At 63.7% G+C, this 335688-nt stretch carries 298 protein-coding genes, 2 tRNA genes, 2 pseudogenes and 1 riboswitch; of the genes and pseudogenes, 130 read left to right on the forward strand and 172 right to left on the reverse strand.

All coding sequences use genetic code 11. The annotated features are described in order from the left end of the window. Together RSO41_RS03010 and RSO41_RS03015 are read left to right on the forward strand one after the other, a co-directional pair. Nucleotides 1-3330, forward strand: a 3330-nt coding sequence (locus tag RSO41_RS03010) for an Ig-like domain-containing protein (protein ID WP_315617597.1), incomplete at its 5' end; no start/stop codon positions are given. 64 nt (nucleotides 3331-3394) lie between these two features. Next, complete coding sequence (locus tag RSO41_RS03015; RefSeq protein WP_315617599.1) at nucleotides 3395-3739, forward strand: tryptophan synthase subunit beta like protein; 345 nt, start codon at nucleotides 3395-3397, stop codon at nucleotides 3737-3739. A gap of 88 nt (nucleotides 3740-3827) precedes the next feature. On the opposite strand, the gene RSO41_RS03020 is transcribed toward RSO41_RS03015, so the two are convergent. The 5 genes from RSO41_RS03020 to RSO41_RS03040 form a co-directional block, all read right to left on the reverse strand. Continuing rightward, the gene (locus tag RSO41_RS03020) at nucleotides 3828-5750 is read right to left on the reverse strand and encodes an EAL domain-containing protein (protein ID WP_315617600.1); all 1923 of its coding nucleotides are present in this window, start codon (nucleotides 5748-5750) and stop codon (nucleotides 3828-3830) included. 4 nt (nucleotides 5751-5754) lie between these two features. Next, nucleotides 5755-6474, reverse strand: a complete 720-nt coding sequence (locus tag RSO41_RS03025) for a transglutaminase-like cysteine peptidase (protein ID WP_315617601.1) — start codon at nucleotides 6472-6474, stop codon at nucleotides 5755-5757. Nucleotides 6475-6571: 97 nt separating this feature from the next. Continuing rightward, a complete protein-coding gene (locus tag RSO41_RS03030) occupies nucleotides 6572-7735 on the reverse strand; it encodes a cation diffusion facilitator family transporter (protein WP_315617602.1) in 1164 nt (387 codons plus the stop codon). Nucleotides 7736-7741: 6 nt separating this feature from the next. After that, entirely contained in the window at nucleotides 7742-8905 is a 1164-nt protein-coding gene (locus RSO41_RS03035) for a 1-acyl-sn-glycerol-3-phosphate acyltransferase (protein ID WP_315617603.1), read from the reverse strand. Between the two features lie 25 nt (nucleotides 8906-8930). Next, nucleotides 8931-9863 carry a recombination-associated protein RdgC gene (locus RSO41_RS03040; RefSeq protein ID WP_315617604.1) on the reverse strand — a complete coding sequence of 311 codons (933 nt, stop codon included), beginning with the start codon at nucleotides 9861-9863 and terminating at the stop codon, nucleotides 8931-8933. 184 nt (nucleotides 9864-10047) lie between these two features. Here RSO41_RS03040 and RSO41_RS03045 point away from each other — a divergent pair, with 184 nt between their 5' ends. The 8 genes from RSO41_RS03045 (at nucleotide 10048) to RSO41_RS03080 (ending at nucleotide 21373) form a co-directional block, all read left to right on the forward strand. Further along, the gene (locus RSO41_RS03045; protein WP_315617605.1) at nucleotides 10048-10470 is read left to right on the forward strand and encodes a thioesterase family protein; all 423 of its coding nucleotides are present in this window, start codon (nucleotides 10048-10050) and stop codon (nucleotides 10468-10470) included. A gap of 225 nt (nucleotides 10471-10695) precedes the next feature. After that, nucleotides 10696-13398, forward strand: a complete 2703-nt coding sequence (gene gyrA / locus RSO41_RS03050; protein ID WP_315617606.1) for a DNA gyrase subunit A — start codon at nucleotides 10696-10698, stop codon at nucleotides 13396-13398. 17 nt (nucleotides 13399-13415) lie between these two features. After that, nucleotides 13416-14534, forward strand: coding sequence for a 3-phosphoserine/phosphohydroxythreonine transaminase (serC, locus tag RSO41_RS03055; RefSeq protein WP_315617607.1), 1119 nt, complete (start codon nucleotides 13416-13418; stop codon nucleotides 14532-14534). A 196-nt stretch (nucleotides 14535-14730) separates the two neighbouring features. Beyond that, entirely contained in the window at nucleotides 14731-15822 is a 1092-nt protein-coding gene (gene pheA / locus RSO41_RS03060) for a prephenate dehydratase (RefSeq protein WP_315617608.1), read from the forward strand. Next, nucleotides 15823-18123, forward strand: coding sequence for a bifunctional prephenate dehydrogenase/3-phosphoshikimate 1-carboxyvinyltransferase (locus tag RSO41_RS03065; protein WP_315617609.1), 2301 nt, complete (start codon nucleotides 15823-15825; stop codon nucleotides 18121-18123). Next, nucleotides 18120-18809, forward strand: coding sequence for a (d)CMP kinase (cmk, locus tag RSO41_RS03070; RefSeq protein WP_315617610.1), 690 nt, complete (start codon nucleotides 18120-18122; stop codon nucleotides 18807-18809). The genes RSO41_RS03065 and cmk overlap by 4 nt, the downstream gene beginning before the upstream one ends. Before the next feature lie 180 nt (nucleotides 18810-18989). Continuing rightward, nucleotides 18990-20669, forward strand: coding sequence for a 30S ribosomal protein S1 (gene rpsA, locus RSO41_RS03075; protein WP_315617611.1), 1680 nt, complete (start codon nucleotides 18990-18992; stop codon nucleotides 20667-20669). Nucleotides 20670-20986: 317 nt separating this feature from the next. Then, entirely contained in the window at nucleotides 20987-21373 is a 387-nt protein-coding gene (locus RSO41_RS03080; protein WP_315617612.1) for a histone-like nucleoid-structuring protein, MvaT/MvaU family, read from the forward strand. A gap of 178 nt (nucleotides 21374-21551) precedes the next feature. On the opposite strand, the gene RSO41_RS03085 is transcribed toward RSO41_RS03080, so the two are convergent. Further along, nucleotides 21552-22349 (reverse strand): helix-turn-helix transcriptional regulator, encoded by a 798-nt coding sequence (locus RSO41_RS03085; RefSeq protein ID WP_315617613.1) that lies wholly within the window; start codon nucleotides 22347-22349, stop codon nucleotides 21552-21554. Between the two features lie 383 nt (nucleotides 22350-22732). Between RSO41_RS03085 and RSO41_RS03090 the strand changes: the two genes are divergently transcribed. Beyond that, nucleotides 22733-23005: a hypothetical protein gene (locus RSO41_RS03090; protein WP_315617614.1), complete on the forward strand. Its 273-nt coding sequence runs from the start codon at nucleotides 22733-22735 to the stop codon at nucleotides 23003-23005. 189 nt (nucleotides 23006-23194) lie between these two features. Here RSO41_RS03090 and RSO41_RS03095 read toward each other — a convergent pair whose 3' ends face one another. Genes RSO41_RS03095 through RSO41_RS03110 form a run of 4 tightly spaced genes read right to left on the reverse strand, consistent with a single transcriptional unit; the run spans nucleotide 23195 to nucleotide 25841 of the window. Further along, nucleotides 23195-24067: a DNA replication terminus site-binding protein gene (locus RSO41_RS03095; RefSeq protein ID WP_315617615.1), complete on the reverse strand. Its 873-nt coding sequence runs from the start codon at nucleotides 24065-24067 to the stop codon at nucleotides 23195-23197. A 5-nt stretch (nucleotides 24068-24072) separates the two neighbouring features. Then, the gene (yacG, locus tag RSO41_RS03100) at nucleotides 24073-24306 is read right to left on the reverse strand and encodes a DNA gyrase inhibitor YacG (RefSeq protein ID WP_315617616.1); all 234 of its coding nucleotides are present in this window, start codon (nucleotides 24304-24306) and stop codon (nucleotides 24073-24075) included. Nucleotides 24307-24358: 52 nt separating this feature from the next. Beyond that, nucleotides 24359-24988, reverse strand: coding sequence for a dephospho-CoA kinase (gene coaE / locus RSO41_RS03105; protein WP_315617617.1), 630 nt, complete (start codon nucleotides 24986-24988; stop codon nucleotides 24359-24361). A 1-nt stretch (nucleotide 24989) separates the two neighbouring features. Next, a complete protein-coding gene (locus RSO41_RS03110) occupies nucleotides 24990-25841 on the reverse strand; it encodes an A24 family peptidase (protein WP_315617618.1) in 852 nt (283 codons plus the stop codon). 144 nt (nucleotides 25842-25985) lie between these two features. Here RSO41_RS03110 and nagZ point away from each other — a divergent pair, with 144 nt between their 5' ends. Beyond that, nucleotides 25986-26999 (forward strand): beta-N-acetylhexosaminidase, encoded by a 1014-nt coding sequence (gene nagZ, locus RSO41_RS03115; protein WP_315617619.1) that lies wholly within the window; start codon nucleotides 25986-25988, stop codon nucleotides 26997-26999. A gap of 32 nt (nucleotides 27000-27031) precedes the next feature. After that, entirely contained in the window at nucleotides 27032-27610 is a 579-nt protein-coding gene (locus tag RSO41_RS03120; RefSeq protein WP_315617620.1) for a hypoxanthine-guanine phosphoribosyltransferase, read from the forward strand. Between the two features lie 65 nt (nucleotides 27611-27675). Here the strand turns inward: RSO41_RS03120 and RSO41_RS03125 are convergent, their stop codons facing one another. The 4 genes from RSO41_RS03125 to rarD all read right to left on the reverse strand — a co-directional run bounded on the left by RSO41_RS03125 (nucleotide 27676) and on the right by rarD (nucleotide 32609). Continuing rightward, nucleotides 27676-28215 (reverse strand): response regulator transcription factor, encoded by a 540-nt coding sequence (locus RSO41_RS03125; RefSeq protein WP_315617621.1) that lies wholly within the window; start codon nucleotides 28213-28215, stop codon nucleotides 27676-27678. 29 nt (nucleotides 28216-28244) lie between these two features. Then, complete coding sequence (locus RSO41_RS03130) at nucleotides 28245-29516, reverse strand: ATP-binding protein (protein ID WP_315617622.1); 1272 nt, start codon at nucleotides 29514-29516, stop codon at nucleotides 28245-28247. 246 nt (nucleotides 29517-29762) lie between these two features. Then, nucleotides 29763-31475 carry a sulfate permease gene (locus RSO41_RS03135; protein WP_315617623.1) on the reverse strand — a complete coding sequence of 571 codons (1713 nt, stop codon included), beginning with the start codon at nucleotides 31473-31475 and terminating at the stop codon, nucleotides 29763-29765. Between the two features lie 225 nt (nucleotides 31476-31700). Further along, nucleotides 31701-32609 carry an EamA family transporter RarD gene (gene rarD / locus RSO41_RS03140; protein WP_315617624.1) on the reverse strand — a complete coding sequence of 303 codons (909 nt, stop codon included), beginning with the start codon at nucleotides 32607-32609 and terminating at the stop codon, nucleotides 31701-31703. Nucleotides 32610-32733: 124 nt separating this feature from the next. Here rarD and RSO41_RS03145 point away from each other — a divergent pair, with 124 nt between their 5' ends. Both RSO41_RS03145 and RSO41_RS03150 read left to right on the forward strand, forming a co-directional pair. After that, a complete protein-coding gene (locus tag RSO41_RS03145) occupies nucleotides 32734-33549 on the forward strand; it encodes an amidohydrolase (protein WP_315617625.1) in 816 nt (271 codons plus the stop codon). Continuing rightward, nucleotides 33549-34250: a pseudouridine synthase gene (locus RSO41_RS03150; protein WP_315617626.1), complete on the forward strand. Its 702-nt coding sequence runs from the start codon at nucleotides 33549-33551 to the stop codon at nucleotides 34248-34250. The genes RSO41_RS03145 and RSO41_RS03150 overlap by 1 nt, the downstream gene beginning before the upstream one ends. Nucleotides 34251-34285: 35 nt before the next feature. Here the strand turns inward: RSO41_RS03150 and RSO41_RS03155 are convergent, their stop codons facing one another. The 7 genes from RSO41_RS03155 to gloB form a co-directional block, all read right to left on the reverse strand. Continuing rightward, the gene (locus RSO41_RS03155) at nucleotides 34286-36052 is read right to left on the reverse strand and encodes a GGDEF domain-containing protein (RefSeq protein WP_315617627.1); all 1767 of its coding nucleotides are present in this window, start codon (nucleotides 36050-36052) and stop codon (nucleotides 34286-34288) included. Nucleotides 36053-36226: 174 nt separating this feature from the next. Beyond that, complete coding sequence (locus RSO41_RS03160; RefSeq protein WP_315617628.1) at nucleotides 36227-37831, reverse strand: dipeptide ABC transporter ATP-binding protein; 1605 nt, start codon at nucleotides 37829-37831, stop codon at nucleotides 36227-36229. Next, nucleotides 37824-38909 (reverse strand): ABC transporter permease, encoded by a 1086-nt coding sequence (locus tag RSO41_RS03165; RefSeq protein ID WP_315618057.1) that lies wholly within the window; start codon nucleotides 38907-38909, stop codon nucleotides 37824-37826. The genes RSO41_RS03160 and RSO41_RS03165 overlap by 8 nt, the downstream gene beginning before the upstream one ends. A 5-nt stretch (nucleotides 38910-38914) precedes the next feature. After that, nucleotides 38915-39988, reverse strand: a complete 1074-nt coding sequence (locus RSO41_RS03170; RefSeq protein ID WP_315617629.1) for a microcin C ABC transporter permease YejB — start codon at nucleotides 39986-39988, stop codon at nucleotides 38915-38917. Nucleotides 39989-40098: 110 nt separating this feature from the next. Then, entirely contained in the window at nucleotides 40099-41919 is a 1821-nt protein-coding gene (locus RSO41_RS03175) for an extracellular solute-binding protein (RefSeq protein WP_315617630.1), read from the reverse strand. Nucleotides 41920-42207: 288 nt separating this feature from the next. Continuing rightward, nucleotides 42208-43413 carry a transglycosylase SLT domain-containing protein gene (locus RSO41_RS03180; protein ID WP_315617631.1) on the reverse strand — a complete coding sequence of 402 codons (1206 nt, stop codon included), beginning with the start codon at nucleotides 43411-43413 and terminating at the stop codon, nucleotides 42208-42210. A 91-nt stretch (nucleotides 43414-43504) separates the two neighbouring features. Further along, nucleotides 43505-44272, reverse strand: coding sequence for a hydroxyacylglutathione hydrolase (gloB, locus tag RSO41_RS03185; protein ID WP_315617632.1), 768 nt, complete (start codon nucleotides 44270-44272; stop codon nucleotides 43505-43507). A 101-nt stretch (nucleotides 44273-44373) separates the two neighbouring features. Here gloB and RSO41_RS03190 point away from each other — a divergent pair, with 101 nt between their 5' ends. Genes RSO41_RS03190 through nudC form a run of 4 tightly spaced genes read left to right on the forward strand, consistent with a single transcriptional unit; the run spans nucleotide 44374 to nucleotide 47199 of the window. Beyond that, complete coding sequence (locus RSO41_RS03190; RefSeq protein ID WP_315617633.1) at nucleotides 44374-45147, forward strand: methyltransferase domain-containing protein; 774 nt, start codon at nucleotides 44374-44376, stop codon at nucleotides 45145-45147. Beyond that, a complete protein-coding gene (gene rnhA, locus RSO41_RS03195; protein ID WP_315617634.1) occupies nucleotides 45140-45610 on the forward strand; it encodes a ribonuclease HI in 471 nt (156 codons plus the stop codon). The genes RSO41_RS03190 and rnhA overlap by 8 nt, the downstream gene beginning before the upstream one ends. A 45-nt stretch (nucleotides 45611-45655) precedes the next feature. Then, nucleotides 45656-46426, forward strand: a complete 771-nt coding sequence (gene dnaQ, locus RSO41_RS03200; RefSeq protein WP_315617635.1) for a DNA polymerase III subunit epsilon — start codon at nucleotides 45656-45658, stop codon at nucleotides 46424-46426. Further along, a complete protein-coding gene (gene nudC, locus RSO41_RS03205; RefSeq protein WP_315617636.1) occupies nucleotides 46426-47199 on the forward strand; it encodes an NAD(+) diphosphatase in 774 nt (257 codons plus the stop codon). The genes dnaQ and nudC overlap by 1 nt, the downstream gene beginning before the upstream one ends. A gap of 32 nt (nucleotides 47200-47231) precedes the next feature. On the opposite strand, the gene RSO41_RS03210 is transcribed toward nudC, so the two are convergent. Then, nucleotides 47232-47537, reverse strand: coding sequence for an SCP2 sterol-binding domain-containing protein (locus RSO41_RS03210; protein ID WP_315617637.1), 306 nt, complete (start codon nucleotides 47535-47537; stop codon nucleotides 47232-47234). A gap of 134 nt (nucleotides 47538-47671) precedes the next feature. Here RSO41_RS03210 and sohB point away from each other — a divergent pair, with 134 nt between their 5' ends. After that, a complete protein-coding gene (gene sohB / locus RSO41_RS03215; RefSeq protein WP_315617638.1) occupies nucleotides 47672-48712 on the forward strand; it encodes a protease SohB in 1041 nt (346 codons plus the stop codon). 21 nt (nucleotides 48713-48733) lie between these two features. Here the strand turns inward: sohB and RSO41_RS03220 are convergent, their stop codons facing one another. Beyond that, nucleotides 48734-49051 carry a metalloregulator ArsR/SmtB family transcription factor gene (locus RSO41_RS03220; protein WP_315617639.1) on the reverse strand — a complete coding sequence of 106 codons (318 nt, stop codon included), beginning with the start codon at nucleotides 49049-49051 and terminating at the stop codon, nucleotides 48734-48736. Between the two features lie 369 nt (nucleotides 49052-49420). Between RSO41_RS03220 and RSO41_RS03225 the strand changes: the two genes are divergently transcribed. The 3 genes from RSO41_RS03225 to RSO41_RS03235 all read left to right on the forward strand — a co-directional run bounded on the left by RSO41_RS03225 (nucleotide 49421) and on the right by RSO41_RS03235 (nucleotide 52954). Beyond that, nucleotides 49421-51331 carry a propionyl-CoA synthetase gene (locus RSO41_RS03225; RefSeq protein ID WP_315617640.1) on the forward strand — a complete coding sequence of 637 codons (1911 nt, stop codon included), beginning with the start codon at nucleotides 49421-49423 and terminating at the stop codon, nucleotides 51329-51331. A gap of 123 nt (nucleotides 51332-51454) precedes the next feature. Continuing rightward, complete coding sequence (locus RSO41_RS03230) at nucleotides 51455-52138, forward strand: 7-cyano-7-deazaguanine/7-aminomethyl-7-deazaguanine transporter (protein WP_315617641.1); 684 nt, start codon at nucleotides 51455-51457, stop codon at nucleotides 52136-52138. 39 nt (nucleotides 52139-52177) lie between these two features. Continuing rightward, nucleotides 52178-52954: an alpha/beta fold hydrolase gene (locus tag RSO41_RS03235; RefSeq protein ID WP_315617642.1), complete on the forward strand. Its 777-nt coding sequence runs from the start codon at nucleotides 52178-52180 to the stop codon at nucleotides 52952-52954. Nucleotide 52955: 1 nt separating this feature from the next. Here RSO41_RS03235 and RSO41_RS03240 read toward each other — a convergent pair whose 3' ends face one another. Beyond that, on the reverse strand, nucleotides 52956-54128 hold the full coding sequence (locus tag RSO41_RS03240) for an ABC transporter substrate-binding protein (protein ID WP_315617643.1): 1173 nt from the start codon (nucleotides 54126-54128) through the stop codon (nucleotides 52956-52958). Nucleotides 54129-54391: 263 nt separating this feature from the next. Here RSO41_RS03240 and RSO41_RS03245 point away from each other — a divergent pair, with 263 nt between their 5' ends. Next, complete coding sequence (locus RSO41_RS03245; RefSeq protein WP_315617644.1) at nucleotides 54392-56098, forward strand: potassium/proton antiporter; 1707 nt, start codon at nucleotides 54392-54394, stop codon at nucleotides 56096-56098. Nucleotides 56099-56138: 40 nt separating this feature from the next. On the opposite strand, the gene RSO41_RS03250 is transcribed toward RSO41_RS03245, so the two are convergent. After that, nucleotides 56139-56387 (reverse strand): GlsB/YeaQ/YmgE family stress response membrane protein, encoded by a 249-nt coding sequence (locus RSO41_RS03250; RefSeq protein WP_315617645.1) that lies wholly within the window; start codon nucleotides 56385-56387, stop codon nucleotides 56139-56141. Between the two features lie 220 nt (nucleotides 56388-56607). Here RSO41_RS03250 and RSO41_RS03255 point away from each other — a divergent pair, with 220 nt between their 5' ends. Continuing rightward, nucleotides 56608-57654 carry a CNNM domain-containing protein gene (locus RSO41_RS03255; protein ID WP_315617646.1) on the forward strand — a complete coding sequence of 349 codons (1047 nt, stop codon included), beginning with the start codon at nucleotides 56608-56610 and terminating at the stop codon, nucleotides 57652-57654. Nucleotides 57655-57666: 12 nt separating this feature from the next. Further along, nucleotides 57667-58395 carry a hypothetical protein gene (locus RSO41_RS03260; protein ID WP_315617647.1) on the forward strand — a complete coding sequence of 243 codons (729 nt, stop codon included), beginning with the start codon at nucleotides 57667-57669 and terminating at the stop codon, nucleotides 58393-58395. A 236-nt stretch (nucleotides 58396-58631) separates the two neighbouring features. Here the strand turns inward: RSO41_RS03260 and RSO41_RS03265 are convergent, their stop codons facing one another. The 3 genes from RSO41_RS03265 to RSO41_RS03275 form a co-directional block, all read right to left on the reverse strand. Beyond that, nucleotides 58632-58790, reverse strand: coding sequence for a YqaE/Pmp3 family membrane protein (locus tag RSO41_RS03265; RefSeq protein WP_315617648.1), 159 nt, complete (start codon nucleotides 58788-58790; stop codon nucleotides 58632-58634). A gap of 488 nt (nucleotides 58791-59278) precedes the next feature. Next, entirely contained in the window at nucleotides 59279-59725 is a 447-nt protein-coding gene (locus tag RSO41_RS03270) for a universal stress protein (RefSeq protein WP_315617649.1), read from the reverse strand. Between the two features lie 307 nt (nucleotides 59726-60032). Next, a tRNA-Ser gene (locus tag RSO41_RS03275) sits at nucleotides 60033-60122 on the reverse strand. Between the two features lie 252 nt (nucleotides 60123-60374). Here RSO41_RS03275 and RSO41_RS03280 point away from each other — a divergent pair. From RSO41_RS03280 to RSO41_RS03305, 6 genes are all read left to right on the forward strand, one after another. After that, a complete protein-coding gene (locus RSO41_RS03280; protein WP_275287679.1) occupies nucleotides 60375-61043 on the forward strand; it encodes a Bax inhibitor-1/YccA family protein in 669 nt (222 codons plus the stop codon). A gap of 67 nt (nucleotides 61044-61110) precedes the next feature. Continuing rightward, entirely contained in the window at nucleotides 61111-61503 is a 393-nt protein-coding gene (gene tusD, locus RSO41_RS03285; RefSeq protein WP_315617650.1) for a sulfurtransferase complex subunit TusD, read from the forward strand. Nucleotides 61504-61671: 168 nt separating this feature from the next. Beyond that, the gene (tusC, locus tag RSO41_RS03290; RefSeq protein WP_315617651.1) at nucleotides 61672-62049 is read left to right on the forward strand and encodes a sulfurtransferase complex subunit TusC; all 378 of its coding nucleotides are present in this window, start codon (nucleotides 61672-61674) and stop codon (nucleotides 62047-62049) included. Nucleotides 62050-62076: 27 nt separating this feature from the next. Then, nucleotides 62077-62367 carry a sulfurtransferase complex subunit TusB gene (gene tusB / locus RSO41_RS03295; RefSeq protein ID WP_315617652.1) on the forward strand — a complete coding sequence of 97 codons (291 nt, stop codon included), beginning with the start codon at nucleotides 62077-62079 and terminating at the stop codon, nucleotides 62365-62367. Then, nucleotides 62367-62723, forward strand: a complete 357-nt coding sequence (locus RSO41_RS03300) for a TusE/DsrC/DsvC family sulfur relay protein (RefSeq protein WP_315617653.1) — start codon at nucleotides 62367-62369, stop codon at nucleotides 62721-62723. The genes tusB and RSO41_RS03300 overlap by 1 nt, the downstream gene beginning before the upstream one ends. A gap of 1 nt (nucleotide 62724) precedes the next feature. Further along, nucleotides 62725-63288, forward strand: coding sequence for an ACP phosphodiesterase (locus RSO41_RS03305; RefSeq protein WP_315617654.1), 564 nt, complete (start codon nucleotides 62725-62727; stop codon nucleotides 63286-63288). A 4-nt stretch (nucleotides 63289-63292) separates the two neighbouring features. Here the strand turns inward: RSO41_RS03305 and glp are convergent, their stop codons facing one another. The 5 genes from glp to RSO41_RS03330 all read right to left on the reverse strand — a co-directional run bounded on the left by glp (nucleotide 63293) and on the right by RSO41_RS03330 (nucleotide 67160). Then, nucleotides 63293-64510: a gephyrin-like molybdotransferase Glp gene (gene glp / locus RSO41_RS03310; protein WP_315617655.1), complete on the reverse strand. Its 1218-nt coding sequence runs from the start codon at nucleotides 64508-64510 to the stop codon at nucleotides 63293-63295. Further along, entirely contained in the window at nucleotides 64503-65024 is a 522-nt protein-coding gene (gene moaB / locus RSO41_RS03315; protein ID WP_315617656.1) for a molybdenum cofactor biosynthesis protein B, read from the reverse strand. The genes glp and moaB overlap by 8 nt, the downstream gene beginning before the upstream one ends. Next, a complete protein-coding gene (locus RSO41_RS03320) occupies nucleotides 65021-65347 on the reverse strand; it encodes a DUF1244 domain-containing protein (RefSeq protein ID WP_315617657.1) in 327 nt (108 codons plus the stop codon). The genes moaB and RSO41_RS03320 overlap by 4 nt, the downstream gene beginning before the upstream one ends. A gap of 57 nt (nucleotides 65348-65404) precedes the next feature. Then, a complete protein-coding gene (locus RSO41_RS03325; RefSeq protein WP_315617658.1) occupies nucleotides 65405-66037 on the reverse strand; it encodes an XRE family transcriptional regulator in 633 nt (210 codons plus the stop codon). A 190-nt stretch (nucleotides 66038-66227) separates the two neighbouring features. After that, nucleotides 66228-67160, reverse strand: a complete 933-nt coding sequence (locus tag RSO41_RS03330; RefSeq protein ID WP_315617659.1) for a histone deacetylase family protein — start codon at nucleotides 67158-67160, stop codon at nucleotides 66228-66230. A gap of 139 nt (nucleotides 67161-67299) precedes the next feature. Between RSO41_RS03330 and RSO41_RS03335 the strand changes: the two genes are divergently transcribed. Continuing rightward, nucleotides 67300-70047, forward strand: coding sequence for a bifunctional acetate--CoA ligase family protein/GNAT family N-acetyltransferase (locus RSO41_RS03335; RefSeq protein WP_315617660.1), 2748 nt, complete (start codon nucleotides 67300-67302; stop codon nucleotides 70045-70047). A 14-nt stretch (nucleotides 70048-70061) separates the two neighbouring features. Here RSO41_RS03335 and pdxH read toward each other — a convergent pair whose 3' ends face one another. The 6 genes from pdxH to RSO41_RS03365 all read right to left on the reverse strand — a co-directional run bounded on the left by pdxH (nucleotide 70062) and on the right by RSO41_RS03365 (nucleotide 73325). Then, complete coding sequence (gene pdxH, locus RSO41_RS03340) at nucleotides 70062-70703, reverse strand: pyridoxamine 5'-phosphate oxidase (RefSeq protein WP_315617661.1); 642 nt, start codon at nucleotides 70701-70703, stop codon at nucleotides 70062-70064. 105 nt (nucleotides 70704-70808) lie between these two features. Further along, complete coding sequence (locus RSO41_RS03345; RefSeq protein ID WP_315617662.1) at nucleotides 70809-71204, reverse strand: DUF2069 domain-containing protein; 396 nt, start codon at nucleotides 71202-71204, stop codon at nucleotides 70809-70811. Next, the gene (wrbA, locus tag RSO41_RS03350; RefSeq protein ID WP_315617663.1) at nucleotides 71201-71821 is read right to left on the reverse strand and encodes an NAD(P)H:quinone oxidoreductase; all 621 of its coding nucleotides are present in this window, start codon (nucleotides 71819-71821) and stop codon (nucleotides 71201-71203) included. Before wrbA ends, RSO41_RS03345 begins: the two co-directional genes overlap by 4 nt. A 34-nt stretch (nucleotides 71822-71855) precedes the next feature. Beyond that, nucleotides 71856-72197 carry an ArsC/Spx/MgsR family protein gene (locus RSO41_RS03355; protein WP_315617664.1) on the reverse strand — a complete coding sequence of 114 codons (342 nt, stop codon included), beginning with the start codon at nucleotides 72195-72197 and terminating at the stop codon, nucleotides 71856-71858. Between the two features lie 101 nt (nucleotides 72198-72298). Then, nucleotides 72299-72760, reverse strand: a complete 462-nt coding sequence (locus RSO41_RS03360) for an MgtC/SapB family protein (RefSeq protein ID WP_315617665.1) — start codon at nucleotides 72758-72760, stop codon at nucleotides 72299-72301. A 139-nt stretch (nucleotides 72761-72899) separates the two neighbouring features. Further along, nucleotides 72900-73325, reverse strand: coding sequence for a gamma-glutamylcyclotransferase family protein (locus RSO41_RS03365; protein ID WP_315617666.1), 426 nt, complete (start codon nucleotides 73323-73325; stop codon nucleotides 72900-72902). A gap of 134 nt (nucleotides 73326-73459) precedes the next feature. On the opposite strand from RSO41_RS03365, the gene smrA reads away from it, so the two are divergent. Next, nucleotides 73460-74053, forward strand: a complete 594-nt coding sequence (gene smrA / locus RSO41_RS03370; protein ID WP_315617667.1) for a DNA endonuclease SmrA — start codon at nucleotides 73460-73462, stop codon at nucleotides 74051-74053. Nucleotides 74054-74160: 107 nt separating this feature from the next. On the opposite strand, the gene RSO41_RS03375 is transcribed toward smrA, so the two are convergent. The 4 genes from RSO41_RS03375 to metH form a co-directional block, all read right to left on the reverse strand. Further along, nucleotides 74161-74676 carry a DUF934 domain-containing protein gene (locus tag RSO41_RS03375; RefSeq protein WP_315617668.1) on the reverse strand — a complete coding sequence of 172 codons (516 nt, stop codon included), beginning with the start codon at nucleotides 74674-74676 and terminating at the stop codon, nucleotides 74161-74163. After that, the gene (locus tag RSO41_RS03380; protein WP_315617669.1) at nucleotides 74669-76321 is read right to left on the reverse strand and encodes a nitrite/sulfite reductase; all 1653 of its coding nucleotides are present in this window, start codon (nucleotides 76319-76321) and stop codon (nucleotides 74669-74671) included. The genes RSO41_RS03375 and RSO41_RS03380 overlap by 8 nt, the downstream gene beginning before the upstream one ends. Nucleotides 76322-76483: 162 nt before the next feature. Then, on the reverse strand, nucleotides 76484-77863 hold the full coding sequence (locus tag RSO41_RS03385) for an MATE family efflux transporter (RefSeq protein ID WP_410000312.1): 1380 nt from the start codon (nucleotides 77861-77863) through the stop codon (nucleotides 76484-76486). Between the two features lies 1 nt (nucleotide 77864). Continuing rightward, nucleotides 77865-81566 (reverse strand): methionine synthase, encoded by a 3702-nt coding sequence (gene metH, locus RSO41_RS03390; protein ID WP_315617670.1) that lies wholly within the window; start codon nucleotides 81564-81566, stop codon nucleotides 77865-77867. 300 nt (nucleotides 81567-81866) lie between these two features. Between metH and nfuA the strand changes: the two genes are divergently transcribed. Further along, complete coding sequence (nfuA, locus tag RSO41_RS03395; protein WP_064702293.1) at nucleotides 81867-82457, forward strand: Fe-S biogenesis protein NfuA; 591 nt, start codon at nucleotides 81867-81869, stop codon at nucleotides 82455-82457. 90 nt (nucleotides 82458-82547) lie between these two features. Here nfuA and RSO41_RS03400 read toward each other — a convergent pair whose 3' ends face one another. Next, nucleotides 82548-83591 (reverse strand): DNA-binding protein, encoded by a 1044-nt coding sequence (locus RSO41_RS03400; RefSeq protein ID WP_315617671.1) that lies wholly within the window; start codon nucleotides 83589-83591, stop codon nucleotides 82548-82550. A 281-nt stretch (nucleotides 83592-83872) separates the two neighbouring features. Between RSO41_RS03400 and RSO41_RS03405 the strand changes: the two genes are divergently transcribed. Both RSO41_RS03405 and RSO41_RS03410 read left to right on the forward strand, forming a co-directional pair. Continuing rightward, nucleotides 83873-85087 carry a site-specific integrase gene (locus tag RSO41_RS03405; RefSeq protein ID WP_315617672.1) on the forward strand — a complete coding sequence of 405 codons (1215 nt, stop codon included), beginning with the start codon at nucleotides 83873-83875 and terminating at the stop codon, nucleotides 85085-85087. Nucleotides 85088-85114: 27 nt separating this feature from the next. After that, the gene (locus RSO41_RS03410) at nucleotides 85115-85540 is read left to right on the forward strand and encodes a SufE family protein (RefSeq protein ID WP_315617673.1); all 426 of its coding nucleotides are present in this window, start codon (nucleotides 85115-85117) and stop codon (nucleotides 85538-85540) included. Between the two features lie 122 nt (nucleotides 85541-85662). Here the strand turns inward: RSO41_RS03410 and yidD are convergent, their stop codons facing one another. The 14 genes from yidD to gorA form a co-directional block, all read right to left on the reverse strand. Next, complete coding sequence (gene yidD, locus RSO41_RS03415; RefSeq protein WP_315617674.1) at nucleotides 85663-85968, reverse strand: membrane protein insertion efficiency factor YidD; 306 nt, start codon at nucleotides 85966-85968, stop codon at nucleotides 85663-85665. A gap of 4 nt (nucleotides 85969-85972) precedes the next feature. Beyond that, nucleotides 85973-86422: a phosphoribosyl-AMP cyclohydrolase gene (hisI, locus tag RSO41_RS03420; RefSeq protein ID WP_315617675.1), complete on the reverse strand. Its 450-nt coding sequence runs from the start codon at nucleotides 86420-86422 to the stop codon at nucleotides 85973-85975. A gap of 16 nt (nucleotides 86423-86438) precedes the next feature. Beyond that, on the reverse strand, nucleotides 86439-86891 hold the full coding sequence (locus RSO41_RS03425) for a transcriptional repressor (RefSeq protein ID WP_275287726.1): 453 nt from the start codon (nucleotides 86889-86891) through the stop codon (nucleotides 86439-86441). 82 nt (nucleotides 86892-86973) lie between these two features. Next, the gene (locus RSO41_RS03430; RefSeq protein ID WP_315617676.1) at nucleotides 86974-87948 is read right to left on the reverse strand and encodes an alpha-L-glutamate ligase-like protein; all 975 of its coding nucleotides are present in this window, start codon (nucleotides 87946-87948) and stop codon (nucleotides 86974-86976) included. Nucleotides 87949-87952: 4 nt separating this feature from the next. Beyond that, nucleotides 87953-89464 (reverse strand): inactive transglutaminase family protein, encoded by a 1512-nt coding sequence (locus RSO41_RS03435; RefSeq protein ID WP_315617677.1) that lies wholly within the window; start codon nucleotides 89462-89464, stop codon nucleotides 87953-87955. A 43-nt stretch (nucleotides 89465-89507) separates the two neighbouring features. Then, nucleotides 89508-90338 (reverse strand): ATP-dependent zinc protease, encoded by an 831-nt coding sequence (locus RSO41_RS03440; RefSeq protein ID WP_315617678.1) that lies wholly within the window; start codon nucleotides 90336-90338, stop codon nucleotides 89508-89510. A gap of 272 nt (nucleotides 90339-90610) precedes the next feature. Beyond that, nucleotides 90611-91789 carry an MFS transporter gene (locus tag RSO41_RS03445; protein WP_315617679.1) on the reverse strand — a complete coding sequence of 393 codons (1179 nt, stop codon included), beginning with the start codon at nucleotides 91787-91789 and terminating at the stop codon, nucleotides 90611-90613. Between the two features lie 221 nt (nucleotides 91790-92010). Then, nucleotides 92011-92412, reverse strand: a complete 402-nt coding sequence (locus tag RSO41_RS03450; protein ID WP_315617680.1) for a DUF1090 domain-containing protein — start codon at nucleotides 92410-92412, stop codon at nucleotides 92011-92013. A 54-nt stretch (nucleotides 92413-92466) separates the two neighbouring features. After that, nucleotides 92467-93678 carry a DNA glycosylase AlkZ-like family protein gene (locus tag RSO41_RS03455; protein ID WP_315617681.1) on the reverse strand — a complete coding sequence of 404 codons (1212 nt, stop codon included), beginning with the start codon at nucleotides 93676-93678 and terminating at the stop codon, nucleotides 92467-92469. Between the two features lie 8 nt (nucleotides 93679-93686). Next, nucleotides 93687-94691 (reverse strand): AraC family transcriptional regulator, encoded by a 1005-nt coding sequence (locus RSO41_RS03460; protein ID WP_315617682.1) that lies wholly within the window; start codon nucleotides 94689-94691, stop codon nucleotides 93687-93689. A gap of 125 nt (nucleotides 94692-94816) precedes the next feature. Further along, complete coding sequence (locus RSO41_RS03465) at nucleotides 94817-95230, reverse strand: ectoine synthase (RefSeq protein WP_275287642.1); 414 nt, start codon at nucleotides 95228-95230, stop codon at nucleotides 94817-94819. A gap of 94 nt (nucleotides 95231-95324) precedes the next feature. Beyond that, entirely contained in the window at nucleotides 95325-96590 is a 1266-nt protein-coding gene (gene ectB / locus RSO41_RS03470) for a diaminobutyrate--2-oxoglutarate transaminase (protein ID WP_315617683.1), read from the reverse strand. Between the two features lie 82 nt (nucleotides 96591-96672). After that, a complete protein-coding gene (gene ectA / locus RSO41_RS03475; protein WP_315617684.1) occupies nucleotides 96673-97251 on the reverse strand; it encodes a diaminobutyrate acetyltransferase in 579 nt (192 codons plus the stop codon). A 291-nt stretch (nucleotides 97252-97542) separates the two neighbouring features. Continuing rightward, complete coding sequence (gene gorA / locus RSO41_RS03480) at nucleotides 97543-98904, reverse strand: glutathione-disulfide reductase (protein WP_315617685.1); 1362 nt, start codon at nucleotides 98902-98904, stop codon at nucleotides 97543-97545. A gap of 159 nt (nucleotides 98905-99063) precedes the next feature. Between gorA and can the strand changes: the two genes are divergently transcribed. From can to RSO41_RS03520, 8 genes and pseudogenes are all read left to right on the forward strand, one after another. Next, nucleotides 99064-99717, forward strand: coding sequence for a carbonate dehydratase (gene can / locus RSO41_RS03485; protein WP_315617686.1), 654 nt, complete (start codon nucleotides 99064-99066; stop codon nucleotides 99715-99717). A gap of 167 nt (nucleotides 99718-99884) precedes the next feature. Then, nucleotides 99885-101462 carry an ABC transporter substrate-binding protein gene (locus RSO41_RS03490; protein WP_315617687.1) on the forward strand — a complete coding sequence of 526 codons (1578 nt, stop codon included), beginning with the start codon at nucleotides 99885-99887 and terminating at the stop codon, nucleotides 101460-101462. Nucleotides 101463-101592: 130 nt separating this feature from the next. Continuing rightward, a complete protein-coding gene (locus tag RSO41_RS03495) occupies nucleotides 101593-102639 on the forward strand; it encodes an ABC transporter permease (RefSeq protein ID WP_315617688.1) in 1047 nt (348 codons plus the stop codon). After that, a pseudogene (locus RSO41_RS03500) lies at nucleotides 102636-103567 on the forward strand (ABC transporter permease). Before RSO41_RS03495 ends, RSO41_RS03500 begins: the two are co-directional and overlap by 4 nt. A 5-nt stretch (nucleotides 103568-103572) precedes the next feature. Next, complete coding sequence (locus RSO41_RS03505; RefSeq protein ID WP_315617689.1) at nucleotides 103573-104592, forward strand: ABC transporter ATP-binding protein; 1020 nt, start codon at nucleotides 103573-103575, stop codon at nucleotides 104590-104592. After that, nucleotides 104592-105635, forward strand: coding sequence for an oligopeptide/dipeptide ABC transporter ATP-binding protein (locus tag RSO41_RS03510; protein WP_315617690.1), 1044 nt, complete (start codon nucleotides 104592-104594; stop codon nucleotides 105633-105635). The genes RSO41_RS03505 and RSO41_RS03510 overlap by 1 nt, the downstream gene beginning before the upstream one ends. Before the next feature lie 158 nt (nucleotides 105636-105793). Continuing rightward, on the forward strand, nucleotides 105794-106714 hold the full coding sequence (locus tag RSO41_RS03515; RefSeq protein WP_315617691.1) for a LysR family transcriptional regulator: 921 nt from the start codon (nucleotides 105794-105796) through the stop codon (nucleotides 106712-106714). Further along, a complete protein-coding gene (locus tag RSO41_RS03520) occupies nucleotides 106711-107736 on the forward strand; it encodes a hydrolase (RefSeq protein WP_315617692.1) in 1026 nt (341 codons plus the stop codon). Before RSO41_RS03515 ends, RSO41_RS03520 begins: the two co-directional genes overlap by 4 nt. Here RSO41_RS03520 and msrA read toward each other — a convergent pair. The 4 genes from msrA to RSO41_RS03540 are packed head-to-tail and all read right to left on the reverse strand — an operon-like array spanning nucleotide 107717 to nucleotide 115103. After that, nucleotides 107717-108331: a peptide-methionine (S)-S-oxide reductase MsrA gene (msrA, locus tag RSO41_RS03525; RefSeq protein WP_315617693.1), complete on the reverse strand. Its 615-nt coding sequence runs from the start codon at nucleotides 108329-108331 to the stop codon at nucleotides 107717-107719. The two genes, RSO41_RS03520 and msrA, sit on opposite strands and share 20 nt — an antisense overlap. Nucleotides 108332-108375: 44 nt before the next feature. After that, on the reverse strand, nucleotides 108376-112392 hold the full coding sequence (locus RSO41_RS03530; RefSeq protein ID WP_315617694.1) for a translocation/assembly module TamB domain-containing protein: 4017 nt from the start codon (nucleotides 112390-112392) through the stop codon (nucleotides 108376-108378). 11 nt (nucleotides 112393-112403) lie between these two features. Then, on the reverse strand, nucleotides 112404-114248 hold the full coding sequence (locus tag RSO41_RS03535) for an autotransporter assembly complex family protein (RefSeq protein ID WP_315617695.1): 1845 nt from the start codon (nucleotides 114246-114248) through the stop codon (nucleotides 112404-112406). 45 nt (nucleotides 114249-114293) lie between these two features. Continuing rightward, nucleotides 114294-115103, reverse strand: a complete 810-nt coding sequence (locus RSO41_RS03540) for a hypothetical protein (protein WP_315617696.1) — start codon at nucleotides 115101-115103, stop codon at nucleotides 114294-114296. Nucleotides 115104-115379: 276 nt separating this feature from the next. On the opposite strand from RSO41_RS03540, the gene RSO41_RS03545 reads away from it, so the two are divergent. Beyond that, nucleotides 115380-115958, forward strand: coding sequence for a Fe-Mn family superoxide dismutase (locus RSO41_RS03545; protein WP_315617697.1), 579 nt, complete (start codon nucleotides 115380-115382; stop codon nucleotides 115956-115958). 32 nt (nucleotides 115959-115990) lie between these two features. Here the strand turns inward: RSO41_RS03545 and RSO41_RS03550 are convergent, their stop codons facing one another. Both RSO41_RS03550 and galU read right to left on the reverse strand, forming a co-directional pair. After that, nucleotides 115991-117286, reverse strand: coding sequence for a UDP binding domain-containing protein (locus RSO41_RS03550; RefSeq protein WP_315617698.1), 1296 nt, complete (start codon nucleotides 117284-117286; stop codon nucleotides 115991-115993). A 3-nt stretch (nucleotides 117287-117289) separates the two neighbouring features. Continuing rightward, a complete protein-coding gene (galU, locus tag RSO41_RS03555) occupies nucleotides 117290-118183 on the reverse strand; it encodes a UTP--glucose-1-phosphate uridylyltransferase GalU (protein WP_315617699.1) in 894 nt (297 codons plus the stop codon). 146 nt (nucleotides 118184-118329) lie between these two features. On the opposite strand from galU, the gene ubiG reads away from it, so the two are divergent. Together ubiG and RSO41_RS03565 are read left to right on the forward strand one after the other, a co-directional pair. Continuing rightward, nucleotides 118330-119055: a bifunctional 2-polyprenyl-6-hydroxyphenol methylase/3-demethylubiquinol 3-O-methyltransferase UbiG gene (gene ubiG, locus RSO41_RS03560; RefSeq protein ID WP_315617700.1), complete on the forward strand. Its 726-nt coding sequence runs from the start codon at nucleotides 118330-118332 to the stop codon at nucleotides 119053-119055. Between the two features lie 14 nt (nucleotides 119056-119069). Further along, complete coding sequence (locus tag RSO41_RS03565; RefSeq protein ID WP_315618059.1) at nucleotides 119070-119738, forward strand: HAD-IA family hydrolase; 669 nt, start codon at nucleotides 119070-119072, stop codon at nucleotides 119736-119738. A 6-nt stretch (nucleotides 119739-119744) separates the two neighbouring features. Here RSO41_RS03565 and RSO41_RS03570 read toward each other — a convergent pair whose 3' ends face one another. From RSO41_RS03570 to RSO41_RS03630, 13 genes are all read right to left on the reverse strand, one after another. Next, a complete protein-coding gene (locus RSO41_RS03570; RefSeq protein ID WP_315617701.1) occupies nucleotides 119745-120509 on the reverse strand; it encodes a YciK family oxidoreductase in 765 nt (254 codons plus the stop codon). A gap of 19 nt (nucleotides 120510-120528) precedes the next feature. Further along, nucleotides 120529-121326 (reverse strand): tol-pal system protein YbgF, encoded by a 798-nt coding sequence (ybgF, locus tag RSO41_RS03575; RefSeq protein ID WP_315617702.1) that lies wholly within the window; start codon nucleotides 121324-121326, stop codon nucleotides 120529-120531. A gap of 80 nt (nucleotides 121327-121406) precedes the next feature. Further along, the gene (gene pal / locus RSO41_RS03580) at nucleotides 121407-121940 is read right to left on the reverse strand and encodes a peptidoglycan-associated lipoprotein Pal (protein WP_315617703.1); all 534 of its coding nucleotides are present in this window, start codon (nucleotides 121938-121940) and stop codon (nucleotides 121407-121409) included. Between the two features lie 28 nt (nucleotides 121941-121968). Further along, a complete protein-coding gene (gene tolB, locus RSO41_RS03585) occupies nucleotides 121969-123258 on the reverse strand; it encodes a Tol-Pal system beta propeller repeat protein TolB (RefSeq protein ID WP_315617704.1) in 1290 nt (429 codons plus the stop codon). Further along, nucleotides 123258-124313: a cell envelope integrity protein TolA gene (tolA, locus tag RSO41_RS03590; RefSeq protein ID WP_315617705.1), complete on the reverse strand. Its 1056-nt coding sequence runs from the start codon at nucleotides 124311-124313 to the stop codon at nucleotides 123258-123260. The genes tolB and tolA overlap by 1 nt, the downstream gene beginning before the upstream one ends. A gap of 9 nt (nucleotides 124314-124322) precedes the next feature. Further along, complete coding sequence (gene tolR, locus RSO41_RS03595) at nucleotides 124323-124763, reverse strand: protein TolR (protein ID WP_315617706.1); 441 nt, start codon at nucleotides 124761-124763, stop codon at nucleotides 124323-124325. A 12-nt stretch (nucleotides 124764-124775) separates the two neighbouring features. Continuing rightward, nucleotides 124776-125465 carry a protein TolQ gene (gene tolQ, locus RSO41_RS03600; protein ID WP_315617707.1) on the reverse strand — a complete coding sequence of 230 codons (690 nt, stop codon included), beginning with the start codon at nucleotides 125463-125465 and terminating at the stop codon, nucleotides 124776-124778. A gap of 25 nt (nucleotides 125466-125490) precedes the next feature. Next, on the reverse strand, nucleotides 125491-126513 hold the full coding sequence (gene ruvB / locus RSO41_RS03605) for a Holliday junction branch migration DNA helicase RuvB (protein ID WP_315617708.1): 1023 nt from the start codon (nucleotides 126511-126513) through the stop codon (nucleotides 125491-125493). Between the two features lie 128 nt (nucleotides 126514-126641). After that, nucleotides 126642-127253, reverse strand: coding sequence for a Holliday junction branch migration protein RuvA (ruvA, locus tag RSO41_RS03610; RefSeq protein ID WP_315617709.1), 612 nt, complete (start codon nucleotides 127251-127253; stop codon nucleotides 126642-126644). 134 nt (nucleotides 127254-127387) lie between these two features. Next, nucleotides 127388-127930: a crossover junction endodeoxyribonuclease RuvC gene (gene ruvC / locus RSO41_RS03615; RefSeq protein WP_315617710.1), complete on the reverse strand. Its 543-nt coding sequence runs from the start codon at nucleotides 127928-127930 to the stop codon at nucleotides 127388-127390. Between the two features lie 18 nt (nucleotides 127931-127948). Continuing rightward, nucleotides 127949-128707, reverse strand: a complete 759-nt coding sequence (locus RSO41_RS03620) for a YebC/PmpR family DNA-binding transcriptional regulator (RefSeq protein ID WP_315617711.1) — start codon at nucleotides 128705-128707, stop codon at nucleotides 127949-127951. A gap of 100 nt (nucleotides 128708-128807) precedes the next feature. After that, on the reverse strand, nucleotides 128808-130589 hold the full coding sequence (gene aspS / locus RSO41_RS03625) for an aspartate--tRNA ligase (protein ID WP_315617712.1): 1782 nt from the start codon (nucleotides 130587-130589) through the stop codon (nucleotides 128808-128810). Nucleotides 130590-130645: 56 nt separating this feature from the next. Next, on the reverse strand, nucleotides 130646-130906 hold the full coding sequence (locus RSO41_RS03630) for an FmdB family zinc ribbon protein (protein ID WP_041602489.1): 261 nt from the start codon (nucleotides 130904-130906) through the stop codon (nucleotides 130646-130648). Between the two features lie 273 nt (nucleotides 130907-131179). On the opposite strand from RSO41_RS03630, the gene RSO41_RS03635 reads away from it, so the two are divergent. From RSO41_RS03635 to RSO41_RS03645, 3 genes are all read left to right on the forward strand, one after another. After that, on the forward strand, nucleotides 131180-132106 hold the full coding sequence (locus RSO41_RS03635; RefSeq protein WP_315617713.1) for a D-2-hydroxyacid dehydrogenase: 927 nt from the start codon (nucleotides 131180-131182) through the stop codon (nucleotides 132104-132106). Nucleotides 132107-132328: 222 nt separating this feature from the next. Beyond that, entirely contained in the window at nucleotides 132329-133228 is a 900-nt protein-coding gene (locus RSO41_RS03640) for a ribokinase (RefSeq protein WP_315617714.1), read from the forward strand. A gap of 19 nt (nucleotides 133229-133247) precedes the next feature. Then, the gene (locus RSO41_RS03645) at nucleotides 133248-134189 is read left to right on the forward strand and encodes a nucleoside hydrolase (protein WP_315617715.1); all 942 of its coding nucleotides are present in this window, start codon (nucleotides 133248-133250) and stop codon (nucleotides 134187-134189) included. Nucleotides 134190-134195: 6 nt separating this feature from the next. Here RSO41_RS03645 and RSO41_RS03650 read toward each other — a convergent pair whose 3' ends face one another. Then, the gene (locus tag RSO41_RS03650) at nucleotides 134196-134468 is read right to left on the reverse strand and encodes an acylphosphatase (RefSeq protein WP_315617716.1); all 273 of its coding nucleotides are present in this window, start codon (nucleotides 134466-134468) and stop codon (nucleotides 134196-134198) included. Nucleotides 134469-134644: 176 nt separating this feature from the next. On the opposite strand from RSO41_RS03650, the gene RSO41_RS03655 reads away from it, so the two are divergent. Next, entirely contained in the window at nucleotides 134645-135682 is a 1038-nt protein-coding gene (locus RSO41_RS03655; protein ID WP_315617717.1) for a Glu/Leu/Phe/Val family dehydrogenase, read from the forward strand. A gap of 22 nt (nucleotides 135683-135704) precedes the next feature. On the opposite strand, the gene RSO41_RS03660 is transcribed toward RSO41_RS03655, so the two are convergent. Next, nucleotides 135705-136784 carry a YihY/virulence factor BrkB family protein gene (locus RSO41_RS03660; RefSeq protein ID WP_315617718.1) on the reverse strand — a complete coding sequence of 360 codons (1080 nt, stop codon included), beginning with the start codon at nucleotides 136782-136784 and terminating at the stop codon, nucleotides 135705-135707. Between the two features lie 181 nt (nucleotides 136785-136965). Here RSO41_RS03660 and RSO41_RS03665 point away from each other — a divergent pair, with 181 nt between their 5' ends. Further along, nucleotides 136966-138060: a bifunctional nicotinamide-nucleotide adenylyltransferase/Nudix hydroxylase gene (locus tag RSO41_RS03665; protein ID WP_315617719.1), complete on the forward strand. Its 1095-nt coding sequence runs from the start codon at nucleotides 136966-136968 to the stop codon at nucleotides 138058-138060. Between the two features lie 16 nt (nucleotides 138061-138076). On the opposite strand, the gene RSO41_RS03670 is transcribed toward RSO41_RS03665, so the two are convergent. From RSO41_RS03670 to RSO41_RS03700, 7 genes are all read right to left on the reverse strand, one after another. Next, entirely contained in the window at nucleotides 138077-138349 is a 273-nt protein-coding gene (locus tag RSO41_RS03670; protein ID WP_315617720.1) for an EexN family lipoprotein, read from the reverse strand. Nucleotides 138350-138437: 88 nt separating this feature from the next. Continuing rightward, nucleotides 138438-139355 (reverse strand): LysR substrate-binding domain-containing protein, encoded by a 918-nt coding sequence (locus RSO41_RS03675; protein WP_275287606.1) that lies wholly within the window; start codon nucleotides 139353-139355, stop codon nucleotides 138438-138440. A gap of 103 nt (nucleotides 139356-139458) precedes the next feature. Beyond that, nucleotides 139459-140877, reverse strand: a complete 1419-nt coding sequence (gene cls, locus RSO41_RS03680; protein WP_315617721.1) for a cardiolipin synthase — start codon at nucleotides 140875-140877, stop codon at nucleotides 139459-139461. 191 nt (nucleotides 140878-141068) lie between these two features. Further along, a complete protein-coding gene (locus RSO41_RS03685) occupies nucleotides 141069-142574 on the reverse strand; it encodes a fumarate hydratase (protein WP_315617722.1) in 1506 nt (501 codons plus the stop codon). A gap of 271 nt (nucleotides 142575-142845) precedes the next feature. Continuing rightward, a complete protein-coding gene (gene uvrB / locus RSO41_RS03690; RefSeq protein WP_315617723.1) occupies nucleotides 142846-144867 on the reverse strand; it encodes an excinuclease ABC subunit UvrB in 2022 nt (673 codons plus the stop codon). A gap of 87 nt (nucleotides 144868-144954) precedes the next feature. Next, nucleotides 144955-145359 carry an OsmC family protein gene (locus RSO41_RS03695; protein WP_315617724.1) on the reverse strand — a complete coding sequence of 135 codons (405 nt, stop codon included), beginning with the start codon at nucleotides 145357-145359 and terminating at the stop codon, nucleotides 144955-144957. Beyond that, nucleotides 145360-145557, reverse strand: a complete 198-nt coding sequence (locus RSO41_RS03700; protein ID WP_315617725.1) for a hypothetical protein — start codon at nucleotides 145555-145557, stop codon at nucleotides 145360-145362. It abuts the gene before it with no gap. A gap of 210 nt (nucleotides 145558-145767) precedes the next feature. On the opposite strand from RSO41_RS03700, the gene RSO41_RS03705 reads away from it, so the two are divergent. Then, nucleotides 145768-146805 carry a folate-binding protein gene (locus RSO41_RS03705; protein ID WP_315617726.1) on the forward strand — a complete coding sequence of 346 codons (1038 nt, stop codon included), beginning with the start codon at nucleotides 145768-145770 and terminating at the stop codon, nucleotides 146803-146805. Nucleotides 146806-146815: 10 nt separating this feature from the next. Here the strand turns inward: RSO41_RS03705 and RSO41_RS03710 are convergent, their stop codons facing one another. Next, nucleotides 146816-147577 carry a TatD family hydrolase gene (locus RSO41_RS03710; RefSeq protein WP_315617727.1) on the reverse strand — a complete coding sequence of 254 codons (762 nt, stop codon included), beginning with the start codon at nucleotides 147575-147577 and terminating at the stop codon, nucleotides 146816-146818. Nucleotides 147578-147760: 183 nt separating this feature from the next. Between RSO41_RS03710 and RSO41_RS03715 the strand changes: the two genes are divergently transcribed. Next, nucleotides 147761-149107 carry a type II toxin-antitoxin system HipA family toxin gene (locus RSO41_RS03715; RefSeq protein ID WP_315617728.1) on the forward strand — a complete coding sequence of 449 codons (1347 nt, stop codon included), beginning with the start codon at nucleotides 147761-147763 and terminating at the stop codon, nucleotides 149105-149107. Further along, a complete protein-coding gene (locus tag RSO41_RS03720) occupies nucleotides 149104-149418 on the forward strand; it encodes a helix-turn-helix transcriptional regulator (RefSeq protein WP_315617729.1) in 315 nt (104 codons plus the stop codon). The genes RSO41_RS03715 and RSO41_RS03720 overlap by 4 nt, the downstream gene beginning before the upstream one ends. A 46-nt stretch (nucleotides 149419-149464) precedes the next feature. Here RSO41_RS03720 and RSO41_RS03725 read toward each other — a convergent pair whose 3' ends face one another. Then, complete coding sequence (locus RSO41_RS03725) at nucleotides 149465-150235, reverse strand: 3-hydroxybutyrate dehydrogenase (RefSeq protein WP_315617730.1); 771 nt, start codon at nucleotides 150233-150235, stop codon at nucleotides 149465-149467. Nucleotides 150236-150452: 217 nt separating this feature from the next. Between RSO41_RS03725 and RSO41_RS03730 the strand changes: the two genes are divergently transcribed. The 3 genes from RSO41_RS03730 to RSO41_RS03740 all read left to right on the forward strand — a co-directional run bounded on the left by RSO41_RS03730 (nucleotide 150453) and on the right by RSO41_RS03740 (nucleotide 152737). After that, the gene (locus RSO41_RS03730) at nucleotides 150453-151274 is read left to right on the forward strand and encodes an inositol monophosphatase family protein (RefSeq protein WP_315617731.1); all 822 of its coding nucleotides are present in this window, start codon (nucleotides 150453-150455) and stop codon (nucleotides 151272-151274) included. Nucleotides 151275-151405: 131 nt separating this feature from the next. Next, entirely contained in the window at nucleotides 151406-151678 is a 273-nt protein-coding gene (locus tag RSO41_RS03735) for a GrxA family glutaredoxin (protein ID WP_315617732.1), read from the forward strand. Nucleotides 151679-151975: 297 nt separating this feature from the next. Next, entirely contained in the window at nucleotides 151976-152737 is a 762-nt protein-coding gene (locus tag RSO41_RS03740) for a DUF1338 domain-containing protein (RefSeq protein WP_315617733.1), read from the forward strand. A gap of 192 nt (nucleotides 152738-152929) precedes the next feature. Here the strand turns inward: RSO41_RS03740 and RSO41_RS03745 are convergent, their stop codons facing one another. Both RSO41_RS03745 and RSO41_RS03750 read right to left on the reverse strand, forming a co-directional pair. Continuing rightward, nucleotides 152930-153592, reverse strand: coding sequence for a CoA transferase subunit B (locus RSO41_RS03745; RefSeq protein ID WP_315617734.1), 663 nt, complete (start codon nucleotides 153590-153592; stop codon nucleotides 152930-152932). A gap of 190 nt (nucleotides 153593-153782) precedes the next feature. Next, entirely contained in the window at nucleotides 153783-154484 is a 702-nt protein-coding gene (locus RSO41_RS03750) for a CoA transferase subunit A (protein ID WP_315617735.1), read from the reverse strand. 176 nt (nucleotides 154485-154660) lie between these two features. Between RSO41_RS03750 and RSO41_RS03755 the strand changes: the two genes are divergently transcribed. The 7 genes from RSO41_RS03755 (at nucleotide 154661) to RSO41_RS03785 (ending at nucleotide 161988) form a co-directional block, all read left to right on the forward strand. Continuing rightward, entirely contained in the window at nucleotides 154661-155575 is a 915-nt protein-coding gene (locus RSO41_RS03755; protein WP_315617736.1) for a LysR family transcriptional regulator, read from the forward strand. Nucleotides 155576-155706: 131 nt separating this feature from the next. Beyond that, nucleotides 155707-157656 (forward strand): acetoacetate--CoA ligase, encoded by a 1950-nt coding sequence (locus RSO41_RS03760; protein ID WP_315617737.1) that lies wholly within the window; start codon nucleotides 155707-155709, stop codon nucleotides 157654-157656. Between the two features lie 153 nt (nucleotides 157657-157809). Beyond that, entirely contained in the window at nucleotides 157810-158679 is an 870-nt protein-coding gene (locus RSO41_RS03765) for an acetyltransferase (protein WP_315617738.1), read from the forward strand. Then, the gene (locus RSO41_RS03770) at nucleotides 158628-159551 is read left to right on the forward strand and encodes a murein hydrolase activator EnvC family protein (RefSeq protein WP_315617739.1); all 924 of its coding nucleotides are present in this window, start codon (nucleotides 158628-158630) and stop codon (nucleotides 159549-159551) included. The genes RSO41_RS03765 and RSO41_RS03770 overlap by 52 nt, the downstream gene beginning before the upstream one ends. Nucleotides 159552-159662: 111 nt before the next feature. Further along, the gene (locus RSO41_RS03775) at nucleotides 159663-160820 is read left to right on the forward strand and encodes a glycosyltransferase family 1 protein (protein ID WP_315617740.1); all 1158 of its coding nucleotides are present in this window, start codon (nucleotides 159663-159665) and stop codon (nucleotides 160818-160820) included. Continuing rightward, complete coding sequence (locus RSO41_RS03780) at nucleotides 160792-161334, forward strand: phosphatase PAP2 family protein (protein WP_315617741.1); 543 nt, start codon at nucleotides 160792-160794, stop codon at nucleotides 161332-161334. The genes RSO41_RS03775 and RSO41_RS03780 overlap by 29 nt, the downstream gene beginning before the upstream one ends. 24 nt (nucleotides 161335-161358) lie before the next feature. Further along, on the forward strand, nucleotides 161359-161988 hold the full coding sequence (locus RSO41_RS03785; protein ID WP_315617742.1) for an alpha-ketoglutarate-dependent dioxygenase AlkB family protein: 630 nt from the start codon (nucleotides 161359-161361) through the stop codon (nucleotides 161986-161988). Nucleotides 161989-162184: 196 nt separating this feature from the next. On the opposite strand, the gene gcvT is transcribed toward RSO41_RS03785, so the two are convergent. Together gcvT and RSO41_RS03795 are read right to left on the reverse strand one after the other, a co-directional pair. Next, nucleotides 162185-163294: a glycine cleavage system aminomethyltransferase GcvT gene (gcvT, locus tag RSO41_RS03790; protein ID WP_315617743.1), complete on the reverse strand. Its 1110-nt coding sequence runs from the start codon at nucleotides 163292-163294 to the stop codon at nucleotides 162185-162187. Nucleotides 163295-163359: 65 nt separating this feature from the next. Beyond that, entirely contained in the window at nucleotides 163360-164736 is a 1377-nt protein-coding gene (locus RSO41_RS03795) for an alanine/glycine:cation symporter family protein (RefSeq protein ID WP_315617744.1), read from the reverse strand. 599 nt (nucleotides 164737-165335) lie between these two features. On the opposite strand from RSO41_RS03795, the gene gcvH reads away from it, so the two are divergent. Next, nucleotides 165336-165728 (forward strand): glycine cleavage system protein GcvH, encoded by a 393-nt coding sequence (gene gcvH / locus RSO41_RS03800; protein ID WP_315617745.1) that lies wholly within the window; start codon nucleotides 165336-165338, stop codon nucleotides 165726-165728. Between the two features lie 89 nt (nucleotides 165729-165817). Then, nucleotides 165818-168712 (forward strand): aminomethyl-transferring glycine dehydrogenase, encoded by a 2895-nt coding sequence (gene gcvP, locus RSO41_RS03805; RefSeq protein WP_315617746.1) that lies wholly within the window; start codon nucleotides 165818-165820, stop codon nucleotides 168710-168712. Between the two features lie 80 nt (nucleotides 168713-168792). On the opposite strand, the gene RSO41_RS03810 is transcribed toward gcvP, so the two are convergent. Beyond that, complete coding sequence (locus RSO41_RS03810) at nucleotides 168793-169740, reverse strand: LysR family transcriptional regulator (protein ID WP_315617747.1); 948 nt, start codon at nucleotides 169738-169740, stop codon at nucleotides 168793-168795. 339 nt (nucleotides 169741-170079) lie between these two features. Here RSO41_RS03810 and ppnN point away from each other — a divergent pair, with 339 nt between their 5' ends. After that, a complete protein-coding gene (gene ppnN / locus RSO41_RS03815; protein WP_315617748.1) occupies nucleotides 170080-171441 on the forward strand; it encodes a nucleotide 5'-monophosphate nucleosidase PpnN in 1362 nt (453 codons plus the stop codon). 169 nt (nucleotides 171442-171610) lie between these two features. Here the strand turns inward: ppnN and RSO41_RS03820 are convergent, their stop codons facing one another. Beyond that, on the reverse strand, nucleotides 171611-171982 hold the full coding sequence (locus RSO41_RS03820; protein ID WP_315617749.1) for a hypothetical protein: 372 nt from the start codon (nucleotides 171980-171982) through the stop codon (nucleotides 171611-171613). A gap of 2 nt (nucleotides 171983-171984) precedes the next feature. Next, on the reverse strand, nucleotides 171985-172449 hold the full coding sequence (locus tag RSO41_RS03825; protein WP_315617750.1) for a flavodoxin domain-containing protein: 465 nt from the start codon (nucleotides 172447-172449) through the stop codon (nucleotides 171985-171987). A gap of 130 nt (nucleotides 172450-172579) precedes the next feature. Here RSO41_RS03825 and RSO41_RS03830 point away from each other — a divergent pair, with 130 nt between their 5' ends. After that, nucleotides 172580-172783: a DUF2788 domain-containing protein gene (locus RSO41_RS03830; RefSeq protein WP_315617751.1), complete on the forward strand. Its 204-nt coding sequence runs from the start codon at nucleotides 172580-172582 to the stop codon at nucleotides 172781-172783. 102 nt (nucleotides 172784-172885) lie between these two features. Here the strand turns inward: RSO41_RS03830 and ihfA are convergent, their stop codons facing one another. The 13 genes from ihfA to RSO41_RS03895 all read right to left on the reverse strand — a co-directional run bounded on the left by ihfA (nucleotide 172886) and on the right by RSO41_RS03895 (nucleotide 185470). Further along, a complete protein-coding gene (ihfA, locus tag RSO41_RS03835; RefSeq protein ID WP_315617752.1) occupies nucleotides 172886-173188 on the reverse strand; it encodes an integration host factor subunit alpha in 303 nt (100 codons plus the stop codon). Nucleotides 173189-173250: 62 nt separating this feature from the next. Continuing rightward, the gene (gene pheT, locus RSO41_RS03840) at nucleotides 173251-175644 is read right to left on the reverse strand and encodes a phenylalanine--tRNA ligase subunit beta (protein ID WP_315617753.1); all 2394 of its coding nucleotides are present in this window, start codon (nucleotides 175642-175644) and stop codon (nucleotides 173251-173253) included. Between the two features lie 271 nt (nucleotides 175645-175915). Beyond that, entirely contained in the window at nucleotides 175916-176935 is a 1020-nt protein-coding gene (pheS, locus tag RSO41_RS03845; protein ID WP_315617754.1) for a phenylalanine--tRNA ligase subunit alpha, read from the reverse strand. Nucleotides 176936-177115: 180 nt separating this feature from the next. Further along, nucleotides 177116-177469, reverse strand: coding sequence for a 50S ribosomal protein L20 (gene rplT, locus RSO41_RS03850; RefSeq protein ID WP_013332273.1), 354 nt, complete (start codon nucleotides 177467-177469; stop codon nucleotides 177116-177118). Between the two features lie 36 nt (nucleotides 177470-177505). Next, on the reverse strand, nucleotides 177506-177700 hold the full coding sequence (rpmI, locus tag RSO41_RS03855) for a 50S ribosomal protein L35 (protein ID WP_016854829.1): 195 nt from the start codon (nucleotides 177698-177700) through the stop codon (nucleotides 177506-177508). Nucleotides 177701-177800: 100 nt separating this feature from the next. Then, nucleotides 177801-178340 (reverse strand): translation initiation factor IF-3, encoded by a 540-nt coding sequence (gene infC / locus RSO41_RS03860; RefSeq protein WP_315618060.1) that lies wholly within the window; start codon nucleotides 178338-178340, stop codon nucleotides 177801-177803. Nucleotides 178341-178374: 34 nt separating this feature from the next. Beyond that, nucleotides 178375-180273, reverse strand: coding sequence for a threonine--tRNA ligase (gene thrS, locus RSO41_RS03865; RefSeq protein WP_315617755.1), 1899 nt, complete (start codon nucleotides 180271-180273; stop codon nucleotides 178375-178377). A 216-nt stretch (nucleotides 180274-180489) separates the two neighbouring features. Continuing rightward, entirely contained in the window at nucleotides 180490-181302 is an 813-nt protein-coding gene (locus tag RSO41_RS03870) for an OmpA family protein (protein ID WP_315617756.1), read from the reverse strand. A 279-nt stretch (nucleotides 181303-181581) separates the two neighbouring features. After that, the gene (locus RSO41_RS03875) at nucleotides 181582-182049 is read right to left on the reverse strand and encodes a DUF2489 domain-containing protein (protein ID WP_315617757.1); all 468 of its coding nucleotides are present in this window, start codon (nucleotides 182047-182049) and stop codon (nucleotides 181582-181584) included. A 178-nt stretch (nucleotides 182050-182227) separates the two neighbouring features. Continuing rightward, nucleotides 182228-183133, reverse strand: a complete 906-nt coding sequence (cyoE, locus tag RSO41_RS03880) for a heme o synthase (protein ID WP_315617758.1) — start codon at nucleotides 183131-183133, stop codon at nucleotides 182228-182230. Then, nucleotides 183126-184196 (reverse strand): COX15/CtaA family protein, encoded by a 1071-nt coding sequence (locus RSO41_RS03885; protein ID WP_315617759.1) that lies wholly within the window; start codon nucleotides 184194-184196, stop codon nucleotides 183126-183128. Before RSO41_RS03885 ends, cyoE begins: the two co-directional genes overlap by 8 nt. A gap of 15 nt (nucleotides 184197-184211) precedes the next feature. Then, nucleotides 184212-184748 carry a hypothetical protein gene (locus RSO41_RS03890; RefSeq protein WP_315617760.1) on the reverse strand — a complete coding sequence of 179 codons (537 nt, stop codon included), beginning with the start codon at nucleotides 184746-184748 and terminating at the stop codon, nucleotides 184212-184214. Next, nucleotides 184745-185470, reverse strand: a complete 726-nt coding sequence (locus RSO41_RS03895) for an SURF1 family protein (protein ID WP_315617761.1) — start codon at nucleotides 185468-185470, stop codon at nucleotides 184745-184747. The genes RSO41_RS03890 and RSO41_RS03895 overlap by 4 nt, the downstream gene beginning before the upstream one ends. Before the next feature lie 10 nt (nucleotides 185471-185480). Between RSO41_RS03895 and RSO41_RS03900 the strand changes: the two genes are divergently transcribed. Continuing rightward, nucleotides 185481-185675 carry a DUF2909 family protein gene (locus tag RSO41_RS03900; RefSeq protein ID WP_315617762.1) on the forward strand — a complete coding sequence of 65 codons (195 nt, stop codon included), beginning with the start codon at nucleotides 185481-185483 and terminating at the stop codon, nucleotides 185673-185675. Nucleotides 185676-185693: 18 nt separating this feature from the next. Here RSO41_RS03900 and RSO41_RS03905 read toward each other — a convergent pair whose 3' ends face one another. The 7 genes from RSO41_RS03905 to RSO41_RS03935 all read right to left on the reverse strand — a co-directional run bounded on the left by RSO41_RS03905 (nucleotide 185694) and on the right by RSO41_RS03935 (nucleotide 191551). Beyond that, on the reverse strand, nucleotides 185694-186557 hold the full coding sequence (locus RSO41_RS03905; protein WP_315617763.1) for a cytochrome c oxidase subunit 3: 864 nt from the start codon (nucleotides 186555-186557) through the stop codon (nucleotides 185694-185696). Continuing rightward, entirely contained in the window at nucleotides 186554-187141 is a 588-nt protein-coding gene (locus RSO41_RS03910) for a cytochrome c oxidase assembly protein (RefSeq protein ID WP_315617764.1), read from the reverse strand. The genes RSO41_RS03905 and RSO41_RS03910 overlap by 4 nt, the downstream gene beginning before the upstream one ends. Before the next feature lie 22 nt (nucleotides 187142-187163). Continuing rightward, nucleotides 187164-188798 (reverse strand): cytochrome c oxidase subunit I, encoded by a 1635-nt coding sequence (gene ctaD / locus RSO41_RS03915; RefSeq protein WP_315617765.1) that lies wholly within the window; start codon nucleotides 188796-188798, stop codon nucleotides 187164-187166. 39 nt (nucleotides 188799-188837) lie between these two features. After that, complete coding sequence (coxB, locus tag RSO41_RS03920; protein WP_315617766.1) at nucleotides 188838-189953, reverse strand: cytochrome c oxidase subunit II; 1116 nt, start codon at nucleotides 189951-189953, stop codon at nucleotides 188838-188840. A 139-nt stretch (nucleotides 189954-190092) separates the two neighbouring features. Next, on the reverse strand, nucleotides 190093-190266 hold the full coding sequence (locus RSO41_RS03925; protein ID WP_315617767.1) for a DUF2970 domain-containing protein: 174 nt from the start codon (nucleotides 190264-190266) through the stop codon (nucleotides 190093-190095). A gap of 182 nt (nucleotides 190267-190448) precedes the next feature. Beyond that, the gene (locus tag RSO41_RS03930; RefSeq protein WP_315617768.1) at nucleotides 190449-191180 is read right to left on the reverse strand and encodes an LrgB family protein; all 732 of its coding nucleotides are present in this window, start codon (nucleotides 191178-191180) and stop codon (nucleotides 190449-190451) included. Then, nucleotides 191177-191551 carry a CidA/LrgA family protein gene (locus RSO41_RS03935; protein WP_315617769.1) on the reverse strand — a complete coding sequence of 125 codons (375 nt, stop codon included), beginning with the start codon at nucleotides 191549-191551 and terminating at the stop codon, nucleotides 191177-191179. The genes RSO41_RS03930 and RSO41_RS03935 overlap by 4 nt, the downstream gene beginning before the upstream one ends. Nucleotides 191552-191753: 202 nt before the next feature. Between RSO41_RS03935 and RSO41_RS03940 the strand changes: the two genes are divergently transcribed. Further along, nucleotides 191754-191830 (forward strand) — tRNA-Pro (locus RSO41_RS03940). A 21-nt stretch (nucleotides 191831-191851) separates the two neighbouring features. On the opposite strand, the gene RSO41_RS03945 is transcribed toward RSO41_RS03940, so the two are convergent. Continuing rightward, nucleotides 191852-192196, reverse strand: a complete 345-nt coding sequence (locus tag RSO41_RS03945; RefSeq protein WP_315617770.1) for a hypothetical protein — start codon at nucleotides 192194-192196, stop codon at nucleotides 191852-191854. 196 nt (nucleotides 192197-192392) lie between these two features. On the opposite strand from RSO41_RS03945, the gene RSO41_RS03950 reads away from it, so the two are divergent. The 3 genes from RSO41_RS03950 to RSO41_RS03960 are packed head-to-tail and all read left to right on the forward strand — an operon-like array spanning nucleotide 192393 to nucleotide 195151. Then, nucleotides 192393-193391 carry a TRAP transporter substrate-binding protein gene (locus RSO41_RS03950; protein WP_315617771.1) on the forward strand — a complete coding sequence of 333 codons (999 nt, stop codon included), beginning with the start codon at nucleotides 192393-192395 and terminating at the stop codon, nucleotides 193389-193391. Next, nucleotides 193392-193895, forward strand: coding sequence for a TRAP transporter small permease (locus tag RSO41_RS03955; protein WP_315617772.1), 504 nt, complete (start codon nucleotides 193392-193394; stop codon nucleotides 193893-193895). Then, entirely contained in the window at nucleotides 193892-195151 is a 1260-nt protein-coding gene (locus RSO41_RS03960) for a TRAP transporter large permease (protein ID WP_315617773.1), read from the forward strand. Before RSO41_RS03955 ends, RSO41_RS03960 begins: the two co-directional genes overlap by 4 nt. A 9-nt stretch (nucleotides 195152-195160) precedes the next feature. On the opposite strand, the gene RSO41_RS03965 is transcribed toward RSO41_RS03960, so the two are convergent. Further along, nucleotides 195161-196306 (reverse strand): DUF2955 domain-containing protein, encoded by a 1146-nt coding sequence (locus tag RSO41_RS03965; RefSeq protein WP_315617774.1) that lies wholly within the window; start codon nucleotides 196304-196306, stop codon nucleotides 195161-195163. Continuing rightward, nucleotides 196296-197357 carry an HlyD family secretion protein gene (locus RSO41_RS03970; protein WP_315617775.1) on the reverse strand — a complete coding sequence of 354 codons (1062 nt, stop codon included), beginning with the start codon at nucleotides 197355-197357 and terminating at the stop codon, nucleotides 196296-196298. Before RSO41_RS03970 ends, RSO41_RS03965 begins: the two co-directional genes overlap by 11 nt. Before the next feature lie 207 nt (nucleotides 197358-197564). Between RSO41_RS03970 and RSO41_RS03975 the strand changes: the two genes are divergently transcribed. Next, nucleotides 197565-197768, forward strand: coding sequence for a hypothetical protein (locus RSO41_RS03975; protein WP_315617776.1), 204 nt, complete (start codon nucleotides 197565-197567; stop codon nucleotides 197766-197768). A 104-nt stretch (nucleotides 197769-197872) separates the two neighbouring features. On the opposite strand, the gene xylB is transcribed toward RSO41_RS03975, so the two are convergent. The 10 genes from xylB to RSO41_RS04025 form a co-directional block, all read right to left on the reverse strand. Beyond that, nucleotides 197873-199363 (reverse strand): xylulokinase, encoded by a 1491-nt coding sequence (xylB, locus tag RSO41_RS03980; RefSeq protein WP_315617777.1) that lies wholly within the window; start codon nucleotides 199361-199363, stop codon nucleotides 197873-197875. 11 nt (nucleotides 199364-199374) lie between these two features. Then, complete coding sequence (locus RSO41_RS03985) at nucleotides 199375-200850, reverse strand: mannitol dehydrogenase family protein (protein ID WP_315617778.1); 1476 nt, start codon at nucleotides 200848-200850, stop codon at nucleotides 199375-199377. A 50-nt stretch (nucleotides 200851-200900) separates the two neighbouring features. Beyond that, on the reverse strand, nucleotides 200901-201533 hold the full coding sequence (locus RSO41_RS03990; RefSeq protein ID WP_315617779.1) for a nucleoside triphosphate hydrolase: 633 nt from the start codon (nucleotides 201531-201533) through the stop codon (nucleotides 200901-200903). 12 nt (nucleotides 201534-201545) lie between these two features. Next, nucleotides 201546-202223 carry an HAD-IA family hydrolase gene (locus RSO41_RS03995; protein ID WP_315617780.1) on the reverse strand — a complete coding sequence of 226 codons (678 nt, stop codon included), beginning with the start codon at nucleotides 202221-202223 and terminating at the stop codon, nucleotides 201546-201548. A gap of 8 nt (nucleotides 202224-202231) precedes the next feature. Then, nucleotides 202232-203374, reverse strand: a complete 1143-nt coding sequence (locus RSO41_RS04000; protein ID WP_315617781.1) for a sn-glycerol-3-phosphate ABC transporter ATP-binding protein UgpC — start codon at nucleotides 203372-203374, stop codon at nucleotides 202232-202234. Nucleotides 203375-203386: 12 nt separating this feature from the next. Further along, on the reverse strand, nucleotides 203387-204265 hold the full coding sequence (locus RSO41_RS04005; protein WP_410000313.1) for a carbohydrate ABC transporter permease: 879 nt from the start codon (nucleotides 204263-204265) through the stop codon (nucleotides 203387-203389). A 27-nt stretch (nucleotides 204266-204292) separates the two neighbouring features. Then, the gene (locus RSO41_RS04010) at nucleotides 204293-205183 is read right to left on the reverse strand and encodes a carbohydrate ABC transporter permease (protein ID WP_013332240.1); all 891 of its coding nucleotides are present in this window, start codon (nucleotides 205181-205183) and stop codon (nucleotides 204293-204295) included. A gap of 83 nt (nucleotides 205184-205266) precedes the next feature. Further along, nucleotides 205267-206577 (reverse strand): sugar ABC transporter substrate-binding protein, encoded by a 1311-nt coding sequence (locus RSO41_RS04015; protein ID WP_315617782.1) that lies wholly within the window; start codon nucleotides 206575-206577, stop codon nucleotides 205267-205269. Between the two features lie 184 nt (nucleotides 206578-206761). After that, complete coding sequence (locus tag RSO41_RS04020) at nucleotides 206762-207712, reverse strand: sugar-binding transcriptional regulator (protein WP_315617783.1); 951 nt, start codon at nucleotides 207710-207712, stop codon at nucleotides 206762-206764. Between the two features lie 70 nt (nucleotides 207713-207782). Further along, nucleotides 207783-208406, reverse strand: a complete 624-nt coding sequence (locus tag RSO41_RS04025) for a DUF938 domain-containing protein (RefSeq protein WP_315617784.1) — start codon at nucleotides 208404-208406, stop codon at nucleotides 207783-207785. A gap of 106 nt (nucleotides 208407-208512) precedes the next feature. On the opposite strand from RSO41_RS04025, the gene hutC reads away from it, so the two are divergent. Next, entirely contained in the window at nucleotides 208513-209223 is a 711-nt protein-coding gene (hutC, locus tag RSO41_RS04030) for a histidine utilization repressor (protein ID WP_315617785.1), read from the forward strand. Between the two features lie 76 nt (nucleotides 209224-209299). Here the strand turns inward: hutC and RSO41_RS04035 are convergent, their stop codons facing one another. Beyond that, a complete protein-coding gene (locus RSO41_RS04035) occupies nucleotides 209300-210628 on the reverse strand; it encodes a YjiH family protein (protein WP_315617786.1) in 1329 nt (442 codons plus the stop codon). Nucleotides 210629-210936: 308 nt separating this feature from the next. Here RSO41_RS04035 and hutI point away from each other — a divergent pair, with 308 nt between their 5' ends. From hutI to RSO41_RS04060, 5 genes are all read left to right on the forward strand, one after another. After that, nucleotides 210937-212163: an imidazolonepropionase gene (hutI, locus tag RSO41_RS04040; protein WP_315617787.1), complete on the forward strand. Its 1227-nt coding sequence runs from the start codon at nucleotides 210937-210939 to the stop codon at nucleotides 212161-212163. Next, nucleotides 212153-213094: a formimidoylglutamase gene (gene hutG, locus RSO41_RS04045; RefSeq protein WP_315617788.1), complete on the forward strand. Its 942-nt coding sequence runs from the start codon at nucleotides 212153-212155 to the stop codon at nucleotides 213092-213094. The genes hutI and hutG overlap by 11 nt, the downstream gene beginning before the upstream one ends. 45 nt (nucleotides 213095-213139) lie before the next feature. Continuing rightward, entirely contained in the window at nucleotides 213140-214819 is a 1680-nt protein-coding gene (gene hutU / locus RSO41_RS04050) for a urocanate hydratase (protein WP_315617789.1), read from the forward strand. Nucleotides 214820-214993: 174 nt separating this feature from the next. After that, nucleotides 214994-216532: a histidine ammonia-lyase gene (gene hutH, locus RSO41_RS04055; RefSeq protein ID WP_315617790.1), complete on the forward strand. Its 1539-nt coding sequence runs from the start codon at nucleotides 214994-214996 to the stop codon at nucleotides 216530-216532. Nucleotides 216533-216631: 99 nt separating this feature from the next. Then, nucleotides 216632-217966, forward strand: coding sequence for a Na+/H+ antiporter family protein (locus RSO41_RS04060; protein ID WP_275287778.1), 1335 nt, complete (start codon nucleotides 216632-216634; stop codon nucleotides 217964-217966). 102 nt (nucleotides 217967-218068) lie between these two features. Here RSO41_RS04060 and RSO41_RS04065 read toward each other — a convergent pair whose 3' ends face one another. From RSO41_RS04065 to hrpB, 5 genes are all read right to left on the reverse strand, one after another. Next, nucleotides 218069-218647, reverse strand: a complete 579-nt coding sequence (locus tag RSO41_RS04065; protein ID WP_315617791.1) for an SCO family protein — start codon at nucleotides 218645-218647, stop codon at nucleotides 218069-218071. Between the two features lie 19 nt (nucleotides 218648-218666). Further along, nucleotides 218667-219134 carry a copper chaperone PCu(A)C gene (locus tag RSO41_RS04070; RefSeq protein ID WP_315617792.1) on the reverse strand — a complete coding sequence of 156 codons (468 nt, stop codon included), beginning with the start codon at nucleotides 219132-219134 and terminating at the stop codon, nucleotides 218667-218669. Between the two features lie 202 nt (nucleotides 219135-219336). Next, a complete protein-coding gene (locus tag RSO41_RS04075; RefSeq protein ID WP_315617793.1) occupies nucleotides 219337-219636 on the reverse strand; it encodes a hypothetical protein in 300 nt (99 codons plus the stop codon). A gap of 102 nt (nucleotides 219637-219738) precedes the next feature. Continuing rightward, nucleotides 219739-220191 (reverse strand): YchJ family protein, encoded by a 453-nt coding sequence (locus tag RSO41_RS04080; RefSeq protein ID WP_315617794.1) that lies wholly within the window; start codon nucleotides 220189-220191, stop codon nucleotides 219739-219741. Between the two features lie 66 nt (nucleotides 220192-220257). Then, the gene (hrpB, locus tag RSO41_RS04085; RefSeq protein WP_315617795.1) at nucleotides 220258-222717 is read right to left on the reverse strand and encodes an ATP-dependent helicase HrpB; all 2460 of its coding nucleotides are present in this window, start codon (nucleotides 222715-222717) and stop codon (nucleotides 220258-220260) included. Between the two features lie 169 nt (nucleotides 222718-222886). Here hrpB and RSO41_RS04090 point away from each other — a divergent pair, with 169 nt between their 5' ends. Beyond that, entirely contained in the window at nucleotides 222887-224260 is a 1374-nt protein-coding gene (locus RSO41_RS04090) for an NCS2 family permease (protein WP_315617796.1), read from the forward strand. A gap of 211 nt (nucleotides 224261-224471) precedes the next feature. Here RSO41_RS04090 and RSO41_RS04095 read toward each other — a convergent pair whose 3' ends face one another. Next, nucleotides 224472-225128, reverse strand: a complete 657-nt coding sequence (locus RSO41_RS04095; RefSeq protein ID WP_275287783.1) for a TetR/AcrR family transcriptional regulator — start codon at nucleotides 225126-225128, stop codon at nucleotides 224472-224474. Between the two features lie 479 nt (nucleotides 225129-225607). Here RSO41_RS04095 and xdhA point away from each other — a divergent pair, with 479 nt between their 5' ends. The 5 genes from xdhA (at nucleotide 225608) to RSO41_RS04120 (ending at nucleotide 232904) form a co-directional block, all read left to right on the forward strand. After that, nucleotides 225608-227113: a xanthine dehydrogenase small subunit gene (gene xdhA, locus RSO41_RS04100; RefSeq protein WP_315617797.1), complete on the forward strand. Its 1506-nt coding sequence runs from the start codon at nucleotides 225608-225610 to the stop codon at nucleotides 227111-227113. Next, nucleotides 227097-229526: a xanthine dehydrogenase molybdopterin binding subunit gene (gene xdhB / locus RSO41_RS04105; protein ID WP_315617798.1), complete on the forward strand. Its 2430-nt coding sequence runs from the start codon at nucleotides 227097-227099 to the stop codon at nucleotides 229524-229526. The genes xdhA and xdhB overlap by 17 nt, the downstream gene beginning before the upstream one ends. Then, nucleotides 229513-230394, forward strand: a complete 882-nt coding sequence (xdhC, locus tag RSO41_RS04110; protein ID WP_315617799.1) for a xanthine dehydrogenase accessory protein XdhC — start codon at nucleotides 229513-229515, stop codon at nucleotides 230392-230394. Before xdhB ends, xdhC begins: the two co-directional genes overlap by 14 nt. Nucleotides 230395-230580: 186 nt before the next feature. After that, nucleotides 230581-231933: a guanine deaminase gene (gene guaD, locus RSO41_RS04115; RefSeq protein ID WP_315617800.1), complete on the forward strand. Its 1353-nt coding sequence runs from the start codon at nucleotides 230581-230583 to the stop codon at nucleotides 231931-231933. Nucleotides 231934-232058: 125 nt separating this feature from the next. Further along, entirely contained in the window at nucleotides 232059-232904 is an 846-nt protein-coding gene (locus RSO41_RS04120) for an EamA family transporter (RefSeq protein WP_315617801.1), read from the forward strand. A 38-nt stretch (nucleotides 232905-232942) separates the two neighbouring features. Here the strand turns inward: RSO41_RS04120 and RSO41_RS04125 are convergent, their stop codons facing one another. The 7 genes from RSO41_RS04125 to RSO41_RS04155 all read right to left on the reverse strand — a co-directional run bounded on the left by RSO41_RS04125 (nucleotide 232943) and on the right by RSO41_RS04155 (nucleotide 243109). Then, nucleotides 232943-234700: a formate--tetrahydrofolate ligase gene (locus RSO41_RS04125; protein ID WP_315617802.1), complete on the reverse strand. Its 1758-nt coding sequence runs from the start codon at nucleotides 234698-234700 to the stop codon at nucleotides 232943-232945. A gap of 361 nt (nucleotides 234701-235061) precedes the next feature. Then, entirely contained in the window at nucleotides 235062-236057 is a 996-nt protein-coding gene (locus RSO41_RS04130) for an adenosine deaminase (RefSeq protein ID WP_315617803.1), read from the reverse strand. A 25-nt stretch (nucleotides 236058-236082) separates the two neighbouring features. Continuing rightward, complete coding sequence (gene cydC, locus RSO41_RS04135) at nucleotides 236083-237828, reverse strand: thiol reductant ABC exporter subunit CydC (protein ID WP_315617804.1); 1746 nt, start codon at nucleotides 237826-237828, stop codon at nucleotides 236083-236085. Beyond that, entirely contained in the window at nucleotides 237821-239500 is a 1680-nt protein-coding gene (gene cydD / locus RSO41_RS04140) for a thiol reductant ABC exporter subunit CydD (protein ID WP_315617805.1), read from the reverse strand. The genes cydC and cydD overlap by 8 nt, the downstream gene beginning before the upstream one ends. Nucleotides 239501-239513: 13 nt before the next feature. Next, a complete protein-coding gene (gene cydB, locus RSO41_RS04145; protein WP_315617806.1) occupies nucleotides 239514-240515 on the reverse strand; it encodes a cytochrome d ubiquinol oxidase subunit II in 1002 nt (333 codons plus the stop codon). A gap of 3 nt (nucleotides 240516-240518) precedes the next feature. After that, nucleotides 240519-241931, reverse strand: coding sequence for a cytochrome ubiquinol oxidase subunit I (locus RSO41_RS04150; RefSeq protein WP_315617807.1), 1413 nt, complete (start codon nucleotides 241929-241931; stop codon nucleotides 240519-240521). Between the two features lie 194 nt (nucleotides 241932-242125). Continuing rightward, nucleotides 242126-243109, reverse strand: coding sequence for a calcium/sodium antiporter (locus RSO41_RS04155; RefSeq protein WP_315617808.1), 984 nt, complete (start codon nucleotides 243107-243109; stop codon nucleotides 242126-242128). Between the two features lie 139 nt (nucleotides 243110-243248). Here RSO41_RS04155 and RSO41_RS04160 point away from each other — a divergent pair, with 139 nt between their 5' ends. The 8 genes from RSO41_RS04160 to RSO41_RS04195 all read left to right on the forward strand — a co-directional run bounded on the left by RSO41_RS04160 (nucleotide 243249) and on the right by RSO41_RS04195 (nucleotide 251544). Next, nucleotides 243249-244556: a paraquat-inducible protein A gene (locus RSO41_RS04160; protein ID WP_315617809.1), complete on the forward strand. Its 1308-nt coding sequence runs from the start codon at nucleotides 243249-243251 to the stop codon at nucleotides 244554-244556. 16 nt (nucleotides 244557-244572) lie between these two features. Next, entirely contained in the window at nucleotides 244573-246249 is a 1677-nt protein-coding gene (gene pqiB, locus RSO41_RS04165; protein WP_315617810.1) for an intermembrane transport protein PqiB, read from the forward strand. After that, on the forward strand, nucleotides 246246-246845 hold the full coding sequence (locus RSO41_RS04170) for a membrane integrity-associated transporter subunit PqiC (protein ID WP_315617811.1): 600 nt from the start codon (nucleotides 246246-246248) through the stop codon (nucleotides 246843-246845). The genes pqiB and RSO41_RS04170 overlap by 4 nt, the downstream gene beginning before the upstream one ends. Before the next feature lie 144 nt (nucleotides 246846-246989). Continuing rightward, nucleotides 246990-248282 (forward strand): DEAD/DEAH box helicase, encoded by a 1293-nt coding sequence (locus RSO41_RS04175; protein ID WP_315617812.1) that lies wholly within the window; start codon nucleotides 246990-246992, stop codon nucleotides 248280-248282. Between the two features lie 104 nt (nucleotides 248283-248386). Continuing rightward, the gene (locus RSO41_RS04180) at nucleotides 248387-248887 is read left to right on the forward strand and encodes a hypothetical protein (protein ID WP_315617813.1); all 501 of its coding nucleotides are present in this window, start codon (nucleotides 248387-248389) and stop codon (nucleotides 248885-248887) included. Nucleotides 248888-248960: 73 nt separating this feature from the next. After that, nucleotides 248961-250130: an MFS transporter gene (locus tag RSO41_RS04185; RefSeq protein ID WP_315618062.1), complete on the forward strand. Its 1170-nt coding sequence runs from the start codon at nucleotides 248961-248963 to the stop codon at nucleotides 250128-250130. Between the two features lie 44 nt (nucleotides 250131-250174). After that, entirely contained in the window at nucleotides 250175-251239 is a 1065-nt protein-coding gene (locus RSO41_RS04190; RefSeq protein ID WP_315617814.1) for an asparaginase, read from the forward strand. Between the two features lie 71 nt (nucleotides 251240-251310). Beyond that, nucleotides 251311-251544 (forward strand): DUF2789 domain-containing protein, encoded by a 234-nt coding sequence (locus tag RSO41_RS04195; RefSeq protein ID WP_275287802.1) that lies wholly within the window; start codon nucleotides 251311-251313, stop codon nucleotides 251542-251544. Between the two features lie 66 nt (nucleotides 251545-251610). On the opposite strand, the gene RSO41_RS04200 is transcribed toward RSO41_RS04195, so the two are convergent. Both RSO41_RS04200 and yegQ read right to left on the reverse strand, forming a co-directional pair. Beyond that, the gene (locus RSO41_RS04200) at nucleotides 251611-252033 is read right to left on the reverse strand and encodes an SRPBCC family protein (protein WP_315617815.1); all 423 of its coding nucleotides are present in this window, start codon (nucleotides 252031-252033) and stop codon (nucleotides 251611-251613) included. Nucleotides 252034-252418: 385 nt separating this feature from the next. Then, the gene (gene yegQ, locus RSO41_RS04205) at nucleotides 252419-253834 is read right to left on the reverse strand and encodes a tRNA 5-hydroxyuridine modification protein YegQ (protein WP_315617816.1); all 1416 of its coding nucleotides are present in this window, start codon (nucleotides 253832-253834) and stop codon (nucleotides 252419-252421) included. A gap of 424 nt (nucleotides 253835-254258) precedes the next feature. Here yegQ and queC point away from each other — a divergent pair. The 4 genes and pseudogenes from queC to RSO41_RS04225 all read left to right on the forward strand — a co-directional run. Next, nucleotides 254259-254927: pseudogene (gene queC / locus RSO41_RS04210) on the forward strand (7-cyano-7-deazaguanine synthase QueC); the annotation flags it as partial. Between the two features lie 169 nt (nucleotides 254928-255096). After that, entirely contained in the window at nucleotides 255097-255741 is a 645-nt protein-coding gene (gene queE / locus RSO41_RS04215; RefSeq protein ID WP_315617817.1) for a 7-carboxy-7-deazaguanine synthase, read from the forward strand. Beyond that, nucleotides 255741-256586, forward strand: a complete 846-nt coding sequence (locus RSO41_RS04220; RefSeq protein ID WP_315617818.1) for a 6-carboxytetrahydropterin synthase — start codon at nucleotides 255741-255743, stop codon at nucleotides 256584-256586. The genes queE and RSO41_RS04220 overlap by 1 nt, the downstream gene beginning before the upstream one ends. Further along, entirely contained in the window at nucleotides 256583-256852 is a 270-nt protein-coding gene (locus RSO41_RS04225; protein WP_315617819.1) for a YkgJ family cysteine cluster protein, read from the forward strand. The genes RSO41_RS04220 and RSO41_RS04225 overlap by 4 nt, the downstream gene beginning before the upstream one ends. Nucleotides 256853-257216: 364 nt before the next feature. Here the strand turns inward: RSO41_RS04225 and RSO41_RS04230 are convergent, their stop codons facing one another. From RSO41_RS04230 to RSO41_RS04240, 3 genes are all read right to left on the reverse strand, one after another. Further along, entirely contained in the window at nucleotides 257217-261122 is a 3906-nt protein-coding gene (locus RSO41_RS04230) for an AAA family ATPase (RefSeq protein WP_315617820.1), read from the reverse strand. A 34-nt stretch (nucleotides 261123-261156) separates the two neighbouring features. Further along, a complete protein-coding gene (locus tag RSO41_RS04235; RefSeq protein ID WP_315617821.1) occupies nucleotides 261157-261783 on the reverse strand; it encodes a tRNA-(ms[2]io[6]A)-hydroxylase in 627 nt (208 codons plus the stop codon). Between the two features lie 68 nt (nucleotides 261784-261851). Further along, complete coding sequence (locus RSO41_RS04240; RefSeq protein WP_315617822.1) at nucleotides 261852-262355, reverse strand: DUF1289 domain-containing protein; 504 nt, start codon at nucleotides 262353-262355, stop codon at nucleotides 261852-261854. 218 nt (nucleotides 262356-262573) lie between these two features. On the opposite strand from RSO41_RS04240, the gene acnB reads away from it, so the two are divergent. Beyond that, entirely contained in the window at nucleotides 262574-265177 is a 2604-nt protein-coding gene (gene acnB, locus RSO41_RS04245; RefSeq protein ID WP_315617823.1) for a bifunctional aconitate hydratase 2/2-methylisocitrate dehydratase, read from the forward strand. Nucleotides 265178-265429: 252 nt separating this feature from the next. Here the strand turns inward: acnB and RSO41_RS04250 are convergent, their stop codons facing one another. Continuing rightward, nucleotides 265430-265957 carry a YgjV family protein gene (locus RSO41_RS04250; RefSeq protein ID WP_315617824.1) on the reverse strand — a complete coding sequence of 176 codons (528 nt, stop codon included), beginning with the start codon at nucleotides 265955-265957 and terminating at the stop codon, nucleotides 265430-265432. A gap of 455 nt (nucleotides 265958-266412) precedes the next feature. Between RSO41_RS04250 and RSO41_RS04255 the strand changes: the two genes are divergently transcribed. Continuing rightward, entirely contained in the window at nucleotides 266413-267384 is a 972-nt protein-coding gene (locus RSO41_RS04255; RefSeq protein WP_315617825.1) for a LysR family transcriptional regulator, read from the forward strand. A gap of 19 nt (nucleotides 267385-267403) precedes the next feature. Here RSO41_RS04255 and RSO41_RS04260 read toward each other — a convergent pair whose 3' ends face one another. Beyond that, complete coding sequence (locus tag RSO41_RS04260) at nucleotides 267404-268186, reverse strand: Asp/Glu racemase (protein WP_315617826.1); 783 nt, start codon at nucleotides 268184-268186, stop codon at nucleotides 267404-267406. A gap of 295 nt (nucleotides 268187-268481) precedes the next feature. Then, complete coding sequence (locus RSO41_RS04265) at nucleotides 268482-269453, reverse strand: LysR family transcriptional regulator (RefSeq protein WP_315617827.1); 972 nt, start codon at nucleotides 269451-269453, stop codon at nucleotides 268482-268484. Between the two features lie 49 nt (nucleotides 269454-269502). On the opposite strand from RSO41_RS04265, the gene RSO41_RS04270 reads away from it, so the two are divergent. The 4 genes from RSO41_RS04270 (at nucleotide 269503) to RSO41_RS04285 (ending at nucleotide 273052) form a co-directional block, all read left to right on the forward strand. Beyond that, nucleotides 269503-269982 carry an N-acetyltransferase family protein gene (locus tag RSO41_RS04270; protein ID WP_410000314.1) on the forward strand — a complete coding sequence of 160 codons (480 nt, stop codon included), beginning with the start codon at nucleotides 269503-269505 and terminating at the stop codon, nucleotides 269980-269982. Between the two features lie 149 nt (nucleotides 269983-270131). Further along, on the forward strand, nucleotides 270132-270434 hold the full coding sequence (locus tag RSO41_RS04275; RefSeq protein ID WP_315617828.1) for a monooxygenase: 303 nt from the start codon (nucleotides 270132-270134) through the stop codon (nucleotides 270432-270434). Nucleotides 270435-270625: 191 nt separating this feature from the next. After that, nucleotides 270626-271111: a ribonuclease E activity regulator RraA gene (gene rraA / locus RSO41_RS04280; protein ID WP_315617829.1), complete on the forward strand. Its 486-nt coding sequence runs from the start codon at nucleotides 270626-270628 to the stop codon at nucleotides 271109-271111. Between the two features lie 69 nt (nucleotides 271112-271180). Then, nucleotides 271181-273052 (forward strand): glycerophosphodiester phosphodiesterase family protein, encoded by a 1872-nt coding sequence (locus tag RSO41_RS04285; protein ID WP_410000315.1) that lies wholly within the window; start codon nucleotides 271181-271183, stop codon nucleotides 273050-273052. 10 nt (nucleotides 273053-273062) lie between these two features. Here RSO41_RS04285 and RSO41_RS04290 read toward each other — a convergent pair whose 3' ends face one another. Both RSO41_RS04290 and ppsA read right to left on the reverse strand, forming a co-directional pair. After that, nucleotides 273063-273563 (reverse strand): hypothetical protein, encoded by a 501-nt coding sequence (locus tag RSO41_RS04290; RefSeq protein WP_315617831.1) that lies wholly within the window; start codon nucleotides 273561-273563, stop codon nucleotides 273063-273065. 300 nt (nucleotides 273564-273863) lie between these two features. Then, nucleotides 273864-276236 (reverse strand): phosphoenolpyruvate synthase, encoded by a 2373-nt coding sequence (gene ppsA / locus RSO41_RS04295; protein ID WP_315617832.1) that lies wholly within the window; start codon nucleotides 276234-276236, stop codon nucleotides 273864-273866. Between the two features lie 403 nt (nucleotides 276237-276639). Here ppsA and RSO41_RS04300 point away from each other — a divergent pair, with 403 nt between their 5' ends. The 5 genes from RSO41_RS04300 (at nucleotide 276640) to RSO41_RS04320 (ending at nucleotide 282617) form a co-directional block, all read left to right on the forward strand. Beyond that, nucleotides 276640-277473: a pyruvate, water dikinase regulatory protein gene (locus RSO41_RS04300; RefSeq protein WP_315617833.1), complete on the forward strand. Its 834-nt coding sequence runs from the start codon at nucleotides 276640-276642 to the stop codon at nucleotides 277471-277473. A gap of 211 nt (nucleotides 277474-277684) precedes the next feature. Beyond that, the gene (locus RSO41_RS04305) at nucleotides 277685-278968 is read left to right on the forward strand and encodes an imelysin family protein (protein ID WP_315617834.1); all 1284 of its coding nucleotides are present in this window, start codon (nucleotides 277685-277687) and stop codon (nucleotides 278966-278968) included. A gap of 109 nt (nucleotides 278969-279077) precedes the next feature. Further along, nucleotides 279078-280487 (forward strand): di-heme oxidoredictase family protein, encoded by a 1410-nt coding sequence (locus tag RSO41_RS04310; protein ID WP_315617835.1) that lies wholly within the window; start codon nucleotides 279078-279080, stop codon nucleotides 280485-280487. 9 nt (nucleotides 280488-280496) lie between these two features. Next, the gene (locus RSO41_RS04315; RefSeq protein ID WP_315617836.1) at nucleotides 280497-281522 is read left to right on the forward strand and encodes an imelysin family protein; all 1026 of its coding nucleotides are present in this window, start codon (nucleotides 280497-280499) and stop codon (nucleotides 281520-281522) included. A 3-nt stretch (nucleotides 281523-281525) separates the two neighbouring features. After that, nucleotides 281526-282617 carry a DUF1513 domain-containing protein gene (locus tag RSO41_RS04320; protein WP_315617837.1) on the forward strand — a complete coding sequence of 364 codons (1092 nt, stop codon included), beginning with the start codon at nucleotides 281526-281528 and terminating at the stop codon, nucleotides 282615-282617. A gap of 6 nt (nucleotides 282618-282623) precedes the next feature. On the opposite strand, the gene RSO41_RS04325 is transcribed toward RSO41_RS04320, so the two are convergent. The 5 genes from RSO41_RS04325 to RSO41_RS04345 all read right to left on the reverse strand — a co-directional run bounded on the left by RSO41_RS04325 (nucleotide 282624) and on the right by RSO41_RS04345 (nucleotide 288578). Further along, nucleotides 282624-283829, reverse strand: a complete 1206-nt coding sequence (locus tag RSO41_RS04325) for a CaiB/BaiF CoA-transferase family protein (protein WP_315617838.1) — start codon at nucleotides 283827-283829, stop codon at nucleotides 282624-282626. A 217-nt stretch (nucleotides 283830-284046) separates the two neighbouring features. Then, on the reverse strand, nucleotides 284047-285228 hold the full coding sequence (locus RSO41_RS04330) for an acyl-CoA dehydrogenase (RefSeq protein WP_315617839.1): 1182 nt from the start codon (nucleotides 285226-285228) through the stop codon (nucleotides 284047-284049). 95 nt (nucleotides 285229-285323) lie between these two features. Next, complete coding sequence (mmsB, locus tag RSO41_RS04335; RefSeq protein WP_315617840.1) at nucleotides 285324-286226, reverse strand: 3-hydroxyisobutyrate dehydrogenase; 903 nt, start codon at nucleotides 286224-286226, stop codon at nucleotides 285324-285326. A 15-nt stretch (nucleotides 286227-286241) separates the two neighbouring features. Continuing rightward, nucleotides 286242-287390 carry an enoyl-CoA hydratase/isomerase family protein gene (locus tag RSO41_RS04340; RefSeq protein WP_315617841.1) on the reverse strand — a complete coding sequence of 383 codons (1149 nt, stop codon included), beginning with the start codon at nucleotides 287388-287390 and terminating at the stop codon, nucleotides 286242-286244. A gap of 21 nt (nucleotides 287391-287411) precedes the next feature. After that, on the reverse strand, nucleotides 287412-288578 hold the full coding sequence (locus RSO41_RS04345; RefSeq protein WP_315617842.1) for an acyl-CoA dehydrogenase family protein: 1167 nt from the start codon (nucleotides 288576-288578) through the stop codon (nucleotides 287412-287414). Between the two features lie 209 nt (nucleotides 288579-288787). Here RSO41_RS04345 and RSO41_RS04350 point away from each other — a divergent pair, with 209 nt between their 5' ends. Both RSO41_RS04350 and RSO41_RS04355 read left to right on the forward strand, forming a co-directional pair. Next, the gene (locus RSO41_RS04350; protein WP_315617843.1) at nucleotides 288788-289246 is read left to right on the forward strand and encodes a MerR family DNA-binding transcriptional regulator; all 459 of its coding nucleotides are present in this window, start codon (nucleotides 288788-288790) and stop codon (nucleotides 289244-289246) included. A gap of 158 nt (nucleotides 289247-289404) precedes the next feature. Beyond that, nucleotides 289405-291087, forward strand: a complete 1683-nt coding sequence (locus RSO41_RS04355; RefSeq protein WP_315617844.1) for an AMP-binding protein — start codon at nucleotides 289405-289407, stop codon at nucleotides 291085-291087. A 223-nt stretch (nucleotides 291088-291310) separates the two neighbouring features. On the opposite strand, the gene RSO41_RS04360 is transcribed toward RSO41_RS04355, so the two are convergent. Then, the gene (locus RSO41_RS04360; protein ID WP_315617845.1) at nucleotides 291311-292900 is read right to left on the reverse strand and encodes a peptide chain release factor 3; all 1590 of its coding nucleotides are present in this window, start codon (nucleotides 292898-292900) and stop codon (nucleotides 291311-291313) included. A gap of 182 nt (nucleotides 292901-293082) precedes the next feature. Here RSO41_RS04360 and RSO41_RS04365 point away from each other — a divergent pair, with 182 nt between their 5' ends. Beyond that, on the forward strand, nucleotides 293083-293586 hold the full coding sequence (locus tag RSO41_RS04365) for a hypothetical protein (RefSeq protein ID WP_315617846.1): 504 nt from the start codon (nucleotides 293083-293085) through the stop codon (nucleotides 293584-293586). 368 nt (nucleotides 293587-293954) lie between these two features. Here RSO41_RS04365 and RSO41_RS04370 read toward each other — a convergent pair whose 3' ends face one another. The 6 genes from RSO41_RS04370 to hemP all read right to left on the reverse strand — a co-directional run bounded on the left by RSO41_RS04370 (nucleotide 293955) and on the right by hemP (nucleotide 300242). Beyond that, nucleotides 293955-294716: an ATP-binding cassette domain-containing protein gene (locus RSO41_RS04370; RefSeq protein ID WP_315617847.1), complete on the reverse strand. Its 762-nt coding sequence runs from the start codon at nucleotides 294714-294716 to the stop codon at nucleotides 293955-293957. After that, nucleotides 294710-295753 carry an iron ABC transporter permease gene (locus tag RSO41_RS04375; RefSeq protein ID WP_315617848.1) on the reverse strand — a complete coding sequence of 348 codons (1044 nt, stop codon included), beginning with the start codon at nucleotides 295751-295753 and terminating at the stop codon, nucleotides 294710-294712. Before RSO41_RS04375 ends, RSO41_RS04370 begins: the two co-directional genes overlap by 7 nt. Next, nucleotides 295744-296643 (reverse strand): hemin ABC transporter substrate-binding protein, encoded by a 900-nt coding sequence (locus RSO41_RS04380; RefSeq protein ID WP_315617849.1) that lies wholly within the window; start codon nucleotides 296641-296643, stop codon nucleotides 295744-295746. Before RSO41_RS04380 ends, RSO41_RS04375 begins: the two co-directional genes overlap by 10 nt. Next, on the reverse strand, nucleotides 296640-297698 hold the full coding sequence (locus RSO41_RS04385; protein ID WP_315617850.1) for a ChuX/HutX family heme-like substrate-binding protein: 1059 nt from the start codon (nucleotides 297696-297698) through the stop codon (nucleotides 296640-296642). The genes RSO41_RS04380 and RSO41_RS04385 overlap by 4 nt, the downstream gene beginning before the upstream one ends. Nucleotides 297699-297715: 17 nt before the next feature. After that, nucleotides 297716-299716 carry a TonB-dependent receptor domain-containing protein gene (locus RSO41_RS04390; RefSeq protein ID WP_315617851.1) on the reverse strand — a complete coding sequence of 667 codons (2001 nt, stop codon included), beginning with the start codon at nucleotides 299714-299716 and terminating at the stop codon, nucleotides 297716-297718. A 340-nt stretch (nucleotides 299717-300056) separates the two neighbouring features. Next, complete coding sequence (gene hemP / locus RSO41_RS04395) at nucleotides 300057-300242, reverse strand: hemin uptake protein HemP (RefSeq protein WP_315617852.1); 186 nt, start codon at nucleotides 300240-300242, stop codon at nucleotides 300057-300059. A gap of 299 nt (nucleotides 300243-300541) precedes the next feature. Here hemP and RSO41_RS04400 point away from each other — a divergent pair, with 299 nt between their 5' ends. The 12 genes from RSO41_RS04400 (at nucleotide 300542) to mntP (ending at nucleotide 321302) form a co-directional block, all read left to right on the forward strand. Beyond that, nucleotides 300542-302524: a capsular polysaccharide biosynthesis protein gene (locus RSO41_RS04400; RefSeq protein WP_410000316.1), complete on the forward strand. Its 1983-nt coding sequence runs from the start codon at nucleotides 300542-300544 to the stop codon at nucleotides 302522-302524. A gap of 1 nt (nucleotide 302525) precedes the next feature. Then, complete coding sequence (locus RSO41_RS04405; RefSeq protein WP_315617854.1) at nucleotides 302526-303764, forward strand: capsular biosynthesis protein; 1239 nt, start codon at nucleotides 302526-302528, stop codon at nucleotides 303762-303764. Beyond that, nucleotides 303761-304525 carry an SDR family NAD(P)-dependent oxidoreductase gene (locus RSO41_RS04410; RefSeq protein ID WP_315617855.1) on the forward strand — a complete coding sequence of 255 codons (765 nt, stop codon included), beginning with the start codon at nucleotides 303761-303763 and terminating at the stop codon, nucleotides 304523-304525. Before RSO41_RS04405 ends, RSO41_RS04410 begins: the two co-directional genes overlap by 4 nt. Continuing rightward, on the forward strand, nucleotides 304522-306096 hold the full coding sequence (locus RSO41_RS04415) for an LTA synthase family protein (protein ID WP_315617856.1): 1575 nt from the start codon (nucleotides 304522-304524) through the stop codon (nucleotides 306094-306096). The genes RSO41_RS04410 and RSO41_RS04415 overlap by 4 nt, the downstream gene beginning before the upstream one ends. Next, nucleotides 306093-313556: a type I polyketide synthase gene (locus tag RSO41_RS04420; RefSeq protein ID WP_315617857.1), complete on the forward strand. Its 7464-nt coding sequence runs from the start codon at nucleotides 306093-306095 to the stop codon at nucleotides 313554-313556. Before RSO41_RS04415 ends, RSO41_RS04420 begins: the two co-directional genes overlap by 4 nt. Next, entirely contained in the window at nucleotides 313553-314884 is a 1332-nt protein-coding gene (locus tag RSO41_RS04425) for an aminotransferase class I/II-fold pyridoxal phosphate-dependent enzyme (RefSeq protein ID WP_315617858.1), read from the forward strand. The genes RSO41_RS04420 and RSO41_RS04425 overlap by 4 nt, the downstream gene beginning before the upstream one ends. A 229-nt stretch (nucleotides 314885-315113) precedes the next feature. Then, nucleotides 315114-316679: a BCCT family transporter gene (locus tag RSO41_RS04430; protein ID WP_315617859.1), complete on the forward strand. Its 1566-nt coding sequence runs from the start codon at nucleotides 315114-315116 to the stop codon at nucleotides 316677-316679. Next, nucleotides 316676-318694: a CocE/NonD family hydrolase gene (locus RSO41_RS04435; protein WP_315617860.1), complete on the forward strand. Its 2019-nt coding sequence runs from the start codon at nucleotides 316676-316678 to the stop codon at nucleotides 318692-318694. The genes RSO41_RS04430 and RSO41_RS04435 overlap by 4 nt, the downstream gene beginning before the upstream one ends. A 65-nt stretch (nucleotides 318695-318759) precedes the next feature. Continuing rightward, on the forward strand, nucleotides 318760-319668 hold the full coding sequence (locus RSO41_RS04440; RefSeq protein WP_315617861.1) for a LysR substrate-binding domain-containing protein: 909 nt from the start codon (nucleotides 318760-318762) through the stop codon (nucleotides 319666-319668). A gap of 184 nt (nucleotides 319669-319852) precedes the next feature. Then, entirely contained in the window at nucleotides 319853-320101 is a 249-nt protein-coding gene (locus RSO41_RS04445) for a FitA-like ribbon-helix-helix domain-containing protein (protein WP_315617862.1), read from the forward strand. Continuing rightward, nucleotides 320098-320520, forward strand: coding sequence for a type II toxin-antitoxin system VapC family toxin (locus RSO41_RS04450; RefSeq protein ID WP_315617863.1), 423 nt, complete (start codon nucleotides 320098-320100; stop codon nucleotides 320518-320520). The genes RSO41_RS04445 and RSO41_RS04450 overlap by 4 nt, the downstream gene beginning before the upstream one ends. 26 nt (nucleotides 320521-320546) lie before the next feature. Continuing rightward, nucleotides 320547-320724, forward strand: a riboswitch (yybP-ykoY riboswitch). Nucleotides 320725-320726: 2 nt separating this feature from the next. Continuing rightward, nucleotides 320727-321302 carry a manganese efflux pump MntP gene (mntP, locus tag RSO41_RS04455; RefSeq protein ID WP_315617864.1) on the forward strand — a complete coding sequence of 192 codons (576 nt, stop codon included), beginning with the start codon at nucleotides 320727-320729 and terminating at the stop codon, nucleotides 321300-321302. Here the strand turns inward: mntP and RSO41_RS04460 are convergent. Beyond that, nucleotides 321299-321565 (reverse strand): hypothetical protein, encoded by a 267-nt coding sequence (locus RSO41_RS04460; RefSeq protein WP_315617866.1) that lies wholly within the window; start codon nucleotides 321563-321565, stop codon nucleotides 321299-321301. The two genes, mntP and RSO41_RS04460, sit on opposite strands and share 4 nt — an antisense overlap. Nucleotides 321566-321686: 121 nt before the next feature. Further along, nucleotides 321687-321866: a hypothetical protein gene (locus RSO41_RS04465; RefSeq protein ID WP_315617867.1), complete on the reverse strand. Its 180-nt coding sequence runs from the start codon at nucleotides 321864-321866 to the stop codon at nucleotides 321687-321689. Nucleotides 321867-322144: 278 nt separating this feature from the next. Between RSO41_RS04465 and RSO41_RS04470 the strand changes: the two genes are divergently transcribed. The 4 genes from RSO41_RS04470 to RSO41_RS04485 all read left to right on the forward strand — a co-directional run bounded on the left by RSO41_RS04470 (nucleotide 322145) and on the right by RSO41_RS04485 (nucleotide 329007). After that, nucleotides 322145-323866, forward strand: a complete 1722-nt coding sequence (locus RSO41_RS04470; RefSeq protein ID WP_315617868.1) for a thiamine pyrophosphate-dependent enzyme — start codon at nucleotides 322145-322147, stop codon at nucleotides 323864-323866. A gap of 16 nt (nucleotides 323867-323882) precedes the next feature. Continuing rightward, nucleotides 323883-324392 (forward strand): MEKHLA domain-containing protein, encoded by a 510-nt coding sequence (locus RSO41_RS04475; RefSeq protein WP_315617869.1) that lies wholly within the window; start codon nucleotides 323883-323885, stop codon nucleotides 324390-324392. 903 nt (nucleotides 324393-325295) lie between these two features. Further along, nucleotides 325296-326510 (forward strand): Hint domain-containing protein, encoded by a 1215-nt coding sequence (locus RSO41_RS04480; protein WP_315617870.1) that lies wholly within the window; start codon nucleotides 325296-325298, stop codon nucleotides 326508-326510. Nucleotides 326511-326628: 118 nt separating this feature from the next. Continuing rightward, nucleotides 326629-329007, forward strand: coding sequence for a tetratricopeptide repeat protein (locus tag RSO41_RS04485; RefSeq protein ID WP_315617871.1), 2379 nt, complete (start codon nucleotides 326629-326631; stop codon nucleotides 329005-329007). A gap of 100 nt (nucleotides 329008-329107) precedes the next feature. On the opposite strand, the gene RSO41_RS04490 is transcribed toward RSO41_RS04485, so the two are convergent. The 6 genes from RSO41_RS04490 to RSO41_RS04515 all read right to left on the reverse strand — a co-directional run. Further along, entirely contained in the window at nucleotides 329108-329737 is a 630-nt protein-coding gene (locus RSO41_RS04490; RefSeq protein ID WP_315617872.1) for a hypothetical protein, read from the reverse strand. A gap of 70 nt (nucleotides 329738-329807) precedes the next feature. Next, on the reverse strand, nucleotides 329808-330824 hold the full coding sequence (locus tag RSO41_RS04495; RefSeq protein WP_315617873.1) for a phytanoyl-CoA dioxygenase family protein: 1017 nt from the start codon (nucleotides 330822-330824) through the stop codon (nucleotides 329808-329810). Nucleotides 330825-330862: 38 nt separating this feature from the next. After that, a complete protein-coding gene (locus RSO41_RS04500) occupies nucleotides 330863-331888 on the reverse strand; it encodes a glycosyltransferase (protein ID WP_315617874.1) in 1026 nt (341 codons plus the stop codon). Nucleotides 331889-331960: 72 nt separating this feature from the next. Next, the gene (locus RSO41_RS04505) at nucleotides 331961-334267 is read right to left on the reverse strand and encodes a glycosyltransferase family 2 protein (RefSeq protein ID WP_315617875.1); all 2307 of its coding nucleotides are present in this window, start codon (nucleotides 334265-334267) and stop codon (nucleotides 331961-331963) included. Next, a complete protein-coding gene (locus tag RSO41_RS04510; protein ID WP_315617876.1) occupies nucleotides 334264-335232 on the reverse strand; it encodes a hypothetical protein in 969 nt (322 codons plus the stop codon). Before RSO41_RS04510 ends, RSO41_RS04505 begins: the two co-directional genes overlap by 4 nt. 53 nt (nucleotides 335233-335285) lie before the next feature. Further along, a partial coding sequence (locus tag RSO41_RS04515; RefSeq protein WP_315617877.1) for a hypothetical protein occupies nucleotides 335286-335688 on the reverse strand: 403 nt, incomplete at its 5' end.

The raw sequence follows: 335688 nt of genomic DNA on the forward strand, positions 1-335688 counted from the left end.
ACTATCGGGGAAGATGATACTTCGCCGGTGACCGGCAATGTGCTGGATAACGATACCGAGAGTGCCGATACCCCGAGCGAGGTGGTCTTTACCGACACCAGCGCGAGCTACGGCACCTTCGTCGATAACGGCGACGGCAACTGGACCTACCAGGTCGACACCACCAATGGCGCCGTCCAGGCGCTGGATGATGGTGAGTTCCTGACGGACACCTTCGAGTACACCCTGACCGATGCCGATGGCGATACCAGCACGGCGACACTGACGGTGACCATCAACGGCGCCACCGACGGCCCGCCGACGGTGGATATCGATGACAAGGCCCCGAATGCCGAGGGCGCCGATCACAGCGTGGTCGAGGCCACCGGCAACACCATCAGTGGCACGGCCACGGTGGGCGCCGAGGCGGGTATCGACAGCGTGACCGTCGAGGGTCAGGACATCACCGATGCCAGCAATAATCCGGTGACCCTGCAGGGTGACGAAGGCACCCTGACCATCACTGGCTATGATGCCGCCACGGGCGAGATCACCTACGACTACACCGAGGACGGCGATGCCGAGGATCATGGCAACGGCGAGATCCTGGATCAGTTCACGCTGGGCGTGACCGACCTGGCCGGCGAGTCGACCACGGATAGTCTGGATATCCGCATCGAGGACACCGAGCCCGCGGCCAGTGATGACAGCGCGGCCATCGGCGAGGATGACACGGACGCGGTGACCGGCAATGTGCTGGATAACGACACCGAGAGTGCCGATACCCCGAGTGCCATCAGCTTCGATGCCGATGATGTGGCCGCCGCCCAGTACGGCACCTTCGTCGATAACGGCGACGGCAACTGGACCTATCAGGTCGACACCACTAATGGCGCCGTTCAGGCGCTGGACGACGATGACACGCTCACCGAGACGTTCACCTATACGCTGACCGATGCCGATGGCGACACCAGCACGGCGACGCTGACGGTGACCATCAACGGGGCCACCGACGGGCCGCCGACGGTGGATATCGATGACAAGGCCCCGAACGCCGAGGGCGCCGATCACAGCGTGGTCGAGGCCACCGGCAACACTATCAGTGGCACGGCCACGGTGGGCGCCGAGGCGGGTATCGACAGCGTGACCGTCAACGACCAGGACATTACTGGCGCGACGTCCGCCAACCCGGTGACGATCCCGGGTGCCGAGGGCGAACTGCGTATCACCGGCTATAACGCCGCCACGGGCGAGATCACCTACGACTACACCGAGGATGGCGATGCCGAGGATCACAGCGACGGCGAAATCTTCGACCGCTTCGATCTCGAGGTCACCGACCTGGCCGGCGAGTCGACCACGGATAGTCTGGATATCCGTATCGAGGACACCGAGCCCGAGGCCAGTGACGACAGCACGACCACCGAGGAGGATACCTCGGTGACCTATAACGTCCTGGCCAACGATGATCAGGGTGCCGATGGCTCGACCGTGACCTCGGCCAGTCTGGCGACGGCGTCTGAAGGCACCGGGACAGTATCGTTCGACGAGAATACCGGTGAGGTGACCTTTACGCCTGCGTCCGGTTTCGAAGGTGATGTGGTCATCGACTACACCATCACCGATGCCGACGGTGATACCAGCAGCGCGCAGTTGCACGTGACGGTCAACGAGGACTCCAAGCCCGTACTGTCAGCGCTCGAGGGAAGCGATGGCGTGGTCGATGAGGCCGGCCTGCAGGATGGCAGTCGTCCAGGGGATGGCTCCAATGTCACCAGTGGCACCTTCGGTGCAACGGTCGGCAACGATTCGCCGGGCAACCTGACGATCGGAGGCGTGAACGCCAATGGCGGCGGGGTATTCCAGGGTGAATACGGCACCCTCGAAGTGACCGACAACGGCGACGGCGAATATGGCTGGACCTATACCCTGACCGACAATTCCACCGAGCATTTCAGCCAGGGTACCGGGATCGATGGCGTCCAGGATGTCTTCGATATCGAGCTCGCCGACAGCGAGGGTGACACCACCAGTGGCGCGCTGAACATCGATATCATCGACGATGTGCCGTCAGTGGGCACGCCGACCGGGCAGGTCTCGGTGGCCGTCAGCGAGCAGAGCATTGGCGACCTGGAGGCTCGTTGGGAAAATATGGATACCACCGGCGGCTGGTACAGCGTCGACCAGTACCAAGGCGATGATGGTGTGTATCTGCGCTGGGGGAGTTACGCTGAATCCCGTTCTGGGTATGACTTTGAGTATGCTGATGGCGTGACAAGTAATACTGGCGTGACAACCGACTCCCTTTTCTCCCTGGGAACGCTGACGCACAACAATTTCCCGATTTCTGGCAGCTCAGATATTCTGGAAACCATTGATATGGTGGTGGAGTTCACCGTAGAGATCGATGGTGTGTCGCAGATTGTCGAAACAACGGTCGGGCTGAAACACACGGAGACGGGGGCCGGGTATTATAACGGGGACTATTATTCTAATGCCCCGGACAAGATAGAGATCACCAACCCCGACCAGGAGCAGACGATCATCGTGGGTGACCGCGAGTTCGTGCTCAGTATCGAGGGTTTCCGCGACGACAACGGAAATCTGGTGGATACCGTCCGTACCGACGAGAATGGCTCCACGTCCTTCGATCTCTACGCCAAGGTCTCGTCCACCGATGATCTGCCGACGACATCCGGCACCATCGCCGACGATATTCATGGCTGGGGAGCCGATGAGCAGGAAGAGGGCGAAAGCCTGGTCTGGCAGGGCGGCATCGAGAATGGCGTCATTCAGGGCGAGTACGGTGAAATAACGGTTGCCGAAGACGGCAGCTATACCTATGAGCTCAGCCGGGACGTGCGTGATGGCATGGACGTGGGCGAGACCCTGACCGAGAGCTTCACCTATACCTTGACCGATGACGACGGGGATCAGGTTCAGGGTACGCTGGACCTGACGCTCAACGGTGAGGCGAACAACGTCCAGGTGAATGCCCAGGCAGCTTCGCCACGGAGCCTGAATATCCTGAACTTCGAGGAGTTCAGCCTGGCTCCGGAAGGCGAGGGCGCCGCGACCGACGTGGCCGCGTCCGAGGATGACAATCTCTCGGAGGAGCCGCAGAAGGAGAGCGTCGAGACAGCCTCCGATGAAGCGCCGGGCGAGGAGAACCTGGCGCTCCAGGCCGAAGACCTGTTGAGTGATGGCGATGAGGACCTTTTTGCCGACAGCGACCCGGTCGGGCCTCCTCGACATGCCGAGGAGGCGAGGCATCATGGCCAGGAAGGCAAGTCGGTGGGGCCGGGCCACGACGAGAAAGTGGTCGATATCCCGCACAACCCGATCGAGTGAGGCGGCTTGCCGCCTCCTCTGAGGGCTGGGATGATGGCCCAACGACAATCATCGGGACGATGCCATGTACGTCAAGCGTGACGAACGAGGACATATCCAGCAGGTCAGCCGGGAGCCGACGGCCGAGTGCGAGGAGTTTCTCGCCGCCGACTCCCGGGAGTTGCTGACCTTCATGATGGAAGGCGAGGGAAGCGAGGAAACGACTCACTTTCAGGCCTCCGACCTGGCCTTCGTGCGGGTGCTGGAAGACGTCATTCAACTGCTCATGGACAAGGGCGTGATCAGCTTCGTCGAGCTGCCCGAGGCGGCTCAGGAGAAGGTGCTGGAGCGCCAGAGGTTGCGTCGACGCCTCGTCGAAGGGCTCGACCTGGTGTCGTCGAGTGATGATGAGGATGATGAAATCATCTAGAGAAGCCGATTCATCGGTATGCTCTCAAGAAAGCCGCCGGTCCTCGGGCCGGCGGCTTTCTTGCGTGAGCGCTACACCACGATGGGGTTCATTGATCGGGGGCATCGCTCGGTGTGGCAGAGCGCACGCCGGGACCGGTGACGCCATCCAGGCCGAGCTCGAATAATGTCGGGACCTGTGCCGGGTCCATCACGCCCTCGGCGATCGCCAGCATGCCCACGGAGTGGCACAGCGTGGCCATGCCGCGCAGTATTCCGCGTCGCTCGTGACTGTTTTCGATGTCAGAGATCAGGCCTTCCTCGAATTTCAGGTAATCAAGCCCCAGGTCATGCAGGTCGGCAATTCGCGTGACATTGGCGCCGACATGCTCGAGACCGATACGACACCCCAGCGGCCGCAGCTCCCGGCAAAGGCTGCGCAGACCGGCCAATTCCCGGACGGCCAACGCTTCGGGGACTTCCAGCCAGAGTCCGGAAGCGGCCCCGGGGTGAGCCTGCAGTCGTTCCTGAAGGTCGAGCACGAATCGGGCATCGCGGATCGAGGCGGCGCTGAGGTTGATGCCCACGGGATCGCCGTGCTCGTCGATCTGCGCCAAGGCGGCCTCGACGACGCTGAGGTCCAGCTCGGTCTCGAGTCCCAGACGTGTGATCCAGGGCATGAAGATGCCGGCATTGCGCCATTGACCATCGAGATGCAGCCGGGATGGGCGCTCCATATGCAGTAACCGGCCTTGTTCATCCAGAACCGGGAAGCTTGCCAGCCGGACGCCTTCTCGCATGGCGACCTGCAGGGCATCGCGCCAGGCGGCATGGCCGGTGAAGAGTTGGCCGCGTGTTTCCGCCACGATGTTAAGGCGCTGCTGGCCCTGTGTCTCGGCGTCGGCGAGAGCGCCATCGAGAGCGGACAGCAGGCTCGATTGTCGATCCTCCGGACCATAGAGGGCGAGGGCGCCGGGCAAGCTCAGCGGCAGGGGCGCATCCTGTGTCCAGACGGCCAGATGACGATGAAGATCATGATGGATGTCGTCGATGTCGCCGACACCCGGTAGCAGCAGTGCGAAGTCGCTGCCATTGAGACGTCCGACCAGCCCATCGGGGTGGTCGTCGGCCAGTCGTTCGAGCGTTCGAACCAGACCGGCGAGACGCTGGTCGGTTTCGGGGTGTCCTAGCCGCTCGTTGAGTTCGGCGAGATGGGCCACGCGAACCATTGCCAGAATGCCGCCGGCACGGTAGTCCTGGCTCTGCAGGTGCGTCCCGAGGCGCTCGAGGAAGGTGGTGCGTTCGAGGGCACCGGTCACTGCGTCATGCTGAAGGCGTTGTCGCAGGGCATCGAGGCGTCGCCCTTCCTTGCCGAGCTGTTCGCCGACCACCGTGGATAGGCGGTTCATCGCCTGCACCACGTCGCGGAGTTCACGGGTGCGCGGTTCATCGGCGGTGGTAAATCGGCGTTGGCCGATATCCTGTGCCTGGTCAATGACTGCCTGCAGCGGGCGTCGTATACCGCGTACCAGCCACCAGGCCAGCGCCAGGCTGACGAGGCCCGCGAGCAGAAACCAGCCAGCGAGTGCCAGGGTGCCGCGCCAGAGCGAGCGATAGGCGAAGCCGTGCTGTCCTTCGAGTGTCAGGGTCGCGAACTGTTGCCAACCGTCCTGAATGCCTGCCTGGCCCGGGGGAACATCGAAGTCGATCATATTCACGAACCAGCCTGGTACGCCCTCGATGCCGTCTTCTGCCTGGCGGCGCTCGATGATCTCGCCGGAAGGGGCGCGCAGCTCGATGAGTCGGTAGTGTCCGGTATCGAACTGTGCCGAGACGAGCAGCTCCAGGGTCACGTCGTCCTTGGGCATCTGCGTCATGGTCAGCGCAAGGGCATTGGCATTGTCGGCGTTCTTGAGGCGGATTTCCCGTTCGATATAGTCGTGGCTCGAGGTCACGCTGATGAAGAGGCTGCCGCCGAAGGCCAGAACGAGTAGTCCCAGGATGATCAGCCATAGTTGTTTGACGAGTGACATCCGGTTATCTCCCCAGGGTGAATCCTTGTTGTCGCATGCGTTCGATGACGTTGCGCCAGCGCGAGAGGCGGTCGACAGGGTCGGCGCGTGATTGGCTGGAACCGCGGGCCCAGAGACCGCTGCCGTTGAAGCTGAACAAGGGGTCGAGGTCGGTGCGCTGACCGGCGGGCACGATACTCGGTTGCATGTTGTCCAGAATCAGTGGCTCGGCCCCCGGCGTCGCGTAGTAGCCCAATACCATGTGTGCCTGTGTCGTCTGGCCGCGTCCCAGGCGTGCGCGAACATAGATCAGACGCAGGCGCCGCTCGTCGACGCCGATCTGTCGCAGGGTCGCGTACTTGCCGATGGTGTAATCCTCACAGTCGCCTTCACCGCGGGCCAGGGTTTCGAGCGGGGTGGCCCAGTAATCCTTCTGGTCCCAGATATCGATGTCATCGAGCCAACGCACGCGACGATTGAAAAAGTCGTTGACGGCGCGGAGACGAGTATCGGTATCGCTGCCGTCGAGCCGGTCGAGCAGTGCCAGCCATTCCTCGAGGACCGCCAGGCCGCGCTCCCCATAGGTCTCACGCATGCTACGCCGCAGCTGGTCATGGTCGAGACCCGCCGAGAGACGTGTGAGGGGCCAGCCCAGCAGGACACCTCCGAGCAGCGACCCGCCGAGCGTTGTCAGGAGACGGCGACGCGTCAGCACAGGAGAGAAATGGCGTGGCGGGTCGGCCATGAGGTAAGCGTCGATCGATCAATGAATAAATGAGCGTTCGCTCAAGTTTAGGGATGGGAGCAGGGGAATGCGAGCACGAAGGGACCGTGGGCCGTTTTCAGCCCTTGCCCGGTCCCTGCCAGACTCTCAGTCGACCTACCCAGGTCAGCGAGTGCGAGGCGTCACGAAGGGCCTTGGCGGCGTCATCGAGGCGCTGGCCTTCGGGCAGGGCGTGTATGTAGATCGAGACATCGACGTGATCATCGATGTAGTGCAGGTCCAGCGCGACTCGGTCGCGCCAGACCGCGATTCCCTGCCAGGCCTCGTCCAGGATACCTTCGATATCGGCGCGCAGGGGTAGCCCGGGACGCAGGCTGTGCTCGGTTTCGCCGGCATCGTCCTGGGGGTCGATATGAAAGGTGACGTCGAACAGATTGGGAAAGACGTCACGCAGCCGTCGGCTGACCGCGTTGCCGATCTCGTGGGCCTCGGAGACCGTCACCCTGGGCGGTACCACGATATGCAGGTCGAGCAGCACCTCGCCGCCGATCCGCCGAGTGCGCAGGTCATGCACACCCTCGACGCCGGGGACCTGCATCGCGGCGTCGTGCAGGGTTCGCTGGTCGTCCTCGGGCAGGGCGGTATCGACCAGTTCCTGACCGGATTCCCACAGCAGGCGTCCTCCCACCTGGCCGACCATGACGCCGACCACGATGGCCGCAGCGGCATCCATCCAGCCGATGCCGACTTGTGCCGCCAGCAGGCCGATCAGCACGACGAGTGTCGAAAGGGCATCGGAACGGGAATGCCAGGCGTTGGCCTCCAGAAGCCGGGAGTCGACCCGCTGGGCGATGCGCAGGGTATAGCGGAAGATCCATTCCTTGGCCAGCAAGGCGACGACGGCGACACCGATAGCCCAGAGGCCGGGAGCCGTGGAGACGTCGCCGGCCAGCAGGCGGGTCAGGCTGGCCCAGGCGATACCGCCGGCGATGAAGATCAGCATGCCGCCCAGCCAAAGAGTGGCCAGGGTCTCGATGCGTCCGTGCCCATAGGGATGGTCGTCGTCAGGCGCCTGTCGGCCGAAGTGGGTGGCCGCGATCACGAACAGGTCGGTGACGATGTCGGAAAAGGAGTGAATGCCATCGGCGACCAAGGCGGCCGAGCCGACCAGCCAACCGGCGATCAGCTTGGCCAGCCCCACCACCAGGTCGATAGCGGCGCCGATCAGTGTGACCTTGTGGGCCTCACGTGCCTGTGCCGAACGAGTCTGGGTGGTGGTCATGGGTCGTCACTCCCTGGTGGCGCGATGGCGTACCGGATTGGCGTACTGGGTCAACCACCAATCGCGCAGCTCTGCGGGGACTTCGGCCAAGCGGGCCTGGAAACGGGCCCGGTCGGCATCGGTAACCTCACTCATGTCGAGCAGGTGAGGCGCGTCGCCCAGCGCCTCGAGCGCCAGATAGTGGCTGGGGAACAGATGGTAGCCCGCGAGCACCTGGCGGTCGATCTCCTCGGCGACGGCCTCGGGGCTGTCGAAATCAGCGTTCAGGGGCGTGCCGAAACGCAGATGAACACGGCCTTTCTGGCCGGTGATGCCGGCGACGATCGAGCGAATGTCCTCGAATTCGCTCTTCTCGTAATTGCCGCTGGCATTGACGGCATGCAGTTCACGTGCCTTCTGCACATCGCACGGGTCGTATTCGTAACTGATCGAGACCGGAACCAGGCGCAATTCGGCGATGGCATCGCCGGTGCCCGCCTGACGTTCGTTGCCTCGCCTTGCCATGGTCAGCATCTTGATGATCGCCGGATCGGTCTGGTCGATACCGTCCTTGGCACGGCCCTCGCGCTGGGCCATCCAGATCGAGTGGTTATCCTCGGTAATGGAATGACGAATATAGGCGGAAAGCTTCTGGTAGGCGGCCAGCATGGCGCGCTTTCCCCGGGCGCTGCGTGGCACGATGAAGCTCTTGTTGAGACGCATCAGGTCATTGACGTACGGCTTCTGGAGCAGGTTGTCGCCGATAGCGATGCGCACCGTGTCGCGTCCGGCCAGATAAAGAGCGTAATTGACGAAGGCCGGATCGAGCGAGATATCACGGTGGTTGCCGATGAAGAGGTAGGCGGTACCCGAATCCAGTTGCTCGAGGCCATCGGCTCGAAAGTCCGTGGTCGAGTTGCGGATCATGCGTTGCATGTAACTGGCGATGCGGTCCTGAAAGGTTCTGATGTCGCTGACGTCGCGCACTTCGCGGCGAATGGCGAAACTGGCGATAGTGCGAGACAGGCGCGGCATCAAGCGGGCCAGGCGCGGCAGCCGAAAGCGGGTGAGGGCGTCCAGCAGTTCCGGATCCCTGGCCAATCGCGTGAGAACATCGGCCACCTCCTCGTCCTGGTAGGGGCGGATCTCGGCCCAGGGATCATCGGAGAGCGTCGCTTGAGTGTTGTTCATTGGATGCGGCCGTGGTCGGTGTCGGTCATGCAGATGGGGCGTCGTCCGCCGGACTGGATTCTCCACCCAGCCAGGCGAGGAGTCGCTCGATGCTCTCGGCCAGTGCCTGAGTCATCAACAGGAAATCGGTCTCCAGGCGAACCAGGGCATCGTCGCCGTCGTCTGACTGGGCGGCTTCGTCGATCAGAGCGTCGTCGAAATTCAGGCTTTTCACGGCCAGGTCGTCGTGCAACACGAAGCTCAGTCGACCCTCGATGGCCAGTGCCAGTTTGCTGGCCTGCCGGCCACCCTCCAGCAGTTGCTGAATTTCGTCGCTGTCCAGGTCCACCTGGCGGGCCCGAAGCACGCCATCGTCGCCCTTGGCCTTGAGCTCCACTTGATCGCCGAGCTGGAGGTCGGTGGGGCGCGAGGCCGAGTCACCGAGCCAAGCCGTCATGGCGCGCATGGGCAGCGTCTGGCTTGCCAGCGGCGTGACACGCAGACTGCCCAGCGTTTCCCGCAGCAGGTCGAGCACTTCCTCGGCACGTTTGCGGCTGCTGGTATTGACGGCGATCAAGTTCTGCCGCGTGTCCCACCAGAGGTCGACTTTCTGGCTGCGCACGAAGGCTCGAGGCAGCAACTCCTCGTAGACTTGTTCCTTGAGCGTGAGCTTTTCCTGTCGGCGCAGCTTGCGACCTTCGCTGGTTTCGAGGGCATCGACGCGCTCCTCGAGCTCTTCGCGCACCACGGCGGCCGGCAGCAGGCGTTCCTGGCGCAGCGCCGTGAGTAGCCGCTGACCCTGAAGCTCATGGAGCCGTTGGGTGCCGGCTCGGCCGGCGGGGGCGCACCAGCCGAGACGACGTGCCTCGCTTCCTCCCAGCGGGCGGAAGGCCTGCGCTTCCAGAGCCGCTTCAAGATCGGTCGGGGCGAGCTCGGGGGCGCCGTGCAGGCGATAGAGATGCAAGTGCTTGAACCACATGGAGCCTTTCCTGCATGCAAAGGACGCACATTATGGCGAAAGGGAAGCGACGGTGCCAGCGGCGGTCGGCGGAATCCTGATTCAAACGGGAGTTTGAAAGCGTGTCCAGGACATGACTAGAATCGATAGCTTGCCGACGAAATGCTTTATCGACGAAATGTCTGTAACGAAAGAGGTGTCACGCATGGATTCCCGCTGCTCTGCCGTCCGCCTGCGCGTCCGAGGCTATCATCTGGATGGCTACGGTCACGTCAACAATGCCCGTTACCTGGAGTTTCTGGAAGAGGGCCGCTGGGCCTACTTCGACGAGCGCTCCGACCTGGCCAGTGTCATCACGCGTGGCGATGTGGCGTTCGTGGCCGTCAATCTGAACATCGACTATCGGCGTGCGGCCCTGGCCGGCGATGATCTGAAGGTGGTCACGGAACTCGCCGAACTCGGCACGCGCAGCGCGAAGATGCATCAGGAAGTGCGCCGCGATCGCGACGACAAGCTGGTGGCCAGCGCTGATCTGACCTTTGTGCTGCTCGATGTGAAGTGCAACAAGGCCGTCGCCATCGAGGGGGAATTGCGCGATGTCATGGCACCGCTGGTAATCGCGCAATAGCACGCTGCTTTGCCTCGCCCGGAATGGTATGATGTGGCGCTGATATGACGCGCCAGGGAGTCGCCGGAGACTTGACGGAAGGGTGAGGCGCATGGCCGTGCCGATAATTGGTGCGATGCCCGCGATACGTCCCGCCTTGTCCATGTCGTCGTTCGACGGTGGCGCTCCCTGTGTCACGGCCTCGTGACGCGCTTACCTGTCGCAGTGCAAAGGATTCGACGACCCATGGGTGACATCGCCAGAGAGATTCTGCCAGTCAACATCGAGGACGAGCTCAAGCAGTCGTACCTCGATTACGCGATGAGCGTGATCATCGGCCGTGCGCTGCCGGACGTGCGCGATGGCCTGAAGCCCGTGCACCGGCGCGTGCTTTATGCGATGCACGAACTCGGCAATGACTGGAACAAGGCCTACAAGAAGTCGGCGCGTGTCGTCGGTGATGTGATCGGTAAGTATCATCCCCACGGTGACAGCGCCGTCTACGATACCATCGTGCGCATGGCGCAGGACTTCTCGATGCGTCACGTGCTGGTCGACGGCCAGGGCAACTTCGGGTCCATCGATGGCGACAATGCGGCCGCCATGCGGTATACCGAGGTGCGCATGGCGCGCCTGGCCCACGAGCTGCTGGCGGACCTGGAGAAGGACACCGTCGACTGGGTCGACAACTATGACGGCACCGAACGTATCCCGGATGTGCTGCCGACCAAGCTTCCCAATCTGCTGGTCAATGGTTCTTCGGGCATCGCCGTGGGCATGGCGACCAATATCCCGCCTCACAACATGGTGGAGGTGATCGACGGCTGCCTGGCCTTGATCGACGACTATACCCTGTCAGTCGATGACCTCATGGAGTACATCCCCGGACCGGACTTCCCCACCGGGGGCATCATCAACGGTCGGGCCGGCATTCTCGAGGCCTATCGTACCGGCCGTGGCCGCATCTATGTGCGCGCTCGCCATACCATCGAGCACGACGAGAAGACCGGCCGTGACCACATCATCGTCACCGAGTTGCCGTATCAGGTGAACAAGGCGCGGCTGATCGAGAAGATCGCCGAGCTGGTCAAGGACAAGAAGATCGATGGCATCGCCGAGCTGCGCGACGAGTCCGACAAGGAAGGGCTCCGGGTCGTCATCGAGGTCAAGCGTGGCGAGTCCGGCGAGGTCGTGGTCAATAACCTCTTCGCCCAGACGCAACTGCAGAACGTCTTCGGCATCAACATGGTGGCCCTGGATGGCGGCGAGCCACGCACGCTCAATATCAAGGAAGTGCTCGAGGCCTTCATTCGCCACCGCCGCGAAGTGGTGACCCGCCGTACCCTGTTCGAGCTCAAGAAGGCCCGCGAGCGCGGCCATATCCTCGAGGGGCTGACGGTCGCGATCTCCAATATCGACGAGGTGATTGAACTGATCAAGGCCTCTCCCTCGGCCAACGAGGCCAGGGAGAAACTGCTCGCCAGGAACTGGGCACCCGGTCAGGTGACCGGGATGCTGGAGCGTGCTGGTGCCACTTCCTGCAAGCCCGAGGACCTCGAGGAGGGCTTCGGGCTGGATACGGCAGGCAAGGAATACCGCCTGTCGCCGGCCCAGGCCCAGGCCATCCTCGAACTTCGCCTGCATCGCCTGACCGGTCTGGAGACCGAGAAGCTGCTCGACGAGTACCTGGGCATCCTGGAGAAGATCGCCGAGCTGACCAGGATTCTGGCATCCGCCGATCGTCTGCTGGAGGTGATCCGCGAAGAACTGGTGGCCGTGCGCGACCAGTTCGGCGAGACGCGTCGCACCGAGATCCAGGCCAGCCACCTGGACCTTTCCATCGAAGACCTGATCGCCGAGGAAGACATGGTGGTCACGGTGTCCCGCTCGGGTTACGCCAAGACCCAGCCGCTTTCCGACTACCAGGCTCAGCGGCGCGGCGGTCGAGGAAAATCGGCGACATCCATGAAGGACGAAGACGTCATCGAGCACCTGCAGGTGGCCTCGACCCACGACACCGTGCTGCTGTTCTCGAACCGCGGCAAGGTCTACTGGCTGAAGGTCTACGAGATGCCGGCGGCGAGTCGCGGCTCCCGGGGCAAGCCCTTGGTCAACCTGCTGCCGCTGGAAGAGGATGAGTCGATCAATGCCATCCTGCCGGTGCACGATTATGATCCGGACTCCTATATCTTCTTCGCTACCGCCAAGGGCACGGTCAAGCGCACCAGCCTCGCGCAGTTCTCGCGTCCGCGCAGCGTGGGTCTGATTGCCATCGACCTGGAAGAGGGCGACCGCCTGGTGGGGGCGGCCATCACTGGCGGGTCGGATCATGCCATGCTGCTTTCCTCCAATGGCAAGGCGATCCGCTTCGATGAATCCGATGTGCGCGCCATGGGGCGGACCGCACGCGGCGTGCGTGGCATGCGCCTGCTCGATGGTGCCGAGGTGATCAGCCTGATCATCCCGCGCAGCCAGCGCATCGACGCCGAGGATCAGAGCAGTGAAGAATCGGAAAGCGTCGAGCCGCTCGATGATGGCCAGATCTATATCCTCACCGCGTCGGAGAATGGCTACGGCAAGCGAACCCGTCTCGAGGAGTTCCCGCTGCGCGGTCGCGGCGGCCAAGGGGTGATTGCCATGCAGACCAGCGAGCGCAATGGTTCGCTGGTCGCCGCCATGCAGGTCTATGCATCCGACGAGATGATGCTGATCACCGACAAGGGCACCCTGGTGCGCACACGGGTCGATGAAGTCTCCATTTCGTCGCGGAACACCCAGGGCGTGATGTTGATTCGTCTGGGCGAGAGTGAGTCGCTGGTCAAGACGGTGCGTATCGACGAGCCGGAGGCAGCCGACGTCGTGGAAGACGAGCCTGATGAAGAAGGCGTGACCGAGGCAGGGCCGACCACGGACGGCGAGAGCGGCACGACCCAACCCTCGGACGAGTGAGAGGACAGACAACGCTGATGACACGTCATTTCAATTTCTGCGCCGGGCCGGCGGCGTTGCCCGAAGCGGTCCTGGCGCGGGCCCGCGACGAACTGCTGGACTACCGAGGGCGCGGTCTCTCGGTCATGGAAATGAGCCACCGTTCCGGCGACTATGCGGCCATTGCCGAGCAGGCCGAGCGCGATCTGCGTGACCTGCTGGCGATCCCCGACAACTATCGAGTGCTGTTCACCCAGGGCGGAGCGACCCAGCAGTTCGCCGCCTTGCCCTATAACCTGCTGGGCAACGGCGGCACTGCCAATTTCGTGCAGACCGGCATCTGGGGCACGAAAGCCATCAAGGAGGCGCGTCACCTGTTCGGCAATGCGGTGGTGGCCGCTTCCAGCGAGCCCGAGGGCCACACGGCCGTGCCGCGACAGGACGCTATCCACCTGTCGTCGGATGCTGCCTACCTTCATTACACGGCGAACGAGACCATCGGTGGGCTCGAGTTCGACTATATCCCCGGCAGCGACACAGGCGGACTTCGTCGTGCCGATGGCCTCGAGGTACCCCTGGCCTGCGACATGTCGTCCAGTATCCTGTCCGGACCGCTCGACGTGTCGCGTTTCGGGGTCATCTATGCCGGTGCCCAGAAGAATATCGGACCCGCCGGCCTGGTGGTGGCCATCGTGCGCGATGACCTGCTCGACCGTGCGCGCGATGACATGCCCAGCCTTTTCAGCTATCGGGCCCTTGCCGAAGCGGGATCGATGATCAATACGCCGGCGACCTACAGCTGGTATTTGGCAGGGCTGGTGTTCCAGTGGTTGAAAGAGGATATCGGTGGTCTGACCGCCATGGGGGACATCAATGACCGCAAGGCGAACAAGCTCTACACGGCCATCGACGCCAGCGAGTTTTATTCGAATCCGATCCTGCCCCGCAACCGTTCGCGGATGAACGTCCCCTTCGTGCTGGCCGACTCGCGCCTGGACGATGCCTTCCTGGCCGAGAGCGAGGAAGCGGGACTGCTCAACCTCAAGGGCCATCGCAGCGTCGGCGGCATGCGGGCGAGCCTTTATAATGCGGTGCCGGAAGCGGCTGTGGATGCGCTCGTGGACTTCATGGCCGATTTCGAGCGGCGGAAGGGCTGAGCGGCCCGGCTTTGCCGGGAGCTGTAACCGGGCTTCGCCCGGCCCGGCTGCGCCGGGAGCTGTAAGCTATAAGCTTTAAGCTGTAAGAAAAAACAAAAAAACCTTGTTCCCGGAAGCTTCGGGGGTATTCTCTGGCCGGCTTACGGCTTACGGCTTACGGCTTACGGCTTGATAATTTGATAATCAGGGGAAAACGATGAGTGATACCCCCATCGATCTCGATTCGCTGCGCAGTCGAATCGACGAGCTGGACAGTGACATTCTGCGGCTGATCAGCGAGCGGGCCGAGTGTGCTCGCCGCGTGGCCGAGATCAAGACTCAGGACGACCCCGGGACGGTATTCTATCGTCCCGAGCGGGAAGCCCAGGTGCTTCGGCGTATCATGGAACTCAATGATGGCCCGCTGGACAGCGAAGAGATGGCGCGGTTGTTCCGCGAAATCATGTCCGCCTGTCTGGCACTGGAGCAGCCGATCAAGGTGGCGTACCTGGGACCGGAAGGCACCTTCACCCAGCAGGCTGCGCTCAAGCACTTCGGTGAAAGCGCCATCAGCCTGCCGATGGCGGCCATCGATGAAGTCTTCCGCGAGGTGGAGGCCGGCGCCGTCAATTATGGGGTGGTGCCGGTAGAAAACTCCACCGAGGGGGTGATCAACCACACCCTGGATTCCTTCATGGATTCGGGGATGCGAATCTGTGGCGAGGTCGTGCTGCGTATTCATCATCACCTGCTGGTGTCCGACAATACGCGGCGCGACAAGGTCTCGCGGATCTACTCCCACCCCCAGTCCTTTGCGCAATGTCGAAAGTGGCTGGATGCCCACTATCCGCAGGCAGAGCGTGTGCCGGTGTCGTCCAACGCCGAGGCGGCCCGACTGGTCAAGACCGAGTGGCACAGTGCCGCCATCGCCGGCGACATGGCGGCCAAGCTCTACGGGCTGACACGCATCGCCGAGAAGATCGAAGATCGCCCCGACAACTCCACACGCTTCCTGATCATCGGTAATCAGGATGTCCCGATGTCCGGCGAGGACAAGACCTCCATCGTGGTGGCCATGCGCAATCAGCCCGGGGCCCTGCATGACCTGCTGGAGCCCTTCCATCGCCATCAGATCGACCTGACCCGACTGGAGACCCGGCCGTCGCGCAGCGGCGTGTGGAACTACGTGTTCTTTATCGACTTCAAGGGTCACCACGCCGAGCCGCGGGTGTCGGCGGTGCTCGAGGAAGTGCGGCTGCGTGCCGCCGAGGTCAAGGTCCTGGGCTCCTTCCCCCAGGGCGTGCTCTAGATGGCACGGCAGGACCTGCCCTCCCGGGTACTGATCGTCGGCCTCGGTCTGATCGGCGGTTCCTTGGCAGCCGCGCTACGAGCCGCCGGTTTCGGGGCGGCAGAAAAAGGCGCCGCCGGGGCCGAAGGAGAGATTCTTGCCTGCGACCCGGATGCCGATGAAATCGCCAAAGGCATCGAGATGGGGCTGGTCGACCATGGCGACACCCGTCTTGCCCCGCTGCTCGACGGCGTCGATCTGGTCGTGCTGGCAGTGCCGGTGCTGGCCATGCGTGATGTGCTGGGAACGCTGGCGGATCAGGGGGTGGCCGGTGACCCCGCGGTGGTGATCACCGACGTGGGCAGCACCAAGGGCGCTATTCGTGAAGCGGCCGAGGCCGCCTTCGGTGACCTGCCGGGCAATTTCGTACTTGGCCACCCCATTGCCGGCTCCGAAAAGAGTGGGGTGGCGGCGGCCAACCCCGAACTCTATCTTGGCCATAAGGTCATCCTGACCCCGGAGCCGGTCACCGATCCCCGCGCCGTGGCCCGAGTACGTGCGCTATGGGAAGCCACCGGGGCCGAGGTGCTGGAAATGGACGTGGCACGCCATGACGCGGTGCTGGCTCGCACCAGCCATCTGCCACATCTGCTGGCCTTCTCGTTGGTGGATACCCTGGCGCGGCAGGACGAGCGCCTCGAGATCTTTCGCTACGCGGCTGGCGGCTTTCGCGACTTCACGCGCATCGCCGGCAGCGACCCGGTGATGTGGCGGGACATATTCGTCGCCAACCGCGACGCCGTGCTGCATGCCCTCGACGACTTCGAAGCCGGTGTGGCCAGGCTCCGGCAAGCGGTCGAGAGCGGTGACACCGATGCCCTGCTGTCGACCCTTGACCGCGCCAGTCATGCCCGGCGCTACTTCGATTCCTTACTGAACCAGAGCAGTTATCAGGCGGAGTATCAGATGCAAGAACAAGCGACGTTGCGCTACCGGGCCGGCCCCGGTGGTGAAGTGCGGGGGCGCATGCGCGTGCCCGGCGACAAGTCGGTCTCTCACCGTGCCATCATGCTCGGCGCCCTGGCGGAAGGGGTCACCGAGGTATCGGGTTTTCTCGAGGGCGAGGATAGCCTGGCGACCCTGCAGGCATTTCGTGAAATGGGGGTTGCCATCGAGGGGCCGCATCAGGGGCGGGTGACGATTCATGGAGTCGGCCTGCATGGCCTGAAGGCACCGTCGGGGCCTCTCTATGTCGGCAATGCTGGTACGGCCATGCGGCTTTTTGCGGGCCTTCTGGCTGGTCAGGCGTTCGATACCGAGCTGACCGGCGACGTTTCCTTGACCAAGCGGCCCATGGGGCGGGTTGCCGATCCATTGCGCGAGATGGGAGCGGTGATCGAGACGGCTGAAGGCGGACGTCCTCCCCTCGTGCTGCGTGGTGGACAAAGGCTCAAGGGCATCACCTATGACATGCCCATGGCCAGTGCCCAGGTAAAATCCTGCCTGCTGCTCGCCGGTCTGTATGCCGAGGGCGAGACGCGAGTACGCGAGCCGGCGCCGACGCGAGACCATACCGAGCGCATGCTGGGCGGTTTCGGTTATCGAGTGGATCGTGAGGGCGATACCTGCTGGCTCGAGGGGGGAGGGCAGCTATCCGCCTCGCCCATCGATGTGCCTTCCGATATCTCCTCGGCGACCTTTTTCCTGGTGGCGGCGGCCATCACCCCGGGCGCCGATCTGGTGCTGGAGCATGTCGGCGTCAACCCGACGCGCATCGGCGTGATCAATATCCTTCGTTTGATGGGCGCCGACCTGCGCCTTGAAAACGAGCGCGAGGTGGGCGGCGAGCCGGTGGCCGACCTGCACATCCGCTATGCGCCGCTCCACGGTATCGATATTCCCGTCGACCAGGTGCCGCTGGCCATCGACGAGTTCCCGGCACTGTTTGTCGCCGCCGCCAATGCCGAAGGCGTGACGCGTCTGCGCGATGCCGCCGAGCTGAGGGTCAAGGAATCCGATCGGCTCCAGGCGATGGCCGATGGCTTCTCGGTGCTGGGTATCGAGCATCGGCTGTATGATGACGGTATCGACATCGTCGGCCGCCCCGACGGGCAGGGCGGAGAAGGGCCCAGCTATGGCGGTGGCCGCGTCGACAGCCTGGGCGATCACCGTATTGCCATGGCCTTTGCGGTGGCGGCATTGCGAGCCAGCGAGTCGGTCACCATCGAGGATTGCGCCAATGTGGCGACCTCATTCCCCGGCTTCATCGATCTGGCACGGCGCGTAGGCCTGAGCATCGAGGTACAACAGGAGGATACATGACCGAACAGGCCGCGGTGCTTACCATCGATGGGCCGGGAGGCGCCGGCAAGGGCACGATCAGCCGGCTCGTCGCCGAGCGACTGGGGTGGCACCTGCTGGATAGCGGCGCGCTCTATCGTCTTACTGCCCTGGCGGCGCTTCGTCATGGGGTCGCGCTGGATGACGAGCCGGCCCTGGCTCGAATCGCCGCCGGACTCGATGTGGTCTTCCTTGCCGAGGGGGGAGAAGGTCGAGTGCTGCTGGAGGGACAGGAGGTTACCGGTGATATCCGCACCGAGCGGGTAGGCGATGCCGCCTCGCGGGTGGCCTCGCTTCCCGATATTCGCACAGCCCTGTTGCAACGCCAGCGGGATTTTCGTCAGTTCCCGGGGCTGGTAGCCGACGGTCGTGACATGGGCACGGTGGTCTTCCAGGATGCACCGCTCAAGATCTTTCTCACCGCCTCGGCTGAGGAGCGTGCCCGGCGGCGACACCTGCAGTTGCGAGAGGCTGGGGTGGATGCTAGTCTATCGAGTCTTCTAAAGGAGATTCAGGCACGCGATGCACGGGATATGCAGCGCAGCGTGGCGCCACTGGTGCCGGCCGATGATGCCGTCACACTGGATACCACGAGCCTGACGATACCGGAAGTGGTGGATCGGCTGACGGCATTGCTGGCCCGAGAAGGCCTGGCGCCGAATGCCTGAAACTCCCTTGCGGCGCCTTCGGCAAGATGTGATGACGTGGAGGGGCATTGTTTTCCGTGAGCCCGTCCAGGTCGAACCAGCGCCAACATCCCCGAAGGTAGTCTGAAATGGCCCGCACTCGCTGGTGGTGCGGAGGAAAGCGGCCTCTGGTCGCATTCACGTTGATCACGTAGGAACATCATGAGCGAAAGCTTTGCTGAACTGTTTGAACAGTCTCTCCAGGACATCAACATGGAGCCGGGCGCCATCGTCGCGGCTGCTGTCGTCGACATCGAAGGTGACTGGGTCACCGTCAATGCCGGCCTGAAGTCCGAAGGTCAGATCCCCGCGGCCCAGTTCCGCGATGAAAACGGCGAACTGACCATCGCCGTCGGCGACGAAGTGCACGTCGCTCTGGAAGCCGTTGAAGACGGTTTCGGTGAGACCCGTCTGTCTCGCGAGAAAGCCAAGCGCGCCGAGGCGTGGAAGGTTCTGGAAGCTGCCTTCGAGAAGGAAGAGATCGTCAAGGGCGTGATCAACGGCAAGGTCAAGGGCGGCTTCACCGTCGACGTGGATTCCATCCGCGCCTTCCTGCCGGGTTCCCTGGTCGATGTGCGTCCGGTGCGCGACACCACGCACCTCGAGAACAAGGAGCTTGACTTCAAGGTCATCAAGCTCGATCCGAAGCGCAACAACGTGGTGGTGTCTCGTCGCGCCGTGCTCGAGGCCGAGAACAGCGCCGAGCGCGAAGCACTGCTAGCCACCCTGCAGGAAGGCCAGCAGATCATCGGTATCGTCAAGAACCTCACCGACTACGGTGCCTTCGTCGACCTGGGCGGCGTCGATGGGTTGCTGCACATCACCGACATGGCCTGGAAGCGTATCAAGCATCCGAGCGAGATCGTGGCCGTCGGTGACGAGGTCAACGTCAAGGTGCTGAAGTTCGACCGCGAGCGCAATCGCGTTTCCCTGGGCCTGAAGCAGCTGGGCGAAGATCCGTGGGTCAACATCAAGGATCGCTACCCGGAAGGCACCAAGGTGCACGCCACGGTCACCAACCTCACCGACTACGGCTGCTTCGCCGAGCTGGAAGAAGGGGTCGAGGGCCTGGTCCACGTGTCCGAAATGGACTGGACCAACAAGAACATCCATCCGTCCAAGGTCGTGCAGGTCGGCGACGATGTGGACGTCATGGTACTGGATATCGACGAAGAGCGTCGTCGTATCTCACTGGGCATCAAGCAATGCACCGCGAATCCATGGGAAACCTTCAACGCCCAGTACAATAAGGGCGACCGTGTTTCCGGTACCATCAAGTCGATCACCGACTTCGGTATCTTCATCGGCCTGGAAGGCGGCATCGATGGCCTGGTTCACCTCTCCGACATTTCCTGGACCGAAGGTGGCGAGGAAGCCGTTCGCCAGTTCAAGAAGGGCGATGAGGCCGAGGCCGTCATCCTGTCCATCGATCCTGAGCGTGAGCGTATCTCGCTGGGTATCAAGCAGCTCGATACCGATCCGGTTGCCGAGTTCCTGGCCGTCAATGACAAAGGGTCCATCGTTACGGGCCGTGTCGTCGAAGTTGATGCCAAGGAAGCTCATGTCGAGCTTGCCACCGATGTCGTCGCCGTGCTGAAAGCTTCCGAGATCAGCGCTGATCGTGTCGAGGATGCTCGCAACGCACTGAACGAAGGCGACAGTGTCGAAGCGCGTATCGTCGGTGTGGACCGCAAGAACCGCCAGATCAACCTGTCCGTCAAGGCCAAGGATCAGGAAGATACGCGTCGCAACATGAGCAAGCTGCGCGAGCAGGATGCCGAGGGCGGAGATGCTCCGACCACCATCGGTGATCTGATCAAGCAGCAGATGGGGCAGGACTGATTCGTCGGCAATAGCCTTCGTTGACGAGTCCCATCTCGACACCGCTCCTCAGGGGGCGGTGTTTTTTTGTGTTATGCATATGAGAATGCTTTATATGCATGACAAGGGGGTTCAATAAAATTAGCGATGGTTACGGGCTATCGGGCGATTTATATTTTAACTGTCTCTTATATTATCGGGCCGGAACTCAGGGTATGTGCTAGTGTCTATTCGAGGGTTAAGAGAAACTCGAAAGCGAGAGTTGCTCATTGCGTGATTAAACGCGATAATAACAATTGTCCCGTAACGTCCCATCCCGTAACTCAAGGAATATTTAGATGTCCTCACTGCTCAGCAACTACATGCAGAAGGAAGAGCAGCTCAAGCAGCTGCAGGCCGAGCTGGAAAAGCTCGAAAATGACGAACGTCTCAAGGCCGAACTCGAGTTCAAGAACAAGCTGCAGGCGCTCATGGACGAGTTCGACAAGAGCGCTTCAGACGTGATCGAACTGCTCAACCCCAAGGCTGGTAGCGGAAGTGGCGCGGCCAAGAGCACTGCGGCCAGCAGTGGAGGCCGGCGCAAGCGTAAGCTGAAGATCTACAAGAATCCCAATACCGGCGAAGTCGTCGAGACGCGTGGTGGCAATCAGAAGACGCTCAAGAGCTGGAAGGACGAGTTCGGTGCCGATACCGTGGAGTCCTGGCTGGTTCGCGTAGAAGACTGATCATGCCTTGATGCCTTGCCTGGAGGCTGAAAAGCGCCAGGGAGGTGAAGGTAACGCTCGCCCATACGAAGAGCACTGCCCCTTGCATATATAGGGGCAGTGTTTTTTTCTTTTAAAGAGTTGGCAAGCCAGTCTTTCGCTCGAGGATGTCCATCAGGGAAGTGCAAGATGCTGGTGCTCAGCATAATGGTATGCGTAGCTCGAATCCTTCCGCTCGAGGGATGAGGTGGGGAGGCTCTCCGCTGAGGGCTTCACCTTCGCCCGAAAGACTACGGTAACTCATGAAGCGCATGGCTTCGCTGAGCTGGCCGGCGGTACTCAAGTGAAGGCGGGCGTGACGCTGTCGTGGCAGCTGCAGGAGTCGAAATGTCGGAGGGAGCGCCAGGTCCCGGGTGCTTTCGGGTTCCACCTGGACGCCGATATCGAAGCGTGGCAATTCATTACCCAGTGTCTCGTCCTGGAGGATGACAATGGGGACGGTCTCGTCCAGTGCCTGAATCTCCGAAGGAACGGACTGGAGGTATTGCTTCCACTCACTGGTGTTGTCCAGAGGCAGGGAAGTGTTGTAGAGGCGCGTCAGAACGGCATGATTCGAAGGTAGCTCATCGATCTGGTAAGCAAAACTGGCCTGGCCTTGCTGCTGAATGCAGAGGTCGAGTTGTCGTTGTTGCCGATAGCGTCGGGGGGACTTGCCGTGATATTTCTGAAAGGCTCGCGTGAAGGCCGAGTGGTTGCGATAACCGCAGGTGGCGGAGATGCTTTTTACGCTCAAGGGTGTCTGGACCAGTAGTCTGGCTGCCTTGGCAAGCCGGAGCTGGTCTCGATAGGCCCCCGGCGACAGGCCGAATACATCGCGAAAGCGACGACGGATCTGAGAAGGGGAGTAGCCCATCCGGTGAGCCAGCTCCTCGAGTCCCGACGCGGTACCCAGTGTATCCTGCAGCCAGATCTCGGCCCGTATCATCTCGTTTATCATGGTCTGGCCCTGGTAGGTCGTCCATCATCCGTGAACCCGACTCGCGATCATGCACACGCCTGTCCATGAGTCCTGTATACGACCCCTATGGGCACCCTGGTCAAGCGGTATGGCATGAAATCGTTGGGTTAGTGCCTGATAATAAACTCCTTTATGCCGTTAAAATACGGTTAAGGCAAGTTTCCTTAGGAGCGATGCGCGTTTCGGCATAGTAAGTGAGCCCACTCTTACGCTGGATGCCGGGTAACAACGGATGATAGTTGTTGTCCAAATGGGTATACTGACGGCCTGGCCTTGCCGGGCCATGGTCAACGCCATCTTCCTTTCGCGGTTTTACTGGAACCGATCGGTAGCGAATGAAATATCAGAATTCACGAAAACCCATGGATGAGCGTGAAAAATTGCGCAAGTTCCGTGAGCTTGATGACGCCTTTGCTCAGGCGCTGCGCGAGCTCGAGCAACCCGACAGTTCGCTGGAGATTCCCACCGGCCCACCGGTGCGCTCCCTTGCGGCCCTTGACGAGGAAGAGCGGCAACGCGAACGTGAAGCGACGTTCGAGCACAAGCTCAGGCTATTGATGCAGGACTACGCCCAGCCCGAGGAAAGTGTCAGCCACCTCCTGAAGACCTTGAAAGCCCTGGGCAAGATCGCCTGACCTGACTGCGCTTTGTTTTGCCTGGCAATGGTCTGCGTGTGCCCATCCCGCGTCAAGAATCGACTCAGAATACGCATTCACACCACGTGAACTCCGTTTCAAATCGCCAGTCCTGACGATTTGTCATCGTCGTGACATCTCATCGATGTGATTGAAGAGGCCATCGCCCGCTGCCTCTTCAGCCCGAGCTTAGTTGTCCCGGTAGCGATAGATGCGCAGGCTGGGCAGCAGTGGTGTGTCTTCGAGGCGTGCATCGCGGCGCTTTGCCCTGGTGCGTTGTTCGGGGGGCGTTGGCGATGGCTGATTGATATCCGGTAGCCGGCCGTTCGTCGACGGTACGAAGAGGGGGAGAGCGACGTTCATTGCCCGCCGGGCATGGCCGTCCTCGAGTGGTTCTCGAAAGAATAGATTGGCACGCATCAAGGGAGCCTGAGGTTGCACCTGGGCCAAGGGTTCACTGTCGGGCAGGCCGGCCAGGGTGCGTAACTGGATGCGGATGTGGGTTGCCTCGCTATCCAATGCCAGCAACATGCGCTCGGCATCCCGGACGCTCAGGCGCTTGATGGAGCGTCCACTGGTATACCAGGCCAACCGGATGCGAGACACCTCCGCCGGTGCCAGGGGGATGGCTCTCCAGCATTGCTTGAGGTGAAGTCGTGCCAGGCCTACGCCACGCAGGTGGTCATGCAGGGCCGGATGACGGAAGGGCAATACGGCCTTGATTTCGGGAATCAGGCTCGGTACGTCACGGCGTATTTCGGCAAGCTTTTCGGCGAGGGTGCGTTTGGCAGCATTGGTGGCCTCGAGTTGCTCGATGACGGCGCCATTCGCGGCGACCAGGCCAATATAGCTGCGAGTGCTGCGTCCGTCCTGTCCCTGCTGATACCAGAAATCGAGCAATGCACGGTGCAACCAGGCGGCATCTGCCCTGGGTGTATCGAAGGACCAGGCATCGGCGTTGGAACGGTGCCAGGTGGCTACCAGGGTCTCGGTGCGCTCGACCAGATCGTCGAATGCGGCTTCCAGTTCTGCCAGTAACCGGTATTCCGGAGCTTGTGCCATCGGTGTCACGTCATCGGGTCGTCACGGTCGGCGCGGGCCAGCATGGCGTCGATATCGGTCTCGTCCATGGATGGTTCGCCGGCGATGCGATGCGACTCGTCCGCCCAGGCGCCCAGATCCAGAAGTCGGCAACGCTTGCTGCAAAAGGGGCGGTAGGGGTTGTCCTCGGTCCAGAGGACTTTCTTGCGGCACTGGGGGCAGGCGATTTCCAGGGGGCGGTCTGTGCGAGGCTCTGACATGGGGCGTTCTCGTCGCGGGTTGCGGTGACGGATCAATGACAAGGATGACGAATCAGGGAGTCGGGGGCAATCCGGCGAGGGCTCGATATTGTCGATCGAGCTCGGCGACCCGGTCGGCCAGATGCCGCTCGTCGCCATCGTTGGCAAGGATATCATCGGCTCGGGCCAGGCGTTCGTCGCGAGGCATCTGGGCTGCCACGATGGCGCGTGCCTGGGTTTCGTCGACCCCGTCGCGGCGAGCGGTACGTTCGATCTGCAGGGGCTCGGGGACATCGATGACCAGGCAGCGGTCGACCAGCTCGCGCTGGCCGGATTCGAGCAGCAGCGGCGAGACCAGCAGGGCATAGGGGATGTCGCGTTGACGGAAGTTCTCCAGCCGTTCGCCGAGTCTTTCCCGGATGCGAGGGTGAGTGACCGATTCCAGCCAGCGGCGTTCGGCGTCGTCGGCGAAGACGATGTCACGCAGGGCTCGACGGTCGAGGCAGCCATCCTCGAGCAGGACCCGAGGGCCGTGGCGCTGGCGAATTTCGGCCAGTGCCGGCTCTCCCGGCGCCACGACCTCACGAGCGATGTCGTCGGCATCCACCCAGGGAATGCCGAGTCGGGCGAAAGCGTGTGCCACCGTGGATTTTCCCGAAGCGATGCCACCGGTGACACCGATGATAAGAGGTCTTGCGGTCATGTCATGAGATCCATTGCAGGTACAACGCCATCAACGGCTCGCCGGCCAGCAGCATTATCCAGCCGGCAAGGGCGAGCCAGGGGCCAAAAGGTATGGCCTGGTGACGTTTGCCGGGGTCCAGGGCCTGGGTTACCAGGCCGTACAGAGCGCCACCAGTCGCGGAAAGGATCAACAGCAGGGGCAGGTATGGCCAGCCGAGCCAGGCGCCCAGCGCTGCCATCAGCTTGAAGTCGCCATGGCCCATGCCACGCTTGCCTGTCACGCGCTGGAACAGTCCATGAAAGCCCCATAGTGCGACATAGCCGATCATGGCGCCGAGCACGGCATCCGACAAGCCGACAGGCTGGAAGAGCAGATGAAAGAGCAGGCCCGCCCAGAGCAGAGGCAGTGTCAGGATGTCCGGCAAGAATTGCAGGCGCAGGTCGATGACTGCCAGAACGAGCAGAGATAGACAGGCACCGAGGACGAAGGCCGCTTCCAGCGTTGGCCCCTCGAGCGCGAGGAGGGTCAGCGTGAACAGGCCTCCGGCGAGCTCCACCAATGGATACTGGAGACTGATCGGTCTTCGGCAATGGGCACAGCGACCGCGCAGCCCGAGCCAGCCGATCAGAGGGAGATTGTGTCGCCAGGCAATGGGCGCTTCGCAACGTGGGCACATCGAGGGTGGATCGAGAAGATCGAAGCGTGATGGCGACTCCGGTTCGAGCGACAGGGCGGCCCGTGCTTCGGCACGCCAGCCGCGCATCAGCATCACCGGCAGACGGGTGATGACCACGTTAAGGAAACTGCCGAGACTCAGACCGAGAAGAGCGGCGAGTGGCCAGAGCAGAAACGCTGGGAGGTGGCCGGGCATCAGGTTCTCCTTCCGTGGTATCCGGCCGTCATTGTACGGGTCATGTCGAGGGCTGTCCGCCTTGATCGGCGCGACACGCGACGGGCTGTCGCGTCGCGGCGGGATGGTCTAGAATCTGGCCCTCATCTCGTCAGGAACGCGACCATGACCCAGATGCTCGGACCGGTGATGCTGGACCTCGAAGGCCCCCGGCTGCGCCGCGAGGAACAGGAACTGCTCCGACACCCTTCGGTGGGAGGTATCATCCTGTTCGGCCGCAATGTCGAGGATGCCGCACAGGTGCGCGAATTATGCCGGTCGATACGACGCGTCCGCCCCGAGGTGCTGTTGGCTATCGATCAGGAGGGTGGCCGGGTGCAGCGCCTGCGCGAAGGCGTGACGCGGCTGCCGTCGATGGCGCGCCTGGGGCGTGAATACGAAGTGGCTCCCGAGGTCGCCCGACGCCTGTGCCAGGATGCCGGCTGGCTGCTCGGCATGGAAATGGCAAGCTGCGGCCTGGACTTGAGCTTTGCCCCGGTGCTCGATGTCGACAGCGGCGTTTCCTCGGTCATCGGCGATCGAAGTTTCGGCGGTTCGCCGGAAGCCGTAAGCGGGCTGGCCGGCGCCTTCACCGACGGGCTTCACGAAGCCGGGATGGCCGCCGTGGGCAAGCATTTCCCCGGTCATGGCGGTGTCGCCGCCGACTCTCATCATGAATTGCCCGTGGACGAGCGCTCCCTTGCGGCCCTGCGCGCCCGTGATCTGGTGCCCTTTCGCGCCCTGGCGTCACGCCTGGATGGTATGATGCCGGCGCATGTGGTCTATCCCGACTTCGACCATCGTCCGGCGGGCTTTTCTGCGGCCTGGCTCGGCATGCTGCGTGAAACGCTTGGTTTCAAGGGAACGATCTTTTCGGACGACCTGAGCATGGCGGGGGCAAGTACTGCCGGTAGCCCGGCCGAGCGAGCTCGCCTGGCTCTGGAGGCGGGGTGCGACACCCTGCTGGTCTGCAATGACCGGCCAGCCGCCCTTGAAGTACTGGAGGCCTGTCGCGGACGAGCCTCAAAGCGTGCCGCCAGATTGCGTTACGGCCGCGCCCGTCCCGATCTCGATGCCCTGAGTGCCCTGGCGCGCTGGCGCCGCGTGCATGCGCGTCTCGAAGCCATGGCCGCCGACTGACATCCTTTCGATACTGCTACGACGAGCCTTCGATGCCTAAACTCGATGCTGATGCCCTGCCGTCCCTGGCCGACATGCGTGCGGTCATGGATAGCGCCGATTGCCTGATTTCTCAACAGGAGATCGAGCGTGCCCTGGACCGCATGGCCGAAGAATTGACCCGAGACCTCGGTGACAGCCTGCCGGTCTTCTATTGCGTCATGAACGGGGGCTTGATCACCACTGGACACCTGCTGACTCGTCTCGGCTTTCCCCTTGAAGTCGACTATCTGCATGCCACCCGCTATCGCGGCGGTACTCGCGGTGGGGAGCTGTTCTGGCGCGTGTCGCCGGAGATTCCCATGGCGGGTCGGCATGTGGTGATCGTCGACGACATTCTCGATGAAGGGTCGACCCTGGCCGCCATACTCGACTACTGCCGGGAGGCCGGAGCGGCGAGCGTTGCCACGGCTGTGCTCGTGGACAAGCGACATGACCGCAAGGCGGCACCCGGACTCAAGGCCGACCACTGCGGCCTCGAGGTTGCCGATCGCTACGTGTTCGGCTATGGCATGGACTACAAGGGGTATTGGCGCAACGCACCGGGCATCTTTGCGCCGAAGGACATGTAACGCGAGGCCGACCGGCATCGTTGCCAGGTGTCGGTCAGCTCTTGAACAGCGGCATGATCATGGCGTCAGTGCCTGACCGGCCGCTTCTGCAGCTTGCGCTGCAGGGTACGGCGATGCATGCCGAGGGCCCGTGCGGTAGCGGAGATGTTGCCGTCGTGCTCCTGCAAGACTTTCTGGATGTGCTCCCAGGTCAAACGATTGATCGAGGGAGGGGCATCCGCCACTTCGGCCTCCGGGTCGCCTTCCTCCCGGGATAGCGCTGCCAGCACTTCGTCTGCATCGACCGGCTTGCATAGGTAGTTGACGGCACCGAGCTTGATGGCCTCGACGGCGGTGGCGATGCTCGAATACCCCGTCAGCACCACCACGCGGCAATCCGGTACCCGCTCCAGCAATGCCGGCAACAGCTTGAGCCCCGACTCGTTCGCCAGCTTGAGGTCCAGGGTTGCGAACGCCGGGCGGTAGCGCTGGGCCAGGTCCAGCGCTTCGCTGCCGTCGTGGGCCACCAGGACCTCGAAGTTGCGTCGCGTCATGGCACGATGCAATACATGGCGGAACATCTCATCGTCATCGACGACCAGCAGGCGTTGGGGTGTCTCTTGCATGATCCTCAGGTCCTCATTCGGGCACCGGCTCAGGCCGAGGTGTCGCTACGCGGCAGGCTGACCTCGGTCAGAGTGCCGCCTTGCGGATGATTGTACAGGCTCACGCCTCCACCGAAGCGATTGATGGTGGCGTGGGTCAGAAACAGGCCGATGCCGAGCCCCTTGCTCTTGGTGGAGACGAAGGTGTCGCCGAGTTGATCGGCAATCGACAGGGCGACACCAGGGCCATGGTCGCGAATGTCGATGACCACTTCCTCGATGTTCCAGTCCATGTGAATGGTGATGTCGTTGGGATTGGCGTCGGCGGCGTTGTTGAGCAGGTTGGTCAGTGCCTGATCCAGAGTGGCATCCACGGCCAGCCTGGGCTGCCCCCGTCGCTCGGCGACTTCCAGGCGATGGTCGACATCGGGTCGCAGCACCAACCAGCGCTGTACAACGCTGTTCAGCCACTCCCTGGCATCTCGTACCTCGGCGCTGGCCATGCGACGGCGGTCCGCATTGTCGACCAGGTGGCGCAGGCGCGTCTTGCAGGTGTCGACCTGTTCACGCAACAGGTCGATATCCTTTTCCAGTCGGGCATCGCCGGCGGCGTCTTCGCGCATTTCGCTCAGCAGGACCGCCATGGTGGAAAGTGGTGTACCCAGTTCGTGGGCGGTACCGGCGGCCTGAGTCGCCACGGCCAGGACCTGCTCATTGCGCAGTGCCGACTCGCGGGTTCGTGACAGCGACTGTTCACGGTTGCGCAGCGCGCGCGCCATCTTGTAGATGAAGAAGGTCACCAGCCCCGCCGAGAGGGCGAAATTGAGCCACATGCCCAGGGTGTGCAGGTTGATCCAGCTCCTGGCGTGGGGCATGCCGAGTTGCGGGACCGGGTGGTAGAAGAACATCAGGAAGCTGTAACCGGCCATGCCGGCGGCGGCGACCGCCCAGGCATGGCGCCAGGGCAGGGTGGCGGCGGCGATGGTGACCGGTACCAGGTAGTAGCCGATGAAGGGATTGGTGGAGCCGCCGATGAGGTAGAACAGCAGCGTCAGGCCGACGATATCGGCGAGCAGATGAGCCAGGTACTCACTGTGCGTCACGGCCCAGGGGCGGCCCAGGCGCCACCAGGTACCGATATTGATCAGGCTCATCACCGCCATCACCGCGATCACCGCAGGGATGTCCAGCGCGAACCCGAGTCCGGCGATGCCGATGACGACGCCGATCAGAAAGCCGGTCCAGGTGATCCCTCGAACGATGGTCAAGCGGACCAGGTTGCGATTCGGGGTGGATAACGGCAGTGGCAGAGGGGCTTGCATGGTCGCTCCGCGATCGAGACAGGTGTCGATGATAACCGATCCTGCCTTGTCGTGGCCCGGATGCCGGGCGCGACGCTCTGTCGCCCCCGTGCCGCGGTGGCAGTGCATGGCGTGAAACCGGCCGTTATCGGGCCACGGCCTGTGCGTCCTGGTAGTCTGGCACGACTGTCCCTGGCATGGATGAGTCGGCGACCCTTCAAGGGTCACGCGGGTACCGTCTTGCCTCGCCAATTGCCACTCTCGGCCTTACGCTTCCCGTCGCTTCAGTTCGCTCCAGGCGGCATAGGTGCTCAGGAAAACGCGACCGGACAAGTCGTCGAGGAAGTGGCTCTTCTTGAGGCGATCCATCACCGGTCCCTTGACCTCGGCCAGGTGCAGGGTGACCCGGGAGTCCTTGAGGCGGGCATTGATGGCGTCGAGACTCTCCAGCGCCGAGGCATCGATCAGGTTCACCGCCGAGCAGATCAGCACCACGTGCTCCAGCTCCGGACGGCTGGCCACCAGGGTATAGACGGTATCCTCCAGGTAGCGTGCATTGGCGAAGTAGAGGCTCTCGTCGACGCGCAGCAGTGCCAGGTGGCTCAGGGTCTCGGCGCTGTGGCGCGTCACGCTGCGAAAGTGTTCGGTACCGGGAATCCGGCCTACCAGGGCACTGTGGGGGCGGCTCGTGCGGTACAGGAAGAGGCCGATGGAGAGTGCTACGCCGCTGATGATGCCGGCCTCGACCCCCTCGATCAATGTCAACAGCATGGTCAGGGCCATGGCCGAGAAATCGCTGCGTGAATAGCGCCAGGTCTGCCGGATCAAGGGGATGTCGACCAGGGTCAGCACGGCCACGATGATGGTGGCGGCGAGCGTGGCGACGGGCAGGTGGCGGAGCAACGGGGTCAAGGCCAGGGTGACCAGGGCGATGCCAACGGCGGCGAAGGCACCGGCCATGGGGGTTCGGGCGCCGGATTCGAAGTTGATCACGGTGCGCGACAGACCGCCGGTGACCGGCATGCCGGCAGAGAGGGCGGCGGCGATATTGGCGCCACCCAGGCCAAGCAGTTCCTGGTTGGGCGATATGCGCTCGCGGCGCTTGGCAGCCAGCATCTGCGCCATGGAGATGGACTCCACGAAGCCGACCACACTGATCAGCAGCGCCGGCACCAGCAACTCACGCCACAGGGGGAGGTCGATCGCCGGGAAGGTCAGGGGAGGCAGGCCTCCCGGCACGTCGCCGACCACATCGACGCCGAGCTCCCCGAGATCCAGCCACCAGCTGAGCAGGGTCGTAATGATGACGGCGAACACTGGACCGGCCCTGGCGCAGAGGGCGGCCAGCCCCCTGGATATGCCGATGGCGGTCAAGGCGCCCTTGCCGTAACGCCGCATGACGATGAGAAATGCCAGACAGCCGATGCCCAGGGCGAGCGTCGGCCAGTGCAGCGCATCGAGATGCGAGACCAGTCCCGTCAGCAGTGAAAGCGCCGTATAGCCCGAGACCTCGATGCCGAACAAGTGGGTGAGCTGGCTGATAGCGATCAACAGACCCGAGGCGGAAAGGAAGCCTCCGATCACCGGGTGGCTGAGAAAGTTGGCGAAGAAACCGAGGCGTAGAATGCCCATCACCACCAGCATGGCCCCGGACAGCAGCGATAGGACGAGGGCCGCATCGAGGTAGGCCGCGGAGCCCGGCGGCGCCACGCCGGACAGGGCCGCACCGGTCATTAGGGCGATGATCGCCACCGGCCCGACGGCCAGGGTGCGACTGGTCCCCAGCAGCGTATAGGCCAGCAGTGGCAGGATGCTGGCATACAATCCGACGACCGCCGGGAGACCGGCGAGGATGGCGTAGGCCAGCGATTGGGGTATCACCATGACGGTGACGATCACGCCCGCCAGCAGGTCGGCACCGAACAGGCGGCGGGTGTAGTGAGGTAGCCAGGTCAGTATCGGGAGATATTTCTTGAGCATCCGGGCCAGTCGCAGGTGGGAGAATCGGTAACCAGAACGCCTGACAGACTAAACGATCCGTCGCTCAGGGTCAGCGTCAGCACGCCGGTGAAGCGTCCACGTCTCGAGTCCGGTCAGGGGCGAGACGGTATCGCGCTCGGCCGATGGAAGGAGCGACGAACCGGGTTGGTGGCGTTGTCGTCCCGTTGGGCCCATGAGGACCGGTGAGTGGGGCCATCAATGGCATCAGGTTTCATTTGCCTCCCTCGGACGGCCTTGCCAGGCGGTCCAGGAGTAGAGGGCCAGGCTGCACCAGATCAGGATGAAGGTCGCCAGCTGCGTCGGCGCCAGGGGTTCGTTGAATACCAGCAGGGCGATCAGGAACTGAATGCTCGGGTTGAGATACATCAGAAACCCCAGGGTGGCCAGGCGCAGGCGCCGTGCAGCGCCGGCGAAGGCCAGCAGGGGCAGGGCGGTGATCACGCCGCTGGTGATCAGCAGCAGTGTACTGCGATGGTCGGCCAGGAAGTGGGACAGCCCGGCTTCGCTGAGCCAGGCGAGTGCCAGCAGGCCGAGCGGCATCAGCAACAGGGTCTCGACGAACAGGCCGGAGAGGCCATCCAGCGGTACCTGTTTGCGCAGCAGTCCGTAAGTGCCGAAGGACAGTGCCAGCGCCAGGCTGATCCATGGCACCTCGCCGAGCATGACCAGCTGGATGATGATGGCGATGCCGGCCATGGCCACGGCGACGCCCTGGAGACGGTGCATGCGTTCGCGCAGTACCAGCAGGCCGAGTGTCACGTTGATCAGGGGGGTCAGGAAATAGCCGAGACTCGCCTGGAGCACCTGCCGGCTTTCCACGGCGTAAATGTAGAGGCCCCAGTTGAGCCCGATCAACACCGCGCAGGCCAGTACCCGACCAAGGCGGCGCGGGTGTCGCAGGGCCTCGGTGACCGGGGACCAGCGACGCAACAGGGTGACCAGTCCCACCAGGAAGACGCAGGACCAGAGGACGCGGTGGATGAGTACTTCATAGGCGGGGATGCCTTCGAACAAGGCGAAGAAGAGCGGAAAGCACCCCCACATCAGGTAAGCGGCGAGGCCGAAGCCGACCCCCTTGCCGGCGTCGGGGGAGACGCTTTGATTCCTTGGCATGTTAAGCTTCCTAAGAATGTCCGTCCTATCATAGGGCCGGTATCGCTTCGATGCCATGGCTGCGCGATGCCGGTGTCTCGGTTAGGCTGAATACCAACCCTGGTCCCGATGATGGAGTCCCTGTATGAGCGAGCTGCGAACGACCCTGGTGCAGTGTGATCTGCGCTGGGAGGACCCCGATGCCAACTGCCGGATGCTCGAGGAGACGCTGGGCGGCCTGGAGGGTGATCAGACCGACCTGATCGTGTTGCCGGAGATGTTCGCCACGGGGTTCACCATGAACTCCAGAGAAATGGCCGAACCCATGAGCGAGAGTGCGACCGTCGCCTGGCTGCGTGACCAGGCCGTGCAGCGTGGCTGCGTGGTCACCGGCAGCGTGGCGGTGGTCGAGGAAGGCGAATATTTCAATCGTCTGATCTGGGCGCGACCGGACGGCAGCCTGGTGAATTACGACAAGCGCCACCTGTTTCGCATGGCCGGTGAACACGAGCGTTACGCCATGGGCCATGAGCGGGTGATCGTCGAGCTCAAGGGGTTCCGGATTCTGCTCAGTGTCTGCTATGACCTGCGCTTTCCGGTCTGGCTTCGCCAGCAGCCGGCTCCCGGTGAACACTTCGAGTATGATGCCTTGCTGTGTGTCGCCAACTGGCCGGCGCCGCGCCGTCACCCCTGGCGTGTGCTGCTGCAGGCGCGTGCGGTGGAGAACCTGTGTCCGGTGGTCGGCGTCAATCGTGTCGGCGAGGACGCCAAGGGGCTCGGCTACGCCGGCGACTCCATGCTGGTCGATGCCAAGGGTGAAGCCCTGATCGATGAGCCCGAGGGCCTGCCTTTCGTGAAGACCGGGACCTTGTCGCTTGAAGATCTGCAGGCCTTTCGCGAGAAGTTTCCCGCCTGGCGGGATGCCGATCATTTTACCCTGTCGGACGGAGTCGGTGACTGATGCGACTTGATCGCTTCCTGGCGGAAAGTACCGACCTGACTCGCGGGCTGGCCAAGCGGGCCTTGATTCGCGGCGAGGTCACTGTCAATGGTGAGCTGGAGAAGAAGGCGGCTCGGCATGTGGCGGAAGCCGACCGGATCGTCTGGCTTGGCGAGCCCCTTTCTCTGGTCGGGACGCGCTATATCATGCTTCACAAGCCTGAAGGGGTGGAGTGCACGGCTCGACGGGGTCTCTATCCCCGCGTCGTGGATCTGCTCGATGTTCCCAAGCTCGAACGCCTGCAGCCTGTCGGGCGGCTCGATGTCGACACCACGGGACTCTTGCTGATCACCGATGACGGGCAGTGGTCGCACCGTATCACCTCACCACGCCGGCGCTGTCCCAAGACCTATCTAGCCCACCTGGCTCGGCCCCTCGAGGGTGACGCGGCCAAGCGTGCGGTGGACGCTTTCGCCGAAGGCGTCAAGCTCGACGGAGACGACACGCCGACTCGACCGGCCGAGCTGACCTGCCTGGATGATCACCGCGTCAGGCTGGTCATCGACGAGGGGCGCTACCATCAGGTCAGGCGCATGTTTGCCGCCATGGGTAACCATGTCGAGACCCTGCATCGCGAGTCGGTGGGCGAGCTGGTGCTCGATGACACCCTGGCACCGGGAGAGTGGCGAGAATTGAGCCCCGAAGAAGTCGCGCTTTTCTGAGGGGGCCGCCAGGTGTTGACGCTGGTCCCGAGCGTTCAGGCGTAGACGTGGGTTCGGGCCCTACCGGCATGCTTGGCGGTATAGAGTGCCTTGTCGGCGAGCCCCACGAGGGCCAGGGGGTCGTCGGCATGCAGGGGATAGGACGCGATGCCACAGGAAATGGTGACGGTGCCCACCGGCGTTTCCTGATGATGATGGACGGTACAGGCCAGTGCCTCGAGCAGGGTCTGGGTACGTTCCTGGACGTCACTGGCCTCGGTGTCATGCATGAGCACCGCGAACTCTTCACCACCCAGCCGGCATATCACGTCGGCCTCTCGAAAATGCTGTGTCAGGCGCTTGGCGATGGCCGCCAGGACGCTGTCACCTGCCTCATGTCCATACAGGTCGTTGATCCGCTTGAAATGATCGATATCGATCATTACCAGGGTCAATGGGTAGCCCTGCCGCCGTGCCTGGGCGGCGGACTGTTCCAGTAACTCGGTGAAGTAGCGGCGATTGTGCAGCCCGGTGAGAGGGTCCGTGTAGGAGAAGGTCTCGAGCCGCTTCACCAGGGTCTGCAATTCTCCGGTCCGTTGGGCCACTTCCTGCTCAAGGCGCAGGTTGAGGCGCTTGAGCTCCTTATGGGTACGGCTGTACTCGAACAGCGAGATGGCCACAATGGCCAGGACGAAGACCAGGGCGCCGGTGCTGACCGGGACCCGCCACCATGGCAGCAGGCCATGGGCTACCGCCATGTCTGCCACCAGCAGTAGACCGAAGAGTGCGTGGCTGGCCAGGATGGCTTTCTGTTCTGCATCGAGCTGGCGCAGCCGCGGTGCGATGATCATCGTCAGCAGGCCGAGGCTGGCGATCAAAAGAAGATCGAAGATCGGAAACGTGGTGGAGAGGTTGACCCACCCCGCCAGGGCCGCTCCCAATGCCACGACTAGGTAGAGCAAGTGGAATTGCCAGATGCGCCGGATCAGTCGCGTCCGCGTATCGGTATACCAGTGTTCCAGCAGCAGGCCAATGGCGATCGGCAGTGTGTAGTAACCGCCGGCGGCGAGATAGTCCCACAGCAAGGGACGCTCGATCAGCAGCTGGCTGGCCTGGGTGTCGGCCAGGATCATGATCCCCGAGGCGCATCCGAACAGGGCGACGGGAGCGAAGTTGTAGCGTGTGCCGGACTGGATCACGGTGAAGACGCCGGCCAGCAGGGCGAGCAGGAGGCAGGTGAGGCTGATGATCAGGTCGACGGCGGAGTGTCGCAGCAGGTAGCCGAGCAGGTCGGCGCGCTCCATGAGCTTTATTTCGCCCCACAGACCGATATCGGTGTAATTGGAGTAGATGCGAAAATAGAGTGGCTTGCCGGCGAAGTCGAGGGGCAGTTCGATCATATGCCATGGCCAGCCTGCGAAGCGGCCTTCGCCACGGTCATCGAAATTGAAATCGCCGTAGCGGTAGATTCGCTCTCCTTCCAGGTAGACCTCGGTGATCAGGTCGACACTGTAGATGTAAAGCACAGGATCTCGCCACTCGCCTTCCGCCGGCACTTCCGCCGGCAGCGTCGTGCGGAACCAGGCATGGTGGCGGCCGTTGCGGCCCGGCGGGTTGGAAGGGAAGCCGATAGCCTGCCAGGCGGTATCATCAAGAGTGTCGCTGGCCCAGGCGGGTGCTCCGTTCTCGTCGATGGGAGACTCCCCCCAGCGATATTCCCAATGGTCCGTCAACGAGATGATCGAGGCCTGGGCCGACGCCATCAGGCAGAGCAGGAACAGCGCTAGCATGGCCTGCCACGACAGACAGATGAATTGACGCATATGGCGTTCTTCGACCCTTGGCTCCCTTCGAGCCAGTATAGGTGGGACCATGAAAGGTCGAACTGTGCAGATTTAACGGTTAGGCCGAGTCCGAGCGAACGTTATTTATACCGTTATCTTTCTCCGTTGCAACAGTGAGGCCTTCGACGAAGAGAAAAATAGCGGCCGGGGCCGCTATTGCTGGAGATCAGGCAGCCGCTCTCGGAGGCCTGCGGCTTCCACCAGGGCCTTCGTGTAGTCCGTGGCGGGCCGTTCGAGCACATCGAGACAGTCGCCGCTCTCCACGACCTGGCCGTCCTTGAGTACCAGAATGCGATGCGCCATGGCGCGTACCACGGCCAGATCGTGGCTGATGAATAGATAGCTGATGCCGCGCCGGCGCTGCAGTTCACGCAGCAGACTGACGAGCTGTGCCTGAACGCTGCGATCCAGGGCCGAGGTCGGCTCGTCCAGCACCACCAGCTCGGGCGCCATGATGATGGCTCGAGCGACCGCGATACGCTGTCGCTGACCGCCGGAGAATTCGTGCGGATAGCGCGAGGCGCATCCTTCGGGCAGGCCGACTTCCTTCAAGGTATCGTTGACGCGTTGCTGCACTTCCTCGGCGTCCAGTTCGGGGTGGTGGAAGCGAAGCCCCTCGCTGATGATGTCCGATACCGGCATGCGTGGCGAGAGTGACCCGAAGGGGTCTTGAAAAACGACCTGAAAGCGCCGTCGTTGACGGCGCAGGTCGCCACCGGCCAATCGGTCCAGCCGGGTACCGTCGAAATCGAGGGAGCCGCGACACGGAACGAGACGCAGCAAGGCCTGAGCGAGTGTGCTCTTGCCGGATCCCGACTCGCCGACGATGCCCAGGGTTTCGCCGGGGGCGACATGCAAGTCCAGTGGCTTGACCGCTTCGAAAGGCGCAGGACGACGCTGGAAGAGTCGCTTTGGCCGCTGGAAGCTCACGCTGATACCGCGGGCATCGAGCAGAGGCGTCCGGGGAGCAACGGGGGTGGGGCGGCCGCTCGGTTCGGCATCCAGTAGTGCCCGGGTGAAGGGGCTTTTTGGCGAGACGAACACATCCTCGACGCGACCGCTTTCCTGAGCACGTCCCTGGTGCATGACACAGACGCGGTCGGCATGCCGGCGTACCAGGTTGAGATCGTGGGTGATGAACAGCATTCCCATGTCCTGTTCATCGCGCAGCTCGGCCAGCAAGGCGAGAATCTCGAGCTGCACTGTGACATCCAGTGCCGTGGTCGGTTCGTCGGCGATCAGCAGTCGCGGTCCATTGGCGATGGCCATGGCGATCATGACGCGCTGGCGCTGGCCCCCGGAGAGTTGGTGAGGCCAGGCATCGAGCAGTTCCGCTGCACGCGGCAGGCGCACGCGCTCGAGCAGCTCATGGCATCGCCGCCGCGCGGCCTGCCCCGTCAATCCCTGGTGTAGGCGAAGGACTTCACTGATCTGCTTGCCGACGTTATGCAGGGGATTGAGGGAGGTCATGGGTTCCTGGAAGACGAAGCCGACGCGTCCTCCCCTGACGCGTCGCCAGTCACGTTGTGACAGGCCGGTCAGATCGAGGCCGTCGAGCTGGCGCCTGCCGCTGAGCGACGCATTGGCAGGCAACAGGCCCAGGGCGCCCAGTGCCGAGATGGACTTGCCGGAGCCGGATTCACCGACCAGAGCCAGGGTCTCGCCGCGCCTTACCTCAAGGGACAACGATTCGACAACTGGAAGGCCATCGAAAGCGATGGTCAGCTCATCGAGCTGGAACAGGGGCTGGTCAGACATCGTGCGAAATCCTCGAGCCGGCAGGGCCGGCGCCGGCATGCTGGATATGACGGGGATCGAAGGCGTCTCGCAGGCCCTCGCCGATGAAGACCAGCAGCGAGAGCATGATCGAGAGAGTCATGAAGGCCGTGATGCCGAGCCAGGGAGCCTGGAGGTTGTTCTTGCCCTGGGCGACGAGCTCGCCCAACGAGGGGGACCCTGGCGGCAGGCCGAAGCCGAGGAAGTCCAGTGCCGTCAGCGTGGTGATGCCGCCGGTGAACAGGAAGGGGATGAAGGTCAGGGTGGCCACCATGGCATTGGGCAATACATGGCGCCACATGATCAGACGCGATGGCAGGCCCATGGCCCGGGCGGCACGAACATACTCGAGGTTGCGGGCTCGCAGGAACTCGGCACGTACCACGTCGACTAGCCCCAGCCAGGAAAACAACAGCATGATACCGAGCAGCCACCAGAGGTTGGGCTCGACCATGCTGGCCAGGATGATCAGAAGGAACAGCACGGGCAGGCCCGACCATATCTCGGTGAGGCGCTGTCCGACCAGGTCGATCTTGCCACCGAAATACCCCTGGACACCGCCGATCAGCACGCCAAGGGCGATGGAGCCGGCGGTAAGCACCAGGGCGAAGATCACCGATAGTCGGAAACCGTAGATCACCCGGGCCAGGACATCGCGTCCCTGATCGTCGGTACCCAGCCAGTGCTCCCCGTCCGGTGGTGATGGGGCAGGGTGCGTCAGCGTCATGTCCAGGGTGTCGTAGGAATAGGGGATGGGCGCCCAGAGCATCCAGCCGTCTTCCTCGATGGCTTTTCGGGTATAGGCGTCGCGATAGTCCGCCGGTGTGGGCAGAAATCCCCCGAACTCGGTATCGGGGTAATCGATGACCAGTGGGACATACCAGTCGCCCTGGTACTGCATCAGCAGTGGCTTGTCATTGGCGACCAGTTCGGCGCCCAGACTGATCACGAACAGCGCCAGGAACACCCATAGCGATACCATGGCGCGGCGATTCTGCCGGAAGACCTCTAGCCGGCGGCGCGTGATGGGAGACAGCCGGGAAGTGGAGGCATGCGTCATGGTCATCAGGACTCTCGCGTCTCGAAATCGATACGTGGATCGACCCATACATAGGTGAGATCCGATATCAGTTTCAGGATCAGGCCGATCAGGGTATAGAGATAGAGGGTGCCGAAGATCACCGGATAATCCCGTTGCATGACGGCCTCGAAACCGAGCAGGCCGAGGCCGTTGAGGGAGAAGATGACCTCGATCAGCAAGGCGCCGGTGAAGAAGATGCCGATCAGTGCCGATGGCAGTCCGGCGATAATGATCAGCATGGCATTGCGGAAGACATGCCCGTAGAGCACGCGTCGGTCACTGGCGCCCTTGGCGCGGGCGGTGAGCACATATTGCTTGTGAATCTCGTCGAGAAAGCTGTTCTTGGTCAGCATGGTAAGAGTGGCAAAGCTGCCGATGGCTGAGGCGGCGACCGGCAGGCTGATATGCCAGAAATAATCCTTGATCTTGCCCCAGGTCGAAAGGTCGGCGAAATCCGGTGACGTCAAGCCCCGTAGCGGAAAGACGTCCCAGTAGCTACCGCCGGCGAACAGCACGATCAGCAGGATGGCGAACAGAAAGCCGGGAATGGCGTAGCCGACAATGACCAGCCCCGAGGACCAGACGTCGAAGCGCGAGCCATGCATGAGTGCCTTGCGGATCCCCAATGGTATCGATATCAGGTAGACCAGCAAGGTCGTCCAGAGGCCCAGAGAGATCGAGACCGGGAGGCGCTCGAGAATCAGGGTCGTGACGGCCTTGCCGCGAAAGAAGCTTTCGCCGAGGTCGAAGGTGGCGTAGTCGACGATCATGTCGAGGAAGCGTTCCGGTGCCGGCTTGTCGAAACCGAACTGGGTTTCCAGGCGTTCGATAAGCTGTGGCGGTATGCCGCGGTTGCCACGGGAGTCACCGCTTTCGACCACCTCGCCTCCGCCACCCTCGAGTCGGGTGCTGGCTTGCGTGGACAGGCCCTCGAAACGCGCCAGCATCTGGTCGATGGGGCCGCCGGGGGCGGCCTGGACGATGATGAAGTTGAGCAGCAGGATCCCCAGTAGCGTGGGGATCATCAACAGCAGGCGGCGCAGGGTATAGGCAGCCACGGCATGTCCTTAGCGATGATGTCCGGATGTCGTACGACAAGGGTAGGGTGTAGAGGAGTGAGGCGTGAGGGGGAAACGCCCTGAACCTGACTCCTTACCCTCCTCACTCCTCACCGATTCTGCTGACGCGCCTCGACTTCGGCGGCACGTTGCGGGTCGACCCACCAGGCATCCAGGTCCAGGGTGTATTCCGGGAAGGGCTCTTTCCAGCCGAACTTGTCCCAGAAGGCCAGGCGGGTCACCGGCAGATGCCATTGGGGGATCACGTAGAAGCCCCAGCGCAGGACCCGGTCCAGCGCCCGGGCAGCGGTGTCAAGGTCGGCACGCGTGTCGGCGGCGATCAATCGGTCCACGAGCTCGTCGATGACCGGATTTTCCAGCCCGATGAGATTGCGACTCTGCGGAGCGTCGGCGTACTCGCTTCCCCAGAAGTCGCGCTGTTCGTTACCCGGGCTGGCCGATTGTGGAAAGCTGCCGACGACGATGTCGAAATCGAAATTACGCAGACGGTTGAGGTACTGGTTGACATCGACGACGCGTATCTTGCCCTGAATGCCGAGCCGTTTCAGGTTGCGCAGAAGCGGTTGTACGACGCGCTCGAAGCGGGTGTCGTGCAGGAGTACCTCGAGGCGAAGGGGATCGCCTTCGGGGGAGATCAGGGTGTCGTCGCGATAGGTATAGCCGGCTTCTGAAAGCAGCTCATGGGCGCGCCGCAGGCGGGCGCGCTGCTCCTCGGGCATGTCGATGGGCAAGGGAGCATCGAAGACACGCTCGGGCAGGGCATCACGATGGGGATCGAGCAGTGCCAGCTCGGCGTCGCTGGGCAGTCCTTCGGCGGCCATCTCGGAGTTGGCGAAGAAGCTGTGGGTACGCTGGTAGGCGCCATAGAAAAGGTTCTTGTTCAGCCAGTCGAAGTCAAAGGCAAGGTTCAGGGCCTCGCGAAGGCGGATATCCTGAAACTTGTCTCGCCTCAGGTTCATGACATAGGCCTGCATGCCGGCGGGTTGACCATCGGGGACTTCCAGGCGTTTGACGAAGCCGCCATTGGCGGCAGGGAAATCATAGCCTGTTGCCCAGTTGCGGGCCGAAGAGCCGATGCGCATGTCCAGGTTGCCGGCCTTGAAGGCTTCCATGGCCACCGAGGCGTCGCGGTAATAGTCGAAGACGAGCCGGCCGATATTGTGCCGTCCACGATTGACCGGAAGGTCCCGCCCCCAGTAGTCATCGACGCGTTCGTAGACGATGCGTTGGCCGGGGGAAACCTCGACGATTCGGTAGGGGCCCGAGCCGAGCAGGGCATCCTGGGTCGGTTGGGTAAAGTCACGACCCTGCCAGTAATGAGCGGGCAGTACCGGCATCTGCCCCAGGATCAGGGGCAGTTCGCGTGACTCGCTATCGGCCAGGTCGAAATGGACGGTATCTTCGTCCACGGCGTGAGCATCGGTCACGTCGGCATAGTAGGCCCCGTAGAATGGCTGGCCGTCTTCGGTGAGGGTCTCGAAACTGAATATCACGTCTTCGGCCGTGACCGGTGTGCCGTCGTGAAAGCGTGCTCGAGGGTTCAGGTCGAACTCTACCCAGTGCCTCTGTGGATCGAGGCGGATGCCGGAGGCCAGCAGGCCATACATGGTGAAGGGTTCGTCCGGGCTTTGGGTGAGCAGGGTATCGTAAGTTTGGCTGAGCCCGGCGGCCGGCGTGCCCTGGACGATGTACGGATTGGTCGAGTCGAAGCTGCTGCCGGTGGCGGCGCGGGTCAGGGTGCCGCCGACGGGGGCATTCGGATCGACATGAGGGAAGTGCGAGAAGTCTTCGCCCAGTGCCGGTTCGCCGTACAGGGCCAGGGCGTGTCGCGTCGGGACATCGGCGGGGTCATCGGCCATGACGGGCAGGCTGGCCATGACCACCAGCAGTGACAGGAGCAGTCGCATCATCAGAGAGGGTCCTTTCCCGGTATCGAGAAGGCGCGGAAGGGAAACGCTGCACAAAGGTCCATGCGGGCAAGTTGCTGGCTTGTCGCCAGCCGCTCTGGCGAAGCCCGTTCGGCCCGTCCAGAAGGCGGTTCAAGCTCGCTCCTGGCGAACCTGTTCGTGGTGCTGGTGCGCCAGCCCGGTCAGAATCCTCACCGGTACCGAACAGGCTCCGGTGCTTTCGCTCCGGGCGCCTTGTGCTTTGCTCCGCTCGCCGATTTGTCCAGCGTTTCCCGAGGTCGCGCCTTGTTCTTATCTACCGGAAAGTGTCAGTTGCTGCCCCGGTTGTAAAGCATCGGGTTGGTCGAGGCCGTTCCAGCGAGCGAGGTCGGCGGCCGCCAGGGCATGCTGGGAGGCGATGGACGACAGGGTGTCACCTCGCTGGACCACGTGGATGTCGGCGGAGTCGACTGTACCATCCATGGGAGATGTCCCGAGGCCGGCCACAAGGCGTTGGGCATGCCCCATCGGCACCAGGAGATCGCCCCCTCGGTCGGGGTGCGCGACATCGCCACGAAGGCCGGGGTTGAGCCTGGCCAGGCGTGGTCTGGAGACCCCGGCCAGGCGCGCCGCTTCGTCCAGGGTGACGCGACGGGTCACCGGCACTTGAGCGAAGGCCGGCCCTCCCTCGATATCGGGAAGCTCGACACCATAGCGCCGGGGCTCGGCGATGATCGCGGCGATGGCCAGCAGCTTGGGGACGTAATCCATGGTTTCCGCCGGCAGGTTCAAGTCCCAGTATTCGCCGGCATGGCCTTGAGACTGGGCGACCCGCCGGGCCTGGTTCACGGTGCCGGCGCCGGCATTATAGGCGGCCAGGGACAGCTCGATGTTGCCTTCGTACCATTGGTCGGCCTGCATCTCGATGTAGTCCAGCGCCGCTTCCGTTGAGCGTACGACGTCGAGTCGACCGTCCCAGGCATTATTGAGCCGGAGGCCGAGGGCCTCCCCGGTACGCGGCATGATCTGCCACAGGCCGGCGGCACCGAAGTGACTGCGGGCCTGCGGATCGAAGGAGCTCTCGACAAAAGGGACCAGGGCGATCTCGCCGGGAAGCCCTCGCGCTTCGACCTGCTGGATGATCCAGGTCAACCAGGGGCGGGCGCGCTCGGTGATTTCGGCGATATTGCCAGGACTCGAGCGGTATTCGTCGATCCAGTGCTGGACCCTGGCATGGCCGGCATCGGCGCGCCACTGGTCTCGCCACTCGAAACTGGCCCGCAGGCGCTTCCAGGCATCCCTGGGTTGAAGGTCGAGAGCGCCCCAGAAGGTCGCCAGCGACCGTGAACGCCCCTGGGTGGCGTCTTTCTCGGAGGTAGCGTCGAGAGTGGGGCGTTCGGCGGGCAGGGTCGCGGCTTGACTGTCCAGGCTATAGGGAATGGCCGCCAGCAGGGCGCCGACCAGACTCAGCGAGCTGGCGAATCCGAACAGGCGTCCGCGCAGGGTATGATAGGTCATGCAAGGGTCTCCGGGGCGCCGGGGCTCGGTACGTGCTGTGTCGAGCCGGTCGTCCAGCGGCCCTTTTCAAAGGGCGTTACCATGTGGCTTTTCAGAAGGAGTCCTTCCAGGCGCGCAGGGTCGTGAAGGTGGCCAGCCGAGTATCGGTGCTGCCGTGTTCGGTGGCGGCTTGTCGCACGCTTTCCTCGCCGCAGCGCAGGAAGGGGTTGATGCGGCGCTCCCGGCCCAGGGTACTGGGCAGCGTGGGACGCTCTAGCTCCCTGGCGCGCAGGCATTCGTTTTCGGCCTCGATCACGTCCCGGTTGTTCGGGTCGGCCGCCCTGGCGAAGCGCAGGTTGGCCAGGGTGTACTCATGGGCGGCGAATACCAGCGTTTCCTCGGGCAGATCATCGAGACGAGAAAGGGAGTGATGCATCTGTTCGGGAGAGCCCTCGAAAAGGCGACCGCAACCGGCGCTGAACAGTACATCGCCACTGAACAGCAGGGGTGGTATGCCGGCGGTGAAGAAGGCGATATGGTCGAGTGTGTGACCGGGCAGTTCCAATACCTCGAACAGGCGCCCCATTACCCGAATTTCGTCGCCATCGCCGACGCGCTCGTCGATCCCCTGAATTGAGGGGTTGTGAGGGCCGATGACACGAGGCGAGTAACGCTGGATCAATTCCGCAAGCCCGCCGGTATGGTCGGGGTGGTGATGAGTGATCAGGATCGTGCCGAGCGTCAGGCCTTCGCGCTCCAGCCATTCGATCACGGGGGCAGCATCACCGGGGTCGACCACGCAGACACTGTCGCTCGTATCCTGGCGAAGTAGCCATATATAGTTGTCGCTGAAGGCTGGAATGGGTGTCACGCTCAACATGGACTCGTTATCCTCGCGCCTTGACCGGGCTCGACGATGTCGAGGGTGCCGGACCCGGGGCAAATCGCAAAAAGTGTAAACTGTGGAGAGAAGAGCGGATCATGTCAAATTCGCGGGAGGCGGTAGCACTGGCGCGATTGGCCAGAGAAGGGCGCCGATACTGGGCCTGTGCGTCGGGGCAGGCGATCTGGCGTGCCGAGCGCGCCTGCATCGGGCCGCTGTGCGAGCGCTGGTTCGGCCCCCATGCCCTGGAGCTCGGCTTCGGGCCCGCGCTGACGGACATGTGTCCGGTGCATCACTCACTGCATTGGGCACCGACGGAGGCGCTCGCCGAAACCCCATCGACCCTTGTCTGTCCGCCCGATGCCCTGCCATTGCCCGATGGTTGCCTGAACCTGGTGGTCGTGCATCATCTGCTCGAGATACTGCCGAACCCTCATCATGTGTTGCAGGAGGCGGCGAGGGTCACTGCCGACGAGGGACACCTGGTGCTGTTCGGCTGGTTGCCGTTCGGTATCGCAGGGTGGTCCCGCGTCTGGCCCGAACGGCGGCGCCATCTCCCGGGGCGAGGACGCTGGCGCGGGCCGGCCCGGCTGCGTGACTGGCTGACGTTTGTCGACTTCGAGACGCACCGGGTAGACTACTGCGGCTTTCGTCTGCCCGGCGGCCTGGCGCGCAATGCCGTGCTGGAAACCGTTGGACGGCGGCATAACTTGCCGCTGAGCGACTGCTACATGATTCATGCCCGGCGCCGCTCCCAACTGGCCCAGCCCCGGCGCGGGCGGATGTCCTTTGCACCGTCGCTGCCCGGTTCCGCCCTGGGGGGCGCCACGCGGCTCGGGCCACAACCGGAAAGGGTGACAGAGGGTGAATGACGAACCGCCACAGGTGGCACTGAGCGATGTGACGATCTATACCGACGGGGCCTGTCGAGGCAATCCCGGACCGGGAGGCTGGGGAGCCCTGCTGCTCAGCGGTGATCACGAGAAGGCCCTCAAGGGCGCCGAAGCCAGGACCACCAACAATCGCATGGAGTTGATGGCGGCCATCATGGCGCTGAGCGCTCTCAAGCGTCCCTGTCGCGTCGCCCTGTGGACCGATTCCGAGTACCTGCGTCGGGGCATTACCGAGTGGATACATGGCTGGATCAAACGCGACTGGAAGACCGCCGCACGCAAACCCGTCAAGAATGCCGAGCTGTGGCGCGACCTGCACGAGCAGACCCGTCGGCATCATATCGAATGGCACTGGGTCAAGGGGCATAGTGGTCATCCCGGCAATGAGCGGGCCGATGCTTTGGCCAATGAGGCCATCGACGAGATGCAGGCCGACGGCTGACGCGCCGACTTTTCCCACTGCCGAGCAACGAGCACGAGACACGACATGCGCCAGATCATCCTGGATACCGAGACCACCGGCATTGATCCTCGCGATGGCCATCGCCTGATCGAGATCGGCGCGGTGGAGATGGTCAATCGACGATTGACCGGCAATACCTATCATCAGTACATCAACCCCGAGCGCGATATCGACGCCGAGGCCGTGGGGGTCCACGGTATCACCAACGAAAAGGTGGCCGACGAGCCGGTATTCGCCGAGGTGGCGGATGCTTTCTGGGCCTTCATCGAGGGTGCCGAGCTGGTCATTCACAATGCCCCTTTCGATGTCGGTTTCATCGATCACGAGCTCACCATGCTCAACAAGGCGCGGAGCGAGCCGTCGCTGGGTCCGGTGGCCGAGCATTGTCGTATCCTGGATACGTTGCAACTGGCTCGGGACAAGCATCCCGGGCAGCGCAACAATCTGGACGCACTCTGCAAGCGCTATGATGTCCAGAACGGACATCGAGTGTTGCACGGTGCCTTGCTGGATGCCGAGATCCTGGCCGATGTCTACCTGGCCATGACCGGGGGGCAGACCGCCTTGTCGCTGGACGCTTCAGCCGGCGATGACACCGGACAGGTCGACAACAGTGGTGGCTTGAAGATAAGGCGCCTGTCGCTGTCACCGGGGCAGCTCCGCGTTCGTCAGCCGGACGAGTCGGAGTGGCGGGCGCACCGTGACAAGCTGGCCGGTATCCGAGAGGCGTCGGGGCAGTGCCGATGGGACGGCCTTGAAGGATGGCCCGGGAAGCTCCCCGGGGGGGACGTCTGATGCTGAGGCGTGCGCTGCCTCATGGCGCCGAGTCCGGACGCCTGATCCGTCTCGCCGAGGGGCGCATCGCACCGGCCTCGGATGGTGGACCCCTGCAGTCGACGGCCTCTTGGCACGCAGACGTGCAGCCGCTTTGCTGGTGGTGGGGAGAGCCCGTGGGGCTGTCGCTTGAAGAGCGGGCGGGTGACGACTGGCTGGACGGTCGGGACTGGCTGGTACGGCTGCCGGGCGACTGGTTTCCGCTGGTTTCCACGGCCCTGCAGGTCGGAGCCTGGTTGCGCAATCACCGTTTCTGCGGCCGTTGCGGGGCGCCGTCATCGCGGCTCGACAGTGAGTTTGCCATGCAGTGCGCGCAATGTGGTCAGCGCAACTACCCCCGCATTTCGCCGTGCATCATCACCCTGGTGACGCATGGTGAGTCGATGCTGCTGGCGCGGAGTCCGCGCTTTCCCGCCGGCCGGTATTCGACCCTGGCGGGATTCATCGAGCCGGGGGAGTCCGCCGAGGAAGCCGTACGTCGCGAGGTCGAGGAAGAAGTGGGGGTGGCCCTGGGCAGGCTCCGCTACTTCCAGAGCCAGGCCTGGCCCTTCCCGCATTCCCTGATGCTTGGCTACTTTGCCGAGGCGGCCAGCCGGCGGATTCGTATCGATGGCGTGGAAATCAGTGATGCCGCCTGGTTCACGCCCAGGCAATTGCCCAGGCTGCCACCGTCGTACTCCATTTCCCGCGCCTTGATCGATACGCATCTCGCGGAGGTCGGCGCCAGGGCCTGAACAGGCCCGGCAAGACGCAGGAGTCGGCCCCCTCACTTGGCGGGAAACAGGCTGGTGAGCCTGGTGGCCAGCATGACATTGCCCGTGGCTTTCAGCTTGCCGGTCATGAAGGCCGTCATGCCGTTGATCTCTCCGGACATCACGCCTTTCAGTGTCTCGGTGCTCAGGCTAAGGCTGACCGAGGGGTCCTCGTGTTCACCGGTGCAGATCTCGAGCTCTCCGTCCACGACCTTGAGGTAGTGATCCTCGGCGTCGCTGAAATGAAACTGAAAGATGTCGTTCATGCCCCGGGCGGCCTGGGCATCGAAACGGTCATGAAGTTTGTCGAAGGTGGACATGGCGGGGTCCCTGTGGGTCATTGTGTCGAAAGATGATGCAAGCGTATTTAAAACGGTCGTTTTAATCAAGCCGACTTGTTCCACTGGCGCACTGGCGTCAGCATGTGAGTCGACTGGTCGAGAGGAGTCATATCGTGAATGAATGGTTGGGTGAGTTCGGCATGTTCCTGGCCCAGTGGCTGGTGGTGGTCGCTGTCGTCGCCCTGCTGCTGGTCATGGTGGCAAGGGCCCGCTCCGGGGGCGGCGAGGAACGCAGTCATATCAAGCTGGAGGAGCTCAACGTCCGGCGTCGCCGTCGTTCGCGGCGATTGCGCCTGGCGGCCAGCGAACCGAGTGCTCGAAAACGCTTGGCGAAGGCCTTTCGGCGGGACGACAAGGCGCGAGGCAAGCAAGGCGATGCCGACGGTTCGCCTGATTCGCGGGTCTGGGTGCTGGACTTCCATGGCGATCTCAAGGCCAGTGCCACCGGCAGGTTGTCGGAGGAAATATCGGCCGTACTGGATGCGGCGAGCGAGGGCGATGAAGTCGTTGTGAGGCTTGAATCGGCGGGTGGACTGGTTCATGCCTATGGTCATGCCGCCGCGGAGATGGATCGTTTGCGTCAGGCCGGGCTCTCCACCACGGTTTGCGTCGACAAGGTGGCGGCCAGTGGAGGTTACCTGATGGCGTGCTGTGCCGATCGGGTACGCGCGGCCCCCTTCGCCGTGCTGGGGTCAATCGGTGTGGTAGCGCAACTGCCGAATGTCCATCGCTTGCTCAAGCGCCATGATATCGATGTGGATGTCCTCACTGCCGGGCATTACAAGCGAACCTTGACGGTGTTCGGTGAAAATACCGAGGAGGGCCGGGAGAAGTTTCTGGCCGAGCTGGACACGGTGCATGCACTGTTCAAGCGCTATGTCGCTGAACGCCGACCATCCCTCGATATCGAGGCGGTGGCCACCGGTGAGGCCTGGCACGGTACGGAGGCGTTGCCCAGGGGATTGATCGATGAAATCGGTACCAGCGAAGCCTACCTCGCAGAACGCATGAACGATGCCAGGGTCATTGCCTTGAGCATCCAGCCTCGGCGCGGGCTTGCCGAGCGATTGGGCCTGTCGGTGTCGCGAGGCATCGAGAGAGGCGTCGAGCGTGGCATGGAAGCGCTCGATGCGAGCCTCTGGCAGAAGCGTTGAACCGAAGACCGGGCGTACCGGTCACGCGCCCAGCCTACCGAGTGCTTCGATGAGGGTGCCGGCTCGATCTCCATGCAGCGAATAGTAGATCGTCTGAGAGGCGCGCCGGGTAGTGACCAGTTCCTCCCGGCGCAGTATCGCGAGGTGTTGTGACAAGGCGGACTGGCTGAGGGCGAGTCGCTGGTTGAGCTCGGTCACGGAGAGTTCCGTGCCGGCCAGCAGGCAGAGGATTCGCAAGCGATTGTCGTTGGCCATCGCCTTGAGTAGAGCACTTGCCTGGTCGACTACCGCATCGCCCCCATCCAGCAGGCGCTTTGCCTGGCGCTGAGTGTTGGTCATGGTGTGTCCCCTCGAGCTAGCGAGCCCAATGCCGCAGTTTTCCCTCGCCGGCCACCGGGTCTTCATGGGTCGTTCTGCAGCCTTCCACAGGCTGCTTCCGCCATCTCAGTTCTCTGATTCAGGCATTACTCAACAATTTTGTTTTCACTATAGCCCACCCAGCTGATCACCTGCGATTCAACGCTGACTCAATGACTGAGGCGGCGCCTGAAAGTGCTCTTCACTACCTCTTTGTCGACAATTTTGTCGATGAGTTTCGTTCTTTTGTCGAACTCTAGCCATTGGTCTGAGATTCATCAGAAAAATGTTGGTCTAGGGTGTCAACAATCGAGCCGACAATCATGGTCGTGTATCTGGAGGTGGTGTCGCATGCCGCGTTATCGAGACGAATTCCGACGTTCCATCGAGTCCCCTGAAGCATTCTGGACCGAGCAGGCCGATCGTATTCCCTGGTTTACGCCCCCGCAGACGACGCTGCGGCATGATGACCAGGGCCACGCACGCTGGTACGAGGACGGTGAGCTCAACCTCTGCCATGCGGCGCTGGACCACCACGTCGAGCAGGGGCGGGGCGAACAGGCCGCCATTCACTGGGATTCACCTGTCACCGGCCAGCAATGGACCCTGAGCTATCGTCAACTGCGGGATCGAGTGGCGTACTTCGCCGGAGCGTTGCGTGGGCTGGGCGTATCGTATGGCGATCGAGTCGTGATCTACATGCCGATGGTTCCCGAGGCGCTGGTTGCCATGCTGGCCTGTGCCCGTCTCGGCGCCGTGCATTCCGTGGTGTTCGGCGGTTTTGCTCCCCACGAGCTGGCGGTTCGTATCGAGGATGCCGAGCCAAGGGTCGTCGTCACGGCCTCCTGCGGTGTCGAGCCCGACCGGGTCGTGCCCTACAAGCCTATCGTCGACGAGGCACTGGCTCGCAGTGCGCACAAGCCGGCCGCTTGCGTGCTGCTGCAGCGCGACACACATGCCGCCCGACTCGGTGAAGGGGATCACGACTGGGACGCTCTCGTGGCAGAGGCCGCGCCTGCGGCATGCGTGCCGGTCAAGGCCACCGATCCGCTCTATATCCTGTATACCTCGGGGACGACGGGCAGGCCCAAGGGCGTGGTGCGTGATACCGGGGGATACGGTGTGGCGTTGCACTACTCGATGGAAGCGGTCTACGACATGGCGCCCGGCGAGGTGTTCTTCTCGGCCTCGGATGTCGGCTGGGTGGTCGGCCACTCCTATATCGTCTATGCGCCATTGCTGCGGGGGTGCACCACCGTGGTGTATGAAGGTAAACCGGTACGCACGCCGGATGCGGGCGCCTTCTGGCGACTGATCGCCGAATACCGGGTGAAGAGCTTCTTTACCGCGCCGACCGCCTTTCGAGCGATCAAGAAGGAAGATCCCGAAGGGAAATGGCTTTCCCGATACGATCTGTCGTGTCTCGAGTCGTTGTTTCTGGCCGGGGAACGGCTGGATCCTCCGACCTTCCACTGGCTTCAGGATAGGCTCGATGTGCCGGTCATCGATCACTGGTGGCAGACCGAGACCGGGTGGCCGGTGGCGGCCAACTTGCAGGGGCTTGAGCCCATGCCGATCAAGGCCGGGTCGGCGACGGTTCCCGTGCCGGGCTTCGATGTCCGGGTGCTGGATCGCGAAGGGCGTCGCGCGATGGCACAGGAACAAGGTGCCGTGGTGATCAAGGAGCCCATGCCGCCTGGCTGTCTGAGCGGTATCTGGCGTGACCCGAGGCGCTTCCATTCCGCCTACATGGCGGCGTTTTCCGGTTACTATCTGACCGGGGACGGAGGCTATGTCGATGAGGATGGTTATCTGTTCATCATGGGGCGGACCGATGACGTGATCAATGTCGCGGGGCATCGCTTGTCCACCGGCGAGATGGAAGAGGTGGTCGGTGCCCATCCGGCGGTGGCCGAGTGTGCGGTGATCGGCATCCAGGATGCGCTCAAGGGGCAGGTGCCGTTAGGCCTGGTCATCCTCAAGGATGGGGTCACGGGCGATGAGGCGTCCCTGGAGGCCGAATTGATCGAGCGGGTGCGCGAGTGGATCGGGCCGGTCGCGTGTTTTCGGCAGGTACTGGTGGTCGACCGCTTGCCGAAGACGCGGTCTGGAAAGATCCTGCGCAAGTTGTTGCGCAATATCGCCGATGGTCAGGCCTATGGAATTCCGTCGACCATCGATGACCCGGCGAGCCTCGAGTCGGTTCAGTCTGCGATGCAAGCGCACCATGTCGGTGCATCGACGCAGGCTCGGCAGGAATGATGGGCGGGTAGGGGGTGGTCGGTATTTGGCCGGGCGCCGCCGGGTGCGTATAATGCCCGCGTTTGCGCCCGACCCACTCATCATGAGGGTTCCCTCACCCCTCCCGCCAAAAAGGCTGTCCCGATGTTCGTATTATCCGCCGCACAGACCCGTCGCTGCCTGGCGTTGCTGGTTGCCTTCCATATTCTGGTCATTGCTGCCAGCAACTACCTCGTTCAGTTGCCGTTCAGCCTGTTCGGCTTGCACACAACCTGGGGCGCCTTCAGCTTTCCCTTTATCTTCCTCGCTACCGACCTAACGGTACGGCTGTTCGGCAAGGAGCCGGCCCGGGCCATCATCTTCCGGGTGATGTTCCCGGCCCTGCTGGTGTCCTACGGGGTGTCGGTGGTATTTCCGCGAGGTGGCTTCGCCGGAGTCGAGGCGCTGGCACAATGGGATCTGTTCGTGGCGCGCATCGCGCTTGCCAGCTTCATGGCCTATGTCGTCGGGCAGTTGCTGGATGTCACGGTGTTCGATCGGCTGCGTCGCCTGAGAATCTGGTGGGTGGCGCCGGCGATGTCTACCCTGTTCGGCAATCTGGCCGATACCTTCGCTTTCTTCTCGATTGCCTTCCATCGCAGCCCGGACCCCTTCATGGCCGCCAACTGGCCCGAGATCGCCTGGGTGGACTATGCCATCAAGCTCGGTATCAGTCTGGCGCTCTTCCTGCCGCTGTACGGTATCCTGCTCGGCTGGTTGACACGCCGGCTGGTGACGCTTACCGGCGGCGAAGACATGACGCCCGAGCAGGCCCGGGCGCGTTCTTGAATTCCCTTCCTGACGTCAACCGCACAAGGAGAGACCACGATGCCCGTCGCGCTCAACCATATCGATACCGGTGGCGAAGGCGTGCCGCTGGTGGTGGTTCACGGTCTGCTGGGCAGTGCCGACAATTGGCGTTCGCACATCAAGAAGTGGCGTGAGTCGCGGCGGGTGATAGCCGTCGATCTACGCAACCATGGTCGCTCTCCTCATGCCGAGGGCATGAGCTACGAGGCGATGTCCCAGGATCTGATGGCGCTGCTGGACCGACTCGATGTGCAAGAGGCCCATCTGCTGGGGCACTCCATGGGCGGAAAGGTCGTGATCAGCGTGTCTCGGCTCGCGCCATCGAGGGTCGCTTCTTTGATCGTCGCCGATATTGCGCCGCAGGCCTATGGTCATGATCACGATACCATCTTTGCCGGACTGCGACGTCTCGAGAACGGGGCGCCGACCACTCGTGGCGAGGCTGATGCTCTGCTTGCCGAGCATGTCGATGAGCGGTCGACTCGGTTGTTCCTGGCCACCAACCTGGCACGTGGCGAACAAGGCGGGCTTCGCCTGCGGATCGGCCTCGACGAGATCGAGGGGGATTATGACGCCATCATGGCCGAGCCGGCTGGCGAGGGCGCCTTCGAAGGGCCGACGCTGGTCGTGCGTGGCTCACGCTCGCGATACGTCACCGATGAAATGCTGCCCGCCTTGCATCGTGTGTTGCCCGATGCCGAACTGGTGACGCTGGAGGCTGGGCATTGGCTGCATGCCGAACAACCCGAAGCGTTTCAGGAAGCGGTCAACCGCTTCCTGGATGGGGCAAGTTGATTCAAGGGCTGCCGATGTCCACGGCGAGTCGAGATACCGGGTGTTGCGCCTCGATCAGGCCGGCATCGAAAAGGAAGCGCTCCATGGCCTGATAGCGTTCCTGACTCAAGGCGGCAGGTGTCTGGGTCAGGCGTGCCCGTATTTCCGGCCAGGCATCACGGTTGACCGGGGTATCCAGGGTCGGTTCCGTGGCGGTGAGCAATGACCAGCTGTCGTCGGGATGTTCGAGAATCCATGCCGTAGCTTCCTCGAGTGCCGCCACGAAGCGCCGAATGGCCGAGCGCTGGCGCTTCAGGTCATTGCGATTGGCCACCAGGATCAGGCCATCGTGTCGTGGCATGCCGTGGGCTTCCACCGCGAAACTTCGTGTCGCCAGGCCGTCGTTGGCCAGGGCACGAGGGAGAAGGTGGCGCATGCCACCGATGACGGCATCGACCCGTCCCTCCTGCATGGCCTGTTCCAACCGGTAGTGAACATTCGGGGTATCGAGGCTGTCCATGGGAACGTCGTGGTCGGCAAGCATGGCTGGCAGCAGGATCTGCTCCGAGTCCTGGTCGGCGTGGCCGATACGGGCGCCCTTCAACTGGGCAGGGGACTCGATGCCCGTGTCGCGCCTGACGATCAGGGCGGTCAACGGGACACCGACCAGCGTGGCGACCCGCACCAGTGGCATACCGTGATCGACCTGCAGATGAAGCAGGGGCTGACGGGTCAGTGCCAGGTCGATTCGCGAATCGGACAGCAGCTTGGTCGGTACCTCCGGGTCGGCGGGAGTCGAGAGGCTGACGTCCAGCCCCCGGTGCGCGAACATGTCACGGGCCTTGGCCACATAGAGGGCGGCGTGCCGTGGGCTGGGATACCAGTCAAGCGATACGTCCAGGTGGTCGACCGGCGGCGGGGCGATCGGCTCTGCCGGCCCCATGGCGACAGCCGGGGCGATGGGGCGGGAGGGGGTGTCCACCGCCGGGCCGCTGGGCAGGCCTCGGTAACGCTCCATCGGTTCGGTCGATGCCATCGGCTGGAGGTCGGGCACCATGACGACCGTGTCCAGCGGTGGATAACGTTTCTCGGTGGTGCCGTCTTCCTCTGTTGCCGTGGCAAGTGAAGGAGCGCACAGGCAGCCGACAAGCAGCAGGGTACCCAGCGCCAGCAGCGACCGGCGAAGTGAGAACATGGCAGTGACTCCAGCGGTGACATCCAGCTCGGCTGTGCCGCGATGATCGGTTGAATCCGACGGGGACCGAGAATGCCTAGTCTATCGGCGCCGGTCGATACCTGGCCAGTATCGGCTGGTCGGGTATCAGAGGAAAGCCCGTGCATCTTCCGTGTCGTTGACCTGATGCCCTGCTTCCGACGCCACGGAGTCGCTCTGGATCCGGCATCGCGAGGCTTGCATGGTCATGAGATAATCCTCTTTCATCTGCCAGGATAGGGCGCATGGACTCGATCAATACCCTCTTTCTGCTCAGTGGCTTTCTCATTGCCTTGAGCATTCTCGCCAGCCGGTTGTCGACACTGGTGGGAGTGCCATTGCTGTTGATCTTCCTTGGCCTGGGCATGCTGGCCGGTGAAGAAGGCATACTTGGGATCCAGTTCGATGACTATGCACTCGCCTTTCTGATAGGCCATCTCGCCCTGGCGATGATTCTTCTCGACGGCGGCCTCCGGACTCGGCTTAAGACGTTCCGCGTCGGTTTCAGGCCGGCCTTGAGCCTGGCAACGCTCGGGGTCTTCCTGACCAGTGCTCTGGTAGGCGGCATTGCCATGCTGGTCTTCGATCTGACCCTGGTTCAGGGACTGCTGGTCGGGGCCATCGTCGGCTCTACCGATGCCGCGGCCGTGTTCTCGATGCTGGGCGGGCGTGGCATCAACCTCAACGAGCGGGTCGGTGCGACACTGGAGATCGAGTCTGGCACCAACGATCCGATGGCCATCTTCCTGACGTTGATGCTGGTGGAAGTGCTGGTCGGCGATATCGGTGGCGTTCTGGAAACCGGATTGTTCTTTCTCCAGCAGTTCGGCCTGGGGATCGTCATCGGTATCGGTGTCGGCTGGGTGAGCGGCCGACTGTTGAGCTGGCTGGATCTGGCGCCCGGTCTCTATTCATTGCTGGCGCTGGCGCTGGGCTTTTGTGTCTTTGGCCTTACCAGTGCCCTGGGGGGAAGCGGTTTCCTGGCGATTTATCTCACCGGCTTGATGATCGGCAATCGGCCAGGGCGCCATCTCAACTTCATTCTGCCGGTACACGATGGCCTGGCCTGGTTGAGCCAGATCGGTCTGTTCCTGGTGCTGGGCCTGCTGGTCACACCCAGCGAGATGCTCGAATATGCCTTGCCCGCTACCCTGGTGGCCCTGGCGCTGATCTTCGTGGCACGCCCCCTGGCCGTGCTGGTCGCCATCAAGCCCTTCTTTCGGTTCCGCTGGCGTGAGGTCATCTTCATCGCCTGGGTAGGGCTGCGAGGGGCAGTGCCCATCGTGCTGGCGATCTTTCCGGTAATCGGTGGCGTCGAGAATGCCTCCTTGTACTTCAATGTCGCGTTCGCGGTCGTGCTGCTGTCGCTGCTGATCCAGGGAGGGACCCTGCCGTGGATGGCGCGACGGATGCGGGTGCTGCTGCCGCCCATGATCACGCCAAATCGGCGTGGCCCGCTCGGTATCCAGGCCGTTAACGATTTCGAGATGTTCGTCTACGTGGTGGAGAACAGCGATCTCGAGGACGTGCCGATCCGATTGCTGCGTTTTCCCTCCGGTGCCTTGATCGCGTCATTGTTTCGCGATGGGGTGATGTTGCACCCCAAGGGGTCTACGCGATTGTGTCGCGGCGATGTGCTCTGCGTGATCGGGCGTACCGACGACTTGCCGGCACTCAACAAACTGTTCAATGGTGATGCCACGCTCAAGCGCGAGAAGGCTTTCTTCGGCACTTTCACCTTCTCCGGTGATGTGCGCATGGGGGATCTGGCCGAGGCCTACGGATTGACGTTGAGTCCCGGGGAGCAGGAAATGACACTGGAGGAGTTTCTGTCGCTGCGTGTGGGAGGGCACCCCGTGGTGGGCGACGATGTCGATTGGCACGGCATACACTGGGTCGTGAGCGAAATGGAAGGGAACCGGGTGACCCGCGTCGGGTTGAGGCTTTACTGAGGCTTTGTTGACGGGGCCGGGCATGGCCGGCCCCGTCTCCTTACTTCACGACCTTGTTATAGATGAAGAGTACGACCAGCGCACCGATGATGGCGATCGCGAAACTGCCGATATTGAAACCATCGACTTGCCCCATGCCGAGCAGGGTACTGATCCAGCCACCCACCACGGCGCCGACGATACCCAGGATGCAGGTCATGATGATGCCCCCGCCATCCTTGCCAGGCATGATGAACTTGGCGGCGATACCGGCGATAAGGCCGAAAATGATCCAAGCAATGATGCCCATGCGATCCTCCTGATCTGTTGACGTAGGCTTGCCATATCAGCGATAGGCGGAAACAGTCTGGCCGACCGTCGTGTGACTGTCCATGCCATCGAGCCGTGTCGGTCGTCAATGAAGGTTGCCGGGTCCCGTGCCAAGAGCGGTTGTCCGCTGACAAGGGATCGGCGATGATTGTCGGGCCGCCACATCCGTGGCGTTTCCAGGCTATTTCTCTCGAGGCTTCATGATACTGCTCGTTCTGTTTGCCGTTCTTGCCATCGGCATTTCCTTTCTCTGTTCGTTGCTCGAGGCAGCGCTGCTGTCCATGACACCGAGCTATGTTGCACAGCTTCAGGATTCCAGGCCTGCGCTGCATCGCCGGTTGGCAAAGTTGAAGCAGAACATCGATCAGCCGCTATCGGCCATCCTGACGCTCAATACCGTGGCGCACACCGTCGGCGCCACCGGTGTCGGCGCCCAGGTCACGGTGGTCTTCGGCGAGGCCTGGTTGGGGGTGGCGTCGGCGGTGATGACGCTGCTGATCCTGATCGCCTCCGAGATCATCCCCAAGACCATCGGGGCCACCTACTGGCGTCCACTCACGGGCTTCATCGCCCCGGTGCTGGAGGGAATGGTCTGGTTGCTCAAGCCCTTTGTCTGGCTCTCCGAGCGCATTACTCGTCGCATCGGCCGGGAAGGCGATGACACCGATATGCGGGGTGAAATCAAGGCGCTGGCACGGATCGGGCTGGAGGAAGACGCGCTGGACGCCGATGAGGCACGGGTCATCACCAATATCCTCAACCTCCACGAAATCGGTGTGCGCAGCGTGATGACCCCGCGTACCGTCTGCATGGCCGTCAAGCCACAAATGACCGTGGCCGAGTTCGACGAGACCCTGGGTGATGCTGCCTTCACGCGTTTTCCCGTGATGGATGGTGGCGAGCAGGCCATGGGATATGTACACAAGGCGGATACTTATCATGCAGACGCCGAGGCAACTCTCAAGTCGCTGATGCATCCGGTCAAGTCGGTGGCCGCCGAGGAAGATGTCGAGCGTGTGTTCACGATGATGGTGGCTGACAAACAGCACCTCTGCGTGGTCTATGATGACTTGGGGACCTGGCTGGGGCTGATCACCCTCGAGGACGTGATCGAGACGATCCTTGGGCAGGATATCGTCGACGAGACTGATAACGTGGCCAATCTGCGCAAGTATGCCAAACAACGCTGGACCAAGAACCTGCGTCGTCAACCGAATCGAGAGGCTCCGTCCGAAACACCGCGTTGACAGGAGGCGAAGATGTCGAAACCGTCCAGGCTGGGCATCCTGCTGCCTGACGATGGTCCCGAGGATTATGAGTGGTATGCGCCGGGTCGCCTCGAGGGAGGCAGCCGGCTACCGTGTATCGACGTGGGGGCGATTCCGAGCGATGGTCATCATGTTCCCGCCGCGCTGTTGGCGCTGGGCGCCACCGAGCGGCTCCTGCCGGTCGGTGAGGAACTGGTGCATCGGCGCGGGGTCGGGGCCCTGGTCTGGGCCTGCACCAGCGGCAGTTTCATCGGAGGGCTGTCGTGGGCGTGCCGTCAGGCTGAAGAGCTGGAAGCGGCGCTTGGTGTGCCGGTTACCAGTACCGCACTGGCATTCCGCGACGCCCTCGAAGCGCTGGATTGCCGGTCCCTGGATTTACTGAGTCCCTACCCCGACGAGGTCACCCTGCGACTGGTATCCTTCCTGCGTGAGTGCGGCGTCGAAGTCGTTCACAGTCGCGCCCTGGATTGCCCCTATGCCGCCGATTCCAATGCGGCGGATATCCTGGGCGAGGTGCGTCGTTTCGCAGCCGCCCATCCTACGACCCGACCCTTGATGGTGCCCGATACCGCGGTCAATAGCCTGGCGCTGCGGCCAGCATTGTGCCGGGAAGCGGGCCGAGACGTGCTCACCGCCAATCAGGTCACTCTGTGGGCCGGCCTTCGACGTCTGGGAGAGGCGCTGCCGAAGGCGTTGCTGGGGCCTCTGGCGGATTCTTGATTCTCGAAGGTCCGGATGCCAATGGACGACGGCCGAGGAAACGATGACGGCCCCTCTGCCGAGGGGCCGCGCGTCCTTCCGGGGTTCTACCTTCTAGGCACTATCTGAAAAGTCGGCGAGCGAAGGCTAGACAAGGCGAGAACCTGCGAAAACGCGGAGTTTACAAAGAGTAAATGAGCATTTTGAGCAGGTTTTCAACGTCGTATAGCCGAGCGCAGGCAGTTTTCAGACAATGTCTAGCGCCGAGCGATGATCCAGACGGCATGCACGATACCCGGAATATAGCCCAGTATCGTCAGCAGGATGTTCAGCCAGAAGTGCAGGCCGAAGCCGACCTGAAGAAAGACGCCCAGGGGCGGCAGCAGGATGGCGAGAATGATGCGGATGATGTCCATTTCTATCCCTCGGTGATGGAGTGGAGAATGTTCGTGAATCTGGCTCGGCACCTGGTGGGGTGCCCGTCGCTATCATGATGCCAGAACCTCATGCCGTAAAAGAGGCGATAAGTACATGAGGCGATTGGCAGGGGCTGTGACAGCGAAAGGGCATGATGCTATCCCGCCTGTCGGTTATCTGTCCTGATAGACACGATGGAGATGCGGTATGGGCTTTCGGTTCAGCCGGCCGCGAGCTGCCGTGTTTCCTGCTGGGCGAGGGTCGCCTGACATCATCATCGAGACGAACTATAGCCGGGGACGGTCATGTTCGAGTGTCTTGAGGGGCGAGTCGTCAACATGGCAATTGGCGAGAGCGATCAGCGTCCTCCCCGTAAGTCACGCTGCATAATGTGGAGGCCTGACCTGGAACGGCTCGTACACGGGTCCTATTCCCGGTGACGGGTTCCCAGGCCGGGCAATTCGATATGTCGGCCTTGTCGTCGCGTCTAGTGGGCGGTGATCACTCGGCAGTCTGCTGAATGGCTGACCTTATGTGTGATGCTGCCGATCATCAGGCCTTTGAGGTCGCTTAGACCTCGGCTACCCATGACGATGGCGTCAACGCCTTCGTCCTTGGCGGTGGTCAAGATGAGTTGTCGCGGGTCGCCATGAGACAGAAGGGTGGAGACAGCATTACTGTCCAAGCCTTGAGATTCAGCGTCTTCAGCGGCTTTGTCGAGAAGGGTGCGCCCGACCTTCTTGCGTTCTTCTAGTGTTGCGTCGAGGGGGACGACACCAACTCCCCAGACCAGAAGCGTTTCGTGCTCAAGTGGCTCGGGCACGTGCAGAAGTGTTAGGCGCCCACCAGATGGGTCGAGTAATTTGCACGCGACTCGGAGAGCTAGCTGTGAGTGCTCTGATCCATCCAGAGGAACGAGAATCGACTGAAACATGGCGAACTCCAGGTATTCGTTAGAAAGGTCATGCTCAGTTCACAGCTTAGTAGCAGAGCGTGTGTTGTGCGTGGGGCGCAATGTCACATGCCACTAACGGGAGCGAGTCGGCAGGGCGGCGCTTCGTCTCAGTAGACGCGAGGGCCGAGCAGTGGTGATGGCCCTTTTCGAAAACGTCCGCATATTCTTTGCCGGTCTGGGCGGGGTGGTGCAACGGGTAGCGTTGCACCGTTGCACTTTTGGGCAGTTTTTGACCACCGGAAATGAAAAAGGGAACCAGCCAAGTAGCTGATTCCCTTGAATAAGGTGGCGGAGGGACAGGGATTCGAACCCTGGGAAGGCTCGCACCTTCGCCGGTTTTCAAGACCGGTGCATTCAACCGCTCTGCCATCCCTCCGGCTTACGGCGATGTATCCTACCAAGATTTTCTGCTGAGTCAAGACCCTTGCCCGATCAAGGTGTTACCTGTGCAAGAAGGGCAGGTGGCGTATACTGGAGGGAGGACGTCTCTTGCAACCTTCGGCAAACGTCGAGACGTCGGCCCTGGAGAGTCGCGGCGGGCGGTTCGACGAGGCGCTTGCGTCGGGAACCTTCAGGGGGCATTCTGTGTCGATTGCCTGGATCATCATAAACAGGGAGCTCTGGATAAATGGCTTACCAAGACACTCACGTGACACATCAGCAGTCACGAGGCGTCAGCGCCAACAAGACGCTGCGCAACACCTATGGGCTGTTGTCGCTGACGCTGCTGTTCTCGGCTGTGACGGCGGGCGCTGCTGTGGCGCTGGGCGTCCAGCAGATGAACATTCTGGTGTTCTTCATCGGTGCCTATGGGCTGATGTTTCTGGTCCACAAGACGGCGAACTCGGCCTTCGGCCTGCTGGCTACCTTTGCCTTCACCGGCTTCATGGGCTTCACTCTCGGGCCGATCCTCAGTGCTTACCTGACTCTGCCCAATGGGGCCCAGCTGATCATGACCGCATTGGGCATGACCGGTCTTACCTTCCTCGGCCTTTCGGCTGTGGCGCTGGTCACCCGCAAGGACTTCAGTTTCCTCAGCAATTTCTTGCTCGCCGGTGCTATCGTGCTGGTGCTTGCCATGCTGGCAAGCTTCTTCCTGCAGATCCCCGGCCTGTCACTGATGGTGTCCGCCGGCTTCGTGCTCTTTTCCTCCGCGGCCATCCTCTACCAAACCAGCGAGATCGTGCACCGTGCCGGCGAGACCAACTACATTCTCGCTACCATTACCCTGTACGTCTCCATCTACAACCTGTTCATCAGCCTGCTTTCCATCCTGGGGATCATGAGCCAGGACTGATTCGGCCCGGACTCGCCTTCATGCTGGCCCCGCTACGGCGGGGCCAGTGCGTTCAGAGAGATGTAGCATGCGTTATGCGATCCTGTTGATGGGGGCTCCCTACAGCGATCAGGCCAGTCATTCGGCATTGCGCTTCGCCCGCGCCCTGATTGCACGAGGGCACTGCCTGGAAACCGTGTTCTTCTATCATGATGGTGTTTACAACGCCGCCCGGCTTGCCGCACCTCCTCAGGATGAACCCCACCTGGTGGATGGCTGGGTCGCGTTGAATGCCGAGCATGGCGTCACGCTGCAGGTCTGCATCGCGGCTGCCCTGCGGCGCGGGCTGATGGACGAGCGCGAAGCGAGTCGGCATGGCAAGTCGGGATACAGTGTGGAAGCTCCTTTCGAATTGACGGGACTCGGTCAGCTCATTGATCTCGGGCTGCACTGTGACCGCCTGGTGACCTTCGCCCACTAGGATCTGTACGAAAAGTGCCTGTACTCGCTGCGCTTTCTCGACCGATTTCGCCTTGTGACCCACACGGATGCGGGAAATGCGCGGGCCCGTCAGGAACGGGCCTAGCCCTTACCTTGCCTCGCCGACTTTTCGTACACGACCTAGAGGGTACCGTCCGGAGGAATGATGATGCGTGATGAAGACATGTCGGACGGCGACCTGCTGGTGATCCTGCGTCATGGCCCCCATGGTACGAGCTGGCTACGAGAAGGCTTGGATGCTGCCCTGGTGGGTGCTGCCTTTGGACGACAGGTCGCCTTGCTGTTCATGGGAGAAGGTGTTCTGGGCCTGCTTGAGGGGCAAGGGCAGGGCGCGCTTGGACAGAAGGGCACAGGGCCGACGCTCGAGATGCTCGAGATGTATGATATCGAGGCGCTGTATGTCGAGAGCCAGTCAATGGCGCGATATGGCCTCGATCAGGAGGATCTCATGCTGGCAGCGCGTCATCTGGACGGCACATCCATCGCCGAGCTGGTGGAGCGCCATGCCCTGGTGCTTGCCTTCTAGTGGGACTCGTGCCACAACGAGGAATCTATGAAACTGCATATCGTGAACCGTGCGCCTGGTGCCGGGCATGCGGTCGAGCAGGCACTTTCGGCCATGATGCCCGAAGATCGGTTGCTGCTCATCGAAGATGGGGTGCAGGGTGCATTGCCATCCCTGGTCGATGGATTTGCCGGGCTCGAAGGACGGCTCTATGCCTTGCGCGAGGATCTCGAGGCCCGGGGGCTCATGAGCCGTCGCGACGCGAGGGTGAAGGTGGTGGACACCGATGGCTTCGTGACCTTGACCGAACAGGCTGAACGAATCTTGAGTTGGTACTGATGGCAACGACGGAAATATACCGTTATCTATCTCTCGATAATAATATCGAGATAGCCCTGGACCCCGAAGGCTATCTTGTCGATCTGGGGCAGTGGACCCCCGATGTCGCCAGGGCGCTGGCCGATGAAGAGGGAATCGCACTGGACGAGGCGCATTGGGAGGTGATCGAGGTGCTGCGTGATTTCTATGAGCGCTACGAGATGGCGCCTGCCATGCGTCCGCTGGTCAAGGCCGTGGGACGTGCCCTGGGGCCCGACAAGGGACGCTCCATTCATTTGATGCGCCTGTTTCCCGGTAGCCCCGCCAAGGTAGCGGCCCGTCTGGCGGGATTGCCCAAGCCCAGCCATTGTCTGTGACATGAACTTTCTGGCGCATGGCTGGCTGGCGAGGGGCGGGACGGACGATTTCCTGTACGGCAATCTCATCGCGGATGGCGTCAAGGGCAGGGACCTCGATGCCTGGGCGGCGGACGTCGCCAGGGGGATCCGTCACCACCGTCGCGTGGATGCCTATGTCGATGCACACCCGGTGGTGCGTGGCGCCCGGGCAAGAGCGCCAACGCCCCAGCGTCGCTATGCCGGTATCGCCCTGGACCTGTTATGGGATCATTTCCTGGCCCGCCATCTGCTGGTTCCCGAACGTGATGCGCTGGTGATGCGTTGTTATCGGGTACTGGATGGCCGTGTTGCGCCACATCGCCTCGAGGCGATGATGCCAGCCCTGGTAAGCCAGGACTGGTTGAGAGGGTACGCCGACTTCGCCTTCACCTGTCGTGCGGTGGCGGGCGTGGGCCGTCGGATCGCCGGCCCCAATCATCTGGCTCGACTGGTGCCCTGGATGGAACGCGATTATGCCCTCTTGGCCCGGGATTTCGCGTCGCTCTGGGACGATCTCGAAGCGACACTGGACGTGGCGCCCTGAGGTTTCAATCGCCACGCAACCACAGGCAGTCGATGGTATCGCCGGCCGCTACGTGCGAGTCGGGCTCGATGACCGCCAGGGCATCGGCGCCGACACAGGACGACAGTACACCGGAGTTCTGGTCGGGGTAGGCTTGGGCGACGATTCCTTCCGCGGTAAACGATAAGGTGACGCGCATGTAGTGCCGACGAGGACCGGTACGGGCCGTGAAGTCGGCGCGGGCGGCGAGCTTGGGTAGTCGGGCCAGTTCGCGGCAGCCGAGCAGAGCGCCCATGAGGGGGCGCAGGAACAACCAGGCGCCGACGAAACAGGAGACCGGGTTGCCCGGTAGCCCGACGAAGCGGGTCTCGTCGCCGTCACCATCGGGGAGACGGCCCAGAGCCAGGGGCTTGCCCGGTCGCATGGCCAGCCGCCAGAGGTCGAGACGCCCCAGTGACGTCAGGGCCGCCTTGACGTGATCCTCCTCGCCGACACTCACACCACCGGTGGTGATGACCACGTCGGCATCCCGTGCTGCTGCATCCAGCAGGGCGCGCGTGCCCTCGGCATCGTCCGGCACCGTAGCCAAGCGCGTGATATCGGCGCCGAAGGTCTCGAGCAGCCGTGTCAGCATGGGACGGTTAGTATTGTAGATCTGGCCGGCACGCAGCGGCTGGCCGGGCTCGACGATCTCGTCACCGGTGGATAGCAGGGCGACACGCGGACGGCGGCGCACCTCGACCTCGGTGATGCCTTGTCCGGCGAGGTGGCCAAGGGCGGCGGCATCGAGACGCATGCCGGCAGCCAGCAGTGGTGCCCCCGCGCGCACGTCGCTGCCTCGAGGACGTATATTGTTGCGGACCGGGATGTCGTCGGGAAAACGGATACCATCGGCCGTGACCTCGACGCCTTCCTGCCTGACGACGCAATCGGCGCCCCGCGGGATCTCGCCTCCGGTGAAGATGCGGGCACAGCTGTCCGGCGCCAGTGGTTCGGCATTCGCGCCGGCAGCGACACGCTGGGAAATCGGCAGGGTCCGCCCGGCATCGGCATGGCGCAGGGCATAACCATCCATGGCGCTGTTGTCGAAAGGCGGCACGTCGAGACAGGCCGTGACATCGTTCGAGAGTACCCGCCGTGCTGCTTGATCACAGGCCAGGGTCTCCGTCGGCACGACCATGACGCCTTCGAGCAGGGTGTCGAGGGCTGCTTCCACCGGTTGAAGGGATGCAGTCTCAGGCATGCTGGCCTCGTTCGGGAATCACCAGATTGGCGAAGTTGCAGGGTTGATGGCGGCTATCGAGCTGCTCGGCGAGAATACCGTCCCAGGCAGTGCGACACGCACCGGTGGAGCCGGGCAGGCAGAAGACGACCGTGGCGTTGGCCAGTCCGCCGAGACAGCGACTCTGCACGGTGGAGCTACCGATCTCTTGCCAGGAAAGGTGGCGAAAGAGTTCGCCGAATCCCTCGATGCGCTTGTCGAGCAATACCGAGACAGCTTCGGGAGTGGAATCGCGCCCGGTGAAGCCGGTGCCACCGGTGGTCAGGATGACCTGTACCTCGGCGTCGGCGATCCAGGCCGCCACCTGGGCGCGAATGTGGTAGACGTCGTCGGCAATGATTCGCTTGTCATGCAGTTGGTGTCCGGCAGCCTCGAGGCGCTCTACCAGGGCCTGGCCGCTGCGGTCGGTCGCTTCGGTGCGGGTGTCGGAGACGGTAAGCACCGCCACGGAAAGGGGAATCATCGCCTCGCTCATTCGCCGTCGCTCCGCTCGCGTTTCGCGGCCTGGCGAGCTTCCAGTGCGGCCAGCTGTTCTGGTGTGGCGTCGGCCTGGTAGAGAGATTTCCACTCACGGTAGGGCATGCCGTAGACATATTCGCGCGCGGTTTCGTACTCCAGCGTTTTCCCGCGGGCTTCGGCTTCGGCCACCAGCCATTTGGACAGGCAGTTGCGGCAGAAGTCGGCGAGGATCATCAGGTCGATGTTCTGAACATCCTTGTTCTCGTCCAGATGGCGAAGCAACCGGCGAAAGGCGGCAGCCTCGAGTTCAGTACGGGTAGCGTCGTCGAAATCCTGCATGGTGTCGCTCCGGTTGGATAGAAGTTCGATATCGTGTCGGAGAGGGACGGTCCTCCGTCAATGTCCATCCCGCGGTGTGCACACCGACAGCACCACGGCATCCTCCTCGCTGACCGAGACCAGGGCATGGCCCATGTCGCTGTCGAAGTAGATGCTGTCGCCTCGGGTCAGGTGAAGCGGCTCATAGAACTCAGAAAACAGCTGGATCTCGCCTTCGAGGATCATCAGGAATTCCTCGCCATCGTGGCGGACCCATTCATTGAATTCCTCGAAGCGGCGAGCGCGCACGATGGTCTTGAAGGGAATCATGCGCTTCTGGGCCAATTCGCAGCTGAGCAGTTCGTGCTCGTAGGTCGGGGTAGGGTGCTGTTGTCCTTCGCCCCGACGTGTCAGGTCGCGGCGGCCCATGGTGCGTGTCTTGGTCCGGGGCTGTGTCAGCAGTTGCGGCAGGTCGATGTCGAGGCCGCTGATCAGTTTCTGCACCGCGGTGAACGTCGGCGAAATCTGGTCGTTCTCGATCTTGGAGAGGGTGGAGCGTGCCAGCCCCGTGCGTTGGCTGACGTCGCCCAGGGTCCATTGGTTGGCCAGGCGAATCTCCTTGAGCCGTTCACCGAGTCGCAGGGGCTCGACGAACGGCTTGCGCCCGGAAGCGATGCGCAGGGCGGCGTCCTGATCGTTGCTGGCGGTCATCGGAATTCACTATCGGAAACTGGGTTTCCCCTCAGATTACCACACCCGCCCGGGCTACCGGGTAGTCCGGGCGACCCGCACCTGGCCAGTGGCGACATGTCAGTCCGGCCAGCCATCGTCGATGATGTTTCTCGAGGCCAGGAAACCCTTTGTTCCACCAGAGTGGGCATCCATCGAAAGGGGCAGGGGGTCAGTTGAAGGGCAGGCCGAGCAGGGCCTTGAGATGAGCCTCGGTACTGCGCCCCAGAGCGTCGCCCGAGTAACCGCCCTCGAGCACCGAGACCAGACGACGCTGCGCATAACGTTCGGCGATGTCGACGGCGAGCTGGCTTACCCAATAGAAGTCTTCATCGCCCAGACAGAGTTCGGCCAGAGGATCTTCGCGATGGGCGTCGAAGCCCGCCGAGACCAGTACCAGGTCGGGCTGGAAGTCGTGCAGGGCCGGTAGCCAGCTCGCCTCGATGGCGCGCCGGAAGGCGGGGCCTTCGGTGCCGGCCGGTAATGGTACATTGACGATGTTGGGAGCACGGCAGTCGAGATATCGCCAGGGGTAGAAGGGATACTGGAAGCTGGTGCAGATCAGTACGCCGGGATCATTCCGGAGAATATCGATGGTACCGTTGCACTGGTGCACATCGAAGTCGAGAATCGCGACGCGGCGCGCACCATACTGGCTCCGGGCGTGGGCGGCGGCCACCGCGACATTATTGTAGAAGCAGAAGCCCATGGCGTCCGAGGCCTCGGCATGATGTCCCGGCGGACGCATGGCGCAGAAGACGTTGTCCGCCTGATGCCGGTAGACCCGATCGACACCCTTGATCGCCGCGCCGGCAGCCAGCCTGGCGATGCGCAGGCTGTCGGGCGTCATGAGGGTGTCGCCGTCGATGGGCACGATGCCGTTTTGCGGCGCACAGCGCTCGAGATAACGCAGGTGGCTTTCGGGGTGGACACGCAGCAGCTGTTCTTCGCTGGCCTCGACAGCCTCCGACTGCATGGTCTGCTGGAGGATGCCCGAGCGTTGCAAACGCGCACGGATGGCGTCCAGTCGCTGGGGCGACTCGGGATGCGCCGGGCCCATGTAGTGCCGGGAGTGATCGGGATGAGTGATGTAGGCCGTTATCATGCGTGCCCTCCGCTGGGTTGCGCCTACCATAGGGGTGGAGAGTCCTTGCATGACACTGGCAATAAGTCGTACACAAGGGAAGCTACGCGCCGATTTTTCGTACACCCTCTGATGTCCCGGTCAGTCGACGGAGCCTTCAATGAGCACTCGCTTTCTACCCCATTTCTTCGAGCCTCGCAGCATCGTGGTGGCCGGGGCATCCGAGAAGTCCCATTCCATGGGGGGACTGGTAATCCGCAATCTACGCGAGGGTGGGTTTTCCGGCGAGATCTGGGCACTCAACCCCAAGGGCTACGAGGCGGTGTTCGGCGAACCCTGCGTGAGCCGTGTCGCCCGCTTGCCTCAGGTGCCGGATCTGGCGGTGATCTGTTCACCGGTGGAGACGGCGCCGGAGTTGATTGACCGCCTGGGGCGTTTCGGGGTGAAGGCGGCGCTGGTGCTGTCGGGCGGCGTGCAGCTCGACGATGCGCGAGGCGAGAAAGGGTCGGTGCGCTCGCGCATGTTGAGTGCGGCTCGGGCGTCCGGCATTCGGGTGCTGGGCCCCGAGTGCATGGGGCTGATCGTTCCGGGCCGCAGGCTCAATGCCTCCTACGCCAGTCAACCGGTCAGGCGCGGGCGCGTGGCCTATCTGGGGCAGTCCGGCATGCTGGGCAACGCCATGATCGACTGGGCGGCGGGGCGCGGTATCGGCTTTTCGCATCTACTGACGCTGGGCGACAGCGTCGACGTGATGCTGCCCGACCTGATCGACTACATCAATCAGTACGCACCGACTCAAGCCATCCTGTTGCACCTGGAGCGCATTCTCGACGCTCAGCATTTCATGACCGCGCTGCGAGATGCCTCTCGTCACCGGTTGGTACTGGCCATCAAGAGCGGCCGTACCGCGGAGTCGGACATATCCAACCTGCCGGCGACACCGGGTATCGCCAATCGCGATCAGGTCTTCGATGCTGCCTTTGCCCGGGCCGGTGTGGTGAGAGTCGACGATTCCGATGAACTCTTCGATGCACTGGAAACCCTGTCACGCATGAAGCCTCTGCGTGGCGGTCGGCTGGCGGTGGTCTCCAACGGCCTGGGCCCGGCCATGCTGGCCATCGACAAGTTGATCAGCGCCGGCGGCCGCCTGGCGACCTTCGAGGCATCGACGCAGCGTCAGTTGCGACAGGAACAGCGAGATCGCAGCAAGCCGGGCGAGAATCCGGTCGACCTGGGAGGCCTGGCGACCCCCGCACATTTCGTTGAAGCATTGGAGCTGGTTGCAGCCGATCCGGGTGTCGATGCCGTACTGGTGGTGCATGCACCGACTCGCCTGGCCCCCTCGGTTGACACGTCGAAGGCCGTCATCGACGCTCGCAAGCGATTCAAGCGCAACCTCCTGACCAGCTGGATGGGACTGGAAGAGGCCCTGTCGGCCCGGCACGAATGCAACCAGGCGGGCATCCCCACTTACATCTCGCCGGAGAAAGCCATCAAGGCTTTCATGCACATGGTCGACTATCAACGGGTGCAGGCGCTGCTTCAAGAGACGCCGCCGAGCCTGCCGTTTGCCACGACCCCGGCGATCCGTGTCCGTTGCCGTGAATTGATCGACAGTGCCCGTAAAGAGGGGAGAGAGAGCCTCGATCACTCCGAGGTATCGCGGGTACTCGAGACCTACGGCATTCCCTCCGCCCCGAGCCGCTATCTGCGGACACCCGAGCAGGCCGGGGAGGCGGCAAGATTCTTCGATGGTCCCATGGCACTCAAGGTGGTTCACGATGGCAACTGTCACCCCTTTCGCTATCGCCGCCATCCGCACAAGCTTTCGGCGGGGTTGTTGCAGGATCTGGCCACGCCCGAGGAGGTGGTCGAAGGCGTCACCCGCCTTGGGGACAAGGTACGCGAGAAGTTTCCCGACCTGACCGTCCGTGAGTACTGTCTTCAGGCGATGCAGCGTGGCAAGCATTCCATGCAGTTGTGTGCGGGAATCACGCGGGACCCGGTATTCGGGCCGTTGATCGTGTTCGGCATCGGAGGCTACAAGGTCAATATCCTGGCCGATCGGCAGGTGGCCCTGCCGCCCTTGAACATGTCGCTGGCGGGCGATGTCGTCGGGCGTACTCATGCGGCCCGCCTGATTCGCGAGCACTCGAGCGACCCCGAGCGGGATATCGAACGGATAGGCGAGTTGCTGGTCAAGCTCTCTCAGATGGCCAGCGATCTACCGACGCTGAAGGGGCTTGAACTCAATCCGGTCCTGCTCAATCGTGACGGGGTGGTGGCCGTGGATTTCGCCATGGATCTCGGTGAGCCGGCGCGCTTCGCGATCATGCCGTATCCGGAGGAACTGCGTGAGTGGGTGACCCTGGGGAATGGCTGGGATGTCGAAGTGCGACCGATACGCGCCGAGGATGCCCCGCTGATCACGCGCTTTCACACCCAGCTCTCCGAGGAAAGCATCCGGTTCCGCTATTTTCACAACAAGGCCGATCTGTCACAGCGGGATCTGTCGATGCTGTCGCATATCAACTATGACCGCCAGATGGCCTTCATCGCCGAACATCCGCTCGAGGATGGCACCAAGGAAATGCTCGGCGTGGTGAGGGTCTGGAACGATCCCGACAACATTCGCACGGAGTTCTCGATCATCATCCGTGACGACCTGCAGGGGCTGGGTATCGGCAAGTTGCTGATGGAACGCATGATCCGTTACAGCAAGGGCGTCGGTACCCTGGAGATGGTCGGCCAGATCATGGCCGACAACCATCCCATGCGTGCGCTGATGAAGCAGCTCGGTTTTCGCCAGCGCTATAACATGGAGGAGCAGGTCGTGGATGCCGTACTGCGCCTCAACGAACCGCATAGCGAATGGCAGCGCCATCGTCTCGAAACGCTGCAGGATTGACGGGAAGGTCCCTCTCAAGGTGCCAGGCGGAAGTGGCTCCAGGTATCGGCACGGCGCTCGTAGCGGATGCGGTCATGCAAGCGACTGGGCTGACCCTGCCAGAATTCGATCATCTCCGGTACCACTCGATAGCCGCCCCAGTGGCCGGGTCGCTCGATCTCCTGGCCCTCGTAGGCTCGCTGGAAGCGCTGTTCCCGCTCTTCGAGCCAGTTTCGGCCGGGAATCACCACACTCTGGGTGGCCACCCAGGCACCCAACTGGCTGGCTCGGGGGCGACCGGCGAAGTAGGCATCGGACTCCTCGTCACTGACCTGTTCCACAGGACCTTCGACGCGCACCTGACGGCCCAGGGAAGGCCACCAGAAGACGAGGGCCGCGTGGGGGACATTGGCCAGCTCGCTGCCCTTGTGGCTCTGGTAGTTGGTGTAGAAGACCAGGCCTTGCTCGCTGACGTCCTTGAGCAGTACCACACGGGCATGAGGCATCCCCTGGCTGTCGACCGTGGCCAGCGTCATGACGTTGCCGTCGTCGCCTTCGGACTCCAGGGCCAGAGCCAGCCATTCGTCGAACAGGGGCATGGGCTGTTCCGGTACCTGGTCCTCTTCGAGCCGACCGCCTTCGTAGTCGCGCCGTATATCGGCAATATCTCGTGTCATGGCGTTCTCCTGAAATATTCGGTCATGGTCGCCCGCTCGGCGTGTCAAGCTCAAGGCATGATGGCTCGATGTCATGGAGCGGGGCATTCGAGCATTCGGTTCAACTCACGCTTCGGTCTTCAACTGGCGGCTGCGAAAGCGGGCATAGCCCGTGCAGCCGGCGAACAGTGCCAGCGAGACCAGCGCTTCCAGGCTGCCTCGCATCAACTGTCCGGGCAGGCCGGCGACCATCACCCCCTGAGCGAAGTAGAGCAGGCTGACGAAAGCGAGCCAGGCGTGCCCCCTCGCGCGCCTGGCCAGGATGGAGGGCAGGAAAAGTACCAGCGGCAGCACGAAGGCCACCATCGGGCCGATGCGGCTGGCTTCGCTTTCCACCGCCACGCCTCGATAGATCATCATCAGGATCAGTATCGCATAACTGCCGATCACCAGGCGGCGACAGCGCGTCACCAACGCCACCAACCCCGCGCGTGCTTCGAGATTGTCCAGCCAGCGCTTCATGCACCCTCCTCGCCGTGGCGGTCCAGGGCAAGCGCCAGTCGCGCCAGGCGCTTGCCCTGGGCGAAGGCCAAGCGTCGCTCATGGTCATCCAGGGGGCGGTCACTGCGCTTGCCGGCCAGATGGCTGGCACCATACGGCGTGCCGCCGGCCTGGGTCTCCATCAGCTCCACTTCGCTGTAGGGCAGTCCCGCATAGACCATGCCGTGGTGCAGCAGAGGGAGCAGCATGGAGATCAGCGTGGTCTCCTGGCCGCCATGCAGGCTGGAGGTGGAAGTGAATGCCGTGGCAGGGCGGTCGATCAAGGCACCTCCCAGCCAGAGTTCGCTGGTCGTGTCGATGAAGTGCTTCAAGGGCGCAGCCATGTTGCCGAAGCGAGTCGGACTGCCGAGTGCCAGGCCAGCGCAGTGGCGAAGGTCATCGAGGCTGGCGTAGATCGCCCCTTCGGCGGGGATGTCCGGATCCACCGCTTCGCAGGTAGGCGAAACCGGGGGGACGGTGCGCAGGCGCGCCTGGATGCCGCGCACCGACTCGACACCGGCCGCGAGGCGCTCGGCCATTGCCTGGGTAGCGCCCTGGCGTGAGTAATAAAGAATCAGGATATAGGGCTGAGGAGACATGCGGGTCCCTGGGGCTGGGAGATGGAGAACGGTGTCAGTCGAGCAGGCCGAGCACGTCCTCGGGAGGACGTCCGATCACGGCGCGCAGGCCATCGTCGGCGATCGGGCGTTGCAGGAGCTTCGGGTGCGCGCGAATGGCTTTCACGACCTGGTCAGGATCGTCGAGATCGGCGTCCAGATCTTTCCATTCGGCTTCATTGGTTCGCACCAGGGCCGTACCGTCGGCATCCAGTCGTGACATCAGGGCCCGGAGCTCCTTCTCGTCGAGCGGGTCGTCCAGGTAGCGGCGAACCCGAACGTCGGCACCGCGTTCTTCGAGGAGAGCCAGGGCCTGACGGGATTTCGAGCAGCGTGGATTGTGCAGCAGGGTCAGCATGCGAGGCCTCATGTCGGATCGAATCGCGTGGCGCCATTGTAGGCCGTGGCCGCTGAGCCCCACAACATCGGGTGACCGCAGGCATATAAGCAGTGTCATCCTCAGTCGTCGCGCTTGTGCCAGGGCAGGGCGCGTTCGATGGCGCCGAGCACTGTCATGATGATCAGCGCCAGTACCGTGACCATGGCGGCCAGGGCCAGGTCCCCGACACCGGCGGCAATACCGATGGCACCGGCCAGCCAGATGGAGGCGCCGGTGGTGATGCCCTGTACGCTGGTGCCACTGCGAATGATGCTGCCGGCGCCGAGGAAACCGATGCCTCCGATCACGCCTTCGACGATGCGGGTCGGGTCGATGCGTGCCGATGAGTCTCCGCCAGTCGTGGCGTGCAGGATTTCCAGCCCGACCAGCAGAAAGGCGGCGGCGCCCAGCGCGACCAGCATGTGAGAGCGGAGGCCCGCGGGCTTGCCTCGGAATTCGCGTTCGATGCCGAGCACCAATGCCAGCCCCGCGGCAGCCGACAGGCGGGTGAGCATCTCCAGCAGTGTCAGCTCAGCTTCCATGACATTCTCCTTGCTCGTCTGGGTCGTGTTCGCGTCATTGCTGACAGGATGTCCTGTCCTATAAAGGGTGGCGTATGGAGGCCGTCTTGAGAAAAAAACGTTAATTTATACCGTTATCTTTTTTAGTGAGACATCGCAATCACCTGGCCGAAGACAGACGTCGATACACCCAGGCCTGCTGGCCGCTGGAAAGCGTGACCTTCTGACGATAATACCGGATACCGAGCCGTTCATAGCGATCGAGCCGCTCGAGCTCTTCGGCATCCACCGTCAGCAGCAGTCCGGAAACGCTACTCCCCTCGGCGGGTTTCAGGTCGAGCCCCTCGCGCCGGTAACCGGGCAATGTCACCCTTTCCGGATCTCCAGCTCGACCGTAGACGAGCCAGCGGACCGGGGCATGGCGCAGGGTGCCGTAGACGAAAAGGTGGTGTTGCCCCTTTGCCACGTCAGGCAGCGCATCCGGGCGCTCATAGGTCCAGGGGCTGAGCCAGGTCAGCCAGAACCAGCCGGCAAGGACGAAAGGCGCGAGGCACAGACTCGACAGGGCAAGGCGGCGAAAGGGCATCAGGCGCGGTCTCATCGACGGAAAAGGCATATCCTGCCACAGGGTACGGTCTGCTAGAGACCCATCATGATGCTTTGCTGGCCTGACACGGGGCGCTAGGATGAGGGACTCACCATTCGAGACGGAGGTGCCCCATGACACAACGCCAGCATGACGAAATGGACTTTCGGGCACTGGTGGGCGAGGTGCAACCCTTGCGTGGTGGCAACGACCGTGCCGATCCCGGTCGACCTCGTCGCGACCCCAGCGACGCCCAACTGGCACGGCGTGAAAGCGCCGTCGCCGAGGGCGAGGGTCGCCTGGGGCTATCGGACGATTTCGTGGACCTTGTGCCTCCTTTCGACCCACTCGAGTTTCGCCGTGACGGCATTCAACGGGGCGTGATGGAGCGCTTGCGTCACGGCGGCTATCCCGCCCAGGCCAGCCTGCATCTATTGCGCCGGCCGCTGGAAGAATGTCGCCGGGCCTTGCCCGGCTTTCTTCGCGAGGCCCGTGAACACGACCTGCGCTCGGTGTTGATCGTGCATGGTCGCGGTCGTGAGATCGACAGCCCATCCAATGTGCTGCGTTCCTATCTTGCCAAGTGGCTCGCCGCCGTGGAGGACGTGCAGGCATTCGCCTCGGCGGGGCAGCGTGATGGGGGCATCGGCGCTACCTGGGTCATGCTGCGCAAGAGTGAGCGCGCCCGAGCCGATAATCGCGAACGGCAGCAGAAGCGGCGAGGTTGAGAGACCGTAGCCGATGACACAAGGAAGCCGGCCAGGGGCCGGCTTCCTGTCTTCGAGGGACTTGCCGTTTTGGCTCGGCCGCTTGCAGCGCTTCCGAACCGGTCGTTTCAGGCGACGGCTGGTTCGCGACGGGCTTCACGCATCCGACGCCGGAACAGCGGCTCGCCAGTGTCGGTCCCGGGCTGGTAGCTGCGGCTGAAGGTATCCAGGGCGTTCAGAGCGTCCTCGACGATCTGGTCCTCGCGCAGCAGGAACGCATCGAAACCGCAGCGCGACATGTAGAACAGCTGATCGATCAACACGTCTCCCACGGCACGAATCTGACCGCCGTACCCGTAACGCTCCCGCAGCAGCCGCGCGATGCTGTAGCCCCGACCATCGGTGAACTTGGGAAAGTCGATGGCGATCAATGGTGCGTCGAGCAATTGCCTGGCAAGCTCGGGAGTGAGTTCGGTATCACTGCTCAACAGCGGGGCGACGTTCTCGCTCGGGGCCTCCAGCCACTCCGTCACGGAAACGATGACGGAGGTGTTCGCGGGGCGCTCCGCGCCCTCTTCGAGGAGCACCCAGTCGTCATGCTGGACGCGGCGATCGGCGATCAGGGTTCGATGCTGTTCAGGCATAGACATGCTCCTTGAAGGGTTTCAGGCCGATGCGACGATAGGTGTCGAGGAAGGTCTCGTCGGGCGTACGCTCGCCGACATAGACTTTCAGCAGCTTGTCGATCACGTCCGTCACGTCCTCGCGGTAGAAGGACGGACCGAGGATCTTGCCCAGGGACGATTCGTTGCCCTGGCTGCCGCCGAGCGAGATCTGATAGTACTCCTCGCCTTTCTTGTCGACGCCGAGGATGCCGATATGGCCCACGTGATGATGGCCACAGGCATTCATGCAACCCGAAATGTTCAGCTCCAGGGGCCCCAGGTCATAGAGGAAGTCCAGATTTTCGAAGCGTTCCTGGATGGACTGGGCGACCGGAATCGACTTGGCGTTGGCCAGCGAGCAGTAATCGCCGCCGGGGCAGCAGATCAGGTCGGCCAGAGTGCCCACGGTCGGGTTGGCCATGCCGAGCTCATCGAGACGCTGCCAGAGCTCTTCCATGCGATCCACCGGCACATCGGTCAGCACCAGGTTCTGCTCGTGGGTGACGCGCAGCTCGCCGTAGCCGAACTCGTCGGCCAGATCAGCCACCGCCGCCATGTCCTCGGAGGTCACGTCGCCGGGCGAGTGATCGTGACGCTTCAGTGACAGGGTCACGGCCTTGTAGCCGGCGACCTTGTGATCGGTGACGTTGTTGGTCACGAAACGGGCGAAGGCGCGATTTTCCCCTCGCAGGCGTTCGTAGGCCTCGATAGCGTCCTCGGCGACCTCGCGGCGGGGTGGGTCGACGAAGTGCTCGGCCACGGCGGATACCGCCTCCTCGGTCAGGGTCTGGGCGCCGTCCTTGAGATGGGCCCATTCCTCTTCGACACGGCGTCTGAATTCATCGATGCCCAGTGCTTTGACCAGGATCTTGATGCGTGCCTTGAACTTGTTGTCGCGGCGACCGAACTGGTTATAGACCCGCACCAGGGCTTCCAGGTAGGTGAGCAGATGGCGCCACGGCAGGTCCTCGCACATCACGCCACCGATCATCGGTGTGCGACCCAGGCCGCCGCCTGCCAATACCTTGACGCGCACCTCGCCGGCGTCGTCGCGCCAGAAGCGCAGGCCCACGTCGTGAACCTGGATGGCCGCGCGATCCTCCTCGGCACCGGTCACGGCGATCTTGAACTTGCGCGGCAGGTAGGCGAATTCCGGGTGGAAGGTCGACCACTGCCGGATCAGTTCGCACCAGGGGCGCGGGTCGACGTCTTCATCGGCGGCGATGCCGGAGAACTGGTCGGTGGTCGTGTTGCGAATATCGTTGCCGCTGGTCTGGATGGCGTGCATCTGCACGCTGGCCAGATCGGCCAGGATATCCGGCACGTCCTCGAGCTTTGGCCAGTTCAGTTGCAGATTGGTGCGCGTGGTGAAGTGGCCATAGCCGCGATCGTAGCGCGCCGCGATCTCGCCGAGCTTGCGCAGCTGGTAGGAAGCCAGCATGCCGTAGGGGATGGCGATACGCAGCATGGGGGCGTAACGCTGGATATAGAGGCCGTTCTGCACACGCAGCGGCAGGAATTCCTCATCACTGATCTTGCCCTCAAGATAACGGCGCATCTGGTCACGAAACTGAGCGACGCGCTCGTCCACGAGGGTCTGGTCATGATTGTCGTAGCGATACATTCTACGCCTTCCTACGATAGGGAAGTGGCACGGTTGCGACTAGCTTACCGGGTGATCTTTATACGAGAAAAGAATAAATATGCATAGTTTATATTCGAAATGGAATGAGGCATGACGCCTTGCCCTGTGTCCGGCTTCATGCTGACCATCCCGCAGCGTTCATCATACGCGCAGTTCGGTCCATCGGCCGCGTTGCCAGATAGCCGCGAACCAGGCGGAGTTCAGGCATCGATAGCCGAGCTGCACCCACCAGATGCCGGCCAGGCCGGCGTCTTGATGGACGCCGACCCACCAGGCCAGGGGCAGGAAGACCAGCCACTGCAGGGTCAGGGTCGTGGTCATCACGGTGCGGTTGGCCCCGGCGCCGAGCAAGGCCTGGGCAAACACCAGGGCGGCAGCATCCAGCACGATCATCAACGCCGTGAGCTGCAAGGGGAGGCGCCCCAGGGCAATGAGGTCGGCATCGTGCAGGAAGAGGCTCAGCACCGCATCGGGGAAGGCCAGCATTGGCAATGCCAGCAGCAGCAGGCATGGCAGGGCGATGCACACCACGTCCCAGCCCCAGCGATGGGCATCGCGGTAGTCCTGGCGCCCCAGGGATTGCCCTACCAGGCTCATCGCTGCCATGCCCAGGCCGACACCGGGCAGTATCAGCAGCAACGAGAGGTTCACCAATACATGGCCTACCGCCACGCTGGCAGTATCGATATGGCCGAGAATCCAGAACAGCATGGCATAGCCGGCAGCGAACCAGACCTGCTGGAAAGAGTGAGGTATGGCCAGCCGCAGGGTCGTCAGCAAGGTATCGAGATGCGGACGCGCAGCAAGAAAGCCGCTGGTCATGGCGTGGCGCAAGCTGTAGAAGGCCCAGATCGCCAGCCCTACGTACAATGACAGTGTGGTGCCGGCACCGGCACCGGCGGCACCCATGGCGGGCAGCCCCGCCAGGCCGAAGATCAGGCCGGCACTGGCCAGGCCGTTGACCAGGTGCATCGCCAGCATGATGCGCAGGTAAAGCCCGGTGCGCTGAATGCCGTTCCAGTAACCGCGAAAACAGAAAATCATGGCCACCGGGATCAGCGATACCACGCGCCAGCGGAAGTAGGCCACTGCTTCGACATTGACCGCTGGGTCCTGGCTGATCCAGGCCATCAAGCGTGGCGCCTGCCATAGACACAGCAGTGTCAGGGGCAAGGCAACGAGCAGAGCGATGATCAGTCCTGCGTTCAAGGCCTGGGCGCGGCGACCCCATGCCTGTTCACCGTGGCGACGGGCGGCCTGAGCCTGTACACCGGACGACAGCCCGAATACCACGGCGGTGATCAGGAAAATGGCATAACCCCCGATCCCGACGCCGGCCAACGGAACCTCACCCAGAGCGCCGACCATGGCGGCATCGATCAGGTTCAGCAGACTCTGACCGAGCATGCCGCCGATGATCGGCAGGGCAAGGCGCAGGATGATGCGACGCCTGTTGCCGTCGGGCAGCAACGAGGCGATCGCGGTGGCCGAACGCACAGGCGTGGTGATGCGTTCGGACATGTCAGCTCGGGTCGTAGGAGAGTACCGGCATGAGCCAGCGTTCCAGCTCGGTCAGTGTCATCGCCTTGCGCTCGGCCAGCGTCTCGACCTGGTCGCGGGTAATCTTGCCGGTGGAGAAATACTTCGACTGGGGATGCGCGAAATACCAGCCGGCCACGGCGGCCGCGGGCCACATGGCAAAGCTTTCGGTCAAGGAGAGGCCGGAGTGGGTCTCGGCATCGAGCAGGCGGAACAGCGTTGCCTTTTCCGTATGATCGGGGCAGGCGGGATAGCCGGGAGCGGGACGGATGCCTTGGTATTCCTCGGCGATCAACGCTTCGTTGTCCAGTGTCTCGTCGGGTGCATACCCCCAGTACTGCTTGCGTACCCGCTCGTGCATGTATTCGGCAAAGGCCTCGGCGAGGCGGTCGGCCAGCGCCTGGACCATGATGGCGTTGTAGTCGTCGCCGGCGGCCTTGTAGCGATTGGCGAGCTCCTCGACACCATGGCCGGCGGTGACGGCGAAGCCGCCGATCCAGTCGGGCTTGCCGCTTTCCCTGGGGGCGACGAAATCGGCCAGGCTGTAACACACCCCCTCGCGGTTCTTGGTGGTCTGCTGGCGAATGTGGTGGAGTCGTTCTATCACCTCGGTGCGCGACTCATCGGCATAGACCTCGATGACGTCGTCGTCGACGGTGTTGGCCGGCCACATGCCGATCACGCCCCGGGCCTGGATCAGCCGCTCATCGATTAACCGCTCGAGCATGGCCTGGGCGTCATCGAACAGACTGCGCGCGGCTTCGCCGACTTTCTCGTCGTCGAGGATGCGCGGATACTTGCCGGCCAGCTGCCAACTCATGAAGAAGGGCGTCCAGTCGATGCGCTCGACCAGGGGCGCCAGGTCATGGTTCTCGAAGACCTCGAGGCCGGACAGTGCCGGACGCGGGGGGGTATAGTCCTGCCAGTCGATGGCCGGCTTGCGCTGACGAGCGGCGGTGTAGTCCAGGTCAGCCGCCTTGGGCCGGCGCTTGGCGTTGCGCTCGCGAACTTTCTCGTATTCCTCGCGGATCTCGCGGACATAGGCCTCCTTGAGGCCGGGCGAGAGCAGCTTGCCGGCCACGCCCACGGCGCGAGACGCGTCGGTGACATAGATCACCGGATGCTCGTAGCCAGGCTCGATCTTGACCGCCGTATGCGCCTTGGAAGTGGTGGCGCCACCGATCAGCAACGGCAGCTCGAAGTTCTGGCGCTGCATCTCCTTGGCGACATGGACCATCTCGTCCAGCGACGGGGTGATCAGTCCGGAGAGCCCGATGATGTCGGCCTTTTCCTCGCGGGCCGTCTGTAGAATCTTCTCTGCCGGCACCATCACGCCGAGATCGATGACCTCGTAGTTGTTGCACTGAAGAACCACGCCGACGATGTTCTTGCCGATATCGTGGACATCGCCCTTGACCGTGGCCATGACGATCTTGCCCTTGGCCTGGGTATCTTCGCCCTTTTCAGCCTCGATATAGGGGATCAGGTAGGCCACGGCCTGTTTCATCACGCGGGCCGACTTGACCACCTGGGGCAGGAACATCTTGCCGGCCCCGAACAGGTCGCCGACCACATTCATGCCATCCATCAAGGGCCCCTCGATCACCTCGATGGGCCGCTCGGCCCGTTGCCGGGCCAGCTCGGTGTCGTCCTCGATATAGGCGGTAATGCCCTTGACCAGGGCATGTTCGATGCGCTTTTCGACGTCCAGGTTCCGCCATTCCAGGTCCTCCTTCCGGGAGGCGCCGCTGCCGTCGTCCTTGTACTTGTCGGCCAGGTCGAGCAGGCGTTCGGTGGCATCGTCGCGGCGATTGAGCACCACGTCCTCGACCCCCACGCGAAGCTCCTCGGGCAGGTCATCATAGACCGCCAACTGGCCGGCATTGACGATCCCCATGGTCATGCCGGCGCGAATGGCGTGGTAGAGGAATACCGAGTGGATCGCCTCGCGCACGGCATTGTTGCCACGGAAGGAGAAGGAAACGTTGGAAACGCCACCGGACACCATGGCATGGGGCAGATGCTCGCGAATCCAGCGGGTTGCCTCGATGAAGTCCACGGCATAGTTGTTGTGTTCCTCGATGCCGGTGGCGATGGCAAAGATGTTCGGGTCGAAGATGATGTCTTCGGCCGGGAAATCGATCTCGTCGACCAGCAGGCGGTAGGCACGCTGGCAGATCTCGGCTTTGCGCGCGAAGGTATCGGCCTGGCCCTGTTCGTCGAAGGCCATGACCACGATCGAGGCACCGTAGCGGCGGCACTTGGTTGCCTGCTCGCGGAAGGCGTCTTCGCCTTCCTTCAAGGAGATGGAGTTGACCACCGCCTTGCCCTGGATGCACTTCAGGCCGGCTTCGATGATCTCCCACTTGGAGGAATCGACCATGATCGGCACCCGGGCGATATCCGGTTCGCCGGCGATCAGGTTGAGAAAGCGCACCATCGCATCCTCGGACTCCAGCATGCCTTCGTCCATGTTGATGTCGATGACCTGGGCGCCGTTCTCGACCTGCTCCAGGGCCACCTCCAGGGCAGTGGTGTAGTCCTCTTCCTTGATCAAGCGCTTGAAGCGTGCCGACCCGGTGACGTTGGTGCGCTCGCCGACGTTGACGAACAACGAGTCGTGCTCGATGTTGAACGGTTCCAGACCGGACAGCCGGCAGGCTAAAGCGCGTTCGGGGAGTCGGCGCGGTGTCGTGTCGCGAATCGCTCGGTGGATGGCGGCGATGTGTTCGGGCGTCGAGCCGCAGCAGCCACCGATGATGTTGACCAGGCCACTCTCGGCGAACTCGGCGACAATGGCCGCCATCTCCTCGGGTGTCTGGTCGTATTCACCGAACTCGTTGGGCAGGCCGGCATTGGGATGCGCAGAGACAAAGGTATCGGCCTTGTTGGACAGCTCCTCGACGTACGGGCGCAGCTCTTCGGCCCCCAGGGCGCAGTTGAGGCCCACTGACAGCGGCCGGGCGTGGCGTACCGAATTCCAGAACGCCTCGGTGGTCTGGCCCGAAAGGGTGCGGCCGGAGGCATCGGTAATGGTTCCGGAGATCATGACCGGCAGTCGCTCGCCTCGCGCCTCGAACAATTCCTCGAGGGCGTAGATCGCCGCCTTGGCGTTGAGGGTGTCGAAGATCGTCTCGATCAGGATCAGGTCGCTGCCGCCCTCCACCAGTGCCTCGGCGGCTTCGCGGTAGTTGTCGCGCAACGCGTCGAACGTCACGTTGCGCATCGCCGGATCGTTGACATCCGGGGACAATGAGGCAGTGCGCGAGGTGGGGCCCAGCACACCCGCCACAAAACGGGGTACGCCGGTTTCCCGGGCCACGGTATCGCAGATGGCGCGGGCCAGCCGCGCGGATTCGCGGTTCAGCTCCGGCACTAGGTCTTCCATGCCATAGTCGGACTGGGACAGCCGGGTACTGTTGAAGGTGTTGGTCTCGACGATGTCGGCACCGGCCTCGAGATAGTCGCGGTGGATGCGCGTCACCAGGTCGGGGCAGGTCAGTGCCAGGAGATCATTGTTGCCCTTGAGGTCCGTCGGCCAATCCACGAACCGCTCGCCGCGGAACTCCTCTTCGGAGAGGCCGGCGTTCTGCAGCATGGTGCCCATGCCGCCATCCAGCATCAGGATGCGTTCGGCGAGACTGTCGGTGAGCGTCGCGAGCGAGGATACGGGAACGTCGGCCATGGGTCGGGGTGATCTCCAGCGTGAAAGCATCGGTCTTGGAAAAGCGCTGAGCAGGGCGCCGTACAAAGCAGCGATATTGCATGCGCGATCAGTGCAGTATTTTTCCTTGTTCGGCGTGGTGCGCCGGATAGGCGCCCTATGGTAGCAAAAGGTGGGGCGCGGCGGCAGGGCATCAAAGACCTAGTGAATCACTCGGGATTGTCTCGGCGCCATCGCTCGCTTACCATGAGGGAAAACACCGATTCCCGGCCCGCGTCCGTTATCCTCATCCCCGGTCGGGGCCAGACCAGTGAGAGCATCATGAGCGACAGCATCCAGATCACCGATAGTGCCCAGGACTACCTCGCCGAACTGCTGGCCAAGCAGAACGTCGAGGGAATCGCCGTGCGTATCTTCATCACCCAGCCGGGGACGCCTTACGCCGAGACCTGCCTGGCCTACTGCCGGCCTGGCGAGGAAGAGCCCAGCGATGAGCGCCTCGAACTCGAGAAGATCGCCGTCTATCTGGACAAGAACAGCGTGCCTTTCCTCGAGGAAGCCGTGGTCGATTTCAATGCCGATCGCATGGGCGGGCAGCTCACCATCAAGGCGCCCAACGCCAAGATGCCCAAGGTCAACGCTGACAGCCCCATCGAAGACCAGGTCAACTATGTGCTGTACAGCGAGATCAACCCCGGCCTGGCGGCCCATGGTGGCGAGGTGCGCCTGGTTCAGTTGACCGAGGAGCAGGTTGCCGTCCTGTCATTCGGCGGCGGTTGCCAGGGCTGTGCGGCCGTTGATATCACCCTCAAGGATGGTGTCGAGAAGACGCTGATGGAGCGTATTCCGGAGCTTTCGGGCATTCGCGACGTGACCGATCATACGGATACCACCAACGCCTACTACCGCTGAGGGCGCCGTTTGATCGAGGCGGTGTCGACAACGCCGCCTGTCTAACCTGAATTCAAGCAACACTTCAAGCAACACGGCTTCGGGCCCCGCTCATGCGGGGCCTTTTTCGTCTGGCGCGTCGTCACCCTTCATCGGCGAAGCGGCCGTCTCGGTCCGCCACTCTTCACGCAATGCCTCGAGCGAGGCCCATAGCCGTTCCTCGAAATGGCGTTCGCGCTCGTGCCAATGCTGTGCCTGCTCCGACATCTGTCGTTCCAATGCCTCGAAGCGGGCACTGAGCTGTTCATGCTGGTCGCGCAGGGCGGCCTCGCGCTGCTCGGCACTGTCCCGGGCCTGCTCGGTCTCGTGCTGAGTCTGACGGGCAGCGGCAAGATCTCTCTGCAAGGCGCTCTGCTTTTCCTGGGTGGTTTCCAGACGGCGGGTCAGGCGCTGCTCGCGCTCGGCATGGGCCTTGTCGGCGGCCTGACGTTCCTGTCGTTCCTGGTCGAGCAACCCCATCAAGCGCGCTTCGGCGCTTTCGTTGCGCTCTTCCTCCTGAGCAAGGCGTTCGCGGTGCTTCTCTGACTGTTCCTCGAGTGCCTGCTTGTGCGCCTGTTCACGGCGCTTCATGTCCTCTGCCGACGCTTCCAGGCGGCGCGTCAGCTCATCGCTGCGCTCGCGCGATTGCCTTTCCCGATCCAGCAACGCCTCGTGCTCCGCGCGCAGCTTGGCCAGTTCTTCGGTGCGCTGCTCGAGGCGCTGGTCGACCTGGGTCAGGTGCGCCGAAAGGGCGGTCTCGCGTTGTTCGGCATCCTCGGCGCGGCGTTCGGCCTCGGTAGCCTGCTGTCGTGCCTCGTCGACACGGGCGTCCGATTCCTGGCGGTAATGGGCCAGCGCCTGGTTCGCTGCTTCCTGAGCCTGTGTCCAGAGTGTTTCGGCCAGTTCCTGCAGCTCGACGGGCATCCCCTGAGGAGGCGGGACGTCGCGATTCTCTTCGCGAAGGCGACGCCATTCGCGCAGGTGCTCGCTGATGGTGGTGAAACTGCCCGTGCCGAGCGTCTCGCGAATCTTGTGCACGCTGGGCGCTTCCCCTTTGGCCATCAGGGCATCGATAGCGCGCTGTACATCCTCGTATCGCACACCAGTGCGTGCCATGGCAGGTCTCCTTCTCGGGTGATCGGTGCGGCGGGCGAGAGAATGGCCGTATCAATACCGGCATGGAAAGCCACCACGCTGCGTACCGATGGATGGGCGCAGGATAGCGCTTTTGAGGCGGAAGATAAAGCTTATTACATACTACGTAAAACGTAATTTTATTTATCTATTTGGCATGATAATCAAGATTACGCGGCTTATCTTGATTAAAAAGGCTTACAGAGCGACACTGAGGCCAGTGGTGGAGCGATCCACCATGAGTGACACGAAGAGGAAGCTGGATGGAAGAAGAATTGCCGCAAGCGGCCTACCCGGTGGCCTCGGAGATCGGGACGGCACTTTACGAGTCGAGTGCCATGTCCTCGGCCGGCAGCCTGGCCAGTGGGGCAGGGCGTATTGCGGCCACCAGTGACGTCCAGGCGGTGGCGCTATGGCTGGAGGAGTATCGCGCCAGTCCGAATACTCGGAGAGCCTATCGGCGCGAGGCTGAACGCTTGTTGCTGTGGCTGGCCGAGCGGGGCATGTCGTTGGCTGAGTTGCGTCGCGATCATCTCGATGCCTTCGAGGCCTTTCTCGGCGACCCGATGCCGAGAGAGCGCTGGATCGGTCCGACTCGGCCCCGTCAGGACCCGCGTTGGCGGCCGTTCCGTGGCCCCTTGTCGCCGGCGAGCCGACGCCAGAGCCTGGTCATTCTGCAAGGCCTGTGCGCCTGGTTGGTCGAGGCGGGGTGGCTCGACCACAATCCGTTTCGACTGATGCGCGACAAGCGACGACGGCTGGACAATCGGCAAACCACGATCGAGCGCTATCTGGAGCGACCGCTGTGGGACTGGCTCTGGCAATGGCTGAATCGGCCACCGGCAGACCGGGCGTCCGAGCGTGAGCACTTCATCTGGGCGCGTCGGCGGCTGGTCTTTGGCTTCGCCTATCTGCTGGCACCACGAATCAGCGAGATGACCGCCGCTCGGATGGATGACTTCGAGCGACGCGAGGGCCGCTGGTGGTGGCGAGTGACAGGGAAGGGCGCCAAGACGGCGCGCATCCCCGTGCCGCCGGACATGATGCAATTGCTCGCCGATTGGCGAGTCACCCTGGGGCTCCCGCCGGAGCCGTCACTCGACGAGTCGACACCCTTGCTGCGGGGGCTCGATGGACGGCGCAGCGTGGGCGATAACCACCTGTACCGCTTGATTCGGGCCACCTTCGAGCAGGCCGCCAGCACCATGGAATGCCAGCTCGGTGCCGATGCAGGGCGCAGCGTGGCCCAGCTGCGACGTGCCACGCCGCACTGGCTGCGACACACGGCACTGACGCACCAGGCCCAGGCCGGTATCGAGCTGCGTTATCTCGCCGAAACAGCGCGCCACTCCCGGCTCGATACGACAGCTCGCTACCTGCATGCCGAGGCCGAGGAGTGGCATCGACAGCAGGCATGGCACGGTTTGACACTTCGAGAGGAAGAGGGGGCGGACGACGCAGGGAAGCAACCGGTATAATACGCCCAGAAGCTATCAGGAGCCCTCATGAGCACAGAGATCACCGCTGAACAGGCCCAGCAGGAACTGCTGGAAGAGTTCGAGATGTTCGACAACTGGATGGACCGCTACCAGTACATCATCGACATGGGCAAGCAGCTACCGACCTTCCCTGAGGAATGGAAGGTCGAGGAGCTCAAGATCCAGGGCTGCCAGTCCAATGTCTGGATGCATCACCGTCGCGACGGTGAGGCACTGCATTTCGATGCCGTGTCGGATGCCGCCATTGTCTCGGGGCTGATCGCGGTGCTGATGCGCATCTACAATGATCGTCATCCGGCGGACATCCAGGCCACCAGTCCGCATTTCCTCAAGGACCTCGGCCTCGACAAGCACTTGTCACCGACCCGCAGCAACGGCTTGAACGCCATGCTCGAGCGCATTTATCGCGTCGCCGAGCAGGAAGTCGCGTGACTCGGTAGCCCCCATTTGACACCCGGCTAAAATCGTTTTGGAGAAAAGTCTGCGCCTATCATCATTTTTTTGGCGAGATAATGATTTTGGCGGCTCAAGAGCAGGATGAAACCGGACTGCCTCTATCGACAATGAAAGTCGTCATCCAGCTCGGGGTCTTCCCGGCACAACCGTTCGCTGGGGCCGCCGGGTACCGGGTCGATGCCGCCTGAAGTGCCGGGATGGCAGCGCAGGATGCGCCGAACCGCCAGCCCGCCGCCTTTCAGCGGGCCGTGCACCTTCAGTGCTTCAGCCGTGTATTGAGAGCAACTGGGCCAGTAACGACAGCGCGGGCCGAGCAGGGGGCTGATCAGCCACTGATAGAGGCGCACCAGGCCGATCATGATGAAGGCCAGCCCGGTGCGCAGGCCTCGGACGAGGGCACGCATGACGTCAGTGGGGCGTCTTGTCGCCGTAGAGCGCTTGCGGGTCGATCATCGGCTCGCTGGCGACGCGGGCTTCCTCCGCATCGAGCGCCACGTAGAAGCAGCTTCGACGCCCGCTGTGGCAGGCCGGTCCTGTCTGATCGACCTGCAGCAGAAGGGTGTCGCCATCGCAGTCGAGACTGGCTGCTCGCAGGTGTTGCTGCTGTCCGGATGACTCTCCCTTGCGCCAGGGCTTCCCCCGGGAACGTGACCAGTAGCAGACACGCCCAGTCCGCAAGGTTTCCTCCAGGGTCTGGCGGTTCATCCAGGCCATCATCAGCACTTCGCCGGAGTCATGCTGTTGAGCGATGGCGGGCATCAGGCCATCGGCGTTGAAGCGGGCGGCGTCCAGAATAGCGCCGAGCGGGCGACGGCTGTCGAGAGGGGCGCCTTCCAGCGCCTTGAAGATATCGGACATTGGAGCTCCGGCTGACTCAGGATGTCTGAGGAACCGCATGGCAGGCATCGCAACGGCCGAGTAGCTCGATGGTCTGACGCTGCACCGTGAACCCCAGTTCGTGGGCGCGCTGTCCCAGTTGCTCGTTGATATCGTCGAGGTGCAACTCCTCGACCCGGCCGCAATCGCGGCAGATCAAGAGCTGGAAGCCATGGGCATGCTCGGGGCACGGGCAGGCCACATAGGCATTGAGCGACTCGATGCGATGCACCAGGCCCTGGTCGATGAGAAATTCCAGGGCGCGATACACCGTCGGCGGTCGGGCAGAGGCATGCTCGGTGGCAAGGCGATCGAGCAGGTCATAGGCCTTCAGTCCGCCACGCGTGTCGGCGATCATCTGCAGCACCCGCCGACGAATCGGCGTGAAGCGGACGCCACGATGACGACACTGTCGTTCGGCCTGGTCCATCAGGGCTCGGGAATCGGTCATGCTGGCCATGCGGTCTCGGGATTGACGACCCATTCTACGCGCCGCGCACCGCCATCGCCAGACATCGCGCTAGGGGGCTTCTTCATGCCGATGCGGCTTGCACGGTGTCCAGCTCGCTGCGCCGCGCGAAGTGCTGCCGGGCGAAGTCCACACGCTGTTCCACCTCGAGTCCTTTGGGCTGTTGCTCGATGAGGTCGAGACGGTTGCGAAGCCCCTCGCCATTGGCCATCTGGATGGCCAGCCCTGGGCGTGCATTGAGCTCCAGCAGCATGGGGCCATGGTCGCGGTCCAGTACCATATCGGTGCCGAGATAGCCCAGCGAGGTCATCTCGTAACAGCCTGCGGCCAGACGCAGCAGAGTGCGCCAGTTGGCGATCCGCAGGCTGGCCAGTTCATGGCCGGTATCCGGATGATCGTTGCGTGAACGGTCGAACTGCACGCCACGAATCGCCTGGCCGGAGGCAATATCGATGCCGACGCCCACCGCCCCCTGGTGCAGGTTGGCCTTGCCGTCCGAGGCAGCCGTGGAAAGCCGCATCATGGCCATCACGGGATAGCCCTTGAAGACAATGACGCGGATATCCGGTACGCCTTCATAGGTGTACTCGTTGAAGGTTTCGTCGAAGTTGATCAAGCCTTCGATGAGCGCTACATCCGGCGATCCCCCCAGGGAGTAGAGACCCGAGAGGATATTGGAGACATGGCGTTCCACGTCCTTGAGCGTCAGGTGGGCGCCACTGGGCTTGACGTAATGCTGCCCCTCGACACGTTCGATGACCAGAATGCCCTTGCCGCCACTGCCCTTGGCTGGCTTGATGACGAATCCTGTATGGCCATCGAGCATGTCGCGGATATGCTTGACGCCGAACTGGGTCGACACTGTGCCGATCAGGGCCGGTGTGGTGATGTCGTAGCGTTGGGCGAGCAGCTTGGTCTGGAGCTTGTCATCGACCAGCGGATAGAGCCGTCGGTCGTTGTAACGGCCGATATAGCGGATATTGCGCCGGTTCATGCCGATGATGCCCTTGGCGCGAAGCTTGCCGGGAGTCGTCCACATCGGCTCAGTCCTCCGTGACCGGCTTGAAGCGACGCAGTTCCAGCAGTCGGTAGCCGGTATAGTTGCCGAGCATCAGGATCAAGGCCATCAGGATCAGCTGCACACCGAGGAAGTTGAAGGTGATGTGGCGAATCCAGGGGTTGTTCATGGCCAGGTAGGCCAGTACGGCGGTCAACAGACTTCCGCCGCCCTGGATCAGGACTTCCTTGGGGCCTTCTTCTTCCCAGAGGATCGACATCCGCTCGATAGTCCAGGAGAGGATAATCATCGGGAAGAAGGTAATGGTCAGGCCGGCGTTGAGCCCGATGCGATAGGACAGCACCGAGAACAGCGAAATGATGGCGATCACCGTGATGATGACCGCCGTGACCCTCGCCACCAGTAATAGGTTGAGGTAGGAAAGATAGTTGCGGATCACCAGACCCACGGCCACTACCAGCAGGAAGCCGATCAGGCCGGTGGCCAGCGTGGTCTGGATGAAGGCCAGGGCGATCAGCACCGGCATGAAGGTGCCCGAGGTCTTGATGCCGACCAGCACACGGAGCAGGACCACGACCAGGGCGCCGATAGGGATCAACAGAATCGTCTGGAACAACGCCTGCTCTTCGAGAGGCAGGCTATGGATCGAGAAGTTGAGAATGGTGTCGGATGCCTCGGCCATGCGGCTGCGCACGGCAGCCCCGGCCGGCTGGTTGCGCGAGAGCATGGAGAAATAGACCTGGGAGTTGGTACCTCCCTGGACTTCGAGCACTGCCTTGCCGGCATTCTCCCAGAGGAGGAGATTGTCGGGGCGTCCCTGCTCGCCGGTGGCCGGATTGAAGAGCGCTTGCTGTTGCTCGTCGTAGACCTGGATCCAGGGCGTCAGGCTCTGCCGGCGCCGCCCATGTTCCAGCATCAGGCCGCTGACCCCGCGTGCTGAAATGCCCGCCTGGTTGAGCAGGCGGACCAGCAGGGGCACACGATCGAACTGCGTCAGCAGCAATCGGGCATTTTCACCCTGGCGCTCTTCGCTGAAGTCGCGAATCAGCTCTCGAGCGAAGGTGAAGGGGTCGGCGCTGCGTGCCCAGGCGCGGTCGATGACCTGGGAAGCTGCCGTATCATAAGGGCGCTCCCAGACGACATCCGGCCCCGGAGAGGGTGGTGGCACCTCGGGCGCTCGGGCCCGGGGGGCGACCTGGATGCGACTGCTGTAATAGAGTTGCTGATTGCCGGTGGCATCACGGGTCGACCACAATGCGCGGCGGCTGCCGCTCTCCTCGAGAAAGGAGAGACCGTATCCCGGTGAGGCCGTGTGCTCGGCCAGTACCCGAAACCCTTGCTGGGTGGAAGGAAGCGCCATCTCCACCTTGGCGGGGCCGCCATCGGCGAGGAAATTGACCTGTGCTTCGATTTCCCAGACCTGCCGCTGTTCGCCTGGCGTCCAGGGGACCTCGAACTGGACATGACGGTGAATGCTCAAGCCGATGCCGGCAACCAGCAACAAGGCAACGACCAGGTAGAAGGGCAGTCGGGACATCTCAACGTCCTTGGTGAATCAGGGAAAGAAATACATCCATGTATCAGGGCGTTTCGTCTTGCGATTCGGCATCGTCGGCCGCGTTCGTGAACTCGGGCCGCTCATGGAGAAAGTCCTCCGCGACATCGATGATCGCAATATCCATCAGGAAATGACGCCCGAGCAGGACCGGGTAGTCGAGATGGCGACGGTCGGTCAGCGTGAACTCCACCATCTCACGGATCGGTCCCAGGGTCATCAGCAGCTCGATGACCGGGCGGGATTCCTCGCCCGCGGCCTGGGTCACCCGTACGCGACGTTCCAGCGGCGCTTCCAGCCAGCTGTCCTTGACCGCTTCGACCGCGCTGTCGTCGTCATCGAGACCTAGCTTGAAGCGTACCCAGTCTTCGCCATCCCGCTCGAAACTGGTGATCTCTCTGGCACTCAGCGAGGACGTGTCCGCCCCGGAGTCCACACGAGCCTGCAGATAGGTACCGACATTCGGCAGGCCAATCCACTCGCTGCGGCCCAGGAGCTCCTTGTTGGCCAGCCGGTCATCGGTTGCCTGGCACTCGGTGACGACCCGGGTCGTCTCTTCGCCTTGACCATCATCCAGGGCGGCAATATCGCCTCGCAGGTTCCGCAAGAGGCTACCGACCTCGCGCACATCGGCCGTCAACGTCCGCTGTTCCAGCCTCTGCAACGACAGCAGGTGCGATTGGTTATCGCAACGAGCGGCGAGATTGCTCTCCAGTCGCTGAATGCCCGCCTCGAACTGTGCCGACGTCACCGGTGGAAGTGCCGGTTCGCGAGACTGGGGAGGTAACAGGGAACACCCCCCGAGTAACGTCATGGTGCCGAAGAGCGATAACATCAACGATGGGCGATTCGGCATATCGTGGGTGTCCTTTGCACTGACGTGAACGGGATGCATGAGTTGCAGGGATGATAAGGAGCCGGCCTGCCGGTGTCCACGATGGCAACCGGTGTGTTGTGGTGGAAAGGCTATCTTCCATTCTACTTAGCCTCGCGCACAGGCTTATCGTCGGCAAGGGATGGATATGGATTCTTGCCGAGCAATAGAAGGAGGGTGGCGTCGGCAAGGAAGGGAAGAGGGCGACCGGGTGACGGCGGGGAGGGCGCCATGATGGCGCCCTCGCGCATCGATCAGGACGTAATGGCGGCTGGTGCCTTGATACCGAACAGGATCAACAACGCCGCCAGCAGCAGAACGGAACCGCTCACCGCGAAGACACCGATGGCACCACCTGTATCGTAGATCAGTCCGCCGGTCGCCGCACCACTGGCAATCGCGAACTGGATCGCCGCGACCAGTAGGCCGCCTGCGCTTTCGGCTTCATCGGGTACCGTTCGGGTCAGCCAGGTAGACCAAGCGACGGGAACGGTGCCGAACGCCATGCCCCAGAGTGCGATCATCGTGGCATCGACCAGGGGGATGCCACCGACACCCGCCAGTCCCAGGCCAAGGAGCCCCATCATCGACGGCATGACGATCTGGGTGAAGCGCATATTGCGCTCCAGCATGATGCCGCCCAGGAAAGTTCCCAGGAAGTTGGCCAGGCCAAACGCCAGCAGGATGCTGGACATGCCGTTCACATCGACCCGCGTGACGGTCTCGAGGAAAGGTCGGATATACGTGAAGAAGGCGAAATGTCCAGCGAATACCATGGCGGCAGCCAGTATGCCGAGACCGACCACTGGTCGTTGCAGAACCTCGAACAGGGTTTTCAGGCGCGTGTGAGCGTTTGGCGCCATGTGTGGCAAGGTGACGAACTGAGCCACCAGGGCCAGTCCTCCGAGCACCGCGGCGATCAAGAAGACACTTCGCCAGCCGATGATCTCGCCGAAGAAGCTGCCCATGGGCGCCGCCACGATAGTGGCTACCGAGACGCCGCTGAAAATCATCGACAGTGCTCGCGGCACGCTGTCTTCAGGGACCAGGCGCATCACCGTGGCCGCCGACAGCGTCCAGAAACCGCCCAGCGCAATGCCGAGCAGCACACGGCCGAGCAGCAGCAGTGTCAGGTTCGGTGCCAGTGCCACCAGCAGATTCGAGAGGACCAACAGCACCGAAAATCCCTGAAGGACATGGCGTCGATCGATGTGTCGCGTCGCGGCCGTGATCAATAGGCTGGTCACCAGCGCGATGGCCGCCGTTGCCGTCACTGTCTGTCCGGCCATGCCTTCGGTAATACCGAGATCCGACGCCATGGGCGTCAGCAGGCTCACCGGGAGAAACTCCGCGGTAACCAGTCCGAAGACCCCAAGCGTCATCGAGAAGACCGCGCTCCATGCCGGCGCGGTCTGTTGTGACACATCGTTCATCAGTGGCTCCTGTCCTTGAACAAAATGGCATCGTGGGTCAGGCAGGATAGAGCGATGGATTCGGACGGTATATCCCATACCGTCTCGAATGTATGATCATTAGTCCGAATGATGGTCCGGAGAGCACGGAGATGAATGGGCTGGCATGGCCCAGCCTTCTATTTCGCAGAATGTATATTATGTTAAATAGTGTGTGGGTGTCCGGTTCGACGACTGCACTGCTACTGCTCGCCCTGGAGCGATTCCAGCTCGTCCTGGCGCTCTCGAAGCTCCGTGACGGCTTCTTCGAGTTTCTTGCTGAGCTTGCGAATATCGTCCGAGTCGCCTTCACTGCGAGCCTCGGACAATGCTTCCTGGCGCTCTTTAACCTCGGTCATGCTCTCGCTGACGTCTTCTTCAGCGTCTTTGATGACGCTGTCATTGGTGCAGTGGCGCTGCACATTTTCCAGTCCCTTCTTCAAGCCTCGCACACGGTGCTCATTGCCGTACTCCTCGGCGATACGAAGCTGCTTCTGGATGGCTTCCACCTTGTCCTGACAGAGTGAATCCACCTCGCCGGCAAGGCCCTGTTGTCCGAAGGCAAGCATCAATGCGGGAATGGCGCAGTAAAAGGTCCGTTTCATGGTCATGTATCCTGTCAGGTGATCGACGCAGGCATCTGCCTCGGGGACGGTATGCTATCCAGGCGCTGCTTGCCATGCACGCCGCGCTTCACGCCCCAGCCCCCTGGGCAGCACGACCCGCTCGGCGCCCAGATAATCCAGAAAATGTCGAGCGGCTTGCTGGAGTGCCTCGGGCATGCCGTCGGGAAGTCGGGACGGGACGATATCGCTTTCCCAGTGCCAGGCGTGAATGGTCAGGACACCCTCTCGGTACTGAGCGTCAAAACGGGCGACGAAACGTTCGCCCCATGCTACCGGTAGTACATAATAGCCCCAGCGCCGCTGTTCCCTCGGCTTGTAGACCTCCCACACATAATCGAAACCGAAGACGCGCGAGACCCCGCCTCGGTCCCACATCAGCGGATCCAGTGGCGCGAGAAACCGCATGTGGCGATCGCACGAGCCGCCTGGTGAGACGACGTCATCCAGAAGCGACATGGCGCCGGGCGTGGTCCAGTAGCGTTCGCCGTCCACGTCGACCTCGATCAGTTTTCCCCGCTTGATGGCTCGAGAGGCGATGCGGTCGCGCTCGGCGCGCCGACAAGGCAGAAACCAGACGGCGGCATCGGCCGTCGGACGCAGGAGGCCGACGGCCTGTACGCGACGCACGATCAAGTGCTCCAGCGCATCATCCTCGTCGACATTCGCGGTACATGCCCCATCCGGCAATACGCGTGCGGGCAGATCATAGGCATGCCGACCCTTCACGCGATGGTGCGTCATCAAACGCCCGGAATCCCATAGGGCCTTGAGCAGATGGCGTGAACGCTTGGGTCCGTACCAGCTGCCGCGCAGGGCCGGATCGGACCGCTGATCGCCCAGTTCGAGGCTGGTCGAGGGGCCCTGCTGTGCTACCTGATCCAGAATCTCTCGAGCTTCCGGAGAGTCGATATCGACGCCGCGATGTTTCCAGCGACGCGCGAACCAATGATGGAAAGGCGCCTGAGCCCACCACTGCTCGGGCGGTATCAGGCTGGCCTGCTTGTCCCACCCATCGACCAGCAGGCGACGACGATAGGCCGCCTCCTGCCAATCGCCCTGCCGATAACCCGGCACTCGCGATTGCAGCACCAGGTCGGGATTGGTGCCGAGCGGTGCCAGCGGATCGAACTGAATGGTACCCAGGTGCTGGATCACCGTCGCCAGCGGCGCCGGCCGAGCATGATGATGGACCAGCAGGCGCCGAGCATCGGCGAGGCTCAGGGTAAGGCGCTGTCGTTCGCTCATCGAAGGTCTCATGCCTGGAGCCTTTCGAGATTCGGTTCAGTGCGCAGCGCGCCGGGTGGATGACCAGTCACCCGCTTGAAGGCACGGCTGAAGGCGGCCTGGGAGCCATAGCCGAGGCGCTGGGCCACGACGTCGATAGGCAGCTTGTCGCGTCCAATCCACTGGGTGGCCAGGCGCATGCGCAACTCGGTCATGTAACGATGAGGGGTCAGCCCGGTGACGGTCAGGAAACGTTCGGCAAAGACCGAACGTGAGCTGTCCATCTGTTTCGCCATCTCGGCAACCGTCCAGTGGTGCCCGGGGTCGCGATGCAAGGCGGCAATGACGTGTCCCAATCGTGGGTCGCGCAAGGCCTCGACCCAGCCGGAGGCATCGCCGCATCCGCATTCGACCCAGCTGCGCACGATGCAGGCAGAGACGACATCGGCGAGACGCGACAGAATGCTGGCAAAGCCGGCTCGCTCGGCCTGAGCCTCGCGTTCCATGGCCTGGAGAATCGGCAGCATCTCGGGATGCTGGTCCTGAAGCGTATCGACGCGCATCACCTCGGGCATCAAACCGACGAGCGGATGCATGCCGCCTAGGTCGAACTCCATGCAGCCGCTGAACATGACCGCCCCACTCTCCTGGCACTCGCCGGGGGAAGCGTTGCGCACGGTACTGACGGCCTTGCAGAGCGTGGCGGCCTCGAAGGTGGCGATATCACGACTGGACTCGCTCGGTGACGACAGCAGCTCATGGGGGCCACCATGCGGCAGGAGCACCGCGTCGCCGGTCTCGAGTCGGTGAGCGACGTTATCGGGACTCCGCAGATGCACAGGCCCCCGGGCGATGAAATGGAATTGCGCCCCGCCTTCGATGTTGCCGAAGCCTATGCCGAAGGGAGGTGCCGCCTGAATGCGGCGGTACTGGATGCCGTTGAGACGCATGCCGAGGAGCAGCTCGCTGACCAGGTCGTTGGGCAGCGCCTTTGGCTCGGCGGGTCGCCGATGGATGGACGATGCATCAATCATGGCGCGATATTACGCATGAAGCGTCCGAAACGTCCAGTGCCTGTCGAGCGTCAGCACGGTGATAAGCAGCGAGCCCCCGGCCATGATGACCGAGGGCTCGCGTGCAGCGGTACCGAAGCGGCAGGTTACAGCGGCTTCTGGTCGTCGGCTTCATCGGCAGGTGCGTAGGAACCGTCTTCACGGTGCACTTCGTTGCCGGTCAGGCCAGGTGTGAACACACAGGCCAGATGCATGGTCTTGCTGGCACGCAGCAGGTGCTCGTCGTGCTGGTCAAGAATATAGATGTCACCCGGCTTGATGGGCCAGATCTTGCCGTCGGCCAGGGTTTCCACTTCGCCCTCGCCCTCGATGCAGTAGACCGCTTCGAAGTGGTGCTTATAGTGGATATGGGTCTCGGTACCCTCGAAGATGCGGGTAATATGGAAGGAGCAGTTACCGCCATCCTCGGCCAGCGACAGGCGAGTGCTGTCCCAGTTGCCGTTTTCGGCGGTGACCATGCGGTCGGTCTGGCGCGCTTCCTCGAGATTGCGAACGATCATGTCGATTCTCCGGTGAATCAATGACGGGCCGGCCACACATGGCCGGCCGATACAGTAATGCCATGGGGCTGACCCGATGGCGAACCTCAAGCGATCAGCTGAAGGCCTGCTTGGTGCTGGCTTCGAGAATGTCCAGTCCCTCGACCAGGTCTTCGTCGGGAATGGTCAGCGGGCACAGGCACTTGACCACTTCGCCATCCTGACCGCTGGTTTCGATGATCAGGCCGTTCTCGAACGCCTGGTGGGTGATCTTGTCGGCGATATCGCCGGAGCCCACGTCGATGCCGCGCATCAGGCCACGGCCACGCTCGGAGGCCTCGATGCCCTGCTCGTTCAACCAGGCGGCAATCTTGCCGAAGCGTTCCTCGACGACACGTGCCTTGCGCTGCACATCGCGTTCGAAGGTGTCGTCGCTCCAGTACTTGCGCATGGCGGCGGCGGCGGTGGCAAAGGCCAGGTTGAAGCCGCGGAAGGTACCGTTGTACTGACCGGGCTTCCACTTGTCGAGCTCGGGGCGCATCAGCACGTGAGCGAACGGCAGGCCGTAACCGGACAGCGACTTGGAGTTGGTCACGATGTCCGGTGTGATACCGGCATGTTCGAAGCTGAAGAACTTGCCGGTCCGGCCGCAGCCTGCCTGGATATCGTCGATGATCAGCAGGATGTCGTGGGCATGGCAGATGCTCTCGAGACGCTTGAGCCACTCCAGGCCGGCGACGTTGATGCCGCCCTCGCCCTGCACTGTCTCGACGATCACCGCCGCCGGCACATCCAGGCCACCGGACTTGTCGCCGAGCAGTTTCTCGAAATAGTCGAGGGTATCGGTACTGCTGCCAAGGTAACCGTCGAACGGCATGAAGGACGCCGCCTGGGTCGGCACGCCCCCTGTGGCCTCGCGAAACTTGCGGTTACCGGTGGTGGCCAGTGCGCCCATGGTGACGCCATGGAAGCCGTTGGTGAAGGAGACGATATTGTGGCGCCCCTTGGCGACCCTGGCCAGGCGGATGGCCGCTTCGACCGCATTGGTGCCCGTCGGACCGGGCAGGTGCACCTTGTACTCGAGCCCGCGCGGCTTGAGGATCACCTCTTCGAGGGTCTCCAGATAGTCGCGCTTGGCTGCTGTCCAGAAATCCAGGCCATGAACGATACCGTCGCTGTCGATGTAGTCGAGCAATGCCTGTTTGAGGTGCGGATTGTTGTGACCGTAGTTCAGAGTACCGGCACCGGCCAGGAAGTCGATGTACTCGCGCCCTTCTTCATCGGTCAGTCGGGCGTTGTGCGCCTTGGTGAAGACGACCGGGAAAGAGCGGGAGTAGGTCCGGACGTCGGACTCCATGCGTTCGAGGGTCTGGGTCTGCATTGCGACCTCCTGTGGGATGAAAGAGATAAAACGGGAAGACGGGCAACCGGCCCGTACCGGGCCGGCGAGGCGGCGTTCCGGCTCAGATCTGGTCGGTCTGGAACGGGCCGATGCGAACGAGGTTTTCCGGGTCATGCTCACCGCCGAGTTGATCGGTGGAGAAATACTCGCGACTGTTCAGCGGTGCCTGCCAGCGGTCGGCAAGACGCCGGAACAGGCCCCAGGAGGCCTGGTTGTCAGGGGTGATCGTGGTCTCGAGATGGTGCACCTCGGCCATTTCCGGACGCGTCATCACGGCTTCGACCAGGCGGCGAGCGAGGCCGGTACCCCGTGCCTTCTCACCCACGGCAACCTGCCAGAGGAAGTAGGTATCGGGCGCGTTGCTTTTCACGTAACCGGAGACGAAGCCGACGATTTCGCCCTCTTCGTTGGTCGCCACGGCACAGCTGTCGCGGAATTGCGTCGCCAGCAACAGGTAGGCGTAGGCGGAATTGACGTCGAGGGGCGGACAGGACTTGATCAGTTCGTAAATGCCCCAGCCATCATCGGGGCTGGGCTTGCGAATAAAGAGCGGCGAGGCCTCGTGGCCGACCACAGCATCGGCCACGCTGGGCTTGGCCAGGTCGGCGGAGGTCGTGAAAGGCTCTGTCGTTGCGTTCATTGTCATGGTTCGCTGTAGCGAATTTGCTCGGCATCATAACAGCCGCTTATGGTCATTTCAAAAAACAGGTTATCTTGCCTGCTCGAATCCATAACACAGGATTATGACCTGCTGCCGAATCCCCGTCTGCAGCGGCTTCAAGCCATTGAGACATCGCGCCTCAGTGTGTAGGTGTCTTGCCATGATTCTTTGCAGTTTAGCTCACTCCGGCCGGGACGGTACGCCATGACGCAACGGGCCACCCTGAGTGAGGGTGGCCCGCTCGAATGACGTTGTCGTGACAGTGGCGGTTCAACGACGTGTCGGAGTTCGCATGGTCACGAATTCCTCGGCGCCGGTGGGATGGATGCCCACCGTCTGGTCGAACTGCGCCTTGGTCAGCCCGGCGCGCACGGCGATGGCGATACCCTGGATGATCTCCCCGGCCTCCTCGCCCACCATGTGAGCGCCGACCACCACGTCGCTGGCGTCGTCGACGATCAGCTTCATCAGGCTGCGCTCGCTGCTGCCGGAGAGCGTATGCTTCATGGGGCGGAAATCGGCACTGTAGACGCGGACCGCCTCGAAGCGTTCGCGGGCCGCCTCTTCCGAGAGGCCGACGGTGCCGATGTTGGGATGACAGAACACAGCGGTGGCCACACGCTCGTAGTCCAGCGGCTCGGGCACGGTATCGCCGAAGTGGTGCTCGACCAGCTTCATGGCCTCTTCCAGCGCCACCGGCGTCAGCTCGGGGCCGCCCGTGACATCGCCGAGTGCCAGGATCGAGGGCATTGAGGTCTCGAAACGCTCGTTGACCTCGAGGGAACCATCGTCGTTGGTGGCGATATCGAGTCGGTCGAGGCCGAGCCCGGCCAGGTGCGGCCGACGCCCGGTGGCGGCGAGCACCGCGTCGACTTCTAGCGTGCGACCGTCGGTGAGCGTGACCTTGAGGCCGCCCGCCACCTTTTCGATGGCTTCGATGTTGGTGTTGAAGTGCAGGTTGACGCCCTTCTTGGCCATCTCGTCGCGGGTGAATTCGCGCACCTCGTTGTCGAACCCGCGGAGGAACTGCTCGCCGCGATAGACGAGATGGGACTCGCTGCCCAGGCCATTGAAGATGCTGGCGAACTCCACGGCGATGTAACCGCCGCCGAGCACCAGGAAGCGCTGCGGAAAGTCGTCGAGATCGAAGATCTGATTGGAGTTCAGAGTCAACTCGTTGCCCGGGAAATCCGGCACCCAGGGCCAACCGCCCACGGCCACCAGGATCTTCTCGGCGCTGATCGTGTCGCCGCCGACCTCGACATGGTGCGCGTCGACGACCACGGCACGGCCATTGATCAGACGCACGTCGGCGTTGTCCAGAAGGCGGCCGTAGATACCGTTGAGGCGCTTGATCTCGCCGATCTTGTTGTCACGCAGGGTCGCCCAGTCGAACGAGGGCTCGGTGCTCAATTGCCAGCCGAAGCCGCCGGAATCCTCGAAGGCCTCGTGAAAATGGGCCGCATAGGAATACAACTTCTTCGGCACGCAACCGACATTGACGCAGGTACCGCCGAGATAACGGTCCTCGGCCACGGCGACCCGAGCCCCAGTGGCGGCGGCGGTGCGAGCGGCCCGCACCCCGCCGGAGCCCGCCCCGATGACGAACAGGTCATAGTCGAAATCTGACACGCGATTCTCCTGTAGCGATCGGACCGCGTCGGGCCCGGTGAACAATGGCGCGATCATACCAGCCAAGGTGATGCCCCGGGAGAGCGGTTGACCCTCATTCCAGCGAGCGGTAAAAGAAGGCTCCCTTCACCTTTCGTTCCATCCTGCCGGAGCCCGACCATGAGCAACGACATCGACACCCTGCTGGAAAACAACCGCGCCTGGGCGGAGCAGATGTGTCGCGAGGATCCCGACTTCTTCGCCCGCCTGGCGCGTCAGCAGACGCCGGAATACCTGTGGATCGGCTGTTCCGACAGCCGTGTGCCGGCCAACCAGATCATCGACCTGCCGCCCGGAGAGGTGTTCGTTCACCGCAACGTCGCCAACCTGCTCCACCACAACGACATGAACGCCCTTTCGGTGGTGCAGTTCGCCGTGGATGTGCTCAAGGTCAAGCACATCATGATCGTCGGGCACTATGGTTGCGGCGGCATTCGTGCGGCGGTGACCGGTGGTGAGTGCGGTATCGTCGATTACTGGCTGCATTCGGTACGCGACCTCTACACCCAGCATCGTGCCTCGTTGTCCTCGCTATCACAGGACGAGCAGGTCGATCGCATGTGTGAACTCAATGTCGAAGCCCAGGTCAAGAATCTGTGCCGTACCAAGATCATTCAACGCGCCTGGCAGCGTGGCCAGGCGCTCTCCGTCCATGGTTGGGTCTATGGCCTGAGCGACGGGCGTGTTACTGACCTGGAATGCAGTGTTCACGGGCTTGATCAGGTCGCTCAGCTGTACCGCATCGACCGCGTCACACCCGCCGACGAGGACTGATATGTCTCCCCCGTGCCCGGCGTGCTGATTCGCCGGGCGCATGGGGCATGTCACAATTTCGATTGTGCGCTTACCGCAAACCTCTCTATGTTGGTGAATGGAGCATAATGGTCATCACGACCGCCGGTCGTGATACCGATAACAATCCATCCGGCATGGAACGACACATGACAATCAAGAAGACTCTGCTGGCTAGCGTCATCGGCGCCGCCATGACCTCCGCTGCCCTCGCCCCGGCCGCCCAGGCCGATACCACCCTGCGCATGGCCTACGATGCCGATCCGGTGTCTCTGGATATTCACGAGCAATTGTCCGGCGGCATCCTGCAACTGTCGCACATGTCCTTCGACCCGCTGGTGCGCTGGAGCAAGGATCTCGAGATCGAACCGCGCCTGGCGACCTCCTGGGAGCGGGTCGATGACACCACATTGCGCATGACGTTGCGTGAAGATGTCGAGTTCCACAGCGGCAATGCCTTTACCGCCGAGGACGTGGTCTGGACCATCGATCGACTCAAGCGCAGCCCGGACTTCAAGGCGATCTTCGCCCCCATCGCGAGTGCCACGGCGGTCGACGCGCATACCGTCGAAATCAAGACCGAGAAGCCCTATCCGTTGCTGCTCAACCTGGCGACCTATATCTTCCCCATGGATAGCCAGTTCTACTCCGGGGAAGACAGCGACGGCGATGCCAAGGACCAGATCGTCAAGAACGGCAACTCTTTCGCCTCGCGCAACATGTCCGGCACCGGCCCCTTCGAGGTCACCGAAAGGCAGCAAGGCGTACGCGTGGTCTTCGAGCGCAACGACGACTACTGGGACGAGCAGTCCCCGGGCAATGTCGACAAGATCGTGCTGAAGCCGATCGGCGAGAACGCCACCCGCGTGGCCGCCCTGCTCTCCGGCGATGTCGACTTCATCGCGCCGGTGCCGCCCAACGACCTGGAACGTGTTCGTGAAGATGACAACGCCCAACTGGTCACCATGTCTGGCACCCGGATCATTCTCTTCCACATGAATCAGGAGCGTGTCGAGGCCTTCCAGGATCCCCGCGTTCGCCAGGCCTTCGCCTATGCCATCAACCAGGAAGGCATCGCCGATCGGCTGATGAAGGGCTTTGCCACACCGGCCGCCCAACTCTCGCCCGAGGGCTATGCGGGCCACAATGAGGGTCTTGAGCCGCGCTACGACCTGGAGAAGGCCAAGCAGCTGATGGCCGAGGCCGGTTATGAAGACGGCTTCGAGATCAGCATGATGGCGCCCAACAACCGCTACGTGAACGATGCCAAGATCGCCCAGGCGGTCGCGGCCATGCTGGCGCGCATCAATGTGACGGTAGACCTCAAGACACTACCCAAGGCCCAGTATTGGGGCGAGTACGATGACCGGGTTGCCGACATGATGATGATCGGCTGGCATGCCGACACCGAGGACTCGGCCAACTTCCACGAGTATCTCACTGCCTGCCCGGATGCGGACACCGGGGCCGGTCAGTACAACGCCGGCAATTACTGCAATCCCGAGGTCGACAAGCTGGTCTCCGAGGCCAACCTAGAGCTCGACCAGGCGAAGCGTGCCGAAATGCTGCAGCAGATGGAGCAGACGCTGTACGACGAGGCCGCCTTCATCCCGCTGCATTGGCAGGATCTGGCCTGGGCCGGGGACACCAACGTCAACCTCGAGCCGATCGTCAACGTGATGAACTTCCCCTACCTCGGGGACCTCGTCGTCGAAGAAGAAGAGTAATACCTTCCCGCCGCCTTTCGTCTGACCGTGGGCGAGAGGACGGCGATTCGACATCCCGCTCCGTGACACGCTCCCTGGCGGGGGCGTGTCACCGCGTGCCCGGGCCTTTCTCGATAATGGAACGCCACTCATGATCGCTTTTCTGATCAAGCGCCTCTTTCATGCGCTGCTGGTGATGTTCGTCATCAGCGTGATCGCCTTCGCCATCCAGGACAACCTGGGTGACCCCATCCAACAGATGGTCGGCCAGTCGGTGCCGGAGAGCGAGCGCGAGGCCCTGCGTGAAGAGCTCGGCCTCAACGACCCCTTCGTGGTTCAGTATCTGCGTTTCGCCGCCAATGCCGCGCATTTCGACTTCGGCTACTCGTATATCTTCAACGAGCCGACCACCCAGGTGATCATGCGTCACCTGCCGGCGACCCTGGAGCTGGTTGCCGCGACCACCTTTCTGATCATCGCACTGTCGGTACCCATTGGCGTCTATAGCGCCATCAAGCCACGTGCCTGGTTGTCACGCTTCTTCATGGGCGCCTCGATCGTTGGCATTTCGATTCCGGTGTTTCTCACCGCCATCGTGCTGATCCAGCTGTTCGCCATCGGTGTCAGCTGGACGCCCTTCCCCACCGATGCCGGTTGGGGCGTCTGGCTCAACGACCTGATCAGTACCGAGGGGGGCATGCCGGCCTATGGGCGAGGAGACCCGGTTCCCGTCTTCGGCACCTGGGAAACCAACTTCGCTTCGCTCGAGGGGCTGACCTACCTGGTGCTGCCGGCCATTTCGCTGGCCTCGATCATGCTGCCGCTGTTCATCCGCCTGATCCGTGCCGAAATGCTCGAGGTGCTGCAGTCCGATTACGTGAAATTCGCCCGCGCCAAGGGCATTTCGCCGCGACGCATCTATTTCCTGCATGCGTTGAAGAACACCATGCTGCCGGTGATCACCGTGGGCGGCGTGCAGATCGGCACCCTGGTGGCCTACACCATTCTCACCGAGACGGTGTTCCAGTGGCCCGGCATGGGGCTGATGTTCCTCGATGCCATCGAGCGCTCCGACATACCGCTGATCGTCACCTATTTGATGATCGTGGGACTGATCTTCGTGATCACTAACACCCTGGTCGACCTCATCTATGGCCTGATCAACCCGACCGTCAAGCTGACAGGGAAACCCGCATGACCACGCTGACGACCCGACCCACGAGCCGCTGGGAACGCTTCCGCGATTCCTACCTGCTCTACAGTTTCAAGCGCGATCTGATCGCTCAGGTCAGCCTGCTGGTGTTTATCGTCCTGGTCGCCGCCGCCGTTCTGGCGCCCTGGCTGGCCCCTATGACCTGACCCAGATCGATATCCTCGCCTCGGAGCTGCCGCCCTTCTGGGTGGACGGCAGTGACCCGACCTACCTCATGGGGACCGATGCCCAGGGACGCGACCTGCTGTCGACCATTCTCTACGGCGCTCGTGTATCGTTGATCATCGGTTTCGGCGCCGTGGCCATGCAGGCGACCCTGGGGGTCTGCTTCGGCCTGCTGGCCGGCTACCTGGGCGGCCGTGTCGATGCCTTCCTGATGCGCCTGGCCGATATCCAGCTGTCCTTTTCCACCCTGATGGTGGCCATCGTCGTCGGCGCCCTGTTCAAGGCGATCTTCGGTGGCGGCACCTTCAGCGACTACGCCGTCCCCCTGCTGGTGTTGATCATTGGCCTGGCCGAATGGCCACAGTATGCGCGTACCGTGCGCGCCTCGGTACTCGCCGAGAAAGGCAAGGAGTACGTCGACGCCGCCCGTGTGATGGGCCTGCCCAGTCGGCGCATCATGTTCCGGCATATCCTGCCCAACACCCTGTCGCCGATCTTCGTCATCTCCACTGTGCAGGTGGCCAATGCGATCATCTCCGAGGCGGCCTTGTCCTTCCTCGGCCTCGGCATGCCCGAGACCCAGCCGTCGCTGGGCTCGCTGATCAAGTCCGGTTTCGACTACCTCCAGTCCGGCTCCTGGTGGATCACCCTGATTCCCGGCCTGGTGCTGGTAGTGCTGGTGCTGGTGATCAACCTGCTGGGTGACTGGCTGCGCGACGTGCTCAATCCGCGACTCTACAAGGGCTGAATCTCATGTCTCTACTCGACGTTAACCACCTCGACGTGCGCTTCGCGCTGCGTGGCGGCGATGTCCGGGCCCTGCGCGACGTCTGCTTCAGCCTGGATCGCGGCGAGCGGCTGGGCATCGTGGGCGAGTCCGGTGCCGGCAAGTCGGTAGCCGCCTTCAGCCTGCTCAACCTGATCGCCAAACCGGGCTATATCGCCGGCGGCAGTATTCGGTTCGACGACCAGGAGTTGATCGGTCTTAGCGATCGAAAGCTGCGCAAGGTGCGAGGTCATCGTATGTCGATGATCTTCCAGGACCCGATGATGACGCTCAACCCGGTGCTGACCATCGGTGAGCAGATGCTGGAGTGTCTCAAGGCGCACCGCCGCATCAGCTCGCGGGAAGCCCGCAGCATCTCGCTGAACAAGTTGCAGCAGGTCCAGATTCCCTCGCCCGAGGCGCGACTCGACCAGTACCCCCACGAACTCTCGGGTGGCATGCGGCAGCGTGTGATCATCGCCATCGCCCTGCTGCTGGACCCCGACATCATCATCGCCGACGAGCCCACCACGGCACTGGATGTGACCATCCAGGCGGAAATCATGGCACTGTTGCTGGAGCTGTGCGAGAAGCACAATGTCGGCCTGATCCTGATCACCCACGACCTCGGTGTGGTCAGCCAGGTCACTCAGCGCATGCTGGTCATGTATGCCGGTCGTGTCATCGAACAGGGGCCGACCCGCGAGATCATCAATGACCCTCAGCATCCCTACACCCAGGGCCTGATCAATGCCCTGCCGCAGATGGCCACGCCTGGCTCGCGGCTCAACCAGATCCCCGGCAGCATGCCATCGCTCTCCAACCTGCCGAGCGGCTGTGCCTTCCATCCGCGCTGTACCTTCGTCGAGCGCGCCGATGGCAGCCAGCGTCAGGCCTGCCATGATCAGGTGCCCGAGTTCGTGACCTCCGGCAACTGCCAGGCCGCTTGTCACATGGTCGCGGAGATGATCGAAAGCGAACGCATTCCGGCCGAGGAGCAAGACTGATGAATTCGACCGCCACACCCCCTGTGCCGGAAGACACGCAACCCCTGCTGGCGCTGCGTGGCCTGGAAAAGCGTTTCTCGCTCTCCGGCGATTTTCTCGAACAGCTTCAATTCAAGGGTGGCAAGCTGGTCCGCCACCAGGAACACGTGCACGCCATCAATGGCGTCGACCTGGACATCCAGCGCGGCGAAGCATTGTGCGTGGTAGGTGAGTCGGGCTGCGGCAAGTCCACCGTGGCGCGGACCGTGATGGGCCTGATCACGCCGTCCGCCGGCGAGGTCCACTACGCCGGCCAGCGTATCGACGACCTCTCCACGCGGGAGTTGCTGCCCTATCGACGACGCATGCAGATGATCTTCCAGAATCCGTATGCCTCGCTGAATCCGCGCATGACGATCCAGCAGACCCTGGAGGAGCCGATCCGGCTACATCACCCCGACTGGACGGCGCAACGCATCAAGGAGAAGGTCGGTGATGTCATGCAGTCGGTAGGCATTGATCCGGACTGGGGAGCGCGCTATGGCCACGAGTTTTCCGGCGGCCAACGCCAGCGCATCGCCATTGCCCGTGCGCTGGCGGTCGACCCCGAGTTCATCGTCGCCGACGAGCCGATCTCGGCGCTGGATGTGTCCATCCAGGCTCAGGTGCTCAACCTGCTGATGGAAGCCCAGCAACGCCACAACCTCACCTACCTGTTCATCACCCACGATCTTGCCGTGGTCGAGCACTTCGGCACCCGGGTGGCGGTGATGTATCTGGGGCGGGTCTGCGAGGTCGCGCCTACCGCTACGCTCTTTGCGACCCCTCGACACCCTTATACCCAGGCCCTTATGTCGGCGATTCCACGACTCGAGGATGACCGGCCGCAGCATATCCGCCTGGAGGGCGAGGTGCCGACGCCGGTGAACCTACCGTCGGGTTGCGTCTTCCATGGTCGTTGTCCGCACGCCGAGATTCGTTGTCGCGAGGAAGTGCCCGCGCTGATCGCTACCGATGATGGCGGCCAGGTCGCCTGCCATGCCGTGGAAGAGGGACGTATCTGATGCCTCGGGGCGTTTCTGGCATAATACGAGCGTTCTAATCCAGGCGAGAGCCCGCCGATCCGGGCCCTCGCCCGGCATTCAAGACGCTATCCGAAACGTCGTGACGCCGAGCCCGGTTGATGGCGATCCCGTCGACCGGTCTCGGCATGAGGGCTGACATGGAAATACGCTGGTTGGAAGATTTCATTGCCCTGGCACATACCCGGCATTTTTCCCGGGCGGCCGAGGAGCAGAATGTTACCCAGCCGACCTTTTCGCGGCGCATTAAACTTCTCGAAGAGGAAATGGGGGCGACCCTGGTCAACCGGCAGACACTGCCGCTGTCCTTGACGCCCGAGGGAGAGGAGTTCCTGACGTTGTGTCAGGATGTGACGCGTCGTGTGGCCAATACCCGGCAACGCCTGGGACATCTCGCCGAGAGTCAGGCCGGCAGGATTCGCCTGGCTGCCCCCCAGAGCCTGCTGGCCAACTTCCTGCCGGAATGGCTCGACAGTTGGATGACACCGCCACCGGTTCAGCCTTATCTGCGTGCAACCGCCTGGCTGGTGAACGACTATTTTCAGGCACTGGGACGCGATGAGTGTGATCTGGTGCTGTGCTACTGGCCCGTCGGCGACTGCCCGCTGGAACTCGAGACCGAGGCCTTCGAATACCGACGGCTCGGGGATGAGCGCCTGGTTCCCGTATCGTTGCCGGAGGCGGATGGGCGTCCTCGCTTCGGCCTGGAGGGAGGCGGTCGCCGCTCGCTCCCCCTGATTGCCTACCATCCTCGGGGCCTGATCGACACGGCCATTCGTTGCCATCTCGAGAGGCTATCCGATACGCCGACATTCAGCGTGCTCAACGAAAGCATCCAGAGCGGCAATATTCGCGAACTGGTCGGTCTAGGATACGGGCTCGGTTGGCTTCCAGGCCGCAGCGTTGCACCGGCACTGGCTGCCGGGCAGCTGGTGCCCGCGGGAAGCAAGCGTTGGGAAGTGCCATTGGAGATTCGCCTCTACCGGCGTCGTCATGTCGCACATGAGGCCGTGGAGTCGCTCTGGCAGGCCCTGGCGCATGGAGAGGGAAGCCACCCATGATCGCAGAACGGCAGCTTGCCGACTTTCGGCCAGCCCCGGGGTTTGCCAATCGTCATCTGCAGACCCTGTTGCCACGTGCCCTGCCCCGGCCGGCGCCGTCTCTCGTCGAAGAAATCTTCGAGCTGCCCGATGGCGATTTCGTCGAACTCGCCTGGGTCGAGGCACCAGCCCTGCCTGACGAGACGCCCCTGCTGGTCCTCTTCCATGGCCTGGAAGGCTCGGTAGATTCCCCCTATGCGCGCCATCTGTTGGGTGCTGCCCAGCGTCGTGGCTGGCGGGCGGTCCTGATGCACTTCCGCGGGTGCGGAACGCGGCCCAACCGATGCCCGCGAGCCTATCACAGTGGGGACACGGCCGATGCTCGCTGGCTGCTGGAGAACCTCGCCCGGCGGTATCCCGCAGCACCAAGGGTTGCACTGGGCGTTTCACTGGGCGCCAACATGCTGTTGAAGCTGGTGGCCGAGGATGCCGACAATGCGCTGGGATTATCCGGCGCCATCGCCGTGGCACCACCGGTGGACCTGTCGGCCTGTGCTGACACGCTGGAGCGTGGCGTCGCCCGGCTCTATCAGCGACATCTGCTCGAGGCGCTCAAGGCCAAGGTGGCACCCCGTCTGGCACGTCATGAACTCCCCCTGGCGTTGACCCAAAAAGACCTGGCGAACTGCACTACGCTGAGGGCCTATGACGACGTGATCACAGCCCCCCTGCACGGGTTCCAGAATGCAGCGGACTATTATCATCGCGCCTCGGCCGGCCCACTGCTCGCTGGTATCCAGTTGCCGACACTGATTCTGCATGCCGACGACGATCCCTTCATGCCGCCGGGGCTTTATGATGACATGTCACTCGGCGCCGGTATCCGCCTGGAAACGGCCCGCCATGGTGGCCATGTCGGCTATGTGGAATGGCGAGACGGTCGCCCCGCCAGCTGGCTCGCTCGTCGGGTCGAGCGACAGCTGGATGACTGGGCAGTGCCCGCTCCGGGCTCGTCACCTGTCGTCAGCTTATCGGACAGCTGACGCCGGTGCCCTTGAGGCCACAGTAGCCGCCCGGATTCTTGTCCAGGTACTGTTGATGGTATTCCTCGGCATAGTAGAACGCTTCGAGCGGCACGATCTCGGTGGTGATCGGTCCTCTGCCCTGTGACGCCAGTGCCTTGCCATAGGCGTCGCGGCTGTGTTCGGCCAACAGGCGCTGTTCATCATCGACGGTCAGGATGATCGAACGGTACTGAGGTCCGATATCGTTGCCCTGCCGGTTTCCCTGGGTCGGGTCGTGTGCTTCCCAGAAGTGGCGCAACAGGGTATCGAGATCGGTCTCGGCCGGGTCGAAGACCACCCTGACCACTTCGGCATGGCCAGTACGAGCGGTGCAGGTTTCCTGGTAGGTCGGGTTCGGTGTAACGCCACCGGCATAGCCCACGGCCGTGACATGTACCCCGGGCAATTGCCAGAAAAGGCGTTCGGCCCCCCAGAAACATCCCAGTCCCAGCACGATCTCCTGCATGCCGTCGGGCCAGGGGGGTGTCATGCGCCGTCCATTGACCCTGTGCAGGGCAGAAATCTCCATCGGTGTATCGCGCCCCACCGGGGCATCGGCCGCTTGTGCGCTCATCTTTCCTTTCCTCGTCTGTCACCTGTGGCTCACATGCCCGACCCTTACTCGAGGGACGGTGGATCGCCCGGCAGGCTGAAGGTGTAGATCAGATCCACCGCCTGGGAAGCACCGGAGACGGCTTCCACGTAGAGGTTGCGCCACAGCTTGTAGCGCAGGGTCAGCTCGGCGATGGGTGAGAAGACCCCCACACCATATCCGACACTCAAGCGGTCGGTCAGGTTGCCGGTGACCATCACCTGGCTGTCCTCACCGCTTCCCGCGGAGTCCAGGCGCAGGTCCTGGATGCCGAAGACCTCGCCCAGCGCCCCCACGGTACCACCGGCCTGCCCCAGGCTCAGGCCGATCAATGCCGAGGTCAGGGCACCATCGGCGCCGCCACTGGCATCCGGTGCGCGGCCACGCAGCACATAGGACAGTGCACGGGACTCGTCCATGGCCGGCTCGGAGAAGATCTCCAGACTCGGACTCGAAGCCGGTCCGGACACCTGGATGCCGGCAATGACATCGTCCTCGGTGCTGTCGGGGTTGCGAATAGCCTCGAAGTCCAGCAATGGCTCACCGGGTGGGCCGCTGAAGTAGAGGATGCCCTCGCGGATGACCAGGTCCTGGGCAAAGGCGCGGAAACGTCCGTCTTCGAGATTGACGTCGCCGAAGATCTGTACCGGCCCGCCTTCCTGGCGGACTTCCAGGTTGCCGGCCAGGCCCGTCTGCAGGCCATAGGCCGACAGGCGCATGTCGGGCCCGAGTGCCAGGGTGACACGCACGTCCATCGCCATGCCGGCCTCGGCCATGGCGTCGGCAGTGGACTCGCCCGTCGCCCGGGCGGCCGCTCGGGCTTCGGCTTCCTCTCGAGTGACGATCACCTCATCGGGACTCGCGGATACGGCCGAGGCCGGCACCTGCCCGACTTCCAGGCGCGCCCAGGGGATGCGGACCTCGCCACGTACCCGCAGGCGCTCGGGATTGGCCTGGATGCTCAGGTCCGGGGCGAGGCGTAAACGGCCGAAGCCCGACAGCGATGCCTGCAACGGCTCATCATTGCCTTCCAGGTTCAGGGCCACCTGCCAGGCATCCGCGGCGGGCCAGCTGGCATCGCCCTCGACCTGCAAGCGTCCTCGCTCGCTTGCCACAAAACCATCGAGATCGGCCCGGTCGCCATTCAGGTTTACCGTCAGGCGGCCGTCCGTCACCGACAGAGGCAGCCCCATTCCCACGGCCCGCAGGCCGGCGAGTTCGAGGCTGCCGTCCAGCCGAGGTTGGTCCCGGTCGCCGGTGATCCGGACATTGCCTCCAAGCCCGCCCTCCAGGGTCTTCACGTCGGTGACCAGAGGGCGATAGGGGCTCAGGCGCAGGTCATCGACGCTGAGTTCACCATCCAGATCTCCCGCCCCCATGGGGTCGTCGACGCCCAGGTCGAGGCGTACCGCCCCGCTGTCGCCCAGCGTCAGCGCCAGGTCGATATCGGCGCGGGACGGGTCGGCCTGCAGATCGATGCTGAGTCCCGTCCCGGGCACCGTCCAGGGGTTGCCGTAGGCGTCCTGACCGGCGATCTCGACCTCGCTGTCGAGGTCGGCCGCGGCCTGCCAGGCAGCTCCGCCGCGCGACCATTCGGCCGTCAAACCGCCCTCGGTGGTGCCGTCGATCCGCCACCCGGCCGGCATCGCATCGTTGATCATGTCCATGGGCAGCTCACGGATGGCGAGTACCGCCCGGCCGGCATCGGGCGATGCCGACAATGACTCCTCGAGACACAGGCCGCCCCCCTCGTCGCGCCGCAGGCAGAACGGCTGCACGTCGACTGCGCTCGAGGCAAGGTCGGCATCGAAGACCAGGGCGTCATCGAGAGCCAGACGACCGTAATCGGTCTCGGCCTCGAGCGGCGTCAAGCGGCCGCTGTAGTGCTGGCGCTCGCGGTCCATGGCGCCATTCAGGGCCAGATTCAACGACGACAGCAGGCCATCCGCCGGCCCGGCGATATCCAGCGTCAGACGATGCTCCGAGAGACGCCCGTCGAGGTTCAGGTCGATGTCATCGAAGGCCTGACCGCCAGCTTCGACGCCCTCGGCATTCAGCGTGAGGTCGAGGCTTGGATCCTCGAGGCCGGCGACTTCGCCCGCCAGGCTCAGGATGTCCACGCGGTTCTCGGCAAAGGCCAGCCCCTTGCCGCTCAGGTCCAGGTCCAGTTGAGGCGCTTCGAGACTGCCCGAGGCATCGATGCTCCCCGAAAGCGCCCCCGCCAGTGCCGGGTACAGGCTCTTCAGTGCCGGCATGTCCAGGTCGGCGTTCACTCCGAGCTGCTCGGGCGTTACCTGGCCGCTGGCGCTGAGGCGATTGTCGCCCTGGCGGAATTCGAGGGTCCGGATGTCCCAGTGCATCCGGCTATCACCGGCAAGCGCCGTGTCAAGGTTCAAGGGGTACTCGGCAAGGGTGCCATTGACGTTCAATGCGGGCACCTCGACCCGCCAACCGTCGGCATCCTGAGTGAAAGAAATCTCGGCATCGCCGTCAAGCCGGCCCGTGAGCCCTTCGACGAAGGGCTCGGGATCCACGTCCTGCAGGGCCAGGCTAGCCGCGACGGCCAGGCCGTCGGCCCAGTCGATCCGACCCTGGGTGGTCACGCGGGACTCGTCCATCTCGAGGGCCAAGGGTTCCCAGATGAAATGGGCCAGGTCTCCGCGCCCGCTGAGATCGAGCCGGGTGCGCGGTAGCTGCGGCCCCTGGGCGGCCAGGGAGAGTCGGGCACGATAGTCGGTCAGCTTGCCCTCGGCCTCGAGCGAGAGGTCCTCGGCTCGCCACGGGGCCGGTGGTGTGCCACCCGATTCGCTGTCCTCGCCATCGTCCGGTGTGGCCGCCTCGCTGACCTCGCCCTCGGCGCCGGGAAGCGGCCACTGTAGAGCGGGACTCTGAAAACTGGCGGTGAAAGGCAGAGTCGGGGCCAGGGTATCGAGATTGGCGGCAAGGCGTGTCTCGACAGGTCCGGTCGTGACCAGATTCACCTGCAGGTCGGCGAGATCACCACTCACCTCGAGCTCGATGCGCTCGCCTTCCAGCGCCGGCATACGCTCGGGCAGATAGAGATCGGCGTCCAACCGGGCGTCCAGAGGATAATCGCCACTCAGCGTCACTCGCGCCTGTAGCCTGGCATCGGCCTCCGGGCTGGCGACCGATAGCGGCGAGATGGCGATCTCCTGGTCACGTGCCGTGACACTCAGTGCCAGTTCTTCGAGCCGATAAGAGAAGGCGCCTTCCACGGCAGCATCCGTCACCCTCAGTTCGGGCACATCGATCGCCAGCGGAAGATGGATGTCCGGCAGTTCGATGCGCGATTTCTCGTCCAGCGGTTGACTGGCCATGCCGGCGGCTTCGGGGGCCGCGCCGGCGGGCAACGGCGAATGAGCAGAAATGGCGGCATCGATGGCCGCTGCCGTCAGGATCGGCCCTTCATGCTCGCTTTCGCTGAGCGCGATCTGATTGCCTGCCGACAGCGGCAGGGTCAGGCGTGTCCCTGCCAGGCGAGTCGGCAGCAGCCGTAACGTGCTCGCCTCGGCCACCGCGCCGGTGGTGAAATTCTCCCAGCGCAACCGGGTGCCGTCGGCGAGTCGGATGTCGACGTCGCTCAGGGCCACTTCGCGCAGTTCGATGGGAAACGGCAGTTCGATCGGGTCCGGCAGTCCCCCGCCTTCACCTGGCTCGCCTTCGGCCGGAGGCGGTGCATCGCTCGAGCCGAGCCGTACCCGGGTACCCTGCACATCGAGACGATCCAGACAAAGCCGGCCATCGAGCAGGCAATCGTCGGCCCAGGCCAGCTCCAGCCGCTGGATGGCCACACTGGCCGGACCGGCATCGAGACGAAAGTCCTCGATTATCAGGGTATCCAGCGGGGCACCTTCGGCACTGGAAAAGTCGTAGAACCCCATGCGTTTGCCCTGGTCGAGCAGCAACCCGGTCCCCCAGGGGGAAAGCGCGATGCCCAGTGCCAGCAGCAGCAGGCCGATGAGCCAGATCGGCAACAGGATCAGCAGACGGGCCAGGGCCCAGGTCAGGCGGCGAACTCTCACGTGGCGGCCTCTCAGAATTCCGGTCCGATGGAAAAGTGAATGCGGAAGGCATCCTCGTCATCGAAGGGGTGAGCAACGTCGAAGCGGATCGGTCCTACCGGCGAGATCCACCGAACGCCCAGGCCGGCACCGGTCTTCAGGTCTTCCGGCCACCAGTCGGTGAAGGCATCGCCGGTATCCACGAAGGTGGCAAGCCACCACTTGTCGGCCACTCGGCGCTGGGCTTCGATGCTGGCCACGACGCGTTGCTCGCCACCGATCAGCCGGCCTTCGTCGTCTTCCGGAGAGAGGCTCTCGTAGGCGTAGCCCCGCACACTATTGTCACCACCGGTGAAGAAGCGAAGCGAAGGGGGAATGCTATCGAAGTCACCGGTACTGATGCTGCCGATGCCGAGTCGACCGACGAACCGGTTGTCGTCACCGAGCATGCGAATCCACTGAGTATCACCGTTTACCCGCAAGAACTCGGCATCCGATCCCCAGGCCTGGTTGGCATACTGAACGGTGAGCTGCTGGCGATCCCCCCAGGTCGGGAACGTCGGGTTGCGAGTCCGGGTTCGTGACCAGCGTACCCCGGGATACAGCAGCAGTACCTGATTGGACTCCCCCGCCTGGGTAAAGTCTTCGTAGGTGCTGCGCAGATAGAGGTATTGCTCCCAGCCATTGTCGAACTTCCAGCGGCGGCCGAACTCGACACTGGCCTCCAGGGACTCGGTGTCATCGTTGTCCTTGTTGCGAATCCCGTATTGCAATTCATAGTTGTCGCGCAACGGGTCCTCGAGCGGCATGGTATAGGTGCCGCTGAATTTCTGTTCGGGACCGGAAATGTAGAGGTCGTGATCCCAACTGTGGCCATAACGATTGACCCAGGGCTGATTCCAGGTGAGCCGGGCGCGGGGGCCGACATCGGTGGCATAACCGATACCGGTCTCGAACTGGTGACGGTCGGCCGGCGTAACCAGGACATCGATGGGCACCCGGGGCGTATCGGGGGCCTGCAGTTCATCGGCCGCCTCGAGGGCCTGCACGTCGATGCGCGCCGGTGCCGGCGGCGCTTCGGGAATGCCCTCGGCATCAAGCGAGTACCACCAGCCCGCTTTCCGGGGCGGGAGTGCCAGACTCCGTGCCCCTTGGTCGAGTCGTGGGCGCACGCTGACCGAGCCAAACCACTCGGTCTGCCCGAGATTCTGATTGAAGCGGGCGACCTCCCCGGCGAGGTAAGGGGCTCCGGCCTCGAAGGGCACCAGGTTCTGGAGCCGTGCGGGCTCGATATGCTCCCCCTGGAAGTAAACGTTTCCAAAACGGTAGCGCTGACCGCTATCCAGCCCCAACGACAGGCGCGCACTGTGAGCCCAAGGGCGCACTTCCAGGCGACGCTGGGTGAAACGCCAATCGAAATAGCCGCGCTGCAGGGCCAGTCCGGAGAGCCGGCTGCGCAAGGCGTCGAAAGGCGCATGACGCAACACGTCTCCCTCCTTCTGAGGATAGGCCGCGATGGCCTCGGTGAAGGGAGCGTCTTCGGCGGCGGCGCCTTCCAGCGTGAAATTCAGGCGTTCGATGCGTACCGGCTCGCCCTTGTCGACGTCCAGCTCGACCCGGGATGGTGACGCGGGGTCATCGAAACGTACTGACAGGGTCGGGTCATAATAGCCGAAGGGACGCAACGCCTCGGACGCAAGGCGGCGTACCTCGTCCTCCAGGCGTTCGGCCTGGTACTGGGACGCATCAAGGCCATCGAGGTAGATCTCGATGTTACCGGCCAGCTTGTCTTCGACCCCCTCGATCGAAGCGTCGAGTGCCAGGGTCGGCGCCGCCACGCCAAAGCACAATGCGCCGGCCCCGAGGCGTGTGAACACGCGATTGTCCATAATATCGAAGGCTTCCTGGCTGACGTCTCGTGACTATCGCAGGGTTTCCAGCTGAGCACTCAACGCCAGTTGCGTCTGACGCAGATCACGCAGCTCCGTCTGCATTTCCTCCAGGCGTGACGACAGCGTTGCCACCTGGCTACGGTCATCTTCTCGCGAACCGGAGAGAGCTTCAATGTCGCCTTCCAGCCCCGCGACACGTTCATTCAATGTCTCCAGGTCGGCACTCAGGCTCGAGAGCCGCTCGTCGGTCTGCTCGGTCATCTCGACCAGACGAGACTCGTCCGCTTCCAGTCCAGCCTCCAGGGTCTCGAGCCGTTCGCGTAGCGCAGCGCGCCCGTCATCACCGGCACGCTCCAGGGCATCGAGGGAATTCCGCACTGCCGACAGCGTCTCGTCGCGTACCTCGGCATCTTCGGTCAGCGTGGTCAGGCGATTGGCAAGCTCGGCCAGGCGTTCCTGGGCGGGCGTCAGTGTTTCCTCTTCCCACCGTGTCAGCTGTTCTTCGATACGCGGGGCTATCCCTTCCTGACGGGCCTCGAGTGTTTTCAGACGCTCCTGAAGCGATGACAGTGCCTCGCCTCGCCCCGCTTCGGCATCGAAGCGTGCATGGACATTGGAAAGCTCACCATCGAGACGAGTCAGCTGCTGTTGGATGTCCTGATGATACCACCACCCGGCGGCCGCCAGACCGGCCAGCATGAGCAACAACAGCAGGATCAGGCACCATAGCGGCCACAGGCGAACCCTGGGAGCAGGGGGCGTACGATGGCCGGCCAGACTGGCATCCGGGTCCGGAACGATCGGTCGGTTCAACCGGCTATCTTCCGGGCGCTCTGCCATGACGATCTCCTTGAGCGATGAGACGGATGAGTGCGGCTGTGGCGGGTCGTCCCGAGGCGCCATATCCAGCCGCCGGCATTGGGCCCTCGAGGGGCGAGTGATATGATGCCGCCGACCGGACAGGCTCAGCACACTGAATAGTGTAAAGTTTTTTGTCGGCGGAGCGCACGGGGAAATATCAACGAGCGATGATATGCCACCTTCCCCACCCCGGAAGCCTCATCCTTCTCCCGAGACCTTGCCCCGACCACCGTGACGACGAGGAGACACCTGACCATGGCATTCGAATTGCCTGCACTGCCGTACGAGAAGAATGCACTGGAACCGTACCTCTCCGCCGAAGCCCTCGAATATCACTACAACAGGCATCATCAGGCCTGCATTACCCGGCTCAACCAACTGATCGAGGGAACAGCGGATGCCGACAAGTCGCTGGAAGCGATCATCACGTCAGCCTCCGGCTGCCTGTTCGAGCAGGCAGCCCGGGCCTGGAACCATACCTTCTTCTGGCATTGCCTGTCGCCCAAGGGCGGTGGCAAGCCGAAGGGGGCACTGGCCGAGGCCATCGATACCGAATATGGGGCCTTCGAGACATTCAAGCAGGCCTTCAATGACATGGCCATGGACGATGTCGGTGCCGGCTGGGCCTGGTTGATCAAGACCGGCGACGGCGGCCTGGCGATCACCAACAGCGACGATGCCGACTGCCCTGTCGCCCATGGCCGAACTCCACTGCTGACCGTCGATGTCCGGGAGCATGCCTACTATATCGATTACCGCGATGCACGCCGCAAGTACCTGGAAAACATCTGGAAGGTCATGAACTGGGAGTTTGTCGCCCAGAACTTCGCCTGAGACGGCCTGTCCGAAAGCGGCCCCTGTCGCCCTCAAGGATCAGCACGGCGGCCGATCCCCCGATAATAGAGTCCCATGGACGCCACATAGTCCGGATCGTAGATATTGCGACCATCCAGCACCAGGCGCCCAGCAAGCTGAGACGCCAGCCGCTGCCAGTCCGGGTTCCAGTAGGCCTTCCACTCGGTGACCAGCATCAAGGCATCCGCGCCGTCTGTCGCCTCGAAAGGGTCGCCGTCGAAGCAGGCCAACAACGGGTGCTCACCGAGCCCTTCGCGCAGCGCCATGATGGCTGCCGGGTCGTGCAGCCGCACATGCACGCCCTGCGCCCAGAGCGCACGCAACAGCGTCAACACGGGAGCGTGGTCGATACGTGCCGTACCCGGCTTGAAGGCCGCCCCCCATAGCGCCACTGTCCTGCCTTCGAGACGTCCGTGATAATGCGCCCACAACTTGCGGAACAGGGTCTCTTTCTTGTGCTCGTTGATATCGAGCACCTGATCGAGCAATGCTGAATGCCGACCGCTGGCCGATTGCACATCGGCCAGACGCATCAGGTCACGGGAAAAGCTGGGGCCGCCGAAGCCGCAGCCGGGATAAAGATACTCGTAGCCGATACGCGTATCGGCCCCCATGCCCTGGCGGACGTACTCCACATCGACACCCAGGGTATCGGACAGGCCGGCGATCTCGTTCATGTAGCTGATGCGTGTCGCCAACATCCCGTTGATGGCCAGCTTGCTCAACTCGGCGGCACGTCGCGGCATTCTCTGGAAGACGTCCCGCCGACGATTGAATGCGCGCAGTAGCTCGCGCACCTGATGCTCGGCACGATCATCGTCGCAACCGAACAGCCACCGCGAGGGGCGCGTGAACGCGTCCCAGGCGCGCCCTTCCTCGAGCAGGTCGGCCAGTGCCACGGCCGTACGTCGTGTGCCGCCGAGTCGTGCCTCGAGCGCTTCGGTCTCGCCTACCGGAAAGGTGGAGTTGTTGATCAGCACCGCCGATTCTGACAGGCAGGGCGCGATGGACGAGACCAGGTCTCCGGCATCACCGCGCTGCTCCGGTGAGAGGGCCAGCCACAGTACCTCATGAGGTCTTGTGTCCGGAATCGCTTCCTCGGGTTGCAGAATATGGAGCTTGGCGTGCCGGCGTCCCTCTCTCAGATGCATCGACAGGTGGGGCTCACTGGCCAGCCAGGCACTGTCGGCCAGCGTCTCCCAGTCCGAGGAGACATGAGGACGCCACATCACATCATGTCCTACCCAGGACAGGGCCGCCGCCGCCGTGGCGGCGGCCAATTCACTGCCGATGATGACGACACGCATCCCTTACTCCTCGCCAGTGTAACGAGCGAGCAGCGCACGGAAGCCCTCACCGTAACTCGGATGACGGCGTCCGTACGCCAGGATTGCTTCCAGGTAGCCGAGCTGGTGGCCGCAATCGTAAGTGTGCCCCCGCATCCGCCAGGCATCCACGCCTTCTTCTCGACGCAGGGTCTCGATGGCATCGGTGAGCTGGATTTCGTCACCGGCGCCGGGCGGTGTCTCGGCCAGCAGCGGGAAGATACGGCCCGGCAGGATATAGCGGCCGATCACGGCCAGATCGGACGGCGCGTCTTCCAATGACGGTTTCTCGACGACACCAGCCAGCGGGCAGGCCTCCCCGGCTGCCGGGGGGGCACCTTCGGGAGCCACGATGCCGTACTTGTGAACCATGTCATGAGGCACTTCCTCGACCATCAACTGGCTGCGGCCGCTGCGCTCGAAGGATGCCACCATGCCGGCCAGGTCGTTGACGCCGCTCAGTTCACTGTCATCGACCAGCACATCCGGCAGCAGAACGGCAAAGGGCTCATCATCCCCCACGACCGGACGGGCACAGAGCACCGCGTGGCCGAGCCCGAGGGGTTCGGACTGGCGTACGCTGATGATATTGACGTCGGAAGGCACGATGGCACGCAGCTCTTCCAGCAGCTCCCACTTTTCCTTGGCCTCGAGGCTTGCCTCGAGCTCGAAGTGCTTGTCGAAATGGTTCTCGATGGCGCCCTTGCTGCCGTGAGTGACCAGCACGATATCGCGAATGCCGGCATCTACCGCTTCCTGGACCACATACTGGATCACCGGACGATCGACGATGGTGATCATTTCCTTGGGAATCGCCTTGGAGGCGGGCAGGCAACGGGTGCCGAAACCGGCGACGGGCAGAACGGCCTTGCGGATCATGAAGCGGTCCCTGTCATGTCACTGACGAATGAAATCGAGGAGCGGCATGGGAATGGGCTCCCCGGAACGGGTATCATGCACCATGATACCGAACGAGCCCGAGTTCGCCACCAGGGCGAACCGGCCAATCCCCGATGGAGAGGACAATGACGGCAAGCCAGTCCCATACGGGCAACGTCGACGAGGCAGAGATCGCCAAGTTCGAGGCCCTGGCCGAGCGCTGGTGGGACCCCACCGGCGAATTCAAGCCGCTGCATGACATCAACCCGCTGCGCCTCGACTTCATCGATGCCCGAGCAGGGCTGGCCGAACGACGGGTGCTCGATGTGGGCTGTGGCGGTGGCATTCTGGCCGAAGCCATGGCCCATCGAGGCGCCAGGGTCACCGGCATCGACCTTGGCGAAGCACCACTCGCCGTGGCCAGGCGTCACGCCGAACAGTCAGGCGTCGATATCGAGTATCAGCGCATCAGCGTCGAGGAAATGGCCGAGCAGCACCCCGCAGCATTCGATGTCGTCACCTGCCTGGAAATGCTCGAGCACGTTCCCGACCCAGCCTCCGTCGTGCGGGCCTGCGCTCGATTGGCCAAGCCCGGCGGACAGCTCGTCTTCTCGACCATCAACCGTCACCCCAAGGCCTATGCCTTCGCGGTAATCGGCGCCGAATACGTGCTGCGCATGCTTCCCCGAGGGACCCACGACTATGCCAGGTTCATCCGGCCTTCGGAGCTGGCTGCCTGGTCCCGACACGCCGGTCTCGAGATCCGCGAACAGACGGGGCTTACCTACCACCCCTTGACGCGCCGGTACCGGCTCACGGCCAACGATGTCTCGGTCAACTATCTCATGCATTGCCGACGGGAGGCGTCGTGACCCCCTGCCTGTCGATGCCCGAGGCACTGCTCTTCGACCTGGACGGCACTCTTGTGGATACCGCGCCGGACCTCGCTCGTGCGACCAATGCCCTGCGAGCGCATCACGGCATGCCCGCCCTGCCCTATCCGACGATCCGTCGCCAGGTCTCCAATGGCGGCAGTGCCTTGGTGACGCTGGCGCTCGGCCTCGACAAGGGGCATCCGGACCATGAGGCAGCGCGGGATTTTCTATTGGCTCGTTATGGCGAGGCGGTGGCCACCGATAGTGTCGTCTTCCCGCCCCTGGACCGGCTGCTCGACGCCTGGATGGCGGCCGGGCGGCCCTGGGGCATCGTTACCAACAAGCCTCGGGCCTACGCCGCCCCCCTCGTGGAGGCCCTCGACCTGTTACCGGGCGTGTTGCTGTGCGCCGACGACTTGCCCGTAAAAAAGCCTGATCCAGCGCCATTGCACGAAGCGGCATGCCGCCTGGGCGTGGCATCCGCATGTTGCTGGTATGTCGGCGACCACCAACGTGACATGCAGGCAGCTCGAGCAGCCTGCATGCCGGCAGTGGCGGTGGGCTATGGCTATATCACCGAGGAAGACGACTACCGTCAGTGGCCGGCAGACTTGTGGTTCGACACCGCCGAGGCCCTCACCACTCGACTCGTCAGCGCGCTTCGCGCGCGTGACTGGTGAGTCACCTCACGCCCTGGGCGGCTGAGCGTCGAATTTCTCGCCGTTGTGGCCGTGGCTGTCCGGCCCCATCAGCCACAGGTAGCTGGGCATGATGTCATCGGGCGATCGCAGGGTCATGGGATCTTCACCCGGATAGGCCGACTTGCGCATGGCGGTACGCGTCGCACCGGGATTGAGGGTGTTGATACGCAGGTTGCCGAGATGCTCGACCTCCTCGGCCAGCACTTCCACGAAACCTTCGGTGGCGAACTTCGAGACCGAATAGGCCCCCCAGTAGGCACGTCCTCGACGCCCCACACTCGATGAGGTGAAGATCACCGAGGCATCCGGCGAGGCCGACAGCAAGGGCAGCAAGGCCTGTGTCATCCATATCGGGCCATTGATATTGACCTGCATGACCTGGTCCCAGAGAGCAGGGTCATACTGCTCGAAGGGGGTAATGCGCCCCAGCAGGCCGGCATTGTGAAGAATGCCATCCAGGCGACCGAACTCCCCGTCGAGCGTCTCTGCCATGTCATGGAAGTCCTTGAGCGTCGCCCCTTCGAAGTTGAGCGGAAAGATCGCCGGCTGGGGCCAACCTGCCGCCTCGATCTCGTCGTAGACCGCCTCCAGCTTGGCAATGGTGCGACCGAGCAGGATGACGGTAGCTCCGTGACGGGCATAGCTCAGGGCAGCGGCTCGCCCGATGCCGTCACCGGCGCCGGTCACCAGGATGATGCGGCCGGCAAGCAGGTCACCGGTGGGCTCATAATCGATCTTGCAGCGTGTCATGGCTCACCTCGCAAGGGCGTCAGTTGCCCGATTGCTTCAGAAAGTCTTCGGCGAGACGTGCGGCACTGCTGTCGGGATATGCTTCCTGAACCCGATCGAGCAGGGCTCGACTGGCCTCGGGATCGCCCTGACGTGCCTTGAGCAGCCCAAGCTTGTAGAGCGCATCCGGTACCTTGTTGCTGTCGGGAAATGCTTCGATGACACGATTGAAGGCGGCGGCCGCCGCGTCCAGCTCCGACTCCGCGGAGTGGAGCTCGCCAAGCCAGTAATGGGCATTGGCGGTCAGGCCACTCTGCGGGTAATCGTCGATGAAGGCTTCGAAGGCTTGCCTGGCGGCACCGAAGTCCCGCTCCTGCACCTTGGCGAAGGCAGCCTGATAGGCCTCGCGTCCGGCGGCGTCGGTCTCCGAGGCACCCGCTCCCGACGCCGTCGAGGCGGTTTCCACGTCCGTTTCGTCCGACGCGCTGGTCGACGGTCCATCCTCCGTGGAGGGTGAAGCGTTTTGCCCCGTGCTCGCCAGGCGGTCCTCGATATCCATGTACTGCTGGCGGGTCTGCCTGCGCAACTGCTCGAGCTGATAACGCAGTTCCTCGACCTGACCACGCAGGCGACGCAACTCTTCCTGATTGCGTTGCACCCTGTTGAACAGCACAAGGCTGCCACCCGCTTCCTCGCGAGTGGCGGTCTGGTCGTAGAAGGTGCTATTACCGGCGGACAGATCCCTGACCTCCGGCTGCTGGGCCATGGCCGGCCATGTCACGACCAACGGAAGTCCGAGAACTCCCAGGGTACACAGTCGCTTGAGGCTCTGTTTCATCGCGTATTTCCTCGTCGCCGAATCGGCGCTCGCACGGGGAAGCGCTTGCGCGCTTCACTCCGTGTCTGTCCGGTGTCGGTTCAGTAGGCGAAGACGACCCGACGGTTCTGGGCGTAGGCTTCCTCGTTGCTGCCGCGCGCGGCGGGACGCTCTTCACCGTAGCTCACGACATCCACCTGTGACGGGGACACACCCTGCACGCTCAAGAACTCTTCAACGGCCCCGGCACGACGCTCACCGAGGGCGAGGTTGTATTCGCGGGTTCCGCGCTCGTCGGTATGCCCCTGCAGCACCACGTTGGCACCGGGGTTGTTGCGCAGGAAGCTGGCATGCGCATTCAGTACCGACTGGAACTCGGGACGGATGGCATCGCTGTCGAAGGCGAAATAGATGGTGCGCACTTCGGGAATGCGGGAATCGGCCATCTGGCCGGAACCATCCCCCAGACCACTGCCGCTGACCTGGCCGGTCCCGGCGCCGCTGGTACCGGTTCCCGCGCCACTGCCGCTTCCGGACATGGAACCATCCTGGGTGCCACCGGTGCTGGAGCAGCCGGCCACGAAAGCCAGGGATAACGCGACGGCCAGGGACCGGGCATAGGGCTTGAGTTGCATCGTAGGACTCCTTGTGCTGCTGGATCGATCAGTTCAGAAACGGTGACCACGCCGGTTCGCGTACATCACCCCGGGCGGCGGGAAGACGGAAGGACGCCCGCCCGTCCGCGGATACGGCACCCAGCACACCGCGACTTCCCTGCTGGGTGGCGAAGATTACCATGGTGCCATTCGGCGCGACACTGGGCGATTCAGCCTGCCGAGCATCGCTGATTTCGACCAGCCGGTCGTTGTCCAGATCCTGGCGAGCCACCTGGTAGCCATTGTTGCCCTTGTGGATCAGGAAAATCGCTTCGCCGTCCGGCGAGAAGCGCGCCCGAGCATTGTAATTGCCGGTGTAGGTCAATCGCTCAGGCTCACCGCCGCCAATCGACTTGCGATAGATCTGCGGTCCGCCGCTGCGATCGGAGGTATAAATCAAGCTGCGGCCATCCGGCGACCAGGAAGGCTCGGTCTCGATACTCGGACTATGGGTGATCCGCTGCAGGTCGCGCGAGCCGATATCGATGGTATAGATTTCCGGCTGCCCGTCTCGCGAGAGTGCCATGGCCAGCTTGCGGCCATCCGGCGACCAGGCCGGCGCGCTGTTCAGTCCATCGAAGGACGTCAGCTTCACGCGGCGACCACTGCTGACTTCCTGCACGTAGATCGCCGGCCGCTCGCCTTCGAACGAGACATAAGCCAGCTTTTGGCCATCCGGTGACCAGGCCGGCGACATGATCGGCTCATCCGACGTCAGCGCCTGCTGGCTGTTGTGGCCATCGGCATCGGCGACGAACAGCTTGAACGACATGTCATCGCCGACACCTTCGGATGTGACATAGGCGATGCGCGTGGAAAAGGCGCCGCGAATATCGGTGATCGCCTCGAAGACCTGGTCGCTGATGCGATGTGCGGCGGCTCGAAGCTGATCGGGACTGGCCGTCACGGTCTCGCCCAGCATGCGAGATTCGCCGCTGACGTCCATCAACTCGTAGCGCACGCGTACGCCTTCGCCCTCTCGGGACACGCGACCCACCACCATGTAGCGCGTGTCCAGGGCCTGCCAGTCCCCGAAGCGAATCTCGTCACTGCTGGCGGGTTGTTCGAACATGGCGTCTCGCTCAAGCGGATCGAAATACCCGCTGCGCTTCAGGTCGTCGGCCACGACCTGGGCCAGGTCCACTGGCAAGCCCGCGTCTTCGCTGGCAAAGGGAACCACCGCAATGGGGGTGGCCTGCTCGTTACCTCGAGTGATATCGATGGTCAGTTCGGCCTGGGCGAGCGGCGTGCAGAACAGCAGCAATGCCGCCAGCCAGGTGGTCATCAAGGCTCTCATCAGCGAATGTCCCCCGGACGGAAGTTGAGGTTGAACTCACGATAGTCCCGCTGCACCGATGCGGGCAATTCGCGCAATTCGGAAAATGGTGCCGCCGATTCCACCGCCTGGATTGCCGCGCGATCGAAGGCACTGTTACCACTGCTGCGCGCAATGCTGGCCGAGAAGACTTCGCCGGAAGGCCCCAGCCGAATCGCGACCAGTGTATTCGCATTGTCACCCACGTTGGGCGGTATTACCCAGGCTTGTTCCACGGCCTGCCGGACGAGGTTGATGAAGCCATTGGCCGCTTCCTGGGCTTGCTCGGCGTTGGCCGCCGCTTCGGCCTCGCCGGCGATGGCGCGATCGAGACTGTTCTGGGCGGCTTCTGCTGCACGCTGTGCGGCTTGCTCGCGTTGACGCTGCGCTTCGGCTTCGCGCTGGCGACGGGCCTCTTCCTCGGCCTGGCGCTGGCGCTCGGCTTCTGCCTCGCGTTGGCGCTGTTCCTCGGCTTCGCGCTGGCGGCGGGCCTCTTCTTCCGCCTGACGCTGGCGTTCAGCTTCTGCCTCGCGTTGGCGTTGTTCCTCGGCTTCGCGCTGGCGACGGGCCTCTTCTTCCGCCTGACGCTGCCGTTCGGCTTCCTGCTGTTCGCGTCGCTCGGCTTGAGCCCTGGCCTCCTCTGCCCGTCGTTCGGCTTCTTCGGCGGCGGCTCTGGCCGCTTCCAGTGCCTCGGCGCGCTCCTGTTCGGCTTGACGGCGACGCTCGGCTTCCGCTTCGCGTTGACGTTGCTCCTCGGCCTCTTGCTGGCGACGCGCCTCCTCTTCCTCGGCCCGACGCCTCGCTTCGTCGTCCGACGACTCGTCCTCCTCCGCCGATGCCGGAGGTTCGGTAGCGCGCTGGGCCTGATCGGTGGCCGTCTCGGCACTGACCAGGGTGGCCTGAACGACGGACTGGCTCGGCGGCTCGGTGTCGGATGACGGGAAGCGAATCACGCTGACCACCAGGATACCCAGGTGCAGGGCAATGGCGAGCAGGGTCGGCAGGCCATAGCCCACGCGTCGATGCTGTCTGGCCATGATCGTTCCTCAGGACTTCCCGGGTGGTGGCTCGGAAATCAACCCGACATCGGTCACACCCGAGGTCTGCAGGGTGCTCATCAGCGTCACCACCTGCCCGTAGGACACATTGCGATCACCACGGACCAGCACCTGAGTCCCCGGGTTGCGCTCCAGCAGGATGACCACTCGCTGGCTGAGTTCGTCGAGGCTCACCTGGGTCTCGTCTCCCCCGAGGCTGACGAAATACTCTCCCTGACGGTCCACGGAGACGATGATCGGGTCACGATCCTCCGTGTCCTCGATCGGTTCCGAAGCGGTCTGGGGCAGCTCTACCTCGACGCCCTGGGTCAGCATCGGCGCGGTGATCATGAAAATCACCAGCAACACCAGCATGACGTCGATGAACGGCACCACATTGATCTCGTTCATCGGCTTGCGTCGACCCATGCGATTGAAGGGTCCGTGCATGACGCCTCTCCCTCAGCCTTCGGCGGTTTCGCCGCGACCCTGCAGGTTGCGGTGCAGAATGGAATGGAATTCCTCGGCGAAATCTTCGTACTTGCCCAGCAGGCGAGACGACTCGGCGGACAAGCGATTGTAGAAGATCACCGCCGGGATGGCCGCGAACAGCCCCATGGCCGTGGCGATCAGTGCCTCGGCGATCCAGGGCGCGACCGTGGCCAGCGTGGCCTGCTGAGCCATGGAGAGCGACTGGAAGGAGCCCATGATGCCCCAGACGGTACCGAACAGGCCGATGTAGGGACTGGAAGACGCCACGGTCGCCAGAAATACCAGATGCAGGTTGAGGCGATCCTCCTCCCGCGACCAGGCCACGCGCATGCTGCGCTGGACGCCATCGAGAATGGCCTGGGGGCTCCGGGCCTTCGGCAGCAGTCGGTTGAATTCGCGAAAGCCGGCCCGAAAGATATGCTCGGTGCCCAGGGTGTCCTGCTCTGCCGGTGTTTCCCGGTACAGTTCATTGAGATCGACCCCGGACCAGAAGCGGTCCTCGAACTCACGATGTGCCTTGCGCGCACGGCGCATCACGAAGGTGCGCTGAAAGATCACCACCCAGGACAACAGCGAGCCGATCAGCAGTAACAGCATCACGGCCTGGACCACGCCGCTGGCGTTCATGATCAGGTGGGGAATGGACATGGCGTCGTTCACGGGAATCCTCGTCGGTCTTGGCTGATCAGTCGTGGCGTGGTGCCTGGTCGTCCGGGGCCAGGCCGAAGTGCTGCCAGGCCTGCCGGGTCACCACACGTCCACGCGCGGTACGCATCATCAGTCCCTGTTGGATCAGGTAAGGTTCAATGACATCTTCGATGGTGTCGCGTTCCTCGCCGATGGCCGCAGCCAGCGAGTCGACACCCACCGGCCCGCCATCGAACTTCTCGATCATCGCCAGCAGCAGGCGACGGTCCATGTGGTCCAGGCCATGGTGGTCCACATGCAGCATGTTCAGTGCCTGATCGGCGGTCTCGGCATCGATATGGCCGCCGCCGCGTACCTCCGCAAAGTCGCGTACCCGCCGGAGCAGGCGATTGGCGATTCGCGGTGTACCCCGGGAGCGTCGTGCCACTTCGGTGGCACCATCGGCATCAGTGTCCACGCCCAGCAGGCCCGCCGAGCGAGAGACGATCTCGGTGAGTTCCTCGACGGAATAGAACTCCAGGCGCTGGACGATCCCGAAGCGATCACGCAGCGGTGACGTCAGAAGCCCCGCCCGGGTGGTAGCCCCGACGAGGGTAAAGGGCGGGAGGTCGAGCTTGATCGAACGAGCAGCCGGCCCTTCACCGATGACGATATCCAGCTGGAAGTCTTCCATGGCGGGATACAGGACCTCTTCCACCACCGCGGACAGCCGGTGGATTTCATCGATGAAGAGCACATCGCCCGGCTGAAGGTTGGTGAGCATGGCCGCCAGGTCACCAGCTTTCTCGAGGACCGGCCCCGACGTCGCCTTGAGGCCTACGTCCATCTCGGTGGCGATGATGTTGGCGAGCGTCGTCTTGCCCAGACCGGGAGGCCCGAACACCAGGGTGTGGTCCAGACTCTCGCCCCGCCCTCGTGCGGCGCTGATGAAAATATCGAGCTGCTCGCGCACCCGCGTCTGGCCGATATAGTCGCTCAGATGCCGAGGACGGATGGCGTGATCGAGTCGCCCTTCACCCTCCCGGGTCTCGGCGCCGATCAGTCGATCGGTTTCCAGCATGCGAATCCTCCCTTGGGAGAGCACGGCCCGAATGCCGCCGCGCTGCCACTGCGGCGATGCGCGTCGTTCGGCGAACGATGCCGTGCTTCCTTGGCGTCATGGTCCTGGCGAACGCGGAAGACCATGGGTCAGCCCGCCATGCGGCGCACGAGCGCCGCCTTGATCATGGCTTCCGTACTGCCCTCATCTTCGAGGCCGGACAGCATGCGCGTGGCTTCCGATGGCTTGTAGCCGAGGCTGACCAGCGCGGCCTCGGCATCGGCCAGCGGGTCCTTGGCGGCGGGTGCAGAAGCGCCTGTTCCGACATCGTCGGCGGAGACGTCGGTGCCGGCCTGCCAGTGCGGGAAGCGGTCCCGCATTTCGATGACCAGGCGTTCGGCAGTTTTCTTGCCGACGCCGGGCAAACGCGTCAGGGCCTTGATATCGTTATCCATCACGCAACGGATGAAGGCGTCTTCGTCCATGCCGGACAGTATTGCCAGAGCCAGTTTCGGGCCGATGCCGTTGACCTTGATCAAGGCGCGGAACAGCGAACGTTCCTGTTCCCGGGCAAAACCGTACAACAGGTGGGCATCGTCACGGATGCTGAGATGGGTATACAGCGATACCGCCTCCCCGTCGCCGGGCAGTGCCAGCAGAGTGGTCATCGAGGCTTCTAGCTCATAGCCGACCCCGGCCACGTCCACCACCAGCCAGGGGGGCTGTTTTTCCAGCAGGGTGCCTCGTAGGCGTCCGATCATGGCGTATTACAATCCTTGGTCAAGAATCCATCGCGGCGATGCGCGCCGCGACCACTATACTGGTCCCCCAGCCGGCTTGCCAGCCCGCCTGAACGGCGTTCGACAACCCTCCCAGGCGTCGCCGGAAAGCGACGTCAGGAAGGGCGAAAATCCCGCCAGGATGCCCCCTTTCCACGTTGACGACGGCCTCCATACCCGCCTCGATTGATCAACCCCGACCGTGCATGGGCATGGGTCAAGGCGATGGCCAGCGCATCCGCGGCATCGGCCTGGGGGGAACCGTCCAATCCCAGCACGGCGGTTACCATATGCTGCACCTGGTGCTTGTCCGCCCCGCCGCTGCCGGTTACCGCCTGCTTGATCTGACGCGGTCCGTATTCGCTGACCGGCAGGCCGTGGTTGGCGGCGCAGACGATAGCAGTCCCCCGGGCCTGGCCAAGCTTGAGGGCGGAATCGGCGTTCTTGGCCATGAACACCTGCTCGATGGCGAATTCACCGGGGCCATGCACACCGATCAACTCGCTGATCCCGGCGTAGACCTGTGCCAGACGCTGGGCCAGGTCCTCCCCCCGGGTCCGGATGCAGCCGCTGGCCACGTAACGTGGTGTCGGTGTGGCGACATCCAGCACGCCGTAACCGGTGATCCGCGATCCCGGATCGATTCCCAGGATCAGCATCGCTTATTTCTCCCGGTGTCAGGCATCGTCGTGCAACGACTCCATGATGTCATCGGCAAAATCCGCATTGGTGTAAACATTCTGCACATCATCCAGGTCCTCGAGTCGATCCACCAGCTTGATGATGCGACGTCCCAGCTCGACATCCTCGATTCTGGCGACGTTATCCGGATACAGGCCGACATCGCTGGCCGTCGGCTCGATACCCGCCTCGACCAGGGCATCCTTGACCGCGCCGAAGCTGTCGGGGGTGGTCACCACCTCCAGGCGACCGTCCTCGAGGGTCTCGATTTCCTCCGGCTCGGCCTCCAGCGTCGCCTCCATGGCGGCTTCTTCGGTAACGCCTTCCGGCAGTGTCAAGCGACCCTGTCGATGAAACATGAAGGCAACCGAACCGGAAGTGCCGAGATTGCCGCCCTGCTTGCCGAAGGCATGTCGCACCTCGGAGACGGTCCGATTACGGTTGTCGGTCATCGCCTCGACCATCATGGCGACACCTTCGGGACCATAGCCTTCGTAGACGACCTCTTCCATGTCGTCGCCATCGGTATTGCCGGCGCCCCGATCCACCGCCCGCTGAATGGTGTCCTTGGTCATGTTGTTGGCCAGGGCCTTGTCGATGGCGGCACGCAGTCGGGGATTGTCGGCCGGCTCGCCGCCGCCGTGACGCGCCGCCACGGTCAATTCACGAATCAGCTTGGTGAAAATCTTGCCCCGCTTGGCATCCTGTGCGGCCTTGCGATGCTTGATATTGGCCCATTTGCTGTGACCTGCCATGGAACTCCCTCATTCAAGATGGTGAATTCGTGCCGTTTGAAACGAGACCGGCGCCTCTGGGGCGCCGGTTCGCAGGATGACAGTGAAGGTCCGGGCGTCCTCAGTCGCCGGCGCCCTCTGTCTTCGCCTTCTGTCGCAGACGGATGTTCAATTCCTTGAGCTGCTGCCCGCTGACCTCGCCCGGCGCATCGGTCATCAGGCAAGCGGCGCTCTGGGTCTTCGGGAAAGCGATCACTTCACGGATGGTGCGAGCCCCGCCCATCAACATGACCAGGCGGTCGAGCCCGAAGGCCAGGCCACCATGGGGCGGCGCGCCGTACTGCAGAGCATCGAGAAGGAAGCCGAACTTCTCGCGGGCCTCTTCCTCGCCGATGCCCAGCAGCTCGAGCACGCTCTGCTGCATGGCCTGATCGTGGATACGAATCGAACCGCCACCGAGCTCGGTGCCGTTGAGCACCATGTCGTAGGCACGGGACAGTGCCTCGGCGGGCTGCTGCTTGAGGGTCTCGACATCGCAGGATGGCGCGGTGAACGGATGGTGCAGCGCCTGCAGGCGACCGTTGTCATCCTCTTCGAACATCGGGAAGTCGACCACCCAGAGCGGCGACCACTCGGCGGTATAGAGATCCAGGTCCTCGCCCAGGCGCACGCGCAGGGCACCCAGTGCCTCGTTGACGATGCGCGCCTTGTCGGCACCGAAGAAGATGATATCGCCGTCTTCGGCGCCGACACGGTCCAGCAGCGGTTCGACCACGCCATCCATGAACTTGACGATGGGCGACTGCAGCCCCTCGATGCCGCTGGCACGGTCGTTGACCTTGATCCAGGCCAGGCCGCGAGCGCCATAGATGCCGACGAAGTTGGTGTAGTCGTCGATTTCCTTGCGCGACAGCGAGGCACCGCCCTTGACCTTGAGCGCCGCGACACGGCCGTCATCGGCATTGGCCGGCCCGGAGAAGACCTTGAAGTCGACATCCTTCATCAGGTCATCGACATCGACGAGTTCCAGCGGAATGCGCAGGTCCGGCTTGTCGGAACCGAAGCGCTGCATGGCCTCGGCATAGGGCATGCGCGGAAACTCGGGCAACTCGACGTCCAGTACCTCATGGAACAGCTGGCGAATCATCCCCTCGGTGATGGCCATGATGTCGTCTTCCTCGACGAAGGAGGCCTCGATATCGATCTGGGTGAATTCCGGCTGACGATCAGCGCGCAGGTCCTCGTCCCGGAAGCACTTGGCGATCTGGTAGTAGCGATCGAAGCCGGACACCATCAGCAACTGTTTGAACAGCTGAGGTGACTGCGGCAATGCAAAGAAACTGCCCGCATGGGTACGGCTGGGCACCAGGTAATCTCGGGCACCTTCCGGCGTTGCTCGGGTCAGGATCGGCGTCTCGATATCCAGGAAGCCCTGGTTCTCGAGATAGGCCCGCACAGTGTGCGAGATCCGAGAACGCAGGCGCAGTTTGTCGATCATGTCCGGACGGCGCAGATCGATGTAGCGATGCTTGAGGCGGACTTCCTCGCCGACCTTGCCATGCTCGTCGAGCTGGAAGGGAGGCGTCGCCGCGGTATTGAGCACTTCGACGTCCTTGGCCAGCACCTCGATCATGCCCGTCGGCATGTTGGGGTTCTGAGTGCCCTCCGGACGCAGGCGGATACGGCCGGCAATGCGCAGCACATATTCATTGCGAGCACGGTCGGCGTTGGCGAAGGCCTCGGCGGTATCGGGATCGACCACGACCTGGGCGATGCCGTCGCGGTCGCGCATGTCGAGAAAGATTACCCCACCGTGGTCACGGCGGCGATGCACCCAACCGCACAGGGTGACCGTCTGGTCCACCATGGTCTCGTTCAACTGGCCGCAATAATGGCTGCGCATGTCGTATCCTGTTTTTCGTGTTCCGTGAAAGTGTGAAACGGCAAGGGCGGCACGGCTCAGGCCGCCGTGCCGTCCTTGCTCGATGTCTCGGCGGTCTTGCCGCTCTCGTTGCCACCGGCCAGGTTCTTCTTGCTGCCGGTCTTGAAATCGGTCTCGTACCAGCCTCCACCGGCCAGGCGAAACCCCGCGGCGGACACCAGACGCCCGAGTTCGGCACGCTCGCAGGCCGGGCAGTCGGTCAGCGGGGCGGCACTGAGCTTCTGCAGTTTTTCCAGGCGATGGCCGCAGGCCTTGCACTCATATTCGTAGATGGGCATGGTCGTGATTCTCCCGGTAACGATGTCCCATTGACGGCGCGACGGTACAACGCGGCGCGGTCGCGATGATCGTACAGCGATATAGGGTCGGCCTGCGGATAATCCAAGCCTGACACGAAGGCCGCATATTATAGCCCGTTGAAGGCCTCGAGGCCCAGCCCCGGGGATGTCCCTGATCACCCGCCTCGCGCGAGGTCCCAGGCACTTCGACGAGTGCCCCGGTCGCTGTCGCTCCGTCACTCACCCATTCACCCCAGACGCAAGGATTCCGCCATGCACGCCGTCATTCTCGATGCCGCCAGCCTCGGCCCGGATGTCGACCTTTCGCCGATCGAGAAACGGGTCACGCGACTCACGCGTCACGACTTCACAACCGCCGACGAGGCCGTCGACCGACTGGCCGAGGCCGATGTGGCCATCGTCAACAAAGTGAAGCTGAGCGCCGAGACCCTGGAAGCGTTGCCTCGATTGCGCCTGATCTGCGTACTGGCTACCGGCACCAACAACATCGACATGACGGCCGCCGAGCGCCTCGGCATTCCCGTACGCAACGTGACTGCCTACGGCACCGCCAGCGTGGCCCAGCACAGTCTGATGATGATCCTCGCCCTCGCCGCCCGGCTGCCGCGCTATCAGAATGATGTCGCCCAGGGGCACTGGAACACGAGCCCCTTCTTCTGCCTGCTGGAACACCGTACCCTCCAGCTCGAAGACAAGCACCTGGTCATCGTCGGCCAGGGAGAACTCGGCAATCGGGTGGGAAAACTGGCCGAGGCCATCGGCATGAGAGTGAGCTTCGCTGCCCGGCCGGGCAGCCGAGCGGATGACGACCACCGGCCGAGCCTCGACGAATTGGCCCCGATGGCCGATGTGGTCAGTCTCCACTGTCCATTGACAGAGGCCACTCGCCACCTGGTCGATGCCGCAATGCTCGCGCGGCTCAAGCCTGCCGCATTGCTGGTCAACTGTGCCCGAGGCGGCATCATCGATGAAGCGGCTGCGCTGGACTCACTGCGCGACAATCGCCTGGGCGGCCTGGGTGTCGATGTATTGCCCGAAGAGCCGCCGGTAAATGGTCACCTCTTGCTGGATGCCCTCGAGGAACCCCTGAACCTGATCGTGACACCGCACAACGCCTGGATCACTCCCGAGGCCCGCCAACGCATCGTCGAGCTGACGGCGAAAAATCTTGAATCTTGAACGTTGCCTCCAGGGCCTGTCTGGATTCATGGGACAGAAAACCAGGCCTGCCCTGTCCGACAGTTAGCGTGCATCGGAGTATCGATTTGAGGGCCGGAAAAGAGATAACGGTATAAAATCGATACGATCACCGTGTACAACTTGCGCGCCTTCTCTCGGGCTTGGATACTCATGTCCCATGAATGTCTTCCTCAACACCTGACAGGAAATCCGGACGTCGGCATGCTGCATAATTTCGGCTCGATCAACCTCGACCACTTCTATCGCGTTCCCCACCTGGTTCGCCCCGGGGAAACCCTCGCCGGCCATGACTATCGTGTCGGCCTGGGAGGCAAGGGAGCCAACCAGTCGTTGGCCATGGCCCGCGCAGGCGGCCGGGTGCAACACTGGGGGCGCCTCGGCCGGCATGACGCCTGGGCCAAGGAGCTGCTGGAGCAAGCAGGCGTCGACACCGATACCATCGCGCTGGTCGATGAACCCGGCGGCCATGCCATCATTCAGGTCGACGACCAGGGCGAGAATGCCATCCTCCTCTTTCCCGGTGCCAACCATGGTTTCGATGAAACGACGCTCGACGAACTGATCGAGGCCACCGATCCGGGAGACTGGCTACTCGCCCAGAATGAGTGCAACGCCCTGGCAATGGCTCTCGAGCGCGCCCATGCCAGGGGCCTGCATATCGCCTTCAACCCGGCACCGATGACCGAGGACGTGGCGGCCCTGCCCCTGGAGCTCTGTCAATTGTTGTTCGTCAACCGCGGCGAAGCCGAGGCACTGACGGGGCTTGCGGAAGGCACCGCGGCCGATGCATTGCTCGAGGCCCTTTCCGCCCGACTGCCCGCCACGGAAACGGTGTTGACCCTGGGTGGCGACGGCGCCTGGTATCAACATGGCGCGACGCGACTCTTCCAGCCGCCCCTGCCGGTCACCCCCCGCGACACCACGGCCGCGGGCGACACCTTCATCGGCTATTATCTCGCCGCCCGACAGGCCGGGATGCCGGCCGCAACCTGTCTCGAGCGCGCCGCCACCGCCGCCGCCATCGGCGTTCAGCGTCTCGGCGCCACCGAGAGCATCCCAGAGCTCGACGAGGTAGAAGCCAGGCTTGGCCAGGACACCTAACCCCAGACAAGGAGATTTCATGGCACACCCAATCATCTTCGATACCGATCCGGGCGTGGACGATGCCCAGGCGATCGCCATCGCCCTGGCGCACCCGGACATCGAGCTGCTGGGCATGACCACGACCTACGGCAATGTGGATGTCGCCACCGCGACCCACAATGCCCTGCTGCTGGCCGAACTGGCCGACCAGGTGATTCCCGTGGCTCAGGGAGCCGCCGCCCCGATGGTCAAGCCCCGTCACCCGGCTCCGGCCCACATCCATGGTGCCAATGGCCTGGGAGACATCGAGCTGCCGGACGTCCGAGGACAGGCCGAGCCGCGCAGCGCCGCGCAGTTCATCGTCGATACCGTCAACGCACGGCCCGGCGAGGTCTCGCTGGTCGCTGTCGGTCCGCTCGGCAACCTGGCCGCCGCTCTACAACTCGACCCCGCCCTGATCGATAAGGTGAAGCAGGTGGTGGTAATGGGCGGTTCGGTCCAGGAAGGCGGCAATGTCACGCCCGTGGCCGAGGCCAATATCTTCAACGATTCCCACGCCGCCGCCCGGGTACTGACCGCCGGCTGGCCACTGGTCATGGTAGGCCTCGATGTGACGCATCGTTGCGTTCTCACGCCGGCTCACATGGCCCGCATAGAAGCCGGCCAGGGCAGGCTCGGGAAAGTGCTGGCCGGCAGCTATGCCTTCTACCGCGACTTCTACCAGGAGATGCTCGGCATCGACGGCTGCTGCCCCCACGACAGCTGCGCCCTGGCCTGGCTGGTACGCCCCGACCTCTTCACCACACAACGCGGCCATCTCAATGTGGCCACCGAAGGTGACGCCGAGGGTCAGACGATCTTCGCGCCGGAAAACCGGGCCTTCATCGAACCACGCTGGTCACGGACGCCGTTGGCCGACGTCTGTCTCGGCGTCGATGGCGACGCCGTCGTGGAATGGATCACCGATACCCTCGCTTGAGGCCACTCAGCCGGTCGTGAAGGCATCCGGTTCATGCGCCTCCACGTCCTCCATCTCGACATGGGTCACCCGAGCATCGGGTGGCCCCGACCATAGCCACTCGCCGAGTTCCCGCACCGCCTCGACGCGCCCGCACATCAACACCTCGACGCGCCCGTCGGGCAGGTTGCGCGCATGACCGGTCACCCCGGCCTGCAATGCCTTTTCCTGGGTCGCGCGCCGATACCAGACGCCCTGGACCTTGCCGGTCACCAGGGCTCGCACGCAGCGTCTCTCCATGTCGGCCTCCTCCCGCATCGTCATCGTCGCCCATGGCGATGAACCGCTTCTTCCTCGAAAGACTACCCTTTAAGATGACACAAGGTGATCGCCCGGCCAAAAGCCATCGCGACACCAGGCCCGTCCTATCCGGACGGCACCCGTACAACAACCATCCTCACAAGGGAGTCTCCCTCATGTCGGTCTTCTCTCACCCCGAGTTCGACCATCACCAGCGCATCGTCTTCGGCAGCGATGCCGAGAGCGGCCTGAAGGCCATCATCGCCGTCCACGATACGCGACGCGGCCCTGCCCTGGGTGGCCTGCGCATTTTCCCCTACGCCAGTGACGAGGAGGCCTTGACCGATGTATTGCGCCTGTCGCGCGGCATGACCTACAAGTCGGCGCTGGCCGACCTGCCGCTGGGCGGCGGCAAGGCGGTGATCATCGCCGACCCCCGGCGTGACAAGACGCCGGCATTGCTGCGCGCCATGGGGCGTCTGGTCGATTCGATGAACGGCGACTACATCACCGCCGAGGACTCCGGCTCGAGCGAAGCTGACATGCGGATCATCGCGGACATCACAGAACACGTCGGTGGTCTCGGCCAGGATGGCGCCTCCGGCGACCCCTCGCCCTTCACCGCCAGAGGTGTCTTCTGCGCCATGCGCAGCGCCGTGCGTCATGGTCTGGGACGGGATGATATGGATGGCCTGCGTGTGGCTATCCAGGGGGTCGGCCATGTCGGCGCCCACTTGGCACGATTGCTTCACGAGGCCGGGGCTCGACTCGTCATGACCGATGTCGACCGTGACGCCCTGGAACGACTTGCCGAATCTCTGGGTGCGGAAACTACCACACCTGACGGCATCATCGATGCCGATGTCGACGTCTTTGCGCCCTGCGCCATGGGAGCGGCCCTGTCGACCTCAGTCGTCGAGCGCCTCAAGGCGCAAGTCATATGCGGCGCGGCCAATAACCAACTGGCCAGCCCGGAGATCGCCGGTCTGCTGAAGGCGCGCAATATCCTCTATACCCCGGATTACGTTGCCAATGCTGGTGGCGTTATCGAGATCGCCTGGCAACGACGCCGCGATTACCGACGGGAGGATGTCATGTCGCACATCGCCGGCATCGAGAGCACCCTGGACGAGATCTTCGACCGTGCCCGACGCGAACGGAACGATCCCGCCGGCGTCGCGGACGCTCTGGCCCGGGAGCGCTTCCGCGACTGAGGCAGGTCGACCCGCCCGGGCATCAGCCGGATTCTTCGGTCGTCGACTCGGGCGAGGTGTCGCCACGGGAGGCGTTGCCGTCGTCAGCGGCGTCAGGATTCGCCTCCTTCTTGCGGGCTCGCGGCCAGGCCGGCATCTTCAAACGCTTGCCTGACCGCTCGGGCTCCTCGTCGAGCAGCTCATGCCTGACCAGGACGGCACTGTTGCGTGGCACGACCTCGCGCCCTTTGGCCACCAGGTGACATTTAGTAAAAGCGGCACCAAACAGCAGGATCAAGGAGGAGTAATAGACCCACAGCAACACCACCACCACCGAGCCGGCCGCACCATACGCCGACGCCGTGGCCGTGTAGGCCAGATAGACGGCAATGGCCGTACGCCCGACGGCAAACAGCACGGCGGTGACGATCGCCCCCACCAGAACATCGCGCCAGCGCAGCACCACATCGGGCAGTACCTTGAAGATGGTCGCGAACAGCGCCGACACCAGGGCCAGCGACACCAGAAATTCCGCCCCATTGGTCAGAAAACCGACGAAGGGCAGCAATCCATCGGCCGCCTTCAGCATCGCCTTGACCAGCACGCCAAGGGCCAGCGATACCAGCAGGATGAAGCCGATCGACAACACCACGGTCAGCGACAGCATCCGATTCTTGATGAAGATCCACAGGCTGTTGGTACTGGGGCGCGCCGCAACCCCCCAGAGCGTATTCAGCGAGAACTGCATCTGGCCGAATACCGTGGTCGCCCCGACCACCAGGGCACCGACGCCGAGCAGCGTCGGCAGGATGCCGGACTCCTGGATGCGCGACTGTGAGACGGCATTCTGCACGAGCTCGGCGGCACTCGCTCCCATGGTGCCCTCGAGCTGGGCGACGATCTGCCCCTGAGCCGCCTCTTCTCCCAGCACCAGGCCGATCACGGTGACCGCGATGATGACCGTCGGCGCCAACGAGAAAAGCGTATAGAACGCCAGTGAACCGGCATAGCTGAAGGCATTGCGCTCCAGCCAGAGCTTCACCGCATTACGCACCACGGTCCACCAGAATCGCACGACATCACGGATCGGTGTCCAGACGGCCTTCAGGCTTTGCTTGATCACGGCAGTTCCTCACATTCCCTTGCTGAAGTGACAGCATACCGAAGCCTGTCAATGAGGTGCAGGGGCAAATCCAGCGGATCCGGCAGCAGAACCCTCTCGGAAACAGGGCTATCGGAAACGGAAAATTGCGTGCCCGAGAGGGGGCCACCATAATGGGGCTTTGCCCGCCCGGAGCGATGTCATGACCGCGCTGCCAGACGCCGAACACCCCAATCGCGATTTCGACTGTCTGGTCTTCATCGGCCGCTTTCAACCGACCCATCTCGGCCACCTGGCGGTCATCCATCAAGCCCTCAAGCGCGCCCGACAAGTCATCGTCCTGATCGGCTCCGCCTGGCAGGCCCGCTCGCTGCGCAACCCCTGGCGCTTCGACGAGCGTCGTCGCATGCTGCGCAGTGCCTTCGACGACGAAGACAACGAACGCCTCGAGATCGTGCCGTTGCTCGACGCCCTCTACAACAATGATGTCTGGGTACGCGACGTCCAGCGCAAGGTCCGCGACATCGCGTCGCCCCACCATGCCCGACTGCCCCGCATCGGCCTGATCGGTGCCAGCCGTGGCCAATCGAGCTACTATCTGTCGCTCTTCCCACAGTGGGAGTCGGTCAGCGTGCCCATGGTCGAAGGCATCTCGGCCAGCCAGATCCGTGAACGGCTGTTCCGCTCCCCCGTCGCCGCCGCCGACTATGCCAGTGCCGGCGCCTCCCACGACCTGCCACCCGGTGTAGTCGACGGCATCAAGCGCTTCCTCGAGACCGATGCCTATGAGCAACTGGTCGAAGAGCAGGGCCTGTTGGATCAATATCGACAAGCCTGGGCACAAGCGCCCTACCCGCCGATTTTCGTCACCGTCAATGCCGTGGTCGTACAATCCGGTCACATCCTGCTGGTCAAGCGTACCGCGGCCCCCGGCAAGGGGCTATACGCCCTGCCCGGCGGCTTCATCAACCCGCAGGAACGCCTGCTGGATGCCTGTCTGCGCGAACTCCGCGAACGGGTGCGACTCAAGGTACCGGAGCCTGTGCTGAAGGGCTCGCTACGCGGCCAGCGACTGTTCGACGAACCCCATCGAAGCTGGCGTGGCCGCACCCTGGCCGAGGCCTTCTACTTTGCCCTGCGCCCCGACCAGCAACTGCCTCGCCTGAAGCCGGTCAAGGGCGGCGACCATGCCCGCTGGGTCCCGCTCGCCGATCTCGAGCCGGATGGGCTCTTCGAGGATCACTTCTTTATCATCCAGAACTTTCTCGGCCTGCCCGCCGATTTCAGCAGCACCTGAAGCGTATTATAAGCTGTTATTCTTCCTTATCGGCGCCAAGGTTGGGAGCCCCCAGGTCACTTTCTAGCTCCCAAGCATCATCTCTTCGTTCTTCCGCGACCCTATTTGCTGCAGCATTGGCATTGATACAGTTGTCATCCTCCATTGCCTCGGCAATGTCCTTTTTACATTCTTCCAGAACGGATTCGCGCTCTTGCGGATTTTCCATATAAAAGTCGACATTCTTGGCTTCAGCCTCACAACCGGCCAGCGCTACGGCGCACAACACAATGCTGACTCGTTTAATCATCGTCTCGTCCTTGACAGTTGCAGTTTCCCTTTAAACCGAAATAAAGCTAATTGATTTACACAACCCTGTAAATGCGCATGAGACGGGCTTAGGCCTGGAGAAAGTCCCTCGGCAACTTCATCATCTGCCGCCAGAGCTTCTCCACCCCCGGCTTGTGCACCAGCGAGCAGCGATACAGGCGAATTTCCAGAGGCACGTCGTTCTTCTCGTCGCCCGCCCGTACCAGCCGCCCGTCATTGAGCTCCTGACGAATGCAGAAGTCCGGGATCCAGGCCATGCCGACTCCCTGCATGACCATCCCCTTGAGCCCTTCGGCCATGGCGGTCTCGTAGACGGTCCGCAGACGCATGCGCAAGGGATCGTTCTTCAACAGCATGCGCACGCTGCGCCCCAGGAAGGCGCCCTGCGTATAGGAGAGGTAGGGAATCGCCTCGCCGCTGTCCAGCGAGAAGCGAGGCCGACCGCGAGTATCCGGCAGGCAGACCGGCAGCATCTTGACCTGACCGATGGAAAAGGAAGGAAAGACCTCGGCATCCAGCTGCATGCTGGCATAGGGATCATAATACGCCAGCATCAGATCGCAGTTGCCTTCGCGAAGGACATGGATGGCATCGCCCACGTTCATGGCCACCAGCCGGGTCGGCAACTCGCCCACGCCCTTCTGCAACCGAGAGATCCATTGCGGATAGAAGCTCAGCGCCAGGGAGTGCGCGGCCACGATGTCCAGTGCCTCGTTGGCGATGGAAAGCCCCCGCAGATGCCCGAGACTCTCGCTGAGCTGCTCGACCATGTTGCGTGCCGTGACCAGAAACAGCTGCCCTTCCGGCGTGAGATCCACGGGCGTGGTGGACCGGTCGACCAGCGTGACCCCCACCGCCTGCTCCAGGGAACGAATCCGCCGACTGAAGGCCGGCTGAGTGACATGGCGCTGACGCGCCGAGGCGGAAAAGCTGCGGGTATTGGCCAGGGCAACGAAGTCTTCCAGCCACTTGGTCTCGAGGTTCACCACGACTCCCGGTCATAGATGCATGGACGACTCGCTCCCGGAGTCGATCGATACGCTCGGCGTGAGCGTAATTTACCGCAGCTAACCACTCATCCCAAGCGCATCACTGCACCGGAGAGAGAAGATAAGCGGCTCGAGACAGCAGCTTGCGCCATATCCCCCGAGACTCGATCTCCTCTAGCGTGACCTCCCGACAGACCGAGAAGTCACGTACCAGCATCTCGTGGACATCGGCGGCGAACTGCCGGTCCGGTACCACGGCGGTGATCTCGAAATTGAGCCTGAAGGAGCGGTTATCCAGATTCACGGTGCCGACGCTGGCCGCCACGTCATCGACCAGAATGACCTTCTGGTGCAGAAAACCCGGCTGGTAGCGATAGACTTTCACCCCGGCACGCAACATGTCCGGCAGGAAGGAGAACGCCGAAAGAAAGACCAAGAGATGATCCGGACGTTCCGGCATCATGATGCGAACATCCACCCCCCGCATGGCCGCCAATCGCAGGGCATCCTGGACACTGTGGTCCGGCACGAAATACGGACTGGTCACCCAGAGCCGCTCATGGGCACTATGAATGGCATGCTGTACCAGCAAGCTGGCCGTTTCCTGCGTGTCAGCGGGCCCGGAGGGAACGATGACCACGTTCTGACTCTCTTCACAGGTGACCTGCGGCGTCCAGGCCAGGCTGATCACTTCTCCCGTCGCCCAGTGCCAGTCTTCCCAGAAAGCCTCCTGAAGCCCCAGCACGCTAGGCCCCACCAGGCGCAGATGGGTATCCCGCCAATGCCCGTGCCTGGGGTTCTGCCCCAGATACTCGATACCGACATTGAAGCCGCCGACCCAGCCCTCGCGGCCGTCGACCACCAGGATCTTGCGGTGATTGCGGAAATTCAACTGGAACCGATGGCGCAGCCCCCGGGAGGAATGAAAAGCGCTGACCGCCACACCAGCCTCGTGAAGGTCACGCAAGTAACGTTCCGGCAGCTTGTGGCAGCCAATCTCATCGTAGAGAAAATAGACGCGCACGTCCCTTTCGGCGGCATCTTGCAGTCGCTGCTTGAGCTGGTGCCCCAATGCATCGTCGCGGACGATGAAGAACTGCACGAGGATATAGTGCTCGGCTCGTTCGATCCCCGCGAACAGGCTCTCGAAGGTCGCCTCGCCGTCCACCAGCAGCTCGGTGCGATTGCCGCTGGTCAGCGGCATCATCGCCAGCTTTTCCACGGCCAGGACGTCGGCTTCCCTGGCCCCGACCAGATAGGGCTCGACCAGATTGCGATAACGCGCCAGCACCCGGCGCAATACGGAGTCCCGCTCGCCGCGCGCCGATACGTAGCCATAGAACCGGGGCCTGCCGAACACCCAGTAGGCCGGCACCGCCAGGTAGGGGACGGTCACCAGCGAAATGATCCAGGCGATGGCGCCCTGGGAGGTGCGACTGGACATCAAGGCCTGCACCGCCGACAGGATGCCGAGCATATGGGTCGCCAGAATCAGCATGCCGAACAGCCAGGAAGCCATGGGGTCGCAGCCTTTTGGGTGGAGTAACGACGACAGTCAACGATCGACAACGAGCCATAGCATACGCGTCACGACGCCGGCCCCGCCAGCAGGCGGGGCCGGCGTGGCAAAAGCCCCCTCTTCGACCTGTCCCCGGCGCCCCTCATCATGCCCAACGGCGATTGCCCTGGCCGTCGTGGTGATCGCCGGGCTCAGGCGCGCTCGGCGATGATCTCCTTCCACTTCGCCGGGCCGGTCTGGTGGACCGAAGTGCCGGCACTGTCCACCGCCACGGTGACCGGCATGTCTTCGATCTCGAATTCATAGATCGCTTCCATGCCGAGATCCTCGAAGCCGACGATACGCGCCTGCTTGATCGCCTGGGCCACCAGGTAGGCAGACCCTCCGACCGCCATCAGATAGACGGCCTGGTTGTCGCGGATCGCCTCGATGGCCGCTTCGCCACGCTCGGCCTTGCCGACCATGCCCAGCAGGCCGGTCTGCTCCAGCATGGTCCGAGTGAACTTGTCCATGCGGGTCGCAGTGGTCGGCCCCGCCGGGCCGACCACCTCGTCGCCGACCGGGTCCACCGGGCCCACGTAGTAGATGAAGCGTCCCTTGAGGTCCACGGGCAAAGGCTCACCCTTGGCGATCATGTCGACCATTCGCTTGTGGGCGGCATCGCGACCGGTCAACAGTTTGCCGTTGAGCAACAGGGTATCGCCGGGCTGCCAGGTCCGGATTTCGTCGGCGGTGATAGTGTCGAGATCGACGCGCTTGACGTTGTCGCCGGCCTCGCGTGTGATCTCCGGCCAATCCTCCAGCCTGGGGGCCGGCAGCGCAGCCGCACCGGTGCCATCCAGCGTGAAGTGTGCATGGCGCGTCGCCGCGCAGTTGGGAATGATCGCTACCGGCTTGTTGGCGGCGTGGGTCGGGTAGTCCTTGACCTTGATGTCCAGCACCGTGGTCAGCCCCCCCAGCCCCTGAGCGCCGATGCCGGTCCGATTGACCTTGTCATAGAGCTCGAGACGCAGTTCCTCGGCACGGCTCGATGGGCCACGTGCCTGGAGATCCTGGATATCGATGGGATCCAGCAGCGACTCCTTGGCCAGCTCCATGGCCTTCTCGGCGGTACCGCCGATGCCGATGCCCAGCATCCCGGGCGGGCACCAGCCAGCGCCCATCTTCGGCAACTGCTCGAGCACCCAGTCGACCACATTGTCGGAGGGGTTGAGCATGGCGAACTTGGACTTGGCCTCGCTCCCGCCGCCCTTGGCCGCCACATGCACTTCCACCGTGTCACCGGGCACCAACTTGTGATGGATCACCGCCGGGGTATTGTCGCGGGTATTCTGGCGCTTGCCGTCCGGGTCGGCCAGCACCGAGGCGCGCAGGACATTGTCCGGCAGCAGATAGGCCCGGCGTACACCCTCGTTGATCATGTCGTCGAGGCTCATGTCCGTCTCGAAGCGTACGTTCATGCCGACATGGACGAAGACGGTCACGATGCCCGTGTCCTGACAGATCGGGCGATGCCCGGTGGCGCACATCCGGGAATTGATCAGGATCTGGGCGATGGCATCCCGGGCGGCGGGATTCTCTTCCCGCTCGTAGGCCTCCGCCATGGCGTCGATGAAATCCTTGGGGTGGTAATAGGAAATATACTGCAGGGCGTCGGCGACACTCTGAATGAGGTCGTCCTGGCGAATCACGGTCATGAGCAAGTCGCTCCTTTGTGGGTCGACGCGCCCGCTTCTTTACCGACCCGAAACGCCGGCGGCGGGCTTCAAGGAACGCCCATCATACCGCAACCGCTTCCTTTCTGGCAGCTTGACACTACGGGAATCATCGGCTCCAGCGGGGAGACCGGACGCTCCGCCCCGCTCGCGCCCGAGGCATGATGCTGAATGTGATCTCGAGGCTCAGGCATCCCCCTTGGCGTGTCGAAAGATAACGGTATAAATCATGAAGAACGCATCAGTCTCGGACTCAACCCACTGCCAGCTGGCGTTCCTTGAGTTCATGCAGCCGATCCCGCAGCCGTGCCGCCTCTTCGAACTCGAGGTTCTGCGCCGCCTCGACCATGGCATCCTCCAGGCGTGTCACCTCCTTCTGCAGTTCTGCCGGTGACAGTGAGTCCGGATCGTAGATCGCCGAGCCCTCGGCCACTTTGCGCTCGGTCTTGCGACCCTTGCCCTTTCGCCCCGGGGCCTCGGCCGACTCGAGGATATCCGCCACCGAACGGGATACCGTCTCGGGCGTGATGCCATGTTCCTCGTTGTGAGCGAGCTGCTTGGCACGTCGACGTTCGGTCTCGTCGATGGCACGACGCATGGAATCGGTGACCCGATCACCATAGAGCACTGCCTTGCCATGGGCATTGCGCGCCGCCCGACCGATGGTCTGTATCAACGAGCGCTCGTTGCGCAAGAAGCCTTCCTTGTCGGCATCGAGTATCGCCACCAGCGAGACCTCGGGGATGTCCAGGCCCTCGCGCAACAGGTTGATCCCCACCAACACATCGAACTTGCCGAGCCTGAGGTCGCGGATGATCTCCACGCGCTCGACGGTATCGATGTCGGAGTGCAGGTATCGAACCCTGACATCGTGCTCATCCAGGTACTCGGTAAGGTCCTCGGCCATACGCTTGGTCAGGGTGGTGACCAGGACACGTTCTTCCACCGCACTGCGCGCTCGCACCTCCGACAACAGGTCGTCGACCTGGGTCGAGGCCGGCCGCACCTCGATCTCGGGGTCGAGCAGCCCGGTGGGACGCACCACCTGCTCCACCACCTGCCCGGCATGCTCGGCCTCGTAGGGACCGGGCGTCGCCGAGACGAAGACCGCCTGGGGGCAGATACGCTCCCATTCCTGGAAGGTCATGGGCCGGTTGTCCAGCGCCGAAGGCAAGCGGAAGCCATATTCCACCAGCGTTTCCTTGCGCGAGCGGTCGCCCTTGTACATGCCCCCGACCTGAGGAACGCTGACGTGGGACTCATCGATGAACAGCAAGGCATCCGCCGGCAGGTAATCGAAGAAGGTGGGCGGCGGCTCGCCGGGTGCCCGCCCGGACAGATAGCGGGAGTAGTTCTCGATGCCATTGCAGTAACCGAGCTCCAGCATCATTTCGATGTCGTAGAGCGAACGCTGCTCGAGTCGCTGTGCTTCGACCAGCTTGTCGTGTTGCCGCATCCAGGCCAGGCGCTCGGCCAGCTCCTCCTTGATCGAATCGATGGCGCCCATGATGGTTTCCCGCGGCGTCACGTAGTGCGTCTTGGGATAAATGGTCATGCGCGGCACCTTGCCCCGCACCTCACCGGTCAACGGGTCGAACAGGCTGATCTGGTCGATCTCGTCGTCGAACAGTTCGACCCGCACCGCCTCGTCCTCGGCATCCGCCGGGAAGATATCGATGACATCGCCGCGTACCCGGTAGGTCCCTCGCTTGAAATCCATGTCATTGCGGGTGTACTGGAGTTCGGCCAGGCGCCGCAGGAAGGCACGCTGGTCGATCAGTTCGCCACGATTGAAGTGCAGGCGCATCTTCAAATAGAGGTCTGGATCACCGAGGCCATAGATCGCCGACACCGAGACCACGATCAACGCATCGCGACGTTCGAGCAACGCCTTGGTGGCGGACAATCGCATCTGCTCGATATGATCGTTGATCGAGGCATCCTTCTCGATGAAGGTGTCCGAGGACGGCACATAGGCCTCGGGCTGATAGTAGTCGTAATAGGAAACGAAATACTCGACGGCGTTTTCAGGGAAGAACGCCTTGAACTCGCCATACAACTGGGCAGCCAGGGTCTTGTTCGGCGCCATGACGATGGTCGGGCGCTGCAGGCGCTCGACGACATTGGCCATGGTGAAGGTCTTGCCCGACCCGGTCACGCCCAGCAGGGTCTGGTGAGCCAGGCCGGCCTCGAGGCCATTGACCAGGCCGTCGATGGCCGCGGGTTGGTCCCCGGCAGGCTTGAACTTCGATTCCAGACGAAACGACTTGCTCATCGGTGCTCCCTGCTATAACGAATCGCCCGAGTCGGGCGGGCGTTTATTCCCCTGGTGACCGGACCCCATGACGGTCGAGGCATCCCGTCATGACGTGCGGCGCGTCGTGATCTCGACCTCGGACGTCGTCATCAGACGATGTATCGGGCACTTGTCGCTGATTTCCTCGAGCCGCTCCCGCTGCGTCTCGTCCAGGTCACCATGGAAGCGCATGATGACCTCGAGGCGATAGACACCGCGGGCCTCATCGCGTTCATCGCGGTTGACCGTGACCTCGACGCTCTCCAGCGGCCAGCCCTTGCGTCGTGCATACATTCGGGCCGTGATGGCCTTGCAGGCCCCCAGGGAGAGGTCGAAATAATCATGAGGGTCCGGCGCCAGGCCATCGCCCCCGTATGCCTCGGGCACATCGACGAGCAGATCCTCGAAACTCTCGATGGTGGCCCGCTCGCGCAATTGGCCATCCCGCTCGCTGCGTAGTCGTATGCTCATTCAGGATACCTCGATGCCCAGACCAAGCGACTGGATCGCCTCGATCAGTGCCTGACGACGCACATTGCCATCCACATCGGCGCCATGGCGCCCCACCTCGACACTCTCGACCCCGTCCAGCATCATCAGGGCGGTGGTGATGCGATTGACCTGATCGGCGTTCTCGACGCCCTTGAACCCCAGGGACAGCTGCGCCATGTATCCGGCTCCATTGACCTTCGAACATTGGCCTTCGAGTCTAGCATGACGCCCGTACGACTGACCCGCGACACTTGCATTCCCGCCGCCTCGCCCGCATCTCTTTCATCCGTACCCCTTAGGAAATGCTGTATAAACAGCCGAGCATAGTGAAGCTTCAGTGTTTCCCTTATGAACGCCGCGCATGGCAGATGTGACAAGGATCCCGACATGAACGACTGGATCGCTCGAACAGGCGGTCGTCTCGAAGACGGCGCCAGTGTCGTCTTCGAGACCTCCGAGCCGGCTCGCCGGGCACTGGACGGCCCGGTGATGACCCCTCTCGTCCACCTCGGCATCCTCGATGTCGTGGGCGATGGTGCCGAACGCTTTCTCCAGGGGCAGACCAGCGCCCAGCTCTCGCTGGTCGACGGCGATTTCGCCCCACTGGGATGCTTCTGCACGCCCAAGGGTCGTGTCCTGGCCAACGTCCAGGTGTGGCGCGTGGCACCGGGCCACTATCGCCTGTTGACCCACCACGAGCTCGTCGCCTCGCTGACCGAACACCTCGCCAAGTTCGCCCCCTTCTATCAGGTTGAACTGACGCCTCGCGATGACCTCGCCCTGATCGGCCTGTTCGGCCATGAAGCGCCGGCCGTCGCCGAAGCCCTTCTGGATGTGGCACCGCCTGGTGCCTGGCGCCAGGTCGACCGGGATGGCTGCCAGGTGATCGGACACCCCGGCCCAGTCCCTCGATTGCTGGTCTGCCTGCCGGCATCGGACGCCGAAGCAACCTGGTCGCGACTGGCCGCCCAGGTCACGCCGATCGATAGCGCCACCTGGCGCCTGCACGACATTCAGGCCGGGCTGGTCTGGCTGGATGCCGGCCAGCGCGACAGCTACCTGCCGCAGATGATCAACTGGGAAGCCCTGGGCGGCATCAGCTTCAAGAAAGGCTGCTACACCGGCCAGGAAGTCGTCGCACGAGCGCACTTCCGCGGCCAGGTCAAGAAGCGCCTGATGCGTGCCCAGCTCGACGGAGACCTCCTCCCCGAATCGGGCAGCGCCATCACGGATGCCGCCGAGAAGCGCCTCGGCGAAGTGGTCAGCGCCGAACTGGATGCCTATGGCCAAGCCGAGATTCTGGCGGTGATGAGCACCCGGGAGCCCAACGAGCCCTTGAGGGTGGCCGGCCAGAAGTTAAAGCTGCTCAAGCTTCCCTACCCCCTTGAGCGTCTCGACCCGGAGCAACTGGCGGAGAAGCACTGAGCAGGCGGCCTCAACCCAGGCCGAACAGCCGATTCGCCGTCGCCGAGCTGTCCGCCGCCACCCGCTCGAAAGGCTGGCCTCGCAGCTCGGCCACGACCCGGCATACCTCGGCCACCCGAGCTGGCTCGTTGCGCTCGCCCCGATGGCCGGCAAGCGGCATGTCGGGGCTGTCGGTCTCCAGTACATAGCCACCATCAGGCAACGCGGCCACGGCACGATGCAGCCGCCTGGCACGGTCATGCGTCACGGCCCCGCCCAGCCCCACCACGAACCCCAGCCGGCAAAAGGCCATGGCCTGTTCGGGAGAACCGGCGAAGGCATGGATCAACCCGCCAGCCGGAGACGCGAGCTGGCGTAGACGCTTGGCGACCTGGTCGTTGGCGCGCACGCAGTGAATGACCAAGGGCAGGTGCCGCTGTCTCGCCAAGCGTATCTGGGCATCGAACAGGCGCCATTGCGCGTCGAGCCTATCGACAAAACGCGCATCGATGCCGCACTCGCCCAGCGCCACCGCCCCGGGATGCCGATCCAGCGCCGCCGCCAAGGCCTCGACGTCACCTTCCCGGTGCTCGTCCATGAAGTAGGGATGCAGCCCCAGGCAGACACTGAGCTCGTCCCGCTCGCCCAGCGCCAGCACCCTGTCCCAGTATCGACGCTGGGTGCCCGGCACCACGACATGCCCGACGCCCGACGCCCGCGCACGCGCCAGCACCGCCTCGCGATCAGCGTCAAAATCGGGGAAATCCAGATGGCAATGGGCGTCGATAAGCATAGGCTGGAAGCTAGCATGAATCCCGACAGCATGGGGTCAAGGTTTTTTCTTTTCGCTTTCAGCACTCCTGTTGCGCGATATGTTGCTCAAAAACCCCTCACCCTCAAAATATTGCGTCATATACTTCTCAAAACCCACCACTCTGTCTTATTCTGAGCACCATACTGCTCAAAGCTGACCCTTATGAAACTGACCATTCAGATCCACCACCAGGCCGACTGGCGGGATGCGGCCCTGCTGGAGATACCCAATCCCGCCCAAGGCACCCGGGGTCCCGTTCGGCTCGGCTACCTTCAGGACTACGCCCTGGACTGGATGTTTCACGACGACGAGCATGCCTGCAGCCTGTCCCTCCCCGTCGAACTGATGATGACCCATGATGGGAGTCGATGGTTTGGCTTCCTGGAAGACATCATGCCGGCCGGCGCCAGCCGCCGCTACTGGATCGACCACCTGGGTCTGCAGGACCTTCCCCCCGGCGAGCAGGACAGCGCACTGCTGCGGCGTGGCACCATCGCCCCGGTCGGTAACCTGCGCATCCGCGAGGCGGTCCCACCACGGCCAGCCGGCAACGCGCTCGAGGCGCTGCGCTTCCCGATCGCGGACGTACTGGAACGACACACCGACTTTCTAGAATATGCCCAGCAGATGGGGGCCGCCAGCGGCGGGGCCACCGGCGCTGGCGGCGAGGCCCCCAAGCTGCTGGTGCGGCGCGCGCCGGGCGACAAGGTCTGGATCGACACCTGGCAGGATGACGCGATCACGCCGGATGCCCACTACCTGGTCAAGTTTCCACGGGGACGGCGCAGCGATGACGACTGCGACATCCTGCGCGCCGAGTACTACTATTACCGTGAACTGCATGCCCTGGGCATCGACACCATCCCCGCCGACGGGCTGGAACTCCGCGAGGGAGACCGTTATCCGTCGCTGTGGCTACCCCGCTTCGACGTCGGGTGGCATCAGGGTCGTCTGCACCGCCATGGTCTGGAGTCGGTCTATGCGCTGCTCGGCGTCGCTCCCGGAACTCACCTTCGCCACCCGGCAGTCATCCGCCGCCTGGTAATGCTACTGGAGGGGCAACAACGGGTTCGCGGGGGTAGCGCCCACTTCGATACCGCCGGCTTCGTCAGCGAATGGGTCAAGCGCGACCTGCTCAACCTGGCCTTCGGCAACTCCGACAATCATGGCCGCAACGCCGCGCTACTCAAGCGTCCCGAGAGCATCTGGCATGCCCCGGTCTACGACTTCGCGCCCATGAAGGCCGACCCGGAGGGCATCACCCGCACCACCCAGTGGGGACCCGAGCTGGAACGAGGTGGCGACGTCGACTGGCCGGCAGTCGCCGACCACCTGAGCGACTTGGTGGCGCCGGATCGGTTGATGGTCGAGCTGTGCGAACTGGGCGGCCGCCTACGCGGGCTGCGCGAGCGTCTGGCGAAACGCGGCGTGCCGGAGAGGATTCTCGACATGCCGGCGGTAGGCCTGACCGGTCTCGACCGCCGACTGGCGCGCTGGGGGCTGACATGAAGCCTCGGCTGCGCTCTCCAGACGAACGCCAGGCGGCGCTGCTCGAGCAACTGCACCTGCTGATCCGTGGCGAGACGACCGAAGGCCGCGTGCTGCGCACCCTGCGCCGCGAGGTTCTGGGGCTGACCCAGAAGGCCTACGCCGAGCGGGTCGGGGTCAGTCGGCGCACCCTGTCGGACATCGAGCGCAACGCGGGCAATGCGTCGATGGCGAGCCTGGACCGGGTCTTCCGGCCGCTGGGGCTGAGGGTCGGGCTTCTGCCGCGGCAGCCCGAACTGCTGGCGGCGCTGCTCGAAGACGTCTCGTCCTGACCAGCGGATGGCCGGGGTCAGGGCGTTTCCGGCAGCGTGTCGTGCCCTACTGAGCCGTCCACCCCAGATCGATGTTCCAACTGGCCCCCGTGACGGCACCGGCGGCATCGGATGCCAGGTAACCGACCAGCGAAGCGACCTCACCGGGGTCGATCAATCGTTTCACGGCGGCATTCTTGAGCATGATCTGCTCGATGACCTCCTGCTCTTCCATACCGTGCATCCGCGCCTGATCGGCGATCTGGTTGTCGACCAGCGGTGTCTTGACGTAGGCCGGACAGAGAGCATTGGCGGTGATGCCCTGCTCGCCTCCTTCGAGTGCCGCCGTCCTGGTCAGGCCGATCATGCCATGCTTGGCGCTGACATAGGCCGCCTTGCCGGGCGATGCGACCTGGGCATGCACCGACGCAATGTTGATGATGCGCCCCCAGCCATTCTCTCGCATGGAAGGCCAGGCGGCCTGGGTCAGCAGGAAGGGCGCGGTCAGCATCAAGTCGATGATGTGCCGCCACTTGTCCTCGGGAAAGGTCTCGATGGGCGAGACATGCTGGATGCCGGCGTTATTGACCAGGATATCGAGATGACCGAAACGCTGTATCGCATCCTGCACCGCGGCGCGGCAGGCGTCTCCATCGGTGAGATCGGCCTGATGGAAGGCAGCACCGGCACGTTCGGCGACGTCTTCGCCGGCCGGATTGAAGTCCACGGCCAGTACCTGGATCCCCTGCTCGCAGAAGTGGCGGACCACCGCCTCACCGATACCACTGCTGGTGCCGGTGACCAGGGCGACGCGGGGTGTCGGGGCATTGCCATTCATGACGACTCCTCATTCATAACGACGGCTCGGAAGACTGTACAAGAGATGCTGATCAAGAAAACGCATGACGAACTGTCGTCACGCACACGGAAAACGACATCAGCATAGGGCAAAGCCCGTTGACCTGCCTATCATGCACGAGGATCGACATTCGACAGCCGGAACGTGATACAGGACACTGACGTAACGAGATACCGACGCCGAGGAGCCAGCGACCATGACCCCCGAGCAACGACTGGAAATCGCCGAGGACATTGCCCGGCAGGCCGGCCGCATGATCCGCGACGCACGCGCGGACCAGGATTTCGGCCAGCGCTACAAGGATGGGCAGGAGTTGGTGACCGACGCCGATGTCGAGGTGGATACCTATATCAGCGAACGACTCGCATCCGACTTTCCCGACGAGCAGCGCCTCAGCGAGGAACTGGCTCCGGACCGAGAGGCGCTGGAAGCCCCCCGGGCACTCTGGGTGGTGGACCCTATCGACGGCACCGTCAACTTCGCCCATGGGCTTCGCCATGTGGCTGTCTCCATCGGCTGGGCCAGCGGCGGACATCTGCGTCTCGGCGTGGTGCACGCTCCCTTCCTCGACGAGACCTACACGGCATTGGCCGGTCATGGCGCCTGGTGCAACGGCGAACCGATCCAGGCCAGCCGGTCACCGCAGCTCGAACGGGCTCTGGTGGGTACCGGCTTTCCATACCGACGTGACAGCCGTCCACCATTGATGCGCCGCCTGATGGCCGTGTTGACCCATTGCCAGGATGTGCGTCGCAATGGCTCGGCCGCCCTCGACCTATGCGATGTCGCCTGCGGCCGGCTGGATGCCTACTACGAAAGTGTCTCTCCCTGGGACTTCGCCGCCGGACTGCTGATCGCCCGGGAAGCCGGCGCCCGGACCGGCCACCTCTACCCTGGTCCGGGCGGCATCCCCGAGGATCTCTACGGCGAGAACCTGCTGGTCAGCAGCCCCGGACTGCACGACGAACTGGGCGATCTACTGCGCCGCGCCGATGCCAGTGAGCTTTCATCCTGGTGACGGCCGATAGCCTGGCACAATGATGACCTTTCGGCGGTGCTATTGGCCAAATGCCGACCGCTCGGTCACAATATCGACCGACTCCCTCGATCCATTTCATTCATGCATCCCGCGATGCAAGGAGACAGCTGATGTTCGTCGTCATCTTCGGCCGCCCCGCCTGCCCGTTCTGCGTCCGCGCCCAGGCACTCGCCGAAAAGCTGGAAAGCGCCGGCGCCATCGATGGCTTTCGCTACGTGGATATCCACGAGGAAGGCATCACCAAGGCCGACATGGAAAAGACCATCGGCAAGCCAGTGACGACGGTGCCCCAGATCTTTGCCGATCAGACGCACATCGGCGGTTTCACCGAGTTCGATCAGTACGTCACCGAACAGGGACTCTTGGCCACCACCACGCAATGAGCATGGCCATCTCGAGAAAGGCCGTCTGTACAGGCGGCCTTTTTTTGCCGGTGCCCTAGTCGAAACGCGTTGAAGCCGTCCCCATCCCCCTGCCCCCCTCGTTGAATCTCCCCACACCGAAGCCGTTTACAATCTTCATATTCGAGCACCGGGGAAAGCGCATCAGCGTTTCGCGGGCGTTTGGCAGCGGCCAGGAGAGCCTCTGATCATGCAGCCCGAAATGTGACCGTCACGGACGACGGCACAGAATCGCAGCGCTTTCGGAACCGCACAGGGCGTCGGCATTAAGGATCGAAGATGCAACGGGAAGCGCTTATCCAGCAATTGTGGCTGGATTATGTTCACCACCAGCCGGATATCGGCGGTCTGCGTCTCTGGCCGGTGACGGCGAGAGCAGAGTATCTGACCCTGCTCACGCTCAGTCACGGTCCCTGGGCCATGGAAGCGCTACTGCCGATCCTGGCGGAACACGGCTACCAACCCCGTCACCGCTATGCGATGGCCGACCGCGGCCTGCTGGTCACGCTGCTGGAGCCGACCGACCCGGTGGCCCCCTGGCTGGTACTTGCCGAACTGCAACTGGGTACTCTGTCTCGCCGTCCCAGGGAGCGCCTGCGTCGACTCGTCGACCGCGCCGATACCCCCCCCGAATCATTGTCCTGCGGAGGACGCCCATGGCCCATGCCGAGCTGGGATGACTATCGTGCTCTGGCGGACGCGCATCCACTGGCAGGCTGGCTCGCGGTAATGGGTACCCGTGTCCATCACACGGGATTCGACTGCCGTCATCTCGACCACGATATCGAACATCTCGACGAGCGGCTGCGTCAGACCGGTTTTTCCGGCGACGCCGACCGCCATCGCGGCATCTTTCCTGTCTCGCCGCTGCTCGATTACCGCTTTTACGCGACCCATTCGCAACGTCTGCCCTTCGCCGACGGCGACCTCCACCGTATCCCGCTGGGGGGACTGGCACTGGTACAGAAACGGGTCAATGCCAACCAGGAGCGCAGCGTCGAACTGCTCCTGCCACACCATACCCTCTGCGAACTGGATTGATGGTACCCCGCGCCTGATCCTCCCGGTGTCGATGCAGCGCATCACGTCCATCCACAGTTTCTGTGGATAACGCTGTGAATCGCCCTGGTAGAAACACTCATGGGGGGCTTGCCGGCGCCCCCTGACTCGAAATGGTCAGATTTTCGACAAGCAGATCGTCGGACGGCCCCGAAGGGCCGTCGTCGGCATGGCTCAGTCGACGAAGGTCATCTCAGGCACATGCTCGGGCACCACCAGCTGCCCGGCGGTCTTTTCCTGGATCTCTTCGACGCTGACCCCCGGGGCGCGTTCCTTGAGCACGAAGGCGCCACCCTCGATCTCCAGGTAGGCCAGATCGGTCAGCACGCGATTGATGCAGCCGGCGCCGGTCAGCGGCAGGGTGCACTGTTCGAGCAGCTTCGATTCACCGTGCTTGGAGGCATGGGTCATGGTGCAGATGATGTTCTCGGCCCCGGCCACCAGGTCCATGGCGCCGCCCATGCCCTTGATCAGCTTGCCGGGAATCATCCAGGAAGCGATGTTGCCGTGTTGATCGATCTCGAAGGCGCCGAGCACGGTGAGATCGACATGTCCGCCGCGGATCATCGCGAAGGATTCCGCCGAGGAGAAGATCGCCGCGCCGGGGCGCGCGGTGACGGTCTGCTTGCCGGCATTGATCATGTCCGGATCGAGTTCCTCCTCGGTGGGAAAGCGCCCCATGCCGAGCAGGCCGTTCTCGGATTGCAGCATGACGTCGATGTCGTCGGGGACGTAGTTGGCCACCAGGGTCGGGATACCGATGCCCAGGTTGACGTAGAAACCGTCCTCGAGTTCGCGCGCCACGCGCCTTGCCATCTGTTCGCGAGTCAGTGCCATCTTGATGCCTCTTGTATCTTGTAAGGGGTGAGGGAGTTCCCCGGCCTCGGGCTGGATGAGCGCCGGGGACAAGGCGGAGCGAGGGTCTTTTGCCATGGATGGCAAAAGTAGCGCCCAAGGATGGGTTTACAGCGCCCTCGCGAAGACTTGTCGCCGGAAAAGCTCATTTCTTGACGGGTCGAAAGAGCTCTCAGCCCTGGTGCACGGTGCGCTTCTCGATACGCTTCTCGAAGCTGCCCTGAATGATCCGGTCGACATAGATCCCCGGGGTATGGATCTGATCGGGCCGCAGCTCGCCGGGCTCGACGATCTCTTCCACCTCGACCACGGTGACACGGCCAGCGGTGGCAGCCAGCGGATTGAAGTTCTGAGCCGTGTCCCGGTAGACGACATTGCCGTAACGATCAGCTTTCCAGCCCTTGACGATGGCGAAGTCGCCGACCACCGACTCCTCGAGGATACAAGGGCGGCCATTGAACTCGCGGACTTCCTTGCCCTCGCCGATGGGCGTGCCATAACCGGTAGCGGTATAGAAGGCGGGAATGCCCGCGCCACCGGCCCGCATCTTTTCGGCCAGGGTCCCCTGGGGGGTGAGCACGACCTCGATCTCGCCTTCCAGCATCTGCTGTTCGAAGAGCGCGTTCTCGCCCACGTAGGACGCGTGGATAGCGCGGATCTGCCTGTCTTCGAGCAGAACCCCGAGGCCAAAGCCGTCGACACCGCAGTTGTTGGAGTAGACCGTCAGGTCCTTGGCGCCGCGTCGCTTGATCTCGTTGATCAGGTTCTCGGGGATGCCGCACAGCCCGAAGCCGCCGGCGATGAGGGTCATGCCACTCTCGAGGCCGGCCATCGCCGCCTCATAGGAATCTACACGCTTGTCGAATCCGGCCATATCGGTGCCTCGATGATTGCCAGGGAATGGTGGGAGCACTGCAACGTTGTCGGCGTTCCGTCCTCACGAAACCTTCGTCCTGCAGTGTCATGGGCAAGCCATCTATTTGTTAAGTTTGTTTTTCTTATCATTTATTTGTTAAAACAAATAAATCACATCGCCATGAGGCGCCCATCATGACCGTCAAGCAGCTCCGGGCCTTTCTCGCCGTGGCCCAGACCCTCAGCTTCACCCAGGCCTGTGAGCGGCTTCACCTCTCGCAACCGGCACTCAGCCTGACCATCAAGGGACTCGAGGACACGCTCGGCGGACGGCTGCTCAACCGCAGCACACGCAGCGTGCGCCTGACCCCGGAGGGCGAGACGCTGCTGCCGCTGGCCAAGCGCCTGCTGGCCGACTGGGACAACACCGAGGAAATGTTGCGCCAACGCTTCACATTGCGACTCGGCAGTGTGGCGGTAGCCGCCATGCCCTCCTTCGCCGGAAACCAGCTCCCTGCCTTGCTGGCCAGCTTTCGCCAGCGTCATCCCGGTATCAATGTCACCGTGCATGATGTGATCAACGAAGATGTCATCGACATGGTCCGCCAGGGACGCGTCGAACTGGGGATTGCCTTCGAGCCCGAAGCCAGCGAAACGCTATGGGTCGACCCTCTCTTCGTGGACCGCTTCGTCGCCGTCGTGCCCGCCGATTCCCCGCTCGCCGACCGCGATGACCTCGACTGGACCCAGCTGTTGACGCAGGATTTCATCACCTTGCAACGTCCCTCCATGGTGCGGCGGATGCTCGAACGTCGCCTCGCCGATGACGGCATTTCACTGGCAGTGGCCTTCGAGAGCCATCAGTTGACCACGGTGGGACGCATGGTGGCCGATGGCCTGGGGGTCAGCGCCGTACCATCGCTGTGTATCGATCAGATGCACGAGCTCGGTGCACGCTGCCTGCCACTGCATTCCCCAATCATCGAACGGCCGGTCGGCGTACTCTCGCCGAGAACCGGTGAGCTCTCGGTGGCCGCCCAGGCACTGCGCAACGTGCTTCGCGATGGCGTCACGCCGCCGACGCTGGCGACCCCGGGGACCCGGCGCTGAATGCCATCGCCTGTATCACCTCCCCATGACGCGATCGACACGCTCAGGCTGCTAAGCTTGGGAAACGCTGAATAAATCGCCGGCGCCCGCCGCCCGGCACACGTCGTCCGAGACCCGATGAGAGGAACGACATGAAGGCTCCACTCTGGCAACCCTCCTCCGAGTCCATCGCTGCCACGCACATGGCGGCCCTGATGCGCCGCATCGAGGCCGAACATGGCGCGCAGCTCCGTGATTACGCTGACCTCCATGCCTGGAGCGTCGAACACCCCGATGACTTCTGGTCTCTGCTCTGGGACAGTTTCGAGATCGTCGCCGAGCACCGCGGGGAGTCGGTGCTCGAGGCTGCCGATGCCATGCCGGGGGCACGCTGGTTTCCCGAGGCTCGCCTCAACTTCGCCGCCAACCTGCTGCGGCGCCGCGACAAGGCACCGGCCCTGATCGCCCACGATGAGCGTGGACGCCGTCGCGAGCTGAGCCATGCCGAACTCTATCGACGCGTCGCCCGACTCGCCCGGGCGCTGCGCGACGACGGCGTTGAGCCGGGCGATCGGGTCGCCGGTTTCGTCCCCAACAGCGAGCACGCCGTAATCGCCATGCTGGCGACAGCAAGCCTCGGCGCCGTCTGGTCGTCCTGCTCGCCGGACTTCGGCTTTCAGGGCGTTCTCGACCGCTTCGGCCAGATCACTCCCCGGGTATTGATCGCCGCCGATGGCTACACCTGGAACGGCAAGCCCATCGATACCCGCCCTCGACTGGGCGAGATCGCCCGCGCCCTCGATGGGCTCGACAGCCTGGTGGTGTTCCCCTTCCTCGAGGAAAGCCCGTCGCTGGACGACATTCCCGGCGCAGTGGCCTGGGATGACTACCTCGACAATGACGCCGAGGAAATCGACTTCCTCCCGCGGCCCTTCGACCACCCGCTCTACATTCTCTACTCATCGGGCACCACCGGCACACCCAAGTGCATCGTCCACAGTGCCGGCGGCACCCTGCTCCAGCATCTCAAGGAACACCGCCTGCATACCGACCTGTCGGCCTCGGATACCCTCTTCTACTACACCACCTGCGGCTGGATGATGTGGAACTGGCTAGTGTCCGGACTGGCCAGTGGTGCGACCCTGGTACTGTTCGATGGCGCCGCCTTCGCTCCCGACACCGAGGTCCTGTGGCGAATCGCCGCCCGCGAAGGCATCACGGTATTCGGGACCAGCGCCCGCTACCTGGCCGCCTGCGAGAAAGAAGGGCTCGCCCCCGGGCGAGATCACGACCTGACATCGCTGCGCGCCATCCTCTCCACGGGCTCGGCGCTGTCTCACGAGTCCTTCGACTATGTCTACCGCGACATCAAGCACGACCTCTTGCTGGCTTCGATATCCGGCGGCACCGATATCGTTTCCTGCTTTGCCCTGGGGTGCCCGATACGCCCGGTCCACCGGGGCCAACTGCAATGCCGAGGTCTGGGCATGGCCGTGGACGTCTTCGACGACGACGGGCGACCGCTGCGCGGCGAAAAGGGCGAGCTCGTCTGCACCCGTCCCTTCCCCGCGATGCCGATCGGATTCTGGAACGACCCGGATGGCGAACGCTATCACGACGCCTATTTCGCTACCTTTCCCGGTATCTGGGCTCACGGCGATTACGCCGAGATCACCCCGGAGGATGGTGTGATCATCCACGGCCGCTCCGATGCCGTGCTTAACCCCGGTGGAGTCAGAATCGGTACCGCCGAGATCTATCGTCAGGTCGAGAAGGTCGAGGAGGTACTGGAGTCACTGTGCATCGGCCAGGAATGGGGCGACGATATCCGCGTGGTGCTGTTCGTACGGTTACGAGACGACCTGACCCTCGATGACGCCCTGCGCGACGAGATCCGGACGACCATTCGCGCCAATACCACCCCTCGACATGTGCCGGCCCGCATCATCCAGGTCGACGACCTGCCGCGCACGCTCTCGGGAAAGCTCGTCGAACTGGCAGTCCGCAACGTGGTCCATGGCCGCCCGGTCAAGAACCGCGAGGCCCTGGCCAACCCCGAGGCGTTGTCGCTGTTCGAGTCGTTGCCCGAGTTGCGCGACTGATCCGCCGTACCCCGGGGCAGGGCTATCGTCGTCAAGCGTTGTCGCTCGGGCTGCCCCAACGGCGATCGCCCTACCTCTCGGGGATCTCGCCTGGCGACCAGGCACATTCTCCATTAGCATTGCGGGCTGATGACGCTCATGGAGGTAACCGGCATGTCGACCCTGAAAGGGATCGTCAGCCTGCTGCTGCTGACTCTCAACACCCTGTTCTGGGCGATGCCGCTGGTCGCGCTCACCCTGCTCAAGCTCGTCACCCCGGGGCGCCCCTTGCGAAGGCGGGTACTCGCGGGGCTCAATGCCGTCGCCCGCTGGTGGCTGGACGTCAACCTCTGGTGGATGCGCCGCTGGCTGTCACCCCGTCTGGATCTTGAGCTGCCCGACGGTCTGAGTCGCGACGACTGGTGGCTGGTGCTTTCCAACCATCGCAGCTGGACCGATATCTTCGTGTTGCTGATGGCCCTGCATCGGCGCATCCCCATGCCGCACTTCTTCGTCAAGCGCCAGTTGATCTGGATCCCCGTCGTCGGACTGGCCTTCTGGGCCCTGGAGTTTCCGATGCTCAGGCGCCTGACCCGGGAACAACGCGAACGTCACCCTCACCTGGCGCGCCGCGATCGCGAAGCCACCGAGCGCATGTGTCGCCATGCCCGAGAGCGCCCCATCGCCATCTACAACTTCGTCGAAGGCACCCGGTTCACGCCTGCCAAGCATGCCGCCCGTCATAGCCCTTACCGGCACCTGCTCCCGCCCAGGGCCGGCGGCATCGCCCAGGTCGTCGGCTTGCTCGGCAACCGGCTCGGCGGCATCCTCGATGTCACCTTGAGCTACGATACCCCCGACCCGCACTTCTGGCGATTCCTGTGCGGCCAGGAGGGGCTCATCCACCTCCGGGCACGCCATCTCTCGGTGCCCGACTGGATGCAGACCGGCGACTATCACCAAGACTCGAACTACAAGGAACGCTTCCACTCATGGCTCAACGCCCTGTGGCAGGCAAAGGACGCCGCCCTCGATTCGCGCTGATACTGCTGTTCACCCTGTTGGCCGGCTGCGCCGGCCAGCCTTCGACATCGAACGACGCCAGCGACGCGACCCGCGGCGCCCATGCCGGCATCGCCGGCGAGTGGGTCTCCATCCGCCGCGGCGACACCCTGGGCAGCATTGCCCAGCGTGCCGAGGTCCCGCTCGTCAGGCTGCAACGCTTCAATCCGGGTATCGACCCGCGGGGACTGGCTGTCGGTCAACGCGTCCTCGTGCCCGGCCAACGAGAACGCGCTCCCTCCGGGGGCCCCTATCGCTATCAGATACGTCCCGGCGATACCTTTACCTCGGTGGCACGTCGCTTCGGCGCCGTCCCGGAGCGCGTGGTCGCGGCAAATGCCGGCGTCACCCCCACCGACCTCAAGGTCGGCCAATTGATCCAGGTCCCCCTTGGTGACACCGCTTCCTCGAGCGGCAGCACGGCATCGAACCCGCCACCCACGACGCCGGCTCGCCTGCCCGACCCCGGCACCATGCCCGATGACGCCAAGGGGTGGCCCTGGCCACTCGACGACTATGACGTGACGCGGCGTTTCGGCAAGGATGCCCACGGGACCCTGCAACCCATGTTGCTGGCCACCGGCGAGTCGGCGCGCGCCAAGGCCGTGGCCGATGGGCAAGTGCGTTTCGCCGACAGCATGCGCCAGCTCGGCCAGGTCGTCATCGTCCATCACCCGGGCAACTTGCAGAGCGTGTATGCCCGATGCGATCGGCTGTTCGTCGACAGCGGTCAGGACGTCGACCGCGGTACCCCGCTATGCGTCGTCGCAAAGGCCGACAGCGGTCGCCACGAGCTGCTGTTCGACATGCGCCACGGTGGCAAGCCGATGGACCCCCTCGAAGTACTGCGCTGAAGGCGGCCGCGTCATCGGCTCTTCATCTTGCTGTCGCCCGGCTGTCATCGACACCGGGCATGGTCGGTGCCAAAGGACGCCATTCCGGCGCCGGACGGCACGAGGATCGACATGCGCATCTGCCTGGTCAGCGAAACCTGGTCACCGGATATCAACGGTGTCGCCCATACCCTGAACCAATTGAGCGCCGAGCTGCTGAGGCGCAACGCGACCCTGCAGCTGGTACGCCCCGCCCCCGCCGGGCCGAAGCACCCGGCCGACGGCATGAGTGCCGAACTTCAGGTCAGGGGATTCTCGATGCCGGGGTATCGCGAGGTGCGTCTCGGCTTGCCGGCGGGCCGGCGCCTGCAGCGCTTCTGGACGGAAACGCGCCCCGACGTCATCTATGTGGCCACCGAGGGACCTCTGGGCTGGTCAGCACTGCGCACGGCCGAACGGCTCGACATCCCCGTCGTCAGTGGCTGGCACACCAACTTCGATCACTACTGCCGCGACTACGGCATCGGCTGGCTTTCACCACTGGTCACACGACGCCTGCGCCATTTCCACAATCGCTGTGCCGGCACCCTGGTGCCGACGCACCGACAGGCCTCGGAGCTGACCTCGAAGGGGTTCGAGAATGTCCGCGTCATGGCGCGAGGCATCGACGGCGAGGCCTTTTCGCCGGCACATCGCAGCCCCGACCTTCGCGAAAGCTGGCGCAGCGACGAGCACCGACCGGTAGCCCTCTACGTCGGCCGGCTGGCGCCGGAGAAGAACCTCGACCTGCTGCGCGATACCTTCGCCGCCATGCTGGCGGCCCGGCCCGAAATGAGCATCGTGGTGGTCGGTGATGGCCCGGGCCGAAGCAGCATGGAAAAAGCCCTGCCCGATGTCCACTTCACCGGTTTCATCGACCCGCAGAGCCTGGCTCGGCACTATGCCAGCGCCGATCTCTTCATCTTCCCGTCGATCTCCGAGACATGGGGCAATGTGGTGCTCGAGGCCATGGCCAGCGGCCTGGCCGTCATCGCCTTTCGCCATGCCGCCGGGGCCGAACTCATCAACGACGACATCAACGGCGTCAGCCTGACCGTCGGCGACGATGACGGCTTCCGTGACGCCGCCGTTGCCCTCAGCCAGCAGCCGGCACGCTACGCTCGGCTGGGCCGGGCGGCCCGTGAACGGGCGCTGCAATACCGTTGGCCCGCCATCACCGACGACTTCCTCGCCGCACTGAACCTCGCCCGGGAGGTGTCCGATGAGACCACGCACCCCTGCCGTGTTTGAACGGCTCGACCTGCTGGAATGGCAACTCTGCCAATGGATGGCCGGTTTCAGCATCTATCGACGTTGGCTGGCGACCTTGAGGCTGGCCAGCCGGGCCGGAGACTGGTCGCTCTGGGTGGGACTGATACTGCTGCAGCCCCTGTTCCATGACGGGCCGGCAGGCTGGCGCCTGATGGCCCAGTACGTCATCACGGCTCTGGCCGCCATCGCCTTCTATCGACTGGTCAAGACCCGGCTGTGTCGCGAGCGCCCTTTCATCACCTTTCGCACCATTGCCTGCAATGAACCGGCCCGGGACCGCTACAGCTTTCCCAGCGGTCATACCATGCATGCGGTCATGTTTCTGGCACTGACCGCCATGCATACTCCCTGGCTCGCCCCCTGGCTGCTGCCGATCGTTTCCTTGATCGCCATTTCACGCGTCGGACTCGGCCTGCACTACATCAGCGATGTCCTCGCCGGTGCCGCCATCGGTTACGCCTTTGCGATGGGTAGCCTGCACCTGGCCGGCTGAGGCACGCCGTGGCATGCTGAGCGCATGTCACGCTTGCTCCATGAAAGTGGCGGCGAGATCCTGCTGGATTCGCCGCCGCTGATCCGTCATGCGGCGTTGCTGGACGATGCCGATGCCACGACGGCCCTGCATCGTCTCGACGCCGACCTCGACTGGCAGTGTCCGACCCTGCGGCTGTATGGGCGCGAACACCCGATTCCCCGTCGGCAGGTCTGGATGGGCGATGCCGGCTATCGCTACTCGGGCCGGCATTTCTCGCCGGCCCCCTGGCATCCCGACGTGCTCGGTATTCGTGATGCCGTCCGGCGGCGTCTGGCCATCGGTGGCGTCAAGGCGCGCTTCAACAGCGTGCTGCTCAACCGGTACGCCGATGGCCAGGACCGCATGGGCTGGCACAGCGACAATGAGCCTGAACTCGGCGAATCTCCCTTGATCGCTGCCGTGAGCCTGGGCGCCGATCGTCCCCTGCGATTTCGCTGGAAGGACCGACATGCCCCGGCCTTCAATGTCGATCAGCCCCACGGCAGCCTGTTGCTGATGGGAGCCGGCGTACAGTCGCGGCTCGAACACAGCCTGCCCACCCGACGACACCGGGGGCTACGGATCAGCCTGACGTTCCGCTGGATCGACCCACCGGCGACGACGCGTACTTAGCGTTTCCTTAGCCCCATGGCGAATGACCCTCGCTTCGTCTTATCCCCGGCGCTCATTAGCATTGAACGCTTGAGAATACGCTCTTGGGCGCCATATTCGATCAATCCCGGATAAAAAAACGGCCACCCTCGAGGGCAGCCGTTCTGTTCGTCACCATTTCAATGGTAGATAACGGTATAATTCGCAGCCGCGATCATCAACCGCGATAATAGCCCGGCTTCACGAAGGGCATTCTGGTCACCGTCATCGGCAAGCGCTTGCCACGCACCTCCGCGTAGACGACGGTATCGATGGTCGACTGTTCGATCGCCACGTAGCCCATGGCCACTGGACGCCCGATGCTCGGACCGAAGCCACCGGAACACACGACACCGATCGCGTTGCCGTCGCCATCATACAGCTCCACCCCTTCCCTGACCGGGGCACGGCCCTCACCCAGCAGACCCACCCGCTTGCGCTGGTGATCCTTTTCGGCCACCTGATGCAGGATGAGATCGGCTCCGGGAAAACCACCGGGGCGTTCGCCCTCTCGACGACGCGGCTTGCCGATGGCCCATATCAGGCCGCCTTCCACCGGGGTCGTCGTGGTATCGATATCGTGACCGTAGAGACACAACCCGGCCTCGAGACGCAGAGAGTCCCGCGCGCCCAGACCGATCGCCTCGACCTCTTCCTCGGCCAGCAGACGCCGGGCCAGTGCATCGGTCTGCTCGGCAGGCACGGAAATCTCGAAACCATCCTCGCCGGTATAACCGCTGCGGCTGATCCATACCTCGACCCCGTCGAGAGTGAAGCGACCATGCTGCATGAACACCATCTCGACGGCCTCGGGACACAGTCGCTGCATCACCGATGCGGCTTCGGGCCCCTGCAAGGCCAGCAGACCGCGATCCAGCACCTCGATGTCGTGATCGGGCAGGCCACGACGCAGGTGGGCGATATCCTGCTCCTTGCAGGCGGCATTCACCACCAGATAAAGATGCTCGCCGGCATTGACGATCATCAGATCGTCGAGAATGCCGCCATCCTCGGCGGTGAACAGACCGTAACGCTGCCGGCCATCGGGCAACCCGACCAGATCTGCCGGAACCAGTGCTTCCAGTGCCTCGGCCGGTCTCGGCCCCCGCAGCAACACCTGCCCCATGTGAGAGACGTCGAACAACCCGCAGGCTCGGCGGGTATGCTCGTGTTCCTTCTTGACGCCGAGTTCGTATTGCACGGGCATCGAATATCCCGCGAAGGGGACCATTCGTGCTCCGAGCTCCATATGCAGATCGAAGAGCGGCGTCTTGCGTTGTTCGTTCATCGGTTCGCTAACCTTTCCCATGAAATCGAATGAGCATGGCCGGCATCTGCCGGCCATGTCATCACTTACTTATCGAGGTCTTCGCCGGGCAGGACTTCCTTGCCATCGAAGTAGTCCTTCGTCAGCTTGAAGACCACCGGTGACAACAGTGCCAGGGCGATCAGGTTGGGGATCGCCATCATGGCATTGAAGACGCTGGCCAGCAGCCACACGAAGCCGAGCGGCAACACGGAACCCACGAAGATCGCCAGGATGTAGACCACCCGATAGATCTTGATCGCTCCCACGCCGAACAGGTACTCGAAGCACTTCTCGCCGTAGAACGCCCAGCCCAGGATGGTCGTGAAGGCAAACACTGCGAGAGCGAAAGACACCACGTACTGCCCGACACCCGGGAGGGCATCATTGAAGGACATGGCCGTCAGTGCGGCCCCGGTCTCGCCGGAGGTCCAGGTCGTGGTCAGGATCGCCAGGGCGGTGATGGAACACACCACGATGGTGTCGATGAAGGTCCCCAGCATGGCGATCAGGCCCTGGCGCACCGGATTCTTGGTCTGTGCCGCCGCATGGGCGATGGGCGCGCTGCCCAGCCCCGCCTCGTTGGAGAACACACCGCGCGCGACACCGAACTGAATGGCCTTGGCCACTGCCGCACCGGCGAAGCCGCCCGCCGCGGAGATCGGGGTGAAGGCGTGCCCGAAGATCATGCCCAACGCCGCACCGACCTGGTCGGCATTGATGATCAGCACCAGCAGGCCACAGACGATATAGGCCACGGCCATCACCGGTACCAGTTTGCCTGCCACCTTGGCGATCCGCTTGATGCCACCGAGGATGACCGCGCCGGCCAGTACCATGATCACCAGACCGGTGATCCAGTGAGGCAGGCCAATCGACTCGCCGAGACCATCGGCCACCGAGTTGGACTGCACGGTATTGCCGATACCGAAGGCCGCCACGGCACCGAACAGCGCAAAGGCGCCACCGAGCCAGCCCCACTTCTTGCCGAGGCCATTGCGGATATAGTACATGGGGCCACCGACGTGATCGCCGGCCGCATCCACCTGGCGATAACGCACCGCCAGCACCGCTTCGGCAAACTTGGTCGCCATGCCGACCAGGGCGGTGATCCACATCCAGAAGACCGCGCCAGGCCCCCCCAGGAAGATGGCAGTCGCCACCCCGGCAATATTGCCGGTCCCGATGGTCGCCGACAGCGAGGTCATCAACGCGTTGAAAGGTGATACCTCACCATCTTTCTCGTCACCTGCGGCCGTCTGGCGACCGCCCCACAGGAGTTTGAAGCCCATCCCCAGCTTGCGGATGGGCAACAGCTTGAGCCCCAGTTGCAGATAGAGGCCGACCCCCAGCAACAACACCAGCATCAAGGGGCCCCATACGACGCCTTCGATCGCCGTCAAGATATTGGTCAAGGTTTCCACGTTTCGTCTCCCTAAGATTCTTGTTATGCACCAACGTGCATGGCTTTCATGGGCAGCCTGGGCCGCGATGATACGAACAGGCGTACCATAGCGAATCCTTCCGTTGGCGCTCCAGTCTCCTATTGGAAAATCTCGGGATTTCTCCCCGACACAGAACAAAGTATAGTCATCGACCCGCCGGATCTCGCACCTCGGCCGTCTCGAAGCGTCTCTGCCCGAGCTCCCTCGAGCGCGGCTACCGGCCAGACAAAGAAACTATTTTCTTATAGGAAACATCGAGCACTGTAGCGACCGTTCCCGGGCCGGGCAAGTGCAGCATGCTCCGATACTATCCGGGACTACGGGTTCTTTCGGCCGCTCCCCCCGAGCCACCGAACGAGACACCGCCCCCTCGCGGCTAGCCTCTTTCACCGTAAGAAACGGCCGAGCAAGGCAAGCACGGGCCGACTTTCATGGGCATTTCCCCGGGGGTTTTCTAAGATGGGGATGGGCGTGTTCCACGCAGCACGGATATCGACGCCTTAGGGGCTCGCCAAATGGCTCCGATGGCGTTAGGATTTCACCCAACTCAGAAAATCTTTTTCGTATAGGAAAATATCATGAGCTCTATTCCCCCCAATCTGCGCTACGCCGAGAGCCACGAGTGGATTCAGGACAATGGCGACGGGACGGTGACCATCGGCATCACCGATCATGCCCAGCAGTCCCTGGGTGATGTGGTGTTCGTCGAATTGCCCGAAGTCGGCGCGTCGCTCGCCAAGGGCGACGAGTTCGGCGTGGTCGAATCTGTCAAGGCCGCTTCGGACCTGTACGCGCCGATATCCGGCGAAGTGATCGAGGTCAACGAAGCCCTCGAAGACGCTCCCGAGGCCATCAACGAATCGCCCTACGAAGACGCCTGGATCATGAAGGTGCGCCTCGAGGACGGCACCGACCTGGACGACCTCCTCGACGCCGAAGCCTATCAGGCCATCGCTGCCGCCGAAGAGTGATCCCGCTCGGCCCGGTCGAAACCGACCGGGCCCTGCCCTTTCCTTCCTGTCCGGCACTCGGGTGCCACCACGTCATCTATAGGTATGTCATGGCTTTCGACAATCGCCGCCTGGCCGATCTGGCCAACCACGATGCCTTCCTCCAGCGCCACAACGGCCCCGACGCCGACGATGTGGCCGCCATGCTGGAAACGCTGGATATCGACGGCATGGCCAGTCTCATCGATCGTACCGTTCCGGCAGGCATCCGCCTGGGACGCGAGCTGGACCTGGATCCGCCACGCAGCGAAGCCGAAGCCCTGGATTACCTCTACCGACTGGCACGCCAGAATCGAGTGGCCAAGAGCTATATCGGTCAGGGGTATTACGACACCCTGCTGCCGGCAGTGATTCAGCGCAACGTGCTCGAGAACCCTGGCTGGTACACTGCCTATACCCCCTATCAGCCGGAGATATCTCAAGGACGCCTGGAAGGCCTGTTGAACTTCCAGCAGATGGTCATGGACCTCACCGGCATGAGCCTGGCCAATGCCTCACTGCTCGACGAAGCGACCGCCGCTGCCGAGGCCATGGCACTCTGCCGGCGCGCCAACAAGAAGGCCAAGACCAATGCCTTCTTCGTCGCCGAGGATGTCTTCCCGCAGACCCTGGACGTGGTTCGCACCCGGGCTCACTACTTCGGCTTCGAGCTGATCGTTGCCCCCGCCGAGCAACTGGCCGAGCACGATGTCTTCGGCGCCCTGCTGCAGTATCCGGGTGACAGCGGGCGCATCCGCGATCTCGCGCCCCTGCTGGACGCCGCCGGAGAGAGGGGCATCATGACCTGCGTGGCGGCCGATATCATGTCGCTGGTGCTGCTCAAGGAGCCCGGAGCGCTGGGCGCCGACATGGTAGTCGGCTCGGCGCAACGCTTCGGGGTTCCCATGGGCTTCGGCGGTCCTCACGCCGCCTTCTTCGCCACTTCGGACAAGCTCAAGCGCTCGATCCCCGGCCGCATCATCGGCGTCTCCCGGGACGAACGCGGACAGACCGCGCTGCGCATGGCCATGCAGACGCGAGAGCAGCACATCCGCCGCGAGAAGGCCACATCCAACATCTGTACCGCCCAGGCACTGTTGGCCAACATCGCCGGCTTCTACGCCGTCTATCACGGCGCCGAGGGCCTGCGCACCATCGCCGGACGCATCCACCGGCTGACCACCATCCTGGCCGAAGGCTTGCAACGCGCCGGTATCAACCTGGCCAGCGACAGCTGGTTCGATACCCTGCGCCTGACCGGCGTGGACGCCGGCAAGATCCACGGGCGCGCCATGGCTCAAGACGTCAATCTGCGCTACTTCGAGAACGGCGACGTCGGCCTAAGCCTCGATCAGACCACCACCGCGCATGATGTGGCACGGCTCTTCGATGTACTGCTCGGTGAAGAGCATGGCCTTTCCGTGTCGGTCCTGGACGCCGAGATCGTCGCCGCGGGCACCAGTGGCATTCCCGAGGCTTGCCAGCGTGACTCCGATTTCCTCACGCATCCGACCTTCCAGCGCTATCACAGCGAAACCGAGATGCTGCGCTATCTCAAGCGCCTGGAAAACAAGGACCTTTCGCTGGCGCATGCCATGATCCCGTTGGGCTCGTGCACCATGAAGCTCAACGCCACCGCCGAGATGATGCCCATCACCTGGCCCGAACTGGCCCGTATTCACCCCTTCGCGCCCAAGGACCAGGTGGCCGGCTACAAGCAGATCATCGACGAGCTGGCTGCCTTCCTGGAGGAAATCACCGGTTACGATCATATCGCCATGCAGCCCAACTCAGGCGCCCAGGGCGAGTATGCCGGCCTGGTGGCCATCCGCCGCTATCAGTCGGCCCAAGGCGAGGGACACCGGGATGTCTGTCTGATTCCCAGTTCCGCCCACGGTACCAACCCGGCCTCGGCGGCCATGGTCCATATGAAGGTCGTGGTGGTCGAATGCGATGCAGACGGCAACATCGACCTGGCCGACCTGCGCGCCAAGGCCGAACAGCATCGCGATGCACTCTCGGCAATCATGCTTACCTACCCGTCCACTCATGGGGTCTTCGAAGAGGAGGTGCGCGAAGCCTGCGAGATCGTTCATGAGCATGGCGGTCAGGTCTACATCGACGGTGCCAACATGAACGCCCAGGTGGGCCTGGCACGCCCCGGCGACTTCGGCGGTGACGTGTCCCACCTCAACCTCCACAAGACCTTCTGCATTCCCCATGGTGGAGGCGGACCCGGCATGGGCCCCATCGGCGTCAAGGCACATCTGGCCCCCCATGTCCCCAACCACAGCGTGCGTGGCCTGGAAGGCGTCGACGCCGATGCCGGGGCAGTGGCAGCAGCCCCCTTCGGCAGTGCCTCGATCCTGCCGATCTCCTGGGCCTACATCAAGATGATGGGAGCTCGCGGGCTTCGCGAGGCGACCGAGCTGGCCATCCTCGGCGCCAACTACATTGCGCATCGACTGGGCGAGCATTATCCGGTTCTCTACAAGGGAGCCAACGGCACCGTGGCCCACGAGTGCATCATCGATATCCGTCCGCTCAAGGCCGCTTCCGACATCAGCGAGGAGGATATCGCCAAGCGACTGATGGACTACGGCTTCCATGCCCCGACCATGTCCTTCCCGGTGCCCGGCACCCTGATGATCGAACCTACCGAGTCGGAATCGCGTTATGAGCTGGACCGCTTCTGCGATGCCATGATCGGTATCCGCGAGGAGATCGCCCGGGTCGAGTCGGGCGAATGGCCGGCGGACAACAATCCTCTGGTCAGGGCGCCGCACACCATGGCCGACCTGATGGAAGATGCCTGGGAGCGCCCCTATTCCCGTGAAACCGGCGCCTTCCCCTCCGCGGCCGTCAAGGCGGCCAAATACTGGCCGGCGGTCAACCGTGTCGACAATGTCCAGGGCGACCGTCAATTGATCTGCTCCTGCCCGAGCATCGACGCTTACCGAGACTGACCCCTCGAACGCACGACGCCCCGCTCATCGATCATGGCGGGGCGTCGTCGTTGCGGTCAAGGTGGCGAAACGACGGCCGTTCAGGCCTCTCCACCATCATTCTCCATGGCGCCTGCACTCTCCATCGAAGGCTCGCCATGCCCATAGCGCTCATGGCGCCGATGCTCGCGGAAGGCATCCAACAGCCGGGCATAGCGTCGCGGCATGCGGCTGCCGCGCCGGGTCACCAGATGCAGCGTCTCATGCACCGGCTGCGGCAACGACAGTTCCTTGACCTGGCGTTGCCAGGGCGAGGTCTCGAGTACCAGCCGCGACACCACGGTAAACCCCAGGCCACGCGCCACGGCATCCAGCACCATGCTTACCTCGTTGGTGAAGCCCTGGCGTGGGAAGTGGCTCATGGATCGGAACTCTCCCGGGAAATTGCAGCGCAGCAGGGTATCGGCATGGTTGACTCCATCCGAATAGCTGATGAAGCCGATGCCCATCAGATCCGCCAGGCCGGTGCCGGCAAAGTCCGCCGGCACCACCAGGCACAAGGGTTCCTGATGCCAGACCTCGCAATCCACCTCGGGATGCCGCACCGCCTCGGTGACGATCCCCAGGTCATGGCGTCCGGCGAGCACGTCGCTGACGATCTCGTGGTTGAAGGCGAAGCTGTAGCTGACCGTCAAGCCGGTGTGCATCTGCTGCTGGCCGAGAATGAAGGGATAGAGCATCAGGCCGACGCTCCCGGGCGACGCCAATCGACATTCACCACTGTCGAGGCTTTCATCGTCCAGTGAGTGGCGGAATTGCTCGTGCTCGGCGAACAGCTTCAGGGCATAGTCATAGGCACGCCGCCCGGCTTCGGTGAGCGCGAAACGACGGCCCTGCCGCTCGATCAGGGAACGCCCGAGGTACTGCTCGAGCTTGCGCACATGCTGGCTGACGCCAGGCTGCGTCATTTCCAGGCGACGCGCCGTTCGCGTGAAACTGCCCGTTTCGACCAGAGTGATGAAGGTGCGGAAGTATTGGGCGTTGAACATGGCACATCACGTCGCTGTACGGAGAACCGGCGGAAACATTCTATCAGTTGGCGGATACGACCGCAGCGCCGCGCACCAGCACCGCGCACAAATTCGCCAGGAGTGAATTGGAACCACCTTTAGGCGGGCCCGCAGGGTAGCCCGCCAGGGATGGCGGCTATAGCGAAGCGATTTGCATGCACAGGCATTTAAGCAGTGTTTCCCCTGATTGCGATAGCCCTGCCCCACCGAGGCCGTGATAGCATCGATATCATGCAGACCGGCTTCGCCATGACCGGCAAAGCCAGAGAGCCGCCGATGGCGCGCTCCCTTTTCATCCTCGCGACACGGACGCCCCGAATGGCCGACACCATCTCCAGCACTATCTCGCCGGAAGGCAGCCTGGAAATTCTCTCTCAGCAAGAAGTCAACCGCCTGCACGACACGTCGCGCAGCGGCTTGCACGAACTCTTGCGCAGCTGCGCGCTGGCCGTTCTCAACTCCGGAAATCCCACCGACGACGGCCTGGCCTTGATGGAGACCTATCCGGACTTCGATATCGAAGTCATTCAACAGGATCGCGGCGTGCGCCTGAAGCTCAGCAATGCTCCCGCCGAAGCCTTTGTCGACGGTCGCATGATCCGGGGCATTCGAGAACACCTTTCCTCGGTGCTGCGCGATATCGTCTACGTCTACAACGAAATCCAGACACGCCAGCGTTTCGACCTGGGCAGTGCCGATGGCACCACCAATGCCGTCTTCCACATCCTGCGCAAAGCCGGCACCCTTAAGCCCAGTCGGGACCCGAGTCTGGTGGTCTGCTGGGGCGGCCACTCGATCTCTCGAGAAGAGTACGACTACACCAAGGACGTGGGCTACCATCTGGGGTTGCGGGAGCTCGACATATGCACCGGTTGCGGCCCCGGTGCCATGAAGGGCCCCATGAAGGGTGCCAACGTCGCTCATGCCAAGCAGCGTCGCAGCGAAGGCCGCTATCTCGGCGTCTCCGAGCCGGGCATCATCGCTGCCGAGGCACCCAACCCCATTGTCAACGAACTGGTGGTGATGCCCGACATCGAGAAGCGCCTCGAGGCCTTCGTCCGCCTGGGACACGGCATCATCATCTTCCCCGGCGGGGTCGGCACCGCCGAGGAAATTCTTTACCTCCTCGGCATCCTGCTGCACCCGGACAACGACGACATGGAGCTGCCGGTCATCCTCACCGGCCCCGCCAACGCCGCCGACTACTTCAAGCGCATCGACGAGTTTCTGGTCTATACCCTCGGCGAGTCGGTGCGGCGCTTGTATCGCATCATCATCGACGACCCGGTGGAAGTGGCCCGGGTCATGCGCAAGGGCGTCGACAACGTCGGTGAGTATCGTCGCGCACGACAGGATGCCTTCTACTTCAACTGGCGACTCACCGTGGCCCGGGATTTCCAGGAACCCTTCGAGCCGACCCACGACAGCATGGCCTCCCTGGCCCTGCACCGTCAGCAGCCGGTACACGAGCTGGCGGCCAACCTGCGGCGAGCCTTTTCCGGCATCGTCGCCGGCAACGTCAAGGAGCGCGGCATCCGTCTCATCGAAGCCGAGGGCCCCTTCCAGCTCAGCGCAGAGCCCCAGTTGATGGCCCGTCTGGACGACTTGTTGACATCCTTCGTCGCCCAGGGACGCATGAAACTCGCCGGTGAATACGTGCCCTGCTATACGCTCGGGTGAAGAGTGAAGAGTGAAGAGTGAAGAGTGAAGAGTGAAGAGTGAAGAGTGAAGAGTGAAGAGTGAAGAGTGAAGAACAGGCTAGCCCCAGCGCCTGGGACGTCAAGGGGTTTCTTCTCTCTTCAAGGCGCGAAGCGCCGTTCTTCGCTCTTCCAGCGGCGTCAGCCGCGTCTTACTCCTTCCCCTTCTGGGCTGGCTTCCACCACAACCCCAGAGCGTGCAGCAATAGCCCCATGGTGGCACCATGCGACACCAGCAGCGGCCAGCCGCTCCAGGCACCGAACAATGCATGCCAGATGCCCATGGCCAACAGGCCGACCACCAGGCAGGCCACGAGCCGCCGTATCAGGGCGGGCAATGCGGCACGCGACTCGGTGGGCAACAGCCACCACTGGAAAGCGGCGAGCGCCGCCACGGCGACCCCACCGATCAACATCAAGGTCAGATGGGTATCATGGCCACCGATGACGTAGCGCGGCATGCTGCCCCCCATCAGGATCAGCACCCCGATCAGCAGGCTGCAGCGCTCCGGTGAAGCCGTCATGCTCAGGCCACCTTGAGTTGCTGGGACTCGATCCACTCTTCGGCCCAGGGCAAGGCGGCATCATCGGCCATGAAGGTTTCCATCGCATCCACTTCGAGGCGCTCGCCGAGGCGCTCGGCTCCCTGCCCCTGCAATACCTCGTCGAGGCGGCGACCGGCACCACAGAAAGAGTCCACGTAAGAGCTGTCGCCCATGGCGATCAGACCGTAACGCAGGCCGACAAGCCCCGGGCTCTTCGCCTCCAGCTCGCGCACGAAGGCAACGAGGCTGCCTGGGTAGTCGCCACTGCCGGTCGTCGAGGTACAGAAAAGGGCCAGATCCGTCGGTGAGCCGACCAGATCATCCAGTGTCGGCTGGTCGAAGATCGACACGTCATAACCAGCCTGTTCGAACAGCGGGGCGACCTGTTCGGCCACATCCAGCGCACCGCCATATACGGTTCCTACGAAGATCTTGAGCTTGGGCATGTCGCGAAGCTTGCCTTGAAAATTCAGCCGGATAGTAACATGTGCACCCCGATGCCGCACGCCGTGGGGCATGCCCGCATGTCCGGGAATCGCGTATACTCGCCCGGGTTACCGACGTAGTGGAGGAGACATGCAGCACGCCTTCGATGCCTGGATCACGCCTGTCATGATCGGCGGCCTCATGTTGTTCATGGGGTTCATCATCTGGGACCTGGCCCGCAAGTCAGGAGCAGGCCGGTTCGGCACCATCATGCTGTTCGTGGTGCTCGGCGGCGGGATGCTGGCTTACCTGATCAAGGTGGTGATCACCTGGTCTCTGGAAAACACTGTATAAATGCCGGCGCGGACAAATCGCTTCGTTGCGAGATGAAAACGCCGTCATTTCACGGGAAATGACGGCGTTCGTTGCATGGTTCGATGTGATGTGACGACAGAGTCAGCTTTCGTCGCCAGCGTATTCCTCGACCTGAGACTTGAGTTTCTGACCGGGCCGGAAAGTCACGACGCGACGCGCGGAGATCGGAATTTCTTCCCCTGTCTTGGGGTTGCGCCCCGGCCGCTCACGCTTGTCGCGAAGATCGAAATTGCCGAAACCGGACAGTTTGACCTGTTCATTCTCGCGCAGACAGCCTCGGATCTCCTCGAAGAAGGACTCCACCATGGACTTGGCCTCACGCTTGGAGAGGCCAAGCTCGGCGTGCAGGTGTTCGGCCAGCTCGGCCTTTGTCAAGGCACCCATGTCGCTTTCCTCACGCTGTGGTGGCCGAGCCAGTTCCTGCTTCATGAGCCGCCTCGAGGCCTTCACGCGCGCAACTCGGCACCCAGGTGCAGACGCGACTCCTCGACGATGGCATCGACCAACTGGTTGATTTCATCGTCATTTAGCGTGCGCGAAGGATGCTGCCAGGTCAAGCCCAATGCCACGCTCTTTCGCCCCTCCGGCACCCCCTTGCCCTGATAGACATCGAACAGGTGCGCCTCGACCAGCCATTCGCCGGCCTGGGCGCGCAGCGTATCCAGCAAGGCCTGCACCGGCTGCTCCGCGTCGACCAGGAAGGCCAGATCGCGTCGCACCTCGGGGTAACGGGACAATGGCTGAAACGCCGGAACGCGGCCATGAGTCAGGGCATCCAGCCGTACCTCGAAGAGCAGAGCGTCGACCTTGAGACCGAGGCGGGCACGTACGGCCGGATGCAGCGTACCAATCCATCCGGCTTCCTGGCCACGGTACATCACGCGGGCACATTGACCGGGGTGCAAGGCAGGATGTTCACCGGGCTCGAAGCGCCAGGCTTCCATCTCTCCGCCCATCTCGATCAGGCTCTCCAGATCCCCCTTGAGATCGAAGAAGTCCACCTTCTGCTTGCCGCCGCTCCACCCTTCGGGTTCACGGCCGCCACAGACCAGCGCGCCGAGCATCGGTACCTGGTCGAGATCATCCAGCTCTCCCCGGAACACCAGGCCCGTCTCGAATAGCCGGACGCGATTCTGCTGACGGTTGAGGTTGTGCTCGAGCGCCCGTACCAGACCGGGAAAGAGGCTAGCCCTCATCACCGACAGATCGCTGGAGATCGGGTTGGCCAGCACCGGCGACACGGCCTGAGGCAGCAGCGTTTCCTGGAGCTCCGGCGACACGAAACTGTAGGTCACCGCCTCGAAGTAGCCGCGCGACACCATCCGATGACGCAGAGCCGAGAGCGGCGTGCGCGCCTCATGATCCGGGCGCGGCCCGAGATGTGCTCGCGGGTGACGCGCCGGCAGCTGGTTGTAGCCATGGATGCGCGCCACTTCCTCGATAAGATCTTCTTCGATGGCGATATCGAAACGCCAGCTAGGCACCCTGGCCCGCCAGCCCTCATCGATACCCTCGACGACCAGGCCCAGGCGCTCGAGAATCTCGCCGACCTCGTCGGCGGGCAGTACCTTGTCCAGGGCTTGATCGAGCCGCTCGCGACGCAGCACCACCTCGCGATCACCGGGGAGCCGGGATGCGTCGGCGACTTCGGTCAGCGGGCCGGCTTCACCGCCGGTGATTTCCAGCAACAGAACCGTGGCCCGTTCGGCGGCCTCCCGGGCAAGCGCGGGGTCGACACCGCGCTCGAAACGATGCGACGCATCGGTATGCAACCCGTAGGCGCGCGCCTGCCCGGCCACCGCCAGGGGCGAGAAGTGAGCCGCCTCGAGAAAGATATCACGCGTCTCGGTATTCACGCCCGAATGCTCCCCCCCCATGACGCCGGCAATGGCCAGGGGGCCTCGTTCATCGGCGATGATCAGGGTATCGCCGCTCAGCGTGATGGTCTGGCCATCGAGCAACGCCAGTTGTTCGCCCTGGCGAGCCCGACGCACCACTACGGCACCGTCGAGATTGGCCCGGTCGAAGGCGTGCAAGGGTTGACCGAGTTCGAGCATGACGTAATTGGTGACATCGACCACCGGGTCGATGGCGCGCACGCCGCCACGACGCAGACGTTCGACCATCCACAGCGGCGTCTCGGCCGTGACGTCGACGCCCTTGATCACCCGGCCAAGGTAGCGCGGGCACCCCTCGGCGTCCTCGACACGCACCGGGAAGGTTTCATCGTGAACGGGTGCCACCGGGTCGATATGCGGTCCCGAGACCGGCAAGCGATTGAGCACGCCGACCTCGCGGGCCATGCCCTTGACACTCAGACAGTCCCCCCGATTGGGCGTCAGGTCCACCTCGATGGTGCTGTCGTCGAGCGTCATGTAGGCGCGAAAGTCTTCACCGACCGGCGCCCCGGACGGCAGTTCAAGAATACCGTCGGAGGTGTCTTCCTCCAGCCCCAGTTCGGAGGCGGAGCAGATCATGCCGCGGGACTCGACGCCACGCAGCTTGGCCTTCTTGATCTTGAAACCCTCAGCCTTGGCGTCGCCGGGCAGCACGGCGCCTACCCGGGCGAACGCCACCTTTTGCCCCTCGGCGACATTGGGTGCACCGCAGACGACCTGCAGCCGCTCGATGCCATCATCCACCTGGCAGACATTGAGCTTGTCGGCATCGGGGTGCGGCGCCCGCTCGACCACCTCGGCCACCACCACGCCATCGAAGGCCGACGCCACGGGCTCTATCCCATCCACCTCGAGGCCGGCCATGGTGATCTGATCGGCCAGTGCCTGAGTCGACAACGCCGGAGAGACCCATTCACGCAGCCACTGTTCGGAAAATTTCATGACAAATCCTATCGCTGTGCTCTCTAGGAGTATCGCAGTCGGCAACACGGAGCTCGGGCCGTCGACAGGTCTACGGGAAAGCGCTGCCCGCTATCTGTGCTCTGCGGAGCTCTCGCGTTCCGCTCCGCTTGCAGGGCCGGTGCTGACCATCCAAGGCCAGCTCGTTCGGAGCCATCCTCCTCACCCCTGCGCAGGACCTTCTCGACGACCTGTCTCCGCCCCTACTCACCGGGCCTGACGACAATGCTCCCTGGCTGTGTACTGGTGACAATCAGGCAAACTGCTGCAAGAAGCGCAGATCGTTGTCGAAGAACAACCGCAGATCGTTGACGCCATAGCGCAGCATAGCCAGCCGCTCGGCCCCCATGCCGAAGGCAAAGCCCGTATAGCGCTCGCTGTCGATACCAGAGTGGCGGAACACTTCCGGGTGCACCATGCCGCAGCCCATGACTTCCAGCCAGCCGCTGTGGGAGCAGACTCGGCAGCCGCCTCCGTCACACATCACGCACTGGATATCGACCTCCGCCGAGGGCTCGGTGAAGGGGAAGTAGGACGGTCGAAAGCGCACGGCCAGGTCGTCACGCTCGAAGAAGGCATGCAGAAAGTCCTGGATGGTGCCTTTCAAGTCGGAAAACCGGACGTCCTCGTCGACCAGCAGGCCTTCCACCTGATGGAACATCGGCGTGTGTGTCAGATCGGAGTCGCTGCGGTATACCCGCCCCGGGCAGACGATGCGAATCGGCGGCTCGGTGCGTTTCATGGTGCGTACCTGTACCGGCGACGTATGCGTCCGCAGCAGTCGGGTGGCATCGAAATAAAAGGTATCGGCCATGCCCCGCGCCGGATGATGGGCAGGGATATTGAGGGCCTCGAAGTTGTGGTAGTCGTCTTCGATTTCCGGCCCGACCGCAACATCGAAACCGACATGGGTAAACAGCCCCTCGATGCGCTCCAGGGTCCGGGTCACCGGATGCAGACCGCCGCCGGGCTGGCCACGCCCCGGCAGTGTCACATCCAGTTTTTCGGCGGCCAGCCGCGCTTCGAGGGCGGCTTTCTCGAGCGTCTGCCTACGCTCATCGAGCTCGGTGGCCAACGCCTGCTTGGCCTGGTTGATACGCTCCCCCGCGGCCGGACGCTCTTCCGCCGGCAGCTGGCCCAGGCCCTTGAGCAGCGCGGTGATCTCGCCCTTCTTGCCGAGATAGCGTACACGCAGCTCATCCAGCACGGCCATGCTTTCGGCGGCCTGGATGGCGTCGCGGGCCTCGGCGACCAGTGTGGGAAGGTGGTCCATCCGTTGATGCTCCGAATTCTTGGCCCCGTCATCGCCGATCAGTGCCCTGCTGTACGGACAGCGTCGACGCGACCGGGTGTCGCATGCAAAAAAACAGGGGAAGAGCGGCTGCTCTTCCCCTGCGACGATCATCGGGGCGGCGCGTGGCGCTCGGCTGACACCGCACCCTCTCGACCCTCTTTACTGGGCAGCCTTGGCCTTCTCGACGATGGCGGCAAATGCTGCCTTCTCGTTCACGGCCAGATCGGCCAGCACCTTGCGATCGATCTCGATCCCGGCCTTCTTCAGACCGCCGACGAAACGGCTGTAGGACAGACCATGCTGACGGGCACCGGCGTTGATGCGCTGGATCCACAGGGCGCGGAACTGGCGCTTGCGCTGGCGACGGTCACGGTAGGCGTACTGACCGGCCTTGATGACGGCTTGCTTGGCCACGCGAAAGACGCGCGAACGGGCTCCGTAGTAGCCCTTGGCCTGCTTGAGAATTTTCTTGTGACGGCGGCGTGCGACGACACCACGTTTGACACGAGTCATGGCTTACTCCTGACGTTGAAGAATGGCAACCAAGGGTTACAGGTTCGGCAGCATGCGCTGCACGAGCTGCTTGTCGGCGTCGTGGATCTGCTTCATACCACGCAGCTGACGCTTACGCTTGGTGGACTTCTTGGTCAGGATGTGACTACGGAACGACTGCTTGTGCTTAAAGCCGTTGGCCGTCTTCTTGAAGCGCTTGGCAGCGCCGCTGTTGCTCTTGATCTTCGGCATGAGTTGAACTCCGCTCGAGGTTCTTGAGAAAACCCGGGGCCGATGGCAAGCACATTACCTGCCACCCGTTTGACTGGCCGCCGGATCACTTCTTCTTCACTTACTTCTTCTTGGGGGCAATGATCATGATCATCTGGCGTCCTTCCATCTTGGGGAAGGACTCGACGGTGCCGATCTCTTCGAGATCCGCGGCGATGCGCTCCATCAACTTACGGCCGATGTCCTGGTGGGCCATCTCGCGACCGCGGAAGCGCAACGTGACCTTGCCCTTGTCGCCACCTTCGAGGAATCGTGTCAGGTTCTTCATCTTGACCTGATAGTCACCCTCGTCGGTGCCAGGCCGGAATTTGACTTCCTTGACCTGGATCTGCTTCTGCTTCTTCTTCTGAGCCGCCTTCTGTTTCTTCTGCTCGAAGACGAACTTGCCGTAATCCATGATCTTGCAAACGATAGGATCGGCATTGGAAATCTGCACGAGATCCATACCAGCCGATTCGGCACGCTCCAGCGCATCGCGAGTGGGCATGATGCCCAGCTGCTCGCCATCGCTGTCGATCAGGCGTACCTGCTCATCGGTAATTCTCTCGTTCATCGGTGGACGCTTGTCCTGCGGGCGTCCTCTGGGGTTGCTTCTCTTGATGGTTCCGTCTCCACTTCAGTCTTGGAAGATGTCGCTAGCGCCGCTCGGCCTGAATCCGGTCGATGAAGGCATCCACCGTCATGGTGCCGAGATCCTCGCCACTGCGCGAGCGCACGGCCACCGAGTCGGCTTCGACTTCCTTATCTCCCACCACCAGGAGATAGGGGACCTTCTGCAACGTATGCTCGCGGATTTTAAAGCCGATCTTCTCATTCCTCAAGTCCGCCTTGACTCGCAAGCCTTTTTTCTGCAAGCGCTGCTCGAGTGAAATGGCATGGTCGCGCTGCGCATCGGTGATCGTCAACACTACAACCTGCTGGGGAGCCAGCCACAACGGCATGGCGCCGGCATAGTGCTCGATGAGGATGCCGATGAAGCGCTCCATCGAGCCGACGATGGCCCGGTGCAGCATCACCGGCGAGCGCCGATCTCCATCCTCGGTGACATACTGGGCCCCGAGGCGCACCGGCATCATGAAGTCGACCTGCATGGTACCGACCTGCCACTCGCGCCCCAGGCAATCCTTCATATGATACTCGATCTTGGGGCCATAGAAAGCACCCTCGCCCGGCAACTCCTCCCAATCGACATCACAGGTCCGAAGCGCGCCGCGCAACGCTTCCTCGGCACGATCCCAGACCGCATCATCGCCGAGCCGTTTTTCCGGGCGCAGGGCAATCTTGACGGCGATGTCCTCGAAGCCGAAGTCGCTGTAGACCTGAAGCGCCTGGCGATGAAAGCTGGTTACCTCGGACTCGATCTGCTCTTCGGTGCAGAAGACATGACCATCGTCCTGGGTAAAGGCCCGTACCCGCATGATGCCATGCAGGGCACCGGAGGGTTCATTGCGGTGACAACCGCCGAATTCGCCGTAACGTACCGGCAATTCACGGTAGCTGCGCAGGCCGGAATTGAAGACCTGCACATGCCCCGGGCAGTTCATCGGCTTGAGCGCGTATTCGCGCTTCTCCGATTCGGTGAAGAACATGCCATCGGCATAATTGTCCCAGTGGCCAGACTTCTTCCACAGCGACACATCCATCACCTGCGGGCAACGGATCTCTTGATAGCCGCCGTCCTTGTACACCTGGCGCATGTACTGCTCGACCACCTGCCAGAGTGTCCAACCGCGAGGGTGCCAGAACACCATGCCCGGCGCCTCCTCCTGCATGTGGAAGAGATCGAGCTTGCGCGCCAGCTTGCGGTGGTCACGCTTCTCGGCTTCCTCGAGGCGCTTGAGATAAGCCTTGAGCTGCTTCTTGTCCCCCCAGGCAGTGCCATAGATTCGCGTCAGCATGGGTCGCTCGGCGTCGCCACGCCAGTAGGCACCGGCCAGCTTGGTCAACGTGAAGGCCTTGAGGTGGCGCGTGTTGGGGACATGAGGCCCCCGGCACATGTCGATGTATTCCTGATGATGGTAGAGACGAATCGTCTCCCCGTCCGGGATCTCGCGCACGATCTCCTGCTTGTAGGGCTCGTCACGATGGAGGAAGGTCAGCATGGCGCGATCACGATCGACGTACTCGCGGACGACATCGTAACCGGTCTCGATCAGCGCCTTCATGCGCGCCTCGATGGCCTCGAGATCCTCGGGCGTCACCGAGCGGCCGAAGTCGATATCGTAATAGAACCCATCCTCGATCACCGGACCGATGGCCATCTTGGCATCCGGGTAGAGCTGCTTGACCGCATGGCCGATCAGGTGGGCACAGGAGTGGCGAATGATGTCCAACCCCTCGGGATCACGGGCGGTGATGATCGACACTTCGGCGTCATGGTCGATGACATCCGCCGCATCCACCAGCTCGCCATCGATGCGGCCGGCTACACAGGCCTTGGCCAGGCCGGTGCCGATGCTCTCGGCCAGTTGCATGATGGAAAGGGGCTCGTCGAAGGATCTCTGGCTGCCGTCCGGCAGGGTCACGATGGGCATGATGAAGCGATTCCTTGTGCACAGTGGTGATCCATACCAGGGATCACATGTCGCGAAAAGATGGGTTGCCTTGAGCGATGCTAGCCTACCAGACGCCCTGCCGGCGGCGCCATGGGTGAGCCGGATCGCCAATGAAAAAGGCGCCCGAAGGCGCCTTTCCGACGTTACCGCGCCCCGGCTCGCGGCCGAGGCGTCAGGGGTCGACTCAGGAGAGGATCACTCCCACTCGCCGAGCTCGACACGACGGTTCTCGGCACGGCCGGCCTTGGTGTCGTTGCTGGCGACCGGCTGCTCTTCGCCATAGCCGATGGTGGTCATGCGATTGGCGGCAATGCCCTGGCTGGCCAGGTAGCTCGCCACGGAATCGGCACGACGCTGGGACAGGTCCTTGTTGTAACCGGCCGGGCCGACGGAGTCGGTGTGGCCTTCGATACGAACACGAACGTTGTCATTGGCGCGCAGCTTGGAAGCCACGTCGCTCAGGACCGACTCGGCACCCATGGTCAGGCGAGCAGAGTCGAACTCGAAGTTGACGTCCTCCAGCACCAGGTCCTCGACGCAGCCCAGAGCGTTGACCTCGGCACCGGCCGGAGTACCCGGGCACTGGTCCTGATAGTCCGGGACGCCGTCACCATCGGAATCCAGCGGGCAGCCCACGGCGTCGACAGCGACACCGGCCGGGGTACCCGGACACTGATCCTGATCGTCCGGCACACCATCACCATCGCTGTCACCGACGGGAGCCGGGCCCTTGTTCGGCTCGGCACACAGCAGCGCAGCGGCCGTGGCACCGACAGTACCGCCGATGTAGGCACCGGTATCCTCATCGTCATCCTTGACGGCGCTGTAACCGATGCCAGCACCGATCAGGCCGCCTGCCACACTGCAGACAGCCGGATGTTTGTACCAGGCACGGTCGGACGCCGAGCTGTCGCCCATGCCGGAGGATTGAGACGCCGAACTGGCGCAGCCGGACAGACCGACCACCAGCGCGGAACCAAGCAACAAGCCAGTCGTTGATTTTTTCATGTAAGACTCCTTCTTGACACAAATCTAGCGGGGCCAGCATAGGGCTTAGCCATCCAGCGAGTCCGATGGTATGGCCAACCAGAGACGGATCTTGTCCGCCCACACCGACCAAGAAAGCACGAAATCGCGATCTCGGCCAATCAACGCGTGATGACTCGGAACTCTATCCTTTTATCAGCCATCTACGTTGCGATTAGCAGCTTGCCGGAGACTGAGTCCCCTTTCAATCGAAAAACGCACTGGAAAGTGTAATACATTGTTTTGTTTAGGTCATTCAAATCAATGCAAGGAACCCGGCCAGTCACGGCGAAACTGGAGCGCATTCGCGGCCGCTTCCATGACGGCATCACGCCACTCATCCTCCACTTCCAGGCGCTCCCGATCCTCGTGAAATCGCGCCCTGGGGCTCAAGGCCTGGCGCGCAGAATGGGTATGAAGATGACGGGTTCGCTCATGAACCTCGGCAAATGCCAGGAATTCCGGTCGCGACGCCAAAGACGGATCGAGAATATCCAGCAATGTCTTGCAGCGCCATGCACCCTCCGTGATATCGACCTGCCCTTGATGCAAAGCATTGGCAACCAGCTCGAGATTCTCCAGGCAGTTTTCATGGGCCCGACGCAGCTCTTCCTCGCGAAATGCCTCGCGACGACGGACCTCCCGCCATAGGGTCACGGCATAGGTTCCCAGGCCGGCGACGACGGCCAGGGCCAGCCCGAGCAGAATCACGGCGGTGGTATTGGTCATGAAAGGTTTCCCGTTACGTCTGGCATTCAAGCGGTAAAGCCGGTCATTCTAAACCGCACCACTCGGGGGACCAACCCATCTCGCCGGCACTCGGCATCTCTGGACATCAACAGCACAGCCTCGCTGTCATCTGCCCGGCATCTCCAGGCGCCTCCGAGATTCAAGGCTTTTACCCGCGTCAGGCCCACCATAATCCGGCATAGGCATCCACCAGCAGGACGACGAAGACCCCCAGAATATAGCGAATGGAAAACCAGAAAGCCGCGAGCGGCGCTTTCGGATCCCGCCCACGCCAGACACGGCCATTCCACCACATGAAGCGGGCGTTCAACACGGTGACGCCCACCAGGTAGATCCAGCCGCTCATGCCAATGACAAAAGGCAGCAATGTCACCGCGACCGTCAACCAGCCGTAGAGCCACACCTGCAAGCGAGTGAAAGCGTCGCCATGGGTCACCGGCAGCATGGGGACCCCGGCGCGCTCATACTCATCGCGCTTGTGGATGGCCAAGGCCCAGAAATGCGGCGGCGTCCAGGCAAAGATGATCAGCACCAGCAGCAACGGCTCGGGGCCAAGCTGGTTGCTCACCGACGTCCAGCCCAGCAGCGGGGGCGCCGCACCAGCTACGCCACCGATCACGATATTCTGCGGCGTGGCTCTTTTGAGGAAGGCCGTATAGATCAGGGCGTAGCCGATCAATGAGCCGAGAGTGAGCCATGCCGTCAAGGGGTTGACCCCGACATGCAGCAGCCCGACCCCTGTTACCGACAACAGGGTTGCCCACCCCAGGGCCAATGGCATCGACAGGCGCCGAGTGGCCAGAGGGCGCGAGGCCGTCCGCAGCATCAGCGCATCCAGACGGCGATCCACGACATGGTTGAAGGCCGCAGCGCCGCTGGCAGCAAGGCCGATACCGAGCAACCCCAGCAGCATTTTATCGAAGGGCGGCACCGGTCGGGCCAACAGCATCCCCACCAGACTGCAGACCAGCATCACCGACACCACTCGCGGCTTGCCGAGCGTCACGAGATCACGCCATATCGGCATGAGTGCTTCCCGAGTCACCGGTCGAGCGTCATGCATGCATCCACTCCCTCGTCGTCACCGATGGCAGCGAACGGTGCATGGAGTCACCCCATCGCCACTGCCAGACCGCCAGTAATGTCGCCACCACCAGCACGGCCGCCCCCGCCGTATGCAACAAGGCCAGCCACAGCGGCAGCCACAACAGCACATTGGCAATGCCCAGTGCCGCCTGCAGCAGGCAGGCGCCTCCCATCACCCCCAGCCAGGGGGACACCTCGCGATCACGACGATGTCGCAGGCCGAGCCCCAGAAGGCAGAGAAAGAGCGCTGCTCCCCCCAGGCGATGTCCGACCTGGATCGCGCTTCGCGCCTCAGCATGCAGCTGCCCGTGCAGATAGTTGGGTCCCACCGTCTGCGTCAGGTGAAACCCTTCCCCCCAATCAAGGTTCGGCCACCACTGGGCATTGCAAGTCGGGAATCCCTGGCAGGCGATACCGGCGTAGTTGCTCGACGTCCAGCCACCGAGAGCGAGCTGCAGAACCAGAAGGGCCAGCGCTACCCCCCACAAGGGGGTCAGTCGTCGCGGCTGCCGTCGCGACGTGCCTGGTGACAGCAGACGCCGAAACCGCAGGTGCAACCACAGGAAACCTCCCATGACGGCCATGCCCCCCAGCAGGTGCAACGTCACTACCTGAGGCCATAACTGAAGCGTCACGGTGAAGGCACCGAAGGCACCCTGCACCAGGATGAGTGTCAGCAATCCCAGCGAGAGCCGCCATGGAAAACCGGCGAGATGCCTAAGCCGCCTGCCCAGCAACACGACGGCAACGACCAGCAGCCCCAGCGACGAGGCCAGATAGCGATGCAGCATCTCCATCCACGCCTTGGACGTATCGAGAGGCACATCAGGAGAGTGCGCCAGGGCGCGGGTCTCGTCCGGCACCACCCACTGTCCGTAGCACCCTGGCCAGTCCGGACAGCCCAGGCCGGCATCCACCAATCGAGTCCAGGCACCGGCCAGCACGACCAGGGCAGAAAGCAGCATTCCCAGTAGACTCAGCCAGCGCAACTCATTCACTCTTGCCCGGTAGCGCTGATCTTTCAGGCATACATCGTGCATCCTCCGACCCTCCCGTCATTCATCGCGCCGACGTGCCAGAGGTGGCTCGGGGTTCAGCTCCAGCAGGCGCTCGATGTCCTCCAGTACATTCGACGCCTCTACGCCCTCCTCATAGCTCAGAACCGGCCGACCGTCCGGATCGAGAATCCAGAGACTCCCGGGAGCCCGCCAGGCCGGTATGTCGCGCCACGACACGATCGCTTCACCAGGCAGTGCTACCCCCTCCGCCCCACCGATGCGCAACCGGCTGACCCGATGAGCATCACGCCCCAGGGCACGATGGACACGCCACCAGCGGTCTGCCGATTCGGCACAACCGTTCACGCAATCGAAGGCCACCAGCCAATCGCCGTCCCCTTCCTTCTCCACCTCGTTCAAAGGCCACTCGGACAGTCGCGGAATATCAGGATGCAGCGTGCCGTGGGCCGTACGCTCATCGGGAATGCCCAGCCGCCACTCGACCATACCCCAGGCCATCGCCATGGGCAGGACAAACACGGCAAACAGCGCCAGCAGCTTGAATCGAGAACGAACGATACGGGCATCGGTCATCGGCGTGTCTCCTTGGTTTCAGGCGAGGGCTCGGGTCCATCACGGCGCCACCGGCGAGCGCCGACGACCATGACCACCAGTGCCGTTATCGCCAGCCCCCACCACTGGACGGCATAGCCGATATGGCGAGACGGCGGCAACACATTCGGACGCCACCAGGAGGTCAAGTGCCCCTTGCCAGTTTCAAGGTGCAACCAGCCATCATGGGCAAAGCCTCCCGGCATGTCCCAGGCCCCGAGGTCGATGCGCTGCAGTCGTTTGCCCTCTCGATTGGGTCCGAAGAGCGGTGCCGACTCTCCGGCCATCTGCCAGCGCCCTTGCAACGTCACCTGGCCAGTCGGCGTCGACACGCGCGGGGTTTCGCGGCTCGGCCCCATGGGCATGAACCCCCGCTCCACCAGCCACAGACGTCCATCTTCACCACGCAGAGGCGTCAGGGCCGCCACACCGAGTCGCTCCCCGTGAATGCGGTTGTCGAGAAACAGCGTCTCATCCTGCAGGTACTCTCCCGTCACGGTGATCCGAGCGCCACCGGGCGGTGCAGACTCGGGCGCCACCAGACGGGGGGCCGACTCGAAACGCGCCAGCAAGTCGCGCTTGTCGGCGGCACGCTCCCACTGCCATAGTCCGAGTCCGAGTCCGAGAATCACCAGACAGGCCCAGAACCCGAACCAGACCATCAGGCGACGGCTGGACCGAGCTCGTGTGGAAAACCTCGTCATGGAGTCCGACATGCTTCTCAAAGTCCTGATCGCCCTCGTCTTTCTTGCCATGGTCGCGAGTCTCGCCGCCGGTGCCGGTTTCCTGCTCAAGGATGGCGGTCGCTCGCGTCGCGTGCTCATTTCCCTCAAGTTGCGTGTCTGTCTGGCTGCCCTGCTTCTCGCATTACTCCTGTACGGTTTCTATGGAGGCGGCCTCGGCAGTTGATACCGCTCCCCCTGCGATTCAAAAGACGTAGACGAAGGTAAAGAGGCCGATCCAGACCACATCCACGAAGTGCCAGTACCAGGCCGCCGCCTCGAAACCGAAATGATGTTCCTCGGAAAAGTGCCCCCGCCATACTCTTGCCAGAATGGCAATCAGAATCAGGGTACCGACGATCACATGGGCACCATGGAACCCCGTCAGTAGAAAGAAGGTTGCCCCATAGATCCCTGCCTGCAGGGTGATGCCGTAATGGACATAGGCTTCCCGATACTCGATACCCTGAATCGCGATGAAGCACAGCCCTAGCAGCACGGTCAGCGTCAGCCAGTGGCGTGCCGTCTCGCGGCGACCTTCCTTGAGCCCCTCGTGCGCTACCGTCAAGGTGATGCTGGAGCCCACCAGGATCAGGGTATTGACCAACGGCAAGTGCCAGGGGCTGAAGGTCTGATGGGGCCCCTGAATGGCCGAATCCGGTGGTTCCAGCAATGGCCAGGAAGCTGTGAAATCGGGCCATAGCAGCGCGGCGACACCCTTGGCCCCTTCACCGTCGAGCCATGGCAACGCGAAGGTCCGGATGTAGAAGAGAGCACCGAAGAACGCGGCAAAGAACATGACTTCAGAGAAAATGAACCAGCCCATCCCCCAGCGAAAGGAGCGGTCCATCTGGGCATCGTAGAGCCCCTTGCGAGACTCGTGGACCACATCACGGAACCACAGCGTCATCACCACCAGGATCCCGACCAGGCCAATCGCCATGACCGGCATGCCCGAAGCGCCATGCACCAGCATCACACCAGTGCCGACCATCATGGCGCCCAGTGCGATAGACCCGAGTACCGGCCACTTGCTCGATGCCGGTACGTAATAGCTGCCACCGCTCATGCGTCACCTCCTCTCGCCTGAGTCCCGCTTTTCCGGGACGGTGCCGCGTCCTGCCGATAAAGGGTATAGACCAGCGTGACCGTCTTGATGTCGTCCGGCAGATCCCGCGTCAACTGGAAAACCAGGGGAGCCTCGAAACGCTCGCCCGACGCCAGGCGTTGATTCTGAAAACAGAAGCACGCCAGCTTGCGAAGGTGCAGAGACGCTTCCGAGGGCGACACACTGGGTACCGCTCGGGCCACACTGGCCTCGTCGCCCAGGTTCTCGAACGTGAAGTGGACCTCGGCACTCTGCCCCGGGTGTACCCGGATCTGTCGGGTGTGCGCCTCCAGGGACCACGGTAACCCGGGGCTCCCTCTCGTGATGATCTGCATGGTCACCACCCGGTCCTGGTCGGCACCCTCGTGAGCCAGCGCCTGAGCCTGGTTCGAGGTCTTGCCGTTGAGCCCGGTGACCTGGCAGAAGACGTCGTACAAGGGCACCAGAGCAAAGGCGAAGACGAACATCCCGGCCAGCGCCACCAGGGTCCTGGCCACGGTACGCCTGACGCCCTTGCGAGCATCCTGGATACCTTGTCGCGCCATGCATGCCTCCCGGCGTCAGCCATCAGTGTCGATGCGGCTCGAAGTGCGGCGGCGTTTCGAAGGTATGCAGCGGTGCCGGGCTCGGAATCGTCCACTCAAGGTCTTCGGCACCGTCCCAGGCCTTGGCCGGTGCTTTTTCGCCACCGCGCACGCAAAGCACCACCACCGCCACGAAGAGCAATTGCGAGATCCCGAACATGAAGGCCCCGATACTGGTGATCATGTTGAAATCGGCAAACTGCAGAGCGTAGTCCGGAATTCGCCTCGGCATGCCGGCGAGTCCAGCGAAATGCATGGGGAAAAAGGTCAGGTTCACCCCGATCACCGACAGCCAGAAGTGCCACTGCGACAGACGCGTATGGGGGTAATGACCAGTCCACTTGGGCAACCAGTAATAGACCCCCGCCATGATGGCGAACACGGCTCCTGGCACCAGCACGTAATGGAAGTGCGCGACCACGAAATAGGTATCGTGGTACTGGAAGTCCGCCGGCGAGATGGCCAGCATCAACCCCGAAAACCCACCGATGGTGAACAGCACCACGAATGCCAGGGCAAACAGCATCGGCGGCTCGAAGGTCAGCGACCCCCGGAACAGCGTGGTAATCCAGTTGAACACCTTCACCCCGGTGGGCACGGCGATCAGCATGGTGCTGTACATGAAGAACAGCTCCGCCACCAGAGGCAGGCCCACGACGAACATGTGATGCGCCCAGACCAGGAAAGAGAGAATCGCGATGGACGCCGTGGCATAGACCATGGAGGCATAGCCGAACAGGCGCTTGCGGGCGAAGGTCGGGATGATCACCGAGACAATGCCGAAGGCCGGCAGGATCATGATGTAGACCTCCGGATGCCCGAAGAACCAGAACAGATGCTGAAATAGCACGGGATCCCCACCACCGGCGGCATTGAAGAAACTGGTGCCGAAATTGATGTCCAGCAGCATCATGGTGATCACCCCGGCCAGTACGGGCATCACGGCGATCAGGAGGAAGGCGGTGATCAACCAGGTCCAGACGAACAGTGACATGTCCATCATCCGCATGCCCGGTGTCCGCAGGTTGAGAATGGTCGCGATGATATTGATCGCGCCGAGGATCGAGCTGATGCCCGCCAGGTGCAACGAGAAAATGAAGAAGGTCGTGGACGGCGGCGCATAGGTGGTCGAAAGCGGCGCGTAGAACGTCCAGCCGAAATTGGGCGCCCCACCCGGCATCACCAGGGTGGAAAGCAGCAGCGCGAAGGCCACCGGCAGCAGCCAGAAGCTGAAGTTATTGAGGCGTGGCAACGCCATGTCGGGGGCGCCGATCTGCAGCGGTACCATCCAGTTCGCCAACCCGACGAACGCCGGCATGACCGCACCGAACACCATGATCAGGCCATGCATGGTGGTCATCTGGTTGAAGAATTCCGGTTGCACCAGTTGCAGCCCGGGCTGAAACAGCTCCGCCCTGACCACCATGGCAAAGATGCCGCCGATGAAGAACATGCTCAGCGAGAAGATCAGATACAGGGTACCGATCTCCTTGTGGTTGGTGGTCAGCAACCAGCGCATCAGGCCTCGCGGCCCGTGGTGATGCTCATCCGACGCCATTCCGCCGGCCTCGGCCTGACTCTGCTGGGCGGTGGGTCTGGGAGGCAGGTGCGAAGCCATGGTCTATCCCCCTCGGTATCCGTCATCGAAAAGCGCGTGTTACTGCGCGTCGAGCAGCTCGGCAATATCCGCCGGCTGTATGGCCTCACCGGTTTCGTTGCCCCAGGCATTGCGCTCATAGGTAATCACCGCGGCCAGCTCCACCGCGTTCAGAGTGCTGCGGAAGGCCGGCATCGCCGAGCCGGACACGCCGTTGACCACGGTGTCGATGTGGTAGTCCGGATCTTCCAGTATCGCCTGGTTACCGGCCAGTGCCGGGAAGGCCGGCGGGCTGCCGGAGCCATCAGGCTGGTGACAGGAAGCGCAGATAGTGCCGTAGACCTGCTCACCACGCTCCATCAGTTCATCCAGCTCCCACTCGCGGTCCACACCCAGTGCTGCCTGAGAGGCAGTTTCCTTGCGTTCGGCCAGCCAGTCATCGAAGCGCTCGGGCTCCACTGCCTTGACGACCACCGGCATGAAGGCGTGATCACGACCGCACAATTCGGCGCACTGCCCCCGGTAGATTCCCGGCTCGTTGATACGCACCCAGTTTTCATTGACGAAGCCCGGCACGGCATCCTGCTTGACGGCCAGGTCTGGTACCCACCAGGAATGGATGACATCGTCCGACGTCATCAGCAGGCGCACCTTGCGATCCACCGGCAGCACGAGTGGCTCATCGACCTCGAGCAGATAGTTTTCATCCTTCGCACTCTCCCCGCTGACCTGGGAACGGGATGTCGCCAGATTGGAAGTAAAGGCGACGTCCTCGCCGAGATAGGAATACCGCCAGCGCCATTGCTGGCCGGTGACCATGACGTCCAGATCGGCCTCGGAGGCGTCATACATCGTCTTGAGCGTCGCGGTGGCCGGAATCGCCATGGCCACCAGAATCAGGATCGGAATCAGGGTCCAGATGACTTCCACGGTGGTATGTTCGTGAAAGTTGGCGGCCTTGGCGCCACGCGAGCGACGGTAGCGAAACAGCGAGTAGAACATCGCGCCGAAGACGACGACGCCGATGACCACGCAGATCCAGAAGATCGTCATATGCAGAGAATGAATCTCGCGACTGACGTCGGTCACGCCGACCGGCATGTTCCAGCCATTGGCCAGCACACTCTCCGACAGCCCCGAGCAGGCGACCAATCCCGCTGTCCATACGAGCCGCATGCGCACCGCCTCCTCCCGAACATTGTTGTTGTATTAGTCGCTACTTGATCGAGTATAGAAGAGCCTCGAGATTCGTCACGGATCGCTCTACTGTCGATTCATAAACGCGGCTCTCAACGCTCCGGAAATCTGCGGCGCCTCATCGGGCGGCTAACGATGCCACCAGGGCGATCAACAACACCAGTGCCAGCCCCATCACGATACCCGCGATAATGAAGTGCGAAGCCCGTCCTCGAGAGAAGTCCTCATGCCGGCGGCTCTCCTTCTGTACCCCGAAGAAAGCCGCCAGGACCGATTTGATCACTCGCCACATTGCCCACCTCCATCGACATGTCCCCTTTGCTGACTCTTGACCCTAGACCATCCGGGCATCGCTGTACCCGACGACGGCAAGCAAGCCCGCGCCACACCAGAAGATCCACGCCTCTGCGCCAGCGTGGTGCGGGCGACAATCAACTAGATCAGGACGATCTATTTGATTGCCCGGTCAATACGTCAGTTCAGGCCGAGGAGTCGCGTGATCAACGGCAGGAGAAAGGCCGTCAGCAGGCCGGTCAGCCCCATCGAAAGGCCAGAGAAAGCGCCCGCCACCGCCCCCAGGCGGGCGAAGGAGTGAGCCGTTCCGAAACCATGGGCCGACAGCCCCATGGTGAAGCCCTGTACCGCCGGGTCGGTAATCCTCAGGAGACGGAAGATACCCGGCCCAAGAGCACAGCCGATGGAGCCCGTCAGCAGCACCAGCCCCGCCGCCAACGAGGGTATGCCGCCGATCTGCTCGGCAATCCCCATGGCAATGGGAGACGTGACCGAACGCGGTGCCAGCGACAGCAAGGTTTCCGGGCGGACCCCGAACAACATCGCCAGGCCGATGGTACTGGCCACCGCCGTCACGATGCCCGCGATGCAGGCCAGCAATAGTGGCCCGAGCAAACGTCGGACGCGCTCACGGTGATCATAGAGCGGAATCGCCAGAGCCACCGTGGCCGGTCCCAGCAGGAAGTGAATGAACTGCGCTCCCTCGAAATAGGTGGCGTAATCCATGTCGACCAACAGGAGGAAGCCGATCAGAATGGCGATGGACAGGGTGACCGGATGCAACAGCGGCGTACCGCCGAGTGCCCGATTGATGCGTACCGCCACCATGAACGCCAGCAGTGTCGCCAATAACGACAGCAGCGGGTTGCCGGACAGATAGACCCACAGCTGGTCCAGGGCCGCCACACTCATGCGGCGCCCTCCCGACCTTTATCATGCCTTCTCCGGCGCTGCAGGCGCGACAGCACCCAGGCGGTCACGCCCAGGGTCAGGGCCGTGGACGCCACCAGCGTTACCGCGATAGGCAGCAGATCGGCCCCGATCAAGGCACCATGCACCATCAGACCGACCCCTGCCGGCACGAACAGCAGTGTCAGGTAACGCAGCAGGCCTTCACCGGTCACCCGGAGGCTCGACGGCACCTTGCCCCGCAGGATCAAGGCCACCAACAGAATCACCATGCCGAGCACTGGCCCCGGTACCGGCATCGACAACCCACGCGTCACCAGCTCGCCCAGCATCTGGCATGCCAGCAGCATGCTCATCCCCATGATCAGCGGCATATCCCCCTCCCGGCTCATCGCCTCGTTCCACAATGCCGTATTGTGGCAAAGCCATGCAGCCGGACACCATCCTGGTCTCCCTTGGCCAAGCAATTGAAACAAAAGCGCAAAAGGGGCTTTTCATTTGCTCATGAACGCGCTAGTATACGCCTCGTTCTCGGGGAGGCCTCAGGTAGCCATGAGCCAAGTCGAGAAACAGGATCGGAGCGTGGCGCAGCTTGGTAGCGCGTTGCAATGGGGTTGCAAAGGTCGCTGGTTCGAATCCAGTCGCTCCGACCACGAATACAGGAAAGCCGCCACTTACGGGTCATGCCGGGTGGCGGTTTTTCGTTGCATGGGGTGACGCCACCACCGCCATGCCCGCCACAGCAGTACTGTCAGGCAGCAGGCCAGCGCCGGGGCAGCAACATCCAGCACCGAGCCCAGCCCCCAGCCATGCCGCAGTCCCGCCCACCAGGGCAAGGTAGCCAGGCTCATGTCCGCGAATTCGGGAAGCCGCAACGCCTCGAATTCGTTCTGGGCGATTTCACGGCCGAGAAACACCATCACGGCCGCCACGCCAGCCCCTCTGAACCCCAGAAGTCCCGCCAGTCCCAACTGGATGGCAACCGCAATCCACATATGCTCGACGAGCGTCATATCCATCCTGCTACCCCTTCCGCCATCGCGCGACCATTCGACACCGGCCATCCACGAGCGCCATGGTGCATGATAAGCCTGCAATTGACCGCAGCCGTCTGACTCGGCATCCTCAGCAATCCGCCTCGATAATAGACACAACCCATAAGGAAGCGCTGAAACGCAATGCTTCCATGACACAGCGGACTTCAAGGACACACGAATGACGACCTTCCCCAAAGGCACGCTGCCACTCGGCCTCGCCGTCCTGCTGGGCGCCACTTCCGTGCAGGCCCAGGACAGCACCGACATCGAACCCGTCACCCTGCGCCTGGCCCATGTGGTCAACGAACAGGATGGCTTCCACATCGCCGCCGAAAAATTCAAGGAACTGGTCGACGAGCGCACCGACGGGGCAGTGACCATCGACCTCTATCCCAACGCGACCCTGGGCGACGAACGGACCCTGCTGGAAGGCATGCAGATCGGCACCGTCGACATGGGCGTAATCACCAATGGCCCGGTCGCCAACTTCGTCGATGAGATGGCGGTCTTCGAACTGCCCTTCCTCTTCTCCTCTCCCGAAGCGGCCTACGGAGTGCTCGATGGCCCCATCGGGCAGGAATTGCTCGACAAGCTGTCCGACGTCAATCTCAAGGGGCTGGCTTATGCCGAACGCGGCTTTCGCAACCTGACCAACAGCGCCCACCCGGTCACCTCACCCGCGGACCTGGACGGCCTGCGCATTCGCGTGATGGAAAACCCCGTCTACGTCGACACCTTCCGCGAACTGGGCGCCAACGCCGTCCCCATGGCCTGGACGGAGGCGCTGACCGCCATGCAACAAGGCACGATCGACGGTCAGGAAAACCCGGTCAATGTGATCCACTCGTTCAAGCTCAACGAGACCCAGGATTACATGACCCTGACACGACACACCTATGCACCGGCGATCTTCGTCATGGGCATGCCGGTCTGGCAGCAACTGCCCGAAGCCGCCCAGCAAGCGATCGAATCGTCCGCTCAGGACGCCGCCGAATACGAGCGCGAGCAAAACGCCGCCATGCGTACCGAACAACTGGCCGAGCTGCGCGACGCGGGCATGCAGATCGAATCCTCGCCAGACATCTCGGCCTTCCAGAACGCCGTGGCGCCTGTCTACGACAAGTACGCCGAGCAGTTCGGCGACTATCTGCCACGTATCCGGGAGGCGCTGGAATAAGTGCTGGCCCTGCTCGAACGACTTGAGCGGGGCATTGACGCCGTCACTCGCCCTGTCGTCTTCGTCGGCATGGCCGCGATGGTCGGCGTCATCACCCTGCAGATCGTCTCGCGTGTCTTCTTCACCTCTCTCGGCTGGACCGAGGAGGTCGCGCGTTTCCTGCTGGTGTGGATCACCTTCCTCGCCGCCACGCTCGCCTATCGTGGCGGGCGTCATATCGCCGTGGACTTCGTGGTCGAGGCACTCCCCGACCGCCCGCAACGCCTGATGCGGCTGCTCGCCGGCGCCACCGCCCTGGCCTTTCTCGTGGCCCTGATGCTCATCGGCTATCGCTACATGCATATGCAGAGCTTCCAGAAATCGGCCTCGTTACGCTTGTCGATGACGTGGATCTATGCCGTTATCCCGCTCAGTGCGGCATTGATGAGCTGGACCACCCTGCTGGATATCCTGTCGCTGCTGTTCCGGGGACAAGGTCGCGCTACCGGGGAGGCCCGCGAATGACGGTCCTGCTGCTGCTTTCCTTTTTGACACTCATGCTGCTGGGCGTGCCGATCGCCCTGGCCATCGGCACCGGTACCCTGCTGGCCCTGTGGCATGGAGGTACGCCGCTGCTGGTGCTCGCCCAGCAGATGTTCCAGGGCGTCAACGCTTTCGCGCTCGTCGCGGTACCCATGTTCATTCTCACCGGCGACTTGATGGCCCAGGGCAAGGTCAGCGAAAAGCTGGTCGACTTTGCCGACAGCCTGTTCGGGTTTCTCCGCGGCGGGCTGTCGATCGTCTCGGTCATGGCCGGCATGTTCTTTGCCGCCATCTCCGGCTCCGGTGCCGCCACAACCGCGGCGGTCGGCACGAGCCTGGTACCGGAACTCAAGCGCAAGGGCTACGACCCGGCTTCGGCGGCCAGCCTGATCGCCGCCAGCGGCACCATCGGCGTGGTCATTCCGCCTTCGGTGCCGATGATCATCTACGCGGTGATCGCCCAGCAGTCGGTCTCCAGCCTGTTTCTCGGCGGTTTCCTGCCGGGCCTGGCCATGGGCATCGGCCTGGCGTGCATCGCCGTCGTCCAGGCCCACCGCCGGACCTACCCGCGCGGCCAACCGCTCTCGGCGGCGGTCATTGGACGCACCTTCAAGGGGGCCTTCTGGGGGCTGATGACACCGGTCATCATTCTCGGTGGTATCTTTTCCGGCATCTTCACACCAAGCGAAGCCGCCGTGGTCGCGGTCAACTATGCCCTGCTGGTGTCACTGTTCGTGTATCGCGATCTGACCCTCAAGGACGTCTATCGGATTCTCATTCGCTCGGCCATCACCACCTCGGTGATCATGCTGGTCATCGCCACCTCGGCGGCCCTGAGCTGGACGCTCTCCAGCGCACAGGTCCCCACCGCCATCGCCCAGTCCGTCCTGTCCCTGTCGTCCAGCCCTTATGTGGTCATGTTGCTGGTCGTTGCGGTGATCCTGTTGACCGGCGTATTCATCGAAACCGCCAGCGCCCTGATCATCCTGACACCGGTACTGCTGCCGCTGACGACCCAACTGGGCATCGACCCGATCCACTTCGGACTGATCATCGTCGTCGGGCTGTCCATCGGCATGATCACTCCGCCGGTGGCCATCAACCTCTATGTGGCCTCCTCGGTCACCCAGCTACCGCTGGAACGTATCACCCAAGCGATTCTGCCCTACCTGTTCGGCCTGATCGCGGTACTGTTGCTGGTCGTCTATGTGCCGCTCTGGCTCGGCATGTCCGGCTGACACCCAAGCTCAGTCGGCATGCGCCCGGGTCAGCTCCGACGCATTCAACAGGCGATGCAGCACCGCCATCACCACCAGGGTGGCGACCAGCGCCACACACATCGAACTGAAGCGATACAGGGCATCATAGACGAAGTCCTGGTCGGGCCCGAGATATTGGCCATAGAGGATTCCCAATGTCGTCAGACCACCGAAGCCCACCCCGGAGCCGCCACCCTCGAGCAGGTGCACTCGAGCGAAGAGCATCAGGCCGACCCAGTAACTGACCAGCACCAGCAGCAGATGATCGCTCTGGGTGAACAGTACCAGTTGCAGGATGATGGCCATGTTGCAGCCCAGCAGGGTCCCCACGGCCCGCTTGACGGCGGAAACCCGTGCACCGTGATAACCCAGCGAGAACAGGATCAGGATGGTGGCCATCTGTGCCGACAACGAGTCCCGCAGATCCAGCGTCTGAAACACCACGAAGGACAGTGTCGCCGTGATGGCACCGATCAGCGTCTGATGACGTACCAGAGCTGCCGACTTTTCTTCTCCCGGCGGCCGCTGACGCGGCGCGACGTCGGGAAATACCCAGTGCATCACGGCGGCGATGGCCACAGCGAGCACGCTGGCCACCAGATTGCTGGCCAGCAGATCGGCGAGATCCAGGGTCGGATAACTGGCGAAATGCATCAACACGCTCAGAGTCAGGACCCCGTTGGCACCGAACACGAACAAGGGCCCCTTCGCCATCAACCGGAAGCGCGCATAGAACAGCAGAAACACGAGGCCGGTCATGGCCACGGGCATGTGCTGCGTCAACCCCACCACCAGACTCACTTCGAGCACGTTGAGGCAGGCATTGCCGAGGAACTGGCGCACCACATGGGTATTGAACACCGGGATCATGCCCAGCATGAACATCGGAAAGACAGTGAAGAAGACCCCGTAGTTCCAGCCCATCAGGTGGCTGATCAAGAAGCCGATGCACGCCCCACAGGCGACTCGCAGGCACTGGCGCAGGTCATTGGGAGAAAAGCGAGACTCCCCCGGTTCCATCCCGGGCCCATCGCCGCGATGCGGCATCACCAGTCCCAGCGAACGGGCCAGCAAACGCCGCACGCCATGGCCGAGCCCCGCAAGACTCGTGCGCGCACGCGGCTTAGTAGACATGATGCAACCAGGACATCAGATGAATCTGCAGTCCCCCGAACAGACTCGCCAGGGGGTTGGCCTCGGGCAATAGCTGCACCGTGGCCCGGGCACCGCTGACGGGCCGAGGCTGGGGAGGATCTTCCACCTTGAGATGCAGGCGCACTCGTTGCGCATCACGCACCCAGCGATCGGAGGTCGGAATATCCGCCAGACTGCCGTCGGCCGTTAGCTGGCCGGCCCTCACCCCCGCATCCCTGGAGACCACTCGCGCGGTAAAGACCTTGCCCGGCAAGGCATCGAACACCACCCGTGCCGGCTCGCCTTCCCGCACATGCCGCAGACTCTTCTCGCGAAGGTCGGCAACCAGGTCGAGTCGGTCCCCCACCAGCGCCAGCGCGGGCTGGCCCTGGGTCGCATAATCACCTTCCCGCAACTGGAGGTTGGATACCACGCCGGGGCGTTCAGCGCGCACCAGGGTATGCGACAGGTCGAGTTCGGCCTGTTCGATGGCGTTATCCGCCTGGCGCAGCTGCAGGTTGCCCTCGCCGCGCTTGCCGAGCTTGACGGTGAGGTGACGGATGCGGGCCCGTGCCGCCTCAACAGACGCCCGGGCTTCACGCTCGTCGGCGGCAATCTGGTCGAACCGCTGGCGTGAAATGCCCTGCCGATCGAGCAACGACTCGGCCCGACGACGTTCGGAGGTCAACTCCTCGGCAGTCACTCGGGCCGCTTCCAGATTGGCCCGGGCCTCGGCCAGGTCGGCCTCGATCAGCGCATTGTCCCGGCTCACCGCTTCCCGCGCCAGGCGCGCTTCATGCAGCGCCAGCTCATAGGGATCACGATCTATCCCGAACAGCACGTCACCCTGCTCGACACGCTGGTTGTTCGCCACAGCAACGGACTCGACGCGACCTCCCACCTCGGGAGCGACCTGAACCACCGGTCGCAATACCCGAGCTTCCGGTGTCATCGGCATATAGGTATCGGCGAGCACGAAATAGATAAACAGCACGCAAAAGGCCGCGAGCGCGACGCGGACCCAGCGCGCGAAACGCTGATCTGGGGACATCGATGGATTCCTGTGAACACGAGTTCCTTGGCCGACTGGCGCCGCCAGCGGCTCGAAGGCGCATAATGTTAGCAGGGTTATTAGCCTGCTAAAAACGGCGTCGTCACCACACCGTGCTCACGGAACGGTATTCGACAGGACCGGTGTCCATTATGATCGGCGAATCACGACTGTCTCGACTCGCCAGACCGTCTCCAGGAGTCCCCCATGAGATTCATGAACCGCCTCTTGTTCGCCTCGATCACGCTGACAGCCATGCTGTCGAGCGGCTGTACCACTTATTCATGGCCGGATGGCAGCCGCGAGACCGTCTGGGGCGTGCCCGCCGAGGATGAAACCAGTACCGAACAGGAACGTCAGCGACAAGGACCACGCTATCGCGTGCCCGGGGAGATCCCGGAAAGCCGCTGAAACATCAGGGGAACACTGCACAAAACTCTACGCAGGGGAAGTGCTGCGTTACGCTGTGCTCAGCCCCTTCATCTATACCGCTATCTGCCTCGGCCATGGCCCCTTCACCTTGGGGCGATGCCGTGATGCCGTTGCAGCGCCTCGCGGTAACGACCATATGCCTGGTGATAAGCCTCGACATTCGCGGGTCGCGGTTCGGCGGCGGCCGACGGATCCAGATGCACCAACCGCTCGCACAGGGCCGACAGGCTGACCGTCCGTCGTTGATCGCACCAGGCCGCCTGCAGGGCTGCTCCCAGTGCGGCGGCATCGGTGAGCTGGGGGCAGACCACCGGCGTACCCGTCACATCCGCGACGATCTGCCGCCATACCGGGCTCCGCGCGCCACCACCGATCAAGCGGATCTGGCTGGCCCCCGCGGCCAGCTTGCCGAGCCGCTCGAGACCATAGCGCATGCCGAAGGTCGCACTCTCGACCACCGAGCGGCAGAGATTGGCCGGCGTGGTGTTGACGCTGGTCATTCCCAGGAAGCTGGCCGACGCCTGTGGCAATGGCGGCACACGTTCGCCGTTGAAGAACGGCAGGGTCGTCACCCCTTCGGCACCGATCGGCGCCCGATCGAGCTGGTCGTTGAACCCCACCAGGTCGAGGCCGAAGAGTTCACGAACCCGGTTGGTCGCCGACGTCACGTTCATGGTGCAGATCAACGGTAGCCAACCGCCGCTGCTGGCACAGAAGTTGGCCACCATGGCGTCCTCGACAGGCACCGGCTCGTCCGAATAGGCGCATACCGTGCCGGACGTGCCCAGGCTCAGGGTCACCAGGCCCGGAGCGATATTGCCGGTGCCGATGGCGCCGAGCATGTTGTCGCCTCCACCGCTGGCTACCAGGACATTCTCGGCAAGCCCCAACTCACGCGCCAGCGCTGGTCGCACCACGCCTGCCGGCTCGTCGGACTCGATCAAGCGCGGCAGGACCCGCTCGGCATCGAGTTCCGGGGCGATCTCGGCGAAGACATCATGCCGCCAGCCACGGCGTTGGGTATCGAAATAGCCGGTGCCCGAGGCATCCCCCGCCTCGGCCACTCGTTCGCCGGTAAGCCAGAAGTTGAGATAGTCGTGAGGCAACAGCAGGGTGGCAATGCGTCGATAGATTGCCGGTCGGGTTTCGCGCAACCAGGCCACCTTCGAGGCGGTATAGCCGGTCTGCAGCACCAGGCCGAGCTTGTCCAGGCACCCTGACTCGCCACCGAGCCGCTCGATCAGGTCATCATTCTGGGCGGAGGTTTCGGTGTCGCACCATAGCTTGGCCGGGTACAGAGGATCACCCGCTTCATCCAATGCCACCATGCCGTGTTGCTGGCCGGAAACGCCGATGGCACGAACCTCGCGAGGATCGATACGCGCCTCGGCCACGGCCGCCTGAAAAGCGCCACGGAAGGCGACGACCCAATCCCCGGGGTGCTGCTCGCGACGCCCGTTTTCGCCCTCGTCGAGACGATGGGGGCGGCTCGCCTCGCCGAGCAGCCGCCCGGCCTCCACATCCACCACCACTACCTTGGTACTCTGGGTACCGCAATCCACACCGATGTACATCCCGTTCTCCCTCAAGCTCGAACCAGCGTCTCAAGAGTAACGCGTGCACCTCGTTCGTGCAGACTCTCGAGCGTTTCCCGATAGGCATCGCGGAAACGCGGTTGATCGGCGAGATCGCCAAACAGCTCGCGATTCTCGATGAAGGCCGTCGGGCGCTGGTGATTCTCTGCCGCCACCGCCATCACCTCGTCCTTGAGGCGATCGACCACCTCGATGGGCTCGCCGGCTTCGTCCATACCCTCGGCATAGCGTGCCCAACTGGCCACCACCGCCGCCGCTCGATACACGTCACCCCCATTGGCGAGCTGATCGCGAACGACCGGCAGCAGCCACTTGGGGATCCGATCGGAGCTCTCGGCGCACAGGCGTGCCAGGGTGTCCTTGATCTCCGGGTTGGCGAAACGCTCGATCAAGGTGTGACGGTACGCTTCCAGGTCAACGCCGGGCAACGGCGACAATGTCGGGGTCGCCTCGTTGACCATGTAATCCAGCAGGAAATCGACGAACAATGGGTCTCGACAGACCTCATGGGCATAACGGTACCCGGCCAGGTAGCCGAAATAACACAACGCCTGATGGCTGGCATTGAGCAGGCGAAGCTTCATCAGCTCATAGGGCTCGACATCCTCGACCAGTTGCACGCCGACCCGGTCGACGTTCGGGCGCCCCGAGACGAAGCAATCCTCCAGTACCCATTGGGTGAAAGGCTCGCAAACCACCGGCCAGGCGTCCTCGATGCCAAAACGGGTCTCCAGCTCTTCGATATCACCCGGCGTGGTCACCGGCGTGATGCGATCGACCATGGAGTTGGGGAACCGCACTTCAGCCTCGACCCAGGCGCCGAGCGACGGGTCGCGCGCCATGGCAAAAGCCCCGAACATGCGTCGAGCCACATCGCCATTGCCCTGGATATTGTCGCAGGACATCACCGTGAAAGGCGCCACGCCACGCTGCCGCCGACGAGCGAGAGCCTCGACCACCAGTCCGAACGAGGTCCGTGGTGCGCCCGGCTCGGCCAAGTCATGACGCACATCGGGATCATCGAGATCGAAGTCACCGCTTGCCGGATGGACGTTGTAGCCCCCCTCGGTCACCGTCAACGACACGATGCGAATGACCGGATCGGCCATGGCCTCGATCACCGCACCGGGGTCGTCCGGCGCGAACCGATAGTCGATCATCGATCCGATCACCCGGGGCTCGAGGCTGCCGTCGGGATGTTTCACCACCAGGGTATACAGGTGGTCCTGGGCAGCCAGGGCCTGCTGCATGTGCCGGTCGCCGGGCATCACGCCGATGCCGACGATTCCCCAGTCCAGTGCCTCGCCTTCCTGCATCAGTGCATCCAGATACATCGCCTGGTGGGCACGATGGAAGCCACCGACCCCGATGTGCATGATTCCGGGCGTAACGGCATCTCGATCATAGCCGGGAATGGCAACGTCAGAGGACAGTCGGTCGAGATTGGCGTTGTTGAGTCGGGTCATGAAGCGTCTCCTGCCGCTCGTGGCGATGGCATCGTGTGAGAATGTGGCGCTCAGTCACTCGCGACCCAGTGCAGGTCGGCAGCCACCGAGCGTGTATTGATCAAGCGGGCATTGAGCATGTCCTTGTGCCGGGTGCGCTCGATGGCACCGGCCTGGTCCTGCCCCATCTCCAGCCAGCGTTCGATCAGGCGTGCCTCGAGCACCTCATCGGGCACCTCGAGAAACAGGCTGAAATCGAAGGCATCACGCAATGCCGGCCAAGGACCTTCATCGAGCAGCAGGTAATTGCCCTCGACGATGACGATGCGGTGTTCGGTCGTGATCAGCCGTCCGCCGGCCCTGGCCAGATCCAGGGGCCGATCGAATACCGGCACGGCCACCTCACGGTCGGCACGTTTCAGCCGCTCCAGGTCGCACCGCAAGCCCTCCGCGTCGAAGGTTTCCGGCGCGCCCTTGATGGGCAGATGGCCACGCGGCTCAAGCACCGCGTTATCGAAGTGGTAACCATCCATGGGCACCACCGCCGCACACCCCGCCTGACGGGCATCGAGCTCCCGGCACAGCCAGCTCGACAGGAAAGACTTGCCGGCAGCGGGCGGCCCTGCCAGGGCCACGATGAAACGCCGGCGCTCTCCCGCCGCCTCGAGCAGTCGCGTCACGACGTCATGGATATGGGGTGTCATCTCTCGTCGCCTTCATCCGGCGAGCCGTTGCTTGCGCCAAGTCATCACCAGCACCGGCAACTCTTGCATATGCGTCATCACGCGCCAGGCCCCGGCATCGAGCAATCTGTCCGCCTGTCCGGGCGGCACATGGCTAGCCCCGATGAAGCCGATCACGGTCATGCCGGCCGCACGGGCAGCGGTGACGCCGGCCAGGCTATCTTCCACCACCAGACATTCCCTCGGCAGCGACGCCAAGGTCTCCGCGGCCAGTCGATAGACGCCCGGATCCGGCTTGGGATGTGCCACCTGCTCGGCACAGAAGATCGGCACCTCACCGAGCAGAGAATCCAGTCCGGTATGCGCCAGCGAGTTGCGCACGCGCCGACGATGGCTGTTGGACACTACCGCCATCGACATGCCCAGTCGCTCGATGGCCTCGGCAGCGCCTTCAATGGCGCATAGCTCCAGTGCCAGACGCCGCTCGATCTCGCGGTCGATCGCCCCCAGAGCGTCACCGGGCAGCGCATGACGGCTCAGCGACGCCAGGCGCTCGAGAATGGCACCGGTCGTCAAGCCGAGTGCTTCCCCCAGCCGAGCCTGAACGTCGACATCGGGCAGCCAGGTCGAAAGCCGCTCGACCAGGGTCGCTTCGGCGATCACCTCGCTGTCCACCAAGACGCCGTCACAATCGAAGATCAGCTTCTCCATATGCGTCCTCACGCCTCGGCATCACTGGCGGCACGATTATCCTGGCGCGTCAGAGAGGCCAGCGGATGGCGCTCGAGGCTGTCCAGGGCAAGATCATTGCTGTCGAAGAGGTGCCCGCGACGCGGCTCGAAGTTGAAGCAGACGTCCTCCCCCACACGATGGGTGACGTCACCATCCACCATCAGCGTCAAGAGGTCATCGTCCATATCCACGTAGAGCGAGGTCTGGCCGCCCAGGCGCTCGATGACCCTGATCCGACCTCGGAGCGGTCCTGTCTCATCCAGTGTCAGGTGCTCCGGCCGGACACCCAGCGTCAGCGCCTGGCCACTCTCGCAGGCACTGCCATCAACCGGCACCCGAGTGATGTCATCGCCGGGCAGTCGAACGTCGACACCCTCGCCACCGGCCGCTACCACGCTCACGGGCAGGAAGTTCATCTTCGGCGAGCCGATGAAACCAGCCACGAAACGATTGCGGGGATGGTGATACAGTTCCATGGGCGAACCGACCTGCTCCACGACGCCACCCTGAAGCACCACGATCTTGTCGGCCATGGTCATGGCTTCGATCTGATCGTGGGTCACGTAGATCATGGTCGCCTTGAGTTCTTCGTGCAGCCGCGCCAGCTCGATGCGCATCTGCACGCGCAAGGCCGCATCCAGGTTCGACAGCGGCTCGTCGAACAGGAAGATGCTGGGGTTGCGCACGATGGCGCGACCGATGGCCACCCGCTGGCGCTGCCCGCCGGACAAGGCCTTCGGCTTGCGGTCCAGCAACGGCTCCAGTTGCAGGATGCGGGCCGCCTCGAGCACCTTCTGGCGTCGCTGTTCCTTGGCCACGCCGGCCAGGCGCAGGCTGAAGCCCATGTTGTCCTCCACCGTCATGTGTGGGTAGAGGGCATAACTCTGGAACACCATGGCCAGGCCGCGCTCTGCCGGCCCCAGGTCGTTGACCCGCTGTCCTTCGATGACGATATCCCCGGACGTAGTGCTCTCGAGCCCGGCGATCATGCGCAGCAGGGTCGACTTGCCGCAGCCGGATGGGCCAACGAAGACCACGAATTCCTGATCCTTGACTTCAAGGTCGACCCCCTGGATGACCGAGGTATCGTCGAAGCGCTTGACGACGCTGTTGAGTTGCAGGGTTGCCATGTCATTGTCCTCTTATTTCACTGCGCCGAAGGTCAGGCCTCGGACCATTTGCTTCTGGGTGAGCCAACCGAACACCAGGATCGGCGCGATGGCCATGGTCGAGGCGGCGGACAGCTTGGCCCAGAACAGGCCCTCGGGACTCGAGAAGGAGGCGATATAGGCCGTCAGCGGTGCCGCCTGAGAGGTCGTCAGATTCAAGCTCCAGAAGGACTCGTTCCAGCTAAGGATCACCGACAGCAGGCCGGTCGACGCGATACCGGGCAATGTCAGAGGCAACAACAGGTAACCGATTTCCTGAAGCGTGCTCGCGCCATCCATGCGCCCCGCCTCGAGGATGTCCCGGGGCAGATCCTTGAAGAAGGTGTAGAGCATCCACACCACGATCGGCAGATTCATCAGCATGTAGACGATGGTCAGTCCGGTCAGGGTGTCCAGCAGCCCCAGGTCCCGGAACAGCAGGTAGATCGGTACCAGAACGCCGACCGGCGGCAACATCTTGGTCGACAGCATCCACAGCAAGGTGCCCTTGGTACGTCGGGTCGGCAGGAAAGCCATCGAATAGGCCGATGGAATCGCGATCAGCAGGGCCAGCAGGGTCGATCCGAAGGCCACGACCACGCTGTTCCAGGCAAACTTGAAGTAGTCGGCACGACCCTGCACTTCGACATAACTGTCCAGGGTCGGCGTAAAGACCAGGCTCGGTTCGGCGATGGCCTCGGCCTCGGTCTTGAAGCCGGTCAGTATCATCCAGAAGATCGGAAAGAAGATGATCAGGGCCACCGTCCAGCCGAGTACCGCGATGCCAAGGCCACGCAGCCTCCTGGCGCGGGCCGCGGCATCACCGCGGCTCGCTTCCATCGGCGCATCCTTGTTCGTCAGGGTCGTCGTCATGGGAATAACCTCCTCAGCGTGCCTGGCTCATTCTTCCAGGTTCTTGGCCACCATGCGGACCAGGAAGATGGCGACGATGTTGGCGAGAATGATGGCGATCACGCCACCGGCGGATGCCGTACCGACATCGAAGTCGAGCAAGGCGCGGATATAGATCAGATAGGCCAGGTTGGTAGTGGCCAGCCCCGGCCCGCCGGAGGTCGTGACGAATATCTCGGCGAAGACGGTCAGCAAGAAGATCATTTCGATCATGATCACCACGCTGATCGCCCGCTTGAGGTGGGGCAGCGTGATGAAGAAGAAGATCGCCACCGGGCCGGCACCATCCATGCGGGCAGCCTCGACCTGGTCGTCGTCCAGCGACTGCATGGCCGTCAACAGAATCAACAGCGCAAAGGGCAGCCACTGCCACGACACGATGATGATGATCGAGGTCAGGGGCAGGCTGGAGAACCAGTCCAGAGCCGGCAGGCCAAGTGACTCGGCGAGCCAGGCCAGCACCCCATTGGCCGGATGCATCATCATGTTCTTCCACACCAGGGCACTGACCGTGGGCATGACGAAGAAGGGGGAAATGGCCAGCACCCGGGCAATGCCGCGACCGAAGAAATCCTGCTGGAACAGCACCGCCAGCAGCGTCCCGCCCACCACGGTGATCGCCAGAACCCAGCCGACCAGCAGCAGGGTCGTGCCCATGGCCGACCACAGGGCAGGATCGGTCAGCAGGTATTGGTAATTCTCGAACCCGGCAAAACCTTTCATGCCGGGCATCAGCAAATTGTAGCGCTGGAAGGAGAACCACAGGGTCATGCCCAGTGGCACCAGCATCCAGAGTAGCAGCAAGGTTACCGCGGGGGCCTGCAGCGACAGGGTGCGCAGCCCCCCGACGGTACGGCCGGAGGCTCGAGTCTTGTTCATGGGTCGTCACTCGTCGGTTGGAACGCCGCAAGCGGTGCGAGGCAGGCGGCGCGCCAGGCGCCGCCATGGGTGACGTCAGTGCCTCAGTCGATGTAACCGGAGCGCTGCATGGTCCGTTCGGTGGCACGCTGTGCAGCCTGCAGCGCCTGCTCGACGCTGGTCTCACCGGTCAGGGCCGAAGCAATCATCTGCCCCACCTGGGTACCGATCGACTGGAACTCGGGAATGCCGGCGAACTGCACGCCCACATAAGGGTTGGGCTCGAGGGTAGCGTCCAGGGGGTCGGCATCACGAATGGCATCGACCACGAAGTCGGCGAAGGGCGCGGCCTGCTGATAGCGCTCGTCGGCGTAGGTCGACTCTCGGGTACCCGGCGGAACGCTGGTCCAGCCCTCCTGCTCGCCGACCCGTTCGACATACTCCTGCGACGTTGCCCAGGTGATGAACGTCTTGGCCGCCTCGGTGGATTCCGAGGAGCTGGGAATCGCCAGGGCCCAGGACCACAACCAGTGCGACCCCTTCGGCGTCTCGGCAACCGGCGCGGGCGCAAAACCTAGCTGATCGGCGACCTGTGACTCATCGGGGTTGAACAGCTTGCCGGCCGCCGAGGTGGCATCGACCCACATGGCGCAGTTGCCCCGCGAAAAGAGCGCGAGGTTCTCGTTGAAGCCGTTGGAACTCGCCCCTGCCGGCCCATAATCATTGAGCAGGTCGACATAGAAAGAGACCGCCTTCTGCCAGGCATCACTGTCGATCTCAGGGTTCCAGTCCATGTCGAACCAGCGCCCCCCATAGGTATTCACAAGGGTCGAGACGAAAGCCATGTTCTCGCCCCAGCCCGGCTTGCCGCGAAGACAGATGCCGGCCACCTCGTTGTCGGGGTCGTCGAGCTTGCCGGCCCACTCCCGCACCTCGTTCCAGGTCGGCTGCTCACTCATCTCGATGCCGGCCTGCTCGAACAGGTCCTTGCGGTAGTACATCATCGAGCTTTCGGCATAGAACGGCAGCGCATGCAGGGTGCCATCATGGCTGAGACCATCGCGGACCGGCTTGATCAGGTCGTCGACGTGGTAGGACTCGGGCAGGTCGTCGAGCGGTTCGAGCCAGCCGCGCTCGGCCCAGATCGGCGCTTCATAACTGCCGATGGTCATCACGTCGAACTGTCCGCCGTCGGTAGCGATATCGGTGGTCATGCGCTGGCGCAACACGTTCTCCTCGAGCACCACCCAATCCAGGGTGATATCGGGATGCGCCTTCTCGAAGGCCTCGGTGAGCCCCTGCATGATGACCATGTCGTTATTGTTGACGGTGGCCACCGTGATGGTCTCGGCCTGGGCCGCCGTGGCGCCCAGCGCCGCGACGGCAGCCAGGGGAAGTAGACGATGCCGCTGCATGGCGTGCTCCTGTTGCGTTGATGCCTCGAGGGAGGCGTTGTTGTTGTCTCCAGACGATGGGAACTCCCCACTGTCCTTTCGCTCATTTCCGATCAATGAAATCAACGACTGATCAAATGATCGGATAAGGACGCACAAAACGCAAAGCCGGAGTGCTTAGACTTTAGGCGTGAAGCTCGCCACTCTACAATTGATCGACGATATACCGCGCGGCCTGCTCGTCGGTCACCAGGCTCTTCAACCATCCCCCGCGCAGGGCCGCCAGAATCGCCGGTGCCTTGCTGCGTCCACCGGCCAGGGCCACCATTTCCTGATCGCGGAACATCGACAACGGCAGGCTGGTGACGCGCCGGCTGGTCGAGCAATCGATCAGTTCGCCCTCGGCATTCATGGGCCAGCCGAGCAGTTCGCCGACAGCCTCTCGGGACAACAGTTCGTCCAGCTCGGCCTCGCTGATGAAATGATCCTGGAACAGTGTTGCCTGGCGATCGATGCGCCCTACCCCAATGAAAGCCGACTGCGCTTGTCGCGCCACCTCGGCGATGGCCTGGAACAGGGGCTGCCCCTGCAGTGCCTCCTTCTCGGCCACCGAACCTGCCACCACCGGCGCAGGGAGCAGGAAACGCTCGCTGCCCGTCTTGTCGGCAAGCACCATGACGCCGTCATAGCGGTTGGCGGAACCATCACGGGCGATGTTGCCCACCAGCGACACGATACGATGCTGCGGGCGATCGAGACGGCGTAGCGCCTCCACCGTGGCGCGTACCGAGCGCCCCGTGCCCAACGACAGGGTCAGCGGCTCGGAACGCTCGAGCAGGCGCGCGAGACGCTCGGCGCCGGCCACCGCCAGATAATGGGCGCTATCCGCCCCCGCCTCGGCATCCGCCGGGACCACATCGCAGAATGCCAGGCCGAAGGCCTCGCGAATCGCCTGGGACAGCGCCGTGCACTGCGCGATCGGGTGATCGATATGGACCTTGACCAGGCCCTCCTGACGCGCCAGTGCGAGCAGACGTTGCACCCCGGGACGTGAGACCCCCAACTGGATGGCGATCTCGTCCTGAGTACAACCTCCCACATGGGAAAGCCAGGCCGCCCGCGCCGCCTGGTCCAGTTTCACCTCGAACTTGTCCACTCTCTCGACTCACTGACCGATCGACATGCCTGGCATCATCGCAAGGCTGCCGGGGTTGCACAATGTCCTCTCACCGGCGGCGCAGCACCACGCTGAGATTGTTGGCCGGCATCTCGACGACCGTCTCGAGCGACATCCCGTGAGGCCTGGCCGCTTCCACTACCGCCTCGAGATCACGTATGCCCCAGCGTGCATCGCGGCGCCTCAAGTCCTCGTCGAAGGCAGCGTTGCTTGGCGCGGTGTGTCGCCCGTCGCGCCGATAAGGCCCGTACAGATAGAGCGCTCCGCCGACCGACAGCCGCTCGCCGGCCCTGGCCACCAGCGCCTCGGTCACTTCCCAGGGCGAGATATGCACCAGGTTGATGGCCACGATGGCCTCGTAGGTTTCGTCGGGCCAGGCACCGGTGGCATCGAGACGAATCGGTGCCAGGAGATTGTCCGGCCCCGATGTCTCCCGCCATGCTTCGATAGAGGCCAGCGAGTGCGCGTCGACATCGCTTGGCTGCCACTGCCAACCCGGCATCGCCGAGGCGAAATGAAGCCCATGTTCCCCGCTGCCGCTGGCCAGCTCGAGCACCCGGGCCCGCATCGGCAATACTTCCTCGAGCACCGCAAGGATCGGCTCGCGATTACGCGCGGCGGCGGGACTCTTGAGGCGCGTCGGGGATGTGCCCCGATGATCGGTTCGTGACATCATGGACTCCTGGGCATTGTCCGAAAGTGCCTGGAACACGGGGCGGCGGGTGTCGCCGTTCCCCTGCTTTTCCCGTTTCCACCGGAATGGACGCACAGGATAACGCATGGCCGGCTCCCTGCCCCTCTACCTGAAGATACAACGCCACCTGCTGGAGAAGATTCATGGCGGCGACTGGGCCCCGCAGTACCGCATCCCCCCCGAGGAGCGACTGGCCGAAGAGTTCGGCGTCAGCCGCATGACCGCCAACAAGGCGATCCGCGACCTGGTCCAGAAGGGATATCTGACGCGTCAGCCAGGCGTCGGCACCTTCGTCACCGACCGCAAGGCCGAGTCCTCGCTGATCGAGGTGCACAACATCGCCGAGGAAGTCCGCAGCCGGGAGCACGTCTACACCAGCGAAGTCCTGCGTGCCGAGGCGCTGGACGCCGACGACGAGATCTCGGTGTACCTGGGTGTCCGCAACGGTGCCCGGGTCTTCCATACCCTGATCGTGCATCGCGAGAACGGCGTGCCCATCCAGCTCGAGGACCGCTACGTCAATCCCAGCCGGGTGCCCCACTACCTGGAAACGGATTTTACCCGGCACACCCCCAATGAGGTGCTGGTGGCGGCCTGCCCGATCAACGATGTGGAGCATGTGGTCGAGGCCGTGCTGGTCGACACCGACACCGCACATCGACTGGACATCGCCCCTCACGAACCCTGCCTGAGAATGATCCGGCGCACCTGGTCGGGGGACCACCTGATCAGCTACGCCCGCCTGATCCACCCCGGCGACCGCTACAAGCTGCGCTCCTCTCTGCATACCAACTGAACGGCGGCGACCGGCACTGACGCCACCCCGGTGCGCCCCGCCCACTTCCAGGGCCCCGAGACGAACGCCATTTTCCTCAAACGGCCAGTGCCTGCACCAGGTACCCCGCCGGCACCGCCAGCAGCAGGCTCAAGGCCACCCGCAGGAACCACACCACCACGATACGCCCTACCGACAACGGAATGCTGGTGGACAGGATGCAGGGAATCGAGGCCGAGAAGAACAATACCGAGGAGACCGACACGACGCCGGCGGCGAAACGTGCCACCAGACCGGCATCGCCCATCAGCAGGGCCGGCAGGAACATCTCGGCGAGCCCCGCTGCCGAAGCCTGGGCCAGGGCGGCGGCTTCGTCCAGCCCCCAGATCGCCACGAAGGGATAGAAGGCCCAGCCGAGCCACTCGAACAAGGGCGTGTACTTGGCCAGCAAGAGGCCGGCCAGCCCTACCGACATGATCGACGGCAGAATACTGATCGCCATCAACAGCCCCTCGCGGAAGTTCAACGCCACGCTGGACGGCAGGCTCGGCGCCCTCTCGGCCACCTCGAGCCCGGTACGCCAGGCGGTGGCGAGCCGACGCCCCGGCACGGCCTCCGGTTCACCGTCACGCTTGCTGTCGTCCATGCTCGACAGGGGCGGAATCCGTACCGTGATCGCGGTTACCGTGAACGTGATGGCCAGGGTCAACCAGAAGTAGAGATTCCAGATCTCCATCAGCCCCAACGTCTTGGCGACGATGATCATGAAGGTCGCCGATACCGTGGAGAAGCCGGTGGCGATGATCGCCGCCTCCCGAGCCGAATACTGTCCCGCCTGGTAGACCCGGTTGGTGATCAGCAAACCGATGGAATAGCTGCCGACGAAAGAGGCCACGGCATCGATCGCACTCCGCCCCGGCGTGCGCCATACCGGCCGCATGACCGGTTGAACCAGCACGCCGATAAGCTCGAGCAGGCCGAAACTGATCAGCAGCGCCAGGAAGATGGCCCCGATCGGCACGATCAACCCCACCGGAATCACCAGCTTGTCGAACAGGAAGGGCAGCATGTCGGGTTCATGCAGAAAGCCGGGGCCCCAGCCGGTCAAGGCCATCACCGCCGCCGCCACACCGGCCAGCTTGAGCACGGTGAAGACCCGCTCGGTCATGCTGCGCCGCCAGCTTCCCTTGACCAGGGGATAGAGCGCCCCGGCAATGATCAGCGCCAGAGCATAAAGGCCACTGCCCTCGCCCAGCAGGCTTCGCGCCCCCGTCACCATGTGGTCCAGCGGGATCGTCGTCTTGCCACCGAGCGTCATCGGCACGAAGAAGATCAGTACCCCGACGAGACTGGGCACGAACAGCTTGAACACGGTGGCCATCGAGGGTCCCCGATGTCGGGAAGCGTCGTATGGGGAATTCGCCATGGGTGGCTCCTGAATTGTCGTGGTAAGCAAGGTCGTCGTTGGCACTTTGTATATACATCATAGGGAATTCCTACGCCATGAACGCGTCCGTCCTACCCATGATACTTTGGTCAAATATATTCACTAAGGCTGATTAAAAAGCAACCTTACAAAATTAATAAACAATTGATTTTAAAAATTAATAATCATTTTTCCATGGGTAACCCGTCACGCATCATGGTCTTGGACAGACCCGACGCGACGGGGTGACGATGCACCAATAATGCGCTAGCCTATTTGTATATACAAAGATATCAGGAGGCGTCAGCATGACCCATCCCCGGACTCGCCGACTCTGGCAGGACGTCACCGTCTTCGACGGTCAGCAGACCCTGCCCGATGCCATGGCGGTGATCGTCGAAGACGACCGCATCCACTCCCTGATCCCGATGCGTGACCTCTCGGCCTCCCTCGCCGATACGTGCCTTCCGATGGGCAGCGGCGGCGTGATGACACCAGGCCTGATCGATTGCCACACCCACCTGGTGTTCGGAGGCGGTCGCGCCGACGAGTTCGAGTCGCGTCTGGAAGGCGTGAGCTACGAGGAAATCGCCCGACGCGGCGGCGGCATCATCAGCACCGTGCGCGACACGCGCGAAGCCAGCGAAGACGCGCTGTTCACCGCCGCCCTGCCACGCCTCGATGCCCTGCTCGCCGACGGCGTGACCACCGTGGAAATCAAGTCGGGCTACGGCCTCGACGTGGAGAACGAGCTCAAGATGCTGCGCGTTGCCCGCCGCCTCGGCGAGGCCCGGCCGGTGCGCGTCGTCACGACCCTGCTCGGCGCCCACGCCCTGCCGCCGGAATACGCAGGCGACAGTGACGGCTACATCGACCTGGTCTGCGACAAGATGATCCCGGCGGCCGCAGCCGAGGGGCTGGCCGACGCCGTCGACGTCTTCTGCGAGAAGATCGCCTTCTCGGTGGCCCAGTGCGAGCGCGTCTTCGAGGCGGCCCGGGCCCATGGCCTGCCGATCAAGGCCCATGCCGAACAGCTGTCCAATCTGGGCGGTTCTGCCATGGCCGCCCGTCACGGTGCCCTGTCCGCCGACCATATCGAATATCTCGACGATACCGGCATCGCCGCCATGCGCGATGCCGGGAGCGTGGCGGTGATCCTCCCAGGCGCCTTCCACACGCTGCGCGAGACGCAGCAACCGCCCATCGCCGGGCTACGCGAGGCCGGCGTGCCCATGGCCGTCGCCACCGATGCCAACCCCGGCAGCTCGCCGCTGTTCATGCCGACCCTGATGCTCAACCTGGCCTGCACCCTGTTCCGCCTCACCCCTCGCGAGGCACTGGCCGGCATGACCGCGCACGGCGCCCGGGCGCTGGGAATGCCCGAGCTCGGCAGGCTGAACGAAGGTGCACCCGCCGATCTCTGCCTCTGGAACATCGACACCCCGGCGGAACTCGCCTATGCCGTCCAGCCCGGCCGGCTACGCCAGCGCGTCGTTGCCGGCCAACCCGTGGAGGATCAGGCGCATGGCCACTGAGATCGACATGAGTTCCTGGCAGGGCCGCATTGACCCGGAACCCGACAGCGATCGCTGGCACCAGCGCATCGCGCCTCTTACCGAGGACGCGCCGAGCGGATGTGCCTTGCTCGGATTCGCCAGCGATGCCGGCGTGGCTCGCAACCAGGGCCGGGTCGGCGCCGCCGCCGGCCCCTCCGCGATCCGTCGTGCTCTCGCGCCACTGGCCTGGCATCGCCAGGGACCGGCCTTCGACGCCGGCGACGTGAGCTGCGACGGCGACGCCCTGGAAGCCGCCCAGGAGGCTCTGGCCGAGCGCCTGGCCCCGCTGCTCGACGCCGGCCACCTGCCCATCGTGCTCGGCGGTGGCCACGAAGTCGCCTATGCCAGCTGGCAAGGGCTCGCCCGGCACCTCGCGCCCCGCGAGACACGACCGCGTGTCGGCATCATCAACCTCGATGCCCACTTCGACCTGCGCGACCCGGCCCAGGTGCGCTCCTCCGGCACGCCCTTCGCCCAGATCGCCGAGCAGTGCCAGCAACGGGGCTGGCCCTTCCGCTACGCCTGCCTCGGCGTCAGCCGGGCCGCCAACACCCGGGCGTTATTCCGGCGCGCCGACGACCTGGGCGTGTTGATCCGTGAGGATCGCGATATCACGCCCACCGGAATCGATGCCATCCGGCGCGACCTGGAACGTTTCATCGCCCGTTGCGATCACGTCTATCTGACCATCGACCTGGACGTGCTGCCCGCCGCCGAGGCCCCCGGCGTCAGCGCCCCGGCGGCACGCGGCGTGCCCCTGGCGCTGCTCGAGCCCCTGGTCGAGACGGTACGCGACAGCGGCAAGCTACGCCTGGCCGACCTCGCCGAGCTTAACCCCGACCATGACATCGATGGCCGCACCGCCAGGGTGGCAGCGCGCCTCGTCCATCTACTGACCCTGAACGGCTGATCCGGCGCATCAGCCATCAGCCCCTTGACCATGAGGAAATCCCCCATGTCCCATACCGACAAGCGTCACGACCCCAGCCGCGAGATCGCCGCGCCTACCGGCAGTGAACTGTCCTGCAAGAGCTGGCTCACCGAAGCGCCGCTGCGCATGCTGATGAACAACCTGCACCCGGACGTCGCCGAGCGCCCCGAGGACCTGGTGGTCTACGGCGGCATCGGTCGCGCCGCCCGGGACTGGGAATGCTACGACAAGATCGTCGAGACCCTCCGGCGCCTGGAGGACACCCAGTCGCTGTTGATCCAGTCCGGCAAGCCGGTGGGCGTGTTCGAGACCCACAAGGACGCCCCGCGGGTGCTGATCGCCAACTCCAACCTGGTACCGGCCTGGGCTAACTGGGAGCACTTCAACGAGCTGGATAAAAAAGGCCTGATGATGTACGGCCAGATGACCGCCGGCTCCTGGATCTACATCGGCTCCCAGGGCATCGTCCAGGGCACCTACGAGACTTTCGTCGAGGCCGGCCGCCAGCACTACGACGGTAACCTCAAGGGCCGCTGGATCCTCACCGCCGGCCTCGGCGGCATGGGCGGCGCCCAGCCACTGGCCGCCACCCTGGCCGGCGCCTGCTCGCTCAACATCGAGTGCCAGCAATCGCGCCTCGACTTCCGTCTGCGCACCCGCTATCTCGACGAGCAGGCCGAGGATCTGGACGACGCCCTGGCGCGACTCGAGCGCTACACCGCCGAGGGAAAGGCGGTATCCATCGGCCTGTGTGCCAACGCCGCCGACGTGCTGCCGACCCTGGTCGAGCGCGGCGTGCGTCCCGACATGGTCACCGACCAGACCAGCGCCCACGACCCGCTGCACGGCTACCTGCCCGCCGGCTGGACCTGGGACGACTATGTAGAGCGCGGCAAGACCGAACCCGAAACGGTGGTCAAGGCCGCCAAGCGCTCCATGGCCGTGCACGTGCAAGCCATGCTCGACTTCCAGCAGCAAGGCATCCCGACCTTCGACTACGGCAACAACATTCGCCAGATGGCCCAGGAAGAGGGCATCGAAAACGCCTTCGACTTCCCCGGCTTCGTGCCGGCCTATATCCGCCCGCTGTTCTGCCAGGGCGTCGGCCCCTTCCGTTGGGCCGCGCTGTCCGGCGATCCCGAGGACATCTACAAGACCGACCAGAAGGTCAAGGAACTGATCCCCGACGACCCGCACCTGCACAACTGGCTGGATATGGCCCGGGAGAGAATTTCGTTCCAGGGACTCCCCGCCAGGATCTGCTGGGTCGGCCTCAAGGACCGCGCCCGTCTCGGCCAGGCCTTCAACGAGATGGTCAGAAACGGCGAGCTCAAGGCGCCGGTGGTCATCGGTCGCGATCACCTGGATTCCGGCTCGGTGGCCAGCCCCAACCGCGAGACCGAGTCGATGATGGATGGCTCCGACGCCGTCTCCGACTGGCCGCTGCTCAACGCCCTGCTCAACACTGCCGGCGGCGCCACCTGGGTCTCGCTGCACCACGGCGGCGGCGTGGGCATGGGCTACTCCCAGCATGCCGGCGTGGTGATCGTCTGCGACGGCAGCGATGATGCCCATGCCCGCCTCGGCCGGGTGCTCCGCAACGACCCGGGGACCGGCGTGATGCGCCACGCGGATGCCGGCTATGACATCGCCAAGGAGTGTGCGCGAGAGAACGGCCTCGACCTGCCGATGATCGATAAGTAAAACCTTCTACATCCACAGCCATGCTTCTCGCTGGTACAGGGAGCGCCGGTGGCAGGTCGAAGCGAAGGTCCGATGCCAAGGATGGCATCGGTAGCGCCCAGGGATGGGTTCACAGCGCCTTCGCGTAGTGCCTGCCACCGGCAAGCTCCGGCTCGGCGAGATGAGGAACTCCCTATGAACCATCTCGAGATACAACCCGGCAAGATGACCCTGGCCCAGGCACGCCGGGCCTTCGAAGCCCCTCTCCAGGTCACTCTGCCGACCAGCGCCGATGCCGATATTGCCGCCGGCGTCGACTGCGTCAATCGTGTGGTCGAGGAAGATCGCACCGTCTATGGCGTCAACACCGGCTTCGGCCTGCTGGCCCAGACCCGCATCGAAAAGAACCAGCTCGAAGACCTCCAGCGCTCCCTGGTGCTATCCCATGCCACCGGCGTCGGTGCCGCCATGGACGACGACCTGGTGCGACTGATCATGGTGCTCAAGGTCAACAGCCTGGCCCGCGGTTTCTCCGGCATTCGCCGTGAGGTCCTGGATGCCCTGGTGGCACTGATCAACGCCGAGATCTATCCGCACATCCCGCTCAAGGGCTCGGTAGGCGCCTCCGGCGATCTGGCCCCGCTGGCGCACATGAGCGTGGTGCTGCTCGGCGAGGGGCAGGCCCGTCATAACGGCGACTGGCTGCCGGCCCGGGAGGCCCTGGCCAAGGCCGGGCTCGAACCGTTGTCGCTGGCACCCAAGGAAGGTCTGGCCCTGCTCAATGGCACCCAGGTCTCCACCGCCTACGCGCTCAAGGGCCTGTTCGATGCCGAGGACCTGTTCGCCGCCGCCACGGTCTGCGGCTCGCTCACCGTGGAAGCGACCCTGAGTTCGCGCTCGCCCTTCGATGCCCGCATCCATGACGTGCGCGGCCAGCGTGGCCAGATCGATGCCGCCACCGCCTACCGGCAATTGCTCGGCGAGCGCAGCGAGATCAGCGACTCGCATGTCGATTGCGGCAAGGTCCAGGACCCCTACTCCCTGCGCTGCCAACCCCAGGTGATGGGCGCCGCCCTCACCCAGATCCGCCAGGTCGCCGAGGTTCTGGGCATCGAGATCAACGCCGTCTCGGACAACCCCCTGGTGTTCGCCGAACAGGGTGATATCATCTCCGGCGGCAATTTCCATGCCGAGCCGGTCGCCATGGCGGCCGACAACCTGGCGTTGGCCATCGCCGAGATCGGCTCGCTCACCGAGCGTCGCGTCTCCCTGATGATGGACAAGCACATGTCCCAGCTCCCGCCCTTCCTGGTGGAACACGGCGGCGTCAACTCGGGCTTCATGATCGCGCAGGTGACGGCGGCCGGGCTCGCCAGCGAGAACAAGGCACTCTCGCACCCTCACAGTGTCGACAGCCTGCCGACTTCGGCCAACCAGGAGGACCACGTCTCCATGGCGCCGGCCGCCGGCAAGCGACTGTGGGAAATGGCCGATAACGTGCGAGGCATCCTCGCCATCGAATGGCTGGCCGCCTGCCAGGGACTGGATTTCCGCGACGGCCTCAAAACCACCGACACCCTGGAAGAAGCTCGCCGGGTACTGCGCGAGCGTGTCGCCTACTACGACAAGGACCGTTTCTTCGCGCCGGATATCGACGCCGCCAGCGCCCTCCTCGCGAAACGCCACCTCAGTCGTCTGGCGCCCGCCGACCTGTTGCCCAGCCAGGTGAATTGACCAGCAACCATCGCTCCGTCGCGCCTTCCCGGGCTTGCCCCATCAACAACGGGAAGGCGCGACACCAACAACAATCGACTTTCTCAACAAGGACAAGACATGAACGCAGTAGTCCTGGCCATCCTGGTCATGGTCACCCTCAGCTTGATGCGAGTGTCCGTCGTGTTCGCGTTGATCGCCGCCGCCCTGGTCGGCGGTCTCTACGCGGGCATGCCGCTGGGCGAAATCCTTTCCGCCTTCAACGACGGCCTGGGTAACGGTGCCAAGGTGGCCATCTCCTACGCCGTGCTGGGTGCCTTCGCCGTGGCATTGTCACGCTCGGGCATCACCCAGTTGCTGTCCAACAAGGCCATCGCCAAGCTAGGGCTGGACGACGGGATTCCCAACCGTCAACTGATCGTCTTCACCCTGCTTGGCGTGCTGCTGGCCGCGGCAGTGAGCTCCCAGAACCTGATCCCGGTGCATATCGCCTTCATCCCGGTGCTGGTGCCACCGCTGCTCAAGCTCATGAATCACCTGCAGCTCGACCGCCGCGCCGTGGCCTGCGTGATCACCTTCGGCATCACCGCCCCCTACATGCTGTTGCCGGTGGGCTTCGGCTCGATCTTCCTCCACGATATCCTGCTGACCAACCTCAACGAGAATGGCCTGGACGTGACGGCGGGCATGGTGCCGATGGCCATGATCGTGCCCATCGGGGGCATGGCGCTGGGGCTCGTGGTGGCCCTGTTGTTCAGCTATCGCCGCAAGCGCGACTACCAGGACATCGATCTCGCCCACGGCGACGAGACGCCCAGCCAGGCCGCCCAGCACCTCAAGCCCTGGCAGATGCTGGTACTGGCGGCAGCCCTGGTGGGTACCGTCACGGTTCAGCTGTTCACCGGGTCGATGGTGATCGGCGGGCTCTTCGGCTTCGCTCTGCTCTCGGTGAGCGGTGTGTTTCGCTGGCACGAACAGGACGATATCTTCACCGAAGGCATGCGCATGATGGCGCTGGTCGGTTTCATCATGATCTCGGCGGCGGGCTTTGCCAGCGTGATGCAGGCCAGCGGCCAGGTCGAGGCACTGGTCACCAGCTCCACCGAGGTGATCGGCGACAACAAGGGACTGGCCGCCCTGATCATGCTGCTCGTCGGCCTGTTCATCACCATGGGGATCGGCTCGTCGTTCTCGACCATTCCAATCATCGCCTCACTCTACGTACCCATGGCACTGAACTTCGGTTTCTCGCCCATGGCGACCATCGCCCTGGTGGGCGCCGCCGCCGCCCTCGGCGACGCCGGCTCGCCGGCTTCCGACTCGACCCTCGGGCCGACCGCCGGCCTCAATGCCGACGGCCAGCACGACCACATCTGGGACAGCGTGGTGCCGACCTTCCTGCACTACAATATCCCGCTGGTCGCCTTCGGCTGGGTCGCCGCCATGACGCTCTGATCCGTCTGGTCGCCAAGCGAGCTCCGATCAACGCAATGACCCGCCGAAATCGGCGGGTCATTTTACGTCTGCGCTGTCACCATCGGTCATGGGGAAATCGACTCAGCCATTCTCCACGAGGTAAGACAGATCGCCCACGATGGCGTCCATGGAGTCGATGTCGCTGATCATGAAGCGCGCCTCGCCCTGGCTGTCGAATGCGAAGACGCTGCTCGAGTGCGAGACGTTGTAGTTGCCCCGCGCATCCTTCTCTCCGTACTCGTAGGTAACGCGGTAGCGGTTGGTCAAGGCATCGATCCTGGCACGCTCCCCGGTCAGGCCGATGAACTGCGGCCCGAAGGCCTCGGTATAGCGTTTCATGACATCCGGCGTATCCCGAGCGGGGTCCACCGAGACAAACAGTACCTGAACCTCGTCCCGCTGTGCCTCATCGAGCCGCTTGATCGCCGCCGACAATCGGGTCAGCGTCGTTGGACAGACATCCGGACAGTGCGTGAAACCGAAGAACAACAGGGTCGGCTTGCCACTGAATTCTCCGGCCCGCACGGCTTCGCCACTCTCGTCGACGAGACCGAACTCGAGAGCGGGCATGACATCAGCGATGTCGTTGGTCTGCCAGTTATGGTCGAAACACCCCGTCAGCATCAACGACAGGACCAGCGGGAACATCCATCGCAACATTCAATTCTCCTGGCATCACCTACATGGCAGTCGGCGGCACCGCCTCGAAATCCACGACCAACGGTTCACGCTGTTCGAACTCCAGGGTGATCCCGACCTCATCCCCCACGGACAGCGTCCCGACCGGCGCCATCAACATCAGATGATACCCCTGAGGAGCGAACGTCAGTTCCTCACCCGGCGCCACCTCGAGCCGCGACACCGGCGCCATGCTGGCCATCCCATCCTTGTTCATGCTGCGATGCAGCTCGACCCTACCGAAGGCGTCGCTCCTGGCGCCGACGAGCACCACGGTGTTGTCACTGGTATTGCCGAGGCGAAAATACCCCGCTGCCGGGGTATCTCCCGGCAGCACTCGCATCCGAGCATCCGTGACATCCAGTCCATCGGCGCTCGCGGCGAGAGGAAATGCCAACAGACAGGCTGCCAGTCCCCTCAGCGATACGGCCGAGATACAACGCTTGAGTTCCTGCTTTCTCTTCGACATAAGCCTCATGCTCCATTCCCGGTAAGCCAGGGCAGTTCAGGCATTTTCAGCATTTCAGACGGACGTGACCAGCCGCTGCGACAATGTGTCCACTCTCGCCTGCCCTGAACACGCCGGGTGCGACGGGAAAGCGGGATCGATCAGGGACGCAAGAGGTCGGACCGACGCATCGCGGTCGACCTGTCGGGAAGGCAGGCCGGAATCAACAGAAAGACGATAACCCGCAGTTCGACTCGTAGCGATCCGAGTTGATATCCACCGTCACGCGCCCATCGATCTTGTTGTAGAAGAACGAGGCGTAGCCATTCTCGGACGATGCGGTCTTGTACAGGCCACAATAGCCATAGCCGTTGTTGACCCGCTGCAGGTTCTTCAGGTCGATATCATCCGCGCTGTTCGGCGCGTTCACCAGCTTCGTCGCCAGCGCGCGCTGAATCTCGCCGTCGAGCTTGACGGCAGAGATGGCCTGTCCCCCGAAGATGAGCCCTCCGAGTAGCAGCATGAAGGCAAGGGGGATTCCGAGACAGATGAGCAAACCACGACGATAAGGCATACGCGAATGATAAGGCGCTCCAGGGCGCCGCTCAAACGCCATCCAGGCAGGTCACGCCCGGAGGCAGCACAGTTTGCCCTTGCGCCCGCTGCCGCAGGGGCAGGGATCGTTTCGGCCGGGCTTGAGTCGCATGACGCTCGGCTCGCCGTCCACGTACACCCAGCACCCCGCCTCGCGACGGAAGCGCGAGCGCTCCTCCAGCACGCCCCAGCGCCGCCCCTCGCGGAAGGTGGCTCGAAACTGCACCGTGCCCGTATCGCCCGCCTCGTCGTGATCGAGTATCTCCAGACGCACCCATTGGGTCGGGTCGTTCTCCGGCAGAGATGCCGGCCGGGTCTCGGGCGCCCAACTCACCAGCAGGTAGTCGGTCAGGCCCAGGGCGAAGGCGCTGAAACGCGAACGCATCAGGGCCTCCGGCGTCGGCGCCGGTGTGCCCGCATGGTAGCGGCCGCAGCATTCGGCGAGCGCACGGCCAGTGCCGCAGGGGCAGCGATCATCGTTCATCCTCGAGCCTCCGGGTTCGTATCGAGAGCGCTATCATACCCATCGCGCCCCGTTTTCTCAGCGCTCTCATCGACGACGACGCTTGGCAAGCGCCGTGGCAGGCGCCGCCAGCGGATCCTCCGGCCAGGGGTGCTTGGGGTAGCGGCCGCGCATTTCCTTGCGCACCTCGGGATAACCGTTGGCCCAGAAGCTGGCCAGATCCTCGGTCACCTGCAGGGGACGCCTCGCCGGCGACAGCAGGTGCAGACGCGGCGCGACCCGGCCGTCCACCAGTCGCGGAGCCCGTTGCCAGCCGAACACTTCCTGCAGTTTCACCGCCAGTACCGGCGTCTCGCCGCGATAATCCAGGCGAACCCGCGAGCCGCTGGGCACCTCGAGATGGCTGGGGGCCAACGCGTCCAGCCGGGAGCGCAGCGTCCAGTCGAGACGATCCAGTAGTATCCGTCTCAGGGGCAGGCGTTCCACCTCATCGAGCCGCTTGATGCCGTCCAGATAGGGCCCGAGCCAGGTGCCCAGCGTCGCCAGCAGGGCCTCGTCGGACCAGTCCGGCCAAGCCTCGCCGAGATGACGGCGCAATAGCGCCACCCGGCCGCGCAGTTGTTCCGTTTCGTCATCGAACGGCAGCTCGGCGCGACGGACCAGGGCCTCCAGCAAGGCGTGACGTACCGCCTCCGGCGACTTGTCATGCAGCGGACCGCGCTCGAGCACCACCGCCCCCAGGCCGCGCCGACGCTCGCCGACGAGTTCACCCCGTTGATCGGACCACTCCAGGTGGTCTTGCCATCGATTCGCCTCGGGATACAAGGCCTCGAGACCGGCCAGGGAGAGTTCGGCGGCACGGAAGATGCGACCACCGCCCCGCTCGCCGTCGAGCTCGGCCGCGACCAGCAGGTCGGCATGGGCCAGCGGATGGGATGCCGGCAAGTGCGCCCGCCCCCCTGATGCCAGCTGGAAACGTCCGACCTCGATACGCTGGGCGATCCGCTCCGGCCAAGCCAGGGCCAGGAGCTCACCGAGCGGCGCCATGTCCGGCATCGAGAGACGTACCCCGGCTATCGTGGCCAGCTGTTCGGCATCCCGTCGCCAGCGGCGATACTCGCCGGGAGAGGCGAAGCGACGCCGCAGAGCCTCGCCAAGATCTCGCTCGCCATCGGCATCGCCCCCCTCGAGCAGCGGCACCAGCCCGCACGCCAGGACACGCGCCTCGAGTCGCCCGGCCCTTTCCAGCATCACCGCCATTCGCGGATGTACCGGCCAGCGCGTGCAGTTGCTCCCGAAGCGGGTCAGGCGGTGTTCATCGTCCAGAACCCCGAGCCGCACCAGACCCTCGTGTCCTGCGGCCAGCGCAGCCGGTGCCGGTGGCGTCACCCAGGTCAGCGCCTCCGTTTCGGTGATGCCCCAGCGCGCCAGCTCGAAGGCCAGCGGCATCAGATCGCTCTGGCGAATCTCCGGCTCACGATCCGGTGGCAAGGGTTGCGCTTCCGACCACAGGCGATAACAGACACCCGGCGCCTGGCGACCGGCACGCCCCCGGCGCTGGTCGGCACTGGCACGATTGACCCGGCGCGTCTCGAGTCGCGTAAGGCCGGTACGCGCTTGATAGACCGGCAGCCGCTCGCGGCCGGCGTCGATGACCTGGCGCACGCCATCGACGGTCACACTGGATTCGGCGATCGCCGTGGCCAGCACCACCCGGCGGCGCCCCTCGGTATCCGGCACCAAAGCCTGACGCTGAGCCGCCAGCGGCATTCGGCCATGCAACTCATGGACGACGACCGCCGACGACAGTCGCTCGACGAGCCGTCGTCCCAATCGTCGAATCTCGGCGACCCCCGGCAGGATCACCAGGACATCACCGTCCTCGCTGGCCAATGCTTCCTCGACGACCATCGCCTGATGACGGTCCGCTTCGGCACGAGCGCCGGCGGGCCGATAGTGCGTCGTTACCGGGTACTGTCGCCCAGGACAGTCGATCAGCGGCGTCTCGGCACCCAGGGCCGCGGCAAGCGACTCGACATCGAGCGTCGCCGACATCACCAGCAGTCGCAGGTCATCGCGCACGGTCCGGGCATCCAGCGTCAGGGCTAACCCCAGGTCCGCATCGAGGCTTCGCTCGTGAAATTCGTCGAAGATAATGCCGGCTATGCCATCCAGAAGCGGATCTTCTTGCAACATGCGCGTCAGAACGCCCTGGGTGACCACCTCGAGCCGCGTCCGATCGCTCACCCGCGTCTCGCCGCGCATCCGTACACCGACCGTCTCCCCGACCGGCTCGGACAGCGTCTCGGCCAGGCGAGATGCCGCCAGGCGGGCGGCGACACGGCGTGGTTCGAGCAGCAATAAACGCTGGCCTCGACACCATTCGGCGTCGAGCAAGGCCAGCGGTACTCGCGTGGTCTTGCCGGCCCCCGGCTCGGCCACCAGCATGGCGCAGGCGTGCTCATTCAACGCCGCGAGAATCGCCTCGAGCCGCGCTTCGATGGGCAGTAAAGGCGTGTCGGCGCCATGATGCGTCGTTTTCGCCATCTTCGTATCCTCGGCCGCTCTCATCCGTACGTTCCTGTCTCCATCCCGCCCCCCTCCGACTTGCCAAGTCGCGCCAGCGGCTCTAGGCTTGCCCTTCGGCACCTTGACCAAAAGGTCAGGAAATGACAATTTGACATTCCGCCCACAACAACAAACAGGGTTCAATGGTATGCAACAGACCACCACCCGCCCCGTCGGGGGCTCGCGCTCGGCCGTATCCCAACAGGAGGACCTGCCTTCCCTCGATCGCTGGTTCGGCGTCAGCCGACGCGGCTCCAGCCTCAAGACTGAAATACTCGCCGGCATCGCCACTTTCCTGGCCGGCATGTACATCATCGTGGTCAATCCGGCGATCCTCTCCGATGCCGGTATCCCCTTCGCCTCCGCGCTTTCGGCGACGGTGCTGATCAGCTTCATGAGCAGCCTGGCCATGGGCCTCTATGCACGCAACCCGATCCTGGTGGCACCCGGCATGGGCATGAATGCGCTTTTCACCTATACGCTGGTGATGGGCGCCGGCCTGTCATGGGAAGTGGCACTGGGCTGCGTGTTCTGGTCCGGGGTGCTGTTCGCCACCCTCGCGCTGTTCAACGTCCGCCGAGCGGTCATCGAGGCCATCCCGCTGTCGCTGCGTTATGCCATCACCTGCGGCATCGGCCTGTTCATCACCTTCATCGGTCTCAAGAACGCCGGCTTCATCGTCGGCAGCGATGCCACCCTGGTATCGCTGGGCACCATCGATGCCAGCCTGGTCACCTTCTTTCTCGGCCTGGTGGCCACGGCAATCTTCGTGATCCTGCGCTTCAACGGCGCCTTGATCATGGGCATCGCCCTGACCACACTGCTGGCCGCGCCCATGGGCCGGGTCTGGGGCGAAGAGGTGATGGTGGCCTGGAACGGCCTGGCCGCCTGGCCCGATTTCGGCGCCGTCATGCAGGTCGATATCATCGGCGCGTTGAAGGTCGCCTACCTGCCCTTCATCTTCGTGATGCTGTTCACCAACTTCTTCGACGCCCTGTCCTGCTTCATGGCGCTCTCCGAGTCCGCCGACCTCAAGGATGAAGAAGGCAATCCGCGCAACCTCAAGCGCTCGATGACCGTGGATGCCTTCGCCTCGATGATCGCGGCACCGCTTGGCACCAGCGCCGCCCAGACCTTCATCGAATCCGGCGCCGGGGTCGCCCAGGGTGGACGCACCGGTCTGGTGGCGGTGGTCATCGCGATCCTCTTCCTGCCCTTCCTGTTCCTCTCGCCGTTGCTGTCGCTGGTACCCAGCATCGCCACCGCCCCGGCGCTGGTCCTGGTCGGGCTGTTCATGATGGCGCCGATCAGCAAGATCGACTGGAGCCATTTCGACCAGGCCTTCCCGGCCTTCCTGGCGATCATCCTGATGCCATTGACCTACTCGATCACCCTGGGCATCGCCTTCGGCTTCATGAGCTTCGTGCTGATCAAGGCACTGACCGGCAAGGTGCGGGAAATCAAGCCGGCCATGTGGGTCACGGCAGCCCTGGCCGTATTGATGCTGCTGACCACCCAGTAAACGAGGAAACCATCTGACGAAGAGGGGGTTTACAAAAGTCACGAGCGACGGCCAGGGCTAGGCCCGCTCCCGGCGGGCCAACGCATTTCCCACATCCATGTGGGTCACAAGGCGAAATTCGGCGAGAATGCGGAGTTTAGCTGCACTAAATGAGCACTTCGAGCCGGATTTCAACGCTGTATGGTCGAGCGCAGTAATTTGTAAACACCCTCTAAGTGACGGGCTCGGGGTGACGCACCCCACAGCCCTTCAGCACCACCCGGGTCAGAAAACGTGTGATGTCCTCGAGATCGTCGTCGCCCAGTGCCTCGCGACCGGTAATGCCCAGCACCTGGGCTTCGAAATCCGCATAGTGCTGGGTGGACGACCAGATCAAGAAGATCAGCCAGACCGGATCGACCGGGTCCATCAGGCCCCGGTCGGCCCACTCTCGAAACACCGCCGCACGACTCTGCACCCACTCGCGCAATTCGCCACGCAGGTACTCCTGCAGGAAGGGCGCACCGCCGAGAATTTCGCTGGCAAACAACCGCGAACCTTCCGGGTGACGCCGCGACATCTGCATCTTGGAGCGAATGAAGGCGGAGAGCACCTCGGCGGGATCGTCCTGGGCCGAGATGTCATCGAGCATCGCGTTCCAGCGCGCCATCATGCGTTCCAGCAGGCGCACGTAAAGCTTGCGCTTGCTACCCATGTAATAGAGGACATTGGACTTGGGCAGATCGGCCTGTTCGGCGATTTCCTGCAGGCTGGCACCGCGATAACCGTGCCGCGCGAAGACGCGCTCCGCCGCCGCCAGGATAGCCCTCTCGTTGCGCTGGCGGATCGCGCCGCCCTCTTGTTCGCTGTACTGCATTGCCTTGGCCATGGCCCCTCATCAGCTCGACGACAGGTTTAGGAAGCACGGCACAAATGCCTGTGCGGGAAAATCGCTACGTTACGCGGTGCTCAGAATCCTCACCTATACCGCATCGGCTCCGGTTCTTGCGCTCCGGGCGCCTTGCGTGACCCACACGGAAGTGGGAAATGCGATGGCCCGTCGGGAACGGGCCTAGCCTTTGCTCCGCTCGCCGATTCGTTCAGCGCTTCCTTGGGGCCATGAGCTTGCCTGACAGCCGCCGTACAGGCAATTCGCCCAGGGTGGAAAACAGCGCGGGCACTGCTGGCTCCGGCGAGAGACCTCGGCCACCAACGATCATCACAAAAAATCCCGGCAAAAACTTGCCAAAGCTGACCACATGGTCAAGAATTGAGGTATCATCTTTACACGGCCTGGGAAAGTCGTGCTTTCCCGATACGCTTTTCCACTACGCTTTTCCGAAACAACGACGACAAACGGAGCCGGCCATGATCGACTTCTACCTGAATGGCGAGCGACGTCGCTGCAGTGACGTACCCGCCGACACCAGCCTGCTCGAGCTGCTGCGCGTGCACCTCGGACGGACCGGGACCAAGGAAGGCTGTGCCTCCGGCGACTGCGGCGCCTGCACCGTGGCCATCGGCGAGCCGGACGCCCTGGGCGAGCTGGCCTATCGCAACGCCAATGCCTGCATCCTGCCCGCCCATCAGATCGATGGCTGTCACCTGGTCACTGTGGAAGGTCTGGCCCGAGGTGACGAGCTGCATCCGGCCCAGGCCGCCATGGTCGATCACCATGGCAGCCAGTGCGGATTCTGCACGCCAGGCATCGTGATGTCGCTGTTCACCCTTCATGAACAGCAACGCCGTACGCCCGCTCCTCTGACCCAGGAGCGTCTCGAGGCGGCACTGGGCGGCAATTTGTGTCGCTGCACCGGCTACCGCCCGATCCGCGATGCCGCGCTCAGCATGGGCGACTACCCGGATGTCCGCCCCGCCTGGGCCGATGAACCGCACCTGAGCAGCAATGTCGCCTGGCTGCGTCGCCCCGACGGCGGCGAGCCGGCCACCGCCGGACACTACGTCGCCCCCCAGGACATCACTGCCCTGCGCGACCTCAAGCGTCGACGCCCCAAGGCACGCCTGGTGGCCGGCGGCACCGACCTGTGGCTGGAAACCACACAACAGCTCAAGCCCTTTGACGACATCATCGATGTTCGCCAGGTGGCCGAGCTCACCAGCATCGACGAGACGCAGGACGGCTGGTGGATCGGCGCGGCGGTGACGCTTTCCGACATGACGCCGCTGCTCGCCGAGCACTATCCGGCCTTCGAGCACCTGATGCACCGTTTCGCCTCGTCGCAGATCCGCAACCGCGGCACCCTGGGCGGCAACATCGCCAACGCCTCGCCGATCGGCGACACCCCGCCGGTAATGCTGGCCCTGGATGCCCGGCTGCGCCTGGACGGCCCCGATGGCGCCCGCGAGCTGCCGCTGTCGGAGTTCTTCCTCGACTACCGCAAGACGGCCCTGGGCGAGAACGAGTTCATCGCCGCCATCTTCCTGCCTCGCCCGACACCGGCACAGCAACTCAAGGTGTGGAAGCTGTCCAAGCGTCGGGAGGACGATATCTCGGCGGTACTCGCCGCCTTCGCCTGGCGGCTGGAAGGTGGCGTGATGCGTGATGTCCGCCTGGGCTTCGGTGGCATGGCCGCCATCCCGAAGCGCGCTACCGAGACCGAGGCCGCCCTGGAAGGGTGCACGCCCGACCCCGCCGTCTTCGCCGCTGCCCGCGCGGTGCTGGGCGAGGAATTGACGCCGATGAGCGATGTGCGGGGTAGTGCCGAATACCGCCGTACCGCCGCCGGCAACATGCTCGAACGCCTGCGCCTGATGATCGAGGCCGACAGGCCCGCCGCCGAGGCGACGCCGAACCACGACATCGACAACAACGATTCTGCGACCAAGGTGACTCTCGATGCGTACGCTCACTAGGCTTTCCCCCTCCCCCGACACCACCGAGCGCCAGGGATCGGCCGGCGCGGCCCGCGCTCACGAGAGCGCCGTCAAGCACGTGACCGGGCGCGCCGCCTATATCGATGACCAACCGGCGCCGGCCGACACCCTGCATGTCGCGCTCGGACTCTCGCCGGTGGCCCATGGCTGGCTCAACCGTCTGGACCTGGAAAAGGTACGGTCTGCCCCCGGTGTGGTCGATGTCATCACCCTGGCGGACGTCCCCGGTCATACCGACATTGGTCCGGTATTTCCGGGCGACCCGATCTTCGCCGGCGACGAGATCAGTTATGTCGGCCAATGCCTGTTCGCGGTCGCCGCCGAAAGCCACAAGGCGGCGCGACTGGCCGTCAAGGAAGCCGTGGTCGAGATCGACGAACGCCCGGCCTGTCTCGATCCGGTGGCGGCCACCGAGCGCGAGGAATTCGTGCGGCCCACTCATGTCCAGGAACGCGGCGATTGGCAGAACGCCCTCGAGGAAGCCCCCCACCAACTCGAAGGCGAGCAGTTCGTCGGCGGCCAGGAGCACTTCTATCTCGAGGGGCAGGCCTGCCTGGTGGTGCCCAGCGAGGACGAAGGCGTGATGGTCTACACCTCCAACCAGCACCCCAGCGAGACGCAGAAGCTGGTTGCCGAGGTCCTCGATATCCCCTTCCATGCCGTCACCATGGAGATGCGCCGCATGGGCGGTGGTTTTGGCGGCAAGGAAACGCAGGCTTCGCCCTGGGCCTGCATCGCCGCCATCATCGCCCGACGCACCGGCCGGGCCGCCAAGCTGCGTCTGCCCCGCGCCGAGGACACCCGCGCCACCGGCAAGCGCCATCCCTTCAACAACCGCTATCGTCTCGGCTTCGACGACCGCGGTGTGCTGGCCGGCGGCGAGATCACCGTCATCGGCGACTGCGGCTATTCGCCGGACCTCTCCGACGCCGTGGTCGACCGCGCCATGTTCCATTCCGACAACGCCTACTCCCTGGGCAACGCTCGGGTCACGGGCCACCGGGCGCGGACCAACACCGCCTCGAACACCGCTTTCCGAGGCTTCGGCGGCCCTCAGGGCATGATGATCATCGAGCAGGCCATGGACGACATCGCCCGCCATCTCGGCGAGGACCCGCTGACCATCCGCAAGCGCAACCTCTATCGCGCCGAGGATGCGAACGGGACGCCCCGCGATACCACGCACTATGGGCAGCGGGTCGAGCAACTCAGCCTGCTGCACGACATCGTCGCCCAGCTCGAGACGAGCAGCGACTACTGGCAGCGACGCCGGGAAATCACCGCCTTCAACGCGGCCAGCCCGATCATCAAGAAGGGCCTGGCACTGACCCCGGTGAAATTCGGCATCTCCTTCACCGTGCAGCATCTCAACCAGGCCGGCGCTCTGCTGCTCGTCTACACCGACGGCAGTGTGATGATCAACCACGGCGGCACCGAGATGGGCCAGGGCCTGCACACCAAGGTCTGCCAGGTCGTGGCCCGGGAACTGGGGCTCGATCTGGAACGTGTGCGCATCAGCGCGACGCGTACCGACAAGGTGCCCAACACCTCGCCCACCGCCGCCTCCAGCGGCGCCGACCTCAATGGCCAGGCGGCCCGGGACGCGGCGAGCAAGCTGCGCGAGCGGTTGTTCGATTTCGCTGCCGAGCATTTCGACCAGGACAATGGCGGACTCGACCGGGAAGCCATGCGTCTGGAAGACGGCCATCTGGTGGCGGGCATCGGCGAGAGTGAACAGCGCATCCCCTGGGGCGAGCTGGTCCAGGCCGCCTACATGGGGCGCGTCTCGCTCTCCGAGAAGGGCTTCTACGCCACGCCGCTGATCCACTATGACCGTGCCAGCGGCCGCGGCCGCCCCTTCTACTACTTCGCCCATGGCGCCGCCGTGGCCGAAGTCGAGGTCGACACCCTGTCCGGCGAGTATCGACTGAGCCGCGCCGACATCCTGCACGACGTCGGTGACTCCCTGAATCCGGCCATCGATATTGGTCAGGTCGAGGGCGCCTTCATCCAGGGCATGGGCTGGTTGACCAGCGAGGAGCTCAAGTGGAACGACGCCGGACGACTGGTTTCCGACGGTCCCTCCACCTACAAGATCCCGGCCTTCGGCGACCTGCCGCCGACCTTCAACGTCGAGCTGCTGCAGGGACACCCCAACTCCCAGGCCAGCATCTATCGCTCCAAGGCAGTGGGCGAACCGCCCTTCATGCTCGGCATCTCGGTCTGGTCGGCGCTGCGCGACGCCCTGGCCAGCCTGGTCGACTATCGCGAGTGCCCGGCGCTGGACACCCCGGCCACGCCGGAGCGTGTGCTGATGGTCGCCGAAGCCCTGCGACGGCAGCGCGCCGAGGACGCCACCATGCCCAGGAGATCCGATCATGCCCCGGCATGACACCACGGCGGCGGGGGCCTGGCACGGGGCCCTCGATCGACTGCAGCGACAGGCACGGCCCCACGCCCTGGCCAGCGTGGTGGGCACGGCAGGGTCCACGCCCCGGGAGCCCGGCACCAAGATGGTGATCACCCCCGAAGCCGTCCACGACACCCTCGGCGGCGGCAGCTTCGAGTATCAGGTGATCGAGGTTGCCCGCGCCGCTCTCGCCGCCGGCGAGAGCGGCAGCCATCTCGAGGCGTTCCCGCTGGGCGGCCGCTCCGGTCAGTGCTGCGGCGGCTATGTCCATGTGCTGATCGAAGTCTTCACCGGCGCCGAGATGACGGTAGCGTTGTTCGGCGCCGGGCATGTGGGCCAGGCGCTGGTCGAGGTACTCGCCCCGCTACCCTGGCGTCTGCTGTGGTTCGACAGCCGAGACGAGGCCTTCCCGGCCGACGTCGAGTCACGGGAGCGCCTGAGTTGTCGGCGCATCACCGTCGGCGCCGAGGGCGTCGACGTTGCCGGCGCCGTGGACTCGCTGCCCGCGGGTTGCCATGCCCTGGTGATGACCCATGATCACGCCGAGGATCGCGCCCTGGTCGACGCCCTGTTGCGGCGCGGCGACTGCGCCTCGCTCGGTCTGATCGGCTCGGCCTCCAAGTGGGCGAGTTTTCGCCGACGACTCGGCGATGCCGGCCACGACGCCTCGGCCCTGGACACCGTGCGCTGCCCGATCGGCGTGCCCGGCGCCAAGGGCAAGCGGCCTTACGAGATCGCCCTGGCGACCGCCGCCGAATTGCTCACGCTCAAGCCGGACACCCAGCGACCGGACCGGCTCGGCGTGGCCCCCGAGACCCTGCGAGACGCTTTTACACCGTCACACGACTGAACCGCTTTCTCAGACAAGACACCGTAGATGAGCTTTCCCGGCGACAAGCCTTCGCGAGGGCGCTGTGAACCCTTCCCTGGGCGCTACATCCGCCATCCATGGCGGATGACCCTCGCTCCGCCTTATCCCCGGCGCTCATTTCGCTCGATGCATGACTCGGTACACCGACGCCGACTGGAGAGTTCTATGACCGCCCCCCGACCCGCCATGCGCGTCCTGCGCGGCCCCCTGCTGAGTTTCGACGCCGATCCCGGCGATGGCGACACCCCCGCCTCCGGCAGCGTGCGCTATCTCGAGGATGGCGCCCTCTGGCTGGAAGACGGCCGCATCCGGGCCGTCGCCGACTACACCGAGCTGGCCGACAATCTGCCTGCCGGCATCGAGGTCGTCGACTACCGCGGCAAGCTGATGATGCCAGGTTTCATCGACACTCATGTGCACTATGTCCAGCTCGACATCATGGCCTCCTACGGACGGCAGCTGCTCGACTGGCTCAACGAATACACCTTTCCGGAAGAATGCCGCTTCGCCGAACGCGCCCACGCCGAGACCGTCGCCGACGCCTTTCTCGATGAATCGCTGCGGGTCGGTACCACCACCGCCCAGGTGTTCTGCACCTCACACCCCGGCTCCGTCGATGCCTTTTTCCACGCCGCCCGTCGACGTGGCCTGCGCATGCTGGCCGGCAAGGTGCTCATGGACCGCCATGCCCCGGATGGCCTGCTCGACGACACCCTCGGCGGCCTCGCCGACAGCGAGCGCCTGATCGCCGACTGGCACGGCCGGGACCGGCTGGGGTATACCCTGACGCCGCGCTTCGCCCCGACCTCCACCCGCGAGCAGCTCGATGCCACCGGAGCGGTGTTGAGAAACGCCTCGGACCTCCATCTGCAGACTCACCTCTCGGAGAATCTCGGCGAGATCGATTGGGTCGCCGAGCTCTTCCCCGAATGCGAGGACTACCTGGGCGTCTACGAACGCTTCGGGCTGGTCGGGCCGCGCAGCACCTTCGCCCACGGCATCCATCTCACCCAACCGATGCGCCATCGGCTGGCCGATGCCGGGGCCAATATCGCCTTCTGCCCCACGTCCAACCTCTTTCTCGGCAGCGGACTTTTCGACCGTCAGGCCTGCCAGGAAGCCGGCCTGGCCACCAGCCTGGCCAGCGATGTGGGGGGCGGCACCGACCTCTCGGGACTCGGCACGCTCAAGGCCGCCTATCAGGTCGGCCAGTTGCTCGATCAGCCCCTGACCGCCTGGCAGGGCTTCTACCGATTGACCCTGGGCAACGCCCGCGCCCTGCACCTGGACGAGCACATCGGCCGGCTGCGCGAAGGAGGAGAAGCCGACATCGTGGTGCTCGACCCTGAAGCCACCCCGCTGCTCGCGAGGCGTACCGCTCGTTGCCGGACGCTCGCCGAGCGTCTCTTCGCCCTGATGATGCTGGGCGACGACCGCACCGTTCACGCCACCTGGGCCAACGGTGAATGCGTGCATCGTCGCGACATCGACCACCCGGCTGCCGCGGTAGCCAGCTGACCCGCCTCCAGGCCTGGCGCCACCCGGCATATCGGGTGGCGCCCCTGCAAGACGTGAGTCGCATCGACCCTTGTGTCATTTCTATGACATGGTAACCATTGCCATGTCGACGCAAGGGAACCGCATTGACCACCCCCGTCTTTCTCGCCGTTCTGGCCAGCGCATTGATGCATGCCAGCTGGAATGCACTCGTCAAGGTCGGTCTCGACCGCCTGCTGAGCATCTCGTTGATTCAGGTCGGTTGCGCCATCTTCGCCCTGGTGGGCGTGGCCTTCGTGCCGCTTCCCCACGCCGATGCCTGGCCCTGGCTTGCGGCCTCGGTGATCCTGCATATCGGCTACAACGTCTTCCTTGCCCGTGCCTATCGCGTCGGCGACCTGGGCCAGATATACCCCATCGCGCGAGGCTGTGCCCCGCTGCTGGTCACCCTGATCGGCATCGGTCTGCTCAGCGACCATCCGTCCTCGCTGGGCTATGCCGGCATCGGTTTGCTGGTGCTGGGTATTCTCTGCATGGCCTTCCCCGGCGGCGGGCAACGTCATCGACTCGAGCATGCGTCGCTGATCAATGCCCTGATGACATCAATGTTCATCGCCGGCTATACCCTGACCGACGGTAGCGGCGCACGGGCCAACGGCGATGCCCTCGGCTACGTCATCTGGCTGTTCCTGCTCAACGGTTTCGCCATGCTGCTGGTGCTGGTCGCCCTGAACGGCACCCGGGCGCTACCACAACTCGGACGCCACTGGCGGATCGGCCTGATGGGGGGCGCCCTCTCGCTGGGCGCCTATGGCGTCACCATCTGGGCCATGACCATGGCACCAATCGCCCTGGTGGCCGCGTTGCGCGAGACCAGCGTCCTGTTCGCCATCGCCATCGGCGTGATCTGGCTCAAGGAGCCATTGCGGCGGGAACGCCTGCTGGCCGGCGGACTGATCCTGGCCGGCGTGGCACTGACCCACTGGGGATGAAGGTGTCGGCGCGATGCGATGAAGGGTCAGGGCGCGCGTCAGGACAGCCCCTCGATCTCGCCGGCCTCGTCCAGCCGCATGTCGACACTGGCCGGACGCCGCGGCATGCCCGGCATGCGCATGATGCTCCCGCATACCACCACCACGAAACCGGCCCCGGCGGCCAGCTCGGCCTCGCGGATCGGCAGCACATGTCCCTGGACCAGACCACGTGATGCGGGATCGGCGTCGAAGCTGTACTGGGTCTTGGCAATGCACACCGGCAGGTGGCCATAGCCCAGCGTCTCGTATTCCTCGAGCTGGCGCTTTGCCCGCTCCTCGAGACGAATGTCCGCGGCACCGTAAAGCCGAGTGGCGATGGTCCGCACCTTGTCCACCAGGCTGGCGTCGTCGCCGTAGGTCAGCGTCGGTTCGGGCGTCGGCGCATCGAGCAAGGCCGCCACTCGCTCGGCCAGCACCTCGCTGCCGGCGGAGCCGTCCCGCCAGTGGCTGCTCAGCGTCACCTCCACGCCCATTGCGTCGCAGGCCTCGTGCAATGCGTCGTACTCTTCGGTCGCATCCTGGTCGAACTGGTTGACCGCCACCAGCAGCGGCACGCCGAAGCCACGCAGGTTCTCGACGTGACGAGCCAGATTGGCGGTGCCACGGCGCACCGCCTCCGGGTCGGGTCGACCCAGCGCTTCCTTGTCGACACCGCCGTGCATCTTGAGAGCCCGCAGGGTGGCCACCACCACCACGGCACTGGGTGCCAGGCCGGCCTGCCGACACTTGATGTTGAAGAACTTCTCGGCCCCCAGGTCGGCGCCGAAACCGGCCTCGGTCACCACCACGTCGGCCAGGGCCAGCGCCGACCGAGTGGCCATCACCGAGTTGCAGCCGTGGGCGATGTTGGCGAAAGGGCCCCCATGGACGAAGGCCGGGTTGTGTTCGAGGGTCTGGACCAGGTTGGGCGCCAGCGCCTGGCGAAGCAGCGCCGCCATGGCGCCGTCGGCCTTGAGATCGCGCGCCAGGACCGGCGCTCCGTCACGGGTCCGTGCCACCACGATCTCGCCGAGGCGCCGTTGCAGGTCATCGAGATCCCGAGCCAGACAGAGAATCGCCATGATCTCGGAGGCCGCGGTGATGTCGAAGCCGTCGCTGCGCGGAACCCCCTGCCCGCCCTGGCCGACGGTCAGATGGCGCAGCGCTCGATCGTTCATGTCCATCGCCCGCTTCCAGGTGATGCGCTCGGGGTCGAGGTTCAGTTCGTTGTCCCAGTGGAGATGGTTGTCGATCAAGGCGGCCAGCAGGTTGTGGGCACAGGTGATGGCGTGAAAATCGCCGGTGAAGTGCAGGTTGATGTCCTCCATGGGGATCACCTGGGACCGGCCGCCGCCGGCGGCACCGCCCTTCATCCCGAAGCAGGGACCCAGCGAGGGCTCGCGCAGGCAGATGGCAGCGCGATGACCGAGCCGGTTCAGGCCGTCACCGAGTCCGACGGTAGCGGTGGTCTTGCCTTCCCCGGCGGGCGTCGGGGTGATGGACGTGACCAGCACCAGCTTGCCCTGTGGGCGATCGGCCAGTGCGTCGGTGAAGGCATGGGGCAGCTTGGCCTTGGCGTGACCGTAGGGCAGCAGGTCCGAAGGCGAGATGCCGAGCCGCGCGGCCACTTCAGTGATGGGGCGTGGCGTCACCGCCCGGGCGATGACGCTGTCAGGCGAACCGGGAGGCGGCCAGTCGGGAGCGGGCGTCGCCTCCAGCGACAGCGACTCCTGCGCCAAGGGTTCGTCGTCGTGCCACGGCATGTAATCGGTCATCTCGCCCCCTTGCGAAGCGCCACCCGGTGACGTCATCGTCCTGAATCCGGATCTTCAGAGGCAGCGTGGAACGCTTCTGGCGAGAGGGGCATTCCCATTGCGACGCCGGCATAGCCGAAACAGACACAACACACCCTTGGCAAGGTCTCTGCCCTGGAGGGCAGGGCTATCGCAGCTGGATCCGGCGAGAGGCGCCGGGGACAGGCTGAAGAGGGGGTCCGATGCCATGGATGGCATCGGTAGCGCCCAGGGAAGGGTTCACAGCGCCCCCTCGTAAGCCTGTCGACGGATCAGCCCGAGCGACAAAGCTTAACTGTTAACTGCGATAGCCCTACCCTGGTCGGCCAGGTCCTTGCTTTCCTTATGTACAGGCTTCCAGGCGCCCGACCAACTCCCCACGTCGCGCGTCGCTCATGAAGGCCGCGTCGATGGCGTTGCGGGCCAGGTCGCGGAAGGTGTCGCGCGACCAGCCGAAGGCGCGATGGCAGGCCTCGAAGTTCTCCAGCATGCCGCCGCCGAAATAGGCCGGGTCATCGGAGTTCAGGGTCAGGGTCAATCCCGCCTCCAGCATCTGCGGCAAGGGGTGGTCGTCGAGCCGGTCGACGACCTTGAGACGCAGGTTGGAAAGCGGACAGACAGTCAGTACCGTGCCCTGCTCGCGAAGACGTTCGACCAGGGCAGGATCCTCGAGGCAACGCACGCCATGATCCACTCGGCAGACATCCAGCATATCCAGCGCTTCGCGGATGTACGCGGGAGGCCCCTCTTCGCCCGCATGGGCCACCCGCGACAGCCCGAGGTCCCGGGCACGCTGGAATACCTCGGCGAACCCGGAGGGCGGGTGACCGAGTTCCGCGCTGTCGAGACCCACGGCGTCCAGGGTCTCCCAGTAAGGCGCGGCACTTTCCAGCAACTGCATCGCCTCGTCGGCGGGCTTGTCACGCAGGAAGGCCATGATCATCGCCGAGGACATGTCGAGTTCGCGTTCGGCACGACGACGGGCCTGGCCAAGGCCCTCCATCACGGCCTGCAGGGATACCCCTCGCGCCAGATGGGCCTGAGGATCGACATGCATCTCGACATGTACCACCCCCTCGGCATGCGCACGCTGGAAGTAGTCCATGGCCAGGTCGTGAAAATCGCGCTCGGTACGTAGAACACTCATGCCCTGGAAGTACAGATCCAGAAAGGACTGCAGGTCCTCGAAATCATAGGCGGCACGCACCTCGTCTTCCGAGGCGTAGGGCAGGTTGACGCCATTGCGGTCGGCGAGCGCCATCATCAGTTCGGGTTCCAGGGTTCCCTCGATGTGCAGATGGAGTTCGGCCTTGGGCAGGCGCTTGAGAAAGTCCCGCATGAGTCACCTCGTTGTCGGCTTTGCCCTATCCTGAAAGATTCTGACCATCCGTGCAAAGTGGCGATCCGACGCGGGCCGTCAGGTCGAGCGTCCGCGTCACGCCGGGCAGGGGCATGGCCTGGTCATCGTGGCGATGCGAGAGGTAGATCACGGTTCTTCCCGTCAGCCAGGCATCGAGCCGTACGGCCATGCGTTGTGCGGTGTCCGCATCGAGGCCGGTGAAGGGCTCGTCGAGGATCACGACGCCCGGATCACGCAACAACAGCCGTGCCAGCGCCAGTCGCCTCGCCTGGCCACCGGACAGGCGCCGTCCCCCCTCGCCCACCCGGGTTGCCAGGCCTCGCGGCAGCTCTCGCGCCCATTCGCTCAGTTCGACCTCGGCGAGAAGATGCCACAGACGCGCATCGGAGGCGTCGGGATCCCCCAGGCGCAGGTTCGCCGCCAGGCTGTCATCGAACAGCTCGCTGCCCTGAGTCAGCATGGCCAGACGGCGACGCAGGGCCTGCTCCTCGAAGTGCTCGATATCGATACCCCCGAGGCGGACACGGCCGCTATTCGGGACAAGCTGGCCACTGACCAGAGCGGCCACACTGGATTTGCCGACACCGGAAGGTCCACACAGAGCGACCCGCTCTCCGGGATCGAGATGCAGCGAGAAATCGTCGAGAGTAGCGGTCAAGGCCCCGGGATAATGCAGGCCGACCCGGTCCAGGGTCACGGACAAGGGCCCGTCCGATGGCAAGGGGCCTTCCCGCGGCATGCGCGTCGGCCGCCGGGCGGCGTCCAGGGCATTGAGCCGCTCGGCAGCAGCCTGGGTGGCACCGAACTGGGTAAAGGCCATGGGCAGGGCCATCAGCGCCTCGCTCATCGCCAGCACGGCCAGCGGCATCATCACCATCAAGGGACCGGACAAGGCCTCGTCCACCCAGAGCCGCGCCCCCAGCCACAGAGCCGCCAACCAGGCCAGACCGACCGCCAGGCCGGCCAATGCCGATCCCAGGGCCGACAGCCGTCCCAGTCGACGCTGGTCATCACGCAAGCGTGCCTCGATGGCATCCAGGCGTCGCCGCTGTTCGGCCAGGGCGCCATGGGCCTCCAGCTCTGCCATCCCCGACAGATGTTCGATCACGCGACCCCGCAAGCGTTCCAGCTCCACCACGCGACGGCGACTGGCGGCCAGCCCCAGGCGGGCCTGGCCGATCGTCAGCCAGCACCAGGCGATTCCCAGGACCGCCCCCACCGCCAATCCCGCCGACGGCGCCCAGACGGCCAACAAGGCGCTCAGGCCAAGAATCGCCAGCAAGGCGACCAGAGCGGGCGCCATCAGGCGCAGGAAAAGGCTGTCCAGGGTGTCGATATCGGCGGTCAGCCGATTCAACCAGTCACTGGCACGACGACGGCTCAGGCTGGCGGCATCAAGATCGGCCAGCACCGCAAACATGTGGCCACGCAGGTCGGCCAACAGCCGCAGCACGGTGTCGTGGTTGTACAGCCGCTCGGCATAGCGTGCCAGGGTACGCGTCAAGGCGAAGGCACGAATGCCACCTCCGGGCACATAGACGTCCAGGGTCGCCGCGCCTCCCGCCGCCAGGACCAGGCCGGCCAGCGCGGTGGCGGTGATGAACCAGCCCGACAACGCCAGCAATCCCAGTGCCGCCACCAGGGCCAGCAGCATGAGAGCCGCTCCCGTCAGCAGGCGCCCATGACGTCGACCGAGCTGAATGAGCCAGGGTCGCAGCGTGGCAACGAGACCCGGTGTGCGCTCAGTCATTCGCCACCTCCTCGGCCTGTCGTCGCTCGCCTTCCCTGTCCGCCACCAGGGACAACCGACGCGTCGCCAAGGCCAGGGGCGCCGCCCGATGACTGGCGATCACCAGGGTCCGTCCCTGCTCGACCAGCCCCGAGAATGCTTCGAGTACCCGTGCCTCGCTGTCGTCGTCCAGGCTTGCCGTGGGCTCGTCCAGCAGTACCAGAGGCGCCGGGGACAAAAAGACTCGCGCCAGGGCCAGGCGATGGGCCTGACCGCCGGACAGTCCGACACCACCTTCTCCCAGCGGCGTGGCCAGCCCCTCGGGCAGGGTCGCGAGGAGCTCCCCCAGGCCCGCTCGCTGCAAAGCCTGACGCAACGCCGCCTCATCCGCCTCGGGGGCCGCAAGGCGCAGGTTGTCGGCCAGGCTGCCATGGATCAGCAAGGGGCGCTGGTCCATCCAGGCCACCTCCAGGTCGGCCGCCGTGCGGCACTCACCCGACGATGGCGCGACGAAACCGGCCAGCAACTGCAACAGGGTCGACTTGCCGACGCCGGACGGGCCGCTCACGCCGAGTATCTCGCCGGGCCGTATCGTCAGGTCCAGGGGACCGAGCACCCGGCCTCGCTCCGAATACGACACCGTCACGGCATCCAGCTCGAACAAGGCGTCGGTTCGGCATAGTGATGGCGCCTGCTCACCCCGTGGTGGGGGTACGTCGAGCAGCGTCACCATCCCCTCGGCGGCTCCCAGGGCAGCGGCACGGTCATGATAGTGCTGGGAAAGGGTACGTAACGGCTGGAAGAACTCCGGCGCCAGCAGCAACACCAGCAGGCCGCTGAACAGGGTCAGCTCTTCGGCCGGCCCGAAACGGATATAGCCGAGCAGCCCGAAGCCGACATAGATGGCCACCACGGCAATGGCCACCGCGGCGAAGAATTCCAGCACCGCCGAGGAAAGAAACGCCAGGCGCAGGGTCCGCATACTGCGCTTGCGGTAATCGTCAGCCGCGGCGTAGACATCCCGGGTGGCCCGAGCGCCGGCCCCGAAGAGCTGCAAGGTCGTGATACCCCGAACTCGATCGATGAAGTGCCGCGAAAGCCGCGATACGGTGTCGAACTGCTCGCGGTTGAGTTTCTCGGCCCCCATGCCTACCAGTGCCATGAACAGGGGGATCATCGGCGCGGCCAACAGCAGGAACAAGGCCGCCAGCCAGTCCAGCCAGGCCACGACGACCAGAATGACCAGAGGGATCACCACCGCCAGACACATCTGCGGGAGAAACCGCGCGACATGGCCATCCAGCGCCTCGACCTGATCGACCACGCGGTTGGCCAGGCTGGCAGTATGATGATCGGCCAGCCCGACCGGCCCCAGGCGTTCGAGATGATCGAGAAGCTCGCGGCGCGCCCTGGCACGCAGGCGCAGACTGGCCGTCAGCCCCGCACTCTCCTGCCCCCATTGGGCCAGGGCCCGCAGCACGATCATGACCACCAGGATCGCGAACCCTGCCACCAGGGACGACGGATCGTCCCCTTCGATCAGCATCGACGTCACCAACCAGGCCAGCGTCGCCATCTGGGCGATGGTCAGCAGTCCCACGGCAAGACCGGCGATCACCGCCAGTGCCAGATAATGACGCTCGGCCCGTGCCAGCCCGGCCAGCCAGGCGCGAGGCGTCCGTCTTGCGGCCATGTCTCGCCCGGGCTCAGTGATAGCCTTCGCCCTCCCGGACCTTGCCGCGAAATACCCAATAGGTCCAGGCGGTATACGCCAGCACGATGGGAATCACGAACAAGACGCCGATCAGCAGGAAGAGCTGCGACTCGGGCGCCGAGGCGGCATCCCAGATCGTGTAGTCCGGCGGCACGATCACCGGCCACTTGCTGACCACAAGGCCCAGGTAGGTAAAGACGAACACGCCGAGTGTCGCAATGAAGGGTTGTCCTTCCCGACGTTGGCGCACGGCACGCCAGACCAGCGCCGCGCAGGCCAGCGCCAGCACCGGGAAAACCCAGATCAGGTGCAGGTGGCCGAACCAGCGCTCGCGCACCGCCTCATCGACGAAGGGCGTCCAGAAGCTGATGATCGCGAAGACGACCAGCACCGCGACGAGCAGTTTCGGCGCCAGATCAAAGGCCCAGTCCTGAAGCCGTCCCTCCGTCTTCATGATCAGCCAGGTCGCGCCGAGCAACGCATAGCCCGCCATCAAGCCGAGACCGGTCAATACCGTGAAGGGCGTCAGCCAATCGAACGGGCCGCCCACATAGACGAAATCCTCGACGGCGAAGCCCTGGATATAAGCACCGACCACCACGCCCTGGGCGAAGGCCGCCAGCGCCGAGCCCCAGCTGAAGGCACGATTCCACCAGTGGCGATTGCGATGCGACTTGAAGCGAAATTCGAAGGCGATGCCCCGGAAGATCAGTCCGGCCAGCATCAGAAAGACGCCGAGGTACAGCGCCGGCAAGAAGACGGAATAGACCAGCGGGAAGGCAGCCAGCAGACCGGCTCCCCCCAATACCAGCCAGGTCTCGTTACCGTCCCAGATAGGCGCCACCGAGTTCATCATGACGTCACGCCCGGCATCGTCCGGCGCAAAGGGAAAGAGAATGCCCACGCCCAGATCGAAGCCATCCATGAGCACGTACATGATCACCCCGAAACCGATGATCAGGGCCCAGATCAGTGACAGATCGAACATTTGCATGGCTCAGCTCCTGCCCGGTTGATTGGCGGCGTCCTCGAAAGGCACATGGGCGGCGGACAACGGGCGCATGGGCCGCTCCACCTCGTCATCGTGCGGCTCGAGATCCGGCAGCATGCCCTGACGCACCACACGGGTGAGGTAATAGACACCGGCCCAGAACACCACGGCATAGACGGCGATGTAGCCCAGCAGGGTGGACAGCGCCATGCCGCCGCTCAGCGAAGGCGTGAGCGCCTCGGCCTGGTCCATCACCCCGTAGACCAGCCAGGGCGCGCGACCGATTTCCGTCACGAACCAGCCGGCCAGCACCGCCAGAAACGGCGACACGCTCATCAGTCGCATCAGTTGCAAGAAGCCGCGATGGTCATACAGCCGTCCCTTGGCGCGCAGCCAGAGCCCGGCCAGAGCCACGGCAATCATCGCCAGCCCCAGGCCGACCATGACACGAAAAGACCAGAAGACCAGCCAGACCGGCGGCTGCTCCGAGGGCGGGGCTTCGCTGATGCCCGGCACTTCCCCACCGACATGATGCGTCAGGATCAAGCTCGCCAGTCCCGGGATACCGAACTCGACGAGATTTTCCTGGGCGTCCTTGTCCGGCCAGGCGAACAGCAGCAGCGGCGTATTCGTCTGCGTCTCCCAGTTGCCTTCCATGGCCGCCACCTTGGTCGGCTGATGCTCCAGGGTATTGAGGCCATGGAAATCCCCTACCACCGCCTGGGTCGGCGCCAGCACCAGCAACAGCCACAGACACATCGAGAAGGCCTTGCGATTGGCCTCGACGTCACGCCCGATCAGCAAGTACCAGGCACTGACCCCGGCCACCACGAAGCCGCCGGTGAGAAAGGAGGCCAATACCATGTGCGTGAAGCGGTACGGGAAGGAAGGATTGAAGATTGCCTCCGACCAGGAGGTCACGTGGAAACGCCCATCGATCAGTTCCGTGCCCACCGGCGTCTGCATCCAGCTATTGGCCGCGAGGATCCAGAATGCCGAGATGAAGGTCCCCAGCGCCACCATGAGAGAGGCGAACAGATGAACGCCCTGAGGCACCTTGCCGCGGCCGAACAGCAGCACGCCGAGGAAAGCCGCCTCGAGGAAGAAGGCCGTGACCACTTCATAGCTGAGCATGGGCCCCAGGAAGTTAGAGGCGGCCAGGGAGAAGTTGCTCCAGTTGGTGCCGAACTGGAAGGACATGACGATGCCCGACACCACCCCCATCCCGAACACCACCGCGAAGACCTTGGCCCAGAACACGGCCAGGCGTTCCCAGGCCGGGTTGCCGGTGCGGTAGAAGAGCCCGTTGAGCACCGCAAGGTAAGACGCGAGCCCGATGGAAAAGACAGGGAAGATGGCGTGGAAAGACACCACGAAAGCGAATTGCAATCGCGACAACAACAGGGGATCGAGTTCCATGGCAGACTCCAGGTTCCTGCACTCGGGACGAGACGGGAGCGATTCGCCCCCCGCTCATACAACAGCCTAGACGATAGGCATGGCCACTGTATTGCACCGTGCCTCGAGCCCCGGCACCAAGGGACTCGGCTCATCATGGCGTCCATGCTACCCCGAAGGCGGGAGCGACCGGAGTGTCGCATTGTCGCAGGCGGTCAGGCGGACCCGCCCTGCACCACCAGGAGGACCATGAACCCGGTGTAGACCAGATACATGGCCAACAGCGCCCCGCCCTCGAGCCGATTGATTCGCCCCGCACGGCCTCGCCAGCCCAGGGCGAAGACCGTCATCAGGACCGTCATGGCGGTCATCAGCGTCCAGTCACGCAGCAGCACTTCGCTGGCCACCTCGATCGGCGTGATCAACGCGGCCAGGCCCACCACTCCCAGGGTGTTGAACAGGTTGGAGCCGACCACATTGCCCAGTACCAGATCATGCTCCCCACGACGCAGCGCGCTGATCGAGGAAGCCAGTTCGGGCAAGGACGTCCCCACGGCGACGACCGTCAACCCGATGATCAGGTCACTGACCCCGAAGCTCTGGGCAATGGCCACCGCCCCCCAGACCAGCAGGCGTGAACTGACCACCAGCAGCAGCAACCCGATGGCCGTCCAGATCAGCCCGGCACGCAACGACATTGGATGAGAGGCGATGTCCTGCTCGGTATCCGTGGATATCGGGTCGTCGGGCATCTTCATGCCGTGCCGGATGCTGACCCCCATGAAGACGGCAAGAATCAGCAACAACAAGCCGCCTTCGAGGCGTCCGAGCACTCCACCCAGCAACAACAATGCCGAGAGCAGGGTCACGGCCCCGAGCACCGGCAGTTCGCGGCGAACCATGCTCGAATGCACGGCCAGCGGCGAGATCAGCGCCACCAGGCCGAGAATCAGACCGATATTGACGATGTTGGAGCCGTAGGCATTGCCCAGCGCCAGCCCGGGGTTGTCCTGTGCCGCCGCAATGACCGAGACCACCAGTTCCGGCGCCGAGGTGCCGAAACCGATCACCAGCATCCCGATCAGCAGGGGGGACAACCCGAGATGCGACGAGGTCGATGCCGCACCATCGACGAAACGCTCGGCGCTCCACATCAGCAGGACAAGGCCCACCACCACCGCCAGAACGGGAAGCATCATGGTATCTCCATCGGAACATTCGGGCCTGCATGTTTGCCTATGGTCCCTCCGTCGTCAACGTGACACACTTGAAACTGGATTCAACCGGTGCCAGGAGGACGACCGCCTAGTGCCAAGGCCGGCCCCGAGACCCATCACCATGCCCAGGGGAGCCCCCCTCGTCGACCAGGCTCCGCCCGAGTCGCGCCACTCGCGGCGGCGCCTGCGCGCCTGTCACGAATGCGACTGGCTGATGGCCCTGCCTCCGCTGCGCTCCGGCGAACAGGCGACCTGCCCGCGCTGCGGCCATGCCGAGGTGCGTCGACACCGCTACCCCGCCCAACGCAGCATGGCGCTGGCGCTGGCCTCGCTGGTAACGCTTGCCCTCGCGGTCACCTACCCTTTTCTCGGCTTCAGTGTCAGGGGCGTGGGCAACCGTATCGAACTGACGCAATCGGCCACCCAATTGATCGGCTATCACGAGCCGATCGTGGCCATTGCCGTGCTGCTGACCATCCTGGTACTGCCGACTCTCTACCTGCTCGGTGTGGTCTGGTTGCAGACGGGCCTGCTACGCGGCACCCCTCTGCCGGCCAGCCGCGGTATCGCACGTTCCCTGGCGCACCTGCAGCCCTGGATGATGGCGGATGTTTTCCTCATCGGCACCCTGGTCAGCCTGATCAAGATTGCCGGACTCGCTCAGGTGGAGCTCGGCCCGGGGTTCTGGGCCTTCGGGGTCTTCGTGATCCTGCTGATCGCGACCACCCAGTCCGTGGACCGTGACTGGATGTGGTTCGCCCTGGCCGGCGAACCCGGCGCACCGGAGGGCAGCCGGACCGGAGAAACCGCCGCCACTCAGGGACTGACCGGCTGCGCCACCTGCGGGCTCGTCAACCGGCTGGACAATCGGGGCAAGGGCCGCTGCCGACGCTGCGGAGAACGACTGCATGCACGCCACCCCCATAGCCTGCAACGCACCTGGGCCCTGCTCGCCGCCGCCGCCGTGCTCTACATACCGGCCAATGTCTATCCGATCATGACCACCACCAGTCTCGGTCGATCCAATCCCTCCACCATCATCGGCGGCGTGGTCCAGCTACTGGAAATGGGGTCCTGGCCAGTGGCCCTGGTGATCCTGATCGCCAGCGTGATCGTGCCCCTGGGAAAATTGATCGCCCTCGCCTGGCTCTGCCTGGTCGCTCCCCGCGCCCACCGCATGAGGGCCCAGGCCCGCACCCGGCTGTATCGCCTCACCGAGTTCATCGGTCGCTGGTCGATGGTCGACATCTTCGTCGTGGCGATCCTGGTGGCCCTGATCCGTGCCGGCAACCTGATGTCGATCACGCCCGGCCCCGCTGCTCTGGCCTTCGGTGCCGTGGTGGTGATCACCATGCTGGCTGCCATGAGCTTCGACCCCCGGCTGATCTGGGATGACACGGTCGCACCTCACCGGAGACGCCAAGGATGAAACAAGGAAGCGCTTCATGAACGACACTCCCCGCGAGACCGAGCGGGACGACGAACATCGCGCCCGCGCCACGCGCCAGGCCCCGCTCTCTCCGATCTGGATCGTCCCCATCGTGGCGCTGCTGATCGGCGCCTGGCTGGTGTATGACAACTACGCCAGCCGGGGGCCATTGATCACCCTGACCATGGACAGCGCCGATGGCATCGAGGCCGGCAACACCCTGATCAAGACACGCAACGTCGAAGTCGGCCAGGTCGAGTCGGTATCCCTCTCGGAGGATCAATCGGAAGTCGTCATCAAGGCACGCATGAAGGCCCAGGCAGCATCCATGCTGGTCGAGGACAGCCGTTTCTGGGTGGTCAAGCCGCGCATCGGCCGCGAGGGCATCAGTGGTCTCAACACCGTGCTGTCCGGTGCCTATCTGCAACTCGAACCCGGCCAGGGCAACGAGGAGGCACGCACCTTCGAGGTCAGCGACCAGCCCCCGGTGGCGCCGCCCGGCGCGGAGGGCCTGCGCATCAACCTGGTCAGCCAGGTCGGCAACGCCCTCAGCGTGGGCGACCCCATCACCTTCCAGGGTTTCGCCGTGGGCCGCGTCGAGCAGGCCGACTTCGACGTCGACACCCGGCAGATGCATCATCGCATCTTCATCGAAAGCCCCTATCATCAGCTGATTACCCGCAATACTCGCTTCTGGAGCACCAGCGGCATCGACCTGCGTCTGGACTCCCAGGGCGTTCGCGTTCAGGTCGAATCCGTGGAAGCGCTGCTCGGCGGCGGCATCACCTTCGGAGTGCCGGAAGATCTTCCGCGCGGGGCGACCGTGGATCCCGACACCACCTTCACCCTCTACGCCAACGAGGAGGATGCCCGCCAGGGCACCTTCGACCGCTATCTCGAGTACGTGCTGCTGATCGAGAACACCGTGAGGGGACTCTCCAAGGGGGCTCCGGTAGAATTTCGCGGCGTGCGCATCGGCACGGTCGCCAGCGTGCCCTGGAATTTCACCGCACCGCAGCCCGACGGTCGCGACCGCCTGGCCATCCCGGTGCTGATCCGCATCGAGCCCCAACGCCTGGGTGTCGACGAGCTGGACCTCGACGCCTGGCGAGAGCGCTTCGACCGATTGTTCGTGCGAGGGCTTCGTGCCTCCTTGAAGAGCGGTAGCCTGCTCACGGGGGCCTTGTTCGTCGACCTGACCTTCGACGCTCAGCGCGACGACGAGTATGAGGCGGAAACGTTCGCCGGGCACAAGGTCTTCCCCACCACCTCGACCGGCCTGGCGCAGATCCAGTCTCAGGTCACGGCCCTGCTCGACAAGCTCAACGCCCTGGAAGTCGCGCCGATCCTCTCCGGACTCGACGACAACCTGGCGACATCAAAGGCCATGCTCGAGGAGGTCCGCAAGCTGACCGCCAGCATGCAGAGCCTGCTCGACGACCCCGGAACCCGAGAGCTGCCGGGCAACCTCAACGACACTCTGAAGACACTCCAGGGCACTCTCGAGGGGCTGTCCGCCGACTCGCCGGCCTACCGTGAGCTGACCGATACCCTGGATCAGGTCGAACGCCTGATGCGCGACCTGCAGCCGGCGGCCCGCAAGATCAGTGACGACCCCCGGGCCCTGCTGTTCGACAGCGTCGACACCGAGGACCCGACACCTCGTGCCCCCGACTCAAGGAGCCAGCCATGATGCCATCGAGAGGTCTTTCCAGCCTGTTTGCCGCCTCCCTGGCAGCCCTCTGGTTGAACGGTTGTGCCACCGGTGGCGCGCCGACGACTCACTACACCCTGCCCGATGCCCCCCTGCCGGCAGACGCCACCGATGCCTCCGCCGACCGATTGCTGGTCATACGCCCCATTCGGCTGGCGCGCTATCTGGACGTGGAAGGCATCGTCTTTCAGCTCGACGACATCACCGTCCGGCAGGCCAGGGAGCACCAGTGGGCCGAACCGCTGGGCCGCCAGCTCGAACGCGGGCTGCGCGATCGACTGGCCTCCCGCCTGTCCGATACCCGCATCATGCTCGATGACGATACCCAGCGGGGCGATGCCCCCTTGAGCCTGCGGCTCGAGGTCGACCGCTTCCAGGGCCGTCATGACGGCATGGCCGTGGCCGAGGGACGCTGGCAACTCCGCGATACCGATGGCAAGCTACTCGCCTTGACCCCCTTCAGCCTGACCACGCCGCTCGAGACCGATGGGTACCCTGCCCTGATCCAGGCCCTGGGACGAGACCTGGACCGCCTCGCCGACCAGCTGGCCCTGGAGATCGAACGGCTGCGCTGACCAAGCGGCTATGGCATACTAAGCGCCACTCGCGGCATCGCTAGTCCCTCCTGCCGCGTCTGCCCCTATTCCCACGCCCCGATCCGGGACTGGCCGGCCGCCAGAAGCGACCGGCACGGATCGAGACGTTGTTGCGGAGACTGCATGAGTTTTTCCGACCTTGGCCTGCGGGCCGAACTCCTGAGTGCCATCGAAGCTCAGGGCTACACCGAACCGACGCCGATCCAGCGTCAGGCCATTCCCGCCGTTCTCGAGGGCGGCGATCTACTGGCCAGCGCCCAGACCGGCACCGGCAAGACGGCCGGCTTCACCCTGCCGATGCTGCAACGCCTGGCCGGCGGCAAGCGCCCCGCCAAGCGCGGCGTCCGCGCCCTGGTGCTGACGCCCACGCGGGAGCTCGCCGCCCAGGTCGGTGAGAGCGTCCGTGACTACGGCCAGCACCTGTCCATGACATCGCACGTCATCTTCGGCGGTGTCGGCCAGCAGCCCCAGGTGGATGCCATCCGCCCCGGCCTGGACATCCTGGTGGCCACACCGGGCCGCCTGCTCGACCTGCAACAGCAGGGCCATGTCGACCTTTCCGGTGTCGAGACCCTGGTGCTGGACGAAGCCGACCGCATGCTCGACATGGGCTTCATCCACGATATCCGCAAGGTGCTGAAGCTGCTGCCCGCCAAGCGTCAGAACCTGCTGTTCTCGGCGACCTTCTCCAACGAGATCCAGGCCCTCGCCAACCAGCTGCTCGACCGACCGACCCTGATCGAAGTCGCAAGGCGCAACACGACCGCCGAGACCGTCGAGCAGGCCGTCTACCGGGTCGACCGCGAGAAGAAGCGCGACCTGCTGGCTCACCTGATCCAATCCCAACGCTGGTTCCAGGTACTGGTCTTCACCCGTACCAAGCACGGGGCCAACCGCCTGGCCGAGCACCTCGGCAAGCGCGACATCCCGGCCATGGCGATCCACGGCAACAAGAGCCAGTCGGCACGCACCAAGGCACTCTCGGCCTTCAAGTCCGGCGACCTGCAGGTCCTGGTGGCCACCGACATCGCCGCCCGCGGGCTCGACATCGACGAGCTGCCCCATGTGGTCAACTTCGAGCTGCCCAACGTCGCCGAGGACTATGTCCATCGCATCGGCCGCACCGGGCGGGCCGGCAACGAGGGTCAGGCCGTGTCACTGGTCTGCGTCGACGAGCATGGCCTGCTGAAGAACATCGAGCGGCTGATCAAGCGCGACCTGGTCAAGCATATCGAACCCGGCTTCGAACCGGACCCCAATGCCAAGCCGGAGCCGATCGAGAACGGTCGTGGCGGACGTGGGCGCGGTCGTAACGCACGCGGCGGCAAGCCCGGCGGCAACGACACCGCCAACCGTGACGCCCCCGCCGGGAGAAAGCGTCGGCGGCGCGGCGGGCAGAAGCGCGAACAGGCCTAGGCAGACCTGGGCAGGCCTGGCCCTCAGCCTGGCGGAGCACCTCGACTTATGCGACGGTGATCCGCCACAGCTCTCATTCCTATTCTGGATTTGCAAGGAACGCCATGGACACTCAACAGCTGATCCACGACTATCGCCGCTGGCTCACCTTTCAGCGTCAGGCACAGCTCGAGCGCGAGCACAACGCCGCCCTGCGGGAACTGGAAAAGGCCAGTGTCTCGGCAACGCGCATGACCGAAGCCTACCGCAGCATGGCCGAAAAGGCCGCCAGCGAGGGCGCGTGCTACCGCACCCTCTTCCTGCGCGAACGCGAGGAACAGGCCCTGACCTGCGAAGGCTGGCTATTCGTGCGTCGAGTGCTGGCCGAGGGAGGCACCACACGGATTCGGGCAACGCTGCTGCCGACCTTTACCCTGGAAGACGGGCCGTCAAACCCCGGTGACCTGCCCGCCGAGAAGCTGACCCTGGAAATCTTCGAACAATTGAAAATGGACAAGGGCATGGCCAGCATGGCCAGGGTCGACCGCGTCGACAGCACCGGCGATCTCCAGTTCATCACGCTCCTCGACAGCGCCCGGGGCGACCTGCGTCCACACCTCAAGTAAGCCTATGTCGAGCCCTCACGTCAGCACTACTGCACCCGAGAGGTCCCTGCATCCCGCGGCCTTTTTCTGTCTGATGATTCTGGTCGGTCTCAACCTGAGGCCGGCCCTCTCGTCATTGGCTCCCTTGCTGCCGCGTGTCGAGGACCAGACCGACCTGACCGTGGCCGGCATCGGCGCCCTGACCACCCTGCCCGTGCTCTGCCTCGGCCTGTTCGCGCCGCTTGCGCCCTGGCTGTCACGCCGCCTCGGCCCGGAACGCACCCTGTCACTGGCCTTGCTGGTCCTCGCCCTGGGGCTGGGACTGCGTGGCCTGGCCACCCCGGCCTGGTTGTTCGCCGGCACTCTGCTGGTCGGCGCGGGGATCGGCGTGGCCGGCAGCCTGCTGCCGGCCCTGGTCAAGCGTGAGCTGCCCAGGGGCGCCGACCTGATGACCGGCGTCTACACCATGGCATTATGTCTCGGCGGCGCCCTGGGGGCCGGCCTGAGCATTCCGATGGCCGATGCCTTCGGTGGCTGGCCGCTCGCCCTGGTAGCCTGGGCCGGCCTCGCCCTGGCGGCACTGGTCGCCTGGCTGGTGCTGATGCCGCAACCCGGAAGCCCGGCGGTGCGCCCGCCTCGAACGGGGAACACCCGGGACCTGCTGCGCCAGCCCCTGGCCTGGCAGGTCATGGCCCTGATGGGGTCGCAGTCCTCGCTGGCCTATATCGTCTTCGGCTGGTTGCCCACCCTGCTGATCGATCGGGGTTATGGCGAGGCCGAAGCCGGCTGGATGATGGCCGCCTCGGTGATGGTGCAACTGGTCTCGGCCCTGGCGGCTCCCTGGCTGGCGCGCCTGGGACGCGATCAACGACCGGCCCTGCTGTTCCTGCTGCTGCTGGTGGCTTCCGGCCTCACCCTGCTGCTGCTCGGCCCCGAACGCCTGCGCTGGGTCGGCGTCACCCTGCTGGGGCTCGGTCAGGGCGGCAGCTTCAGCCTGGCCCTGACGCTGATCGTATTGCGTACTGCGGACTCGCGTCTCGCCGGCAAGCTTTCAGGGCTCGCCCAGGGCGGCGGCTACACCCTGGCGGCGCTGGGCCCCCTGGCCGTAGGCATGATGCTGGAATTCGACCTCGGCCTGCTCACCGTCACCCTGGTGCTGCTGGGCATCGTCACGGTCGCCGCCGTCTTCGCCATGCTGGCCGGCCGCAACCGTCGCCTGGAAACCGATACCGAAGGCCGACTGCTGATTCGCGACTACCGCTGATCGCGGTGAATCGAGCGACCGGCATCAATCAGGAAGGAGCCCGCATGTCATCCTCTCGCGCTTCCCTGCTGGTGATCTATACCGGCGGCACACTGGGCATGGTGGACAGCCCTGACGGGCTGACTCCGGGTCACGATTTCGAGGCGCGGTTGCGCGACGCACTGAGCACCCTGCCTCCTGCGCGTCGCAGGGCGCTGCCGGATTTCCGGATGCTGGAAACCCCTCGTCCCATCGACTCGAGTGCCGCCACCCCCGACGACTGGCGCGACCTGGCCGAACTCGTCGCCGAGCATTACCTGGCCCACGACGGCGTAGTGATCCTCCACGGCACCGACACCCTCGCCTGGACCGCCTCGAGTCTCGCCTACCAGCTTCAGGGCATCGACCGTCCGGTGATCCTGACCGGCGCCATGGCGCCGCTCGAACGCAAGGGCAGCGATGCCCTGAACAACATCGAGGCGGCCATGCGCTTCGCCACCGACGCCCGCCTTCAGGAGGTCGCCCTGTGCTTCGCCGGCCGACTCCTGCGTGGCGCACGCAGTCGCAAGTGGCAAACCCGGCACGCCGACGCCTTCATCAGCCCCAACCATCCTCCGCTCGGCGAGTTTGTCGACGATGACGCTATCCTCTTCCCCGGTCGCGGCCTGGAGCGACACCAGCGCGGCGCACCGCGCTTTGAGTTGCCCGACGTCACCGGCCTGACCAAGGGCAGCGTGCCGCGCCTGGTCCTCTGGCCCGGCATCGCCGCCTGGCAGCTCGAAGCCTGGTTGCTCGATGATCGTGTCCGGGGCGCACTGCTGGAGGTGTGGGGTGGCGGCAACCTGCCGGAAGACCCGGCCATCCTGGGCGTCCTGGCGCGCGCCAGCGGAGAAGGCAAGTTGCTGGCCGCCATCAGCCAATGTCCCCATGGCGGCGTCAGCATCGGCGCCTACGCCGCCGGCCGGGGCCTGGTCGACGCCGGCGTCCTCTCGGGCGACGACATGACCCCGGAAGCCGCCGTCACCAAACTGGTCCACCTGCTGGCCCAACCGCTGGACGATGCCGAGCGCCGCCGACGCTTCCTCACCCCTCTGGTCGGCGAACGCACGGCGCCGCCCCTCGACGATTGAGCCGGGCGCACTCGCCCGACTACGTCTAGAGTGACATCAGAGTTGATCGTATCAGGACAGAGGAGCGCACCATGGAAGCCCCCGATCATCCCTTCACCGAGCTGTTCGAGCAGCTCGGCCTCGCCTCCGACCCGGCCTCCATCAAGCGTTTCATCGAGCGCAATGGGCCCTTGCCCGACGACATGGCCCTGCCCGATGCGCCCTGCTGGAACGAGGGGCAGGCCGAGCTGTTGCGAGAGGCGCTCGAGACGGACGCCGACTGGGCCGAGGTGGTGGATCATCTGGATGCATCGCTGCGCAAGTGAAACGCGGATGAAGGCCTGTGTCCGCCGCTTCGCTGGCGAGTGGCGTGGGGTCCGAGCTATCGCCCTTCAGGTGGAGGTGTGAAGGCGGGTGGCGACCCGATCGAGTATCTGCTGACTCACCCGGCTCACCAGCGGACTCGCCGCGCGGCGCACGGCCTTTTCGACCAGGCGATTCCTGATCTCGTATTCGAGGCTGAGCGAGACCTCGGTGCCCTCCGGCACGGGCGTCAAGTGGTAGCGACCGCGATTGCTCACACCATCCACCGATTCCCAGGCCAGCACTTCCGGGGCCACCGACTCGGTGATCACCACATCGAAGGTCCAGTCCATGCCCACCGCCTTGACGTGCCACCGATAGCGGTCATCTCCCAGCGGCTCGATGGCCTTGATCAGGTCGGAGTAGTCGACGAAGTCCTCGACCCGCTCGAGCAGGGCGAAGACCCGCTCGGGAGGCGCGTCGAGTATGGCACTGTGTTCGATGGTGGACATGGCATTTTCCCGTGTGCGAATGACGCAGGCGAGGCCTCGACGAAAGGCTCACCCCCGCCACAGCTTCCCCGACGTCCCCGGCCAGTGTCCAGCCCACCGAAAGCCGAGGAAGGGGTATCGTAGTTATTAACCTGGCAATCAAATAGATCGTCCTGATCTATCTGATTGTCGCCCGCACCACGCTGGCGAAGATGCGTGGATCTTCTGGTGTGGCGCGGGCTCGCGCCGGCCTGACGGCCGGCGGCGGCACGTCCCTGTGCCGCGATTAACCCGACATAAAAGCTTGCCGGGTTAATAACTTTGTCGCTCGGGCTGATCCGTCGACAGATCCAACTGCGATAGCCCTTATAAGCCAGGGTAAGGTCGCGCTAGCCTTGCTGCCGCTTCAGGAAGGCAGGTCCCGCATCAACAGCGCATAGGCGATGCGCTCTTCGGGAATCGCCTCGCCCGGTACCGGAATGCGCACCACATGACCCGACCCCGGCGCGGCACTCACCGACTCGCCCCGGCGGTTCTCGATGTGCTCCAGCGTAAAACGCCGGTTGCCGCCCGGCAGCATGAGTTCCACGCCATCACCGACCTCGAAGCGATTCTTGACGTCGATCTCCAGTACGCCCCGCGCGGGATCGTAATCCCGTATTTCGCCGACGAACTGCTGGTGGACACCGATCGAATGACCGCGCTCGTAGTTCTGGTACTCGTCGTGGACGTGGCGACGATAGAAGCCTTCCGTATAGCCACGGTTGGCCAGGTTATCGAGCTCGTCCATCAGACGCATGTCGAAGGGACGGCCGGCCACGGCATCATCGATGGCCCGGCGATAGACCTGAGCGGTACGCGCCACATAGTAGTGCGACTTGGTGCGCCCCTCGATCTTCAGCGAGGACACGCCCATCTCGGCGAGGCGCGGCACGTGCTGCACCGCTCGCAGGTCCTTGGAATTCATGATGTAGGTACCATGCTCGTCCTCGTGCACCGGCATCAGCTCGCCCGGGCGGCTGCGATCCTCGATCAGGGCCGACAGCTCGTCCTGCCCTTCCACGCCACCGGCGGTGGCGGTGCTCTCGGCGCTGCCACCGCCACTGGCGATCAGGCCGGCCCCCTGGTCCGGGGTCCAGATGCCGCTGGCATCGTGGGCCCGGGCCGAGTTGGCCGGCACCAGATCGCCGGTCTCATCCTCGGATGCCGCCACGGTGTTGTACTTCCAGCGGCAGGCATTGGTACAGGTGCCCTGGTTGGGGTCTCGGTGATTGAAATACCCCGACAGCAGGCAACGACCCGAATAGGCGATGCACAGGGCGCCATGCACGAAGGTCTCGATCTCGAGATCCGGGCATTCGGCACGAATCTCGGCGATTTCCTCCAGCGAAAGCTCACGGGACAGGATGATCCGGCTGATGCCCTGCCGGTGCCAGAACTTCGCCGCTGCGTGGTTGACCACGTTGGACTGCACCGAGAGATGGATCTCCTGCTCGGGCCAGCGCTCGCGGATCATCATGATCAGCCCGGGATCGGACATGATCAGGGCATCGGGACCCGCCTCAATCACCGGCTCCATGTCGCGCAGATAGGTCTTCAACTTGCTGTTGTGCGGCGCGATGTTCGAGGCCACATAGAACTGCTTGCCCCGCTCGTGGGCATAGGCGATGCCCTTGTGCAGGTTATCGATCTTGAAATCGTTGTTGCGCACGCGTAGCGAATAACGCGGTTGGCCAGCGTAGACCGCATCCGCCCCGTAGGCGAAAGCGTAGCGCATGTTCTTGAAGGTGCCGGCGGGCGACAGCAGTTCTGGGGCTTTCATGAAATCACCGTTGTCAGGACGATGGCGTGGGAAGCACTGATTTATTGCTGCGCTCGATATCCTGGCCGCCGGCGGTACTCGAAATCCTCATTTACCGACAAGTAAACTCCGGTGTTTGCGTTCCGGCGGCGGCCAGCCTCTCGTCGCTCGCTACATAAATCTGAGCTTCCCAGAGCACTACTATGTGGAGGGCGGGGATTATATCAGCCTCGACGGCATAGGCCGAACCGGGAGGGGGAAGAGGTAAGGGGTAAGGTCCGTAGCTCGTAGCTCGTAGCTCGTAGCTCGTGGCTCGTGGCTCGTGGCTCGTGGCTCGTGGCTCGTGGCTCGAGCGTTATTGCCGCCTATCTTGCCGGTCCAGTACACTGTGCGCCCCTGCCGGACCGGACCCCGGCCATCAAATTCTCCGACCCACAGGTAACGCATGTCCCGATCTTCCGCTTCTTCTGCCACCGTGGTGATCTACTCCGGCGGCATGGACTCCTTTACGGTACTGCACCGCGCCCTTCGCGAGGGACGTGATGTCCACGCCCTCTCCTTCGACTACGGCCAGCGTCATGCCCGCGAACTCGAGGTGGCCAGGCGTGTCTGCCGCGACCTGGCGATTCCCCACCAGGTGGTCGATATCCGTGCCATTCATGGCCTGATCGACAACTCGGCACTCACCGATGCCGACCGCGACATGCCCGATGCTGACTATGCCGCCGACAACCTCGCCGACACCGTGGTACCCAATCGCAACATGATGCTGCTGTCGATGGCCATCGCCAAGGCCGTGAACATCGGCGCCGGGCGTGTCGACTACGGCGCCCATGGCGGCGACCACGTACTCTACCCGGACTGCCGTCCCGAGTTCGTGGAAGCCATGAATGCCGTCGCCGGTATCGCCAATTTCGAACCGGTCGAGATCCATACCCCCTATCTGCACCACACCAAGGCCGACATCCTCGCCGACGGTCTCGCCATGGGCCTGGACTACACCGACACCTGGACCTGCTACCTGGGCGAGTCGCTGGCCTGCGGCCGCTGCGGCAGCTGCCGGGAGCGCCTGGCAGCCTTTGCCGCCAATGGCATCGACGACCCTCTCGGCTATTTACAGCGGCCCGATGCCGCCGCTAAACCATCACAGCGGCCCGATGCCGCCGCTAAACCATCACAGCGGCCCGATGCCGCCACTGAACCATCAGAGCAGCCCAGGGCCGCCGCTGAACCATCACAGCAGCCCAGGGCCGACGCTGAAGCATCATCCGGGGAGCCGAGCGATGTATAGCGTCAAGGAAGCCTTCTACTCACTGCAGGGCGAAGGCGGACAGGCCGGCCGCGCCAGCGTCTTCTGCCGCTTCGCCGGCTGCAACCTGTGGTCCGGTCGCGAGGCCGACCGCGCCGCGGCGGCCTGCCGTTTCTGCGACACCGACTTCCGAGGCACCGATGGCCAGAACGGCGGCCGCTTCGCCGACGCCGAGACGCTTGCCGGACACCTCGGTGACCTCTGGCAGGGCGCGTCGGACGGTTCACGCCCCCAGGTCATCTTCACCGGGGGCGAGCCCCTGCTCCAGCTCGACGACGCCCTGATCGCGGCAATGCACGAGCACGGCTTCGATGTTGCCGTGGAAACCAACGGCACCCTGGCAGCGCCGCCAGGCATCGACTGGCTGTGCGTCAGCCCCAAGGGCGATACACCGCTGATCCAGACCCATGGCGACGAACTCAAGCTGGTACATCCCCAGCCCGAGGCCCCGCCCGAGCGTTTCACCGACCTCGATTTCCGCCACTTCTTCCTGCAGCCAATGGACACCTCGCCGCTCGGCGAGACACGCGATACCATGGCCGCCGCCGTGGCCTACTGCCTGGCCAACCCACGCTGGCGTCTGTCGCTGCAAACCCACAAGATCGCGGGGATCGACTGATGACGCTCTTCGTCAACCGACTGACGCACCTGGATGCGTCGCTATGGTGCCCTGAACGCGGCCTGATCGGCGCGAGCTGGCGTGTCGATGCCGAACTCGACGGCGAACTCGGCGACGACGGCATGCTGTTCGACTTCGGCGAGGTCAAGCCCTGGATCAAGTCACGCCTCGACCGCGGCGTCGATCACACCCTGCTGGTGCCCACCGAGGCGCCAGGCGTCAGCGTCCACGAATGCTACGAGGGATTACGCATTCGCACCGAAACGCCCTATATCCTGGAGGTGCGCGGCCCACGTCAGGCGTTCAGCCTGCTGCCCTGGCCGTCGATCACCCCGCAGCGGCTGGCCGAGCATCTCGACCAGGGATTGATGCGCCAGCCGCCCGAACGGGTCGAGGCCATCCGTCTCACGCTCAGCGACGAACCCATCGACGGCGCCGGCTACCACTACAGCCACGGTCTGAAGCGGCATGACGGCAACTGCCAACGCATCGCCCACGGCCACCGCTCGCGCCTGCATGTCTGGCAGAATGGTCAGCGCTGTCCCGCACTGGAAGCCGACTGGGCATCGCGCCTCGATGATCGCTATCTGGTGGACGAAGCCGACGTCGACGAGGGACTGGAGGCGTCCTTCATGAGCCGTCTGGTCACCAGCTACCGGGCCGCTCAGGGGCTCTTCACGATGAGCCTGCCGCGCGAGCGCTGCGTGGTCATGCCCACCTCCACCACCGTGGAGCATATCGCCGCCTGGCTGGCCGGCGAGATCGCCCGGGAGACCGGCCGACCCACCCGTGTCCAGGCATTCGAGGGTATCGACAAGGGGGCCATCGCGGAGGCAAGGCCATGACGAACGAGGGTCAAGGATGTCGTCCGGGGTGCGGCGCCTGTTGCATCGCCCCCTCGATCAGCTCCCCCATCCCCGGCATGCCGGATGGCAAACCGGCGGGCGTGCGCTGCGCACAGCTCACCGAGGACAACCTCTGCCGACTGTTCGGCGACCCGAGACGTCCCGCCGTCTGCGAACGCTTCGACTATGACCACGATCTATGCGGCGATCACCGCGAACAGGCCCTGACCTTGATCGCCGCATTGGAGACCGCCAGCGGCACCTGAGACAACACCCTCTCGAGGAAGCGCTGCACAAATCGACGAGCGGAGCGAAGGCTAGGCCCGTTCCCGACGGGCCATCGCATTTCCCACATCCATGTGGGTCACACAAGGAGACGGAGCACAGCACCGAGCGGAGCGACAAACATCCGAAGGATGGCCCCGAAGGGGCAAGAAACCGGAGGTTTCGAGTCAACCGGAGCCTATGGGGTATAGGTGAGGATTCCGACCGGGCTGGCGCACCAGCACCGCGCACAAATTCGCCAGGAGCGAATTTGAACCGTCTTTAGACGGGCCCGCAGGGTAGCCGCCATGGATGGCGGCTATAGCGCAGTGATTTGCCCGCACAGGCATTTGTGCAGTGTTTCCCTCAGGCATCGACCGTATGCGCCAACCGCCTATCCAACAACGTCCGCCAGCGCACCAGCACCGGGGCATCGCTGTGACTGACCTCGCCGAGCAGCCGCCGGAAGGCCTCCCGCGCCTCGGTATCCTCCGGGTCGACCACCGTCAACCAGAGCTCGAGGGCACACAGTTCCTGGTGCAGGTTGCCATCGTCCCGGGACTGGGCCAGCGCCAATTCGGCCAGCGTTCGGACCTCCTCGGCAGAATGGCCGAGTCGCTGACGCACCCGTGCCAGCTGGACCGCCAGCTCCGGCACGAACAGGGTCGTGCGTTCCCGAGCAATCATCAGCGTCTGGTCGAGGTAATCCTCCGCCCGGGCCAGTTCGTTCATCGACACACAGGCATCCACGTACCATAGCGCGGGACGCTGATGAGGGTCTCGCCCGGTGACCTCGGCCAGTTCTTCCAGGGCACCTTCGATGATCGTCAACCCCTCGCGATCACCAGCCAGTGCGCGTTGCCATCCCAGCACGCTGCGCGAGGACACCTGCCAGAGATGCAGGTCCGATGAACCGGTGATCTCATAGGCACGCTCGGCACGACTGGTCGCCAGGTGCACATGACCGACCTGGCGATACAAGGCTGCCGCATACATCAGGGCCATGGCGAGACTGCCCGGATGATTGAACTGCTCGGCCAGTCGAATGGCCGATTCCACCTGCCGTTCGGCGCGTCGATAATCGCCCCGCAGGCACAGCGCCCAGCCCTGGAAACAGGCCGCGGCGACCTGGGGATGATCCGAGAACGGCAACCACTCGATCATCATGGGGGAGTTGAGGGGATCGATCTCCTCCAGATGCTCGTAAGCCTGCTGAATGCGCCCGGCCCAGTATTCACAGCTCGCCCGGGCGAAATCGGCCAGGCGACGATAGCGTGGATCCTCCAGGCGATCCGCCAGATCGGCCAGCCGCGAGGCCAGCATGAAGGCATCGGCATGGGCATTGCGCTGACTGCACCCCACCCAGAGCCCCCACTTGACCAGGAAAGCCTGCTCCAGATCCTCGATGTCCTCGGGCGGGTCGTCGGCACAGGTCAACAACTCCCGAGCACGCACGAAGCTGTCGTGGGCGGTGGGCGAGCCATGGCCCTCCAGGGCAAAGGCCGCCTGGCCGCGAACGGTATGCAGGCTGATTTCGCGCTCCACCTGCCCTTCCACGTGGCGCAGGCTGGCCAGGCCGAAATCGGCCATTTTCAGCGCCGTGCGGTTGGCACTGACCTTGAGCGCCTCCCGGGCCGCCAGCTCGAAGTAGCGAGCCCCGCGCGCATAGTGACCGCTGCGGCGCAGGTGCGTCGCGAAGTCCCCGGGGTGACGGCTGATCCAGACAGGGAAGTGTTCCTCGATCAGACTCACGACCTGGCGATGCAGGTCGACCCGGATGTCCCGCGGACACGACAGGTAGGCCGCTTCCTGCAACAACTGATGGGTGAACTGGTATTCACGCCCTTCGGTTTCTCCCTCGGCGGGCTCGATGATCTCCAGCCGGGTCATTTGCTCCAGCGCCGACATCAGTCGCGGCATTTCCCAGCCACTGCACTCGGCCAGGAAGTCGAGGCGGAAGCGTCGCCCCAGCACGGCCGCCACGTGCGCCACTTCCCGGTCGGTATCCAGTTGGTCGATACGACTGGCAAGCAGGCCAAGCAACCCTCGGGGCAATTCATCGAGCTGGATACTGCGCCCTTCGCGACGATCCATGTCGACCCGGCGACAGATCTCCTGAAGGTAGAGTGGAACACCGTCGCAGCGCTCGATGATCTGCCCCCGCAACCGGGGACTGAGATGCAGGCGATAGCGGCGCGCCAGCTGCGACAGCAGGCGCGAGGACTGCATCGCATCGAGACGCCCGAGGGTGATCTGCTGATCCCAGTCGAGTCGCGCCGGCAGCGCCTCGCGCCCATGATGGCTGGCCACCAACAGGAAGGGGCAATTGATCGGCAGGCGAGCCTGAAGCGCGGCCAGTACCTTGAAGGACGGCTCATCGAGCCACTGCAGATCGTCGATCATCAGGACCAGGGTACGCGACACGGTCATCTCGCCGATCAAGCGGTGCAGCAATGTCACCACCAGCTCCACGGCCTCGCCGCTCTGTGCCAGCGCCGCCAGTTCACGCGGCTCGCAGACCCCCAGCGCCTCCTTGAGAAGAAGCCGTTGATCGTCACCGAGTTCTTCGGCCATCAGGCCGCCGAGATGACCCTCGAATGCCTCGGCATCGATATCGCCATCCAGGTGCCAGCGCAGCAACTGGCGCGCCACCCCATAGGGCTCCTGCACCGACAGGCGCGTGGTGGGCTGCCAGCAGACCGCCGCTTCGCGACTCTGCTCGAGCTGGCGGAACCCGACCAGCAGCGCCGACTTGCCGAGCCCGGAAGGACCGCGCACCAGCACACTCTGGCGCAGCCCGATACCCGCCCTGGCCAGGGCATCGCGCAAGGTGCGAAGCGCCGCTTCCCGTCCAATCAGACTCGGCGGCAGGGCCTCGCGCCCCCCTTCGTTGGCCCCCAGCACGAGGGCTCGCAGTCGCACGCGGCCATCGCTGGCCACCAGACGCGACGACAATCGCGGCTGCAGATCGAGCGCCGGCGGCATGTGCTGGCTGGCCTCCTGGGAAATGACCAGCTCGCTGCCCTCGGCGGCATCCATCAAGGCCAGCGACCCCTGTGTGACCTGCCCCAGCGGGTCCACCAGGTGACGCTCCGGCAGGTAGACGACCCGCCCGCTGTTCAGCCCGGCGGCGAATTCGAACCTGGGGGGCTCGCCCTCGCCGTTCCAGTGGCGTCGGCACTCCTCGGGAAGCACACGGCGGCAGTGTTCATAGAGCGCTACCAGCTCGGCCAGTTGATGGGCCGGCCCATGGGTACCGAAACACGCCAGCCCCAACCCTCCGGTGGCACCGGGCAACCAGAACCCGCCGAGGTGGTGGCACTGCTGTTCGAGCCAGCGCATCAGTTCGATCTGCAATGCCAGGCAGGCGCGCGCCTCGGCCCGGGAGGACAACTCCACATCGAGCCGTAGCCGAATGGCCATCACCGACAGCTGACGCTGCTCGATCTCATCCTCGCGAAGCGGCAGGCTGTCCGCGGCCAGAGTCCGGGAAAAGGCGCCACTCGGCCCCCCGCTCGGATCCGGTGTCCCGTCGGACCAGTAGCGGGCCAGTTGCAGGAAGCCGGAGTCGGGCTGCTGACCGGTCAGGGCCAGCAACTGCAGATAGGCATTGTACTGCTCGTGGGCGGCGGCCAGCTGTCCATGCTCGGCCAGTTGACGCACAAGCCGCTCGTGAAAGGGGCCATAGCCGGAGAAGCGACTGACCAGAGACTGCAGCAGTTCATCGGGCAAGGGATCGTGCTGCTCCAGCACGGCCTCGGCGAAGCGAATCACCCGCTGCCGCCATTCGTTGCGGACCTGCACCAGCCACCGCTGGAATTCCGAGCAGTTGCCCAGCTGCAACTCCTCCACCAGGTCCCCCTGGTAGTATGCCAGCGCCTCTTCAAGTGTCTCGACGCTGGCTGGCCCATTGAGCAGCGCCTGCAGTTCGTGAAGATCGAAACACCAGCTGTCGGGCAGGCGAAAGGCAATAGTCTGGCGCGAGACGATCAGCACGCGCTCGGCGTCTTCCCCCAGCGACTGACGCAAGCAGTGCAAGGCGTGACGCAGGTTGGTACGTCCCGACGACAACCCCTGATCGGGCCAGAGCAGCTCAGCCAGGGTCGCCCGGTTCACGGGCTGATCGTGCAGCAACAGGTAAACCAGCAGCGCCTTGACCTTGTCATAGCTGAAGTGGGTCAAGGCATCATCGCCCAGGGTCAGCGAGAAATGACCGAAAAGGGCCAGGCGATCCTGCTCGTCATGAGTAACGACGTCGGAAACATCCCGCATGTTGGGTCTGTCCTGCTAGGCGGCGTTAACGGCTTCAGGCCGGCACACCGCTGTGAAAACGAAAAGCCGTATCCGGCATGGTGATCAGTTCAGCCTCGCGTTCGACGAAAAAGGCAATGCGTTCGTCGATCGACGCCGGGGCGAGCCGTCGTGCCAGCATCAGGTAATCCTCATAGTGCCGCCCTTCCGACTTAACCAGACCGCGATAGAACTTGGCAAGCTCCTCGTCCAGGAAAGGGATCAATCGGGCGAATCGCTCACAACTGCGTGCCTCGATGATGGCAGCCACGATCAGTACGTCGACCAGCCGATGCGGTTCGCCGCCACGCACGTGGCGACGCAGCCCCTCTGCATAGCGGGCCGCCCCGATGGGGCGATAGGCGATGCCGCGCCCCTCCATCAACTTGACCACCTGCTCGAAGTGCAGGAGTTCTTCCCGGGCCAGACGGGCCATCTTGGTCAGCAGCTCGGTATCATCGACATAGCGATACAACAGGCTCATCGCCGTGGAGGCGGCCTTCTTCTCGCACTGGGCATGATCGATGAGCAGCGTCTCGGGATTGTCCAGCGCCCAGTCGACCCAGCTGGCCGGCGTGGGGCAGGCAAGAAAGTCGAGGATGGCATCGGGCAGTCGGGGGTCGTGTGTGACGGTGGCAGACATGAGAATTCCGGTAGTGGCGATTGGCCGGTAATGGCGATGGGTCGGTGATGGCAATTGAAGGGCAGCAGTCAACGTAATGGCGACGAGAGAAGGCTGGCATCGACGGACAGCCGCCGCGCCTCGGCGGCTGTCATCAGTTCGTCGGCAATTCGCTCATGAAGGGCCATCGCATCGAGGGGTTCGCGAGGCTCGAGACCATAACGCGACAGGTCGCGGATTCGCCCGCGGCCGACCCTCAGCAGTTCCACGGCACGGGACAGCGCCGGCTGATCCTCGCGAAAGCGTATACGGTGGCGCTCCAGTTGTGCCTGCAACGCCTCGGCATCCACCACGGTCAGGTGACGATCGGCCACGCTTGCCCGCAACGCATCCAGCTCATCCATGCGACGCCGACGTTCATCGGCCTCGAAGCCGGGCCAATCGCGGATCTCATCGTCGATGCGCTGACAGCCTCGACAGACCCGGTCTCCCACTGTCGTCGAGCACAACCCCACACAGGGGGATACCACGCGTCCCGCCATCGAGCGCTCCCTCTCGGTCGATTCGGCGACATGGTAACGCGACACTGCCATCCTGACACCCCGGATGCGCGACGAACCGAGCCCTCCGAAAAGGAACCGGAGACCAAAGTTCAAGCCCCGTCATTACGGGGCTTCTTAACATTGTCGACAGTTTCTTTTAGAATTGCGCCACCGATGACAGCGTTGTTTCACGTGCCGACGTCCCCCTGTCCCTGCCATGTGCCGACTGGGTCGAGACCTCGGTCACCACAACCAATGAGGGCCACCACGTGCTTGAAGCCTATCGCCAACATGTCGAGGAGCGAGCCCAGGACGGCGTGCCGCCGAAGCCGCTGAACGCCGAGCAGACAGCTGCCCTGGTCGAATTGCTGAAGACACCGCCGGCCGGGGAAGAGGAATTCATCCTCGACCTGCTGACCAACCGCATTCCTCCCGGCGTCGACGAGGCCGCCTACGTCAAGGCCGCCTTCCTGACCGCCATCGCCAAGGGCGAGGCCGAATCACCGCTGGTCGACAAGACCCACGCCGTCAAGCTGCTGGGTACCATGCAAGGCGGCTACAACATCGTCTCGCTGGTCGAACTGCTCGATGACGAGACCCTCGCCGCCGAAGTCGGCGAGCAGCTCAAGCACACCCTGCTGATGTTCGACGCCTTCCATGACGTGGAGGAACGCGCCAAGGCTGGCAACGAGGTCGCCAAGGACATCATCCGCTCCTGGGCCGAGGCCGAATGGTTCCTCTCCAAGCCGGCCCTGGAAGACAAGATCACCCTGACCGTCTTCAAGGTGCCCGGCGAGACCAACACCGACGATCTTTCGCCGGCACCGGACGCCTGGTCACGCCCTGATATTCCGCTGCACGCCAATGCCATGCTCAAGAACGAGCGTGATGGCATCGAGCCGGTGGCACCCGGCACCACCGGGCCGCTCAAGCAGATCGAAGAGGTCCGCGCCAAGGGCCACCCGGTCGCCTATGTGGGCGATGTGGTCGGTACCGGCTCCTCGCGCAAGTCCGCCACCAACTCCGTGCTGTGGTTCTTCGGCGACGATATCCCCAATGTGCCGAACAAGCGCGCCGGCGGCTTCTGCTTCGGCGGCAAGATTGCCCCGATCTTCTTCAACACCATGGAAGACTCCGGTGCCCTGCCCGTCGAGATGGATGTCGAGAAGCTCGAGATGGGCGACGTCATCGACGTCTACCCCTATGAAGGCAAGGTCTGCCGCCACGGCACCGACGAGGTGCTGACCACCTTCGAGCTCAAGACCCAGCTGCTGCTCGACGAAGTCCGCGCCGGCGGCCGTATCCCGCTGATCATCGGCCGTGGCCTGACTGCCAAGGCCCGCGAGTCCCTCGGGCTCGAGCCTTCCGATGTCTTCCGCAAGCCGGAGCAGCCGGCCGCCAGCAACAGCGGCTACACCCTGGCCCAGAAGATGGTCGGCAAGGCCTGCGGCATGGAAGGCGTGCGGCCCGGCATGTACTGCGAGCCCAAGATGACCACCGTCGGCTCCCAGGATACCACTGGCCCGATGACCCGCGACGAGCTCAAGGACCTGGCCTGCTTGGGCTTCCAGGCCGACCTGGTGATGCAGTCCTTCTGCCACACCAGCGCCTATCCCAAGCCGGTCGACGTGGAGACTCACCACACCCTGCCCGACTTCATCATGAACCGTGGCGGCGTCTCGCTGCGCCCTGGTGACGGCATCATCCACTCCTGGCTGAACCGCATGCTGCTGCCCGACACCGTGGGCACCGGCGGCGATTCCCACACTCGCTTCCCGATGGGCATCTCCTTCCCGGCCGGCTCCGGTCTGGTGGCCTTCGCCGCCGCCACCGGCGTGATGCCGCTGGACATGCCGGAATCGGTCCTGGTGCGCTTCAAGGGCCAGCGCCAGCAAGGCGTCACCCTGCGCGACCTGGTCCACGCTATCCCCTACTACGCCATTCAGAAGGGGCTGCTGACCGTCGAGAAGTCCGGCAAGAAGAACGCCTTCTCCGGTCGTATCCTGGAGATCGAGGGCCTCGAGGACCTCACCGTCGAACAGGCCTTCGAGCTCTCCGACGCCTCCGCCGAGCGTAGCGCCGCCGGTTGCACCATCACGCTCTCCGAGGACAGCGTAAGCGAGTACCTGAAGTCCAACATCACCCTGCTCAAGTGGATGATCGCCAACGGCTACGGCGACAAGCGCACCATCGAGCGCCGCATCCTGTCCATGGAAGAGTGGCTGGAGAACCCGAGCCTGATGCGTGCCGACAAGGACGCCGAGTACGCCGAGATCATCGAGATCGATCTCGACGAGCTCGACCAGCCGGTGCTGTGCGCACCCAACGACCCGGACGACGCTCGCCTGCTCTCCGATGTCGCCGGCCAGTCCATCGACGAGGTCTTCATCGGCTCGTGCATGACCAACATCGGCCACTTCCGTGCCGCCGGCAAACTGCTCGAGAAGCAGCCCGCCGGCAGCCTGAAGACCAAGTTGTGGCTGGCACCGCCGACCAAGATGGACCAGCACCAGCTCACCGAGGAAGGCTACTACGGCATCTACGGTCGCGCCGGTGCGCGCATGGAAATGCCCGGCTGCTCGCTGTGCATGGGCAACCAGGCCCGCGTCGCCGCCAAGAGCACCGTGGTGTCCACCTCCACGCGTAACTTCCCCAACCGCCTGGGCGACGGCGCCGACGTCTTCCTGGCCTCTGCCGAGCTGGCAGCGGTATCGGCGGTGGAAGGCCGGCTGCCCAGCGTCGACGAGTACCGTCGCTACATGAGCGAGTTCGACGCCATGGCCGGCGAGATCTATCGTTACATGAACTTCCATGAGATCGAGGAGTTCCAGAACGCCGCCTCGAACGTGATCCCGGTGGCTCAAGAAGCTTAAGCCTGACCGGATCACCTCTTTCGACTCCGATGCTCGCAACATCGAAGGCCCGCCGCCACGGCGGCGCGGCCGGAGCCGATGACCGAAGCGCCCCACGGGGCGCTTTTTTTGCGTTGGGCATCCGAGTTAAGTGCCAGCTTGACGCCTCAAGCGCCTTGAAGGCCGATAGGCCAACAACCGACCTTCTTCGCGGGCTCGGGAATTCCTTTGGCCTGTGGTGCCTCCTTCTGATACATCGTATTCGGACAGGCTTTAATCGATGATTTCCGAATATCGCTGTTTCGTTCGGTAGAGGCGATAAATGGTAATTGCGTTGGTCAAGAGTACCATGGCTTCCGCCAATGTCCCTCCCACCGAGCCAACCAGAATATGGCTGAGCATCCATGCTAAAGCTGCCAGACCCAGGAAAACACGCATGGGAATCCCTCGGAGCAGAAACATGCTCACCGTACCCAGCACCATCGCTACGATGGCAGGCAAGTCCGCCCAATTCTGCCAGGTAAGTACAGATGCCACACCACTTAACGCCAATATTACTGCCATTACCGCTTTACTGTTTGGATAACGGCGTGCAAACGCAATACGAGCAATCACCAGCAATGATAACGCTGAGGCCGTCCAGCTCCCCAGAACCATGAACTGCAACGCAAAAGCCACATTAGCAGAGAGGAGCAGCATGAGTAGCCGATCATCCTGCTTGCTGGAAAAGGCCAGAACGCAGAGCACCAGCGACACGAGACCAAAAAACTGGCCGGCCACCAAGTTATAACCTTCATGCATAGAACTGCAGATTCCTTGTCAGGTCTTCGGTGACTCACTCAACCACCTGGCGAGCTTATACTGGCCTGTCCCCACGCGTTTCTTCTGAGGCAACGATAACGCCCCGCCCGGGTGGTGCTTTGGTTTCCCCCAACTGGAATCACCCTCCACGCCACAGCTGTTTCAGGCGTCGTACCATCGATTGAACCACCTGACGTCTTGCCTGCAACTGGTCCCTTTGCACCTGTTCAAGGTCAATGCCTCCCCGCGCATCCAGATAACGTGGCGGAATGGCATCATTCGAATCAATTGACCGGCTGTTGCCGTAACAATGAAACATACCCCCGGAGTTGAACATGCCTTAGACCTCCCTGGTTCCGCCTTCTGCCCCGTGACGTCGGGGTTATCTCGTCGGCTCAGGGATATGCTAATATTTTCAGTACTGCAAAAATATTCCATAAAGGTGCATACATACTTTGCAGAAACGAACAACCGACCCAACCTCCCAATCTCTCACCGGGACGGAGAACACACGCAGTCACCTCGCATGGAATGACTTTGAAGTCATCCTTGCCATTGCAACTGCCGGTTCGCTGTCTGGTGCGGCACGCTCACTGAGAGTCAGCCATGCCACGGTGTTTCGGCGACTTGGTGATATCGAGCGGCGCCTGGGCGTCATCCTGTTCGAAAGGAGCCGCACCGGCTACCGGCCGACCCTGGCAGGAGAGGAGCTCGCCGATACGGCCAGAATCATGGACGAGGCCGCCCTTGCCGCCGAGCGCAAAGTCGCCGGCCGCGACCTGGAGCCCAGCGGAGAAATCTGGGTCACGACAACAGACTCTCTACAGATGGGGCTACTGGCACCATTGTTCACGCAGTTCCGCCAGAAATATCCCGGTATCGTGCTGGACGTTGCCGTCGCCAATCAGATGCTCAACCTGACTCGCCGAGAGGCCGATGTCGCCATCCGCCCTTCAAATCGCCCACCAGAGAACCTCATCGGCCGACGGCTGGCCACCATTGGCCAGGCCGTTTATGGCCATCGTCGCCTTGGGCTGACCCCGAGTTCTTCCATTGAGGCTCTCGCCAGCCAGCCCTGGATTGGGGCAGGACCACGGCTACAGGATTCCGTCCTGGATCAATGGATGGGGCGCAACGAACTAAAAGCCGCAAGTGTCTACCGAGTCGACACCTTGGTCAGCATACTCAGCGCTATTCGTTCATGCATGGGAGTGGCCGCTCTACCCTGTTATCTGGCTGACGAAGATCCGGACATCATCCAGCTCACCGACCCCATTCCCGAACTGTGCTATGACCTGTGGCTACTGGTTCACCCGGATCTCCGGGGTGTGGTAAGGATTCATGCCCTGATGGATTTTCTGACAGAAGCCATCCGGGGACAGGGGCAGCGTCTGGCAGGGCGATCGTCAGGCCAACCTCATGGATAAACCGATAGCGTGGAACTCTCTACAACTCGACCACTTCCAAAGGAATCTCCACACCGAACTGCTTCAGCATGCGTCGAAGGGTTTCAACATCATGGGCCTCGCTTTCAGTGACCAGCCCCTGGATCCTGCCAGTCCCCCGAACCCCACTGCCCAGTCCCGCAATGACAGACTCGGCCGAGTCGAGGAAGCGGCATGAAGGACATGCCGCTTCAAAAAACGAACGCAGCCAGGGAAGGTGCGTACTCGAAAGTGTCAGGGTGTCGATATCAGGATATTGATGAAGGATATTGTCGATAAAGGCATGGACAGCCTCCTGCGTCTTCTCGACCTCGAATAGAAAGGTGCCATCTTCGACCAGTTCCACCATGGGCGAAGCATTGATCAGGGCGACGTCGTGCGGTCGGGACGCATGCTGGGTGACAAACCGTTGCAGAGGCGCGCTTTCGATGAGAGAGCGCACTCCCATGATGCCGACCTTTCCGCTTCGCGAGATAGTCAGTGCCTCGTTGACCGGCGGATATACGCCGAACAGCGGTGTAGCGCTGTATTTACGGATGCTATCGAGCACCATGATGGAAGGAGCATTGGAAGCCACTACTATGGCGGATGGCGCATAGCTCTCGAGAAAGCGTAGCGTTCTCTGCATGACCTCCAACAGCTCATCCTGCCCCTTGTTGCCGTAGGGAAAGCTGGCTCGATCAGCAAAGTACAGAATATCCTGATCGGGAAGTTGCTTGTGTATCTCGGCAACGATGGCGTAGCTGCCGATACCGGCATCAAAGACGGCAATGGGATGGTGCATGACAATGTCCCGAATCGAGTGAGTCGCTCGGCATCATCATGATGCCGGATCGGTCTTCAGCCGAGAGATGGCGATAACCGTGAGTCATGGCAACACTGTACCTAATGGGCCACAGTGCTGCACTTGGTCATTGAGACCGTCAACGTGGCAAGTGACCACGAGCGTCATCTCCTTGTGGCCATTCAGTATGTGCTGTCATTGTGCAATAGCGTTGAACCCAGCCTAGCCAGGCCAGGCCTGGCCTGGCCTGGCCTGGCCTGGCCAACCAGCAGTTATCCTTTTAATTTCTGGAATCTCAAGGGGTGAGCTGTACTCCGAAAAGCTTTCTCAACTGTTGAGACATCCAGACGTGCGCATCGCTGCGGGCATACTTTCTGTGGCTGTAGAGCTTGAGCGTGTAGGACGGAATCATGAACGGCGCTGGATATAGGGCAATAGGCGTCGCCTTGCGTAGCCTCTCAGCGGCACGTCGTGGAATCGTCATCAGCAACTCGCTCTCAGCAATGACAAAGGGGGCAGTCATCACAGTGGGAAGCTGTAAGGCAACATTTCGGTGCAGGCCCATACCACGTAACACCAGATCCACTACGCCGCTGGATTCTCCCCAGGGCGTAATGACCGCATGCCGTTCAGCCAGGTAACGGGGAAAGTCCAGGGTGTCTTTGATTCTTGGATGGCTCTTGCTGGCAATGACGATATAGTCATCTGTCAGCCAATCATCGCTATCGACACCAGCTGGGAGCGCATCCCGATCCTCACTGTAGCCCAAAGCAAAATCGATGCGACCTGAAGCGAGGTCCTGGATGGATACCTTGCGGTCGGAGGAAACTATCCGTAGACGCAGATTGGGAGCAACGCTCTGCAACTGGCCGATGAGCCCTGGCAGCAACTCGAAAGCCGTGTAATCAGTCGCCGCGAAAACAAAAGTCCGCTGACTGCTGGCTGGATCAAAGGGCTCCCATTGCCCCAACTGGTCAGACAGTATCTGCAAGCTTTCCGCTACTGCAGGCGCCAACAAGTCGGCTCGTTGGGTCGGGTGCATTCGGTTGCCCTGGTGGATGAACAGTTCATCGTTGAGCGCTGAACGCAGCCGCCCAAGGGCATGGCTAAAAGCAGACGAACTGATGGCAAGTTCGCTAGCCGCGCTAACCACTGTGCGATGTCGGTACAGGGCATCAAAGGTAAGCAACAGGTTGAGGTCGAGACGGCGCAGACTGGGATGCATGAAATTCACTTGTGAATGAGAAGAATGCACTACATTCAGCATATCCTTTCATTCAAGATAAATCATCATGTTTCGGAGAGAGAAGATTATCGTGAACCTGCAGATTCGCCCAGCCACCGTCGACGATGCGGAACAGATACTGGCATTCATCACGGAATTGGCCGATTACGAGCAGGCTCGCCAAGAAGTGACAGCTCGTCTCGAGGATATCGAGCATAGCCTCTTCGGGGAGCGGGCAACGGCTCATGCACTGATCTGCCTGTATAAAGGTCAGCCTATCGGTTTTGCGGTGTATTTCTTCAGCTATTCCACCTGGCTCGGGCTCAATGGCCTTTACCTGGAGGACCTCTATGTCAGTCCTGAGCATCGTGGCATCGGCGCGGGCAAATTACTGCTCAAGTACCTGGCCGGTGAGGCACATGCCAGAGGCTGCGGACGACTGGAGTGGAGTGTGCTTGACTGGAACAAACCCGCAATAGCGTTCTACCAGTCGATTGGGGCGCAACCTCAGAATGAATGGGTGCGCTACCGCATGGAAGGAGAAGCACTGAGGACGTTTGCTGAAGCATGATGTGTCCCGGCTGAAGCCTGTATAACCTGGTTTCGAGCTTGGCATTACAGTCGCAGCCTGGTTGGCCCCCCTATTCCGACAGAGCGCTGGCATCAACTCGGATGAAGTGGCCAGTCTATGGGTAACGGAGTGAACCGATGATTACTGTCATGACAACCTTCACCTTGCCAAGGGTGATAACGCTCGAGGAAGCGCGCAGCATCTTCCTGAGCACCGCTCCAGAGTATCTCAATGTGAAGGGATTGCTTCGCAAGACTTATGTGCTTGCCGAAGATGGAAGAACGGTCGGTGGTATCTACTTTTGGAATTCGAGGGAAGAGGCCGAAGCCATGTATACAGCGTCATGGCGCTCGTTCGTCCAAGAGAAATATGGCACTGAGCCAGAGGTTACCTATTTCGAAAGCCCGGTCGTGGTCGATAATCAGTCTCAGACCATTCTGGATGATGAATAGGAGCAGCTCACGCCTCAGCGTAGAAGCCCTTGCCTGCCAGTTCGACCATCGAGGCTCGACCTGGACAGAACGCCACCAAAGCATGGCCCGCGCACGCCAACAACGATGCATATACCCACCAAGGGGGCATTTTCCTTGTCACCGGCTGTGGCATCATCGGGGCTTCACTCATCATGAGGAGGCCGTCCACCATGACGACCATCGTCACTCCCGACATCTGCGACGACTACCCGGACGTCGAGGTCCTCGAACCGATGCTGGTCAACTTCGGGGGGCTCGAGGCCTTCCACGGACCGGTGCGCACCGTGAAATGCTTCGAGGACAATTCCCTGGTCAAGCAGGCCGTGGACGAGCCCGGTGACGGCGCCGTGCTGGTAGTCGACGCCGGCGGCTCGACGCGCTGCGCGATGCTCGGCGACATGCTGGCTGAGAAAGCAGCGGGCAACGGTTGGATCGGCGTGATCATGTACGGCTGCGTGCGTGACGTCGACGAACTGGCCGAGACCGAACTGGGCATCCAGGCCCTGGCCGCCCATCCACGCAAGAGCGAAAAGCGTGGCGAGGGGCAACGGGATATCCCGGTTACCTTCGGCGGCGTCACCATCTCGCCCGGCCAATGGCTCTACGCCGACAACAACGGCGTACTGATCGCCGAACGTCAACTGTCGATCGGCTGATCCGCTCGGGTTGCCAGTCCAGTGAGCCGAGTGTCAGGCTGAAGGCATGACGCTTCTCCAATGTACGCCATGCGATCCCTGATGCCGTTCAGCGGCGACGTGCTGCGCACGCTTCGCGATCACCTGCGCCCACTCATCGCCTACCACCTCTTCTTCACCCTGCTCGCTTCCAGCCTGCTGTTGCCGATAGCCGGCTGGACGCTTGCCTGGCTGCTCGGTCACCTCGGGCACCCCTTGATCTCCAACGCCGGCCTGCTGGCAGCGCTGCTCACGCCTGCAGGCCTCGGCTGGCTGCTGGCCGCGATCGGCCTGACCTTCCTGGTGCTCTACCTGCAGCAGGCCGGCATGACCCTGGTGGCGGTCCGCCCCCGGGACAATCACTACCGACTGGCTTTCGAGACGCTGGTGACCTGCATCCGCTGCCTGCCGGCCCTGGCCGGGCTCGTCGTACTGCAGGTCGGCACTCACCTGCTGCTCGCCTTGCCGGCCATCCTGGCACTGATGGGATTGCACGGGCACTTCCTGGGCGACCTGGATCCCTATTATGTGCAACAGGTCAGGCCACCCGCCCTGTGGTGGTTCCTGGCTTCCGCTCTACCCATCGTACTGATCTGGCTGATGATCGGTGCCAGCCTCTACGCCCGCTGGCACCTGGCGCTGCCGATCCTGGTACTCGAGCGGCTCGCCCCCCATCGCGCCCTGGGCCGCAGCGCCCGGCTGACCCATGGGCAGGGGCGACAGATCATCGGCGCCATCCTGCTGCTGTTGGCGATGATCCTGGTATCGCCCTTCGCCGCCACGGCCCTCTTCGATGCCCTCTTCACTCCATTGCTCGGCCAGCTTCCGGAGCGCCAGGCCATCCTGTTGCCTGCCATGCTCGGCTATGTCAGTGCCTATGTACTGATCACGCTGGCCATCACCTTTCTCGGCATCGCCCTGAACGCCCTGCTGGCCACCTGCCTCTATCTACGGCTGGCGCATAGTGAGCCACGCCCGGCACCTCGCCCCGTCACCAGCCACGCGGGGCGTCTGGCCTGGGCAGTCGAGATCGGCGTGGTGGTCTTCGCCCTCAGCCAGGCCTGGCTGATCCTGAATCGCTTCGAAATCCACGAGAATATCGAGATCATCGCCCACCGAGGCAGCTCGGCCCAGGCGCCGGAAAACACCATCGCGGCCATCGACCGGGCCCTGGCCGATGGCGCCGACGCGATCGAGGTCGATGCGCGGCTGACGAAGGATGGCAAAGTGGTGCTGCATCATGACGCCAGCCTGGCACGGCTGGCCGGCGACGCGCGCCGGATCGATGAGCTGGACAGCAGCGCGCTCGAGGCCGTCGACGTGGGCAGCTGGTTCGGCGACCCCTTCGTGGGCGCTCGCATTGCCGGACTCGACGAGGCCCTGAAGCGAGTCCGCGGGCGCGCTAACCTGATGATCGAGCTCAAGCCCTCTGCCGGCCGGGGGTCGGAACTGATAAATGCCGTGGAACGGGTCCTCGAGGATGAGCGCCAAGCGAGGTTGATGTGTCGCCGCCAGGCAGCCGCGGCACTCTGCGGCTCCGTCGATCCCTGGGCGTCGGTCACCATCGCCGCCCTGTCCTACTCCTTGCTGGACGACGTCGAGCGCCGACTGCCCGAGGCACGGACGACACTGCTGGCACAACTGGTGATGCGCGGCACCCTGCCCCGTCGTGGCTTCGACGTCCTGGCCCTGCGCCACAATCGTATTTCCCTGGAAGAGGTCCGGCGCGCACGCCACCATGGCTATCGACTGCTGGCCTGGACCGTCAACGATCCGGCCCGCATGTCGCGCCTGATCGATCTGGGGGTAGACGGCATCATCACCGACCGGCCGGATCGCCTGGCACGCCTGCTCGAGGAGCGTGAGGCGCTGAGCGACGGTGCCTTGATGCTGGTCAAGTTGCGCAACTGGCTGCGCGATTGACGATGGCAACCTATCCGTGACGGTGACGGCAACGCCAGCTCGCCACCAACCCCACGACCGCCACGCCGGTCAGCGCGATGGCGCCCCAGCCCAGGGCCTCGACGAGTCGATGATAGGCGGCAGGCGCCGTATGGGGACGCGCCACCATGCCATACTCCGCCAGTCGAGTACCGCCATAGAGCAGCCCCGCCACCAGCGCCAGCGGCCACGCCGAGGCGAACGGTGCCAGGGTCCGGGTCAGCCACCAGGGGCCGGTGTGCGGCGTTGCCTGACGGGATGTCGATTGGCGCGTCGTGGTCGACGGCTTCTCGTCTTTCTTCGCGGCCCGGGGCCGAGTATTGCTCTGGGTCTTGGTACGGGGCCTGGCAGAGCGCTTCGCGCGGGCGGCCTCTCGGCCGCGTCCCATTGCACCAAGGCGGCCGCCCAGCCAACGCAATACCCGCCACAAGGGCCAGCCGATCAACACACAGAGTGACAGGGCCAGTCCCCCCATCACCAGAAAATACGTCATCGGGCGGATCCTTCATTGCGATTGACGGGCAATGGTGCCAAAAAGCCGCGCCGATGTGGATATCGACATCATGGCCCCTAAATGCATGACACCCGGACCAGCCGGGTGTCATGAGAGGGTCTAGGAGCCTGTCGGACTTAACGCTGATCTGCTACGAAACCCGGGCTTTCGGCCAATTTCATTCGATCTGATTCGTTAAATAGCGGGCTATTCGCCTCATCAGATCGATAAACTTGTCTCGAAATCCGTGATTCTCGCGACGATCGGTCAAATCCGACAGGCTCCTAGGCGACATTCGGGTCAGCCCAGGGTCTCGCCCGCCAGCATGAACCAGGTCTCCAGCACCGCATCGGGGTTCAGTGACACGGAGTCGATACCCTGCTCCATCAACCACTTGGCAAGGTCCGGGTGATCCGATGGTCCCTGCCCGCAGATGCCCACATACTTGCCCTGGGCCTTGCAGGCCTGGATGGCCATGGCCAGCAGCTTCTTCACCGCCGGATTGCGCTCCTCGAAAAGGTGCGCCACGATCCCGGAATCCCGGTCGAGGCCCAGGGTCAGCTGAGTGAGGTCGTTGGAGCCGATGGAGAAGCCATCGAAGTACTCGAGAAACTCGTCAGCCAGCAGCGCATTGGCCGGCAGCTCGCACATCATGATGACCTTGAGACCATCCCGGCCACGCTCGAGGCCGTTGGCGGCCAGCAGGTCCACCACGCCGCGAGCTTCCTCGGTCGTCCGCACGAAGGGCACCATGATCTCGATGTTGTCGAGGCCCATCTCGTCGCGTACCCGCTTCAACGCCCGGCATTCCAGCTCGAAGCAGGACCGGAAGGCATCCGAGAGATAACGGGATGCCCCACGGAAACCGAGCATCGGGTTTTCCTCGCCGGGCTCGTAGAGCTTGCCGCCGATCAGGTTCTCGTACTCGTTGGACTTGAAGTCCGAGAGCCGCACGATGACCCGCTCGGGGTAGAAGGACGCCGCCAGGGTGGAAACCCCCTCGACGAGCTTGTCGACATAGAAGCTCACCGGATCATCGTAACCGGCGGTTCGCAGGTCGATGGTCTGCTGCAAGTCGGTGGGCAGAGTGTCGTATTCGAGCAGCGCCTTGGGGTGCACCCCGATCATGCGATTGATGATGAACTCCAGGCGTGCCAGGCCGACACCGGCATTGGGCAGGCCGGCGAAGCTGAAGGCACGATCGGGATTGCCCACGTTCATCATGATCTTGAACGGAATCTCGGGCATGGCGTCGACGCTGGTCACATTGCGATCGAACTCCAGCAGGCCGTCATAGACATGCCCGGTATCGCCCTCGGCGCAGGAGACGGTGACGTCACGTCCGTCGGCCAGCGCCTCGGTGGCATCACCGCAACCGACCACGGCAGGAATGCCCAGCTCACGGGCGATGATCGCCGCGTGGCAGGTCCGTCCCCCGCGATTGGTGACGATGGCCGAGGCCCGCTTCATGATCGGCTCCCAGTCGGGGTCGGTCATGTCGGTGACCAGAACGTCACCGGCGAGCACCTTGTCCATGTCGTCTGGCGTGGCGACGACCTTGACCGCGCCACGCCCGATACGCTGGCCGATGGCCCGCCCCGTCACCAGAGTGCGGCCCTTCTCCTTGAGCTGGAAGCGCTCGAGCTTGCCACCTTCCTGCTGCGACACCACGGTCTCCGGACGCGCCTGGACGATGTAGAGCGCCCCGTCGTCGCCGTCCAGCGCCCACTCGATGTCCATGGGTCGGCCATAGTGGCGCTCGATGATCACCGCCTGACGAGCCAGCGCCATGACCTCTTCGTCGCCGATGCAGAAACGCGCCCGGTCAGCCAACGGCACATCGACGGTCTCCACCGACTTGCCGGCACTGGCGTCACCGGTGTAGATCATCTTGATCAGCTTGGAACCGAGGGTCCGACGCAGCACGGCGGGCCGTCCGGCCGCCAGGGTCGGCTTGTGGACATAGAACTCGTCCGGATTGACGGCCCCCTGCACCACCGTCTCGCCGAGCCCCCAGGACGCCGTGACGAAGACCGCGTCGCGATAGCCGGATTCGGTGTCCAGGGTGAACATCACGCCGGAGGCGCCGGTTTCGGAGCGCACCATCTTCTGGATGCCGGCAGACAGCGCCACGTTCTCGTGGGGGTAGCCGCGATGCACGCGATAGGAGATGGCCCGGTCGTTGAACAGCGAGGCGAACACCTCGTGAACCGCCCGCTTGATATTGTCGAAACCTTCAATATTGAGGAAGGTTTCCTGCTGCCCGGCGAAGGAGGCATCCGGCAGGTCCTCGGCGGTCGCGGAACTCCGCACCGCCACCTTGAGGTTGGGATGCCGGGCCTGCAGCTGTTCGTAGCTGTCGCGCAGCGCCTGCTCGAAGGCCGGGGGAAGCGGTGTATCAATGACCCACTGGCGGATCTCCGCCCCGGCCTCGGCCAACGCCGCGACGTCATCGACATCCAGGGTGGCCAGACGCTGGTTGATGCGCTCATTGAGCCCTTCGTGGGAGAGGAATTCGCGGTAGGCGTGGGCCGTGGTAGCGAAGCCACCGGGCACGGTAACCCCGGCCCCGGCAAGATTGGAGATCATCTCGCCGAGCGAGGCGTTCTTGCCCCCCACCCGCTCGACATCGTCCATGCCCAACTGATCGAACCACAGAATGTAATCGTCCACGCAACCCCCTTGGATGTCGACGCCTGATAGCCCATGACACGCCGTCATGAATGGATGATCGCGACTCTACCAGCGGGTCGCCATATTCGCCATTGGTCTAACATCGAAGTCATTGGAGGTTTTTTACAACATTCGTCGAAATGGCCGGGATTATGTAGTGGCGGGCTGCGAGGTACGAGCTTCGAGCTTCGAGCTTCGAGCTGCGAGGTGCGAGGTGCGAGGTGCGAGGTGCGGGGTGCGGGGTGCGGGGTGCGAGGTGCGAGGTGCGAGGTGCGAGATGCGAGGTGTGGCAACATTCTGCTCGTTTCTCGCATCTCGTGGCTCGTTACCCGGAAGGACCGCTTGTGCAATCCCTCTCGGCAACTGAAAATGCCCACAACCCCCACCAGGCGTCGAGAGTTTCATGACACGCACTGCCTTCTTCATCTCCGATGGCACCGGCATCACCGCCGAGAGCCTCGGTCGCAGCCTGCTCGCGCAGTTCGAGAACGTCGAGATCCGCATGATCACCAAGCCTTACATCGACAGTGTCGAGAAGGCCCACCAGCTGGCCGCGATCATCGCGTCCACGGCGGTCAAGGACGGCGAACAACCGATCATCATCGACACCATCGTCGACAGCCAGATCCGCGACGTGATCCGCGACGCCCCCGGCTTCAAGGTCGACATCTTCTCCACCTTCCTGGAGCCACTGGAACAGGAGCTGGCGACCCACTCGTCCTACAGCGTGGGCCGCACCCACGCCATCGGCAGCGACGACATCTACATGGACCGCATCCATTCGGTTCACTTTGCCCTGGACAACGATGATGGCGCCCGCACCCACCAGTATGACCAGGCCGACATCATCCTGATCGGCGTCTCGCGCTGCGGCAAGACGCCCTCATCGCTCTACCTGGCCCTGCAGTTCGGCATTCGCGCCGCCAACTACCCGCTCACCGAAGACGACCTCGACGAGACCGGCAAGCTCAAGCTGCCCCGGGTACTCGAACCGCATCGTCACAAGCTGTTCGGCCTGACCATCGACCCGAGACGCCTGGCAGCGATCCGTCACGAACGCCGACCCAACAGTCGCTACAGCTCCATGGACCAGTGCGTGCAGGAAGTGACCCAGGCCGAAGCGCTCTACCGCCGCATGCATGTCCCCTTCATCGACGCCACACGTTTCTCGGTGGAGGAAATCTCGACCCGCATGATCGCCGAGACAGGGATCAACCGACGCTTCTCGCCGCGCTAGTCGCGAGCCGCGAGCCGCGAGCGGCGAGATACGAGCGGCTGGTAGCCGAATGGCGACTCGCATCTCGCAGCTCATATGAATAATAGAAAATCCCATTCGCATCCGCTGGCGAGATTGGTTATCGTTTCACTACATTGATGTGATGACACTTGCCTATCTCTCGCCACGAACCTCGTCACACATTCAGGCGAGCTCGAACAAGGATGCCGATATGCCGACCCTCTTCGCACCACGCCCGCTGCACCGCGCCATCGTCCTTTCCGCTCTCTTCCCGGTCACCGCCATGGCCGCCGAAGGCGATGCCACGGCCGAGAACGTCGTCGACCACTATGCCGATCTCGCCCACGTCAATTACCAGGATGCCCTGGGCGCCGCCCGCACCCTCGACGAACGCATCGACGCCCTGCTCGCCGAGCCGAATGCCGATACCCTGGCGGCGGCCCGCCAGGCCTGGCTCGAGGCACGCATTCCCTATCAGCAGAGCGAGGTCTTTCGCTTCGGCAACGCGGTGGTCGATGACTGGGAAGGCCAGCTCAACGCCTGGCCCCTGGACGAAGGCATGATCGACTACGTCGCCGACGACGGCTATCAGCACGAGCTCGGCAATGCCGGCGCCACCGCCAACATCATCGCCAACGAGCGCATTCAGGTCGGCGGCAAGACCGTCGACGTCAGCGAACTGACGCCAGAGCTGCTGGCCGACCTCAACGAGATCGGCGGCTCCGAGGCCAATGTCGCCACCGGCTATCACGCCATCGAGTTCCTGTTATGGGGGCAGGACCTTCACGGCTTCGAATCGGGCAACGGCGAACGCCCTGCCAGTGACTTCATGACCGGCGACGCCTGCACCCATGGCCACTGCGACCGCCGCGGCGCCTATCTCGATGCCGCTTCCGACCTGCTCATCGACGACCTCGAATGGATGGTGGCCCAATGGGCGCCCGGGCAGGACGACAACTATCGCCAGGCCCTGCTGGGCGAGTCCCCCGAGGAAGGACTGCGCCGCATGCTGTTCGGCATGGGATCGCTGTCGCTCGGCGAGCTGGCCGGCGAACGCATGAAGGTCGCCCTGGAAGCCAACTCCGTCGAAGACGAGCACGACTGCTTCAGCGACAACACCCACAACTCCCACTACTACAACGGCAAGGGCATTCAGAACGTCTATACCGGAACCTATCGGAGCCTGGACGGTTCGACGCTGGAAGGCCCCTCCCTTTCCGACCTGGTCGCCGCCGAGAACAGCAAGCTCGACGACATTCTGACGGAGCAGCTCGCCGGCAGCATGGCAGAGCTCGAGGCCCTCAAGCAGGCCGCCGAAGCCGATCAGGACCCGATGGCCTTCGACATGATGATCGCACCGGGGAACGAACGCGGATCGAAACTGGTCAACAACGCCATCCTGGCGCTGGTGACTCAGACCGGCTCCATCGAAAAGGCAGCAGGCGAGCTCGGTGTGGCCTCGCTGCAATCCGACGATGCCGGACACACCTTCTGACGCGCCTTCCGCGTGGAAACATGCCTGAAGATCACCAACCTCATGTGCCTCACCCGGTCGCCGCCAGTCCCGCTGGTGGCGACCCGTATCGTGACTGCAAGGCTCGAAGATGACGCTCCTGCCCTCTCCCGCGCGCACACTGCTCGCCTTCCTGGTCCTCTCCGGGCCCGGCCTGGCCAACGCCGCGCCGCCTCTCATTCAGGACACGCCCTTGAGCGGCGGTGACGGCACCGTGCAGCAGTTCGATCACAACGCCTATTCCCTGCCGCTCGGCAACATGCCCATGACCGATCGGCTCGACTTCAGTGTCGGCAACAGCTTCTTCCGCAACCCCTGGGTGGAAGCCCCGGCCAGCACCGAGGCACGCGATGGCCTGGGCCCCTTGCTCAACACCAATAGCTGTCAGGGGTGCCATATCAAGGATGGGCGCGGCCATCCACCGAGTGGCGACGAACGCGCCGTCTCCCTCTTCCTGCGCCTCTCGCTTCCCCCGGATGGTGCCGATGACGACACCCTGACCCGCCTGGGCGTGCACCCGGTACCCGGCTATGGCCGCCAGTTGCAGACCGCCGCCATCACCGGCGCCGAGCCCGAAGGCAAGATGCGCCTGCACTACACCGAACGGGATGTCCGCCTCGATGACGGCGAGATCGTCTCCCTGCGAGAACCGCATTACACCATCGACTCGCCCGCTTATGGGCCGCTGCCGGACGACCTTCAAGTCTCGCCTCGCGTGGCCCCGCCGATGATCGGCCTGGGGCTGCTCGAGGCACTGCCCGCCGACGTCATCGAGGCCGCCGCCGACCCCGACGATACCGATGGCGATGGTATCTCGGGTCGCGTCAACCGGGTCTGGGACGAACGTCGGGGCGACACCGTCCTCGGACGCTTCGGCTGGAAGGCCGGCGAACCGAGCATCGAGCAGCAGAGCCTGCATGCCTTCGCCGGCGACATGGGGCTGACCTCGAATCTGGTCCCCGGCACCGACTGCATGCCGAGCCAGGCGTGCGACCGCTTCCCCCACGGCGGCACGCCCGAGGTCAGCGACAAGATCGCACGTTTCGTGACCTTCTACGCCGGCAGCCTGGCCGTCCCGGCACGCCGCGACATGGACGATCCTGACGTACAGGCCGGCGCCGACGCCTTCAACGCGCTCGGCTGCGCCGCTTGCCACACGCCCCGCCACGAGACACCGCCGGACGCCTCGCGCGCCGCCCTGGCCGACCAGACGATCTGGCCCTACAGCGACCTCCTGCTGCACGACATGGGCGAGGCCCTGGCCGACGGACGCCCCGAGTTCGAGGCCAGCGGCCGAGAGTGGCGCACGCCCCCGCTGTGGGGAATCGGCCTGGCCCAGGCCGTGAACCCGCGTGCGGGCTTTCTTCACGACGGCCGCGCCCGCACCCTGGAAGAAGCCATCCTCTGGCATGGCGGCGAGGCCAGGGCCAGCGTCGACGCCTACCGTGCTCTACCGGCCCGACGCCGCACCGAACTGATCCGCTTTCTCGAATCGCTGTGAGGAAACACGATGCTGAAACGACTGGGCCGACTCGGCCTTGCCGCCCTCGCCCTGGCCACCACGCCCTTGCTGGCCGACGACGGCGCATCCCAGGCAAGAGAGCGCTGGCACCAGGCCATCGAACAACGCTACGGCGTCCTCGCCGATGCCAGCGAGCGACTGGAAGCCAGTGCCGCCCGTTTCTGCGAGCAACCGGATGCCACGCACCGCCAACGCCTGACCCGCAACTGGCTGGATGCCTACCAGGCGTGGCAAGCCGTACGCTTCGTCGACTTCGGGCCCATCGAACAACAGAGCCGCGCCTGGCAGTTCCAGTTCTGGCCCGACCGCAAGAATCTGGTCGGCCGCAAGATGCAGGCCTGGCTCGCGGCCGATCAACCGCCCTCTGCCGAGCAGATCGCCGGTGACAGCGTCGCCTCCCAGGGATTTCCGGCCCTCGAATACCTGCTCTTCGATGACAGCATGCAAGGCGCCGGGGCCCTGGCAAGTCCTGTTGCCTGTGGCCTGTTGCGGGCCATCACCACCCACCTGGCGGATGGCACCAACGCCCTGCAGCGCGATTGGCAACGTTTCGGCGGGCATTATCGGGACACCGCAAGCTATACCGCTTCCACGCTGCATGGCGCCTTGCTGGCCCTGGAAACCCTGGAGGACAAGCGCCTGGGCGCCCCCATGGGGCTGACCGGCGGTGCTGCCAACGGCTATCTGGCCGAGGCCTGGCGCAGCGGTCGATCGGTCCGGCTGATCGAGGGCACCCTGCATGGTCTGGAAGATACCTTCCTGCCGGGTTTGAAGACACTGCTCGCCCGACACGATGAAGCGGCCCTCGCCGACGCCTTCCGGGAGACGCTGGACCGCGCCCGGCGGCGTGCCGCCGGGATGTCGCCCGGCGTGGCGCCAGCCCTCGATGACGACACCCCCTTCGGCGAACTCCAGGGACTCCATGTCCAGATCGGCCAGTTGCGCTACCGGCTCGAGGAAATCGGCGGCGTCCTGGGTCTGGTGCGAGGCTTCAACGCCAGCGATGGAGACTGACGCATGCACAGGCGCGACGTTCTCAAGACAGGACTCGCCGGGCTCGGCGCCCTCGGCCTGCCCGGCCTGGCCTGGGGCCTTCCGGGCCGGAAGCAGGCCAACTGGTTATTCAGTGCCGTGGACGATGCCGACGGCCATCACTACATCCAGGCCATTTCGCCCGGGGAAGAACGCGCCTTTCGCATCCCGGTCTCGGAGCGCTGCCATGGCGGCTGCCTGCGTCCCGGGGGCCCCCAGGCAGTACTCTTCGCCCGGCGCCCAGGGCGTTCACTGCATGTCGTCGACGGCCAGGCCCGAGCCGAGACCGCCCGGATCGAGGCCGGCGCTGACCACCACTTCTACGGGCATGGCGTCTTCGACCCGAGCGGACGCTATCTCTACGTCACCGCCAACCGCATCGAGGACGCCGCCGGCCTGGTACGCGTCTACGACGCCGAGCAGGGCTATGCCCATCGACATGACCTGCCCCTGAACGGCATCGGCCCTCACGAGCTGCGTCTGATGCCGGATGGCCGAACCCTGGCCATCGGCCTCGGCGGCATCCGCACCCACCCCGATTACGGGCGCGCCAAGCTCAACCTCGACGACATGGCCCCGGCACTCGTGCTGATGGACCGCCAAAGCGGCGAGATTTCGGCCCGCCATACGCCCAGCCATCACCAGCTCAGTTGCCGGCATCTCGATGTGGGCGCCGATGGCACCGTGATCGCCGGTTATCAGTATCAGGGCCCCGAATGGGAACGGCGCCCCCTGATCGCCCGCCTGTCACCGCAAGGCGATTTTTCCGAGATATCCCTGCCCGGCCCGCTCACCGACGAATTGCGCCAATATACCGCCAGCATCGCCATCGGCCGGGACATGCCGCGCGCACTGATCACGGCGCCACGCGGCCACCGGGTCCTGCTGCTCGACAGTCGGGACGGCCGACTGCTGGCCAGCCACCATCTGCCCGATGCCGCCGGCGCCCGTTGCGACGGCCGAGGCGGTTTCCTGGTCTCCTCCGGCGGGGGCGGGCTCTACCGGGTGGGTGGCGACGGCAGCGCACCACAACGACTGGGGGCATGGGATGTTCGTTGGGATAACCACCTGACCTGAGCGGCATCACCGCACGATGTTTCGGCGCCTCAACTCGGCGATATCCTCGGTGGACAGGCCCATCTCGGCAAGCACGGCGTCGCTGTCCTGACCGAGCGCCGGTGGCGGCGTGTCGCTGGTGGCACTCTGGCCATCGAAGCGCAATGGATTGGCTACCTGGGGCAAGCGCTGCCCATGCCGGGAGAGTTCCCGGTACAGGCCACGATGGCGAACCTGGGGATCGTCGAAGGCCTCGGTCAGGGTATTGATCGGACCGGCAGGGATGCCCAGTGCCTCCAGCTCCGAAAGCCAGTCGTCTCGCCGCCGTGTCAGGAGGACCACGGCGATTTTCGGCACCAGCACATCGCGATGCGCCACCCGGGCGGCATTGGTGGCACAGGTTGGATCATCGGCCCACTCCGGATGGCCCAACAGGCTCGCCAGTCGGGCGAACTGGGCGTCGTTGCCCACCGTCAGGACTAGATAGCCATCGGCACAGGCAAAGGCCTGGTAAGGCACGATATTGGGATGGGCATTGCCGTGACGCTCGGGGTTCTCCCCCGTCACCAGGGCATTCAGGGCCTGATTGGCCAGGGTCGCCAGTTGGACGTCGAGCAGCGACACATCGATATGTCGCCCGACACCGGTCGAACGGCGCTCGTGAAGCGCCGCCAGCACGCCGATGGTAGCGTAGAGACCGGTCATCACATCGGTGATGGCCACCCCGGTCTTCATCGGCATGCCATCGGGCTCGCCGGTCAGGCTCATCAACCCGCCCATGGCCTGAATCATGAAGTCGTAGCCGGCTCGTCCGGCATAGGGGCCGTCCTGCCCGAACCCGGTGATCGAACAGGCGATCAGCCGTGGATTGCGCTCACGCAGGCTTGCCGGGTCCAGCCCGTACTTGGCGAGACCACCGACCTTGAAGTTCTCGAGCAACACGTCGGCGCCGGCGGCCAGTTCCCTGACCAGCGCCTGCCCGCCCTCGGTGGCGATATCCACGGCCAGCGAACGCTTGCCGCGATTGGCGCACAGGTAATAGGCGGCCAGCCGTTCGGCATCCGCCTCGCCTTCCCACCAGGGCGGGCCCCAGCCACGCGTATCGTCGCCGCGCTCGGGATGTTCGATCTTAATGACGCGGGCACCCAGATCCGCCAGCAACTGACCCGCCCAGGGACCGGCCAGCACCCGCGACATATCCAGCACCACGACGCCTTTCAGTGGTTTGCTCATGGGAGTCCTTGGAGAAAATTCATGCCAGCCTGCAGACTTGGCGATATCGATCGAGGCTGCTCTGGACTCTGGGCTATCGGCTATCGGCGACAAGCCATCGAGGAGGCGCTGTGAACCCTTCCCTGGGCGCTACATTTGCCATCCCTGGCAAATGACCTCCTCTCCGGCTTGCCGCCTGCGCCGCGTCAGGTGCTATGCCGTCAGCAAGCCGTACCCGTTAACCGGTGAAGGCCTGCAGGCCGGTCTGCGCCCTCCCCAGAATCAGCGCGTGGACGTCATGGGTGCCTTCGTAGGTGTTCACCGCCTCGAGGTTCATCACATGGCGAATCACATGGTATTCGTCACTGATGCCGTTACCGCCGTGCATGTCCCGGGCCTGGCGAGCGATGTCCAGTGCCTTGCCGCAATTGTTGCGCTTGATCAACGAGATGACCTCGGGCACGAGCTGGCCGTCATCGATCATGCGCCCCGCCCTCAGGGCGGCCTGAAGCCCCAGGGCGATCTCGGTCTGCATGTCGGCGAGTTTCTTCTGGATCAACTGATTGGCGGCCAGCGGGCGGCCGAACTGCTTGCGTTCCAGCGTATAGTCGCGCGCGGCATGCCAGCAGGCCTCGGCTGCCCCCATGCTGCCCCAGGCGATACCGTAGCGAGCACGATTGAGACAGGAGAACGGCCCCTTGAGGCCGGTCACCTCGGGCAGGCGCTGTTCGTCGTCGACCTCCACGTCCTGCATGGCGATCTGGCCGGTCACCGAGGCGCGCAGGCTGAACTTGCCCTCGATCTTCGGCGCCGACAGGCCGGCCATGCCCTTCTCCAGAATGAAGCCGCGCACCAGGCCCTCGTCGTCCCTGGCCCAGACCACGAAGACATCGGCGATGGGCGAGTTGGTAATCCAGGTCTTGGTGCCGTTGAGCCGCCAGCCGCTTTCGGTGCGCATGGCCCGCGTGGACATGCTGCCGGGGTCCGAGCCGTGATCCGGCTCGGTGAGGCCGAAGGCGCCCACCCATTCGCCGCTGGCCAGCCGAGGCAGGTACTTGTCCTTCTGGGCCTGGCTGCCGAAGGCATGGATGGGATACATCACCAGGCTGGACTGCACGCTCATGGCGCTTCGATAACCGGAGTCGACACGCTCCACTTCTCGGGCGATCAGGCCATAACTGACGTAATTCATGCCCGCGCAACCATACCCCTCGATGGTGGCGCCCAGAAGGCCGAGTTCCCCCATCTCGGTCATGATCTCGCGGTCGAAGCGCTCGTGCCGGTTGGCCTCCAGCACACGGGGCAGCAGCTTGTCCTGGCAGTAGTCACGGGCCGTCTGCTGGACGAGCCGCTCCTCCCCGTCTAGCTGATCGATCAGGCGAAAGGGATCGTCCCAGGTAACGGGGGTGATCTGACTCATGAGGCGCTCCAAAATATCTACATTTTAAAATAATGTAGATCAAAAAGATGCCGCTGCCAACCCCGCATCCGCCGGACGCCGCCATGACGAACCGCTCAGGCGTCGTCGTCGCCGGCCCGATAGAGTTTCTGGATGCTGGAGAAGTCCAGGCCACCGTTGCCCTGAGCGCTGTGCAGGGCAAAGAGGTTGCGCGCCTGGGACCCCATGGGCACACCGGCCCGCGTCTTGAGTGCCAGCTCCCAGGCCAGTCCCAGGTCCTTGGCCATCAGGTCGGTGAGAAAGCCCCCCTGGTAGTCTCGGGACGCAGCCGACCCTTCCATCACCCCCGGCCAGGGGTTGTAGACGTTGAGTGCCCAGTTGCCGCCACTGCTCTGCTTCATGATCTCGGAGAGCACCGACGGGTCCAGCCCATTCTTCACACCAAGCGACAGCGCCTCGGCGGTTCCGCTCATCAAGATGCCGAGCAGCATGTTGTTGCAGATCTTGGCCACCTGGCCATCACCGATCCGGCCGGCATGAAAGATGTTGCGCCCCATGCACTCGAGCACGGGCCTGGCCTGTTCGAAGCCTGCCTCGGCGCCGCCGACGATGAAGGTCAAGGTGCCGGCCCTGGCCCCGCCGATGCCACCGGATACCGGTGCATCCAGATAGGTCAGGCCACGCTCGGTGGCGGCCTCGCCCACCAGGCGAGCGTCGTCGGGCGAGATGGTCGAGGCATCGATGATCAACGGCTTGTGATCGAGGGCATCGAGCAGGCCCGCCCCCTCGGTGCCCAGGTAGAGCCCGCGGACATGCACGCCGGCAGGCAGCATGGAGATGACGACCTCGGCATCGGCGCACGCCGCCTCGGCACTCTCCGCGCGCCTCGCCCCTTCCTTCTCCAGCGCTGCCATGGCGCTCTCGACGAGATCATGAACCACGACATCATGGCCGGCCCCGACCAGGTTGGTGGCCATCGGCATGCCCATGTTGCCGAGTCCGATAAAGGCGATTTTCATGGCACTGCTCCTCGATCATTGGTGAGTCTTGTATTGGATTCTCTGCCCGACGCCTAGGTCCCTCAGCGGATGCTTCTCATCCTCCCAGGGTGACGTCATGAGCGCTCGCACCTCGGTCTCCGGCACGCTGGCCACATCACGATGGGACCAACGGGGTTGCTTGTCCTTGTCGATCAGCAGCGCCCTCACCCCCTCGGCGAGGTCGCCCCGATGGCAGCACTGCACCGACAGCGCCAGTTCGTCGCGGAAGGCATCGGCCAGGCTGCCGCGTCGATGGCGCTCCAGCATGCGCCACACCAGATGCGCGGTCATCGGGCACCCCGTTTCCAGCCTGGACCGATTGGCAGCCAGCCAGGGGTCGTCACTGTGATCGGCCAGCAGGCGAGACACCGCCTCGGTCACATCGCTTCGGTCGACCATGGCCTGGAGATGATCACGATGCCGCCACACCTGCCCGTCGGGAGCCTGCTGGCGTGCCTCGAACCGGTCGAGAGCGGCCATCGCCACGCGACGGCACGTCGACACATCACGTTCGCCGTAGTCGGCCTCGGCCAGGGCCCCGAGCAGGTCGTCACGGCGCTCGCGTGGCACAAAGCGGTCCGCCATCCCCAGGTCCAGCGCGTCGCGGGCATTGAGCTGGGCGCCCGTCAGGCCCAGGTAGGCCCCGATACCCTTCGGCATGCGACCGAGGAACCAGCTGGCCCCGATGTCGGGATACAGACCGATAGTGATTTCCGGCATGGCGATGAGGGTGGTCTCGGTCACCAGCCGCTGGAAACCACCGGCCATCAGGCCAAGACCGCCCCCCATGACGATGCCATCGCCCCAGACCAGCAAGGGCTTGGGATAGGTATGAATACGATGATCGAGACGATACTCGGCGGTGAAATAGGTTTCGGGGAAGTCCGATGAGCCGGCTTCCTGCAGCGAGCGATACAACGCCACCACATCGCCCCCGGCGCAGAAGGCCTTGTCGCCACTGCCTTCTAGCCAGACGGCCACCACTCTAGGGTCCACCGCCCAGGCATCGAGCTTGTCGGCCAACAGCTGGATCATTTCCAGCGACAAGGCATTCAGGGCCTTCGGCGCATTGAGCCTGGCCACGCCGATACGTCCGCCGCCACGCGTGGGCAGCTCGTCGAAGCAAACCGCGAGGTCCGACATCGCTGTTCTCCTGGTATCCGGTTATTGAAGCGTCTCGATGACGCCATCAGCCAGCAGCCGACGGGCGGCGATCAAGCGCATGATCTCGTTGGTTCCCTCGAGGATCTGGTGTACGCGAGTGTCGCGCACCAGGCGTTCCAGGGGATACTCCCGGATGTAACCATAGCCGCCGTGCAGTTGCAGGGCCTCGTTGCAGACATTGAAGCCGACATCGGTGGCGAAGCGCTTGGCCATGGCACAATGCGCCGTGGCCTCCGGGTCGTCCTGATCGAGGCGCCAGGCAGCGTGACGAACCATCAGCCGGGCCGCGGTAAGCTCACTGGCCATATCGGCGATCTTGAACTGCAGCGCCTGGAAGGAGGAAAGCTCTCGACCGAACTGCCTGCGCTCGGCCATATAGTCCCGCGAAAGCGTCAGGGCATGCTGGGCAGCACCAAGCGAGCAGCTGGCGATGTTGAGCCGGCCGCCATCCAGTCCCTTCATGGCGAACTTGAAGCCCTCTCCCTCGCTGCCCAGCCGATTGCCGACCGGCACGCGCACGTCATCGAAGCTGACCAATCGTGTGGGCTGACTCTTCCAGCCCATCTTTTCCTCGTTCTTGCCGTACTCGATGCCCTCGGCATCCGCCGGCACCAGCAGGGCCGAGACACCGCCCGCCCCGCTGTCCGGTTCACCGGTACGCGCCATCACGACCAGGACCTCGGTGGCACCGGCACCGGAAATGAACATCTTCGAGCCGTTGATGAGGTAGTCGTCCCCGTCCCTGACTGCCCGTGTCCGCAGGTTGGCCGCATCGGAGCCGGCGCCCGGCTCGGTCAAACAGTAGGAGCCCAGCGCCTCACCAGCTATCATGGCCGGGACATAGCGCGCCCGCAGGGCCTCGTCACCCCAGCTGGCGACCATCCAGGTCACCATGTTGTGAATGGTCAGATAGGCCGTGGTGGACACGCAGCCCTGGGCGAGCTGCTCGAAGATCAAGGAGGCCTCGAGCCGCGACAGGCCGAGCCCGCCGTGCTCCTCGGGGGTATAGATGCCGAGAAACCCGGCCTCGCCGGCCCGACGAATCACATCGACCGGAAAGTGCGAGTTCGCATCCCACTCCGCGGCATGCTCGGCCAGCTCGGCCCGGGCAAAATCGGCGGCGGCATCGGCCAACGCCTTCTGGTCTTCGGTCAGCGCAAAATCCATGGGGAACCTCTCATCGAACGGCAGTGTAATACCGGGTCGGTGATCAATGACCCGCCGGGGCTTCCGGCCTGGCGCGGCACCAACCTAGCACTTGCTAGGTTTATCCCATATCACCCCATGGTCGAACAAGCACTTTACGTTAACGTAAACCTCGTCTAGGGTTGCCAGACGAGGCGGGGAACCCGCCCGGCTACAGGAAACAACGTCATATGAGTCGATCGCCATCCCAGGAGCCCGATGAAAATGTCGACGCCCTGCCTCGGCAGCAGCGTACTTACAGCATCGGTGAATTGGCCAGAATGTTCGAGGTCACGCCTCGCACCATTCGCTTCTACGAGCAGGAAGGGCTGCTGGCCCCCTCTCGGCAAGGCCAGAAACGCATCTACCGCGAAAAGGACCGGGTCCGACTCAAGCTGACCCTGAGGGGCAAGCGCCTCGGCTTCTCGCTAGCCGAGATCCGGGAAGTGGTGATGATGTACGACGCCATGCCCGACGGTAACGCGCGCCAGCTCAAGCGGCTGATCGAGATACTCGAGGAAAAGCGCGCCAACCTCGAACGTCAGCAAGAGGACATTCGCCTGATGCGTATGGAGATCGACGACGTGGACCAGCGAGCCCGGGACGTCCTCCGCCAGTTGGGGCAGGAAGAAAAAAGCCGTAAGCCGTAAGCCGTAAGCCGTAAGCCGTAAGCCGTAAGCCGTAAGCCGTAAGCCGTAAGCCAGGATGTTGCCACCCAGCAGGCCAGTCGAAGGGTATTACTTAAAGCTTATAGCTTAAGGCTTACAGCTCCGGGCGCAGCCCGGGTGAACAACAAACGGGAGCCGCCATGCCAAGCCATATCAGTTACGTCAGCGGTATCAGCGACACGCCCTTGAAGGGACAGACCATCGGGGATTGCTTCGATGATACCGTGGCCCGTTTTCCCGAGCGGGATGCCTTGATCAGTCGTCACCAGGACCTGCGGTACCGCTGGCGGGATCTCCGCGATGCGGTGGACAGCGCCGCCCGCTCCCTGATGGCCCTGGGGGTCGAGAAAGGCGACAGGGTCGGCATCTGGTCGCCCAACTGCGCCGAATGGACCATCACTCAGTTCGCCACCGCCAAGCTCGGTGCCATCCTGGTCAACATCAATCCGAGCTATCGCACCCACGAGCTGGAGTATGCCCTTCGCCAATCCGGCACCTCCACCCTGGTCCTGCAGGGTGCCTTCAAGGGATCAGACTACGTCGCAACCCTGGCGGAACTGGTGCCGGAACTCCAGGACGCCGAGAGCGCCACATCGTTGCGCTCGGAGCGGCTCCCCGAGCTGAAACGCGTGATCTGCCTCGACGATACTCGTGCCCTGCCCGGCATGTGGAACTGGTCGGCCATGCTCGAGCATGCCGGAGACGTCTCCGCCGAACGCCTGGCCGAGCGCCAGGCCAGCCTGCAGTTCGACGAACCGATCAATATCCAGTACACCTCGGGCACCACCGGCGCGCCCAAGGGCGCCACCCTCTCCCACCACAACATCCTCAACAACGGGTTCTTCGTGGCGCGGACCATGAAGCTCGACGAGACCGACCGGATGGTGATCCCGGTTCCGCTATACCACTGTTTCGGCATGGTCATGGGCAACCTTGGCTGCGTGACCCATGGCGCCGCCATGATCTATCCCGGTGACGGTTTCGACCCCCTGGCCACTCTCGAAGCCGTCAGTGAGGAAAGCGCCACCACGCTCTACGGCGTACCGACCATGTTCATCGCCGAGCTGGAGCACCCCGACTTCGAGCGCTTCGACCTCTCGTCCCTGCGCACCGGCATCATGGCCGGCTCCATCTGCCCCATCGAGGTCATGCGCCGGGTCATCGAGCGGATGCACATGCAGGACGTCACCATCTGCTACGGCATGACCGAGACCAGCCCGGTAAGCTTCCAGACCCAGACCGACGCACCGCTCGACAAACGGGTGACCACGGTGGGCACCATTCACCCCCATCTCGAGGTAAAGCTGGTCAGCCCGGACAACGGCGCCGCGGTACCGCGAGGCGAGCCCGGCGAACTCTGTACCCGGGGTTACAGCGTGATGCTCGGCTACTGGAACAACGCCGAGGCCACCGCAGACGCCATCGACTCGGCCGGCTGGATGCACACCGGCGACCTCGCCACCATGGACGACGAAGGCTATGTGGCCATCGTGGGCCGCATCAAGGACATGATCATCCGTGGCGGCGAGAACATCTACCCCCGCGAAATCGAGGACTTCCTCTACACCCACCCCGCCATTTCCGACGTCCAGATCATCGGCGTACCCGATGAGAAGTACGGCGAGGCGATCATGGCCTGGGTCAAGCTCAGCGAAGGCGAAACCCTCGACGAAGAAGAACTCAAGGCCTTCTGCCAGGGGCGCATCGCCCACTTCAAGATCCCCCGCTACGTGAAATTCGTCGACGACTTCCCGATGACCGTCACCGGCAAGGTCCAGAAATTCAAGATGCGGGAAGAAGCCGTGCACGAGTTGGGGTTGTGAAGCCGTAAGCCGTAAGCCGTAAGCCGTAAGCCGTAAGCCGTAAGCCGTAAGCCGGCCAGAGAATACCCCCGAAGCTTCCGGGAACAAGGTTTTTTGTTTTTTCTTACAGCTTAAAGCTTATAGCTTACCGCTCCGGGCGAAGCCCGGTTGGTTTTTCTTATGGCTTACAGCTTAAAGCTTACAGCTCCAGGCCGTGCCCGGGCTCCGCCCGGGCACGGCCTGGTCAGTGCTCCCTCGTGTGATGAAACTGCACGTCCGGCCAGCGTTCCTGGGTCATCTGCAGGTTGACCCGGGTCGGGGCGATGTAAGTGAGGTGGCCGCCGCCGTCGATGGCCAGGTTGGCGCTGACCTTGCGCTTGAAGTCTTCCAGCATCTTCGGGTCGTCGCACTGGATCCAGCGCGCGGTCTGCACGTTGACGCCCTCGTAGATGCAGTCGACCTTGTACTCCTGCTTGAGACGATGGGCGACCACGTCGAACTGCAGCGTACCCACCGCGCCGAGGATCAAGTCGTTGTTGTCCAGCGGCATGAACACCTGGGTCGCCCCTTCTTCCGAGAGCTGCTGAAGCCCCTTCTGCAGGGCCTTCATGCGCAGGGGATCCGTCAGGCGTACACGCTTGAACAGCTCCGGGGCGAAGTGGGGAATGCCGGTGAAGCGCATGTTCTCGCCCTGGGTGAAGGTATCGCCGATCTGGATGGTGCCGTGGTTATGCAGGCCGATGATGTCGCCCGGCCAGGCCTCTTCCACATGGGCACGATCCGAGGCCATGAAGGTCAGGGCATCGGCGATCTTCACGTCCTTGCCGATACGGACGTGCCGCATCTTCATGTTCCTGTCGTACTTCCCGGAACAGACTCGCAGGAAGGCGACACGGTCACGATGATTGGGGTCCATGTTGGCCTGGATCTTGAAGACGAAACCGCTGAAGCTGCCATCTTCGGCCTCGACGGTCCGCAGGTCGGTCTCGCGGGGCTGCGGGGACGGCGCATACTCGACGAAGCCGTCCATCATTTCACGCACGCCGAAGTTGCCCATGGCGGTACCGAAATACACCGGTGTCAGCTCGCCGCGCAGGTAGGCAGCATGGTCGAAGGTATGAGAGGCACCACGCACCAGCTCGACCTCCATGCGCAGCTCCTCGGCGGCATCCTCGCCGAGTACCTCGTCGACCTCGGGATTGTCGAGCCCCTCGATCCGCTCGTCCTCGGGAATGCGGTTGCCCTGCCCCTGGGTATAGAGATGGATCACGTCATTGTAGAGGTGGTAGACGCCCTTGAAGTGACGCCCCATGCCGATCGGCCAAGTCATGGGCGCGCACTGGATCTTCAGCACATCCTCGACCTCGTCCATCACCTCGATGGGATCACGGATATCGCGGTCCATCTTGTTGATGAAGGTCAGGATCGGCGTGGTGCGCAACCGACACACCTCCATCAGCTTGATGGTGCGGTCCTCGACGCCCTTGGCGCCGTCGATCACCATCAGCGCCGAATCCACTGCCGTCAGGGTGCGGTAGGTGTCCTCGGAGAAATCCTCGTGCCCCGGCGTGTCGAGCAGGTTGACGATACGCCCGCCATAGGGGAACTGCATCACCGAGGTGGTCACGGAGATGCCGCGCTCCTGCTCCATCTTCATCCAGTCGGAGGTGGCGTGGCGATCGTCGCGCTTGCTCTTCACGGAGCCCGCCATCTGGATGGCGTTGCCGAACAGCAGCATCTTTTCCGTGATGGTGGTCTTGCCCGCGTCGGGGTGCGAAATGATGGCGAATGTCCTTCGAAGCCCGGTTTCCTGGGCCTGCTTGGCGTCTGTCATTACAACATGGCTCTGCGTTGTACTAGCCCCTGTACTCCAATCCGAAAGCAGCCAGGCGAGTATGGATGAGGAATGCGCCAATTGTACCGACAAGCCCGGAACGGTGCTACGCTGCACGATGGAAACGGAATTCAGGTGGCGACACATGGGCGTGTCCCATCCAAGAATAAGGAGACAAGACGATGGACCGCCGACCCATCTTCCTGAAAGGTGCGGCGCTGGCCGGCCTCATGATCATGCTGTCAGGCCTGACCGCCTGCGCTCCCGGGCCGACGACGCCGGAACGACAGGAAGCCGCCGCCACCGACGACAGGACCGCCAATGCGGCACGTGCCCCCGTCTCGACCAGCGAGCGTTACTTCCGCCACCTCGAGACGGGAGCCTTCGACCAGGCCTATGCCATGTGGGCACCGGACTCCCCGACCCACGAGGGCGGAAGCGAGCGCTTCGGGCAGTCCATGCTCGCCTATCAGTCATTCGACGGAGAGGCCACGGGAGCCGCCCGAACGGAAGGCGCGGCAGGCACCCTGTATGCCGAGGTCCCGATCCGAGTGTCGGGGACCCGCCGCGGCGAGCCCTTCTCGCACGAAGGGACCATGACCTTGAAGCGTTGCAATGATGTACCGGGCTGCAGCGCACAAGAACGGCAGTGGCAAATCGAGTCGATCATTCTCGAGCAACGGTGAGACACCGCCGGCGAATCGACTCGCCACTCACGTGGCAGCGTGTTCCGGCGACCGGGTTTACAGCCCCGGAATGCCGATCGGCCCCGGCATATCCGGGATGGGCGAGCAGCCGCTCAACGCCTGGGCCATCATGACAAAGGCCAACAGATACCACCAGGGGCGCGGTCTGGACATGACGATGATCTCCCTTGAACGATCATGCGCGAAGATGTCGGCTCGTCGCCACGAGCTCGTCGATGGCCAGGCAGTATGCCAGTTTCAGTAAGCCGGCAACATGATCGCCTCGGCATGCGCGCCTCGAACTCGGAGGGCCCGACGACGCTCATTGTCATGATGGCCGGCCCGCTCGCTACCTGGGCGACGCCCTCTCAGGGTTTCAGGGCCAGCCAGGGAGCCGCCCCGTCACGCTCCAGCGCCTGCAGCTCGGCACGGTAGGTCAGCGCCAGACGCTCGGTTTCGAGCACCTGGTCCGGTGTGCCATGGGCCACCCGCTTGCCGGCTGCCATCAACCAGACCCGGTCGGCATAGGTCGCGGCCAGGTTGAGGTCATGCAGCACACCGACCACCGCCATGTGTCGCTCCGCAGCCAACCGCCGCAACAGGCGCATCATGCGTTGCTGCTGACCGATGTCCAGGGCACTTGTCGGCTCATCCAGCAACAGCAGGCCGCCATCTCGCGCCTTGTCGTCGCGAGGGGCCGCCGCCAGCTGACACAGGGCACGGGCCACCATGACCCGCTGACGCTCGCCCCCCGAAAGACTCAGGACACCCCGCCCGGCAAGGCGGGAAAGCTCCAGTTGTCCCATGATCTCGGCGACCGCCGCGTCCCCCGGGTCACCGCTCAGCACCACAAGGTCACGCACCCGCCAGTCGAACCCCGTCGGCTCGAACTGGGCGACCAACGCTCGACGTCCCGCCAACGCCGCCGGTGTCCAGGCATCCAGAAACCAGCCATCCAGGGTCACCGGCCCGAGCTGCGAGTGGCGAAAGCCCGACAGCAGCGTCAACAGCGTCGTCTTGCCGGCCCCATTGGGCCCGACGATGGCCAGCAGCTCCCCCGCCCTCACCTCTCCATGCAACGGCGACAGGCTGGGCGTGTCGATCAGGCCGGCATGATGAAGGTTCAGCATCCATGCCTCCCGCGCAGCAGCAGGTACAGGAAGTAGGGGCCGCCCAGCAGGCTCGTCAGCAGCCCCACCGGCATTTCCGCGGGCATCGCCAGCACCCTGGCCAGGCCATCGGCCACCACCAGCAGCAAGGCACCGCCCAGCATGGAGGCCGGAAGCAGCAGGCGATGCCCCGGCCCCAGCCACAAGCGCAGGCAATGCGGCACCAGCAGGCCGAGAAAGCCGATGATCCCGCTCACGGCCACACAGACGCCGACGCCCAGGGAAGTCGCCGCCACCACGCGACGCGTCAGGCGCCGGCCATCCAGACCCGCGGCATGGGCCGTTGCCTCGCCGAGTTGCAGCAGGTCGAGATCCCGCGCCCGACGCAGCAGCGCGACCAGCGCCGGCGGCACCAGCACCAGCGCCACCAGGGTCGCGCCCCATAGTGAATGGGCCAGGCTGCCCATGCCCCACAGGCTGAGCTGCCGAAGCTGTTCATCGCTGGCCAGGAAGGCCAGCAGGCCGCCCCCGGCACCGGCCAGGGTATTGATCGCCAATCCCGCCAGCAGCAGGGTGAGCACGGCACCGCTACCCGCCCGACGTCGTGCCAGCCCGAAGACCAGCAGGCACACCCCGAGCGCCCCCAGAAAACCGGCCACGAACTGGCCATAGAGGCCAAAGGCGTCGCTGCCGGGAAACAGCACCACCCAGACCGCCACGCACAGCCCGGCGCCACTGGCCAGTCCCAGCAGGGTCGGATCGGCCAGCGGATTGCGAAACAGCCCCTGCATGGCCGCCCCACTGCCTGCCAGCATGGCGCCGACCAGCACTCCCAGCAGCAAGCGCGGCAGACGAAGCTGCCACCAGACCCGGCCATCCATTGCCGTCACCTCGCCCGTCACGAGTTCGACCGGCGAGATACCCAGGGAACCCGAAGACGCCGCCCAGCCAAGAGCCAGCAGCAAGGCCAGCGACAGGCCACCCAATACACCGAGGCGATGCGAGAGGCGCCGGCGTGGCAACGCACCTCGCCCGGCGTGCGACAGCGTCATGTCCATGGCGGCGTCTCCCGCTCGATCAGGGCGGTATCATCCCCCGCCAGCAAGGCGTCGAGGCGTTCGCGCAGTGCCAGCAACAAGGAAGGTGTGCGCGGCCCGAACCCCAGCAGTCCCTGGTCGTCGACCACCAGCAATCGCTTGTCGCGACCGGCCGGCGTCATGTCGAGCCCCGGCATTGCCCAGAGCGCCTTTTCGCCGCCCAGGGCCGCCAGCCCACGGCGCGATATCAGCACCAGCTCGGGGGACTGGCGCGCCAGCGCCTCGGCGCCCACCGGCTTGTAGCCCTCCATGTCGGCGAAGGCGTTATCGAGCCCCACCGCCTCCAGCATTGCCTGCGCCGCCGTGTCCCGACCGGCCACCATGGGCGTCATGCCGCCATGGCTGAGGATGAACATGGCCCGGGCCTCCGGCAATTCGGGCAGTGCCGCCAAGGCATCGAGCTCGTCGCGCAGTTCACCGACCCGTTCATTCCCCCGCGCCTCGAGATCCAGCGCCCCGGCAACGGCGCGGACCTTGTCGGGAATCGACGCCAGCCGGTCGGGGCTGTCGATCACCTCGACCGCCACCCCGGCCGCCTCGAGCTGCTCGAGGGTCTCCGCCGGCCCGGCATCATCGCTGGCCAGGATGCGATCCGGGTGCAGCGACAGCACGCTCTCCGCCGAGAGACGCCGCAGATAGCCCACCGAGGGCAAGGTCGCCACCGCGTCGGGATAAAGGCTGGTGTCATCCCGCCCGACCAGTCGATCGGCCGCCCCCAGCGCCGCCACGGTCTCGGCCATATCGCCGCCCAGCACCACCCAACGCTCATCGTCGGCCAGCGCCGGCATCGCCGCGCACAGCAAGCTGCCGAACAGGCCGACGAGACCGGCTCGCCATCCCTTCGCCATCATGCCACCGCCTCCCAGCGTGGAAAGGCCTCCAGCAGCTGTCGCCAGTCGGTGCGCTCCGCCTGCCCCTCGCGACGTTCGGCATACAACTGCAGGATCAGCCGACCCTGATCGTCGAAGGCCTCGAGGCTGGTCACGCCACCGTCGGCATTGGGCTTGTGCACCCGCCACACACGCGAGATGGCCGCTTCGTCCAGACGCAGTGCAAAGCTCGGGTCGGACAGCGTCAGTCGTCCATCACACCATTCGGGCCACGGCAGAGTACCGGTACGAATCTGCACGCAGCCGGGGCTGGAGACGAAACTCATCAACGGCATATGCTGCTCGCTGGCCCGTTGCAGCACGCTCTCCACGGCCGTCGGCGCCAGCGCCTCGGTGAAGCGCCCTTCCATCAGGGCATTGGCCTCGTGGCGCTCGAGGCCATGGCGGCGCAACAAGGTGAAGAACTGATGCACATCGCGCATGGCTCGCCATTCCTCGGCCACCCCCTCGACATCGGACAGCACTCTGGCCGGTCGCGGCATCTCCTGGGTGAAGGCCGGCTCATCCTCGGTGGCAACCTCGAACAGGCTCGTCCAGCCATCGCCCAGCGCCGTGTCCAGGGCTCGGCAACTGTGCAGCGCGCGACCATGCTGGTCGAAGACCTGCACTCGCCAGTCGATCGAGCCGCAACGCGGGCGCTCACGCACCAGGCAGGCCCAGTGCCAGTGGGAGAACAGCAGCCGTAGATCCAGCCCGCCCGGGGCCAACAGCAAGCCGGCAGCATCCCCTCCGGCCAGCCGTGGGTAACGCCCTCGCTGGAGCAGCGTCGCCGCCGACGAATGCGTCCTCGCCTCGACCTGGCCCAGCGCCTCGAAGCGCCTCGCCAGCTCTCGGGGCGCCAGTGACAGCGTCCAGGTATCGCGCCCGATGCGGGCCGCCTGCAGCTCGCCCTCGCTGATATCGAGGCGCTGTGCGATGTGCTCGGCAGACTGGCTCGGCGACGTCTCGCGCATCGCATCGAAAGCATCGAGGATCGCGCGGCGGCGCGCCGTGCTGGAGATTCGGGAAATGCTCATGATCGTGACCCCCTCTATTACCATTGCAGATTGAAGGCAGCGAACAGGCTACGCCCATCACCGAGTGCGCCACTGGGCCGGTACCACACCTTGTCGCCAAGGTTGCTCAGGCGCAGCGACGTGCTGAAGGCCGGGGTGACCCGCCAGGCCAGTTGCAGATCGTGCAGGCCGTAACCGGGCAGGCTGCCCTCACCATCCGGCTGGTCATAGGAATTGGCGAAGCGTCCTCGCCAGCCCAGGGTCAGGGCCCGGTCGAGCAGGTCCAGATCGGCCCCGAGCGTGGCTTCCAGAGGCGTTTCGCTGCCCAGCGCCTCGCCGCTGTCGCGGTCCTTGCCCGAGACTTCCGACAGGCCGGCGAAGGCGCGAAACTCGGGCCAGTCCTCGGGTTCCCAGGCCAGGCGGGCATCGAAGCCCCAGAGTCGGGCACGATTGACATTGACGGCCTGGGTCGTGCCGGCCGAGATATCCACCTCGCTGTCGATGAAGTCATCGGCACGGGTATCGAAATAGCTGGCACGCAGGGCCCAGTCCCCCCGCTCCCAGGCAACGCCGCTCTCCCAGGTACGGCTGGTTTCCGGCTGCAGATCGGGGTTGGGCACCCAGTAATTGTCGGGGAAGCAGAAGCCCGGCGAGGGGCAGAAGCCGGCAAAGTGCCGCTGGTCGGCATAGAGTTCGGACAGGCTCGGGGCACGGAAGGCCTCGGCATAACCGCTGTAGACCATCAGCCCCGATGTCGGGCGCCAGGACAGCCGTAGCCTCGGCGAGAGCTGGGTCTCTTCGGTCTCGCGACCGGCGGCGTCCTCGGCGTCATAGCGGTCGTAACGCGCGCCCAGTCCCAGGTCGAAGACCCCGGCGCCGCCCTCGGAGAGATGACGCCCCGCCGTCAGGGTATCCTCGAGATACAGGGCCTGGGTATCGATATCGGCATGGGGAAAGCCCGAGGCCCCGCCACCCGGCCGCTGGCTGGCGCGATCCGCCTCGGCGCCGAACACCAGGGTCTGGGTCAGCCAGCCGTGCTCGAGGCGATGGTAGCCATCGCTCTGCACGCCCCAACGCTCCAGGGTGCGATTGGCATCGTCCTCGTCGATCTCCTGGCGACTCAGGCTCAGTCGCGACGTCACTTCGCTGGCGGCCCCGGAACGCCAGCGATGCCCCAGCTGCACGTTGTCGCTGGTCACCTGGCGCCGGCGATAAGCGTCCTCGGTCGTCAGCTGCTGCGGATTGGCGGGCTGGGTGGCCGTTTCGTCATAACGCTGCCACTGGGCGAAGAGGCGGTTCTGGTCATCGGGCTGCCAGCCGCCCTTGAGCAGCAGGCTATCGAGCTCAGCATCCTCGGGGGCCTCCTGCCCACCGGCACGCCGAATCTCGCCAGACTCGCGACGCCCCACGGAGACCAGGCCATCCACCGCCCCATTGGCCGTCTCGCGCTCGCCGAAGGCGCTGAAGGCACCCCCCATCTCATCGCGGGCCGTGGCACCACCCAGCGACAACCGCATGCCGCCCTGCTCACCCGGCCGCAACAGGTCCGACGCCTCCACCGTCTCGAAGCTCACCACCCCACCCATGGCGTTGCTGCCATAGAGGCTGGACAAGGCACCGCGAGCGATCTGGACCTCGCGTATCAACCAAGGGTCGATATAGAAGGCGCCCAGATGGCCGGTGTTGATGTCCTGGCGAATCCCGTCGAGGCGTACCTGTACGCCGTTGGAATCGAAGCCGCGCAGGCTCAGGGTCTGGCCGTTGCGGCGACCGCTCCCTGCCACATGCAGCCCGGGCTGCCGGGACAACACGTCCTCGACGCTCGACGCCGTGGAAAGTGCCGGATCGTCCCGGTCGATGACATCCAGGATCAAGGGCGCACGGGACGGGTCACCGGGCAGACGCGTGCCGGTGACGGTCATTTCGTCCAGCGTGGCCGCCGACGCGGCACTATCAGACGAGGCATCCGCCACCGCCTGAGTCGCGACGATGGGCAGGGTCCACGCCATGGCAGCGGCGATGGAGTGACAGGGTTTCATAAGCCAGGGCTCCCGGGCAGTTTCCTTGGTGATTCGGATGGCTGGCTGGGAACGGCGTCACCGCACCTGGCTGGCATTATCGAGTGACGAGTTTTGAGTCACGAGCCTCGAGCTTCGAGCCACGAGCCACGAGCCACGAGCCACGAGCAACCCCAAGAAAACCAGGAGTCTCGAGTTACGAGCCGCGAGTCACGAGCAACCCCGAAAACCAGGAGTCTCGAGTTACGAGCCACGAGCCGCGAGCAACCCCGAAAACCAGGAATCAGGGGTTCGCATCTCGCATCTCGCATCTCGCATCTCGCATCTCGTAGCTCGTAGCTCGTAGCTCGTAGCTCGTAGCTCATGCCGTCAGAATCAACTTCCCCAATCGCGTCCGCCGCAACACATAGCGCCGCCCCTCGTGATGGATGATCAGGCGCCCCTCGCGACCCAGCAGGGAATCGCTGTCGATGCTCCTGACCGCCTCTCCGCGCGTGTGCCGTTCTGTTGACGCGTCCTGCGATGACGGTGGTCCTGAAGCCGGCATGAGAGTCAATCCTTTTCGCTAATGATAACGATTATCAGAATCAATTTATACCACCGCCCTGGCTCGGCTTCAAGCACCGGCAAGGGTCAGTGTTGTTCATCGGGGACACCGAGCCGAATCGCTATCACCCTGATACAATGGCTATTTTGATCCGGCTCACGGCATGAGCCGACGCCTGCCGCGCGGCCATGGAGCGAGCGCGGAACCTTGACGACTGGCTTGAAGACTCGAAGGACTGCCTCTTGGCCACACCACGCCGAGCCCCCCATGAGGGCACCCTCGCCGTCGCGACCCGACGCATGCTGGCCCTGCCGATCCTGAGCGCCTGCCTGCCCGAGTTCGATCGGTTCTGCCCTCTCGGCTCGCCGGGCGGGCGTCGGGCAGCCAGCGTAGCCGGCTGGGGCCTCAAGCCGAGCTCCCGCAAGGCACGCGCGCATGCCGACCGCCACCGGCTGCCCTACCTGGCCATCGAGGACGGTTTCCTGCGCTCATGGGGGCTCGGCGTGGAGGGACATCCCCCCCATAGCCTCATCGTCGATCCCCTGGGCATCTATTACGACGCCAGCCGGCCCTCGACGCTGGAAAACCTGATTCTGGACGCCGATGACACCCCCGAGGCGGAGCTCGTCCGGGCCAGGGACGGCATGGAGCGACTGCGCGAACTGCGGCTCTCCAAGTACAACCAGGCACCGGATCGCCGCCTGTTCGACGACGACCGACCGCGCGTGCTGGTCGTCGACCAGACCGCCGGCGACGCCTCGATCGCGGGCGGCCTGGCCGAGCCCGACGACTTCCGGCGCATGCTGGACGCCGCCCGAGCCGAGCACCCCGAGTCGGAAATCCTGATCAAGGTCCACCCCGACGTCATCGCCGGCAAGAAGGCCGGACACCTTCTCGAGGCCGGACGACTGCCTGGCTGCCGGCTCATCGGCGAGAACCTGAATCCCTGGTCGCTGCTCGATGCGGTGCATTGCGTGCATGTGGTCAGCAGCCAGCTGGGCTTCGAAGCCCTGCTGGCCGGCAAGCGCGTCGTCTGCCACGGCGTGCCCTTCTATGCCGGCTGGGGCCTCACCGACGATCGCCGCTCCTGCCCGCGCCGCGGCGTTCAGCGCTCGCTCGCCCAGGTCTTCTCGGCGGCCTATCTGCGCTATGCCCGCTACGCCAACCCCTATACCGGCCAGGCCACCGACTTCGAGGAAGCCCTCGAGCTGATCGGCGACCAGACCCGCCAGCAACGCCGCCTGGCGGGTCGCTGGGTGACCTGGGGGCTGTCGTCCTGGAAACGCGGCTTCGTCGGCGATTTCCTCGGACATGATGCCGACATCCGTCATCTGCGCCACGACCACCCCCCGAAAGACGCCGGGCGCGACGAACGCCTGCTGTGCTGGGCCTCACGACTGGATGCCGAGACCGAGGAGCGCTGTCGCGCCCGAGGTCAGGCACTGTGGCGCATGGAAGACGGCTTTCTGCGTTCCATCGGCCTGGGCGTCGACCTGGCTCGCCCGCTTTCGCTGGTCGTGGATGCCCTCGGCATCCATTACGACGCCAGCCGCGAAAGCGAACTGGAACGCACCCTGAACGACGCCTCCTTCTCCCCCGCCCTGCTGCGCCGGGCGGCCCGACTTCGAGAACGCCTGGTCGCCCTGCGACTCTCCAAGTACAACGTCCCCGGCGCGCGGCGCCTCCAGCGCCCCGAGGGCGGCCGCCTGCTGCTGGTACCCGGCCAGGTGGAGAGCGACGCCTCCATCGCCCACGGCACGCTCGACATCCGCACCAACGGCGCCCTGCTCGCCGCCGTGCGGCGGGCCAACCCCGACGCCCGCATCCTCTACAAGCCGCACCCCGACGTGGTGACCGGCGCACGGATCGGCGCCCTGAGCCAGGCCGACGAGCGCCTCTACGATCAGGAGGTCGGCGACGTCGATATCGTCGATTTGCTGGACATGGTCGATGAGGTCCATACCATGTGCTCCCTGGCGGGGTTCGAGGCACTGCTTCGAGGGCGTCGCGTCGTTACCTACGGGATGCCGTTCTACGCGGGCTGGGGGCTGACCGAGGATCGTCATGCCTGCCCCAGGCGTCGTCGGTCTCTCGACCTGGATGCACTGGTCGCGGCCACCCTGATCCTCTACCCGCTGTATGTCGATCCGGGCAGTCGCCGGCTGTGCAACGCCGAGACCGTCGTGGCCCTGCTGGAACAGCGCCGAGCCGAACACCCTCGCCCGGCGTGGCGAACGCAGCTGTATCGCTGGTACCGCAATATCTTTATCGGAAAGCATTAACGTGAATTCGCCGAAACGCTCTTTCTTGTTCCTCCAGGGTGTCTGTTCGCCATTCTTCCCCCGCTTGGCGCAACGGCTGAGGGCCGACGGTCATCATGTCGCCAAGGTCCAGTTCGCCGGTGGCGACCTGGCGTACTGGTGCAGGGATGCCGGTCCCAGCCATGCCTTTCGCGGCAAGCCGGACGATCTGCCGGATTTCCTGGCCGATCTCTGGGAGCGCCACGGTACCACCGACCAGTTACTGTTCGGCGACCAGCGCCCCATTCACCTGGCGGCGATCGAGGCCGCCAAACAGGTCGGTATTCGCAATCAGGTACTCGAGGAGGGCTACTTCCGCCCCCACTGGATCACCCTGGAGCGCGAGGGCGTCAACGGCTATTCGCTACTGCCCCAGGAGGCGGACTGGTATCGGGAGGTCGGCCGTCGCCTGCCCAAGCCGATGCCGGCCAAGCGCTTCCGCACATCGTTCAAGCGCCGTGCCACCCATGATGTGCTCTACCATCTGGCCGGTCTCGCCAACCCGCTGCTGTTTCCCCGCTATCGCAACCACGCGCCGGTCATCGCCCCGGTCGAGTACGCCGGCTATCTCAAGCGCTTCACCCAGCTGCGCTGGTGGAAGCCGCGCGATGCTGAACGCGTCCGTGCCCTGGCGGGTGGCAAGCGCCCCTACTATGTGCTGCCTCTGCAGCTCAACGGCGACGCCCAGATTCGCAACCACTCCGATTTCACCGACATGGTCGAGGTGATCGAACACACGGTGGCGTCTTTCGCCCGCCATGCGCCATCGGACAGCCTGCTGTGCATCAAGAATCACCCGCTCGACATGGGCCTCATCGACTATGCCGGCCTCATCGCGCGACTCGAGAAACGCCATGACATCGCCGGGCGCGTCGTCTACCTCGAATCCGGCGATCTCAATGTCCTGCTCGACGACGCCGCCGGTACCGTGACGGTCAACAGCACCTCGGGTATCGTGGCACTAGAGCATCGTTGTCCGACCATCGCACTGAGCCAGCCGATCTACCGACTCGACGGCCTGACCTTCGAAGGCGGACTGGACGACTTCTGGCGTCACGGACAGGCACCGGACGAAGAACTGTTCCGCTGCTTTCATCGCACGGTCATGCACACGGTCCAGCTCAACGGAGGCTATTACTGCGACACCGGCATCGAGCTCGCCATCGACAACGTCGCGGCCCGGCTCGAGGCCACCACTTCTCCCCTCGAGGCCCTGCTATGACCGCACCCCGCAGCCTGTTGATCACCGGTGCCACCGGCGCCATCGGCGGCGCCCTGGCCCGGCACTATGCCGCGCCCGGCGTGCGCCTGATCCTGCACGGCCGCCGCCGGGAGACGCTCGAGGCCCTGGCCGACGCCTGCCGACAGGCGGGCGCCGACGTCGAGACGACGAACGTGGACCTGACCGATGACGCCAGCCTCACCGACTGGCTGGATCGGCTGGCACTGCCCGATGTGGTCATCGCCAATGCCGGCCAGAACACCCACGCCGAGCCGGGGCAGGAAATGGAAGACTGGTCGGCCACCAGTCGCCTGCTGGCCATCAACCTGCGCACGCCCATGGCCATGGCCGAACGGCTGGCGCCGCGCATGGCCGAGCGCGGCCACGGCCAGTTCGTCTTCATCAGTTCCCTGGCCGCCTGGCACGGCCTGCCGCTGACCCCCAGCTACAGCGCCAGCAAGGCCGGCATCAAGGCCTACGGCGAGGCCCTTCGCGGCTGGCTGGCCCCCCGCGGCGTGGGCGTGACCGTGGTCATGCCCGGCTATGTCAGCTCACCGATGTGCGACGCCATGCCCGGTCCCAAGCCCTGGGAGATCGACGCCCCGCGCGCCGCCCGGCGTATCGCCGTGGGCATCGAGCGCAATCGGGCCCGCATCAGCTTCCCCTTTCCGCTCAACCTGGGTTGCTGGAGTCTGGCGGTTCTGCCGGCCGGCCTCTCACAGCGTCTGCTCGGCCTGATGGGCTACGGGAGACCCTCATGACGCGGGCCCTGTTGCTGCCCTGGTGCCTCGGCCTGATCGGCAGCTTCCTCGCCGAAGCCGCCCTGCGGCCGGCTACCGCACCGCCCTGGCGCCGACCGATAGCCTCCCTCGCCGTCCACCTGGGCACCTGGAGCCTGGCCTTCGGCGCCTTCGTGCTGATATTGCAGCGCCCCTGGTTCGCCCTGGTGCTCTTCCTGGCCCTGCAGCTCGTGGTGGTCCAGTCCAGCAACGCCAAGTCGAAGACCCTGCGCGAACCTTTCCTGTGCCAGGACTTCGAGTACTTTCTCGATGCCATCCGCCACCCGCGCCTGTACATCCCCTTCTTCGGCATCGGCCTGGCCATCGGCGCCAGTCTGGCGGGCCTGGCGACCATCATCGGCTTTCTGGTGTTCGAGCCGTCGCTGCCCTCCCGGCATGGCACGGGCACCTTTCTCGCCGGGGTGCTGTCGATCATCGCGCTGTCGGCCCTGCCCTTGATGGCCGGGCTGCGCCGCCAGCCGGCCTGCCGCCTCGACCCCGTCGAGGACACCCACCGACTCGGTCTGTTCAGCGCACTCTGGGCCTACGGCCTGCTGGCACGGCGACCACTCACGGTGACCGAATCGCCCTATGCGCCCGCGCCCGAGCCGGCACCGCCCGGCCAGCATCTGCCGCACCTGGTGCTGGTGCAGAGCGAATCCTTCTTCGACCCGCGCCCCTGGCACGGCGGCCTGCGCGATGACCTGCTGCCCCACCTCGATGCCCTGGCCGATCAGGCCCTGGCCCGAGGCCCTCTGCACGTGCCGGCCTGGGGCGCCAACACGGTGCGCACCGAAGCAGCGATACTGACCGGCCTCGACCAGCAGGCCCTCGGCATCCACCGCTTCAACCCCTATCACCAGCTGGCCCATCGCCCGGTACCGAGCCTGGTCGCCGAGCTGAAACGGCTCGGTTATCGCACCGTCTGCCTGCATCCCTATGCGGCCAGCTTCTATCAGCGCGACCGTGTCATGCCGCGCCTGGGCTTCGACGACTTCATCGACATCCGGGCCTTCGAGCGCGACGACTACTGCGGCCAGTACGTCGGCGACCTGGCGCTCGCCGACAAGGTTGGCAGGCTGCTCGATGAACCGGATAATAAGCCGCTATTCGTGTTCGTGATCACCATGGAGAATCACGGCCCACTGCAACTTGACGACCGGGCGGAGGACGAGGCCCGCGACCTGCTGGCCGCGGACACGCCGCCCTTGCCGGACGACTGCGAAGAACTGGCCAGCTATCTGGCCCACCTGCGCAATGCCGACCGCATGGCCGCACGCCTGCGTCGGCAACTGGAGGCGACCCCCCGGGGCGGGCTACTGTGCTGGTATGGCGACCATGTGCCGATCATGCCCGAGGTCTATCGGCATTACGGCGAGCCGGACGGCGACACGCCCTATCTGCTGTGGTCGAGCCGCGGCCGGGGAGACCGGTCCCAGGCGTCCATGCCGCTTGAGGCAGTGCAATTGAGTCAACGGATATGGCAGGCCGTCATCGACGAGGCGCAGCGCGCCCATGACGGCTGGAACCAGGATCATCGGGAGCAAGCATGACAAGACGCGTGGCCATCATCGGTGTCGCCCACCGGATGCCGGGAACCACCCCGGAAGGATTCTGGCAGGACCTGCGAGCCGAAAAGGACCTGGTGACCCAGGTCGCGGCCGACCGCTGGAGCCATGAGGCCTTCCAGCACCCCGACAAGCGCAACCCCGGTACCAGCGTGACCTTCGCCGCCGGCAGCCTGGGCGACATCAGTGGCTTCGATGCCGACTTCTTCGGCATCTCGCCCCGCGAGGCGGCCAACATGGACCCCCAGCAGCGCATGCTCCTGGAGCTGACCTGGGAGAGCATGGAAAGTGCCGGCCTGCCGCCCGCGCGGCTGCGCGGCAGCCAGTGCGGCGTCTTCCTGGGCGTTGCGGCGCTGGACTACTCCTATCGATACACCGGCGACATGGGGGCCATCGACGCTTCCACCGCCACCGGCAACACCTCGAGCATCGCCTCGAACCGGCTCTCCTACCTGTTCGACCTGCACGGCCCCAGCATGTCGGTGGATACCGCCTGCTCCTCGTCGATGGTGGCCTTCCACCAGGCCTGCCAGGCGATCCGCGCCGGCGAGACGAGCCTGGCACTGGCCGGCGGCATCAGCCTGCACCTGCACCCCTACGGCTTCATCATCTTCTCCAAGGCCAGCATGCTCTCGCCCACGGGCCGCTGCCGGGTGTTCGACGCTGACGGCGACGGTTATGTCCGCTCGGAAGGCGCCGGCATGTTCCTGCTCAAGGACTACGACCAGGCCGTGGCCGACGGTGACACCATCCTCGCCGTGGTCGCCGGCTCGACCGTCAACACCGACGGCCACAAGCAGGGGCTCACCGTGCCCAACCCCGAGGCACAGATCGCCCTGATGCGTCAGGTCTACGAGCGGGCCGGTATCGAGCCGGACGAGATCGACTATCTCGAGGCCCATGGCACCGGCACCGCCGTCGGCGACCCCATCGAGACCCGCGCCATCGGCGAGGCGCTGGGCAAGCGCCGGCAGTCGCCGTTGCCCATCGGCTCGGTGAAGAGCAACCTCGGCCACCTGGAAACCGCTTCCGGTGTCGCCGGTCTGGCCAAGGCGCTCTACAGCCTACGTCATCGCGAGGTACCGGCCACCATCGGCATCCGTCGTCCCAACCCCAGGATCCCGTTCGACGACTGGAACCTGGACGTCGTCACCCAGGCTCGCCCCTTGAAGGCGGAAGGACGCCTGGTCATCGGCGTCAACTCCTTCGGCTTCGGCGGCGCCAACGCCCACGTCATCCTAGAGAGCCCGCCCGAGACACCGGCACCGACACCGGCCCCCGCCTCCGACGAACCGCTGCCGTTGCGGCTCTCCGCCCGGGGCGAGCCGGCCCTGCGCGCCATGGCCGGCCAACTCGCCGACTGGCTACGCGACACCGACAGCGCGCTCTACGACATCGCCGACACCCTCTACCGGCGCCGCGAGCACCACCCCGATGGTGCCCTGCTGTTCGCCGCCGACAAGCAGGACGCCGCCGAGCGCCTGGCCGCCTTCGCCGACCCCGAGCGAGATCCCGGCACGCGCCCGGTCATCCAGGGGCAGCGTCTCGAGGCCGCCCAGGGCCCCGCCTTCGTCTACGACGGCAACGGCTGCCAATGGGAAACCATGGGCCGCGACCTGCTCGCCGACTCCAAGGTCTTCGCCGCCGCCATCGATGAGGTCGACGCCCTCTTCCAGCGCCATGCCGACTTCTCGCTGCGCGCCGAGCTCGAAGGCGACAACGGCAGCGACCGCTTCGTGCGCACCGAAATCGCCCAGCCGGCCCTGTTCGCCGTGCAGGTCGGCATCACCCGAGTGCTCGCTGCCCAAGGCATCGAGCCCGTCGCCGTCACCGGCCATAGCGTCGGCGAAGTGGCCGCCGCCTGGGCCTGCGGCGCCCTGTCGCTGGAAGATGCCGTGCGGGTGATCCACCTGCGCAGCCACTTCCAGGGCCTGACCCGAGGCCAGGGCGAGATGACCGCCGTGGGCCTGGGGGCCGAGGCCATCGCCGAATACCTGGAACGTCCCGAGTACCGCGACATCCACCTGGCCGGCACCAACAGCGCCCAGGGCGTGACCCTCGCCGGCCCCGCCGAGGCACTGAGCCGCCTGGAAGCCGAACTCGACGCCCAGCGCCATTTCGCCAAGCGCCTGCCGCTGGACTACGCCTTCCACAGTCCGGCCATGGACCCCATCCGCGACGACCTGATCGCCGCCCTGGACGGGCTGCATCCCCGGCAGGCCCGCATTCCCTACATCTCGACGGTGACCGGCGAGGAACTCGACGGCGAACGCCTCGACGCCGACTACTGGTGGCACAACATCCGCCAGCCCGTGCGCTTCGACGCCGCCGCCCGGGCGATCACCGCCGAGGGTATCAATGTACTGATCGAGATCGGCGCCCACCCGATTCTCAAGCGCTACCTGAGCGAGGCCCTGCGCGACGCGGCGCTCGATGGCCTGATCATCGGCACCCTGGAACGCGACCTGCCGGGACCCGTCTGCCTCGACCGCGCCATCGGCCAGACACTGCTCTCGGGCCTCGAGACCGACACCGACCACTGGTTCCCGGTGGCCGGCCGCCTCGCCGAGCTGCCGCGCTATCCCTGGCAGCGCCAGCCCTACCGGATGCCGAGCACCTCGGACGCCCTGGGGCTGCTGGCACGCCACTACGAACACCCCTTGCTGGGCTACCGCCTGGCCCAGCACACCCTGACCTGGGAAAGCCAGCTCGACACCGGTCGTCAGCCCTGGCTGGCGGATCACGTGGTCGGCGGCGCCGCCATCTTCCCCGGCGCCGGCTTCATCGAGCTGGCCCTGGCCGCCGCCGCACGCTGGCGCGAGGCCGCACCGCTCGACGTCGAGGAACTCGAGATCCAGGCGCCCCTGATGCTCGATGGCCAGCACGGGCGTCTCACCCGGCTGGCCATCGCCCCCGAGGACGGTCGCGTCACCATCCACTCGCGGGAGCCGGCCGTCGGCGAGGAATGGCAGCTCCACACCACGGCCCGCATCATGACCCAGAGCCGCGGCCTGCTGCTGGAGCGCACCGCCCCGACCCTGCCCGACCGGGCGCCGGATCTGGAGCTGGACGAACATCTGGCGATGGCCGGACGCCTGGGCCTGGACTATGGCCCGGCCTTCCAGGCCATCGACCGCGCCTGGATCGAGGACGACGGTGTCATCGGCCGCGTTCGCCCCACCCCGGCGATCGAGGAGCAACTGGCGCTGCAGCACCTGCACCCGGGTATTCTCGACAGCGCCTTCCAGCTGTTCCTGCCGCTGCTGGCCCGCGAGGGTCACGATATGCGGGGCATGGCCTTCGTCCCGGTCCGCGTGGGCCGCATCCAGTGGGCGCCGGAGGCCGGGCGCCCGGTCCTGGCCCGGGCCCGGCTGCTCAAGCGCGCCCCCTACTCCTTCACCGCCGACTTCGAGCTCTTCGACGACCGCGGCCGGGCCGTGGCAGTCGTCAGCGAGACCCGCTTCAAGGCGGTCCGCCTGACCCAGTCCGCCGAGCAGGCACTGAGCCATCTCGACGTTCGCCTGACGCCGGCGCCATGCCCACAGCGTCGTCAGCCGGCCGACCTGACCGCGCTGGAAGCCGCCATGCCGGGGCTGATCGATGGCTATGCCAAAGCCACCGGACAACGCTACGCCAATGAGGTCGCCCCGCTTCTCGACCGGCTGGCCGAAGCCTTCGCCGCCGAAGCGCTGGACGGCGAGCTGCATGACGGCGTCCTCGGTCGCTCCCGCTATCAGGCACTGGCCAGTGCGCATCCGCAGGCCCGCCCCCTGCTCGACCAGTTGCTGCGCCTGCTTCAGGATGCCGGCCGCCTCGAGCCCGGCGACGAGGGCTGGACGCGCATCGAAGACGACGACGAGGTCGATGCCACCACCATCTGGCGCCTGCTGGCCCAGGACTACCCGGGCCATATCGGCCCCATCCATCGGCTCGGCCGTTTCGGGCTCAACCTGCGGGACCTGCTCGCCGGCCATCGAGATGCCGCCGACATCGGCCTCGACCGTGACCGCCTGACGCGCCTCAATCGCCAGCTGATCGGCCATGATGGCTGGCGGGCCATCGCCACGCCCCTCGGCGAGGCATTGACCGATACCCTGGCGCAGTTGCCCGACGGACAGCGTCTCACCTTGCTCGAGGCCGGCGTCAGTGCCCCGGCGCTGGGCGAGCGACTCGCCGACCTGGTCGATCCCGATCGCTGCGACTACCGGATCCTCACCGCCGGCGAACTCGCCTGGCAGCACGCCGAGCAGTTGCGCGAGCGCCAGCCGCTGATCGAGGTCGAGTCGCTGGAAACCCCGCAAGAACGGTCGTCGCAGGATCACTCGCGGCATGCCCAACTGGCCCTGGTCTCGCTGGATGTCACCAATCGCGACCTCAGCCGCCGCCTGATCGAGGCCCTCCCGGAGCGGCTTGCGCCCGGTGCGCGAATCCTGCTGCTCGGGGTCGCTCCCTCCGCCTGGCTCGATACCCTGCTGGCCGCCCCCGGCCTGGACGCCGAAGGCGATGCGCCCGCCGCCTGCGAGCTCGACGACGTGACCGACCTGCTCGCCCGCCTCGGCGCCGAACAGGTCCAGCCGCTGCCCCTGGAAGACGAGGCCGGCGCCTATCTCGTGCACGCCCGTCTCCCCGACCAGGCCAGCCAGGCCGACGATCTCGATACCTCGCCGGCCGACTACCTGCTGGTTGCCGACGACGCGGATCGCACCTTCGCCGAGCGCCTCGCCGCCGACCTGGAACGCCGGGGGCATCGAGTGATGATCGGCGACGAACACCAGGCCACCGAGGCCGGGCATATCGTCGACCTGCGCAGCACGGGCCTCGAGCGCTGCCAGCAGGCGGCACGCTGGGCGACTGCCTTCGAAGCGCGCCACGACATGCCGACGCTATGGCTGATCACCCGGGACGTGGCCGCCATCTGGCGCGATACCGCCGCCCCGGACACGCGCGTCAGTGACGATGCCGCCCTCTGGGGCTTCGGTCGCTCCCTGGCCAACGAAGCCCAGGATTTCCGGGTCCGTCTGCTCGACCTGCCCGGCGTCGAACTCGAGGGAGACGTCCTCGAGGCCCTGGTCGACGAACTCGTCGCCCCCGACGACGAAACCGAGGTGACGCTCGACACCCGGGGTACTCGCTTCGCCACCCGGCTGCGCATCCTGCCCGCACCGGGCACAACGGCGCCTGAAACCCAGGCCGGAGAAGCACAGGTCCCGGAGGCCCCGCGAGGCGCCATGACGCTCGGCTTCCCACTGCCCGGCCAGCTGCGCCATCTGGCCTGGCAGCCGACCGACCTGCCGGCACCCGGCGAGGGCGAGGTGGGCATCCGCGTCGAGGCCACCGGCCTCAACTTCCGCGATGTCATGTACACCCTGGGTCTGCTCTCCGACGAAGCCATCGAGAACGGCTTCGCCGGCCCGACGCTGGGCCTGGAATTCGCCGGCGTCGTCGAGCGGCTCGGGCCGGGCGTCGACGGATTCGCACCGGGCGATGCCGTGGTCGGCTTCGGTCCGGCCAGCTTCAGCGACCGGCTGGTCGCCAGCCAGTACGCCATCGCGCCCCTGCCCCGCGACATCGACTTCGCCGCGGCGGCGACGATCCCGACGACCTTCTTCACCGTCTACTACGCGCTGAAGCATCTCGCCCGCCTGTCGCCGGGGGAACACGTGCTGATCCACGGTGCCGCCGGTGGCGTCGGGCTGGCCGCCATCCAGGTGGCCCGTTGGCTGGGCGCCGAGATCCACGCCACCGTCGGAGCCGAGGAAAAACGCGACTTCCTGCGCCTCAGCGGTGTCGACCGCCTCTACGATTCGCGTTCGCTGACCTTCGCCGAGGAAATCCTCGCCGACACCGACGGACGCGGCGTCGATGTGGTCCTCAACTCCCTGGCCGGCGAAGCGATCAACCAGAACCTGCGCGTGCTGCGCCCCTTCGGTCGCTTCCTGGAACTCGGCAAGCGCGATTTCTACGAGAACACCCACATCGGCCTGCGGCCCTTCCGCAACAACCTCAGCTATTTCGGCATCGATTCCGACCAGCTGATGAAGGTCTGCCCGGATCTCACCCAGACACTGTTCAGCGAAATGATGGCGCTGTTCGAGGACGGCACCTTCACGCCGCTGCCCTACACCGCCTTCGGCAATCGCCAGGTGGTCGAAGCCTTCCGCTACATGCAGCAGGCCCGCCAGATCGGCAAGGTGGTCGTCACCCAGGACCAGCCCCTGCGCCCCGACACCGACGACACGGCGCCCCCGGCGGCCCCCGAACTGCCGGCCGACGCCACCTACCTGGTCACCGGCGGCCTCGGCGGCTTCGGCCTGCGCAGCGCCCAGTGGCTGGCCGAGCGCGGCGCCCGCCACCTGGTGCTGGTCGGCCGTCGTGGCGCCGCCTCGCCCGAGGCCGCCGAGGGCATCGCCGCCCTCGAGGCGCAAGGCGTGTCCGTGGAAGCCGCGGCCTGCGATGTCGCCGATCGCGACGCCCTGGCCGCGCTGCTCGAACGTTGCCGTGCCGAGCACCCGCCGCTGAAGGGCATCATCCATGCCGCCGCGGTGATCGAAGACGGCCTGATCCGCAACCTCGACGAGGCGCGCATCGCCCGGGTACTGACACCGAAGATCGAGGGCGCCCGTCACCTGGACGCCCTGACCCGGGACGACGACCTGGATATCTTCGTGCTGTATTCCTCGGCGACCACCCTGTTCGGCAACCCCGGCCAAGCCAGCTACGTCGCCGCCAACCACTGGCTGGAGGCCCTGGCCGCCAATCGTCGCGCCCAGGGCCTGCCGGCCACTTGCGTGCGCTGGGGCGCCATCGAGGACGCCGGCTTCCTGGCCCGCAATACCCGGACGCGCGACGCCCTGCAGGAACGCCTCGGCGGCTCGGCGCTGCGCGCCGACGATGCCCTCGAGGTGCTGGGTCGCATGCTCGCCGCCCCCGGACCGAGCCTCGGCGTGCTGGAACTCGACTGGTCGGCCCTGGCCCGCTCGCTACCCACCGCCGAGACCCCGCGCTTTGCCGAGATCGCCCGTACCGCCGGTGACGAAGGCCAGCAGGACGACGGCGACCAGGACCTGAGCCGCCTGCTTGCCGAACTGTCTCCCGAGGAGCTCCACACCACCGTGACCGACCTGCTCAAGGCGGAACTCGCCAGCATCCTGCTGGTGGAAGAAAGCAAGATCGACGTGCACCGCTCGGTCTATGACATGGGCTTCGACTCGCTGATGGGCGTGGAGCTGATGACCGCCATCGAGTCCCGCCTCGGCGTGCGCGTGCCGGTCATGGTGCTCAGCGAGGCCTCGACCCTCGACAAGCTCAGCGGCGTGCTGATCGACCGCCTGACACGCGACGATACCGAAGACGACGACGGCGACGCCGAACTGGCCTCGCTGGCCGCACGCCACGGCGCCGATGCCATTGCCGACGCGCCCTCGGAGGAGGCCACTGCCCGATGAGCCAGGATGCGTCACGCAACGATCTCAAGCGCCAGCTTCTCGACGGAGCGCGCAAGCGCAAGCGTTCACGCCCTGCGCCGGATCGCCCCGACACGCCCGAGACATCCGGCAACGCGGTGTCGGAGCGACTGACGCGTTTCGACACCCACCCCGGCTACCAGCAGTTGACCATGATGCGCGAGGCGGCACGCCGCCTCGGCCTGACGGACCCCTTCTTCCGTTGCCACCAGGGCAATGCCGGCGCCACCAGTCGCATCGACGACCAGGACGTCATCAACTTCGCCAGCTACAACTACCTGGGCTTCTCCGGCGACCCTCGGGTCAACCAGGCCGCCATCGACGCCGTTCAACACTATGGCAGTTCGGTGTCGGCCAGCCGTATCGTCTCCGGCGAGCGCCCCATTCACGGCGAACTCGAACGCGCCATGGCCGACGCCTACCAGGTCGACGACGCCGTGGTGTTCGTCAGTGGCCACGCCACCAACGTCTCCACCCTGGGCTACCTGCTGGGGCCGGGAGACCTGATCCTCCACGACGAGTACATTCACAACAGCGCGCTGGTCGGCGCCCAGCTCTCCGGCGCTCGGCGAATGGGCTTCGCGCACAACGACGCCGACGCCCTGGAAGACCTGTTGCGCCGCCATCGACCACAGTTCGAACGTGTCGTGATCGTCATCGAGGGGCTCTACAGCATGGACGGCGACCTGCCCGACCTGCCGCGCTTCGTCGAGATCAAGCGTCGTCACCAGGCCTGGCTGATGGTCGACGAGGCGCACTCCTTCGGCGTGCTCGGCGAGAATGGCCTCGGCCTGCGCGAGCACTTCGATGTGCCGTCCGACGCGGTGGACATCTGGATGGGCACCATGAGCAAGACGCTGGCCGGCTGTGGCGGCTACATCGCCGGTTGCCAGGCCCTGGTGGACACCCTGCGCCACCTGGCACCGGGCTTCCTCTACAGCGTCGGCATGCCCGCCCAGGTGGCGGCCCCCTCGCTCAAGGCGCTTGAGCTGATGCGCAAAGAACCGCAGCGCGCCCGGCGCCTGCGCGACATCTCGCGCTACTTTCTGGAGCGCGCCCGCGCCCTGGGGCTGGATACCGGCGAAAGCATCGGCGCCGCCGTGGTCCCGGTGATCATCGGCAGCTCGGCACGCGCCGCCGGCCTCTCCCACGCCCTGTTCGAGCGAGGCATCAATGTCCAGCCGATCCTGCATCCCGCCGTGCCCGAGCAGAGCGCGCGACTGCGCTTCTTCCTCTCCTGCGAGCATACCGAACAGCAGATCGACCAGACCCTCGACGCCCTGAACGAGGAACTCGCCCGGCTGCGGTGATTTCGTCAACGATGGTCCATCCGTCCACGCAAGGCCCGGCTCATCATGCCGGGCCTTGTTCGTTCAGGGTCGATGTCGTTCGGGGAGTCGTTGTGCCGCCTGGGCCGGGCATGCGTCTACGTCATACCCCCATGCAGACCGATCGCTGTCACCCCCATGGCGCGGGCGGTTAAGGTAGCGAGCCATGCGCCGGGGACATCCCGGAGACGACACAAAAATGGAGATGCCCATGATCCATCACATGCGGCCCCTGGTTTTCTGGCCGACCTTTCTCATCCTGCTCACCGCCGTGATCGGCAGCCTGGTCGATCTGGAGGCCTTCCTCGGATTCACCAGCCAGCTCAACGACGCCATCCTGGCACGCTTCTCCTGGCTGTTCAGCCTGGGCAGCCTCTATCTGCTGGTGCTCGCCGTGGTGGTGTATGTCTCGCCGCTCGGACGCATCCGCATCGGTGGCGAGGATGCCGAGCCGCTGCTGTCGAGAACCCGTTGGTTCTCCATCACGCTGTGCACCACCCTGGCGGTCGGCGTGCTGTTCTGGACCACCGCCGAACCGCTCTATCACCTGATGGGGCCACCCGAATCGCTGGGCATGGAGGCCGGTTCCTCCGAGGCGGCGCTGTTCGCCATGTCGACCATGTTCCTGCACTGGACCTTCACGCCCTATGCCATCTACGCGGTCCCGGCACTGATCTTCGCCCTGGCGTTCTACAACCGCCGCCAGAAGTTCTCGATCTCGAGCATGCTCGAGCCGGTCTTCGGGCCACGCATCACACGCTTCTCGGGGCTGATCGACGCCCTGGCCCTGTATTCCCTGGTGGCCGGCATGGCCGCGACCCTCGGCACCGGCGCCATCACCCTGGCCGGCGGCATCGGCCAGTACATCGAGGGCGATACCAGCCCGCTGCGCCTGGGCCTGATCATCTCGGTGATCGTGATCACCTTCGTGCTCTCGGCCGCCAGCGGCTTGAAGAAGGGCATCGCCCGGCTCTCGGCGCTCAATGCCTGGCTGCTGCTGGTGCTCGGCCTGTTCGTCTTCGTGTTCGGCCCTACCGCCTTCATGCTGAAGATCGGTGTGGAGTCGTTCGGCGTCTACCTCGACGACTTCTTCACCCGCAGCCTGTTCACCGGCGCCGCTGGCGACGACCAATGGCCGCACTGGTGGTCGATCTTCTACTGGGCCATCTGGTTCGCCTGGGCCCCGGTGGCCTCGCTCTTCCTCGGGCGCATCTCGCGGGGCTACCGGGTACGCGACTTCCTGCGCATCAACCTGCTCTATCCGTCGCTGTTCGCCGCCGTATGGATCGTCATCTTCTCCGGAGGCACCCTCTACTTCCAGATGCGCACCGGTATCGACCTTCACAGTGTGCTCGAGAACCAGGGCGTTGAGCACGTGCTCTACCGGCTCTTCGGTGAACTGCCGCTGTCCGGCATCTGGGTGCCGCTGCTGCTGTTCATCGCCTTCATCTCCTACGTCACCGCGGCGGACTCCAACACCGATGCCATCGGCAACCTCTGTACCCGTGGCCTGACCGCCGACTCCGACTTCAGCGCCGGCATCCCCATGAAGATCATCTGGGGTGTGGTGGTCGGCATCATCGCCTGGGTGATGACCAGCTTCGTCGGCATCGATGGCGTCAAGATGCTCTCCAATCTCGGTGGCCTGCCCGCACTGGTGATCATCCTGCTCGCCAGCGGCGCCCTCTGGCACTGGCTGCGCGACCCCAGCGCCCTCGAGCGCCCCGATACGTCCACCCATCACGCCCAGCACGACGCACAAGGCCAGACGCAATGAACGTGAAGACCGACTTCCCGCATCGCATCCGTGAGATCGAGCACCTGGAGATCCCGCTCGCCGACGGTACCCGGCTCGCCGCCCGCATCTGGCTGCCGGAGGATGCCGAAAGCCACCCGGTGCCCGCCATTCTCGAGTACCTGCCCTACCGCAAGCGCGACGGCACAGCGGTGCGCGACGAGCTGACGCATCCCTACTTCGCCGGCCACGGCTACGCCGCGGTGCGGGTCGACATGCGGGGCAACGGCGAATCCGAAGGCGTGATGGCCGACGAGTACCTGCCGCAGGAACAGGCCGATGGCCTGGAGGTAATCGACTGGCTGACCCGCCAGCCCTGGTGCAACGGCAAGCTCGGCATGATGGGCATCTCCTGGGGCGGCTTCAATTCGCTGCAGCTGGCCGCGCTCAAGCCCGAGCCGCTCAAGGCCATCATCACCCTGTGCTCCACCGACGACCGCTACACCGACGACATCCACTACAAGGGCGGCAACCTGCTGCACGAGAACCTGGGCTGGTCGGCCACCATGCTCAGCTTCTCGGCGGCGCCTCCCGATCCGGCCCTGGTCGGCGATGTCTGGCGCGAACGCTGGAAAGAGCGCCTCGACAACATGCCGTTGCTGGCCGAAACCTGGATGAGCCACCAGACTCGCGACGCCTACTGGAAGCACGGCTCGGTCAACCAGAACTACGCCGACATCGAGGCCGCCGTCTATGCCGTCGGTGGCTGGGGAGACGGCTACAAGAACAGCGTGCCGCGCCTGCTGGAAAACCTTCCGGGGCCGAAGAAGGGCCTGATCGGCCCCTGGATCCACAAGTATCCGCACTTCGCCGTGCCCGACCCCGCCATCGGCTTCCTCCAGGAAGCGCTGCGCTGGTGGGATCACTGGCTCAAGGACATCGACACCGGCGTGATGGACGAGCCGGCCGGCACCTTCTACCTGCAGGACGCCCTGCCGCCGAAGCCCATGTACGCCGAGCGCCCGGGGGCCTGGGTGCGCACCGAGGGCTGGCCCGCATCGTGCGTCGAGCATCGCCCCTTCGCGCTGACCGATACCGGCCTGGTGCCCGGCGACGCATCGCTGGCCCAGCCGAAGACGGTCGACTCACCGCTCACCGCCGGCAGCCACCAGGGTGAATACTGCGCCATCTGGTTCGGCCCCGACCTGCCGGGCGACCAGCGCCAGGACGACGCCCTGGCACTGTGCTTCGACAGCGAACCGCTGGAGGCGCCACTCGATATCCTCGGCAAGCCACGCCTGCGCCTGCGACTGGCCAGCGATCAGCCCTGTGGGCAGCTCACCGTGCGCCTGAGCGATGTACGCCCCGACGGCCAGGTGGCCCGCATCACCTATGGCGTGCTCAACCTGTCGCTGCGCGATCACGACCTCCTGGAACCACCGGTGCCCGGCGAGCCCATGGACGTGGATCTCGAGCTCGACATGATCGGCTATCGCCTGCCCGCCGGGCACCGGCTGCGCGTGGCCGTCGCCTCGGCCAACTTCCCGTTGCTGTGGCCCACGGCCCGACGTGCCGCGCTCACCCTGGAACCCGGCCTGCAGCGCCTGGAGCTACCTGTCTTCCAGGGCGAGACCGTGGAGTCCCCCTTCGAAGCGCCGGAAAGCGCACGCCCCGCCAACGTCGACACCCAGCGCCGTCCGGCGCCGCGCCGCACCATCCAGGAAGACGTGGCCAGTGGCGAGGTCACGGTGATCGTCGAGGACGACCTGGGCGCCATGACGCTCGCCGACCATGGCTACCGGGTGGCGCAATCCTGCGAGGAGCGCTACACCGCCCACCCGGAGGACCCGACCCGAGCCCGCGCGGAGATCGTCTGGCATTACCGGGCCGGCCGCGACGAAGGCCCCGGCCGCTTCGATGTCAGCGTGGAAAGTCGCTATCGGCTGACCTGCGACGAGATGACCTTCTTCATCGAGGCCGAGCAGATCGCCCACGATGACGGCGAGGAAGTGCATCGTCGCGACTGGCGGACCACGGTTCCCCGGCGGGCGATCTGACGATGCCTGCCATCGGGCATGATATCCTCGGCGACAGCACGAGCCTGCCATCGCCGAGGATTTCCATGAGCGGACGCGACGCCCTGCCCCCGTTGCAATGCCTGAGGGCCTTCGAGGCCACCGCCAGGCATTGCAGCTTCACCCAGGCCGGCCGCGAGCTCAACCTGACCCAGAGCGCCGTCAGCCGCCAGATCAAGCGACTGGAGGAAGACCTGGGACGCCCACTGTTCGAACGCGTCCCCGATGGCCTGCGACCGACCCCGGCCGCGGAACACTACTACCGGGTCGTGCGTCGCCTGCTGCGCGACCTGGCCGACGAGACGGCCCGGCTGCGACGCCACGGCGACGACCACCAGTTGACCCTGGCCACCAGCCCCACCATTGCCTCCATCTGGCTGTCCCGGCATCTGCCCGACTTCCAGCGTCAGCACCCACACATCGAGATACGGCTGCTGACCATGGAGGACCCCTACCGGCTCGACCTCACCGAGTTCGACCTGGGGCTCTACTACCATCTCGAAGGCCAGGTGGATCCCCCCGGCCTGATGGCCGAGCCAGTCTTTGCCGATGAAAACGTCATCGCGGTGTGCAGTCCTCACTACACGCGGCATCACGGCGAGGTCGGCACCCCCGAGGATCTGCTGCGCGACCACACCCTGCTGGTGCTCGAGGACCACTTCAACGACTGGCTGACCTGGCAGGACTGGTTCAACGCCCTGGGCCTGGCCTGGCACGAACCGACCCACTGCCTGCGCGCGAACAGCTATCAGGTATTGATGAATGCCACCCTGGCCGGCCAGGGCATCACCCTCGGCTGGGAACAACTGCTCGCCGACGAACTGCGCCAGGGGCATTTACTGCCAGCCCTGCCCCAGGCCCTGCCCAGTCGCGGCAAACTCTCGCTGCTCATCCCCCAGCACCGCCACCTCACCCCGGCCAGCCGCACCTTCCAGCACTGGCTATCCGGGCGGTGACGGAGACACCTGCCTCCTGCGCTGAAAGTCGAGCTGAAGGTACACGCCGTCAATGTTGCTTGAAGCGTTCGCACCGCATGCAAATCCCCGCAAAAAGAGACACAATGCATTCACTTTTCTAATTTTGAATGCACATGAGCTACACTAACACTTGAGTGTTCAACAGGAGGCGGCAAAGATGGGCATGATGACAGTCAGAAATATCCCTGACGACGTGCACAAGGCACTGAAGGCTCGAGCGAAGCGACATCACCGCAGCGCCGAGGCCGAAATGCGCGCCATCCTCGAAGAAGCCGTACTGCCTCGCTCACGCCTCCGCATGGGCGATGCTTTGTCGGCCCTTGGCCGCAAGAGCGGACTGTCGAATGACGACATTGACGCCATCGAGCTGGAACGCAGCAAGACACCGGCGGAGCCGATGGGGCTTGAATGATCGTTCTGGATACCAACGTCATTTCCGAAGCCATGAAACCTGCCCCGGCAACCGCCGTCAGGAACTGGCTGAATGACCAATCCGCCGAGACCTTGTACCTGTCCAGTATCACGCTGGCGGAGCTTTCGTTCGGCATCGCCGCCATACCCGACGGCAAGCGCAAGGAGATGCTGAACGACGCCTTGGATGGTCTCCTGAAACTCTTTCAGGGGCGCATTCTTCCCTTCGATGCCGACGCCGCACTCCAATATGCCGAGCTGGCCATGACAGCCAGACATTCAGGACGCGGCTTTCCAGTACCGGATGGCTACATTGCAGCCATTGCCGTATCGCGAGGCTATCAAGTTGCATCACGCGATATCGCACCGTTCACGGCGGCGAGCCTGAACGTGATCAATCCCTGGGACCATGACGCATGACATTCTCCATCCGCTCATGTAAGCTCATGCTCGTTCTTGGGGAGTAGCCTGCTTCCGGCGCTGGCAGCGCAGGGAGTCCCCGTGTCAACACACTCGGCAGTCATGCCGTGGCACGGGTGGCCGAAAGGTTGGCGAGACCAACGATGAAACCGCGCTGCAACGACAGCGTGCCTCGTCATGGTCTTTCAACCTCGGGAGCCGCCTGCATGTCCTTCGCCTCGACGTTCTTCCTCGCCTTTTCCATGTCCAGCGATGCATTCGTGGCGTCGTTGAGCAAGGGTGCGGCCCTGTCCGAACGTCCCAGCCTGCACGACGCCCTGCGCACCGGCCTCGTCTTCGGCATCATCGAGACCCTGACCCCGATCCTCGGCTGGACCCTCGGGCTGTCGATGGCGCAATACGTCACCGCCTGGGATCACTGGATCGCCTTCGCGCTTCTCTCTCTGCTGGGCGCCCACATGATCCATGAGGGCCTCCAGCACGAAAACGCCGAGGACAAGCCCCGGCGTTCTCCTTCCTCGTTTCTCCGCCTGATAGTGACGGCCCTGGCGACCAGCATCGATGCCCTGATCATCGGCATCACCCTGGCCTTCATGGACGCCAACATCCTCTGGACATCCCTCGCCATCGGCGCCGCCACCCTGCTGATGACCACGCTCGGCGTCATGATGGGACGCGTGATCAACACCATAATCGGCAAGCGCGCGGAAATCCTCGGTGGCCTCGTCTTGTGCGGCATCGGCACCACCATCCTGGTCGACCACCTGGAATTGCTGGCCTAGCAGCGCCCCTGCTTCGCCAGCCCTGGCGGACAAAACCGCCCTCGGCCGCGGTCATGATCGTGATGCCGGTAATCCTGATTCCGCTTCCAGCGGTCGTGATCGCGATGGCGGTGGTCTCGGTCCCAATCGCGATCATGATCGTGGTAGCGCCCATCATCATCGATGACGATAGCGGGTTCCGGGCTGATACGGGCAGGATGGTAGCTGCAACCTGCCAGGCCGGCGATCAGCAGGCTACCGAGCAACAGGGAAAGCATGCGCATGGGGAATCTCCTCCTGGATGGGATACCCCCATGCTAGCAAGCCAGATGCCGCGTGCCCTGTGGCAGGACGGCGACACTCCATGGCAATGCGGTGTAAATCGACGCTCCGAACCGTCGAAGGTCAGCAGCGCCCCTTCTTGGCTTGTCCCGGCGGACAGAAATCACCACCGCCGCCTCGATGACCATGCTCGCCATCATCGATGATGACCGCCGGCTCCGTAGAAATACGAGCAGGCTGGTAGCTGCAACCCGCCAGGCCCGCAATGAGCAGGCTACCAAGCAGCAGGGAAAATATACGCATAGGGGCTCTCCTCCATGATGATGCCCCATGGTAGCAAGCCATACGCCGCATGCCCTGTGGCAGAACGGCGACACCCGCCTTTCTTGCTCCCTCACCCCGCCTCGAGCCCACCGCTTGTCTTCGCCGCATAAGAACTAGTACTAGGCCATTAATAAGCATGGCATAACAGGCAACAAGAATTAGACGATATCATACTTAAAGACTACATTAAGATTCGCAAAATCTTATAAATAAACGCTTCCGTCACCGTTGCCAGATACAGTGGGAGTCGATGAGACATGGACCATGACACCAGAACGGGTTACGAGATCATCGTGGAAACGCTCCGACATTGGGGCGTTCAGTATATTTCAGGGGTCACGGGGGGTGGCATCATCCACTTCTTGAGCCATATCGATGACCTGGCAAGCGAGCTGCCCGAAGAAATGGAAACGACGGGGTTCTTCAATATCGGAGAATACGCCGCCGGCTTCATGCCACTCGGCAGCTTTCTGGCCAATGGAAGCATCAATGCCTGCATAGCGACCACGGGCGCAGCCACCAAGATACTGAGCTGCGGTATCAGCGACGCCAAACTGCATGATATTCCTGCCCTTTACATCATTCCGGTCTCTGCCCGGAGCAGCCAGGGCCTGTGCCCTCTGCAGGATACATCGGCCTCGGGGAGCAATGCCGTCGAAGCGATACGGGCCGAAATCCCCGACAATGTCTTCGTATTCGACGACAGCCGCCGCATGGGCGCCAACCTGAATGCAGCGGCCGAATCGCTAGCCCACAACAAGCCGACGGTTCTCGTCCTCGAGCATGACGCCCTTTCCCGGTCCACCGATATCCAGGAAATTCCGAGCATTCCGGCGCTGCAGTACGATGAAGCCGAGACATCGCGGTTCTGCCAGGATCTTGCCAGGGAGAGCCGGGACCGAAAGATCGTCATCCTCGCCGGCGAGGAACTCAGCCGATACCCGGAAGCGCCTTCCCTCCTCGAACGACTCTCCAGTCTCCTGAGTGCTCCGGTGATATGGAGCATCAATGGTGCCAATGCCGTCGACCATGCCAGCCCCTGGGGATTCGGGTATATCTCCTTCGGCGGCAACGATATTGCCATGGACACCTGGAACGGCATCGACGAGCAGACGCTTCTCCTCTCCCTGGGCGCCGCGCCGGACGAATACACGACCAACTTGGAAGACTTCAAGGCCGGCGCGACGTTTTGCGCAACGGCCTTGCCATTCGGCTACGGACAGTACGGTGCAACACTCCAACGCCGCTCGCGGGGCGCCTTCTACCAGACACTGGCCCCTCTGGACACTTTGCTGCGCGCCTTGATCATCCAGTTCACGACTCAGGAACACCAACATCTCCCGGCACCGACAGCCCCCCGGCAGCTCAATACACGACGCATCACCCCACCCCGCTCAGGCCATGTCGATGCCACCCGATTCTTTTCCATGCTGCATGACAGCTGGCCCGAAAATACGATCGGCTTCGATGATGTCTGCCTGGCCTACAAGGACAGGCCCTATATCACGCAGCGCCCCAGTCCCAATGCACGCTTCTTCTCGCTATACCGTGGTTCCGCGATGGGCAACACCCTGGGCCTGGCTTGTGGCGCCAAGCTGGCGTGCCCGACACATCATGTCGTTGCCTTCACCGGCGATGGATGCTTTCGACTGTTTTCCGGCTACATGCCCGAAGCCAGGAACCTCGGTATCGTCATCTTCTTGCTGGACAACTCGGGTTACGGCATCGTCGAGCAAGGCGTACCCGTCATTCTTCCCGGCGTAAAGGCATCACGGCAGCATACTCGGCTGGAGGGCATGGATTACCTGGGCATCGCCAGGAGTGCCGGCTGGAAGACCCACAATCTCCCTCCCGACCTGCACGGACTGCAGGACATCCTCCAGCAGCATTGGGCATCGGAGGACACCTCCCTATTGATCCGGGTACCGATCGACTCCGAGCAAATCGCCGGCATCAACCCCCGAGCCCGCAACCTGTAAGGAAGGGAGTGACAGCATGCAGACAACACCGACGCAACAGCACCGCGACCTGCTGGCCCTGATATGCGACGCCTACGAAGCCTTCCTTGGCCACCTCCCGGGCGAGGCCTTTCTTCCCCCCGAGCTCGCCTCGGCAACACGGGCAAGAAAACGCCAGTGGATAGATCAAGACGCCCCTTTCGGACTGCTGGCGCATGACCGCAGCGACGATCCTCGGTTTGTCTATGCGAACAGAAAAGCCTTGTCGATCTTCGCCGGCTCCTCCGACGAGCTTATCGGACTGCCCTCGCGATTAAGTGCCCCCGCCGAGAAGCAGGCGGCAAGACAAGTATTTATCGACAGAGTACGGCGGGACGGCATCGCCTTCGATTACAGCGATACGAGACAGGATCTCGAGGGTCGATTATTCGAGATCGTATCGGGGACATTATGGAAGTGGAGGAACGAGATGGGAGAGCACGCCGGCGAAGCGGCCCTGATCTGGAACGAAGCAGATAAGCCCGAGGTATCTTCGAGTACAGCATGACTCGAGCCTACCCATGCATGTGAAAGGCAAACAGGGGCCGGCTACAGGCATTCGGCCCCGGGAGGGAACGCCTCGATCGGCCTGACCGAAGTGATACCGCACGCCGAGAGAAGGATCTTGCTGCCCCATCATCGCCGAAGGTGGTCGCTGCATATGACAGCCTGTGCAGTTAACAGGCCCCTCACTTCGGATTGATGGAAGCCCCTCTCTTCTCTTCCCCTCTCTTGTCTTCTTGGCCTCTTCCCCTTCTTTCCCTTCCTTCCCCTGATAGCGCCACGCTAGCTGGCACTGCGCTGGAAGGCTTCACGCCCGCGCATCGAACACACAAAAATTAGATTCATCTAATCAATAGCAAAAAGGAATATAAAGGCGAACCTTGATTTCTATAAGAAATATAAAATCTTCACTCCCATCACCGGCCCACACCAAACCATCTCAAAAATGTTTTTCTTTTTTCTTTAATCATGCTCAAGGTAATTATTTACAAGCGATTGTAACAGATCAGTTACTGGAAAACCTAAATACAAGAAAAATACTCTCAAAAAATAACACCAACCCTAACCATGATTAGGAAAATCTTTAAAAAATCTTGAAGAAACAAGTCGAGCCCACCATATCTCATTGATTTTAATAAAAAACTTTTAGTAACACGTCGCCTCCACCCCTTTCTTTGACGAATTTTGAAAAAAAGTTAAATTTGACGACGTAAAAGAAAAAACTAATTGTAAGAAAGGTTGGATAGACGAGCCGAAAGGAAGGCTTGAAAACCGTCTCAAACGCAAGCCCTCTTATGCATGGAAGAAGATTTTTCCTCTTCAGCTTTTGTCATGGACATCAAGCCCGGAACGGGATCATGACAAAAGCATAAATGAGCGCCTACAATAGCCAAGGGAGAATTGAAGGATGGCGATTCTTGATCTGGATCTTGCAAACTCCGGGACGCAAACAATATCAAGCGATAATGCAGACGCAGAAAACACCCTTAACATTACAGCCTTGGGCAACGAGGAGCTGATCGTCGATGGCGTTGCCGCCGAGATCGGCAGCATCGCAGGTGTTGAAGCCGGGGCCTCTCCGACCTTCACCTCCACCAACGGGGGCAGCCTGACGGTCGATCAGGGGCTCCTCAATGTCAGTGCTCTAAATGACTTGACTTTCGGCATCGAAGGCAATAGTGATGCGACACTCGATGCCTCTGATGTCAGCGCACTAAGCGGCCTGAATGGCTATAACGTCAATTTTTCAGGCTCAGAAGCAGGCTCATTCACGTTCAACAAACCTTCCTTGAGCCTCGCAGACACCGTCAACTTTAATGTTACAGGGATGCAGGCAGGTGATGATCTCAACCTCGGGGGCGGAGACTGGAGCCTGGATGGCAACTCCGCTCAGGACGCCTACCAGGATGGATCCCTGAACATCACCCAAGGCAATTCGCTTATTGGCACCCAGGTGAATGCCAGCATCGAGATGACGCAGGAAGAGTTCGAGGAGTTCGAGGCCAACCAGGACACCTACCTCTCCGGAAACACCTACACACAGGTCTGCTTCGCGGCAGGCACGATGATTGCCACACCCGACGGCGAGGTCGCCGTGGAGACGCTGTCGATCGGTGACCTGGTGATGACCGCCAGTGGCGAACAGGTGCCGGTGAAATGGATCGGTCGTCAGACCACCCACCGTCTCTTCTCATCCGGTCAAGCTCCGGTGCGGATCAAAAAAGGCGCCCTGGCGCCCGGACAACCCAATCAGGACCTCATTCTCACCAGTAGCCACGGCGTCATCCTGGATGGCCTGGTCATCAACGCCGGGGCCCTGGTCAACCACCACTCGATCACGCATGTCCCCTGGGATGAGATGCCCACTTCGATGACCTATTACCACATCGAGACGGACGCTCATCAGGTGATTCTCGCCAATGGCACGGAGGCCGAAACCTACATCGACTATGTCGATCGTCAGTCTTTCGACAACTACGCCGAGTATGTCGCTCTCTATGGCATCGAGACGCGTGTCACCGAGATGCCTCGCCACCGCATCTCATCGCGCCGCTTGCTTCCCCAGGCCTTGCGGGAGCGTCTTGGCATCCAGGACATCACCCAGACGTTTCGTACTGCCTGAAGACTTGACGTGACCGACCAGGTACCGGCCGGGCAAGCAACGCCAAAAGCCCGGCTGGTACTTCCCTCCCCTCGTCAGACTCCAGCCGGAGCCTGACCGTCCTGAGCAAGATCCATTCATGGCTGATCACATCGTGCAAGACCGACCCGAGAACAGTGTGGCCGAGGTCGATGAATCAGTGTGCCTCGTACAACAGGCCCGGCGTGCCATGGAAGAAGGCGACGTGGAACGTGCGGACAAACTGGCCAAGCGTGCCGTTCGGTCAGAACCCCCACATCTGGATGCATGGCGCCTCTGGGTGCGTTCCGCCTTTCGCCAAGGGCATATCGATATCGCCCTGAAGCGTTCGCGAAAGGCCTTGAAGGCGCAACCCGATGACCCCCAGCTGCATACGATCCACGTACGTGCAATGGTCGCTTCCGGCAAGCCACACCACCGAACACTGATGCGCGTCAACCAGGCCATCCGCCGCTGGCCAAGACATGTGCCCTTGAAGCTGGTGAAGCTGCAGGTGCTTCAGGAAGCGGGGCGTACCTATCAGGCACTGAAGCTACTACGTAACTTGCGGCGTCGCTGGCCAAACAACGCATCGGTCTTGATGGGCGTTGCTCGCTTCTATCAGGCTCATGGTCGCTTTCGAGCCGCCAGAACCGTGCTGGATCATATGCTGGAACGCCATCCGCAGCATCGTCAGGCACGCACGATGCTACAGAACCTGAGCATTGCCAACCGCGATGACACCCAAGGCCCATCTTCGCTGCCTGGCCTCTTGGCCCAGGCCCAGCAAAATCCCGAGCTATCACCCACCGATGCCGCAGAGCTCCTGCAGGCGATCAAGCTGACCACAACCCCGGAGCTCACAGGCACCTGCCAGGAGGCTATCGACCTCGTGAGCGGTATGGTCGATCAATTGATCGAAGGGGACAAGTTCGCGCTTTTCACCCAGGCGGAAAGATTCGGTCAGGCAGAGGCTGCCCACCGTGCGCTCACCGCCATCTTCAACCACGGGCCACGCGCGCCCAATGTTGCCAAGAGGCTCTTTCAAAAAGCCTTGGCCTCGATCGAGCCCGATCAGGTCGATACGGTCATCGCATACTTACTGCGCCATATTCCGAAGGCTAAAAAGAATGCCCTGCTGGCGGAATTTGCGTTGCTGACCGATGGGCCACAAGGCGCCCTTGACCAGTTACGTCAAGAGCGGCGACGGTATCGTTCCTTGCCCGAAGCACGCGAACTGGCCCGCTTCCTGCGAGTCGGCAATGCATATACCCTGGGACTACGCTATCTGCGATTCTGTCGACGGCGCTGGCCGGACGACGCAGACCTTCGACTCCTGCATGCCAGACTGTTGATGGATGCGGGCCACCCGGCAGCGGCTCTCGCGGCGCTGGACGAACCTGTTCCCGCCGCCAAACGCGCGACAAGAGCTCATACCCGTGCCCACAGCCTGCTGGAAATGGGCCAGCCCCATGCCGCCTTGAGCGAACTGGACAACGCCGGTGCCACGACAGCCGCCGCTGGCAACCTCAACATGCGCATGCGTATCCTGATTCTGCAGGGACGCGAGAATGACGTGATGGAGCTCATCAAGGACGCTCAACGTCGAGGCGTGAATAACCAGCTGACATCGGGTCACTTATCAACGTCGGTCTTCGGTAACCTGATCAGCGATCTCGCACTCTATCGACGGGATCAGTCCACCCTGCCCCCTGGACGCCATGACGGCTACCTGAGCGCCCATTACCTCCATCCCGCCAGTGCGGTGATTCACCGCCATGTCGAGCCATCTTCACCAGACTCGTCAAGAGGCGAGCGCTATATCCCGCTTCGGGTAGTGCAATACTGGAACGAACGAAGGCCACCGCAGAGCGTGATGGACATCATGCACTCCTGGTCAAGCTTGCCGGGAATCGAGTACCACCGCTTTCATACCCAATCGGCACGCTTCTTCCTGCGACATACCTTCGGAGCCGACTATGAGCGTGCCTTCAAGCAGGCGAGTAATGTCGCGGAGGGCGCCGACTTTCTCCGTCTCTGCTGTCTCCGTCATTATGGCGGGCTCTATGCCGATGCCGATGACCGCCTGTATGGCCAATTGAGTGCCCTCCTTCCCTCTGAGGTGGGAATGGTATGCTTCCGGGAGCCTTTTGATATTCTGGCCAACAATGTCATAGCCGCCGCACCGGAACATCCGGCCATCGTGCTCGCCTCCGAGATGGCCGCCGAAGCCCTGCTGTCGCACGATAACGATAACACCTGGAGCAAGACAGGCCCCGGCCTGCTTACCCGAGCAGTCGCCAGATACCTTGTCGAAACGGAACCCCGGACACCCAGGGAGCGCGTTGCCATCCTGCCGGACTATATCCTCCGCCGACAGGTGCAGGTGCACATGCCGCTACCGCACAAGAGAACCCAGCGACACTGGAACTCGACCAACACCACCGGCGTCAATATGAAGCCATTCTTCCCGACAGCGACAGCCGCCCCTCTCGCATAGCCATCAATCAGGCACGCGAAACGAAAACGGCCACCAGCTTCAGGAGCCGGTGGCCGTTTTCATGGGGGTGGAGACGCTTATCCCTGGAAGGTTATCAGTCTCACTGACCGAAGTGGTACCGCACGCCGAGAGAGGGAATGTTACTGCCGCCCCCATCGTCGCCGAAAATGCCAAAGGCGGTCGAACGGTGATGGATGCGGCCGTAGATCGACCACGGTCCCCAGGCGGCGGGCTGGGCTTCCAGCTCGAAGATCATCGAGGCCATCCAGTGCTCGCCGGAATGGTCCAGCCGCGATGTTTCCGTGGTGTAGGAAACCCCCACGCCCAGATAGGCCGTTGTATCGACCACGTCGTCCCAGGGGAAAGGCTCCCAACTGATCGACGGCGTCAGGAAGGCCTCGAAATAATGTTCCTCGCCGAAGATGTAAGACACATTGGCCTCGGTATAGAGCTTGGAGTAGCCCCATAAGTCCACCAGTTCCTTCTGCAGGCCGGTGCTGGCGATATAGTAGTCCTGGAAATCCCAGACGAAGGGATTGAACGCCTCACCGCTCTTGACCGTCTCGTGCACCGCCTGACCGGCGTGACCGCCCAGGGCCCAGCCCTGGTCCCAGGGCGTGACACTGACGCCGCTCCCCTCTCCCTGCGCCAACGCTGCGTTGGGGGCAACGACACCCAGCGCCAGGATCAGGCCCGAACCGAAACCGGCAACTTGTTCGATCTTGCGCATAACCACGAGTCCCTGTCGGATAATGAAAAAGTCGGATTAATGAAAGAGTCATCTGCGATGAGGGTGTCGATCACCAGGCATCCTTGCCCTCGACACAATGCCAGGATGCCTTCACGCCCCGGGCGGCGGCCCGCTCATCGTCACGGCGGCGCATTCGCTGCAGCACCCGGTACTGCAATCGATTCAAATACTCGAAACCCAGGCCCGGCAAGGGAACGAACGGATTGGTACGACTCATCCCCCACAGCGCCAGGCGCGAGGTGCCCGGCTCGGCATGCCCACGGGCGTGCACCCCGAATGTATTGGCGATCAACAGGGTATTGCCCGGCACCTTGAAGCTGCGCGGCGGCTCACTGCCCATGGCCGCCGCCTGCTCCGGCTCGACCCGGAACGAGCCGCGCGCCGTATAGCGATCGGCATGCTCCATGGCCTGCTGGCTCATGCGATACTCCCAGGAAAGCCGCTCACGACTCAGCCGCGTCGACCCCGGCACAAAGATGAAGGGACCGTTCAGCTCCGACACATCCTCCAGATACAGCCAGAACTTCATGGTCGGCTGGAAGGTATCGACATGCAGGTGAGTCTGCGGATCCGGAGGCGCCTCGGTCACGCCATTCATCACCCGTTCCGCATGGCAGATCGGCATGCGCAGGTGGCCGGCGCAGAAGCGCATCAAACGACGGAACGCCGGGTCCCGCATCAGCGCCCGCGTCCGCGGCATATCCTCGAGGACCTCCGGGGCAAGCAACATGCGACGAGTCTGGGCATCGCCCTGGATGCACTGGCGGACCTCGCCCCGCGCCTCACGCACCTCCTCGACCAGCGCGCGGTATTCCTCTTCCGGCAGGTAATTTTCCTTGAGCACGAAGCCTTGCTCGATGAACTGCCGGCGATCCTCGGACGGCACCCGCCAACGCAACATCGACATGCGCAGCCGCATCACACCATGGGCCAACGCCACGCGCCCCACATGCAGCCCCCAGCGATTCAAACGCCGGCTGCCGATCAGCGGGTTGGCCACGAACGACTTGGCCCCGGTGAACAACTCTCCCAGCCAGACCGGAAAACGAGAGATCTGCTTGAACATAGGTCTAATTCCCTAGGTCTTGTACGAAAAGCCGGCGACTAACCTGCTTCGAGACGCCGCCAGAAGGCACAAGCCTTCGCAATATCGCCCCGCTCCCGGGCCACCCCCGCCGCGTTGTCAGCCATGCGACGCGCCACATTAGGGTTCTCTACCAGGTATCTTAACGCGTCATACCACGCTTGTGGCGTGTCATCGACCAACAGGCCGGTGACACCATGCTCGACGATCTCCGTATAGGGCGGCCGTCGACTATAGATACCGACGCCCCCCATGGCACTGATATCCAGAAACTTGATGAACGACTTGCCCCGATTGAAGGTGGAGTCAAGCAACGGCGCCAGGCCGATATGCATGCGCCGCCGCTGCCGATAGTCCCGAAACGCCTTCCACGACATGGCATCGGGCGTCTCGAGCCGCTCGAGCCCCTGCAGCGATTCCGGCGTATAACGCCCCAGCATGACCTCCAGCGACACCTGAGGCGACGCCTCATGGAGACGCCACAAGGCCGGCGCAATATGCTTCACGTCCTCGAGATGAGCACGCGTGCCATGAAAGCCCACCCACCAATGCGGAGCCTCGAAGTGCGAAAGATCCGGCAAGGGCGCAATCAACGGCGGCGTCAGTACCCGGACATCACCATGCCGCCCCTCGAGCCGCGAAGCCAGCCCCTCGCTCGAAGCCACCACCACATCCGCCAGGGCCAGCAAGCGCGGCTGCATGGCAGCGATGCGTGCCATGCGACGCCGATAGGCTTCCGGCAAGGCCTCGTCCTCGGACGCCGCCGGAATATCATCATCGATCAGATACACGATACGCCCGAAGATCTCACGGTGGCGTTCCAACCAACGCAACACCCGATTCGGCAGAGTACGACACAGCACCAGATTCGCCCCCAACTGGCGCGACAGCACCCAGCGCGCCAACCGCCAGCGCCAGGAGCGCACATCCAGCCGCCCCACGTCATGGCCTTCGGAGCGTAAATGAGGCGCGACAGACTCGAGGAAATAGATATCCTCGGTCGGCCGCGCCCCATCGCTCAGCAGCAACCAACGCTCACCGCTCATTGACCATCCCGTCGACTCTTGTCGCCCTCATGCTGTCCCTCCCTCTTCTCTCTTCTTTCCCACTCATCTCCATCACCTCAAGGAGAAGTCCTCATGCACGAGTGTCAGGTTGGGATTGTACGCAGGGTCATGATCAAGTTCTCTACCCCAGGTACTTCGCATGTAGGCGGCTTCGCCGTAAGCCCGGGCCCGCTTCTTCGAATTATTATCCGCACCGCGAGAAATCGACTCATGATGATAAAGCTCGGCATGCGGGGTCCAGAGGTTCCGATACCCCGCTTTCCTGACCCGGAGACAAAAATCCACATCATTGAAGGCGACCGGTAAATCAGCCTCATTCAAGCCATCGACCTCATCGAAGACAGACTTGCGCACCACCAGGCAGGCCGCGGTGACCGCCGACATGTTCTGCGTCAGGAAAAGACGAGAGAAATACCCGGGCGAATTGCGACTGAAATACTTGTGCGCATGGCCAGCCACTCCACCGACGCCAAGAATGACCCCACCATGCTGAACCGTATCGTTCGGGTAATAGAGCTTGGCCCCCACACAGCCGATTTCCGGCCGGCAGGCATGGCTGACCATCTCCCGCAGCCAGTCCGGATTGATCGGCTCGATATCGTTATTCACCAGAGCCAGAATCTCGCCCTGCGCATGTGCGGCGCCAAAATTATTGATCGCCGAGTAGTTGAAGGGCTGGTTCCAGCGCAGGACACGCACCCTGGCGTCACGCTGCTCGACCTCCTGCATGTAGGCCAGGGTTTCCCTGCACTCGCTCTGGTTGTCCAGAATCAGCAACTCGAGATCGGGGTAATCCGTGCGCTCCAGAATCGCATCGACACAGGGCTTGAGGATTTCCACTCGGTCACGCGTGGGCACCAGCAGAGTGACCCTGGGAACGGGATCCGGCAACGGCCACAGCACGCGGTACGTATTCGGCAAGCTGCCATGTACCGCCCTCGCCTGCGGATATGACGCTGCCAGGGCACTCTGCACGGCCCGCAATCCAGCCTCGCTGGTGTAATCCTTTTGCTGGCTCGCCAGCGCCGTTGACCCGGCACCGGCCCGCCAGTGATAGAGCACATGCGGGATATGGATGACTCGGTCCGCACCGAATCCTTCCGTGCATCGCAGCACGAGATCATGGTCCTGGCTGCCCTCATAGCCTTCCCGGAAGCCACCGACCTCTTTTACCCGGTCGATACGATACACCCCAAGATGGGACACATAGTTCTGGGCCAGCAGGAGATCCGGGTTCCACTGAGCCTTGAAATGAGGATCGTAACGCTCCCCTTCTTCATTGAGCTTATCCTCATCGCTGTACAGCACCACGGCATCCGGATGGCGATGCAGGGCCTCAGCCACCCGGAAAAGTGCGCGGGGCGACAGACAGTCATCGTGATCCAGCAGGGCGACATACTCGCCCCTGGCCAGGGCCAAGGCGCTGTTGCTTGCCGCACAGATATGGCCATTCCGCGGGCGATACACGACCTGGATTCGCGAATCACTCTCGGCGAACGACTCAAGAACCTCATGCACACGAGGGTCTGTCGACGCATCATCGGCGATGCATAGTTGCCAATGCGGATATTGCTGCGCCACGACCGAGTTCAGGCACTCACGAAGCCAGTCCGGCCGAGGGTTGAAAACCGGCACCAGAACCGAGATCAAAGGCTTGTCAGGTAGTTTCTCGATCACCCGGCGCACCTTGTCCGCCCCCAGCACCCTGCGATTTTCCAACCATTGCCGGTAGCTGCGGCGTGCGGTGAGGCGCTCGAAGGTGGCTTCGTAATCCCTCAGCGCTATATCTCGCCAATGGCAGCCTTGCTCACTGGCCTTGCGCTTGAGTTCAGGTAATACCTCGGTCTTGCCCATGCTGCGCCATGCATGGTGCATGTTGGCCAGACGCTGAACCAAGCGATCATGAGCGAACCAAGGGGTCAACCAGGCAATCCGCAAATGGCGAATGGAGAAATGACCCGCCTGTTCCATTGGGTCAAAGCGTAGTGCCTTGAGCCTTCCCGGCACATAGAACAACCGCTTCGTCACCCGACCACTCTTCAAAGGGAGATAAACACTCTGCTCAGGATCGAAGCCCTGACCAAAATTCATGTACAACCTGACCGCGGCACTAGGCTGGTCATGATCCATGGCGACTTCGAGCATATGCCAGCCCGGCAACGGAAGCTGCTTACGTGTATATAGCTGAGGATCGTTACCAGTAGCTCGCCAGGTAAACCTGTCCCCCTCTTCCGAGGGCTCAATCTGTTGACGGGGAACCAGTGAACGTTCAGGAAAACGCACCCAAGGGGTAATGGATAACGACCGCGCTAATCCGCTCGACCCTTTGTCAATGCATAGACGCTTGAGTGTTTTCATTTCGCCTCAGGCTTGACCACAGAGCGGGGATTGACAGGAAACCGTTGCCCCGTGCTGGCCACACGGCACTGCACCTTATCACCGACGGCAAGCTTTACCGGAAGATGGAAGCCCACATACCCACCTCGAGGTGGCAGGTGTCGGCAAAGCGCAGGCCGAAATTCGACAGCCGAGACGGTATTCAGATACTCACCATTAGCCCAGACTTCTATCTCAACAGGATCATCGCAATCACCCTCCCACCATGCCCAGCCGGCAATACGGCCTGGCTTGGCCTCAACCAAACGCGCATGAACCCAAGCCAGGTTTCTCTTGAAAAAACTGTAGCGATAATCGAAAAGCTCATGGACGTTCTTGTAGACGGCAATATCTCGCTTATTCAGGCGACTAAACTCGTTAACGTCTTCACTGCTGACATCTCCGCCTTTCCGAATACGGGACTTATCTCTATTATCTTTTCTTTGTAAAATATTAAGGCCAAAGCGGTTATTCAACAGCTCAAGGCTTTCATTATAATCTTCTGTAATACCTAAAAACCCAATAGCCTCAAGATCTACCCCTTGAAGCATCTTACTTTGTCGGTTATGCATCATTGGGCGGGAATAAAAGTCATGGAAACTCCCTTTGTACTCATAGTGGCGCACAAAATGAGAATACTCAGAATACATTCTACGCAAAGGGTCACGAAGGAAAGAGACAGTATTCTCAACCCCTAATAAAGGAAGAAACCGATTGATATTGACATGCCCTCCCACCATGTTTTTCCCAGACTCAAAAAACTTCTTACCGAATTCCCAAAAATCCCCTCTTCTTTCATAAATCAACTCTCTAACAAGACTCGTAGTCTCAGGCGATTTATATCCATAATCATATTCAATTTTTGATGGGGAAAAATAATCTTCAGCACCAAGCCTGAAGCTAGTCCCTGCTGTCTTTGGGATGTGAACAAAAAAAAATTTTGACATGAGAAAACAACCTAAGGAGAACCCAGCTTATGGCTATATGTATAAAATACTACTCAAATACTGGACAAAGTAAAATCATCAACATCAATCTCGTGGCGAGGCACAAGATTTACAGAACCACCAGTTTCCTGGCTTTGGCTTACCACGGAAGAGCCCTCATCAAAGATCCTCTGATCAGAATCATCTACTAGCAAATCACCCATTCTCAAAGGTTCCCCAGAAACCTCCGCATTATTCAATGAAGCAAACACTGGGGATACATCTACTTTTAGCTCATAGTCTCCGACATCATCATCGCCTAGTTCATGAGCACCAACTGAATATATCCCAGAGCTCTCAGCCACGAAAGAAATTTCAGCAGGGCCTTGCCCATTATTTCCAAGGGCGCTATCAACTGAGTAGCCATCAGCATCATAAATCGTGAACCTTGGGTTATCCAGCTGCTGAGATGCCATA

It is taken from the genome of Halomonas sp. I1 (assembly GCF_032334135.1).
Classification (GTDB): domain Bacteria; phylum Pseudomonadota; class Gammaproteobacteria; order Pseudomonadales; family Halomonadaceae; genus Halomonas.

Bases quoted from the DNA above. Each gene is read 5' to 3' on its own strand.
- RSO41_RS03015 (WP_315617599.1), top strand. From the start codon at position 3,395: ATGTACGTCAAGCGTGACGAACGAGGACATATCCAGCAGGTCAGCCGG.
- RSO41_RS03020 (WP_315617600.1), bottom strand. From the start codon at position 5,750: ATGTCACTCGTCAAACAACTATGGCTGATCATCCTGGGACTACTCGTT.
- RSO41_RS03025 (WP_315617601.1), bottom strand. From the start codon at position 6,474: ATGGCCGACCCGCCACGCCATTTCTCTCCTGTGCTGACGCGTCGCCGT.
- RSO41_RS03030 (WP_315617602.1), bottom strand. From the start codon at position 7,735: ATGACCACCACCCAGACTCGTTCGGCACAGGCACGTGAGGCCCACAAG.
- RSO41_RS03035 (WP_315617603.1), bottom strand. From the start codon at position 8,905: ATGAACAACACTCAAGCGACGCTCTCCGATGATCCCTGGGCCGAGATC.
- RSO41_RS03040 (WP_315617604.1), bottom strand. From the start codon at position 9,863: ATGTGGTTCAAGCACTTGCATCTCTATCGCCTGCACGGCGCCCCCGAG.
- RSO41_RS03045 (WP_315617605.1), top strand. From the start codon at position 10,048: ATGGATTCCCGCTGCTCTGCCGTCCGCCTGCGCGTCCGAGGCTATCAT.
- gyrA (WP_315617606.1), top strand. From the start codon at position 10,696: ATGGGTGACATCGCCAGAGAGATTCTGCCAGTCAACATCGAGGACGAG.
- serC (WP_315617607.1), top strand. From the start codon at position 13,416: ATGACACGTCATTTCAATTTCTGCGCCGGGCCGGCGGCGTTGCCCGAA.
- pheA (WP_315617608.1), top strand. From the start codon at position 14,731: ATGAGTGATACCCCCATCGATCTCGATTCGCTGCGCAGTCGAATCGAC.
- RSO41_RS03065 (WP_315617609.1), top strand. From the start codon at position 15,823: ATGGCACGGCAGGACCTGCCCTCCCGGGTACTGATCGTCGGCCTCGGT.
- cmk (WP_315617610.1), top strand. From the start codon at position 18,120: ATGACCGAACAGGCCGCGGTGCTTACCATCGATGGGCCGGGAGGCGCC.
- rpsA (WP_315617611.1), top strand. From the start codon at position 18,990: ATGAGCGAAAGCTTTGCTGAACTGTTTGAACAGTCTCTCCAGGACATC.
- RSO41_RS03080 (WP_315617612.1), top strand. From the start codon at position 20,987: ATGTCCTCACTGCTCAGCAACTACATGCAGAAGGAAGAGCAGCTCAAG.
- RSO41_RS03085 (WP_315617613.1), bottom strand. From the start codon at position 22,349: ATGATAAACGAGATGATACGGGCCGAGATCTGGCTGCAGGATACACTG.
- RSO41_RS03090 (WP_315617614.1), top strand. From the start codon at position 22,733: ATGGATGAGCGTGAAAAATTGCGCAAGTTCCGTGAGCTTGATGACGCC.
- RSO41_RS03095 (WP_315617615.1), bottom strand. From the start codon at position 24,067: ATGGCACAAGCTCCGGAATACCGGTTACTGGCAGAACTGGAAGCCGCA.
- yacG (WP_315617616.1), bottom strand. From the start codon at position 24,306: ATGTCAGAGCCTCGCACAGACCGCCCCCTGGAAATCGCCTGCCCCCAG.
- coaE (WP_315617617.1), bottom strand. From the start codon at position 24,988: ATGACCGCAAGACCTCTTATCATCGGTGTCACCGGTGGCATCGCTTCG.
- RSO41_RS03110 (WP_315617618.1), bottom strand. From the start codon at position 25,841: ATGCCCGGCCACCTCCCAGCGTTTCTGCTCTGGCCACTCGCCGCTCTT.
- nagZ (WP_315617619.1), top strand. From the start codon at position 25,986: ATGACCCAGATGCTCGGACCGGTGATGCTGGACCTCGAAGGCCCCCGG.
- RSO41_RS03120 (WP_315617620.1), top strand. From the start codon at position 27,032: ATGCCTAAACTCGATGCTGATGCCCTGCCGTCCCTGGCCGACATGCGT.
- RSO41_RS03125 (WP_315617621.1), bottom strand. From the start codon at position 28,215: ATGCAAGAGACACCCCAACGCCTGCTGGTCGTCGATGACGATGAGATG.
- RSO41_RS03130 (WP_315617622.1), bottom strand. From the start codon at position 29,516: ATGCAAGCCCCTCTGCCACTGCCGTTATCCACCCCGAATCGCAACCTG.
- RSO41_RS03135 (WP_315617623.1), bottom strand. From the start codon at position 31,475: ATGCTCAAGAAATATCTCCCGATACTGACCTGGCTACCTCACTACACC.
- rarD (WP_315617624.1), bottom strand. From the start codon at position 32,609: ATGCCAAGGAATCAAAGCGTCTCCCCCGACGCCGGCAAGGGGGTCGGC.
- RSO41_RS03145 (WP_315617625.1), top strand. From the start codon at position 32,734: ATGAGCGAGCTGCGAACGACCCTGGTGCAGTGTGATCTGCGCTGGGAG.
- RSO41_RS03150 (WP_315617626.1), top strand. From the start codon at position 33,549: ATGCGACTTGATCGCTTCCTGGCGGAAAGTACCGACCTGACTCGCGGG.
- RSO41_RS03155 (WP_315617627.1), bottom strand. From the start codon at position 36,052: ATGCGTCAATTCATCTGTCTGTCGTGGCAGGCCATGCTAGCGCTGTTC.
- RSO41_RS03160 (WP_315617628.1), bottom strand. From the start codon at position 37,831: ATGTCTGACCAGCCCCTGTTCCAGCTCGATGAGCTGACCATCGCTTTC.
- RSO41_RS03165 (WP_315618057.1), bottom strand. From the start codon at position 38,909: ATGACGCATGCCTCCACTTCCCGGCTGTCTCCCATCACGCGCCGCCGG.
- RSO41_RS03175 (WP_315617630.1), bottom strand. From the start codon at position 41,919: ATGATGCGACTGCTCCTGTCACTGCTGGTGGTCATGGCCAGCCTGCCC.
- RSO41_RS03180 (WP_315617631.1), bottom strand. From the start codon at position 43,413: ATGACCTATCATACCCTGCGCGGACGCCTGTTCGGATTCGCCAGCTCG.
- gloB (WP_315617632.1), bottom strand. From the start codon at position 44,272: ATGTTGAGCGTGACACCCATTCCAGCCTTCAGCGACAACTATATATGG.
- RSO41_RS03190 (WP_315617633.1), top strand. From the start codon at position 44,374: ATGTCAAATTCGCGGGAGGCGGTAGCACTGGCGCGATTGGCCAGAGAA.
- dnaQ (WP_315617635.1), top strand. From the start codon at position 45,656: ATGCGCCAGATCATCCTGGATACCGAGACCACCGGCATTGATCCTCGC.
- nudC (WP_315617636.1), top strand. From the start codon at position 46,426: ATGCTGAGGCGTGCGCTGCCTCATGGCGCCGAGTCCGGACGCCTGATC.
- RSO41_RS03210 (WP_315617637.1), bottom strand. From the start codon at position 47,537: ATGTCCACCTTCGACAAACTTCATGACCGTTTCGATGCCCAGGCCGCC.
- RSO41_RS03220 (WP_315617639.1), bottom strand. From the start codon at position 49,051: ATGACCAACACTCAGCGCCAGGCAAAGCGCCTGCTGGATGGGGGCGAT.
- RSO41_RS03225 (WP_315617640.1), top strand. From the start codon at position 49,421: ATGCCGCGTTATCGAGACGAATTCCGACGTTCCATCGAGTCCCCTGAA.
- RSO41_RS03230 (WP_315617641.1), top strand. From the start codon at position 51,455: ATGTTCGTATTATCCGCCGCACAGACCCGTCGCTGCCTGGCGTTGCTG.
- RSO41_RS03235 (WP_315617642.1), top strand. From the start codon at position 52,178: ATGCCCGTCGCGCTCAACCATATCGATACCGGTGGCGAAGGCGTGCCG.
- RSO41_RS03240 (WP_315617643.1), bottom strand. From the start codon at position 54,128: ATGTTCTCACTTCGCCGGTCGCTGCTGGCGCTGGGTACCCTGCTGCTT.
- RSO41_RS03245 (WP_315617644.1), top strand. From the start codon at position 54,392: ATGGACTCGATCAATACCCTCTTTCTGCTCAGTGGCTTTCTCATTGCC.
- RSO41_RS03250 (WP_315617645.1), bottom strand. From the start codon at position 56,387: ATGGGCATCATTGCTTGGATCATTTTCGGCCTTATCGCCGGTATCGCC.
- RSO41_RS03255 (WP_315617646.1), top strand. From the start codon at position 56,608: ATGATACTGCTCGTTCTGTTTGCCGTTCTTGCCATCGGCATTTCCTTT.
- RSO41_RS03260 (WP_315617647.1), top strand. From the start codon at position 57,667: ATGTCGAAACCGTCCAGGCTGGGCATCCTGCTGCCTGACGATGGTCCC.
- RSO41_RS03265 (WP_315617648.1), bottom strand. From the start codon at position 58,790: ATGGACATCATCCGCATCATTCTCGCCATCCTGCTGCCGCCCCTGGGC.
- RSO41_RS03270 (WP_315617649.1), bottom strand. From the start codon at position 59,725: ATGTTTCAGTCGATTCTCGTTCCTCTGGATGGATCAGAGCACTCACAG.
- RSO41_RS03280 (WP_275287679.1), top strand. From the start codon at position 60,375: ATGGCTTACCAAGACACTCACGTGACACATCAGCAGTCACGAGGCGTC.
- tusD (WP_315617650.1), top strand. From the start codon at position 61,111: ATGCGTTATGCGATCCTGTTGATGGGGGCTCCCTACAGCGATCAGGCC.
- tusC (WP_315617651.1), top strand. From the start codon at position 61,672: ATGCGTGATGAAGACATGTCGGACGGCGACCTGCTGGTGATCCTGCGT.
- tusB (WP_315617652.1), top strand. From the start codon at position 62,077: ATGAAACTGCATATCGTGAACCGTGCGCCTGGTGCCGGGCATGCGGTC.
- RSO41_RS03300 (WP_315617653.1), top strand. From the start codon at position 62,367: ATGGCAACGACGGAAATATACCGTTATCTATCTCTCGATAATAATATC.
- RSO41_RS03305 (WP_315617654.1), top strand. From the start codon at position 62,725: ATGAACTTTCTGGCGCATGGCTGGCTGGCGAGGGGCGGGACGGACGAT.
- glp (WP_315617655.1), bottom strand. From the start codon at position 64,510: ATGCCTGAGACTGCATCCCTTCAACCGGTGGAAGCAGCCCTCGACACC.
- moaB (WP_315617656.1), bottom strand. From the start codon at position 65,024: ATGAGCGAGGCGATGATTCCCCTTTCCGTGGCGGTGCTTACCGTCTCC.
- RSO41_RS03320 (WP_315617657.1), bottom strand. From the start codon at position 65,347: ATGCAGGATTTCGACGACGCTACCCGTACTGAACTCGAGGCTGCCGCC.
- RSO41_RS03325 (WP_315617658.1), bottom strand. From the start codon at position 66,037: ATGACCGCCAGCAACGATCAGGACGCCGCCCTGCGCATCGCTTCCGGG.
- RSO41_RS03330 (WP_315617659.1), bottom strand. From the start codon at position 67,160: ATGATAACGGCCTACATCACTCATCCCGATCACTCCCGGCACTACATG.
- RSO41_RS03335 (WP_315617660.1), top strand. From the start codon at position 67,300: ATGAGCACTCGCTTTCTACCCCATTTCTTCGAGCCTCGCAGCATCGTG.
- pdxH (WP_315617661.1), bottom strand. From the start codon at position 70,703: ATGACACGAGATATTGCCGATATACGGCGCGACTACGAAGGCGGTCGG.
- RSO41_RS03345 (WP_315617662.1), bottom strand. From the start codon at position 71,204: ATGAAGCGCTGGCTGGACAATCTCGAAGCACGCGCGGGGTTGGTGGCG.
- wrbA (WP_315617663.1), bottom strand. From the start codon at position 71,821: ATGTCTCCTCAGCCCTATATCCTGATTCTTTATTACTCACGCCAGGGC.
- RSO41_RS03355 (WP_315617664.1), bottom strand. From the start codon at position 72,197: ATGCTGACCCTGCTGCACAATCCACGCTGCTCGAAATCCCGTCAGGCC.
- RSO41_RS03360 (WP_315617665.1), bottom strand. From the start codon at position 72,760: ATGGAAGCTGAGCTGACACTGCTGGAGATGCTCACCCGCCTGTCGGCT.
- RSO41_RS03365 (WP_315617666.1), bottom strand. From the start codon at position 73,325: ATGCCCTTTCGCCGCCTTGCCCTGTCGAGTCTGTGCCTCGCGCCTTTC.
- smrA (WP_315617667.1), top strand. From the start codon at position 73,460: ATGACACAACGCCAGCATGACGAAATGGACTTTCGGGCACTGGTGGGC.
- RSO41_RS03375 (WP_315617668.1), bottom strand. From the start codon at position 74,676: ATGCCTGAACAGCATCGAACCCTGATCGCCGATCGCCGCGTCCAGCAT.
- RSO41_RS03380 (WP_315617669.1), bottom strand. From the start codon at position 76,321: ATGTATCGCTACGACAATCATGACCAGACCCTCGTGGACGAGCGCGTC.
- RSO41_RS03385 (WP_410000312.1), bottom strand. From the start codon at position 77,863: ATGTCCGAACGCATCACCACGCCTGTGCGTTCGGCCACCGCGATCGCC.
- metH (WP_315617670.1), bottom strand. From the start codon at position 81,566: ATGGCCGACGTTCCCGTATCCTCGCTCGCGACGCTCACCGACAGTCTC.
- nfuA (WP_064702293.1), top strand. From the start codon at position 81,867: ATGAGCGACAGCATCCAGATCACCGATAGTGCCCAGGACTACCTCGCC.
- RSO41_RS03400 (WP_315617671.1), bottom strand. From the start codon at position 83,591: ATGGCACGCACTGGTGTGCGATACGAGGATGTACAGCGCGCTATCGAT.
- RSO41_RS03405 (WP_315617672.1), top strand. From the start codon at position 83,873: ATGGAAGAAGAATTGCCGCAAGCGGCCTACCCGGTGGCCTCGGAGATC.
- RSO41_RS03410 (WP_315617673.1), top strand. From the start codon at position 85,115: ATGAGCACAGAGATCACCGCTGAACAGGCCCAGCAGGAACTGCTGGAA.
- yidD (WP_315617674.1), bottom strand. From the start codon at position 85,968: ATGCGTGCCCTCGTCCGAGGCCTGCGCACCGGGCTGGCCTTCATCATG.
- hisI (WP_315617675.1), bottom strand. From the start codon at position 86,422: ATGTCCGATATCTTCAAGGCGCTGGAAGGCGCCCCTCTCGACAGCCGT.
- RSO41_RS03425 (WP_275287726.1), bottom strand. From the start codon at position 86,891: ATGACCGATTCCCGAGCCCTGATGGACCAGGCCGAACGACAGTGTCGT.
- RSO41_RS03430 (WP_315617676.1), bottom strand. From the start codon at position 87,948: ATGTGGACGACTCCCGGCAAGCTTCGCGCCAAGGGCATCATCGGCATG.
- RSO41_RS03435 (WP_315617677.1), bottom strand. From the start codon at position 89,464: ATGTCCCGACTGCCCTTCTACCTGGTCGTTGCCTTGTTGCTGGTTGCC.
- RSO41_RS03440 (WP_315617678.1), bottom strand. From the start codon at position 90,338: ATGCCGAATCGCCCATCGTTGATGTTATCGCTCTTCGGCACCATGACG.
- RSO41_RS03445 (WP_315617679.1), bottom strand. From the start codon at position 91,789: ATGAACGATGTGTCACAACAGACCGCGCCGGCATGGAGCGCGGTCTTC.
- RSO41_RS03450 (WP_315617680.1), bottom strand. From the start codon at position 92,412: ATGAAACGGACCTTTTACTGCGCCATTCCCGCATTGATGCTTGCCTTC.
- RSO41_RS03455 (WP_315617681.1), bottom strand. From the start codon at position 93,678: ATGAGCGAACGACAGCGCCTTACCCTGAGCCTCGCCGATGCTCGGCGC.
- RSO41_RS03460 (WP_315617682.1), bottom strand. From the start codon at position 94,691: ATGATTGATGCATCGTCCATCCATCGGCGACCCGCCGAGCCAAAGGCG.
- RSO41_RS03465 (WP_275287642.1), bottom strand. From the start codon at position 95,230: ATGATCGTTCGCAATCTCGAGGAAGCGCGCCAGACCGACCGCATGGTC.
- ectB (WP_315617683.1), bottom strand. From the start codon at position 96,590: ATGCAGACCCAGACCCTCGAACGCATGGAGTCCGACGTCCGGACCTAC.
- ectA (WP_315617684.1), bottom strand. From the start codon at position 97,251: ATGAACGCAACGACAGAGCCTTTCACGACCTCCGCCGACCTGGCCAAG.
- can (WP_315617686.1), top strand. From the start codon at position 99,064: ATGAGCAACGACATCGACACCCTGCTGGAAAACAACCGCGCCTGGGCG.
- RSO41_RS03490 (WP_315617687.1), top strand. From the start codon at position 99,885: ATGACAATCAAGAAGACTCTGCTGGCTAGCGTCATCGGCGCCGCCATG.
- RSO41_RS03495 (WP_315617688.1), top strand. From the start codon at position 101,593: ATGATCGCTTTTCTGATCAAGCGCCTCTTTCATGCGCTGCTGGTGATG.
- RSO41_RS03505 (WP_315617689.1), top strand. From the start codon at position 103,573: ATGTCTCTACTCGACGTTAACCACCTCGACGTGCGCTTCGCGCTGCGT.
- RSO41_RS03510 (WP_315617690.1), top strand. From the start codon at position 104,592: ATGAATTCGACCGCCACACCCCCTGTGCCGGAAGACACGCAACCCCTG.
- RSO41_RS03515 (WP_315617691.1), top strand. From the start codon at position 105,794: ATGGAAATACGCTGGTTGGAAGATTTCATTGCCCTGGCACATACCCGG.
- RSO41_RS03520 (WP_315617692.1), top strand. From the start codon at position 106,711: ATGATCGCAGAACGGCAGCTTGCCGACTTTCGGCCAGCCCCGGGGTTT.
- msrA (WP_315617693.1), bottom strand. From the start codon at position 108,331: ATGAGCGCACAAGCGGCCGATGCCCCGGTGGGGCGCGATACACCGATG.
- RSO41_RS03540 (WP_315617696.1), bottom strand. From the start codon at position 115,103: ATGGCAGAGCGCCCGGAAGATAGCCGGTTGAACCGACCGATCGTTCCG.
- RSO41_RS03545 (WP_315617697.1), top strand. From the start codon at position 115,380: ATGGCATTCGAATTGCCTGCACTGCCGTACGAGAAGAATGCACTGGAA.
- RSO41_RS03550 (WP_315617698.1), bottom strand. From the start codon at position 117,286: ATGCGTGTCGTCATCATCGGCAGTGAATTGGCCGCCGCCACGGCGGCG.
- galU (WP_315617699.1), bottom strand. From the start codon at position 118,183: ATGATCCGCAAGGCCGTTCTGCCCGTCGCCGGTTTCGGCACCCGTTGC.
- ubiG (WP_315617700.1), top strand. From the start codon at position 118,330: ATGACGGCAAGCCAGTCCCATACGGGCAACGTCGACGAGGCAGAGATC.
- RSO41_RS03565 (WP_315618059.1), top strand. From the start codon at position 119,070: ATGCCCGAGGCACTGCTCTTCGACCTGGACGGCACTCTTGTGGATACC.
- RSO41_RS03570 (WP_315617701.1), bottom strand. From the start codon at position 120,509: ATGACACGCTGCAAGATCGATTATGAGCCCACCGGTGACCTGCTTGCC.
- ybgF (WP_315617702.1), bottom strand. From the start codon at position 121,326: ATGAAACAGAGCCTCAAGCGACTGTGTACCCTGGGAGTTCTCGGACTT.
- pal (WP_315617703.1), bottom strand. From the start codon at position 121,940: ATGCAACTCAAGCCCTATGCCCGGTCCCTGGCCGTCGCGTTATCCCTG.
- tolB (WP_315617704.1), bottom strand. From the start codon at position 123,258: ATGAGAGCCTTGATGACCACCTGGCTGGCGGCATTGCTGCTGTTCTGC.
- tolA (WP_315617705.1), bottom strand. From the start codon at position 124,313: ATGGCCAGACAGCATCGACGCGTGGGCTATGGCCTGCCGACCCTGCTC.
- tolR (WP_315617706.1), bottom strand. From the start codon at position 124,763: ATGCACGGACCCTTCAATCGCATGGGTCGACGCAAGCCGATGAACGAG.
- ruvB (WP_315617708.1), bottom strand. From the start codon at position 126,513: ATGCTGGAAACCGATCGACTGATCGGCGCCGAGACCCGGGAGGGTGAA.
- ruvA (WP_315617709.1), bottom strand. From the start codon at position 127,253: ATGATCGGACGCCTACGAGGCACCCTGCTGGAAAAACAGCCCCCCTGG.
- ruvC (WP_315617710.1), bottom strand. From the start codon at position 127,930: ATGCTGATCCTGGGAATCGATCCGGGATCGCGGATCACCGGTTACGGC.
- RSO41_RS03620 (WP_315617711.1), bottom strand. From the start codon at position 128,707: ATGGCAGGTCACAGCAAATGGGCCAATATCAAGCATCGCAAGGCCGCA.
- aspS (WP_315617712.1), bottom strand. From the start codon at position 130,589: ATGCGCAGCCATTATTGCGGCCAGTTGAACGAGACCATGGTGGACCAG.
- RSO41_RS03630 (WP_041602489.1), bottom strand. From the start codon at position 130,906: ATGCCCATCTACGAATATGAGTGCAAGGCCTGCGGCCATCGCCTGGAA.
- RSO41_RS03635 (WP_315617713.1), top strand. From the start codon at position 131,180: ATGCACGCCGTCATTCTCGATGCCGCCAGCCTCGGCCCGGATGTCGAC.
- RSO41_RS03640 (WP_315617714.1), top strand. From the start codon at position 132,329: ATGCTGCATAATTTCGGCTCGATCAACCTCGACCACTTCTATCGCGTT.
- RSO41_RS03645 (WP_315617715.1), top strand. From the start codon at position 133,248: ATGGCACACCCAATCATCTTCGATACCGATCCGGGCGTGGACGATGCC.
- RSO41_RS03650 (WP_315617716.1), bottom strand. From the start codon at position 134,468: ATGGAGAGACGCTGCGTGCGAGCCCTGGTGACCGGCAAGGTCCAGGGC.
- RSO41_RS03655 (WP_315617717.1), top strand. From the start codon at position 134,645: ATGTCGGTCTTCTCTCACCCCGAGTTCGACCATCACCAGCGCATCGTC.
- RSO41_RS03665 (WP_315617719.1), top strand. From the start codon at position 136,966: ATGACCGCGCTGCCAGACGCCGAACACCCCAATCGCGATTTCGACTGT.
- RSO41_RS03670 (WP_315617720.1), bottom strand. From the start codon at position 138,349: ATGATTAAACGAGTCAGCATTGTGTTGTGCGCCGTAGCGCTGGCCGGT.
- cls (WP_315617721.1), bottom strand. From the start codon at position 140,877: ATGGCTTCCTGGCTGTTCGGCATGCTGATTCTGGCGACCCATATGCTC.
- RSO41_RS03685 (WP_315617722.1), bottom strand. From the start codon at position 142,574: ATGACCGTGATTCGCCAGGACGACCTCATTCAGAGTGTCGCCGACGCC.
- uvrB (WP_315617723.1), bottom strand. From the start codon at position 144,867: ATGAGCAAGTCGTTTCGTCTGGAATCGAAGTTCAAGCCTGCCGGGGAC.
- RSO41_RS03695 (WP_315617724.1), bottom strand. From the start codon at position 145,359: ATGAGCATACGACTACGCAGCGAGCGGGATGGCCAATTGCGCGAGCGG.
- RSO41_RS03700 (WP_315617725.1), bottom strand. From the start codon at position 145,557: ATGGCGCAGCTGTCCCTGGGGTTCAAGGGCGTCGAGAACGCCGATCAG.
- RSO41_RS03705 (WP_315617726.1), top strand. From the start codon at position 145,768: ATGAACGACTGGATCGCTCGAACAGGCGGTCGTCTCGAAGACGGCGCC.
- RSO41_RS03710 (WP_315617727.1), bottom strand. From the start codon at position 147,577: ATGCTTATCGACGCCCATTGCCATCTGGATTTCCCCGATTTTGACGCT.
- RSO41_RS03715 (WP_315617728.1), top strand. From the start codon at position 147,761: ATGAAACTGACCATTCAGATCCACCACCAGGCCGACTGGCGGGATGCG.
- RSO41_RS03720 (WP_315617729.1), top strand. From the start codon at position 149,104: ATGAAGCCTCGGCTGCGCTCTCCAGACGAACGCCAGGCGGCGCTGCTC.
- RSO41_RS03725 (WP_315617730.1), bottom strand. From the start codon at position 150,235: ATGAATGGCAATGCCCCGACACCCCGCGTCGCCCTGGTCACCGGCACC.
- RSO41_RS03730 (WP_315617731.1), top strand. From the start codon at position 150,453: ATGACCCCCGAGCAACGACTGGAAATCGCCGAGGACATTGCCCGGCAG.
- RSO41_RS03735 (WP_315617732.1), top strand. From the start codon at position 151,406: ATGTTCGTCGTCATCTTCGGCCGCCCCGCCTGCCCGTTCTGCGTCCGC.
- RSO41_RS03740 (WP_315617733.1), top strand. From the start codon at position 151,976: ATGCAACGGGAAGCGCTTATCCAGCAATTGTGGCTGGATTATGTTCAC.
- RSO41_RS03745 (WP_315617734.1), bottom strand. From the start codon at position 153,592: ATGGCACTGACTCGCGAACAGATGGCAAGGCGCGTGGCGCGCGAACTC.
- RSO41_RS03750 (WP_315617735.1), bottom strand. From the start codon at position 154,484: ATGGCCGGATTCGACAAGCGTGTAGATTCCTATGAGGCGGCGATGGCC.
- RSO41_RS03755 (WP_315617736.1), top strand. From the start codon at position 154,661: ATGACCGTCAAGCAGCTCCGGGCCTTTCTCGCCGTGGCCCAGACCCTC.
- RSO41_RS03760 (WP_315617737.1), top strand. From the start codon at position 155,707: ATGAAGGCTCCACTCTGGCAACCCTCCTCCGAGTCCATCGCTGCCACG.
- RSO41_RS03765 (WP_315617738.1), top strand. From the start codon at position 157,810: ATGTCGACCCTGAAAGGGATCGTCAGCCTGCTGCTGCTGACTCTCAAC.
- RSO41_RS03770 (WP_315617739.1), top strand. From the start codon at position 158,628: ATGGCTCAACGCCCTGTGGCAGGCAAAGGACGCCGCCCTCGATTCGCG.
- RSO41_RS03775 (WP_315617740.1), top strand. From the start codon at position 159,663: ATGCGCATCTGCCTGGTCAGCGAAACCTGGTCACCGGATATCAACGGT.
- RSO41_RS03780 (WP_315617741.1), top strand. From the start codon at position 160,792: ATGAGACCACGCACCCCTGCCGTGTTTGAACGGCTCGACCTGCTGGAA.
- RSO41_RS03785 (WP_315617742.1), top strand. From the start codon at position 161,359: ATGTCACGCTTGCTCCATGAAAGTGGCGGCGAGATCCTGCTGGATTCG.
- gcvT (WP_315617743.1), bottom strand. From the start codon at position 163,294: ATGAACGAACAACGCAAGACGCCGCTCTTCGATCTGCATATGGAGCTC.
- gcvH (WP_315617745.1), top strand. From the start codon at position 165,336: ATGAGCTCTATTCCCCCCAATCTGCGCTACGCCGAGAGCCACGAGTGG.
- gcvP (WP_315617746.1), top strand. From the start codon at position 165,818: ATGGCTTTCGACAATCGCCGCCTGGCCGATCTGGCCAACCACGATGCC.
- RSO41_RS03810 (WP_315617747.1), bottom strand. From the start codon at position 169,740: ATGTTCAACGCCCAATACTTCCGCACCTTCATCACTCTGGTCGAAACG.
- ppnN (WP_315617748.1), top strand. From the start codon at position 170,080: ATGGCCGACACCATCTCCAGCACTATCTCGCCGGAAGGCAGCCTGGAA.
- RSO41_RS03820 (WP_315617749.1), bottom strand. From the start codon at position 171,982: ATGACGGCTTCACCGGAGCGCTGCAGCCTGCTGATCGGGGTGCTGATC.
- RSO41_RS03825 (WP_315617750.1), bottom strand. From the start codon at position 172,449: ATGCCCAAGCTCAAGATCTTCGTAGGAACCGTATATGGCGGTGCGCTG.
- RSO41_RS03830 (WP_315617751.1), top strand. From the start codon at position 172,580: ATGCAGCACGCCTTCGATGCCTGGATCACGCCTGTCATGATCGGCGGC.
- ihfA (WP_315617752.1), bottom strand. From the start codon at position 173,188: ATGGGTGCCTTGACAAAGGCCGAGCTGGCCGAACACCTGCACGCCGAG.
- pheT (WP_315617753.1), bottom strand. From the start codon at position 175,644: ATGAAATTTTCCGAACAGTGGCTGCGTGAATGGGTCTCTCCGGCGTTG.
- pheS (WP_315617754.1), bottom strand. From the start codon at position 176,935: ATGGACCACCTTCCCACACTGGTCGCCGAGGCCCGCGACGCCATCCAG.
- rplT (WP_013332273.1), bottom strand. From the start codon at position 177,469: ATGACTCGTGTCAAACGTGGTGTCGTCGCACGCCGCCGTCACAAGAAA.
- rpmI (WP_016854829.1), bottom strand. From the start codon at position 177,700: ATGCCGAAGATCAAGAGCAACAGCGGCGCTGCCAAGCGCTTCAAGAAG.
- thrS (WP_315617755.1), bottom strand. From the start codon at position 180,273: ATGCCCATCGTGACCCTGCCGGACGGCAGCCAGAGATCCTTCGACGAG.
- RSO41_RS03870 (WP_315617756.1), bottom strand. From the start codon at position 181,302: ATGAAAAAATCAACGACTGGCTTGTTGCTTGGTTCCGCGCTGGTGGTC.
- RSO41_RS03875 (WP_315617757.1), bottom strand. From the start codon at position 182,049: ATGACCAATACCACCGCCGTGATTCTGCTCGGGCTGGCCCTGGCCGTC.
- cyoE (WP_315617758.1), bottom strand. From the start codon at position 183,133: ATGCATGACGCTCGACCGGTGACTCGGGAAGCACTCATGCCGATATGG.
- RSO41_RS03885 (WP_315617759.1), bottom strand. From the start codon at position 184,196: ATGCACGATGTATGCCTGAAAGATCAGCGCTACCGGGCAAGAGTGAAT.
- RSO41_RS03890 (WP_315617760.1), bottom strand. From the start codon at position 184,748: ATGACCGATGCCCGTATCGTTCGTTCTCGATTCAAGCTGCTGGCGCTG.
- RSO41_RS03895 (WP_315617761.1), bottom strand. From the start codon at position 185,470: ATGACGAGGTTTTCCACACGAGCTCGGTCCAGCCGTCGCCTGATGGTC.
- RSO41_RS03900 (WP_315617762.1), top strand. From the start codon at position 185,481: ATGCTTCTCAAAGTCCTGATCGCCCTCGTCTTTCTTGCCATGGTCGCG.
- RSO41_RS03905 (WP_315617763.1), bottom strand. From the start codon at position 186,557: ATGAGCGGTGGCAGCTATTACGTACCGGCATCGAGCAAGTGGCCGGTA.
- RSO41_RS03910 (WP_315617764.1), bottom strand. From the start codon at position 187,141: ATGGCGCGACAAGGTATCCAGGATGCTCGCAAGGGCGTCAGGCGTACC.
- ctaD (WP_315617765.1), bottom strand. From the start codon at position 188,798: ATGGCTTCGCACCTGCCTCCCAGACCCACCGCCCAGCAGAGTCAGGCC.
- coxB (WP_315617766.1), bottom strand. From the start codon at position 189,953: ATGCGGCTCGTATGGACAGCGGGATTGGTCGCCTGCTCGGGGCTGTCG.
- RSO41_RS03925 (WP_315617767.1), bottom strand. From the start codon at position 190,266: ATGTGGCGAGTGATCAAATCGGTCCTGGCGGCTTTCTTCGGGGTACAG.
- RSO41_RS03930 (WP_315617768.1), bottom strand. From the start codon at position 191,180: ATGAGTGTGGCGGCCCTGGACCAGCTGTGGGTCTATCTGTCCGGCAAC.
- RSO41_RS03935 (WP_315617769.1), bottom strand. From the start codon at position 191,551: ATGCCGCTGATCATGGGGATGAGCATGCTGCTGGCATGCCAGATGCTG.
- RSO41_RS03945 (WP_315617770.1), bottom strand. From the start codon at position 192,196: ATGGATATGACGCTCGTCGAGCATATGTGGATTGCGGTTGCCATCCAG.
- RSO41_RS03950 (WP_315617771.1), top strand. From the start codon at position 192,393: ATGACGACCTTCCCCAAAGGCACGCTGCCACTCGGCCTCGCCGTCCTG.
- RSO41_RS03960 (WP_315617773.1), top strand. From the start codon at position 193,892: ATGACGGTCCTGCTGCTGCTTTCCTTTTTGACACTCATGCTGCTGGGC.
- RSO41_RS03965 (WP_315617774.1), bottom strand. From the start codon at position 196,306: ATGTCTACTAAGCCGCGTGCGCGCACGAGTCTTGCGGGGCTCGGCCAT.
- RSO41_RS03970 (WP_315617775.1), bottom strand. From the start codon at position 197,357: ATGTCCCCAGATCAGCGTTTCGCGCGCTGGGTCCGCGTCGCGCTCGCG.
- RSO41_RS03975 (WP_315617776.1), top strand. From the start codon at position 197,565: ATGAGATTCATGAACCGCCTCTTGTTCGCCTCGATCACGCTGACAGCC.
- xylB (WP_315617777.1), bottom strand. From the start codon at position 199,363: ATGTACATCGGTGTGGATTGCGGTACCCAGAGTACCAAGGTAGTGGTG.
- RSO41_RS03985 (WP_315617778.1), bottom strand. From the start codon at position 200,850: ATGACCCGACTCAACAACGCCAATCTCGACCGACTGTCCTCTGACGTT.
- RSO41_RS03990 (WP_315617779.1), bottom strand. From the start codon at position 201,533: ATGACACCCCATATCCATGACGTCGTGACGCGACTGCTCGAGGCGGCG.
- RSO41_RS03995 (WP_315617780.1), bottom strand. From the start codon at position 202,223: ATGGAGAAGCTGATCTTCGATTGTGACGGCGTCTTGGTGGACAGCGAG.
- RSO41_RS04000 (WP_315617781.1), bottom strand. From the start codon at position 203,374: ATGGCAACCCTGCAACTCAACAGCGTCGTCAAGCGCTTCGACGATACC.
- RSO41_RS04005 (WP_410000313.1), bottom strand. From the start codon at position 204,265: ATGACGACGACCCTGACGAACAAGGATGCGCCGATGGAAGCGAGCCGC.
- RSO41_RS04010 (WP_013332240.1), bottom strand. From the start codon at position 205,183: ATGAACAAGACTCGAGCCTCCGGCCGTACCGTCGGGGGGCTGCGCACC.
- RSO41_RS04015 (WP_315617782.1), bottom strand. From the start codon at position 206,577: ATGCAGCGGCATCGTCTACTTCCCCTGGCTGCCGTCGCGGCGCTGGGC.
- RSO41_RS04025 (WP_315617784.1), bottom strand. From the start codon at position 208,406: ATGTCACGAACCGATCATCGGGGCACATCCCCGACGCGCCTCAAGAGT.
- hutC (WP_315617785.1), top strand. From the start codon at position 208,513: ATGGCCGGCTCCCTGCCCCTCTACCTGAAGATACAACGCCACCTGCTG.
- RSO41_RS04035 (WP_315617786.1), bottom strand. From the start codon at position 210,628: ATGGCGAATTCCCCATACGACGCTTCCCGACATCGGGGACCCTCGATG.
- hutI (WP_315617787.1), top strand. From the start codon at position 210,937: ATGACCCATCCCCGGACTCGCCGACTCTGGCAGGACGTCACCGTCTTC.
- hutG (WP_315617788.1), top strand. From the start codon at position 212,153: ATGGCCACTGAGATCGACATGAGTTCCTGGCAGGGCCGCATTGACCCG.
- hutU (WP_315617789.1), top strand. From the start codon at position 213,140: ATGTCCCATACCGACAAGCGTCACGACCCCAGCCGCGAGATCGCCGCG.
- hutH (WP_315617790.1), top strand. From the start codon at position 214,994: ATGAACCATCTCGAGATACAACCCGGCAAGATGACCCTGGCCCAGGCA.
- RSO41_RS04060 (WP_275287778.1), top strand. From the start codon at position 216,632: ATGAACGCAGTAGTCCTGGCCATCCTGGTCATGGTCACCCTCAGCTTG.
- RSO41_RS04065 (WP_315617791.1), bottom strand. From the start codon at position 218,647: ATGTTGCGATGGATGTTCCCGCTGGTCCTGTCGTTGATGCTGACGGGG.
- RSO41_RS04070 (WP_315617792.1), bottom strand. From the start codon at position 219,134: ATGTCGAAGAGAAAGCAGGAACTCAAGCGTTGTATCTCGGCCGTATCG.
- RSO41_RS04075 (WP_315617793.1), bottom strand. From the start codon at position 219,636: ATGCTGCTACTCGGAGGGCTCATCTTCGGGGGACAGGCCATCTCTGCC.
- RSO41_RS04080 (WP_315617794.1), bottom strand. From the start codon at position 220,191: ATGAACGATGATCGCTGCCCCTGCGGCACTGGCCGTGCGCTCGCCGAA.
- hrpB (WP_315617795.1), bottom strand. From the start codon at position 222,717: ATGGCGAAAACGACGCATCATGGCGCCGACACGCCTTTACTGCCCATC.
- RSO41_RS04090 (WP_315617796.1), top strand. From the start codon at position 222,887: ATGCAACAGACCACCACCCGCCCCGTCGGGGGCTCGCGCTCGGCCGTA.
- RSO41_RS04095 (WP_275287783.1), bottom strand. From the start codon at position 225,128: ATGGCCAAGGCAATGCAGTACAGCGAACAAGAGGGCGGCGCGATCCGC.
- xdhA (WP_315617797.1), top strand. From the start codon at position 225,608: ATGATCGACTTCTACCTGAATGGCGAGCGACGTCGCTGCAGTGACGTA.
- xdhB (WP_315617798.1), top strand. From the start codon at position 227,097: ATGCGTACGCTCACTAGGCTTTCCCCCTCCCCCGACACCACCGAGCGC.
- xdhC (WP_315617799.1), top strand. From the start codon at position 229,513: ATGCCCCGGCATGACACCACGGCGGCGGGGGCCTGGCACGGGGCCCTC.
- guaD (WP_315617800.1), top strand. From the start codon at position 230,581: ATGACCGCCCCCCGACCCGCCATGCGCGTCCTGCGCGGCCCCCTGCTG.
- RSO41_RS04125 (WP_315617802.1), bottom strand. From the start codon at position 234,700: ATGACCGATTACATGCCGTGGCACGACGACGAACCCTTGGCGCAGGAG.
- RSO41_RS04130 (WP_315617803.1), bottom strand. From the start codon at position 236,057: ATGCGGGACTTTCTCAAGCGCCTGCCCAAGGCCGAACTCCATCTGCAC.
- cydC (WP_315617804.1), bottom strand. From the start codon at position 237,828: ATGACTGAGCGCACACCGGGTCTCGTTGCCACGCTGCGACCCTGGCTC.
- cydD (WP_315617805.1), bottom strand. From the start codon at position 239,500: ATGGCCGCAAGACGGACGCCTCGCGCCTGGCTGGCCGGGCTGGCACGG.
- cydB (WP_315617806.1), bottom strand. From the start codon at position 240,515: ATGCAAATGTTCGATCTGTCACTGATCTGGGCCCTGATCATCGGTTTC.
- RSO41_RS04150 (WP_315617807.1), bottom strand. From the start codon at position 241,931: ATGGAACTCGATCCCCTGTTGTTGTCGCGATTGCAATTCGCTTTCGTG.
- RSO41_RS04155 (WP_315617808.1), bottom strand. From the start codon at position 243,109: ATGATGCTTCCCGTTCTGGCGGTGGTGGTGGGCCTTGTCCTGCTGATG.
- RSO41_RS04160 (WP_315617809.1), top strand. From the start codon at position 243,249: ATGCCCAGGGGAGCCCCCCTCGTCGACCAGGCTCCGCCCGAGTCGCGC.
- pqiB (WP_315617810.1), top strand. From the start codon at position 244,573: ATGAACGACACTCCCCGCGAGACCGAGCGGGACGACGAACATCGCGCC.
- RSO41_RS04170 (WP_315617811.1), top strand. From the start codon at position 246,246: ATGATGCCATCGAGAGGTCTTTCCAGCCTGTTTGCCGCCTCCCTGGCA.
- RSO41_RS04175 (WP_315617812.1), top strand. From the start codon at position 246,990: ATGAGTTTTTCCGACCTTGGCCTGCGGGCCGAACTCCTGAGTGCCATC.
- RSO41_RS04180 (WP_315617813.1), top strand. From the start codon at position 248,387: ATGGACACTCAACAGCTGATCCACGACTATCGCCGCTGGCTCACCTTT.
- RSO41_RS04185 (WP_315618062.1), top strand. From the start codon at position 248,961: ATGATTCTGGTCGGTCTCAACCTGAGGCCGGCCCTCTCGTCATTGGCT.
- RSO41_RS04190 (WP_315617814.1), top strand. From the start codon at position 250,175: ATGTCATCCTCTCGCGCTTCCCTGCTGGTGATCTATACCGGCGGCACA.
- RSO41_RS04195 (WP_275287802.1), top strand. From the start codon at position 251,311: ATGGAAGCCCCCGATCATCCCTTCACCGAGCTGTTCGAGCAGCTCGGC.
- RSO41_RS04200 (WP_315617815.1), bottom strand. From the start codon at position 252,033: ATGTCCACCATCGAACACAGTGCCATACTCGACGCGCCTCCCGAGCGG.
- yegQ (WP_315617816.1), bottom strand. From the start codon at position 253,834: ATGAAAGCCCCAGAACTGCTGTCGCCCGCCGGCACCTTCAAGAACATG.
- queE (WP_315617817.1), top strand. From the start codon at position 255,097: ATGTATAGCGTCAAGGAAGCCTTCTACTCACTGCAGGGCGAAGGCGGA.
- RSO41_RS04220 (WP_315617818.1), top strand. From the start codon at position 255,741: ATGACGCTCTTCGTCAACCGACTGACGCACCTGGATGCGTCGCTATGG.
- RSO41_RS04225 (WP_315617819.1), top strand. From the start codon at position 256,583: ATGACGAACGAGGGTCAAGGATGTCGTCCGGGGTGCGGCGCCTGTTGC.
- RSO41_RS04230 (WP_315617820.1), bottom strand. From the start codon at position 261,122: ATGCGGGATGTTTCCGACGTCGTTACTCATGACGAGCAGGATCGCCTG.
- RSO41_RS04235 (WP_315617821.1), bottom strand. From the start codon at position 261,783: ATGTCTGCCACCGTCACACACGACCCCCGACTGCCCGATGCCATCCTC.
- RSO41_RS04240 (WP_315617822.1), bottom strand. From the start codon at position 262,355: ATGGCAGTGTCGCGTTACCATGTCGCCGAATCGACCGAGAGGGAGCGC.
- RSO41_RS04250 (WP_315617824.1), bottom strand. From the start codon at position 265,957: ATGCATGAAGGTTATAACTTGGTGGCCGGCCAGTTTTTTGGTCTCGTG.
- RSO41_RS04260 (WP_315617826.1), bottom strand. From the start codon at position 268,186: ATGCACCATCCCATTGCCGTCTTTGATGCCGGTATCGGCAGCTACGCC.
- RSO41_RS04265 (WP_315617827.1), bottom strand. From the start codon at position 269,453: ATGCTGAATGTAGTGCATTCTTCTCATTCACAAGTGAATTTCATGCAT.
- RSO41_RS04275 (WP_315617828.1), top strand. From the start codon at position 270,132: ATGACAACCTTCACCTTGCCAAGGGTGATAACGCTCGAGGAAGCGCGC.
- rraA (WP_315617829.1), top strand. From the start codon at position 270,626: ATGACGACCATCGTCACTCCCGACATCTGCGACGACTACCCGGACGTC.
- RSO41_RS04285 (WP_410000315.1), top strand. From the start codon at position 271,181: ATGCGATCCCTGATGCCGTTCAGCGGCGACGTGCTGCGCACGCTTCGC.
- RSO41_RS04290 (WP_315617831.1), bottom strand. From the start codon at position 273,563: ATGACGTATTTTCTGGTGATGGGGGGACTGGCCCTGTCACTCTGTGTG.
- RSO41_RS04300 (WP_315617833.1), top strand. From the start codon at position 276,640: ATGACACGCACTGCCTTCTTCATCTCCGATGGCACCGGCATCACCGCC.
- RSO41_RS04305 (WP_315617834.1), top strand. From the start codon at position 277,685: ATGCCGACCCTCTTCGCACCACGCCCGCTGCACCGCGCCATCGTCCTT.
- RSO41_RS04310 (WP_315617835.1), top strand. From the start codon at position 279,078: ATGACGCTCCTGCCCTCTCCCGCGCGCACACTGCTCGCCTTCCTGGTC.
- RSO41_RS04315 (WP_315617836.1), top strand. From the start codon at position 280,497: ATGCTGAAACGACTGGGCCGACTCGGCCTTGCCGCCCTCGCCCTGGCC.
- RSO41_RS04320 (WP_315617837.1), top strand. From the start codon at position 281,526: ATGCACAGGCGCGACGTTCTCAAGACAGGACTCGCCGGGCTCGGCGCC.
- RSO41_RS04325 (WP_315617838.1), bottom strand. From the start codon at position 283,829: ATGAGCAAACCACTGAAAGGCGTCGTGGTGCTGGATATGTCGCGGGTG.
- RSO41_RS04330 (WP_315617839.1), bottom strand. From the start codon at position 285,228: ATGAGTCAGATCACCCCCGTTACCTGGGACGATCCCTTTCGCCTGATC.
- mmsB (WP_315617840.1), bottom strand. From the start codon at position 286,226: ATGAAAATCGCCTTTATCGGACTCGGCAACATGGGCATGCCGATGGCC.
- RSO41_RS04340 (WP_315617841.1), bottom strand. From the start codon at position 287,390: ATGTCGGACCTCGCGGTTTGCTTCGACGAGCTGCCCACGCGTGGCGGC.
- RSO41_RS04345 (WP_315617842.1), bottom strand. From the start codon at position 288,578: ATGGATTTTGCGCTGACCGAAGACCAGAAGGCGTTGGCCGATGCCGCC.
- RSO41_RS04350 (WP_315617843.1), top strand. From the start codon at position 288,788: ATGAGTCGATCGCCATCCCAGGAGCCCGATGAAAATGTCGACGCCCTG.
- RSO41_RS04355 (WP_315617844.1), top strand. From the start codon at position 289,405: ATGCCAAGCCATATCAGTTACGTCAGCGGTATCAGCGACACGCCCTTG.
- RSO41_RS04360 (WP_315617845.1), bottom strand. From the start codon at position 292,900: ATGACAGACGCCAAGCAGGCCCAGGAAACCGGGCTTCGAAGGACATTC.
- RSO41_RS04365 (WP_315617846.1), top strand. From the start codon at position 293,083: ATGGACCGCCGACCCATCTTCCTGAAAGGTGCGGCGCTGGCCGGCCTC.
- RSO41_RS04370 (WP_315617847.1), bottom strand. From the start codon at position 294,716: ATGCTGAACCTTCATCATGCCGGCCTGATCGACACGCCCAGCCTGTCG.
- RSO41_RS04375 (WP_315617848.1), bottom strand. From the start codon at position 295,753: ATGGACATGACGCTGTCGCACGCCGGGCGAGGTGCGTTGCCACGCCGG.
- RSO41_RS04380 (WP_315617849.1), bottom strand. From the start codon at position 296,643: ATGATGGCGAAGGGATGGCGAGCCGGTCTCGTCGGCCTGTTCGGCAGC.
- RSO41_RS04385 (WP_315617850.1), bottom strand. From the start codon at position 297,698: ATGAGCATTTCCCGAATCTCCAGCACGGCGCGCCGCCGCGCGATCCTC.
- RSO41_RS04390 (WP_315617851.1), bottom strand. From the start codon at position 299,716: ATGAAACCCTGTCACTCCATCGCCGCTGCCATGGCGTGGACCCTGCCC.
- hemP (WP_315617852.1), bottom strand. From the start codon at position 300,242: ATGCCGGCTTCAGGACCACCGTCATCGCAGGACGCGTCAACAGAACGG.
- RSO41_RS04400 (WP_410000316.1), top strand. From the start codon at position 300,542: ATGCTGGCCCTGCCGATCCTGAGCGCCTGCCTGCCCGAGTTCGATCGG.
- RSO41_RS04410 (WP_315617855.1), top strand. From the start codon at position 303,761: ATGACCGCACCCCGCAGCCTGTTGATCACCGGTGCCACCGGCGCCATC.
- RSO41_RS04415 (WP_315617856.1), top strand. From the start codon at position 304,522: ATGACGCGGGCCCTGTTGCTGCCCTGGTGCCTCGGCCTGATCGGCAGC.
- RSO41_RS04420 (WP_315617857.1), top strand. From the start codon at position 306,093: ATGACAAGACGCGTGGCCATCATCGGTGTCGCCCACCGGATGCCGGGA.
- RSO41_RS04425 (WP_315617858.1), top strand. From the start codon at position 313,553: ATGAGCCAGGATGCGTCACGCAACGATCTCAAGCGCCAGCTTCTCGAC.
- RSO41_RS04430 (WP_315617859.1), top strand. From the start codon at position 315,114: ATGATCCATCACATGCGGCCCCTGGTTTTCTGGCCGACCTTTCTCATC.
- RSO41_RS04435 (WP_315617860.1), top strand. From the start codon at position 316,676: ATGAACGTGAAGACCGACTTCCCGCATCGCATCCGTGAGATCGAGCAC.
- RSO41_RS04440 (WP_315617861.1), top strand. From the start codon at position 318,760: ATGAGCGGACGCGACGCCCTGCCCCCGTTGCAATGCCTGAGGGCCTTC.
- RSO41_RS04445 (WP_315617862.1), top strand. From the start codon at position 319,853: ATGATGACAGTCAGAAATATCCCTGACGACGTGCACAAGGCACTGAAG.
- RSO41_RS04450 (WP_315617863.1), top strand. From the start codon at position 320,098: ATGATCGTTCTGGATACCAACGTCATTTCCGAAGCCATGAAACCTGCC.
- mntP (WP_315617864.1), top strand. From the start codon at position 320,727: ATGTCCTTCGCCTCGACGTTCTTCCTCGCCTTTTCCATGTCCAGCGAT.
- RSO41_RS04460 (WP_315617866.1), bottom strand. From the start codon at position 321,565: ATGCGCATGCTTTCCCTGTTGCTCGGTAGCCTGCTGATCGCCGGCCTG.
- RSO41_RS04465 (WP_315617867.1), bottom strand. From the start codon at position 321,866: ATGCGTATATTTTCCCTGCTGCTTGGTAGCCTGCTCATTGCGGGCCTG.
- RSO41_RS04470 (WP_315617868.1), top strand. From the start codon at position 322,145: ATGGACCATGACACCAGAACGGGTTACGAGATCATCGTGGAAACGCTC.
- RSO41_RS04475 (WP_315617869.1), top strand. From the start codon at position 323,883: ATGCAGACAACACCGACGCAACAGCACCGCGACCTGCTGGCCCTGATA.
- RSO41_RS04480 (WP_315617870.1), top strand. From the start codon at position 325,296: ATGGCGATTCTTGATCTGGATCTTGCAAACTCCGGGACGCAAACAATA.
- RSO41_RS04485 (WP_315617871.1), top strand. From the start codon at position 326,629: ATGGCTGATCACATCGTGCAAGACCGACCCGAGAACAGTGTGGCCGAG.
- RSO41_RS04490 (WP_315617872.1), bottom strand. From the start codon at position 329,737: ATGCGCAAGATCGAACAAGTTGCCGGTTTCGGTTCGGGCCTGATCCTG.
- RSO41_RS04495 (WP_315617873.1), bottom strand. From the start codon at position 330,824: ATGTTCAAGCAGATCTCTCGTTTTCCGGTCTGGCTGGGAGAGTTGTTC.
- RSO41_RS04500 (WP_315617874.1), bottom strand. From the start codon at position 331,888: ATGAGCGGTGAGCGTTGGTTGCTGCTGAGCGATGGGGCGCGGCCGACC.
- RSO41_RS04505 (WP_315617875.1), bottom strand. From the start codon at position 334,267: ATGAAAACACTCAAGCGTCTATGCATTGACAAAGGGTCGAGCGGATTA.
- RSO41_RS04510 (WP_315617876.1), bottom strand. From the start codon at position 335,232: ATGTCAAAATTTTTTTTTGTTCACATCCCAAAGACAGCAGGGACTAGC.